This is a genomic window from Porphyromonas gulae, assembly GCF_000765945.1.
GTDB lineage: Bacteria > Bacteroidota > Bacteroidia > Bacteroidales > Porphyromonadaceae > Porphyromonas > Porphyromonas gulae.
The window spans coordinates 147,501-608,873 of record NZ_JRAT01000012.1 but is presented as its reverse complement, the minus strand read 5'-3'; the positions used below and the strand labels follow the sequence as shown (position 1 = coordinate 608,873).

405 protein-coding genes, 8 tRNA genes, 1 rRNA gene, 11 pseudogenes, 3 CRISPR repeat arrays and 1 riboswitch (1 of these 429 cut by a window edge) are annotated in these 461,373 nt (G+C 49.5%); of the genes and pseudogenes, 230 read left to right on the top strand and 195 right to left on the bottom strand.

The genetic code is table 11. From position 1 onward, the window contains the following. On the top strand, window positions 1-766 hold the 3' portion of the coding sequence (serS, locus tag HQ49_RS06085; protein ID WP_039418939.1) for a serine--tRNA ligase. 506 nt of this gene lie to the left of the window's left edge; only the last 766 of its 1,272 coding nucleotides appear in the window; its start codon lies beyond the left edge, outside the window; the stop codon is at window positions 764-766. Window positions 767-778: 12 nt separating this feature from the next. On the opposite strand, the gene HQ49_RS06080 is transcribed toward serS, so the two are convergent. Continuing rightward, a complete protein-coding gene (locus HQ49_RS06080; RefSeq protein WP_039418937.1) occupies window positions 779-3,439 on the bottom strand; it encodes a dipeptidyl-peptidase 3 family protein in 2,661 nt (886 codons plus the stop codon). A gap of 149 nt (window positions 3,440-3,588) precedes the next feature. After that, window positions 3,589-3,741 (bottom strand): DUF1661 domain-containing protein, encoded by a 153-nt coding sequence (locus tag HQ49_RS11355; protein ID WP_160224181.1) that lies wholly within the window; start codon window positions 3,739-3,741, stop codon window positions 3,589-3,591. A 7-nt stretch (window positions 3,742-3,748) separates the two neighbouring features. Between HQ49_RS11355 and HQ49_RS12145 the strand changes: the two are divergent. The 5 genes and pseudogenes from HQ49_RS12145 to HQ49_RS06060 all read left to right on the top strand — a co-directional run. Further along, window positions 3,749-3,802 (top strand): annotated as a pseudogene (locus HQ49_RS12145) (hypothetical protein); the annotation flags it as partial. Between the two features lie 190 nt (window positions 3,803-3,992). Then, a complete protein-coding gene (locus HQ49_RS06075) occupies window positions 3,993-4,376 on the top strand; it encodes a DUF1573 domain-containing protein (protein WP_026292052.1) in 384 nt (127 codons plus the stop codon). 31 nt (window positions 4,377-4,407) lie between these two features. Next, entirely contained in the window at window positions 4,408-5,496 is a 1,089-nt protein-coding gene (locus HQ49_RS06070; RefSeq protein WP_039418935.1) for a DUF1573 domain-containing protein, read from the top strand. 75 nt (window positions 5,497-5,571) lie between these two features. After that, entirely contained in the window at window positions 5,572-6,678 is a 1,107-nt protein-coding gene (gene meaB / locus HQ49_RS06065) for a methylmalonyl Co-A mutase-associated GTPase MeaB (protein WP_039418934.1), read from the top strand. A gap of 28 nt (window positions 6,679-6,706) precedes the next feature. After that, window positions 6,707-7,885 carry a dicarboxylate/amino acid:cation symporter gene (locus HQ49_RS06060; RefSeq protein ID WP_039418932.1) on the top strand — a complete coding sequence of 393 codons (1,179 nt, stop codon included), beginning with the start codon at window positions 6,707-6,709 and terminating at the stop codon, window positions 7,883-7,885. A gap of 122 nt (window positions 7,886-8,007) precedes the next feature. Here HQ49_RS06060 and HQ49_RS06055 read toward each other — a convergent pair whose 3' ends face one another. The 8 genes from HQ49_RS06055 to HQ49_RS06020 all read right to left on the bottom strand — a co-directional run bounded on the left by HQ49_RS06055 (window position 8,008) and on the right by HQ49_RS06020 (window position 15,944). After that, the gene (locus HQ49_RS06055; protein WP_005874159.1) at window positions 8,008-8,337 is read right to left on the bottom strand and encodes a cupin domain-containing protein; all 330 of its coding nucleotides are present in this window, start codon (window positions 8,335-8,337) and stop codon (window positions 8,008-8,010) included. Window positions 8,338-8,539: 202 nt separating this feature from the next. After that, window positions 8,540-10,033, bottom strand: a complete 1,494-nt coding sequence (gene hutH, locus HQ49_RS06050; RefSeq protein ID WP_039418931.1) for a histidine ammonia-lyase — start codon at window positions 10,031-10,033, stop codon at window positions 8,540-8,542. Between the two features lie 2 nt (window positions 10,034-10,035). Continuing rightward, the gene (locus tag HQ49_RS06045) at window positions 10,036-10,665 is read right to left on the bottom strand and encodes a cyclodeaminase/cyclohydrolase family protein (protein ID WP_039418930.1); all 630 of its coding nucleotides are present in this window, start codon (window positions 10,663-10,665) and stop codon (window positions 10,036-10,038) included. Window positions 10,666-10,689: 24 nt separating this feature from the next. Next, window positions 10,690-11,838: an OprO/OprP family phosphate-selective porin gene (locus tag HQ49_RS06040; protein ID WP_039418928.1), complete on the bottom strand. Its 1,149-nt coding sequence runs from the start codon at window positions 11,836-11,838 to the stop codon at window positions 10,690-10,692. A 19-nt stretch (window positions 11,839-11,857) separates the two neighbouring features. Then, the gene (locus HQ49_RS06035; protein ID WP_039418926.1) at window positions 11,858-13,012 is read right to left on the bottom strand and encodes a nucleoside recognition domain-containing protein; all 1,155 of its coding nucleotides are present in this window, start codon (window positions 13,010-13,012) and stop codon (window positions 11,858-11,860) included. Window positions 13,013-13,105: 93 nt separating this feature from the next. Further along, on the bottom strand, window positions 13,106-14,377 hold the full coding sequence (gene hutI / locus HQ49_RS06030; RefSeq protein WP_039418924.1) for an imidazolonepropionase: 1,272 nt from the start codon (window positions 14,375-14,377) through the stop codon (window positions 13,106-13,108). Window positions 14,378-14,477: 100 nt separating this feature from the next. Continuing rightward, complete coding sequence (ftcD, locus tag HQ49_RS06025; RefSeq protein ID WP_039418923.1) at window positions 14,478-15,380, bottom strand: glutamate formimidoyltransferase; 903 nt, start codon at window positions 15,378-15,380, stop codon at window positions 14,478-14,480. 45 nt (window positions 15,381-15,425) lie between these two features. After that, window positions 15,426-15,944 (bottom strand): HU family DNA-binding protein, encoded by a 519-nt coding sequence (locus tag HQ49_RS06020; protein ID WP_039418921.1) that lies wholly within the window; start codon window positions 15,942-15,944, stop codon window positions 15,426-15,428. Between the two features lie 675 nt (window positions 15,945-16,619). Between HQ49_RS06020 and rho the strand changes: the two genes are divergently transcribed. Further along, window positions 16,620-18,593, top strand: coding sequence for a transcription termination factor Rho (gene rho, locus HQ49_RS06015; protein WP_039418920.1), 1,974 nt, complete (start codon window positions 16,620-16,622; stop codon window positions 18,591-18,593). A gap of 228 nt (window positions 18,594-18,821) precedes the next feature. Further along, window positions 18,822-19,730 (top strand): DMT family transporter, encoded by a 909-nt coding sequence (locus tag HQ49_RS06010; RefSeq protein ID WP_039419038.1) that lies wholly within the window; start codon window positions 18,822-18,824, stop codon window positions 19,728-19,730. A 10-nt stretch (window positions 19,731-19,740) separates the two neighbouring features. Here the strand turns inward: HQ49_RS06010 and HQ49_RS06005 are convergent, their stop codons facing one another. The 3 genes from HQ49_RS06005 to HQ49_RS05995 are packed head-to-tail and all read right to left on the bottom strand — an operon-like array spanning window position 19,741 to window position 22,243. Beyond that, window positions 19,741-20,700, bottom strand: a complete 960-nt coding sequence (locus HQ49_RS06005) for a glycosyltransferase family 2 protein (protein WP_039418919.1) — start codon at window positions 20,698-20,700, stop codon at window positions 19,741-19,743. Between the two features lie 51 nt (window positions 20,701-20,751). Beyond that, window positions 20,752-21,654, bottom strand: a complete 903-nt coding sequence (miaA, locus tag HQ49_RS06000; RefSeq protein ID WP_039418918.1) for a tRNA (adenosine(37)-N6)-dimethylallyltransferase MiaA — start codon at window positions 21,652-21,654, stop codon at window positions 20,752-20,754. A gap of 19 nt (window positions 21,655-21,673) precedes the next feature. Then, the gene (locus tag HQ49_RS05995; protein WP_039418917.1) at window positions 21,674-22,243 is read right to left on the bottom strand and encodes an IS1096 element passenger TnpR family protein; all 570 of its coding nucleotides are present in this window, start codon (window positions 22,241-22,243) and stop codon (window positions 21,674-21,676) included. Between the two features lie 153 nt (window positions 22,244-22,396). On the opposite strand from HQ49_RS05995, the gene HQ49_RS05990 reads away from it, so the two are divergent. The 7 genes from HQ49_RS05990 to HQ49_RS05960 all read left to right on the top strand — a co-directional run bounded on the left by HQ49_RS05990 (window position 22,397) and on the right by HQ49_RS05960 (window position 32,473). Continuing rightward, the gene (locus tag HQ49_RS05990; RefSeq protein WP_039446249.1) at window positions 22,397-24,040 is read left to right on the top strand and encodes a lipopolysaccharide biosynthesis protein; all 1,644 of its coding nucleotides are present in this window, start codon (window positions 22,397-22,399) and stop codon (window positions 24,038-24,040) included. Continuing rightward, window positions 24,037-24,774 carry a glycosyltransferase family 32 protein gene (locus HQ49_RS05985; protein ID WP_039418913.1) on the top strand — a complete coding sequence of 246 codons (738 nt, stop codon included), beginning with the start codon at window positions 24,037-24,039 and terminating at the stop codon, window positions 24,772-24,774. Before HQ49_RS05990 ends, HQ49_RS05985 begins: the two co-directional genes overlap by 4 nt. Before the next feature lie 262 nt (window positions 24,775-25,036). After that, window positions 25,037-28,564, top strand: a complete 3,528-nt coding sequence (cas13b, locus tag HQ49_RS05980) for a type VI-B CRISPR-associated RNA-guided ribonuclease Cas13b (protein WP_039418912.1) — start codon at window positions 25,037-25,039, stop codon at window positions 28,562-28,564. Window positions 28,565-28,571: 7 nt separating this feature from the next. Further along, window positions 28,572-29,114, top strand: a complete 543-nt coding sequence (gene csx28 / locus HQ49_RS05975) for a type VI-B CRISPR accessory protein Csx28 (RefSeq protein WP_052073447.1) — start codon at window positions 28,572-28,574, stop codon at window positions 29,112-29,114. A 209-nt stretch (window positions 29,115-29,323) separates the two neighbouring features. Further along, window positions 29,324-30,085: a CRISPR direct-repeat array (repeat unit 36 nt; unit sequence GTTGGATCTACCCTCTATTTGAAGGGTACACACAAC). Between the two features lie 181 nt (window positions 30,086-30,266). Continuing rightward, on the top strand, window positions 30,267-30,389 hold the full coding sequence (locus HQ49_RS12400; protein WP_262498679.1) for a hypothetical protein: 123 nt from the start codon (window positions 30,267-30,269) through the stop codon (window positions 30,387-30,389). A 687-nt stretch (window positions 30,390-31,076) separates the two neighbouring features. Beyond that, the gene (locus HQ49_RS05965; protein ID WP_152569145.1) at window positions 31,077-31,637 is read left to right on the top strand and encodes a hypothetical protein; all 561 of its coding nucleotides are present in this window, start codon (window positions 31,077-31,079) and stop codon (window positions 31,635-31,637) included. Continuing rightward, on the top strand, window positions 31,634-32,473 hold the full coding sequence (locus HQ49_RS05960) for a T9SS type A sorting domain-containing protein (RefSeq protein WP_080745562.1): 840 nt from the start codon (window positions 31,634-31,636) through the stop codon (window positions 32,471-32,473). Before HQ49_RS05965 ends, HQ49_RS05960 begins: the two co-directional genes overlap by 4 nt. A gap of 125 nt (window positions 32,474-32,598) precedes the next feature. On the opposite strand, the gene megL is transcribed toward HQ49_RS05960, so the two are convergent. The 3 genes from megL to HQ49_RS05945 all read right to left on the bottom strand — a co-directional run bounded on the left by megL (window position 32,599) and on the right by HQ49_RS05945 (window position 36,026). Continuing rightward, on the bottom strand, window positions 32,599-33,798 hold the full coding sequence (gene megL, locus HQ49_RS05955; RefSeq protein ID WP_039418905.1) for a methionine gamma-lyase: 1,200 nt from the start codon (window positions 33,796-33,798) through the stop codon (window positions 32,599-32,601). 162 nt (window positions 33,799-33,960) lie between these two features. Beyond that, a complete protein-coding gene (locus HQ49_RS05950; protein ID WP_039418904.1) occupies window positions 33,961-35,430 on the bottom strand; it encodes a purple acid phosphatase family protein in 1,470 nt (489 codons plus the stop codon). A 2-nt stretch (window positions 35,431-35,432) separates the two neighbouring features. Beyond that, window positions 35,433-36,026 carry a hypothetical protein gene (locus HQ49_RS05945; RefSeq protein ID WP_039418902.1) on the bottom strand — a complete coding sequence of 198 codons (594 nt, stop codon included), beginning with the start codon at window positions 36,024-36,026 and terminating at the stop codon, window positions 35,433-35,435. A gap of 103 nt (window positions 36,027-36,129) precedes the next feature. On the opposite strand from HQ49_RS05945, the gene yihA reads away from it, so the two are divergent. The 5 genes from yihA (at window position 36,130) to HQ49_RS05920 (ending at window position 42,476) form a co-directional block, all read left to right on the top strand. Beyond that, window positions 36,130-36,735 (top strand): ribosome biogenesis GTP-binding protein YihA/YsxC, encoded by a 606-nt coding sequence (yihA, locus tag HQ49_RS05940; RefSeq protein WP_018964287.1) that lies wholly within the window; start codon window positions 36,130-36,132, stop codon window positions 36,733-36,735. Between the two features lie 9 nt (window positions 36,736-36,744). After that, window positions 36,745-37,773 carry a UDP-glucose 4-epimerase GalE gene (galE, locus tag HQ49_RS05935; RefSeq protein WP_039418901.1) on the top strand — a complete coding sequence of 343 codons (1,029 nt, stop codon included), beginning with the start codon at window positions 36,745-36,747 and terminating at the stop codon, window positions 37,771-37,773. A 45-nt stretch (window positions 37,774-37,818) separates the two neighbouring features. After that, on the top strand, window positions 37,819-39,915 hold the full coding sequence (gene recG, locus HQ49_RS05930) for an ATP-dependent DNA helicase RecG (protein ID WP_039418900.1): 2,097 nt from the start codon (window positions 37,819-37,821) through the stop codon (window positions 39,913-39,915). Beyond that, window positions 39,915-40,685: an HAD family hydrolase gene (locus HQ49_RS05925; RefSeq protein WP_018964290.1), complete on the top strand. Its 771-nt coding sequence runs from the start codon at window positions 39,915-39,917 to the stop codon at window positions 40,683-40,685. The genes recG and HQ49_RS05925 overlap by 1 nt, the downstream gene beginning before the upstream one ends. A 282-nt stretch (window positions 40,686-40,967) precedes the next feature. Next, the gene (locus HQ49_RS05920; protein ID WP_039418899.1) at window positions 40,968-42,476 is read left to right on the top strand and encodes a sialidase family protein; all 1,509 of its coding nucleotides are present in this window, start codon (window positions 40,968-40,970) and stop codon (window positions 42,474-42,476) included. A gap of 64 nt (window positions 42,477-42,540) precedes the next feature. Here the strand turns inward: HQ49_RS05920 and HQ49_RS10770 are convergent, their stop codons facing one another. Next, window positions 42,541-42,669, bottom strand: a complete 129-nt coding sequence (locus HQ49_RS10770; RefSeq protein ID WP_230587845.1) for a DUF1661 domain-containing protein — start codon at window positions 42,667-42,669, stop codon at window positions 42,541-42,543. Here HQ49_RS10770 and HQ49_RS12705 point away from each other — a divergent pair. The 10 genes from HQ49_RS12705 (at window position 42,638) to HQ49_RS05870 (ending at window position 51,484) form a co-directional block, all read left to right on the top strand. After that, window positions 42,638-42,730 (top strand): DUF1661 domain-containing protein, encoded by a 93-nt coding sequence (locus HQ49_RS12705; protein ID WP_394331895.1) that lies wholly within the window; start codon window positions 42,638-42,640, stop codon window positions 42,728-42,730. The two genes, HQ49_RS10770 and HQ49_RS12705, sit on opposite strands and share 32 nt — an antisense overlap. Window positions 42,731-42,890: 160 nt before the next feature. After that, a complete protein-coding gene (locus HQ49_RS05910; protein WP_018964293.1) occupies window positions 42,891-43,817 on the top strand; it encodes a porin family protein in 927 nt (308 codons plus the stop codon). A gap of 28 nt (window positions 43,818-43,845) precedes the next feature. Further along, on the top strand, window positions 43,846-44,583 hold the full coding sequence (locus tag HQ49_RS05905) for an SIMPL domain-containing protein (protein ID WP_039418897.1): 738 nt from the start codon (window positions 43,846-43,848) through the stop codon (window positions 44,581-44,583). Between the two features lie 43 nt (window positions 44,584-44,626). Further along, window positions 44,627-45,541 (top strand): aspartate carbamoyltransferase, encoded by a 915-nt coding sequence (gene pyrB / locus HQ49_RS05900; protein ID WP_018964295.1) that lies wholly within the window; start codon window positions 44,627-44,629, stop codon window positions 45,539-45,541. A gap of 12 nt (window positions 45,542-45,553) precedes the next feature. After that, window positions 45,554-46,009, top strand: coding sequence for an aspartate carbamoyltransferase regulatory subunit (pyrI, locus tag HQ49_RS05895; protein WP_039418896.1), 456 nt, complete (start codon window positions 45,554-45,556; stop codon window positions 46,007-46,009). Window positions 46,010-46,037: 28 nt separating this feature from the next. Then, window positions 46,038-46,625 carry a flavin reductase family protein gene (locus tag HQ49_RS05890; RefSeq protein ID WP_018964297.1) on the top strand — a complete coding sequence of 196 codons (588 nt, stop codon included), beginning with the start codon at window positions 46,038-46,040 and terminating at the stop codon, window positions 46,623-46,625. 37 nt (window positions 46,626-46,662) lie between these two features. After that, window positions 46,663-47,259: a LemA family protein gene (locus HQ49_RS05885; RefSeq protein WP_018964298.1), complete on the top strand. Its 597-nt coding sequence runs from the start codon at window positions 46,663-46,665 to the stop codon at window positions 47,257-47,259. 78 nt (window positions 47,260-47,337) lie between these two features. Continuing rightward, window positions 47,338-48,588 (top strand): TPM domain-containing protein, encoded by a 1,251-nt coding sequence (locus HQ49_RS05880; RefSeq protein ID WP_235290073.1) that lies wholly within the window; start codon window positions 47,338-47,340, stop codon window positions 48,586-48,588. Window positions 48,589-48,595: 7 nt separating this feature from the next. Next, window positions 48,596-50,656 (top strand): putative porin, encoded by a 2,061-nt coding sequence (locus HQ49_RS05875; RefSeq protein WP_039418895.1) that lies wholly within the window; start codon window positions 48,596-48,598, stop codon window positions 50,654-50,656. A gap of 6 nt (window positions 50,657-50,662) precedes the next feature. Beyond that, the gene (locus HQ49_RS05870; RefSeq protein WP_230493670.1) at window positions 50,663-51,484 is read left to right on the top strand and encodes a transporter substrate-binding domain-containing protein; all 822 of its coding nucleotides are present in this window, start codon (window positions 50,663-50,665) and stop codon (window positions 51,482-51,484) included. Window positions 51,485-51,546: 62 nt separating this feature from the next. Here HQ49_RS05870 and HQ49_RS05865 read toward each other — a convergent pair whose 3' ends face one another. The 5 genes from HQ49_RS05865 to HQ49_RS11350 all read right to left on the bottom strand — a co-directional run bounded on the left by HQ49_RS05865 (window position 51,547) and on the right by HQ49_RS11350 (window position 56,554). Beyond that, entirely contained in the window at window positions 51,547-52,752 is a 1,206-nt protein-coding gene (locus HQ49_RS05865; RefSeq protein ID WP_039418893.1) for a class I SAM-dependent rRNA methyltransferase, read from the bottom strand. Beyond that, on the bottom strand, window positions 52,749-53,351 hold the full coding sequence (locus HQ49_RS05860; RefSeq protein WP_018964303.1) for a 3'-5' exonuclease: 603 nt from the start codon (window positions 53,349-53,351) through the stop codon (window positions 52,749-52,751). Before HQ49_RS05860 ends, HQ49_RS05865 begins: the two co-directional genes overlap by 4 nt. A 19-nt stretch (window positions 53,352-53,370) precedes the next feature. Further along, the gene (locus HQ49_RS05855) at window positions 53,371-53,940 is read right to left on the bottom strand and encodes a DUF5063 domain-containing protein (protein WP_039418892.1); all 570 of its coding nucleotides are present in this window, start codon (window positions 53,938-53,940) and stop codon (window positions 53,371-53,373) included. Window positions 53,941-54,082: 142 nt separating this feature from the next. Continuing rightward, the gene (locus HQ49_RS05850; RefSeq protein WP_080745561.1) at window positions 54,083-55,777 is read right to left on the bottom strand and encodes an agmatine deiminase family protein; all 1,695 of its coding nucleotides are present in this window, start codon (window positions 55,775-55,777) and stop codon (window positions 54,083-54,085) included. A gap of 591 nt (window positions 55,778-56,368) precedes the next feature. Further along, window positions 56,369-56,554, bottom strand: a complete 186-nt coding sequence (locus HQ49_RS11350) for a hypothetical protein (protein WP_152567076.1) — start codon at window positions 56,552-56,554, stop codon at window positions 56,369-56,371. A 178-nt stretch (window positions 56,555-56,732) separates the two neighbouring features. Here HQ49_RS11350 and HQ49_RS05840 point away from each other — a divergent pair, with 178 nt between their 5' ends. The 7 genes from HQ49_RS05840 (at window position 56,733) to uvrB (ending at window position 65,221) form a co-directional block, all read left to right on the top strand. Beyond that, window positions 56,733-58,667 (top strand): DNA topoisomerase IV subunit B, encoded by a 1,935-nt coding sequence (locus tag HQ49_RS05840; RefSeq protein WP_039418889.1) that lies wholly within the window; start codon window positions 56,733-56,735, stop codon window positions 58,665-58,667. Between the two features lie 31 nt (window positions 58,668-58,698). Next, window positions 58,699-59,160, top strand: a complete 462-nt coding sequence (coaD, locus tag HQ49_RS05835; protein WP_005873821.1) for a pantetheine-phosphate adenylyltransferase — start codon at window positions 58,699-58,701, stop codon at window positions 59,158-59,160. Window positions 59,161-60,181: 1,021 nt separating this feature from the next. Further along, window positions 60,182-60,637, top strand: coding sequence for a 50S ribosomal protein L13 (gene rplM, locus HQ49_RS05830; protein ID WP_039418887.1), 456 nt, complete (start codon window positions 60,182-60,184; stop codon window positions 60,635-60,637). 9 nt (window positions 60,638-60,646) lie between these two features. Beyond that, window positions 60,647-61,033 (top strand): 30S ribosomal protein S9, encoded by a 387-nt coding sequence (gene rpsI, locus HQ49_RS05825; RefSeq protein WP_039418886.1) that lies wholly within the window; start codon window positions 60,647-60,649, stop codon window positions 61,031-61,033. 134 nt (window positions 61,034-61,167) lie between these two features. Beyond that, window positions 61,168-62,013, top strand: a complete 846-nt coding sequence (gene rpsB / locus HQ49_RS05820) for a 30S ribosomal protein S2 (RefSeq protein WP_039418884.1) — start codon at window positions 61,168-61,170, stop codon at window positions 62,011-62,013. Between the two features lie 140 nt (window positions 62,014-62,153). Beyond that, on the top strand, window positions 62,154-62,978 hold the full coding sequence (gene tsf, locus HQ49_RS05815) for a translation elongation factor Ts (RefSeq protein WP_039418883.1): 825 nt from the start codon (window positions 62,154-62,156) through the stop codon (window positions 62,976-62,978). A gap of 206 nt (window positions 62,979-63,184) precedes the next feature. Further along, window positions 63,185-65,221: an excinuclease ABC subunit UvrB gene (uvrB, locus tag HQ49_RS05810; RefSeq protein ID WP_039419033.1), complete on the top strand. Its 2,037-nt coding sequence runs from the start codon at window positions 63,185-63,187 to the stop codon at window positions 65,219-65,221. On the opposite strand, the gene HQ49_RS05805 is transcribed toward uvrB, so the two are convergent. Next, window positions 65,218-66,738 (bottom strand): potassium/proton antiporter, encoded by a 1,521-nt coding sequence (locus tag HQ49_RS05805; RefSeq protein WP_039418881.1) that lies wholly within the window; start codon window positions 66,736-66,738, stop codon window positions 65,218-65,220. The two genes, uvrB and HQ49_RS05805, sit on opposite strands and share 4 nt — an antisense overlap. A 109-nt stretch (window positions 66,739-66,847) precedes the next feature. Continuing rightward, on the bottom strand, window positions 66,848-67,024 hold the full coding sequence (locus tag HQ49_RS12700) for a DUF1661 domain-containing protein (protein WP_160224178.1): 177 nt from the start codon (window positions 67,022-67,024) through the stop codon (window positions 66,848-66,850). Window positions 67,025-67,220: 196 nt separating this feature from the next. Between HQ49_RS12700 and rseP the strand changes: the two genes are divergently transcribed. The 17 genes from rseP to HQ49_RS05720 all read left to right on the top strand — a co-directional run bounded on the left by rseP (window position 67,221) and on the right by HQ49_RS05720 (window position 86,661). Beyond that, entirely contained in the window at window positions 67,221-68,540 is a 1,320-nt protein-coding gene (gene rseP, locus HQ49_RS05800; protein WP_039418880.1) for an RIP metalloprotease RseP, read from the top strand. Between the two features lie 18 nt (window positions 68,541-68,558). After that, window positions 68,559-71,072, top strand: a complete 2,514-nt coding sequence (locus HQ49_RS05795; RefSeq protein ID WP_449421059.1) for an endonuclease MutS2 — start codon at window positions 68,559-68,561, stop codon at window positions 71,070-71,072. 161 nt (window positions 71,073-71,233) lie between these two features. Then, the gene (rpsU, locus tag HQ49_RS05790; RefSeq protein WP_018964318.1) at window positions 71,234-71,425 is read left to right on the top strand and encodes a 30S ribosomal protein S21; all 192 of its coding nucleotides are present in this window, start codon (window positions 71,234-71,236) and stop codon (window positions 71,423-71,425) included. A 77-nt stretch (window positions 71,426-71,502) separates the two neighbouring features. Continuing rightward, window positions 71,503-72,708 (top strand): ribosome hibernation-promoting factor, HPF/YfiA family, encoded by a 1,206-nt coding sequence (hpf, locus tag HQ49_RS05785; RefSeq protein WP_039418876.1) that lies wholly within the window; start codon window positions 71,503-71,505, stop codon window positions 72,706-72,708. Between the two features lie 140 nt (window positions 72,709-72,848). Further along, window positions 72,849-72,931, top strand: a tRNA-Tyr gene (locus HQ49_RS05780). A gap of 32 nt (window positions 72,932-72,963) precedes the next feature. Further along, window positions 72,964-73,035: transfer RNA gene (locus HQ49_RS05775), tRNA-Thr, on the top strand. 67 nt (window positions 73,036-73,102) lie between these two features. Next, window positions 73,103-74,290, top strand: coding sequence for an elongation factor Tu (tuf, locus tag HQ49_RS05770; protein WP_018964320.1), 1,188 nt, complete (start codon window positions 73,103-73,105; stop codon window positions 74,288-74,290). A 69-nt stretch (window positions 74,291-74,359) separates the two neighbouring features. Further along, window positions 74,360-74,432: transfer RNA gene (locus HQ49_RS05765), tRNA-Trp, on the top strand. Window positions 74,433-74,447: 15 nt separating this feature from the next. Further along, complete coding sequence (gene secE / locus HQ49_RS05760) at window positions 74,448-74,651, top strand: preprotein translocase subunit SecE (RefSeq protein WP_004584915.1); 204 nt, start codon at window positions 74,448-74,450, stop codon at window positions 74,649-74,651. A gap of 21 nt (window positions 74,652-74,672) precedes the next feature. Continuing rightward, complete coding sequence (nusG, locus tag HQ49_RS05755) at window positions 74,673-75,212, top strand: transcription termination/antitermination protein NusG (RefSeq protein WP_039418875.1); 540 nt, start codon at window positions 74,673-74,675, stop codon at window positions 75,210-75,212. 68 nt (window positions 75,213-75,280) lie between these two features. After that, window positions 75,281-75,718, top strand: coding sequence for a 50S ribosomal protein L11 (rplK, locus tag HQ49_RS05750; RefSeq protein WP_018964322.1), 438 nt, complete (start codon window positions 75,281-75,283; stop codon window positions 75,716-75,718). A 20-nt stretch (window positions 75,719-75,738) separates the two neighbouring features. Beyond that, window positions 75,739-76,437 carry a 50S ribosomal protein L1 gene (gene rplA, locus HQ49_RS05745; RefSeq protein ID WP_018964323.1) on the top strand — a complete coding sequence of 233 codons (699 nt, stop codon included), beginning with the start codon at window positions 75,739-75,741 and terminating at the stop codon, window positions 76,435-76,437. A 15-nt stretch (window positions 76,438-76,452) separates the two neighbouring features. After that, window positions 76,453-76,977 carry a 50S ribosomal protein L10 gene (rplJ, locus tag HQ49_RS05740; RefSeq protein ID WP_018964324.1) on the top strand — a complete coding sequence of 175 codons (525 nt, stop codon included), beginning with the start codon at window positions 76,453-76,455 and terminating at the stop codon, window positions 76,975-76,977. Between the two features lie 41 nt (window positions 76,978-77,018). Then, window positions 77,019-77,396, top strand: a complete 378-nt coding sequence (gene rplL, locus HQ49_RS05735) for a 50S ribosomal protein L7/L12 (protein WP_039418873.1) — start codon at window positions 77,019-77,021, stop codon at window positions 77,394-77,396. Window positions 77,397-77,507: 111 nt separating this feature from the next. Further along, a complete protein-coding gene (rpoB, locus tag HQ49_RS05730; RefSeq protein WP_018964325.1) occupies window positions 77,508-81,317 on the top strand; it encodes a DNA-directed RNA polymerase subunit beta in 3,810 nt (1,269 codons plus the stop codon). A 65-nt stretch (window positions 81,318-81,382) separates the two neighbouring features. After that, on the top strand, window positions 81,383-85,684 hold the full coding sequence (rpoC, locus tag HQ49_RS05725) for a DNA-directed RNA polymerase subunit beta' (RefSeq protein ID WP_018964326.1): 4,302 nt from the start codon (window positions 81,383-81,385) through the stop codon (window positions 85,682-85,684). Window positions 85,685-85,962: 278 nt separating this feature from the next. Beyond that, complete coding sequence (locus tag HQ49_RS05720) at window positions 85,963-86,661, top strand: Crp/Fnr family transcriptional regulator (RefSeq protein ID WP_039418872.1); 699 nt, start codon at window positions 85,963-85,965, stop codon at window positions 86,659-86,661. 52 nt (window positions 86,662-86,713) lie between these two features. Here the strand turns inward: HQ49_RS05720 and HQ49_RS05715 are convergent, their stop codons facing one another. The 11 genes and pseudogenes from HQ49_RS05715 to HQ49_RS11335 form a co-directional block, all read right to left on the bottom strand. After that, window positions 86,714-87,004, bottom strand: coding sequence for a DUF721 domain-containing protein (locus tag HQ49_RS05715; RefSeq protein WP_018964328.1), 291 nt, complete (start codon window positions 87,002-87,004; stop codon window positions 86,714-86,716). A gap of 11 nt (window positions 87,005-87,015) precedes the next feature. Further along, window positions 87,016-88,113, bottom strand: a complete 1,098-nt coding sequence (gene recF / locus HQ49_RS05710) for a DNA replication/repair protein RecF (RefSeq protein WP_039418870.1) — start codon at window positions 88,111-88,113, stop codon at window positions 87,016-87,018. Further along, complete coding sequence (gene gldH, locus HQ49_RS05705; RefSeq protein ID WP_039418868.1) at window positions 88,110-88,640, bottom strand: gliding motility lipoprotein GldH; 531 nt, start codon at window positions 88,638-88,640, stop codon at window positions 88,110-88,112. The genes recF and gldH overlap by 4 nt, the downstream gene beginning before the upstream one ends. 8 nt (window positions 88,641-88,648) lie before the next feature. Then, the gene (locus HQ49_RS05700; RefSeq protein WP_039418866.1) at window positions 88,649-90,058 is read right to left on the bottom strand and encodes a PSP1 domain-containing protein; all 1,410 of its coding nucleotides are present in this window, start codon (window positions 90,056-90,058) and stop codon (window positions 88,649-88,651) included. Between the two features lie 105 nt (window positions 90,059-90,163). Then, complete coding sequence (rny, locus tag HQ49_RS05695) at window positions 90,164-91,705, bottom strand: ribonuclease Y (protein ID WP_018964332.1); 1,542 nt, start codon at window positions 91,703-91,705, stop codon at window positions 90,164-90,166. 154 nt (window positions 91,706-91,859) lie between these two features. Beyond that, entirely contained in the window at window positions 91,860-92,168 is a 309-nt protein-coding gene (locus HQ49_RS05690) for a cell division protein ZapA (protein ID WP_039418864.1), read from the bottom strand. Window positions 92,169-92,174: 6 nt separating this feature from the next. Further along, window positions 92,175-92,471 (bottom strand): hypothetical protein, encoded by a 297-nt coding sequence (locus HQ49_RS05685; protein WP_018964334.1) that lies wholly within the window; start codon window positions 92,469-92,471, stop codon window positions 92,175-92,177. 965 nt (window positions 92,472-93,436) lie between these two features. Then, window positions 93,437-94,843: pseudogene (locus tag HQ49_RS05675) on the bottom strand (ISAs1 family transposase); the annotation flags it as partial. Window positions 94,844-94,979: 136 nt separating this feature from the next. Beyond that, window positions 94,980-95,624: pseudogene (locus tag HQ49_RS05670) on the bottom strand (transposase); the annotation flags it as partial. Window positions 95,625-95,634: 10 nt separating this feature from the next. Beyond that, window positions 95,635-96,267: pseudogene (locus tag HQ49_RS05665) on the bottom strand (transposase); the annotation flags it as partial. Between the two features lie 104 nt (window positions 96,268-96,371). Continuing rightward, window positions 96,372-96,586: pseudogene (locus HQ49_RS11335) on the bottom strand (transposase family protein); the annotation flags it as partial. A 261-nt stretch (window positions 96,587-96,847) separates the two neighbouring features. Between HQ49_RS11335 and HQ49_RS05660 the strand changes: the two are divergent. Beyond that, the gene (locus HQ49_RS05660; protein ID WP_039418862.1) at window positions 96,848-98,041 is read left to right on the top strand and encodes an AAA family ATPase; all 1,194 of its coding nucleotides are present in this window, start codon (window positions 96,848-96,850) and stop codon (window positions 98,039-98,041) included. After that, window positions 98,019-98,561, top strand: a complete 543-nt coding sequence (locus HQ49_RS05655; RefSeq protein WP_080745557.1) for a hypothetical protein — start codon at window positions 98,019-98,021, stop codon at window positions 98,559-98,561. Before HQ49_RS05660 ends, HQ49_RS05655 begins: the two co-directional genes overlap by 23 nt. A gap of 106 nt (window positions 98,562-98,667) precedes the next feature. On the opposite strand, the pseudogene HQ49_RS11330 reads toward HQ49_RS05655, so the two are convergent. After that, a pseudogene (locus tag HQ49_RS11330) lies at window positions 98,668-98,861 on the bottom strand (ISAs1 family transposase); the annotation flags it as partial. A gap of 240 nt (window positions 98,862-99,101) precedes the next feature. Here HQ49_RS11330 and HQ49_RS12140 point away from each other — a divergent pair. The 5 genes and pseudogenes from HQ49_RS12140 (at window position 99,102) to HQ49_RS12865 (ending at window position 107,475) form a co-directional block, all read left to right on the top strand. Beyond that, the gene (locus HQ49_RS12140; protein WP_235290072.1) at window positions 99,102-99,677 is read left to right on the top strand and encodes a hypothetical protein; all 576 of its coding nucleotides are present in this window, start codon (window positions 99,102-99,104) and stop codon (window positions 99,675-99,677) included. Between the two features lie 42 nt (window positions 99,678-99,719). Further along, window positions 99,720-100,541, top strand: coding sequence for a hypothetical protein (locus tag HQ49_RS05645; RefSeq protein ID WP_039418859.1), 822 nt, complete (start codon window positions 99,720-99,722; stop codon window positions 100,539-100,541). A gap of 380 nt (window positions 100,542-100,921) precedes the next feature. Further along, a complete protein-coding gene (locus HQ49_RS05640; protein ID WP_039419029.1) occupies window positions 100,922-104,773 on the top strand; it encodes a C25 family peptidase propeptide domain-containing protein in 3,852 nt (1,283 codons plus the stop codon). Next, window positions 104,773-106,931: pseudogene (locus tag HQ49_RS12695) on the top strand (choice-of-anchor J domain-containing protein); the annotation flags it as partial. The gene HQ49_RS05640 and the pseudogene HQ49_RS12695, both read left to right, overlap by 1 nt. Then, window positions 106,915-107,475, top strand: coding sequence for a T9SS type A sorting domain-containing protein (locus HQ49_RS12865; protein WP_235290069.1), 561 nt, complete (start codon window positions 106,915-106,917; stop codon window positions 107,473-107,475). The pseudogene HQ49_RS12695 and the gene HQ49_RS12865, both read left to right, overlap by 17 nt. A 257-nt stretch (window positions 107,476-107,732) precedes the next feature. On the opposite strand, the gene mutL is transcribed toward HQ49_RS12865, so the two are convergent. The 11 genes and pseudogenes from mutL to HQ49_RS12690 all read right to left on the bottom strand — a co-directional run bounded on the left by mutL (window position 107,733) and on the right by HQ49_RS12690 (window position 122,449). Then, window positions 107,733-109,589 carry a DNA mismatch repair endonuclease MutL gene (gene mutL / locus HQ49_RS05630; protein WP_039418857.1) on the bottom strand — a complete coding sequence of 619 codons (1,857 nt, stop codon included), beginning with the start codon at window positions 109,587-109,589 and terminating at the stop codon, window positions 107,733-107,735. Continuing rightward, window positions 109,586-109,927, bottom strand: coding sequence for a hypothetical protein (locus HQ49_RS05625; RefSeq protein ID WP_018966056.1), 342 nt, complete (start codon window positions 109,925-109,927; stop codon window positions 109,586-109,588). The genes mutL and HQ49_RS05625 overlap by 4 nt, the downstream gene beginning before the upstream one ends. Next, window positions 109,918-111,798: an OstA-like protein gene (locus tag HQ49_RS05620; RefSeq protein WP_018966057.1), complete on the bottom strand. Its 1,881-nt coding sequence runs from the start codon at window positions 111,796-111,798 to the stop codon at window positions 109,918-109,920. The genes HQ49_RS05625 and HQ49_RS05620 overlap by 10 nt, the downstream gene beginning before the upstream one ends. A 62-nt stretch (window positions 111,799-111,860) precedes the next feature. Beyond that, window positions 111,861-113,246, bottom strand: coding sequence for a peptidylprolyl isomerase (locus tag HQ49_RS05615; protein ID WP_018966058.1), 1,386 nt, complete (start codon window positions 113,244-113,246; stop codon window positions 111,861-111,863). Window positions 113,247-113,282: 36 nt separating this feature from the next. Further along, window positions 113,283-115,460 (bottom strand): DNA helicase RecQ, encoded by a 2,178-nt coding sequence (gene recQ / locus HQ49_RS05610; protein ID WP_039418856.1) that lies wholly within the window; start codon window positions 115,458-115,460, stop codon window positions 113,283-113,285. A 75-nt stretch (window positions 115,461-115,535) separates the two neighbouring features. After that, entirely contained in the window at window positions 115,536-116,771 is a 1,236-nt protein-coding gene (gene clpX, locus HQ49_RS05605; protein ID WP_026292375.1) for an ATP-dependent Clp protease ATP-binding subunit ClpX, read from the bottom strand. A gap of 30 nt (window positions 116,772-116,801) precedes the next feature. Continuing rightward, window positions 116,802-117,470 carry an ATP-dependent Clp endopeptidase proteolytic subunit ClpP gene (gene clpP / locus HQ49_RS05600; protein ID WP_010956008.1) on the bottom strand — a complete coding sequence of 223 codons (669 nt, stop codon included), beginning with the start codon at window positions 117,468-117,470 and terminating at the stop codon, window positions 116,802-116,804. Window positions 117,471-118,564: 1,094 nt separating this feature from the next. Then, window positions 118,565-119,404, bottom strand: a pseudogene (locus HQ49_RS05590) (IS3 family transposase); the annotation flags it as partial. Beyond that, complete coding sequence (locus HQ49_RS05585; RefSeq protein WP_039418852.1) at window positions 119,389-119,910, bottom strand: helix-turn-helix domain-containing protein; 522 nt, start codon at window positions 119,908-119,910, stop codon at window positions 119,389-119,391. The gene HQ49_RS05585 and the pseudogene HQ49_RS05590, both read right to left, overlap by 16 nt. A gap of 257 nt (window positions 119,911-120,167) precedes the next feature. Beyond that, window positions 120,168-122,222, bottom strand: coding sequence for a molecular chaperone HtpG (gene htpG, locus HQ49_RS05580; RefSeq protein WP_039418850.1), 2,055 nt, complete (start codon window positions 122,220-122,222; stop codon window positions 120,168-120,170). A 32-nt stretch (window positions 122,223-122,254) separates the two neighbouring features. After that, a complete protein-coding gene (locus HQ49_RS12690) occupies window positions 122,255-122,449 on the bottom strand; it encodes a DUF1661 domain-containing protein (protein WP_394331891.1) in 195 nt (64 codons plus the stop codon). Here HQ49_RS12690 and HQ49_RS05575 point away from each other — a divergent pair. The 8 genes from HQ49_RS05575 to HQ49_RS05540 all read left to right on the top strand — a co-directional run bounded on the left by HQ49_RS05575 (window position 122,418) and on the right by HQ49_RS05540 (window position 131,005). Beyond that, window positions 122,418-122,624 (top strand): DUF1661 domain-containing protein, encoded by a 207-nt coding sequence (locus HQ49_RS05575; protein ID WP_394331890.1) that lies wholly within the window; start codon window positions 122,418-122,420, stop codon window positions 122,622-122,624. The genes HQ49_RS12690 and HQ49_RS05575 overlap by 32 nt on opposite strands. Before the next feature lie 211 nt (window positions 122,625-122,835). After that, window positions 122,836-124,827, top strand: a complete 1,992-nt coding sequence (locus HQ49_RS05570) for a DUF4954 family protein (RefSeq protein WP_018965732.1) — start codon at window positions 122,836-122,838, stop codon at window positions 124,825-124,827. A gap of 83 nt (window positions 124,828-124,910) precedes the next feature. Further along, on the top strand, window positions 124,911-125,630 hold the full coding sequence (pyrH, locus tag HQ49_RS05565; RefSeq protein ID WP_018965731.1) for a UMP kinase: 720 nt from the start codon (window positions 124,911-124,913) through the stop codon (window positions 125,628-125,630). 35 nt (window positions 125,631-125,665) lie between these two features. Then, window positions 125,666-126,226, top strand: a complete 561-nt coding sequence (frr, locus tag HQ49_RS05560; RefSeq protein ID WP_018965730.1) for a ribosome recycling factor — start codon at window positions 125,666-125,668, stop codon at window positions 126,224-126,226. 84 nt (window positions 126,227-126,310) lie between these two features. After that, window positions 126,311-127,258, top strand: a complete 948-nt coding sequence (gene rsgA, locus HQ49_RS05555) for a ribosome small subunit-dependent GTPase A (protein ID WP_018965729.1) — start codon at window positions 126,311-126,313, stop codon at window positions 127,256-127,258. A gap of 32 nt (window positions 127,259-127,290) precedes the next feature. Continuing rightward, window positions 127,291-127,404: riboswitch (TPP riboswitch) on the top strand. 76 nt (window positions 127,405-127,480) lie between these two features. Beyond that, on the top strand, window positions 127,481-129,718 hold the full coding sequence (locus HQ49_RS05550; RefSeq protein WP_080745568.1) for a TonB-dependent receptor: 2,238 nt from the start codon (window positions 127,481-127,483) through the stop codon (window positions 129,716-129,718). Window positions 129,719-129,722: 4 nt separating this feature from the next. Then, entirely contained in the window at window positions 129,723-130,331 is a 609-nt protein-coding gene (pnuC, locus tag HQ49_RS05545; RefSeq protein WP_039418846.1) for a nicotinamide riboside transporter PnuC, read from the top strand. Then, window positions 130,328-131,005 carry a thiamine diphosphokinase gene (locus HQ49_RS05540; protein ID WP_039418845.1) on the top strand — a complete coding sequence of 226 codons (678 nt, stop codon included), beginning with the start codon at window positions 130,328-130,330 and terminating at the stop codon, window positions 131,003-131,005. The genes pnuC and HQ49_RS05540 overlap by 4 nt, the downstream gene beginning before the upstream one ends. A 131-nt stretch (window positions 131,006-131,136) precedes the next feature. Here HQ49_RS05540 and metK read toward each other — a convergent pair whose 3' ends face one another. The 19 genes from metK to mnmH form a co-directional block, all read right to left on the bottom strand. Continuing rightward, window positions 131,137-132,426, bottom strand: a complete 1,290-nt coding sequence (metK, locus tag HQ49_RS05535) for a methionine adenosyltransferase (RefSeq protein WP_039418844.1) — start codon at window positions 132,424-132,426, stop codon at window positions 131,137-131,139. A 308-nt stretch (window positions 132,427-132,734) separates the two neighbouring features. Next, window positions 132,735-133,478: a hypothetical protein gene (locus HQ49_RS05530; RefSeq protein WP_235290068.1), complete on the bottom strand. Its 744-nt coding sequence runs from the start codon at window positions 133,476-133,478 to the stop codon at window positions 132,735-132,737. A 180-nt stretch (window positions 133,479-133,658) separates the two neighbouring features. After that, a complete protein-coding gene (locus tag HQ49_RS05525) occupies window positions 133,659-134,135 on the bottom strand; it encodes a hypothetical protein (protein ID WP_052073443.1) in 477 nt (158 codons plus the stop codon). After that, window positions 134,132-134,647, bottom strand: coding sequence for a hypothetical protein (locus HQ49_RS11325; RefSeq protein ID WP_152569142.1), 516 nt, complete (start codon window positions 134,645-134,647; stop codon window positions 134,132-134,134). Before HQ49_RS11325 ends, HQ49_RS05525 begins: the two co-directional genes overlap by 4 nt. Window positions 134,648-134,861: 214 nt before the next feature. Then, on the bottom strand, window positions 134,862-135,194 hold the full coding sequence (locus tag HQ49_RS05520) for a hypothetical protein (protein ID WP_235290067.1): 333 nt from the start codon (window positions 135,192-135,194) through the stop codon (window positions 134,862-134,864). Between the two features lie 141 nt (window positions 135,195-135,335). After that, window positions 135,336-136,115: a hypothetical protein gene (locus HQ49_RS05515; RefSeq protein ID WP_039418843.1), complete on the bottom strand. Its 780-nt coding sequence runs from the start codon at window positions 136,113-136,115 to the stop codon at window positions 135,336-135,338. A 185-nt stretch (window positions 136,116-136,300) separates the two neighbouring features. Continuing rightward, the gene (locus HQ49_RS05510; RefSeq protein ID WP_235290066.1) at window positions 136,301-136,657 is read right to left on the bottom strand and encodes a hypothetical protein; all 357 of its coding nucleotides are present in this window, start codon (window positions 136,655-136,657) and stop codon (window positions 136,301-136,303) included. Between the two features lie 95 nt (window positions 136,658-136,752). Further along, window positions 136,753-137,142: a hypothetical protein gene (locus tag HQ49_RS05505; RefSeq protein ID WP_235290065.1), complete on the bottom strand. Its 390-nt coding sequence runs from the start codon at window positions 137,140-137,142 to the stop codon at window positions 136,753-136,755. 154 nt (window positions 137,143-137,296) lie between these two features. After that, entirely contained in the window at window positions 137,297-137,713 is a 417-nt protein-coding gene (locus HQ49_RS05500; protein ID WP_039418839.1) for a hypothetical protein, read from the bottom strand. Between the two features lie 105 nt (window positions 137,714-137,818). Continuing rightward, entirely contained in the window at window positions 137,819-138,361 is a 543-nt protein-coding gene (locus HQ49_RS05495) for a hypothetical protein (RefSeq protein ID WP_039418838.1), read from the bottom strand. Window positions 138,362-138,457: 96 nt separating this feature from the next. Continuing rightward, complete coding sequence (locus HQ49_RS05490; protein ID WP_152569141.1) at window positions 138,458-138,931, bottom strand: hypothetical protein; 474 nt, start codon at window positions 138,929-138,931, stop codon at window positions 138,458-138,460. Window positions 138,932-138,948: 17 nt separating this feature from the next. Then, complete coding sequence (locus HQ49_RS05485) at window positions 138,949-139,338, bottom strand: hypothetical protein (protein WP_235290064.1); 390 nt, start codon at window positions 139,336-139,338, stop codon at window positions 138,949-138,951. A gap of 334 nt (window positions 139,339-139,672) precedes the next feature. After that, the gene (locus HQ49_RS10760) at window positions 139,673-140,125 is read right to left on the bottom strand and encodes a hypothetical protein (RefSeq protein WP_080745556.1); all 453 of its coding nucleotides are present in this window, start codon (window positions 140,123-140,125) and stop codon (window positions 139,673-139,675) included. Window positions 140,126-140,142: 17 nt separating this feature from the next. After that, window positions 140,143-144,987 (bottom strand): RHS repeat domain-containing protein, encoded by a 4,845-nt coding sequence (locus tag HQ49_RS05480; RefSeq protein WP_080745555.1) that lies wholly within the window; start codon window positions 144,985-144,987, stop codon window positions 140,143-140,145. 5 nt (window positions 144,988-144,992) lie between these two features. After that, window positions 144,993-146,432, bottom strand: a complete 1,440-nt coding sequence (locus HQ49_RS05475) for a SpvB/TcaC N-terminal domain-containing protein (protein WP_039418835.1) — start codon at window positions 146,430-146,432, stop codon at window positions 144,993-144,995. A gap of 35 nt (window positions 146,433-146,467) precedes the next feature. Continuing rightward, window positions 146,468-146,905 (bottom strand): T9SS type A sorting domain-containing protein, encoded by a 438-nt coding sequence (locus HQ49_RS05470; RefSeq protein ID WP_018964732.1) that lies wholly within the window; start codon window positions 146,903-146,905, stop codon window positions 146,468-146,470. Between the two features lie 561 nt (window positions 146,906-147,466). Beyond that, window positions 147,467-148,126 carry a hypothetical protein gene (locus HQ49_RS05465; RefSeq protein WP_039418833.1) on the bottom strand — a complete coding sequence of 220 codons (660 nt, stop codon included), beginning with the start codon at window positions 148,124-148,126 and terminating at the stop codon, window positions 147,467-147,469. A 140-nt stretch (window positions 148,127-148,266) separates the two neighbouring features. Beyond that, window positions 148,267-148,881, bottom strand: coding sequence for a sulfurtransferase-like selenium metabolism protein YedF (yedF, locus tag HQ49_RS05460; RefSeq protein ID WP_039418832.1), 615 nt, complete (start codon window positions 148,879-148,881; stop codon window positions 148,267-148,269). Then, window positions 148,878-149,912: a tRNA 2-selenouridine(34) synthase MnmH gene (gene mnmH, locus HQ49_RS05455; protein ID WP_039418831.1), complete on the bottom strand. Its 1,035-nt coding sequence runs from the start codon at window positions 149,910-149,912 to the stop codon at window positions 148,878-148,880. Before mnmH ends, yedF begins: the two co-directional genes overlap by 4 nt. Before the next feature lie 79 nt (window positions 149,913-149,991). Between mnmH and hflX the strand changes: the two genes are divergently transcribed. The 9 genes from hflX (at window position 149,992) to polA (ending at window position 164,136) form a co-directional block, all read left to right on the top strand. Continuing rightward, the gene (gene hflX / locus HQ49_RS05450) at window positions 149,992-151,212 is read left to right on the top strand and encodes a GTPase HflX (protein ID WP_039418830.1); all 1,221 of its coding nucleotides are present in this window, start codon (window positions 149,992-149,994) and stop codon (window positions 151,210-151,212) included. Between the two features lie 131 nt (window positions 151,213-151,343). Then, window positions 151,344-153,431 carry an RNA degradosome polyphosphate kinase gene (locus tag HQ49_RS05445; RefSeq protein ID WP_080745554.1) on the top strand — a complete coding sequence of 696 codons (2,088 nt, stop codon included), beginning with the start codon at window positions 151,344-151,346 and terminating at the stop codon, window positions 153,429-153,431. 3 nt (window positions 153,432-153,434) lie between these two features. After that, window positions 153,435-155,528 (top strand): alpha-L-fucosidase, encoded by a 2,094-nt coding sequence (locus HQ49_RS05440; protein ID WP_039419018.1) that lies wholly within the window; start codon window positions 153,435-153,437, stop codon window positions 155,526-155,528. A gap of 135 nt (window positions 155,529-155,663) precedes the next feature. Next, window positions 155,664-155,738, top strand: a tRNA-Val gene (locus HQ49_RS05435). Between the two features lie 44 nt (window positions 155,739-155,782). Further along, a tRNA-Val gene (locus tag HQ49_RS05430) sits at window positions 155,783-155,857 on the top strand. Between the two features lie 78 nt (window positions 155,858-155,935). Beyond that, window positions 155,936-156,820 carry a DUF3078 domain-containing protein gene (locus HQ49_RS05425; RefSeq protein ID WP_039418828.1) on the top strand — a complete coding sequence of 295 codons (885 nt, stop codon included), beginning with the start codon at window positions 155,936-155,938 and terminating at the stop codon, window positions 156,818-156,820. 178 nt (window positions 156,821-156,998) lie between these two features. Next, a complete protein-coding gene (locus HQ49_RS05420; RefSeq protein ID WP_039419017.1) occupies window positions 156,999-159,302 on the top strand; it encodes a cation:proton antiporter in 2,304 nt (767 codons plus the stop codon). Next, on the top strand, window positions 159,299-161,305 hold the full coding sequence (locus HQ49_RS05415) for an alpha amylase C-terminal domain-containing protein (RefSeq protein ID WP_039418827.1): 2,007 nt from the start codon (window positions 159,299-159,301) through the stop codon (window positions 161,303-161,305). Before HQ49_RS05420 ends, HQ49_RS05415 begins: the two co-directional genes overlap by 4 nt. 50 nt (window positions 161,306-161,355) lie before the next feature. Next, complete coding sequence (polA, locus tag HQ49_RS05410) at window positions 161,356-164,136, top strand: DNA polymerase I (RefSeq protein ID WP_039418826.1); 2,781 nt, start codon at window positions 161,356-161,358, stop codon at window positions 164,134-164,136. Between the two features lie 77 nt (window positions 164,137-164,213). Here polA and HQ49_RS12120 read toward each other — a convergent pair whose 3' ends face one another. Beyond that, window positions 164,214-164,306: a DUF1661 domain-containing protein gene (locus HQ49_RS12120; protein ID WP_230587251.1), complete on the bottom strand. Its 93-nt coding sequence runs from the start codon at window positions 164,304-164,306 to the stop codon at window positions 164,214-164,216. Between HQ49_RS12120 and HQ49_RS12685 the strand changes: the two genes are divergently transcribed. Then, complete coding sequence (locus HQ49_RS12685) at window positions 164,275-164,352, top strand: DUF1661 domain-containing protein (protein ID WP_152566869.1); 78 nt, start codon at window positions 164,275-164,277, stop codon at window positions 164,350-164,352. The genes HQ49_RS12120 and HQ49_RS12685 overlap by 32 nt on opposite strands. A gap of 234 nt (window positions 164,353-164,586) precedes the next feature. Here the strand turns inward: HQ49_RS12685 and HQ49_RS05400 are convergent, their stop codons facing one another. The 12 genes from HQ49_RS05400 to HQ49_RS12110 all read right to left on the bottom strand — a co-directional run bounded on the left by HQ49_RS05400 (window position 164,587) and on the right by HQ49_RS12110 (window position 177,664). Further along, window positions 164,587-164,769: a (2Fe-2S)-binding protein gene (locus tag HQ49_RS05400; protein WP_018964744.1), complete on the bottom strand. Its 183-nt coding sequence runs from the start codon at window positions 164,767-164,769 to the stop codon at window positions 164,587-164,589. 283 nt (window positions 164,770-165,052) lie between these two features. Then, on the bottom strand, window positions 165,053-166,327 hold the full coding sequence (locus tag HQ49_RS05395) for a DUF2851 family protein (RefSeq protein ID WP_039418823.1): 1,275 nt from the start codon (window positions 166,325-166,327) through the stop codon (window positions 165,053-165,055). Between the two features lie 31 nt (window positions 166,328-166,358). After that, window positions 166,359-167,444, bottom strand: coding sequence for a mannose-1-phosphate guanylyltransferase (locus HQ49_RS05390; protein WP_039418821.1), 1,086 nt, complete (start codon window positions 167,442-167,444; stop codon window positions 166,359-166,361). A 242-nt stretch (window positions 167,445-167,686) separates the two neighbouring features. Beyond that, window positions 167,687-170,920: a UvrD-helicase domain-containing protein gene (locus HQ49_RS05385; RefSeq protein WP_039418819.1), complete on the bottom strand. Its 3,234-nt coding sequence runs from the start codon at window positions 170,918-170,920 to the stop codon at window positions 167,687-167,689. Further along, the gene (locus HQ49_RS05380; protein WP_039418817.1) at window positions 170,917-171,777 is read right to left on the bottom strand and encodes a lysophospholipid acyltransferase family protein; all 861 of its coding nucleotides are present in this window, start codon (window positions 171,775-171,777) and stop codon (window positions 170,917-170,919) included. Before HQ49_RS05380 ends, HQ49_RS05385 begins: the two co-directional genes overlap by 4 nt. A 44-nt stretch (window positions 171,778-171,821) precedes the next feature. Continuing rightward, window positions 171,822-172,748 (bottom strand): CDP-alcohol phosphatidyltransferase family protein, encoded by a 927-nt coding sequence (locus tag HQ49_RS05375; protein ID WP_018964749.1) that lies wholly within the window; start codon window positions 172,746-172,748, stop codon window positions 171,822-171,824. 11 nt (window positions 172,749-172,759) lie between these two features. After that, the gene (locus HQ49_RS05370; protein ID WP_039418816.1) at window positions 172,760-173,491 is read right to left on the bottom strand and encodes an SDR family NAD(P)-dependent oxidoreductase; all 732 of its coding nucleotides are present in this window, start codon (window positions 173,489-173,491) and stop codon (window positions 172,760-172,762) included. Between the two features lie 5 nt (window positions 173,492-173,496). Further along, the gene (locus HQ49_RS05365) at window positions 173,497-173,955 is read right to left on the bottom strand and encodes an adenylyltransferase/cytidyltransferase family protein (RefSeq protein ID WP_004585592.1); all 459 of its coding nucleotides are present in this window, start codon (window positions 173,953-173,955) and stop codon (window positions 173,497-173,499) included. A gap of 21 nt (window positions 173,956-173,976) precedes the next feature. After that, window positions 173,977-175,074, bottom strand: coding sequence for a 4-hydroxythreonine-4-phosphate dehydrogenase PdxA (pdxA, locus tag HQ49_RS05360; protein WP_018964752.1), 1,098 nt, complete (start codon window positions 175,072-175,074; stop codon window positions 173,977-173,979). 42 nt (window positions 175,075-175,116) lie between these two features. Then, window positions 175,117-176,175, bottom strand: coding sequence for a DUF4837 family protein (locus tag HQ49_RS05355; protein ID WP_018964753.1), 1,059 nt, complete (start codon window positions 176,173-176,175; stop codon window positions 175,117-175,119). Between the two features lie 90 nt (window positions 176,176-176,265). Further along, the gene (gene rlmN, locus HQ49_RS05350; RefSeq protein WP_080745553.1) at window positions 176,266-177,324 is read right to left on the bottom strand and encodes a 23S rRNA (adenine(2503)-C(2))-methyltransferase RlmN; all 1,059 of its coding nucleotides are present in this window, start codon (window positions 177,322-177,324) and stop codon (window positions 176,266-176,268) included. A gap of 169 nt (window positions 177,325-177,493) precedes the next feature. Next, window positions 177,494-177,664, bottom strand: a complete 171-nt coding sequence (locus HQ49_RS12110; protein ID WP_230587264.1) for a hypothetical protein — start codon at window positions 177,662-177,664, stop codon at window positions 177,494-177,496. Between the two features lie 10 nt (window positions 177,665-177,674). Here HQ49_RS12110 and HQ49_RS12680 point away from each other — a divergent pair, with 10 nt between their 5' ends. Next, on the top strand, window positions 177,675-177,749 hold the full coding sequence (locus tag HQ49_RS12680; protein WP_235285217.1) for a DUF1661 domain-containing protein: 75 nt from the start codon (window positions 177,675-177,677) through the stop codon (window positions 177,747-177,749). Between the two features lie 209 nt (window positions 177,750-177,958). Here the strand turns inward: HQ49_RS12680 and hisS are convergent, their stop codons facing one another. From hisS to HQ49_RS05335, 3 genes are read right to left on the bottom strand one after another with little or no spacing between them, the layout of a single operon-like run. Further along, a complete protein-coding gene (gene hisS / locus HQ49_RS05345) occupies window positions 177,959-179,323 on the bottom strand; it encodes a histidine--tRNA ligase (protein ID WP_039418814.1) in 1,365 nt (454 codons plus the stop codon). 60 nt (window positions 179,324-179,383) lie between these two features. Further along, the gene (locus HQ49_RS05340; protein ID WP_018964756.1) at window positions 179,384-179,872 is read right to left on the bottom strand and encodes a dihydrofolate reductase; all 489 of its coding nucleotides are present in this window, start codon (window positions 179,870-179,872) and stop codon (window positions 179,384-179,386) included. Between the two features lie 45 nt (window positions 179,873-179,917). After that, window positions 179,918-180,712, bottom strand: coding sequence for a thymidylate synthase (locus HQ49_RS05335; protein ID WP_039418812.1), 795 nt, complete (start codon window positions 180,710-180,712; stop codon window positions 179,918-179,920). Window positions 180,713-180,951: 239 nt separating this feature from the next. On the opposite strand from HQ49_RS05335, the gene HQ49_RS05330 reads away from it, so the two are divergent. From HQ49_RS05330 to HQ49_RS05310, 5 genes are all read left to right on the top strand, one after another. After that, window positions 180,952-181,749, top strand: coding sequence for a M48 family metallopeptidase (locus HQ49_RS05330; protein ID WP_039419015.1), 798 nt, complete (start codon window positions 180,952-180,954; stop codon window positions 181,747-181,749). Window positions 181,750-181,909: 160 nt separating this feature from the next. After that, window positions 181,910-182,788: a hypothetical protein gene (locus tag HQ49_RS05325; protein ID WP_026292140.1), complete on the top strand. Its 879-nt coding sequence runs from the start codon at window positions 181,910-181,912 to the stop codon at window positions 182,786-182,788. Between the two features lie 369 nt (window positions 182,789-183,157). Then, window positions 183,158-184,129: a methionyl-tRNA formyltransferase gene (gene fmt / locus HQ49_RS05320; RefSeq protein ID WP_039418810.1), complete on the top strand. Its 972-nt coding sequence runs from the start codon at window positions 183,158-183,160 to the stop codon at window positions 184,127-184,129. A gap of 162 nt (window positions 184,130-184,291) precedes the next feature. Further along, window positions 184,292-186,835, top strand: a complete 2,544-nt coding sequence (locus HQ49_RS05315; protein ID WP_039418808.1) for a glycosyltransferase family protein — start codon at window positions 184,292-184,294, stop codon at window positions 186,833-186,835. 3 nt (window positions 186,836-186,838) lie between these two features. After that, the gene (locus HQ49_RS05310; protein WP_039418807.1) at window positions 186,839-188,770 is read left to right on the top strand and encodes an LTA synthase family protein; all 1,932 of its coding nucleotides are present in this window, start codon (window positions 186,839-186,841) and stop codon (window positions 188,768-188,770) included. Between the two features lie 314 nt (window positions 188,771-189,084). On the opposite strand, the gene HQ49_RS12675 is transcribed toward HQ49_RS05310, so the two are convergent. Continuing rightward, window positions 189,085-189,165: a hypothetical protein gene (locus tag HQ49_RS12675; RefSeq protein WP_394331901.1), complete on the bottom strand. Its 81-nt coding sequence runs from the start codon at window positions 189,163-189,165 to the stop codon at window positions 189,085-189,087. On the opposite strand from HQ49_RS12675, the gene HQ49_RS10745 reads away from it, so the two are divergent. The 12 genes and pseudogenes from HQ49_RS10745 to HQ49_RS05255 all read left to right on the top strand — a co-directional run bounded on the left by HQ49_RS10745 (window position 189,146) and on the right by HQ49_RS05255 (window position 201,975). After that, the gene (locus HQ49_RS10745) at window positions 189,146-189,343 is read left to right on the top strand and encodes a DUF1661 domain-containing protein (RefSeq protein WP_394331889.1); all 198 of its coding nucleotides are present in this window, start codon (window positions 189,146-189,148) and stop codon (window positions 189,341-189,343) included. The genes HQ49_RS12675 and HQ49_RS10745 overlap by 20 nt on opposite strands. 176 nt (window positions 189,344-189,519) lie before the next feature. Next, on the top strand, window positions 189,520-190,083 hold the full coding sequence (cas6, locus tag HQ49_RS05300; protein ID WP_230623924.1) for a CRISPR-associated endoribonuclease Cas6: 564 nt from the start codon (window positions 189,520-189,522) through the stop codon (window positions 190,081-190,083). 6 nt (window positions 190,084-190,089) lie between these two features. Next, window positions 190,090-190,677 carry a hypothetical protein gene (locus tag HQ49_RS05295; protein WP_039418803.1) on the top strand — a complete coding sequence of 196 codons (588 nt, stop codon included), beginning with the start codon at window positions 190,090-190,092 and terminating at the stop codon, window positions 190,675-190,677. A gap of 16 nt (window positions 190,678-190,693) precedes the next feature. Continuing rightward, window positions 190,694-192,814: a CRISPR-associated helicase/endonuclease Cas3 gene (locus HQ49_RS05290; protein WP_039418801.1), complete on the top strand. Its 2,121-nt coding sequence runs from the start codon at window positions 190,694-190,696 to the stop codon at window positions 192,812-192,814. A 10-nt stretch (window positions 192,815-192,824) separates the two neighbouring features. After that, window positions 192,825-194,120, top strand: a complete 1,296-nt coding sequence (locus HQ49_RS05285) for a hypothetical protein (RefSeq protein WP_039418799.1) — start codon at window positions 192,825-192,827, stop codon at window positions 194,118-194,120. Between the two features lie 20 nt (window positions 194,121-194,140). Beyond that, window positions 194,141-195,199 carry a CRISPR-associated protein Cas7/Cst2/DevR, subtype I-B/TNEAP gene (locus HQ49_RS05280; RefSeq protein ID WP_039418797.1) on the top strand — a complete coding sequence of 353 codons (1,059 nt, stop codon included), beginning with the start codon at window positions 194,141-194,143 and terminating at the stop codon, window positions 195,197-195,199. A 119-nt stretch (window positions 195,200-195,318) separates the two neighbouring features. Continuing rightward, window positions 195,319-195,828, top strand: coding sequence for a CRISPR-associated protein Cas4 (gene cas4, locus HQ49_RS05275; RefSeq protein WP_039418795.1), 510 nt, complete (start codon window positions 195,319-195,321; stop codon window positions 195,826-195,828). Next, on the top strand, window positions 195,825-196,841 hold the full coding sequence (cas1b, locus tag HQ49_RS05270; protein ID WP_039418794.1) for a type I-B CRISPR-associated endonuclease Cas1b: 1,017 nt from the start codon (window positions 195,825-195,827) through the stop codon (window positions 196,839-196,841). Before cas4 ends, cas1b begins: the two co-directional genes overlap by 4 nt. Next, the gene (gene cas2, locus HQ49_RS05265) at window positions 196,841-197,104 is read left to right on the top strand and encodes a CRISPR-associated endonuclease Cas2 (RefSeq protein WP_039418793.1); all 264 of its coding nucleotides are present in this window, start codon (window positions 196,841-196,843) and stop codon (window positions 197,102-197,104) included. The genes cas1b and cas2 (HQ49_RS05265) overlap by 1 nt, the downstream gene beginning before the upstream one ends. 245 nt (window positions 197,105-197,349) lie before the next feature. Then, window positions 197,350-200,551: a CRISPR direct-repeat array (repeat unit 30 nt; unit sequence ATTTCAATTGCACCATACAGGAATTAAAAC). Between the two features lie 54 nt (window positions 200,552-200,605). Continuing rightward, window positions 200,606-200,695, top strand: a pseudogene (locus HQ49_RS12670) (DUF1661 domain-containing protein); the annotation flags it as partial. 190 nt (window positions 200,696-200,885) lie between these two features. Beyond that, window positions 200,886-201,512: a DUF4294 domain-containing protein gene (locus HQ49_RS05260; RefSeq protein ID WP_052073442.1), complete on the top strand. Its 627-nt coding sequence runs from the start codon at window positions 200,886-200,888 to the stop codon at window positions 201,510-201,512. Between the two features lie 67 nt (window positions 201,513-201,579). Beyond that, on the top strand, window positions 201,580-201,975 hold the full coding sequence (locus tag HQ49_RS05255; protein ID WP_026292092.1) for an START-like domain-containing protein: 396 nt from the start codon (window positions 201,580-201,582) through the stop codon (window positions 201,973-201,975). 27 nt (window positions 201,976-202,002) lie between these two features. Here HQ49_RS05255 and priA read toward each other — a convergent pair whose 3' ends face one another. Genes priA through HQ49_RS05240 form a run of 3 tightly spaced genes read right to left on the bottom strand, consistent with a single transcriptional unit; the run spans window position 202,003 to window position 206,836 of the window. Then, a complete protein-coding gene (gene priA / locus HQ49_RS05250) occupies window positions 202,003-204,516 on the bottom strand; it encodes a replication restart helicase PriA (protein WP_039418792.1) in 2,514 nt (837 codons plus the stop codon). A gap of 33 nt (window positions 204,517-204,549) precedes the next feature. After that, window positions 204,550-206,022 carry an NADPH-dependent glutamate synthase gene (gene gltA / locus HQ49_RS05245; RefSeq protein ID WP_018964491.1) on the bottom strand — a complete coding sequence of 491 codons (1,473 nt, stop codon included), beginning with the start codon at window positions 206,020-206,022 and terminating at the stop codon, window positions 204,550-204,552. Between the two features lie 22 nt (window positions 206,023-206,044). After that, window positions 206,045-206,836 (bottom strand): sulfide/dihydroorotate dehydrogenase-like FAD/NAD-binding protein, encoded by a 792-nt coding sequence (locus HQ49_RS05240; RefSeq protein WP_018964492.1) that lies wholly within the window; start codon window positions 206,834-206,836, stop codon window positions 206,045-206,047. Between the two features lie 200 nt (window positions 206,837-207,036). Between HQ49_RS05240 and trmD the strand changes: the two genes are divergently transcribed. Next, a complete protein-coding gene (gene trmD, locus HQ49_RS05235; RefSeq protein ID WP_039418790.1) occupies window positions 207,037-207,714 on the top strand; it encodes a tRNA (guanosine(37)-N1)-methyltransferase TrmD in 678 nt (225 codons plus the stop codon). A 31-nt stretch (window positions 207,715-207,745) separates the two neighbouring features. Continuing rightward, window positions 207,746-208,657: an ion transporter gene (locus HQ49_RS05230; RefSeq protein WP_018964494.1), complete on the top strand. Its 912-nt coding sequence runs from the start codon at window positions 207,746-207,748 to the stop codon at window positions 208,655-208,657. 69 nt (window positions 208,658-208,726) lie between these two features. Here HQ49_RS05230 and HQ49_RS05225 read toward each other — a convergent pair whose 3' ends face one another. From HQ49_RS05225 to HQ49_RS10740, 7 genes are all read right to left on the bottom strand, one after another. Then, window positions 208,727-208,948: a hypothetical protein gene (locus HQ49_RS05225; protein ID WP_039418789.1), complete on the bottom strand. Its 222-nt coding sequence runs from the start codon at window positions 208,946-208,948 to the stop codon at window positions 208,727-208,729. Then, window positions 208,945-209,394: an N-acetylmuramoyl-L-alanine amidase gene (locus HQ49_RS05220; RefSeq protein WP_039418788.1), complete on the bottom strand. Its 450-nt coding sequence runs from the start codon at window positions 209,392-209,394 to the stop codon at window positions 208,945-208,947. Before HQ49_RS05220 ends, HQ49_RS05225 begins: the two co-directional genes overlap by 4 nt. A gap of 138 nt (window positions 209,395-209,532) precedes the next feature. After that, window positions 209,533-210,009, bottom strand: coding sequence for an HU family DNA-binding protein (locus HQ49_RS05215; RefSeq protein ID WP_039418786.1), 477 nt, complete (start codon window positions 210,007-210,009; stop codon window positions 209,533-209,535). Between the two features lie 361 nt (window positions 210,010-210,370). After that, window positions 210,371-211,105 (bottom strand): outer membrane beta-barrel protein, encoded by a 735-nt coding sequence (locus HQ49_RS05210; RefSeq protein ID WP_039418784.1) that lies wholly within the window; start codon window positions 211,103-211,105, stop codon window positions 210,371-210,373. Between the two features lie 33 nt (window positions 211,106-211,138). Continuing rightward, window positions 211,139-211,849, bottom strand: coding sequence for an RloB family protein (locus HQ49_RS05205; RefSeq protein WP_021677301.1), 711 nt, complete (start codon window positions 211,847-211,849; stop codon window positions 211,139-211,141). After that, window positions 211,822-213,123 carry an AAA family ATPase gene (locus tag HQ49_RS05200; RefSeq protein WP_039418782.1) on the bottom strand — a complete coding sequence of 434 codons (1,302 nt, stop codon included), beginning with the start codon at window positions 213,121-213,123 and terminating at the stop codon, window positions 211,822-211,824. The genes HQ49_RS05205 and HQ49_RS05200 overlap by 28 nt, the downstream gene beginning before the upstream one ends. 30 nt (window positions 213,124-213,153) lie before the next feature. Then, window positions 213,154-213,387 carry a DUF1661 domain-containing protein gene (locus HQ49_RS10740; protein WP_353354651.1) on the bottom strand — a complete coding sequence of 78 codons (234 nt, stop codon included), beginning with the start codon at window positions 213,385-213,387 and terminating at the stop codon, window positions 213,154-213,156. Here HQ49_RS10740 and HQ49_RS12665 point away from each other — a divergent pair. From HQ49_RS12665 to HQ49_RS05175, 6 genes are all read left to right on the top strand, one after another. Next, window positions 213,359-213,424, top strand: a complete 66-nt coding sequence (locus HQ49_RS12665; protein WP_353307445.1) for a DUF1661 domain-containing protein — start codon at window positions 213,359-213,361, stop codon at window positions 213,422-213,424. The two genes, HQ49_RS10740 and HQ49_RS12665, sit on opposite strands and share 29 nt — an antisense overlap. 207 nt (window positions 213,425-213,631) lie before the next feature. Then, window positions 213,632-215,620: an Ig-like domain-containing protein gene (locus HQ49_RS05195; RefSeq protein WP_200879157.1), complete on the top strand. Its 1,989-nt coding sequence runs from the start codon at window positions 213,632-213,634 to the stop codon at window positions 215,618-215,620. Window positions 215,621-215,683: 63 nt separating this feature from the next. Next, the gene (locus tag HQ49_RS05190; RefSeq protein WP_039418779.1) at window positions 215,684-216,586 is read left to right on the top strand and encodes a PCMD domain-containing protein; all 903 of its coding nucleotides are present in this window, start codon (window positions 215,684-215,686) and stop codon (window positions 216,584-216,586) included. 6 nt (window positions 216,587-216,592) lie between these two features. Beyond that, on the top strand, window positions 216,593-217,378 hold the full coding sequence (locus tag HQ49_RS05185) for a porin family protein (protein WP_039418778.1): 786 nt from the start codon (window positions 216,593-216,595) through the stop codon (window positions 217,376-217,378). 94 nt (window positions 217,379-217,472) lie between these two features. Further along, window positions 217,473-218,672, top strand: coding sequence for an L-serine ammonia-lyase (locus HQ49_RS05180; protein WP_039419013.1), 1,200 nt, complete (start codon window positions 217,473-217,475; stop codon window positions 218,670-218,672). Next, complete coding sequence (locus HQ49_RS05175) at window positions 218,672-220,117, top strand: glycoside hydrolase family 27 protein (RefSeq protein ID WP_039418776.1); 1,446 nt, start codon at window positions 218,672-218,674, stop codon at window positions 220,115-220,117. The genes HQ49_RS05180 and HQ49_RS05175 overlap by 1 nt, the downstream gene beginning before the upstream one ends. Window positions 220,118-220,135: 18 nt before the next feature. Here HQ49_RS05175 and HQ49_RS05170 read toward each other — a convergent pair whose 3' ends face one another. After that, a complete protein-coding gene (locus tag HQ49_RS05170) occupies window positions 220,136-221,950 on the bottom strand; it encodes a DEAD/DEAH box helicase (protein WP_039418775.1) in 1,815 nt (604 codons plus the stop codon). 147 nt (window positions 221,951-222,097) lie between these two features. Continuing rightward, the gene (locus HQ49_RS05165; RefSeq protein WP_018964508.1) at window positions 222,098-222,718 is read right to left on the bottom strand and encodes an SIS domain-containing protein; all 621 of its coding nucleotides are present in this window, start codon (window positions 222,716-222,718) and stop codon (window positions 222,098-222,100) included. Between the two features lie 199 nt (window positions 222,719-222,917). On the opposite strand from HQ49_RS05165, the gene HQ49_RS05160 reads away from it, so the two are divergent. Both HQ49_RS05160 and HQ49_RS05155 read left to right on the top strand, forming a co-directional pair. Then, window positions 222,918-224,135, top strand: coding sequence for a M16 family metallopeptidase (locus tag HQ49_RS05160; protein WP_039418774.1), 1,218 nt, complete (start codon window positions 222,918-222,920; stop codon window positions 224,133-224,135). A 33-nt stretch (window positions 224,136-224,168) separates the two neighbouring features. Further along, window positions 224,169-224,754, top strand: a pseudogene (locus HQ49_RS05155) (sugar O-acetyltransferase). A 29-nt stretch (window positions 224,755-224,783) separates the two neighbouring features. Here the strand turns inward: HQ49_RS05155 and HQ49_RS05150 are convergent. The 4 genes from HQ49_RS05150 to cysS are packed head-to-tail and all read right to left on the bottom strand — an operon-like array spanning window position 224,784 to window position 229,814. Further along, the gene (locus HQ49_RS05150; RefSeq protein WP_039418773.1) at window positions 224,784-226,226 is read right to left on the bottom strand and encodes a PGN_1808 family fimbria major subunit; all 1,443 of its coding nucleotides are present in this window, start codon (window positions 226,224-226,226) and stop codon (window positions 224,784-224,786) included. A gap of 29 nt (window positions 226,227-226,255) precedes the next feature. Then, window positions 226,256-227,266 (bottom strand): glycosyltransferase, encoded by a 1,011-nt coding sequence (locus HQ49_RS05145; protein WP_039418771.1) that lies wholly within the window; start codon window positions 227,264-227,266, stop codon window positions 226,256-226,258. Window positions 227,267-227,276: 10 nt separating this feature from the next. Beyond that, the gene (locus HQ49_RS05140; protein ID WP_018964513.1) at window positions 227,277-228,296 is read right to left on the bottom strand and encodes a patatin-like phospholipase family protein; all 1,020 of its coding nucleotides are present in this window, start codon (window positions 228,294-228,296) and stop codon (window positions 227,277-227,279) included. 45 nt (window positions 228,297-228,341) lie between these two features. Next, complete coding sequence (gene cysS, locus HQ49_RS05135; RefSeq protein WP_018964514.1) at window positions 228,342-229,814, bottom strand: cysteine--tRNA ligase; 1,473 nt, start codon at window positions 229,812-229,814, stop codon at window positions 228,342-228,344. 131 nt (window positions 229,815-229,945) lie between these two features. On the opposite strand from cysS, the gene nhaA reads away from it, so the two are divergent. The 8 genes from nhaA to HQ49_RS05100 all read left to right on the top strand — a co-directional run bounded on the left by nhaA (window position 229,946) and on the right by HQ49_RS05100 (window position 237,696). After that, a complete protein-coding gene (nhaA, locus tag HQ49_RS05130) occupies window positions 229,946-231,304 on the top strand; it encodes a Na+/H+ antiporter NhaA (RefSeq protein WP_018964515.1) in 1,359 nt (452 codons plus the stop codon). A gap of 28 nt (window positions 231,305-231,332) precedes the next feature. Next, window positions 231,333-232,160, top strand: coding sequence for a 1-acyl-sn-glycerol-3-phosphate acyltransferase (locus tag HQ49_RS05125; RefSeq protein ID WP_039418770.1), 828 nt, complete (start codon window positions 231,333-231,335; stop codon window positions 232,158-232,160). Between the two features lie 11 nt (window positions 232,161-232,171). Beyond that, on the top strand, window positions 232,172-233,140 hold the full coding sequence (locus tag HQ49_RS05120) for a GNAT family N-acetyltransferase (RefSeq protein WP_039418768.1): 969 nt from the start codon (window positions 232,172-232,174) through the stop codon (window positions 233,138-233,140). Next, window positions 233,133-233,540: a YraN family protein gene (locus HQ49_RS05115; protein ID WP_039418767.1), complete on the top strand. Its 408-nt coding sequence runs from the start codon at window positions 233,133-233,135 to the stop codon at window positions 233,538-233,540. Before HQ49_RS05120 ends, HQ49_RS05115 begins: the two co-directional genes overlap by 8 nt. Window positions 233,541-233,881: 341 nt before the next feature. Next, entirely contained in the window at window positions 233,882-235,861 is a 1,980-nt protein-coding gene (locus HQ49_RS05110; RefSeq protein WP_039418766.1) for a urocanate hydratase, read from the top strand. A 397-nt stretch (window positions 235,862-236,258) separates the two neighbouring features. Next, complete coding sequence (locus HQ49_RS05105; RefSeq protein WP_039418764.1) at window positions 236,259-236,924, top strand: class I SAM-dependent methyltransferase; 666 nt, start codon at window positions 236,259-236,261, stop codon at window positions 236,922-236,924. Between the two features lie 46 nt (window positions 236,925-236,970). Then, window positions 236,971-237,138, top strand: coding sequence for a hypothetical protein (locus HQ49_RS11805; RefSeq protein WP_162832558.1), 168 nt, complete (start codon window positions 236,971-236,973; stop codon window positions 237,136-237,138). Window positions 237,139-237,174: 36 nt separating this feature from the next. Beyond that, window positions 237,175-237,696, top strand: coding sequence for an isoprenylcysteine carboxyl methyltransferase family protein (locus HQ49_RS05100; protein WP_005874835.1), 522 nt, complete (start codon window positions 237,175-237,177; stop codon window positions 237,694-237,696). A gap of 391 nt (window positions 237,697-238,087) precedes the next feature. Here the strand turns inward: HQ49_RS05100 and HQ49_RS12395 are convergent, their stop codons facing one another. Next, a complete protein-coding gene (locus HQ49_RS12395) occupies window positions 238,088-238,213 on the bottom strand; it encodes a hypothetical protein (RefSeq protein WP_262498674.1) in 126 nt (41 codons plus the stop codon). A gap of 281 nt (window positions 238,214-238,494) precedes the next feature. On the opposite strand from HQ49_RS12395, the gene HQ49_RS05090 reads away from it, so the two are divergent. The 17 genes from HQ49_RS05090 to HQ49_RS05010 all read left to right on the top strand — a co-directional run bounded on the left by HQ49_RS05090 (window position 238,495) and on the right by HQ49_RS05010 (window position 257,930). Continuing rightward, complete coding sequence (locus HQ49_RS05090; RefSeq protein ID WP_449421057.1) at window positions 238,495-242,280, top strand: leucine-rich repeat protein; 3,786 nt, start codon at window positions 238,495-238,497, stop codon at window positions 242,278-242,280. Continuing rightward, window positions 242,273-242,707, top strand: coding sequence for a hypothetical protein (locus HQ49_RS05085; protein ID WP_039418762.1), 435 nt, complete (start codon window positions 242,273-242,275; stop codon window positions 242,705-242,707). Before HQ49_RS05090 ends, HQ49_RS05085 begins: the two co-directional genes overlap by 8 nt. A gap of 128 nt (window positions 242,708-242,835) precedes the next feature. Beyond that, the gene (locus tag HQ49_RS05080; RefSeq protein ID WP_039418761.1) at window positions 242,836-244,020 is read left to right on the top strand and encodes an ATP-binding protein; all 1,185 of its coding nucleotides are present in this window, start codon (window positions 242,836-242,838) and stop codon (window positions 244,018-244,020) included. 238 nt (window positions 244,021-244,258) lie between these two features. Then, on the top strand, window positions 244,259-245,419 hold the full coding sequence (locus HQ49_RS05075; RefSeq protein ID WP_039418760.1) for a glycerate kinase: 1,161 nt from the start codon (window positions 244,259-244,261) through the stop codon (window positions 245,417-245,419). 138 nt (window positions 245,420-245,557) lie between these two features. After that, the gene (locus HQ49_RS05070; protein ID WP_018964526.1) at window positions 245,558-246,055 is read left to right on the top strand and encodes a flavodoxin; all 498 of its coding nucleotides are present in this window, start codon (window positions 245,558-245,560) and stop codon (window positions 246,053-246,055) included. A 169-nt stretch (window positions 246,056-246,224) separates the two neighbouring features. Further along, complete coding sequence (locus tag HQ49_RS05065) at window positions 246,225-246,578, top strand: DUF2023 family protein (protein ID WP_018964527.1); 354 nt, start codon at window positions 246,225-246,227, stop codon at window positions 246,576-246,578. 86 nt (window positions 246,579-246,664) lie between these two features. Then, window positions 246,665-247,114: a dCMP deaminase family protein gene (locus HQ49_RS05060; protein WP_018964528.1), complete on the top strand. Its 450-nt coding sequence runs from the start codon at window positions 246,665-246,667 to the stop codon at window positions 247,112-247,114. A 7-nt stretch (window positions 247,115-247,121) separates the two neighbouring features. After that, the gene (locus tag HQ49_RS05055) at window positions 247,122-248,723 is read left to right on the top strand and encodes a S41 family peptidase (protein ID WP_039418758.1); all 1,602 of its coding nucleotides are present in this window, start codon (window positions 247,122-247,124) and stop codon (window positions 248,721-248,723) included. Continuing rightward, a complete protein-coding gene (locus tag HQ49_RS05050) occupies window positions 248,716-249,273 on the top strand; it encodes a 5-formyltetrahydrofolate cyclo-ligase (RefSeq protein ID WP_039418757.1) in 558 nt (185 codons plus the stop codon). Before HQ49_RS05055 ends, HQ49_RS05050 begins: the two co-directional genes overlap by 8 nt. Before the next feature lie 355 nt (window positions 249,274-249,628). Further along, complete coding sequence (dnaN, locus tag HQ49_RS05045; RefSeq protein ID WP_039418755.1) at window positions 249,629-250,762, top strand: DNA polymerase III subunit beta; 1,134 nt, start codon at window positions 249,629-249,631, stop codon at window positions 250,760-250,762. 12 nt (window positions 250,763-250,774) lie between these two features. Continuing rightward, on the top strand, window positions 250,775-251,554 hold the full coding sequence (locus HQ49_RS05040) for a 3'-5' exonuclease (RefSeq protein ID WP_039418753.1): 780 nt from the start codon (window positions 250,775-250,777) through the stop codon (window positions 251,552-251,554). A gap of 25 nt (window positions 251,555-251,579) precedes the next feature. Then, on the top strand, window positions 251,580-252,794 hold the full coding sequence (gene coaBC, locus HQ49_RS05035) for a bifunctional phosphopantothenoylcysteine decarboxylase/phosphopantothenate--cysteine ligase CoaBC (RefSeq protein WP_039418752.1): 1,215 nt from the start codon (window positions 251,580-251,582) through the stop codon (window positions 252,792-252,794). After that, entirely contained in the window at window positions 252,791-253,699 is a 909-nt protein-coding gene (porD, locus tag HQ49_RS05030) for a type IX secretion system protein PorD (protein WP_039418750.1), read from the top strand. Before coaBC ends, porD begins: the two co-directional genes overlap by 4 nt. 14 nt (window positions 253,700-253,713) lie before the next feature. Next, window positions 253,714-255,369 carry a DNA repair protein RecN gene (gene recN, locus HQ49_RS05025; protein ID WP_039418749.1) on the top strand — a complete coding sequence of 552 codons (1,656 nt, stop codon included), beginning with the start codon at window positions 253,714-253,716 and terminating at the stop codon, window positions 255,367-255,369. Continuing rightward, window positions 255,366-256,118: a 23S rRNA (guanosine(2251)-2'-O)-methyltransferase RlmB gene (rlmB, locus tag HQ49_RS05020; protein ID WP_039418747.1), complete on the top strand. Its 753-nt coding sequence runs from the start codon at window positions 255,366-255,368 to the stop codon at window positions 256,116-256,118. Before recN ends, rlmB begins: the two co-directional genes overlap by 4 nt. A gap of 22 nt (window positions 256,119-256,140) precedes the next feature. After that, complete coding sequence (locus HQ49_RS05015; RefSeq protein ID WP_018964537.1) at window positions 256,141-256,521, top strand: RidA family protein; 381 nt, start codon at window positions 256,141-256,143, stop codon at window positions 256,519-256,521. 206 nt (window positions 256,522-256,727) lie between these two features. Next, window positions 256,728-257,930, top strand: a complete 1,203-nt coding sequence (locus HQ49_RS05010; protein WP_018964538.1) for a C1 family peptidase — start codon at window positions 256,728-256,730, stop codon at window positions 257,928-257,930. Window positions 257,931-258,051: 121 nt separating this feature from the next. Here HQ49_RS05010 and HQ49_RS05005 read toward each other — a convergent pair whose 3' ends face one another. The 5 genes from HQ49_RS05005 to HQ49_RS11300 all read right to left on the bottom strand — a co-directional run bounded on the left by HQ49_RS05005 (window position 258,052) and on the right by HQ49_RS11300 (window position 263,822). Beyond that, window positions 258,052-260,088 (bottom strand): M3 family metallopeptidase, encoded by a 2,037-nt coding sequence (locus tag HQ49_RS05005; RefSeq protein ID WP_039418746.1) that lies wholly within the window; start codon window positions 260,086-260,088, stop codon window positions 258,052-258,054. Between the two features lie 16 nt (window positions 260,089-260,104). Then, window positions 260,105-261,589 carry a DUF3943 domain-containing protein gene (locus HQ49_RS05000; protein ID WP_039418744.1) on the bottom strand — a complete coding sequence of 495 codons (1,485 nt, stop codon included), beginning with the start codon at window positions 261,587-261,589 and terminating at the stop codon, window positions 260,105-260,107. A gap of 31 nt (window positions 261,590-261,620) precedes the next feature. Then, window positions 261,621-263,459 (bottom strand): C10 family peptidase, encoded by a 1,839-nt coding sequence (locus HQ49_RS10350; RefSeq protein WP_052073441.1) that lies wholly within the window; start codon window positions 263,457-263,459, stop codon window positions 261,621-261,623. Between the two features lie 86 nt (window positions 263,460-263,545). After that, window positions 263,546-263,740 (bottom strand): hypothetical protein, encoded by a 195-nt coding sequence (locus HQ49_RS11305; protein ID WP_018964542.1) that lies wholly within the window; start codon window positions 263,738-263,740, stop codon window positions 263,546-263,548. Beyond that, window positions 263,730-263,822 carry a DUF1661 domain-containing protein gene (locus HQ49_RS11300; protein WP_160224176.1) on the bottom strand — a complete coding sequence of 31 codons (93 nt, stop codon included), beginning with the start codon at window positions 263,820-263,822 and terminating at the stop codon, window positions 263,730-263,732. Before HQ49_RS11300 ends, HQ49_RS11305 begins: the two co-directional genes overlap by 11 nt. Between HQ49_RS11300 and HQ49_RS12660 the strand changes: the two genes are divergently transcribed. Beyond that, entirely contained in the window at window positions 263,791-263,940 is a 150-nt protein-coding gene (locus HQ49_RS12660; RefSeq protein WP_152566838.1) for a DUF1661 domain-containing protein, read from the top strand. The two genes, HQ49_RS11300 and HQ49_RS12660, sit on opposite strands and share 32 nt — an antisense overlap. Window positions 263,941-263,966: 26 nt before the next feature. Here the strand turns inward: HQ49_RS12660 and HQ49_RS04990 are convergent, their stop codons facing one another. The 8 genes from HQ49_RS04990 to HQ49_RS04955 form a co-directional block, all read right to left on the bottom strand. Beyond that, entirely contained in the window at window positions 263,967-266,441 is a 2,475-nt protein-coding gene (locus HQ49_RS04990) for a glycosyl hydrolase family 95 catalytic domain-containing protein (RefSeq protein WP_039418742.1), read from the bottom strand. Between the two features lie 26 nt (window positions 266,442-266,467). Further along, entirely contained in the window at window positions 266,468-268,261 is a 1,794-nt protein-coding gene (locus tag HQ49_RS04985; RefSeq protein ID WP_080745550.1) for a right-handed parallel beta-helix repeat-containing protein, read from the bottom strand. 128 nt (window positions 268,262-268,389) lie between these two features. Beyond that, entirely contained in the window at window positions 268,390-269,757 is a 1,368-nt protein-coding gene (locus tag HQ49_RS04980; protein WP_039418741.1) for a TolC family protein, read from the bottom strand. Beyond that, window positions 269,754-270,860 (bottom strand): efflux RND transporter periplasmic adaptor subunit, encoded by a 1,107-nt coding sequence (locus HQ49_RS04975; protein ID WP_039418739.1) that lies wholly within the window; start codon window positions 270,858-270,860, stop codon window positions 269,754-269,756. The genes HQ49_RS04980 and HQ49_RS04975 overlap by 4 nt, the downstream gene beginning before the upstream one ends. 71 nt (window positions 270,861-270,931) lie before the next feature. Next, window positions 270,932-272,194 (bottom strand): ABC transporter permease, encoded by a 1,263-nt coding sequence (locus HQ49_RS04970; protein WP_039418738.1) that lies wholly within the window; start codon window positions 272,192-272,194, stop codon window positions 270,932-270,934. Between the two features lie 24 nt (window positions 272,195-272,218). Next, a complete protein-coding gene (locus HQ49_RS04965; RefSeq protein ID WP_039418737.1) occupies window positions 272,219-273,493 on the bottom strand; it encodes an ABC transporter permease in 1,275 nt (424 codons plus the stop codon). 25 nt (window positions 273,494-273,518) lie between these two features. Then, window positions 273,519-274,178 (bottom strand): ABC transporter ATP-binding protein, encoded by a 660-nt coding sequence (locus tag HQ49_RS04960; protein ID WP_018964550.1) that lies wholly within the window; start codon window positions 274,176-274,178, stop codon window positions 273,519-273,521. Window positions 274,179-274,196: 18 nt separating this feature from the next. Then, window positions 274,197-274,604, bottom strand: coding sequence for a DUF6249 domain-containing protein (locus HQ49_RS04955; protein ID WP_026292101.1), 408 nt, complete (start codon window positions 274,602-274,604; stop codon window positions 274,197-274,199). A gap of 467 nt (window positions 274,605-275,071) precedes the next feature. Here HQ49_RS04955 and rpoE point away from each other — a divergent pair, with 467 nt between their 5' ends. The 7 genes from rpoE to HQ49_RS04925 all read left to right on the top strand — a co-directional run bounded on the left by rpoE (window position 275,072) and on the right by HQ49_RS04925 (window position 281,928). Then, window positions 275,072-275,614 (top strand): ECF RNA polymerase sigma factor RpoE, encoded by a 543-nt coding sequence (gene rpoE / locus HQ49_RS04950; protein ID WP_449421060.1) that lies wholly within the window; start codon window positions 275,072-275,074, stop codon window positions 275,612-275,614. Next, window positions 275,611-276,003, top strand: a complete 393-nt coding sequence (locus HQ49_RS04945; protein ID WP_039418736.1) for a hypothetical protein — start codon at window positions 275,611-275,613, stop codon at window positions 276,001-276,003. The genes rpoE and HQ49_RS04945 overlap by 4 nt, the downstream gene beginning before the upstream one ends. 290 nt (window positions 276,004-276,293) lie before the next feature. Continuing rightward, complete coding sequence (locus HQ49_RS12100; RefSeq protein ID WP_230587210.1) at window positions 276,294-276,368, top strand: DUF1661 domain-containing protein; 75 nt, start codon at window positions 276,294-276,296, stop codon at window positions 276,366-276,368. A gap of 212 nt (window positions 276,369-276,580) precedes the next feature. Further along, the gene (locus tag HQ49_RS04940; protein ID WP_018964554.1) at window positions 276,581-276,838 is read left to right on the top strand and encodes a hypothetical protein; all 258 of its coding nucleotides are present in this window, start codon (window positions 276,581-276,583) and stop codon (window positions 276,836-276,838) included. Then, window positions 276,835-277,905: a hypothetical protein gene (locus HQ49_RS04935; RefSeq protein ID WP_152569139.1), complete on the top strand. Its 1,071-nt coding sequence runs from the start codon at window positions 276,835-276,837 to the stop codon at window positions 277,903-277,905. Before HQ49_RS04940 ends, HQ49_RS04935 begins: the two co-directional genes overlap by 4 nt. 248 nt (window positions 277,906-278,153) lie before the next feature. Continuing rightward, entirely contained in the window at window positions 278,154-279,434 is a 1,281-nt protein-coding gene (glyA, locus tag HQ49_RS04930; RefSeq protein ID WP_039418734.1) for a serine hydroxymethyltransferase, read from the top strand. Between the two features lie 160 nt (window positions 279,435-279,594). Next, window positions 279,595-281,928, top strand: coding sequence for a family 20 glycosylhydrolase (locus HQ49_RS04925; RefSeq protein ID WP_039418732.1), 2,334 nt, complete (start codon window positions 279,595-279,597; stop codon window positions 281,926-281,928). A gap of 263 nt (window positions 281,929-282,191) precedes the next feature. Here HQ49_RS04925 and HQ49_RS04915 read toward each other — a convergent pair. From HQ49_RS04915 to HQ49_RS04875, 9 genes and pseudogenes are all read right to left on the bottom strand, one after another. After that, window positions 282,192-282,265: transfer RNA gene (locus HQ49_RS04915), tRNA-Asp, on the bottom strand. A 16-nt stretch (window positions 282,266-282,281) separates the two neighbouring features. After that, a tRNA-Asp gene (locus tag HQ49_RS04910) sits at window positions 282,282-282,356 on the bottom strand. Window positions 282,357-282,739: 383 nt separating this feature from the next. Further along, the gene (locus HQ49_RS12655) at window positions 282,740-284,422 is read right to left on the bottom strand and encodes a choice-of-anchor J domain-containing protein (RefSeq protein WP_394331899.1); all 1,683 of its coding nucleotides are present in this window, start codon (window positions 284,420-284,422) and stop codon (window positions 282,740-282,742) included. Between the two features lie 318 nt (window positions 284,423-284,740). After that, window positions 284,741-284,890 (bottom strand): annotated as a pseudogene (locus HQ49_RS12650) (hypothetical protein); the annotation flags it as partial. Next, the gene (locus HQ49_RS12645) at window positions 284,889-287,042 is read right to left on the bottom strand and encodes a C25 family peptidase propeptide domain-containing protein (RefSeq protein ID WP_080745548.1); all 2,154 of its coding nucleotides are present in this window, start codon (window positions 287,040-287,042) and stop codon (window positions 284,889-284,891) included. The pseudogene HQ49_RS12650 and the gene HQ49_RS12645, both read right to left, overlap by 2 nt. Before the next feature lie 393 nt (window positions 287,043-287,435). Next, complete coding sequence (locus tag HQ49_RS04895) at window positions 287,436-289,184, bottom strand: phospho-sugar mutase (protein WP_039418731.1); 1,749 nt, start codon at window positions 289,182-289,184, stop codon at window positions 287,436-287,438. 72 nt (window positions 289,185-289,256) lie between these two features. After that, window positions 289,257-289,994 carry a DNA repair protein RecO gene (gene recO, locus HQ49_RS04890; RefSeq protein WP_039418729.1) on the bottom strand — a complete coding sequence of 246 codons (738 nt, stop codon included), beginning with the start codon at window positions 289,992-289,994 and terminating at the stop codon, window positions 289,257-289,259. A gap of 538 nt (window positions 289,995-290,532) precedes the next feature. Further along, complete coding sequence (locus HQ49_RS04885; protein WP_039418728.1) at window positions 290,533-293,034, bottom strand: TonB-dependent receptor; 2,502 nt, start codon at window positions 293,032-293,034, stop codon at window positions 290,533-290,535. Window positions 293,035-293,344: 310 nt separating this feature from the next. Continuing rightward, the gene (locus HQ49_RS04875; protein WP_039418726.1) at window positions 293,345-293,704 is read right to left on the bottom strand and encodes a hypothetical protein; all 360 of its coding nucleotides are present in this window, start codon (window positions 293,702-293,704) and stop codon (window positions 293,345-293,347) included. Window positions 293,705-294,214: 510 nt separating this feature from the next. On the opposite strand from HQ49_RS04875, the gene HQ49_RS04870 reads away from it, so the two are divergent. From HQ49_RS04870 to HQ49_RS04840, 7 genes are all read left to right on the top strand, one after another. Continuing rightward, window positions 294,215-295,207, top strand: coding sequence for a YeiH family protein (locus HQ49_RS04870; protein ID WP_018964656.1), 993 nt, complete (start codon window positions 294,215-294,217; stop codon window positions 295,205-295,207). 144 nt (window positions 295,208-295,351) lie between these two features. Continuing rightward, a complete protein-coding gene (locus HQ49_RS04865) occupies window positions 295,352-296,695 on the top strand; it encodes a deoxyguanosinetriphosphate triphosphohydrolase family protein (protein WP_080734093.1) in 1,344 nt (447 codons plus the stop codon). A 60-nt stretch (window positions 296,696-296,755) separates the two neighbouring features. After that, entirely contained in the window at window positions 296,756-297,472 is a 717-nt protein-coding gene (gene dapB / locus HQ49_RS04860) for a 4-hydroxy-tetrahydrodipicolinate reductase (RefSeq protein WP_018964658.1), read from the top strand. A 17-nt stretch (window positions 297,473-297,489) separates the two neighbouring features. Then, a complete protein-coding gene (gene lepB, locus HQ49_RS04855; RefSeq protein WP_039418724.1) occupies window positions 297,490-298,890 on the top strand; it encodes a signal peptidase I in 1,401 nt (466 codons plus the stop codon). After that, window positions 298,880-299,506: a signal peptidase I gene (gene lepB / locus HQ49_RS04850; RefSeq protein ID WP_039418722.1), complete on the top strand. Its 627-nt coding sequence runs from the start codon at window positions 298,880-298,882 to the stop codon at window positions 299,504-299,506. The genes lepB (HQ49_RS04855) and lepB (HQ49_RS04850) overlap by 11 nt, the downstream gene beginning before the upstream one ends. A gap of 20 nt (window positions 299,507-299,526) precedes the next feature. Beyond that, on the top strand, window positions 299,527-300,165 hold the full coding sequence (locus HQ49_RS04845) for a WbqC family protein (RefSeq protein ID WP_039418720.1): 639 nt from the start codon (window positions 299,527-299,529) through the stop codon (window positions 300,163-300,165). 57 nt (window positions 300,166-300,222) lie between these two features. Further along, on the top strand, window positions 300,223-301,197 hold the full coding sequence (locus tag HQ49_RS04840; RefSeq protein WP_039418718.1) for a polyprenyl synthetase family protein: 975 nt from the start codon (window positions 300,223-300,225) through the stop codon (window positions 301,195-301,197). A 108-nt stretch (window positions 301,198-301,305) separates the two neighbouring features. On the opposite strand, the gene HQ49_RS11790 is transcribed toward HQ49_RS04840, so the two are convergent. From HQ49_RS11790 to HQ49_RS11285, 7 genes are all read right to left on the bottom strand, one after another. After that, window positions 301,306-301,467: a hypothetical protein gene (locus HQ49_RS11790; RefSeq protein WP_162832556.1), complete on the bottom strand. Its 162-nt coding sequence runs from the start codon at window positions 301,465-301,467 to the stop codon at window positions 301,306-301,308. A gap of 40 nt (window positions 301,468-301,507) precedes the next feature. Next, window positions 301,508-302,377, bottom strand: a complete 870-nt coding sequence (deoC, locus tag HQ49_RS04835; protein WP_039418715.1) for a deoxyribose-phosphate aldolase — start codon at window positions 302,375-302,377, stop codon at window positions 301,508-301,510. Continuing rightward, entirely contained in the window at window positions 302,364-302,714 is a 351-nt protein-coding gene (locus HQ49_RS04830) for a nucleotide pyrophosphohydrolase (RefSeq protein ID WP_039418714.1), read from the bottom strand. Before HQ49_RS04830 ends, deoC begins: the two co-directional genes overlap by 14 nt. A gap of 4 nt (window positions 302,715-302,718) precedes the next feature. Next, the gene (dtd, locus tag HQ49_RS04825) at window positions 302,719-303,171 is read right to left on the bottom strand and encodes a D-aminoacyl-tRNA deacylase (RefSeq protein ID WP_039418713.1); all 453 of its coding nucleotides are present in this window, start codon (window positions 303,169-303,171) and stop codon (window positions 302,719-302,721) included. Window positions 303,172-303,177: 6 nt separating this feature from the next. Next, window positions 303,178-304,977, bottom strand: coding sequence for an excinuclease ABC subunit UvrC (uvrC, locus tag HQ49_RS04820; RefSeq protein WP_039419002.1), 1,800 nt, complete (start codon window positions 304,975-304,977; stop codon window positions 303,178-303,180). Window positions 304,978-305,010: 33 nt separating this feature from the next. Then, on the bottom strand, window positions 305,011-306,888 hold the full coding sequence (gene mnmG, locus HQ49_RS04815) for a tRNA uridine-5-carboxymethylaminomethyl(34) synthesis enzyme MnmG (protein WP_039418712.1): 1,878 nt from the start codon (window positions 306,886-306,888) through the stop codon (window positions 305,011-305,013). 199 nt (window positions 306,889-307,087) lie between these two features. Continuing rightward, window positions 307,088-307,180 (bottom strand): DUF1661 domain-containing protein, encoded by a 93-nt coding sequence (locus HQ49_RS11285; protein ID WP_130262605.1) that lies wholly within the window; start codon window positions 307,178-307,180, stop codon window positions 307,088-307,090. On the opposite strand from HQ49_RS11285, the gene HQ49_RS12090 reads away from it, so the two are divergent. The 10 genes from HQ49_RS12090 to cas2 (HQ49_RS04765) all read left to right on the top strand — a co-directional run bounded on the left by HQ49_RS12090 (window position 307,161) and on the right by cas2 (HQ49_RS04765) (window position 319,091). Beyond that, window positions 307,161-307,322: a DUF1661 domain-containing protein gene (locus tag HQ49_RS12090; protein WP_232522104.1), complete on the top strand. Its 162-nt coding sequence runs from the start codon at window positions 307,161-307,163 to the stop codon at window positions 307,320-307,322. The two genes, HQ49_RS11285 and HQ49_RS12090, sit on opposite strands and share 20 nt — an antisense overlap. A 305-nt stretch (window positions 307,323-307,627) precedes the next feature. After that, the gene (locus HQ49_RS04810; RefSeq protein WP_039418711.1) at window positions 307,628-309,250 is read left to right on the top strand and encodes a hypothetical protein; all 1,623 of its coding nucleotides are present in this window, start codon (window positions 307,628-307,630) and stop codon (window positions 309,248-309,250) included. A gap of 235 nt (window positions 309,251-309,485) precedes the next feature. Then, window positions 309,486-310,700: a hypothetical protein gene (locus HQ49_RS04800; protein WP_039418710.1), complete on the top strand. Its 1,215-nt coding sequence runs from the start codon at window positions 309,486-309,488 to the stop codon at window positions 310,698-310,700. Continuing rightward, window positions 310,672-312,351, top strand: coding sequence for a type III-B CRISPR-associated protein Cas10/Cmr2 (cas10, locus tag HQ49_RS04795; RefSeq protein ID WP_235290062.1), 1,680 nt, complete (start codon window positions 310,672-310,674; stop codon window positions 312,349-312,351). The genes HQ49_RS04800 and cas10 overlap by 29 nt, the downstream gene beginning before the upstream one ends. Before the next feature lies 1 nt (window position 312,352). Beyond that, window positions 312,353-313,651 carry a type III-B CRISPR module-associated protein Cmr3 gene (cmr3, locus tag HQ49_RS04790; RefSeq protein ID WP_039418708.1) on the top strand — a complete coding sequence of 433 codons (1,299 nt, stop codon included), beginning with the start codon at window positions 312,353-312,355 and terminating at the stop codon, window positions 313,649-313,651. Between the two features lie 13 nt (window positions 313,652-313,664). Beyond that, window positions 313,665-314,381 carry a type III-B CRISPR module RAMP protein Cmr4 gene (gene cmr4 / locus HQ49_RS04785; protein ID WP_039418706.1) on the top strand — a complete coding sequence of 239 codons (717 nt, stop codon included), beginning with the start codon at window positions 313,665-313,667 and terminating at the stop codon, window positions 314,379-314,381. Continuing rightward, window positions 314,378-314,863 (top strand): hypothetical protein, encoded by a 486-nt coding sequence (locus tag HQ49_RS04780; protein WP_039418705.1) that lies wholly within the window; start codon window positions 314,378-314,380, stop codon window positions 314,861-314,863. The genes cmr4 and HQ49_RS04780 overlap by 4 nt, the downstream gene beginning before the upstream one ends. Continuing rightward, window positions 314,860-315,627, top strand: a complete 768-nt coding sequence (cmr6, locus tag HQ49_RS04775) for a type III-B CRISPR module RAMP protein Cmr6 (protein WP_039418704.1) — start codon at window positions 314,860-314,862, stop codon at window positions 315,625-315,627. The genes HQ49_RS04780 and cmr6 overlap by 4 nt, the downstream gene beginning before the upstream one ends. A gap of 55 nt (window positions 315,628-315,682) precedes the next feature. Beyond that, entirely contained in the window at window positions 315,683-318,781 is a 3,099-nt protein-coding gene (gene cas1 / locus HQ49_RS04770; protein ID WP_039418702.1) for a CRISPR-associated endonuclease Cas1, read from the top strand. A gap of 19 nt (window positions 318,782-318,800) precedes the next feature. Beyond that, window positions 318,801-319,091: a CRISPR-associated endonuclease Cas2 gene (cas2, locus tag HQ49_RS04765; protein ID WP_039418700.1), complete on the top strand. Its 291-nt coding sequence runs from the start codon at window positions 318,801-318,803 to the stop codon at window positions 319,089-319,091. A gap of 399 nt (window positions 319,092-319,490) precedes the next feature. Then, window positions 319,491-320,615: direct repeats of the CRISPR family, unit length 37 nt; unit sequence CTCACTATACATACACAGTCCGTAAGGCTATTAAGAC. Between the two features lie 54 nt (window positions 320,616-320,669). Here cas2 (HQ49_RS04765) and HQ49_RS12640 read toward each other — a convergent pair. After that, window positions 320,670-320,831 carry a DUF1661 domain-containing protein gene (locus HQ49_RS12640; protein ID WP_160224173.1) on the bottom strand — a complete coding sequence of 54 codons (162 nt, stop codon included), beginning with the start codon at window positions 320,829-320,831 and terminating at the stop codon, window positions 320,670-320,672. Here HQ49_RS12640 and HQ49_RS10710 point away from each other — a divergent pair. Beyond that, window positions 320,764-320,916 carry a DUF1661 domain-containing protein gene (locus HQ49_RS10710; RefSeq protein ID WP_080637671.1) on the top strand — a complete coding sequence of 51 codons (153 nt, stop codon included), beginning with the start codon at window positions 320,764-320,766 and terminating at the stop codon, window positions 320,914-320,916. The genes HQ49_RS12640 and HQ49_RS10710 overlap by 68 nt on opposite strands. Window positions 320,917-320,961: 45 nt before the next feature. On the opposite strand, the gene HQ49_RS10345 is transcribed toward HQ49_RS10710, so the two are convergent. Then, window positions 320,962-322,374 carry a Fic family protein gene (locus HQ49_RS10345; RefSeq protein WP_052073440.1) on the bottom strand — a complete coding sequence of 471 codons (1,413 nt, stop codon included), beginning with the start codon at window positions 322,372-322,374 and terminating at the stop codon, window positions 320,962-320,964. A gap of 126 nt (window positions 322,375-322,500) precedes the next feature. On the opposite strand from HQ49_RS10345, the gene HQ49_RS04755 reads away from it, so the two are divergent. The 3 genes from HQ49_RS04755 to HQ49_RS04745 are packed head-to-tail and all read left to right on the top strand — an operon-like array spanning window position 322,501 to window position 326,272. Then, a complete protein-coding gene (locus HQ49_RS04755; RefSeq protein WP_013815251.1) occupies window positions 322,501-323,076 on the top strand; it encodes an L-threonylcarbamoyladenylate synthase in 576 nt (191 codons plus the stop codon). Beyond that, window positions 323,073-324,479 (top strand): sugar transferase, encoded by a 1,407-nt coding sequence (locus HQ49_RS04750; protein ID WP_039418699.1) that lies wholly within the window; start codon window positions 323,073-323,075, stop codon window positions 324,477-324,479. The genes HQ49_RS04755 and HQ49_RS04750 overlap by 4 nt, the downstream gene beginning before the upstream one ends. Next, window positions 324,476-326,272: a chloride channel protein gene (locus HQ49_RS04745; RefSeq protein ID WP_018964680.1), complete on the top strand. Its 1,797-nt coding sequence runs from the start codon at window positions 324,476-324,478 to the stop codon at window positions 326,270-326,272. Before HQ49_RS04750 ends, HQ49_RS04745 begins: the two co-directional genes overlap by 4 nt. On the opposite strand, the gene HQ49_RS04740 is transcribed toward HQ49_RS04745, so the two are convergent. Beyond that, window positions 326,233-327,297: a mechanosensitive ion channel family protein gene (locus tag HQ49_RS04740; RefSeq protein WP_018964681.1), complete on the bottom strand. Its 1,065-nt coding sequence runs from the start codon at window positions 327,295-327,297 to the stop codon at window positions 326,233-326,235. The genes HQ49_RS04745 and HQ49_RS04740 overlap by 40 nt on opposite strands. 36 nt (window positions 327,298-327,333) lie before the next feature. Here HQ49_RS04740 and HQ49_RS04735 point away from each other — a divergent pair, with 36 nt between their 5' ends. Beyond that, window positions 327,334-328,221, top strand: a complete 888-nt coding sequence (locus tag HQ49_RS04735) for a tetratricopeptide repeat protein (RefSeq protein ID WP_039418697.1) — start codon at window positions 327,334-327,336, stop codon at window positions 328,219-328,221. Window positions 328,222-328,316: 95 nt separating this feature from the next. Here the strand turns inward: HQ49_RS04735 and HQ49_RS04730 are convergent, their stop codons facing one another. Together HQ49_RS04730 and HQ49_RS04725 are read right to left on the bottom strand one after the other, a co-directional pair. Then, the gene (locus tag HQ49_RS04730; protein WP_235290061.1) at window positions 328,317-329,270 is read right to left on the bottom strand and encodes a T9SS type A sorting domain-containing protein; all 954 of its coding nucleotides are present in this window, start codon (window positions 329,268-329,270) and stop codon (window positions 328,317-328,319) included. Between the two features lie 150 nt (window positions 329,271-329,420). Further along, window positions 329,421-330,785 carry a C10 family peptidase gene (locus HQ49_RS04725; RefSeq protein WP_039418695.1) on the bottom strand — a complete coding sequence of 455 codons (1,365 nt, stop codon included), beginning with the start codon at window positions 330,783-330,785 and terminating at the stop codon, window positions 329,421-329,423. A gap of 551 nt (window positions 330,786-331,336) precedes the next feature. Between HQ49_RS04725 and HQ49_RS04720 the strand changes: the two genes are divergently transcribed. Next, window positions 331,337-332,392, top strand: coding sequence for a DUF6261 family protein (locus HQ49_RS04720; RefSeq protein ID WP_039418693.1), 1,056 nt, complete (start codon window positions 331,337-331,339; stop codon window positions 332,390-332,392). A gap of 146 nt (window positions 332,393-332,538) precedes the next feature. On the opposite strand, the gene HQ49_RS04715 is transcribed toward HQ49_RS04720, so the two are convergent. From HQ49_RS04715 to HQ49_RS04705, 3 genes are all read right to left on the bottom strand, one after another. Beyond that, window positions 332,539-334,194, bottom strand: coding sequence for a DUF2436 domain-containing protein (locus HQ49_RS04715; protein ID WP_080745546.1), 1,656 nt, complete (start codon window positions 334,192-334,194; stop codon window positions 332,539-332,541). A 234-nt stretch (window positions 334,195-334,428) separates the two neighbouring features. Continuing rightward, the gene (locus HQ49_RS04710; RefSeq protein ID WP_039418691.1) at window positions 334,429-336,432 is read right to left on the bottom strand and encodes a hypothetical protein; all 2,004 of its coding nucleotides are present in this window, start codon (window positions 336,430-336,432) and stop codon (window positions 334,429-334,431) included. A 29-nt stretch (window positions 336,433-336,461) separates the two neighbouring features. Next, complete coding sequence (locus HQ49_RS04705; RefSeq protein ID WP_026292128.1) at window positions 336,462-337,052, bottom strand: hypothetical protein; 591 nt, start codon at window positions 337,050-337,052, stop codon at window positions 336,462-336,464. Window positions 337,053-338,014: 962 nt separating this feature from the next. Here HQ49_RS04705 and HQ49_RS04695 point away from each other — a divergent pair. The 7 genes from HQ49_RS04695 (at window position 338,015) to HQ49_RS04670 (ending at window position 344,008) form a co-directional block, all read left to right on the top strand. Next, window positions 338,015-338,638, top strand: a complete 624-nt coding sequence (locus HQ49_RS04695) for an HU family DNA-binding protein (protein ID WP_039418688.1) — start codon at window positions 338,015-338,017, stop codon at window positions 338,636-338,638. A 198-nt stretch (window positions 338,639-338,836) separates the two neighbouring features. Then, the gene (locus HQ49_RS04690; RefSeq protein WP_039418686.1) at window positions 338,837-341,104 is read left to right on the top strand and encodes an inorganic phosphate transporter; all 2,268 of its coding nucleotides are present in this window, start codon (window positions 338,837-338,839) and stop codon (window positions 341,102-341,104) included. A gap of 222 nt (window positions 341,105-341,326) precedes the next feature. Beyond that, window positions 341,327-341,566, top strand: coding sequence for a 50S ribosomal protein L28 (gene rpmB / locus HQ49_RS04685; RefSeq protein ID WP_004583624.1), 240 nt, complete (start codon window positions 341,327-341,329; stop codon window positions 341,564-341,566). A 19-nt stretch (window positions 341,567-341,585) separates the two neighbouring features. Then, the gene (gene rpmG, locus HQ49_RS04680) at window positions 341,586-341,774 is read left to right on the top strand and encodes a 50S ribosomal protein L33 (RefSeq protein WP_004583623.1); all 189 of its coding nucleotides are present in this window, start codon (window positions 341,586-341,588) and stop codon (window positions 341,772-341,774) included. An 18-nt stretch (window positions 341,775-341,792) separates the two neighbouring features. After that, entirely contained in the window at window positions 341,793-341,942 is a 150-nt protein-coding gene (locus HQ49_RS10700) for a DUF4295 domain-containing protein (RefSeq protein WP_018964696.1), read from the top strand. A 109-nt stretch (window positions 341,943-342,051) separates the two neighbouring features. Beyond that, on the top strand, window positions 342,052-342,558 hold the full coding sequence (locus HQ49_RS11280) for a hypothetical protein (protein ID WP_039418685.1): 507 nt from the start codon (window positions 342,052-342,054) through the stop codon (window positions 342,556-342,558). Between the two features lie 154 nt (window positions 342,559-342,712). Continuing rightward, window positions 342,713-344,008, top strand: a complete 1,296-nt coding sequence (locus HQ49_RS04670; protein ID WP_039418683.1) for an acetyl-CoA hydrolase/transferase family protein — start codon at window positions 342,713-342,715, stop codon at window positions 344,006-344,008. A gap of 167 nt (window positions 344,009-344,175) precedes the next feature. Here HQ49_RS04670 and HQ49_RS04665 read toward each other — a convergent pair whose 3' ends face one another. The 5 genes from HQ49_RS04665 to HQ49_RS04645 form a co-directional block, all read right to left on the bottom strand. Further along, window positions 344,176-345,195: an NAD-dependent epimerase/dehydratase family protein gene (locus HQ49_RS04665; protein WP_039418681.1), complete on the bottom strand. Its 1,020-nt coding sequence runs from the start codon at window positions 345,193-345,195 to the stop codon at window positions 344,176-344,178. 4 nt (window positions 345,196-345,199) lie between these two features. Continuing rightward, the gene (locus tag HQ49_RS04660) at window positions 345,200-346,135 is read right to left on the bottom strand and encodes a YitT family protein (protein ID WP_018964699.1); all 936 of its coding nucleotides are present in this window, start codon (window positions 346,133-346,135) and stop codon (window positions 345,200-345,202) included. A 65-nt stretch (window positions 346,136-346,200) separates the two neighbouring features. Further along, window positions 346,201-346,848, bottom strand: coding sequence for a DedA family protein (locus HQ49_RS04655; RefSeq protein ID WP_039418679.1), 648 nt, complete (start codon window positions 346,846-346,848; stop codon window positions 346,201-346,203). Window positions 346,849-346,872: 24 nt separating this feature from the next. Continuing rightward, window positions 346,873-348,573 (bottom strand): glutamine--tRNA ligase/YqeY domain fusion protein, encoded by a 1,701-nt coding sequence (locus HQ49_RS04650; RefSeq protein WP_039418677.1) that lies wholly within the window; start codon window positions 348,571-348,573, stop codon window positions 346,873-346,875. Between the two features lie 169 nt (window positions 348,574-348,742). Beyond that, window positions 348,743-349,903 (bottom strand): AI-2E family transporter, encoded by a 1,161-nt coding sequence (locus HQ49_RS04645; RefSeq protein WP_039418676.1) that lies wholly within the window; start codon window positions 349,901-349,903, stop codon window positions 348,743-348,745. Window positions 349,904-350,143: 240 nt separating this feature from the next. Between HQ49_RS04645 and HQ49_RS12635 the strand changes: the two genes are divergently transcribed. Continuing rightward, the gene (locus HQ49_RS12635) at window positions 350,144-350,236 is read left to right on the top strand and encodes a DUF1661 domain-containing protein (RefSeq protein ID WP_160224171.1); all 93 of its coding nucleotides are present in this window, start codon (window positions 350,144-350,146) and stop codon (window positions 350,234-350,236) included. Between the two features lie 131 nt (window positions 350,237-350,367). Next, window positions 350,368-351,372, top strand: a complete 1,005-nt coding sequence (locus HQ49_RS04635; protein ID WP_039418673.1) for a malate dehydrogenase — start codon at window positions 350,368-350,370, stop codon at window positions 351,370-351,372. Window positions 351,373-351,464: 92 nt separating this feature from the next. On the opposite strand, the gene HQ49_RS12390 is transcribed toward HQ49_RS04635, so the two are convergent. The 6 genes from HQ49_RS12390 to HQ49_RS04610 are packed head-to-tail and all read right to left on the bottom strand — an operon-like array spanning window position 351,465 to window position 359,074. After that, window positions 351,465-351,590, bottom strand: coding sequence for a hypothetical protein (locus HQ49_RS12390; protein WP_018964705.1), 126 nt, complete (start codon window positions 351,588-351,590; stop codon window positions 351,465-351,467). A gap of 40 nt (window positions 351,591-351,630) precedes the next feature. Next, window positions 351,631-353,052 (bottom strand): alpha/beta hydrolase, encoded by a 1,422-nt coding sequence (locus tag HQ49_RS04630; RefSeq protein WP_039418672.1) that lies wholly within the window; start codon window positions 353,050-353,052, stop codon window positions 351,631-351,633. A 24-nt stretch (window positions 353,053-353,076) separates the two neighbouring features. Further along, window positions 353,077-356,559, bottom strand: a complete 3,483-nt coding sequence (gene porW / locus HQ49_RS04625) for a type IX secretion system periplasmic lipoprotein PorW/SprE (protein ID WP_039418671.1) — start codon at window positions 356,557-356,559, stop codon at window positions 353,077-353,079. Next, the gene (locus tag HQ49_RS04620) at window positions 356,552-357,358 is read right to left on the bottom strand and encodes a metal ABC transporter permease (protein ID WP_080732326.1); all 807 of its coding nucleotides are present in this window, start codon (window positions 357,356-357,358) and stop codon (window positions 356,552-356,554) included. Before HQ49_RS04620 ends, porW begins: the two co-directional genes overlap by 8 nt. Beyond that, the gene (locus HQ49_RS04615) at window positions 357,351-357,794 is read right to left on the bottom strand and encodes a hypothetical protein (protein ID WP_018964709.1); all 444 of its coding nucleotides are present in this window, start codon (window positions 357,792-357,794) and stop codon (window positions 357,351-357,353) included. The genes HQ49_RS04620 and HQ49_RS04615 overlap by 8 nt, the downstream gene beginning before the upstream one ends. 20 nt (window positions 357,795-357,814) lie before the next feature. After that, the gene (locus HQ49_RS04610) at window positions 357,815-359,074 is read right to left on the bottom strand and encodes a 3-phosphoshikimate 1-carboxyvinyltransferase (RefSeq protein WP_039418670.1); all 1,260 of its coding nucleotides are present in this window, start codon (window positions 359,072-359,074) and stop codon (window positions 357,815-357,817) included. A gap of 202 nt (window positions 359,075-359,276) precedes the next feature. On the opposite strand from HQ49_RS04610, the gene HQ49_RS04605 reads away from it, so the two are divergent. Further along, a complete protein-coding gene (locus HQ49_RS04605; RefSeq protein WP_018964711.1) occupies window positions 359,277-360,569 on the top strand; it encodes a DUF3667 domain-containing protein in 1,293 nt (430 codons plus the stop codon). Here the strand turns inward: HQ49_RS04605 and HQ49_RS10690 are convergent. Further along, window positions 360,550-360,711, bottom strand: a complete 162-nt coding sequence (locus HQ49_RS10690; RefSeq protein ID WP_152567036.1) for a DUF1661 domain-containing protein — start codon at window positions 360,709-360,711, stop codon at window positions 360,550-360,552. The genes HQ49_RS04605 and HQ49_RS10690 overlap by 20 nt on opposite strands. Between HQ49_RS10690 and HQ49_RS12085 the strand changes: the two genes are divergently transcribed. From HQ49_RS12085 to HQ49_RS04430, 35 genes are all read left to right on the top strand, one after another. Continuing rightward, entirely contained in the window at window positions 360,680-360,772 is a 93-nt protein-coding gene (locus HQ49_RS12085) for a DUF1661 domain-containing protein (protein WP_160216970.1), read from the top strand. The genes HQ49_RS10690 and HQ49_RS12085 overlap by 32 nt on opposite strands. Before the next feature lie 418 nt (window positions 360,773-361,190). Beyond that, a complete protein-coding gene (rpsL, locus tag HQ49_RS04595; RefSeq protein ID WP_039418669.1) occupies window positions 361,191-361,595 on the top strand; it encodes a 30S ribosomal protein S12 in 405 nt (134 codons plus the stop codon). Between the two features lie 236 nt (window positions 361,596-361,831). After that, window positions 361,832-362,308 (top strand): 30S ribosomal protein S7, encoded by a 477-nt coding sequence (gene rpsG / locus HQ49_RS04590; protein ID WP_018964714.1) that lies wholly within the window; start codon window positions 361,832-361,834, stop codon window positions 362,306-362,308. 12 nt (window positions 362,309-362,320) lie between these two features. After that, window positions 362,321-364,444 carry an elongation factor G gene (gene fusA / locus HQ49_RS04585; RefSeq protein ID WP_018964715.1) on the top strand — a complete coding sequence of 708 codons (2,124 nt, stop codon included), beginning with the start codon at window positions 362,321-362,323 and terminating at the stop codon, window positions 364,442-364,444. Between the two features lie 16 nt (window positions 364,445-364,460). Then, entirely contained in the window at window positions 364,461-364,766 is a 306-nt protein-coding gene (gene rpsJ, locus HQ49_RS04580) for a 30S ribosomal protein S10 (protein ID WP_004583599.1), read from the top strand. Between the two features lie 22 nt (window positions 364,767-364,788). Beyond that, window positions 364,789-365,406, top strand: a complete 618-nt coding sequence (rplC, locus tag HQ49_RS04575; protein WP_026292132.1) for a 50S ribosomal protein L3 — start codon at window positions 364,789-364,791, stop codon at window positions 365,404-365,406. Then, complete coding sequence (rplD, locus tag HQ49_RS04570) at window positions 365,406-366,035, top strand: 50S ribosomal protein L4 (RefSeq protein WP_018964717.1); 630 nt, start codon at window positions 365,406-365,408, stop codon at window positions 366,033-366,035. Before rplC ends, rplD begins: the two co-directional genes overlap by 1 nt. Window positions 366,036-366,049: 14 nt before the next feature. After that, on the top strand, window positions 366,050-366,343 hold the full coding sequence (gene rplW / locus HQ49_RS04565; RefSeq protein WP_039418668.1) for a 50S ribosomal protein L23: 294 nt from the start codon (window positions 366,050-366,052) through the stop codon (window positions 366,341-366,343). Window positions 366,344-366,349: 6 nt separating this feature from the next. Then, window positions 366,350-367,174: a 50S ribosomal protein L2 gene (rplB, locus tag HQ49_RS04560; protein WP_010956448.1), complete on the top strand. Its 825-nt coding sequence runs from the start codon at window positions 366,350-366,352 to the stop codon at window positions 367,172-367,174. Between the two features lie 22 nt (window positions 367,175-367,196). Then, window positions 367,197-367,466, top strand: coding sequence for a 30S ribosomal protein S19 (gene rpsS, locus HQ49_RS04555; protein ID WP_010956447.1), 270 nt, complete (start codon window positions 367,197-367,199; stop codon window positions 367,464-367,466). A gap of 54 nt (window positions 367,467-367,520) precedes the next feature. Then, window positions 367,521-367,925: a 50S ribosomal protein L22 gene (gene rplV, locus HQ49_RS04550; RefSeq protein ID WP_004583593.1), complete on the top strand. Its 405-nt coding sequence runs from the start codon at window positions 367,521-367,523 to the stop codon at window positions 367,923-367,925. A 6-nt stretch (window positions 367,926-367,931) separates the two neighbouring features. Then, window positions 367,932-368,672: a 30S ribosomal protein S3 gene (rpsC, locus tag HQ49_RS04545; protein ID WP_004583592.1), complete on the top strand. Its 741-nt coding sequence runs from the start codon at window positions 367,932-367,934 to the stop codon at window positions 368,670-368,672. Between the two features lie 20 nt (window positions 368,673-368,692). Further along, on the top strand, window positions 368,693-369,127 hold the full coding sequence (rplP, locus tag HQ49_RS04540) for a 50S ribosomal protein L16 (protein WP_026292133.1): 435 nt from the start codon (window positions 368,693-368,695) through the stop codon (window positions 369,125-369,127). Between the two features lie 5 nt (window positions 369,128-369,132). Next, on the top strand, window positions 369,133-369,327 hold the full coding sequence (rpmC, locus tag HQ49_RS04535; RefSeq protein ID WP_004583590.1) for a 50S ribosomal protein L29: 195 nt from the start codon (window positions 369,133-369,135) through the stop codon (window positions 369,325-369,327). A 13-nt stretch (window positions 369,328-369,340) separates the two neighbouring features. Beyond that, window positions 369,341-369,595, top strand: coding sequence for a 30S ribosomal protein S17 (rpsQ, locus tag HQ49_RS04530; protein WP_004583589.1), 255 nt, complete (start codon window positions 369,341-369,343; stop codon window positions 369,593-369,595). 1 nt (window position 369,596) lies between these two features. Further along, window positions 369,597-369,962, top strand: a complete 366-nt coding sequence (rplN, locus tag HQ49_RS04525; protein ID WP_004583588.1) for a 50S ribosomal protein L14 — start codon at window positions 369,597-369,599, stop codon at window positions 369,960-369,962. A 22-nt stretch (window positions 369,963-369,984) separates the two neighbouring features. Then, window positions 369,985-370,305: a 50S ribosomal protein L24 gene (gene rplX, locus HQ49_RS04520; RefSeq protein ID WP_004583587.1), complete on the top strand. Its 321-nt coding sequence runs from the start codon at window positions 369,985-369,987 to the stop codon at window positions 370,303-370,305. Continuing rightward, window positions 370,305-370,865, top strand: a complete 561-nt coding sequence (rplE, locus tag HQ49_RS04515; protein ID WP_004583586.1) for a 50S ribosomal protein L5 — start codon at window positions 370,305-370,307, stop codon at window positions 370,863-370,865. The genes rplX and rplE overlap by 1 nt, the downstream gene beginning before the upstream one ends. Before the next feature lies 1 nt (window position 370,866). Continuing rightward, entirely contained in the window at window positions 370,867-371,136 is a 270-nt protein-coding gene (gene rpsN / locus HQ49_RS04510; protein ID WP_004583585.1) for a 30S ribosomal protein S14, read from the top strand. Between the two features lie 50 nt (window positions 371,137-371,186). Next, window positions 371,187-371,582 (top strand): 30S ribosomal protein S8, encoded by a 396-nt coding sequence (rpsH, locus tag HQ49_RS04505; RefSeq protein ID WP_010956444.1) that lies wholly within the window; start codon window positions 371,187-371,189, stop codon window positions 371,580-371,582. 18 nt (window positions 371,583-371,600) lie between these two features. Next, complete coding sequence (gene rplF / locus HQ49_RS04500) at window positions 371,601-372,152, top strand: 50S ribosomal protein L6 (protein WP_018964723.1); 552 nt, start codon at window positions 371,601-371,603, stop codon at window positions 372,150-372,152. 18 nt (window positions 372,153-372,170) lie between these two features. Beyond that, a complete protein-coding gene (gene rplR, locus HQ49_RS04495; protein ID WP_018964724.1) occupies window positions 372,171-372,515 on the top strand; it encodes a 50S ribosomal protein L18 in 345 nt (114 codons plus the stop codon). A gap of 5 nt (window positions 372,516-372,520) precedes the next feature. After that, the gene (gene rpsE, locus HQ49_RS04490) at window positions 372,521-373,039 is read left to right on the top strand and encodes a 30S ribosomal protein S5 (protein ID WP_004583581.1); all 519 of its coding nucleotides are present in this window, start codon (window positions 372,521-372,523) and stop codon (window positions 373,037-373,039) included. 19 nt (window positions 373,040-373,058) lie between these two features. Continuing rightward, the gene (gene rpmD / locus HQ49_RS04485; protein WP_010956442.1) at window positions 373,059-373,235 is read left to right on the top strand and encodes a 50S ribosomal protein L30; all 177 of its coding nucleotides are present in this window, start codon (window positions 373,059-373,061) and stop codon (window positions 373,233-373,235) included. 25 nt (window positions 373,236-373,260) lie between these two features. Continuing rightward, window positions 373,261-373,707: a 50S ribosomal protein L15 gene (gene rplO / locus HQ49_RS04480; RefSeq protein ID WP_026292135.1), complete on the top strand. Its 447-nt coding sequence runs from the start codon at window positions 373,261-373,263 to the stop codon at window positions 373,705-373,707. A gap of 4 nt (window positions 373,708-373,711) precedes the next feature. After that, complete coding sequence (secY, locus tag HQ49_RS04475; protein WP_005873886.1) at window positions 373,712-375,052, top strand: preprotein translocase subunit SecY; 1,341 nt, start codon at window positions 373,712-373,714, stop codon at window positions 375,050-375,052. Then, entirely contained in the window at window positions 375,052-375,837 is a 786-nt protein-coding gene (gene map, locus HQ49_RS04470; RefSeq protein WP_039418667.1) for a type I methionyl aminopeptidase, read from the top strand. The genes secY and map overlap by 1 nt, the downstream gene beginning before the upstream one ends. 2 nt (window positions 375,838-375,839) lie before the next feature. After that, window positions 375,840-376,058 carry a translation initiation factor IF-1 gene (gene infA, locus HQ49_RS04465; RefSeq protein ID WP_004583577.1) on the top strand — a complete coding sequence of 73 codons (219 nt, stop codon included), beginning with the start codon at window positions 375,840-375,842 and terminating at the stop codon, window positions 376,056-376,058. A 16-nt stretch (window positions 376,059-376,074) separates the two neighbouring features. Further along, window positions 376,075-376,191 carry a type B 50S ribosomal protein L36 gene (ykgO, locus tag HQ49_RS04460; RefSeq protein ID WP_004583576.1) on the top strand — a complete coding sequence of 39 codons (117 nt, stop codon included), beginning with the start codon at window positions 376,075-376,077 and terminating at the stop codon, window positions 376,189-376,191. 32 nt (window positions 376,192-376,223) lie between these two features. Next, complete coding sequence (gene rpsM, locus HQ49_RS04455; protein ID WP_004583575.1) at window positions 376,224-376,604, top strand: 30S ribosomal protein S13; 381 nt, start codon at window positions 376,224-376,226, stop codon at window positions 376,602-376,604. Window positions 376,605-376,615: 11 nt separating this feature from the next. Further along, the gene (gene rpsK, locus HQ49_RS04450; RefSeq protein WP_018964727.1) at window positions 376,616-377,002 is read left to right on the top strand and encodes a 30S ribosomal protein S11; all 387 of its coding nucleotides are present in this window, start codon (window positions 376,616-376,618) and stop codon (window positions 377,000-377,002) included. A gap of 159 nt (window positions 377,003-377,161) precedes the next feature. Then, a complete protein-coding gene (gene rpsD, locus HQ49_RS04445; protein ID WP_004583573.1) occupies window positions 377,162-377,767 on the top strand; it encodes a 30S ribosomal protein S4 in 606 nt (201 codons plus the stop codon). Window positions 377,768-377,779: 12 nt separating this feature from the next. Then, window positions 377,780-378,772 carry a DNA-directed RNA polymerase subunit alpha gene (locus tag HQ49_RS04440; protein ID WP_018964728.1) on the top strand — a complete coding sequence of 331 codons (993 nt, stop codon included), beginning with the start codon at window positions 377,780-377,782 and terminating at the stop codon, window positions 378,770-378,772. Window positions 378,773-378,777: 5 nt separating this feature from the next. Further along, a complete protein-coding gene (gene rplQ, locus HQ49_RS04435; protein WP_018964729.1) occupies window positions 378,778-379,257 on the top strand; it encodes a 50S ribosomal protein L17 in 480 nt (159 codons plus the stop codon). A 625-nt stretch (window positions 379,258-379,882) separates the two neighbouring features. After that, window positions 379,883-381,862 carry an ATP-dependent DNA helicase gene (locus HQ49_RS04430; protein WP_080734087.1) on the top strand — a complete coding sequence of 660 codons (1,980 nt, stop codon included), beginning with the start codon at window positions 379,883-379,885 and terminating at the stop codon, window positions 381,860-381,862. A gap of 311 nt (window positions 381,863-382,173) precedes the next feature. Here HQ49_RS04430 and HQ49_RS04425 read toward each other — a convergent pair whose 3' ends face one another. The 20 genes from HQ49_RS04425 to HQ49_RS12080 all read right to left on the bottom strand — a co-directional run bounded on the left by HQ49_RS04425 (window position 382,174) and on the right by HQ49_RS12080 (window position 405,981). After that, window positions 382,174-383,352 (bottom strand): TolC family protein, encoded by a 1,179-nt coding sequence (locus tag HQ49_RS04425; protein WP_039418664.1) that lies wholly within the window; start codon window positions 383,350-383,352, stop codon window positions 382,174-382,176. A gap of 16 nt (window positions 383,353-383,368) precedes the next feature. Continuing rightward, the gene (locus HQ49_RS04420; protein ID WP_039418663.1) at window positions 383,369-386,488 is read right to left on the bottom strand and encodes an efflux RND transporter permease subunit; all 3,120 of its coding nucleotides are present in this window, start codon (window positions 386,486-386,488) and stop codon (window positions 383,369-383,371) included. A 19-nt stretch (window positions 386,489-386,507) separates the two neighbouring features. After that, the gene (locus tag HQ49_RS04415) at window positions 386,508-387,731 is read right to left on the bottom strand and encodes an efflux RND transporter periplasmic adaptor subunit (RefSeq protein WP_039418662.1); all 1,224 of its coding nucleotides are present in this window, start codon (window positions 387,729-387,731) and stop codon (window positions 386,508-386,510) included. Window positions 387,732-388,271: 540 nt separating this feature from the next. Continuing rightward, window positions 388,272-388,691: a DUF6769 family protein gene (locus HQ49_RS04410; RefSeq protein ID WP_039418660.1), complete on the bottom strand. Its 420-nt coding sequence runs from the start codon at window positions 388,689-388,691 to the stop codon at window positions 388,272-388,274. Window positions 388,692-388,761: 70 nt separating this feature from the next. Next, window positions 388,762-390,276: an NAD(P)H-hydrate dehydratase gene (locus tag HQ49_RS04405; protein WP_039418659.1), complete on the bottom strand. Its 1,515-nt coding sequence runs from the start codon at window positions 390,274-390,276 to the stop codon at window positions 388,762-388,764. A 4-nt stretch (window positions 390,277-390,280) separates the two neighbouring features. Further along, window positions 390,281-391,075 carry an acyl-ACP--UDP-N-acetylglucosamine O-acyltransferase gene (gene lpxA / locus HQ49_RS04400; RefSeq protein ID WP_235317894.1) on the bottom strand — a complete coding sequence of 265 codons (795 nt, stop codon included), beginning with the start codon at window positions 391,073-391,075 and terminating at the stop codon, window positions 390,281-390,283. Beyond that, entirely contained in the window at window positions 391,072-392,460 is a 1,389-nt protein-coding gene (locus HQ49_RS04395) for a bifunctional UDP-3-O-[3-hydroxymyristoyl] N-acetylglucosamine deacetylase/3-hydroxyacyl-ACP dehydratase (protein ID WP_039418658.1), read from the bottom strand. The genes lpxA and HQ49_RS04395 overlap by 4 nt, the downstream gene beginning before the upstream one ends. Beyond that, the gene (lpxD, locus tag HQ49_RS04390) at window positions 392,439-393,488 is read right to left on the bottom strand and encodes a UDP-3-O-(3-hydroxymyristoyl)glucosamine N-acyltransferase (protein WP_039418656.1); all 1,050 of its coding nucleotides are present in this window, start codon (window positions 393,486-393,488) and stop codon (window positions 392,439-392,441) included. The genes HQ49_RS04395 and lpxD overlap by 22 nt, the downstream gene beginning before the upstream one ends. 92 nt (window positions 393,489-393,580) lie before the next feature. Beyond that, the gene (gene pyrF / locus HQ49_RS04385; RefSeq protein WP_039418654.1) at window positions 393,581-394,411 is read right to left on the bottom strand and encodes an orotidine-5'-phosphate decarboxylase; all 831 of its coding nucleotides are present in this window, start codon (window positions 394,409-394,411) and stop codon (window positions 393,581-393,583) included. A 16-nt stretch (window positions 394,412-394,427) separates the two neighbouring features. Then, a complete protein-coding gene (gene prfA / locus HQ49_RS04380) occupies window positions 394,428-395,513 on the bottom strand; it encodes a peptide chain release factor 1 (RefSeq protein ID WP_039418652.1) in 1,086 nt (361 codons plus the stop codon). A gap of 24 nt (window positions 395,514-395,537) precedes the next feature. Then, window positions 395,538-396,704: an AIR synthase related protein gene (locus HQ49_RS04375; RefSeq protein ID WP_039418650.1), complete on the bottom strand. Its 1,167-nt coding sequence runs from the start codon at window positions 396,702-396,704 to the stop codon at window positions 395,538-395,540. 28 nt (window positions 396,705-396,732) lie between these two features. Beyond that, window positions 396,733-397,674, bottom strand: coding sequence for a glucosaminidase domain-containing protein (locus HQ49_RS04370; protein WP_039418648.1), 942 nt, complete (start codon window positions 397,672-397,674; stop codon window positions 396,733-396,735). A gap of 414 nt (window positions 397,675-398,088) precedes the next feature. Further along, window positions 398,089-400,641 (bottom strand): zinc-dependent metalloprotease, encoded by a 2,553-nt coding sequence (locus HQ49_RS04365; protein ID WP_039418646.1) that lies wholly within the window; start codon window positions 400,639-400,641, stop codon window positions 398,089-398,091. Window positions 400,642-400,674: 33 nt separating this feature from the next. Further along, window positions 400,675-401,196 (bottom strand): Cys-tRNA(Pro) deacylase, encoded by a 522-nt coding sequence (gene ybaK / locus HQ49_RS04360; RefSeq protein ID WP_039418644.1) that lies wholly within the window; start codon window positions 401,194-401,196, stop codon window positions 400,675-400,677. After that, complete coding sequence (locus tag HQ49_RS04355) at window positions 401,193-401,654, bottom strand: hypothetical protein (RefSeq protein ID WP_039418643.1); 462 nt, start codon at window positions 401,652-401,654, stop codon at window positions 401,193-401,195. Before HQ49_RS04355 ends, ybaK begins: the two co-directional genes overlap by 4 nt. A gap of 91 nt (window positions 401,655-401,745) precedes the next feature. Continuing rightward, entirely contained in the window at window positions 401,746-402,279 is a 534-nt protein-coding gene (gene cobC / locus HQ49_RS04350; protein WP_039418642.1) for an alpha-ribazole phosphatase family protein, read from the bottom strand. Between the two features lie 387 nt (window positions 402,280-402,666). Further along, on the bottom strand, window positions 402,667-403,419 hold the full coding sequence (locus tag HQ49_RS04345; RefSeq protein WP_039418641.1) for a hypothetical protein: 753 nt from the start codon (window positions 403,417-403,419) through the stop codon (window positions 402,667-402,669). Window positions 403,420-403,503: 84 nt separating this feature from the next. Then, entirely contained in the window at window positions 403,504-404,256 is a 753-nt protein-coding gene (locus tag HQ49_RS04340; protein ID WP_039418639.1) for a hypothetical protein, read from the bottom strand. A 7-nt stretch (window positions 404,257-404,263) separates the two neighbouring features. Then, window positions 404,264-405,631 carry a C10 family peptidase gene (locus HQ49_RS04335; RefSeq protein WP_039418637.1) on the bottom strand — a complete coding sequence of 456 codons (1,368 nt, stop codon included), beginning with the start codon at window positions 405,629-405,631 and terminating at the stop codon, window positions 404,264-404,266. 113 nt (window positions 405,632-405,744) lie between these two features. Beyond that, window positions 405,745-405,981: a DUF1661 domain-containing protein gene (locus HQ49_RS12080; RefSeq protein ID WP_152569147.1), complete on the bottom strand. Its 237-nt coding sequence runs from the start codon at window positions 405,979-405,981 to the stop codon at window positions 405,745-405,747. Between HQ49_RS12080 and HQ49_RS12630 the strand changes: the two genes are divergently transcribed. The 4 genes from HQ49_RS12630 to tilS all read left to right on the top strand — a co-directional run bounded on the left by HQ49_RS12630 (window position 405,950) and on the right by tilS (window position 409,688). Then, window positions 405,950-406,027, top strand: coding sequence for a DUF1661 domain-containing protein (locus HQ49_RS12630; protein WP_152567899.1), 78 nt, complete (start codon window positions 405,950-405,952; stop codon window positions 406,025-406,027). The two genes, HQ49_RS12080 and HQ49_RS12630, sit on opposite strands and share 32 nt — an antisense overlap. Before the next feature lie 166 nt (window positions 406,028-406,193). Next, window positions 406,194-407,288, top strand: coding sequence for a Nif3-like dinuclear metal center hexameric protein (locus HQ49_RS04330; RefSeq protein ID WP_039418635.1), 1,095 nt, complete (start codon window positions 406,194-406,196; stop codon window positions 407,286-407,288). 17 nt (window positions 407,289-407,305) lie between these two features. Next, window positions 407,306-408,061 carry a zinc ribbon domain-containing protein gene (locus tag HQ49_RS04325; RefSeq protein WP_039418633.1) on the top strand — a complete coding sequence of 252 codons (756 nt, stop codon included), beginning with the start codon at window positions 407,306-407,308 and terminating at the stop codon, window positions 408,059-408,061. A gap of 262 nt (window positions 408,062-408,323) precedes the next feature. Then, window positions 408,324-409,688, top strand: a complete 1,365-nt coding sequence (gene tilS, locus HQ49_RS04320) for a tRNA lysidine(34) synthetase TilS (RefSeq protein WP_039418632.1) — start codon at window positions 408,324-408,326, stop codon at window positions 409,686-409,688. Here tilS and HQ49_RS04315 read toward each other — a convergent pair. From HQ49_RS04315 to HQ49_RS04300, 4 genes are all read right to left on the bottom strand, one after another. Continuing rightward, entirely contained in the window at window positions 409,683-411,968 is a 2,286-nt protein-coding gene (locus tag HQ49_RS04315) for a helix-turn-helix domain-containing protein (RefSeq protein ID WP_039418630.1), read from the bottom strand. The genes tilS and HQ49_RS04315 overlap by 6 nt on opposite strands. Before the next feature lie 90 nt (window positions 411,969-412,058). Then, complete coding sequence (locus HQ49_RS04310; RefSeq protein WP_039418629.1) at window positions 412,059-412,409, bottom strand: hypothetical protein; 351 nt, start codon at window positions 412,407-412,409, stop codon at window positions 412,059-412,061. A 41-nt stretch (window positions 412,410-412,450) separates the two neighbouring features. After that, complete coding sequence (locus HQ49_RS04305; RefSeq protein WP_018964482.1) at window positions 412,451-412,831, bottom strand: hypothetical protein; 381 nt, start codon at window positions 412,829-412,831, stop codon at window positions 412,451-412,453. A 255-nt stretch (window positions 412,832-413,086) separates the two neighbouring features. Continuing rightward, window positions 413,087-413,362 carry a YtxH domain-containing protein gene (locus HQ49_RS04300; protein ID WP_018964481.1) on the bottom strand — a complete coding sequence of 92 codons (276 nt, stop codon included), beginning with the start codon at window positions 413,360-413,362 and terminating at the stop codon, window positions 413,087-413,089. A 229-nt stretch (window positions 413,363-413,591) separates the two neighbouring features. On the opposite strand from HQ49_RS04300, the gene dapA reads away from it, so the two are divergent. After that, on the top strand, window positions 413,592-414,485 hold the full coding sequence (gene dapA, locus HQ49_RS04295) for a 4-hydroxy-tetrahydrodipicolinate synthase (RefSeq protein ID WP_018964480.1): 894 nt from the start codon (window positions 413,592-413,594) through the stop codon (window positions 414,483-414,485). A 29-nt stretch (window positions 414,486-414,514) separates the two neighbouring features. Then, complete coding sequence (gene bioD / locus HQ49_RS04290) at window positions 414,515-415,168, top strand: dethiobiotin synthase (RefSeq protein WP_039418628.1); 654 nt, start codon at window positions 414,515-414,517, stop codon at window positions 415,166-415,168. A 109-nt stretch (window positions 415,169-415,277) separates the two neighbouring features. Here bioD and HQ49_RS04285 read toward each other — a convergent pair whose 3' ends face one another. From HQ49_RS04285 to HQ49_RS11260, 4 genes are all read right to left on the bottom strand, one after another. Continuing rightward, entirely contained in the window at window positions 415,278-415,949 is a 672-nt protein-coding gene (locus HQ49_RS04285; protein ID WP_018964478.1) for an OmpA family protein, read from the bottom strand. A 61-nt stretch (window positions 415,950-416,010) separates the two neighbouring features. Then, window positions 416,011-416,991: a dihydroorotate dehydrogenase-like protein gene (locus HQ49_RS04280; RefSeq protein WP_018964477.1), complete on the bottom strand. Its 981-nt coding sequence runs from the start codon at window positions 416,989-416,991 to the stop codon at window positions 416,011-416,013. Window positions 416,992-417,443: 452 nt separating this feature from the next. Next, window positions 417,444-417,516: transfer RNA gene (locus HQ49_RS04275), tRNA-Lys, on the bottom strand. A 199-nt stretch (window positions 417,517-417,715) separates the two neighbouring features. Beyond that, entirely contained in the window at window positions 417,716-417,859 is a 144-nt protein-coding gene (locus tag HQ49_RS11260) for a DUF1661 domain-containing protein (protein WP_369794158.1), read from the bottom strand. Here HQ49_RS11260 and HQ49_RS12625 point away from each other — a divergent pair. Further along, a complete protein-coding gene (locus HQ49_RS12625) occupies window positions 417,831-417,923 on the top strand; it encodes a DUF1661 domain-containing protein (protein WP_152566834.1) in 93 nt (30 codons plus the stop codon). The two genes, HQ49_RS11260 and HQ49_RS12625, sit on opposite strands and share 29 nt — an antisense overlap. Here HQ49_RS12625 and HQ49_RS11740 read toward each other — a convergent pair. Beyond that, window positions 417,889-418,212: a hypothetical protein gene (locus HQ49_RS11740; protein ID WP_162473240.1), complete on the bottom strand. Its 324-nt coding sequence runs from the start codon at window positions 418,210-418,212 to the stop codon at window positions 417,889-417,891. The two genes, HQ49_RS12625 and HQ49_RS11740, sit on opposite strands and share 35 nt — an antisense overlap. Before the next feature lie 97 nt (window positions 418,213-418,309). On the opposite strand from HQ49_RS11740, the gene porY reads away from it, so the two are divergent. From porY to HQ49_RS04220, 11 genes are all read left to right on the top strand, one after another. Beyond that, the gene (gene porY, locus HQ49_RS04270; protein WP_018964476.1) at window positions 418,310-419,497 is read left to right on the top strand and encodes a two-component system sensor histidine kinase PorY; all 1,188 of its coding nucleotides are present in this window, start codon (window positions 418,310-418,312) and stop codon (window positions 419,495-419,497) included. A gap of 15 nt (window positions 419,498-419,512) precedes the next feature. Next, window positions 419,513-425,305 carry a DUF3320 domain-containing protein gene (locus tag HQ49_RS04265; RefSeq protein ID WP_039418625.1) on the top strand — a complete coding sequence of 1,931 codons (5,793 nt, stop codon included), beginning with the start codon at window positions 419,513-419,515 and terminating at the stop codon, window positions 425,303-425,305. Between the two features lie 293 nt (window positions 425,306-425,598). After that, complete coding sequence (gene recJ / locus HQ49_RS04260; protein ID WP_039418623.1) at window positions 425,599-427,353, top strand: single-stranded-DNA-specific exonuclease RecJ; 1,755 nt, start codon at window positions 425,599-425,601, stop codon at window positions 427,351-427,353. Further along, window positions 427,350-428,375: a PspC domain-containing protein gene (locus tag HQ49_RS04255; protein WP_039418622.1), complete on the top strand. Its 1,026-nt coding sequence runs from the start codon at window positions 427,350-427,352 to the stop codon at window positions 428,373-428,375. The genes recJ and HQ49_RS04255 overlap by 4 nt, the downstream gene beginning before the upstream one ends. A 340-nt stretch (window positions 428,376-428,715) precedes the next feature. Then, a complete protein-coding gene (locus HQ49_RS04250) occupies window positions 428,716-430,221 on the top strand; it encodes a hypothetical protein (RefSeq protein WP_235290059.1) in 1,506 nt (501 codons plus the stop codon). Between the two features lie 31 nt (window positions 430,222-430,252). Beyond that, window positions 430,253-431,437, top strand: a complete 1,185-nt coding sequence (gene pncB / locus HQ49_RS04245; protein WP_039418619.1) for a nicotinate phosphoribosyltransferase — start codon at window positions 430,253-430,255, stop codon at window positions 431,435-431,437. Next, the gene (gene nadD / locus HQ49_RS04240) at window positions 431,437-432,030 is read left to right on the top strand and encodes a nicotinate (nicotinamide) nucleotide adenylyltransferase (protein WP_018964470.1); all 594 of its coding nucleotides are present in this window, start codon (window positions 431,437-431,439) and stop codon (window positions 432,028-432,030) included. The genes pncB and nadD overlap by 1 nt, the downstream gene beginning before the upstream one ends. A 14-nt stretch (window positions 432,031-432,044) precedes the next feature. Then, window positions 432,045-432,425, top strand: coding sequence for a putative signal transducing protein (locus HQ49_RS04235; protein WP_039418617.1), 381 nt, complete (start codon window positions 432,045-432,047; stop codon window positions 432,423-432,425). A gap of 6 nt (window positions 432,426-432,431) precedes the next feature. After that, on the top strand, window positions 432,432-432,614 hold the full coding sequence (locus HQ49_RS04230) for a hypothetical protein (protein WP_039418615.1): 183 nt from the start codon (window positions 432,432-432,434) through the stop codon (window positions 432,612-432,614). A 46-nt stretch (window positions 432,615-432,660) separates the two neighbouring features. Further along, complete coding sequence (locus HQ49_RS04225; RefSeq protein ID WP_039418614.1) at window positions 432,661-434,199, top strand: glycoside hydrolase family 10 protein; 1,539 nt, start codon at window positions 432,661-432,663, stop codon at window positions 434,197-434,199. Window positions 434,200-434,203: 4 nt separating this feature from the next. Further along, window positions 434,204-436,246, top strand: coding sequence for an AAA family ATPase (locus HQ49_RS04220; protein WP_018964466.1), 2,043 nt, complete (start codon window positions 434,204-434,206; stop codon window positions 436,244-436,246). Here the strand turns inward: HQ49_RS04220 and HQ49_RS11785 are convergent. Beyond that, a complete protein-coding gene (locus HQ49_RS11785) occupies window positions 436,198-436,440 on the bottom strand; it encodes a DUF1661 domain-containing protein (protein WP_162832555.1) in 243 nt (80 codons plus the stop codon). The genes HQ49_RS04220 and HQ49_RS11785 overlap by 49 nt on opposite strands. Between HQ49_RS11785 and HQ49_RS12075 the strand changes: the two genes are divergently transcribed. Continuing rightward, on the top strand, window positions 436,400-436,501 hold the full coding sequence (locus HQ49_RS12075) for a DUF1661 domain-containing protein (RefSeq protein WP_235285204.1): 102 nt from the start codon (window positions 436,400-436,402) through the stop codon (window positions 436,499-436,501). The genes HQ49_RS11785 and HQ49_RS12075 overlap by 41 nt on opposite strands. Window positions 436,502-436,606: 105 nt before the next feature. Here the strand turns inward: HQ49_RS12075 and HQ49_RS04215 are convergent, their stop codons facing one another. From HQ49_RS04215 to HQ49_RS04180, 8 genes are all read right to left on the bottom strand, one after another. Beyond that, on the bottom strand, window positions 436,607-438,385 hold the full coding sequence (locus tag HQ49_RS04215) for a sensor histidine kinase (RefSeq protein WP_080745544.1): 1,779 nt from the start codon (window positions 438,383-438,385) through the stop codon (window positions 436,607-436,609). Further along, entirely contained in the window at window positions 438,316-439,014 is a 699-nt protein-coding gene (locus HQ49_RS04210) for a response regulator transcription factor (protein ID WP_018964464.1), read from the bottom strand. The genes HQ49_RS04215 and HQ49_RS04210 overlap by 70 nt, the downstream gene beginning before the upstream one ends. Window positions 439,015-439,179: 165 nt before the next feature. Then, complete coding sequence (phoU, locus tag HQ49_RS04205; protein ID WP_039418611.1) at window positions 439,180-439,851, bottom strand: phosphate signaling complex protein PhoU; 672 nt, start codon at window positions 439,849-439,851, stop codon at window positions 439,180-439,182. Between the two features lie 45 nt (window positions 439,852-439,896). Further along, window positions 439,897-440,643: a phosphate ABC transporter ATP-binding protein PstB gene (gene pstB, locus HQ49_RS04200; protein WP_039418610.1), complete on the bottom strand. Its 747-nt coding sequence runs from the start codon at window positions 440,641-440,643 to the stop codon at window positions 439,897-439,899. A gap of 6 nt (window positions 440,644-440,649) precedes the next feature. Then, entirely contained in the window at window positions 440,650-441,513 is an 864-nt protein-coding gene (gene pstA, locus HQ49_RS04195; RefSeq protein WP_018964461.1) for a phosphate ABC transporter permease PstA, read from the bottom strand. Window positions 441,514-441,516: 3 nt separating this feature from the next. Further along, the gene (gene pstC, locus HQ49_RS04190) at window positions 441,517-442,725 is read right to left on the bottom strand and encodes a phosphate ABC transporter permease subunit PstC (RefSeq protein WP_018964460.1); all 1,209 of its coding nucleotides are present in this window, start codon (window positions 442,723-442,725) and stop codon (window positions 441,517-441,519) included. Between the two features lie 41 nt (window positions 442,726-442,766). Continuing rightward, window positions 442,767-443,588 carry a PstS family phosphate ABC transporter substrate-binding protein gene (locus HQ49_RS04185; protein WP_196246888.1) on the bottom strand — a complete coding sequence of 274 codons (822 nt, stop codon included), beginning with the start codon at window positions 443,586-443,588 and terminating at the stop codon, window positions 442,767-442,769. A 261-nt stretch (window positions 443,589-443,849) separates the two neighbouring features. After that, the gene (locus tag HQ49_RS04180) at window positions 443,850-445,124 is read right to left on the bottom strand and encodes a hypothetical protein (RefSeq protein ID WP_039418609.1); all 1,275 of its coding nucleotides are present in this window, start codon (window positions 445,122-445,124) and stop codon (window positions 443,850-443,852) included. Between the two features lie 406 nt (window positions 445,125-445,530). Between HQ49_RS04180 and HQ49_RS04175 the strand changes: the two genes are divergently transcribed. After that, the gene (locus tag HQ49_RS04175; protein ID WP_018964456.1) at window positions 445,531-446,010 is read left to right on the top strand and encodes a Dps family protein; all 480 of its coding nucleotides are present in this window, start codon (window positions 445,531-445,533) and stop codon (window positions 446,008-446,010) included. A 125-nt stretch (window positions 446,011-446,135) separates the two neighbouring features. Here the strand turns inward: HQ49_RS04175 and HQ49_RS04170 are convergent, their stop codons facing one another. From HQ49_RS04170 to HQ49_RS12620, 8 genes are all read right to left on the bottom strand, one after another. Then, window positions 446,136-447,353, bottom strand: coding sequence for an ABC transporter permease (locus HQ49_RS04170; RefSeq protein ID WP_050563580.1), 1,218 nt, complete (start codon window positions 447,351-447,353; stop codon window positions 446,136-446,138). A 58-nt stretch (window positions 447,354-447,411) separates the two neighbouring features. Beyond that, on the bottom strand, window positions 447,412-448,593 hold the full coding sequence (locus tag HQ49_RS04165) for an ABC transporter permease (protein ID WP_039418607.1): 1,182 nt from the start codon (window positions 448,591-448,593) through the stop codon (window positions 447,412-447,414). 2 nt (window positions 448,594-448,595) lie between these two features. Continuing rightward, window positions 448,596-449,591, bottom strand: coding sequence for an HlyD family secretion protein (locus HQ49_RS04160; protein ID WP_039418605.1), 996 nt, complete (start codon window positions 449,589-449,591; stop codon window positions 448,596-448,598). Between the two features lie 49 nt (window positions 449,592-449,640). After that, window positions 449,641-451,146 carry a TolC family protein gene (locus HQ49_RS04155; protein ID WP_039418604.1) on the bottom strand — a complete coding sequence of 502 codons (1,506 nt, stop codon included), beginning with the start codon at window positions 451,144-451,146 and terminating at the stop codon, window positions 449,641-449,643. 948 nt (window positions 451,147-452,094) lie between these two features. Then, on the bottom strand, window positions 452,095-454,770 hold the full coding sequence (gene mutS / locus HQ49_RS04150) for a DNA mismatch repair protein MutS (RefSeq protein WP_039418603.1): 2,676 nt from the start codon (window positions 454,768-454,770) through the stop codon (window positions 452,095-452,097). Window positions 454,771-455,074: 304 nt separating this feature from the next. After that, complete coding sequence (locus tag HQ49_RS04145; RefSeq protein ID WP_004583754.1) at window positions 455,075-455,803, bottom strand: YebC/PmpR family DNA-binding transcriptional regulator; 729 nt, start codon at window positions 455,801-455,803, stop codon at window positions 455,075-455,077. Between the two features lie 42 nt (window positions 455,804-455,845). Continuing rightward, complete coding sequence (pheT, locus tag HQ49_RS04140) at window positions 455,846-458,305, bottom strand: phenylalanine--tRNA ligase subunit beta (RefSeq protein WP_039418602.1); 2,460 nt, start codon at window positions 458,303-458,305, stop codon at window positions 455,846-455,848. A 44-nt stretch (window positions 458,306-458,349) separates the two neighbouring features. Beyond that, a complete protein-coding gene (locus tag HQ49_RS12620; RefSeq protein ID WP_394331885.1) occupies window positions 458,350-458,583 on the bottom strand; it encodes a DUF1661 domain-containing protein in 234 nt (77 codons plus the stop codon). On the opposite strand from HQ49_RS12620, the gene HQ49_RS12615 reads away from it, so the two are divergent. Both HQ49_RS12615 and HQ49_RS04125 read left to right on the top strand, forming a co-directional pair. Next, on the top strand, window positions 458,558-458,617 hold the full coding sequence (locus HQ49_RS12615) for a hypothetical protein (RefSeq protein WP_394331898.1): 60 nt from the start codon (window positions 458,558-458,560) through the stop codon (window positions 458,615-458,617). The genes HQ49_RS12620 and HQ49_RS12615 overlap by 26 nt on opposite strands. Window positions 458,618-459,490: 873 nt before the next feature. Then, window positions 459,491-461,022 (top strand): 16S ribosomal RNA (locus HQ49_RS04125). The last annotated feature ends 351 nt before the right edge of the window (window positions 461,023-461,373 follow it).

Below are 461,373 nucleotides of genomic sequence, written 5' to 3'. Positions count from 1 at the left end.
TAAGGGCAAAGGAGCACGCCTGCAGCGAGCTTTGATCAACTTCTTCTTGGACGAAGCCCGCAACGCCGGGTTCACGGAGATAGAGCCGCCCTATGTGGTCAATGAGGACTCCGGATACGGTACGGGGCAGCTCCCCGATAAGGAAGGGCAGATGTACCATGTCACGGCGGACAACCTGTATCTGATCCCCACGGCAGAGGTGCCGGTGACCAATATCTTCCGCGATGTGATTCTCTCCGAGGACGAATTGCCCATTCGCTTGACTGCATACTCGGCTTGCTTCCGACGCGAAGCCGGTTCGTACGGCAAGGATGTTCGCGGCCTGAACCGCCTTCACCAGTTCAATAAGGTGGAGATCGTCTGCATCGACAAGCCCGAACACTCCTACGAACAGCTCGATCGGATGGTCGGCTATGTCCAAGGCCTTGTAGATAAGCTGGGACTTCCGTGGCGTATCCTTCGCCTCTGTGGCGGAGACATTAGCTTCACTTCGGCATTGACTTACGACTTCGAAGTCTATTCGGCTGCCCAAGAGCGGTGGTTGGAGGTTAGCTCCGTATCCAATTTCGAGAGCTTCCAAGCCAATCGTCTGAAGTGCCGTTATCGAAATGCGGATAAGAAAGTGGAGCTTTGCCACACGCTCAACGGTAGTGCCTTGGCTCTGCCTCGTATCGTGGCTGCTCTGCTGGAAAACAATCAGACAGCCGAGGGCATCCGCATCCCCGACTGTCTGGTGCCTTATACAGGCTTCTCGATGATCGATTGATAGCCGCTTCCCTTACTCGCCCTTTGGGTAGAAGTCGAGTTCGAAGCGAATATCTTCGCATAATTCATACAAAACCGGTGCTGTGTCTTGGCTCGATTCGGGCAATAGGCTCAGCACTTTTTTTGTCCGCTCTGCAGATCCTCGCCCATATCGCTTGAGCAGAAGAGCAGAAGCGCGCCGAAGCTCCGCTTTCTGTTTCTCGTCGGAGAGGTAGAGAATGGCCGGTGCTAAGAGTTTCTCTGCCGGCACGTCTTCCGGAAAGATGCCGCGTGTAAACAATCGGGCTGCGAGCATCAGTGCTCCCGTCATCATGTCAGGGGTAGTCGCTTCACTCTCGATCCATCGAATGATGCTTTGCATTGCTTCGGGCATTCGCTCCAGCAGATTGGCTGTCAGTTGCTCGCGAAGTTCCACATTGTCGGCCTCTCGGAGGAATCTCGTTGCCCGCTCGTGAGTCAATTCTTCGGCCGGATAGATCATCGTGGCGAGTATCTTCGTCTCCCTTACATCCCGTCTCCACAGATAGTCGGCCAATGGAGCGGATGCGTCGGCCGTGCGAGCCAGCCGGAGCAGGTGTTCGCGAGTGACTCCGAAGTTGATGCCGTAGTGGAGTCCTTTCTCTCGCATACTGGCCGATAGTACACCGTCCATCGCTCGTCGGAGGTGCGAGCGCAATCTTCTTGCCTCCTGCAAGAGCGGACTGTCTGCAGGCAGGAAGCCATATTCCGCGCTGTAGCGAAGCATTTGTTCGGCATAGCCTTCCGTGTATTCTATCGTTGCATCCGTAAGCCTGCCCTCCGAATTATATACGGGTCTCAACCGAGGATTGACAAATCCCTTATACGGAGCAATATCCAGCTTGGCATAGCGCGTCAGCACTTCCTCGTGCAAGAGCGGATCCACATGGACGGCATAACGCTCCACCAACGCCTTGCCGGCGGTATAGTCGCCCTCGCTCTTGATGCGTTGCACCTCGGCCAGCAAATCGGCAATGATCGCACGCACCGCTTCATAGTCCTCGATGACGAGTGTCGTCTTGCCCCCTTGGCAAACCAGCGACATAGCCCCCGGTCGCTCGGCATGCTCCAAGACATAACGGGCTATGAGCGCACGGTTGCGCATGTGCGCCTCCTCTATCACCTCTCCTCGCTTGATACGCACGAGTTGGGTCATCAGACCGTTGAGCATGTATTTGTAATAATTGGCTTTGTAAGCGTGGGGATCGGTCAAAAGGCCTAATTCGATCATTTTGGGATCGGCCAGAAAATAGAGAGCAAAGAGGTCGGCGCGTGTCTCCTCCAGCGTGGAGGCGTGTTCTCCCAGTGCATCGCCCGATACACCGGGGAGTAGCTGTCCGGTGCCATGTCCGAGGCATTCGTGCAGGTCGGTGTGGAGGCTGTCCGTCAGGTCGGCATGCAGCTCTACATGTCTGCGTACTTCCTCGTCAGGGATAAACTCTTCGTACAGACCCGTCCCTCGTGCAGCATGGTTGTATGCATCCGTGATATTGTCGATGGTGACGGACTTGGATCCGTGTTCGGCACGAATCCAGTCGGCATTCGGAAGGTTGATCCCTATCGGAGTGGCAGGATAGCTGTCGCCGGCTATGGTCAACACATTGACCACCGTAGCCGATATACCACGGGGGTTCTTCTTGCGGAAACGTGCATTGATAGGCGAATGAGCTTCGAACCAACCGGCATGTTTGCTGATGATGCGCGTACGTCTGCCGGCTTCTTCGTCCTGCATGTGTACCAATCCCTCCCAACTGCCGTGTATGCCTATCGGATCGGCATATACTTCGGTGAATCCGTTGATGAAGTCGATCCGCGTGCGATTGTTTTCCACCCAGCGGATACAGAACCGGTCGTACAGCCTGACGTCTCCTGTGCGGTAATAGTCGCACAGCAGTCGTATGCACGTAGCCTGTTCCTCGTTCTCCGTGTATGGTATGGCAGCCTTCAAAGAAGCGACTACGGCTTCTATGGCCGGACCGTACAATCCGTCTGTGCTGCAAACCTCGTCTTTCAATTCGCCCGAAGTCGAACGAATCAGACGTGTATTCAGCCCGAAGCTCGGTGGATAACTTTTCTCTTTTTCGGGAAGAGCTTCTATCAGGTTTTTGTAATGGCTTTCCGCTTCAGATCGGGTGATACCCGGTGCATAGAAATTGACCGAAGAAGCCTTGATAATATCCTCTTCACCGCTCTGCTCCGTCTGTTTGGGTAGAAAATCGGCATCGTACAATACGCGCTCCAAAAGCACCTGTTCTTCCGGCTCCAGCTCCACTCCTGCCTCTCTCAGGGAGTCCCTCAAGAACTCCGGACTGAAACGGGCTATGAATTTGGCTCCGCTGTAATGGTGGTGAATGCCATTGGCAAACCAGATACAGAAGAGGTATTCTTCCAGCAGAGCAAAGTCGTCGGTTTGTTTCGATTGGCTAAGATGGATGTAAATATGCTCCATCAGGCTGCGTACCCAGAGGTTGTAGCGGCAGTTCTGTATGGTCGTAATGTCTCGCCCACGCAGGGCGGCTTCCGAGAGGTGGTAGCAAAGCATCCTCTGCTTAGGGGTCAATGTGCCGAAGAGATCGGCTCGATAGCTGAGTACTTCTATATCTGCAAATCGGGCTATGCGCTCTCCCGATCGGTGTTCGGTTGTTTCTTTTGTCATTGTGATTGAGGCTTTGAGTCAATAGGGGAGGGGAATAGTTTTCTCCCGTGTGAAACGACATGGTGCAAATTTAGGACAAAGGCAAAGAATAAAGCGGAATATAGCCGCAGACCAATCCGATATGGTACACTCAAAATCCGACTGAAAAATCAATACAAGAGTAGTGGACATTCTTTTCCTTCGCATATCTTTCGTTCGCGATTTGCGAACCATAAATGAGCAGATTGTGGCGCGTATTTTCCTGAAAACACGAACCAAAAGTTTTTCGTTCCGGCGCGTAAATTTTTTGCTTCTCGCGCCAAAACGAAAAAAATCTCGCGCCACGTTTTTAGGGACGTAGAGCGAAACAATTCCCGAACGTAAACTCGATTGTTGCCTTAGTGTTGCATTTATAGATGGAATCTGCATGCCTGCTAAAAATGCTAAATAGACCTTTACAATAAAAGAAAAATGTACCTTTGCTCCCATAGGCATACGAAAATTCCGGTGGAATGTCGAGGATGCCGGCTTGAATTTTTAGAGTGTAAAATCTTATTTCAAAAAGAATAGAACTATGAAACGAATAGTTTTTGTAATGATCGCACTCCTTATCGGAATAGGAGTAGCTACGGCACAAAATGCAAAGAAAGCAGTCATCTCTTCGGACAATGTGGAGCATGACTTCGGTACGATCAAAGAAGCTGATGGCAGTGTGACTCACACATTCGTTATCAAGAATACGGGAGACGCTCCCTTGGTGATCACTCGCGTAGTGGCTTCTTGCGGCTGTACGACACCCCAGTTCAGCAAAGAACCTATCGCTCCGGGTCAGACAAGCAAAATAGACGTCGCATATAATCCTGCCGGCCGTCCGGGTCAGTTTGTAAAGACCATAGCCGTGTACAGCAATGGTAAGGATGGTACCTTTACGCTACGCATCAAAGGGGTTGTAGAATAAATAGCATAGCTCTGCAAGTAGTACAAGGCGTATGATCGTCAGTACATTTCGAGGGCTGCTCTTCTTCCTTTTCCTATTGACTCCTCTGTCGCTGACAGCTCAAGAGAGTCCGGAAATACAGGTCGAGGAGCAGTCCTTTAACTTTGGTCTGATTCCGGAGGAAAAAGGTTCGGTAGGGCATAGCTTCAAGTTTCGCAACAGCGGTACCGCTCCTCTCGTGATCACTCGTGTGACGGCCGATTGTGGCTGTACCACTCCGACGTGGCCGGAGGACGCCATCGCTCCGGGTGCGGAAGCCGAGATTCGCGTCCTCTTCGATCCCGTCGGTCGGGCAGGGGCTTTCGTCAAGCGGATTCGTGTTTTCTCCAATGCTCCTTCTTCCCCTCTTGAACTCAGTATAAGCGGTACGGTCACGACCCTTGGTGGTGCCATGCCGCATGCCTATGCCTTGGCGATAGGGTCGTTACAGGTGAGCAATGCTCGCCTGCTTTTTCCTATTTCCATGCCTGAAGACGAGGGGGTGGTACGGTTGGTGGTGAACAATACGGATGAGTCCGACCTGCAAGTTGCTGTCGTATCGCTGCCTTCATTTGTATCGCTGGACGATCGGGCATTCCGGCTGCAAGCTCGTGAACCCAGAGAGCTGAATCTTTCGCTTGCCGTTCCTCGCAATATGCCTCCGGGAATGAAGAGTGAACCGCTTGTTTTAGAGGTAATATCTTCCAAAACAGGAATAAAAACCGTTGATTCTGTCCTGGTATCCTTGCCGCTGGTGGACAATTTCCCAGCCCTCACCGCAGCCCAAACAGGTGTTATGGAACTTAGCACCTATTTGGACATGGGGCAGTTGGATGGAGAGACGACAAAGGTTGCGATAGAGATTCGCAACGTCGGCGCAGGCCCTCTCCGACTGCATAGCGTCACCACACGCAATCCGGCCCTGACTGCCGTAGCCGACCGGACGGAGATAAAGCCCGGCGGAAGCACACTATTGCGCATCGCCGTGGATTCGCAGGTGATGAAGGCTGAGGGGTGGCAGAGTATAGCAGCCGATATTTCCATCATTTGCAACGATCCGCAGGCTCCGCTACGTCGTATCAAGGTCAAAGCCGAACTGTAACTTTCCCCCGTGGAGCTGCTGCCAAGCGTTATTGCAAGTGAGATTACAGCAGATCTGATAAACTGAACAATAACTATGGACGAACTACTTCATCATCCCGAAAATGATGATTGTTATAAGGGACTGAAAGTGAATAAGGGCGTTTCCAATATGCCCATCATCAATCCCTACCTGCACAGAACAAGACGCAAGAAACTGACGGTCAAGGACTATGTGGATGGCATTTTGGCGGGCGATATTACCATCCTGAGTCGTGCTGTCACACTGGTGGAAAGTCTCCTGCCCATGCATCAGGATACGGCGCAGCAGATCATAGAGCAGTGCCTGCCTCATGCCGGCCGTTCCATGCGTATCGGTATTACCGGAGTACCCGGAGCGGGCAAGAGTACTTCGATCGATGCTTTCGGTATGCACCTCATCAAGCAGGGGCGGAAGCTCGCCGTGCTGGCCATAGACCCCAGCAGCGAGAGATCCAAAGGGAGTATTCTGGGAGATAAGACCCGTATGGAGCAGCTTTCCCGCGAGAAGAATGCCTTTATTCGTCCCAGTCCTGCTGCCGGCTCACTGGGTGGTGTGGCGCGCAAGACGCGTGAGACCATCGTGCTGTGTGAAGCGGCCGGATTCGATACGATCTTCGTAGAGACTGTGGGCGTGGGACAGAGCGAAACGGCTGTCCATTCGATGGTGGACTTCTTCCTGCTGATCCAGCTGGCCGGTACGGGGGATGAACTTCAGGGTATCAAGCGCGGCATCATGGAGATGGCCGATGGTATCATCGTCAATAAAGCGGACGGAGACAATATCGACAAGGCCAATCTGGCGGCTTCGCATTATCGGAATGCTCTTCGGCTATTCCCACCGGCGGAGTCGGGATGGAAGCCGCGCGTTCTCACCTATTCGGGCTATTATGCCATCGGTATCAAGGATATTTGGGATATGATCGACGAGTACCGCCATTTTACGACGGACAACGGATTCTTCCGGCTGAAGCGTCAGCGTCAGGCCAAGTGGTGGATGTACGAGACGATCAACGACGAACTGCGCGATTCGTTCTACAACAGTACAGAGGTTCAGAGCCTCATACCGGAGGTCGAAGAGGCCGTGTTGGAAGATCGTGCCACGAGTTTCGTTGCTGCCCGTCGTCTACTGGATGCCTACTTCCGCTATATTTCCAACAAATAATCTTCTTGATCAAGCAACCTTAACCCTTATGCGTAAACTACGGATCGGCCTTTTACCCAAGATCATATTGGCCATTATCCTCGGTATCGGCTTCGGCAACCTCTTCAGCTTCCCGTTTATTCGGATCTTCGTCACTTTCAATACTCTCTTTAGCGAACTGCTCGGCTTCTCCATTCCGCTGATTATCCTCGGATTGGTGACGGTGGCTATTGCTGACATCGGGAAAGGTGCCGGAAGGATGCTTCTTATCACTGTGCTGATAGCCTATATGGCTACTGTGTTGTCAGGCCTATTCGCCTACTTCGCCGGCAATGCTTTCTTCCCGTCTTTGATTTCTCCCGGTACGGGTATGAGCGATGTTACTCAGTCGCAAGGAGTAGAGCCTTACTTCTCTATCGCCATACCGCCGATGATGAGCGTGATGACAGCTCTTGTCCTTTCCTTTGTGCTCGGTCTGGGGTTGGCCGGCATGGAAAGCCGTGGTATGAAGGGAATGATGCAGGATTTCCAGGAGATTATCACCAAGTTGATCGCCAAAGTTATTATCCCCTTGCTACCTATTTATATCTTTGGGATCTTTCTGAACATGACCCATCAGGGCGAAGTGGTGAAGGTATTATCCGTATTCCTTAGTATCATCGGTATTATTTTCGGCCTTCATATCATCCTGCTGATCTTCCAATACGCTGTGGCAGGATTTATAACCAAGAAGAATCCTTTCAGAATGCTGTGGCGGATGATGCCGGCTTATTTCACTGCTCTCGGTACGCAGTCTTCGGCAGCCACTATTCCCGTCACGCTCAAGAGTGCGGTGAAGTGTGGCGTATCGGAAGAGATAGCAGGCTTTACCGTCCCTCTCTGTGCTACGATCCACCTGAGCGGTAGCACGCTCAAGATTACTTGTTGTGCCTTGGCTCTGATGATCATGCAGGGGATGCCTTATGATGCAGGTCTGTTTGCCGGCTTTATCTTTATGCTCGGTATTACGATGGTGGCAGCTCCGGGAGTACCGGGTGGAGCCATCATGGCAGCTTTGGGTGTTTTGCAGAGTATGCTCGGTTTCGATGAGTCCTTACAGGCACTCATGATAGCATTGTATATAACCATGGATAACTTCGGTACGGCTTGTAATGTCACAGGCGACGGTGCTATCTCGCTGATCGTGGACAAACTCATGATGCGCAAGAGGCAGGCAGTCGCAAGGTAGACAAGAGGTTAGGAAGAAAAAGAAAGGAGAGGAGACTGTCGGCATGTACAGATCTCCTCTCCTTTGTTTATTTGTTGGAGGCTTTACGTCCCCAGGATGGCGCAGTATATGTCTGCACGTTTTCAGCCGCGGATCATGGTGAGGAGCATCTTGAAGCGTTTCGTAGCATGGAGTGCATGGCTGACGTTGGCCGGCATGATGACGGACCGGCCGGCTTTGAGGAGAAGAGGTTGGCCTCCGATTCTTATTTCCGCTTCCCCTTCCAATATCTGTACGAAGGCATCGAAAGGTGCTGTGTGTTCGCTCAGTCCCTGCCCTTGGTCGAAGGAGAAGAGAGTAATGTTGCCTACTTCGTTCTTAAGTACTTGTTTGCTGATGATTCCGCCGTCGGAATACTCTACTGATGCCGATATGTCGAGAACAGTAGCTTTGGGGTATGTTTCTTTTGTCATTGTTTGTTTTCGATTGTTTAGTCTGATCTCATGTCTTGTAAACGGGCATGGCATTACCCTTATTGCGTCGGAGCGAGCCTATACGAGAAGAGGGTGTGCCAAACGAAAAATACTTCGTGGCACACCCTCTCTTTCTTGCATTCGGAAAGCCTGTATCTCCCTCCCCCTCAGCGTAAGGAATCAGCGGGAGAAGCGAGGTTCGTTAGAAAGCATATTCGCGAACGAACTCCGTGGCTGCCTGTATCTGTTTGTACATGACTACATCGTCCTCCACCTTGGGAGCTACCTTGCGCAGCTCGCCGAGCATCTTCTCCAAGTACGGAGACGTCTTGGTCGGACGGCGGAATTCGAAGGCTTGGGCCGCATCGAGGAGTTCGATGGCGAAGATCATCTCCAAGTTTTCTATGATCGGAAGCAGCTTCGTTGCTGCGTTGGCTCCCATAGAAACGTGGTCTTCCTGCCCGTTGCTGCTGACGATGCTATCGCTCGCTGCAGAGAAACAGTACATCTTGTTCTTGCTCACCATCGCTGCGGCTGCGTACTGCGGTATCATGAATCCGCTGTTCAGACCGGGATTGGCCACGAGGAACTCAGGCAGATCGCGCAGGCCGAGTATGAGCTGAGCCGTACGGCGTTCGCTTATATTGCCCAGTTCTGCCAAGGCTATAGCCAGGAAATCGTATACGATGGCAAGAGGTTGGCCGTGGAAGTTACCACCCGATACGACAAGATCTTCATCGGGGAAGACCGTGGGATTGTCGGTCACGGAGTTGATCTCACGAATGACTACCTCTGTAACGTAGGCGATGGCATCACGGCTGGCTCCGTGAACCTGCGGCATACAGCGGAAGCTGTACGGATCCTGTACCTGCTTCTTCGGGCGGGCTATCTGCTCGCTGCCTTTCAGTACTTCCTTCAGGTGACGAGCTACGGCCAACTGTCCGGGGTGAGGACGTATGATGTGGAGGTTGTCGGTAAAGGGGGCATCCAAGCCATCGAAAGCTTCGAGCGAGAGTGCACCGATACAGTCTGCTACCTCTACGAGACGGTGCGCCTTGAGGAGGGCGTAGACGCCATGACTGCTCATGAACTGTGTGCCATTGAGCAGAGCCAAGCCTTCTTTGCTCTTGAGGATGATCTTCTCCCAGCCGAACTCCTGCATCACATCGCAGGCATCGCGTTTCTCACCCTTGTACATGACTTCTCCCTCACCGATAAGCGGCAGGAAGAGATTGGCCAGAGGGGCGAGGTCGCCCGATGCGCCGAGCGAACCGCGATCGTAAACGATGGGGAGCACATCGTTATTGAGCATGTCCAGAATACGCTGCACGGTGCATAGCTGTACGCCGCTGTGTCCCAACTGGAGGGCATGAGCTTTGAGCAGAAGCATCAGGCGCACGATGTCCTCATGAACGGGCGTGCCGCAGCTACAGGCATGACTCTTGACGAGGTTCTCCTGTAGGGCGGTGAGCTGATCCGGTGTAATTGTCCTGTTGCAGAGAGAGCCGAAGCCGGTGGTCACGCCGTATATGGGTTTGTCCGACTGCTTCACTTTCTCGTCCAGATAGTGGCGGCAATGCTCGATACGTCTTACGGCATCGGCCGATAGCTCCAGCTTGAAGCGACTATCCAGATATTCGCGAAGCAGATCCAGAGAGAGCGGTTCGGAACCGACTTGAAAAGAAGTACGTGCCATCGTTATTCGCATGCTTTTTTGGTGATAGCCAATACCTCGGCCTCGCGACGTACGGCATCGGCTTCGATCGCATTGGCTTCTTCCGTATGCGTCTTGACGAAATCCTCGTCCTTGATAGACGTCAGATTGATACGAACATTCAGCAGGGCACCGATGATAGCCGTGCGAGCGCACATCATGGCTACACATCCGTCCGTAATGGCATTCTGATTGCCTTTGGCTACGACTGCTTCGATCAGCGGCAACAGACTGTGTACACGCCGAGCCACCTCCATAGGTACGGATGCTGCATATTTGGTCATCTCCTGAATCTGAGCCGAGCGAACGGCCTTCTCTTCATCCGTTTCCTTGGGGAGTTTGAAGGCGGCGAATACCTTATTATAAGCATCGCTGTCGCGGTCTATATCCAGTACCAGTTCTTTCTGAATAGCGGCTGCTTCGGTAGCGATAGTCTGCATCTCGGCTTCCACCTCGGCGTACTTCTTCTTACCGATAGTCAGGTTAGCCACCATTTCGGCCAATGCTGCTGCAATAGAGCCGTTCAGAGCGGAGATACTGCCTCCTCCGGGTACGGGTTCCTGGCCTGCTGTCTCGGCGAGGAAGCCTTTTACTGTAAGATCTGTTAGAATCATTATTACGTGAATGTTTGGTGATTATTATAAGAAAGGTATCTGATAGATCAGACCGGCGCGAAGAGCATTGGTGCTTTCCGTCTCGGTCGCACTGTACCGGTAGTGCCGTCCTATGTAGGTGACGAACAGACGGAAGTTGGTCTCCGTGGGGTAATATTCCACCCCTCCCATATAGCCGTAGGAGTGGCGCGTGTGGCTGCTTTCGCCGTATTGGGCAGGCGCGTAGCCGTTCTCGTACATGCCTTTGACGAAGAGATTGACCTGATCGAGGAGGCGGAAGTTCCACTTCGATACCAGAGCATAGTACTTGACGTCCGTGAGGGTCTTGCCCTTGCCGTAGCGAGCAGTCATAATGCCTTTGTCGTCCAATCCCTCGATCGAGTAGGTGAGGTCGAGGTATCCGTTGATCCGTCTGCCCGGATTGAACTGATTGCCCGCCGTGAAGTACCACATATTACGCTCTTTGGCTTGGTGAGCCATTGATACGGCGTAACGCATGTGCAGTGCTCCTCCGAGGAGGGTACCGTTCCACTGTGCCGAGTAGAGGAGCGGGTAGCTCGTGGCGGTAGCGACATCGGGTGTCACGTGGTAGCGGTCGGCGAAGCGATTGTTGTAAGCATTGAGTACCTGTAGCTGCAGCTGCTGTTCGGGGTGGAAGTTCCATGCGAAGTTCACGCCCGAAGTATAGCATGTCATGTAGTCCACAAGGTCGCTGTACTGGTAGATCTCTACGGGGTTCATGTCGTATTCTATCCCTCCGAAACGTGCGTACTGACGTCCGAAGAAGAAGGACACCTTGTCGCTTGGGTGCCAGTCCACACCTGCGATGTCGATGGCATCGGAGAGATTGTCGGCAAATGAAGAGCCGTCGGCCGCACGGTTGAGACGTTGTCGCCAGTCGAAGCTGAGATAGCGGTTCAGTTCGCCATGAGCAGACATCCGCAGCTCGTGTACCTTGAAGCGTCCGATGTGGGATTCGTCATCGACGAGCGGCTGGTCGTAGAACGACTGTATGCCTAAGTACACCTTCAGCTTTTTCTGCTTCTGCTCCAGACCGAATACACGTTCGGCCAGAGAAGGCTCGCCGTTGCGTTCGGCCGGTCCTGTCTGTTGGGCGATGGCCGGCATACCGAACAGGATGAGGCATGCCAATGATAATAGCGATTTGTTCATACGTTGGTCGTGGATGGGATCAAATGAGTGAGACGAGGACGAAGAGCCAGTGGGCGAATACGCCGGCGACGAGTCCGCCGATCGCGTGTGCTCCGATCGCCTGTGTGATGAGGCGGCGGTACTTGAGACTATCGAGCATGGCCGTGTGCGTACTGAGGAAGCCGCTCCAGCACATACCCATGGCAGTGAAGACGGCTACTGCATTGCCGTCCAGAATACCTTGGGCCGAGAAGTTGGGTACCAGTCCGAGGGCTGCACCGACTGCTCCGAGCGCGGTGATCGGGAAGGCGATGAGGCGGGAATCGGTGAAGCCGAAGAGCCAGTGGAAGAGGAAGTCCACCTTGTCGGCAAGGGCCGGTAGCAGGCCGACGCCTTCGTATGCCTTGCCGGCGAAGGTGCCGTCGGGTCCGGCAGGTCCGTTGGTGAGCATCATAACGGCCGTACTGATGATGAGCACGCCGGGGATGATGGCTATGCCGAGGTCTACACCCGTCTTGCCGCCGTCCAGTATGGCATTGAGCATACGAAGGAAGAGGTTCTCCTTATGCTCTTTCGTTTCCTCGTGCTCCATCTCCTCCACATTGACGGGACTGTCCATCTTCGGATAGCGGCGGAGCGTGCTGCGCTGCATCAGACGAGTGCTGACTACGCTGCCGACGATGGCTCCGAAGAGGCCTACCACGGCACCGCCGCCATAGCCCTGTCCTGCCATGAAGATGATAACGACCATACCCATGCCGAAGGCCGTACCGAAATTGGTGAGGCTGACAAGCTGGTATTTCTTGAAGTAGGAGCAGAACTTGCGATCCTGTGCCAGAGAGATGATGGCCGGATTGTCACTAAGGAAGGTGAGGATGCCTCCGAGTGCCGACACGCCCGGCAGGTTGTAGAGGGGCTTCATCAGGGGCTGTAGGATGCGCTCGAGCATATCCACGACATGGAACTCCACGAGCAGACTGCCCAAGGCACCACTCAGTACCGTGATACCCATGATATAGAATACGGTCTCGAGCAGGAGGTGATAGGAGGTCTGCATGATCGTATTGAGCATATTGGGCAGACCCATGACATGCCCTACATAGCCGAATATGGCGAAGAAGAGAATGATGAAGCGGAGGGCTTCGAAGAGATGACGCCTGAACGTCAGTTTCTTGTGTTGAGATCTTGTCTCCATTTATAATAATGTATGCGGTGGTTTTTGGTGGGGAAAAGACAAGGCCGGAGCGGAGCTTCGTTCGGTGCTCCGCTCCGGTCTTTGCCGTGAGGATTATGAGTTGGTGTAGACGACCCTGCCTCCTTTGACGGTATGCTCCACGAGGTTCATACCGAAGTGATAGGAGAGGAATTTGTACGATGGGTATTGGAGTACGACGAGGTCGCCCTTCTTCCCCGGCTCGATGCTGCCGATCGTATCGGCTCTTCCTATGGCTGCAGCCCCGTTGATGGTGAGGGCCGTGATGGCTTCTTCGACGGTCATGCCCATGTAGAGGGTGGCAAGGGCAAACATCAGGGGGACGGAAGCCGAGAAGCAACTGCCCGGATTGAGGTCGCTGGCGATAGCTACGGCACAGCCGGAGTCGATCATCTTACGGGCGGGAGCGTAGTCGGCACGGAGGCTGAAGGCGGTACACGGTAGCAGAGTGGCCACGGTGTTGCTTTCGGCCAAGGCCTTAATTCCCGCGTCGGATATTTGAAGCAGATGATCTGCCGAGAGGCATCCCAGTTCGGCAGCCAGCTCAGCTCCGCCGAATGGCACGATCTCGTCTGCATGCATCTTGACGGAGAGCCCTGCTTCCTTGGCGGCCGTAAGCATCCGTCGGGTCTGTTCGTGATCGAATACGCCCTTCTCGGTGAAGATGTCGCAGCACTCGGCCAAGTCCTGCCGCACGACTTCGGGCAGCACTTCGCGGCAGAGGTACTCGATGAATTCGGTGGGACGTCCTTTGTATTCGGGGGCGGTGTCATGCGCTCCCATGAAGGTGGAGTAGAGGTCGAGGGGCTGTTCGTCCTGAAGGTCGCGCACTACGCGCAGCTGCTTCAGCTCGGTCTCGAGGTCCATCCCGTAGCCGCTCTTGGCTTCTACGGTGGTGACGCCCATCTTCATCATATTGGAGAGGTGCCGGAGGGCGGAGGCTTTCAGCTGGTCTTCCGATTCGGCACGTGTAGCGCGCATGGTGCTGGCGATCCCTCCGCCGCGCTCCATGATACTCATGTAGCTGTCGCCGGCGAGCCGCCATTGGAACTCATCTTCCCTGTAGCCGCCGAAGACTACGTGCGTGTGGCTGTCGACAAAGCCCGGCAGTACGCAGCGTCCCGTGGCGTCCAGCTCTTGGCAGCCTTGGGTCATGGAGGGGGCTACGTCCGCCATGCGACCGGCAAAGGCGATGATGCCATCGCGGACGACCACTGCGGCAGGGCCTTCGATGGTGTGTATCTGCCGCATGGCTTCGCGGCCGTGTTTGGCTTCGGTGCCTTGACAGGTGACGAGCTGGGCGATATTCTTGATGTAGAGATTCATTGTGTCGGGGGTGTTAGGCATGTATTGTCGGAAAGAAGCTTGCAAATAGAGCACCACCACGCCACCCGATAGAGGGCGGCGGGTGGTATCTCTATCCTTCAAACAACAAACATGATGACGTTTACTCCATGATCTGAGATTCGAGGATCTGATCCATGGAGAAGTTTTCGATGCCGAGGTAGTATTCGGCGCAGTCGATCAGTGCCTGCATGGGCACGAGTCCGATCACTTCGCTGCCCACTACCGATACGCCGTAGCGTGCGGCTTCCATACGTACCATCTCGTGAGCACGATAGACGGCCGTCTTGGTGAAGTCCGTCAGGTTCATGGACACCTGTACGATGCCGCGGTCGGTAAGCTCTACGCCCATGGCCTTGCAGAAGCGCAGACCGCCGCCGAGGAAGCGTACCTTCTTGGCGATGGCGTCCGCGATGGAGAGGTCGTTCGTATTGAGGTTCACGTTGTAAGCGACGAGCGGCATACGGGCACCGACTGCCACGGTACCGGCTGTCGGGTGACGATCGGCCGGGCCGAAGTCAGGATGCCAGTCGGCTTCGTGTATTTTCTCTGCCATGCCTTCGAATTCGCCTTTGCGGATCTTGGCCAGGTTCTCACGGTGGGGAGCGGTAGCCGATTTCTCATAGAGGAATACGGGTATGCCGTACTTCTCTCCTATCGTGCGGCCTACTTCCTTGGCGAGGGCATCGGCATCTTCGGCAGTCACGTTCTTGATGGGGATGAAGGGGATCACGTCCACTGCGCCCATACGGGGATGTTGACCCGAATGCTTGGTCAGGTCGATCAGCTCTACGGCGATGCCTACGGCTTCGATCACTGCATCGCGCAGGGGCTCAGGTTCGCCCACTACGGTCACGACGAGACGGTTGTGATCCTCATCGTTGCTATAGTTCAATAGCTTGACGCCTTCGCGCGTGCGGAAGGGGTTTACTATCTTCTCGATTTTCTCTTTGTCGCGTCCCTCCGAGAAGTTGGGCACGCACTCCATGATTCTTGATAATGCCATGTCTGTATTATTGCTTGGGTTGATTATAGTAATGATCGGACGGGATCAGAGTCCGCCGCCGGTGCTGCCCTGATCGCCGCCGCTGTCGGGTCCGGAGGGAGAGGGTGTCTGATTGTCGCCTGCGCCGGGTTTCTTCTTGGGCTGAGGCTCCACACGCTCATAGTCGAAGGCCAGTGCCGAGGAGCCGGGGCGGAGCTTGCCGCGTGCCGGTATGCTCTTGAGCTCTGCCGAGGGGATGAAGACGAGCCTGTGCTTCTGGATCTGATCCACGGAGAAACTCTTGGGATCGTCCAGCTGTTTGGAGCCGAACGAGAGGCGGAAGCTGCCCAGCTCGCCTATGCGAACCGTCTTGCCGTTGGGCAGCTCCTCGGTGAGGATATTGACCAGGCGGTCGAGGATGCCTTTCACGTCGGCAGAGGTCAGAGACGACTCCTCGGCTATTCGCTTGCAGAGGCTGTGGAAGGTTACCGAGTCTTGTGCCGCCGGCTGGGCATAATAGATGGTCTGTCCGGCTTTGGGGCCGATCTTGGCGACAGACTTTTTGATTACATACTTTAGGGACATAACTTACTTATTATTAGTTTCTTACTCTTCGATGACTATTCATGCCCGATACATCCCTCAAGTGCTCCGAAAAAAAACGTCTAGACGTTCGGAGGAAAACGTCTAGACGTTCCGAATAAAACGTCTAGACGTTTCGAGCAAAAGGTCTAGACGTTTCGGGCAAAACGTCTAGACGTTTTTTCGAGGGAGTATTGCAGACGGCCACGGCCTCGTCCTGACGTTCGGGTCGGTGGCTCTCGGCCTTCCTCCGGCGGAGTGCTGCGGCTCCTTCCGCATGCGGCTGACCGAGGGGTCGGCCACGACTTGTCGGTGCGGTCTGCAAACTGCCGACAAAGGTACCCAAATAGTTCGATTCGGCCGATAGCGAAAACCAAATACTTGTCCCACCCCTCAGGGTACCGGAGCGAGCCGCTCTGCTGTCGTCTGCGGCGGCCTCTCTTCACGGGCTCTCAGGCCGGCGGCATGCGGTGGGGGAGATTCCCGTGATGAATGTGAGGGGAGGGTGGAGACCGTTTTTCGATTTATTTCTTACATTTGCACGACGGAAAATGAGATAGACACCTATTCTCTATCCTTTCGTCCCGACGGTATCGAGTACTCTGAAAAGCCTCATCCCTGATACCGTTTCCCGATTCAACTCATCATCTTATTTCCTAAAACTCATCATCATTTTTTATGCAGAAGTACACGATCGTCGATCTGAACGAAAAGGCTGAAGCTGAACTCGCCGCTATCGCCGGTGAGTTGGGTATTGCCAATGCCGGCTCAATGCCCAAACAAGAACTTATTTACAAGATACTCGATGAACAGGCTATCAGTGTAGCCGGCGTTCAGAAGGAAAAACAAAAAGCGAAAGAAGGACAACGCACCGAAAGGCGCAAGCCGGGTCGTCCTCGCAAGGACGCCGGGGAGGAAGCTCCCGAAAGCAAAGACGCCGAGACGGCTCCTGCCGAGCCGGCAGCGGAAGACGCTCAGACCAAGCGCAGGCGCGGACGTCCTCGCAAGTCGGAAGAGACTGCGATCGAGACTCAGGAGGACGCCCAGCAATTAGTGGCTCTGGCCGCTGCCGAAGAGATAAACGCCACGGAGAAGAAGAGGACGGACAGGAAGCCGGCTCCGAAACCGGCTGCGCCGGCATCCGTCGATGTCCCGGCCGAGAGCGACCTCCCACAGGAGAAGCAGCCGGCTGCGACTAAGCCTGCCGCCGCTGCCGTATTGCCTGCCGTCAAGCCCGTAGAAGAGGAGACCAGAGCGGAGACGCCTGCTCCTCCCCCTGCCATCGAGTCCATCACCACGGCATCGACTACGGGAGCCGTCGATGAGGGCGGTGCTCGCCGCCTCGTATTCAGGCACAAGAACAGCTCTTCGGTGCTGGATCAGGTGCTGCCGTACAGCTCTCCCCAGCCCCAGCAGAGGCCGAAGCCTGCCACAGCTCCGGTCGGCAGCAGCCCCATCAGGCAGCGACAGCCGGCCAACGTGCCGACTCTCCGCCGCGAACCTCAGCAATCTCTCTACAACTTCGACGGTATCCTTGAGTGCATGGGAGTACTGGAGATCATGCCCGACGGCTACGGATTCCTCCGCTCCTCGGACTATAACTACCTGTCCTCTCCGGACGATGTGTACATGTCCCAGCAGCAGATCAAGCAGAACGGACTGAAGACGGGCGACGTCGTGGCAGGACATATCCGTCCGCCCCGGGAGGGCGAGAAGTACTTCCCCTTCGTTCAGCTCAAGAGTGTGAACGGACGTAGCCCCGAAGAGATCCGCGACCGCGTGCCCTTCGATCACCTCACACCCCTCTTCCCCGAAGAGAAGTTCACCCTCGAAGCTCCGGGCGTGCGCGCCGTAAACGACAAAATATCCGTCCGCGTCGTAGACCTCTTCGCCCCCATAGGCAAAGGCCAGCGCGGCCTCATCGTATCCCAGCCCAAGACGGGTAAGACGATGCTCCTCAAGGATATTGCCAATGCCATCGCAGCCAATCACCCCGAAGTCTATATGATCGTCCTGCTCATCGACGAGCGTCCCGAAGAGGTCACCGACATGGCGCGAAGTGTGAACGCCGAGGTCATCGCCTCCACCTTCGACGAACCGGCAGAGCGTCACGTGAAGATCGCCGAGATCGTCCTGAACAAAGCCAAAAGAATGGTCGAGTGCGGTCATGACGTGGTCATCCTGCTCGACTCCATCACCCGTCTGGCACGTGCATACAATACCGTACAGCCGGCATCGGGCAAGGTGCTCTCAGGTGGTGTCGATGCCAATGCCCTGCAGAAGCCGAAACGCTTCTTCGGTGCCGCTCGTAACATCGAAAACGGCGGTAGTCTGACCATTCTGGCCACGGCACTGACCGACACAGGTTCTAAGATGGACGAAGTGATATTCGAAGAGTTCAAGGGTACGGGCAATATGGAGCTGCAGCTCGATCGCCGCCTGTCCAACAAGCGGATATTCCCGGCGGTGGACATCATGTCCAGCAGTACGCGTCGCGACGACCTGCTACAGGACGAGACCACGCTGAACCGTATGTGGATCCTGCGCAAGTATCTCTCCGACATGAATCCTGTCGAGGCCATGGAGTTCGTCCGCAAGCAGCTGGAGAATACGCATACCAATATGGAGTTCCTCGCCTCGATGAGCAACTGATAACCGCGCTGCCTCGCTCCCTCCCTCCACAAGAGGAGAGCGGGCGGCAGACAGGCTTGTGAGAGACAAGCCGCCCTCTATCCGGTAGCAGACCGGCAGACAGGAGGGAGAGAGGTCGAAGAGCCGAGCGCATCGTCCTTCGATCTCTCTCCGTACTTGGCTGAGCACTTCGCTCTGCTATACCTTATTATTATAAGTATCAATCCTCCATTCGTTACGGCAGCATTCATGACATCTTCACGCCTCTACGGTCTTGCGGTCGGTGTACTGTCGTCCGCCACGTTCGGACTCATCCCCCTGTTCACGCTGCCGATTTCGGCTAAGGGGGCTTCGTTCGAGCTTATTCTTTTCTATCGCTTCTTCTTCGCTGCCATCGCCATCGGTCTGCTGCATCGCCTATCGGGCGGCAGCTTCAGAGCCGGCCGCGCGGATATAGGTCCGCTGGTATTGCTGGGCTTGCTCTACACCGGCTCGGCACTTTTCCTCTTCCACGGCTACAGCTATATGGCCAGCGGAGTAGCCACCACCATCCACTTCCTCTATCCGCTGTTCGTCTCGGCACTGATGCTTCTATTCTTTCGGGAGAGACTTTCGCCCGTGCCATTGACAGCCATTCTCATCGCCCTGATAGGCGTGGGCTTGCTGATGGGCCTCACGGGAGGGGGCGATCGGGTAGGGCTTACCGGCTTTGTGATAGTCGCCATCTCGGCACTTTGCTATGCCCTCTATATCGTCTTTGTCAATCGGAGCCGGATCCGAACCATGCCGGGGCGGCGACTGACGTTTTACGTCTTCGTGGCTGCGGCAGGTTTTTGCCTGATCAACGTCCTCGTCAGACAGGGCGAAGTGGCTCCTCTTCCCGATGCACTCTCATGGGGCCATATCCTGCTCTTGGCTTTGGTGCCGACCGTAGTGTCCAATCTGGCTTTGGTAGTGGCCGTACGCAACATCGGCTCCACGCTCACCTCTGCACTGGGAGCTATGGAGCCGCTTACGTCCGTATTGGTCGGTGTGTGGGTCTTCGACGAGGTGTTGGGGGCCTCCGCTATAGTCGGTATGGGCTGTATCCTTATAGCTGTTGCGCTTATCGTCTTCTCCGAACCGCTCGAACTGATGCTCCGGAGGAGGAGACGATAGCGTCCGTTCGCTACCGTTCGTCTGCCGCTATATTGCTTTCGGCTACCAAGTAGAGGGGTCTGCCGACTATATTTTTGTTGATCTTGGATATATAGGTGCCGATCACCCCAAGGCATATCAGCTGCACTCCTCCCAAGAACATGGAGCTTACGATGACGGACGTCCATCCGCTGACCGTCTTATCCAGCAGGAAGTGGGAGATGAGGGCATAGACGATCACGAATAACGAGAGCAGGGAAACCCAGGCACCTAATTTGGCCACCCATTCGAGCGGCCTGCTGGAAAATCCCGTGATGCCGTCGATGGCCAAGGCAAGCATCTTCCTGAGCGGATAGTTCGTTTGGCCGTATTTTCTTTCGTCTCTGTCGAAGAGCACCCCTGTCTGGCGGAATCCCATCCAGGCGATTTGCCCCCTCAGGAACTTGTTCTGCTCGGGCATCTCTCTGAGGCACTGCACGATCTTCCGGTCGATCAGGCGGAAGTCGCCCGTGTCCAGCGGCATATCGATAGACGTGATCTTGCGCATCGTCCGGTAGAACCCCTTGGCCGTCGCCTTCTTGAACCACGTTTCGCCTTCGCGATGCTTCCGCTGTGCATAGACCACTTCGTAGCCCTCGCAGTATTTCGCATACAATTCCGGTATCAATTCCGGCGGATCCTGCAAGTCGCCGTCGATGATCACGGTAGCCTTTCCCCTCACATGGTCTAATCCTGCCGACACGGCTATCTGGTGGCCGAAGTTGCGACTCAGATTGATATAGAAGAAACGGTCATCACCCTTGCACAGGCTGCGCAATAGCTCCATCGAACCATCGCGGCTGCCGTCATTGACAAAGATCAGTTCGTAGTCCTCCGTTATCGAAGCCGCCGCCGCACTCAACCGCCGCACCAGCTCGGGAAGTTCCTTCTCTTCATTATAGATCGGTACGACGATGGAAAGCTCCTTCGTATAAGTCGTATTGACATCCATAGGAATTGACGTTTAGATTGTTTTGAGCACGCTCTGGGGAAAATCAAGTGCTTAGGTGACAAGGGTCAGGACAGCCTCTCTGTCCGCTTCGGGATGGAACCAGCGGATCGTACTGTCGCGCCTGAACCATGTCATTTGCTTGCGGGCATATACACGACTGTTGCGTTGGATCCGCCTTACAGCCTCTGTCCGGTCGATCGAGCCGTCGAAGTATTCGAACATTTCTTTGTAGCCGACCGTATTGAGCGCATTGAGATGGCGCAGGGGATAGACGGCACGAGCCTCTTCCTCCAGACCTTGCTCCATCATCGCCAATACACGGGCGTCTATCCGTCTGCATAGTTCCTCGCGCTCTCGGCAAAGTCCGATCTTGACGATTCGGAACGGACGCTCCTTGGCCTCGTGTCGGTGGAACGAGGAGAACGGCTGGCCGGTCGAGAGGCATATCTCCAAACCGTGGATCACTCGCTTATAGTTCCGTCTGTCCACCTTGGCGTAGTAATCGGGATCCAGTAGTCGGAGCTGTGCCAGTATCCCGTCCAATCCTTCCGCTGCGTATCGGGCGTAAAGCTCTTCCCTCACCTCCGGAAAGGGGTCGGGAATATCGTCTATCCCCCGGCAAACCGCATCTATATACATCATCGAACCGCCCGTAAGGAGCACCCCTCTATACTTTTGGAAGAGTTCTTTCAGAGCTTCGAGCACTTCCACCTCGTACATTCCCGCGCTATAATAGTCCCTCACGCTATGCGTACCGACAAAAAGATGCGGCACCCTCGCCCGCTGTTCGGGAGTGGGTGCCGCTGTTCCTATGGGCAGTTCGCGAAATATCTGTCTGGAGTCGGCCGAGATGATCGGGCTGCCCAAACGCTCGGCTATGTCGAGGCTCAGATCCGTCTTGCCCACACCGGTGGGGCCAAGGAGGACGTATAGCGTATGATCCTGAGTCTCCAATGCGCCGGACGTATCAGGGTCAATAGTTATCGGACAGGTCGGATGTTATCTCATCGAAGCCCTCGAATCCCTCGCGGTCTATCTCGTCCTCATTGTACTCGCTGTCGCCGAAGAAGTCTTCTTCCAGATCCAATCCCTTGGCCTGCTTGGCAGGAGCAGCAGTCGGATCCATCAGATCGTCCAGAGAGCTTTGTTGCGGAGGCAATCCTTCCGACGTAAGGAGCTTAGGCTCCGAGAGCGATTTGCCCGGTACTATATCCATCACTTCGATAAAGAAGTAACGCTCCGTCATCAAGTCGAATTCGAAGACGAGACGTTGGTGTTCGTCCTCGATGAACTCTTCCAAGCGTGTATTTTCCATCACATACGAGTCTTCATCCGAGGCCGTGTCCATCTCCATCAGTGTAATCTCCTGCCCCTTGCGCCAGTCCTCATCGCAGAGGAAGAAAGACGTTAGCTCGCTGTGCGAATAGCCCACCGAGTCCAGAATCGCATTTTGGAGGTCGAGGAAGGTAGCTTCGGAGTCGATCGCTATCTCTCGGCGGAAATCTTCCACCTCATCGGAAACTATCAGAAAGTTGAATACCATATTGCAGTTTGTGCTTATCGATTATGCAATCCAAAAGTAGGAAAAAAACACAGGCGACCTCTGTCGCCCTCGTCTTTCATTGTGCGGTATAAACACGCGATTAGCCCTTTCAACACTGTTCGAAAATTGTATAAAACCTAAAAATATAGCTCAATGATATTCCATTTCTCTATATCTCTTGTGTTTTTCCCTATTCCGGCTCTGCAACAGTGCATAGACAGCACGGTTTCTACATATCTTTGCCGCATGGAAAAAGACAGGCACATCAGTGGAGGTAAGCAAGTGGCACGCAATGCCGCTTTCTTATTTATTCGTCTGTTGTTGGTAATGGCCGTTACATTCTATACCTCAAGGCTTATATACGAGGCGTTAGGTGTGGAAGATTACGGTATATATGTGCTGATAGGGGGGCTGGGCTTGTCTTTTATCTTCTTTTCTTCCTCTCTTTCCAATGCAGCCCAGAGGTTCTTGGCCTATGCCATCGGCCAAAATGATATAGAAGAAGCCAAAAGGATCGTAGGAGCATCCTTGTTGATCCATATCTCTCTTGCCGTCATCGCTATGATTGTAGGAGAAGCGGTGGGTTTATACCTGATCCATCACAGTCTCAAGATCCCTCCCGAACGTATTACGGCAGCTCTATGGGTATATCACCTTACCATTCTTTCGTTGAGTTTTTATTTGGTGGGAGCTGTGTACGAATCGATATTGATAGCTCGGGAGAATATGCGCCTTTATGCCTATCTGGGCATCCTTGAAGCATTGCTCAAACTCGTTCTTGCAGCACTTTTGTTCGTCCTGCCCGGGGATAAGTTGGAGCTTTATGCCGCGCTATTCATCGGTACGGTGCTGATCTTGAAAGGCGTATTGGTGCTATTGGTGCGACGGCTGTATCCTGAAGCGCGCGTTTGGATCTTTAAGGATAAAGCCGTCCTTGCCCGTATGGGAAGTTTCATCGGCTGGAACGGTTTTGCCACGCTTGTCTGGTCTATCAACAATCAGGGTACGGACGTTGTCCTGAACATTTTTTTCGGACCTATAGTCAATGCCGCACGAGGTATTGCCAACCAAATCAATAGTGCTGTCGGGAGTTTTACTTTCAATTTCTTCTCCGCTGTGCATCCTCAAATCGTCAAGAGCTACGCCAATGGCAATATCCCCTACTTCAAGCGGTTGGTCTTTTCCAGTTCCCGTTTCGGTTATTACTTGATGTTGATGCTCTCTTTGCCGTTGATGTTGAGGATGGATTATGTCCTGAAGCTGTGGTTGAACGATGTGCCTGCTGAGGCTTCCGATTTTGCCATTTGGATACTCATCTATGCCCTTGTCAATGTGCTCAGTTCTCCTCCCTGGTTCGGTATGCAGGCAGTAGGCCATATCCGCCGGTTTATTATTGTAGGAAGCATTATCTCCATGCTTGCTCTGCCGGCCATGTATGTAGCTTTTCTTTTCGGATTGGAAGCCTTGTGGGCTATCAAAATTCTTGCGGCTGTACGAGTATTGTATGTGCTTGGAGGTTATGAGGTTTTGTGCCGCTTTGTCTCTGCACTTGATTGGCAGGCATATATCAAGGAGGTAATAGGCCCTGTTTTGGCCGTTTCTGCAATAGCCACTCTTTCCTGCTTCGGTCTGCACCGACTCGTTCCCGATGGACTTTGGGGGCTTATGCTTTTGGTCTGTCTGTCCACTTTGGCTAATATGGTTATTATATGGGTGCTGGGCATCCGGTCGAATGAGCGCACGATGGCACTCTTGTGGCTCAAAAACAAGTTCTCTCTTATTTTTAGAAAGCGATGATACCTAAGATTATTCATTATTGCTGGTTTGGCCCCAAACCATTCCCTCCGCTTGCACAGCAATGTCTGGAGTCGTGGCAGCGCTATATGCCCGACTATGAAATCAGGTTATGGTCGGAGGATACATTCGATGTCAACAGCATCCCCTTTGTACGGGATGCATACCGTCATGGCAAATATGCTTTTGTCAGTGATTATGCTCGCCTTTGGGCTTTGTACCGATATGGCGGTGTATATCTTGATACGGACGTGGAGCTAATTCGCTCTGTTGATGATCTTTGTCAGCATGGAGGATGGATAGGACGGGAGCTGCCCGGGTGGGGTGCCCCCGACAAATATCCCGTAAACTTGGGACTCGGTTTTGCTCTTCCGAAGGAACATCCATGGCTTAAAGAGCTGTTGGATATATATGATCGTATGGATTTCCCTGACCCGAACGATAAGAGTTCTGTCGTTACAATCGTGCATGTGGTAACCGACATGCTCGAAGAGAAGGGACTAAGCATGGACAATAGCTACCAACAGATCGAGGATGTGCATATCTATCCGACAGAATATTTTTGTCCGAAGAACTATTATACGCGAGTTACTACTATTACCGATCATACTTATAGCATACATCATTACGTTGCTTCGTGGATGCCTCCTGCTCAGAAATTCAAAGACCGTCTTGTTCTCTTCCTCGGGCCGGTCGGTAAATTACTTGTGAAGGTGAAAAAACTAATTTTTTCGTAGGAATAGGGCGTAAAAAGCGAATCCTATGGGGCGACTATTTCATTTCCGAAGTAGTCGCCCTTTTTTTCCCTTTGCGGACCGGTTTTTGGGGAAGTAGTTGTATTTGGTGCCACCCCGGCGAGCTGAAAGTAAGCCGGGTTTTGACATGTGAATATTCGTCAATATGGTTGTAACTTTATAGCCATGAAATAAAAACGGCAGGCACTCGGCACATTATGAAACCCGATAGACCTGCTTATCGATCCACACCACTTATTAGAATATGACAGAACAAAGCGAGAGACCGTACAACGGTACCTACTACACACTGGAGGACAAACATTTCTGGGCAGCCTTCCTCAATCTGGCACGTCACAATGCCTACATCACCCTCACCCATATCGACAGACAGCTCGCATACAGCAAGGCCGATATAACCAACGATCAGGATGTACTCTCCTTCAAAGCCCTATGGAAAAACCTCGACAACGATCTGGAAAGGAAGTCACGGCTGAGAAGTTTGATCCTGAAGCATTTCTCCTTTTTGGAAGGAGCGGCATACGGAAAGAAACTCTTCGAAAGCAAATCTTCCGGAAACAAATCCTCCAAGAATAAAGAACTGACAAAAAAAGAAAAGGAGGAGCTGCAAGCCAATGCGCTCTCCTTGGACAATCTGAAGAGCATCCTGTTCGACTTTCTACAAAAGCTCAAGGATTTCAGAAATTACTACTCCCACTACCGACATTCCGGATCTTCGGAATTGCCCCTGTTCGATGGAAACATGCTTCAGAGACTGTACAACGTCTTCGATGTGAGTGTCCAACGGGTGAAAAGAGATCACGAGCACAACGACAAGGTCGATCCCCACCGCCATTTCAACCACCTTGTCAGGAAAGGCAAGAAGGACAGATACGGCCATAATGACAATCCCTCCTTCAAGCACCATTTTGTCGATAGTGAGGGGATGGTCACGGAAGCCGGACTGCTGTTTTTCGTCTCCCTCTTTCTTGAGAAAAGGGATGCCATCTGGATGCAAAAGAAGATCCGAGGCTTCAAGGGTGGCACCGAAACCTACCAGCAGATGACCAACGAAGTCTTCTGCCGGAGCCGGATCTCCCTGCCGAAACTCAAACTGGAGAGCCTGCGCATGGACGACTGGATGCTGCTTGATATGCTGAACGAACTGGTTCGCTGTCCCAAGCCGTTGTACGATCGTCTTCGCGAAGACGATAGAGCGTGTTTCAGAGTGCCCGTCGATATTCTGCCCGATGAGGACGATACGGACGGTGGGGGAGAAGACCCCTTCAAAAACACGCTGGTCAGGCATCAGGATCGCTTCCCCTACTTCGCCTTGCGATACTTCGATCTGAAGAAAGTCTTCACTTCCCTCCGCTTCCATATAGATTTGGGCACCTACCACTTCGCCATATACAAGAAGATGATCGGTGAGCAGCCGGAAGACCGCCATCTGACGCGCAACCTGTACGGCTTCGGCCGAATACAGGATTTCGCCGAGGAGCATAGACCCGAAGAGTGGAAGCGTTTGGTGCGGGATTTGGACTACTTCGAGACCGGCGACAAGCCCTATATCTCCCAAACCTCTCCGCACTATCATATCGAGAAAGGCAAGATCGGGCTGAGGTTCATGCCGGAAGGGCAGCATCTTTGGCCGTCGCCGGAGGTAGGAACGACCCGAACGGGGCGAAGCAAATATGCCCAAGACAAACGGCTCACGGCAGAAGCCTTCCTGAGCGTGCATGAGCTGATGCCCATGATGTTCTACTACTTCCTGCTGAGGGAGAAGTATTCCGAGGAGGTAAGTGCCGAGAAGGTGCAAGGAAGAATCAAGAGGGTGATAGAGGATGTGTACGCTATATACGATGCTTTCGCCCGAGACGAAATCAATACGCTCAAGGAGTTGGATGCCTGTTTGGCGGACAAGGGTATTCGGCGAGGACATCTCCCCAAGCAAATGATCGCCATATTGTCCCAAGAACATAAGAATATGGAGGAGAAAGTCCGCAAGAAACTTCAGGAAATGATAGCGGATACGGATCATCGTCTGGATATGCTGGATCGGCAGACCGACCGAAAGATCAGGATCGGCCGAAAGAATGCCGGCCTGCCCAAGTCGGGCGTCATAGCCGACTGGCTGGTACGGGATATGATGCGCTTTCAGCCCGTGGCGAAAGACGCAAGCGGCAAGCCCCTGAACAATAGCAAGGCCAACAGCACCGAATACCGGATGCTACAGCGCGCCCTCGCCCTTTTCGGTGGAGAGAAGGAGCGTCTGACCCCGTATTTCCGCCAGATGAATCTGACGGGAGGGAACAATCCCCATCCTTTCCTGCACGATACCCGGTGGGAGAGCCATACCAATATCCTGTCTTTCTATCGCAGCTATCTGAGAGCAAGAAAGGCTTTCCTCGAACGCATAGGGCGAAGCGATCGGATGGAGAATCGCCCCTTCCTCCTGCTCAAGGAACCCAAAACCGATCGACAGACATTGGTGGCAGGCTGGAAGAGCGAATTTCATCTGCCACGCGGGATTTTTACCGAAGCGGTCAGAGACTGCCTGATAGAGATGGGGTACGATGAAGTCGGGTCATACAGGGAAGTCGGATTCATGGCCAAAGCCGTTCCGCTGTATTTCGAGCGAGCTTGTGAAGACCGTGTACAGCCTTTCTATGACAGCCCCTTCAATGTAGGCAACAGCCTCAAGCCCAAGAAAGGACGCTTCCTGAGCAAAGAAGAGCGAGCCGAAGAGTGGGAGAGAGGTAAGGAGCGGTTCCGAGACCTTGAGGCTTGGTCGCACAGTGCTGCTCGTCGGATAGAGGATGCTTTTGCCGGAATCGAGTATGCAAGTCCGGGAAATAAGAAGAAAATCGAGCAGCTGTTGCGGGATCTCTCCCTTTGGGAAGCCTTTGAGAGCAAGCTGAAAGTCAGGGCAGACAAGATCAATCTCGCCAAACTGAAAAAGGAAATACTCGAAGCCCAAGAACACCCCTATCACGACTTCAAGTCGTGGCAGAAGTTCGAGCGCGAACTGCGCCTTGTCAAGAATCAGGATATTATCACTTGGATGATGTGCCGGGATCTCATGGAAGAGAACAAGGTGGAGGGATTGGATACCGGTACTCTCTACCTGAAAGATATTCGGACCAACGTCCAAGAGCAGGGAAGCCTCAATGTGCTGAACCACGTGAAGCCGATGCGCTTGCCCGTGGTCGTGTACAGAGCCGACAGCCGAGGCCATGTACACAAGGAGGAGGCTCCTCTGGCGACGGTCTATATCGAAGAAAGGGACACCAAGCTGCTGAAGCAGGGTAATTTCAAATCCTTCGTCAAGGATCGCCGGCTCAACGGCCTTTTCTCTTTCGTCGATACCGGCGGACTCGCGATGGAGCAGTACCCGATCAGCAAGCTCAGGGTGGAGTACGAGCTGGCCAAGTATCAGACGGCAAGGGTCTGTGCCTTCGAGCAGACGCTGGAGCTGGAAGAGAGCCTGCTGACCCGATATCCTCACTTGCCGGATAAGAACTTCAGAAAGATGCTCGAAAGCTGGTCGGATCCTCTCTTGGCCAAGTGGCCGGAGCTGCACGGGAAAGTCCGGCTTCTGATCGCTGTGCGCAATGCCTTCTCGCACAATCAGTATCCCATGTACGATGAGGCCGTCTTTTCGTCCATTCGGAAGTACGACCCCTCTTCCCCCGATGCCATAGAGGAAAGGATGGGGCTGAACATCGCGCACCGGTTGAGCGAGGAAGTGAAGCAGGCAAAAGAAACGGTAGAACGAATCATACAAGCATAAGAAAACGATGACGATGACTATTTGTTGGACACCGATATGCGTAGAGCTGATCGAGCTATCGGGTATCTTCATTGCCGCATATCTGGCATATCGCTATGCCGTGCGCAAGCTCTCCAAAGAGAGCATAGAGAATATCGAACGCTGCAAATACCAAGCCGTGCTGGAGGCGCACCGGAGTTTCTACAAGCTGCTGCGCTTCACCACCGATACGGAGAATGCCGATAGCATATTGGTATGGCAGAAGGCCAAAGGGAGCGGAGCGAAAACCTATTATTTCAGGCCGGCCTGCATCCGTGGATTCTTGTCCGAACTGACGGACGAATTTTATAAGAATGGCAACGGTGTTTTCTTGTCTAAAGAGATTATTTCCCGTATCTTTGAGTATAGAAGTATCGTTTACGGCCTTTTGCTTTCGGAGAGGGATAGCTCGGACGAGAGGATTGTGATGAACAAGCCCGAAACGGCCGAACGGATGATCCGTATTCATCAGGAGCTTACCCAAACCGTTAGAGAAGCCATCGCACTGAAGGGGCGAACTTTGAACTTTTGAGTGCGAACCGGCAGGAACGTAGGAATGATTTTTTGAGAGAAAATAGCATAAACCCGACCGTAGAGAGTCATTTTTTTCAATCCTAATATCCCACTAAATGATGATGACAGACTGTTTTTCACCGGCTTGCAGTGGCTCCAAAGCCTTACCGTCACTCACTTTCTGTGGAATGATGACTTCTCAATCGGTTTCAAATTCGATGGGGGTAGGTTGGATCTACCCTCTATTTGAAGGGTACACACAACTATTCTTCAAGAACTCTATTTCTCCATCTAGTTGGATCTACCCTCTATTTGAAGGGTACACACAACAGAAGGGGACTGCCTATGCGGCTGAGGGCTGTTGGATCTACCCTCTATTTGAAGGGTACACACAACACCTACGGAACCTCATTCGAGGGCTCATCTGTTGGATCTACCCTCTATTTGAAGGGTACACACAACCACTGAGCGTTACGTATGATAGATATAGCCGTTGGATCTACCCTCTATTTGAAGGGTACACACAACACCCGAGTAGAAGCTATGTACCTAATTGAAGTTGGATCTACCCTCTATTTGAAGGGTACACACAACCCATTGTCCCTGCGTGTCTTTTCATAAATAGTTGGATCTACCCTCTATTTGAAGGGTACACACAACCGAGTTCTATATTGTCAGTAGGTATTGATAGTTGGATCTACCCTCTATTTGAAGGGTACACACAACCACAAGGGCTGTACTATCGCCATTTTCGACGTTGGATCTACCCTCTATTTGAAGGGTACACACAACATAAGCAGAGAAATCTCTTATACATAAATTGTTGGATCTACCCTCTATTTGAAGGGTACACACAACTTCCTGAACAGTATGCTGTGCTTAGGATAGGTTGGATCTACCCTCTATTTGAAGGGTACACACAACCAACAATCATCATGATGGACTTCTTGACATGTTGGATCTACCCTCTATTTGAAGGGTACACACAACATGATTCTTGATTGGTGGCTTGGGCGTTGGAATGTTGAGGGAGAGAGTAGCGCGTGGGGATTCTTCCGCGTTGGGGCTTTTTCGCTACATTTGCAGGCGGACGAGGTGCTCCCCTCTTCGGTGAATTTGTGCCGGGAGTGCTTTCCCTTTTTATGGAATGACTTTGTAAACGACTAAATGAATGATAGATATGTGCTCCGATCCCTCTCTTTCCTGCATTCTTATCCGGCCGGTTTCGTTCGGCCTGTGTGGTTATATACCGGCATTGCGTATGGCTGATGCAAACCTGCTGTATGAGCGGTAGAGCCTGAGAGCCGTTTCGTACCCCTTCGAAATAGATGAGGCACCCACCAAGTTCCTGCAAGAACTCGGTGGGTGCCTCTTTATTTATACCTCCACTAAAGGCTTTTTGAAATATCCGATTTATATCAATCGGGCTTGCAATCTATATATAAATCAAAAACGATTTATATACAAAATGAAAACGATATATATACAAATCGAAAATGCTTTGTATATAAATCGTGATTCGACCTTTGGAAAAGCGAATCCTGATCGGAAAGACCCGGCTTTCCGATCTCCTCTGCTTCAGGATCTGCTCTCTCGCAGGTGCTTATTTGGAATGATTCCAAACTCGTCTTCGTTGTTGAAAACTTTTTTCGCGCCTGTTTTCACCTCCAAAAACGACCACGCAAAAGACAGCGGCAGCCGATCGGGTAACAATGAAATACTTTATACTTCCTGATAAATCGAGAAGAGACGGACATCGGCTCAAGGGAAACGGAAAGCCTCATCCCGAACCCGATGCTGCGAGTAATGCGGATGACGGATAAGTGCTTTTTTACAGGGTTGCTTTCTGTGCGGTAGTTGAGCCTATACTACGCAAAATAAGATATTGAAAAAACGTTACTAATGGGTATTTATGTTTATCTTTACAAGGTGAGGTCGATGATCGACCGAGGTATTTATTATAATTTTAATGAGGAAAAATATGAATCAAAGAAGAATTTGGGTCTTTTTTCTATCGGTAATTGTTTTTGGGACTAATCTCGCTTTTTCTCAAAACATGGAAATACGAAAAGACTTTCCCATCGAGGTGATCGATGGCTATATAATGCCATTTTTGGAAGATATACCCGATGATATTTTGCCTGATTATGGAATTAAAAACAGGGATGAAATAAGAAAATCGACTATCGGTAGACCCATCGCGGTTTACACCCTTGAGCAAGGTGCTTTGTCGTTTACAGACACATGGCGAATCCCATTGATCGTCGATGACGAGTATAGAGCCCTTTTCACGGTGTTTAAGAGCTGTAATAATGAATATAAAATCGTTGAATTTGGAGCCGTGCTATTGGCAGAGGAGTTTTTTAAGTTTGAAAAAGAACATGATTTTTCAGCGATGCTTCGGGTATATGAGCTGCGAAAAGATTTTTTTATTTCCTCGAAAAGGGCCGGTGAATATCTATTTTATCCTGTTCCAAGCAGCAAAGAAAAGGGATACAGAATGGATGAAATAATCGAAATGATAAAGCGAGAAGGTTTATGAGACGTGTGTTTTTATGGCTGTTGATTTTAATAGCTACCGGCCATTTGAGATCACAGGTTCTGCCTGTAACTGAAATAACTCAACTACAATCTGAATGGTGCTGGGCCGGGGTTTCAGCTTGTATTTTGGACTATTATTCTATTTCTGTATCGCAGTGCGAAATCGCAGAGTACACAAGAACTGTGGAGACATTCCCTGATGTCGATTTGGGAAATATAGACTGTTGTATGTCGGCTCCTTCTTGTAATCATTGGAATTATAATTGGGGAGGTAAAGGAAGTGTTCAGGATATATTGGTTCATTTTGGTAGCATATTGAATTTCGGAGTGAGTGCGCCACTCACCCAAGAGCAAGTGGCATCCGACATCCAAAAAAACAGGTTATTCGTTATCCGTTGGGGTTGGTCCACCGGAGGTGGGCATTTTGTCGTTGGGCATGGTCTTGTCGGGGATAAAATGTATTATATGGATCCATGGTATGGTGAAGGACTCAAAATAGCTGATTACAGTTGGGTCGTTTCAGGCGGTAAACATAAATGGACACATACCAATAGACTGTCTGTTACCCCGTCAGATCTTCTGCCTGTAAATACCGGAGATGTTTCGGACAACATTAAAGTATACCCCAATCCGGTCTTGAATAATTTGGTTATTGAAGTAGAGGGGAATGATAGTGAAATTGATTTTTATATCTTGGACACGAAAGGCCGGATTGTCTTCAAAGGATCTTTAATTGAAAAACAAGTTGTTCGGACAGGTGATTTTGCTCCGGGGGTATATGTCGTCAAGTTCCGAAATGGTAAAACCTTTGAGTTTAGAAAAATAATAAAAGAATAGTTGTCGCACAGCTCGTGACAGAAAATAGACAGAGTAGATATATAAAAGCGAACCCCGAAAGTCCGTCAAAGACTTTCGGGGTTCATGCTGTTTGTTGTCAGGCTTTTATGCAGCCTTTGGCACGTTTAGATCAGGCTGTCCAGACCGTGCTTGAGGTCGGCGATGATGTCCTCCACGTTCTCCAGACCCACGGACAGGCGTACCAGTCCTTCGGATATGTCGCTGGCAGCACGCTCTTCGGGTGTGTAGGGTGAGTGGGTCATGCTGGCCGGATGCTGGATGAGGGTTTCCGTATCGCCCAAGCTCACGGCGAGGGAGCAGAGGTGCAGGCTGTTCATCAGCTTCTTGCCGGCTTCGCAACCGCCCTTCACTTCGAAGGCGATCATGGCTCCGGGCAGTGCCATCTGCTTCTTGGCCAATTCGTATTGGGGGAAGCTCGGAAGTCCGGGGAAATAGACTGCTTCTACGGCCGGATGCTTTTCGAGGAATTCGGCTACGGTCTGAGCATTGCGGCAGTGCTGCTCCATACGTATCTGCAATGTCTTCATACCGCGGCTGATCAGATAAGCATCGAACGGACTCATATTGGCACCCGTGAGGTCTTTGATGCCGACGAGCTTCACCTCCTTGATGTAGTCCTCTTTACCTACGACAAATCCGGCGATGACGTCGCCATGTCCGTTCAGGTACTTGGTCGCGCTGTGTACGACGATGTCGGCACCCAGCTCCAGCGGACGGCAGATGTAGGGCGTGCAGTAGGTATTGTCCACCATGACACGTACCCCTTCGTGCTTGTGAGCGATGTCGCAGACCGCCTTGATGTCGGTCATGTACATATTGGGGTTGGCCGGAGTCTCCAGATAGACGAGCTTCGTATTCGGGCGAATGGCGGCCTCCACCTCTTGCGGATTGCGGGTATCCACGAGGGTGACTTCCACACCGTAGCGGCTCAGTCCGTGGGTGAGGTAGGCGAAGGTGCAGCCGTAGAGCGTCTTGCCGGCTACGATATGGTCGCCGGCCTTCACGCATACCCAGATGGCAGAGCTGATGGCTCCGATACCGGATGCAGCCGATGCGGCGGCTTCTCCGCCTTCGAGCATGGCCAGTTTCTCTTCCACTTGGGTGCAGTTGGGGTTGCCCAGACGGGTATAGATATATCCGCCTTCCTCTCCGGCAAAGCGGCGGCCTCCCTGTTCGGCACTGTCGAAAACGAAAGTCGATGTCTGGTAGATGGGGGTGGCTAAGCAGCCGAAGGCGTTTTCGATAGCACCTCCATGGATGGCACGTGTGGCAAAGCCACTACGCATAAGGTCTTCTTTTTTCATTGTTTGTTAGTTAATCGAAAAATCGACGACCGCACAGCCTTTCGGCCGAGTATCGTCTATGTTTCTATTCTGTGGTTACGGCAACGAAGGTAGTGAAAAGTTGTTGGCAGTGTGGCTGTTCGTTCGTTTTTGATCCGATTTTACGCGCCACCGATCGTCCGCTTACCGATGGCCGGCTACTCGTTCTTGGGCTGCCTGCCGATAGTCGGCACGCTTCTTACGACCTTTTTTGCTGTCGGCAAAGTTGTCGAAAGCGAAGATCTCTTTCCAGTCCTCGGCATTGTCCTTGACCGTGGTTAGGCCTCCCACCTTCTTCAGGTGGAGGTCATCGTACGGGCGATTGTCGAAGGTGGTGGAGCGGTAGCGGATCTCTCCCTGCGTGACGTGGATGGTCTGATAGAGGTAGAGACCGGAGCCGATCCTGTCGTGCCGGTCGGAGAATCCGTTGCGGTAGTGCTTGGGCGATGCGCTGCTGATGATATATATGGGTGTCTTCTTCATGCCGGACTCCGTCTTAGTGGTGATGCGGGAGTAGGCATGGTCGTGTCCTTGCAGGACGAGGTCGGCACCGCCTTCCTCCAGAATGGAGCGGAAGCCGTAGCGGATGATCGGATTCATGCGTCCCTGCCGCACCGAGTATACTCCGTGGTGGAACATGACTATCTTCCACGGCTGTACGGTGGTTTCGAGTGCATTTTTCAACCACGTGCGGTGGTTGAATACGGATGCCGGCCATTGGATGTCGTTGGAGTCCATGACGATGAGCCGCATATAGGGGAAGTCTATGTAGTACGAACGGTGCTCGAAGCCTTTGGGGCCATTGGCCGGATAGTTGTACTGAGGTACCCAACGGGGATCGAGCTGTCTTTTCAGTCCTTTGATATACTCGTGGTTGCCGGTGGCGGCGATGACGGGTGTCGATGCCGTCCAGTCGCCTATGGCACGATGCCATACTTCCCAATAGAAATCCGTGGGGCCTTCGATCTGATCCCCACCCAAAGCCAGAAAATCAGGGTCGGGATGCAGGGTGCGCAGCCGTTGGAGCAGTGCCTGACTGCCTCCGTTGCCCGGATCCTGAACGTCTCCGATGTAGATGAAGTCGGTGGCAGCCGAACTATCGGGAATGGAGAATCGGTACCAGGGCGATGTCTGCTCTCCCGTTTTGACCCTGTAGGTATAGGTGCGGCCGGGCTTGAGCCCGTTTATCTTAGCGTGGTAATAGTAGTTGCGTCCTGCACGGGTGACGACTTCTTTCCCCTCCGCCGGCAGCGAGATCAGCAGGGTATCAGCATCCGTTCCGTCCAAAGAGCGATAGTCCAGCCAAGAGTCTTGCGGCAGGGTGTCGCACCGCCAGCTGACCGTCCTTTGGGTGAGGAAATCCTCACCCGGCGTCAGGGTGAGCCTGTCTATCGTACGCGGTACGGTGTAGGCGACTTCGGCCGGAGAAACGAACCAAGCTCTGTACCGCTTGGTTACCCAGATGCCGAGGGCGACAAGAAGGAGCAGACTGATCACCAGCCCCCATCGCCTTCCGTTTCTTCTCCTCTTTCTCGAATATCTGCGTCCGGAATTTCGTTTACTGAACTTCCGCCTGCTGACTTGGTAGTAGGGATTGGAGCGTTTCTTTCGCATGGCTATTCGTTTGTTTGTGGACTGACAGGTGTGGAGGAAGGTGCATTTTCCACCTTCGCTCCCGTACCGAGGTCGCGGAAGGAAACCGGCTGTTCCAAAGAACGCAGCCGCGCTTCGGCACGGTCGTAGGCGATGGACTTGTTCTTGAGAGCTATCTCCAGATTGGTATTCCGACGAGCCAGACGCACCCACTCGCGGACTCCGCGGACGGACAGCCCTACGGCTATGGCGGCTATGGCGGCGATAAAGCCTTCTCCATATAGGGGCATCTGTCCCTCGGCCGTGCCCGGTACAGTCCATTGCCAAGCGTGGTGGAAGATGACGGGAAGCAACATGCCTATTCCGCCCAAGGCCAGCGACAGCACGATATAGGGACGGAAGAGGAGTCTCTTGATCATGGCCGGAGCTATCAGGAAGTAATTGATATAATACAGGGCTATGATATAAGCATCCACGATCCATACGGCATAGTAGGCGGAGGGCATATTCCAAAAGGAAGGAGTCCCCGGGTTGGCACTCTCCAAAGCCAGGCTTTGCAGGACGATGAGCAAAACCCAAACGAGGGTATAGATAAGAATTGTAAGCGATTTGTTCATATTCTAATTGAGGCTTAACCGATAAAAGAAAGCTATCTTTGTATGTCACAAAGATATAATTATTATTGTACGGCTATCCGTATATAAATAAAGACAGAACCGAATGGAAATAAAAAAGGCGGCATTTGTAATCAGTAATACCGATGTGCGCAAATGTCCTGATACGAAGCTCCCCGAATATGCTTTCATCGGCCGTTCGAATGTGGGCAAATCCTCTCTGATCAATATGCTTACCGGCCAAAAGGGACTGGCCATGACCTCCCAAAAGCCGGGTAAGACGCAGTTGATCAACCACTTCATCATCGACGATTCGTGGTATCTGGTCGATTTGCCCGGCTACGGATATGCCCGTTTGGGCGCGTCCAACAGGGAGTCCTTGCGCAGGATCATCGAGACGTACATCCTCTGTCGCGAGCAGCTTTCGAGCCTCTTTGTCCTGATCGATTGCAGGCACGAACCGCAGAAGATCGACTTGGAGTTTCTCCAATGGCTGGGTGAGAACGGGATTCCGTTCAGCATCGTATTCACCAAGGCGGACAAGCTCTCGTTCAGCCGATTGAAAGAGAATACGGAGGCCTACAAGCAAAAACTGCTGGAAACGTGGGAGGAGCTTCCTCCGGTATTTATTACCTCTTCCGAAAAGAAAACAGGCAAAGAAGAATTGCTGGATTATATCGACTCGATCAATCAAGAATTAGCTACGAAATAAAAAACCGAAATGAAACAAAAGATTCTCGTTACCGGCGGGACAGGATATATAGGATCCCATACGACTGTGGAGCTACAGCAGGCAGGCTATCGGGTCGTGAGTGTGGACAACTTCTCCAACTCCCATGCTGCTGTGCTCGACGGTATAGCCCGGATCACAGGGGTTCGCCCCGATTTTTATGAGGCCGATTGTAACGATATGGAGGCGATGGTGCGCATCTTTACGGCGCATCCCGATATAGCAGGCGTCATTCATTTTGCTGCAAGCAAGGCCGTAGGCGAATCGGTGCAGAAGCCGCTTTTGTACTACAGGAACAATATCCTCTCTCTACTGAACATCCTCGAACTGATGGGGCGATTCGGCACTCGTGGGATCGTATTCTCCTCATCTTGTACTGTGTACGGACAGCCGGAGGTATTGCCCGTAACGGAAGAGGCTCCGATACAGGAAGCTCTCTCTCCCTATGGCAATACGAAGCAAATCAACGAGGAGATTATCCGCGATGCCATCCATGCCGGAGCAGGATACAAGGCCATACTCCTGCGCTACTTCAATCCGATCGGGGCACATCCCACAGCGCATATCGGAGAGCTTCCTAACGGGGTGCCTCAGAATCTGATCCCCTATTTGACTCAAACGGCGGCAGGCATCAGAGCCGAATTGAGCGTCTTCGGCGATGACTACGACACGCCCGATGGCTCCTGTATCCGGGACTATATCTATGTGGTGGATTTGGCCAAAGCGCATGTGGCTGCCATCGAACGGATGCTGAACGAAGAGAAAGCGAGCGATTCGCTCGAAGTCTTTAATGTAGGTACGGGTAGGGGAGTGAGTGTGCTGGAACTTATCCGCACCTTCGAACGGGTGACAGGCGTTGCCGTTCCTCATCGGATAGTAGGAAGGCGCGAAGGCGACATCGAACAGGTATGGGCCGAGCCGAAGAAAGCCAATGAGGTGTTGGGTTGGAAGGCTTTGGAGTCGTTGGAGGACACACTGCTGAGTGCATGGCGTTGGCAGCAACGCTTGTCAGAGAAGTAATCCCCGGCGCATTAACGTACGCGACACTCTATCTTCTGGCGGCAGATGGATATGCTATCGACCAAAATCACTTACCTGACCGGCGTAGGGCCGAAGCGGGCGGAAGTACTGAAAGAGGAAATAGAAGTACGTACCTATCTGGATCTTCTTCATTATTTTCCCTTTCGCTATGTCGATAGGAGTCGGTTTTATGCCATACGGGAGATACGCTCCGATATGCCCTATATCCAGCTGCGCGGTGTCCTTCGCAACTTCTCCGAGGTGGGCGAAGGACGGCGCAAGCGGCTGACGGCTACCTTCTCAGACGGTACGGGAAGCATAGAGCTGGTTTGGTTCAAGGGGATCAAGTACATACGCGACAAGCTACAGGAAGGACGGCGATATATTGTTTTCGGCAAGCCTGCTTTCTTCGCTTCCGGCTATAACATAGCACATCCCGAAATAGATGCGGAGGAGAAGGCAGAGCAGGTAGCCGGCGGACTGACTCCGATTTATCACACCACAGAGCGCATGAAGAGTATGGGGCTGGGCAGCAAACAACTCCAGCAACTCCTGTACATACTCCTCAATCAGGTATCGGCTACACTGACGGAGACACTGCCGCCTTACATCCTTTCTTCTTATGGATTCGTTTCCTATCAGGAGGCCATCAGACAGATTCATTTCCCTCAGGGGGTGGCACAGCTGGAAGCTGCCCGCACAAGACTCAAGTTCGAAGAGCTGTTCTATGTACAACTGCATCTGATCGGCAGCAAGCTGGAACGCAAGGCTCGCTTTCAGGGAATTGTTTTTGCCCAAGTAGGAGCCTTGTTCAATAGATTCTACAAGGAGCATCTGCCTTTCGAAATGACCGGCGCACAGAAAAGGGTGGTACGGGAGATCCGGCAAGATACTCTCAGCGGACATCAAATGAACCGGCTGGTGCAGGGCGATGTGGGTAGCGGTAAAACTTTGGTAGCCTTGCTATCCATGCTGTTGGCTCTGGACAATGGCTGTCAGGCTTGCCTGATGGCTCCGACCGAAATTCTCGCCAGACAGCATCATCATACCCTGTCCGAGCTGCTGCGACCGCTTGGCGTAGAGGTCGGCTTGCTCATCGGAAGCTGTACTGCACGTCAGCGAGAACGCTTGCTCCCGTGTCTGGCCGATGGCTCGATCTCCATCGTCGTCGGCACGCATGCCCTATTGGAGCAGGGAGTAGTCTTTCACCGTTTGGGAATGGCCGTCATAGACGAGCAGCACCGATTTGGTGTACAGCAGCGAGCACGTCTGTGGGAAAAGAACCTCGACACTCTGCCCCATATTCTGATTATGAGTGCCACCCCCATACCGCGTACCTTGGCCATGACGTTGTACGGCGATCTGGATATTTCCATCATCGACGAATTGCCTCCCGGCCGTAAGCCCATACAGACGCTCCACCACTTCGACAACGATATGGCACCGGTCTTTCGTTTCCTGCGATCTCAGCTTGCTGCCGGCCGGCAGGTGTATGTGGTGTATCCGATGATCGAGGGATCGGAGACGACCGATTTGAAAAATCTTGAGGATGGCTTCGAGCTGTTCTCTTCCATTTTCCCCGATGAGGGTGTGACGATGGTACACGGCAAGATGAAAGCCAAGGAAAAGGAGGCGCGTATGGCAGACTTCGTCAGCGGTCGCTCCCGTATCCTGTTGGCTACGACGGTTATCGAAGTCGGTGTGAATGTCCCCAATGCTACAGTGATGGTGGTGGAGAATGCCGATCGCTTCGGCCTGTCGCAGCTGCACCAGCTCAGAGGACGTGTAGGCCGCGGTGGAGAGCAGAGCTATTGCATCCTGATCACAGGAACGAAAACGGGAGAGGATTCGCGCCGGCGTATTCAGGTGATGGTGGAGACGAACGATGGATTCGAAATAGCAGAGGAAGATATGCGCCTTCGTGGTTTCGGCGACTTGGAGGGTACGCGCCAGAGCGGTCGTCAGATCAGCCTTCGGATAGCCAATCCTGCACGAGATACGGAGCTGATAGCCCTCTCCCGAAGTATAGCGGAGCGACTACTGGAGCGCGACCCCGAACTTCGCCACCCTGACAATCAAATGCTCGCTCTTCGTCTGAATAAACTCTTCCCCAAGGAGGAAGACTGGAGCGTCATAAGTTAATGGAGAGAAAAGAATCGATGGACTACAATAATATAGCGGAAGCATTGCAGACATTCCGAACAGAGAAGGCATACCGGCATGCCCCTTTCCGTTCGTGCTTTTTCGATATGGACGGAGTGCTGTTCGATTCCATGCCCGCACATGCACGCAGTTGGGTGGAGGCTGCCGGAGAATACGGTATCGCTGCGGAGCCACTGGATTTCTATCGCTGGGAAGGGCAGAAGGGTAGCGATACCATCAAGATCCTGTTCGAACGGGGATACGGACGGCAGCCGACAGAAAAAGAAATAGCCGATATGTACGGACGCAAGAGCCAACTCTTCGCTTTGTATAACTCGGGAAACGTGATCGACGGTGCTCCGGCTCTGGTGTCGGATGTCTGTAGACAGGGCTTGCGTATCATGCTGGTGACGGGTTCGTCCCAGACCGATATATTGCAGCGTTTGCAAAGAGGTTATGGCGACAGCTTCGGGCCTGCGAATATGGTGACAGGTGCCGATGTACACCGTGGAAAACCTCATCCGGAACCTTATCTCAAAGCGTTGGAATGTGTGGGGATGTCGCCTTCCGAGGCTTTTGTGGTAGAGAATGCTCCGCTGGGAGTTCGTGCAGCTGTCGATGCCGGTATCTTTACCATTGCGGTAAATACAGGTTGCTTGCCCGATGCCGATTTGTGGGATGCCGGTGCATCACTTGTCCTTCCCTCTATGGCTGTGCTTCGCTCGCTATTGGGAGCATTGCTTGCCGAATCTCGGACCTCTATGGCCTGATTTTTTTCTTTGATTTTACACTCCACATTGGTCTCTTTTTGCCCCATGAGCGGTCGCCATCGACAGGAGTGGGAACGGCTTGTGCTGAGGCTTGGTGAATCGATCAGAAGAATCCGGAAAGGATTACAATGTTCGTTCCAATGCCTTGCGCGGACGCAACTGCTATGATTTCATAACTTTGATTCCCAAAATGGTATAAAATTGTTTTCGATGGCTAATAATACTCTTTTGGCGAGGACTCGGCGTTCTGTCTGCCTTGTCATTTTTTGTTGTCTTGTGGCAATGTTGCGCCTTACTGCACAGGAGGTAGCAGTGTGGGGAGACAAGCATGGTGTGGCACCCGATCAGGCACATCGAACTTTGGTGAAAATAGTACTGAGCGAACCTCTGCCGCCGAATGCCAAACAGATCCGAATCAGTTACTCCTTTCCACAAGATACAAAGGACAAAGTCACTGCCCTGTATCTCCTTGTGAGTGATTCTTTGGCAGTACGCGATCTGCCGGACTATAAAGGGCGAGTCTCCTACGATAGCTTCCCGATCTCAAAGGAAGATTGCTTCATGATTCTTTCTGTCGATTCTGTTGCCGGCCGCCGTTCCTTTTATCTGGCTGCGGATATAGGGCCTGTCACTTCCTTTTCCCGATCCGACACACTGACTGCCCGTGTACAAGAGGTGGCTGTCGATGGCCGTCCTTTGCCGTTGAAAGAGCTGTCGCCTGCCTCCCGTAGGCTGTATAGGGGGTATGAGGCTCTCTTTGTGCCCGGAGATGGCGGATCGCGCAACTACCGTATTCCGGCTATTTTGAAAACTTCCCAAGAGACGCTCATCGCCATGGCTGACAGACGCAAGTATAATCAGACGGATCTACCGGAGGATATAGATATAGTCATGCGGCGCAGTACGGACGGAGGGAGATCGTGGAGCGATCCACGAATCATCGTACAGGGAGAGGGCCGCAATCATGGCTTTGGCGATGTAGCTCTCGTACAGACCAAGGCCGGAAAGCTCCTGATGATCTTCGTCGGCGGAGTAGGACTCTGGCAGTCCACCCCCGATCGTCCCCAACGAACTTATGTGTCGGAGAGTTGGGACGAAGGCCTCACCTGGTCTCCTCCTCGGGATATAACCCATTTCATCTTCGGCAAGGATTGTGCCGATCCGGGACGCAGTCGCTGGTTGGCTTCCTTCTGTGCATCGGGACAAGGGCTTTTGCTGCCATCCGGTCGTATTATGTTTGTAGCCGCCATCCGCGAATCAGGGCAGGAGTACGTCCTGAACAACTATGTCCTCTATAGCGACGACGAGGGCACCACTTGGCACCTGTCCGACTGTGCGTACCGCCGAGGCGATGAGGCAAAGCTCTCATTGATGCCCGATGGCAGGGTACTGATGAGCGTACGCAATCAGGGACGGCAGGAGAGCCGACAGCGTTTCTTCGCTCTCTCCTCCGACGATGGCCTTACTTGGGAGAGAACCAAGCAGTTCGAGAGTATCCATGACCCCGGCTGTAATGGCGCCATGCTTCAGTTGAAATGGAATGGTAGGGATCAAATGCTGCACTCTCTGCCTCTCGGCCCGGATGGACGTCGCGACGGAGCTGTCTATCTCTTCGATCACGCCTCCGTTCGCTGGTCTACCCCCGTAGTCGTCAATTCGGGATCGAGTGCCTACTCGGATATGACTCTACTGGCAGATGGAACAATCGGCTATTTCGTCGAAGAAGACGATGAGATCTCATTGGTTTTCATTCGGTTTGCCCTGGACGATCTCTTTGATGCCGGACTATGAGAATGGTGCATTTTTTATCGAGTTTTTCTTAGGGCTGCCATTGGAGGACAGCTCTACTATCGAGTCAATATCCATCAACCGCTATCCCACCGATACGAGCCAAAAAACCTCTGATTGTGGCGCGTCTTTTCTGAAGAAGGTGGTGCCGGAATTTTTTCGTTTTGGTTCGAGATTTTTTTACTTCTCGCGCCAAAGTGAAAAAGTTTACGCGCCACGTTTTCCCAGACTGCAAACGCAAAAAATCCGGCGCGTAAACCAATCGGCTGTGAGATGATGCCTGCTACACTTTTCGGCGGATTGATTTTTCCATCGTCATCGTCTTGTGGTGTTCGTATAAGGCTATGAATGTTGCACGGTGTGTCTGTTGTACCTATAATAATTTATCTTTGCGGTATATCAAATTATGCAAGACTCATGATAATACGGTGTCTTATCGGTCGGCCGAGAACCATCCTGTTCGGATTGATATTCGCGGCAAGTCTTTCTTATGCAACGGCACAAGAGAAAAAGGATACTCTCTCTACGGCTCAGCCTGTGCCCAATATCAGCAAGGTGGAGCAGACGCCCCTCCTCTCCGTTGATCACCCCGTCCTGCCTGCTTCTTTTCATAATCCTCGTCCGCTGCAAGGAATTCGGGACAGACATCTTTCCGATGCTTTGCTCAATGGATTGAAGCCTCATCGCTCATCTTTGCGATTGAACGATGAGCTCGACTTCACGGCAGAACGCCGGGATTTCGTATCCCCCCTCTTGCAAACTCGCCACGCTGCCGGTGTCTTTTCTTGGCGACCGACCGACCGGATGCGTTTTTATACATCCGGCAATATCGGTCTTGGTCATGATTTATTGACCGGTGTACGCAAGGACTTTGGATGGAATGCCGGTGCCGATTTTTTGCTGAGTCAAAATCTTACGGCGCATATTCAAGGCGGTTGGCAGCAGAACTTCGGTTTTATGCCTATGAGGACTGTCTGTGGTCAATTCCGCTGGCAAGCCACCGATAGGTTGAGTTTTACCACCGGTGTCGATTATCGACAGGTGCAGTGGAATGCTTTCGATAATAGAACGCTCTCGCTCGGGGGCACTGCTCGATACGAATTGATAGACAATGTCTTTATCAATGGATTCGGCACTTATCCTCTCTACAGTAGTACGCGCTCAGGACTCAATATGGCGGTGCCGATGCATGGATTCGGCCCTCAGTACGGTGGTTCGATCGAGCTGAAGGTCTCCGAACGATTCGGTTTTGCCGTCGGGGCAGAGCGCGAATACAATATCTGGACTCGCCGGTGGGAAACGCATTACTTTGCTTATCCCGTATTCTATGGTGATAAGAAGTAGTAATATACAATCAATACAGTGCTTTGTGATGAAAAAAGAAAAACTTTGGATTACGATCGTCGCCGGATTGGCTTTCGTATTGGGCCTTTATGCTCTTGGCCGCAGTGTCGCTCAGCTACGTCGCTCTCAGCCTTCGGTGACTGTGACCGGTATGGCCGAGCGTAATTTTAAATCCGATCTGATCGTTTGGAGTGCTTCGTACCAGCTCCAGATGATGGATATCGAATCGGCCTACAAGGCTTTGAAGGAAAAACAGATATTGGTGGCAGACTATTTGAAAAGCAAGCAGCTGCCGGATTCGTCTTATATCTTCTCAAGCGTAGCCATCTCTAAAGAATACAACTATTATTACGATCCGCGGCAGGAACAAAACGTCAGGACCTTTGCCGGATATCTGCTCAGCCAGACAGCTACGGTGACCTCACAGGACATCGAACATGTGGAGAAAATATCTCGCGATATAACGGAGCTGATCAATCAGGGGGTAGAGATTACCTCCAACCATCCGGCCTATTACTACACCAAGCTCAATGATCTGAAGGTAGAGATGCTGCGCAATGCTTCCGAAGACGCTTTCAATCGTGCTTCGGTCATTGCCGAAGGGAGCGGTTCTTCCGTAGGCAAGATGCTATCTTCTTCGATGGGTGTGTTCCAGATAGTGGGACTCAACTCGAACGAAGATTACAGCTGGGGCGGTTCGTTCAATACATCTTCCAAGATGAAGACAGCGAGCATAACGGTTAAGGCTTCTTTCGCTTTGAGGTGAGCTTTATTCCCCGTCCACATCATTCAATTATATTCCATAAAAAATGAAGCATATCGTATCTATTGACCAGTGTTCGGCCGAGGATATTCTTCGCATTCTCGATCGGGCAGAGCTATTCGAAAAGAATCCTAATCGGCACCTTTTGGAAGGTAAGGTCGTAGCCACTCTCTTCTTTGAGCCTTCGACCCGTACACGCCTGAGCTTTGAGACGGCTGTGAACCGTCTCGGAGGCCGTATCATCGGTTTTTCGGATGCATCCACCTCCAGCTCTACGAAAGGCGAATCGCTCAAGGATACCATTTCCATGGTGGGCAACTATGCCGATCTGATTATTATGCGCCACTATCTGGAAGGGGCGGCTCGTTATGCTTCGGAGGTAAGCCGTGTGCCGGTAGTCAATGCCGGCGATGGAGCCAACCAGCATCCTTCACAGACTTTGCTCGATCTCTATTCGATTCGCAAGACGCAGGGCACTCTCTACGATACGACCATAGCTATGGTAGGTGACCTTAAGTACGGGCGCACCATCCACTCCCTGATAGAGGGTATGTCGCACTTCCGTCCTCGCTTTATCTTCGTTGCTCCCGAAGAGCTGTCTCTTCCTGAAGAATACAAGCAGTTTTGTCGAGAGCATGATCTGCCTTATATGGAAACCAAACATTTCGACGAGGAGGTGATCAATAACTGCGATATTCTCTATATGACGCGTGTACAACGCGAGCGATTCACGGATATGGAGGAATATGAACGGGTCAAAGATGTCTATGTGCTGACCAACGATATGCTATCCGACAGCCGTCCGAATCTGCGCGTACTGCATCCACTTCCTCGTGTGGGGGAGATTGCCTACGATGTGGATGACAATCCTAAGGCCTACTTTATCCGGCAAGCACTGAACGGACTTTATACGAGGCAGTCCATTATTTGTGAAGTGCTCGGCATAGACGTTGCAAACTAAGCAGATATTGTGATGAAAAAGGAAGAAATGCTCGTCGCCGCGATTAGAAACGGCATCGTTATAGACCATATCCCCCCGACAAAGTTGTTCAAAGTGGCTACGCTCTTGCAGCTGGATGATTTGGACAAGCGGATCACCATCGGCAACAATCTGCGCAGTCGGAGCCATGGGTCGAAGGGGGTTATCAAGATAGAGGATAAAACGTTCGACGAGGAGGAATTGAACCGTATCGCCCTTATTGCCCCGAATGTACGTCTGAACATTATTCGGGACTATGAAGTTGTAGAAAAACGTCAGGTGGAAGTGCCACAGGAGGTGGTAGGCCTTGTCCGTTGTCCGAATCCGAAGTGTATTACGAACAACGAACTGATGCAAACCCGATTCCGTGTGATCGATGCCGAACAGTGTACGCTCCGATGCGACTATTGTGAGCGAAAGCTCTCCAATGAACGTATCGAACTGCTATAGTTCGCGTAACTTTTCCAAGAACAAAACAATGAGACAAGATTGGAAACCCGGCACACTTATCTATCCGCTACCGGCCATATTGGTGAGTTGCGGCTCTCGGCCGGAGGATTATAATTTGCTTACGGCCAGTTGGGTGGGGACGATATGCAGCCAGCCACCTATGTGCTATGTCAGTATTCGTCCGGAACGTCACTCCCATGCTCTCGTCAAGGAAAGTGGCGAGTTCGGTCTGAACCTGACTACGGTCGGCATGGCCAGACAGACGGACTGGTGCGGTGTTCGTTCGGGCAAGGACTATGACAAGTTTGCCGAGACAGGCCTTACCGTGGAACCTGCCAAGCTGATCAAAGCTCCTCTGGTGGCCGAATCGCCGGTCAGCATAGAGTGCAAGGTACGACAGATCATTCCACTCGGTAGCCATGACATGTTTATGGCCGATGTGGTCAATGTGCGTGCCGACCAACAATATATCGACCCGGAGACAGGTTCTTTCGATATGGAGAAAGCAAACCTGCTGGCATATTCGCATGGCGAATACTTCTCGCTTGGGGACTTTCTCGGCTATTTCGGCTGGTCGGTCAAGAAAGACAAAACGCCTGTCAGACGTCGTAAGTAGCACATTCTGATAAACCTAATAGTAACGTAAACATAGAATGAATATGAAAAAAGGAACAGTAATCATCATTGCCATTATTGCAGTTTTTGTACTGCTATTTAGCTGGGGTGTGGTCAAATACAACAGTTTTGTGGACAAGCAGGAAGCCGTCAATACGGCTTGGAGTCAAGTGGAAAACCAGTACCAACGTCGTTTGGACTTGATCCCGAATCTCGTAGAGACCGTCAAAGGCTATGCCGCTCACGAGAGCGAAACGCTTACTGCCGTGATCGAAGCACGTAGCAAAGCCACTGCTACCAATATCAATGCCGACAATCTGACGGAAGAGAACTTGGCCAAGTTTCAGCAGTCGCAGGATCAGCTATCGAGTGCCTTGTCCCGTTTGATGGTCGTAGTAGAGCGTTACCCCGATCTCAAGGCTAACCAGAACTTCCGCGATCTGCAAGTGCAACTTGAGGGTACGGAAAACAGAATCACGGTAGCACGTCAGGACTTCAATGCCATAGCCAAGACATATAACGTGGCTGTGCGCAGATTCCCGGCCAATATCATTGCCGGTATGATGAACTTCGATCAGCGTCCCTATTTCAAGGCTGATGAAGGTGCAGAGAAGGCTCCTCAAGTAAAATTCTAATCCTCTTTTTCGCTCTTGCGAATGATGCGTTCGTCAAAGATCAGGTTACGGAGCCTTGCAGAGTGGCCTTTTTTCCTAATGGCCTTTTTCTTCTTTCTGATGCATTCCAGTGTATCGGCACAGCGGGTATATAAGCCGGAGGATGTACCCAACGTCCAACTTGCCGATAGCACTCGGCTCGTGACGGACGAAGCGGGTTTGCTCAGCAATGCCCAGGAGGAGGTCATGAACGGACGGCTACGAGCCATCCGCAGCAGTTATGCCGTCGAGTTTGCCGTCGTTACTCTCCCGTCTATCGGTGATGCTCCATTGGAGGATTTTACCTTGAAGCTGGCGCGTCAATGGGGAGTCGGTAATAAAAAGAACAACAACGGCCTTTTGCTCGTACTCGTGCTGGATCAGCGACGGGTACGCTTCGAGACGGGCTATGGTCTGGAAGGTTATTTGCCCGATGGTTTGCTGAGCCGTATCATACATGATCGCATGATCCCTCATTTTCGATCGGGGAACTATGCCGAAGGTTTATCCGAGGGAGTTGTTGCTGTTCAGCAGGTGTTGGACGGATCTTATGATGTGAAGCCTGACGGTGGAGATCGGTCTGCTGTTTCCAATATGAGCTGGGGTACCATATTTATATTCTATTGCGTCTTTATGCTCCTCGCTTCGGCTTCGGTACTCTATCAGCTGACTTCATATCGCAGGCAATATCCACGAGCAACGGCAGTGGAGGAATATGAATTTCTTCGCAGGCGAATATCGATGCTGGGATGCGTCTTTTTACTGCTTTTCCCTCCGGGATTTATTGTGGTGATGGCCATCGTCAAATCACGACAGAACAAACTGAAGAAAGAGATGGCTCTGTGTCCACGCTGCCATCAGCATTCGGTACATCTGCTTGATCAAAGTTTGGAAGAAGATCGTTATCTCAGTCCCTCTCAGCAGATGGAGCATAAACTTAAGAGTCGGGATTTCAGAGTCTATGCCTGCTCTTCCTGCGACCATGCGCAGGTAATAGGCTACGATCGTCCGGCTACCTCCTACAAGCGTTGTCCTAACTGCGGAACGGTTGCCCTGCGCTATATGGGAGAAAAGCGTGTGCGTACGGACAGGGGCATGATGATTCGCAAGGAATGGCGCTGTCTGTACTGCGGAGAGAATCATACCCAACAGTACCGAGACAATAATGATGCCGAAGTTGCTGCTGCAGGTATCCTGCTGGGTTCGCTGCTTGGTCGTGGAGGCCGCAGCGGCGGTTTCGGAGGCGGCTTTGGCGGCGGTGGCTTCGGTGGTGGCAGCTTTGGTGGAGGTGGAGCCTCTGGTGGCTGGTAATTTAACTATGTTGATGGCTGGAAGTATCAGGAAAATTGTCGGTGCTGTGGTATCACTGTGGTTTGCAGTGGTTCCCGTTCTTGCACAACATGATTATCAGTTTGATTTCGAAGGCAAGGAGGTAAAGGAACCTACCGAAGAAGAGCAGATCGCTCGGGGGGATAAACTCAAGGTCTATACGTTGAATCCCAATACGGGTGATCTCTTGCGCTCTCCCATCGATACGGCTATGCTCGGTTTCTACAATCGAGTGAAAGCCGAGGGACGTTCGCTTGCCATCGGTTATTTGGGCAATCTGAACTCTCCGTGGGAGAGCAAAATGTTCTTCGATCGTCCGCTCTATCATCCGCAGTTCATGTATATGTACGGGCTTCACGGTATGTTGATAGATCCTTTTACAGCCCGATTCTACGATACCAAGAGTCCTACTACTCAGGTGCTCTATCTCCGGCATGGCGACAATCAGACGCGAGAGGAAGAGCTGCGTTCTACTTTGGCTTTGAATATAGGCAAGCGAATCAACATCGGTAACGATGTGGATTATATCTACAGCAACGGTTTCTACAACTCCAACAAGACGAAAGCCATCTCTTACCGCTTTTTCGGTAGCTACCGTTCCGATCGCTACGAGGCGTATGCTTATGTGGGCAATAATTACTATCTGATGACAGAGAACGGAGGGATTACGAATGATGACTACGTAATCCATCCGGGTAACTTTGCCAATGGGACGAACGAATTCGTATCCACGGATATTCCGGTGAAGTTTCCCGGCAATAATATGTTCAATTCGCTTCGGCAAGGAACGGCTCGTCTGACCCATCGCTACAACCTCGGTTTCTATCGTGAGGGACAGACCGAGTATTATGATGGCAATGAATTCGAGGCTCCCCATTTGATCGATACGATGGTATTCGTGCCCGTGGGCAGTATCTCCCATACTTTCAATTATACTAAGAGTCGCCGCCGTTTCAAGGTCAAAAGCCCTTTGGACAGTACCGTCTATCCCAATCTTTTCATCAAACGACTGAACGATGCCGGAGAAGTGATCGTGCTGCCGAACGATACCACGCGAATGGAAGAATACCACAATACGGTGGCACTTTCTTTGCGGGAAGGTTTCCATCGCTGGGCTAAGTTCGGCCTGACGGCTTATGTCAGATTGGAGAATCGGTTTTATACGCTACAAGATTCAGTAGTCGGTGTACCCCCTACGGACAGGGAGTTCAGCACTTATATCGGGGGAGAGATCAGCCGACGAGGGGGGAAATATCTCAACTTTGCAGCCGATGGAGAGCTGTCGGTTGTCGGGAGCGATGCCGGAGCATTCAAACTCAGAGGACGATTGAGTACAGCGTTCGATCTCCTTCGTCGGAAGACGGAAATGGAAGCTTGGGGGCAACTTCTCAATACTCGTCCGGGCTACTTTCTGCGTCATCATCATGGTACTGTGCACTGGTGGGACGAATCGTTCGATTTCATCCAGCAACTCAGATTGGGTGGCTCTCTTCGTCTGAAGGACTGGGGTACGACCTTGACGTTGCAATCCGCTACGCTCAAGAACTATATATATTTCGACCATACGGCTTTCCCCCAACAGGTCTCTTCTCCTATACAAGTCCTGGAAGGGCGGATAGCACATGCCTACCGATGGGGTGCTTTGCGATGGGAAGTGGAAGCGGCTTATCAAACAAGTAGCAACCGTACGGCTTTGCCTTTACCGAAGCTGGCGGCTTATGGCAATCTCTATTTGGACTTCCGTCTGCCGAGCAGTACCAAGGTGATGCGTATACAGACGGGAGTGGATGCTCGCATTCATTCCTCCTACTATGCTCCGTATTATGAACCCGCCGTACAGCAATTCACCACGCAACAAGAGATAAAGGTGGGAGGGTCTTTCCCTCTGATGAATGCTTATGTGAATATCCACCTCAAGCGCTCACGTTTCTTCTTTGAAATGTACAATCTGGCTGAGGCTTTCATCGATAGCAAGCGTTTCTCTTTGGTGCATACGCCGTACAACCCTCGTGGTCTGCGTATGGGTATTGCCATCGACTTCAATAAATAAATGGAAATGAAGAAACAGATTGCTCTCTACGGCGTTTTACTGATCTCTGTCCTTATCGTGATGGTTGCTTTGCGCCACTGTGGTAGAGGAGGGGCTGCCGGTGGGGACGCTGTCGATTCGTTGCGTGATTATCCTGATATTCACCGAGAAGGAGTGCTGAGGATCATTGCCCGATACAATGACAGAGACTATTATGTGGGACAGGATTCCACCGCCGGTTTTGTTTACGATGTGGCACGTCGTTTATCGGAAATCAGTGGCATTCGGATAGAAATCGGTCTGGAAAAGAATTGGAAAGAGAGCCTTGAAAGGTTGCGACGAGGTGCATGCGACATCATTGCACAAGACATTCCGCTGACGGCTGTAACGGACACCGTCCACTACCGCTTTCTTCGTCCGATACACCTCGGACGGCTTTATCTGGTACAACGTCGATCCGATACTGCCTTGATTCGTCGCCAGATTGATTTGTCCGGACGGACGGTGACCATTCCGGAAGGCTCTCCGGCGAGGTTGTTCGTCAAACACCTGTCCGAGGAAATCGGGGATAGTATATATATACGAACCGATCCCACTTATTCTGCAGAGCAATTAGCCATGATGGTGGCATCGGGCGACATCGATCTGACCGTCTGTAACCAACATGAAGCTAAGAAGTTGGGACAACTCCTCCCTGCGTTGGACTGCAGTGTACCGCTCTCTTTCGAACTGCGACAGGCATGGTTGGTGCGCCGAAGTGCAACCTCCTTGCAGGACAGTCTCAATAGTTGGTTCGAGCGGCTTCGCTTGTCAGGCGAATTGGAGCGGCTTTACGATCGTTACCATTGATCCTTTATTCCCACCAAGGACAGCATGAGGCATAGGGCCGGGACTTTTATTCCTCGATGTAGTTATTCTACGTAGAGAACAAGCCCTTTCAGGTATTCGCCTTCCGGATGATAGATGTTGATGGGGTGATCGGCAGGTTGGGTAAGTTGATGCAGTATGCGCACCTTTCTGCCGGCTGATGCCGCTGCTGTAAATACTGCCAAACGGAATTCCTCCCGACTGACTGCCTGTGAACAGCTGAAGGTGAAGAGCACACCTCCCGGCGCGATCTTGCGAAAAGCTGCCGCATTCAGTTTGCGGTAACCTATCAGAGCATTGCGCAGCACTTTGCGATGCTTGGCAAAAGCCGGTGGATCCAGTACGATCAGATCATAAGCTCCGACAGCCATCTCGTCAAGGAAGTGGAAAGCGTCGGCAGCATAAGATTCGTGACGATCGTCTCCCGCGAAATTCAGTGCCATATTCTTTTCCAGCAGATGTACGGCTCTGGCTGAGCTGTCCACCGAGTGTACGCTACAGGCTCCTCCTCTCATTGCATACAGGGAGAAACCACCGCTATAGCAGAACATATTGAGCACCTTACGTCCGGAGGCATATTCCTCCAGCAAGGCTCTGTTCTCTCGTTGGTCGATGAAGAACCCCGTCTTCTGTCCTTTGATCCAGTCGGGCAGGAAGAGAAGTCCGTTTTCATACTCTGCTTCGGCTTGTGCTGAACCGATCAGGAAGCCATCGGCCGATTCCAGTCCGGCCTTGAACGGTAGAGTGCTGTCCGACTTGTAGTAGACGGCATCTACCAAGCCTGTAGTCGTCGTTATAAGAGCCTTCGCAATATCCGTTCTCGCGTGGTGCATACCTACGCTGTGCGCCTGCATCACGGCTGTATGCCCATATACATCGATAATAAGACCGGGAAGTCCATCTCCTTCTCCATGCACCAAGCGATAGGCCGTATTTTTGGATCTCGTATCATCGTAGCGGATCAGTCCCAGAGCCGAACGCAGTCGGAAAGCGGCAGATAGCCGTTCTTCCCAGAAGGAAACATCGAGTACCATATCAATATCGAAGGAAAGCATTCGCACGGCTATGCTTCCTTTCTCATAGTGGCCGATTCCGAGAGGTTCATGTTTGGAGGAAAAGATACGAACCGGATCTCCTTCGGCAGGATTGCCGCTGATCGATGCTATGGCACCGGAGAAGATCCACGGATGGAATCGTCTGACGGATTCCTCTTTGTTCGGGAGTAGCGTAATGGAGGGGAAGGCTGTCATAAGAGGGCGAATTGTACAGGGGTAGGGGTGGGAAGTGTCATAAGCTGATTGAATATACGCAGGCAAGCCCAGGCGTCGAGTGCAGCATAGGACTGCTGAGCCGCAGTCAGCGTACGTGCCTCCCAGTTGGTGAGCCGTTGGGATTTGCTGATGCGTCTGCCGAAAAGGATGGCGTATATTTTCTGAAGGCTGGCATCGCGGATGCCGTATGCAGGGCAGAGGCGTTGTAGCTCGACGAATCCTGCCGGTTCGATCGGTTTGCGCCGTCTGATCACCGTCATGTCATCGCTCAGGCTCAGTCCTACTTTGAGTATGTCGGGATTCTCCAGTAGCTGTTGCAGTTCCTCCGGTATATCTATCATATTGAGTCGGAAGAGGAAGCAGTCCGTTTCTGTGGACATCTGCATCAGAGCTACCGACGGACGGGCACCACGTACGAAAGAAGGGCGGGTCTCTGTATCGAAGCCGATCGTGCGGCTGGCCGATAGTAGCTTTATGGCTTCAGGTATGGCTTCAGATTTGTCGATCAGGTGGATGCTCCCGGGGAATACCTCTGCTTCCATGCCGGCAACAGCTTCTTTATCTATATTGGCTACCATGATTTTATTGTCCTATATACTATAAGTCCTCAGCTTCTTCCCTCTCCTCTTCTTCCCACGTCCGATAGGCCTCGCTGTAGCGCAGTTCGTGCAGAGCACCGGCAGCAGCCAAGAGCCGATTGCCCCAGTATTCGCCGAAGTAGGTAAGGCAGCGACCGATGGCTTGAGGAATGGCACTGTCGTTCGATTGGCGTACGACTCCGAGCAGATTGCCCACCTGCTGATATACGTCGGCCAAACATTCCCCAATACTTGCTCCTACGGGAGTATCGCTGTATTGCATATCGCTGTGTCGCGCATCGAGGAAAGAGTCGTACGACCCCAGCTGTGACTCTACGGCAGAGCGTACCTGTTCGTAGGATTCTTCCGTGATGTATTCCTCCACGAAGTCCATCTCTTCGCTGTATTCGTATGGAGGCAAAAGGGCTGTCTTGAAATAGAGAAGAGGCAGTACTTTGGAAGCTTTGTCGATGAAATCCGTAGTCCGGTGAGCTGCTGCCTGTTCGACGAGAGCACAGAATTCAACGCCCACTGTGGCAAATTCTATTAACTCCGGACTATATACGCTTCCCGCATTAGTTTCTTTCATGTCGCAAATTTACTACATAATGCGAACGGAGAGCAACCTCATATATATTATAAATGTACTCTGCCGACACGGAGGGATAGCCCGTGCCGGCAGAGTATATGTGTGGGAGATATAAGATCCTCTCCCGTTGTTCGGGCAGATCTTATTTGAGGACTTTTGTCGTAAGCGTTCTGTCATTTCCTTCGATCCGGAGAATATAGGTGCCCTGTGGCAGGTCGTGTATGTCCATGCTATAGACAGTGGTGCCACTGACGAGAGTCTTTGTGACGGTTTTCACCGTCTGTCCGCTAAGGTTGTAGAGATTGGAGCGATATTGGCCCGACTTATCCACCCGAACCGATACGACAAGCTCCGATTTATTGCCGTTGAACCATGTTCTCAAACCGGCATCTTGCTCTTCGACAGTGCTGATGCTCTGTATTTGCACAGCTGTAAATCGAAGAGGATCCGGTTCGCCGATGAATGGGAAACATTCCTTTCGTCCGCCGGCATCGTCGGCATAGAGGTAATATTCCACCTTGTCGTTTTCTTTCAGGTTGGTAAAGGCGTAGGTATAATGGCCGGCCGTTCCGGAAGCGGTCATGTCGGCAGCGACAAAGGCTCTGGCACCATTGACCCTGTAGAAGCACTTGACACCTGTGATGGCGGCATTGGCACAGGACACCACATTCGCCTCGATTTTGAAGTCGGGACCTTTCTGCTCGCCCAACAGGGGATAATGCTTGATATAGAGATACCCCTTGTCGGCTATTTGGTGGGTGCGGCAGTGAAGTGCATCCGCAAAACTCCAGGAATCCCCGATGATACCCTTGATCTCATAGCCGGGCATAGCCTTGGCATATGCTTCGAGCGCAGCCTGAGAGATTGCTCCATTGTTAAGGATAGGGACGTAAACCTTTTTATTCAGTATCAACGAGTTTGTAAAGGGATCTTTGCTGTTTGTCTTTACCCTGTAAACTTCGTATTTGGTGCCCCAAGGGGTAGTCAATTTCTCTATTTCCTGAACGAAAGCTTTCAGCTTCCTATATCTGGGGTCGGTTTCAGGAACTTGCAAGACCATTATTTTGTTCGGGGAGAGGAGCTTTGCCCAGCAGTCGATGTGGCTATTGGAATAGGCGATCAAATTGGCGTCAATGTAAGTCTGTAAGTCCGTGATGCCCAGATATTGCTTCTTTCTCTCCTGTACCTGCTCCGGAGTCAGACCTAAGTCAATTTGGTTCTGCGTATAAGCCATTTTGGACTGCATGGCCCTTCCGTATCCGTCGCACATATAGTTGCCACCGCTTTCCACCAGTTTCATGCCGAAAAGCTCCATGTCCAAATACTTGGCTTCGTATTGGGGGAAGTCATCTTCTACGGCCGGAGACCGATCGAAGAGGAAATCGACCAACCCGACCTTGTTGTTGTCGTACATGATAAACCAACCGCTGTAGTCTCTGGTCCAGCAAGCTTCTACATCGACCGGCGCAGTGATGAACTTGCAATGAACCATATTCACACCGGCAGCCGTATATTCGGATATAGCCTTAGCCTTTTCGCTCTCATTCCCTACGATGGTATAGACGGTGTCGTCCTTGGATAGCTCTATGACCAACTCCATCGGAATGCGCAGCGGAAAAGCGATAAGAGCTCCGGCAGAACGTTCGAACTCTGCTATACTGCGAACAGGGCCTGCCGGAGGAGGTGTCTCGACGAAGTTCTTGTCCGCACCTTTCCATCCCAAGCCTGTTGCGATGTTTCTGCCGGCAAGGGGCGTTTGCGACTGTGCTGTCATTGTGAGGCAGGCGAGCCCCCATGCAGCGATCATCACTCTCTTCAGTAAAAATGTGCTCATCATACTTTGTTATTTGGAGGTTATGAATAATGGTCTGATTATGGCCGGGAGGTCATTCGCCAAAAGTCTTAGGTGTCGTAGAGCGTATTGATCCACATGGCAAAGAGCTTGTCCGTGAGGGAATAGACCTTGTTGATTCCGGTGATAAAGTGCAAAGCTGACAAAAGCCGGACTATAACATCCTCTCTCCTGTATGCATAGCAGGGCTATCGCATTTGAAAGTTTATACTGCATACTTGGCCTCTTTCTTGTATAATTTGGGATTCTATCACATTAATTCGTACTTGTTTTGATAACCGAACGTAGCAATCGTTAGGTTTATAAGTGTGTTAACAGTTCAAATGCGATTGCCCTGGTATGCATAGAAATGCTTTCGGGCAAATATATTTATTTAGTTCGGAATTGGTATCTGTTTCGAAAAATCAGCGGAAAACTGCAATTCATTGTTGGATTTTTATTCGCATTTGCAGCTAAAACTATGAAGCATAATATTCCGGATGAAAAAGATAAGCAAGTACAGAGTTCCTCTCGTTATCGACCATTACCACTCTGTCTTTCCTTTTGAGTGAATACCGGGCTACAGCCCCAAAAACATCACAACAAAGCCTGGCGAAAGAGGGAGGTAACCTTGAAGAAATTGTCCCACAAGGTTGGAAAGTCAGCCATGCCACCGGAGACCTGAGCAAAGATCGATTCCCTGACATCGCCTTGGTCGCACAGCCACAGGACAAAAGTAAAATCAAACTTAGAAATGACGGGAGAGAGCACTTCTGTAAGCATCAATTACTCTACTTCGAAGATGTGTACTATCTATTGAAGCCGAAAATGAGAAAAGAAAAGTGCGAGGCAGAGCAAATGCTCCGATTTCTGATTCGATCTACAAAAGTAGGGGAGGGCGTGCAATTTTTTTAACGCCTCCCCATTTTTTATTGTACTTTTAGGCCTCATTTAGAACGCTATGGAGCAAGAAAAACAGTTGCAGACAGAGTATATCGAGAGCGACATCAAGACGCTGGAATGGGACGAACATATTCGCCGTCGTCCGGGAATGTATATCGGTAAGCTGGGTGATGGCACTCATGCCGATGACGGTATCTATGTGCTGCTGAAAGAGGTGCTGGACAACTCTGTGGATGAGTTTGTCATGGGTGCCGGCAAGAGCATCGATATTACGATCGAGAATGGCACCGTTACCGTTCGTGACTACGGTCGCGGTATCCCCCTCGGCAAGCTGGTCGATGCCACTTGTAAGATGAATACGGGGGGCAAAATCGATTCCAAAGCTTTCAAGAAGTCCGTCGGACTGAACGGTGTCGGTATCAAAGCTGTCAATGCTCTCTCCACCGAATTCGTCGTTACGGTATGGCGCGATGGACAAACCAAACGCGTACGATACAGCCGTGCCGAACTTTTGGAGGAGACCGATCCTGTCGCCTCTGATGAGCCTTCCGGTACGGAGGTGCGATTTACCCCTGACGATAGTCTCTTCCGCAACTATCGGTATCAGGAGGAGTTCGTCGTTTCGATGATCAAGAACTATACTTTCCTGAATACGGGATTGTCATTCTTCTACAACGGGAAGAAATTCCTCAGTCGCAAAGGATTGGAAGATCTCCTGGCCGAGAATATGACGGGCGATGCACTGTATCCGATCATTCACCTGAGCGATACGGATATTGAGATCGTCGTCACCCATACGCAGCAGTACGGCGATGAGTTCTACAGCTTTGTGAACGGTCAGAATACGACGCAGGGCGGTACGCATCTGAGTGCTTTCCGTGAGGCCGTGGCACGCACGATCAAAGAGTTCTACTCCAAGAATTTCGAATACAGTGACATCCGTAGCGGCATGGCCGCGGCTATCAGTATCAAAGTGGAGGAGCCCGTCTTTGAGAGTCAGACCAAGACCAAACTCGGCAGCCGTGATATGGGGCCGGACGGCCCTACGATCCAAAAATTCGTGGGCGACTTCCTAAAGAAAGAACTGGACGACTATCTGCATATCCATACCGAAACGGCAGAAGAGATGCTGCGCAAGATCCAGCAGAGCGAGCGCGAGCGCAAAGCGATGAGCGGCATCACCAAATTGGCACGCGAAAGAGCTAAGAAATCCAATCTGCACAACAAAAAACTGCGTGACTGCACCGTTCACTTCAATGATCCCAAGGCCAAGGAACCGGAGCGTACCAGCATTTTCATTACTGAGGGCAATTCGGCCAGCGGCTCTATTACTACGTGTCGGGATGCCAACTATCAGGCCGTATTCAGCCTGCGTGGTAAGCCGCTCAACTGTTTCGGTCTGACCAAGAAGGTGGTCTATGAGAACGAAGAGTTCAACCTCTTGCAGGCAGCTTTGAATATCGAGGAAGGATTGGACGGCCTGCGCTACAATCGTGTGATCATTGCCACTGATGCCGACGATGATGGCATGCATATTCGCTTGCTGATCATCACTTTCTTCCTTCAGTTCTTCCCTGACCTTGTGCGTAAGGGGCATGTCTATGTCCTCGAAACGCCACTCTTCCGCGTTTTCCTCCCGCCCGAATCCAAAAAACAAACCTTCGGAGCCGCTCCCAAACGAGGACGCAAGAAACAGGAATCCGATACGCCTAAGCAGGTAACGGATATATACTGCTATAGTGAGGCCGAGAAGCAAGCCGCACTCAAACAGCTGGGCAAGAAAGCCGATGTCACTCGCTTCAAAGGATTGGGAGAAATCTCTCCGGAGCAATTCAAGGATTTGATTGACGAGGAGAATATCCGTCTCGAGCCGGTCAGCCTCAAGCGCGAGGATAAGATCAAGGAGCTGCTCACTTTCTATATGGGAAAGAATACGAGCGAGCGTCAGGAGTTTATCATTGACAACTTAGTCGTGGATGAGGATGTGCTCTGAACAGACTTTCTTAATATCCCAAGAATCAAATATGAAAAAGAATATCGCCCTCTTTGCCGGTTCGTTCGATCCTTTCACGCGCGGGCATGCCGACATCGTCGAACGCTCGCTGGCCATATTCGATGAGGTGATCATCGCTATCGGTATCAATGAACAAAAGCGTACGCTCTTCTCCGCAGAACGGCGACAAGAGCAGATAGCTCGCTACTACGCTTCCCGTCCTGCTATCGGGGTGATTACTTATAGTGGGCTTACAGTCGATCTCGTGCGCCAAACCGGAGCCACTGCTTTGGTGCGAGGTATTCGTTCTGGATCTGATTTTGAGTACGAGCGTACTTTGGCCGACCTGAATCGTCATCTTTCGGGTGTGGATACCGTTCTGCTTTGTACCGACACGCGTCTCTCTTTCATCAGCTCAAGTGCCGTACGCGAGTTGATCTCCTTTGGACGAGACGTCTCGGATTTCCTGCCGGAGGGATTTGTCCTCGATTGAGAAAATCAAAACAAAAAGCCTTGCAGAAGTCTCTACTGCAAGGCTTTTTTTTGTGCCTCAAATTCAGCTCACGATACTTTGCCGGCTTTTCAATGAAGGGGCAAAAGAGAGATTCTGAATGTGATAAGCTGTTCAAAAAACATGCGCCAAAAAAGTTTTCGACAACGAAGATGAGTTTGGAATGATTCCAAATAAGCATCTGTGGAGAAGAGAAAAGCGAGGCAAAAGTAGCGAGGAAATGAACTTTCACGGACTGAAATACGAATTAAAACAAGTCGGAGAACAATCTGTATATAAAGCGTTTTCAATTTGTATATAAATCGTTTCCGTTTTATATATAAATCGTTTTCAATAAATATATAGATCGTAATTGATTTGTATATAAATCGCAGGCTCGAAAAATGCTTTTTCCGAAGCTGATATAAAAGAAGCACCCGCCGAGTTCTACGGAGAACTCCAACGGGTGCAGTATGTATATGTGTGTGATCGGTCTATGTCAAGATGCTATCCTTTTGCATGTGATTCGATGTAGCTGCACGATTCCGCTCTGCAATCTCGGATCGGATCGAGGGCTGTCGCTGTAGTGGAATATCCGAATAGAAGCTTATTCGGGCTTGATGTCAGACGATGGGGCGTAGCCGGCAGTTTGTCGATGTGTAGCATACTATATAATACTCTCTTTTTCAGTTAATTGCTCGCCTCCAATACAGGGGAAATTCACGGTTCGGAGCAATGCTTTTCGGAAGACAAAATTAGCCAAATCTTTTTCTTTGCCCAACGGCTGCTGTGCTTGCGCTTGAAAAACTGAATGCACAAGAGTAACGAGATGTCCGAAATTTGCTGAAAATAATGTACCTTTGCCGCGCTGATTATTATCAAATAGTGCCGAACGGTTTGATTTTCAGTGCGTTTTTGTCCGAGAGGAGCAGCCCAGTGTCCGTGCGTAAAGCTCCTGATGCATCGGCCGAATCGACAGAAAAGATGATCGTTCACCAAATTACTAACAACAAAAAAACAAGCAGTGGATACTTTAAGCTTCAAGACCATTTCTGCGAACAAAGCAACTGTTACGAAGGAATGGGTCATTGTAGATGCTGAAGGACAGACACTTGGCCGTATGTGTGCCAAAGTGGCGAAGCTCCTGCGCGGCAAATACAAGCCCAATTTCACCCCGCATGTTGATTGTGGCGATAATGTGATCGTTATCAACGCAGACAAGATCGTTCTCTCCGGTAATAAGTGGGACGGTCGTATTTATCTCCGCCACACGGGCTATCCCGGCGGACAACGTCAGTTCACACCTCGTGACTTGATGAACAAAGGCCCCGAATTCCTCTTCCGTAAGGTCGTAAAGGGTATGCTTCCCAAGAATCGCTTGGGTGCCAAGATCATTGGCAATCTGTATGTATATGCCGGCACCGAGCACAAACATGAGGCTCAGCAACCCCGGCAATTGGATATTAATTCACTCAAATAATCGACAGCTATGGACTATATCAATGCAATAGGCCGGCGTAAGGCTGCTGTAGCTCGTGTTTATCTGAGCGAAGGCTCCGGCAAGATCGTCATCAACAAGCGCGAAATCGAAAAGTATTTCCCGTCTTCAATCTTGCAGTATATCGTTAAGCAACCGCTTCTCAAGCTTGAAGTTGCTGAGAAATACGATATCAAGATCAATCTGCGTGGAGGTGGTTTCAAAGGTCAGAGCGAGGCTGCTCGCTTGGCTATCGCCCGTGCACTGGTCAAGATCAATCCGGACGATAAACCTGCTTTGCGTTCAGAAGGCTTCATCACTCGCGATCCTCGTGTCGTAGAGCGTAAGAAACCGGGACGTCCCAAAGCTCGCAAGAGATTCCAATTCAGTAAGCGTTAATGTCCTTAGAGGATATTTCTCGCGTTTAGTATCTAAATCCATCGGATTGCAATCGGGAGTATTCCATTTCTTTTCGAGTCTGCTCTACCGATTTGGATTGCAAACAGTAATCATTACAAAGAACGTAAACGAAAATGTCAAGAATTTCTTTTGATCAATTATTGGAAGCCGGTGCTCACTTCGGACACCTCAAGAGAAAGTGGAATCCGGCTATGGCTCCGTACATCTTTATGGAGCGCAACGATATTCATATTATCGACCTGCACAAAACAGTTGCTAAAATAGACGAAGCAGCCGAGGTTATTAAGGGTATGGCGAAAAATGGCAAGAAGATCCTCTTCGTTGCAACGAAGAAGCAAGCCAAAGAACCTATCGCCGAATTGGCTAAATCAGTGGGAATGCCCTACGTGGTAGAACGCTGGCCGGGCGGTATGCTCACCAACTTCCCCACCATCCGCAAGGCGGTGAAGAAGATGACCCAGATTGACAAAATGACGGCTGACGGCACATTTGATAATCTTTCCAAGCGCGAAAAGCTGCAAATCACTCGCCAACGTGCCAAATTGGAGAAGACGCTCGGTTCTATCGCCGATATGAACCGTCTGCCTTCTGCCCTGTTCGTGGTGGACGTGATGAAAGAGCACATCGCCGTACGCGAAGCCAACCGTCTCGGCATCCCCGTATTCGCTATGGTGGATACCAACAGTGATCCTTCGCTTATCGACTATGTGATCCCCTCTAACGATGATGCCCTGAAGGCTATCGAGCTGATCGTGGGCACGATGTGCCAGGCCATCAACGAAGGTCTGATGGAGCGCAAGGCCGAAAAGCCCGAAGAGGAGGAGACGGAAGAAGCAGCTCCCCGTCGCGAACGTCGCGCTCGCTCAGGAGCTCGTCGCTCTCGTCAGAATCAGGACGAAGCTACGGTAGAAGCTGCCGCAGAGGTAGCAGAAGCTCCCGAAGCCGAAGAGGCAGAATAAACAGCACACATGGAATTATGAGCTATGGGTTATAATCCATGAGTGGCCTCAGCATGCAGGTTCCAAACTCAGGGGTTATGATTCATGGCTCATAACTTTTTTACAGAATACCAATAACCCATTCATTATAGAACAAACCAATGGCTGTAACAATTCAAGACATTGCCAAACTGCGTAAGATGAGCGGTGCCGGCATGATGGACTGTAAGAATGCGCTCGAAGAGTCCAACAACGACTTCGAGAAAGCAATGGAAATCATTCGCAAGAAGGGACAAGCAGTAGCTGCCAAGCGTTCGGACAGAGAGGCTTCAGAAGGCTGCGTGCTTTCAGCTGACAAAGACGGATTTGCTGCTATCGTAGCACTCAAGTGCGAGACTGATTTCGTGGCAAAGAATGCCGAATTCATCGAGCTTACACAAAATATCCTCAATACCGCTATGGACAAGAAGCCTGCCAATAAAGAAGAGCTGCTCGCCCTTCCTTTGGCAGACGGACGTGCCATAGCCGACCACATCACCGATCGTATCGGTGTGACGGGTGAGAAGATGGAACTCGGTGCTTATGAATACATCAGCGGTGTTTCCAGTGTTTCTTATATCCACCCGGGCAATAAGCTGGCTACCGTGGCTGCGTTCAACGAAGCTGTAGAACACCAGATGGCTCGCGACATAGCTATGCAGATTGCTGCTATGAACCCTGTGGCAGTGCTGCCCGAGCAGGTTGATCAGCACATCATCGATCAGGAATTGCAGATCGCTCGCGAAAAGGCTCTCGAAGCCGGCAAGCCGGAGAATCTGCTGGATCGTATCGCTCAGGGAGCTTTGCAGAAGTACTACAAGGAAAACACGCTCTTGCAGCAGGAGTTCGTGAAGGACAGCAAGCTGACCATCGAACAATACCTCCATACCGGTAGCAAGACGCTGACTGTAGTAGGCTTCAAGCGCTTCACGCTCAACGCCGACTAATCGAACAGCTACGCAACAGTAGCTTTCGTCTTCCTGAACGGTTATGCTCACTCCACAGAGCATAACCGTTTTTTATTTGTCCGAATCGCTCGGGATACGGAAGCGGTTTTCTCGAAATTCAGGGTCTTGAAAATCTATACAATGATCTCCTATTATCTTTGTCCGAGGAAAGTTATAAGCTCGACGACAATCAGAAAAGACAAGCAATGGACTACAAACTCACTTCGCGATTCAAGCCCACGGGCGATCAGCCGGAAGCCATCCGCCAACTCGTGGAGGGCATCAATGAAGGGATGCCGGCACAGACGCTGCTCGGCGTAACGGGATCGGGCAAAACCTTTACGGTGGCCAATGTGGTGGCAGCGGTCAATCGTCCGACCCTTGTCCTGAGTCATAATAAGACCTTGGCGGCACAGCTATACGGAGAGTTCAAAGCTTTCTTCCCCGAGAATGCGGTAGAGTATTTCGTCAGCTACTACGACTACTACCAGCCCGAGGCCTACCTCCCTGTCACAGATACCTATATCGAAAAGGACATGGCCATCAATGCGGAGATCGAGAAGTTGCGATTGAGGGCTACGGCTTCGCTCCTGTCAGGGCGGAAGGATGTCCTTGTGGTCAGCTCCGTATCCTGTCTCTATGGTATGGCCAATCCCGAAGCTTTTTCCGAAAAAGTGATCAGCCTGCATACGGGACAAAGGGTAGATAGAGATCATTTCATCCGGCTGCTGGTAGAGAGCTACTACACGAACAATAAAGTAGAGTTCGAGAGCGGCAACTTCCGCGTCAAAGGCGACAGTGTGGATATATTCCCCGCCGTAGAAGGATATGACGGCGTGGCATATAGGGTGGAATTTTGGGATGGAGAGGTCGAGCGACTGAGTACCTTCGATCCACGCACGGGACGGGAATACGGCCTGCTGTCGGAACTGAAGATATATCCCGCCAATCTGTTCGTGACGACCAAGGAGCAGGTAGATCGGGCAGTGGGGAAAATCGATGTGGATCTGGGTGCTCAGGTGGATTTTCTGAAAGAAATCGGCAAACCGTACGAAGCCAAACGCTTGTATGAGCGAGTCACGTATGACTTGGAAATGATCCGTGAGTTGGGTTATTGTGCCGGTATAGAGAACTATTCGCGCTACTTCGACGGTCGTGATGCAGGGGAACGTCCTTTCTGCCTGTTGGATTATTTTCCGGAGGATTTCTTGTTGGTCATAGACGAAAGCCATGTAACGATACCGCAGATACGTGCCATGTACGGAGGCGACCGTTCGCGCAAGGAGAATCTGGTCGAATACGGATTCCGCCTGCCTGCCGCCCTCGACAATCGGCCACTTCGCTTCGATGAGTTCGAAGCTCTTACACCCCAGACTCTTTATATCAGTGCCACGCCTGCCGACTATGAGCTGAACAGAAGCGAAGGTGTGATCGTCGAACAGCTGATCCGTCCGACCGGACTGTTGGATCCCATCATCGACGTCAAGCCAACAGCAAACCAAGTAGACGATCTGATGGAGGAGATAGCACGCTGCATAGAAAAGAAAGAGCGCGTACTGGTAACGACCCTGACCAAACGTATGGCGGAGGAGCTTAGCGAATACCTGCTACGCCACGGCATCAGTACCAGCTACATACACAGCGATGTGGACACGCTGGAGCGTGTGCGCATCATGGAAGACTTGCGCAAGGGGGTGTACGATGTGCTCATCGGGGTGAATCTGCTCCGCGAAGGATTGGACTTGCCGGAAGTTTCGCTTGTGGCTATTTTGGATGCGGATAAGGAAGGATTTCTCCGCTCGCATCGTTCGCTCACGCAGACTGCCGGACGTGCTGCCCGACATATTCATGGGCGTGTCATCTTCTACGCGGACAAGATCACTGACAGTATGCAGCTCACCATGGACGAGACCGCACGCCGGCGTACCAAGCAGTTGGCCTACAACGAAGCGCACGGCATCTCCCCCCAACAGATAGTGAAGAATAGTGCTGCTATCTGGGGAGAAGGCGATGTCTCAGTCTTGCAATCCAGCACAGAATCCGGTGCGTACATAGAGGAGAGCAGCATGATTGCTGCCGATCCTTTGGCCGACTATCTGAGCAAACCCAAGCTGGAAGCACTCATTGCTTCCACCAAGAAGCAAATGCTGGCAGCAGCCAAAGAGCTGGACTTTCTGGAAGCAGCACGACTTCGGGACGAAGCCGCACGATTGGAAAAGAAGCTGGAGCAACTCACAGCCTAACGGCGCAGGAGTCTGTGCTTGAGACGTTGCAGAAGACCGGGGTAATTCTCCGGATCGCCTGAGATCGGTGTCTGGGAAAGATTCTTTTCGGATACGATCAGTAGCACGTCTCCCACCTGCAAGTGCATACGCCCTTTCGGTACCCGATAACCCTCGCCTCTTCGTACCAGGATGACAAGCTCTTCGTCACGAAGAGAAAGGTTCATCAGTAGATCGCCATGGGACAGCATGGAAGCGTCCACCACTCTCTCCTCCAACTTGGTTCCCGTCTCTTCCGGTATTTCCACACCGAACAGGCTACCTATCGGTGGCGAGGGAATATCCAGTCCGAGCCAACGTGCTACCTGGGAGATCGTACTTCCCTGTACAAGCAGAGAGAGTATGGTAATGAAGAAGACGACATTGAAAAGCTGATCCGCTCCGGGGATATTATCGATCATGGGATAGGTGGCAAAGATGATAGGCACGGCTCCGCGCAATCCGACCCAGCTGAGAAAGGTCTTACCCCTGAATGACATTTTGCGGAAGGGAATCAGGCAGAAATAGACGGCCAACGGGCGAGCTATGAGAATCATGAAAGCACCTACCACGAGGGAGAACGGTGCCACATCCAGCATTTCTCTCGGATTGACGAGCAAGCCTAAGAGGATGAACAGGATAATCTGTACCAGCCAGGTGATACCATCGAAAAAGGTGTTGATGCTCTTCTTGTGAATAACCCGATTGTTTCCGACCACAATACCGGCGATATAAACAGCCAAATAACCATTCCCTTGCAAAAGAGCGGTCACCGAAAAGGTGAAAAACACCATGCACAGCAGGGTGATAGGATAGAGCGTATCGTTGTGGATATTCATCCGATTGAGGATAAAGACGGCCAAGCGCCCCATCAGGAAACCCAATGCACCGCCTACGACAAACTGTAGGATGAAAGTCAGAACAATAGGCCCTATTCCGCTCTGACCGGTGGTGATGAAATCGATGAGTGCAATGGTCAGCATATATGCCATGGGGTCGTTACTACCGCTCTCCATCTCCAGTGTGGGAGCCAGATTCTCTTTGAGCTGCATCTTTTGCGAACGGAGGATAGCGAATACCGAAGCCGAGTCGGTACTGGCCATCGTGGCAGCCAGCAGCAAAGAGGTAGAAAGAGCGAACCGGTAAGGGCCAAACTCCGAACCGCTCAGCCAAAAGATAAAGAAACCGGATAGAAGAGCTGTCAGCAGGACACCCAAAGTGGACAGCGTAAGCCCCTGTGCAATGACCGGACGCACCTTTCTGATCCGCGTATCCATACCACCGGTGAAGAGAATAATGGAGAGAGCGATGATCCCTACCGACTGTGCCACATCGGCATTAGAAAACTGAAACCCGAATCCATCCACTCCGAAGAGCATGCCGGTGAAGAGAAAGATCAAAAGGGTAGGGATACCGAAACGATAGCCTACCTTTCCGGCCATAATACCTGCAAATAGGACAATAGAAGCAAAGAGGAGGAAGTGTTCAGTAGATAACATCAGCTTTCAGTTATGCTTGTTATACGAAGATGTTGTAGGAGAAAGATTCGTTTTTGGCTCACAGAGCAAGCTCTGCAAAGATAAGCAAAACTCATTTTACGTCTGACATTTACATGTAGTGCGTGTGGCATCTGTGTCTTTCGCCCTGCTCAAAAGAATGAGAAACAGAAGAATGGTTCGCGTTTTTTTCGAACCGAATATGGCAAGATTGCGGTTCCAAGAATTTGAGAATGCGGCGCGAGATTATTTTAGTTTTGGTTCGGGAAAGAAAAAATTTGCGAACCAAAATGAAAACGAACTCAGACCACGTTTTTCTGAACTGTAGAAATCCATTTTTTTCGTTCCTGATTGCTCTACTATCATCCCGCCCTCATATAATTGCAAGGGGGGAGCAGAGAACTAAAACCTATATCTTTGCCGCATGTTATTGAAGGAAAGAGGCACATACAATCAGCCCTCTTACATAATATTAAGACTCTCGCATGATAGTTTTCCTCATTAAGGCCGCGCAGTTGATCCTCGCATTCGCCATTCTGGTTTTCGTCCATGAATTGGGACATTACTTTTTTGCTCGTCTCTTCCGAGTCAGGGTGGACAAGTTCTACCTTTTCTTCGATTGGGGAGGTGCCATCTTCCGTTACAAGCCCAAACGGAGTGAAACGGAATTCGGCATCGGTTGGCTGCCTCTCGGCGGCTACTGCAAGATCAACGGGATGATAGACGAATCCATGGATACCGAGTACTTGCAACAAGAGCCGAAACCTTATGAATTTCGCAGCCGACCGGCATGGCAGCGGCTTCTGATCATGCTGGGAGGAGTGCTGTTCAATTTCCTGTTGGCTCTTGTCATCTATTCCGGTATTGTCCTGCAATGGGGTAGCATGCGGATGCCTTCAGAGCGTATCAGTTCGGGCATGGCCTTCTCCTCCGTGGCACAGGAGGCCGGTTTTCAAGACAATGATATTATCCTCACTGTGGATGGCCGGCCGGTGGATGCTTTGGCTTCGGGGTTCATGCGATCGGTGATTCAGGCTCGCCAAGTGGAAGTCCTGAGACAAGGCCGGCGAGAGATCGTACACGTTCCGCACGATATGATGAAGCGTGTGCTCAAAGCCAACAGTGGTTTTATGTCCATACAGGTGCCATTCGTCATCGATAGCGTCATGCCCCAAGGGACAGCTTATGCCTATCAGCTGAAAGTGGGCGACAGCATCACTACCGTAAATGGCAAGTTGATGCCTGATGCAAGCGATGTGATCGGAGCCATTCGCAGTCATGCAGGCGATAGTATAGCCCTGACTATAGCCCGTGCAGGCGAAGAGCTGACTATAACGCTGCCGGTAGATACCGGTGGACTTATCGGAGTGAGCCTCCGACCGTTAGATGCCATCTATACCATCGATCATATCCGATATTCGCTGTTCGAAGCCATACCGGCCGGAATAGCACAAGGCGTGGGCACCTTGCGCAGCTATGTAAGCGACATGAAGTACGTCTTCACCAAAGAAGGGGCAGGACAGATAGGTGGCTTCGGCACATTGGGCAGCCTCTTTCCGGCCTCTTGGAACTGGCCTCAATTCTGGGCTATGACGGCACTTCTCTCCATTATGCTGGCAGTCATGAATATCCTGCCCATACCGGCATTGGATGGAGGTCATATCCTCTTTCTTCTTATCGAAATCATTACCCGCAGGAAAGTCGGTCAGGAAGTCCTTATCCGTGCACAATTGATCGGGATGGCTATTCTGATTCTTCTCGTTCTCTATGCCAATGGCAATGATTTGCTCAGGGCTTTTCGCTGACAGACTGCTATGATTCGGATGGAAACCTACCCCCACAACTTCGAGGAGAAAGTGGGTTTCGATGAGATTCGTCGCCTTCTCATCGGCCATTGTCATAGTCCGATGGGCAGCGATCGGGTGGTACAGATGCATGCTCTTGCAAGGCATGACGAAGTCAGCCGTTTGCTCGCCGAGACGGAAGAAATGCAGATTATCCTGAGAGAAGAAGATTTGTTTCCCGATCTCCGTCTGGCCGATGTACGAGAAGCACTAAACCGTATCCGACCTGCCGGCACCTATCTGGAAGAGCGAGAGTTGCTGGATGTGGCTACTGCACTGAGGACAATCGAAGCCCTCATCCGTTTCTTCCATGTGGGGGAAGAAGAGGAGGCTAAGGATACACCGTACCCCCACCTTCAAGCTCTTTTGTCCGAAGCCGTTGCCTTTCCGGATCTGGAGAAGCGTATCAGCAGCCTGTTCGATCGGTTCGGGAAAATGAAAGACAATGCCTCGCCCGAACTGATGAATATCCGCCGCGAACTCTCCTCCATAGAGAAGAATATCTCGCGCACTCTCCAAGGCATCCTTCGTTTGGCTCAGTCCGAAGGCTGGGTGGATCAGGGTGTACAGCCATCGGTGCGCGATGGACGGCTGGTGATTCCGGTACCTCCGGCACATAAGCGGAAGGTAAGAGGTATCGTCCATGACGAATCCGGCACGGGGAAGACCGTCTTCATCGAACCTGCAGAGATAGTAGAAGCGAACAATCGTATTCGCGAGCTGGAGGCAGCCGAAAGGCGAGAAATCATTCGCATACTGATAGAGGTATGCAATGCTCTTCGTCCGCACATTCATGATCTGATTGACTGCTACGAATGGATAGGACTGTTTGACTTCATCTCAGCGAAAGCTCGTCTCAGCGTCGAATGGAATGCTATCCGTCCCATTTTGTCCAAGAGGCCGGAGATCCGGTGGGTGAAAGCCGTACATCCGCTGCTGCTTCGCAGTCTCAGAGCACATGGTAGAGATGTGATTCCGCTGGATATATCGCTTACTGCTCCCGACAAACGTATCCTGATCATATCCGGTCCCAATGCAGGGGGCAAATCTGTCTGTCTAAAGACGGTGGGGCTGTTGCAATACATGCTCCAAAGTGGTCTTCCCATACCGATGTCCCCCGATTCTACGGCAGGAATATTTGGCAAGCTCTTCATCGATATAGGAGATGAACAGTCGATAGAAGATGACCTCAGCACCTACAGTTCGCATCTGAGGAATATGAAACACTTTGCCCGCCATACGGATAAGAGTACACTATTATTAATAGATGAGTTCGGTGGCGGTACCGAACCTCAGATAGGCGGAGCCATCGCCGAAGCACTACTACATCGCTTCAACGAACAGGAAGGATTCGGAGTGGTAACTACTCACTACCATAATCTGAAAGCCTATGCCGAAGAGACACCGGGGCTTGTAAACGGAGCCATGCTCTACGATCGCCATGAGATGCGCCCACTCTTCTGTCTCTCCATCGGTCGGCCGGGAAGTTCGTTTGCCATCGAGATCGCTCGCAAGATCGGGCTGCCCGAGGAGGTCATAGCCGAAGCCACAGACAAGGTGGGCACGGGCTACATCGACATGGATAAGTATCTTCAGGACATCGTACGGGACAAACGATACTGGGAGACTAAGCGTACCAATATCCGAAAGGAGGAAAAACGGCTGGAAGAGGCTGCCGCCGAATATGAATCGCGTCTGGAGTCTATCAAAAAAGAACGCAAACAAATACTGGACGAAGCTCGCCAACAAGCATCCGAGATGCTGTCCCAATCGTCTGCTCAGATAGAGAAAACGATCCGCGACATCAAAGAGGCGCAAGCCGAAAGGGAGAAAACGCGGAGAGCACGACAAGAGCTGAGCGACTTCAGGGAAACGATCAACAAAGAAGAGGTCGAAAAAGAAGAGCGAATCAATCGGGAGATAGAGAAAATAAAACGGAGAAAAAAACGGAAGCAAGAGAAAGCAGCACCCCGTTCGACCGAAACACCTGTAGAGCCAAAGCCGCAAGAAGTACCCCAATCCCCTGTCATGCAAGTGGGCGATACGGTACGAATCAAAGGACAGACGGCTATAGGCAGTATTATAGATATGAATGATCGGGAGGCTACCATCGCTCTCGGAATGATCAAAACGACTGTACCGATCGATCGGTTGGAACCGGCCAAGCCCGTCAAAGAGCGGAAGTCCGCCCCTGCCTCCGGAGCATCTGCCCGAATGATCATAGACCGGATCCACGAGAAGCGTTTGGATTTCAAGCAAGACATCGATCTGCGCGGCATGCGTGTGAACGAAGCCGTCCAAGCTGTCATGTATTTTATCGATGATGCCATCCAACTGGGAATACCACGCGTACGGATACTTCATGGAACAGGAACAGGTGCACTCAGGATGGTGATCAGGGAGTATTTGGCCACAGTCGATGGCGTAAGGCATTTTGCTGACGAACATGTCCAGTTCGGAGGAGCCGGTATCACTGTCGTCGAATTGGGATGACAGCTTTCTATACGATCTCCAATGGCCGAAATCATCTGCTTTTCGAAATAGATCTTCAGCAAAGTTTTTGGCAATCAACAAAGTATTTCTAACTTTGCGCACCGAATTTCATGATCACGAACGAAGAATAACAAAAACAAAATAAAAAACAGAAGAAGATTATGATCGTAGTTCCAGTTAAAGAAGGCGAGAACATCGAAAGAGCACTGAAACGCTTCAAAAGAAAGTTTGAAAAAACCGGAGCAGTACGCGAATTGCGTGCTCGTCAGGCTTTTGAAAAGCCCTCGGTGACCAAGCGCAAGAAGATGCAAAAAGCCATCTACGTGAAGCAGCTTCAGGTTGCCGAAGAATAAGAAGGATAGCTATTGCCGCATTTTCTTTGCGGCGCTCAAGACGGGTGCAATGATCGAGACCGACCTCTTTCGCGACAATGAATGAAACACCCGACACCATCGAAAGATTCCTCTATTATCTGCGCTACGAAGTTCACGCGTCAGAACGAACTATTTGTGACTATGCGCAAGATTTGAATCGCTATGTCGCTTTCTTCAGTGAACACACGGGAGAAGTATTCGAGCCAAGCGAACGCGACAAGGATGTCGCGCGCGCTTGGCTCTTCTCTTTGATGGAATCCGGACAAAAAAGCTCTTCCGTCCAGCGCAGGCTGAGCGTGCTGAAAAGCTTTTACAGATACATGGTCAAAATCGGGCTTATAGGGCAAAGCCCTGTCCGAATGCTGAGGGGGCCGAAGAAAGAGAGGCCACTACCCGTTTTCGTCCCGAACGATGAAATGGAAAAAGTGCTGAATCAGCCCATCCGTGAAGATGATTTCGAGGCCGTACGGGACAGATTGATTCTGGAAACACTGTATGAAGTGGGGCTGCGGCGTTCCGAAATAGCCACTCTCAAAGACAGCGCGGTAGAAGATAAGGCCGGCTGCATACGTGTCATCGGCAAAAGGAACAAAGAGCGAATAGTACCTTTCGGAAAACGTCTGCATGATATGATAGACAACTATCGGAATATTCGTGAAGAAAAAGTAGGGAAATCTGATTTTTTTTTCGTTTCTTTGGATGGCAGGCCACTGACAGGTGAAGTGGTCTACAACATAGTTCGTACAGCATTGGCAAACGTACCGCACCTGACCAAGAGGAGTCCGCATGTTCTGAGACACAGCTTCGCCACCGAAATGCTCAATCACGGAGCAGATCTGATGTCGGTCAAAGAACTCTTAGGGCACGACAGTCTTTCTACGACGGTGCAGTACACGCATATTTCGTTCGAGCAACTTAAACAAATGTATAACGCTCATCCAAGAGCAAAAAAAGAAGAAACGACCATGACAGATGTAAGAATCCAGGCTCTGCATTTCGATGCTACTGACCAACTGAAAGAATTTGCACAGAAGAAAATATCCAAGCTGAATCGCTTGTCTGATGGAATAACGGGAGCCGAAGTAGTCCTCAAGCTCGTCAAGCCTGAGACCGTACAAAACAAAGAAGCATCTATCAGGCTCTATATCCCCGGCGACGACTTGTTTGCAGAAAAGACAGCAGACACCTTTGAGGAAGCTATTGATCTGACGGTCGATGCGCTGAAGAGACAAATCGAAAAAAGGAAAGAACAGAGAAAATAGGACAAAGGCCAAAAAGATTCGCCGAATGTTTGGCGAATTAGAAAATGTCACTAAATTTGCAGCCGATTCGCCTCCCCTTAATCCGCAATGAGGCTAAGGCTGTGATTTTAGCAGTAATAAGTCGGACACCGGAGCGCGAGGGGCAGTTACCAGAGTGGCCAAATGGGGCTGACTGTAACTCAGCTGGCTTACGCCTTCGGTGGTTCGAATCCATCACTGCCCACCCTCTCTGACAAAATGAGGGAATATCGGATTGCCAATGTAGCTCAGCGGTAGAGCACTTCCTTGGTAAGGAAGAGGTCCCGGGTTCAAGTCCCGGCATCGGCTCTGATTGTGGTTAGCGTTTTGTATAAGCACAAACAAACAACTTAAATAAAACAAAGAACTTAAGGTTATGGCAAAAGAGCATTTTAACAGATCGAAACCCCACGTTAACGTAGGTACGATCGGACACGTGGACCACGGTAAGACTACCTTGACGGCTGCAATCACAACCGTGTTGGCAAAGAAGGGTCTTTCAGAGCTTCGTTCATTTGATTCAATCGATAACGCTCCCGAAGAAAAGGAACGTGGTATCACGATTAATACTTCACACGTTGAATACCAAACAGCTAATCGTCACTACGCTCACGTAGACTGTCCGGGTCACGCCGACTATGTGAAGAACATGGTTACCGGTGCTGCTCAGATGGACGGTGCTATCATCGTTGTAGCTGCCACAGACGGTCCTATGCCTCAGACTCGCGAGCACATCCTTTTGGCTCGTCAGGTAAACGTTCCTCGTCTGGTTGTTTTCATGAACAAATGCGACATGGTAGACGATGAAGAGATGCTCGAGCTTGTTGAAATGGACATGCGCGAACTCCTTTCTTTCTACGATTTCGATGGCGACAATACTCCTGTTATCCGTGGCTCTGCTCTGGGTGCTTTGAATGGAGAGCCTCAGTGGGAAGACAAGGTGATGGAGCTTATGGAAGCTGTTGACAACTGGGTTCCCCTGCCTGAGCGTGACATCGACAAGCCGTTCTTGATGCCGGTTGAAGACGTATTCTCTATCACGGGTCGTGGTACGGTTGCTACAGGACGTATCGAAACCGGTATTGTGAAGACCGGCGACGAAGTTCAGATCATCGGTCTCGGTGCAGAAGGAATGAAGTCGGTTGTTACGGGTGTTGAAATGTTCCGTAAGATTCTTGACGAAGGTCAGGCCGGTGACAACGTTGGTCTTCTCCTCCGTGGTATCGATAAGGATCAGATCAAGCGTGGTATGGTTATCTCTCACCCGGGTAAGGTTACTCCTCACAAGAGATTTAAGGCTGAGGTTTATATCTTGAAGAAAGAAGAAGGTGGTCGTCATACTCCTTTCCACAACAAATATCGTCCGCAGTTCTATATCCGTACGCTTGACGTAACCGGTGAAATCACTCTTCCCGAAGGAACAGAAATGGTTATGCCCGGTGACAACGTAACGATTACGGTTGAACTCATCTACCCGGTTGCATGTAACGTAGGTCTCCGCTTCGCTATCCGTGAAGGTGGTCGTACGGTAGGTGCCGGTCAGATTACAGAACTCATCGACTAATTCGATTAGTCAGCAATACTAAGGGGTCCCGATACCTCTCTCAATGGGTGGGTATCGGGCTCTTTTCAAACGGGTTTAGCTCAGTTGGTAGAGCATTGGTCTCCAAAACCAAGTGTCGGGAGTTCGAGTCTCTCAACCCGTGCAAAATTTTCAATCAATGAAACTATTCAATAAAATAGGGACTTCGATAACGGATTCCTATAATGAGCTTGTACATAAGGTTTCTTGGCCTACCAGATCCGAGCTGACAAACAGTGCTGTAGTAGTGATGATTGCTTCCTTAATCATTGCTCTTTTTGTGTTTGTTGTCGATACTGCTTTCGAGCGGATCATGGAACTGGTATACAAATTGGTGTTCTAACCATTTCTTGCTTATCAAGATATGACAAACGCAGAGAAAAAATTCTATGTTCTCCGTGCCATTAGTGGTAAGGAGAACAAAGTGCGTGAATATCTGGAAGCAGAAATGAAGCACTCCGATTTAGGTAATTATCTCTTTCAGGTTCTCATTCCCACTGAAAAAGTGATGACGCAGCGTGCCGGTAAAAGGGTTATAAAAGAACGCCCTTACTTACCCGGATACGTATTGGTCGAAGCTGTTTTGGTCGGTGAAGTAGAGCACAGGCTACGCAGTACGCCCAACGTGATCGGGTTCTTGGGTGACGGTCGTCCGGCACCTCTTCACCCGTCCGAAGTTAGTCGAATCTTAGGAAAAGTTGACCAGCTGGACAGTGAAGACGAAGAATATGAACTCAGCTTTATGGTGGGCGAAACCGTGAAAGTATCAGATGGTGCTTTTGCCGGTTTCGATGCGATAGTGGAAGAAGTCAATCCCGACAAGAAGAAGCTCAAGGTGATGGTGAAGATTTTCGGAAGAAAAACGGCACTGGAGCTTTCTTATGTGCAGGTTGAGAAAGAATAAGGTTATGTTACGGATCTTTTCTCTCTCACATTGATATAGTGTGTGTCTGAATTTTTAATTTTAGAACAATGGCTAAAGAAGTTGCTGGACAAATCAAATTGCAAATAAAAGGTGGTGCAGCTAATCCCTCACCCCCTGTTGGGCCTGCACTTGGTGCAAAGGGCATCAACATCATGGAGTTTTGCAAGCAATTTAATGCCAGGACCCAAGACAAAGCCGGCAAAGTATTGCCTGTAGTAATTACGTACTATGCCGATAAGTCTTTTGATTTTATCGTAAAAACTCCTCCTGTTGCTATTCAACTCCTTGAAGCCAGCAAACAGAAGAGCGGTTCTGCAGAGCCTAATCGTAAGAAGGTAGCAGAAATCACATGGGAGCAAGTACGTGCGATCGCAGAAGACAAGCTTGTCGATTTGAATTGCTTCGATATTAAAGCTGCCATGAAAATGGTAGCCGGTACTGCTCGAAGCATGGGTATCGCGGTTAAAGGGGACTTCCCGGAATAAATAATTTAATCTTACTCAAAATGAGCAAACTAACAAAAAAACAGAAGTTGGCCTTTAGCAAGATTGAACCCGGGAAAGCATACACAATATCGGAAGCATCGGCCTTGGTGAAAGAGATCACCACGACCAATTTTGATGCATCTGTGGATATTGATGTGCGCTTGGGTGTAGACCCCCGCAAGGCTAACCAGATGGTGCGTGGCGTTGTAACGCTTCCGCACGGAACTGGAAAGCAGATCCGCGTTTTGGCATTGTGCTCTCCTGATAAAGAAGCTGAAGCTAAAGAAGCTGGTGCTGATTATGTAGGTCTTGATGAATACATAGAAAAAATCAAGGGCGGTTGGACTGACATCGACGTCATCATCACCATGCCTGCCATTATGGGTAAAATCGGTGCATTGGGACGTGTTTTAGGTCCTCGCGGATTGATGCCTAACCCTAAAAGCGGGACTGTAACCAATGATGTAGGTGCTGCTGTAAAAGAAGTGAAAGCCGGTAAGATTGACTTTAAAGTTGATAAAACCGGTATCGTTCATACGTCGATAGGTAAAGTGTCATTCTCTGCGGACCAAATCCGCGATAATGCACGTGAGTTTATTAATACGATTATTAAACTCAAGCCTACTACAGCTAAGGGTACTTATATCAAAAGCATCTATCTTTCAAGTACTATGAGTTTCGGTATCAAAGTTGATCCTAAGACAGTGGATGAAAATTAAGAAAGGGTAGAAACGATGAGAAAGGAAGATAAAGGTACAGTTATAAGGCAGTTGACCGAATATATCGGCCAATACCCCCACTTCTACTTGACTGACATAGAAGCATTAAATGCTGAGAAAACATCAGAGCTCCGTCGCAACTGCAATAAAAACGGAGTGAAGTTGGTAATGGTGAAAAACACGCTTTTGCGTGCAGCCTTAGCAGCGAGTGATGTAGATTTCTCTTCATTGTACAGCTGTCTGAAAGGGAATACCGCTGTCATGTTCTGTGAAGTGGCTAATTCTCCCGCCAAAGTAATCAAGCAGTTTACAAAGGATACCAAAGGAGAAGGAAAACCTTGGCTAAAAGCTGCGTACGTACAGGAAAGCTTCTACATTGGAAGGGAAAACCTGGATGCTTTGGTTTCGATCAAGAGCAAAAACGAACTTATCGCAGATGTTGTGGCATTGCTGCAGTCTCCGGCCAAGAACGTTATTGCATCTTTGCAGTCAGCAGGTCAAACGATCCATGGTGTGTTGAAGACCTTGGAAGAAAAATAATTCAACAGTATAATTGAAAACTTTTAATACTCAAAAATAAAATGGCAGACATTAAAGCTATTGCTGAACAACTGGTTAACTTGACAGTAAAAGAAGTTAGCGAACTCGCTACTATCCTGAAAGAAGAATATGGCATCGAGCCGGCAGCTGCTGCTGTTGCTGTAGCCGCTGCTCCTGGTGCTGCCGGTGCTGCAGCTGAAGAGGAGAAAACTTCTTTCGATGTAGTTCTTAAGAGTGCTGGAGCTGCAAAATTGCAGGTAGTAAAAGCTGTTAAAGAACAATGCGGTCTTGGCCTGAAAGAAGCAAAGGATCTCGTAGACGCAGCACCTTCTACCGTGAAGGAAGGTGTAGACAAAGCTACTGCTGAGGTTCTGAAAAAGGCTCTCGAAGAAGCAGGTGCTGAAGTAGAACTGAAATAACGCATTTTAGGCCTGATTATCAGGTTATTATGGTTAAGGCCCCCCATTTTGGGGGATCTTAACCATTTCGTGTCTATAGTTTTCCCAAGTTAAAATAGTCCTGAATTTTAGATGACGCCGACTACAAACAACAATAGAATCAACTTCGCTTCGATAAAAAATCCGCTTTCCTATCCGGACTTTCTCGAAGTTCAACTCAAGTCGTTCCATGACTTCCTTCAGTTAGATACTCCGCCCGAGAGGAGGAAAAAAGAAGGTCTCTATAAAGTTTTTGCGGAAAATTTTCCAATAACCGATACCCGTAACAACTTTGTCCTGGAATTCCTTGATTACTATATTGATCCCCCCAAGTATTCCATCGAGGAATGTCTTAGCAGGGGGCTCACCTATAGCGTCCCTCTGAAAGCTAAGCTAAAACTTTATTGTACGGATCCTGATCACGAAGATTTTGCGACCGTAATTCAGGACGTTTTTCTTGGACCTATACCCTATATGACAAGTTCCGGCACATTTGTTATAAATGGAGCCGAGCGCGTCATCGTTTCCCAATTGCACCGTTCTCCGGGTGTGTTCTTTGGGCAAAGCCTTCACACTAACGGTACCAAACTATACTCAGCGCGAATCATACCATTCAAAGGCTCATGGATCGAATTTGCTACGGACATTAACAATGTCATGTATGCATACATCGATAGAAAGAAGAAACTTCCTGTAACAACTCTTCTTCGTGCCATTGGTTTCGAGGCAGACAAAGACATTCTCGACATCTTCAATCTTGCCGAAGAGGTAAAAGTAACGAAGACCAACCTGAAGAAATGCATCGGACGCAAATTAGCAGCTCGCGTCATCAATACGTATATCGATGATCTTAGTGATGAAGACACCGGCGAAGTTGTTTCCATGGAGCGAATCACTGTCGTGGTGGACAGAGAGGTTGAACTGACAGAGGATAATATTGAGGCAATCCTCAACTCAAATACACAAACGATCCTGCTACACCGAAGTGATTCGAATACTTCTGATTACAGCATCATATTCAACACTTTACAGAAGGATCCATGTAATTCGGAAAAAGAAGCCCTGTATTATGTATACAGACAGCTCCGTAATGCCGAGCCGGCTGATGATGCAAGTGCAAGAGAGGTAATAACGAATCTGTTCTTCTCTGATAAACGGTACGACTTAGGCGATGTCGGGCGCTATCGTATCAATAAGAAGCTGAACTTGAATATCGATCCCGATATCAAAGTACTGACAAATGAGGATATCATTGAGATCATCAAGTATCTTATCGAGTTAGTAAATTCCAAGGCATCGGTAGACGATATAGACCACTTGTCGAACCGTCGTGTTCGGACTGTCGGAGAGCAGCTTTACAACCAATTTGGTATTGGTTTGGCCCGTATGGCCAGGACGGTACGCGATCGAATGAATGTTCGCGACAATGAAGTTTTCACTCCTATTGATTTGGTCAATGCTAAGACTATTTCCTCTGTCGTGAATTCTTTCTTTGGTACCAATGCCTTGTCGCAGTTCATGGATCAGACAAACCCATTGGCTGAAATAACGCATAAGCGACGTCTGTCGGCATTGGGCCCCGGAGGTCTATCGCGCGAACGGGCCGGCTTTGAAGTCCGGGACGTTCACTACACGCATTATGGTCGTCTATGTCCTATTGAAACGCCTGAAGGACCCAATATCGGTCTGATTTCCTCCCTCTGCGTATACGCCAAAATCAGTGATTTGGGTTTTATCACAACACCATACCGTGAAGTAAAGAACGGCAAGGTAGATTTTTCCGACAATGGACTGAAATACTACACGGCAGAAGAAGAGGAAGAGAAGACCGTAGCACAAGGAAATGCGCCTCTTGACGAAAATGGTCGATTTGTCAGAGAACGAGTAAAAGCACGTTACGAGTCGGATTTCCCGTTGGTTACACCGGATGAGGTCGATCTGATGGATGTTTCGCCCACTCAAATTGCTTCAATCGCAGCAGCTTTAATTCCTTTCTTGGAACACGACGATGCCAACCGTGCGTTGATGGGTTCTAACATGATGCGTCAGGCTGTTCCCCTACTAAGGCCTGAATCTCCGATCGTCGGTACCGGTATAGAAGGTAAATTGGTACAGGATTCACGTACACAGATCGTGGCGGAGAGAGGCGGAGAGGTTGTCTTTGTGGATGCCTCTTGCATCAAGATTCGTTATGACAGGACAGCTGATGAAGAGTTTGTAAGTTTCGACGATGCCATCGTTACCTACTATCTTCCCAAATACCGCAAAACGAACCAAAGCACGACCATTGACCTGCATCCTATTTGTTCTAAAGGGGATAGAGTAGAGGCTGGCCAAATTTTGACGGAAGGCTATTCAACTCAGGGGGGAGAATTAGCCCTCGGCCGCAATGTTCAGGTAGCATACATGCCTTGGAAAGGATACAATTATGAGGATGCTATCGTATTGAACGAGCGAATGGTTCGAGAGGACTTCTTCACGTCTGTTCATGTTGACGAGTATATTCTTGAGGTTAGAGAGACCAAAAGAGGTCTTGAAGAACTCACTTCCGATATCCCCAACGTCAGCGAGGATGCGACAAAGGACTTGGATGAAAATGGGATTGTGCGAATCGGGGCACATATCGAGCCCGGTGACATCCTTATTGGAAAAATTACGCCTAAGGGTGAATCGGATCCGACTCCTGAAGAAAAACTGCTGCGCGCAATCTTCGGCGACAAAGCCGGCGACGTTAAGGACGCTTCATTGAAAGCAACTCCCTCTCTGCGAGGGGTGGTAATCGACACGAAATTGTTCTCAAAAGCTGCCAAGAAAAAGAGTCGGACATCGACCAAAGAAGCCGTAAACAAACTTGACGATACATATGCGAAAAGGCAGCAACAACTTCATGAGCGTCTGATCGAAAAGCTAACAGAACTGACCAAAGGCAAAACCTGCTGTGGCGTAAAGGACTACTTGAATGTTGAGTTGATTAAGGCCGGCAGCAAATTCACCAAAAAAGATCTTGAAGCTCTTGATTTCAATGTGATCCAATTAAGTGATTGGACAAATGATGCACATACGAACGAGCTGATAAAGGCTGTCGCGGTGAATTATCTGAAGCACTCCAAGGAAATTGAAGCTGAACTACGCCGTCGCAAATTAGATGAAACGATCGGAGACGAGCTGCCTGCGGGTATTGTTCAAATGGCCAAAGTCTACATAGCCAAGAAACGGAAGATCCAAGTTGGCGACAAGATGGCTGGACGTCATGGGAATAAAGGTATTGTGTCCAAAATCGTGCGTCAAGAGGATATGCCGTTCCTCGCAGACGGTACTCCGGTGGACATATGCCTGAACCCTCTTGGTGTGCCCTCACGTATGAACTTGGGACAGATATTCGAAGCTGTACTTGCATGGGCAGGACGCAAGATGAATGTCAAGTTCGCTACACCTATCTTCGATGGAGCTTCCCTTAAAGATATGAATGAGTGGACAGACAAAGCAGGGCTACCTCGTGATGGAAAGACATATCTGTACGATGGTGGTACCGGCGAACGTTTCGACCAGCCTGCAACCGTTGGTGTAACTTATTTCTTGAAGCTTGGACACATGGTCGATGACAAGATGCATGCTCGATCCATCGGACCGTATTCACTCATCACCCAGCAACCTCTCGGTGGTAAAGCTCAATTCGGAGGACAACGATTCGGAGAGATGGAGGTTTGGGCTCTAGAAGCATTTGGAGCTTCGCATATCTTGCAAGAAATTCTTACTGTGAAATCTGACGATGTTGTTGGACGTTCAAAGGCATACGAAGCGATAGTCAAAGGAGATCCGATGCCAACACCGGGTATTCCGGAGTCGCTTAACGTGCTATTGCATGAATTGAAAGGCCTCGGTTTAAGTTTTTCTTTGGACTAACTCCTAATCGAGAGTCTGTACAATTATTTTTGCCTTCATCCATTCCTATTCAAGCAAAGTGAACTATGGCTTTTAGAAAAGAAAATAAGATAAAGAACAACTTCTCAAAGATTCGTATCACCTTGGCTTCTCCTGAAGAGATTCTTGAGAACTCATTTGGAGAAGTATTGAAGCCGGAGACGATCAATTATCGTACATACAAGCCGGAACGAGATGGTTTATTCTGTGAACGCATCTTCGGTCCGGTTAAGGATTTTGAATGTCATTGCGGCAAATACAAGCGTATTCGATACCGTGGTATCGTATGTGATCGTTGTGGAGTCGAGGTGACGGAAAAGAAAGTTCGCCGTGAGCGTATGGGACACATCCACTTGGTCGTGCCCGTTGCTCATATTTGGTATTTCCGTTCTCTCCCGAATAAGATCGGCTATCTATTAGGTCTGCCTACCAAGAAGTTGGATGCTATCATTTACTATGAACGCTACGTTGTCATTCAACCGGGTGTTGCCGAAGGGCTGAGTCAACTTGATCTATTGTCGGAGGAAGAATACCTCGACAAGCTCGATGAAATAGAACGTACCCACAAGGGCAACCAAAATTTGGAGGATACTGATCCAGACAAATTTATTGCGAAGATTGGAGCAGAAGCTATTTATGATCTTCTATGTCGTGTGGATCTGGATTCCATTTCCTACGAATTGCGAGATCGTGCCAATACAGATGGTTCGCAACAACGTAAAACCGAAGCACTTAAACGTCTTCAAGTCGTTGAAAGCTTCCGTGCATCCAAAGGTGTGAATCGTCCTGAGTGGATGGTTATGAAAGTCATTCCGGTTATCCCGCCGGATCTTCGCCCTTTGGTGCCTTTGGATGGTGGGCGTTTTGCCACGTCTGATTTGAACGACTTGTACCGTCGTGTCATTATCCGTAACAATCGTCTCAAACGATTGATCGAGATCAAAGCTCCTGAAGTTATCTTACGTAACGAAAAGCGTATGCTCCAGGAAGCAGTTGACTCACTTTTTGACAACTCACGGAAGTCGAGTGCGGTTAAGTCTGACAACAACCGTCCTCTGAAATCCCTTTCAGACAGTCTCAAAGGTAAGCAAGGCCGTTTCCGTCAGAATTTGCTCGGTAAGCGTGTCGATTACTCTGCCCGTTCTGTTATCGTTGTTGGCCCGGAGCTCAAGATGCACGAATGCGGACTTCCGAAAGACATGGCGGCCGAACTTTACAAACCCTTCATTATTCGCAAGCTGATTGAGCGCGGTATAGTGAAGACTGTTAAGAGTGCCAAGAAGATCGTAGACCGTAAAGAGCCTGTTATTTGGGACATCTTGGAGTATGTGATGAAAGGACATCCGGTTCTTCTCAACCGTGCCCCGACTCTTCACCGACTTGGTATTCAAGCATTCCAACCTAAGCTGATCGAGGGGAAAGCAATACAATTGCACCCATTGAGTTGTACTGCATTTAATGCGGACTTCGATGGAGACCAAATGGCTGTGCACCTTCCTCTGAGCAACGAAGCTATTCTTGAGGCCCAGTTGCTTATGCTGGCTTCGCATAACATTCTTAACCCTGCCAATGGGGCACCGATTACTGTTCCCTCGCAGGATATGGTATTGGGTCTGTATTATATCACGAAGTTACGCCCCAACACGAAAGGGCACGGCCTGATATTCTACGGCTCTGAAGAAGCGACAATAGCCTATAACGAAGGCAAAGTTGATATTCATGCCCCTATTAAAGTCTATGTAGAAGACTACGAGAACGGAGAGCCGGTTCGCCGTATGGTAGAGACATCCGTTGGGCGTCTGATGGTCAACGAATATGTGCCTAAGAAAGTTGGCTATGTCAATGAAGTACTTGGCAAAAAAGCTCTACGCGACATTATCGGCAGTGTAATCAAGGTCTGTGGAGTAGCTACAACTGCCAAATTCTTGGATGATATCAAGAACTTGGGTTACTACATGGCATTTAAGGGTGGTTTGTCTTTCAATTTGGCAGACGTGCTTATCCCTGAAGAGAAGGACAAATTGATTCAAGAGGGTTACACTGCGGTCGAGCAGATTATGCAAGACTATAGCATGGGATTCATCACGTTCAACGAGCGATACAACCAGATTATTGATACGTGGACGCATATCAATGGCCGCTTGTCAAATGTCTTGATCAAGCAACTCAGCTCAGACAATGACGGATTCAATTCTGTCTTCATGATGATGGATTCTGGAGCCCGTGGTTCCAAAGAGCAGATTCGTCAGCTGTCCGGTATGCGTGGATTGATGGCTAAGCCCCAAAAGAGCGGAGCCGAGGGTGGTCAGATTATCGAGAACCCCATTCTTTCAAACTTCAAGGAAGGGCTTTCGGTACTTGAATACTTTATCTCTACTCACGGTGCTCGTAAGGGTCTTGCCGACACCGCATTGAAAACGGCTGATGCCGGTTATCTTACCCGTCGTCTTGTGGACGTTTCTCATGATGTTATTATCACAGAAGAAGATTGTGGCACATTGCGAGGACTTCTTACTACCGAACTCAAGCAAAACGAAGATGTAGTTGCTTCTTTGTACGAACGCATACTTGGGCGCGTTTCCGTTCACGATATTGTTCATCCTACCACGGGCGACATTATCGTTAGGGCAGGAGAAGAGATCAGAGAGCAAGCAGCACAGATTATCGAAGATTCTCCGATCGAAGCTGTTGAAATCCGTTCCGTTCTCACCTGTGAATCCAAGAAAGGTGTATGTGCCAAGTGCTATGGTAGAAATCTTGCTACCAACCGCATGGTACAGCGTGGTGAGGTCGTAGGCGTTATTGCAGCTCAGTCTATTGGGGAGCCGGGTACACAGCTTACGCTGCGAACCTTCCACGTCGGAGGTATTGCCTCCAATGTGGCGACAGAGAATAGTTTGGTGTCCAAATACGATGGTATCCTCGAGTTTGAAGAACTGCGTGCTGTAGATGCTACTGACGAATCGCATCAGGTCGTAGTGAGTCGAATGACTGAATTGCGTATTGCCGATCCGAATACCGGTATCATTTTGGCCAATCACAATATCCCCTACGGTGCAAAATTGTTCTTCCGCCAAGGTGATACGGTCAAGAAAGGTGACAAAATCATCGAATGGGACCCGTTCAATGCAGTCATCGTATCGGAAGTAGCGGGAACACTCTCTTTTGAAGGTGTAGTGGAGAATGTAACTTTCAAGATGGAAAGTGACGAGACTACCGGTCTGAAAGAAAAGATCATCATCGAATCCAAGGATAAGACCATGGCTCCTTATGCTCGAATAATAGACGAGAATGGAGAGATGCTCAAGAACTACAGTCTACCGATGGGTGCTCACGTAGTGAAAGACGATGGCGACGCAGTCAAAGTCGGAGAGATTTTAGTGAAGATTCCTCGGTCTGTAGGTAAAGCCGGTGACATTACCGGTGGTCTGCCACGTGTTACTGAGCTGTTCGAAGCACGAAATCCGTCTAATCCCGCTATCGTCTCTGAAATCGATGGAGAGATCGGCTTTGGCAAGCTGAAACGAGGAAACCGTGAGATCACTGTTACTTCTAAGTTGGGTGAAGAGAAAAAGTATCTGATCCCCTTGTCCAAGCAGCTTCTTGTACAGGAAAACGACTTCGTGCGTGCCGGGACACCGCTTTCAGACGGTGCCATTACGCCGGCTGATATTCTGGCAATCAAAGGCCCTACGGCAGTACAGGAGTACATCGTGAACGAAGTACAAGATGTGTATAGACTTCAGGGTGTGAAGATCAATGACAAGCATTTCGAAGTCATTGTTCGTCAGATGATGCGTAAGGTTGAAATCGTCGATCCGGGTGATACGCTCTTCCTCGAACAGCAAGTAGTCGATAAGTTCGAAGTAATGGAAGAGAACGATCGCATCTGGGGCAAGAAAGTCGTTATCGATGCCGGAGACAGCCAAGTGCTGAAAGCCGGACAGATCGTTACGGCACGCAAGCTCCGCGATGAGAACAGTATGCTCAAGCGTAAGGATCTCAAGATCGTGAAAGTGCGCGATGCCAAGTCAGCTACCGCCAGTCAGATACTCCAAGGTATTACCCGTGCGGCACTGCAGACCAAGAGCTTTATGTCCGCAGCCTCTTTCCAAGAGACAACCAAGGTGCTGAATGAAGCAGCTATCTGTGGTAAGACCGACTATCTGGAAGGACTGAAAGAAAACGTTATCTGCGGTCACCTCATTCCGGCCGGTACCGGTTTGCGTGATTACGAGAAGCTCGTCGTTATGCATCGTGACGATTACGAAAAGGCGACAGCCGAACGTAAGAGTTTCCTTTCTGTACCCACTACAGAGCCAGCAATGGAAGAAGCTCCATCGGAATAGCTCTCATAGGGTTAAACACCCTTGAAATGATATAATCAGGACTGTGTTAGGGTGAAAAACTTCGACACAGTCCTGATTTTTTGTCTTTAGCTGATTTTAGGACAAGTAACCTCCTTATATTGTGGTTATTCGGACTTTCAGGCCTATATTTGCAAAATACGGGTTAGAAGATTGATAGAGAAGCACTTTTGTCTTTTCTTCATCGGTTCGGAATAGTCCGACAGGCTTTCTACCTCGTTGTACGGATTCGACCAAATAGACATTCTCTGAACACTTATATGTGGAAGACAGCTTCGGATAAAGGATTGGGACACTTGCTTAGAGATGTCTGGCCTCTGCTGAACGAAGAGGAGCGAGAGCTATTAGACAGCGAGATACGGCCTTTCCCTTGTAAGAAAGCCTCTACTGTCTTCTCTGAAGGAGACATCCCCAACAGTCTTTTTTATCTGTACGAAGGAAAAATAAAGATCCTGAGGGAAGGCGTATATGGACGCTTCCACATCTCTCGCATCGTTAAGCCGGGGCAGTTCTTCGGTATGCGTCCCTATTTTGCCGAAGAAACCTGTTCGTCCACAGCCATTGCCGTTGAAAACTCCAAAGTCCTTGCCATACCGGTCGAAGCTATCGAAGCATTGCTGAAAGGAAACACCTCATTCTGTAGATACTTCCTCAAAGCTTTGGCCAAAGAGTTGGGCTATGCAGAAAAGCGAACCGTAACGCTCACGCAGAAACATGTTCGTGGCCGACTGGCCGAAACACTGCTGATACTGAAAGAAAATTTCGGATTTGAGAACGATGGAGCTACCCTGAGTATCTACCTTAGTCGAGAGGAACTGGCCACTCTTTCCAACATGACAGTAAGCAATGCCATACGTACCCTTTCTACATTTGTTTCCGAGCGAATGCTGGCACTTGATGGCAAAAGGATCAAGATTATCGACTGCGATCGTCTGCAAAAAACCGCACGCTCCGGCTAAAGCCTCCCTCCCCCCTTTTTCGATAGTCATTGAGGAAGTGATCGACAAAGACCTATAAGAAAACTATTTGTCGAATCAGTTCTGCACCTACGGCCGTATTCAGTCTGAGGAGCAACTCTGCTTTGTTGTTGCTCAGCTGGCTGCGTACAACGGAAGAATTGAATGTCAGGTACAGTACACCGTCATGAATCCGGCTACGACCGAGGAATTTATAGAGAGGCCCCAACACCTGTGGCAGAGCATCCAAAGCCTCCACCTCGAGAAGTCGCTCATACATGAGCGGTTCATCCTCCAGCCAAGCTCGAATTACCTGATCCACTTTCTGTATTTCGCTTTTTTCCATCCGAAGGATACTTATTGTTGGAATATCTGTCCGTTTTCTATTTTGAAAAGGCGGTAATCCTCACTCCAAGAGGCGATAATCTCGTCCAAGTATTTTCGGTTCGTGTCTGTGATGAATATCTGACCGAAACCGTTACCACCGACAAGGCGGATAATCCGCTCCACACGGGTAGCATCCAGTTTGTCGAATATATCATCGAGCAGCAAAATGGGCGTCTCATCACCGTGCAGTTGCTGATGGCGGAACTGTGCCAACTTCATACTGATCAGGAAAGTCTTGTTCTGTCCCTCCGAACCTATTTTCCGAATAAGAACTCCACCGAGAAGCATTTCCAATTCGTCCTTGTGTACACCACAAGAAGAAAACCCCAGTAGATAATCCTTCGGGCGGCTCCTGCGAAGCAATTCCCCAAGAGGTACTCCGTCCGCCAAATGCGAGCGATAGGACAGGCTGACCTCCTCGGCAGATCCGCTAATATCGGAATAAAGATCATTGAAAACAGGAAGAAAATCTTCGACAAAACAGCGACGCTTCTTGTAGATCTCTGCTGCATAGGATTCCATCTGTAGCTCCAAAACATCCATCAGAGCATCATCGTGACGGTCCTGCTTGAGCATTGTATTGCGCTGTTGCAAATGCCGATTGTACTGAATGAGGGCCGACAGATACCGAGGATCCTGCTGGCAAAGCTGCTGATCCATGAACCGTCTGCGCTCATCGCTACCTCCGAGGATGAGCTGATAGTCCTGTGGAGAAACTATTACCAGCGGGAAACGACCGATATGATCGCTCAGCCGCTCATATTCTTTCTTGTTCCGGCGCAATACCTTGTGCTTCCCAGGACGAATAGAGAGAAGCAGCTCTACGGCATCGCCACTTTCATCTCGATACAGTCCCTGCAGCAGGGCCATTTCCTCACCATGCTTCACTACCATATTGTCCGGTACGGAAAGATGACTGCGGCAGAAAGAGAGGAAATGCAGCGCATCCAGCAGATTGGTCTTGCCCATTCCATTGTTTCCCACCAGACAGTTCACCTTGGGCGAAAACCGACAATCGGCAGCTGCGATACTCTTAAAATTGACGATATGGAGTTCTTCTATGATCATTCTCCTTGGGGTAAGATAGAGGGCGGAGGATTGTCTCGCCCTTCTGTCAAGCGAATACCTATTTCCGTTATACCTGAAAGAGTCGGCACCCTCATATTGTGCTTCAACTCTATCTTATAAAGGCCCGAATAGGGAAAACGTGCGGAGATCGGCAGGCGAAACCGGTTTTGCTGCTTGGCAACCCCTTTTCCGTTCCACTGTTGTGGCTTATCGGCCAAAGTCAGATCCACCGAGTCCGCAAAGATCAGACGCTCTCCCACTGAAACCTCGTACGCCAATGCCAGATCGCGATATTCGTACCGATTGTCGTGGCGGATCAGCAGCTCCAAAGAATATGAGCGAGTATAGTCCGGTATGAGGATTTCGTAGTCGAGCACATCGCTTTTCTGCCATCTTCCATGAGGCACCTGACGATAGAGTATTCGCTCGTCCTTACGGTATGTGCAAGACACAGCCAAGCATATCCCCAATGCAACCAGAAAAAAACTGATTGCCCCTCGGACTTGCTTTTGTGTGGCAGCACCCATCTTCCCCTCTATTCCTCCTTTCTCTCTCCCTGTCGGCCTTCCTGACGAGGAGTACTTTGACGCGGTGGTCTGCGACCACTGCCCGCCACGCGTCTGGCTCCTTCCACTCGTTCGGAGCCGGCCTCGTTCGTATAGGGACGTGCAAAACGAGCATCGCCTCGACTGCGCTCTCGCGTATTCTCCCGACAATCACCTCCCTCCGGTCGGGGAGCTTTCTCTCGTGATGGTATTCTGCTACTGCTGCGAACGCGAGGTGTAGGCTGTACAGATTCATGCGTGCGACGAGGCTCGCCGTTTTTTTCTCTATCAGAGAAGTCTCTACCACCTTTGCCGTTGCGCCTCCTGCGGCGAGACAAGGCATCGTCGAACCGAGTCAGACTATTGTCCGTAAGGATATCGGACAATTCGTGTCCGGACGACTGCTTCTTGTCGTCATACTCCAGCGATACCGGTTTGATCCCCTGCTTGTTCAGGCTGATCACCTCGAAAGCGCGCCGAGCCGATATGGTCGTAAGATTGACAGGAGCATTGGGAACGGTAGAATACGAAACCTCCCGACGGAATACATCCGCCTTGAAATAGTGGTACACACTCTCTTTCGTCTCCAAGACGATCTCCGGACTCGGCATCTTCTTACGAGCTTCCACATAGGCATCCACCTCATAATTGAGGCAGCATTTGAGCTTGGCGCAGAGGCCCGTGAGTTTCTGAGGATTGAGAGCCAAATCCTGATAGCGAGCTGCACTCGTATTCACCGACACGAAATTCATCTTCCACGCCGAGCAGCACAGCTGGCGGCCGCAAGGGCCGATACCGCCTATACGGCCGGCCTCCTGTCTTGCACCGATCTGCTTCATCTCCACACGAATGTGGAAAGTCTCCGCCAGTACTCGGATCAGTTGGCGAAAGTCTACGCGCTCATCGGCGATATAGTAGAAAATGGCCTTATTGCCATCGCCCTGATACTCCACATCTCCGATCTTCATATCCAGATTCAAATCGGCCGAAATCTGGCGGGACTGGATCATCGTATCGTACTCTCGCGCCTTTGCTTCGCGGTACTTATCCAGATCGCCCTGTTTGGCTATGCGGTATATCTTGAAAGGCTCGCCGTTGTTCGTGCTGTATCGATGTTTGCGCATCTGGAGTTTTACCAGTTTACCGGTCAGCGTCACCGTCCCGATGTCATGGCCCGGATTGGCCTCTACGGCTACTACATCCCCTTTGTGCAGTTCTATCTTCTCGCTGTTGAGGTAGTACCCTTTGCGCGTATTCTTGAATTGTACCTCCACGAATCCGCCATCTTCGGGCAAATCGGGGATGTCACTCAGCCAGTCATAAGTGCTGAGCGGCTGGCTATGACACCCCTTGCAGGCATCCTTCGTCAGGGAGGTCGTATTGTCTAATCGGTAGTCCATCCGTCTTTTGCTTTGTCCGGTGTAGTTCTCTACTGCTGCTGATAGGAGGTATAAGGCACAACCGCCGCACTATGCAAGCAGGTACTATCCATCGGTATGCGGGATTTATTTGGCGTAGCTGACGGAGCGAGATTCGCGGATCACCGTGATCTTCACCTGTCCCGGGTAGGTCATCTCATCCTGAATTCTCTTGGCTATTTCGTTCGAGAGCGTTTCCACCGAGGCATCGTCCGTCTTGTCGGCACCGACGATTACACGGAGTTCGCGACCGGCCTGGATGGCATAGGTCTTGATAACGCCCGGATAGGACATGGCGAGCTGCTCCAGATCGTTCAGACGCTTGATATAAGCCTCCACAATTTCGCGACGAGCTCCCGGACGGGCACCACTAATGGCATCGCACACCTGTACGATAGGAGCTATCAGCGACATCATTTCCACCTCATCGTGGTGCGCTCCTACGGCGTTGCATATATCGGGTTTCTCTTTGAACTTCTCACAGAGCTTCATACCCAAGAGAGCATGTGGCAATTCCGGCTCATCATCGGGCACCTTGCCGATGTCGTGCAGCAGACCGGCTCGTTTGGCTTTCTTCGGGTTCAGCCCCAATTCGCTGGCCATGATGGCACAGAGATTGGCCGTTTCGCGCGAATGCTGCAAGAGATTCTGCCCATAGGAAGAGCGATACTTCATCTTACCGATCAGGCGGATCAGCTCCGGGTGCAGGCCGTGGATTCCAAGGTCGATCACCGTCCGTTTACCCGTCTCGATGATCTCTTCCTCCACTTGCTTTCTCACTTTGGATACCACCTCTTCTATGCGTGCCGGATGGATACGTCCGTCCTGTACCAGCTGGTGGAGTGCCAGACGTGCTATCTCACGACGCACCGGATCGAATCCCGACAGGACGATGGCCTCAGGCGTATCGTCCACGATGATCTCGATGCCGGTAGCAGCCTCCAATGCACGGATGTTGCGGCCCTCTCGGCCGATGATGCGCCCCTTGATCTCATCGCTTTCGATATGGAAGACGGTCACGGAGTTTTCGATGGCCGTCTCCGTAGCCACGCGCTGGATGGATTGGATGACGATTCGCTTAGCCTCTTTGTTGGCAGTCATCTTGGCCTCTTCGATAATCTCATTGACGTATGCAGAGGCCTGCCCCTTGGCTTCGTCTTTGAGGCTTTCCACCAGCCTGTCTTTAGCCTCCGCTGCGGAGAGTCCGCTCAGAGATTCCAGATGAGCCTGTTCGCGAGCCTTCAGCTCGTCGAGTTCCGTCTTTTTCTTTTCTATCACAGAGAGCTGAGCAGTCAGATTCTCACGCATCAAATCCATTTCCTGCCCCTTCTTCGTTATATCTTCCTGACGTTGGTTGAGGGTTTGTTCGCGGCTTTTGAGTTTGCTCTCCACCGATTGGAGCTTGCTATTGCGCTGTGCCACCTGCTTTTCCAGGTCGCCTTTGAGTTGGAGAAACTTCTCCTTCACTTCGAGGAGCTTCTTTTGCTTGATCACCTCGGCTTCACGGCGAGCTTCGGCGAGAATCCCCTCTGTCCTTTGCTTGAGCAGTGTCCGCGTGATCAGCCATACGGCAGCGGCACCGGCTATAAGCCCCAAAAAAGTAAATAATAAAAGTGTTCCTATTCCCATTTTCGTTTGTATTCTTTGAAATTAGTAAGTAGCAGTATTACAACACACACACGTGTCCGAGGCCGATCACAGCAAAGACCTCGAAGCTATAAAAGGAAAGAAACAAAGACTGAAAGGAATGAGAAGAAAAGAAACGGTAATAGCCCTCTCCCGACTAATAGCGACTTAGAAAAGCCTCCAATTCGGTATTGAGCCTGCGCAAGCGGTCATTGATCGGGGTACGATCGGCCTGTTTGCGCTCGTGTGCCAAATAAAAAGCCGTATCCACTGCAGCCAGAAGCAAATGTCCGCCTGCGGGCAGTTGGGCCATATTGGGATATGATTCGCGATAACGCATGATCCGGAAGTTGAGTCTGTCGGCAGCTTGCCGATAGAGGGCCTCATCATTACGTGGTATGGCAAGCCTCAACCGGCTCCCCTGAATGTTGAGCGTGATATTCAGCGAGTCCGGATCCTTTGTCATCTTCTTTTATTCCGTTTGCAACAGGGCAATGCACCTGTCTATTTCTCTTATCAAACTTTCCAGACGCTGTTTGGACTGGCGGGCTTCGTCCTCATTGGCTACGATCACCCTCGATGTCAGCAACGTCTTGTTCTTGGTTTCTGCTATGCCCAAGGCCAAATCCTGCTGTGCGATTTTTTTATTTTTCGCAGCCAGTTCGGCCCGAAGAGACGAAATTTCGTTTTGCTGATTTTCCACCAGCTCCATCAGCTTGCGGACGTTATATTCCAGCTTCGAAAGATCGAGTTCCTCTTCTCCGGTCATAGAATAATCCTTTTCCTTACAAAAGTAAATTATCCGCGCCAAACTGGCAACTAATTTTGTGTGCTTGTATAAAGGGTAAATGAAACAGTCGTTACGGAGAAAAAAGAATTGGTTACTTTTGTCTTCGCAGAAGGACTGCTCCACAAAATGGTTTTCCTATATTCAGGGAGCCGGTAATGAATTGAAAAAGAGAAAATTGAATAGAATTGCAAAACATCGAAATGCTACCACTCATAACCCACTGCTTTACATCCAATCGGAATATCCTCTCGATCGAATATACTGTAGCAATAGACTTCGATCCCGGTCGGGATTGTAAAGAACGAATCCATCAGATACGCAAATCATAGATCGACCAATAGTATCATAGCATAGGACAAGCTCCTACGCACCTGTATCGCACCCGCCGGAGTTCTACGGATAACTCGACGGGTGCTTCTTTTATATCGGCTTCGAAAAAGGCATTTTCGAGCCTGCGATTTATATACAAATCTCTTGCGATCTATATATTTATTGAAAACGATTTGTATATAAAACGAAAACCATTTATATATAAATTGAAAATCATTTATATACAGATCGTTATTCGACTCCTCGGAAAACAAATTTCGAATTTCGGCGGACAGATTTCTATCCTTTTTTACCTTGGATGCCTCTCCTTTTTGGATGCTTATTTGGAATCATTCCAAACTCGTATTCGTTGTTGAAAACTTTTTTGGTGCGAATTTTTTTAGTGGAAAGGAGAAAGAGGGAGGAGAGAGGTCAAGGCTTGCCGGAACGCTGTGAAAGTGACAAAAAGTATACGGACTCAGTATCACTTGCCTCAAAAAGAAAAAACTGATCAGGAACCAGTTACGGGCTAAAAATCGCCCGAATTCGCCTTCCTAATCAGCTTTCTATACTGCAAAGATAGTGAAAAAAAATACCTGGCCTTCAGAACCCCTAGAAAATCCAAGGGTGACGCATTAAAATTGTATTGTGATTAGTTGTTGTGGCTTCATTCGAGCCGTTTCTTTTGGATGCGAGGGATTGAAGACTTCATATTCGTCTTCAGTCGCTCTATAATGAGTAAATTGATCTTTTGAATGATATCCATAATCTGCGCCACATTCCTCGTTCTCTTGTGCGAGGCATCGTGTCCGAAATAGACATCCAAACAGTGATGCAACTTGTTCTCTATTGCCCAATNATCCATAATCTGCGCCACATTCCTCGTTCTCTTGTGCGAGGCATCGTGTCCGAAATAGACATCCAAACAGTGATGCAACTTGTTCTCTATTGCCCAATGTCCACGAATAGCCTGTTTCAATGAAGAAAGATCTGTCAATGACGAAATGTAGTAGGCCGCTTCTTCGCTCGTTTTGTCGCTCTTTTTATCCCTTCGTTTGCGTACAACTTTGTGTATCGACCNAAGAAAGATCTGTCAATGACGAAATGTAGTAGGCCGCTTCTTCGCTCGTTTTGTCGCTCTTTTTATCCCTTCGTTTGCGTACAACTTTGTGTATCGACCTCAAGCCTTTCCAACGAGTTAATACCTCGTTGGCTTCTATCTCCAAGGGATTGAGAATACTTTCATAGCGACGTGTTTCTATGCGTCCGTGAGATAGTTCCGTCTGCTCGTCNCGAGTTAATACCTCGTTGGCTTCTATCTCCAAGGGATTGAGAATACTTTCATAGCGACGTGTTTCTATGCGTCCGTGAGATAGTTCCGTCTGCTCGTCAAGGAGGATATGTTTCTGAAACAGAGGGCAGAAATAGCCTTCTATCTCTTGCAAGCTCAAACTTTGATTCGCTTTAACACACAATACATAGTCTCCGCCCTTATCGATGATTTGTTCGGNCAGAGGGCAGAAATAGCCTTCTATCTCTTGCAAGCTCAAACTTTGATTCGCTTTAACACACAATACATAGTCTCCGCCCTTATCGATGATTTGTTCGGCAATGGCTGTTTGTGTGCCTATGGCATCAATGGAAACGACAGCCCCGTTCAAGTCCGGCAAATGAAGAAGTTGATGTATAGCCGGGATTTCGTTTGTTTTTCGGTCGATGTAGAGTTGGGCTAGACTGCACATATCTTGTGGTGAAAAGGCAGAGACGACATGGGATTGTGTATCAAAAGAGAGTTTCTTCACTCCCCGCATCGTCTTGCCATCAATGCAAATATGTTTACCNGAGACGACATGGGATTGTGTATCAAAAGAGAGTTTCTTCACTCCCCGCATCGTCTTGCCATCAATGCAAATATGTTTACCCGAAGTGGCCGAGATAAAACCTTCAATCCATTGCTTATAAGCCCCCTCAAAGGCTTCTACATACAACAGACTGATGCTCCTGTTGAGAGTATCATGAGAAGGCATGGTATGAGACCTTTGAAAAATAAGGAGATGTAGGAAAGAGGCATTCTTCGGATACAAGGAGCGAATAATTTGGGTGGAAGCAAGGAGTAAAAGGGCTTGTAAATCATCCTTGCGGAGCTTGTCCATGTAGCTCCGCAAGGGTGATTATGTCTTATCCTGCACATGAGGACATAATTGTCCCCGGAGTTCTGTACAGGTTGAACGCGATGCTTTCAAGAATGTTTTGAGTGTGGGTCTTTGCAAGTCCCCGGTAGCGACATCGTCCGCCATGAAACCACCGACGAATACTGCCAAAGGTGCGTTCGATGGTAGTCCGTATCGGACTGATTGCTTTGTTTCGTTGCTTCTCTTTCTCGGTCAATGCCCTGTTGCGTTGTGCCTTGTGCATAATGCCATCTTGAAGGTGATGAGTTTGCAGGTACGAACGATTTTCCCCGGAAGCATATCCTTTGTCCACCAAGACGACTGTGCCTTGAGGTATGTTNATAATGCCATCTTGAAGGTGATGAGTTTGCAGGTACGAACGATTTTCCCCGGAAGCATATCCTTTGTCCACCAAGACGACTGTGCCTTGAGGTATGTTTGCACCCTCCAAGGGCGGAATAAACTCCTTCGTGTCAATGCGGTTCGCTGCAGTCGTTATCACCTTTTGAACAATGCCTTGAACATTGGTCAAACAATGCTTTTTGTATCCGTAGTGATAATGCTTTTGCTTGTACACCCAACGGGCTTCTTCATCCGTCCCTTTACGTTTACGGACAACCTGTTTTTGATAATCCTCCTCNCTTTTTGTATCCGTAGTGATAATGCTTTTGCTTGTACACCCAACGGGCTTCTTCATCCGTCCCTTTACGTTTACGGACAACCTGTTTTTGATAATCCTCCTCCGCCTCTTTTTCCTGCTCGCTCCGATTGTCTTCCCTGTCGTCTGCGACTTCAATCGTAATGCTTCCATTGGGTTTATATGGCGTCTCCACAAGGCTTGCATCGACAAGCACCCCTTCCCTTACCGAAATGTGATGGAGGGAAAGTTGCTTATTAAACTGCACCAATAGTTTGTCCATCAGGCCCGGTTCGGTCAGTGCCGAACGAAATCGACTGATAGTGCTGTGGTCGGGAGATCCTTCTTCCATCTTCAGCCCCAAGAATCGGGAAAAGGTCATTGAATCATTGATGCGCTCCTGCAGAGCACAATCACCGAGGTTGTACCATGTCTCCGGAAGCAACATCTTGAATAAGAGAATCACGTCATAAGCCGGGTCACCGATGGCATTTTGTCGCTTCGTGTATTTCTTGTTGATCAGCGTCCGATTCGGACGCCAATCAATAAGCCTGTCAATCTGACTGAGGAAGTCGTTTTGTGCTTTGCGACAACGCTTTGAAAAGAGTGCGTCTGCAAATGTTACATGCTCATCGGTGTTCTTGGATTGGTATGCCATGGGAAGAATATTATTTTGTTTTTGACACTCAAATACAAAAAAAACTTCCTATTACACAATGAATTAATAAATAAAATGCAGGCCAATTGCCGTGCAAAGGTCTCGGTATGCGTAAGCTGATGACCGGTAAGCATTTCGTATAGACTTTTCAATTCTTCTTCGTATTCCTCGGCATAATCTTCAATCTCATAACAGGAGGTATTGCCTGAGAGTGTAGAGAGGAAAACGATCAGGAGTAAAAAGTCAAGAGGATAAATTTTTTACGCTCTATCCGTGGGTCCGGAACCATGCAGCGGCTTTCAAATAGAGAATGATACATAACTAACGGGGCTTTAACGACTATAAAAGCACTTAGAAAGCTGTTTTTAATGCGTCAGCCCTGTTGTATAGTGACAATAATCTAGATTGTAGCAAGGGAAATTGTATCTTTGAGGCATGATGCGTCTATTTATCCACGCGTAGCGATAGATGAGCTGGAGGAGAACCGAGTGGCTTTAGCGGCCACTCTTGGTTATGTTGATGTCATCTCTGCCGAATCGCTTTGATTTGGGATAAAGTAAACTTTGGATAAAACTTGCTAATGAGTACGATACGTGTAAAGAATGTTGGACCAATCAGAGACACTGGTTTGATTGAGCTTCGTCGAGTTATGGTGTTGATTGGGCAGCAGAGCTCAGGCAAGAGCACTTTGATGAAGATTTTGTGCTTCTGCCGTTGGCTGGAAAAATCTATTATGATCGATGAAGCCAAGGTTAAGTGGTACACTTCGTATAAACGATTTGTCAAGGAGCTCAAAAGCTTTCATCGACTAGATGATTCGTTTTTCTCGTCGGATAGCGAGATTTGCTACAGGGGAACTTCTATGTCAATAGAGTGGCAAGGGAGAGGTAATCAGAACGCTCGTATTACCCTCTCCGCCAACTATGCCGAGAGGAGACACAATAGTAAGTTGTGCTTCATACCTTCCGAGCGCAATCTAGTGGCAGCTATCCAGAATATTGACAAAGCATATAAGTCTAGTGAGCTGGATCTCATTTTCAATTTTATTTTTGAGTGGGATGAGGCAAGGAGGAAGTTTGGAACATCAACCCAGTTGCCTCTCTCTGTGGCTCAAGGAGTGGGTTATTTCTACCAGAGGGGTAAGGACTATATCTATCTCAAAGAACGCCAACGTAAGCTCTCCACTCTATATGCCTCTAGTGGCATACAGTCTGCCCTGCCCATAGAGGCCATGGTGGACTATTATTCTGCTCAAGTTGGGGAGCTACCTAAACTTAGTTTGTCTGAGGTGAGGGAGTTTCTCTACAAGTCTACGGGAGATACACCTAGCCAAGCTTCTTTGCTCCAATACGCCTCGGTTCAATTCTTTATAGAAGAGCCAGAGCTGAACCTCTTCCCCTCATCTCAGAGGGATCTTGTGCTCAAACTGCTGTGCAGATTTCATCAGATCACAGAGGTTGAGCGTAGCTCTAGTATGCTCGTGATGACGACACATAGCCCCTATATCCTCTCGATGCTCAATATGGTACTTGCTGTGGCTAGAGCGATAGAGCAAAAGCCACACTTGACCTCTCAAATAGAAGAGCATTTAGGTTTGGGAACTTGCCCACTGAAAACTCAAGACTATGCAGCCTATTTCATCAATACTGATGGCACGCTCTCGGATCTTGTTGATCGGGAGCTACCAATGATTAGCGGGGTAGAGCTTGATGGCGTTTCGGATTGGGTAGACGACGGTATTAGCTATATCAATGAGTTACTCTATGGCGAGTAATACATACAAGGTCCTTAAAGGACAAGGATACACCCCCGAACAAGATTTAGTTTCTAGGAAGATGCGTAAAAAGCTAGTCGTAACAGAGAAAAATCAAAGATATGAGCTCGATTGCTCCGCCTCCACCTCTATAGTGTTAGGCTCTTGTGTCTTCGCTATTGATGGGGGAGTAATACCCAAGGAAACCTCAACGCCTAAGTGCGATAAGTTGATTTTGTGTGCACTCAAGATAGACGGGCAGCAAGCAAAGGAGAAGCTAGAAGAAGAGGAGTCTTGGTTGGAGATATTTGTTGAGCTCAAAGGCCACGATGTGGAGCATGCTATAGATCAACTTGAAGCCACATTGAAGAATAACCTCTTTGTTCATGATAGCAATAAGCTAGTGCTAGCTCGTATTGTTGCCACTTCTATTCCCAGTAATAGGTCTAATCCTAAGCTTGAGAAAGCTAAAATTAGATTTCGTAAGAACTATCGTTGCGAGCTCAAGACAATAAAGAGTAATAATCCCGAGAGGTATTGAGCATCATGTCTTCATCTTCTCACGCTATGCTACCCACAGTGTCTGGATTACACCCAAAGACTAAAGTGATCGAGCGATAATAATGGCTACGTACAGGGGTGACGCATTAAAATTGTATTGTCATTAGTTGTTGTGGCTTCATTCGAGCTGGTTTCTTTTGGATACGAGGGATTGAGGACTTCATATTCGTTTTTAGTCGCTCTATAATGAGTAAATTAATCTTTTGAATGATATCCATAATCTGCATCTCTTGTGCGAGGCATCGTGTCCGAAATAGACATCCAAACAGTGGTGTAACTTTAATGCCTCAGCCCTGCTAAAAATTCGGAACAGGATGCCTTCCAAAAGATTTTGAATGTAGAATTCCTTCTTTTCTCGATAAGGAAACATAAAAAATGTTGGCACGGTCTCCTCTTGTTGTTTCCTTCAAGCAGATGGTGTAATATTGTGAACGAAATCCCAATTTACCGATCCAAGGAATGGATTGCTTGTGGAAATCACAAAAAATAGATCCTAACATCAGTAACAATCATTTGTAGTATGAAAAGGAGTATTTTATTTGCTATCCTGTCTGTTTTGCTCGTATCTATGTCATTTTCGAGCTGTGAATCAAAAAGCAAACAGAAGGAACTCAGCGTATCCGGCTCTGCCGAAGTGCGCAAAGGATTCGACCTCTCGATCGATATAGAAGCTTTCAATGAAGGAGTGGGACGAGAGGAGTCGCTTGCAGGAAGAGCCGAACATATCCTGCACGAATCCGTCCTTCCTATCAAATTGCAGGAGTTTGTCGATGAATCCGGCCTTAGCTCTTCGGCCGTTTCTCAGTTTTTGATCAAGGACAAAGTCATGATCAAAAACAAGGTAGCTGGTTCGTTCGACTTGTCGATCTTCGAAGGGGTAAAACTCTATGCCGGCTCCGACTATAAGTTGATCGCCACCATCACTTCTTTGTCGAGCGATGAGCTTTCGCTCAAGATAGAAACGAACAATCTGCTTCCGCTGCTCCAATCGACTGGCCTCCCTATCCGCTTGACGACTACGACGGACAAGAACATAGAGGGGGTAAATATGTTGGCAGTGGCGCTACACTTTACTTTCTTCATCGAGGTAGAGTAGTCGAATAAGTCATCAGTTACATTAATCAATAATCCAAGTGTTATGAGAAAGAAGAATTTATTGTTTGGCGTTTTGGCTCTATTGTTCGCTCTGCCGGCTATTGCTCAGGACGACAACAACCTTCATGATGGAAAGATCCATTATGGAACAACTGTTTCGGTAGGTGTATTGAACGGCGTCAAAATAGAGGGGAGCGCGCGCTTTATGCCCGAACTGACGGCTCGTGCAGGCTTCGCCTTCATACCCTCCATGGCCATTGTCAACAACAAAGTGTTTGTGCCGGATGATCCCCAAGAATTGGAGGCATATCAGTCGGCATTGGGCTATACGCCGGGAATCAGGGGGAATCTGAAGGTTTCTTCTTTTTCCGGCCATGTATTGGCTGATTACCATCCGTTCAAGAACGCTTTCCGCGTAACGGCCGGTCTGTACTTCAACCGTCCGCAAATCAATGCCAAGATACAGCTCATCAATCAAAATACAGGACAATCCATCATGAACGATCAGAGTACGCTCAATCCGAACAACATGCCTGTCATCACGATCAAGGATAAAGACAATCCGGCGGATAAGGTGAGCATCCAACCCTCTTCGACGGCAGAGGTGGAAGCATCGGTACATTTGGGTAGGGCCGTACAACCTTATATCGGCATCGGTTACGGATTTGCCGTTCCCGTATCGAGGGTATCTTTCTTCGCCGATCTTGGAATGCTTTTCTCCGGAAAAGCACAGATCTCGTCTCCCAATGTGATAACGGGTGACCCGAATTTGCTGATTGACTTTTCCGAAGATGCACAGGAGGCGGTCTATCTGACACAGATACTTCCCGTGCTCAACATAGGCGTTTCGATACGATTGTTCTAAAAACGCAGGGAGCACAAGCAAACAGGGAGAGACTGTCGGGAGTTTGTCCTGATGGCCTCTCCCTGTTTGTTTTGGTTTTTTGGATACAGTCTTAGATAACGACAAACAACAATTGAATTCCCCAGTTGCCCGAAAACGGTCTTCCTTCCCCAGCTTTTATTTCGAATTATTGTTGACGATGTGGTGTTCGGGGGGGCAATATTTTGATGATTTGTTGCATAAAAAGCGTGTTTAATTCCAAATTAAGTGTTACATTTGGAGCGGGAAAGAGCTTTTTGTGTGACTAAAAGAGGGCAGATGGCTATGAATATAGACAAAAAGCTTGCAGATGTGTAATTTTTTTGATACAAAAGATATTTACTAACTTAAAGCTAAATGATATGCGAAAAATTTTGAGCTTTTTGATGATGTGCTCTCTGCATTTAGGTCTACAATCTCAGACTTGGCATGGAGATCCGGACTCAGTGGCTGCCCTACCTTCTATCGGTATTCAAGAGTCAAGCTGTAACCGAATCACATTCGAGGTTGTTTTCCCCGGATTTTATAGTGTGGAAAAACGAGAAGGCAACCAAGTCTTTCAGCGCATTTCCATGCCGGGTTGTGGCTCGTTTGGGAATCTGGGCGAAGCTGAATTGCCTGTTTTGAAAAAGATGATAGCCGTTCCGGAATTTTCAACAGCTAACGTTGCTGTAAATATCAAGGAGTCGGAGACATTCTACAATTATAATATCTATCCTAATCCTACCTATGTCGTAGAGGAGTTGCCTGATGGAGGGGGAACTTATCCGGCAGAGGCTTTTGCGATAAACAATGATTATTATAGCCAAAATGTAAGCCTCCCTTCTACTCACTATGTCTATTCTCAAGACGGGTATTTTCGCTCACAAAGATTTATCGAAGTTACCCTGTATCCTTTTCGATACAATCCTGTTCGACAAGAAATTCTATTTGCAAAAAAAATCGAGGTTACAATAACTTTCGATAACCCTCAACCACCTTTACAAAAAAACACCGGCATATTTAACAAAGTAGCCTCCTCTGCATTTATTAATTATGAAGCTGATGGCAAATCGGCGATAGAAAATGATATGGTGTTCAGTCGTGGTACAACAACGTACATAAGCGGAAATGTTGCCAGCAACCTCCCTCAGAACTGTGACTACTTGGTTATTTACGATGATATGTTCAACGTAAATCAACAACCACACGACGAAATCAAACGGCTGTGCGAACATAGAGCCTTCTACAACGGCTTTGATGTAGCTGCTGTAAGTATAAAGGACGTATTGAATAGCTTTCCATCAAATGCCACCTCATACATCAACGAAACTAAACTGAAAAATTTCATTCGCTCAGTTTACAACCAAAGCAATGCGAAGAGGACTTTAGATGGCAAACTGGGATACGTGCTACTGATCGGAAAACCATTGAGCAAATATTTGGCTGACACTGATAATACAAAAGTCCCAACCTCTTTTATTCATAATGTCTCCTTAATTCCAAGTCATCCAACTTTTGGTTCCATATGCGCCTCCGACTATTTTTTTAGTTGTGTTTCGCCCCTTGATACTGTCGGCGATTTGTTTATCGGTCGATTTAGCGTCACCAATGCTCATGAATTGCACAATCTGATTGAAAAGACTATCAACAAAGAAATCTCATATAATCCTATTGCACACAAAAATATTCTTTACGCAGAAGGGAAAGGCTGCGATGCTCCAATCTTACGTTTATTCTTAAAAGAAATCGCCTCTGGTTACACAGTCAACTCTATCTTAAAATCTAATCAGGTCTCTGCAATAGACTCGATATTTGACTGCTTGAATAATGGTTCCCATCATTTTTATTTTAACACTCATGGAATGCCGACTGTTTGGGGGATAGGGCAGGGACTCGACGTCAATACTCTAACAGCCCGATTGAACAATACATCTTCGCAGGGATTATGTACGAGTCTATCATGTAGTTCGGCTGTAGCAGATTCAACTATTAGATCGCTTGGAGAAGTCCTGACCACATACGCACCTAACAAGGGATTCTCGGCTTTCTTAGGAGGAAGCAGAGCCACCCAATATGCCGTTTATTTAGAAGGCCCCTGTCCTCCGTCAGAATTTTATGAATATTTACCTTATTCTTTATATCACAATCTCTCGACTGTTGTTGGCGAAATGTTGCTATCATCCATTATCAATACTAATTCTGTTGATACGTATTCGAAATTCAACTTCAATTTGCTTGGCGACCCTGCACTAAACATTATGGCTCATGGCATGGAGGTTAGTAATTGTATTACACTACCAAACAACACCATTATAAGCAGTCCGATAACAATAAAAAATGGTGGCTGCCTAAAAATACCGGAAAAAGGAGTTTTGCATTTTACTAATAATGGCTCCATACAAGTCATGTCCGGAGGAACTCTGGAAATAGGCAATCAGGCTAAAATATCCGGAGAGACCGGTGCTAACCCCACCTTTATTACCGTTTACGGCGATGGTCTTGCGATTAACAAGCAGGTAGAGATAGACAATATAGACCGACTTAACTTGTTTTCTACGCATTCGGTCATGCCCAAATTTCATTTTGACAGTGTGAAATTCAACAGTGCCCCGCTGTATACAACGAACTGTATTGTGGAGATAAGCAATTGCGAATTTACCAATCGAAGTGACATTATTTCAAAGAATTGTGACCTAAGCGTTGAAAACAGTATGTTTAGCAGTTCGGGGATAACGGTATTCAAGCCTATGGCTACAAGCTCCATCACCGGATTATCTACAAAAGCAAAGATTACCGACAATACTTTTTTTGCGACAGGAAACTTCGCCTACCATATCACAAACACGCCAGGCTTAACAGCAACCTCCAATGCTGCCATCAAGTTAGACAATATTCCTGAGTATTACATTTCCGGTAATAAAATAGTCAATTGCGATGAGGCTCTTGTACTAAATAATAGTGGCAACAGAACGAACAGACTCCACAATATCACACGGAATGTGATAAAAAACTGTAGGATTGGGAGCACGCTTTATAATTCCTATGGTATTTACAACCGAAATAAGATCAGTAACAATCATATAGGAGTACGTCTCCTCAACAACAGTTGTTTTTATTTCGATAATGCTCCTGTAATCAATGAAGAAGATAAGCAGACGTTTATTTCCAATAGGACTTGGCAGCTCTATTCATCAAACGGTACATTCCCTCTCAACTTCCATTACAACAGCTTGCAGGGGGGAGATACAGATACATGGATTTACAACGACACGTATACGAATCGCTATATTGACGTTTCAAATAATCACTGGGGCAACAATGATTTGTTTGATCCGAATCAGGTTTTCAATACGCCAGACTTGTTCATTTGGATACCTTTTTGGGATGGATTGCCAAATGGGAGATCGGGCAATAGCTCTGCTGAAGCAGTAGAATTCCAAACAGCATTGGACTGTATTGGCAATAGCGATTATCTTTCGGCAAAAGTGGCTCTCAAGATGATGGTTGAAACCTACCCGGAATCCGACTTTGCAATAGCTGCTTTGAAGGAATTGTTCAGGATAGAGAAAATGTCAGGCAACGATTACGAAGGCTTGAAAGATTATTTCAGATCCAATCCAACCATCATCTCTTCCCAGAACTTGTTCCCGACAGCTGATTTCCTGTCTGCGCGATGCGATATTGTGTGTGAAAACTATCAGTCTGCCATCGATTGGTACGAAAATCGCTTGAATAGTGAAATCTCCTATCAGGACAGTGTTTTTGCAGTCATTGACCTTGGTGACATTTATTGGAATATGCAGTTAGACTCACTCAGAGGGACTGGTATAGATTTGAACATACTTTCCTGTGAACAAAGGAAATCGCTCGAAAGCCATCAAAATGTAAAAAATTATTTGTTGTCAACTCTTCCCGAATCAACAGGTACTCTCCTGCCTCCATTAGAATGCAACAAATCAAGCCTTGATAAATCCAAGATAATCTCTATTTCGCCCAATCCGGCGAAAGCTGTTGTAACAATAATCTACTATACCGATAACCCTTCCTGTTCTGTAATAAAAATATATGGAATAAATGGAGCCTCGGCTGATATAACCGGGTTGCCCAAACATCTATCCGAAGGTTATTACAGCATACAGTTCAATACATCCAACTTTGATCCCGGTTTCTACCTGGTAACGCTAAATGTTGATCAGAAAATTATAGATACGGAAAAATTACGAATCAAATAATGGCTATCATGATGAAAAGTATTGTTTTTAGAGCATTTCTAACGATTTTGCTCTCGTGGGCAGCGATCACGAATCCGACTGCTCAAGAGATCTCAGGCATGAATGCATCCTGTCTGGCTGCTCCGGCTCAACCGGATACTATCTTATATGAAAGTTTTGAGAATGGGCCTGTTCCCAATGGCTGGCTTGAGATAGATGCTGATGCTGATGGTGCCACTTGGGGAAGCCCATCAGGCTCTTTCTCTGTACCTTACGGACACAATGGCCTTTGCACCTACTCCCAAATACGTTCCGGTATCTCAACAGCGGGCAACTATCTGATTACACCCAATATAGAAGGAGCCAAACGCGTCAAGTACTGGGTATGCAATCAATATAGTACCAATCCGGAACATTACGCAGTAATGGTATCGACAACGGGGACTGCCATTGAAGACTTTGTTTTGTTGTTTGATGATTCCATAACCGGGAAACTGACTCCTCTCGTATGGCGTAGACGAATCGTGGACTTACCAGAAGGGACCAAATATATTGCATGGCGACATTACAAAGTCACCGACTCACACACAGAATTCTTGAAATTGGATGATGTCACTGTGTATAGGTCGATCGAAGGGCCCGAACCTGCTACCGACTTCACAGTAATCAATATCGGACAGAATGTGGGACGATTGACTTGGAACTATCCGGAGGATTATCAGCCGGAAGGAAAGGGGAATGAAGAGTTGCAGCTTAGCGGCTACAACATCTATGCGAACGGTACACTACTGGCACAAATAAAAGATGTCTCCATACTGGAGTATGTGGACAGCACTTACTCTTTGCGAGACAATCCCTTGCAAGTGGAGTACTGCGTTACAGCCGTTTACGATGAAAGCATAGAATCTTCGACCGTATGTGGCACGCTGCATTACGCCACGGATGCCATCCTTTATGAAAATTTTGAGAATGGGCCTGTTCCCAATGGTTGGCTTGTGATAGACGCTGATGGAGATGGATTTAGCTGGGGACACTATTTGAATGCATACGACGTTTTTTCCGGCCATAATGGAGGACATTGCTCTTTGTCGGCTTCTTATGTTTCGGGTATAGGCCCTGTGACTCCCGACAACTATCTGATTACTCCCAAGGTCGAAGGAGCCAAACGTGTCAAGTATTGGGTAAGTACGCAGGATGCCAATTGGGCAGCGGAACATTACGCGGTGATGGCTTCGACAACGGGGACTGCTGTTGAAGACTTCGTCATATTGTTCGAAGAAACCATGACAGCGAAGCCGACCGGCGCATGGTATGAAAGAACCATCAACTTACCTGAAGGGACTAAGTACATCGCATGGCGGCATTACAACTGTACCGATATATATTTCTTGAAGTTGGACGATATCACTGTATTCGGGACTCCTGCATCAGAGCCCGAACCTGTTACCGATTTCGTTGTCTCGCTTATTGAGAATAACAAGGGACGCTTGAAATGGAATTATCCTAACGGCTACGAACCCGATAAGACTGATGATAAAGACCGGTTGTTTGCGATAAGCTGATTTATGATTCTCAATCGGACATTATCTTATATGAAGGCTTTGAGGCCGGAAGTATTCCTGAAGGCTGGTTGTTGATTGATGCTGATGGTGACAATGTTAATTGGGACTATTATCCTTGGACTATGTATGGACATGACAGTGAGAAGTGTATTGCATCCCCTTCGTACTTACCGATGATTGGTGTTTTAACTCCGGATAATTATCTCATTACTCCTAAACTTGAAGGCGAGGCCGAAAGAGTTAAGTATTGGGTCTGTGCTCAAGATGCGGATTGGGCAGCGGAACATTATGCGGTGATGGTTTCGACAACGGGGACTGCTGTCGAAGATTTCGTTATGTTGTTTGAAGAAACGATGACCGCGAAAGTGGCCGGTGCATGGTATCAGAGAACGATCAACCTGCCTGCAGGGACTAAATATATCGCATGGCGGCATTACAATTGCACGGATATGTTTTTCTTGAAATTGGATGACATTACGGTTTATCGTTCTACTGAGCCTGTTCCCGAGCCTGTTACTGATTTCGTTGTCTCGCTTATTGAGAATAACAAGGGACGCTTGAAATGGAATTATCCTAACGGCTACGAACCCGATAAGACTGATGATAAAGACCGGTTGNTCGCTTATTGAGAATAACAAGGGACGCTTGAAATGGAATTATCCTAACGGCTACGAACCCGATAAGACTGATGATAAAGACCGGTTGCAGCTTGCCGGTTACAATATCTATGCAAACGGCTCGCTCCATGTTCACATACAAGACCCGACTGTTTTGGAGTATATCGATGAGACTTATTCTTCACGAGACGATCAGGTGGAAGTGGAGTATTGTGTCACTGCCGTTTATAATGACAATATCGAGTCCCAATCGGTTTGCGATAAGCTGAACTATACTGTCACATCCTTGGATAATATTCAATCTGATACAAGCTTGAAAATATATCCTAATCCGGCATCGCATGTTTTAAGGATAGAGGGATTGAGTCGTAACAAGTCAACAATCGAGTTGTATAATGCGCTGGGAATTTGCGTATTAAGGGAAGAGACCCATTCGGAGAAAACGGAAATCGATGTTTCACGTCTCAATGACGGAGTCTACTTGATTAAAGTAGTCGGTGGAAATAAAACAACAACCGAAAAGGTAGAAATAAAGAGGCCGTGAGCTTCCTTGGGTAAGACTTATTTTTCAGCACACCCAAAGCGGTAGTTTCTGAGAAAAGTACCGGGAGATACAGAAAGAGAATTTTTTGTCGATTGGGGGAGGAGATGTTTGCTTGTTTGGCAATCTCTTCCCCCCTTCTTCAAAATGCACTTATGCCGGACAGATATTTCGGTTGTTCAATTTGGGCATTTCACTACGACCGTTCCTTAGGAATGGGCGAGCGACTGAAGGGTAAGAAATAGTAAGAGAGATGATGCTTACTCGAAGCGGCGCGATATATCTGCCTCATCGATGATACTGACGATGAGCTTGCCGTCCGGCGTATAGGTGGAATCATTGGAAGCAAAAAGCTCGGCCAAGAGATCGCTGGCCTCTTCTGCTGTCGGTGTCTTGCCACGAGGGATGGCTTGATACTCGGCTATTTTGGTGGCAATAAGTTCGAGCATTTGTTCATGTGACGATCTGCCATCTTCGAGCGTGATGTGGATGACATCCCGCACGACATCTGCCGCGCAGTCTATGATTTGTACGGGTGCTGCCAGTAGCGAATAGGAAGAGGCACCGAGGGGCGACAAATCGAACCCGACAGATTGGAGTTCGTCCACAGCTGCCTTCACGGCAGCAGCATCCGACGGATTGAATTCGAGGAGTTCGGGGAAGAGGAGTTGCTGCTGTTCGATATGGCGTGTCGATTCGTCAGCGAGGAAGCGATCGTAAAGAATACGCTTGTGGGCGCGATGATAATCGACCAGAGCCAAACCCCGACTCAGAGTAGTCACCAGATAACGGCCGCGATGGACATAGCAGAGCGTATCGGCAGAGGGAGTCGCAGATACGGCAGAGGGAGTAAAATCGGTCGAGGCGAACAGTTCTTCCGAGCGGATCGGTGGTTCTGCCATCTTCTCGGCATCTCGCTTGGCTTCGAACTGCTTGAAGAGTTCGTTCCAGCCCATATCCGGCGATTGACGCCGCGAACTGCGGATAGGCTCCGTCAGTCCGGTTTCTTTGAAGGGATTATACGATGGATCCAGATCTACGGGCGGACGGGCGATGTTTTTCCCGGGACCTTGATAGGCCGGGATGTCGATCAGTTCTTTGCGGTCGAAGTCAATGGCCGGTACTGCATTACTGGAGCTGAGTGCTTCACGAATGACCACACCGATGAGTTTGAAGATAGCCTGTTCGTCGGAGAACTTGATTTCGGTCTTGGTCGGGTGGATATTGACATCGATCTGGGAGGGTTCAAGATCGAAATATAGGAAGTAATTGGGCATTGTTCCCTGAGGGATAATCGCCTCATAGGCAGCCATCACGGCTTTGTGGAAGTAGGGATGACGCATGTAGCGTCCATTCACGAAGAAGTACTGCAGGGCACCTCGTTTGCGAGCGCCATCGGGCCGTCCCACGAAGCCGGATATATTGGTGATGGGGCTTTTCATCCCGATGGGTATCAGATCTTTCTCTATTCTCTTTCCGAATACATCGAGGATTCTTTTCTTCAGAGGAGAGGGGGGGAGATCCTGCACCAGCTCCCCCGAATGGTAGATAGAGAAAGCAACTTGCGGATTGACCAAAGCCACCCGTTCGTATTCGGTCAGGATGTGCCGAAATTCCGTTTCATTCGATTTGAGAAACTTTCGACGTGCGGGTACGTTGTAGAAGAGATTTTTTACGCAAAGAATACAGCCCTGCGGTGAGGTGACAGTAGCCACTTCGTCTACTTCGGAGCCATTGATGGTAAGGCGTGTACCCAGCTCATCCTCAGCCCTTCGGGTTAGGAGTTCCACTTGTGCAACAGCTGCAATCGAAGCCAGGGCTTCACCTCGAAAGCCCATCGTCCGAAGGCTGAACAGATCCTGAAAAGAAGCTATCTTGGAAGTGGCATGTCGTTCGAAAGCCATTCGGGCATCGCTTTGGCTCATACCCTTGCCGTTGTCGGTGACGCGTATCAGCTCGCGACCGGCCTCCCTGACATCCAGCCTGATGATGGAAGCACCGGCATCCAAAGCATTTTCCAATAGCTCCTTGACGACGGAGGCCGGACGTTGGATTACTTCGCCGGCAGCAATTTGATTGGCGATACTGTCCGGCAGGAGGCGTATGACGTCGCTCATAGGATAACCTTAAAAACCAGCCACGATAGCAAGCAAACGGCTACGAGCAAAGCCAACGTGCGGAGTGTTCGTCCCGAGCGAGTGGATTGTGTCTCGCCTTGTAGCTGTCGCTCTTTCAGATGTTGGGTGCCTTCTACAAAGGTTCCGCGTATACGAGGGCGATAGCCGGAGTAGTCGCGTGATGAAGACTGTCCGTCTTGCTCTGCTTGCTCTTGTTCGACTTCGCGTCTGATGCGTTCGATACGTTTCTCCAACTCATCGCGTCGCTGATCGTAATAGATGGGTTTGTGGTCAAAAGACCGCGGCTTGCGCTGTTTGTAGAATGATCCTAATCCCATAGTTGTTCTCTATTAAAGATGAGTGGAGTGAAGAAAAGGTCGAAGAAGTCTTCCTCTTTGCTGTCCGTAGTAGGTCGGGCAATATAGGGAGAGAGCATGTTTGTAGGATTGGCGACTTCTTTGTTGTCCGAAGAAGTCGGAGGAATAGAGTCAGTCTGTAGAGCAGCAACAGTCAATGAGTCTTTTCTCTCCTCTTCTGCCAAAGCTCTATAAGCACGAAGAGCTGCCAAAGCACCGCTAAAGCGTCGCAGATCGGACAGCGATCGATGTACCTGCAAGACAGAATCAGGCTGCCTGCGGAAAAGATCCTTCTCGGATTTCGGTCTGATAGTCTCTTCCCAACGGAAGGATGCCAAGCGTTGAAGGTCGGGTGTAAGCATTTTGATCGGGTAGCCTTTGCCCGATGCTACGCCTTGCAAGAGCACTTTCTTGAGTTGGCCTTCTTCGAAATCAGCAATTATAGAGGGGGATTCGATCCGATTCATCAGATACCAGCGTTTCGATCGTTTGTGCTGTTCGTATTGGATGACTTCGGCATTGCCATGTACCTGTATCTGGCGTACAAGGCTGTCCTGCATATAGGCTCTGATACGTCTACCGGCCAGCTGGTCGTACATGATGGAATCTATCCTCCGTACGGCAAGAGCCTTGGTAAGGACATCGACATAGTCCAGACTGTCATTGCGGAATTTGAACCGAATCGTATCGCCACTTAACTGGGAGCCTTCATTCCACATAATGGGGTTGTCATAGAGGTAGAGCAGCGAATCGCGAGAGTCGTACTGCATAGAGTCGGCAATAGCTTGGACATCGGTTCGATAGACCCGTACATGTCTGTATCCGCGTGCTATCCGCCTATCTTCGGGCACGCGGCGCTGGGTGATCATTTCAAGCGTGTCGGCCGCAGCCCATAAAGTGTCGGGTTTGGAAAAGTCGATCATATAAGATCGTTCGGTCGCGAAGGCATAGTCTTTCTTCTCATCGTAATAGCCGTATTCGCCGTAAAGAGAAGAACGGTTCACCGTATCGGTCAGGATCATATTGCCGAAGGCTTCGCCAAAGCCGGTACGACGGTCATAAAAGATCGAGTCCCCAGTCAATTGCTTGGCACCGTTAGAAGAATAAACAATGGAGCGATCCAGCAAAATGCCTACATCAGTATTCGAATCGTATACTCCTCGCGTGGAAACGATATAGCCGGAATCCGACCTCATTTTCGTAGGCCCCAGAATGTGACTGATTTTGGTATCTGTATTATAATGAAGTTCTTCCGTGTCCATGGTATAATCCTTATTTTCTAAATGGACATTATCTCGGAAGATGGCATCGGATGTGGCGGGAGAGTATTCTCCGTAGCTGGAGGTCAGCGTATTGAGGGAGTCGACTATGCTACCACTTTCGAAATAGTAGCCCAGGTTCATGACCCGATCATAATCCAAACTATCCGTAAAGAGAGTAGCCGAACGATTTTCCAGTCGTACTTCATGACGAAGACGAGCGTATTTGATATTCCCATCGTAATGGAGGTAGCGAGCGAACATGGATACGGTATCGCCCTGCTGCATAGAGACCTGGCCGAATGCTTCGAAAGTGTTCTCTTTCTGATTAAGATGAGCACTGTCGCAACGCATCACAGCTCCTTCATGCTTGATCACGACATTGCCAAGGAGCCGCTGTACATCGGGGTTGTAAAGTCTGTCGTAACGGAGTTCATCGGCATGTTCGAGGATGACATGCGCTTTCCCCTTACTCCCTTTGGGAGGGGGACCTTGGAGGGATGCAAGGGCAGAAAAAGAAAGAGTGACGATCAGAATTATCGCCCCTAATTGTCGGCTGCTGAGCCGAGACGCGCGTTTTTCTCCCTTTCTCATTTATTTGTCTTCGATGCGGAAAGAAGATCTCTCTTCCCAAAGAGGTTTTCTTCCCGACCGAATTATTGTCTGTCTTCAAGCCAGCCCGGATAGCGGAACTGACAGTTGCGGTAGGCCGGTTCGATGTGGATATAAGTCTCTTTCTGTTTCTTTCTTATCCATGCATCGATGACGCTTTCTTTCTTTTTGTTCAGGGCTAAGGCCTTGATCGTTTGAAAATCCGAGTTCATATTGGCACGGTGTCCCTCGATCAGGTTTTTGACCTTCACGATGACAACCTCTTCATTGCCTTTGTCTGTTTTGAGGATAAAGGGCTTGGAGACTTCACCGGGCTTCATGTTGTAGACAACTCGGCTGATATCCTGTGGTAGCTCTTCGTACTTGAAGCGGGAGGAGCTATAGAAATCGCTCTGCTGGATCTTATTGACCATAAGTCCCTGATTGTTGCGCGTGTCGTTATCTTCGGAGTATTGGGCTACGGCCTTCTCAAAGGTCAGCTTATTTTCTTTTATCAGGGAGTATAAGCTATCCAGCTTGTTTGTAGTTTCCGTCAAGGCTGCATCAGATACTTTGGGTTTGAGTACGATTTGTCGGAAGTTGATCACATCGCCTCGTTTCTCTATGAGCTGAACGATATGATAGCCATCGTCGGTTTTGATGATCGGGGAAACACGCTTCGTATCGGTGAGTGAAAAAACCACACGTGCAAACTCTGCGTCGAGCGAAGCCTTGCTGACAAAGCCGTATTCACCGCCTTGTAAAGAAGTCTTGGAATCTTCGGAGTACAAACGAGCCAGCGTGGTGAAATCGCGTCGTCCTTCATTGATCTCATCCGAAAATTCCCGTAGCCTCTTTTTGATAGCGTCCGTTTCGTGCAGTGAAATCACGGGCTTGATGGTCAGTAGCTGTACCTCCACCGTAGTAGGAATATAAGGCAAACTATCCTGCGGAAGTGAAGCAAAGTACTGACGAATTTCAGAAGGGGTCACCTTGACGTTTTCATCGATTTTTCTTCGCATCATGCGAACGATCTCCCCGTTCCGGACTTCTACACGCTGTTCTTCGCGTATCTGCGTGTACTTCCGATTGAAGTATTCTTCCATCTTTTCTTTGGACCCGAACTGCTGGATATAATCGGCCAAATACATATCCACATAGCGGTTTACATCCGCCTCATTGACTTCGATACTGTCTATCTTGGCTTGATTGAGAAAAAGCTTTTGGACGGCAATCTGCTCAGGGATATAGCAGTCCGCATCCCCCTCAAGAGGACGTCCCGAACTAAGCAAGAAACGCTTGGTTGCCTCTATGTCTGAGCGCAGAATCGGCTCGTCTCCGACCATCCATACGACTTCGTCGATCACGTTCTTCTGTGCTATGGAGGAGGGGAGTGCCCAATAGAGCAGCGACAACATGATTATGCAGATACGCATTCCATTCTTTTTCATCTTTCGTATCGTATTATAGCATCATTAACGGATGCATTAGTTTGCCATTTCGGATAAGAACTTGATCCGCACCAAACGAATCTCTTCTTCAGAATAGTCCTTGCCGAGTTCTTGCATAGCCTCCTCCAAAGAGTCTGTGGTGGATTCTTTGAAGTACTCGAATATATCTTCCAAATGATCCTCATCCATGACCTCATTGATGAAGTAGTCGATATTGATTCGAGTGCCGGAGTAGACTATGGTCTCGACCTCTGACAGCAATTCGGAAAAATCCAGTCCATGGCTCACAGCTATATCATCTAGTGCGACCTTGCGATCGATTTGCTGAACGATGGAGACCTTCATCTTCGATTTGTTGGCGAGTGTACGTACACGCATGTCCTCCGGACGTTCAATCTCGTTTTCCTCTACGTGACGACGGATCAGCTCGAGGAATTCTTTCCCATAACGAGTAGCCTTACCGGCACCTACACCGGGGATATTCTGCAGCTCTTCGATCGTAACGGGATAGAACGTAGCCATAGCCTCCAACGAGGGATCTTGAAAGATAACGTAGGGAGGCAGTTTGAGAGATGCACCCAACTTCTTCCTCAGGTCTTTCATCATAGCGAACAGAACCGGATCCATGGCTCCACCGGAACCACGTCCTCCCGCCTTGGGAGAATCTTCATCCTCGTCCTCTTCGTTCTCATCGACTATCTTGAAAGAAACGGGCTTGTTGGCAAATTTCTTGCCTTTGGCTGTCACTTTCAGCAATCCGTAGTTTTCGATGTCTCGATTCAAATAGCCTGAAAGGAGTGCCTGTCTGATAACTGCAGTCCATGTTGTCTCCGTTTCGTCGCTTCCAATACCGAAAACTTCTAAATCTTGATGCCCGAAAGACTCTATATCGGGAGTCAATTCGCCCATCAATACATTAATTACATACTCCGTTTTGAACTGTTCCTTCAGAGCAGAAACCGTTTCCAAAACGTTTAACAATAGTTCCTTTGCTTCCACTTGCTTATACGTACTCGTACAATTATCACATGCACCACAGTTTTCCTGGGTATAGTCCTCTCCGAAATAATGGAGAAGCAGCTTGCGCCTACAGACTCTACTCTCAGCAAATGCTGCGGTCTCGGCCAGTAGCTGGCGCCCGATCTCCTGCTCGGAAATGGGCTTGCCCTGCATGAATTTCTCTAATCGTTGCAGGTCTTTGGGACGATAGAACGCGATACATTCGCCTTCTCCTCCGTCTCGGCCGGCACGTCCCGTCTCCTGATAATACCCTTCCAAACTCTTGGGCATATCATAGTGGATGACGTACCGAACATCCGGCTTGTCGATGCCCATTCCAAAAGCAATGGTAGCGACGATCACACTTATCTCTTCGTTCAGAAAAGCGTCCTGATTGGTCGCTCGCTCTGTCGCGTCAAGTCCGGCATGATATGGAAGAGCTTTGATCCCATTGGCCTGCAAAACCTGGGCAAAAGTAGTTACTTTATTTCGACTCATGCAATAGACAATACCGCTCTTTCCCGGCTGGGATAAGATGTATTTGACTACGTCACGATCTACATCCTGTGTTTTAGGACGTATATGATAAAAAAGATTGGGACGATTGAAAGACGATTTGAATACATCGGCATCCATCATTCCGAGACTCTTTTGAATATCATGCTGCACTTTCGGGGTAGCCGTAGCTGTCAAAGCTATGATCGATCGGGGTCCTATTTCATTGATGATAGGGCGAATCCGTCTGTATTCGGGTCTGAAGTCATGCCCCCATTCGGATATACAGTGAGCTTCGTCTATAGCGTAAAACGAAATGTCTATTTCGCGCAGAAAAGCAATGTTTTCTTCTTTTGTCAAAGATTCGGGAGCAACGTACAACAGCTTGGTAAGTCCATCGCGTACATCGTTCTTGACACGCTCGAGCTGTGTCTTATTCAAAGACGAATTCATGAAGTGAGCCACACCGTCCTTAGCACTGAAACTACGCATGGCATCCACCTGATTCTTCATCAGAGCGATAAGGGGGGAGACTACGATGGCCGTGCCGGTCATGAGCATGGCCGGCAACTGGTAGCATAGGGATTTTCCGCCTCCTGTGGGCATCAGCACAAAAGTGTTCCGTTCGGCTAATACATTTCTGATGATAGCCTCCTGATTGCCCTTGAATCGGTCAAATCCAAAATACTGCTGTAATTTTTCGGCCAGAACAATGTCCATAATACAACACTTGATAGGTGTGTCACACTACACTCCGGGTAGCAACTCCTTGGGGTTGGATTCTCTTGGGTTCACTTATTGATCCTGTAGCAAATCGTCGATATTCAAATGAGCCTCGGCATAGGCTTTGTCCACGACCAAAGTCTTCTTTTTACCTGATGGCATCGTGAACATCGCATCCATCATGATCGTCTCTACGATAGAGCGTAGTCCACGTGCACCCAATTTGAATTCGATAGCTTTGTCAACGACAAAGTCAAGCATATCAGACGTAAAAGACACCTTGATACCATCCATGGCAAATAGTTTTTCGTATTGCTTGGTGATAGCATTCTTCGGCTCCGTCATGATGTTTCTAAGAGCATCCCGATCCAACGGCTCCAAATGGGTCAGAATAGGTAGACGACCGATGATTTCAGGGATCAGCCCAAAGGACTTCAAATCTTGCGGACGAATATAGCGAAGCATATTCTCACGATCGATATGCCTGTTCTGCAGTCCGGCAGTATATCCTACCACGCGAGTATTGAGTCGCTGAGCAATTTTCTTCTCTATCCCATCGAAAGCTCCTGCACAAACAAAGAGAATATGTCTCGTGTCCACGGGAATCATCTTTTGCTCCGGATGTTTGCGACCGCCTTGAGGCGGAACATTCACGATCGAACCTTCCAGTAGCTTCAGTAGCCCCTGTTGTACACCTTCCCCACTGACATCGCGCGTGATAGAAGGATTGTCGCTCTTACGGGCTATCTTGTCTATCTCATCGATAAAGACAATCCCCTTCTCAGCTTGTTTGACATCGTAGTCCGCAGCCTGCAAAAGTCTGGTGAGAATACTCTCAATGTCTTCTCCCACATAGCCGGCTTCGGTCAGTACTGTAGCGTCGACTACAGCAAAAGGGACATGGAGCATTTTGGCTATCGTGCGAGCCAAGAGCGTCTTGCCGGTTCCCGTGGGGCCGACCATAATAATATTGCTTTTCTCAATCTCTACTCCATCGCTGTCTTCTTGCTGGAGCAATCGTTTGTAATGATTGTATACAGCGACAGAGAGAAAACGTTTGGCATCATCCTGCCCGATAACATACGAATCGAGAAATTCTTTGATTTCTATAGGTCGAGGCAAATCCTCTCTCTTCAGATCGCTCGCCTTTTCCGAATTGAATTTTTGTAGTGCTTCCCGAACTACCTCTCCGGCACGGAGGGCGCATTCATCGCAGATGTGACCATTGACGCCTTCCAGCATCAGATTCACCTGCGTCCTCGGCATGCCACAAAAACTACAGTATTCTTCGTCCTTTTTCTTTGCCATGAGATATATAGTCTCCTTGCGATAAGAGGGCTACTTCCGATTCTTTTCGAGGATTTTATCTATCATCCCGTACTCCAATGCTTCGGGGGCTGTCATCCAATAGTCCCGGTCACTGTCTTTCTCGACCTGTTCGACGGGCTTTCCACTGTGAGAAGAGATAATGGTGTAAAGCTCTTTCTTGACGCGCAGAATCTCGCGAGCTGCGATCTCCAAATCGCTGGCCTGACCCTGCATACCGCCAAGCGGCTGGTGTATCATCACGCGGGAATGGGGCAAAGCAAAGCGTTTGCCTTTCGTTCCTGCTACGAGCAGCACTGATGCCATAGAAGCAGCCATACCTGTACAGATAGTAGCCACATCGCACCCTATATATTGCATCGTATCGTATATGCCATAGCCGGCATAAACAGATCCACCGGGTGAATTCAGATAGATGGAAATATCCTTACCTGGGTCGGCACTATCGAGATAAAGAAGCTGTGCTTGAATAACATTGGCCGTATAATCATCGATTTGAGTGCCAAGGAAGATGATCCGATCCATCATGAGACGTGAGAACACATCCATTTGTGCAACGTTCAACTGGCGTTCTTCGATAATGGTCGGAGAGATGTAGCTGCTTTGGATTCTGGTATAGTCGTCCAAAGCCTGTGCGTTCAACCCGATATGTCGGGTTGCGTATTTTTTGAATTCGTTCATTGTCTTTCTGTGATCATATTTTTTTTCGCCCGTCAAATGGGCAAAAGCAATCGTTACGCATAAAAACAAAAGTAACTATTTTCCGACTTTCTCCCAAACATAAAAAGAGCCATTTGCACATTGCATATTACGGTGTCGATTGCAGGGGTGTGATATTTAGAATGAAAACCTCAAAGAGCCTTCTCAAGTTCGGTTGTTTGTCTTTTTTCGTGTGCTAGGTTCATTAGAAATTACGTGCCAAAAAACTTTTCAACAACGAAGAAGTGTTTGGAATGATTCCAAATAAGCAGTGGTAAGGAAGTGGGTTTTGATGTGAAAAAGATGAGAAAGCCAACTTTTTACGGTCAGAAACTGCTTTTAGAGAAGTCGGATAATGATTTGTATATCAATCATTTTCGATTTATATACAGATGGTTTTCGATTTATATATAAATCGTTTTCAATAAATATATAGATCGCAAGTCATTTATATATAGATCGTAGGCTCAAAAAGGCCTTTTCGGAGAGGGATAAAACGAAGACACCCGCCGAGTTCCTTGTAGAACTCGGCGAGTGCCATGTATGTTTGGAGAGGGTTATAGAGAGCGCTATTCCTCTTTATTCGTCATGGGAACATCCTTTTTTGGAGTGGATAACACCGGGACATGTACGGGGTAGATCAGGCCCGATATATTAGGCGATGTATGTATGAGGGAGTGTGCATATTCATTGTCGTTCAGTCGTCAAGTAGTTTGTCAATATCTTTCTATGTCAATCCGATAAGCAGTTCCGGAGGAGAACTTCACGCTCTCCATCGTTGCCATGTCAGTGGGCAAATGTAGCAAAAACTGCGAACCGAGGGAATCGAAACTCGCATTGGGGACAGGGCAACCGCAAAAATTTCGAGAAAATACAAGTTGCTAATTTTCGGATAATTGCATTTTGGAGGTTATACTCAAAGATAAAGAATACACTCAAAAATTGAAGTGCACCCAAAAAGTTGGACAGGTTAAACATTATCCGGTTATAGAAAGAGTTCGGTATTGCACCGGACTCTTTCCTTTTAACCGTGATTTTATTNTGAAGTGCACCCAAAAAGTTGGACAGGTTAAACATTATCCGGTTATAGAAAGAGTTCGGTATTGCACCGGACTCTTTCCTTTTAACCGTGATTTTATTCTTTTATTATTATAGTAGTTTATATATTCCTCCAAAGCCGTTATAAAGGCTTCTTCGGATTCGAATTTCTGAGCGTATAAAAGTTCAGACTTCATTATGCCAAAAAAGTTTTCCATCATTGCATTATCAAGACAGTTCCCCTTTCGCGACATACTTTGTATGACATTATGTTCTTCCAGACGTTTCCTGTATCCATGGTGCTGATATTGCCATCCCTGATCAGAGTGTAGTATCAGTCCGTTAAGCCTCTCAAACTTGGCAAAAGCTTTATCAAGCATATCGTATACCTGTTCAAGGTTTGGACTTCTGGAGATGTTGTAAGATATAATCTCACCATTGAACATGTCCAGTATAGGAGACAGATATAGCTTGGTCGAACCTAATGTTATCTGTGTCACATCGGTAGACCATTTTTGATTCGGGGTTTCAGCAGTAAAATCGCGATTTATGATATTTGGGGCAACCTTGCCAACATCTCCTTTATATGAATGGTAGCGGACCTTACGAATGTTGCTTTTAAGACCCATCTCATCCATTAAACGTTTTACTGTCTTATGATTGATCGTAAAGGCTCTATTATGCATCTCTGCCGTTACACGACGATATCCATAACGTCCTTTATGCTCATGAAAAATAGACTTTATCACTTCTTTTTCAGAAGCGTACTTATCCGCATTTTTCGACTCTGTCAAGTGATAGTAGAATACCGAACGAGCCATCTTCTTTAACTCCAATAGTAAACTTAGAGGATATGCTGACCTTAGTTCGTTGATGGCTGCTGCCCATTGAGATGTGCTCGGGCTTTTTGTTCTTCGACTAAGGTCTCTACTTTTTTTAACAGGGCAAGTTCTGCCTTCAGGCGAAGGTTTTCTGCCTGAAGTTTCTCTACTTCTGTCTGAGTATCCTTTTTCTTTGTTCTTGACATAGGTTCTTCTTTGGCAGGTCTGCCCCGCCGTTTTACATCATATAGAGAATCTCCTGAACGAACTTTTCTTAGCCAAGATTGAATAGAGCTTCTGCTCACATCATATCGGAGACATAACTCTCGCAAAGTTACACCATCCTTGATGTGTTCCAAAATAATTGCTTCTTTTTCTGTAGGACTGAAGTCATATCCTTTGCTGGGATTGTGAAGACCTTTTTCTCCATAGGCTTTATAACGTGTTAACCACCAACGAACCAAATGCCTGTCTAACCGACGCTCCCGGCACACTGCATTGAGACCTTTTCCCGCAATTATTTCACTTATGACATTGAACTTCTCTGCAAAACTATACTTCATAAATAAATTACACCCAAAAAGTTTTATGTCTAACTTTTTGGGTGCACTTCATATTTCACTTATGACATTGAACTTCTCTGCAAAACTATACTTCATAAATAAATTACACCCAAAAAGTTTTATGTCTAACTTTTTGGGTGCACTTCAAAAGCCACGGCTTTCGGGGGGTGCTTGTTTTATATCCTCACTCTCCCTGCCGATGACATGGCAAGGAGAGTGGAAAAATCGGGATCTCAGCACAACTCGCTATTCACTTCTCAGAGCAGACGCTGGCTGCGGCGAATGAATTCGGCCAAAGCCTCTCCAGTCAGCAGACCGCTTCCGAGCAGAGCCAAGTCGATGAGCTGACCTATCAGCTCGTTGTCCTGAGCATATTGGGTCAGTTGTTCGTTGATGCTGCCTTCGGTTTTGGCCTGTTCGATGGCATTATTCTCCTTGGCTTCCTTCGTGGCAGCAGGGATTTCCTCCGGTTTCTTCCCTTTTTCCTCTTCGAGCAGTTTGGCCTCTTCCGCTTTCAGTTCGGCGATTTTTGCTCTAAGCTCCGTGAGCGAAGGCTCTACCGATTCCTTCTCACCGGAGAGCACTCTGTCGATGAGCGGATGGTCGGTATTGAGTACCAGATTGTACGAATCGGGGAGTTCGCCGTAGAAGCTCATACCCGGCTGCAGCTGTGCCATATCGCGCATACGCCGCATGAATTCGGCTTGCGTGATGAGGATGGCTTCGCCTTCGGCTCCGAGCGATTCGAAAGCTACGTTGAAGTGCTTCTTCTCGTCCCGTGGCAGGCGTGCTTCGAACAGCTTCACGAGGGTGGCACGCTCCGTATCGGACAGCTTCACTTCGGCTCTTTCCTCCTTGCGGATCAGGTTGTTGATCGTGTCGCTATCGACGCGGACAAAGTGTGTCTTCTCCAACTTTTGCTCCAGCAGGCTCACGATATGCGGATCCAACTGACCGTCCAACAGCATCACGCTGTAGCCCTTGTCGGCTGCACGCTTCACGTGGCTGTACTGTCCGTGCTTGTCCGTAGCGTAGAGATACACCACCTGTCCGTCCTTGTCCGTCTGTACACCCTCGACGAGCGTACGGTATTCGTCGAACGTGTACTTGTGTCCGTCCATATCGGTGAAGAGGAAGAACTTGGCTGCACGCTCATAGAACTTCTCGTCCGTCAGCATACCGTATTCGACGAAGAGCTTCAGACTATCCCATTTCTCTTCGAATGTGGGGCGGTCGTTTTTGAAAATTTCCTCCAGACGGTCTGCCACCTTCTTGGTGATATGAGACGAGATCTTCTTCACATTGGCATCGCTCTGCAGATAGGAGCGCGATACGTTGAGGGGAATATCCGGCGAATCGATGACCCCATGCAGGAGGGTGAGGAAGTCCGGCACGATACCCTGTACCTCATCGGTGACGTAAACCTGATTGCAGTAGAGCTGAATCTTGTTGCGCTGCAGATCCAAGTTGTTCTTGATCTTCGGGAAATAGAGGATACCCGTCAGATTGAACGGATAATCCACGTTGAGGTGGATCCAGAAGAGAGGCTCCTCGGATGTGGGATAGAGCGAACGGTAAAATTCCTTATAGTCTTCGTCCTTGAGGTCGGCAGGCTTTTTGGTCCAGGCCGGATGCGTGTCGTTGATCTGATTATCCTCGTCCGTGTCTTGCATCTTGCCGTCTTTCCATTCCTGCTTCTTGCCGAAAATGATCGGCACGGTAAGGAACTTACAGTATTTGCCGAGGAGTCCCTCTATCTTTTCTTTTTTGAGGAACTCGCTATTCTCCTCATCGATGTGCATCACGATGTCGGTACCGCGGTCAGCTTTGTCCGCCGGTTCGAGCGTGTATTCGGGCGATCCGTCGCAGCTCCACTTCACCGCCGCAGCATCTTCCCGGAAAGAACGCGTGATCACATCCACTCGCTCGGACACCATGAAAGCCGAGTAAAATCCGAGTCCGAAGTGGCCGATAATGGCAGCCTTGTCATCTTTGTACTTTTCGAGAAACTCTTCTGCGCTGGAGAAAGCAATCTGATTGATGTACTTCTCCACCTCCTCTTCGGTCATCCCCACGCCGCGGTCGCTGACCGTGATCGTGCGTGCCACTTCGTCCACGCTGACCGTTACGCGGAGGTCACCCGTCTCGCCTTTGAATTCGCCGACGGATGCAAGCGTTTTCAGCTTCTGCGTAGCGTCCACGGCATTGGATACGATCTCACGCAGGAATATCTCATGGTCGCTGTACAGGAATTTTTTGATGACGGGGAATATATTGTCACTCGTTACCCCGATAGTTCCTTTCTTACTCATAGTGTGTTATTATGTTAATGTTTTGTTTGTTTCTATTCCGACGAAAGGAACGACAAATCCGGTGCCACAGACTCCGGAACTGACAATCTGGCGCATTCTTTCGCCCGGACTGCCTTTTTTCGCTTCCGGATGATTCCGGTTCGTAAAAATGGCGGTTCCACGTTTGGAAAAACGTGGCGTGAGAATTTTTTCGTTTTGGTTCGGGAAGTAAAAAATTCTCGCGCCACAACGGAAAAAAAGTCGCTCCTAAATTTCAGAAAACACGAACCACAGTCCGGCCAATTCTCGAACCAAATTCGTGAGGAGTATGCTTGCTGGCATCCTTCCCCTCGCATCGTAGTGGAAGTAATCTTGGCAAAACACATTCGGCCTCTCCCGTACCTTACTTCCAAATCCAAGTGATTGTTTCTCATGTGGAATCCACCTCTTTTCCCTCTGCAATACAGCCTTCTATGCGAGGAAACGATAGGATTTTTTTATTTTTGAGACCAACAAAAAAGAATACCCCCCTCGACTATAGAAAACACAAGGCGCGGAAAGGAGAGTTGTCCGATCTACACCTTTCTGTATCCGATAGAGGGAGATTAGAGACCTGACTGCAAAAAGTGCATTTATGAAAGAAAATGGGAAAATATACAGGCATTTGACCGAAGAAGAAATATCCGTGCTGGAAGGCAACTACTGCCAGTGCGCCGATTGGACGATGGTGGAGGTGGCAGAAGGCTTCGATGCGAATCGTTGTCTGCACGTCATGTTCAGCGGACAGATCCGGATCGGATCCACGCGAGGAAGTCACCTGTTGCCGGGAGGCCTCCACGTGCCTACGGGTATCAATATCGCACGCCTGCACAACTGCATCATCGGAGATGAAGTCGTCATCTTCCATGTCAATAGCTATTTGGCTAATTACAGGATAGGCGATTATACCCGAATCGAAAACATTGATACCATAGCCGTAACGGAATCCACCACCTTCGGCAACGGCGTGGAGGTAACCGTGCTGAACGAAACCGGCGGACGCGAGGTTACGATCACTGACAACCTGACTGCCCAGACGGCCTATCTGATGGCCATGTACAGGCATGACAAGGTGCTGACCGAATCGCTCGCTGCCATGGCCAAAGCTTATGCCGAGTCGCGCCGGTCGGATATGGGAGCAATAGGCTCTCATGTGGTTATCCACGGATGCAATACGATAGAGAATGTTTGTATCGGAGATTATACCGAGATCACCGGTGCCTCGCACCTCTGCAACGGCAGTATCAACAGCAAGAAAGAAGCTCCCGTGTCGGTGGGCTATAATGTCGTCTGCCGCGATTTCATCCTCTGTTCGGGCAGCAGCGTTACGGATGGAGTCACCGTTTCGCACTGTTTTGTGGGGCAGGGTACCCATTTGGGGCACCTTTTCTCTGCACATGATTCGCTCTTCTTTGCCAACTGCCAAGGCGAAAACGGCGAGGCCTGTGCCGTCTTTGCCGGGCCATATACCGTGTCGATGCACAAGTCGAGCCTGCTCATTGCCGGTCTATACTCTTTCCTCAATGCCGGCAGCGGCTCTAACCAGAGCAATCACCTCTACAAGCTCGGCCCCATCCATCAGGGCATCGTGGAGCGCGGCTCGAAGACCACGAGCGACTCTTATATCCTTTGGCCATCCAGAATAGGGCCTTTCACGTTGGTGATGGGTCGACACGTACACCATATCGACAGCTCGGCCTTCCCCTTCTCGTATATTATAGAGGACCGAAACGAATCCTATTTGGTGCCGGGTATCAATCTGCGCAGTGTCGGGACCATTCGTGACGCCAAGAAGTGGCCAGCGAGAGATAAGCGTAAAGATCCGGATTTGCTGGACAATATCAACTTCAACCTCTTGAGTCCTTTCACTGCCGGTAAGATGATGCGAGGCAGTCGGAAGCTGAAGAAGCTACGCAAGATACTGGGCAGCGAGGGACAGACCTATGTCTATCACGATATGCGCATACGCTCCTCTGCCTTGGACAAGGGGTTGATGTTCTATGAGATGGGGCTGAACAAGTTTTTCGGCAACTCCATCATCAAACGCCTTGAAGATTGTCCTTGCCGTACGGATGAGGAGGTGTTGGCCGCTCTCAAACCCACCCACAATGAGGGAGATGGCAGCTGGGTGGACATCTGTGGTATGATCGCTCCGCAACAACAGATCCACCGCCTTACTTCCTTGATCAAAGAAGGCCGGATCAAGAGCCTTGCGGAGGTGAATGAGCGGATGAAGGATATTCATGGCCGATACTACGACTATGAATGGTGCTGGGCATACAATGCTCTGCTCGAATGGTACGAGCTGAACCCCGAGGATCTCACCCGATCCAAAGTAGCCGAACTGGTGCATACATGGATGCGTTCGGTGATCCGCCTGGACGAGATGCTCTATGAGGATGCCAAGAAGGAATTCCAAATGCACAGTCAGGTAGGCTTCGGGATAGACTTGGTAGGGGAGATGAAGCACCGCGATTTCGATGAGGTACGGGGCGATTTCGAAAGCAATCCCTTCATCGTCGAGGTGGTGGAGCACATCCGGAAAAAGCGTGCTCTCGGCGAAGAGATGCTCTCTCGTCTGGAGTGAAAACAGCCATTCGGCCGCGTCTTTCGACGAATGGGGGTATGGAAAATATGCTTTTCTTTGTAATAAACTGATAGAAAAGAATAATGACTGCATATAAACGAGTGCTGCTCAAACTGAGCGGCGAGTCGCTCATGGGTGCTCAGCAATACGGCATCGACCCGAATCGGTTGGCCGATTATGCCTCGGACATCAAGGAAGCTTGTGCCATGGGCGTACAGATCGGTATCGTCATCGGAGGAGGTAATATCTTCCGTGGAGTGAGCGGTGCCGCCAAGGGGTTCGACCGTGTCAAAGGAGATCAGATGGGCATGCTGGCCACGGTAATCAACAGCTTGGCTCTCAGCTCTGCTCTTGAGGGGATAGGGGTGAAGACCAAGGTGCTTACGGCCGTACGCATGGAGCCGATAGGGGAGTTCTACAACAAATGGCATGCCATAGAATTGCTCGAACAGGGTTATGTGACTATTTTCTCTTGCGGCACAGGCAATCCTTTCTTCACCACGGATACCGGCTCATCGCTTCGCGGCATCGAGATAGAAGCCGATGCCATGCTCAAGGGAACGCGCGTGGATGGTATCTACACGGCAGATCCGGAGAAGGATCCTTCGGCTACGAAGTTCGACAGGATCACCTACGATGAGATTTATGCCCGAGGTCTGAAAGTAATGGATCTGACTGCCACGGCCATGTGTATGGAGAATAACCTGCCCATCGTCGTCTTCGATATGGATACGCCGGGGAACCTCCTCAAGGTGTTGAGAGGAGAGAAGATCGGCACATACGTTTCAAATACGAGTGCCTGAAGGAATAGCAAGACAAAACAAATACATATAGAGATATGGAAATAAAAGAACTGATAGCCAAAGCAACGGCTAATATGGAGAAGGCAGTGGAGTATCTGGACGAGCAGCTGTCTCATGTGCGTGCGGGAAAGGCCAGCCCCAAACTCCTCGATGGTATCATGGTCATGTACTACGGCAGTGCCACTCCTCTGACACAGGTGGCATCCGTCAATACGCCCGATGCGAAGACCATCGTAGTCACCCCGTGGGAGCGTTCCCTGATCAAGGACATCGAGAAGGCTATCATGGACTCTCCGCTTGGGATTACTCCCGAGAACAACGGTGAGCTGATTCGTCTGGGCCTTCCTCCTCTGACAGAGGAACGCCGCCGCCAGTTGGTGAAGCAGACCAAAGGAGATGCCGAGGACGCCAAGGTGAGTGTACGCAATGCCCGCCGCGATGCCATCGATGCGATCAAGAAAAGCGTCAAGACCGATGGTACTCCTGAGGATGTAGCCAAAGATGCAGAGGCAGAGATGCAGAAGGTTCACGATCGTTATATCAAGAAGATCGACGAACTCTTTGCCGAAAAGGAAAAGGAAATCATGACCGTGTAAGCGTGAAAAATCTATCCCCTCAGCGATGAAGCAGAGTTTCTTGATTCTGCCTCATCGCTGTTTTATTACACCGCAAAGCCGTTTATGGATGGAGTCGTAGTTAAGAATACGGGTAGTCAGTATCTGGTGCGTTGCACGGATGGCACGGAGCTATACTGCATGGCCAAAGGCAACCTGCGGCTCAAAGGCATCCGCTCCACCAATCCCGTAGCCGTAGGCGATCGCGTGGAGATCGTCCCCACCTCTCAGCAAGGGCAGCCGGCCTATATCAAACGAATCCATCCCCGACGCAATTATATCATCAGGCGAGCCAGCAATCTCTCGAAAGAGTCCCATATACTGGGAGCCAATTTGGATGCTGCCATGCTGGTCTGTACCATCAACGATCCGGTGACTACCACCGTCTTTATCGATCGTTTCCTCGCTACGGCAGAAGCCTATCGCGTACCGGTTATTCTTGTATTCAACAAAATAGACTGCTACACGCAAGAAGATCGCTTGCAATTGGGCCGGCTGTCGGCTGTCTACACCGCCATAGGCTACCCCTGCTGCCACGTGTCGGCGACTACGGGCGAAGGTCTCCCGGCACTCAAGACCCTGCTCGATGGCAAGCTGACACTCCTGGCCGGCCATTCAGGCGTAGGCAAAAGCACCTTGATCAATGCCCTGATCCCTCATGCCGATTTGCGTACAGGGGCCATATCCCAAGCCCATCATACCGGCATGCATACGACCACCTTCTCACAAATGATCGACTTCCCCGATCTCTCTCCCGGGTCGGCTCTTATCGATACACCCGGGATCAAAGGCTTCGGTACGTTGGAAATGGGCGAGTATGAAGTCTCTCATTATTTCCCGGAGATATTCGCTGCGAGCGAGGGCTGTCGGTTCGGCAACTGCACGCATACGCACGAGCCGGGCTGTGCCGTTCTGGAAGCTCTTCGGAGGGGAGAGATAGCCGAGAGTCGCTATATCAGCTACTTGAGCATTCTCGAAGACGAAAATGCCGAGCGGTATCGTCCCGAATACTGACGGACGAACGTTTTCTTATCTTTGTCCCATAAAATTGGGAGAAGGGGTGCTTCCTGTAGCAATCGGAATGCGTGGATGGCTGAGAACAAACCCTCATCACCTGAACCGGACAATACCGGCGTAGGAAACTCTCCGTCCGACTATCTTCACGGCGAAGCAATCATTCCCCCTCTCTCTTCTTTGTCCAACTTCAATGATAAGAGATTTATGAAAAAACTTCACATGATTGCCGCCTTAGCCGTCTTGCCTTTCTGCCTGACGGCACAAGCACCCGTCTCCGACAGCGAGATAGATAGTCTTAGCAATATACAGCTCCAGACCGTACAGGTCGTAACTACTCGCGCCACGGCGAAAACACCTGTCGCTTACACTAACGTGCGCAAGGCCGAACTTGCCAAATCCAATTATGGTCGTGACATCCCCTATCTGCTGATGCTGACTCCCTCCGTGGTAGCCACCAGCGATGCCGGTACGGGGATCGGATATTCCGGCTTTCGCGTGCGTGGCACCGATGCCAATCGCATCAACATAACGACCAACGGAGTACCTCTCAACGACTCCGAATCTCAGTCCGTCTTTTGGGTGAATATGCCCGACTTCGCCTCTTCGATCGAAGACCTTCAGGTGCAGCGAGGTGTGGGTACTTCCACCAATGGTGCCGGAGCTTTCGGGGCAAGCGTCAATATGCGTACGGAGAATCTGGGACTGGCTCCTTATGGTCGTGTCGATTTGAGCGGAGGTTCGTTCGGCACATTCCGTCGCTCGGTCAAACTCGGTAGCGGACGCATCGGCCGCCACTGGGCAGTGGATGCTCGCCTGTCCAAGATCGGATCGGACGGCTACGTGGATAGAGGAAGCGTGGACCTGAAATCCTATTTTGCACAAGTGGGCTATTTCGGCGGCAACACGGCTCTCAAGTTCATCACTTTCGGAGGAAAAGAAGTTACGGGTATCGCATGGAACGGTCTTTCCAAGGAGGATGAAGCCAAATATGGCCGCCGATACAACAGTGCCGGTCTTATGTACGTGGATGCGCAAGGAGTACCGCACTACTACCACAATACAGACAATTACGAGCAGCGTCACTACCATGCCATCATGACGCACAGCTTCTCTCGTGCTGTTATCTTCAACCTCACGGCACACTATACGGCCGGATATGGCTATACGGACGAATATCGTACCGGACGTAAACTAAAGGAATATGCACTGCAACCCTACGTGGAAAACGGCGTGACCGTGAAGAAAACGGATCTCATCCGTCAGAAGTATCTGGACAATGACTTCGGAGGACTCATCGGTTCGCTTAACTGGCGTACCGGTGCATGGGATTTGCAGTTCGGGGCCTCGGGCAATATCTATAAAGGAGACCACTTCGGCCGTATCACTTACATCAAAAAGTACAACCAGCCCTTAGCTCCCGACTTCGAATATTATCGGAACAGGGCAGACAAAAGAGAGGGGGCGGCCTTTGCCAAAGCCAACTGGCAGATCACTCCGGATCTGAATATGTATGCCGACCTCCAATATCGTACCATCGGTTACACGATAAACGGCATCACGGACGAATACGATGAGGTACAGGGAAGTATGCAGCATATCGATTTGGACAAGACCTTCCGCTTCCTCAATCCGAAAGCAGGTCTTACCTATAGTTTCGACGATGCTCATACTGCCTATGCTTCTGTAGCGGTGGCACACCGCGAGCCTAACAGAACCAATTACACCGAGGCCGGAATAGGACAGTATCCTACACCTGAACGACTGATCGATTATGAGCTGGGCTACCGCTATGCTTCGCCTCTCTTGTCGGCCGGAGTAGGTCTCTATTATATGCAATACAAGGATCAGCTCGTGCTGGATGGCCGTTTGAGCGATGTGGGACAGATGCTCACAAGCAACGTCCCCGACAGCTACCGTATGGGACTGGAGCTGACTCTCGGTTGGCAGATTCTTCCGCGTTTGCTGCGTTGGGATGCTTCTTTCACCGTGAGCCGCAACAAAATCGATCGCTACGTGCAATATACATCCGTATATGATGCCGACTACAACTGGCTCGAACTCAAGGAGGAGACCCTCGAGAATACGGATATAGCCTACTCGCCCAATGTCATTGCCGGTAGCATGCTTACCCTCTCTCATGCCGGTTTCGAAATGGCTTGGACGAGCCGCTTCGTCAGCAAGCAATATCTGGACAATACGCAGCGCAGCGATCGCATGCTCCCCTCCTATTGGGTGAACGACCTCCGTCTCGGCTATGTGCTGCCGGTTCACTTCGTTAAGAGAGTGGCATTGGGCGTACAGCTCAACAACCTCTTCAACCTCATGTATGCATCCAACGCCTACGTCTACGATGCCGGTTACGTACAGTCGGCCGGAGGACAAAGTGCATATGCCGACCTGCGCTATTATCCTCAGGCCGGATTCAATGCACTGGGTAGTCTGACGATCGATTTCTAATCCGATGATGACAGCGGTGACCCAATTCATCGTGGCTCATCCCATCGAGCTGGCAGCAGCACTCGTCAATTTTATTTGGGTCTATCTCGAATATAAGGCGAGTGTCTGGCTGTGGCCTGTGGGGATCGTCCTGCCACTCTTCTACATTTATCTCTCGGTCGAGGCACAGTTCTATGGCAATGTGCTCATCAATGTCTACTACCTGATCACCAGTATTATCGGCTGGGTGATGTGGCTTCGCCACCGCGAAGGGACAGAAGAGGGTGCCATCGTATCCATCTCCCCGCGTGTGCTGTGGATCAGCCTTGCTGCGGCTACGGTGGCTTTTCTCCCGATGTTCTATGTATTGTCCCACTATACGGATAGTCTTGTGCCGTGGGCCGATACGCTTGCCACTGTAATCAGCTTTGTCGGGATGATTTGGTTGGCGCGTCGCATCCGTCAGCACTGGGTGTGCTGGTTCGTAGCCAATATCATCAGCTTATCCCTTTTCTATAAATCCGGCGACCATATCACCACTGTCGTCTTTGCCGTCAATACCGTTATGTCCGTTCTGGGATATTTCCGGTGGCGCAAGATGCAACGACAGGCCGCAATCAGTATCGACCTATGATATTCTTCCCCTCGCTTACTCCGGAGACAGCTCCGCTTTTTGTTATTCTGGCCAAGGGTGAATTTCCTCGTAAAACCCTCCCCCTTGCTATCCTCCGGCGGGCATCGGAGCATCCTGAAGGTACTATTGTCTGTTGTGATGGTGCCATACAGAACTTGCTGGACTATGGTGCAGAGCCGGATGCAATAGTGGGCGACTTGGATTCTTTTACAGGCTCACGACATATTTTGCCTGCAGAAAAACTACATCGCATAGACGAGCAGGATACCAATGATCTGACGAAGGCTGTTATGTTCTCGGCCAAGACCTATTCTCCACGTGAGGTCTGTCTGCTGGGGACATCGGGGCGTCGTGAAGATCATTTTGTCGGCAATCTGGCACTTCTGCCCGGATATACCCGCTTTTTCGAAAAGATCGTGATGCCTACGGATTACGGATGTTTTTTGGCTTTTAACGGGGAGGCTCGCATAGAAGTGGAGCGAGGGAGACAAATCTCTATATTCAGCTTCAGCGGATCAGCCGTCACGGCCGAAGGGCTGAAGTGGCCGCTTAGCAATACCACCCTGCCGGAATTGTGGTGTGGAACGCTCAACGAGGCAGTGAGCGATACGGTCTATCTATCCTCTGCTGCCCCGTTGGTCGTTTTTGTGGCTGATGAAGTAAAAAATCGGTAGGATAAACTACCTCTCTGTGCATTCCCTTAAGACAGGGAACAAACCGCTTCCGCCTGCCAAGCTTTATGCAAGCAGGGCTGCGGGGTGTCTGGCAGAGCGTTTATCTTGCGATAAAAGGATGCCGGCGACGATTACGACAGGCCGAACTCGGCTTTGATCCTGTCTACGTAATCCAACTTTTCCCAGGTGAACAGCTCCACGATTCGCATCTGTTCCGTTCCCTGCTCATCGACGAAGGTTTTGTATGCTTCGTAGGATTCGCGCCCGAAGTGGCCGTATGCTGCAGTCTCTTCGTATATCGGATTGCGGAGCTTCAGTCGTTGCTCGATAGCATAAGGACGCATATCGAAGAGCTTCTTGATCTTCTCCGCTATTTGCCCATCCGATAGTGCTACGTGGCTCCGGCCTTTCGTATTAACGTATATGCTTACCGGCTCTGCTACACCGATGGCATAGGCCACTTGTACAAGCATTTCGTCGGCTACGCCCGCTGCCACCATGTTTTTGGCTATATGTCGGGCTGCATAAGCCGCGGAGCGGTCTACCTTCGAGGGGTCCTTGCCGGAAAATGCTCCACCGCCATGAGAGGCCCTGCCTCCGTAAGTATCTACTATGATCTTGCGTCCCGTCAGGCCCGTGTCTCCATGCGGCCCTCCGATCACAAACTTGCCCGTAGGATTGACGAAGAGGCGTACCTTTTCTTCGAACAGGGTGGCGATATCCGGCTTGTACAGCATTTTTACTCGGGGGATCAGTATGGTAGCGATGTCATGATGGATGCGCTCCTGCATCATCCGGTCGGCTTCTGCTTCTGAAATGCTGTCCGATGCTTGGACGAATTCGTCATGCTGGGTGGAAATCACGATCGTGTCTATCCGGATGGGTCTGCCCTCATCGTCATGTTCGATCGTCACTTGACTCTTGGCATCAGGGCGCAAATAAGGCATCGGTGAAGAAGGCTCCTTGCGAATAGCTGCCAGTTCATAGAGGAGGTGGTGCGCCAGATCCAGCGTCAGGGGCATGTAGTTCTCCGTCTCGTTCGTGGCATAACCGAACATCATACCTTGGTCTCCGGCTCCTTGCTCGGATCGATCCGAGCGATCGACTCCGCGATTGATGTCCGCACTCTGCTCGTGAATACTGGAGAAGATCCCACAGCTGCGAGCATCGAAGCCGTATTCGCTTTTCGTGTAGCCGATTCTTTCGATGACACGACGCGCTGTTTCCTGTACGTCTACATAAGAGCGACTTTTGACTTCGCCGGCCAAGACCACCTGTCCGGTGGTTACAAGCGTCTCGCAGGCCACTTTGGAGTCGGGGTCGGTAGCCAGAAATTGATCGAGGATGGCATCGGATATTTGGTCGGATACTTTGTCAGGATGACCCTCTGAAACCGATTCGGATGTGAATAGATAGCTCATATCTTTTTGTTTTTAATTTGTAAAACTTCCTTCGCACAGAAGGGCTTGCACACTCCATTGGAGAATAGCTGTCGATGAGCTTTCTAAGAAGAAATGTTTTAGCATTTTTTCTCGTGGTTGCAAGCATTACAAATCCTTCCACGCTGTTTGGTTCACCACAAAGATATAGCTTTTGGCGCAGGAAATCCCCATAAGCGGAAAAATATCGGCTCTCTCCACCTTTCCCCATCTCAGGACTACAATGTCCGACACGATGGCGTTTATCTCACATATCTATGATTTCCTGTTCTTGCCTGATGTGGAAGTATCTAAGGATATCTAAACCCTTCAATAGAACGAGTCGGGATGACGCTAACAATTATAAAGGCTCCGAAGACATAGTGGGTATCCTGAAGCATCTTGTAGTCTCCGTCAAAAAGCATATCCACAAAACCATCAATATATACTTCATCCACTTTGAGAGCGTATTGTTCAAGGAGCCTACTTATTCCCTTGAATACGTCCGACTCTTTGAAAAGCGAAACGACTCGATCGTTGGTCTTGTCAGAGATTGTCTCACCGTATAAATCACAATACTTTTCGGTGATTGAAACAGCCAAATCTTTGAAAACAGATAAAATGATGAACATTGAATTGGTTTGGCGAAGATCGAAATCTTCGGAAGCTTTGGAGAGTAAAACTCCCAACCTTTTTAGTTTCTCTTCCGATTCGGAGCCAAGTGTATCATTGGGGTAAAAATCCTCTATTATTCGTCCGTTTAGGTTTTCATCATCGACTGCATCAACAGCATCAACAGTCCTTACCTTAATGTTAATCCCTTTGCTTGTCTGAGTTATGACACAAACCGGAGGTTTCGTTTGGGAGTTTACTCGCAGGCAATACTTGACTTTTGTATAGTCTGCCGTTATCATCGTGTCAGGAATCGCTTGCATAACAGTTGTTTGCTTCGTGTCTATCTGTGAATGGAAGCACGCAACGGAAATGCCGGACTTCCCATACAGAGAGGAAAGAGCAGAAACTGCAAAAAGCAGAGTGAAAAATAGTCGTTTCATCTTTTTGTCTTATTTATTACAGGGATTATAATTGATGGACCCTTCTTTTCCCTTCATTGTAAATATATAGTAGTCCCATAAAGGGGAGGGTAAGGGATGACTAAATAATTTTTGCTGCCACGGTTTCCGTATCATTCATAAATATGTAATCATCTGTCATTTATTAAGCAAAAAACTGACTTAATGCTTCTTGCTCAGTCTTTTAACGACTTCTTCTGTCGGAAGTGAAAATTTATTCCAATAAGTAATGGCAGCATCATATCCGCCACTTTCCACTTTTTGAGTAGCATCGAAAATATACAGACTACTACCGCCAACGGTTGTAAAATTACGGTCAGTGGATCGTGTGTCGTTGAAATAATCTATTTTGCTTCCCAAAAAGCCGACTTTTTTCCCGACAAGATTAAAATCCTGAGGGTCTATATTGAAAATAAAATTCAAATATCTCCCCTCATATTCATTGAGTATTGACGAATTGTCCACGCCCATTTTATCTATATTTTCCAGCAAATCCTTTGGAATTTCCGAAAAATTACGCACTTGCAGTTCGTGTATTTGTCCCAAACTCATATTATGATCATTAGAATTATATTTATGAGTAGAGGAACAACCGAACATAAACATTTCTAAGCACACTATTGTGAATAACTTCTTCATATTGTTCCAATTTTTACGGAATTTGATAAAGGTACGGGCTTGAGTAAATCCCTAATTGTCTGATAAGTAATTGTGCATTTAAAAAATGTGGGTGAAAAATATATGTTTGGAACTCCTGCTCCCCATAAAGCCCTCGAAATGTGTCCTACACAACTGTTAAGAAGCAAATCCCGGCGAGTTACGCCTGACGCATATTTGCTTATGGCTGTTGCACTAACATTATTCAGTTCCACACTCCAAGAGCCTTCTTTACCTAAATATGTATCCCAACTTAAATCTGCCCCTTTTATAGAATTTTTCCAAGTTTCTGATAAACTTGTGGCTTTTTGAACTCGACTATCCGGGCCAACTGATAGCAATGAATTGCCTTTCTCATCGGTTATAGAACTGTGTCCCCACCATTCATCGTCGCCTTTTGTACTTGCGGAATTGACTTTAATATTTTGTCCACCACCTCTGAAAAGCGAAACGCCATCAGATAAATTTGCCAGAACCCCTAATCCATACCCCAAGTTTTCATACCACTTATTACCTTTTTTGCCGAGATAATCAAAGGAGCCGGTAGTAAAATTAAATAATGCAATACTAATGCTCGTTGAAACCGCAACGTTTAATGTTTTTTCTTCAATCTTTTAACAACCTCTTCTTTAGTGAGTAATCTTTTACTTGAAGAAACAATAACAGCATCATATCCAACCTGCTTTACTTCATCGTCATTAAAAATTATCAACTGAGCCGAGCCTGTAGAAAAAAACCTTTTATTTCTATGAAAGATTTTTCTTTATCAAAAAAATCTTTCTTTGTACTCTTTATTGTACCTGCATTGCCTTTGAAAAATGCCACTTTTTTACTACAAAAATCAAATGTATTTTTGTCTTTTTGAAAACGACAATTCAAGTACTTACTTTCGCAAGCATTCAGTGTAGACGCAGCATCCTTTCCCACTTCTGTAAGACAATCCAAAATGTCTTTGGATATATTTTCCTTCAACTTATCTTGCCCTATTAAGCAATTGCTAAAAATCAAAGACATACATAATATTAAAAACAATTGTTTCATTCTTTTATTGATTTAATAAATAAGAAAATGCCCAAGGCCTGATACCATTACTCCATTGGATGGTTGTTGATTTTAATTTGTTGCCGTTAAAAACGGCTAATGTTTTAGGTGCAAATTGCAACCTTGCACCGGATAGGGATTTTACTTTGAAAGGTCATTTAATGTTTTCAATCGTTCCTTATTCGTCATTTCCAAAAGAGAAGGGTGAATCATTTTATAAATATTGTCTGATATTCGTTTTTTTCTGCGGGCAAAATTTTCACTGTCATAGTACAAAAACTTATTTCTATCAATCAACATATTGCCATCTTCTCTTTTTGAGTATTGAGTAGTATTTGTTATCGCATTGTCCCTTCTGGAAATATTTTTTACCTGCTCTTTTGAAAAGTTTACGGTAAAATAAATATCTTGAACAATCAAATCATTGTTTATGATGATAAATCCGATATGTGCCTGATTAGGCTTCTTCATGGCATATTCGTAAATATAAACATCACCGTCAATAATCGTCGTTTGGAGCGATTGTCCGTCTGCCGATGGGTGCTTATCCATAGACTTAATAAAGTTGCCTAACTCCTTACTCTTGTATTTTTCTATACAACTTAAAATAACTGCTCGTTTATTGCCTAAATCTACAATCGGAGAGGGAGCTATGGTTTCAACAAACTTTTTTGTGCAGTTCTTAACCTCTTGAAAAGCCTCCGGACTGTATCGGAGTATATCGAAGTACACGCTTTGCGATGTATCATCTTCGGCAATTTGTTTGTCCTTAAAGCCTTCTGTAATACATACACAAAGGAAATACTCTTTGAGCAACTCTCTTTGTACTTCGGTCTTTTTTAAATCTGCTGTTGTATGCTGTCCGTAACAACTCGCAAGAGATAAAACGGACAACGCTAAAATGAAATATAACCTTTTCATGTTGTTTTTTTCGTCAATGAATTATCGTTTTATGAGTAAAATAGATGATATTTATACTACTTATTAAAAACATGGAAAGCGAGTTTTGTATACTCCACTCTTTATCCTCTCAAAGATTTCATCAGGGTTTATCACAAGGCCTATTTCTGCATTCCGATTTTCTCCTCTGAGCTCACCGACAAACTTCATTGGCTGGTTAATTTTCCACACCAACCAACGTTTGGATAAGGGACATAAGCATCTTCATCGTAGGTTCTAAAAAGGACATTCACGTCTTCTTCGAAACTGATCCGACCAACTTTATACCACAAACCCGACTGAATACCCCATCGAAGGACTGTGTGTGCATAAAAATCAACCTTACCCGCGGTAATATTTTCTAAAATCGGAGAATAGTCTAAGGGATATTCTTCCACAAAAGCACGTATTACACTACTGTTGAGCTGTGTCATGTCATTTGCGATGTACTGAAAGTATTTCTTGCAATTATCCAATTGGACTTCAAAAACGTCCCCTATCCTTGTGATTATTCGCTTTGCCATGCTCTTATTCTTTTACCTCATATCTATCATTGCAAGATCCTTTCCCAACATCAGTATTTAACTTGAAGAAAATATTTTAAGCAGTGCTTATAAAATCATTTTACTACTTTGACGTAGTGTATTTTCTTCAGTCCGAACAGCTTCATCTTTTTTTCTGTCTCCAGTCCGACAATGATAAGAAAAAACTTTTTGCCCTTATCTCCGAATCTGACATCCGATCGGCAGATGAAATCATTGGACCCTATTTGAAAATCTTCCTTTTTTTTCTTCAATGGTAGCGCAAGAGAATCAGCGGAGTCACAGCAATCATGATGGCCGCTGCAATCCATCTTATCGGGATCCAGTTCGAATACATTCTCCGCAGAAAAGAAGTAATAGCCGGGATAATGTGTTAGTTCGGTAAAGGACAGCCCCGGATAGCCATTTGCATCGCAAAAATCCTTGAAGGGCTGCGACACGATATTGTAGCCATCATACGTGTACATAAAGGTAGACTTCCTATTCAGTCTATAGTGTAGATCGTAGACATCTTTGATCCTGTTCCCACAAACAGGGCAGACATCCGGCCGGTCTTTCGAACCATAGACGAAACCATCTTCATCTACTCCAAAAATAATCTTTGCAGCAGAAAAATCTGACTTAACTCTTCGTTCTCAACCTCTTGACTACATCTTCAGTCCGGAGTGAAAATTTACACCAAAATACAATCGCAGCATCATAACCACCGCTCTCGGTTTTTTGGGCAGCATTGAAAATATACAATGTGCCATTATCGCAGGGATAGTTTGGATCAGCAGAATGTTTTTCTTGCATATCAAAGTAATGATTTTTACCTGTTTTTCCGCTAATTTTAATAAATCCCACTTGCTTATTGGTAAAATCAAAATCTTTGCGAGTAGCTTCAAAAATGCTATTGAGATATGTACTCTCAGTTTCACTCAATAGAAAATTATCACCAACTGCTTTCTGTTCTATATCATTAGAATTGCTTTTGAGAATAGGAGAACAACCGAACATAAACATTTCTAAGCATGCTATTAAAAATAACTTCTTCATGTCGTTTTCTTTTTTTTGTCAATATAGAATGCAATCACATATGCCGGTAATTTCCCATTTGTGCAAAAAGTACTGCCACGATGGATCCCCCCCTCTCTTATAAAATCATTTTAGCACTTTGGCATAATAGATTTTCTTCAGTCTGAACTGCTTCATCTTTTTTTCTGTCTCCAGTCCGACAATGATAAGAAAAAACTTTTTGCCCTTATCCCCGAATCTGACATCCGATCGGCAGATGAAATCATTGGATTCTATTTGAAAACCTTCTTTTTTTGTCTTGAATGGGGTTGAAATGCAATCAGCAGAGCCACAGCAGTCATGGTACCCGTTGAATTTTATTCTATTGGGGTCCAGTTCGAATGCTTTCTCTGCAAAAAAGAAGTAATAGCCGGGATAATGCGTTAATTCGGTAAAGGACAGCCCCGGATAGCCATTTGCATCGCAAAAATCCTTGAAGGGCTGCGATACGATAGTATAGCCATCATAGGTGACCATGAGTGTCGATTTCCTTTTCAGTCTATAATCAAGGTCGTAGACATCTTTGATCCTGTTCCCACAAACAGGGCAGACATCCGGCCGATCTTTCGAACCATAGACGAAGCCATCTTCATCTACTCCATAAATAATCTTTGCTACCACGGTCTCCATCTCATTTCCATCTATCGATAAAGCGAAAAAATGCTATGAAAAGCTATTAGCTACTCGCATGAATTTGGCAAGAAACTGCCGAATTGGGGGCACTGGTTACTCCCGATTCTGTTTTTTTGTGTTGTTTTTAATTTTTCTCGTTACTTCCTGCATGGTATTCAGCTTCTTGCTTCCGTATACGACTGCAGCATCATAACCACCTAATTCTTTTTTTTGAGACGGAGTAAAAACATATAAAGTCCCAAAATAGCGCAACCTCGAACAATCCCCTCCTTTTAGATTTTTTCTTATTATATCAAAAAAATCTTTTTTATTGCCTCTTATGCTACCCGTGTTGCCTGTTAAAAATGCAAGCTTTTTTCCACTCATATCTATTTCTTCGCTCAAAAGAGAACGAATATACTCAGCTTCTTGTGGACTCAATAAGGGAGATTCGTCAATGCCCATTTTATCAATATTATTCAGCACTGCCTGTGGAATATCACTATACTTGTTTGTCATATGGTATATTTGCGCCACAGCACTTGTGCTTGAAAAAATCACAAAAAGTGAAATCAATATGCTTTTCATTGTTCTCTCTTATAAAATCATTTTACTACTTTGACGTAGTGTATTTTCTTCAGTCTGTACTGCTTCATCTTCTTTTCTGTCTCGAGGCCGACAATGATAAGAAAAAACTTTTTACCCTTATCTCCGAATCTGACATCCGATCGGCAGATGAAATCATTGGATTCTATTTCAAAACCATCTTTTTTAGAGTCGAGCGGAGATGAAATAGAATCAGCAGAGCCACAACAGTCATGATGGCCGCTGAAGGTTATCTTATTGGGATCCAGTTCAAATACATTCTCTGCAGAAAAGAAGTAATAGCCGGGATAAAGCGTTAGTTCGGTAAAGGACAGTCCCTGATAGCCATTTGCGACGCAAAAATCCTTGAAGGGTTGCGATACTATATTGTAGCCGTCATACGTGTACATAAAGGTCGACTTCCTGTTCAGCCTATAGTGTCGTAAACATCTTTGATCCTGTTCCCACAAACAGGGCAGACATCCGGCCGGTCTTTCGAACCATAGACGAAACCATCTTCATCTACTCCAAAAATAATCTTTGCTTTTTGCTTTTTGTAAGGCTGATAATCTTGATTTTTTTGTTTTGGAGATTCGTTTCTTCTTGGATTTTGCTCGTTGGCATTTTATGCTACTCTGTGATACCGCTTTATATCGATCTGAATCTCTGCCTGTATTGTGTGCAGAAAGTCTGAATTTCTATATAGCCATCCCTTAAAAAGCCCCTTTACGGAATGACTATTTACTAATTCTTTAACTGTATTCGTATCGTATCGCTTATGATAGACTTTTCCTCACAAGTGATGAAATTTGAGGGTAAAATTAATATCATCCCTCTTGTTTTTTGATATGGTATAGTTGATTGTAAATTGCACGAAAGAGTTATTATATCTCCTCTTTTGGCTTTGATTTCCTTCCCTGTTAATTCTACGCTGTTTAGTCGAAAACGAATATTTGTAATTGTGTCTTCGCCGGAAGTTGGTTCTATTTTCAATAACTCCGTATTAACAACATAATTACCATTAAATTCACAACGTATAAGCATTCCCGTAGAGAATGAAGAGCCACTTATTACCATTGTTCCACAGTCACTGGATAAAATATACTCCCTTTCTCCTTGTACTACAAAAGGTGTCGATACATCACAAGAAACACAAAAAAGTAAAAAAAACAACACCGCCAAAGCTTTTGTTTTCATAATTATAACTGTTTTTGTTACCACCAATAGCTTCCATAAGCTTGGTCTTCAAAATAATTACACTCTTTAAGAAAAGAACCACCCATTAGCATAGCTCCTACTCCTTGTAACCCATAATTTAACAGGAACGTATCGCCAAAAGCACGTGATTGCCATAAATGGTGTAGCTCGTGTGGATACATAGTTGGATCATTAAAAAGTGCACTATTACCAACTACTGAATGTGCACCAAATCCAGAGTACCAATATTGAGGATCATAAAACTTATCGATAATGCCACCTGTATAATTGAAAGATAAATTTTTCCAATCAAAATTGATTTTACCTCCAAAAGCCAAGTTGCCTAAACCAAGAGCATTTGTAGCAATGTTTCCTAAATTATTCTGCCATTGCAACAGTTTTTGTCCTTTTCCAAGAGTTAGATTAACAGGTCCAACTCCCAACATTACTTTTGAAAACGGATTTTCACCTCGAACCCAATTATTACCTATCGAATTTCCAGTCGTCCCTATCATTTGATAGCCTAATTTACCCGCCAATTTGCCAATATCAGAGGTGGCTCCAAATCCTTTTACCATTCCAAAACCACCTGAAGCATTCCAAACACCTGTGACTAATCCGACAAGTCCAGCTTTCCAGGCACCGTCCCAACCTCCACCGGAAAAGGCATTCATTGCAATATTAATAGTTCCGCTATTCAACATTGAACTTACCAAGCCTGCCGATTTCGTGGCAACGGTTACACCATTGGTAGCCACCGTTGTCATGCCAGTGGCTCCTATTGCTCCCGAAATGCCATAACCGAGAGTAGCTCCAACTATTGCTCCTGCGATAGCTCCTTTCCATGCATCAGGTTTCCAATTCCAAAATGCAGCCGTTCCCGATTGTATAGAAGCGCCTGTGTAAGCGCCAACAACTGCACCAATAATAACAGGGATAAACCAAGCTATTTCACCATCGGGGTCAACGAATTTCATCGGGTTGTTGAAAGCGTACGCATAGCGGTTGAAGTTTTGAGAGAAGTCCGGCATCTGTACATAGGGATCCGGCGAGAGGAAGCGTCCGGTAGCAGGGTCGTACAATCGGGCATTCATATTGATTAGCCCGAACCAAGGAAGATACTCGTGCCCTGTATAGCCCCGTCCGAGCAGGAGCAGTCGGTCATAGTCGGTGGATAACTCTTCGCTTCGGGTATAAGATGTACCATCCGTATGCAGCAATTTTCCCCATGGGCTGTATCGCATGCGGTGTACCACCGTGCCGGAGGCATCGGTAATATCCGTCACGCTGCCTTGATAATCGCGATAGATATGATGTAATTTCCACTGTCCGGAATTGACCCGCACATAGACCGCCGGAGCCGAATAGGCATCTCCGCCGATATAGTAACGCTCGATATTCTTCCTTTGCGTACCGTATGAATCAGCTTCATAGTTGCCGATGTAAGTTCTTTTGAAGAAAGGTTGTTTGAGTTTGGGGGATCTTACCGTCATAGTCGTACGACTATAGTCATCGGCATAGGTCAGCGTTGCTGTATAGCCGTTCCCTGAGATCGTAAGCGGCCGGTCGAAGGAGGCGTACGAGATGTTTTGTCCCGTAGTATCAGCAAATGCTTCCGCTCCCATTTTCAACCCCATATTCACTATTCGATATGGGCTTTGAGTAGAATATATGAATTTCCCAATGTTGCTAATTTCCGTGACATTTCCGTTGGGGGTATAGGAGAAAGACGTTAGTGTCGCTATGCCGAGGTCGCTGTTCGGTCTATGTTCCGCTGCTCCGGTCAATCGATTAAGTCCGTCGTAAGAAAAGTTTTCATATCTACCGGAATTCTTATCGCTTCGCATCAGGAGATTTCCCGTTTGAGGATCGAAATCGTAATTGAACCCACCCACGCCGGCCGTAAATCGCTCGGTAGGGAACCCCACGGTCGAATACTTGTATTCGCGAGTGCGGCTGCCGGTCCTTACTTTAGTAGGCAGTCCCATCACATTTTCCTTCAAAAGCTGCCAGATCAAGTTGCCGTCCTGCAGCGTTTTGCGAGTCAGTGTACCACGCGTATACTGATAAGTTTCTGTCACGGTAGCTCCCGTCGGCAAAGTCGCTGTCTTGCCCTGAAGCTGTCCGAGGGTATTGTACGAGAGTTGTTCGATGAGATTTTTCCCTTCGACTGTCTCCTCTGTGCGAATGAGACGATCCAAATGGTCATAATCATATGTGCGCGAATAACCGCTGGTCGTTATGGCTGATTTGACCAAATCCTTGTCATAGGTATAATTGGTGGTGAATTCGGGGGTCACGGTTTTTTGGAGTCTCCCGAATTCATCGTACATAGATGTAATAACCTTTTTACGGGCATCTTTGCGGACGGTTGTACGGCGGCGGCCGGTCCATGTTTCAGTCGTCTCTATTCTGCCCGCACTGGGGTCGATGATAGCTCTCTGACGTCCGTATTGATCATACTCGAATAGGGTCTTGACATTGCCGGGGGCTTTTATCTCCGACGGTTGTCCGTCAGGTCTGTAATGGTATGTGATTTCGCCACCGGGATCGGATACCGATTCCAACAGTCCACTTGCATCCGATACGCGTGTAGTCGTGATTGCCTCCTTGGTTTCGGACACACGTCTTGGTGTATATGCCCATGTCTGCACTGCTCCTGATGCCATGGTCTGCTTCACAGGTCGTTTATAGCGGTCATACTCACAGGTATTCCAATGTAAAGGCGTATTTCCTTTGAAAGGCAAGGACTCCCGCTTGAGCATGCCGGCCACTGTATACTCTTTGGCCGTGTATAGCCAACTACCGTCGAAACGCAGCATCCCCGTCTTCACCTCACGACCGTACGCGTCATATTCTGCCAGAGTCTTTCCTCCATCGTTTGTTGATGCTATGACCTGAAGATTACGGGGATATCCGTTTGTCAGTAATTGGCGGCTATATTCTTCCTTGGATCCGTCGGCATTCCTTATGGAGGCGATATTGCCCCATACGTCATAGACTGTACGTACCTCATTGCCTCGGTCGTCACGAATAAGGCATGGGTGCCCATACGCATCATACTCCTCGTAAACGGTCTTCTGTCCGAATATATCGGTTTCGCTTGCAAGTCTACCCTTATCATCATAGGTATAAGTCTTGCCTCGGAAATCGGTGGCATCGTATGGAGCACTCTTCTCTGCCGTCATATTACCTGCATCATCGTATTCCCTCCTTATTTCCCCTGTTTTAAGGGTTCCGTTTTCACCGGTAAATGAGATGATACTGATGGGGAGAAGGGCAGCGTTGTAGGCAATCGTTTCCTTCTGCATCCACCGGTTGCCATTTCTTTTATGAGTCGTAGTTTTGGTCAATGGCAGTCCAAGGCGATAAGAATTGCTTTGCTTGATGTGACGGTAGGTTTGCTCAATAATAGTCTGTACGCCTTCTCCATTATCCTCTGTCGTCTTCACAGGGAAATCTTCAGAATCATAGGTGTAAGTCCTGGACAGCGTAGTGTTATTGAGCAGATCTGATTCCTGGGAGGAGATGAGTAGAGGCTTCTTCCACGGCCCCGTTTGTCCATTGCTCTGATAGATGAAGGACGATGCTTTGATTTTGTCCGAGCTATTGAAGCCAATTCTTGTTGTGGAACTAAGAGGGACTCCTTGCTGCAATGGATCATATAGTGTAACGGTTTCCACTCCATCTCCAAAAGCATAATCCCATGAGGCATAGGTTTTCGTCTCCTTGAAACCGCAAAATCCCAGACCGTGACGATTGATCACACCATCCGAGAAGGTGTATTCTGTCAATTCCTGATGCGGCTCCCCCTTTATACCCTTGGAAACCTTGGATACAGTCTTTAGCGGAAAAGAAAGGTAATTATATCCATCCGGAAGAGGCGGGAAAGTATAGCCGGATTTAGGACTAGCATATTCATTGGTCTCGATCAATCCGGTACTGCTTTGTACCCCGGTAATAAGGTGGCGAGTCTGTTCGTCACAGGAAACTTCAAAAAAAGAACCAGTGTTATTTTTATCAATTGAGATGATCGAACAACTCCGAATCGGACACAAGTTGTTCATTTGAACCAGCTCTAATGGTTCGGTAATATTGCCATGTAAAAAATCTTCTGATAAGATATAGTCATCTGGGTGAAACTCTCCATTACGATTCAAAAAGATTCTTATTCCATAGCTTGGGTTTTGGATCTCTTCATTATACGGGTCTAAATCTTTATGTCGAGCAGTCTCCACAATATCCGGAAGACCGTCTCGATTGATATCCATCAAATAAAAGTTGCTATGTTCCATTTGGTGGACTAAATCAATCTCTCTAACTACAACCTTTTCTCCATCGAAAGATTTAATCTTCCATTTTTTTCCATTGTCTATAAAGGTGTATTCGGAGGCTCGAGTTGGCTTATTTATTTCAGCTGTGTCCGCAGCACTGACGTCATTGGGATATGGTTCGGGAACGATGACAGTAGTATGGTAAGATCTGTAAGGCTCAATAAGTTGGTCAAGCTTGCCATCTCCATTTATATCTGCGACATGTCTGCTACTGACTGGATCGAAAAAGTTGAGATTAGTTTTGTCTACAACAAAATCTTTGATATTATCCGACCATTTGAATGTATTGTACAGAGAAGATGAGGATAGGGTGGAAGATAACAAAACAGCTTTCCCTTCTCCAGAAATATCCATAAAAAAACAACCGCGAAACTTGTGACACCCATAAATATGTTTAGAAATATAACATTTCCCGTTTTTTATATCTAAAAAAGAAATCTTAAACTGCACCAAATCATCGATTGTCGACTCTTCCGGTATGCATATGAGAGCCTCAACGGCTCCATCTCCATCTGCATCTCCATACATAACGGTTATACTTCCCTCGTAAGATTCATGAGATATCCGATATTGCTTTTCTTCTTTTTCGAATACACCATTTCGAAAATAATATATATTGCATTTGAGGTTTTTTTGTCGCAAAGGAAGGGTATTGAATTCTGAGGGTGACTCATGCAAATAATCTCATCTACTCCGTCTCCATTAACATCTGCTACTTGTATGCTTTTTGTATACGGATCGACACTCAACATTATAGGAGAATTGGCAAATTCCTCACTTGGAACAACTGCCATTTGGACATCATGATAAGTCTGCCAAGTGGTATAAATTTTTTTGGGGAAAGCCACAAAACCTTCCTTGTTGCTACCTTTAAAAAAGCGGCCTCTTATGCGTTCAGTACTGCTATTGTTGAAACTGATGAGGTCGAAAACCTCAGTGGTTTTATATATTTTATCCTCTTGAGAGGAGTCGAATCCATATACAAAAGAGAGAGGATTTAATGATCGATTGTCTGTTATGCAAGAAATTTTGTGTAATTGAGATTTCTTGTGAGATTCTTTATAATCCAAGATGTAAGTACGCAACAAGCTTCCTTGCCCATAAGAGCGAATATGCTTGAGACGTAAATTGCTTTCATACGATTGTCCTGAGATATAAAGAACTGCAAAGTCTGGTCTGTCTTCATATTCCAAATCAATACGGTTGAAGTGACTATCGGCTGTCCGTCCTCCGTAAGCGACTCTGGTCAGAAAATATACGTTTCCGGACAACCGATAAGAATAATCTATCCGGTAGCCGCGAGCATCTACATAAGACGATATAGGATATGAGGCACGAGTCGTTGCATTATCATCAGGCAGACCAAATGTCGCTCTCCCTCCGTCCGGCATAAGGACATCAAAAGAAACCAAAATATCATCATTATACTTAGGCTTTATTCGCACTTTTCCTTTTAAAGTTGTTCCGGTTATGACTCTATCTCCATCTAATGAGAAAGCGTATGTACTTGGTGCGGAAAAATCAGCGGCACAGCTATACCCGTCAAAATAAAGCGTTCGATTCACCAGTGTAATCGCAGATGCTCCCACGAGATTCCATCCGACACCTGCAATCCCTCCTGCAATCGATTGGCTGTTATACGAAAGAGCTATTGTTGGCTTCGCTCCGACCGATGGAGCAGTGAAGATCGGTACAGAATAAGTCTTGGCTCCCGAAGGGCTCACTCCGGATTGATAAGAAATCTCGCCCGGATCCACATCCATATAGATGGGGAGGTTGTCTAACCCAGATATGGTTGCTGCTGCGGCATCCGCTGCTGCTTGAGCCTCTCGCAGTTCACGGATCGAGGTCGCTTTTTGTCTCTGCGATAAGGAGTCAAGAACTTCCAGCGAGAGGATGTCGGCTTTGGATGTAAGCGGAGAGCAGAGAAAAAATGAAGAAAGGGAGAGAAGCGAGGCGTAAAGTTTTTTCATACGTCTATCCTAAATGTTTTAAAGTAAAAAAAGTTTTATTTCTTAATGATTTTCCATGTGGACTGCTCTTTACCGATAAAAAGGCGCATCGCGTAGTTGCCGGCAGGAAGTCGACTCATATCAACTTTCGTATCTCGATGATTGAACGATCCCTGTAGGACTAAGGAGCCATGCATATTGAAGATAGCGTACTTCCCTTTATCCTCGAGAGAGCTGATGGATATGGTCAAAACAGATTCTACCGGGTTCGGATACAGTCTTATCTGTGTGTCTCCCAAAATCTCATTGAACTCTTTAGGTTCGTCTCTTTCTTCTTCGCTCGGCTCTTCACCTGTCGCAATTATGGAATTTATAATGATAACTCTTGCAACCCGATTGCCGGATGCATCATAAACAAAAGAGAGTGTCTGCTGAGCTTTCGCTCCCAAGCACCCCAGAAGAGAAAGAAAAAGCGTGAGCAATAAATGTTTCATAGCCAATTATTAATGATATTTTGCTGCAAAGGAAATATATTTTTCATTATTACAAGCGAGATCGTCTTGATTTTGTGTGTTTTGGGATCCTTTTCTTCTTGACTTTTTATGTCGCTCTGTGATAACAGCCTGAATGTCGGCCTGTGATGGGTGTGGAATGAATGAGTTTTTAGGGTGAAAGACAGCCCAAAAAAGTTTTCAACAATGAAGGTGAGCTTGGAATCATTCTAAATAAGGGTTTGAAAGAGTGAGGCCGGCGGGAGAAAGAGACGAGAAAACGGACTTTTGCAGATCGATATTTGCTTTCCAGGATTCTGTCTGACGATCTGTATATAAACCATTTTCGATTTATATATAGATCGTTTCCAATTTATATATAAATCGTTTTCAATAAATATATAGATCGTAAACGGTTTATATATAAAACGCATGCCCCAAAAGGCCTTTTCGGGGCTTGATAATAAAGAAAGACACCCGTCAGGTTCGTGACAGAACCTGGCGGGTGTCGTATAGGATAGGAGCGAAAGAGGGTTACGCCTTATTTGTTAAACAAAAAATTGTTTATTTTTTTATTTCAATGCCTATGAAGGCGGCAAAATCTCCAAATTCAAGTACACGTGGACTCGGCTTGTCGAAGGGGTTCGGCTTCCCATCAGCTTCGTATTTGTTACCTGTTTTCAAATGTACAAGCATTAGGCGTAGCTCAGGGGCCTCCAATTCTTTGTTTACCCGAATATAGCCGGTAAATCCAACGGGGGTTTCAAGCAATTGGCCATTAATGACATCTGAGTAGTAATAGGAGATCCCTTTTGGAACTTCTGTTTCGTTGCTCATCAGGTTGAAGAAAAACTGATGTATCTCGATCTGATCAGGCTGAAAGAATTGTTGGTTTAGTCGGTTGTTCTCCTTGTCGAAAAGATAAATCTCCATTTTATACCATATTCCCTTCTTAAGCTTTGGTTTCTGGCTACCGGGTAGGGCTGCAAAAGAGCCAAAAGCATTGGAGACCATGTGGTAAATACTTACGGTATCTTTGGAGAAGAATGCTGTTGGACTTACGTTTATACTGTTATCTGCCGGTTCGGTAAGTACTCCTTCCGTGAAGCGACAAACCAATTGAGACGGGATGTCATGACCCAAGTCGTTCTTCTTAGACCAGCATGATCCCAAGAGAATGGTCAGTGCTATGAGTCCGAAGATCGTTTTTCCGATTCGTAACATAAGCTGTTATTCGTTTTTTTGTGAGTATTCTTGTCCTTTTCTTCATGTGACATTCTCCTTCCGATCGATAGGGTATTGGGTTTGTATGGACGGAGAATGTCCGCGAACAAAGATATACCAATTGTTCGATGAGCGGTTCCTCAAGGATAGATAATGTGGCGTGTGGCTACTTGAAGCTGCATGATGCGGTACATATTGGAGATGGTACCGATGCGTAGTTTGTCTTTCACCTCATAGTAGTCGGCGCAGGTGCCGCATACGATGATGGGGATACCGTACTTCTTGTTCAGTTCGGCCAGTGTTTCGGCCGTGTCCGTGCCCTCGACGGCCAGCAGCACACCCGTATTGTAGAGAATGATATGCGAAGGAAGCCGATCCAGCTCGCCGATGGCATTGACGAAAGCGCGCATCAGGATGGAGCCTAACTCATCGCCCCCGGAGCCCATCCGATTGCTTTTGGCCACGATGAGATAGTCGCCCTGTGCCACCGCATGCGGATGCTCGGTCGGGCAGGAAGTCGGGGCCGGTTCTTCGATATGGGTCGATACCCGAAAGGTGAGCGTTGTATAGTCGCTCTCTTCGGATTCGATGGCGATGGCTCCCAATTCGCCGATATAATCTCGGAGGTTGCATTTTGCCGTTTCATTGTCAGTCATTACGGAGATTTCCTCTCCAACGGGGGTGCCGTCAATGGCTTTCTTGAGTAAAATAAGGGGGAGGGGGCAGAGTTTCCCCCGAGTATCTACCACTTTCATGATTGTAAACCTTTTATATGAGATAGTTCCAGTAGTTTGATGGCTGTTTCGTGAGGTGTATCCGTTTCTGCCACCAGTTGGGCAGCGGGGCTTTCCCTGAATTCGGCCAGCGAGTGTGCATAGGCTTTGTCATAGTAATCGAGAGCCAAGGATACGGCCTCTTCCAGTCGTCCTTCCTTGAGGGCTGTTATGGCCTGTGTCGTAGCGGCTCCTCCCATCCGGCGAGCGATATGCTCGAAAGAGCTTGTCAGAGCCTCTGCATCGTACACGCCGTACTCTTTGGCAATATGGGCGATGCGTACGGGACGAGGAACAGACAGCTCGATCAAAGGGGCCTGACGCATGATTTTGTAGAAATCGTCCGGAAGAAATACGCGTCCGATAGTCTTGCTCTCGCTTTCCATCCATATCGGACGATTCGGATCACAAGCGGAGAGAGCATCGTGCAAGAGATTCATGAAATGTTCGGTGGTCGGCTGCTGCTCTTGCCCCAAGGCTCCGAAGGCAGACCCTTTGTGGTGGGCCAATCCTTCCAGATCGATCACCTGCTCCCCCATTTGGGAGAGTTCGTTCAGGATGGGCGTTTTTCCTGATCCCGTATAACCGCCTAAGACGATGAAACGCCAAGGGCAAAGATTCAGAATGTCGGGGAAATGCCGGCGGTATGCTTTGTATCCGCCACGGAGACGACGGATGCGAAGTCCGGCTACGGATAGCAGCCAAGCGACACTCTCGCTTCGCATACCTCCTCTCCAGCAGTAGAGGATGATGTCTCTGCCGGCAGCAAGGGAGCGAGCTTCACGCACCATCTCGGCCATACGCGGCCCAACGAACTCCAATCCTCGCTCTATGGCCGCCTGGCGACTATGTCTGACATAGAGCGTACCTACCTCGGCTCGTTCCGCATCCGCAAACAGGGGGAAACTCTCTGCACCCGGAATATGTCCGCGGCGGTATTCTTCCGGAGAGCGGACGTCCAAAACGAGAGAGTCGGAGCGGTTGGATAAGAAAAAATCGGTGTCAATCAGCATCGGAAAAATGTCATTTCCTTAGTTATGAGGAACAAATATACAGATTATCCTTTGCTGCCTTTTCCGTAAGTTTGTGTCCATGAAAGAATTTATCATATCCGAGGCACGAACCGAGCCTACCGTCCTTGTCGGACTGATTACTCCTCAGCAATCGGAAACTCAAGTGCGAGAGTATCTCGATGAGTTGGCTTTCTTGTGCGAAACAGCCGGAGCGCAGCCGATAGCCCGCTTCACCCAGAAACTGGATCAGCCCAATTCCGTAACCTTTGTAGGCAAGGGCAAATTGGATGAGATACGTGCCTATGTGCAGGAGAACGAGATCGGTATGGTGGTGTTCGACGACGAACTGTCGCCCAAGCAACTGCGCAACATCGAAAAAGAGCTTCAGACCAAGATCCTCGATCGTACAGGTCTTATCCTCGATATATTCGTCCGTCGGGCACAGACGGCTCATGCCAAAACGCAGGTAGAGCTGGCTCAGTACCAGTACATGCTGCCTCGACTGACGGGGCTGTGGACTCACCTCGAAAGACAGCGTGGCGGTGTCGGTATGAGGGGCCCGGGTGAAAAGCAGTTGGAAACCGACCGCCGTATCGTCTTGGACAAAATAGCTCGGCTCAAAGAAGAACTCAGGGACATCGACAAGCAGAAATCCATGCAGCGCAAGAACCGTGGCAAGATGGTACGCGTTGCTTTGGTAGGCTATACGAACGTCGGGAAGAGTACGCTGATGAATGTCCTCTCCAAAAGTGAGGTCTTCGCCGAAAACAAGCTGTTTGCCACGTTGGATACGACGGTGCGCAAGGTGATCATAGACAATTTGCCCTTCCTGCTGAGCGATACAGTCGGGTTTATCCGCAAACTGCCCACACAGCTGGTCGAATCCTTCAAAAGTACGCTTGATGAGGTGCGCGAGGCAGACTTGTTGGTGCACGTAGTGGATATGTCCCATCCGGCATTCGAGGAACAAATAGAAGTGGTGAACCAAACTCTGGCGGAGATAACGGCCGGAGAGGAAAAGCCGATGCTTCTTCTCTTCAACAAGATCGATGCATTCTCTTTCACTCCCAAAGACGAAGACGATCTTACTCCCCGAACGAAAGAGAACATAAGTGCCGAGGAGCTGCAGCAGACCTGGATGGCCAAGCTTGGGAATGACTGCCTGTTCGTCTCAGCGAAGAAAGGCACCGGGATGGATGCTCTGAAAGCACTGCTCTATGAAAGAGCCAAGGCGATCCACATTACGCGCTTCCCCTACAATGACTTCCTGTTTCAGGACTATTCCGAGGAGATGGAATAAGCCGATACCTCTCCATCGGCTTGCAAAATTCTCTACCTTTGATAAATTGTTGGTTTTAAGACCGTGAAAATTTTGCGGCTCTGCGTATCAACCTTTTCGATCATTAATAACAATAAACGATCAGTTGCACTGTGGACGTATCTGCATATCCTTTTTTTCGTCGCGATATGAGTTGGCTCTCCTTCAACGAACGCGTGTTGATGGAGGCGGCCGACCGGACACTGCCTGTTTATGACAGGATAAAGTTCCTATCCATCTTCTCTTCAAATCTGGAGGAGTTCTATACCGTACGGGTGGCCTATCATCAGGCCGTACTACAGAAACGGCGCGACAGGAGTGAGGCCGAAGAGGATTCCGATGCGGATGCTCATATCCTGCAAGCTATTCGAGAGACTGTAATCAGACAGGACGAGCTGTATTATCGTGTTTTCTACGATCAGATCCTGCCCACCTTGGAGGAACACGGTATCCGATTGCGTACGCATGCCCCCACTCATCCGGATCATAAAGCCTACCTGCGTCGTTTCTTCCACGAGGAGATTTTCCCTCTGCTCTATCCGATGCTGTTGCTGCCGAGCAAGGTACGTACGTTTATCCGTTCGGGTAGGGTGTATCTGGCTGTTCGGCTCAAAGAAAAAGAGACGGACGAGGCCTACAGCTATGCACTGCTCAATGTGCCTACCGATGGCCTTCCTCGCTTCGTAGAGTTGCCGCGGCTCCAGACCGACACGTTTTATTACTACTCTTTTCTGGAAGATATTATCAAAGAGCATCTGGATGTAGTCTTCCCCGGGTATGAGGTGATGGACAGCTATTCGATCAAAGTATCCCGCGATGCCGATTTGCTGTTGGATGCACAGCGTCCTGAAGATTTGCCCGGAGAGATTCGCAAGAAGGTGAAGACCCGCAAGCTCGGTGCTCCTACGCGATTTATGTATGACGGGCGCATGCCCGACGAGGTGCTGCGATACATCTGCAGTTCGTGCGACATCGATCCGGAGGAGGCGATTCGGAGTGGAAACTACGTCAATCTGCAAGATCTGGCTATGCTGCCCAATCCGTTTGCCCCCAGACTGGAGACACTCACGCCGGAGCCTCTCCTCTCGAAACATTTGGAGCAGGCCCCTTCTCTGATGGAAGGCATTCGTAGGAAGGACTACCTGATTCATGTTCCTTACTATACGTACGACTATGTCGTGCGTCTGCTGATGGAAGCGGCCATCTCACCGGATGTGTCGGAAATACGCCTTACGCAGTATCGCGTAGCGGAAAATTCGTCCATTATCAGTGCGTTGGAAGCGGCTGCACAGAGTGGAAAGAAGGTATCTGTCTTCGTGGAGCTGAAAGCCCGATTCGATGAGGAAAACAATCTGCGTTTGTCAGAGCGTATGCGCCGTTCCGGGATTCGGATCGTTTATAGTATGCCCGGGCTGAAAGTTCATGCCAAGACGGCTCTCATCCTTTATCATACGCCTGCGGGCGAACGTCCGCAAGGCATCGCTTTACTCTCTACGGGGAATTTTAATGAGACCACTGCTCGTATTTACTCCGACACTACGCTGATGACTGCCAATACGGACATCGTGCACGATGTGTACCGTCTCTTCCGTATTTTGGATGGGGATCCCGAGCCGGCACGATTCAGTCGCCTGCTTGTGGCTCGCTACAACATGAGCGAGGCCATTACCAATCTGATCGAACGCGAGATAGAAAACGTGAAACGTGGCAAGCGTGGCTATATGCTTCTGAAGATGAACGGCCTACAGGACAAAAACGTCATCACACAGCTTTATCGGGCTTCCGAGGCCGGTGTGGAGATCGATCTGATCGTGCGAGGCATCTGCTGTTTGGTGCCTGATATGCCACAGAGTCGCAATATACGTGTCACCCGATTGGTGGATATGTATTTGGAGCACAGCCGTATCTGGTGCTTCCACAACGGAGGGAAAGAAGAGGTATTCATCTCTTCGGCCGACTGGATGAAGCGCAATCTTTACAACCGCATCGAGACTGCCTGCCCTGTGCTGGATCCTGCTCTACGGAGAGAGATTATCGACATATTGGAGATTCAGCTTCGCGACAATATCAAGGCTTGCCGGATCGATTCTTCTCTCAACAACATTTACAAACACAATAGTGATGAAAAGCCGGTTCGCGCACAAGCTGCCATCTACCGCTATCTCAAAGACAAAGAGGAAGCTACTCCTGCTGCAAAATAAATGATGAATAAGACCCATTTCCTCCGCATCCTGCTGTCATTGGCAGCCGTTTGTTTCTCGTCTCTATCCCTCGTGGCTCAACGACATTCGGAAGCCTTCGAGCGTTGGCATCGCGACAAATTCAGCCTTTTCATCCATTACGGCCTCTACAGTGAGCTTGGAGGAGTTTGGCAAGGCAAACCTGTGAAGAACGGATATAGCGAACAGATCTACTCTTTCGGAATACGCGATATGAAGCAATACGAGCCGGTGGCCAAGCGGTTCCGCCCCGGCAGATGGGATGCCGATGCCATAGTGGCTTTGGCTCGGAAAGCAGGTATGAGGAGTATCGTGTTTACTTCCAAGCATCACGATGGCTTCTGCATGTATGGCTCGGCTGAGACTCCATTCAATATCGTGGAAGCCACACCTTCGCGTCGCGATGTAATGAAAGAATTGAGCGATGCTTGTCAGCGTTCGGGTATGAAGTTCGGCGTTTACTTTTCTCTTATCGATTGGCATTTTCCGGAAGCCAATCCGATCAGCGATCACAACGCAGACCGGATTACCCCGGCACATCACCAATACAATATGCGTCAGGTGAGAGAGATCCTCACAGGTTACGGCCCCGTCAGCGAATTGTGGTTCGATATGGGATCGCTTACGCCCGAGCAGAGTGAAGAGCTGTATCGTCTGGTGCATGAGCTGCAGCCCGACTGTATGGTCAGCGGACGCTTAGGCAATGACCGAGCGGACTTTGCCGTCATGGGAGACAATGAACTTCCTACCGAGCCGATTGCCATCCCTTGGCAGACGGCGGCATCCATGTTCCCCGAGACATGGGGCTATCGTTCATGGCAGGAGAGAGGCACTATTCGGGACAAAGCGCGTGAGAAGTTCGAAGATCTGGTGCGAGTGGTGTGCCGTGGGGGCAATTATCTGCTGAATATAGGCCCTGAAGGTGACGGATCCGTCTTGCCATACGAATCGGAGGTGTTGCTGGCCATGGGCGAATATCTCGATATGTACGGAGAAGGTATTTACGGCACGGAACGCTCTCCTTTTCCCGAACTTTTGCCCTTTGGCGAGGTTTCGGTTCGCGATTCCATGCTCTATCTGTTTGTCCGTCCGGACATGGCCAGCAAGGAGATATTCATTCCGGTAAATGGAGAGTATCTGGAAGAGGTGAGCAATTTGACCAACGCTTCACCGCTCGATATGAACATTCGCAAGACCGGTGTTCGTATCCGGATGCCTGCAAGCATGCCAAAGTCTTTCCTTGTGCTGGCTCTGGCATTCAATAGAAACGATTTTGTACTGGCAGACCGCCCGCAGAGCTATCCCTTGCATACGGCCAATAGCTCTCGAATATACGGGCATAGCTGCTGGGACTACTATACGGGATTCAAGAGTGTAACGGGTATGAAGTGGCAGGCGGTTTCTGCTCCCCATATGATTATATATACGGACAAGGAAGCCGGCAAGACACTACGCCTCTCGGTAGGATCTCAAGACCGAGAGATCACGTTGGCTGGTGGAAAGTCCGAGGTTGTAACGGCTTCGCACGACAGCCTGTCATGGGGCAAGCCCTATGTTCGGCGAGTGGGTGGGGTATTCGGAATGATTCCTGACAATATCCTCCGAGGCGATTCCATCCCTCTACCCTTACCCAAAGGGTGGGAAGAAATGCCTATAGGACAAGTGGAGAAAAAGCCTTGGGGAGAGATCAGCTCCTGCCTGCTGGTGCAGGATATTGTGTCCGACAAGGAGCAGACTGTGCCCTGCCACCTCACTTTCGGCAATGGCGTATATGTGACGCTCAATGGCAAGCAAATCACTGCCGAACTGATTCGGGAGACCGGTGTGCCTCATGAGCTAACTGTCTGCCTGCCATTGCAAAAAGGGAAAAATCGGTTGGCCGTGAAGTTTATGAACAGATTCGGAGAAGAATTGATACGAGGCATCAGCTGGCCTAAGTCATACACTCGCTATATATTGCCCATTGAAGGGTTTCCATTGGTGAAAGCCGGAAAGTCGGGGATCCCCATCGAGCTTCGTCCGGCGTCCGTTCGGTATCAGGGTACGCCTGCATCTATTCCTAATATAGTCCTGCTTTAATCGGGTAAGCGGGGGCTTGAGACGAAAAAGATGAGGTAAAAACGGAGAATTTGTTGTACAGTTAAAAATATCCTTTATCTTTGCGCTGTCTTTCAGGAAGTCAATGGATTTTTCTTTGCAGAGACATTGCCAAGAGGGCCTATAGCTCAGCTGGTTTAGAGCATCTGCCTTACAAGCAGAGGGTCATAGGTTCGAATCCTATTGGGCCCACTCGATGGCAAACAAAGCAACGATGACCGAGAAAGATGATAAAGGGGCCTATAGCTCAGCTGGTTTAGAGCATCTGCCTTACAAGCAGAGGGTCATAGGTTCGAATCCTATTGGGCCCACCTTTTTTTCAAGCCGTGCAAGCATCGATGATTCTTGTGCGGCTTTTTTGTTTTAACTAAAAAAGAAGAAAAAAACAGATGAAACGACTGATTATTTTTCTGGCAATGGGTGGCTCGCTGTTCACCCTTGCGAAAGCACAAGTAGCAAACACTGCATCAGACGCTCCCCAAAAGGACTGGACTATAAAAGGTGTGACCGGACTCAATGCCTCCCAAACCTCTTTGACGAATTGGGCTGCCGGTGGAGGAAACACGGTGGCGGGGAACCTCTATTTGAATATAGATGCCAACTACCTGAAAGGCAAATGGAGTTGGGACAACGGTCTTCGCACAGATTTCGGTCTGACCTATACGACGGCCAATAAATGGAACAAGAGTGTAGACAAGATCGAACTCTTCACGAAGGGTGGCTATGAGATCGGCCGCAATTGGTACGGTAGTGCTCTTTTCACTTTCCTTTCACAGTATGCTAAAGGATATGAGAAGCCCTCTGATCACCTGACAGGAGTAAAGCATATCTCTAATTTCTTTGCTCCAGCTTATTTCACTCTTGGTGCCGGTGCGGACTACAAACCCAATGAGAAGTTTTCTCTCTACCTCTCTCCTGCAACAGGTAAGCTGACGGTAGTGGCTGACGACTACCTGTCCGGCTTGGGTGCTTTCGGTGTGAAAGCCGGTGAAAAGACCCTGTTCGAGCTTGGTGCCTTGGTAGTTGGTTCGGCCAACATCAATCTAATGGAGAATGTCAGCCTGATAACCAAGGCTTCGTTCTTCACGGCTTATACACATGACTTCGGCAACATCGACATCAACTGGGAGGCTATGCTGGCAATGAAGATCAACAAGTTCCTCACAGCTACGGTAGCCACCAACCTTATCTACGACGATGACGTGAAGATCAACGATGGTCCGAAAATCCAGTTCAAGGAAGTTGTAGGCGTGGGTGTTGCGTACACTTTCTAAATAAAGAATCTCAATTTCTGACAGCGAAGGCTGCGACTGCCTGCAAAGGATGGTCGCAGCCTTTGATGTTTTTGCTTGGATTGACTTCGTTAGGAGAGTAGATGCCAAAATAAAAATTACGTCCGAGAATCTTAGCTTTTTAGTACCTTTAGGCTGTGATAATATTCAGATCTGCTACATGAAACAATCGGGGACGACTGCACGCAAGCTAACGATATTCTATGTCGGTATGCTTCTTTTCTTTTTGATCGGACTTTGGCTTTTCGCCACTATCGGGAAAGAGCTTGAACCCAATATGGCTGATCAGGTTGTGTCTGTCCATGGGCGAGGCGGATTGTCGGGTGCATTCGATTCTTTCAGCGAGTCCGTACACCATCATTTCACCGGTACTATCGGTATCCTGTTATTGCAGATCATCGTTATTCTTACGGTGGCGAGGCTCGTAGCTTGGTTCTTCGGAAAAGTCGGCCAGCCTACTGTAATCGGAGAAATCGTGGCCGGTATATTGCTTGGCCCATCTCTTTTGGGAGCCGTTTGGCCTCAAGCTTATGAAGCTCTTTTCCCTTTGTCCAGTTTGGCCAATCTGGAACTGCTCAGTCAGTTCGGCCTCATCTTGTTTATGTTTGTCATCGGTATGGAGCTCAATATAAATGATATCAAGCCTCGCTTCAGCCAGTCGATGATCATCAGCCATGCGGGTATCTTTATCCCCTTTCTCTTAGGTTTGCTGATCAGCTACATGACATACAAGGATTATGCTGCCGACACCACAACCTTCCTCCCTTACGGCCTCTTTATCGGTATCTCGATGAGTATCACGGCTTTTCCCGTATTGGCCAGAATCATACAGGAGCGCCAATTGGGGAAGAGTCACCTCGGGATGCTTTCTATCAGCACAGCTGCGGCAGGAGACATTTCGGCTTGGTTGATGCTCGCCGGAGTAATGGCTATTACCCAAAGCGGTAGCTTTCTCAGTGCCATATACAACTTCCTCTTCCTCATACTCTACCTCTTGGTTATATTCGGACTCATACGGCCTTTCTTCAAAGTAATCGGACGGCTCTATGACAATCAGGAGGTCGTGAGCAAAACGATGATCGGCTTTATTTTCGTTTTGCTGTTGGCTAGTGCCTATGCCACCGAACTATTGAGTATGCATGCCCTGTTCGGTGCTTTTATGCTCGGCTTGGTGATGCCGGAAAACCTCAAATTCCGGAAGATTCTGACAGAGAAGGTTGAAGATGTCTCCCTTACCCTGTTCCTCCCCTTATTTTTCGTTAGTTCCGGTTTGCAGACGAAATTGGGATTGCTCGATAGTGCTTCCCTCTGGCTGCTCACCGGCGCGTTCACCTTGGTGGCGATCATCGGTAAGTTCGGCGGTACCTATGTGGCAGCGAGGATCTGTGGAGAGAGGAAGAAAGCATCGCTTTACTTAGGAGCGTTTATGAATACGCGTGGCTTGATGGAGCTTGTCGTGCTGGCTATCGGACGCGAGTTGGGTATCCTCCCTCCGGTTATCTTCACTATTCTGGTGATGATGACACTGATCACCACTTTCATGACCACTCCTTTGCTCCGACTTATAGATCTTTTCTTCAAGCGTGAGACCCAGCTTGAGAATGCAGCACTCCAGAAAGAAAACAGCGGAGCGGTATTGCTTTCGTTCGGACGAGCTTCGAGCGGTGCCCATCTGCTCCATGCTACAGATCTTTTGATGCATCGGAATGATGAGAAACCCTCTGTTACGGCTCTTCATATCACGGTCGGAAGCGACACGAATCTGACCTCTTCGGAAGTGTATGAGGAAAGAGCTTTTGCCCCTATTCTTGAAGAAAGCGATCGGAGGAAGCTCCCGATCAGAACTCTGCACCACCATATTTTCGAGCATCCTGAAGCAGAAGTGGTTCGTACGGTCAATGACGGTGGCTACAGCTTCCTGCTGGTCGGTGCGGGTATCAATTTGTCCGACCGAAAGAGCGACAAGGAGTTGTTGTATTTCCGCAGAAAGTTGCAGAAGAAAATAGGCCCTATCTCCATTGCTCCTCCCGAAGCCCTGTTGAATGCGCATGAGATGCTGAGGGATAAAATGCATTACTTCATCGAGCAGACGCAATGCAGTGTGGGTATTTTTATTCATCGTGGATTCAAGCATGCGGGTAAGATCTTGCTCCTGATGGAGAACGAAAGTGACGAGGAACTCCTCGTCTATGCCCGTTCACTGGCTCGCAACAATGGCAGTGTGCTCGATGTGCTGCCCGAGACCGACGGTTTGCTGCCGGCTCTATCCACGGGAGAAAACAGACTGAAAGCCGGATTGCCATCGACAATCAATATCAGTAGCTACCACTTTATGCTCGTCAGCTACCGCTATTGGTTGCGCTTTGCCGATGAGTGTCCGAGCGTGATCGAGCACTTGCCCTCCACTATTATTATCCATCATCGAAATAACCCCTCTTCGACATTGAAAGCTGCAATGGCATGAGAATAATCGAACAAGATCCTTGGCTGCGCCCGTACGAATCAGTAATAGAAAGCAGACTGAAATACGCTCGCAAACGAGAGACGGATTTGACCGGAGGAAGATCCGGTGGATTGAGCGACTTCGCCAATGGACATCTTTATTACGGACTTCATCAGGAGGGGGATTCGTGGGTGATTCGTGAGTTCGCTCCCGAAGCCACCGCCGTATATCTGATCGGCGAACTTTCGCGCTGGCGTAGATTGCCGCAGTTTCGGTTTGCTCCTGTGGACGAAGTGGGTTCATGGGAATTACGGATTCCAAACCGACTGCTTCCTCACGGCTCTCGTTACAGGCTCTTCTTCGAATGGCCCGGCGGTGAAGGAGAGAGGATACCGGCTTGGTGCAACCGTGTAGTACAGGATCCTGAAACTTATCTCTTCTACGCCCAAGTGTGGATGCCGGGTCTTCCCTACGAAATGAAACACCCTCGTCCCAACCGTAAAGACGAGCCGCTGCTGATTTATGAATGCCATATCGGGATGTCGTCCGAGGAGGAGAAGGTCAGCACATACGAAGAGTTTCGGCGCGATGTCCTCCCCCGTATCTGCAAGGACGGCTACAACGCCATACAGCTCATGGCAGTACAGGAACATCCTTATTACGCATCGTTCGGCTATCATGTGTCGAGCTTTTTCGCTCCGAGCAGTCGTTTCGGGACGCCCGAAGATCTCAAGCGTCTGATCGATGACGCCCATGGCCTCGGTTTGTACGTGATCATGGATCTGATACATTCGCATGCGGTCAAGAACGAGGTCGAAGGCTTGGGTTTGTATGACGGCACGCATACCCTTTTCTTCCATGAAGGCAATCGCGGACTTCATCCGGCATGGGATTCGTATTGTTTCGACTACGGTAAGGACAACGTACTGCACTTCCTCCTCTCCAACTGCAAATACTGGCTGACAGAATTTGGATTCGATGGCTTCCGTTTCGATGGTGTGACCTCGATGCTCTACTATAGCCATGGACTCGGCGATACGTTCGACAATTACGACAGCTATTACAACGGCCATCAGGACGACGATGCCATTGCTTATCTGATCCTGGCCAATAAACTTATTCACGAACTTCGCCCCGATGCAATCACGATAGCCGAAGAGGTAAGCGGCATGCCCGGATTAGCTCTTCCCTTGGCAGATGGCGGATATGGCTTTGACTACCGTTTGGCCATGAATATCCCTGATTTCTGGATCAAACTCATCAAAGAGTATCGTGACGAAGACTGGAATCCCGGCGACATCTGGTATCAATTGACCAATCGCCGTCAGGAGGAAAAGACGATCAGCTATGCCGAGAGTCACGACCAGGCTTTGGTCGGGGACAAGACAATCATATTTCGCCTGATCGATGCCGATATGTATTGGTATATGAACAAGCAGAGTTGTGTACATAGCGTGGACAGAGGCATCGCACTGCTGAAGATGATCCGTCTCTTCACCGCCACGACGATGAATGGTGGTTATCTCAATTTCATGGGCAACGAATTCGGGCATCCCGAATGGATCGACTTCCCTCGCGAAGGGAATGGCTGGTCTTATAAGTACGCCCGCAGGCAGTGGAGTCTGGCCGATAGCCCTTTCTTGCGCTATGCAGGTCTGCACTTGTTTGATCAGGATATGATAGCCATGATACAATCGGTAGAGAGCTTTCACAAGCTCCCTTTGCGCGAATACTGGCTCAAGAGTGAAGAGCAGGTGATCTGCTTCGGTCGAGGCGATTTCTTCTTCGTTTTCAATTTTCACCCCGAACGTTCTTATTCGGATTATCCCATCCCTCTTCCGGCCGGTAAGTATTCGGTAGCGATGAGCACCGATGCACGGAAGTACGAAGGTTTCGGCCGTGTGGACGAATGGGTGGAGCACTTTACCCTTCCGGATGGGAGTAAAGATCGGCTTACTCATGGACAGCATCTGAACCTCTATCTGCCGGCTCGCTCTGCTCTCGTCCTGAAGCTTGCCGACTGACAGCTTGCCCTCTCCTTTTTTCAAATCCCTCCCTCTAACTAAGATTCGATATGACCGAGCGACTTTTTCTTCTTGATGCTTATGCCCTCATCTTTCGTGCCTATTATGCTTTCATCCGTAGTCCGCGGATCGATTCTACAGGTCGTGACACCGGAGCCGTGTTCGGCTTTGCCCTGACCTTATTGGATATACTGGAGAAGGAGTCGCCGGAGCATATCGCCGTGGTATTCGATCCTCCGGGAGGCAGTTTCCGTCATCGCGAGTATGCAGAGTACAAGGCTCAACGAGAGGAAACGCCGGAAGGTATTCGTATCGCCATCCCTTTAATTAAAGAGATGTTGGCAGCTTTCCGTATTCCTGTTGTTGAAGTGCCGGACTTCGAAGCGGACGATACGATAGGTACTTTGGCCAAACAAGCCGAAGAGCAAGGGCTTGCCGTCAGGATGGTAACACCCGATAAAGACTTCGGCCAGCTGGTGTCCGAGCGCATCAAGATCTATCGGCCTAAGACGGGAGGAGGCTATGAAACGTGGGGGCCGGCAGAAGTCTGCGAAAAGTTCGGACTCTCCGCCCCCGAGCAAATGATAGATTACCTCGGCCTCGTAGGGGACAGCTCGGACAATATACCCGGATGTAAAGGTATCGGAACGAAAACGGCCGAGAAGCTACTGGCCGAGTATGGAAGCATAGACGGCATATACGCCCACCAAGATGAATTGAAAGGAGCTGTGGCCAAGAAAATTCAGGAGGGAGAAGAGCAAACGCGCTTCTCGCGATACTTGGCCACCATCCGCACGGATGCTCCCATCGCCTTCGATGCCGAAGCCTATCGACGTACTTCGCCGGATATGGCAGCCGTTCGCGAGTGCTTCGCCGCACTGGAATTTCGCACCTTGCTAAAACGGTTGGAAGGAGCACGGGCCGATGCTCCTGCTACAGATCTGTTTGCCGGCGTAGTACAGGATCAAGAGCCGCCCACGGATTTGTTCGGAGATGGTGCTGACGATACCGGGCATCCACTGAAAACGTTGCTTGATGTACCACACGAATATACGATTCTCGAAACCGAGGAAGAGATAGCGGATTGCATCCGAATATTCTCTGCCACGCCTCGTTTCTCATTCGACACAGAGACCGACTCGAAAGATGCACTTCGGGCCAATATCGTTGCCGTCACGCTATGTGCCGAATCGGGACGGGCTTTCTTCATACCCCTACCGGAAGGCGAAGAAGCCGGAAGGCGCAGGTTAGACCTCTTGCGTCCGCTTTTTGCCGATGCTGCTATCGGCAAAGTCGGCCAGAATATGAAGTACGACATCCAAGTGCTCTCCCGATACGGTGTCGAAGTGCGCGGACAGCTGTTCGATACGATGATAGCCCACTATCTCCTCTTGCCCGATCTCCGGCACAATATGGACGAGATGGCAGAGACGCTTTTGGGCTATCGCACCATTCGCTATTCGGATCTGGTCGGCAGCGACAAGCAAGAGATGCACATCCGTCAGGTGCCATTGCAGAATCTGGCGGACTATGCCATGGAGGATGCCGACGTCACATGGCAGCTATACGAACGCCTCGATACGATGCTCTCCGAGGAAGGGATGACCTCCTTGTTTGAAAGCATAGAGATGCCGCTCGTACCGGTACTTGCCGATATGGAATGCTCCGGAGTAAAGCTGGACACGGAAGTCCTCCGGCGCACGGCATCGGGTCTTGGCGAGGAGATGCAGCGGATAGAAGACGAAATCTACCGTTTGGCCGGACACTCATTCAACATCAACAGCCCTTCACAAGTCGGAACCGTGCTCTTCGAGGAACTGCAAATCACAGAAAAACCTAAGAAAACGAAGTCCGGCAGCTACTCTACCAACGAAGAAATTCTGGTCAAGCTACAGGAAAAGCATCCCATCGTGCGACTTATCCTCGACTATAGAGGAATCAAGAAATTGCTCAGTACCTATGTGGAAGCCCTGCCGGAGATGCGCTACCCCGATGGCAAGCTGCATACCTCGTTCAATCAGACCGTCGCCACCACGGGACGTCTCTCCAGCAGCAATCCCAATCTGCAAAACATTCCGATCCGTACCGAAGTCGGGAGGGGGCTGAGGGCTGCTTTCGTGCCGGACAATGACGAATGTATTTTCATGAGTGCGGACTACTCTCAGATCGAGCTGCGACTGATGGCGCATCTAAGTGAAGATGAGAGCTTGATACAGGCTTTCCTCCATGGGGAAGACATTCACCGAGCCACGGCAGCCAAAATATACGGCCTGCCACTTGCAGAAGTTACGGACGACATGCGTCGCCATGCCAAGACGGCCAACTTCGGGATCATCTACGGTATCTCTGCTTTCGGGCTTAGCGAGCGGCTCAATATCTCCCGAACCGAAGCCAAGGCTTTGATCGAAGGTTACTTTGCCTCTTACCCGGGGGTTAAAGCGTATATGGATCGGAGTATTGCCGAAGCCAAGCGACAGGGCTACGTCACCACACTGTTCGGTCGCAAGCGATTCCTTCGGGACATAAACAGTGCCAATGCCGTAGTCCGCGGCTATGCAGAGCGAAATGCGATCAATGCTCCCATACAAGGCTCTGCTGCCGACCTGATCAAGCTGGCGATGATCAGGATACACGAGGAAATCATTGCCCGTAGGCTACAGAGCCGGATGATCCTGCAAGTGCATGACGAACTGAACTTCAACGTGCTCCGTCCCGAAGCTGCAGAAGTCCGCGAGCTGGTTCGCTCGTGTATGGAGGGCGTGATGCCCTCTTTGCGCGTTCCTCTGATAGCCGAGATCGGCGAAGGTACCAACTGGCTGGAGGCACACTGACGCTTTTCCCCGAGAAGAAGCATATACCATAGTCATAGAAAAAACGAGCATAGACGGGTCTTTCTTTCGTAGCCGGTTTATGCTCGTTTTTTTCTTTGTTTCACGTCTCGAAAAACGTGGTGCGGGAAAGTTTTTCTTTTGGCGCGGGAATTAAAATTTTTACGCGCCAAAACGAAAAAAATCTCGCTCCATTTCTCACAGAAACACGAACCATAGATCTATCGAAACACGCACGAAAAAAAAGATCATGTTCCGAGAAGTGTAAAAAGAAGCAGGTAGAGGGGAGGTGGGCGAGAACGCTAATCATCGTTCCCTTGCCGAAAATATATGTGCCGGCAATCTGTACACGACTGTTCTATGAATACGGAACGCCCGTCGGCTTAGGCTGAAAAGCCTATAGCAGACGGGCGTAGATCGGATCAGAAAGGACAGGGCTTCGCCCCCCCTGCATTAACCGTTGATCTCGTCCAAGATAGCTTGGATATCGTCCTGGCATGAGCCACATACAGTTCCTGCTTCTGTAGCTTCGCCTACTTCGTCCACGGTCTTCAATCCTTTTTCTCTAATTGCATTTTCAATCTCCCCACGTGTAATTTCGTTGCAGTGGCAGATAATTTCATCTTGCTGTGACATAATTCTTCTGTTGTAATAAATCGTCGTTTGTTACTATGCTTTGAAAACGTTTCAAAATTACAAAAACAATCCACTTTTTCATCTATGCACCGATAGACAGTGTCTATGAAAACGTATATGCAGCAGGATGCAACGCGCTATGGCAAAGCGATAAAACTCACAAGAGACCTCTCATGAGACAGTAAGATGATTCGCATTTTCCCGTGAGCGAATCTCCCTTCCCGGATCGCCTGTGAATGATGAACAGCTGCGTCTTGGCCTGCTTCGCGGTACCAACTTCCTTTTAGCCTTTGCAGTGGCTCAGGAAACGATAGCCCCAGCGGCAAAAGAAGCATTTGCGTCGCTCACAGTATTCGCGATAGAGCTGGATGAGGCCTTGGCTTTCGGCAGCATCGGCGGGTCGGCAGGCTTGAGAGAAAGCGCGAACCAACCTGTTGTTTTCGGGTTTGATGCCTCGCAAGAAGTCTATTGTCAGCTCGCGGTAGTCCGCTACGTTCTGCCGTCTCAACCAAGCGTAACGGAGTGGAGCTGCTACATTGATGAGCAGCGAGTCCGCAGACATTGCAGCGAGTGAATTGGCGGAGGCAGTAGAGGCAGGCTTGCCGAAGCGATAGTGCGAAGCCCAATAAGGCGATACCTCCACACTAAGTTTGTGCACCAGTTCCTTGGCCGACGCAGTCTCCACAAATGAAGAAAACAGAAACTCGCAACGGTGCAGGATGGCGGCCAACTGTCCCAGTCGGCGATGGACAAAAGAGGACGGACGGGTGCGAAGCAGACGAAAGACCGAGGAGTCGACAGGCTGCAAAGCGAATTTATGTTGCAAAAATGCGTATTCAGCAGCCAGCTTCTCTGCGTACTCGTCCGTAGGATCGGCCAGAAGGCCGGCTTGTCCCAGCAGGAGAGCCTCCACTTGCAAGAGACTGCTGCGGTGCTTGGCAATGGCGGCAAAGGGCAGGCTGCGAGCAAGCCGTTCGAGGGCATCGTTGTTCAGCCCGAATCCGAAGTGACGGGACAGCAGTATGTAGGCCGTTGCATTCCAATCCATGGAGGTGGACAGGTAGAGCCGATCCACCTCGGCAGCCTTGCGCTCCAATCGTTCTACGACGAGCGTATCCAGCCAGTCGTGGACTTCGAGGCTATCGAGTTCATGGAGTCTGTCCTTACAGCCCGGCAAAAGGGATGTTCGGAGCATAAAGTCGGCGTTTGCCCTAAGCCCTTCGTCTACATACATAACGCAGACGGGGACAGGTTCACCACTGATTCGGTGCCGTATCAGGAGGTCATCCGTCTCCACCACATGGAGTACTACATTGTCATAAGCGGGATCGAGATGATGCCCGTGGCGAATCCAGTCCGAGGCCTTGCGATGAATCTCTACATTGCCGGCCCAGAGGAGATCGCCCACTTTCACTTTGGCATTGAAGAAATCGGGGCCGCTATCCCGATTGAGCATCCCCGGATCGATGACCTCAGGCTCCAAAAAGAAAGCGTCCGCCCCATAGCTCAACGAGCTATAGAGGCGGTGCAGCCATACGTATTGTAAGAAATGCTCCACAACCTTGTCGAAGCCCCTCTATACAGTTATATCAGTTGTACTCTTTGTCGTATTTCAGAGCGGCATCGGCCACGAAGTGCTTGATGCGCTGTTCCTCCTCGGCCCGACAAATGAGCAAGACATTCCCGCTTTCGGCCACGATACAGTCGCTAATACCCTGTACGACGACAAGCTTCTGCGGGTTGTCCGTGGTGACAATGTTGCGTTCGGCTTCGTAGAAAATGGTCCGCGTCTTGAGCGATGCATTTCCCGCATCGTCTTTCTCTGCCAGCTCGTACAGAGAGCCCCACGTGCCGAGATCTGCCCAACCGAAATCCACGGGCATGACCAGCACATTATCCGCTTTCTCCATCACGCCGAAGTCGATAGAGATGCTGGGACAATAGGGGAAAGCCTGATCGATGAAGCGCCGTTCGTCGGGTGTATTGAAGTGTGCCAATCCGTTTTCGAGGGCAGAGGTTACTTCCGGCAGATGCTTGCGGAAAGCGGCGAGGATGCTCTCCACATTCCAGACGAACATTCCGCTGTTCCAGAGGAACTCACCGCTGGCGAGGAAGATGCTTGCCATCTCGGCATTAGGCTTCTCCGTAAAGGTTTTTACCCGGATGAAGTTTCCTTTCTTTTCCTCTGCCATTTGGATATATCCATAGCCTGTCTCCGGACGGGAAGGGCGGATGCCGAGTGTGATGAGATTGGGATGATCGGCTACGAACTCCAATGCTTCCGATGCTGCGCGCACGAATTCGTCCTCGCGCAGGATCAGGTGGTCGGAAGGTGCTACGATTATATTGGCTTTGGGATTGCGCGCATAGATATGATAGCTGGCGTATGCGATGCAGGGAGCTGTATTGCGGCGGGTAGGCTCGCATAGGATCTGATCTGCTCCGATCTCGGGGAGCTGTTCGCGTACCTTGCCGGCATAAAGTTCATTGGTGACGACCAGAATATTTTCCCGGGGGATGAATCGTGTGAAACGATCGTATGTCATCTGCAGGAGCGAACGTCCTGTACCGAAGAAATCGAGGAACTGTTTGGGATGGGATTCGCGGCTAAAGGGCCAAAACCGACTTCCTATTCCCCCTCCCATAATGACGCAATAATTGTCTTTCACAGCCATAGTCATTATTCTGTTTTTAAGTTCTTACACAAAGCTACTCAAAATAATAACGCCATGTCCCAAGAAAATCGTACTTGTGGCTCCTAAATTGATTCACAGTCCAGAGGGGTGTTTTTCTTAGCTGAGGTCGTTTCGCCGATCTTTTAGGCTTATTTTTCAAAAGTGCAATGCGACGATACCGGAAGGAATAATGAGTAAGAAGGAAGAGACGGAGGAATATGGAGCTATGAGGTTCCGGTCCGCTATGCTCCATCCACCGAAAGCACCTCGTTGTTCGGCAGGTACCACAGGTAACCGCGCACCGAGGGATAATCCATTGAGACAAGCAGGCGGATATAACTCTCCATCTGTGCATGATGAACTTTGCGAACTGCTCCGAACTTATAGTCTACGATGTCTGTGTGATCGTCGTAGAGAATGATCCGATCGGGACGACGCTGCCCTCCTTGTGGAAGGAGAATATCCTGTTCATTGAGAACTCGTCCGCTCCCATCGAACCAACGAGACAACCGACTGTCCGAAGAGATAACAGATAGACGATCGGCCAATTCGATCGCCTCATCTCTCGTGACGATTCCTCCCGACACATAACGCTCAAGAGCAGGCTCGATGTCCTTGGCGAGAACGATGTCGGCAAGGATTCTGTGCATCACATGTCCGTGGTAAAGCGGTTTGTGTCTGCGATAAAATTCACTGCCTTCGGGGCGGATAGCCAACCGGTCGGCTACAGCCGAGAAGCTTCCTTTGGGCAGGGTAAAAGGTAAGCCCGAAGAGGGGTGATCTGTCGTTTTTTGTCTCGTGGATATGCCCGGACTTCCCCAGCAGTACATACCGGACTCCGTCTTATTCTCGTCCAAGGAGGCGAGAGCCAAATGCATAAGATCTCCCACGGTAGAGAGCGATTCGGGCTTTGGGGAAGGAGGTAACCACAGATGCATCTCGTCCTTGGCTCGTGTCGTAGCCACATAAAGAAGATTGAGGTTGTCGAGTAGAATATCAGCCCTTTCGCGGAAGTAATCTGTGGCAAATATTGTTTGTGCCATCTCCTTCTTATATCTGATCGGCACTACGGACAGGATATTGAAAGGACTGCGGGCTGGATCGATCTTGCACCAGAGGATGTGCCGATGTGCAGCTTGGTCGTCCAGATTCCAGTCCAAGAAAGGAATAAGAACAACGCGGAAGCCCAGGCCTTTGGCCTTGTGAATGGTCATTAGTGTGACAGCCTGACTGTTGGGAGCAGAGGAAATACGGCTTTTGGCATAGCCCGTTTCGTCCCACCATTGCAGGAAAGAGTGCAGATCGGCAGATCGTTCATGACCGAAATCGTTGATCAAATCCAGCCAAGCAATTAGATAGGGCATCTCACTTTCGGGCAGGTATGAATGGAAAAGAGAGACTAATCCTTCTGCCAATTCGTACAGGGAGCGACGCCGAAGGTCGGCAAACTCTGCAAGCTCTGTGGCACTGAAGTTGCCCCCCTCAGTAAGGGTTAAGCCTTTCTCTTTGCGAAGTTCTTCATACGACAAGTAGGCAATCTGCCGCAAAGCGTCGGATTGGGGGTGGGATATAAACTTGAGCAGGTTGGATAGGAAGCGAATTGATGCTGCTCCACTCAGCGACAAGGATTCGTCCGACATCGGGATAAGGGGATAATCCACTTCATCCGGTTCGGGCTGATAAGAGAGCATGGTACGAGCTATCTCTCGTGCCTGATAGGTTTTGCGTACCAGAATCGCAATGTCTGAGGGAGCATATCCTCTTTTTTGCAGACCGATGATAAAACGGGGAAGATCCTGCAAGATGCGCTCCTCCCACGAAAGCTCGGCTTCCGCTTCATCTGATGATGCCGGCGGTGGAAGATAAATGCAGACGTTTCCATGCCGGTCAGCTTTGGCCGGTGGTACAAGCTGCTCCACATCGGCGTAGGTCTGCATGAATGTGCGGTTGATCTCCTCCGGCAACTTCGGATCGGGCATTGCCATCGCCTCGGTTTCGCGAGTCATAGCCTCACAGAGGATTTGTGGCAGGTGCTTGTAGAGGGAGTTGTTGAACTCGATTATTTCGGGAGTGCTTCGCCAATTATATGGTAGATTGACCCTCTCCGATGTTTCGGCAAAATCCCGACTGACGACCTCTGTGAGCAGTCGCCGATCGGCATTGCGGAAGCGGTATATGCTCTGTTTGGCATCGCCGACGAGGAGGTTGTACTTGCCGTGAGCCAAACTCTCAGCCAGCAGAGGCTTGAAGTTTTCGTACTGTAAGCGGCTGGTATCTTGAAATTCATCGATCATTTCGTGCTCGATTCGTACCCCGATCTTGTCATAGACAAAGGGGGTCTCGCTCCCGTCGATGATCCTGTGCAAAAGAGACGGAGCATCGGAAATCAGCATTTTGTTCTCTTCTTGTCTGATCCCTTCGATTTGTCGCCAGAGATCGGAGATGATACCAAGCCGGTTGAGAAAGGGAAGTGACTGCTTGGCCGTGGAATACTCTTGCCATTCCCTGCCGAGATAGAGTCCTGCCATTTCGTTCAGAGACTCTTTGAGGCCGGATTGGTAGGCCGAGAGAATGGCTGCTTGGGTAGTGGCAGGAGTGGATTTGGCGTAGAGGGTAGTTTCCGGATCACCTTCTGCCATCGACATAAAGGTCTTTGTGGGCGGCTTGACTTCTCCGCCTTTGAGCACCTTGGCAAACTCCAAGATACCTCCTTTGGTACCTCCTTTGAAATCGTAGAAGCTGATTCCGGCTCCAGTGACGATTTCTTCTGCTCGGCGTGCAATAGACAGACGTCGCCATTCGAAGCCTTCCATCAGCTTGTTCATCTCGGTTTGGTAGCGATGAATGGCAGCTTTAGTCGGTAGTTTGCCCTCCTCGGATAGCAGGAGTAGCTGTTCTTTGAAAAGCTCGTCGCCCAAGCTGACGATCTCCCTGCGGATGTTATGTCCACGCCCCTCTTCGATCAGGTCTTCAGCCAGACGCCTGATCCAATTCTCGACGTCGGAGGTGTCTTTTTCTCCCAAGCTGTGCAGCAGGCGGACGACAGCCTGTTCGAGTACGGCCTTCTGCTCCATCTCGATGCGGAAACCTCCCGGCAGTCCCAATTCATGCGAGAAAGCACGCATCACTTCCTGAAAGAAGGAGTCGATGGTCTTGACTCGCAAAGAAGAGTAGTCGTTTAGTATTTCGGTCAGGACTTCCTGTGCTCTGACTTGTAGCTGCTCGGTAGTCAGAGCCAACTCCTGCATCAGCTCCTCGGCGAAAGGGGATGATCCATCCACTGCCAGACCGTATAGCTCCTCGAGAATACGCTCCTTCATTTCGGCGGTGGCTTTGTTCGTGAATGTGACAGCCTGTATATAACGGAAAGCCCCGCGCGTACGCAGGGCTAAACGAAGGTATTCGCCGGTAAGTGTATGAGTCTTGCCGGAACCTGCCGAAGCTGTATAAATACGAAGCTGCTTGGAGCGTTTCATTTGTTTTTCTTGTGTCCGGGAGCAAGACGATAGGTTCGGTCGTAGAGGAAGAGAGCCAGCTCGCGCGGATTCTTCTCGAAGCGAGCGATGGTCTCCGGCGGGATCGGATCGCCGATATAGACATCGAAAATATGCCCTCGCTTGTTGAACAGTTCGGCCGGGATGCGTGGAGTCCGAATAGCCCAGCTCAGCCATCCGAGGAAGTGAAAATACCAGGAATTGCGGCCGCTGAAGAAAATCGGATAAACGGGCACCTGACTGACGAGGATCATCTTGGCACAACTGGCTTGCCATTCGCTGTCCATCACTCGATTGCGATTGCCTTTATAGACGGATATTCCTCCGGCCGGGAAGAAGCCGACGGGCTGACCTTTTTGAAGACGGCTCAGGACTTCCTTCACTCCGGATACATTGTGCTTGCTGTCAAGTCCTCCGGCCATTCCTTTGAGTGGAGCCACCGGTATGAAGCTGTCGCGCAGGCAGCTGATCATGGACAGAAAACCATTGACCAATACGCTATAATCGGGACGCACCGATCCGATAATATCGATCAACATAATGCCATCCAGAGAGCCGAACGGGTGATTGGATACCGTTGTGAAAGCACCACCCTTGCGCATCTCTTCCAAATGCTCCGCCCCGTGCAGCCTGTAGCTGACATTGATGGCAGGGTCAGTCAGTGCAGCATGGGCAAACTCTGCTCCACGCAGATTGATATGACGGGCATGAACGGCATTGATGTCCGTTATCTTGAGGGCTTTCAGCAACCTGCGTGTCAGTCGTCGCTCCCCTCCCAGTACGGGAAAAAGACGAAGTACATCTTCTTCGGTAAGGACTTCCGGACGTGAGTCTGACATGAGCGATCGGGAATTAAGGATATTCGAGTTGCCTGAACGTATGATTACCGCCTCTCCTTCAGATGCTGTCTGCACATGGCTTCGTGGCGTCTGATACCGAGGATGAGTACAATATTCAGGATCAGTATCTCGAATACGAAATAGAGCCAAACGTGACCGCTCAAGACGATAAGAAAAAGAGGAATGGTGCGCCCGTTGAACGTAAGGAAGTCCACGATATTCATGATTCGGCGACTATCCCTGCGCAAGTCCTGACGGAGCGTTTCGGGGATGGTATTCTGCGGATAATCCGCTTCCAATTGGTCGAGAAGTCTTTGCAGTCGGGGTGTCGCACGCTCCTGTATCAATGTATAATAATAGTACAGTGAGCTGAAAAAACGATTCGCTCCTCGTGGCATCACCTTTACACGGCGGCGTATGGATGAGGATCGTTCGAACTCTTTTCCCTTCTCAGGACTGATGAAAAAGAGATGGAGCGTTTTGTAGTAGTCCGTAACGGCTGCTTGAACCAAATGGCTGATTCCCGAGAGTAGACCCACGGCAATCAGGATACCGGTGGTCATCGGACCTAAGGCATCGGGATACTCTGCCGTCAAGCGAATGATGAAGCAGATATAGATGCACGCGAACCAAATGTCTCCGGCAATGCCATCGAGAATGCGCCCGATCTCACTCTTGATTCCGGTCAGACGAGCCAGCTGTCCGTCGATGCAGTCCATGATATTGGCCACTATCATACATAGAATACCGGCCACAGTCCAACGGAGATCGTAAGGAGTATGCACGAAGCACAGCCCACCGCCCAATCCGACAAAGATGGACAGGATCGTAACCATATTGGGCGTTACCCTTGTCCGACTGAGAAGCTTGGCAAAGTAAAAACCTATCGGACGGTAGAATTTCCGGTCAATTATATTTTCCGTCTCCAGTGATTTGAGAGAGGCTTGGTACTCCTTATCGTTTTCGTTCATATCTGAGCTGTTCAGCGGAAGCTGTAGCCTCCATCAAGAGTCAGTACCTCACCATTGCAATATGCGTTGGTGAGCAAAAATAGAAATGCTTCGGCTACTTCGTCCGGTGTCGCAAAGCGATGCAAAGCAACCTTATTCTCGATATTTCGGCGTATTTCGGCCGGTTTGTTCTTCTGCCACTCCGTATCGACGAATCCCGGTGCCACGGCATTCACACGGATGCCATAGGGTTCTAAGTGCTTCACCAGATTGCGAGTCAGAGCGTGTACAGCAGACTTGCTCACCCCATACGGCAGAGCCATGCCGTGTGGCTGGATTCCCATAAGCGATCCGGTAAAGATGATACATCCCTTGTTGCGCTCGATACGCGGCAGGAGGCGTTGGATCAGGAATGTGGGGAAATGGACATTGGCGAAGAATACGCCCTGCCATTCGTCGAGGGTCATCTCCTCGAAAGGCGTGCGGCATGTGATACCGGCATTCATGATAAGAGCTTGCAGGGTAATATCGCTCTGCTCAAGGGCTTCCGCTATCAGGTCGATACCTTTCGCATCGGTAGCATCGGCTTGCAGCAGCTCAACCGAGGGAGCTGTCTCTGCCAATTCGGCCGCCACTGTACGCGCCCTGTCCTGATCGTGTCCGTATGTGAGGATGAGGGAGTACCCTTTGCTTGCCAAGAGGCGGGCTACTGCCAGACCGATCCCCTTGGTTCCTCCCGTAATCAATGCGTATCCGACCGCCATAGTTCCTACATGTTTTGGACAGACTTGGGCTTATGCTGACGCTCTTCGTTCAGCGTCTTGGCATAGCTATCGTGTATGGTCTCCTTGATTTTGGTAGAAGAAACGCCCGTCCCGTAGGGGAAATAAAAGACCTGAACGCCGAGATCTTTCAGATAGTCGTATTTGCCATTCCAGTCATCCCCCACTACGAAAGCGTCTATATTCAGCTTTTTGACGATCTCCGTGTGATCCAACGTATGCTGCGGAATCACGATGTCCGGTGTCTTCAGGGCTTCCAGGATTTGCAAACGCTCGATGAAAGGAATAATGGGCGGTGCCTTGTATGAAGCGACCAGTTCGTCCGTGCTGACGCCAACGATAAGGATGTCTGCCAAACTACGCGCATAGTTGATCATGCGCAAGTGATTGTAGTGGAACATGTCGAATGTCCCGGAAGTGTAAACAATAGTCTTATCCTTAAACATAGAGTCTATAGGGTATTAAAATTAATGCTCATCATCTGTTTGCGGCAACTTTTCATTGTCATTGCCTCGCTCGAAATAACTCTTCCGGAGCGGATTGCGCGTAGCCAAACGCCACGATGCACGGGCGCGATAGATGTCGATCGCCTGATAGACGGCTGCGCGGAAAGAATCGGGCGAAGCCTCGCCTTTGCCCACGATGTCGAAGCCTGTACCATGATCCGGCGAAGTGCGTACGATGGAAAGCCCTGCCGTCACATTGACCCCTCTATCCATGCAGAGAGTCTTGAATGGGATCAGCCCCTGATCATGATACATGGACAGAATGCCATCGAAATGCATAGCCATATCCGATCCCCAAAAGCCGTCCGCGGCATAAGGGCCGAACACTAACAATCCCTGCTCTTCGGCCTCCTGTACTGCCGGCCGGATCGTATCGCTTTCCTCGGTGCCGATCAGTCCGCTGTCGCCGGCATGCGGATTCAGAGCCATGACGGCTATCCGCGGACGTACTATACCGAAATCCATGCGCAGACTGCGATCGAAAGCCTTCAGCTTGTCCAGTATTTGCTCCCGAGTGATAAGCGATGGCACGCGTGCTATCGGCTCGTGCATCGTCACCAAAGCCGTGCGGAGCTTGTCCTGTGCCAGGATCATCAGCGCATCTTCGCCCTCTATGCCGGCTTCGGCTTGCAGATATTCCGTATGGCCTTTGTAGGGGAAGATGTCCTGTGGCATGGCAGCTTTGTTGATCGGCATAGTCACGAGCACGTCCGCATCGCCCTGCTTCACGGCTTGGACTGCCATGCTGAGTGCCATTGCCGCATAGGCTCCGGCCTGTGGCGAGCAGACGCCCATTTCCACTTTGGCATCTTCCGGCAAGCAGTTCACCAGATTCACCCGTCCCTCTACGGCTTCGGCAGCAGAGGATACCTGGTGCCAGCTCTCCAGTTCGAGTTCCAAGGTCTTCCTGTAATAGGCTGCGACCTTAGCTGATCCGTATATGACAGGTGTGAAGAGGTCCAGTATCGAGGCTTCTGTAAAGGTCTTTAGTAGGATTTCATATCCAATGCCATTGATGTCGCCATGAGAAATGGCCACTTTCAGCTTCTTATTCTCCATTACGTTGAGTCTTCGTGTAAGTTCGGCAGTCGTTTCGGATATTTATTTGAGTGCAGTCCAGCGTGCCTTTCTGATGATAGCCGGATCGAACTCTTTCTGGGCTTTGGGGCGCATACTATACAGAGCTGCCTCCATCTGCCGCATCAGATCGCGTTTTTTCTCGTTGGGGTGATATACGAAACCCTCTACCACTACTACCCTGTCTCCATCCACAAAGGCTTGTGCCACGAAAGGACCGGACATCATCTGCCCTCCCTCCATACGCCAGATGCCGTGCACTTCGCCTCGCTTTTGATCGCCCGGGTAGACGTAGCGATGCTTCAGCAGCATCCGCTCCGTGACGGGATAGGACCCTGCATCCGAACCTTCTATATTGGCTTTGAGCACGGAGTCGCGCACCTCTACCATACGGTCCAGCCCCAGATCCGATGCTCCGCGATAGGGATAGGTGTAGACCAAGAGGTCTTTCCGGCGGCGCATCTGATTGTTGGACATCCACAGGAAGTCCTTGCCCTCCTTGTGACTGAGGATGTCGGCGGGCACATTGATATGGTGTCCGAACATACGCTGCACGCGTTGGTCGGCATCCGCACTGCAGTCCTTCTGCCATAGCTGACCGAAGAGGAATAGTTCGTGACGGATAAAGAGATTCTGTATGGCCGATTTGTTGGATTCGATGTAGGCTGCCAGAGAGTCTGCCGCAGGACTGTTGATCAGTACGACCAACTGCCCGTTAGCCCACTGGTCATAGCCGTATTTGAGCGAAGTCTTGGTGAATATATCAGGGTTGATGTCGATCTGCAGTACATTGCGGATGTAGCGAAGGAATCCCGTAAAATCCTTTTCCGACACACGGGAAACGGCCATGATCGGCTCGTTCTGGTTGAGTGCCGGAGCTACCTCGGTCATGACCTCGTAGATGGCTTCGCCGACGGGCGAACTCAGATGTTGGTCGTCCATCACCAGCATCATTTCTCCCGGAGAGCCCGTGGAATTGGTGAACGACTTGCCGGCCGTTCCGCCTCCATTGCAGGCAAAGAACATAGCAAATGCGGCGAAGAAAGTCGGCAGACCGAACAATAAACGGATATTGGGTTTCATTGAGCCTATTCGCTTTTTTGAGTTTTTCATCCTGAATACAAGTCCAAAGGTAGTAATAATAGTTGTCGCTATGGAGCTTGCCCTTCGCCTTTATGGGCTTTTGGGCCGGGAGGACTCCGCTTTGCTCGTGGATAGCATACCGCAGGCCGCGAATATATCTTCCCCTCGCGATGCACGGATGGTGCAGGTATAGCCATGCGATTCCATTCGCTTGCGAAAAGCCTCCATGCGAGTGCTGTCCGACGAGCGGAGCGATACGGCAGGGATTTTGTGGAAGCGGATCAGATTGATCCTGCAGGGGATGCCGCGGAGGATGGCGGCCAGTTCGTCGGCATGGCGCATATCGTCGTTCAGACCATCGAAGACGATGTATTCGAACGACACGCGTCTTTGTCCGCTGAAGTCGTAAGCCTTGATCCGGTCGAGCGTCTGCAAAATGGGGAAAGCCTTTTCTCCGGGCATCAGCGTCCTCCTCTCTTCGGGGAAAGGGCTGTGCAGGCTGACTGCCAGATGGCACCGGCTCTCTGCGAGGAAGCGCTCCAAGCCTTTGGCTCCGATCGTAGACACCGTGATGCGCTTCGGACTCCAGCCCATACCCCACGGCTCGGTCAGGGCATTGAGACTGCGAAGCACTTCGTCCGTATTATCGAGGGGTTCGCCCATGCCCATATAGACGAGATTGGTCAGCTCGGCCGCCTCTTCCACGGAGAAGATTTGGTTCAGGATCTCGGCTGCGGAGAGATTACCGTTCCATCCCTGTTTGCCGGTCATACAGAAGAGGCAGTCCATCTTACAGCCGACCTGCGAGGAGATACAAAGCGTGGATCTGTCGCCATCGGGGATAAACACAGATTCCACGAAACGCCCTTCTCCTACGGGGAAGAGATACTTCTTGGTCCCGTCCACCGAACATTGGACATCCGACCACGGGTAGCGTCCGATGTCGTAGGCCTCTGCCAACTTCTGCCGATTGGCCTGCGATATATTCGTCATCTCGGCAAAATCGGTAGCACGCCGCACATAGATCCATTCGGCCAACTGCTTGCCTGCAAACCGCGGCATACCCATCCGGAGAGCCACTGCGGTCAGCTCTTCGAGCGTCATGCCCAAAAGCACAGCTCTCTTTCCGATCTCTGTCTGTTGCTTCACTTCACCACTCTATATTATAATGTAACCACAAGAAGGAGCTTCATCTTCTTCTTTCTCATCCGTCGGGGATTCGGCGACGATCAGACCGATCCGCGGATGTACTCCTCTCTATACAAAAGTAATATATCCCGTGGTAAGCCCTCCCATTTCTCTCTCAATGGAATTGCCACTATGAAAGGAGATACGTACGCATGCAAGGAGTGGGTATCGGTGTTTCCCGAGCTTGATCTCCGGATAGCAGGGACGTAAGAAAAGGAAACGAGAGAGAGCGTAAAAACAGAAACACGAACCAAAATCGCTCCGATTGTGGCGCGTTTTTTCTGAAAAAGTGGCGCGAGATTTTTTTCGCTGTGGCGCGTCAATTTTTTACTTCCCGAACCAAAACGAAAAAATTCTCGCACCACGTTTTTACGAGTGTGGAATGAGAAAATTTTGGGCTGTAAATTCCCGAACGACGAGAAAGGTGCAGTGCGCCGAAAAACCTCCTGTGAGCAGGGGGGGCGAAAGATCGGACACTCTGCACAGAGCCGATAAGAGAGGGGCTGAAATTCTCTGCGGATCTCAGCCCCTCTCACCCTTATGATAGTATTCGATAGTAGTCTTGCTCTCCGGATCTGTGCGCGCCGGTGAAGTATCAGACGATAGCCGCTACAATGGCTGCTGCATCGGCCGATAGCATTTGCTGCTCTCCCGTCAGCATGTTTTTCAGATTCACTTGGCCGGCCGCGCGTTCGTTTTCTCCTACGAGTGCCACGTATGGAATGTTGGCTGCATTGGCATAGCTCATCTGTTTCTTGATCTTGGCAGGCTCAGGATACAGCTCTGTGCGGAGGCCTTGCTCCCTGAGCTTTTGGATCAGTGGAAGCAGGCTGTCGGCATCCTCTTCGCTGAAATTGACAAAGAGCAGCTGCGTACCGGTCAGCTTCTCGGCAGGGAAGAGATCCAGCTGCATCATCACGTCGTATATGCGGTCTGCACCGAAAGAAATGCCCACACCGGACATGCCTTCCAGACCGAATATGCCGGTGAGGTTGTCGTAGCGACCACCGCCGGTAATGCTGCCCATCTCGGCGTCGAGTGCTTTCACTTCGAGAATGGCTCCGGTATAGTAGGAAAGGCCACGAGCCAGAGAAATATCCAACATCAGCTCGGAATGGAGCTGCACGCGCTCCACTTTGTCCAAGATATAGGTCAGCTCCTCTATTCCCTTCAGCCCCGTTTCGGAGGAGGCAAGAGCCGATTTGAGCCGGTCGAGCTTCTCCCGATTGTCCCCTTTCATCTCGATAAAGGGGCGCAGGCGTTCGATAGCCTCTTCGCCGAAGCCTTTGGAGCGCAGCTCGTCGTTCACCTTGTCGAGGCCGATCTTGTCGAGTTTGTCTATCGCCACGGTGATGTCCGTCAGTCTGTCGGCTTCGCCTACCACTTCGGCGATGCCGGAGAGGATCTTGCGGTTGTTCAGCAGGATACGAGTCCTGATGCCCAATCTGCGGAAGACTTCGCTGATGATCTGGATCAGTTCTACCTCATTCATGAGCGAATCCGAGCCGATGACGTCTCCATCGCACTGGTAAAACTCACGATAACGACCCTTCTGCGGCCTGTCGGCACGCCATACGGGTTGAATCTGATACCGTTTGAAAGGGAAATTGATCTCATTGCGGTGCATCACCACGTAGCGAGCAAAGGGTACGGTCAGGTCGTAGCGAAGCCCTTTCTCGCAGGCTTTGGCTGCAAATCGGAGAGAATTTTTCTCCGCCAGTTCCTCCGCACAGAAGTCTGCCAAGACATCGCCGGAGTTGAGTACCTTGAAGAGCAGGCGGTCTCCCTCCTCTCCGTACTTGCCCATCAGCGTGGAGAGCATCTCCATCGTAGGGGTTTCTATTTGGCAGAATCCGAAGAGTTCGTACACTTCGCGTATGGTGTCGAATATGTAGTTGCGCCGGCTCATTTCGACCGGACTGAAATCGCGCATCCCTTTGGGTATAGAAGGCTTTTGCATTACGTATGTATTAGTTGGTGAATGATCGGTTACAAAAACAGAGGGAGGGGAGTCTCCATATCAATAATCGCGGATAAGCTCCAGCAGGGTGGTGGCATATCGGTTTTTCTCGTCGGCCGGATATTCCGTGCGGCTCAGCTCCACCCATTCGCTCATGTCTAATTCCGGGAAAAAAGTGTCAGCTTCGGGAAAGTCGGCATGCACGCGTGTCAGATAGATTTTGTCCGTGTAGGGTAGCATCTGCTCATATACTTGTGCTCCGCCGATGACAAAGGCCTCTTCCTCATTGCCCACCAGCTCCAGTGCCGCTTCGGGCGAGGCTGCCCATTCGGCTCCGGGAAAATCCTGCTGCGTCCTGCTTAGGACGATATTGCGTCTGTTGGGCAAAGCTCCTTTGGGCAGGGAGCGGAATGTGTGGCTGCCCATGATAATGCTGTGTCCTGTGGTCGTTTCCTTGAATCGCTTCAGATCGGCCGGCAGATGCCAGAGGAGGTCATTTTTGTATCCGATAGCCCCATTCTCGGCTATGGCAACGACGATTGAAATCATATTGGATAGGTGAGGAAAAACTGAATATCGGTGGAAAACATTCCGTCAGACTGCTACAACGCCCGCAATGTGCGGATGCGGATCATACCCTTCGAGTCGGAAGTCTTCGTACCGGAAGTCGAAGAGATCGGATACATCCGGATTGAGAATCATTCGAGGCAATGCTCTCGGCTCACGACTCAGTTGTAGCTGTACCTGTTCGAGGTGGTTGAGATAGATATGGGCATCGCCCAATGTATGTACGAATCGTCCGGGTTTCAGCCCTGTGACATGAGCGATCATCTGTAGCAGCAGGGCATACGAAGCTATGTTGAACGGTATGCCCAGAAAAGAATCGGCACTGCGCTGATAGAGTTGCAGGCTCAGCCGGCCATCAGCGACATAGAACTGCATGAAACAGTGGCATGGAGGCAGATGCATATCGGCAAGCTGGCCTACATTCCACGAGCATACGATAATGCGTCGGCTGTCCGGTTCCTCGCGCAGCTGGCGCAGTACCTCCTGCATTTGGTCTATATGCCCTCCCCGATAGTCCGGCCAACTGCGCCACTGGTAGCCATATATAGGCCCCAAATCGCCGTTCTCGTCAGCCCATTCATTCCAAATACGTACGCCATGCTCCTGCAAGTAGTGCACATTCGTGTCACCTCGGAGGAACCAAAGCAGTTCGTATATAATGGACTTCAAGTGCAATCGCTTGGTCGTAAGCAGGGGAAATCCCTCTTCAAGGTCAAAGCACATCTGATGGCCGAATACGCTGATCGTACCCGTACCCGTGCGGTCTTCTTTCCGTACTCCCTCGTCGAGGATGCGGCGAAGCAGATCCAAATACTGTTTCATACCACGCAAATATACGTATTTCTTGTAGGCAAATGGATTTTTGGCACCACAGCAGACTCATTGTAAAATACTTGAATATGCTACAACCGAAAGAGCCGATTGGAAGAAGAAATGGAAGATCATGGAGCTTTCACTCATTTGACCTGTTTGCCGGAGTATTGCTGTTTGTTCACAACTCCTTGTATCTTTGGCTCGTAACTAATGAAATAGTAATAGTAACGAACAAAAAAGAAGATCTTATGAAAATAATGAATGTGATTTTAGCCTGTGTCTTAGGCCTCCTATTGGCCGGATGCAGCACCGTGCCGATCACGGGACGCACTCAGATCATGCTGGTACAGGACTCGGAGATCCTGTCCTCCAGTGCCTTGCAGTACAAGCAGTTTCTCAGCAAGGTGAAAATCTCCAAGAATGCGACATCCACGGCACAGGTGCGACGAGTGGGACAAAAGGTGGCAGCTGCCACGATGCACTATCTGAAGCAAAACGGATTGGGAGACATGGCCTCACAGATGAAATGGGAATTCAATGTCGTGGAAGACAAGGCTGTGAATGCTTTCTGTATGCCGGGTGGAAAGATTGTGGTCTATACCGGACTGCTCAAGTTGGTTGGCTCGGATGCCGAGTTGGCCACAGTGATTAGCCATGAAGTCAGCCATGCTGTGGCAAGGCATTCCAACGAACGTATCAGCCAGGAATACTTGCGTCAGATGGGGGGCAATCTGTTGGGTGCTGCTGTCTCCAATAAGTCGGCCGCTTTGCAGACAATTATCGGTCAGGCTTATGGCGTTGGGTCGCAGGTGCTGGTTGCTCTACCGTATAATCGGAAGCAAGAATATGAAGCCGACAAAATGGGGCTTGTCTTCATGGCGATGGCCGGTTATAACCCGAATGCTGCCATTACTTTTTGGCAGAAGATGGCAGCCCAGGGGAGCGGACAGGTAGAGTTTCTGAGCACGCACCCGAGCGATGCCAATCGTATTGCCGCCATTCGTCAATATATGCCCGAGGCAATGAAGTATTACAAAGGCAAGTAAAACAGAGATCCTTTGAGTGGACATTCATTTCTGCATGTCCACTCAAAGTCTTGGGCTGAAGAATTCTTTTTAGAAGAAATATATTTTTATCTTTGTATGTCACCCTGTTAAGAGTGGGAGGTTAGCAAGAAAATAAACTTACACACAAAAGAGAATTACTATGAAACAGAACTACTTCAAGAGAGTCTGCTCACTGCTTTGTTTGGTTGTGCCGATGCTCATCCTTCCATTACAGTCGGCAGCTCAAGATGCTATTCCAAGCGAAGAAGCGGAGTCATTGGCTTTCGTTGTGCCGGCTGAGGATGTTGAAATTGGAGAGTCAGAGGTAGAGGCTCCGTTGGAAGCCGCCAGTGCTGAAGAGATTGTAGATCAGGCTGTCCGTTCTTATACCTACACGGTCTATCGCGATGGTGTGAAGATCGCTTCCGGACTTACTGAGCCTACATTTATTGACGAAGATGTTCCTGCCGGCGAACATACTTACTGCGTAGAGGTACAGTATCAGGAAGGCGTATCAGACAAAGTATGCGTGGACGTAGAAGTGAAGGACTTCAAACCGGTTACCAATCTGACCGGAACCGCTTCCAATGACGAAGTTTCTTTGGATTGGGACGGTGTGGAAGAAAAAGCAGAAGAGCCGGCGAAAGAAAAAGCAGTCAGCTACAATGTCTATAAGAATGGAACTTTGATCGGCAATACAGTCGAGACTCATTATGTAGAGACCGGCGTGGCTAACGGCACATACATTTACGAAGTAGAAGTAAAGTATCCCGATGGCGTATCTCCGAAGGTAGCTGTAACCGTGACCGTGACCAATAGCTCGTTGAACAATGTAGAAGGTCAAGTGCCTTACACGTTGCGAGTAGAAGGCAAGAAGATCATAGCTGAGACCAATGGTGTGATTACGCTGTATGATATCAGCGGGCGTACTGTAGCAGTGGCGTCCGACCGATTGGAATATACCGCCCAAACAGGCTTCTATGCCGTACGCTTCGATGTGGGTAATAAACCCCACCTATCCAAAATACAAGTGAGATAAAGCAAACGCTTTTCCCAACAGCTAAAACAAAGAGGCTGTCTCGAAAATCATATTTCGGGTAGCCTTTTTGCCTTTTATGCTACTGTAGCATACTAATCCCGTTTCGTGATGCTCTCATTCGGTTTCATCGCGATATGACGGAGATTGTGCGAACCTTTCTGCCTAATTGATTTTCGCGGCTGATCTTCGAACCGTAATTTCTCAGGAAATAAGAAAGGTTGTTATGTCTATTTGATTACCCGTATTATGAGACTTTTTCAAAATGAGAGAGGATGAAGAGTTTGGCTTTGTACGATTTGCTTGGGGCATAGGGATTAAATTAGTACTATTGCAAGAAGGGCGGTACATTAAAGTAGCCCGGCCGATCAGATGAAGAAAGAAGAATTACGATTGATTTTTATGGGAACGGCCGATTTTGCTGTTCCGCCGCTGCGAGCATTGGTCGAGAATGGATACCAAGTCAAAGCTGTGGTTACTATGCCGGACAAGCCTATGGGCCGAGGGCACAAGGTGAGTCCCAGTGCGGTCAAAATCTGTGCACAGGAATTAGGTTTGCCTATTCTCCAGCCGGTCAATCTGAACGAAGAGACTTTTCTCGATGAACTACGGACTTATCAGCCGCACTTGCAAATCGTAGTGGCTTTCCGTATGCTTCCTCGCTCCGTATGGCAAATGCCATCCATGGGAACAATCAATCTGCACGGCTCCCTCCTTCCCCAATATCGCGGAGCGGCTCCCATTAATTATGCTATACGCCACGGAGAGACCGAAACGGGGGTGACCACTTTTCGGCTCCGGCACGAAATTGATACGGGTGAAGTGCTTCTACAAGAGAAACTCTCGATTGGAGATGAAGAAACTTTCGGCGAATTATACGAGCGCATGGCTACTCTCGGAGCCTCCGTATTGGTACGCACAGTGAGTTTGTTCCTTGATGGGGAACCCATCTCTACGCCGCAAGAACAGCTTCCGGGCTATGCCGATGCTCGACCGGCTCCGAAGATTTTCAAAGACGACTGCCGTATCGATTGGGACAAACCGGCTGAAGAGGTACACAATTTCATCCGCAGCATATCGCCTGCCCCTACAGCTTGGACCAAGCTCCATCGTCCAGGGATGGAGTCCATCGTGCTGAAAATATACCGTACCCAAGTGATAGAACGAGAACCGCGACACAGAGGCCGATTCGGCTCCATCATATGGGACAAGAAAAACCTCGACGTGATGACACGCAAAGGGGTCATACGTATACTCTCGCTCCAAATGCCCGGCAAGAAACAAATGGATGCCGCCTCTTTCCTCAATGGTTTCGCTTTGTCCTCAGATATGTATATAGAATAGGAGAGAGCTTGTCCCAAGGTTTGAACTGCTCATTTTCTGACCTCTTGCATACAATAACAATGTGCGGAGGATATCTCTGCTCAACGTTCAGGGAAGCAGTTGGTCGTAGGCCAAGCCAATCACATGGTTTTTTAACTTTGTAACCGAAAAATAAACGACATCATGAAAGAAAACGAAAAGCCGACAGCTGCTGCCGGAACCGTAACCACCACCGATAAGACAAAGCCTGATTGGCGCAAAATCCTGCCTTATGCTGCGGTCATACTCCTTTTCATAGCCCTCGCTTTGGCCTATTTCTATCCGGCCACATTCGACGGGCGTGTACTGTTCCAGGGCGACGTGGCCGGAGCCAGTGGTACGGCTCAGGATGTGCGCGATTGGGAGACGCAGACAGGAGAACGCTCCTATTGGACCAACAGTCTCTTCGGAGGGATGCCCATGTATCAGATTTCACCAAGCTATCCCTCTACCCATACGCTCCAAACCATACAGGATGTTCTGACCCTGCGCAAACCTTTCTATCTATTGGGCACCTATGCCTGGATGCTTTTTGCCATGATGGGAGGATTCTTCCTTTTTCTTAGATCGCTCCGTATCAGGATATTGCCGGCACTCATAGGCTCCATCGCATGGGCCTTTTCTTCCTACTTCCTGATTCTGATTATGGCCGGACATATATGGAAGCTGACAGCCCTGTGTTTCATCCCTCCCACACTTGCCGGTATGATCTGGATTTACAATAGGAAGTGGTTGGCAGGGGGTAGCGTGATGGCTTTTTTCACAGCCCTGCAAGTCCTGGCCAATCATGTGCAGATGAGCTATTACTTCCTGTTCGTCATGTTTTTCTTGGTGTTGGCATTTCTGGCAGAAGCCATTCGAACAAAACGAATCCGACACTTCCTCCTTTCCTCGGCAGTGGTCGTCATTGCAGGCTTGGTGGGTGTAGCTGTGAATAGCACCAACCTTTTCCACACCTACCAATACGGCAAAGAGACCATGCGTGGAGGTAGCGAACTGACACTCAAGCAGAGTGGAGCACCTACGGATCAAGCGACGCATGAGAATAAAAGCGGGCTGGACAAGGCCTATATCACGCAGTGGAGCTACGGTATAGGCGAGACATGGTCGCTTCTCATTCCTGATGTCAAGGGGGGAGCCTCAGGCTATTTGGGTTATGACGAGAAAGCCATGAACACAGTGAATCCGGCCTATGCTCAGTCGATAGGACGGATGAATCGCTATTGGGGTGACCAGCCTTTCACGGCAGGGCCTGTATACGTAGGAGCTTTCGTTCTCTTTCTCTTTGTCCTGGGTTGTTTTATCGTCAAAGGGCCTGTCAAGTGGGCTTTGCTGGCTGCCACCATCCTGTCTATTCTACTCTCTTGGGGGCACAATATGATGTGGCTGACGAGCTTCTTCATCGACCATTTTCCTCTGTACGATAAGTTTCGCACGGTATCGTCCATCCTTGTCATTGCCGAATTTACGATTCCGGCTTTGGCCGTTATGGCTTTGGTGGAGATAATCAAAGAGGGAAAGCCTCTCCTTAAGCGCGAGCGTACTGCTTGGATTGCAGCTACACTTCTGACCCTTGGGACATCTCTTCTTTTTGCCCTTGTGCCCTCCCTGCTCGGTTTGCTGAGCGGACAGGAGGAAGCTATGTTCCGAGAGGCTGCAGGTCATCCTGAAGCAGCAGCTATCAAGACTGCCCTCGTGGATATTCGCTCCGGCATATTATCGGCCGATGCATGGCGTAGCTTCGGCATATTGGCTGTATGCGGTATCCTGCTGTGGCTCTTTTTCCAAAAGAAACTCAAGGCAACTGCTCTACTGGTATCTTTGGCCGTGATCACGCTTGTCGATCTATGGACGGTGGACAAACGTTACCTGAACGACGAGCATTTTATCGATCGCGAACTCGTCAGCCAACGTGCTGCACCTCTGACAGAGGCAGACAAGCAAATCCTTGCAGACAAGTCGCTCGGGCACCGCGTTCTGAATCTTACCGTGGACACCTACAGTGATGCCACCACGAGTCGCTGGCACCGGAGCATAGGTGGGTACCATGCTGCCAAACTCCAGCGTTATCAGGACTTGATCGAACACCAGCTGAGCAAAGGCAATCCAGAAGTAATCAATATGCTCAACACCAAGTATATCATCGTCTCCGGAGAAAACAACCGGCCTACTCCCATGTTGAATCCGGACGCTTACGGTCCGGCATGGCCGGCCGGCAGTATCCGCTGGGTAGGAAATGCCAATGAGGAGATGATGGCTTTGGACAGCAATCGACTGACGCGTGACGTCGCTGTGGTGGACGAGCGATTCTCTTCCGAATCACTCAAAAGGCTACCGACTCTGACCGACAGCACTGCCTCTATAAGTCTGAAAGAGTACGCCCCGAACAGACAGGTGTACAAAGCTGTGAGTACACAACCCATGCTGGGCGTATTTTCCGAAATATACTATCCTCATGGCTGGACAGCGACTATCGATGGCCAAGCTGCTCCGATCATTCGTGCCAACTACGTACTACGTGCTCTGGAGGTGCCTGCCGGTCGTCATAAAATAGAATTTCGTTTCGACCCGAAGAGCCTGCACATCACAGAAGCTATAGCCAAGACAGCCTTGGCACTGCTCCTGCTGGGGATTGTGTGTGCGATGGCACGCCCCTTCTTCTTGCGCGGAAAGCGTCCGACAGCCTGACATATGAAGACGTTGCTCGATCGAGGAGAGCTTTTATTTCCGAAAAGAAGTGGTTTCTGCTACGTAATAGGAGTATTTGTCCTATTTCTGCTCTATTTCCTCTTTCAGAAAGTCGTATTTCTGCTCGTCTACTCCGGTCAGCTTGCCGGAATAGGCACTTCCGGCGGAGATATTGCGGCCATTTTCCTACACGGGCTTAGGCATGATACAGCCGTAGCAGCTTACCTGACAGTACTCCCCCTATTGTTCGCCGGCATTAATACCATTGCCGGCCGGGGAGAAAAGAAAATCGGGCGAATACTGAGACAAATCCTTAAGCATTATTACACACTCATAAGCTTTTTTGTCGGACTGATCTATACCGTGGATCTGGTACTTTTCGGGTATTGGGGTTTCCGACTCGATGCCACTCCCCTTTTCTACCTCCGCCAGCCACAGGAAGCCATGGCCAGTGCCACAGCACCACAACTCTTGATCGGTCTCTTGGTCACGGTTGTATTCGTTTGCATACCGGCTTTCGTTCTACATCGATTTCATCGCAGGTACTTTCCGACAAAAGTACCTGCACAACTGCATATCGCCGGCATATGGAAACCGATTCTGGGTGGAGGTTTCCTATTCCTCCTGATCAGAGGAGGAGTGGGAGTGGCTACGCTCAATGTCGGATCCGTCTTCCACAGTCCCAAGCAGCTACACAATCAGGCTGCCGTCAATCCTGTTTTCAGTTTTCTATATGCCTGCATGCATAGCGAAGAAGACTATTCGAACTATCAATTCTTGTCAGAAGAAGACTGTAACAAAGCCCTCGAGCAACTTCGTCTATACGGCTGTTCGGACGGAAGCGAAGTAAGAGAATCGGCCTCTGACAGCACAGAGAGGATACTGAGTACAGACAGGCCGAACATCGTACTGATCCTGCTGGAAAGCTTCTCGGCTAATGCCGTGGGATGCCTCGGTGGTAGCCCGGGGCATACACCCTGCATCGATTCGCTGGCACAGAATGGGATCCTCTTTAGCCGAACCTTCGCAAGCAGCTTTCGAACGGACAGAGGCACAGTGGCCACACTCAGCGGCTACCCTTCGCAGCCGAATTCGTCCATCATCAAATACCCCAATAAGGTGCGCAATCTGCCGGGCATAGCTGCTTCATTGCGTGCCGCCGGCTATAGCACCCACCATCTGTACGGAGGAGATGCTGACTTTACAAATGTCCGTAGCTACCTATATGCCACAGGATATGACGAGGTAACCGACGTCAGCAGCTTCCCGATCAAAACGAGGTTGAGCAAATGGGGTACGCCGGATCATATCAGCTTTCCACGCCTATTGGATGATTGTCGGCGATTGGAGAAAGAAAAAAAACCTTACTTCTACAGCTTCCTCACACTTTCCAGCCATGAGCCGTTCGATGTCCCTTCTCTGCATCATCCGGATCCGTATCTCAATAGCGTCTTCTATACGGACAGCTGTTTTGGCGACTATGTCCGCAGCATGCAGCAGTCTCCTGAATGGAAAAATACACTCATCATAGCCGTTTCCGATCATGGCTACCCCTATCCTGCCGACCAAGCTATGCCCGACCAGCCCGGCCGATATGGGATCGTGATGTTGTGGACAGGAGGAGCCATCTTGCGACCGATACGCTTCGAAGCGGTAGTATCGCAGTCCGATCTGCCTGCTACGCTGCTGGCCCAATTAGGGCTTGCTCATGATGAATTCGTATTCTCCAAAGATGTTTTTCGGAGCAGTAGTCCCCATTTCGCTTATTTCTCTTTCCCCGGTTTAGTCGGCTTGGCCACTTCCCAAGGAACTACTATCTACGATTTTGCCGGCGACAAGATTGTCTATGGATACGAAGCCCCTATTGCCGAGCAACGCACCATAGCGGCCAAAGTGATGCTGCAATCGGTGATGAAGGATATGCTATCGCGTTAATAACCATCCCTTTCCATCGTAATCAGATACGAGTTTCACCTCAGGGTATCCGGCTTGGGATAAGCCTCTTATACATGATCGGCTCTATTCGGGCCTCTGCTGACATGATCTCAAGACCGAAGCAACTCCAATCATAGCAGCTTGTGATCAAACCGGCTCGAATCGCCCTCTTATCGAACACTCCGAAAGAGGATATTATCCCCTCTCTATTCTCAAGATGAAATACCTGAAAGACAGACTTGCAAAGGCTGTCTTGATCTCCCGCTAAAGGTTCGTACAAAACGATAGGACACACCTCGTTATATCCGGTTCATTCACGAACTCATTTTTTTCGTGTTTACGCCCCAAAAAATGTGGTTCGAGAAAATTTTCGCTGTGGCGCGAGATTTTTTCACTTCCCGCGCCACAGCGAAAAAAATCTCGCGCCGCTTTTCCGGAAAACACGCGCCACAATCAGAGCATTTTCGGCTCGTATTCTATACCCCTGCCCTCGCCCCCTCTCTCTTTTCAGTGCGGTTTTCTCAAAATTGCTCGGAGCTATGGATGCTATATATCCGATTTCCTCGCAAATAAGCATAAAAAAATATGTGTCGATTACAGCTTTTAGAGTAACTTTAGGCCATTAAATGTATTATAACCTATAACCCATGCGAATAGAACTAACTATCCAGGCAGACGATTCTTTAGTCTCTTTTTCTCACCAACATTTGCTCGTCGGCACTCTTCAAAAATGGCTCGGAGAAAACGATATGCACGGCAAAAGCATCTCCTACTCATTTTCCCGTCTCAATGGGGGCAAACTCGTGTCAGAACTCAACAGTATTCTCTTTACCGATTGGGCCAATATGTTTGTCAGTGCTCATGATCCGGAGCTTATCAGACGCATGCTGACAGGGATCCGCCGAGATCCCGCAATGTTCAAAAGCCTCTGCGTCCGGGAAGTGACCGTTATCGAAGATCCCGACATGACCGATCGCGAAATTTTCTTTCCTGCCAGCCCTATCCTGCTGAAGCGTTGGCGCGAGGACAATGGGTTCGACCATATAGTCTATACGGACGAAGCAGCCAATGCCCTACTGACAGAAAATCTTCGCAAAAAACTTCAGGCGGTAGGAGTCGATGACCCTACTGCCACCGCATCCTTTGTCCCGGATCAGGGGAAAGCCAAGGTGATGCTTATCGATTACCGGGGAGTGAAAAACAAAGCCAGTTGGTGCCCCATCCGCATAATAGGGAATGCCGAGACCAAGCTGTTCGCATGGAATGCAGGCATCGGCAACTCGACCGGCATCGGCTTCGGTGCCATAAAATGAGAGAGCATGGAAGACAAGATATTTTTCGTGGTACACTATACAGGGCCTTTCGGGTATATAAAACCTTGGTCTGCAGTACGCGATGGAGAGACGTATAGCCAACAGTTTCTGACACCATCCATCATAGAGGGTATGGAGAAGAAGCTTTTCCCGGAAATGCTCACAAAGAAAGGTATACACAAGATTGCCCGTCATAAACTCTCATGTATGAGTATGAGTGTGCAACAAGAAAAAACGCAAACTCAGGCATGGGAGGGCAAAGGCAAAGGGAAGGGCCGAACGTACACCCGTCCGCAGTCCATTCTCAAACGCGGCGTGATGCTACACCCGTCTCTTTACCTCGCCTTTACGTCAGAAGAAGATGCTCTGATTGCAGCTCGACAGCATCTTTGTCTATGTCGTAATGAAGACGTTGTACTGCCGGACACAGAGATACTGAAGATGGACGAAGAGACCTTCAATGCCCTACCGGGGTTTGAGCTTCGTTTTGGGAAGGATTATCCGGATGCCTTTATGGTGGGGTTCAACCGATTCGATGAAAATACACCCATGTACGGCAGGATAGAAATCGGAGGAGAAGCCATCCTACAATGACTCAAGCGAACGAGGGATGAGCCGATACGAACACATATTTGCCAAAAGCGATGGTACTCCACTCTTACAACACCTGCAAGATGTAGCCAAAGCGGCCGAAGTCATGGCGCAGCATTGGGGCCTTTCGACGGACTTGGCACACAAGGGCGCACATCTGCATGACATAGGCAAAGCAAGCCCGATCTTTCAAAGCAGATTGAAGGCAGAGGATAATCTTGGCGGTGATGTTTTTCGTCACGAAATCGCTTCTATATTCTTCATTTCCTTACTGCCTGATGAAGTAGATCGCCGGGCTGTCATCGAAATGATAGCTGCCCACCATAAGTCCATCTGCAATGACAGCCGAGAGCTCGGCTTATTGGATCTGGATGAAAATGAGAGTCGATGCTTCAAACTTCATAGTAAAGGATTCGAACAATGGAGCCAAGAAGCTTTGGGCATTCTTCATGAACTCGGATGGGAGACTCATCCCATCACGATGGATGAAGCCAGAAGCAATTACCAAGAGGCGGTAGACTACTGCAGCTCATTGGGGCGTAACTGTTCGCAGTGGAAAGGGCTGTTAATGGCTGCCGATCATTTTGCCTCCGGCTTGGACGGACAGACGGAAGATACACTGAGAAAATTGTTTATCATTCCGGATCTTTCCTATTACAAGAATAGGAGGAGCAAATTATATCCCCTCTCTCTTCTGTCTGCCGATGATGAACGAAAACACACCTTAGTGACAGCCCCTACAGGAGCAGGCAAGACCGATTTCCTACTGCGGCGTTGCCGTGGCAGAGTGTTCTATACACTTCCTTTCCAAGCCTCCATCAATGCCATGTACGACCGTCTGAAAGCCGATCTTCAGGATACGGATGCTCAGATCTATCCGCTACATGCAGCTTCTATTCTAAAATTGAATGGAGGCTACGAGCGAATACTTTCCCGTCACGTGGGTGCCTCGATCAAGGTCTTGACACCTCATCAGATTGCAGCACTGGCCTTCGGACTTAAAGGATATGAAGTCACGGCATTGGATATTCGAGGATGTGATGTGATTTTGGACGAAATACATACCTACCGGAAAGAGACCCAAGCCATGGTACTCAAAATAGTGGAGATACTGGTTGCACTCGGATGCAGGATCCACATTGGGACAGCTACAATGCCCACGGATTTATATACCGGACTGCTCCGACTATTAGGCGGTGAAACTGCCGTGTACGAGGTGAAGCTGCCGAAAGAAGTCCTAAAGGGATTTGACCGGCACACCATTCACAAGGTCGGCTCTATGGAAGCTGTCGGACCGGTCATACAAAAAGCCGTAGAACAGGGTCAGAAAATTCTGATGGTTTGCAATCAGGTCAAAAGAGCTCAGCAGCTATACCAAGAGATCATTGGGAAGTATCCTGACATCCCGACTCTTCTTGTCCATAGCCGTTTCAAAAGGGGGCATCGCGCTCAGTTGGAGCTGGAACTGAAAGAGCGATACAATCAGTGTCAGGGGCCTTGTATCGTGGTTTCCACTCAAGTCGTGGAAGTTAGTTTGGATATCAGCTTCGATTTGATGCTTACCGAATGTGCTCCCATCGATGCTCTTATCCAACGATTTGGCCGCATCAATCGAAAACGTTCTTTGGAAACGATCGGGCAAACGAAGCCTATTTACGTAATATCTCCTCCCGAAAACGAAAAGGAAGCTTTGCCCTATGAGCTTGAAATTCTGCAGCGAAGCTACAGTTCACTTCCCCACAGCGAAGTGCTTCATGAGGCTGATGTACAACAGTTATTGGATGCGGTCTATCCGGAGGTGATGGCTCTCGATATTGATATGCACACCATTTTTCAGGATGGTGAATGGGTTATGAAAGAACTAAAACACAATTCGAAATCAGCCCTATTCAAAATACTGGATATAAACTCGGCCTGCTGCATCATGGAAAGCGATCGGGAAGAGTACGAAAACGGCAACTACATCACTCGAACACCCTTGGAAATTCCTGTTCCACAGAGTATTCGTTTCAAGCAATTAGTCGCTACGAACTGTGGTGCACATCCTTTCGTCATCCCTGACAGAGCATACGATTCGAAATTGGGCTTTGTGGAAGAATTTGCAGATTCGCGATACTACAAAAGTTTTGAGATATTCTAAATAAAAAGACATGGTTACTTCAGTTATAGGAAAGATATTCTTGAAGGCATACAATGAAAGGAACAACACCGATTATGCCCCCAAAGGATTCTTTTTGGATATTTACTATCCTCTTTTCTTCGGACAAGAAAAGTACTTGATGACGGCGGGTAATTCTCCTTTCGAAAACCCCAAAATATCATGGAAAGACATGATCTTAGGCAAAAAGCATTTCGAGACAGCAGAAAGGCGAGCCGAACGTCTGGAGAAGTTCGTTGAAAAAATTGATTCGGGAATAGCCGATGCGAGTATTGCCATTGGTTATCCCTCTATCGACCCTCTATCCACGACATCCGGACAGGTATCTATTCCTCGTAATGAAATAGATGCATCGGAAAGTTATTTGTCATGGATCGGGGCCGGTTTAGGAGTCGGTGTACAAGGAGGAATGACTATTCTTTTCAATAAGCCGGAGCTTCTATTGGACATTTTCGAGGGGTGGAAGGAATACAGACGACACCTTGACAAGACACCGAGCATGCGTGGCAACCAAATCAATACGTGGAATGGACAATGGATAAAAAAACTATATGATTCCAAGGACTGCTCACTCGACTTCTCCGATGTATACAGCACGAAAGACGGTATCATGGAAGTCTCGATTTTGCCGTGGGCACAACTTCTGGTGTCGATAAGCAAACGTTTCGAAGACCCTAAGATGATGGGATACATATACAACATAGGCCAAACAAATACGACTATCGGCTTTATTCCTTTCGTCCTATGGCCTATTCGTAAGGCAAATGAGCTGTTCGATCGATACTTTGGCGCAGATAAATATGAGGGTGCCGTGAAGTTGTTCGGTACGGCCATCGGCTTTGCCAAAGCCTGCAGCGAAGGCTCTGTCGGACTAAAAGCCATGGAGCCGAAAGGGCTGAGCGATTATATGCGAAAAGGAAAGATGCCAGTTTGCAAAGCAGGAAATGAAGAACAAACAATACAATATAATACATATCAAATTTGGTTATTAGCTATGCTCAACAACGAAGAATTATGGGGAAAATCCAAAGAATTTGCCCAAGCATTGCAGCTCTTTGGATCCGGAGGTAAAGCCGGAAGGACCGGTCGCACCAATGCGATCAAACTGCTATTGGAAGCAACGAACAAGAAGGTTTTTATCGAACGATTGACCGCTATTGTAGAAGAATCCGAAGTTGCAAAGAAATTGGAAGAGATGGCATCGATTGTCCATCTTATGCCTTCGGATAATGTTCCTTATTTTCTCACCTTGATACGATTCCATTACGCGGTAATTAACAAACAATAAATCAATAATTTTTTCAAGATATGAAACCATACATTTATCTCAGAGGTCTCAAAAGAGCAGAGCACACCGTGTTTTGCGTACAAGACGGACAAAAAACCTATTACGATGCCCAATACGACCGTTCTTTAGCATATTCGAGCGGACAGCAAGTAAAGCGATCCGTGTTGGAAGCCTTCACCGACTGTCTCAATGTGCAAATGGCTCCCATTACATTCAACTATGAGATTTCCTCAAAAAATGAACTCACACAAAAAGAACCTTGGTCACCATGTGATCCTGAATATGCCGATCAGCTCATCGGCGGTTGGATGCGTGCAGGAGACGGGATCACGAAAAAACGTCGTAGCCCTCTCTCCGTATCGGCTATGCGCCCATTACATCCATTGCTTTGCGGTGTGAGCAAAGAGAATCTGACATTCGATCGCAGTGACAGGCCGGACAATCACCCCGTCAATGTCCGTTGGGCAGGGCAAAGCAATTTACTTTCGGAAGAGGAAATAGAGTCGTTCTTGCATAATACCAAAAGTACTCTGACGCGTCGGCATTGGATCCCGGACAATAAACGAGCCTCCGGTCTCTTCGTCTACGATATTGCGATTGATTTGCGTACACTGTTTTCTGTATCGCTCAATCAGCATGATCCGGAAATAGATCCTGAAACGATAGAGAAGCTGCGAGCAAATGGATGGGTGGAGAGCGAAACTGTTTTTGGCAAATGCTTAGTCCTTCCCAAGGCAGAACGAGATAAGATTATCCCTGCACTGGCACATGCCCTTATTCACTGGCGTATCACATCCAATCAAGCGCGTACATTCAGTTTGATGGAAACTCTTGCTATCGCAATCAGTGACAAAGCCAACGCGCAGGCAGGAGCAATCCGAGCCAAACTCATAGATGACGGTAGCGAGAAACCTAAAGCCAGACCGATCGTGGACGAAAAGGCCGGAGCCGAGCTTTTCATTACTCTTCCCTGCGCAGCGCATGTAGTGGTGGAAAACGAAAGTGCCGATGCCCTCGATGCTGCGGAAAACCGCCTTATTGAGATGATGCAGGCTTTCGATTACGAAAATCAGCTATAACCACATATTGACTCAAGCAGAGATACTCCTTTTCCGTGTCTCTGCTTGGGTTCTCCCAAAGAACAAAAAGTTATACTCTTTATTATGGCTGAATAAAAGAAATAAGGACTTGAGTTTTTATGATTATCACCGGCACGCACTTCAACTATCATCAGGTTTGTAGGAGAAAGCTATGGCTTTTCTCTGCAGGTATTACGATGGAGCATACATCTGATTTAGTGTACGAGGGGAAATTGATCCATGAGACAACGTACCAGCAACGACCGGAGCGATACCAAGAATTGGAGTTGGACGGCATCAAGATAGACTTTTATGACGCAAAAAACAGAGTGGTTCACGAGGTCAAAAAGTCTAACAAAATATCGCCTGCCCACAGACTCCAACTACTCTATTACTTATATGTATTGGAGCGTAATGGGGTATCGGGAGCAACGGGGATATTGGAGTATCCGACTCTACGAAAAAAGGAAGAAGTGATTCTTTCTGACATAGATCGCGAACGGATCAGAGAGATCGAGCAGGAGATCCTACAGATTATCAGTCACGAGGATTGTCCTCCTGTTATCGACTCGGGGATCTGCAAAAAATGTAGCTATTACGAATTCTGTTTCTCGGGAGAAGAGCAATGAAAAAGACATATTATCTATTTAACCCCGGCGAATTGTCCCGAAAAGACAATACCATCCGCTTTGTCCCGATCCAAGAGGGAGAAAACGGACAGGAACAAGCAGGACAAGCTCGCTACATTCCCGTTGAAGGAATTAGCGATTTCTATGTGTTTGGCTCTTTGAGGGCCAATAGCAGCTTATACAATTTCCTTGGGAGCAACGACATCGCAGTCCATTTTTTCGATTATTACGAAAATTACACCGGTTCTTTTATGCCTCGCGACTTCTTGCTATCAGGGAAGATGCTCCTGGCACAGGCTTCGGCGTATAAGAACAAGAAGAAACGATTGTTTTTGGCCAGAAAGTTCATTGAAGGTGCAGCCTTCAATATGCAGAAAAACTTAGCCTACTACAACAATCGGGGAAAAGATATGCAACCGATGATGGAGCTAATCGACAAGTATTCGTCGCGTCTGGAGGAAACGACAACGATAGAGGCTCTTATGGGTATCGAAGGCAATATCCGGCAAGCATACTATGATGCTTTCAACCTTATTATCGATCCTTTCGAAATGGGGGCGCGGAGCAAACAACCCCCTAAAAATGAGGTAAATGCACTCATCTCTTTCGGCAATATGATGTGCTACACCCTGTGCCTGAAGGCAATCCATCAAAGCCAACTGAATCCCACGATCAGCTTCCTGCATACGCCCGGGGAGAGGCGATATTCTCTATGCTTGGATATATCGGAAGTGTTTAAACCCATATTGGTAGATCGCACGATTTTCAAAGTCATGAACAAGCGAATCATACAGGCCAAACACTTCGACAAGCAACTCAATAAATGTGTCCTAAATCCATCGGGAAAGAAGCTTTTCGTACAAGCCTTCGAAGAAAGACTTTCTGAAACGATTCGACATCGCAAGCTCAATCGCTCTGTCAGTTTCAGGCACCTGGTCAAGCTCGAATGCTACAAAATAGCCAAAGACATACTTGGGATCGAAGAGTATCAACCCTTTAAGATGTATTGGTAATGTATATTATTTTAGTGTACGATATCGGGGAAAAGCGCGTTGGCAAAATGCTAAAACTGTGCAGAAAGTATCTGAATTGGATTCAGAACTCTGTGTTCGAGGGAGAAATCTCCGATGTCAAACTCTTAGAACTGAAAAGCAGAGCTGCCAGAATCATGGAAAAAGAGGAAGATAGTCTGATCATATTTTCTTCCAGACAAGAACGTTGGTTGGAAAAAGAAATAATCGGCAAAGAGCGAGCTGCGACAGATATATTCCTATAATACAGCACGATACAGTTCCCTTCATCTATCTTTTGAAGCGTCGATTCGAACAAATTCGTCCAGCCTTTTGTCATGATTAACCCTTGGCGATCTTTGAAATGATTGATAATCAATAAAATATATCAGTCGTCACACCCCTTGGTTTTTCATAGAATCGGACATCGACAACTATAATGTCTGAATATTGGGTTTCGCTTTCTCGTAACCCTCTCACATTCAAACCGAAAAACCTATATTTGTGACGGATTTCAATTGCACCATACAGGAATTAAAACTTATGGATACCTTAAGGAGCTTGAAGAGGGAAAAAATTTCAATTGCACCATACAGGAATTAAAACAAGCTTTCAAGGTTAGCAAACATATTACCATCTTATTTCAATTGCACCATACAGGAATTAAAACATAGATTATTAATTTCTTCATATTCTTCAATTATATATTTCAATTGCACCATACAGGAATTAAAACTGCTTCCGAATGTGGATACCGACCACTTGGAAACGTCATTTCAATTGCACCATACAGGAATTAAAACATGAAAATTCTTTTTCTGTATTTCCGTTTTGTAACTATTTCAATTGCACCATACAGGAATTAAAACGTATGTCCACCTGCCACTTTCCACCCGCCAAATCGGATTTCAATTGCACCATACAGGAATTAAAACACAGGCATGGCGCGCAGGGCGGCTGTCGTTAATTTCTATTTCAATTGCACCATACAGGAATTAAAACAAGCATACAGGTCTACGGGGTTAATACCTATTAAGTATTTCAATTGCACCATACAGGAATTAAAACAGAAGTTGGCTAATATATACAACGAGTTCAAAGACCGATTTCAATTGCACCATACAGGAATTAAAACGCTGAAATTTGTTTTAAACTTTTAAATGCCATAATTATTTCAATTGCACCATACAGGAATTAAAACTTAATGTTTACATTACTAAATAATATAGCATGTTGAAATTTCAATTGCACCATACAGGAATTAAAACAGACAAGAGATAGACAATATATCAATGACATTAGTTATTTCAATTGCACCATACAGGAATTAAAACGGAGCTTTGGACTCTCTGGGAAAAGAGCTAGGAACCATTTCAATTGCACCATACAGGAATTAAAACTAATACTAAACTTGTAAAAGATTTAAGTAGTGTAAATTTCAATTGCACCATACAGGAATTAAAACTACGCAGTCGTCTGCAGACAAGATGGACGCCTCTATATTTCAATTGCACCATACAGGAATTAAAACAGTATAGATCATTACTATATATATCTTCTAAGCTATTTCAATTGCACCATACAGGAATTAAAACTAAAGACTGTTAAAATTTTGTATCTTATAGAAAAATATTTCAATTGCACCATACAGGAATTAAAACTGTGAGCAGAAGTGACAATCTTTGCTATTTACGAATAATTTCAATTGCACCATACAGGAATTAAAACTTAATTATCTCGTTTGCGCGCTGTATCTCCGCATCTAATTTCAATTGCACCATACAGGAATTAAAACTTAAGAGATAATACTACTTTCATTGATATATTGTATTTCAATTGCACCATACAGGAATTAAAACAAAAATTATACATAGATCACCTGGGCAAGCTGTTTACGTATTTCAATTGCACCATACAGGAATTAAAACGTGGAAATGTTTTGCTGCGCGAGTTGCTCGGACAGTATTTCAATTGCACCATACAGGAATTAAAACTCAGCTCTTCGTATGTCATTCCGACACCCTCCGCGTATTTCAATTGCACCATACAGGAATTAAAACATAGATACACAGTCAAAAAAAGCAGTAATTTTGCTATTTCAATTGCACCATACAGGAATTAAAACTTTAGCTACTCTTGTGGCACGAGTAGCGTTTTTAGCGATTTCAATTGCACCATACAGGAATTAAAACACAAGATCGGGGCACTGCTTGGCACAAAGGCGCTGGAATTTCAATTGCACCATACAGGAATTAAAACAGCATTCAAGATTAGCAAACATATTACCGTCTTCTAAATTTCAATTGCACCATACAGGAATTAAAACTTGAATATCACAGGAAGCCTCTTTCTTGATCTATACATTTCAATTGCACCATACAGGAATTAAAACCTTCCAAGAATAGCCCGCTTCGGTTCCATCTGATTTATTTCAATTGCACCATACAGGAATTAAAACGTTTTTTTCAATTCTAATTTATTTTCCACCTCCTACATTTCAATTGCACCATACAGGAATTAAAACACCCTCTTTGACAACCTTGTTTATCTGGGCTGTCTTATTTCAATTGCACCATACAGGAATTAAAACAGCATTCAAGATTAGCAAACATATTACCGTCTTCTAATTTCAATTGCACCATACAGGAATTAAAACATTATTTCTCCTTTTATAGTATCCTTGAAATAATCAATTTCAATTGCACCATACAGGAATTAAAACTGAAAGTAGTTATATCATTGAAAGAACGAAATGATATATTTCAATTGCACCATACAGGAATTAAAACATTTTATAATTAATATCTCCAAACATATGTAAATCATTTCAATTGCACCATACAGGAATTAAAACTTTGACTATTGCGCTCTGTTCCACGATGTCATATAATTTCAATTGCACCATACAGGAATTAAAACCTCATAACTCGCAAATCTCTCAGCTGAATAAGCAGATTTCAATTGCACCATACAGGAATTAAAACTGTGCTCCCCTTCCTCGTATTCTTTTTCCGGCAAATATTTCAATTGCACCATACAGGAATTAAAACAAAATATAATTAACAGCTTCTGATTCAGACCGCTTTATTTCAATTGCACCATACAGGAATTAAAACATATTTATTCACCTGCGCCATTAAAGGAAGCAGATTATTTCAATTGCACCATACAGGAATTAAAACACATATACTGGAGTTGGTATAATTAAAGATAAACCTATTTCAATTGCACCATACAGGAATTAAAACATCATATTCGTTTTGTTTTAATAAATAAGTCTCGTGATTTCAATTGCACCATACAGGAATTAAAACATAGCGTTATGCTGTTATATATAGACTTATTTTGATTTCAATTGCACCATACAGGAATTAAAACACGCTACCAGCGCGCGTACTGTCTCTGCGATAGCATGATTTCAATTGCACCATACAGGAATTAAAACTGCGTTGTTCTGCACGTAGCACATAAAGCCCTCCGAGAGAATTTCAATTGCACCATACAGGAATTAAAACTGAGAAAAAGAGGGGGGCCGTGCTCCCCGTAGAAAAATTTCAATTGCACCATACAGGAATTAAAACGCTCCGGAGTTGAATAATTCGCCATGTCATAAAATAATTTCAATTGCACCATACAGGAATTAAAACGCTCGAACTGAACGGCGGGGGCGTTAAGGGACTGCAATTTCAATTGCACCATGCGGAAATTAAAAATTAGCTCCGTCACGGAGAACCTTGTCGCTGCATGCCATTTCAATTGTTCCTTAACGAGAATTTTTTACTTCCCCAACCAAACCGAAAAAATTCCCGCGCCACGTTTTTGAGCCTATAGAACAGGGAATTTTGGAGTCAAAATAATTGGGGAGAGGGCCATTGTCAAAAGGATTTCTTTGGCGATAATGAGGAAATATCCGGAAACGGTCTACAAAGAATATCGGGATGGATGCGGAGTTGTGGGTTTGTATAGAATATTTTGAAAATCAATCGATTGTATTTTTTTGCTGCGATTGTATAAGCAGTCTCAGTCGTTTTTTTGTAAGTTTGAGACATGTATAGAAAAGCCTTGCTTTTGTTGGGTTTGAAGTTGTTGGCTTTGAGCCGATTGTACACTCAGGAGCCGCGCTTAGGGATACCGGATTCCATGCTGCGGCACGGAACCGTGGTCACCGTGGAGAAGGGCGACACCGTATACGATATCGCTCTACCCCAGGTGTGGGTGCAACACAAAAAATACAAATCCCGTCAGCTGACTCCTCAGGAGAGACAAGAGCTTTGGAGGCTGATTCGGGACGTAAAACGAACCTTGCCCTATGCCAAAATGATCGCTGCCACTCTGATCGAAACGTACGAATATATGGAAACGATGCCCGATGAGAAAAGCAGACAAAAGCATCTCAAGCGCATGGAAAAGGAGATGAAGCAGCAATATATGCCGGAAATGAAACGGCTGACTCTGCGACAGGGCAAGCTCCTGATCAAGCTGATCGACCGACAATGTGCGCAGTCGAGCTACCAATTGCTCAAGGCCTTTCTCGGTGGATGGAAAGCCGGATGGTGGAATCTCTTTGCCCGATTCTATGGAGCAAGCTTGAAGACTCGCTACGAACCTGACAAAAATCCGGAAGATGCCCTGACGGAACGAATAGTTTTGTTAGTGGAAGAGAAAAGAATTTAACAAAGTTCCTTTGTTGTTTCGGCGAAAAATGCTATATTGGCCTCTGTTTTTCAGAGACGACTTGTTTATGGAAAAGAATAAGTTACAGCTGGAGTATATTTTCGACCGTGTATCGACACGTAGTCTGTGGCGTTATCTGAGTACACCGGATGGTTTGTCGGAATGGTTTGCCTACAATGTGAGGTTGGAAGACAACGGGGACTTCTATTTCCAATGGGATAAGAATAGTGGCGAGAAGGCTTCTGTCCTCGAGCAGCGAGAGGGCGAAAGGATCCGTTTCCAATGGCATAGAGAACAGGATCAGAATGCCTGTTTCGAATTTGTCATCCATCACTCGGAATTGACCGGAGGGAAATCTTTGGAGGTTATCGACTACATTGCTCCGGAAGAAGTGGCCGACATGGAGCACTTCTGGAACAATCTGATCAGCAGGCTTCGCCTTTCTCTTGGCGCACCCGAATGATCTGACTCCGAAGGATCCGGAGGCTGTCTAAAGCGGATCTACATCGAATAGGATGCGCACTCGCTTGTATTCTTGAGTGCGGGTCTGAAGTGCTGTGCGAATGGTATCGAGTATATTGCGCGCTGCAGATACGGAGAATGAGAGAGGAAGACGAAGGAGCAATTCGCGAATGAATGCATTCCTAAGACGGGAGATGGGGGGCACTAAAACGGGGGAGAGACTCTGCTCCGGCAGATGGGCTGCCAAAGAGGCGGCATAGTCGGAAGCGATTCGCTCTGCGAGATTCTCTTCGCCTGCTCGGAACTCGATTCGTATCAGCCGGCTAAAGGGAGGGAAGAAAAGCATTTGCCTCTCCTCCAGTTGTTCTCCGATAAAAGCCTTATAATCACCTTCTCGCAATAAATCCGCAAAGGAGTTGCCCGGATTATTCGTTTGTACATAAAGACGGGAGGCTCGGCTCCTAAGCATGAGCTGATAGAGCAGCTGATAAGCTCGCTCGTAGGCGCGGAAATCCGGGAAACCCAATATGCTGTCCAGCTGGGTGACGGCTACAAGGCCTACATGTTCGTTATAGGGTTGCCCCTTGATCAGCTGGGTGCCGACAAGTATATCCACCTCTTTCGCCTCCAGACGCGCCAGGGCCCCGTCCATCTTCGTCCGGCTCATGGCCATATCGCTGTCCATTCTGAGGATGGAGGCGGTAGGGAAACGTCTTTTAAGCTCTTCCTCTATTCTTTCGGCTCCATACCCCACGGGTTGCAGGCTGCTCGGCCCTCCTGCACCCGATGCCCCCTTGCAGGAGGGGCAGATGCGCGGAAGGGGTCTGCTGTAGCCGCAGTAATGGCAGACGAGCATACCGGAATGCTTGTGATAGGTGAGACTCACGTCGCAGTGGATGCAACGGAGCTTTTCTCCACAAGAGCTGCAAATGATATACGGAGCGAAGCCTCTGCGATTTTGGAGGATGACGGCCATTTTTTTTTGCCGAATCGTCTCTTCAATCGCTGAGACGAGGGGGAAAGAAAGCAGGTCGCCTGCTCCGACCTGTCTTTGACGGCGCATCTTGCCCATGTCTATGACTTCCAAATCGAATCGGGGGCGAACCCAATCGTCCGGCCACGCAATCAGTTCACAGGCTTTGTGGCGAACTTGGTGGAGCACCTCGGCGGAAGGAGTGGCCGAAGCCAACACAACGGGACATTCGTGGAGTCTGCCGAGTCGAGCTGCCACCTGTCGCGTATGAAATCGGGGGGCAGGATCCTGCTGCTTGTAGAGGTATTCCTGTTCCTCGTCCACGATGATCAATCGCAAACGACGGAATGGCAGGAAAAGAGCCGATCGAACACCGAGCACCACACAAGGATCTTCCGTTGCGGCCAATCGGTTCCACACTTCTACCCTTTTGGCATCGCTTTCAAAGGCATGATAGGATAGCAAACGACTGCCCAGTCTCTCGGCCATGCGTGTGGACAGAGTATCGCTTCCTGCTCGTTTGTTCGCTTCCGGAGAGAGGTACAGGACTTGACCTCCTGAACGGACAACTGCTTCCGTCCAAGCCAAGAGTTGTTTTTCTTTGCGTCGAAAGTCATGCGTATAGAGGAGAGAGAGAGGTTTTTGAGGCAGGGGAGCCGATACTGCGGAGTCTGTAGAACTCTCTTCCGATCGAATGGCTTTATCTTCCTCTTGGGGCTGCTCCCACAAGCGGTACTCATCTCCGCCGGTCGAATACATGACCGAGTGTGTAACAGATTCGGACAGAAAGATTCCTTTCTTTTTCAGAGCGGAAAGGGTAACTGTAGCATGAGGCTCGGACTCCGCCAGTAGCCTTTGCGGTATGGGAGAGGAATATGGGAGGGAGTGCTCTGTTATCAGCTCTGCCCAGCGAAGCAAAAGGGCGGATTGCTTGGGAGCACGATGCAAACTATCCAGAAGTGAGGCAAAACCCTCTTCCGTCCGGAAAGGCTCTGCCAGACGAACGAATGCTTCTGTCTTGGCCTTGTACCGGTTTTTTACTTCTTCCTCCAGCCGTATGGCCCCTCGCTCGACCAGAGAGGTAAAAGCGCGAATCGCTCGTTTGCCGACAGCCTTTTGCAGGGCATCAAGCGTGTAGGTTCGCTCTTTTGCCGACTCCAAAATATCGAGCAGCTCCTCTTCATCGCGACTAAGCCGGCTGTCGGCTTCGAAGTCCGTATTATAATGGATGACGGTACGACTCTCAGGAAGTAATGCCGCAGGCAGAGCAGCACGGAGTACTTCTCCCTGCGTACATATGTAATAAGCCGACAGCCACTGCCACAGACTCAGCTGTGAGGCAGTGACTGACGGCTTATCGTCAGGCAGGAGGAGAACCTCCTTGAATGAAATTTGCAGGTTGGGACGCTTGTCGGACAGTCCGATGATAATCCCCGTATAGTATCGCTTGGCTCCGAAAGGTACTACGCAACGCATCCCCACGACGGCCTTCTCGGCCAACTCCTCGGACAATCGGTAGTGAAAACTACCCTCAAGAGCCAAGGGAATGAGGACTTCGGCATAGCGCATAGCTATCTTCTCCCTTTCATCTCGGAGTCATGGCTATGATTCCGCTTTCAGATATTCGTGCATGGCAGCTGCTGCTTTCCGTCCATCGCCCATCGCCAATATCACAGTGGCTCCGCCACGAACGATGTCACCACCGGCAAAAACATCGGGGAGAGCAGTCTGATTGCTCTCATTGACGACGATGGTTCCTTTGCTTGTCACTTCAAGACCGGAAATAGTTCGGGGAACGAGTGGATTGGGCGATACTCCGATACTTACGATCACTTCGTCCACGGGGATCTCCTCGATAGCCCCCGTGATCGCAACAGGACGACGACGACCACCTGCATCCGGCTCGCCAAGCTCCATCTTTTGCAGGCGCATCGCAGTTACTCGACCCCGTTCATTGCCGATATATTCGATAGGATTGTGCAGCGTCAGGAACTCTATTCCTTCCTCTTTGGCGTGCTTCACCTCTTCCAGTCTTGCCGGCATTTCCTCTTCGCTGCGTCGATAGACGATCATGGCACGCTCGGCTCCGAGGCGTTTGGCCGTACGGACGGAGTCCATGGCCGTATTGCCGCCCCCGATGACAGCTACATTCTTGCCCTTGAAAACGGGTGTGTCGCTATCGGTTTGGCTCGCATGCATCAGATTGACGCGCGTCAGATATTCATTCGAGGACATGACACCTACAAGGTTTTCGCCCGGGATATTCATGAAATTGGGCAGACCGGCACCACTTCCTACGAATACACCGCGAAATCCTGCTTCATGCAGGTCATCGTACGCGATCGTTCGGCCGACAATCGTATTCGTTTCAAAACGTACGCCCATCTCTTCGAGGAGATTGATCTCCGAATCGACTATGCTATTCGGGAGACGAAATTCGGGAATTCCGTACTTGAGCACTCCTCCGATTTCGTGCAGAGCTTCGAATACGGTCACGTCATAGCCCAACTTGGCCATGTCTCCGGAGAAAGAAAGTCCGGCCGGACCGCTTCCGATCACAGCCACTTTGATACCGTTGCGAGGAGCCATTTCGGGAACTTTGAGTGCACCCTGTTCGCGTTCGTAGTCTGCGGCAAAGCGTTCCAAGAAACCGATGGCAACAGCCGGTTTGTTCATCTTCGTATAGATGCAGCGGCTTTCGCACTGCTTCTCCTGCGGACAAACACGTCCGCACACCGCGGGCAAAGAGCTTGTCTCTCGCAAAGTAGATGCCGCAGCCAGTATATCGCCTACTTCTATCTGCTTGATAAAGGTCGGGATATTGATACTCACGGGACAACCCTCCATGCAGCTCGGTTGCGGACAATCGAGACAGCGAGAGGCTTCAGCCATAGCGGCTTCGCGAGACAGACCGCGATTGACCTCTTCATTGATCTTGGAGCTACGATAGAGAGGGTCGAGTTCGGGCATTTCAGCTCGTGGACGCGACATGCGTTCTTTATTTTTGAGCGTGTTGCGCAGCTCCTCTCTCCATGGCTCGGAGCGGCGCAGTCGGATAAGTTCTTCTGTAGTCATGTCAATAAGGCAGAAAATAAGGTTATTCCATCTCTCGGTATGCACCCAAACGCATGATCATCTCGTCGAAATCCACTTGGTGTGCATCGAATTCGGGGCCATCGACACAGACGAATTTCGTCTGTCCTCCCACGCTTATGCGGCAAGCCCCACACATACCGGTACCATCCACCATAATCGTATTGAGCGAAGCTATGGTCGGTATCTCGTATCGTTTGGTCAGGAGAGAAACGAACTTCATCATCACGGCCGGCCCGATCGTAACGCATAGGTCTACCTTTTCCCGTTTGATAACGCTTTCCACTCCATCCGTTACGAGGCCTTTCGTCCCGTAAGACCCATCGTCGGTCATGATGATCACTTCATCGCTATTGGCTCGCATCTGTTCTTCAAGGATAACCAGATCTTTAGTTCTGGCAGCCAACACGACAATTACGCGGTTGCCTGCTTTGTGGAAAGCCTCCACGATCGGGAGCAAAGGAGCCACGCCCACACCGCCACCGGCGCAAACCACAGTGCCGACCTTTTCGATATGCGTACTCTGTCCCAGCGGACCTACTACATCCGTGATATAGTCGCCGACTTCGAGCTCGGCCAATTTCTTGGAAGATTTTCCCACGGCCTGAACCACTAAGGTAATGGTACCGCGCTTTACGTCAGCCTGTGCAATAGTCAGGGGGATGCGTTCGCCTTTCTCACCAACGCGGATGATTACGAAATGTCCTGCTCTTCGCGATTTGGCTATACGAGGAGCCTCTACTTCCAGCTTGACCACATTAGCCGAGAAGTATTCTTTGGATACGATTTTATTCATAGTAACAGTCACATTTGCCCGCTGCTAACCGAAGCGTTCGGCCGCAAAGGTAAGAATAATCCGGGGGAGCAGATAGGACAAAGAAAAGGATACCTCCGTTTGGAGAGCTGAGGGAAGGCGACAGTCACACGGGAATACCTTCGGGGGAAACGGATAAATATGGTAGTTTTGTCTATAAATAAGTACGAATAAACACCATAATGCGCATTGATATAATCACCGTGCTGCCCGAAATGATCGAGAATACGCTCAACTGCTCGATCATCGGAAGGGCACAGGAAAGAGGACTGCTGGAACTGAAGCTGCACCAGCTTCGCGACTATTCCACTGATAAATGGAAACGTGTGGACGACTACCCATTCGGTGGAGAGCCCGGCATGGTGATGCAAATAGAACCGATCGACCGGATTATCACCGAACTGAAAAGCCAGAGAGAATACGATGAGGTGATATTTACCTCTCCCGATGGTGAGCGTTTCGACCAACCGATGGCCAATGAGCTGAGTCTCCTGTCCAATTTGATTATCCTCTGCGGGCATTATAAGGGGATAGACTATCGTATCAGGGAACACTTGATCACCCGTGAGATTTCGATCGGCGACTACGTGCTCACCGGCGGAGAGTTGGCCGCCGCCGTGATGACCGATGCCATCGCTCGGCTCATCCCCGGAGTCCTGAACGATGCCGGCAGCGCACTGTCCGACACCTTTCAGGACAATCTGCTGGCTCCTCCGGTCTATACCCGCCCGGCCGAGTACAGAGGTTGGCGAGTGCCGGACATTCTGCTCAGCGGACATGAAGCCAATATCGCCAAATGGCGTCTCGAACAGGCTGTGGAGCGGACTAAGCGGTTGCGCCCCGATTTGATAAAAGACTGATCCCGCTCACCCCTGATTCTGCGATACGCTTATGAAGATGATAGAATGGCTCACAAGCAAACTGCCCGATCGGGCACATGTTCGCTCCATCATATTCGGCATGAATACCCCCACGGGACGCCTCTTCGATATTCTCCTGCTATGCCTCATCCTTCTGAGCGTCATTGTCGTTTCTGCCGAGAGTACCGTAGGCCTGTCCCATAGCACGAGGGATTTTCTGCTTTGGTGCGAGTGGGTTATCACCATTGTATTCACCATCGAATACATCCTGCGCATCTACTGCCTTCATAAGCCGTGGCGTTACATCCTTTCCTTTTACGGCATCATAGACCTCATCTCCATCCTTCCCTCCTATATAGGCCTTATCTATAGCGGAGCACAGGTATTGATGGTCTTCCGTATCCTTCGACTGCTGAGGATCTTCCGTATCCTGAGCCTGAACAACCTTGTCTCCGCAGGTGATATGCTCGTGCGATCCATACGTGCCAGTATGGCCAAGATTATGGTCTTCATGCTTTTTCTTCTCCTGCTCGTCACCATTCTCGGCTCGGTCATGTACCTGATCGAAGGGAGGGTCAATCCCAATTTTTCCAGCATCCCCAAGTCCATCTACTGGGCTATCGTCACGCTGACCACCGTAGGCTATGGCGATATTACCCCCGTCACGGCCGTCGGTCAGTTGGTATCTACGATAGTGATGCTGCTGGGTTATTCCATTATTGCCGTACCGACGGGAATCATTTCGGCCGAGATGACCAAATCCAATCGCGCCGACTCCATGGTCGCATTCGACACACCCATCCGCTGTCCGCGCTGCAACAAACGCATCCGCAGGCGCAAGGCTCGCTACTGCGACCAGTGCGGCTACTCGCTTTTTACACATGGCCATACGGTAGTCCCCAACACCTATAAACCGGAAGGGGATACCGGCAGCAACGAATAGACGCCCCCTCCGATCTCCCCCTCTCTTCTCACCATCTACAAGTCAAAGTCTAGCAGTCAGCCGACTAGCCTACAGATCCGACTTCTTCCCGTACCCGCTATGCTTATATCTGTAACGGTAATCGATACCGAGCAGACTGCCTGCAAAGGTGCTCACTTCTCCGTAAGCAATCAGCACGCTCGAATCGATTTCCCCCACAGGAGGGACAAAGAAGCCGATGAACAGCAGTAACAACCCGACCAAACACAAAAGAACGGCCAAGGCGAGGTGCATCCTTATCCTTCGTTTCATAGCCGACTGTATTCTGCGTGTACATCGAAACAAGGGCACGCCTTCATCCATTCGTCGGGAGTAATGCTCCCGTCGTGATTGCGATCGTAGCTCAAGTCGCGATGGCCGACTATTCTTGCCTGTGGGTACAGGTTTCTCAGCTGCATCAGCAAACGCCTCAGGGCAGCTTTCTGCTGCGGAGTTCGCGTATCGGCCGGCTTGGCCGCCGAATTGAGACCTCCCTCGTAGCAGACACCTATACTGCAGAGGTTGTACCCTTTGGCATGTGCTCCCGGCTCTGTCGTCGGTCGTAATGCTTCCGTATCCCCGTTGCGACGGATGTAGAAGTGATAACCAGCCGAGCGAAACCCTCGTGCCCGATGGTCGCGATCGAGCTGAAGCGATGTATAGGTCATATTGGATCTCGTGGCCGAACAGTGGATGACTATATATTTGATGGTATTCATTGTTTTGGATGTTGATAGATGAAAAAATTAGACTCATTATAGAAAGATAAAGGCCGGAGACAAAAGCAACTTCCCTGTCTCCGGCCTTCCAATTAGATTCCCGTCCCTGCTTAAACACAGGAGGAGTACGGATCAGGATTAGAGACCGCCGCCTCCGCTGCCTTGCTCCCCGCCACCCTCGGGAGAATCAGGAACAGTGGGAGTACCTCCTTGCTGTTCTCCGGGACGAACCAGGTTGATCCCTTTCAGTCGAATCTGCCGACAGGCGCGGCGAATATCGCCACCGGGCAGGAAGAGCACCCGCGCTCGGCGGATGTTTTCCACGGTAAACTCCTCTCCTTCTTTGGCGGCTTTGGAGCTGAGACTGATCCGGAAGCGACCCAATTCTCCCAACGAGATAGCCCGTCCTTGCTTGAGCCCGGTGATGACAAGACCCGTTACCGTATTGATGATAGAGCGGACATCACCCTCACTCACCGCGGAGATTTTGCTTGTCAGATCGCAGATCTCGGACAAATCCATATCTCCCGTTTTCAGCGTTTGGGCGTATCGAATTTTCGCCGGCTGTCCGTTGATCATCACTTTACGTTCTTTTACTTTGAATGAAACTGCCATAATAGTTTTTGTCGTTTAATAGATTGATGAAATAATACTATCTGCACTTCGGTTTTCCGATGTCGGATGGCCATCCTTGCTTTCGTTCCTTTTTGCTGACGATGCAAAGGTAGAACGGCCGGTTTGTACCCGGGAATCGAACTGCATCCTGCGGCCCTCTTTGGTATCCTATGGCCGTCTTCGGCCTCCTTTTCGCTCGGTTTTGCGTGTCCTGTGGAGCCGGATTGCTCCTTTTTATACGCGCACGACCGGGAAAGCAGTGGGAATAATGCACTCAATCCAAGTCAGTACTAAAAAAGAAAGAGCCTCATGGGATAGGCAGTACGATCCCATGAGGCACCAAACCGGATACCGGCAATGACTAAAAGCGGTAGCCAATACCCACGAAGAAGTCACGATTATAAGCGTATTCGTTATTCCCCTTTTCTCTCAGTGCAGTCGTCGAAGAGGATTGTCTCTTGTCTTTCAACCCGGGAATATCAGAAGCTCCACCCGATACAATATCCGCAAATCCATGTTCATAGCCTATCTGTACATAATAACGCTTATAGTGGAATGCGGCTATGATGTTTGCCCCGATGTCCCAGCGGGTATTCGTTGGGCCACCAATCGCAGACCCAAAAAAATCTGTGCTGTAGTTGTTCGGATTCAAACCTTCAAAGTTCTGCCGATATGTACCATATATACCGTATGCGAGGAAAGGACCCGCTTCGATCGAAACAGCCATGTCATTCATCAGGTCGAACCGTATGCCGGCATTGATCGGCAGTTGCAGATAGTGCAAGCGAGTGGAAACCTTCGTAATATAGTTGATTTGAGGCTCCATTTCGGGTATATCCCATTCGGTTTTGGAGCCCTTCATCGTATAGTTCAGCCCGGGAGCCAAATAGAATCCACCTGATCCAATCTTGAATTCGGCAGCTACTCCGACCCTCAAGCCGACATTCATTTTGGTATCCCACACATACCCGTCTCTTTTCATGCTCTGATTGCTGCCTACGAAGTTGGCATCTACGCGAAGTGCCGGGCGGCTTTGCCCGATGGCCATAGTGACCGAAGCAAGTAGCACAAGGGCTACAGTAAAAATCCTTTTCATTTCTATTCGTTTGATTGGTTATCTACACCCTCTTTATTTGTTCTTTAATACGGATAGAGGATTTTCCAATTCCTCAACCAATAGATCGACCCTTGTGCAAGGGTTGTGATTGGCATAATCTTTATCCTTGTGATTCGAACGAAGTCTTTTTGCATATTCCTTTGCTAAAATACCATCTCCATGGTCTTTCAATATGTTGCAAAAGGAGGGATCATTCTTATTGTATCGGAAAGAACTATCATTAAGTCGCTTTTGTATCAACTTTTCAAGTTTGGAAATGTAAGCATCACGGCTGATGGGTACATCCAGATATTGGAAATGGAGAAGGAACCACAATTCAAAAGCTTCGTTTGTCCAAGCGCATCCGAAACCATAGCTCTTTGCAAGGTCGATAGCTCGATTAAAATCATCAAAATCGTCTTTATCAAAGACAACCCAAATCCGATCAAAGCCTAATTCACGCTCTTTTTCGAGATTATCCCGAATCTCTTTGGCTCGTTCGACTAATGCACAAGTAGAACAACCTTGTCCCCTAATCTCTGCCTCTGCCTCTGCGTCGCGAACTTCCGAATAGTGGTCGCCAATCAAAGCCTTAAAATAGTTGGGTTCTGTCTTTTGTCCTTCACAAACAATCAAGAATCGGACTATTATGTCCCGAGTATTCTTTTTGCGTTTTTTTGCGGCTTTTGCTTCTCGCTTTTCACGTTTTAGTCGTTCTATTTCTCTTTTTGGCGGTTGTCCCATGGCTCTACACTTGAAAAAATGAACGGGATAGCTCCATAACGTCCGTTAATATAGTCGTTTTGAAAACTCCGATCTTTACGAACTTTTACTCCTTCTGTGTCTCGAAACTCTATCAATGAATAAAGATCGGAGGATTCTGTCCTGTCTTTTTCCGTGAACCAGATTTGATCACGGCGTAAATAATCGCCCTTCAGCAGATTTGTGTCGTGAGTATTAAAGATCAACTGTGCCCCGTTGGGATTTGTCTCCGGAGACATAAACAACTTCAGAATACTTCTGGTCAAAAGGGGGTGGAGTTTGGCATCTAATTCGTCTACCAGCAAAACAGAACCTTCTTTCAATGTGTCGAATAAAGGGCCTGAAAGCTCTATGACTTTTTTGGTCCCTTCCGATTCCATTTCATCCTTGGCGAAAATTTTTTCCTCGACCTGATTACCGTCTTGGTCATACACCCAATGAGAAGTTTTGATTTCTAATACGCTTCGGCCATCGAATTCTTTCAATATGAATTCTTTCAGTTCATCCGGTACTTCCTTGAGTACATCGTTCGAAAGAGGTTGCTCTGTGACGATCAAGTCTTTGAATCCTAACTGCGTGCGACGGAAGAAGTCTTTGGCTTCATTGCATCCTTCCGGATTTTCTTTGAGCATCTTCAGGGTAAAGCCTTCATAACCCTGTTTTTCTACACCCGAAATAAGATTGCAGTGCTGAAACCAGTCCAAAATAGAAGATGATTTCTTTCCATTTAGCTGCGCACACAAGGACACAAAAAGTCTATTCCCGGGCGTAGCATCTGCTTTGCCATCACCTTCCGGAAATCGCCTCTTGGATATTTCGAACTCGCTTCCGGCACGAAGAAATAAATTGAACTCTCTTTCCTTTTCTTGCTTTTCATATAGCCACTCACTAATGATACGGGTTTTATCATACTCGAAACCATATCTGTATTTTACACCGTCTTTCAAAAATTGTATTTCAAAAGAAGTTGGTTTTTGGGCAGATTCCCTATCCAACATAAACGGGTCGAAACGAAGCGTATCCTGAGGGTTCAATTTTACCGAATCCAATACGATGCTACGCATTTTGGCCAAAGCAAAAAGAGCATTGCTTTTTCCACTTGAATTGGCTCCGTATAAAACGGCTGCCGGAAGGAGTTTGTAAGCTCCTTTCCTAATGACAGATTTGGAAAGTTCTTTGATGGCAGAAGCTTCCATGCTCAAAGTTTTTTCATCTCTGAATGAGCGGAAATTCTTAAAAGTGAAGTTGACCAACATAACTCACACAATAATTATTTGAGGGCAAAGTTATCTAACAAGCCCGGAAAAGCAAGAAAAACGAGAAAAAATCTCACAAATAGCGGCCTTGCGTTCTTTGCAGGGAGCAAAAGATACACCATAAGAAAGATTGTAGACAAAAGAAGAACAACAAATCTCGAGCCGGAAATCGCCGGAAAGTCGCGCCGCAATCTTGAAAAAGTCGCGCCAAAATTTTTTCGTTTTGGTTCGGGTTTTGAAAAAATCTCGCGCGAGAGCGGAAATTTTTTCGCGCCACGTTTTTAGGAATGGCAAACAATAATTTTCACGGACGAGAATGCAGAGCGAGGAGAGATGGCTGCAATGCTTTTGTATTGTTCGTCAAGGAGTAAAACCGCGCAAGAGGTTTTGTTCCTTCTTCCTGTGGCGCGTCGGAGCGGAGGAGACCGCGAGGGGGCTTTTGGCAGAGGGAGAAGTATCGGTCGAAAACAGTATTTTTGTGGCCAAAGCACCTATATTTCTTAGGGTTATGAGAAAGAACCGTTTCGGCCGATTGCAGCTTGCCGTCGTGGCAGCTGTCATTATAGGCTTGTGGATGCTCTCGGCATGTGCCAATATGGGTACGCCGGAGGGGGGGCCTTATGATGTGACACCCCCGCGTTTGCTCAGGGCTACGCCGGCGATGGGTAGCACGAAGCAAACAGGCAATAAGATCTCCCTCCTATTCGATGAAGCTATCCAGATATTGAAACAAAACGAGACGGTGATCGTCTCGCCACCACAGATCAAACAGCCGAAAATATCCGTCTATGGCCGCATGCTGACCATCGAGCTTCGCGACAATCTTCGCGATAGCACCACCTATACGATCGACTTTACAAACGGTTTGGCCGACAACAACGAAGGAAATATCCTGGAAAACTTCTGCTATGCTTTTTCCACCGGCGATGTGCTCGATTCGATGCAGATCGGCGGTCGGGTGATCGATGCTCTGACGCTGGAGCCGGTGGCAGGCATCTTGGTCGGCATTCATGAATCGGAAGCGGATACGGCTTTCACGAAGACTCCCTTTCTGCGTACCACGCTGACGGGAGAGGACGGTTCCTTTACGCTGAAAAATCTTCGCGACGGCCGCTACAAAGTCTTCGCGCTTCAGGATGCCGATCACGACTATGCCTACAGCCAGCTGTCCGAGGGCATCGCCTTCTCTCCGGATTGGTACCGTACCGAAGTGATAGATGGGACTTTCCCTTCCGATACGCTCTCGACCGATACCGATAAACGACTACCGGCGGATTCGGCAATGGTGGAAAAAGAAAAAGTGCCCTCTCCGAACGAGACGAGTGCCGAATCGGCAACTGCGGATACATCGCTTCGGCAGCAGCCTGTTCGATACCGCCCCGACAACGTTCTGCTCCGATTCTATACGTCCGACTTCCGTCGGGAATATCTATCGAAGAAAACTCGTCCCGATTCCGTACAAGTATCCCTGCTGTTCAATACAAGACCTGACACCATCCCGGCACTGCACCTGCTGGGAGAGCAAAAGGGAAAGAGCTGGTATTCGGCTATCAGAAAAGGCGAGAAGGAGATCGTCTACTGGCTGACGGATAAAGAAATCTACAGCCGCGACACTTTGGCCTTTTCGGTCACTTACCCCAAAAGCGACTCGCTCAACATTCCACGACCACAGACGGACACCCTGCGGATGGCCAAGCCGAAACCCTCCGTACAACGCCGTCCGAAAGACGAAGCAGCAGCCTCTTCTGCTCCTCTTATGAATATATCCATCAAGAATAGTAGCAGCATAGCATCGGGTACTCCGGGCGATACCATCAGTATCATAGCGTCCCAACCGTTGGCTCTCGTGGATACGGCAGGCGTTTCCGTAGCACGTCAAGCGGATAGCTTGTGGCGCGATGTCCCGTTCAAGCTCCGTCCCGATTCGCTCAATCCACTGAAGTTCTTCATCGATGCCGGCTGGCAGATGGGGCAAAGCTACCGCATACGGATCGACTCGGCCGTCTGGCGAAGCGTGTACGACCGGTGGAACGCCCCTGTGGAGCAGATGTTTTCGTTCCTTCCGGAGGAGGACCTCAGCAGCCTGCTGCTGAAGCTGTCGGGAGAGGCTGACAGTACTGCCGTAGTGGAACTGCTGAATAAGGGGGGAGAGCCCGTGGCGACAAAGAAAGCGGAACGGGGAGAAGTCCTCTTCCCGCACCTCAAGCCCGATGTCTACTATGCGCGCCTGTTTCTCGATGAGAATGGCAACGGTCGCTGGGATGCCGGCAACTACCCAACAAAGCAGCCCGAATGGGTGTTCTACTACCGCCAATCGTTTACCCTCAGGAAGAACTGGCAGCAGGTCGAAGACTGGGTAGTCACCCGTGAGCAGTATGCCGATCAGAAACCGGAAGCTATCCGAAAGGTAAAGCCCGCGGAGAAGCAAAAGCGCGACCTCAACAGGGAATACGAGGAGCGAATGGCTCGCAGATCGAAGAAAAAGAGTAAGAAGTAACAAAGCATCATATCCTCCTCTGCGCAATCATCGTCCGATGTAGAGGGGAAGAATCACCACATAATGAAACAAAGATTTTCGACTATCGGCATACCGCTCATATTCGTTTTGGGAGCATTGCTGTCGGGGTGTTACGGATTCGATCCGATCAAGGATAAACAAAACAAGCTGAAAGAAGAACTCAATAACGGAGGCAACGAGGCTTCGCCCACTCCTCCGGAGGGACAGTCGGTATTCGATGTCCGTTTTTCCTTCGAGAAGTGGTCGGACACAACTCCTGCCCTGCCGTTGGGAGAAGGGGGATTTTCCTCCTCTTTTTGGGCTTCTGCCAGCAATGAGGGATTCAAGGCTATGCCCAATCCCACACTGCCGTACCCCGTCACACTCGCTGACGAAGGTTATCAGGGTCGTTGCGTGCGGATGCTTACCCGACCCGGGATCAAGGTATATGGCATGGGTAGCTATCTGGTGGCTGCATCGCTTTTCTCCGGTAAGGTCGATGTGTCGAAACTGATCTCTGCCCCACTGGAAGCCACTTACTTCGGGCACAGAGTGCGCCAGCGTCCGATTCGGTTGCGAGGTTACTATCGATACAAGGCCGGAAGCAAATACATCGATGGCAGCATAGGGCCGGATGCCGTGCTGGAAGGCAAAGACCAATGCACGATCGCCGGCGTATTCTATGAAGTAACCGAAGATACGCCCTACCTGAATGGCAAGAACCTCTATGCGGCACCGTCTATCGTATCCATTGCCAAAGTGATAGCGGATGATACGGATGGATGGCAGCCGTTCGATCTCACGTTCCGATCCGTTGGCAATAAAGTCGTGGACTTGGCCAACAAGCAGTATCGCTTGGCTCTGGTCTTTTCGTCTTCATCGCGTGGAGACGAGTATATCGGCTCCGTGGACAGCGAACTGCTTGTCGATGAAGTAACCCTTACGCTGACTACTTTACCCGAATAAAACGTTATGATCCGACGATATTTTCTTTTGATTGCTTGCTTTTGGAGCCTCTCTTTCATCCTGTCGGCTCAGGAGTCGAACGCTTCTGCCCGGCCGTCGCTCTGGGAGTTTTCCGGCAGGGTGGGTATGCATGTGGGAGCATCCACACCGGTACCCGTACCCAAAGCCATGGAGCACGTCTACGCATGGTATCCGCGGCTGAATCCGATGGTGCAACTGGGTGCTTCGCGTCGTCTGCGTGCCGGCAGTCCGTGGGCTGTGAACGTGGGTATAGCCGTAGAGAAAAAAGGCATGGAAGCTACCACACGAGTGAAAGATATGAAAGTAGCTATCGTGTCGGACTCGCCTTATGCCGGCAATCCTGATGAAGAATATCCGGGACTATTCACCGGTGACAACAATACGGAGATACGGCTGGGCTATCTGACGATACCCGTACAGGCGGAATACAATATGCTCAAGGATAGACTCAAGCTGCGCGGAGGTCTCTATACTTCCCTGCTGCTGGAAAGCACGTTCCGTGTGATCATCGACGGTACGATGGTCTATGACGATCCCAAGCTGGGAACGGCGCAGATGGATCTGCGCGAGCTGGATTTCTCGGACAAGATCAAGGCCTTGGATATCGGTGTCATAATCGGTGCCGACTATTATTTCACCCGACAGATAGGAGCATTTGCCGATGTCACATTCGGCCTGATTCCACTGACGGGCACACACTTCAAGGCCATTCCTTACCGCATGCACAACGTCTTTGCCCGTATCGGATTTTCCTACAGGCTCAATTATTGAGCCATCACACAAGAATAGCTTGTCGGTTCTTCGCTTGCTCTTCTCCCCCAAAATCACGCTTCAACACTACAAAGCACAATACACTACACATACAATGGAATCGATAACCCAAATATATCGCATCGGCTACGGCCCGAGCAGTAGCCACACGATCGGCCCGCGTCGGGCAGCCGAGATGTTTATCGATCGGAACCCCGAGGCGACCTCTTTCCGCGTTACGCTATACGGTAGCCTTGCTGCCACAGGCAAAGGACACCTCACGGATGCTGCTATCCTGGCCGTTTTGGAGGCGAAGGCTCCGACGGAAATCGTTTGGAAACCGGAGATCTTCCAAAGTTTTCACCCCAACGGCATGCTCTTCGAGAGCTTCGACAAAGAGGGCAAGCAGCTCGACGACTGGCTCATCTATAGCATCGGCGGCGGAGTCTTGGCCAACGAACACTTCAACGAACAGCGAGGCCGCGAGGTATATCCGCTCAGCAAGATGGCAGATATTCTCGACGAACTGAACAGACGCGGCCTAAGCTTTTGGGAGTATGTGGAAGAAAACGAAGACCCCGATATATGGGACTATTTGGCTGAGGTCTGGTCGGTAATGCGAAACGCCATCCAGGAGGGGCTTGATGCCGAGGGGGTGCTGCCGGGCGGACTGGTCGTTCGCCGGAAGGCCGCCAGCTATCTGATTCGTGCGCAAGGGTATTCCCCAGGTGTGCGAAGCCGAGGCAATGTATATGCCTATGCTTTGGCTGTGAGCGAACAGAATGCATCGGGGGGGAAGATCGTGACGGCTCCTACATGCGGGTCGTGCGGCGTTGTGCCGGCGGTACTCCACCACCTCCAACAGACTCGTGAGTTCAGCGACAAACGTATATTGCGTGCACTGGCTACGGCCGGCCTTTTTGCCAATGTGGTACGCACCAATGCTTCTATTTCGGGAGCCGAAGTCGGCTGTCAGGGTGAAGTGGGCGTAGCCTGTGCCATGGGAGCGGCAGCCAGCAGCCAGCTATTCGGGGGTACTCTGTCCCAAATCGAATATGCTGCAGAGATGGCTTTGGAGCATCACCTCGGACTGACCTGCGACCCTGTGTGCGGATTGGTGCAGGTGCCTTGTATCGAGCGAAACGCCTTTGCGGCAGCACGAGCTTTGGATGCCAATACCTATGCCAACTTCAGCGACGGCAGACACCGTATTTCATTCGATCAGGTCGTGGAAGTGATGCGTCAGACGGGCAAGGATTTGCCGAGTCTGTATAAGGAAACCTCTCAGGGCGGATTGGCCATAGTACACTGCTGATGAAAAGGTGCGATTTCTTTCTGTTCGGAAAACTGACCGGCTTTCTTCTGGTTCTCTTCCTCGTATTTCCCTCCCTCTATGCGCTGAGTCCGACAGAGGGCAGTCCGCGTATTCTCTTGCCCGCACGATCTATCTGGCCTATGGATCGGGAATGGACTTTCAAGATACCCTATCTGGGATCACGCCCCACGCATTGGGCTATCAAGCGTTTGCCCGAAGGATTTACATTCGATTCCCACGAAGGAATTATCCGCGGCAAGGCTTCTTCTCGTGTCGTATTCGAATTTGAAATATCGGCAGCCAACGAATCGGGAGCCGACAGTTGCATTTGGCAGGTGGAAGTAAGCCGGTATAATGGATTGGCTCCGGTTATGGGCTGGAGTACACGTTTGCTGAAAGAGAAAGAAATAAATGAACAGACCATTCTGGAGGTGGCCGATGCTATGCAAAGCAAAGGACTGGTTGCCGCCGGATATAACCATATCATCATAGAAAGCCATTGGCAGACGTCCGTGCGCGACAGCGAGGGGAGAATAAAGGCGGATCCTTCACGTTTTCCCCAAGGAATGAAGCATTTGGCCGATGAACTGCATCATCGGGGTATGCGGCTCGGCCTTTCCTCCAATGCATCTCCGTTTAATGTGCATGGCTTGAGCGGCAGCTTTGAGAAAGAGGTGATAGATGCCGCCACATTCTCCGAGTGGGGTGTGGATTTTATCAAGTACGACTACTGCTGCTCACCTCCTATATCCATCGTTGCACAGCAACGCTATGGTGCCATGGGGCGTGCACTTGCAGCAACGGAACGCCCTCCTTTCTTCTCCGTATGCGAGTGGGGAGAGCTGATGCCTTGGTCATGGGGTATAACGGTGCGAGCCGGTAGCTGGCGTACCTCTTTCGATATTCAAGACAAGTGGAAAGCCGGTCGATATTCTAAGCGGGACAATGGTATTTGGGATGCAGCGATGATCAATTTGCGCTACGCCCAGCATGCCAATCGTGGCCGCGCGATCTCCGATCCGGATCTGCTATTGATAGGAAGCCCCTCCAACGGCTGTACGGCGGAAGAGTACCATGCGCAAATGCAAATGTGGGCGATGATGCGTGCTCCGCTGGTCTTTGCAGCCGATCCGCGTTCCCTATCGGCTGAGGCGGTAGCACTGCTGACGCATCCCGATCTGATCGCTATTGATCAGGATGCTTCTTTTCGTAATATCGAGGAGGAACGTCGCGCTGACGGTACACACCTGTGGACGCGTCAGCTGACGAAAGGAACCGCTGTCTTGGTTGTGAATGCAGGAGAAAGCCCGACGACAACGAGCATCGCTTCGCGCCCCGACTCATCATCTGCGTGGGACGTATCGCAAGCTGTTTATGTGTCGCCGAGCGACTTGGAACGAATTGTTCTGCCGCCACACGCAGCCCGACTGTTTATTTTCGAATAGCAGCTCAGCGCCGGTTTTTTACTTCCGACGCTTGCGCTGCTTGGTGTCGAATTTGTCGTAGAAACGTCCTTCCGTCGGTTTCTCTTTGCGTCCTTTGTTTTTGCGTGAAGTGGGATTTTCGCTACGTCGCCCGTCCAAATCTTTGCGACGAGCGGAAAAGTTCTTTTCTCCGCCTTTTTTCCCTCCGGCATAGTCTTTCTTGGCATCCGCATACTCTACATGGATGCGGCGACCATCCACTTCGTACCGATTGAGGGTTTCTACTACATTCTTGGCTTCGAACTCATCTACATCGAAGAAAGCGAATCGGGGCATCAGGTCGATCCGTCCGATATTGACACGCCCCGGGATACAACGGTTGATCAGCTCGATCAGTCGGTTGGGAAACATTTGATCCATCTTTCCAAAGTTGATGAACAGACGAGTCATACCTTCTTCTGCTTCGCCGGCACCTCGTTTTCGGTTTTTGCGATCTGCCGAAGCCTCGTCTTTTTTCCTCTCGGTCACCTCTTCCACATCTTCGGCACGTCGGTAATAGTCGAGCATACGATTGAACTCCAACGCCATTACCCGACGAATCAATTCGTCTTTCTCGATCCATTCGAGCTTCTTGTTCACTTCGTTCAGGACAGAGTCGATAGCCGCCGTGTTCTCTATATCCACACGTTCTATACGGTCAGCCAGATTGAACAGCTGCTTTTCGCATATCTCCGCTCCGGAAGGGATGCGTGCACGTTCGATCTGCTTCTGCATCGTGCGCTCTATATTCTTGATTTTGCCTTTCTCCTTGACGTGGCAGATGGCGATCGAAAGACCTGTTTTTCCTGCACGGGCCGTACGACCGCTACGATGGGTGTAGCTCTCTACATCATCGGGAAGGCCAAAGTGAATCACATGGGTCAGGTCGTTCACATCCAATCCGCGGGCAGCCACATCGGTGGCAACGAGCAGTTGGAGATTGCGGACGCGAAACTTCTGCATCACATAGTCGCGCTGAGCCTGACTGAGATCGCCATGAAGAGAATCTGCATTATAACCGTCCTGAATCAGTTGATCGGCGATCTCCTGCGTTTCCTTGCGAGTGCGGCAGAATACAATGCCATAGATATTGGGATAGTAGTCGGCAATTCGCTTTAGCGCGAGATATTTGTGACGTGCCGATACCATATAATACAGATGCTTGATATTGGCATTGCCCTCATTCTTATTGCCAATGACAATTTCCTTCGGATTCTTCATGTACGAAGCTGCGATCTTGGAGATCTCTTTGGGCATCGTAGCCGAAAACAGCAACAGATGGCGTTCGGATGGAATATCTGCGAGGATTTGCTCCAGATCTTCTGCAAAGCCCATATTGAGCATTTCATCCGCTTCATCCAAGACCACTGTATGAATTTCCGACAGACTGACGGCCTCGCGGCGCATCAGGTCGAGGAGACGGCCGGGCGTTGCCACGACGATTTGCACACCACGGCGCAAGGCTCTGACCTGAGCATCGATAGGCGTACCTCCGTAAACGGGCAGGATATGCACATCGGACAAATACTTGGAATAGCTGTTCAAGTCGTCAGCGATCTGGAGGCACAGTTCGCGAGTCGGGCAGAGTACCAAAGCCTGCGGTCGTCCTCCCGACAAATCTATCTTCTGGAGCAGAGGAAGGCCGAAAGCGGCAGTCTTGCCTGTGCCGGTCTGTGCCAAAGCGATCAGGTCGATGTCCTCTCCAAGGAGATAAGGTATTACTTCTTCCTGCACAGGCATGGGCTGTTCGAAGCCCAATTCGGCAATTGCCTTCAAAAACGGTTTGGCAATGCCTAATTCTTCAAATGTTTTCATTCTGTTTTGAGTGAGATGTTAGTATGGCCGACGGCCGGCATTGCACACCAACAACTCTCTTTCTGTGCATAACCTTCCGAGGGACCTTTCCGTCCTAATAATTCCGAAAAAGGAAAGAAATGGATTGAATAATGTGTGGCCGATAGTCTATCGCCCACATATTTCGCGACTTCTGTCGCCAAGATAACCGCCATGATGGCGACGTGCGTAATCCTCGAAACCGAAACCGATCTCCTGCATCGTACCTACGACCAGGACATCGCCGATCACCGTCATCACCGTCGTACTGGTAGTCGGAGTCATTCCCAAAGGACATACTTCGGCCGGATTACCGGTGGCCAGGCATACATCCACCTCTGCCGCAAGCCGGCTCTCGGGGTTACCTGTAATGAGGATGAATTTCGTATCGGGAACCAAACGTTTGGTCAGTTCTACCAACTCCAGTACTTCGCGCGTTCGCCCCGAATTGCTGATCAGAAGCATAATATCACCGCTGCGCACCAAACCCAAATCGCCATGCTGGGCTTCGCTCGGATGAAGGAAGTATGCGGGGGTACCGGTGGAACTGAAAGTCGTGGCTATGTTGGCAGCAATCTGTCCGGCCTTGCCCATACCCGAAGTAATCAGCCGACCGTTAGAGCCATGCACCTGCCGAACAATGAGGTCGATAGCCGCCTTATAGTCGTTGTCTGCAGGGATGGCACGGATGGCTTCGGCTTCATGTGCCAGTATTTCGGATATGGTTCGATTGTGTATTTCTGCCTTCATGCTCAATAAATTGCGCTGCAAAAGTATTTATTTAATTTTGCATATTATGCTTTTACGGCACTTTCTTTGCCCTAAATCTTATTCGATTTGGAAATGGAAGGGTGGCTAAGCAAAATGCAATTAAGCTAAAACATTGAGAAAAGCCCAGAAAGCATGATAGCCGGAAGGGCACTATGTAACAGATATTCCGAATTTATAAATGGATTATCAACTATACACGCTGCCGAGCGGTTTGCATGTGGTACATAAACCGCATGCCGGCGAAGTTACTTATGCCGGCTTTGCCATAGCCGTCGGCACACGCCACGAAAGTTCGCGGCACCATGGATTGGCTCATCTGACAGAACACATGCTTTTCAAAGGCACCAGCCTGCGCAATAGCCTTCAGATCATTCGTCGCATGGAAGAGGTCGGTGCCGAGCTTAATGCTTTCACCGAGAAAGAATCCACCTATGTGTACTGCATCTTTCCGAAAGCGCACTTCAACCGTGCCACCAATCTCCTTTTCGATATTGTACGGCATAGCCGATTCCCGGAAGAAGAATTGACCAAAGAGAAAACCGTTATTATCGACGAAATCAATTCTTATCGTGACAATCCCTCTGAACTCATATTCGACGAATTCGAGAATATCCTTTTCCGCCATCATCCTCTCGGACATAACATTCTCGGCACAGAGGCTTCTGTATCACGCATCACGGGACAAATAGGTCGTAACTTCCTCCGTCGCCACTACCGGCCGGACAATATGATCTTCTTCCTGGCCGGAGAAGCAGACTTGTCCGATTTGCCTCTTAGTCCGGCAGAGAAAGTCTCCATCCATAATACCGATGGCACTCCTCTCCATACCCTCAGGGACGGTTTTCTGCCGCGTACCATCAGACGGCACAAGGATACCTACCAGCATCACATCCTCATGGGCGGTCCGGCCTATTCGCTCCACGACGACAGACGCATTCCGCTAAGTCTGCTTAATAATATCCTCGGAGGGCCGGGTATGAACTCCCGACTCAATCTCTCACTGCGTGAAGAGCATGGCTATGTCTATAACGTAGAGAGCAATTACACTCCCTATTCCGATACGGGAATCTTCAATATCTACCTCGGCTGTGCTCCCCGGCATGCGGAAGCAGCCATGGAGCTTGTCAGAAAAGAATTGCGCTATTTGATCGAACACCCTCTTTCTCCGATAGAGCTTGAATCCGCCAAGCGACAGTTCAAAGGGCAGCTCATCGTGTCCGCTGACAATAAGGAGTCCACATTCCTTTCACTGGGCAAGAGTATGCTTCTCTATGGCAAATACGATCCCCTTTCGGTTATCTTCCATCGTATCGATGCCATTACCTCTGATCGGCTCCGTGAGATTGCGGCCGAAGTGCTGGATCCTGATAGTATGCTTACGCTGATCTACTGCTAATCCGGGCTTGACTGCCCCGTCGCATCCCCAACCATGACAGAAAAAGAAAAAGCAGCCCTTGGCCTACTCTATAATCCCGGTTCTGATCCTGAGATGAAAGCCGAATTGCTGCACTGCAAAGAGCAGCTATTCCTCTTCAACGGAATGTCTCCTTCGAATTTATCGGAGCGAAAGGCTATCTTGAGCGATCTCTTCGCCCATCTCGGGCAGCGGACCCTTATCCTTAGTCCTTTTTTCTGCGACTACGGCTATAATATCAGTATAGGCGACGACTGTTTTGCCAATATGAATCTCGTCATTCTCGACTGCACCCGTGTAACGATCGGTAACCATGTGCTGATAGGCCCTAATGTGGATCTATACGGCCACACATCCGATGGATATAGACTCTCGTCGCGAAGGCTTGGAGTCAGCCTTTCCCATAGAGATCGGTAATGATGTATGGATAGGTGCCCATGCCTGCATCCTGCCGGGTGTAAGCATAGGAGACGGAGCCGTCATAGGAGCGGGAAGTGTGGTCACGCACGATATTCCGGCAGGTATGCTGGCCTATGGCAATCCATGCCGTGTGATAAGACAGACCCGCTCGCTGAAGGCTATCGGCTCGGAAAGGAGGTAAGGAGAGTTGCTCGTTTTCTCGGATCCTCCTTACAGGTCTACATCCTGTTCGTGCCCGGTTGTCTGATTGACGGTGATGGATGTAGGTAGATAACCATCCTTTTCGACAGCTTCGGTAGTCGAAACAGGCGGTACAATCGGCGAACCGGCTCCTGTAATGGACTTTACAGAGAGGACATACTCATTGTTTCGTACGAGGCCGAAACGCCCGTAGGAATCTTTGTTAGGAGCTTTCTCGTCATCGAAATGGCGAATGGGGATGACATAATAGTTCTGCGATTTGTAATAGAACTGTATTCCATGACTGACGAACCCACCCGTATATACCAGTGAATCGTCAGCTTTCGCCTTCTTGATGCTGTCGGCCAGGGCCGTACCGGCAGAAGCCGGGTTGTCCACATATTTTTTGAACTGTTCCAGACTCATCTTTCTGCCCTGAAATTCAATCCAGCCTTCATCCGGCTTCACGCCTGGGATACCATTAGGAACGTATTTTGCACGCAAGACTACTCTCGGCACGTAAGCTGTAAAGTAGTTTTTAGGGCCTACGGTCGATTCTTTTGTGTAGATCGCTGCTTGATTCAGATTGAAGTCCGCCTTTTTCTCCTGCATCTTAGCTGCTGCCACAGGATTGTCAAACATTTCTGCCTTGGCATACCCATAGATGTTGTTGTATGCTATACCGGCGGCTATCGATTCCTCTGCCCAGCTTGAGGCATAACGGTCAGCAAGAGGCGAATTATCTCCATACTCTTCATCGGCACCGGTCGAAAGTTTGGCCAAATGGCGCAAGGGATATATCCTTTGTGGTACTACATCGATGACATAGCGGGACAAATCGCCGGTGTACTCTCCGCCCGATATTGTCGGTTTTCCTACTACCAATACACGTGCCAGACACGGTTCCACTTTTACGGACAATCGCGATACCTCCGAAAGTTGGCTCTTTTTGTCCACAATCTGAGTAGACAGCAATTTGATTAACCCCTGATCGTTGGCCATGGTAACGGAATGTTCTGCCCCGGATGTAACGCTACCGCTCTCATAAGCGGCGAACGACTCCAAAAGCGTCTGATTCGTAGCTTGAATGGCTGTTGTAGCTGATAGTATTTCCGGAATAATAGCTGCATAGGAAGTACCACTATTGACCAAGACTGCCAGACGATAGTTCTGTTTGGGAATTTTGAGATCGAAAGAGAGGTCACTTGTCGGCTCAACGGTTCGACTTAGCAATAGTTTTGAATCAGTCTCATGAAAGAACAAGAAGGTAATGCGACGAATAGACCGAAGCGGATCATGTGTACCGCCCTCTCGGGAGAGATGCAGATTGGATCGCAAATCCAATGAGATATAACCTGAATCCAGCGGTTGTTCGACATCATCGGCATTCGTCAGTAACGGATGATTGGAGCAAGAAAATCCAATACATGCCAAAGAGCAGCCAAGTAGTAGTGATTTTAATTTCATAAGCATTGGGTTAGAATTGATATTAAAAGAGAGGATTAGTCGTAAAAGGTTTTGTCGAAGGCTCTGAACTCTCTATGTCCCAATACATAGCACCTCCAGAAAGCAATCAGAAATCCACTACCGTATCCCCATAACTGCACGAAAGAGGCCGGTACGGCAAGAATGGCTATGTGTAGGGAGCGATTGGTATGCCAGGCATCCAGCAAGAACAGCAGTGCCAAAAGCAACAAAGGAAGCAATGACCATGGACAAAAGAACTGGCCGATCACCAGTATTGCACAGCCCAGCGTAAAGAGGGCCGGCAGCATGTGCACGGGCTTCATACTCCCGGGATGACGTCTCTGCAAATGGATACGCGCAATACCGGAGTTGTACACCTGACGGAAGAACTTCTTGAAGTCGATCCTCCGTTTGTGGAATACAAAGGCTTCCGGAAACAGGCATACCTTGTATCCGGCCTTGAAAAGACGCAGACTGAAATCGATGTCCTCACCGAAGCGCATCTCTTCCGAAAAACCACCGAGTTGCTGATAGACCGAGCGTTTGCAGCCCAAATTGAAGCTGCGAGGATAGAATTTGTCCAGTCGTACTCCACTTCCTCCACGAATACCTCCGGTGGTGAAGAAAGAGGTCATCGCATAGTTAATGGCTTTCTGTACGGGTGAGAATCCTTCTGCAGCTGCATCAGGGCCACCGAAAGCATCTGCTTGTGTCTGCTCGATTCCTTTTTTTACTGCGGCTATATAGCCGCTCGGCAATACTAAATCGGAATCCAATATCAGCAGATATTCCCCCACCGCCATTCGTGCACCAATGTTGCGTGCAGAAGCCGGCCCTCCATTAGGCACTCTTACATACTGTATTCGGAGAAGATCTCTGAAACGATCCACTTCTTTGTCACAGCACACTGACGAACCGTCTTCGACGATGATCACTTCGAAGTCGCTATTCGTCTGTATAAGCAGGCTCTCCAGTAGCTCCCGTACTTCGTCGGGACGATTATAAACGGGGATAATAATAGAGAAGGCTGTAGGGGTCGTATCCATTCCTGCCGATTTATTTGTTGGCTTTTTCTTCGCTGTTATTGTACCACTCCAGATATGATTGAGTATAAGAGCGGCCGGATTCCAGCAAAGCTTTCTTCTGAGCATCGCTGATGGCAAAATCCGTAGTCTTTACTCCCAGCGTATCGATGTAAATAGTGCGTTGCCAGTCGTCACTGTGCAGGTGTACATCGTCCTGAGCAGAGAGCAGGGTGCCGAATAGCGACACGGTATAGTCGAAGAAGCTGTCGATGTCTCGATGAGGAGGTTCAGCATTGTCCCTGAAGAAGGCTATCTTCTCTTTGCTGTCGAGTCGGAAGCCCAATGTCTCCTTGTTGTATACGTAATCGGCAATCTTCCTGGGGCGTTCCTCCAGCTTCCTATTGATAGGTTCATAGTAGTCCGTTCGAGTAAAGTTCTTGGTTACATACTTGGTACGATCGAACACCTTGACGGGATAGTTGTTCAGCATACCCCCATCCACATATACATCGTTTCGGAAGTTGCGCTTAGCAGCGAAAAACAGTGGAATGGACATGGAGATACGTGCCGCATCGGCTATACAGATGCGAGGAGTATGTTCTGCCGAAAAGATCTCTGAGAAGCCTGTAGAAAGATTGGTGCCGATGAGAGAAATGTCGAGAAATTTCTTTTCTCCTTTCATCGCAGCCAGATCAGCAAAAGTGGATTCGCTATTGCCCGTTTTGGCCTTGATCAGATCGCCAATCCAATTGCGGAAGAAATCACCCTTGTACCAACCGAACTTCTCTATCAACCGTTTCGTATCCTGAATGATACCCCATGAATCGTCCATGAAGTTCTTGAAATTGAGACACCACATTATCTCTTTCACCTCACCCGGTGTATAACCCAGTCCGATGAGTACAGCCATGATGGCACCGGCCGATGTGCCGGCTACTCGTTTGATCTTGGGGAAAATCTTTTCTTCCTGCAGCACTTCGAGTGCACCGATGTAGGCGATACCTTTCACGCCGCCCCCTTCGAATACCAAATTCTTAAAAAAATAAGCCATAGGATAATAATTAGGTTACGGAAAGAACGGGTTATCGATAGCAGGTCAATTCAATTTCCACTCTGCACCGTCTTTCGTATCTTTTATCGTAAATCCAAGAGCCGTGAGTTCGTCGCGGATCTTATCGCTTGTCGCCCAATCCTTACGAGCTTTGGCTTCGGCTCGGATACTTAGGAGCAAATCCATCGCTTTGCCGAAAGCTTCGCTACCGCCGGCAGAAGACACCCTTTCATCGCGCATACCGAGCAGGTCGAAGAGGAAGAGACGGAATGTTGTACGTAGTTCCTCCAAGTCGGAAGAAGTAATGGTGCCTTGTCCATTGTGCACAGCATTGATTGCACGCGCAGCATCGAAGAGGGCTGCTATTACCATCGGACTGTTCAGATCATCGTTCATGGCATCGTAGCAACGCTTACGCAGGTCGCTCACCTCCACGGAGGTCGTGTCGGCAGTCTTCAATCCATCGAGCAAGGCTGCTGCATCCAGCAATCGTTCCAAACCCTTCTCTGCTGCCTCCAAAGCTTCGTTGCTGAAGTCTACGGTGCCTCGATAGTGGGCACCGAGAATAAAGAAGCGTATGGTCATGGGTGAATAAGCCTTGTGAAGACTCGGATGCGATCCGGAGAAAAACTCTTCGAGTGTGATGAAGTTGCCCAGGCTTTTACCCATTTTCTGCCCGTTGATGGTAATCATGTTGTTGTGCATCCAATAGCGTACGATAGGGTGCCCCTGTGAGGCAACTGCCTGTGCTATCTCGCATTCGTGATGGGGAAATACGAGGTCCATTCCTCCACCATGTATATCGAACTCTTCACCGAGATATTTGCGCCCCATGGCCGTACATTCGCAGTGCCAGCCCGGGAATCCCATACCCCAAGGACTCGGCCAACGCATGATATGCTCGGGCTGAGCAGCCTTCCAGAGAGCAAAGTCCACGCCGTTTCGCTTTTCGTCCTGCCCATCGAGCCTGCGAGTATTATTGATCATCTCTTCTATGTTCCGACCGCTCAGTACTCCGTAGCGATGGTCTTGATTGTATTTTTCCACATCGAAATAGACCGATCCGCAACTTTCATAGGCATAGCCCGCTTTCAGTATTTGCTTGACCAGTTCGATCTGCTCGATGATATGACCCGAAGCCATCGGTTCTATACTCGGAGGCAACACATTGAGAGCTTCCATGGCATGGCGATAACGCGTGAGGTAGTACTGCACTACTTCCATCGGTTCAAGCTGTTCGAGGCGTGCCTTCTTGGCGATTTTGTCTTCTCCTTCGTCTGCATCGTGTTCCAGGTGGCCTACATCGGTAATGTTGCGTACGTAGCGCACTTGATAGCCCAAATGCCGGAGATAGCGGTATAGGAGATCGAATGTGATGGCCGGACGGGCATGTCCCAAGTGGGCATCTCCGTAGACCGTAGGGCCACACACATAGAGTCCGACATGAGGTTCATGGATAGGCTCGAATCGCTCTTTCTTGCGATGGAGCGTATTATAAATTTCCAAAGGATGTTCCATTATAATTGTGGGTTAAGCATGCATATATTACAAAGGTAGCACAGTTTTTAATTAACTTTGCGTAATAGCGTCTGTAAAACAGATTAGCTAAAGATGTTATTTGAGTCTTTCTTTTAGATCGAAAAAAAGATATGAAACAGACTTTTCGCTTTATCAAACCGATTGAACGAATTACTCACCTGAAGCCGAATGCTACGATGATGCTCTTCTTGGCTTCGGTGTTGGCTGTCATCATGGCCAATAGTTCGTTGAGTTCTATCTATCATGAAATTTTGGAGTACCCTATCAATCTTACGATCGGAGGTCGTGAGATCTTTTCTCATCATGGAGAGACCATGACTTTGCTCCAGTTTGTGAACGATGTGCTGATGGTCATTTTCTTCCTTGCTGTCGGTTTGGAGATCAAGCAGGAGGTTTTGGTAGGCGAATTGTCCTCTTTCAAGAAAGCCATGCTTCCTATCGTGGGTGCCGTAGGAGGGATGATCGTCCCCATCCTCTTCTTCCTGCTGGTCGTTCACGAAGGCCCCGGAGCACGAGGAGCTGCTATTCCCATGGCTACAGATATAGCCTTTGCTTTGGCGGCCTTGGCTGCTTTGGGAAGTCGGGTGCCACCAAGTCTGAAGGTATTCCTGACGGCTTTGGCCGTCGCGGATGACATAGGCGGTATCATCATTATCGCCGTCTTCTACAGTTCTCATATTAACTTAGGGATGTTGGCCATTGCCTTCGGTATCCTCTTCCTCATGTACCTGATGGGGCGTATGCACGTGAGCCGGTTAGGGCTGTACTTCGTCTGTACATTCTTCGTTTGGCTCTTTTTCCTCCAGAGTGGGATCCATACCACTATAGCCGGTGTGTTGGCAGCTTTCATGATTCCGGCTCGTCCCGGTTTGCATGCCAAAAACCTTCGTGCCGAGATGCGTTCCCTGTTCGAGGCAATGCCCAATGATAAGATCCGACAGTCGGGCACTTCTATGATATTGAGCCATAACCAAATCAACGTGATCAACTCCATGCGTAAGGCTGCACGCAGTGCCATCAGTCCGCTGCAACTCATGGAGGAACTTCTCAGCCCGATAGTAGGCTACTTCGTGCTGCCACTCTTCGCCTTTGCCAATGCCGGCATCACACTTGGAGGAGTCACTGCCGATGCCTTGTGGGGTGTGCCGATGGCTGTATTCTTGGGATTGTTTGTCGGGAAACCTCTGGGTATCTACTTTTTCTCCTATGGCTTTGTCAAGATGAAGTTCTGCCCTTGGCCCGAAGGAATGAGCCGTATCAACCTGATGGCCGTCTCCTTGTTCGGGGGCATCGGCTTCACCGTTTCGCTCTTTATCGCTACTCTTTCTTACACAACGCCTGAGCATATGCACTTCCTCAATGAAGCTAAGCTCGGCATTTTCGCCGCTTCGATTCTCGCTGCTGTGGTCGGTATCTTTACCTTGCGATATGAGCTGAATCTGGAAAATGCCAAGGCGCAAAAGAGCTGAGAGGTATTTGAAAGGATCGCCTCCTCCCATGCAAGAGAAGCAGCATATTCATATCGGAGAGATTGTCCAACGGCTGAGTGGCAGGAAACTCCCGCAGCCACTTATCCGTTTGCTCGAGTGCCTGATACATCAGGACGAGATCAACGATATACTCGACCGGTACGGACACCTTGAGGGTGTGGACTTTATGACTGCTTTGGTCGGGTATTTTCACGTCGATATAGGTTGGAATGGAGCAGACAGACTGCCGGCCGACAAACGGTGTCTTTTTGTTTCCAATCATCCCTTGGGAGGGCTGGACGGTATCTGTCTCAGTCATCTGATCGGTAGTCACTACTGTTCGGATGTACGTTATATCGTCAATGATATTCTCTTTCATCTTCGACCACTCCGCCAGATTTTCGTCCCCGTCAATACCCGTGGCAGACAGAAGCGAGAGAGTATAGATCGGCTCCAGGAAGCTTTCGAGAGCGATCTGCCCGTAATAACTTTTCCGGCAGGCTTTTGTTCCCGTCTGATCGATGGTAAAGTTCAGGATACCCCGTGGAAGAAGAGCTTTGTCCGTCAGGCCTACGCCTACAAACGGGATATAGTCCCACTCTTTTTCGAGGGTCTTAATTCGAAGCGTTTCTACCGGATAGAGCGTTTCCGTCAGCTCCTTGGCCTTAAGTTCAATATCGGGATGGCTTTGCTGCCGGACGAAATGTTTCGGAGCAAAGGACGTCGTTTTCGTGTATTCGCAGGCCGGCCTATTCCATGGCAATCTCTTGCATCTGCCCCCCGAGATACCACTGAGCAGGCACTTCATATCCGTTCACTGGCGTATGACCTCAGCCCGTCGGCCTCAAAGAAATAACCATTAACCCCATGTACCTCGAACCCATTATTGCTCCGATCTCACCCGAATTGCTCGAGCAGGAGCTGACTGCCGATCGTTTTCTGCGGACGACGAACAAAGCCGGCAATGAAATCTATGTTTTCACGGCCGAAGAAGCTCCGTACTGTATGAAAGAAGTAGGCCGACTGCGTGAAGAAGCCTTTCGGCATTATGGCGGAGGAACGGGTAAGGCGATCGATATAGACGAGTTCGACACCATGCCCGGGGGCTACAAACAGCTGATCGTATGGGATCCGCAAAACAAGGCCATACTCGGAGGCTACCGCTTTATCTATGGGCGGGACGTTGCTTTCGATACCGATGGCAAGCCTTTGCTGGCAACGGCAGAGATGTTTCGCTTCAGTGATGCCTTTTTGCGCGATTATCTCCCCTACACAGTCGAATTGGGACGTTCGTTCGTGTCGCTCCAGTACCAATCGACACGGATGGGTACAAAGGCCATTTTTGTGCTGGACAATCTATGGGACGGTATCGGAGCACTCACCGTAGTCAATCCTGAGGCACTCTATTTTTATGGCAAAGTGACCATGTACAAAGACTATGATCGGCGAGCTCGCAATCTGATCCTGTATTTCCTTCACAAGCACTTCTCCGATCCGGAAGGCTTGGTCAAGCCCATTCATCCCCTACCGATAGAGATCAACCCAGAGGACGAAGCCTTGTTCTCTTCCTCCGACTTTAGTGCCAATTACAAGACACTCAATATAGAAGTGCGCAAACTGGGAATCAATATCCCTCCGCTCGTGAGTGCATATATAGCTTTGTCTCCGGAAATGCGCGTTTTCGGCACTGCAGTAAACGAGGCTTTCGGCGACGTGGAGGAAACCGGCATATTCATTGCTGTGGGCAAGATACTCGAAGAGAAAAAACAAAGGCATATAGAAAGCTTTATCCTCAGCCGGAACGAAAAGGAAGGCCACGACAATACCAATGGCTGACCACAATGATCGCGGACATCACGGCGAAGAGATAGCCCTGAAGCATCTCAGGCAGCAAGGTTATCGGATAGAGGCTCTCAACTGGCAATCCGGCAGGCGAGAGCTGGATATAGTGGCATCCACTTCCAGAGAATTGGTCGTAGTGGAAGTAAAGACCCGTACCGAAGGCTTTCTACTGGCCCCCGAAGAGGCTGTAGATATGCGCAAAAGGCGACTGATTTCCGAGTCTGCACATCACTATGTACGTATGTATGCCATCGATCTGCCCGTACGCTTCGACATTATATCCGTAATCCTGAATGCGGATGGCTCCTGCAAACGCATCGAGCATAGAGAAAGCGCCTTCCCTCTTCTGCTGAAACGATCACAGAGGAGTACACCTCGAAGACGCAGATTATAGCTCCGGCCGATTTCGTCGATTCCCGTTCTCTGAGGATAAGGGGTTTCCATAGCCCTGCATGCATATAGGACAGCCACCTTGTTCGCTTTGCAAACGAGGTGGCTGTCTTCGTTTTTGTTGGTTCGCCATAAGGCTTTCGGAGCTTGCGATTGTTATGCATATTTTTCGGATGAGTCGATAGCCTATTTGCCGAGTCTTTTCTCTGTATGCAAAGTTGTGATTGGCACCGTATTAGAGACTTTTTTGGCTCGGTGTTCGAAAAATGGTAATTTGGCACCGCCTTAGCGATGGACACTTTCTCTAAGGCTTGATACTGACTACAAATCACAAAATATCAAATAATGAAGTTCACTCTGGACAATACGCTGCCTGCTTATCCCAAGTTTGTAGCAGGTATTCGCCGCGCTCCTGACCGCGGCTTCCGTCTTACCCCTTCACAGACACGCACGGCCTTGAAGAATGCATTGCGTTATATCCCCGTGGAGTTGCATAAGGAGCTTGCTCCCGAATTCCTCGAGGAGCTGAGAACCCGTGGAAAGATCTATGGCTATCGCTTCCGTCCCGAAGGGGATCTCAAAGCCAAAAGCATCGACGAGTACGAAGGCCGGTGTATAGAAGGAAAGGCCTTTCAGGTGATGATCGACAATAATCTCTGTTTCGACATCGCCCTCTATCCCTACGAACTCGTTACTTACGGAGAGACCGGGCAGGTATGCCAGAACTGGATGCAGTACCGTCTCATCATGAAGTACCTCCGAGAGATGACCAACGAGCAGACACTCGTGATCGAAAGCGGTCATCCTTTGGGACTCTTCAAGTCCAAGCCTGATGCTCCGCGCGTGATCATCACCAACTCCATGATGGTCGGCTTGTATGACAATATCAAGGATTGGGAGATCGCTGCCCAGATGGGTGTGGCCAATTATGGACAGATGACTGCCGGTGGCTGGATGTATATCGGGCCGCAAGGTATCGTACACGGTACGTTCAATACCCTGCTCAATGCCGGTCGTCAGAAATTGAATATCCCCACGGGAGGCAATTTGGCCGGCAAACTATTCGTCACCAGCGGTCTCGGCGGTATGAGCGGTGCACAGCCCAAGGCTGCCGATATTGCAGGAGCCGTCAGCATAACGGCCGAAGTGGACAGTAGCCGTATCGATACCCGTCACGGACAGGGATGGGTCAAGTTCCGTACCGAGTCGAAAGAAGAGGCTTTCCGTATGGCTGCCGATGCCCGGAAGAAGGGCGAACCTTGTTCTATCGCCTATCATGGCAATGTAGTAGACCTGCTCGAATATGCTTTGAGCGAAGGTATTCATATAGATCTCCTTTCCGATCAGACCAGTTGCCATGCCGTATATGAAGGCGGCTACTGTCCGGTGACACTCTCTTTCGAGGAGCGTACACGCCTGCTCAAAGAGGATCGCGACGAATTCTGCCGTCAGGTCAATCTCGGACTTAAACGTCATTTCGAAGTGGTGAAAGCTCTGGTAGCACGCGGATCTTACTTCTTCGACTACGGCAATGCTTTCATGAAGAGCATATACGATAGCGGTATCATCGAGATCAGCAAGAACGGCATCGACGATAAGGACGGATTTATCTGGCCAAGCTATGTGGAAGACATCATGGGTCCCGAGCTGTTCGACTACGGCTATGGCCCCTTCCGCTGGGTATGCCTTAGCGGTAAGCATGAGGATCTTGTCAAGACCGACCATGTAGCCATGGAATGCATCGATCCGGACAGACGCGAACAAGACCGCGACAACTGGATCTGGATACGCGATGCTGAGAAGAATCAGCTCGTCGTAGGTACACAGGCACGTATCCTCTATCAGGATGCACTCGGACGAATGAACATAGCACTGCGCTTCAATGAAATGGTACGCCGTGGCGAGGTTGGCCCTATCATGCTCGGACGTGACCATCACGATGTGAGTGGTACGGACAGTCCTTTCCGCGAGACCTCCAATATCAAGGACGGTAGCAATGTGATGGCCGATATGGCCGTGCAGTGTTTTGCCGGCAACGCTGCTCGCGGAATGAGCCTTGTGGCTCTGCACAACGGCGGTGGTGTAGGTATCGGGAAGTCTATCAACGGCGGATTCGGCATGGTGCTCGATGGATCGGAACGTGTGGATGCCATCTTGCGTTCGGCTATGCTGTGGGATGTAATGGGCGGAGTGGCCCGACGCTCATGGGCGCGTAACCCCAATGCCATGACAGTAAGCGAAGAGTTCAATACGACTCACGCGGATGGATACCATATCACAATTCCATATCTGGTAGACGAAAGTCTCCTCGATTCGATTCTCTGACCGACAGGTTACGAATCATAAAACTACAGCAGGGGAAGGAACGCACCGGACGTCCTTCCCCTGCTGTCTTTTTTGCTCTTGGATTCAATTTTTTTAGGACACATCCGGATTAGATCGTTTGCCGTCGTTTTTTACAAAGAGTCGGTACCGATCGGGAGAAACGGGAAGAAAAAGGGCGAAAGAGGGCTGTGAAAATCACCATTTTTAGCGATTGTATGCTGTGGGCAAACCCTATACCTTTGTGTATCAGGCATAGAGCAGTTTTTAACAATCGAAATCTCATGATGGATTTTTCTTCCTATACAATCCTTTGGCTTAATCGGCTCGATGCATGGATACCGGCTTTCGGTATGCCCAAGTGATAGCGTAAGGGACAGAATGTCGAACAAAATCAAGAATGGATATGAAGCAGAAAAACGCCTATAACCGACTGACTAACCATTACGATGATGTCCTCACCGGACGGAAATGGTGGTCGTGGCTCTATATGCACTGTCTCTGGAAAACGGACGACAATATCATCGCAGGCTCGGTGCTGGACATGATTCCCGACGGCTTCGAGGGCAGAATACTCGACGTCCCCGTAGGAACAGCCATTTTCACCTATGACAAATACAGGCGGATGCCTCAAGCCGAGATTGTCGGGCTGGACTATTCGCAGGAAATGCTCGACATAGCAGCGATGCGCTTCAGTGCAGAGCAAATAACCAACGTATCGCTCCGGCAAGGCGATGTCGGCAGCCTGCCTTTCCCCGATGCTGCTTTCGACCTCGTGCTCTCGATGAATGGCTTTCACGCCTTCCCCGACAAGGACCGTGCCTTTGCAGAGACTTTCCGCGTGCTAAGAGGCGGAGGCCTCTTCTGCGGGTGCTTCTATGTCAAGGGGGAACGCAAGCCTGCCGACTGGTTTGTCCGCAAGTTTTTGAACAAAAAAGGCTTGTTCCGTCCACCCCATTATACGAGAGAGGAAGCCATCGAAAAGCTCCGTTCCTTATATGGTGACAATGTGGAGATTCGGGATGCTCGCTCCCTGTTGGTATTCAAATGCACCAAGCCTCGATAACCGCAATCGGATCACACCGGAATCAATAACCAAAAACATATAATCTATGAGTGTAACGAACATTATCGATGACGAAAGGGTTACTATCGTACAAGGCGTAAACGGCATCCTGCTGTGTCAGGAATCGTGGATGGCAGGCAAAAGCCACAGATGGGACCGAAACCATCCCAACGCGATTGGCGACACGGAAGCCGATGGGCCGAGTTCAATATGAACGAGATCGGACAATAAAACCAACCCTTAAAAAAGTATGCAAACCATCATCACCACATTCATCCTTTTCTTTTGCTTGCGACTGCTCTCCCTTTCTTATTCCATCTTCAACGAGAAACGACTGCTACGCAAGGGCGCAGTACAGTATGGCAAGCTCAATTCGCTTTTCCTCACCCTGGCTCACATAGCCTACTACTTCACTTCCCTGTACGAAGCTTATGCCACGGGAGTCGAGTTCAATACGCTATCCGGCTGGGGCGTAGCGATCTTGGTTTTTGCCTATGCCATGCTCTTCTTCGTCATCTATAAGCTGAGGGATGTGTGGACGCTGAAGCTCTATATCGTACCCGATCATCGTATCGAAACGAGCTTCCTGTTCAAGACGGTACGCCATCCCAACTATTTCCTCAACGTCATTCCGGAGCTTATCGGTATCACTCTGCTTTGCAATGCTTGGATTACCTTCTGTGTCGGAATGCCCGTCTATCTCGCTATCCTCTTCGTTCGTATCCGTCAGGAAGAGCGCGCCATGAAGCATCTATGGGCGACGGTACGATAGAGAATGATTTTGGGCAAAAAGGCCTAAAATACAGGCCGAAAAAGTTTTCAACAACGAAGACGAGTTTGGAATCATTCCAAATAAGCCCCTGAAAGGAAAGAGATCCTGAAGTAAAAAAGTAGAAGAATCGGACTTTTTCAGTTCGAACCATGCTTTCAAACTCTTTGCAAAGCGATCTGTATACAAATGGAAAACGATTTATATACAGATCGTTTTCGTTTTATATATAAATCGTTTTCCATTTGTATACAGATCGTATCTGATTTATATATAGTTCGGACGGCTCAAAAGGCCGATTCACGAGCTTGTATAAAAGAGGCACGCACCCGATTCCACCACGAATCGAGTGCGTGCCTTATCTGTTTGCAGGTCTTGCGAAAAGTTTTATCGCCTATGCCTCATATGCTCTGTGTCTCTTCTTTTGGATAAGCGGATAGCATGTAGATGAATGCACCGGAGCGATCTGCCCGGATGCCTTGGTCGTATGAGCGAAGTCGAAGTAGATGTTGCTGATCATTGAGTCGTTTCGTTATGCTGTTCTGACGGTGGAATAGCTCTGATATATAGCTGTTTATCTTTTGTGTGGAGCTTTCCTCTGCTTGCAAATGTAGCAAAAAAGCCCACATCCGATGAATCGAAATTTTTTGGAGAACAATCTCACCCTTTACGGGATAATCACATTGCTTCTGTTGGTTTGCAAGGGCTTGATTTTTAAATGCTCGATAGCAAGCCGATGTCTTTATTGTATTTCCACTGAGTAAAAATACTCACTTCATTGAGTAAAATGTATGGGCATGGATGCAAGAGCTAAGTACCGCTATTGACCTTTTTCCTTTCTGTTCGGATTATTATACCTTTGAGGGAGTTACTTTTTTATGCGCATCTGACGATATGAAAGCCAAGAAACCCCAAGCCATTTTAGACTTAGAGAAGACCTATAACATTGATATTCCTGATCTCTCCTCACAAGAAGGGATAGATCCGTGGATAGATAGATATTTCAAGCAAGATTCCTCCGGTGCAGTCGTCGAGCTTTGCTTGCGAGAATGTCAGATAGAAAGCATGACTTGGCTTATTGATTTTCCTGCTCTAAAATCACTTGATCTATCGCATAACCAAATCCGTAAGCTTGAGGGCTTGGATGGTCTCACCTCCTTAACCGGGCTTTCTCTAAGGAATAACCAAATCAGTAAGCTTGAGGGCTTGGATGGTCTCACCTCCTTAACCGGGCTTTCTCTAAGGAATAACCAAATCAGTAAGCTTGAGGGTCTTGATTCTCTCACCTTCTTAACCGGGCTTTCTCTATCGGAAAACCAAATCAGTAAGCTTGAGGGTCTTGAACGTCTCACGTCTTTAACACAGCTTGATCTATCGGACAACCAAATCCGTAAGCTTGAGGGTTTGGATTCTCTCACGTCCTTAACAGAGCTTTATCTATGGGGTAACCAAATCAGCAAGCTTGAGGGTTTGGATTCTCTCACGTCCNTTGAGGGTTTGGATTCTCTCACGTCCTTAACAGAGCTTTATCTATGGGGTAACCAAATCAGCAAGCTTGAGGGTTTGGATTCTCTCACGTCCTTAACAGGGCTTAATCTAATGAGGAACCAAATCATTAAGCTTGAGGGTCTTGAACGTCTCACGTCCTTAACAGAGCTTGATCTATCGGGTAACCAAATCGCTAAGCTTGAGGGTTTGGATTCTCTCACGTCCTTAACAGAGCTTTATCTATGGGGTAACCAAATCAGCAAGCTTGAGGGTTTGGATTCTCTCACGTCCTTAACANTTGAGGGTTTGGATTCTCTCACGTCCTTAACAGAGCTTTATCTATGGGGTAACCAAATCAGCAAGCTTGAGGGTTTGGATTCTCTCACGTCCTTAACAAGGCTTGATCTATCGGATAACCAAATCGCTAAGCTTGAGGGTTTGGATTCTCTCACATCCTTAACAGGGCTTTATCTGAAGCGCAACCAACTCATTAAGCTTGAGGGTCTGGATCATCTCACCTCCTTAACAGGGCTGAATCTATCGGGTAACCAAATCAGCAAGCTTGAGGGTTTGGATTCTCTCACGTCCTTAACAGGGCTGAATCTATCGGGTAACCAAATCAGTAATCTTGAGGAATTAAAAGACCTGACGCAATTGCAAAAACTTGATGTTTCGGGCAATGATATTCAATCAGTTGATGATATTAAGCTATTGGCTCCGATTCTGGAGCAAACTTTAGAAAAACTGAGAATCCATGACAATCCATTTGTTGCATCATCAGGCTTGATACTCTCTCCTTATGATAATCATTTGCCGGAGATTAAAGCTCTTCTTGAAAAAGAAAAAGAAAAACAGAAAAAGACTTCAGTTGAATATCACCCATTTTGCAAAGTAATGCTATTGGGAAATCATTCTTCGGGTAAAACAACATTTCTTAGTCAATATGATACAAATTATACATATCAGGAAAATACACATGTGCTGTCGATACATCGAAGCAATAACCCTAATGCCATCTTTTACGACTTTGGGGGGCAAGACTATTATCATGGGATTTACCAAGCCTTTTTTACCACCCAATCGTTATACCTTCTCTTTTGGGATGCTAAGAAGGATCGAAACTTTGTGAGCGTAGATGATAAAGAATATCAGACTCTTAATTTCAATCGCCCCTATTGGTTAGGACAGATAGCCTATGCCTGCAATCGTTGTATGTCCGTTGGAGGAAATCCTGATGGCAAGGACACACCACAGACCACAGACGATACAATTATCATTCAGACTCATGCCGATGAAACGGGCGCTAAGCAGCAAACCTTAGGCTGTGCAGCCGAGAATGGAGTATTGGAAGAAATCTATGTATCCTTAGAGCCCAAGGCGAATAGTGCCGTACATGCGCTCAACTATCTGAATGAGCGGGTGCGAGAAGTTGTCGCAAGCAGGAGTAAATCAAATCAGATCACTGAAAAAGATAGAGGATTGTACGAAGCTCTTCCCTCAATCGCTGAGAGAAATAAACACAGTCCTGTCTCTCTCGAAGCTCTTGCGGCTGAACTGAATATGGGAAGAGATGAAAATGATCTTTACACCATAGAGTATCTACAAACCGAATTGAACCAACTCAGTCTGCGAGGGGAGGTGCTTTACTATCGTGAGAATGAGAAGCTGAACAGCTATGTTTGGTTAGATCCGGCTGCTTTTGTCCAAATGATTCATGGAGAAATCCTCCAAAAAGACAACATCAATAGAGGAACAGTTCCTAAAGACATTTTTGAATGCAAACTGCATAATCTAAGTTCCGGAAGTATATTTGAAGAAGATGGCCAAAATGGTAATATGATCTTGCAGCTATTATTGGAAGAGCTGATCGTATATGAAGATAAGGACTGCTATGTGATACCGGGCTATCTCCCTTTGCATTCCGATGACGAAGCCTATAAGTGGCTTACTTTGGGATTCGAGAGGCCCAATTTTGTCCTCAAATTCGAACGTTTTATCCCCTTTGGCCTGATCAACCAGATTATAGCCTACTATGGACGGGAAGAAGGTGCTCTAAAGCGGTATTGGCGAGATCAGGTCATCTTCACAGCAGGCCGTGAGATGGATAGGCGACAGATTGAACAAGAAGAAAAGAAAGAGGGTTTGCCCAAGGCGAATGCCGAGGATTATCTGATCTGGATCAAGCTCGACTTTACCGACTTGGCCATATCCGTATTCATCAAAGAGCAGAGAAAGACATCCGCTAAGGATATGCAGCAGAAAGAAGTTGCTATCCTCAGTGATATATTGGATATGTATTGGAACAATATCCCTCCGAGGGAGCAAATAGGAGATAAGGGTGCGGAGCAAACGAGAAGCACTATTCGTGAAACAAACAGAAAGAAGAGACCCATCCAGGATCTCTACCTCTCCTGTGCCCAAGCGGATAAAGACTTGACGGTGCCTCATTATATCCATTTGGGCACGCTGGACGATGAAAGCAAGACTACGGCGAGGATTGCAGCTTATCCGTTGAAGAACGGCGTTATCGATAAAGAGCGGGTGCGAGAAGTATCGACTCGTCCCTACAAACATCTTTCCGTCAATAAAAATCTGGCTACTGCAAAACAGATCTTTATTTCCTATTCCAAAGAGGATCAGACTGAACTGGAGACCTGTCTGCAATTTTTCAAACCCTTGGAGAAGAATGGTCAGATCGAGATCTACTATGATAAGTTGACTAAGTTTGAAACACCTATTCACCCTGAAATAAGAAAGCGTATTGTCGAAGCCGACTGTATAATCGCTTTGATCAGCCAACGCTATCTGGCCACGGATTACATCCTGGATCATGAGTTGCCAGTATTTCGGGAGTATAACAAGACCATAGTGCCGATATTGATCAAGCCTTGTACATTCGAAGACGATGAGTTCCTTCGGGAGAAATATTTTGCTCAGAAAGCTCAAATAATCAATCTTGGAAAAGAGGGAAAAACCATTAAAGCTTATGATAGTATTACGGCATCAGCCCATCGTGATGAAAATTGGGTGGCTGTAGTCAGAGAGTTCAAAGAAAAGATATTAAGAATAACAAAACAGGAGGTAAATACAGATGAATAAGGAAGAATGTAAGCGTCAGCACTTGGATCATGTGCAGGGCGTCATTACCCGTATGGCGGGCAATTCGTTTCAGATCAAAGGTTTTTGTATGGCTATGGCCACCATTCTCGGAGCCTTATATGCGGCGAACTTCCGCTGTGAGTTGATGATTGTATTGGCACTGATAAGCGTGGCATGTGCCTTGGTGGATGCTTACTACTTGCAATTGGAAAGGAAGTATCGCGAGCTATACAAAAGAAGCGTAGCAAAAATGGAAGAAGACCGTCCGCACAAGGAAATCTACGATATGGATGTTCGTAAGATCAAGATGAACTATTGGCGTTGCCTCTTCTCCAAGAGTCTTTGGATGCCTTATGGGATCATACTGGCTCTTCTGTTGATTTGGCTTTTCCTCTCTTGCTTGCATTTACTATTGGAAAATACATGATAATCTCATCCTTTACGGGATAATCACATCGCCTTTATTGACCTATAAGAGATTGATTATGAATCGAATGTCTTTATTATATTTGCACTGAGTAAAAATACTCACTCCACTGAGTAAAATGTACAGGCATGTATAAAAGAGCAGAGTATCGTGTGATTACAGATCGTCTTACAGATCGGAGGAGATTCATTCAAGTCGTAATGGGGGCTCGTCAAATCGGAAAATCAACGGTTGTCAAGCAGGTGCTGAAGGACTTGGATGCACCCTATCAGTTCTTCTCAGCCGATAATGTCCCAACTGTGAACGGAGCTTGGATTTCCGATTGTTGGGCTGCTGTCCGTAGCCTGAAGGAGGCCAAGGAGTGGGAGAGTATTATTCTTGTGATCGACGAGATACAAAAGATTGCTAACTGGAGTGAAGTCGTGAAAAAAGAGTGGGACGATGATACATTCCATGACCGTAATATCAAGGTGCTGCTTTTGGGCAGTAGTCGTGTGTTGTTGGAAAAGGGGTTGTCAGAGTCGTTGGCCGGTCGATTCGAAGAAGTACGCATGAGCCATTGGAGCTATCAGGAGATGAAAGACTGCTTTGGTTTCTCGCTCGATCAATATCTGTTTTATGGGGGGTATCCCGGTGCCGCTTCTCTGACCGATGATGACGACCGTTTCAGCCAATATATCCAAGCTGCCATCATCGAAGCGACTATCAATAAGGACATTCTGATGGGTACACCGATCGCTAAACCGGCTTTGCTTCGCCAGACTTTCGAATTGGGGGCTGCCTATTCGGGAGAATTACTTTCTTTGAACAAGATGTTAGGCTCACTCCAAGATGCCGGTAATACGGTGACATTGGCCGGATATATTAATCTGTTGGACGAAAGCGGATTGCTCTGTGGACTTCAGAAGTTTGGTAATGATATGGCAAGGAGGAAGGCGAGTATTCCCAAACTACAGGTCTATAACAATGCTTTGAAGATGGTGTATAGCCCTTTTACCTTCGAGCAGGCCATGCTCGATCGCAAGTCCTGGGGGCGAATCTTCGAATCAGGCATTGGAGCCTACCTCGTCAGTCAGGCTTTTGTTCATCGTTTCGAGGTGTTTTATTGGCGCGAACGAGACGATGAAGTCGATTTCGTCCTGCGCAAGAAAGGTTCTGTCGTTGCCATTGAGGTGAAAAGCAATGCAGAGAAAAGGACAGATGGGTTGGACAAATTTTCCCAATCCTTCAAGCCCCAATCGGCTTTTATTGTAGGAGATGGAGGTGTCAGAGCCGAAGACTTCCTTTCGATGGATATACGGAAGTTATTCTGAGTGTCGCAGTTTTTTTGCGAACAGCGCGATGAAAAAAGATTCTCTAAAGAGTCCTTTCCGATAGTAAGCTCCACAGGATACCGGAATTTGTCTTTTTCGGATACAGGTTTACAGAATGAGAGCAAAAACCTAAGAGCCATTCGAGTTAGTTTGTCTATCGTTTTTTTCTCTTGGGTTTTGGTATTCTTGTTTGGATGCTTTGCAGAGCCTTTGGAATTTGTTGTAAACTAAATGCGGCATGAAGAAGATCGTGATAGCCATAGACTCCTTCAAGGGTTGCCTCTCCTCTGCCGAGGCAGGAGAAGCAGCAGCCGAAGGTGTACGGGCAGCTTGTCCCGCTGCGGAAGTAGTGGTACTGCCCGTGGCCGATGGGGGAGAGGGGATGCAGGATGTGCTGATAGCTGCCACGGACGGGCGGCGTATAGCCCTCCGTGCACACTCTCCGCTAATGGAAATGCTGGAAACGTCTTATGGCATATCGGCTGACGGACAAACGGCTTTCATCGAAATGGCAAGTATCAGCGGACTGCCTCTCGTGCCGGAAGACCGGCGCAATCCGATGCTGACCACCACGTTCGGCACAGGAGAGCTGATCAGAGATGCTCTGGATCGAGGTTGCCGTAAGTTTATCGTCGGGATCGGCGGCAGTGCCACCAACGATGCCGGACTGGGGATGCTACAGGCATTGGGCTTTCGCTTCTACGATCGAGATGGGAGAGATATAGGGGAGGACGCGGCCCTATGCGGCAGTTTGCTGTCGGAGGTCTATCGCGTCGATGGCTCTTCGGCACATCCGGCTTTGGCCGATTCGCATTTTACGGTGGCTTGCGATGTGCGCAATCCATTCTGCGGCTCCGACGGTGCTGCCTTTGCCTTTGCGCCTCAGAAGGGGGCGGATGAGGAGATGGTAGCCCGATTGGATGCCTCGATGCAGCATTTGGCTGCCGTTATACACCGGCATACGGGGCAGGATATAGTCCATGTCTCGGGAGCAGGAGCCGCAGGCGGTATGGGAGGTGGGCTGTTGGCTTTCCTCGGAGCGGTACTGAAGCCGGGCATCGAGCTGCTATTGGATGCCCTGCATTTCTCCGAAAAGATACGGCATGCCGATTTGATCCTGACCGGTGAGGGCAAAGCCGACCGGCAGACCCTGATGGGCAAAGTGCCGGCCGGTGTGCTGGCCGAAGCCATGAAGCAGGAGATCCCCGTGGTATTGCTGGCCGGCAGTATCGAGGATGCTGTGGCTCTTAATCGCGCCGGTTTCCTCGGTCTTTTTTCCATTACTCCTTCTCCTGTCAGCCTTAGGGAGGCGATGAATCCGGCTTATGCCCGGGACAACCTCCGGCGCACGGCCGAGCAGGTATGCCGTCTCTATGCTTTCGCCTCCGCACGGCCTTAGTCGGGCTGCTTTTTTTCGACCGGAATCCCCCTATATATAGGTATGGGCCTATTCTTTTTAGCTATTTGTGGTGATATTACAAGTCGTTGATCTCCTCTACTTTTGCGTAGGTCAAACCAATATAAACTATTCAAAAACATGAAATCAATCGGAATCTTCTACGGTTCTTCTACCGGAACGACGAGCGATCTGGCTCAAAAAATTGCTTCTGCATTAGGCGTTGACTCCGCTAATGTAATGGACGTGGCAAATGCCGATGCAGCCGCAGCAGCGAAATACGATGTACTCCTCCTCGGTTGCTCCACATGGGGTTTGGGCGACCTGCAGGACGACTGGGAATCATTCCTGCCGAAGCTGAAAGGCGAAAACCTGAGCGGCAAGAAGGTAGGTCTCTTCGGCTGTGGCGATGCTTCTTCTTATAGCGATACTTTCTGTGCAGCTCTCGGCACGATCAAGGCCGAACTGGCTAATACGGGCTGTACTTTCATCGGTGCTTATCCAGCTGAAGGCTATAGCTACGACGAGACGACTGCCGAAGAAAACGGCCAGCTCATCGGTTTGTGCGTAGACGACGCTAACGAGCCCGACCAGACCGAAGCTCGTATGGAGCGTTGGATCGCTGCTATGGGATTGTAATTAATGTTCTAAGAGCCGGAGATCGGATCGGAGGGAAGCAGCTTAGCTCGAAATAAAAGCGTATTTGTCTTCAACGCTCACTCCTCTTCCCGGCCTTCGGCTCTCTTTCCATACTCTCTTCTCCTCTCTCCTCCCCTGTAATCTCCCGTTATTTATTCAGCTCCCAACGATGGACACGCAAACACTTAGTAGCGATCTGCGCGTATTCATGCATCATATATACGAGTTTGAAAAAGGTGTGCGAAGCATGGTACTCGCTACACTGGCTAACGACGATATCCCCTATGCGGAAGAACGGCTGCGAAGCCGGCGGATCCCCTATTTCGCTCAGCCTACTCCGAATACGGAGCGTACCAACCTCTTTTTCGGCTGCAAGGAATGTATGGAAGCCATCCGGCTTTTCGTGAGCGGACGCTCTCTGAACAGCCTGACTCCGGAGGAAGATTTCATCATCGGGGCTATGCTCGGATACGATATTTGCAGGCAGTGCGAACGCTATTGTCGTCGCAAATCGAACTCTTAGGAAACAGCACTGACTTTCAACTATTTGCCTTACTTTTGCTGTCGGTTATTAAGCCAATCCGTTTTCTCGATAGATAGACAATGGCGATGACGACAAATGAAGTCAAGGATAAGCAGTTGGAATTGGACAAACGCTACCTGCGCATGGCGCGCATTTGGGCGGAAAATTCCTACTGCGAACGGCGCAAAGTAGGAGCTCTTATCGTCAAAGAGCAGATGATCATATCGGATGGGTACAATGGTACACCGGCCGGATTCGAGAATATCTGCGAAGACGAGAACAACGTGACCAAGCCCTATGTACTGCATGCCGAAGCCAATGCTATCACCAAAGTGGCCGGCAGCACGAACAACAGCTCCGGTGCCACTATCTATATCACAGCAGCTCCCTGTATCGAGTGTGCCAAGCTCATCATCCAGAGCAAAATAAAACGGGTGGTTTATTCCGAGAAATATCGTCTGGAGGACGGCTGTCGCTTGCTGGAGCGAGCCGGCATTGTCGTCGACTTTATAGACATTTCCGATATTCAGGAATAGGTTTATTATGAAAAATTCATCCGGTCTTGGCGGCGCATTCTCTCATATTCTTGTCGCTGCCATCTTCAGTGCCGTAGGAGCTCTTGCTGCTCATTTTTATTTCACACACAAGAACCCGCGAGATTTGAATGAGGTGCTGAATCTGATCGACAAGCACTATGTCGATTCGGTAGATGTGCAGAAGCTGCAGCGCAATATGATTCCTTATCTCCTGGAGCAGCTCGATCCCCACTCCGTATTCCTTACGAAAACGGACAATGCCGAAGAAGCAGCCACACTCAGCGGCGGATTCTGCGGTATCGGTATTTCCTTCAATACACTGCTGGATACCATCGTGGTTACGCAGGTCGTACCGGGAGGTCCGTCCGATCGTGCAGGCATCCGAGCCGGCGACCGTTTGCTTCAGTCCGGATCGCAAAAGCTCTATGGTAAGGGCGTCGATATGAACAATGTCGAAGCAGTACTGCGAGGGGAAAAGGGTTCGGTGCTAAATATTCTGGTGCGTCGCAATGGGAAAGAATCCGTGCACCGGGTGGTGCGTGATGATGTGCCTCTTCCTTCACTCAATGCCTATTATCTGATAGAGTCTTCGATCGCCTATGTGCGGATCGATTCGTGGACAGGTACCACGCATGCGGAGTTTATAGAAGCCTTTGGCCGTCTGCGCAAGAAAGGGGCAGCGAGCCTCATCATCGACCTGCGGGAAAACAGGGGCGGCCTACTGGAGCCGGCTATTGCAATGGCCAATGAGTTTTTGGGCAAGAATCTTCCTATCCTTCAGATCGAGGGCAAAGCTTATCCGCGTGAAGAGATCGCATCCGATGGCAAGGGTATCTTACAACAGATCCCGCTGGTGGTGCTGGTGGATGAGTTCTCGGCCAGTAGCAGCGAAGTGTTTACCGGAGCCATGCAGGATCATGACCGTGCTCAAATCATCGGCCGCCGGACCTTTGGCAAAGGGTTGGTACAGCTTCCGTTCGATTTGGCCGATGGCTCTGCCATCCGCTTGACCGTGGCTCGTTATTATACGCCATCGGGACGTTCTATCCAGAAGCCTTATTCTTCAGGCGTAGATGAAAACTACTATCAGGATCTGAGGAATCGTTTCAATCACGGGGAGCTTTACTCGGCTGATAGCATACCCTTGCTGGGAGGCAAGAAATTCAAGACTGCCGGAGGCCGTGAGGTCTATGGCGGTGGCGGTATCATACCGGATATTTTCATTCCGCTCGATACGGCAGGACTTAACTCCTATATGATGAAGGTGGAGGATTCGGATTTGATGCCTCGCTATGCGTTCCTGTACAGCGATGCCAACAGGGCTTTTCTAAGTCGTTTTAAGACTATCGAGGAGTTGGGAGCTTATTTGGATCGTACTTATCTGATCTTCGACTTTGCTTCTTTCGCCCAGCGATACGGTGTCCCGATGCGTACCTCTTTGATCAACGAAGCCCGCAATCGCATGAAACGGCACATCAATGCTTACATCGCGATGAACTTCTTCGATCTGCAGGGATATTATCAACTGATACTGCGTGACGATCCGTTTATATACCAAGCAGTTTCCCTCATCAAAGAGGGCAAAACCTTCCCGTTGAAGCATGACTAAAAAGGAATTAAGAGCGCAGATCCGGCTACGTAATCGAGAGTTGCTCACGGCGGAAAGCTGCAAGGTCTGGTCACTGGCCATCGTAGAGCGGATTCGTGGGCTCGATCTTTTCAAGAAAGCCAGGCGGATCGGCCTCTACCACGCTTTGCCGGACGAGCCGGATTTGGCCGGCTTGCTACAGGAGTACGCCCATACCAAACAGCTTTTTATCCCCAGAGTGGAGGGGGACGACATCGCTTTCTATGCCTATACCGGCGAGGCTGATCTTGATGCTGCGGGGGCTTATGGTATCGCCGAGCCTACGGCCGATACTGCTACAGCCGTTCCTCCCTCTTCGTTGGATCTGCTGCTGGTGCCCGGTGTCGCTTTCGATCGAAAAGGCAGTCGCATGGGGCGAGGTAAAGGCTATTACGACCGCTTCCTACCCGCTACACAAGCTCGGCTTATCGGTGTCACTTTCTCGTATCGTCTATTGGCTGACTTGCCTACCGATCCATGGGATCGTCCGATGGAGGGTGTGATCACCGACAGCGAAACACTCCTTCTCTAACCGTTTCTTCCTTCCCTTCACCTTTGTATCTGCCCCTAAAGGGTGAATGTCTTCGGGAAAACAGCCCTCTCAGGGGATTCTTAGGCCGGACGATCGGGATGGAATCATATCCTGTTTTGGTCTGTCTTGCTACAGCCTTCCAGGGCTATCGCATTTGAAAGTTTATACTGTATCCTTGGCCTCTTTCTTCTATAATTTGGGACTTTAGTACATTAATGCGTACTTGTTTTAGCAATCGTTAGGTTTATAAGTGCGTTAACAGTTCAAATGCGATTGCCCTGACAGCCTTCCGAGGGTAGCTTGTCGGTTATACGAAAAGCCCTACTTTTGTAAGAAACCAATAAATATATACACAATGAAGTTTGAAGTAGCCAGCAACGTGTTGTTGCAACACTTGCAATTAATTGCCCGCGTCATAGCTTCACGCAGTACACTTCCAATTTTGGAGTCTGTCCTTTTCGAGCTGGAGGGGGATCAATTACGTCTTACCGCGGCCGATATGGCTAATCGGATGAGTACGGAACTTACCGTGAACAACGTAGGAGGCGAAAACGGTTCTTTCGCCGTTCCCGAACGAATCTTACTTGAACCGTTGAAAGAACTGCCCGATCAGCCTATCTCTTTTGAGATAAATATGGAAAGCAAAGCGGCTGAGATCGCATATAGCAACGGGCATTACAGTTTTGTGGTACAGGATGCTTCGACCTATCCGGTGGCAGCTTCTTTGTCTCCTGAAGCCATCGTTTCTATCGTGAAGGCCGAAGCCTTGCTCAGCGGCCTTTCGGCTACCCTTTTTGCTACCAGTCAGGACGAACGTCGTCCGATCATGACGGGAGTCTATCTGGATTTCTTCGAAGACAAATTGGTTTTCGTAGGCTCGGATGGACAGATCTTGGTGAAGCAGGAGGATGCCAATGTACAAAGCCGTCAGCGCAGTGCTTTCTGTCTGCCGAGGAAGGCCTGTCTTCTGCTGCGCAATGTCCTGCCCCGACTGGAGGGCGATGTGACGCTCACTTACGATAGCAACTATCTCCATATAGAGCTTGGCAATTATACGCTCACGGCACGCCTGCTGGAAGGTCGTTATCCGAATTATAATAGTGTAATACCCACGAGCAATCCTTTCTCCGTGAAAGTGGATCGTCTCCAGCTGCTGTCGGGAGCCAAGCGCGTATCCATCTTCTCCAATCCGGCTACGAGTATGCTGCGGATGGAGTTTACACCTGCCGGCATCCGCTTGTCGGCCAATGATATAGACTTCTCTGTGGCAGCCGAAGAACATGTGCCGGCAGAATGTCCGGCCGATATCAATATGCGTATCGGATTCAAGTCGGATGTCTTTCAGACCATTCTGCAAGGAATGTCATCGGAAGAGGTGATCATGACTCTGGCAGATCAGACCCGTGCCGGTCTCATCCTGCCGGCAGAGAATGCACCGGGTATCAGCCTCTGCAATTTGCTTTTGCCGATGAAGTTGATCGGCGAATAACAACACAATCGAATGAAATTGAATCTGAAAAATCCACTGGTCTTCTTCGACCTCGAAACAACGGGCGTGGACTTGGTACGTGACAGAATCGTCGAAATTTCTATTCTGAAAGTTATGCCTGATGGGAGTGAAGAGAGCAAAACAAGGCGTATCAATCCCGAACGTCCTATCCCTCCCGAATCGACAGCTATTCACGGCATCACGGATGAGGATGTGAAGGACTGCCCTCCATTCCGTTCGGTGGCCAAAAGTCTGGCGCAATGGATAGAAGGCTGTGACTTGGCCGGCTTCAATTCGACGCGATTCGATGTGCCGATACTGGTGGAGGAGTTTCTCCGTGCCGGAGTGGACATTGACCTTCGCCGGAGAAAGCTCATAGACGTTCAGACGATTTTTCATAAGATGGAACCTCGCACATTGGAGGCGGCCACTCGTTTCTATTGCAACAGGACTTTGGAAAATGCACATTCGGCCGAAGCCGATACACGCGCTACCTACGATGTATTCAAGGCTCAGTTGGATCGTTACGAGGGAACATTGGAGAACGATATGGCTTTCTTGGCCGACTTCTCCCGCCAGTTTCGCAACGTAGACTTTGCCGGCCGATTGGTTTATGACGATAATGACAACGTCATCATTAATTTCGGTAAGTATCGTGGCCGTAAAGCTCTGGATGTATTGCGTACGGATTCTGGCTACTACGGCTGGATCATGGACGCGGACTTTACACTGAATACGAAACAGGAATTTACCCGCTTGCGTATGTCTCTGAACAATCCCGAGACCAAATAAACAAGCATAAGAGAACCTCGTACAGATGAAATCATCTTTGGCCGGCAAGCACATCGTCCTTGCTATCACGGGGAGTATCGCTGCCTACAAGGCTGCCGTTCTGACCCGCCTGCTCATCAAGAAGGGGGCTGAAGTGCAAATAGTCATTACTCCTGCCGGCAAGGAGTTCATTACTCCCATCACTCTCTCGGCTCTGACATCCAGGCCTGTCATCAGCGAATTTTTCTCCGGACGGGATGGCACATGGAACAGCCATGTGGATCTCGGTCTCTGGGCGGATGCTATGCTGATAGCTCCGGCCACAGCCTCTACGATAGGCAAGATGGCACATGGGATCGCCGACAATATGTTGGTAACCACTTACCTTTCCGCCAAGGCCCCCGTGTTCGTGGCTCCGGCTATGGATTTGGACATGTTCCGACATCCGAGTACGCAACGCAATATCGAGATACTGCGCTCTTATGGCAATCATATCATCGAGCCGGGCGAGGGCGAATTGGCCAGCCATCTTGTAGGAAAGGGGCGGATGGAAGAGCCGGAGCGCATTGTGGAGATACTGGAGGCTTTCTTCGATGGGAGCGATCGCAAACCGCTCCTTGGAAAGAACGCATTGGTTACAGCCGGCCCTACATACGAGAAACTCGATCCCGTACGTTTTATCGGCAACTACTCTTCCGGAAAGATGGGCTTCTGCATAGCTGAACGTTTGGCCGAATTGGGGGCTTCGGTTACGCTTGTCGCCGGCCCTACTGCGATGCAGACAGCCATGGAAGGGATAGACCGTATCGATGTGGAGAGTGCCGTGGAGATGCTCGAAGCCTGTCGGAAACCTTTTGAAAAGGCCGACATAACCGTCTTGTCCGCAGCTGTAGCTGACTATCGTCCGGCAGAGCAGGCAGAGAAAAAGATGAAACGAGAGACCAAGGGCGACTTCGACCTCCGCCTGACCGCAAATCCGGATATAGCGGCTACGCTCGGAGCACTCAAACGTGCAGGACAGCGGTTGGTGGGTTTTGCTCTGGAGACGGACAGTGGGGAGCAAGAGGCTATACGCAAGATGAAAGCCAAGAACTTGGATGCAATAGTACTGAATTCGCTTTCCGATGAGGGAGCCGGATTTGGAGTGGGCACGAATAAGATCACCGTATTCGGCAGTGACGGCCGACCATCGGAATATCCGCTCAAGAGTAAGGTCGAGGTGGCCAAAGATATTGTGGACTATATAATCGAATTGGGATGAGAATGAGATTGTGGTGGGGGCTGTGGATCTGCCTGTTTTTCTGTACGGCCTCTGCTGTAAGTCAGGAGCTGAATGCCAAGGTAACCATCAATAGCGAACGTCTTGGCAGTAATGCCAATGCGGAGGCGTTCAAGACGCTGGAGCGTCAGCTCACAGATCTCCTCAACCTGACCCGATGGACAACGGCCACATTCAGTTTTGCTGAGCGTATCGACTGCACCTTTTCCATCAACCTTACCGAGGTGAAAGACGAAAGTCAATACAAGGCCGAACTCTTCGTTACTTCTCGTCGCCCTGTTTACAACTCCTCCTATTTTTCTCCTCAGCTTATCTGGCGGGATCAGGAACTGAACTTCGAATACAACCAGTTCGATCCCATCGAATATAATGAGACGGATCTGCAAAGTAATCTGGTAGCCTCCGTCGTATTCTATGCCTACTTCATATTGGCGATGGATTTTGACAGCTTCAGTCCTTTGGGAGGCAATTCGGCCCGTTCTATGATGCGTCAGATCGTAGCCAGAGCACAGGCCAAACAAGACTGGAGCGGCTGGAAAGCTTTCGAGAGTACCAAGAATCGCTATGCCCTTGCCGAGGCTATGAATGATGCCGAATTGGAGACTTTGCGCAAGTTTTGGTATGATTATCACCGACGGGCATTGGACGAAATGGTCGGCAATCCCAATCGCGGACGCACTACGGTATTAGAGCTGTTGCCTCAGCTGGAAGCTGTTTACAAGGTACGTCCCATGTCGCCACTGCTTTCCATCTTTGCGGCTGTGAAGCTGGATGAGATCGTGAATATATTGTCGAAAGCCAATGCTTCGGAAAAGCAGGATGCATATAAAATACTGAACAAGGTATTCCCGACTGAGGGAAACAAGCTGAATCCGCTCAAAAAATAATCCTCTTTTTCGGGATGTTAGCCTCTTTGCATATTGCCAACTACGTTCTGATCGACCGGCTTGATATTGATTTTGCCCCTCATTTTTCTGTGATCACAGGAGAAACCGGTGCAGGAAAAAGTATTCTCTTAGGTGCTTTGGGGCTGCTTGTCGGGGGGCGTGCCGATACTTCGGCTATTGCACCCGGTACAGATCGCTGCATAGTAGAAGGGCGTTTTACCGGATTCGTTCCGGAGATGAAAACCGTATTGGATCGCTACGACTTGGACTTCGATCCGGACGAATGCACTATCCGCCGCGAAATATCCTCCAAAGGCAAAAGTCGCGCTTTCGTAAATGATACGCCTGCTCCATTGACGGCTCTTCGTGAGTTGGCCGACTTCTTGATCGACATCCATTCTCAGCACAAAAACCTCCTGCTCGGTGACAGCTTGTTCCAGCTCAACGTACTGGATGCTTATAGCGGAAAACCCGATTTATATACCGGCTACAGGAAGGCCTATCGGGTGTATGCCGAAAAAAAACAAAAGCTGGAAGACCTTCGTAAGGCAGCCACCGCGACAGCATCGGAGTATGACTATTGGCAGTTTCGTTTCGAGCAATTGGATAAGGCCGGTCTCGAATCGGGAGAAGAAACTCGTTTGCAAGAAGAGCAGTCCATGCTGACGCATGCCTTGGACATTAAAAGAGAGCTGGGGCGTTCCTATAGCCTTCTCTCCGACGATGAGGGAGGACTACTGTCGGGGCTGAACAAAGTGGAGGATGCTTTGGTCTCCATAGAAAGCTATTATCCCGACTCGGTTTCTTACCGACAGCGAGTACGCGATGTTCGAATAGAGTTGGCCGATATTGCATCGGATTTGGGGCGGCGTTCGGACGATGTCTCCTACGAGCCGGAAAGATTGAATGCTGTAACGGGTAGGCTGGATGAAATTCACTCGCTCCTGCATCGTTACAATGCCGATAGCAGCGATGCTCTTATTGCCATACGAGACGATCTGGCCGAACGCCTCTCAAGGATCAGCACCGATGAAGAAGAGATAAGCCGACTTGAGCAAGAAGTCCTAATCCTTTATAAGGAGATTGAGGCCAAGGCATCGATGTTGACCGAAGAACGTATTCGGGCGGCTTCTGCTTTGGAAACCTCTTTGTGCGAATCCTTGCGCAAACTCAATATGCCTCATGTTCGTTTTGTCGTTGATATTCGCTCGACAGAATATGGCCCTCACGGAGCAGACAAGGTCGTTTTTTTGTTTTCGGCGAATAAGCAGATGGAGCCGGAGCCGGTATCGGAGATTGCCTCAGGAGGAGAGATCGCTCGCCTGATGCTATGCCTGAAAGCTCTCATTGCGGACAAGCGTTCTTTGCCGGCCATCGTTTTCGATGAGATAGATACCGGCGTATCGGGTGAAGTGGCTGACCGCATGGGAGAGATTATGGCTCACATGGGGCGAGGTATGCAAGTGCTCGCCATCACGCATCTGCCCCAAATAGCAGCTCGTGGGGAGCGGCACTACTTTGTCTATAAAGATGAAACAGGCGAACGGGCGCGCACTTTCATTCGGGAATTGACCTCCGAGGAACGGATACGAGAGATAGCCCGTATGCAGAGCGGAAACAACCTGACGGATGTGGCCCTGGCCGCAGCCAAAGAGCTTTTAGCAAGATGAAGAATGACAAAATGATATTCGGCCTGCACTCCATATCGGAGGCCTTCGAAGCAGGCAAAGAGATCGACAAGATCTTTATTCGTCGGGGACTCAAGACAGAGCAGACCGATGCAATCATTCGAGAGGCCGCAGAGCGGTGCGTGCCGGTGATGCATGTGCCGACAGAGAAGTTGGACAGGCTTACCACCAAGAATCACCAAGGGGTAGTAGCCATTCTTTCTGCCATCGAATATACTCGCTTGGATCAACTCATACCGATGCTCTATGAAGAGGGGAAGGCACCCTTCCTCTTGCTGCTCGATGGTATCACCGATGTGCGAAACTTCGGGGCTATTGCTCGTACGGCAGAGTGTGCAGGGGTGGATGCCATCATTATTCCCGAAAGAGGTAGCGTTTCGGTAGGAGGAGATGCTATCAAGACCTCTGCCGGAGCCTTGCATCGTATTCCGGTTTGTCGCGTGACTTCCATTCCCGGAGCCATCCGTAGCCTGCAAGAATACGGTATACGCATAGTCGCTGCTTCGGAAAAGGCAGCAGATCTATATACCGATGTGCCCATGGAGCTGCCTTTGGGTATAGTCTTGGGCGCGGAGGATGTCGGGCCATCGCCCGATACGCTTAGGATGGCCGATGGCATAGTGGCTATTCCGCAGATGGGGGCCATAGGCTCGTTGAACGTCTCCGTTGCAGCCGGTATCGTTATTTACGAGGTAGTGCGACAGCAAAGACTGCAATCATCAAATTCATAATCCAAATAAAAAACAGTACACAATGAAAAAGGTAATCAACACGAAGAATGCACCGGCCGCAATCGGGCCATACAGTCAGGCTATTCTAGTAGGTAATATGCTCTATGCTTCCGGACAATTAGGTCTCGATCCCGCCACGGGGAATTTTGTTCCCGGCGGAGTAACGGAGCAGACCGAACAAGTATTCAAGAACATTCGAGCTATCCTCGAAGAAGCGGGACTCACAATTGCCAATGTGGTAAAGACCACTTGTTTTTTGGCCGATATGAGTGATTTTGCAGCGATGAATGCCGTTTACGAGAAGCAATTTACCGGCGACTTCCCTGCTCGTTCTGCTGTTGCCGTTAAGACGCTGCCGAAGAACGGATTGGTGGAAATAGAGATCATAGCGATCAAAGACTGATCTTAGATCTCCTTCCTCCTCATGACGAGAGGCTGTGGCGAAAGGAATTTTTTCCTTCGCCATAGCCTCTTTCTTTATACCTAAGCCGCTGTATGGGATATTCCCTCTTGTTCGGACGGTCGGTATTTAGGAATCGAATGGGTAGATATTCTTATATTTGCGACTATATGAGAAAATCACTCACCATTAAAAATCAAAAACATAGAATGAAGAAAACGCTTTTGCTCGCTGCGGCAGTTGTTTGCAGCGGTTTCGTCGTACAAGCTCAACAGAAGAGTGCTGACGTTGTAGAGAATCGGTTCACTACTATTAAAGAAGTGCCCATTACGCCGGTGAAAGATCAGGCCAATTCAGGTACATGCTGGTCATACTCTGCATTAGGATTCCTCGAAAGCGAAATCCTCCGTATGGGAAAACCTGCAGTGGACTTGGCCGAAATGCACTCCGTAGCTCAGTCCTACAAGGACAAGGGTGAGAAGTATGTGCGTCTGCACGGTAAGCTGAACTTCGGACAGGGCGGCTCTTTCTACGATGTTCTTTATGTGGTGAAGCACTACGGCGTCGTTCCGCAGTCAGTCATGGAAGGCCTGAACTATGGTACGAAGAAGAATGCACACAGCGAATTGGCCGACGGTGCTCTGGCTTACCTCAAAGCTATCGTGACGAACCCTAACGGCAAGCTCACTCCTGCATGGAAAAAAGCCTATGACGGGATCATCGACAGCTACCTCGGCACATGTCCTGAAACTTTCACTTATGAAGGTAAGACCTACACGCCGAAGAGCTTTGCTCAGTATCTCGGCCTTAATGCCGACGACTATGTGTCGCTGACTTCTTACACACATCATCCTTTCTACACACAGTTTGCTCTCGAAATCGAAGACAACTGGCGCGGCTCTCTCTCCTATAACATGCCCATCAACGAGCTGATGGAGACGATGGAGTATGCCATCAACAACGGCTATTCCATCGCATGGGGTTCGGACGTAAGCGAAGTGGGCTTTACGCGTGATGGTATCGGCGTATTGGCCGACGTGGAAGGCATCGAAGCCAAAGGATCGGATCAGGATCGTTGGGTAGGATTGAGCCGTGCCGAAAAGCAGGCAGAGATCGTTCGCACGGTTAATAGTGCCGATTGTCCCGAAATCAACCCCACACAGGAGTTCCGTCAGAAAGGTTACGATGAGTACACCCTCACCGATGACCACGGTATGGTTATCTATGGTATCGCCAAGAACCAGAACGGACGTAAATTCTTCATGGTGAAGAACTCATGGGGCGAAACCGGTAAGTACAAGGGCATCTGGTATGCTTCTTACAACTTCGTAGCCGGTAAGACGATGAATATCATCGTGCACAAGAAGGCTATCCCTGCAGCCATCGCCAAGAAGCTCGGCATTCGCCAGTAAATCATATCCCCTGCTATCTTAGAAGCAGGTACCCCAAAAAGGACAAAGACAGCAAGCCCGAAAGTGATACGTCGCTTTCGGGCTTACGTTTTGCGTGGTACTGAGACTGTGTGAATGGGAGCTAAGCCAAGCCGGTACGCTTCAGCAAGGGAGCAATGTCCGGCTCATGTCCGCGGAAAGCTACATACAGTTCCATGGCATCAGCCGTATCGCCTCTCTCCAATATCTCACGACGGAAACGACCGGCTACCTCGCGATCGAAAATGCCCGCTTCCTTGAAAGCTGCGAAAGCATCGGCATCCAGCACTTCCGCCCATTTGTACCCATAGTATCCGGCTGCATAGCCTCCTGAGAATATATGACCGAAGGCCGTGCTCATCACGGCATTGGGGGGCGACGGGGGCAGGATAAGAGCTTTCGACCAAGCGGCCTCTTCAAAAGCCTTGATGTCCAATTTGTCATCCACCGGAGCAGATAATCCGTGCCATGCCATGTCGAGATAGCCGAAGCTGAGCTGACGGCATGCGCCGCTTGCTGCGAGATAATTTCGTGCCGAGAGGAGTTTCTCCCCCAATTCCCGAGGCATAGGTTCGTCCGTTATATAATGGCGGGCAAAGGTGTCGAGGAACTCCTTCTCCGTCAGCCAGTTTTCCATTATTTGGCTGGGAAGCTCCACGAAGTCACGGGCTACTGAGGTGCCGGACAAGGAGCTGAAGCGGCATTTGGACAGCATGCCATGCAGGGCATGACCGAACTCGTGCAGGAAAGTCTCCACCTCACCTGCCGTCAGGAGCGAAGGCTTGTCCGCCGAAGGAGGGGTGAAGTTCATCACGATGATAATGTGCGGATGCTGATGCTCGGACTGATCTCGGAGGTTGTTCATCCATGCTCCGTTTTGCTTGCCTTCGCGTGGGAAGAAATCCGTGTAGAGCAGACCGATATAAGAGCCGTCCTCATCCGACACTTCGTACACCTTTACATCCGGATGATAGACCGGCACATCCGTCCGTTCGGAGAAATGAAGCCCGTACAGTCGGTTGGCCAAGCCGAAGATACCACGTGTGACGCGCCCTAATTCGAAGTATGGGCGCATCATCTCATCGTCCAGATCGTAGTGGGCCTGTTTGTACTGTTCTGAGAAGTATGCCCAATCCCATGGTTGTATCGTGAAGTTATCGGCCTCGGATGTCTTGTTGGCAGCCCATTGGCGGATCATCTCCAACTCTTCTGTCGCTTTGGGTTTGTACGCATCCAGTAGTTTGTCCAGCAGCTCTTGGACTGCTTTGGGGTTCTTGGCCATTCTGTCATGAAGGGCAAAGTGGGCAAAGGTGTCGTAGCCCAAGAGCCGGGCCTCTTCGAGACGGCCGTTCACCATTCTACGGACCAGAGCCTCATTGTTATACTCATTGTCTACGAAGCCCACACACATTTTCGCTTCATACATCTGCCGGCGCAGGTTCCCATCGGGACAGTGCTTCATAAAAGCAAAATAGCTCGGAGCAGAAAGGTCGAAAAGCCAACCGTACGTATAGCCCTCTCGCCGGGCTTTCTCCGAAGCGAGTGCAAGAGCCGTCTCGGGCATCCCCGCCACAGCTGCCGGATCGCTGAGGTGGAGTTTGTAGCGTTTCTCGTCCTTGAGCACATTCTGTCCGAAGGTCAAGGACGCCATACTCATCTCTTCGGACAGGGTACGCAGCCGGTCTTTTTTCTCAGTAGGAAGGAGTGCTCCACTATCGACAAAGCCCCGATAGCAATTGTACAGAAGGCGTTTTTCTTCCTCCGATAGCTTTTCTTTCTCATCGCTCTCCCATACAGTCCGGATGCGCCCGAACAAGGGTTCGCTCAGGGCTATATCCGTACTGAGACGAGTCAGTTCGGGCATTATCTCTTGGGAAAGATTCATCAGTTCGTCGTTGCTGTCGGCATGCAGGAGATTGAAGAAAGCTCCACAGACAAGCTCCAGCTTTTCGCCACACAGCTCCAGTGCTAAGATCGTATTGGCGAAAGTCGGCGGTTCGGTACTGTTGATGATGGCATCTGCTTCTGCCCGTTTTTCTGCTAAGGCATACGCGAATGCTTCCTTGAAGTCCGCTATCGAAATTTTGTCGAAGGGGTAACTGCCGAAAGGCGTATCGAAGGGTTGTAAGAAGGGATTCATTATTAAAGATTGGGGATTAGAAATGAAATCCGACACGCAGCTGTATGTCGCCGGTATCGAATGACACGTTTGGGTAGAATTTGTAGGCTGTTTTGCGGATGAATCGACGCCCCACGATGGCTACATGCCAAGGCCCCGGATGGAATGCAAACTCCGAACTCGTCACCAGCAGGCGCGCTTTGCTTTCGTCGCCCTGCACCAGAAAAGAGCTGACGTCGCTCTTTCCCTGTTCAGGTTCTTCGTGTCCGATCCATGTATATAGGTGGTACGTCTCTAAACCGATGAGCAAACTCCAGAGATCGTTGTATGTAGCTCCCAGAAATGCCTTGCCGCTGAATCCGGTGCCGAGGTTATAGTCCCGATTGTCCACGTTGTAGTGATCCGAGAGACTGGCACCCATCGGTACGGCATTCAGGTAGGTTTCGGCATACAGATGCAGAGGCCTATGCCTCAGTCTCCCACGATGCTGGAAGATAAGGCCGCCACCCAAAGCCGCCACTTGCGAGATACGGTAAGGGGTGACGAGTATCTCTTCCGAATTCTTGCTTATGCGTTTTTCCGAATTGTAGTAGTCGAAGTGCTGAAAGAGACCTCCCACCAAAACCGTTCGTTCGCGTGCGAGCAGCTGGAGTCCGCTCAGGATCCCGATCAGATTGATCTGGCTCAGCAGAGGTTGCGATTCGGAGAAACTCAATCCGGCTTTGAATTGGAAGAAATCGTATGGAGAGAAAGTTTCGCTTCGGAATGGATCGCCGTAGTCGAATCTCAGATTCAGGGTCAGAGCCGTGGCACCGGTTCGGGCATGCCGCTTGTCCGCCAAAAACCGAAAGCCTGCATCGACGATGATATTTATAGGGACAGATTGGAACACGCGGCCACTCCTACTTCCCACGGAAGTGACCTCTCCGGCTGTCAAGCGGTTGAGAAAGCGCATCGGATTGATCAGTGCTGCAGCTACCTCACGCCCCGTACGTTCCCATCCTGTGGTTCGATTGTCTATGAGCAGATCGGACAGTCTATGCCCCATCTCTCCCAAGGCTACACCGCCTATGGTCGTGGCAAAGAGGTCGTTGATGCTGGGCGGTTCGGTCTCCATAAGCAGCTCCCACATCAGACTGCCGAAGAAGGCAAAGGGAGCCGAGTGCTTGAAACTCAAACCGTTCGATCTGGCAGCGTTGAAGTAGAGGGATCCGTGATAAGGATGTGCGAAGAGGTTGGTGACGAACTTGTCATTGTCCCAGCCGAAGCCTGTCTGGAAGTTGTTCTTGATCGTCTGCCAGCTGATGTCTGCAAAGTCTTCGTTCATGATGTAGTGATCGAAGCCCCATACAGCCAGATTCACACCTATCGTTTTGCCGATGGCGCGCCAAGGACGTTTGGACAGTGTCGAAAGCGAGTCGGTACGCAATTCAAGCCCTTGTGCCATAGGAAACCGCTGAGCGGAAAGTCCGATGGAAGAGAGTATGTACAGTAGTAGCAGCGATAGAAGCCTTCTTTTCATCTTTGTTCTGATGCCTGGAGGATGTGTGGTACTAACGTTTGACTATCTTTTCGGCCATGGTGCCGTCGTGAAGGAAGTAGACCCCTGCCGGAAGGTGATGCAGGTCCATGCGCACAGTCGTAGCGGATGTCCGGGCTTTGGCCACTACTCGGCCTTCATTGTCGAACAGGTATATCGTCCGCCCCTCCGGCAGACTCTGCGGATATTCTACGGTAATATGATCCGATGCAGGATTGGGATAAACCCTATACCCTGAGCCGATCGGTCCGATGGCATTAGACCCTTTCAGATAGGCGCGCAGGTAGAAATTGATATCCAACTTCGTATCCCTTCTGTTGATGGAGGCGAAAGGAGCACCTTCCGATGGATTCATGACGTACAAATCGCCCTTGCCAAGCATGGCCGGACCGGCATCGATACCCATGGGATAGCCTTTTGAGGCATCGGCCGTGTAGCCTATGTACAGATCTTTGCCCGATGGGATGACGAAAGGCGTAGAGAGTTGTACGCGGAAAGGATCCCCGGCCTTGAATCCCGTCACCTCCTGCTCGAACAGCAGTTCCTGCCGCGAAGCATCGCCCCAGATGCAGAGGCGGTACGCGCACTGCTGCTCGCCGGGGAAAAATTCGATGGCTTCGATGCTTTTCCCCTCATAAGGGGCGAGATCTGTAGCCGTATAAAGATGAGCTGCGGCGTATTCCATCTTTTTATTCTCGCCCATGTAGAGAAAAGGCTTGGTACTCCACGAAAGGATATTCTCATCTATCTCCTCCTCTATTGCCGGACGGATGTTTGTGATCATAATGGCATTGTCGTTGTAGCCACGCTTTTGGCTTTGCGGATTGAAGAAGCCGAGCGAATAGTAGCCATCGGCATAGCCTTTCCATCCCCAGTTGATATGGATACGCCCTTCCGCATCTATTCCGTCCAGCACGAATATATGTCCGCCGTATCCGTTGGTATTGGCCAGATATATGATCGGAAGCCCTCGCTCCATATCCGCTGCGATATAAGCATGCCATTCGTCCTGCGGAACCTGATGCACCACCTGATTGCGTGAAAAAGATTCATAGCCGAAGTAGCGGCGGAGGCAGAAGTCCAGTTTGTGGATGTATGCACTGCTGCCACCGGCACCGTAATTCATCTGCATCCCCACACCGCAAGCCAGCATCAGATTGGCAACGGCTTTGGCTTCGAGGGTGCTGTATGCTCCCTCTTCGTAAGTGTCTATCATATTGTCCCAATCCAAGGGAATGGTGTCGAGGCTCATTGAAATCGCTATCTGGCTGTTGGAAGTCGTGTAGTCGATCTGTCCTGTAGCTTTCTCGGGGTAACGATAATGAGCCACTACCTGCGCCATCGATGTAGCTCCGCAACCGGTGGGGGACTGGCTTCCATTGACGAGGGGCGTAAGCAAGTTGAAAGGGGCATTCTGTCCCCACTTCGTGCTTAGCAAAGGCCCTGTCGGGTTGTAGCTGCTTCCGCGTGTGCCATCATCGGAGGCATCCGAATGGATCGAAAGCAGTGCTTTGAGAGCCGGAGGTGCCGGCTCGTAATCGAACCGCCCTTCTCGGCTATAGCCGAGTATCTGTGTAGGAGCACTTGTCCCGGAGGATACGAGGACAAACCCTTCCCGATCGCCTATGTTGAAGGCGGAAGCCGGAATGCCGGCAGGGAGGGCTGCTCTGGAAAGGCTGAGCGTCTCTCTCTCCGGATATAGCCGCCGGGCGTATTCCCATGCCACCCGTTCATCATCGGGCATAGGCGACTGTGCTTCGATAGTCGATGCGTGGATAGCAATAAAAAGAAGAGAGAAGAATAATGATCGGAAGCCGGAGGCTTCTCCTTTGAAAAAGTATTTTAGCAGCATTGCCCAACGAATGTCTTATATATTTTCGTCCCAAAAGAATAAACGAAGATAAACAAATCTATCCCAGTTTTTAGCGCAGCTTTACTTTAGATAGCACGAACAAAAGCATAAAAGCCTGCCAAAAGCTTCCCACCCCAATACCACTCCCCCATCATAAGCGAACCGAAGAGGTCAATAGGGCGAGTTCTCCATAGGAGGTCCGACGAGTGGCCGGAGCGTCCTGTACGAACCGATTTGAAAGACATGGGGCTGTCATCTGTATTGCAGCGTCTACGCACCATTTTTTTCTCTATTAACCTGCCAAAAAATGTGGCGCGAGAAAGTTTTCGTTTTGGTTCGAGAAGTAAAAAATTCTCGCGCCAAAACGAAAAAAATCTCGCGCCGTTTCTTCAAGATTCACGCGCCACAATCGGAGCGTTTTCGGCTCGTATTTCGTATTGCCGAAAACGTCCGTTCGTTCTTCTTCGAGGCAGACTGCTGACGAAGTGCGAAGACGTGACGATCAGGTCAATTCATCATCAAATTTCCATCGAGGATATACTCCCGGCCTGCAACGGTTTGGAATGTCTTGGTAAGGGAGCCGTAGCGCAGCGTGCAGGGGGAGCCGCTTTTGGAGAGGATGGTCGCTCGGGTGAGTTTCCCGTCAGCCCATTCAAGGGCGATCTCGAAATTGCCTCTGGCACAAAGTCCGCTCACACTCCCGTCAGCCCATGCATCAGGCAGAGCGGGCAGCAAGTGGATGAAGCCGAGATGGCTCTGGAGCAACATCTCGGTGACACCTGCCGTGCCGCCGAAATTGCCATCTATCTGGAAAGGCGGATGCGTATCCCAGAGGTTGTCCAATGTGCCGTTTTTCAGCAGATTGCCGAAGAGCATATAAGCATGGTTGCCATCGTGCAGGCGCGCCCACTGGTTCAGCTTCCAACCCATACTCCATCCCGTAGCCCCATCGCCTCGGTGTTCGAGTACGATGCGTGAGGCTTCGGCCAACTTCGGGGTAGTGATCGGAGAGATCGTACTGCCCGGGTGCAGGCCGAAGAGATGGTTGACGTGGCGGTGGCGGCTTTCCGGATCGTCTATATCCTCCGACCATTCCATGAGCTGTCCATAGCGACCGATTCGATAGGGGGCAAGCTTTTTCAATACAGACTCCCACTGCTTGCGCTCCTGCTCGTCTACACCCAATACCTCGGCGGCTTCGATGGCATCGGCCAGCACTTCCCGAATGACTGCATGGACAAAGGTCGCCCCCTCGTCCACCGGCCCATGTTCGGGCGATGTAGAGGGTGCAGCGGTGTAGGAGCCGTCAGGCTTTTTCCATAGATAATCCACTGCGAAACGGGCACTGCTCTTGAGGAGTCCGTACCCGGTCTCACGCAGAAATCGGATGTCGCGCGTATAGTCATAGTAGTCCCATACATGCGTGGCCAGCCACGGGCCGGCCATGGGATTGAAGTTCCAAGCCATGTCCGTGCTTTCCAGCGGAGAGGTGAAGCCGAATATATTGCCGGATATGGAAGCTGTCCAACCTCGTGCTCCGTAATAAGCTTGTGCAGTCCGTTCGCCGGGCTTGACCAGTGTGCGGATAAAATCGATGAGGGGGTGTACGCATTCGCTTAGGTTGGCAGGGCAAGCCGGCCAATAGTTCATCTGAAGATTGATGTTGTTGTGGTAGTCCACTCGCCAAGGGCCGTCCACATTGTTGTGCCACATCCCTTGCAGATTGGCCGGCAGATTCCCCGGACGAGAGGAGGCAATGAGCAGGTATCGGCCGAATTGATAATAAAGCTCCTCCAAGCCGTAGTCGGGTTTGTCGGCGCGATACTCTTTGAGTCGTTGGGGGGTGGGCAGATCGGGAGATGCCGCCGTCGGGTTCAGGCTCAATCTGACACGATCGAATAGCGATGCGTAGTCGGCATAATGTTCCTGCCACAGAGCTTCATATCCTTTGGATACGGCCCGGTCTATCCACGTACGGGTCGTTTGCACAGGATCCGTACCGACATAGGTCTTCGGATCGGAGAAGTCCGGGTCGAAGTTGATACGATAGTCCGTATCGGCCGTTACATAGAATACAACTTCGTCGGCATCCCGAACGGAGAGCTTACCGTCTGCATTCGATACGGTACCTCCTCGTGTGGCAACCCGTATGCGGACGACGAATTGCATCCCGTTGTTGTCCAGCGTGCCCGTGTAGATCAGTCCGTCGTCCCCGGCGGATGCCATTCGTCCCGTAGAAAGGGGGTTGGGAGCGTAGCTGAAAACGAGGTTTTGTCTCTTGGCGCGATTGGCGGAGAACCGCATAACCATGACATTGGCGGGATAAGAGATAAAGAAGGAGCGTCGATAGTCCGTGCCGGCCATACTGAATTGCACCACGGCCAGAGCCGAATCTATCGAAAGAATACGCCGGTATGAGTCGGGATTGTCTTCGTTCAGATCGGTTTCCACATAAAACTCGCCCATCGTGGTGAAGTTGCCGAATCGAAAAGGTTTTTCGCGCGAAGCTTCGTAGGGAACCTCGCTGTTGAAATTCTCTCGAGTAAGTCGTTCTGCCACATCTTTTTTCCCTTCTGCAAATGCTTTTCGTATGGCAGGCAGGAGGTGGGCCGACTGTTTGTTCACATTCCAATAGTAACCGGCTCCTTTAGCCGTATTGGGGCCTCCCCTCCACAGTGTCTTTTCATTGAAAGTGATACGTTCGGTCTTCACCGATCCCATGATGTTGGCACCGATACTTCCATTGCCGATAGGAAGGGAGCAGGACTCCCATTCCCGGTCGGGATTTTGAGCGGTGTCGCCTGCCGTTTCGGGTTTGTTGTCCCCGCTCCACATTTCGGGGCGGCCCCCGTACCAAACGGCACGCCCTTGCAGGGTATTAGGCGTATCGAACCGGATGATGAGACCTCTCCTATAATCGGAGGCCCTTACAAGGGCTGATGTAAGCAAGAGGAAGGATAAGAGGACAAAGCGTTTTGCCATGATGTATGCAAGTATGACGGTTCTTTCTATTCGGTAATCCTCACCCTGTTGGTCCGTTCGAGCAGGAAGCGACTGCGATTGGGGTGGAAGGGTCGGTATCGGGTATTTACCTCTATGCGGTTGTTCCTGAAGACCAGTCCGTCCACCGACTTGGCGTACAGGATGGGGAGGTCGAACGTGTCGAATACATTGTCTTCGATCAGGATGCTTTCCTCCTCTCCTCCGTGGAAGAATCCTTGCTGGGCATCGAGTCGAGGTATTTCGGGGTAGATGGAGATAATGGCATTGGTGAACTGGAACAGATTGGTCAGCGCATTGACGAAGCGATTGCGACGGATGACTACCCGACGGCAGGCTCCCGTTTCGTACCAGCCGTTGCAATCGCCGCAGAGCAGGATGGCGGTTCCCGATGTGTGATCGAAGAGATTGTTTTCCACCAAAACAGGACGAGGTGTGCTGAACAGTGTGCCGCGAGCGCGATTGTTGCGGATGATGTTGTCGGAGAAGATGATTTCGGGAGTCCATGAGAGGTTTTCCACGCCGAATCCCTCTCTTTCGTTTATATCGGGATGGATCGGCTCGCTAAAGGAGAGGACGAACTCACGTACACCCTGTATCGATTCGCTATCATGGGGGCGGATGGCCACTAACCGATTCTTTTCGCCGATCAGATCCATTGTTGCCGAACGAATGAATTGCACGCTGTCGCCCACTTGTCCCCAGTCGAATCCCCACGATTGAGGGTGCATATAGCGTCCGATGAGGGTGTGGTCGTCTATACGGCGGACGACTTTGAGGTAGGTGCCGTGGACATTGATGGCATCGTCCATCATATTTTCGTAGAGTCCACCCGTTGAGACGATTCTCCCCTTACAAGCGGAGAAGTGGGTGGCATCGGCCTGTGTGGTGAAGTAGCGTGGATCATCCTCCCCTTTCAGGCAGACGTTGAAGGATGAGAGATTGATATTTTCGCATAGCTGTGCCAGCAAGCCCATTCCCTCGGCATAGTGTATGCGGATATTTTGTAAGAGGGTATTCCGATTGCCCGCCATGAAGATACCCGGAGCGGGACGAGAGTATGTGCGCATGGCTACCACAGTTCCCGGTGTGAGGCGTGTATCTTTCCAGAGCGGAGCACGAAGGGTGCGTGATCCAAGGTCTTCTACACCCTGTGTGGAATAGCTGAGGTCGCCGGTTCTATAGACCAGGTGCTTGCTGTCCGGCTGAAAAGCAATCCCCGTAATCGGACGAGCTGTCCATCCTTCGCCGTAGGTCTCGAAGAAACCGTCTTTGTCGATGCGGTACTTGACCCATGGAGCTACTTGGAAGAGCATTCCTTGCAGGCTGTCGCTCTTCAATATCTTTACCTGTCCGATATGCGGATTCTCGAAGTCGATACTGAAGTCGCGTAAGGTGCAGTCCGTGGAGTTCAAAAGAGAAAGGGGCAACATTCGTCCGTGAAAGACGAATTGTGCCCCTTGTCCGTCCAGTGTAAAGCGTTGGAATCCCTCCAAGGCCATGCCCACTCGCTTCGGATTGGTCTGATCGTGATTGGATATGTAATAGGTACGCGTTTCGGCTCCCTCCTCATGGAAATGATATGTGCCTGAAGAGAAACGCAGCACGATACTGTCTCCCGACCGGCATTCGGTTCGTATTCGGGCAAGCAGCTTGCGCAATATGGGCGATGCGTTCTGCTTCGTGCCGGCTTTCAGTCCGTAGTGGGACACATCATAGACTCGTACTTCGGATAAAGAGGGCGTGACGATAAGCAATGCCAGCAGAGCAAAGAGCAAGACACGTTTCGTTTTTGTCATCATAGCTGTACAAGAATTATTGCAGCGGACACCTCCTTCTTGAGAAGGAAGAGTCCGCTACGATGTCGGGATCCTGATGGATCTGATGAACACCTCACTGAGGGTTCAAAGATAGTTTTCTTAGGAATCTTTTAGAAGTCTATGCCCCGATAGAAGTCCAGAACCTTGGCTTTGTATATGAAGTCATACTTGGCACGAAGTTCTTCCACTTGGCTGAGGGCATATTTCGTTTTGGCTTCGGCATATTCGTAAGCAGACAAGCGACCGGCCTCGAAGCTGTCCCGGGCATATTCGTATGCCTTGAGCGTAGCTGCCTTGCTGTTTTCGGCTGCTGCGATGGCTTTGTCGGCTGCCACGGCATTGCTGTATGCTTGCCTGATCTCTTTATAGAGGGCTTTCTTCTCTTCAGCCAGTCGGAGTTCGCTTGACCGCACTTGCAGGCGACTGCTTCGAATGCGGTCTTGCGTTTGCATGGCAGAGAAGATGGGGATATTCAAAGAGAGTCCGATGCTGTAGCTGCCGTTGTTCTTCCATTGTTCGGAGAAGGAGGGGGTGAGGGCGGCATACTCCTTGCCGAGGTCGCGGAAGTAACCGTTGCTGTATCCGGCGGAGAGGCTGAGCGTCGGGAAGTATGCTGCACGAGCCGAAGCCAGACCTTCGCGTGCCGAGGCTATTTGCAGCTCGCTCGAACGCAGTACCGGCTTCAAACCGAGAGCCGCACGATAGATTTCTTCGGGAGCAAGGAGAGATCCCAACCTTTCTGCTACGAGAGCATCTGTGTCGGGAGCCTTGACAGTAATGCTTTGGGGATGCTCCAGTTCGAGGGCTTGACCCAAGTCCAGACGAGCCAGCTCCTCCTCGGAACGATATTGTACGAGGAGCTGTTCGTCCTTGGCCATCTGGGCATCTATGTCGAGGAGTCTACCCTCTGCCCATTTACCTACGCGAACCATTTCGGCCGTGCGATTGCGTTGCTCACGGATGAGTGCCAATTGTGTTTCTGCCGTCCGAGTCATTTCCTGACGGAAGAGCAGATTGATATAGAGGGCCGCGATTTGCAGACTGAGGTCTTCACGCGCTTTTTGAAGTCGGGCTATGCCGTCCTCGACGTTGTACTTCTGCTGCTTGAGATCGTGCAGACGGCGCGTGCCGCTGAATACTTCCACCGACGCTCCGATGCTGAGATTGGTATTCATCGAGGAGCGATCTACCGTTACACCCGTTTTGTCTTTCGAGCGTCCGAAACTGTAATTGTGTCCGATGCCGGCATTGACCGTGGGCAGGAAGCTGTGTCGTGCTGCATCGAGACCGATGATTCGGCTTTCTTGTTCGATCTCCTGTCTGCGCAGATTCAGGTTGCGCTCCTTGGCTATCCGGATACAGTCTTCCAGAGAGAGATCTGACACCGGATTGGCCGATACTCCGGATTCATTCTGTGCACGAAGCAAGGAGAGCGAAGATAGGACGGTCAGTGCCGTCAGGAGGATTGTCCGTTTCATTTCTTCTCTTCGGTTTTTTCTATTCCACGCACCTTTTCACCGACTTTAAGTCCGCTTTTGATTTCAATATTCGAACCGTTCGACACGCCGGTTTTCACCTGACGGCGTTCGGTCTGTAGCGGCTTCTCTGCTTTTACCACCTGCACAAAAGTGCTATCGCCACTGAACTCTATACAAGCTTCGGGTACGGCCGGTACGCCATAGGCTCCTTCGAGTACGATCTCAGCATTGGCACTATAGCCGGCGCGGATCACTCTATCGCTTGGAATATGTACCGAGGCTTTCACTTCGAATAGCACAGCTCCGTTCACGATGCTGCCCTTGGGTGCAAGGTATTCCACTGTGGCAGGAAAACTTTCTTTCCCCAATGCTCCCACCGAAATGCGCATAGGAGAACCCAGTCGAATACGACCTACTTCCGTCTCGTCTATCTTCCCGACAAAAATCAGATCATTCATATCCGCTATCGAAGCGATGGTCGTTCCCTCGTTGAACGTATTGGCCTGAATGACCGAATTACCCACCTTGACGGGGACATTCAAGATCTTACCCGTTACCGTGCTGCGCACAAGCGTATTGCTCTGCTTGGCTGTACGGCTGCTGGCACCTTTCTTTACGATCTCCATGGCTTCACGCGCATTGGATAGTTCTTCTTTGATTTTGGCAAAATTCGCTTCGGCTGCCTCGAACTCTTCGCGGGCAATGACCGACTTGTCGAAAAGATCTTTGCTGCGAGTATAGGATTCTTTGCCTTGCTCGAATGAAATCTCCGCCATACGGACACGGCTCTCGGCCTGACTGAGCTGGATCATTTCCGGAACGACTGTGAGGCGAGCGATCACGTCACCGCTCTGTACCACATCGCCGGCTTCGTGCAGCAGTTCGGCTACGATACCGTTCATCTGTGGCTTGATGAGCACCTCATCCCGCGGCTCCACCGTACCGGTGATCACCGTCTTGCTCTCGATCGTGTCTTGCTTGGTTACCGTTTCGATTTGGTACTCTTTGGGTTTGGCTTTGGATTTTTGCCAGAGGAACATGAAGGTGCCGATCACGGCAACGGCCAACAGCACCCAAAGGAAGATCTTGAAATACTTTTTCATCTTGGTTCTTATCTTATTTGTTTTTCTTTATTCGAATTATGAAGGGGGGCAATAATCTAATGTAAAGGCTGTTATTCATCCCTGATGGCATCGATCGCTTTGATCTGAATAGCCCGATAGGCAGGGAGCAGCCCTCCGAGGATACCGCCGGCTATGATGATAAAAAGAGAGAGCAAGGCGGTACCAAATGGTATCAGAGGATTGTAGAAAGGGAAATTGCCGGACGAGCTTTGGGAAAAAGCCATATCGATCACACTCATCAATCCCACACCGAATACCAAACCCAGCAGTCCGGCCAAAGCTGTCAGCACAAGGGATTCGCTCAGGATCTGTCCGATGATCGTACGCGGCTTGGCTCCGAGTGCTCGCCGAACACCGATCTCTCGCGTTCGTTCGCGGACGGTGACAAGCATGATGTTGGAGACACCTACGATACCTGTGAGCAGCGTGCCGATACCGACGATCCAAACGAGCAGATTGATACCGGTGAAAATCATATTCATCAGCTGGAACTGAGCCGAGATATCGAATTTGGAAAGAGCTTTGTCATCGTCCGGTGCTATCTGATTGCGGCTACGGATGATGGTTTCGATCTTCCTGAACATTTGTTTCATGTCGGCCGAAGGATGGGCGCTGACAGCGAAGTTCTCCACACGATTGCCGCTATTGGATATTTGTTGCAGCACGCTATAGGGGAGGTAAACGCTCCTTTTAGGCGATGATCCGATGGTGACGTTGTTGCTTTTCGCTTCCACCACACCTATCACTCTATAATAAAGTCCGTTTACGCGCAGCACCTGACCGATAGGGTCGGTAGTCCCGAATAGTTTTTCTCTTACTTCTTTTCCGATCATGCACACTTTCCTGCGCAGCTTATCGTCCACGGCATTGAGCATTCTGCCTTGCAGGATATTGACGCGGCTGATCTCGAAAAAATCAGGCTCTGCTCCTACGATCGAGTATGTCTCGGACTTGTCTCCGAATACGACGTTTTTGTTCGATCTCGCGCCCCACATGATCGGACTGATGAACTCCACTTCGGGAACTTGGCTGCGAACCGTCCGTATATCGCCGGAGGTCATACTCCAGCTTCGACCGCTGCGGAAACCCATATAAGGTTTTGACGTCAGGTTGGTCCAGTAGAAAGCAGAATTAGAGGCAATGCCTGACACTTCGCGCAGAATACCATTGCTGAAGCCGGCCCCCACGCTGGTCAGTACGACGAGCATGAAGATACCCCAGAATACACCGAAGGCCGTGGCCAGACTGCGTCTGCGATTGCTGTAGATCGTATGCCAGATCTCTATCCAGCGATCTCTATCGAAAAATCTCATAGTCTCTTCTCTCTCCTCCTTCGTTTAGTTTCTCATAGCCTCCACCGCGGGGATTCGTACGGCTTTGCGGGCAGGCTGGTATCCTGCTATGGCTCCGCTTACTACCATGACTATCAGAGCCAACAGGGCAGTGCTCAGATCGATGCTCGGATCGCGGAAGAGCGTCAGCGTTATTCCCTCTACCTGTCTGCTCCCCACACCGGTAGTCTGTACCCAGTGCGATACGAACTCCATCAGACCAACACCGGCCACCAAGCCGATCAGTCCGGAAAGCAGTGTGACCACTACCGCCTCTGTCAGAATCATATGGATGATAGCCCTTGGCTTGGCTCCCAATGCTTTGCGAATGCCTATTTCGCGCTGTCTTTCATTGACGGTCACTTGCATGATATTGGCCACTCCGATAATCCCGATGACAAGGGTGCTCAGCCCGATAATCCAGAGAAAAACATCCATGCCGTTGAATATCTTGTCCATCATTTTCATGTCCGTCACCGGTGCATCGACATAGGGCACTTCCATATCGGTAGGATCATAGCCCTTGCGGAAGGCCAGTTGCCGATTGAGTCGCACTTTCAGTCTCTCCACATCCGCCTCGGTTCGCACCGTCGGGCAGTTCATGAATAGCGTACAGTCCAGACCGAATCCCTTGCCAAAAACACCTGAATAGGTGGCGAAAGGAATGTAGTTGGGGCTGAATTGCCCCTGTTCGCCTTTGCAGACGCCTACCACGAGGAAAGGGATTTGGGACAGATTTACGTATTTCCCTATGGGTGAAACACCTTCCCCGAATAAGACATTGGCGGTCTGTTCGCACAGGACTATTACTTTTCTCTTCATGGCATCGTCCGATGTGGAGAGGAAACGTCCTTGGAGCAGATGCGTCTTGACCATATTGCCGTATTCTCCGGATACGGCTTTCGTAGGAGTGGAGTGTGTCCGATCCTCGTACTGTACGTCGTAGCTCCACTGGTTGGTATAGTATGCCGCACCTTCGATCAGATCGGGATTGAGCTTGACCAGATAGTCGCAGTCAGCAGGTGTCAGCTCTATATACCTGTCCTTGGGATAGCCTCCATACTCCTTGCCGGTGCGCCATGTGGAGAAGCTGATGGCACTCGTGCCCATACCGAACTGCTCCACATTGTGCCGGATGCCATGCTGGAATCCGCGGCCGGCACTCAGCAGCAGTACCAGCAACAGTACGCCCCAGGCTACGGCAAAGCCGGTGAGAGCCGTACGTAGCATATTCTTGCGCAGGGTGGCTCCTAATTCATGCAGATTGTCTAAATCGAACATACTGTCTATCGCTCTTTTTAAGGTCTTAGGCTCCGATGATGCCGTCTTTGATATGGATAATCCGATCCGTACTGTCGGCTACCGACTGTTCATGCGTGACGATCACCATGGTGATCCCATCGCGATTGACACTGCGCAGCAGCTCCATCACCTCTACCGTCGTAACGCTGTCGAGTGCTCCCGTAGGCTCGTCTGCGAGGATAACCTGTGGCTTGGCTGCCAGAGCGCGTGCTATGGCAACGCGCTGTTTCTGTCCGCCCGAAAGTTCGTTGGGCAGATGATCGGCCCAATCTTCCAGCCCCACGCGCCGGAGGTATTCCATGGCCATCTCATTGCGCTTGCGACGGCTTATGCCCTGATAATACAGGGGTAGGGCGACGTTCTCCACCGCATTTTTGAATGAGATCAGATTGAAGCTCTGGAATACGAATCCGATCAGTCTGCCTCGTATCTCCGCCGCTCGGTTCTCGGAGAGATTGCGGATGAGTTCGCCATGCAGGCGATACTCACCTTCGTCGTAGGTGTCGAGTACGCCGAGGATGTTCAGCAGCGTACTCTTGCCCGATCCGGATGCTCCCATGATAGAGACCATCTCTCCTTTGGCGATGTGCAGATCTATACCCTTGAGCACGTGTAGGGGTTGTGCTCCCGGATAAGTTTTGTGGATGCCTTTGATGTCGATCATTTTATTGCGATTGTTCTTTTATTGTTTGCCTTGCTCCCCCTTGCGCATGATGATGGAAGGGATCAGAAGTCCGAGGCCGCCAAAAATCAGCAGACAGATTCCCGAAAGGGTTTCGAATGTGTGGCCGAAAGACCAGTTGAACTGACTATTCACCGCTTGTTGGAAAAAGAAAGTAAGGATGAAAGCCAGCAGCAGCCCGATGCCCATGCCTACCATCATGAAACCTACTTTGATACCGAGTCCTTGATTGTCTCGAGTGCTAAAGGAGGAGGTCAATCGGGTCAAGTCTGCATTTCTTTCGGGAGAAGGCAGAGAGTCGAGCTTCTCGATCAGGCGAAGTCGTTCGCCACGGCGTACGTAGAGTTCGAAAATCTTGAAGATGAAGTAGAACACTACCGCAGGTACCAAAATTGATTCTAAGTTCATAATCGTTTCTTTTTAGTTTGGGGGTTATTACTTTTAGTTTGTTTGCCTCTTTGACGGACAGTGCTCGAAAAGGTTACACCTCTGTATCGCCGAGTACTCTCTTAAAAAGAAACCGCTCTGCCATCAAACCTGCTTCGTTCTCTTCTTTTGTCTCTTACACTCTTCTCTTATGCTTGCGCTATGACGGACAAATTTCTCGTCCGTATATATGCGTATTAGCCAAATAGTACACCGCAAAAGTATGCCATAGTTTTGGAATCTGCAACACCAAGGCCGAAAAATTTTTCTCGCAGGTGGTATGTCCGTGTGGTCTGTATATGATAATAGCCGTCAGGATGTGGAGAAAAAGGACGATCCGAGCATCGTAGTTCATCAGGATAGAAAGGGGAGAATGAGGCCTCGGAATAGATGATTTCGTGTAAGTTTGGCGAAAGATCTCACCCGGGACTGTAACCGAATCGACAAATCTGCGTCTAAGCGATGAGATGGAGAAGCAATCCGACAGCTACTATATCAGTGCCGTGCAGGCGGGCGACACCGAAAGTTTCGCCCCTTTGGTGGAGCGATACAGCGACATGCTGTATGCTCTCCTCTGTCGGCTGCTACAGGACGAAGAGGATGCGGCCGATCTGTTGCAAGACACCTTCGTAAAGGCTTTCAGGCATATCGGCCGATTCGACGGCCGGAGTTCGTTCTCCACATGGATCTACCGAATCGCCTACAATGAGGCAATAGACCATCTTCGTCGCCGCAAGGCCTATGTAACCGATCGGGTGGAGGAGCTGCCCGATGTGCCGGACGAAGATCTCGAAACGTCCGGAGAGGATCCGGAGCTGCTGCAGCAGGCATTGGACTCGCTGCCGGCCGCTGACAAAGCCTTGCTGCTCATGTTCTATTCGGACGACCTGTCGGTACGGGATATAGCGGAAGTGACCGGCATGTCGGAGTCCAACGTGAAGGTCAAGCTCCATCGGCTTCGCGCCAAACTCTATAAAATGATGAGAAAATGAAACAGAATATAGAAGACAAAAAGCTCAAAGAACTGTTCCGACAGTTGCCCAAACAGCCGGCCGGACTCAAACAACGCTTCGATGTGATGCGTGCCGTCCGAGAGGAAGCCGCTCGGCGCGAACGGCGTGCCCATCGTCTGTTCGGCATCGCCATGGCGGGAGTATGTGTCCTTGCGGTGGTTGTCTTCGTGGTATTAGGTTCCAAGGGATTGTTTAGCGGTCTCGATTTCGATAGCTTGGTTCAAGACCGACCTTTCCGCAATCCCTTCGCCGGTTTGGGCAAGGATATAGCCGGAGCACCTCTGATCTTCCTGTCCGTGGTCGTCCTCTTCGGGCTGTTCCTCTACGAACTATATCGCAATACGAAGCATCGCGACACCAAGTCGTAGACCGCTCCGGCAACCCTGCTGCGTATCCCGTCGAATAAGAACGGGGCAAAAGGAGGGGAATGCATGAAAAATCCGATTCAACAAAAAAACTCAGGCATACTCCGGCCTGAATCCTGTGTCTGCCGAAGTCGTGTACCTCTGATAGAACCGACCTTCCGCCATCAAGGCAAGACTACACCTTTGAGCCGATAGGCCAACATCTGCAAATTACAGTCTCGAAAAATACGAGCCAAAAACGCCCGGATTGTGGTTCCAAAATCGGGGAAAAACGGCGCGAGATTTTTTTTGTTTTGGCGCGAGAATTTTTTATTTCCCGAACCAAAACGAAAAAGTTCCCGCACCACGTCTTTTGGGCGTGTGAATAGAGAAAAAAATGGCGTGTGACGAAAGACCTGCAAAAGATTCGATACGACTACTGTTGTTCCCGGTTGTAAGTGCAACAAAAAAATAAAACGCCCCACGATGCTTGGCTCAAACACAAAAAAGTTCTATTCTGTTTGATTTTTGAAAGAGAAAACATTATATTTCGCCTCTCAATTCAGTCTCCTTTACTTCTGTCCCTGCGAGTTACCGGATTATGATCACCTGTCCCGGATATTATCCATATTATTTCCCTGAGGATATTTATATCCGGAATATTAATATCGATGACGAGTTTTCTCGGACCGGCTATCGCGTTTTCATCGGTAGTAATGTTACAAGTGAAGGTCAGTCAGGCGATGTGGTTATCGGCACGAATGGTAATGTAAATATAGAAGCAAAATCATTTTTGCTTGCCAAGGGATTTCGATCAAAAAAAGGCTCTATACTAAAACTTAAAAAAACGAGAAAATGAAAACGAAATTATTGGGAGCGATTTTTATCTTAATTTGGATCGCTTTTATGCCTCTTTCGGCGCAGCAACCCAAAGAGATTCCGCCCAAACCGACGGATGAGACCTATGAGTACATTCCTTTCCCGACGGGTGAGGCCATTTGGAGCAATCGCCGCTATGACAATATCTGGACTCCTCAAGAGCCTAAGAATACATTCAGTACCATCTTTATGAAGGGCGATACGCTCTGGTACGACTATAAGGTTTATCGCAAGTTGTATCTCTGCAAAGGCGATACGCCGGATTACAGCCCCGAGAACTTCTGGGGAGGACTCAGGGAAGAGGATAAAAAGATTTATTTCCGGCTATCTGAAACCTACAAAGGCCCCCACCATGTAATCCCGATGTTCTGTGATTTCTATGATCCCGATTTACCACAGGTTAGCTATGACGAGTTTGTTTATTGTGATTTCAATATTCCGGAGAATCCCGATGAGTATTATGGTGCTTTTTTCGACCAAAACCCTCAGGTTCCTATGGGTGCAGCTTTGGGCCAATTGGGTGTTAAATTTCTCCGTACCGACTACGAATGGATAGGCGAGCGGTGGAGACGTGTTTTTTATTTTGATTCTTTCCCTCTGGATATGCGTTGGATAGAAGGTATCGGATGCGACAGAGGATTCGGCTACAACAGTGCCCCTGTAGCTTTAGGAGATTACATGATTTGGGATCTGAACCTGCTGTGTTTCTTCCAAGATGGAAAACAGCTGTATCACTGTACGGATTTCAATATACCTTTTGCCGGCTCTGAGAACTGCTTCCCGGCCGATTTCTTTCCCTTCTCGATCGATGAGGCTATTTCGGATGGGAGCATATCCGTTCGATTCGAAAACGGCAGGCTTGTATGGGATAAAGCGATTTTCTCGCGTATTCTGCTGTACGATATGCAGGCTCGCTGCGTCTTTCGGGCCGAAACGGTCGGGATGAACTCCGTCGAGCCGAAAAGTTCCATTCCCACCGGCATTTACCTCTATTGTGCAGACGATGCTTCCGGCAACCGCCACACCGGCAAAGTGAGTATACCATAGCAGTCTGCGCCGAGAGACTGAGAATGACTTCGGTGATGAATAGTCAGGTCATACATAAGGCCCTGCAAGGTGATGACAGACCCTTGCAGGGCTTTTCTTCTCGAGAGTCTCAAAAGCCTTTGGGACGATCTCGTCATATTATCCCGTACCTTTTTGTCATTGAACATTATAGTTACCTTTGTGCCGATGTGTGGAAACACAGCATAACTAAGCCTGAACCTCGGACATCAATATCTTCAAAATAAGAAATGAAAAAAGACAGCGTTATTTTCGACCTGATCGAAAAAGAACAGCAGCGCCAGCTCAAAGGCATCGAGCTGATCGCATCGGAAAACTTCGTAAGCGAACAAGTTATGCAGGCTATGGGTAGCTGCATGACCAATAAGTATGCCGAAGGTTATCCCGGCAAACGCTACTACGGAGGTTGCGAAGTGGTAGACCAAAGCGAGCAAATCGCCATCGACCGTATCAAACAACTCTACGGAGCCGAATGGGCCAACGTACAGCCCCACTCCGGAGCACAGGCCAATATGGCCGTTCTGCTGGCTTGCCTCGAAGCAGGCGATACGTTCATGGGGCTGAACCTCGAACACGGCGGCCACCTGTCGCACGGCTCACTCGTCAATAGCTCGGGTATCCTCTACCGTCCCATCGGCTACAACCTGAGCGAGGAGACGGGAATGGTGGACTACGACCACATGGAGAAAATGGCCATCGAGCACAAACCCAAGCTGATCATCGGTGGCGGTTCGGCCTACTCTCGTGAGTGGGACTACAAGCGTATGCGTGAGATCGCCGACAAGGTAGGTGCCCTGCTGATGATCGACATGGCACACCCTGCCGGTCTGATCGCTGCCGGTCTGCTGGAGAACCCCGTGAAGTATGCTCATATCGTTACTTCTACGACTCACAAGACACTGCGAGGCCCTCGTGGCGGTATCATCCTCATGGGCAAGGACTTCGACAATCCTTGGGGCAAGAAAACTCCGAAGGGCGAGATCAAGAAGATGAGTGCACTCCTCGACTCTGCCGTATTCCCCGGTGTACAGGGCGGTCCGCTCGAGCACGTTATCGCTGCTAAGGCTGTAGCTTTCGGAGAAGCACTGGATCCTTCGTTCAAGGAATACCAGACGCAGGTGAAAAAGAATGCTGCCATCCTGGCACAGGCTTTCATGGACAAGGGCTATAAAGTGATTTCCGGTGGTACGGACAACCACAGTATGCTGATCGATCTTCGTCCGAAGTTCCCCGAACTGACGGGTAAGGTGGCAGAGAAAGCCCTCGTGGCAGCGGATATTACCGTGAATAAGAACATGGTACCGTTCGATTCTCGCTCTGCATTCCAGACATCGGGCTTCCGCGTGGGTACTCCGGCCATCACCACTCGTGGCGTAAAAGAAGACAAGATGGGCTATATCGTGGAGCTGATCGACCGAGTGCTCTCTGCACCGGAGGACGAAGCGGTAATTGCATCGGTTCGTGCCGAAGTCAACCGGATGATGGCCGATTATCCTCTCTTTGCTTGGTAAGAAATCCCAAGAGCGCTATCTGCCTGTCCTCCTCATAAGAGGATAGGCGACAGTTCTTTCTGATATTCTGGAAAGCACGCAAGTGTGTGTGGTGTCGGTAGTAACCGGCGCGCTCTCACTTACGTGCTTTTATTGTTTGATTACTAATTCATACCTGACAATGAAACGACTGACTATCGGAGCATGCATTTGCTGCCTCCTTTCCCTTCTGGCCTGCTCGCAGAAAGCCAAGCAGGTGGAAATCCCCGAATATGACAAGGGTATAAACATCATTCCCTTGCCGATGGAGCTGACCGAATCGGACGAAAGCTTTACGGTCGATAATAAGACTACGATCCGCGTCTCTAACGAGGAGCTGAAGCCCATCGCCAAATTTCTTGCCGACAAGCTGAAGGCCTCTGCCGATCTTTCTCTCGATATAGAGGTAGGCGAGGAGCCTTCCGAAAACGCTATCTACATCGGCATCGATTCGACTCTTCCCCTTAAAGAAGAAGGCTATACGCTCCGGTCCGATAAGCGTGGAGTCACCATCCTCGGCAAGTCTTCTCACGGAGCTTTCTATGGTATGCAGACTTTGTTGCAGCTCCTCCCTGCCGAAGTAGAGTCTTCTAAGGAGGTACTGCTCCCGATGGTGATACCCGGTGTCGAGATCAAGGACGAACCGGCATTCGGCTACCGTGGCTTTATGTTGGACGTATGCCGTCATTTCCTTTCGGTGGACGACATCAAGAAGCACATCGACATCATGGCCATGTTCAAGATCAATCGTTTCCATTGGCACCTGACAGAGGATCAGGCATGGCGTATCGAAATCAAGAAATACCCCCGACTGACCGAAGTGGGGGCTACAAGAACGGAAGGGGACGGTACGCAGTACTCGGGCTTCTATACGCAGGAGCAGGTACGGGATATTGTACAATACGCATCGGATCGTTTCATCACGGTGGTTCCGGAGATCGAAATGCCCGGACATGCCATGGCTGCCCTTGCGGCTTATCCGCAGTTGGCTTGCTTCCCGCGCGAGTTTAAGCCCCGAATCATTTGGGGAGTGGAGCAGGATGTTTATTGTGCCGGCAAGGATAGCGTCTTCAGTTTTATCTCTGATATTATCGACGAAGTGGCACCTCTCTTCCCCGGTACATACTTCCATATCGGAGGGGACGAATGTCCCAAAGATCGCTGGAAGGCTTGCCCGCTCTGTCAGAAGCGCATCCGCGAAAACGGACTGAAAGACGAACACGAGCTGCAAAGCTATTTCATCAAACGGGCTGAAAAGATTCTGCAGAAGCACGGTAAGAGACTCATCGGTTGGGACGAAATCCTCGAAGGCGGACTGGCTCCCACCGCTACAGTGATGAGTTGGCGTGGAGAGGATGGTGGCATCGTGGCGGCCAATATGAACCACGATGTGATCATGACGCCGGGTAGCGGTGGTCTCTACTTGGATCACTACCAGGGAAGTCCCGGTGTGGAGCCTTTGGCTATCGGAGGTTATGCGCCATTGGAGCATGTGTATGCCTACAATCCTTTGCCGAAGGAATTGCCGGCCGATAAGCACAAGTACGTACTTGGAGCGCAGGCCAATCTGTGGGCAGAATACCTCTATACTTCCGAGCAATACGAGTACCAGGCCTATCCAAGGCTGCTGGCTCTGGCAGAGCTTACGTGGACACCGCTGGCCAAGAAAGATTTTGCCGATTTCTGTCGCCGTTTGGACAATGCCTGCGTCCGTCTCGATATGCACGGTATCAATTATCACATTCCATTGCCCGAACAACCGGGTGGTTCGTCCGACTTTATAGCCTTTACAGACAAGGCTAAGCTGACTTTCACGACATCACGTCCGATGAAAATGGTCTATACGCTGGACGAAACCGAACCGACCCTGACATCGACCCCTTACACGGTTCCTCTTGAATTTGCACAAACGGGTCTTCTGAAGATTCGTACCGTCACTGCCGGTGGAAAGATGAGCCCTGTACGCAGCATTCGTGTAGAGAAACAGCCTTTCCATATGTCAGTGGAGGTACCGGCACCCAAACCCGGGCTCACGCTTCGTACTGCTTACGGCGACTTCTATGATGTGCCCGACCTGCAGCAGGTCGCTTCTTGGGAAGTAGGCACTGTTAGCTCTTTGGAAGAAATCATGCACGGGAAAGAGAAGATAACCGATCCGGCGGTACTGGTGCGCAGAGCTGTGGAGGCTACCGGCTATGTATTTATTCCGGAGGATGGCGTCTATGAGTTCTCCACGGAAAACAACGAGTTTTGGATCGATAATGTGAAGCTGATCGACAATGTGGGCGAAGTGAAGAAAACGTCTCGTCGCAATAGCAGTCGTGCCCTTCAGAAAGGCTACCATCCGATCAAGACGATCTGGGTCGGAGCTATACAAGGGGGCTGGCCCACCTATTGGAACTACAGCAGGGTAATGATACGGCTCAAGGGAGAAGAAAAGTTCAAGCCGATCTCGGCTGACATGCTCTTTCAATAAGCCTCTTCACATTGGTGATTAAAGACGGCAGCCTTTCTATTGAAAAAGACGACAAAGTCTGAACTCTCCACAATTACAAGGTCGCCCGGCGGATCGTTATGGATCCGCCGGGCGTCTTTTCTTTGATCTGAAAAAACTGAAGCACTGCCTCTTTCTTCAATGTAGAAAGATTTCATTCGGCAATTATATTTTCCGATGCTACGATAACATACAAAAAATGGAGTTGTGCCGAAAAACTATTTCAACACAACTCCTCGTTTTAGCGGTATGGACGGGACTCGAACCCGCGACCCCCTGCGTGACAGGCAGGTATTCTAACCAGCTGAACTACCACACCGTTCTTACTGTACTACTCAGGNGGACGGGACTCGAACCCGCGACCCCCTGCGTGACAGGCAGGTATTCTAACCAGCTGAACTACCACACCGTTCTTACTGTACTACTCAGGGAAAAACCTCAGGAAACTCCCTTTTTGCAGTGCAAAGATAATAAGATAATCTTTCCGTACAACTTTTGTGTGGTAAATTATTGCGTAGGTGCATCGGATAATGAGTCAAAACGAAGTCGCCCGACCTCCTAAAAAGGAAGTCGGGCGACCGATTCGTACTCCGAGACAGTTACAGATTCATCTTAAAAGCTTCTCTGCAGAATATNAAAACGAAGTCGCCCGACCTCCTAAAAAGGAAGTCGGGCGACCGATTCGTACTCCGAGACAGTTACAGATTCATCTTAAAAGCTTCTCTGCAGAATGTCTCCGAACTTAGAGAGCGTTTATTACTTGACAGCGAGTTTCTCTACGTAAGACTTGCCATCAACAACCACCATAACTGCATAGGAGCCGCCCTGAGCCGTGTAAACAACCGTGTTGCGACCCGCTGCCAGACGACGACCGNACATACTTGGTGCCCGCTGGCAACTGTACAGTCTTTTGGTACCAAGTACCCTGTGCACGGGTACCCCGAATAGCTTCAGGTGAAGTTACTACAGACTTGGCCGTCAGCGTCTCTTCCAACAAAGCGTTCGTGAAGTTCGCTGCATCATTACCCGTGGAAGACGCGTAAACGGCATAGTGTTCTCCTGCCCATGCGGCATCCTGTGCACATACCCAGAAAGTAAGAGTACCTCCGCTCGGCAGAGAAAGCTCCGGCGTAATCAGGTAGTTNGCCTGCTCTGCAGTCAGATTCTGTACAGGATTCAACTGCTGTGGATCAACTGTTACGTTTACACACTTCTTGGGTGATACACCTGCTGCATACTTCACCTCCACGCAATACTCATGATTGCCCGCAGCTACGCCCTCTTCTTCAAATGTAGTTGCCGTCAGACCCTCCTTGATCTTAGTGCCGTCACGATAAACCGTATAGGTATAATCGGCTGAGGAGCCTCCATCGCCGGTGATCACGACATCGTCAATCACTATAGCAAGAACATCCGTGCAATTATAGTGTCGGAATGCCACATATTTAGTGCCATCAGGTAGATCTTTNTCGCCGGTGATCACGACATCGTCAATCACTATAGCAAGAACATCCGTGCAATTATAGTGTCGGAATGCCACATATTTAGTGCCATCAGGTAGATCTTTTTCTCTTGTAAAGTTGGCTCCACCTTGTGAGTACACCATCGTTTCTTCGAAAATTATTTCAAAGTCAGATGCTGCCGTTCCTGTCTTGGAGATGCACAAAGCGTAATGATCATGACTCCAATCCTGATTACCCTTCGAACCGACTTTATAGCTGATCTTTTGAGCTCCTTCCACTTTCGGAGTGATCAGATAATTATCAGGTGTAAGAGCCACATATCCTCCTCCCGGCTGAGGCAATGAAGAATAAGATATGGCTACGTTGCTCGCTCGTAACGGGGCAAGGGCTTCCCGATCTCTGCCGGTAAATTGGTTTAACTCTACGCCCCAATTGTTCCCGTCGGAATCGGCATCCAAAACAGTCCATCCCGCCGGAATAGAACCTTCTTCGAAGTCTTCGTTAAGCAATTCGGCGCGCTTGGCATTGGCCTTGATCTCAACCTCATCAATGTCGATATAGAACATATCTGTGCTCTGGAAGTGACGGAAGGCAACATACTTAGTACCNACCCAAAAAGTCAACTTTCCTCCGTTAGGCAGATTTAATGCCGGCGTTATCAAATAGTTGTCAGGGGTAAGAACTCCTATTCCTCCAAGACCGAATGACTCTGAATATACACAACCATTGCTGTTGTAACCCGCAATTCCCGGTGCTTTTCCGTGCTTCCAACCATGACCGTCGCCATCGGCATCGATCAGTGTCCATGTGGCAGGAATACCGNCATTGCTGTTGTAACCCGCAATTCCCGGTGCTTTTCCGTGCTTCCAACCATGACCGTCGCCATCGGCATCGATCAGTGTCCATGTGGCAGGAATACCGGCATCAAAGGATTCTGTCAGACCGGATTCCGGATTCGGGTTCGGGTTCGGATTGGGGTTCGGTGTGCCATTCGGAGCATCCCACTTGAGCATTACCTTCTGTCCATCAGCACTACCCGTCAGATTCTGTACAGGAGCAAATTCGTTGCCACCATTTATCGTAACATCCTTACATACCTTCGGAGATACGCCCGCCTGGTACTTAACCTCCACGCAATACTCATGGTTGCCCGCAGCTACGCCGTCTTCTTCGAATGTAGTTGCCGTCAGACCCTCCTTGATCTTCGTGCCATCGCGATATATCGTATAAGTGTAATCCGCGGGAGGTGTAGGAGTCGTTCCGCTTCCACTGATGACTACATCATCCAGATTGAGCCAGAAGAAGTCCGTACAGTTGAAGTGACGGAAAGCAACATACTTGGTGCCCGCTGGCAACTGTACAGTCTTTTGGTACCAAGTCCCCTGTGCACGAGTACCCCGAATAGCTTCAGGTGAAGTTACTACAGACTTAGCTGTCAGCGTCTCTTCCAACAAAGCGTTCGTGAAGTTCGCTGCATCATTACCCGTAGAAGATGCATAAACAGCATAGTGTTCTCCTGCCCATGCGGCATCCTGTGCCTTCGTTCACTACTTCTGCACGATTGCCGGCAGCAGGAGCTTCCCATTTGAGTGTCACTTTCTGTCCTTCTACAGTTGCAGACAAGTTCGATACTGGCTCGTAGGGGCTGGGCTCACCATTAATGCTGATAGCCTTAACAACGGTCTCTTTGTTGTAACCGACCACTGTAAGGGTAACAGTGCTTTCATTTGTCAATCCTGCAAGGTTGATCGTAGCTGTTCCATTTTCGACAACTGCAGAACCGAACATCTTCCCATTGGCTGAAATCGTAGCAATAGCACCATTGAAATCGCAAGAAACATTGACTGAAGCATCTGTCAGATTGATTTGAGCAGGAGCTGTAACGGTCATGGTCTTGGGAGTAAGAGTGCGAACAAGCAATGAAGGATCTCCGAATACGGTCCAAGTGTCTGCTGTAGCAAATGCTGAAGCTTTGTATTTTTCAAGCATACCGAAGATACCATTAGTTGTAATACCGCCGAATGTCCGCTTGATGTTATTTGTGTGCTTCTCGCAAAGGATTTCGTTCATTTCATCTTGTCCACGCATGGGTGGGTTCCAAGGCTGGTTGATGGTAGATGCGATGATTGCAATAGCCCCGGTAGGCTTGTTATCTTTTTGTGCGCGCATCAATCCTTCTGCGAAACAAGGAGCGGAAGCAAGGAAATTACCATTGACACAAGCTACGTCAAAAACATACGGAAGTTGGTTGTAGTTGGCAAGCTGTTTCATATGAGTAGTATTGAAGCCGGAAGTACCCCAAGCAGTGTCGCTTCCATGTCCCGTATAGTTTGTGGTACATATACCGCTATTAAAATCGCTAATAATATGATTTGCATTAACGTTATAATCTCCAAACCGTTTTGAGATGTACGTGTAACCATAGCTTTCGAGCAAATTGGCAATCACGGTCTCATGCTGGATATCAGTTTCTCCATTGTCTGCGAAAGATCCACCGTCTGAAGAGGCTATACACAATGCGCGTCCCAACCAAGCTTCGTTGGCTTTGACATCACGCTCGTAGTGTATCGTACGATCGATTTGTGTCTTCAGATCGGCTTTGCTTTCGCAAGAGAAGCGACCGATAAATATTTCGTTGTAGTGGTCATTACCTACAATCTGACCAAATACCTGATCGGATTTTCCACCGGCGCCTTGTGCTGCCGGGATATGCTTGTTATCTCCGATAAGAAGCACATACATCAGATCATTACCAGGTTTTTCATATTCGGCCTTGACAAAAGCTCTTACAGCGTTAGCCGTAACGGGAGAAGCAATCTCTTCTGCCACTTTCACTTCGGTACGGAGACCACGTTGGTTCTTCCATGCAACAAAGTCATTGATGTCATCTTTGAACTCTTGAGGGACGATGACAATCATACGGCCGTCTTGTTTTTCCTCCAAAGGAGTATAACGCCCCGGCTCATAGTTCATGAACAAGCGTTTGTATGTGTCTTCAAAACCGGCAAATGTCCCTTTCGCTTTCAGGGCGTTCTTACCCGGCTGAGCGGTTTCGCTCACAGCTACAGTGATTTCCGTGTAGATCCTGAGAGTCTTTGTCACAGGATTGTACTGCAGGGGAGCAAAGGTCACTACCTGACCACGTACATCACGAACGATAAAAGGATCATCGAGCGTGGCAATCTCTCCCGGGAAGAATTTGTCTTGCGAGTAGCTCTTTCCATAAACGTAAGGGATTTTATTCGGGTCCTCGTTACGCATAATCATTCCCTTGGAGGGAGCAATCAGGACATTTTTCTTTTCGATGAACTTAGAGGATATTACCTCCACTTTCATCTCACGAGTGTCTGAAACCGCCAAAGAGCGTGATAGAATGGGAAGCGTAGGCATCCCTTTTTCAGAAAGATTAACCCCCTCGGTATAGGTCGGCACTTGTGCCATTCCCTTGGGAGTTTGAACTTCGGTGAACTTGAGGTTGTCCATACGGAACTGAACCTTTGTCACCGATTGCTGAGCGGATTCGAGCAATCTCACATTCGGATTGCGTCCCAACTCTGCCTCCTGCGCAAATGCCATTCCTCCTAAGAGGGAAGAGCAAAGAGCAATCGAAACAAACTTGTTCAACTTTTTCATTTTGATAAAATTAAATATGATTTTATTGCGTGGTATACTTTCCGTTTTTATGTATTATAAAGTCTTCTTGGAAGACAAGAACCGCAGAAAATCCGGAAAAAATACCGCAGTCGCAAATATATACGCTTTTCCTGTAAATTCAATTACAATATGATTAATTTATATCGAAAAATAATGACACGAGGAGAACTTAATTCAATATTCGCTTTACATTCTTCTGCCATAGGAGCACTATTTATTTTTGTATTGAAAAGTCAGCACTTCTTTCCGATATGACTTTGGAGCCCAACGAGTATGTTCAGTGCTTATCATAGACTAAGGGCTGTGCCGAAGGGGAGAGTCCCCTGTGGCACAGCCCTTGATTCAATCTTAATCTATAGCCGAAAAAGCAGATCAGACACCGAGATCGTGGAGGATGGCGGCAATCTTTTCTTCCGCTATCGTATAGGCTCGGTCTAATTCCTGCTCGTCAGCAACAGAGAAATGAACTCCGATGTAAAATTTGATCTTCGGTTCAGTACCCGACGGACGGATGGAAACCTTGGTGCCATCCTCGGTCTTGTACTGGAGCACATTGCTCGTTGTAGGCATATCGAGTGAAAACTTCTCTCCACTTGTCAAGTCTTTTCCTTCGAGAGAAGCATAGTCCAATGTTTCCTTCACGGGGGAGCCTCCGAGTTCTACAGGTGCATATTCACGATAATTTCTCATCATGGCTTCTATCTCTTCTGCTCCGGATTTACCTTTACGCACTACACTAAGTCCCTTTTCGTAGTAAAGACCGTATTCCAGATAGATGCTGCGAATGAGTCGATAGACACTCATACCCCGATCCAAAGCCCAAGCCGCCATCTCACAGAAGAGTGCACAAGCGGATACCGAACTCTTGTCCCGGATAAAGTCTTCCCACAAGAAGCCATAACTCTCCTCTCCACCTCCTATGTAGCGGCGGCGACCTTCATTCTCTCTTATTACGGCTGCTATCCATTTGAAACCTGTATAGCAGTCGAACATGCTCACGTGTTCCTTTTTCGCTATATCGCGGATCAATTCCGTGGTTACGATTGTCTTGACAATATAATCATCGGGACGCAAATCGCCCAATTCCTTGCGGCGCATGATGGAATAATAGATAAGCAGAGAACAGATCTCATTGCCGTTGATGAGCACCATCCTGCCCTCATTATTACGCACGGCAACTCCTATTCTGTCTGCATCGGGATCGCTGGCCAAAACCAAATCGGCACCCGTCTCCTCCGCTTTGGCTATAGCCATGGCGAGAGCTGCAGGCTCTTCGGGATTGGGAGAATGTACTGTAGGGAAGTCTCCGCTTACTACATCCTGTTCGGGTACGTGAATGATATTGGTAAAACCATATTCACGCAAAGCACGGGGTACCATCGTACTTCCCGTACCATGGATAGGAGTATATACGATCTTCATGTCCCGATGACGGGCAATGCTTTCGGGAGAGAGACTCAGTGCCTTGATTTCGGTTATAAAAGCCGAATCGATATTCTCACCTATCATCCGAATCAGTTCGGGCTTGGCTTCGAATTTGATCTCATCGACGGAACGAATCCGATTGACCTCGGCAATGATATTACGATCGTGTGGGGCTATGATCTGTGCCCCATCTTCCCAATAAGCCTTATAGCCGTTATATTCCTTAGGATTGTGCGAAGCTGTAATCATCACACCGCTCTTACATCCCAGACGACGAATAGCGTAAGATATTTCCGGCGTAGGACGAAGCTCCTCAAACAGATAGACCCCGATACCGTTGGCCGAGAATACAGCCGCTGCCGTATCGGCAAAAAAGCGGCTATTGTTCCGACAGTCGTAGCCGATAACGACATTGATGTCCGAAGAGCCGGCAAACTCGCGCAAGAGGTAGTTGGAGAGTCCTTGAGTAGCCGCACCTACCGTATAGCGATTCATACGATTGGTTCCGGCTCCCATGATACCGCGGAGTCCGCCGGTACCAAACTCCAAATCTCGGTAAAATGCATCCACGAGTTCGGTCGTATCCGCATTATCCAACATGGCCTGAACGGATTTTCGAGTGGAGTCGTCATATTCTGTTCCGAGCCAAATTCGGGCTTTGGTACGCACTTGATCCAATAATTTGTCTGTTTCCATAAGTATTTTGTGTTTCTGCGATACGCACAAAGATAAGTTTTCCGTACTGTTTCCAGGTTAGAAATGAAACAGTCAATCGAACAAAGCCGAAAGAATGTCGGGCGTCTTCAGCAGAGGGAAAGGCGGAAGATGAAAGCGATAGTAATCCACCAGATAATCCAAAACCTGTCTTCGCTCGGCCCTCGAAAGCCGAAAAGCTTTCATATTATCGAATGTAATACGGCTAAAGAGCTGTAAATATGTCGATTGATGGGGTGGGATTCCTCTTCCATGAGCAGGAGCATTCGATACGAAGCGACCATCGGCAGGATCGAACCAACGAGGAATAACACTTCCTTTGAACTGTAAATCGGGTATCAGCCCCAACGGAACAAGCAAACGAAAAAGGAAAGCCAAATGAAAATTGGCCATCGACCCATCCATTTCTTCGAGCTTGTCTATGGAAGAAGCCACAAAATCATACAGATTCGTATCGGCTTCCGGCAGTCGTAAGATCAGATAAAGAAATTCTGTCAGAAAGAGTGCTATACTATTCCTTACCGGATCGGACTGAATACGGCCACGCGAACTGCATAGCTTGGCTTCTTTGATGAAGTGCAAATCGCGGTGCGGCTTATGTTCGGCCGTTATCTCCAGTTCGTTCAGAGGAGAAATAAGCAAACGCAAACTACAGCCACCTTTCCCTCGCTTGGATGAGCGTGGTATCAGATAGGACACTCTGCCACTCTCTCTACTGAAAAGATGGGCTATACTATAGCTGTCGTTATAAGCCGTATTGTGAAGAACTATCGCTCTGCTGACTATAATCATGACTAACCGAACGTGGATACAAATATCGCCTATTCAGTCGTCCGAAACAATCGTTTTCCACATAGACTGTCGACAAACCTGTTGAAAATTCGCTGATAAAAACCTGCTTATTCTCTTGCTCGATCCGAAAGAATATTCATATAGAATTATTCTTCTGCCAAGACAAAAAAGTAAGCAGCAAATTCTCATCAACTTTTGCCAAGGATTATCCACAGTTCGGCACGAAAACGAACAGACCGAATCGACCGTAGAAACAAAAGTTTTCCACATTACGATAGGAACTCATTAGCTATCAGCATTCAACGAAGTGAATAACCTGTTAGTAAGCTATCGGTATCTACTCCAAATCTGTTGATCCCCTACCCTACTCTATGGCTCATTACGAGCCTTATCAACAGTTTCAACCGACATTCTTCTTCCTATATATTTTTCTTTTTCAAAAAGGAATATATAATAAAAAGAAAACCGGTTGCCCGCCTGTTGAAAGGTGAAGCAACCGATCTCCTCATAGATATAGAATAGTAGCTATGCTGTGGGATCAGAAATTGATCTTTGTGCCGATGAAAATCCTTCTGGGCTGCATAGGACCGTATACGTAGGTGGAAGCTCTACCCGGTCCCTTGTCCGTGTCCTTCTGATAGCTGTTGAATATGTTTTGTATTCCGGCATTCAATTCCAAGGTCATGGTGGAAGCAAGGTGGAAGTCGTGGCTCAGCTTGAGGTCTATATCGGCGAAGGCCGGAGTCTTGACGAGCTTGGCATGACCTTCGGCCAAACCTTTGAATTGCTGACCATTCATTTCGAAGTCGAATGATCCGTCCGGAGCTATATGTTCTGCGGGAATATCGCCTTCGTAGGCTTCGTGTACGACATCCATTTTGCCTGTGAATGTACCGGAGAGGTTGATGGCGAAGTGCTCCGTAGGACGTACCGTAGCGACGAAGTAGCCGTACAGATTCGGAGTACGTACATAGTCTTTTACAGAGATCTCGGCTTGTCCCGTCGTTTCGTCTGCTTCTACTGCAGTGTAGATGCTGCCGTAGCGGCTTCTCTGCCATGTACCGCCGAGCTGGAGGTCGAACGATTTGTTGTAGGCGATTCTTCCTTCCAGATTCACGCCATATACCTTGGATACTCCATCCTTGTCGTTGTAGATGGTACGAATGATCCATTCTTTGCCATCGCTCATGGTTTCAACCTTATCGGATGGTTTGAACTGATTGCTGATAAAGGTGGCGAAGGCTTCTCCCATGATATTGAATTGCCATTCGTCTGCTCTGTGGTAGTAATCGAAAGAGGCACTGATGCTTCGCGAACGTTCTTCTTTCAGATCGGAGGAAAGGACACGGCTGATAGGAGTACCGCCGGCCAACTCTACGTGCAGATCCTCATCGAAATACTGAGGAGCGCGGAATCCTTCGCTGTATGAGAGTCGGAAGCTGAGATCCTTATTGGGATTGTATCGTACATTGGCTCTGGGGCTGAAAATGAAGAGCGGATCGATATAGCGTTTACCATCCTGATTGAGGAGAACATAGTCGATACGTGCTCCAATCAGGGCACTCAACTTCTCCGTCTTATATTCGAGCTGGTCGTACTGGCTGAAAGTAGAGGTGTTCTGATCTATTTTGTTCGGTCTGTAGCCACTTCTGTCATCGAGTTGGCCGTAGATATATTCGAGTCCGCCGGTGAAGTCCCAGTTTTCTCCGAAGGTATGACGGTACATACCTCCTCCTTGCAAGTCGAATCCCTTGGTGGTACCGTAGGAAGTAAGAGCCGTGAAAGCATCGTTGTATTCGTCTGATTCGGTGCTTCCGCTCTGAACTGCTCCGTTCAGCAGATTTTCGGTATAGTCGCCACCTCCGTAGTAGCTACGACGCTGAACGTCCTGTGCCGAAGCATACAGGCTGAAGAAATCCTTGCCACCGCTGAAACCCTGATCGAATTTGACACTTCCGCCATTGATATAGTGCTGGAGATATTCCGCTATCTGAGCTTCGAAAGGAGGATTGTCCAGTCTGTCGCCACCACGACGGTATTCCTGCATGCTGTGATATTCGAGAGTCGCTTTGCTGTAGAGGCCGGTCTTATAGTATGAGCGGAAACCGAGCGAGCGGTTGCGTAGGTTGGGCAGTTCGGTAAAGCTGTCTCCGTCTATATCCTGTCCGGGACGGTAGTTGTGTTGGCCGAATACCATGACACCGGCTTTGCGATCTTCCGTCAGCATAGAACCGTTGAACTGGGTCGTATTTTGGAAGCTCCCCCACCCTTTTGCGTGGTCGAACGTCATTGTAGAATGGCTGATCTCGGCCGAATTGCGAAGTGGTTCTTTCGTAATCACGTTGATAACGCCTCCCACGGCATTGGAGCCGAACAGAGCCGAACCTCCACCGCGGATGACTTCTACACGTTCGATCATATTGGCAGGCATCTGCTCCAAACCGTAGACACCGGCAAGCGAACTGAAGATAGGATGACTGTCTATAAGAATTTGCGAATAGGCTCCTTCGAGTCCGTTGATACGAACTTGGTTGAAACCGCAGTTCTGACAGTTGTCCTCCACGCGCAGACCGGGCTGGAACTTAAGTCCCTGGCTCAGGTTGGTAGAGTTGGTTTTGACGAAAAGTTCCGGCGACAGCACTGTTACCAACGAAGGTGCCTGACGGCGGAAAGTCTCGTTTCTATTGGCAGATACCACTACCCCATCGAGAGAGAGAACCTCTTCGGTCAGATAGAGGTCTACGTGGCGAGAACCACCCTTTTCGATATGTACTTTTTCTTCGCAGGTGGAGTAGCCCATCAGTCGGGCTACGATGGTCTGATTGCCCGAAGGGATTCCCTTGATCGAGTAGTTTCCGTTTGCATCCGTGGAAGTTCCGAGGGTTGTCCCTTTGACGAATACTTGTACGTATGCAATAGGTTCTTTCGAGCTTTTGTCCACTACAGTACCTGTAACGGATCCGCCCGATTGCTGAGCCGATGCGCTCATTCCTAAGAATAGGAAAGCAATGATGAAGCTGATAATGTTTAGTTGTTTCATTTTATTATTAGTTGGATTAGCTTTATATGGATACGGTCTTTTTGTCTTCTATGGGTATGCTGTTCCGATCTTTTTCAGTTGTTTTTTGAAGTTATGAGTGCTTACAGTATTCCACCCCCTACCCTACTAAGATCGGTATCTAAGAAGGATGAAAAACCCTTGCACCGCGGCTACGAATGCATATTCAATCCCCTTGATAAATCAGCCGTGGAGAGGCAGATCTACAAGTGTGCCGATGCAGCGGATCTCATTGTGAGCACGTGCGATACCATCCGAATGAATGGATCGTCAGAAATAAGGTAAGAATGGATCAGGCTAAGGGAGGAGCCCTGAGATGATTGGAAGGAGTTGGCTCCGAAATGAGGGCAATAAGATTGTCGCAAAAGAAAGGGACGACGCCGACAGCCCTCACAGGTTCTTCCAAGTCTAAGGCCGGCGTATCCAAATAAGTCGTAAATATGGCCGAAAGCTGATTGTACAGTATCAATTCCGAATCCGAATGTGGATTGTCCTGCGGATCGCTTTCGTTGTCGCCCCACTGTACGTGGGAGTGGACGATGATCACGCCATTGATGATATGGACGTGAGTGAAAGATATGACCAAGCCGGCATATACTGCGAAGAGTATAGGCAGAAAATAGCGTACGGTTCGGTTCAATCTTTCTTTCATTTGAAGTCAAAATTACGCGTTTTGTCAGACATAATGTACTGACAAATCGGTCGTTCGGTGCAAATTACCTACAGATGAGGATCCTACACCATGGTCAGATGCATAATTCGGCACAAGAATGTTAAAAAAAATACCTTACTTGAGAGGGCTTAAAAAGTCGCGCGTAAAGTATTTTTTTCCGGCGCCGGAAAGGAAAAATTCTCGAACCAAAACGAAAACTTTGTGGCGTGAGATTTTTCCAATTCTCGTTCCATTATTTCTGAGATTGCGGTTCGCTTTTTCTGAAAGAACGGCCGAGGTCGGATTGTGCTCTGCTCTATATTAAAAAACGAAAAGGCTGTTCGGTTCACTTCACATACAATATTTTTTGCCCAAGAGAAGGAAACGCTGCTAAAAAGGCATAGCGATCGGTGATGGCAAGCGGTCAAAAAAAGAAGAGGAATTTTTTCCCAAGCGGCGATACAAAATACCTACTTTTGTGCCTGAATTACTCCGTAAAATACTCGATTCATGAATACGAACAACCCGCAACCGCATATTTCCCGAATAGTGTATCCTGCCATAGTAGTGTTCTTGATCCTTACGCTCTTGGGCAGTTTGGTAGAGAGATTTCATCCTTTCACTTCCTGGCTTACGCCTCCTGTGGCTCTGTTGATGGGCTTGGCCTATGCCCTTATTTTCGGATCCACGCACCGACGGGCGAACAAATTGGGTTCGAAAGTGCTATTGCAGTACTCCGTAGTCGGACTCGGTTTCGGTATGAATTTGGGCGAGTCGTTGGCATCCGGTCGCGATGGTATGATGTTTACGATAATTTCCGTATTCGGCACCCTTCTGTTGGGATGGTTCATCGGGCGGAAAATCCTACAGATGAATCGTAATACTTCCGCTCTGATCAGTGCCGGAACGGCTATCTGCGGCGGTAGTGCCATCGCGGCAGTAGGTCCCATATTGAAGGCCGAAGAGCACGAAATGTCCGTAGCATTGGGTACCGTCTTCCTGCTCAATGCCGTTGCACTCTTTATCTTTCCGTCGATAGGTCACTGGCTTGCTCTGGATCAGCAGCAGTTCGGCACTTGGGCTGCCATCGCCATCCACGATACGAGTTCGGTGGTGGGTGCCGGATCGGCTTATGGAGAAGAAGCACTCAGGGTGGCTACGACTATCAAGCTGACAAGGGCCTTGTGGATCGTACCGCTTACTCTGGTATTCTCTTTTGTCTATAAGACGAAAGGAGCCAATCGCTTTCCCGTACCCCTGTTCATCCTCTTTTTTATCGGGGCTATTATCCTGAATACCTATCTGCTGGAGGCATATTTCCCAGAAGTCGGGCGTTTTGTTGCTTCCTTGGCCCGAAAAGGCCTTACCCTGTCCCTCTTTTTCATCGGAGCATCGCTGACCAAAGAAGTGATTGCCAGTGTGGGCGTTCGTGCTCTGCTACAGGGATTGTTCCTGTGGATACTGATCAGTGTCGGCTCTCTTGCCTTCATTTTGCTGATCTGAGAGGAGGTAGTCGGCTCTCGTCCGGGTATTAGCTGTGGGAAGTATTTCCGGTCGTGGGAGCGGACGGATCTTTCCTTTTTCGGATAGTATCGGCATTCTGTCGAATCTTTCTATCTTTAACTCGATAAGAATCAGATTGGAACAATGACTATGATGCAGTGGGAGCGATTGCTCTCCGACAAAAGGGTGGGGATGGAGCACTACCACCAACCGAAACAATCGGCTCAGCCATGGGAGAGAACGGACTTCGAACGAGATTATGACCGCATGGTCTTTTCTTCTCCTTTTCGCCGGCTGCAAAACAAGGCACAGGTATTCCCCCTCGCAGGCAATATATTCGTACACAATCGTCTCACACACAGCCTCGAAGTGAGCTGTGTGGGACGCTCGCTCGGCAATAATATCACACGCGGACTGAAAGCGCGGTATGGCGAATTGCCATGGGAGCCGGGGGCCATCAGTGCCATTGTGTCGGCTGCCTGTCTGGCACATGATATGGGCAATCCTCCTTTCGGTCACAGCGGCGAGCGAGCCATTTCGGCCTATTTTCGCGAAGGAAAGGGTAGGGTATGGGAGGATGCAGTCCGCAAGGAAGGTGGCCGCTGGGAAGACTTCCTGCACTTCGAAGGCAATGCCAACGCTTTCCGCCTGCTGACGCATCAGTTCGAAGGCCGCCGCAAGGGTGGCTTTGCCCTTACGTACAGTACGGTGGCTTCGATCGTCAAATATCCATACAGCAGCGAGATGGCAGGCAAGGCCGGCAAATTCGGATTCTTTGCCACGGAAGAGGATACTTTCCTTATGATCGCCGAAGAGCTCGGCATGCTATGCCGAAGCCGGCATCCGGTGAAATACGCTCGCTATCCGCTGGTCTATCTGGTGGAGGCAGCCGACGACATCTGCTACCAAATCATGGATATAGAGGATGCGTACAAGCTCCGTATCCTCACTTATGCCGAGACGGAAAGCCTCTTTCTGGCTTTTTGCCCCGAGGAGGAACTCCGGCATATACGGGGCGTACTCGATCATATCACGGATGCCAATGAGCAGATCGCTTACCTCCGTTCGCGTGTGATCAGTCTGCTCGTCGATTCATGCACCCGGGTCTTTCTGGATCATGAAGACGAGATATTGTCCGGCACCTTCTCCGGCACTCTTGTCGGAGCTATGGAACCACGGTTGAAAGAAGCCTACGCTGCCTGTGCCCGAATGGCCTATTCGAAGATCTACGTGGCGCGCGATGTGGTGGATGTGGAGCTTGCCGGACATCAGATATTCGGCGCGCTGATAGATAAGATGATGCAGGCCCTCACCAACCCTGATCATGCCTATAGCCGGACGCTGCTCAGTCGGGTAAGTACGCAGTACAATATACGGGAGGAGAGCCTCTACGGCAAGATACAGTGCACGCTGGACTATATATCCGGCATGACCGATATATACGCACTGGATCTGTACCGCAAGATCACGGGAATGAATTTGCGCTAAATCTGTGTACCTTTGGCCCTTGCGGCCGGGTATGGTTCGTTTTTCCAAGAAGAAAATCCTATGAAAATAGTACTGATAGGGTATGGCAAGATGGGACATGTGATCGAGCGGATTGCATGCAGCCGAGGGCATGAAGTGGTACTGACGATCGATGCCGGAGAGGAAGATCGTTTCGATTCGATAGCGTTTCGTTCGGCCGATGTAGCCATCGAATTTACCCGTCCGGATGCCGCCTATGCGAATTGCTCGCAGTGCATGGATAAGTCTGTGCCGGTGGTGTGCGGCACTACGGGGTGGACGGAGCATCTGCCCGAACTGGAAGAACGCTGCCGACATGAGGGAAAGACGCTCTTTTGGGCTTCGAACTTCAGCATCGGGGTCAATCTTTTTTTCTCGCTCAGTCGTACGTTTGCCCGATTGATGAGCCGGCACGATCAGTACCGTCCTCACCTGACGGAAATCCATCATGTGCATAAGTTGGACGCTCCGAGCGGAACGGCTATTACGCTGGCCGAAGGATTGATAGCCGATTCTCCGTCGCTGGATGCTTGGCGACTGACGGAGACGCCGGAGGAGAACGAGCTGCCGATCACTTCCATCCGAGAGGGGGAGGTGCCCGGTACCCACAGCATATCCTATACATCCGAGGTGGATCGGCTGACGATATGCCACGAAGCTTTCGGTCGAGAGGGATTCGCCCTTGGTGCCGTGCTGGCTGCCGAATATGCTGCCACGCACAAAGGCTTTCTGACGATGAACGATTTAATCAGCTTATAACACAACAGAATAACGATATGACCTTCCACTGGAAAGATTTGACGCCATGGCGTCGTATAAAAGGCGTTGCCATCACCATCCTTTACCTCCTTTTTTGTATATGGGCCGGCCCGTTTTGGCTGATTTTTCTGCCTTTGATCGTAGATTACTATTTCTTCCATATTATCAAATGGGGCTGGTATAAGAATATCCGAAACAAGACGCTTCGGATCATTTGCAGCTGGGTGGCAGACATTATCTACTGTGTCGTAGCCGTTAGCTTTATCTTCGCTTTCCTGTTTCAGAACTTCGCCATTCCGAGTTCTTCGCTGGAGAAGACCTTGCTTATAGGCGACTACCTCTTCGTGAGCAAGCTCTCGTACGGGCCGCGTTCACCCATGACGCCGCTTGGTGTGCCGCTGACGCACAATACGATGCCGCTGACGGGTGGCAAATCGTTCTCGGACAAGCCTCTCTTGCCGTACAAGCGACTGAAAGGCTTCGGACACGTCAAGGAGGGAGATTTGGTGGTGTTCAACTTCCCTGCAGGCGATACGGTGGCCGTGAAGCAGCCCAATCCGGATTATTATATGTGGAAGAAACTCGTAGGACGGGAGGAGCTTTGGAGCAATCCGGACTTCTACGGGGAGATCGTTTACCGCCCGGTGGACAGGCGCGACCACTACGTGAAACGCTGTGTGGGTATGCCGGGGCAAGAATTGAGCATCAAGGATAATCAGATCTATATAGATGGCAAGCAGCAGCGCAATCCACGCAATATGCAGCTGAACTATCTGGTGCGGATGAGCAGAGAGATGAGCGTAGACTTGATAGACGAACTGGGTATCAACTATGATGATGTACGAGCGGCTTCGAGCGAAGAGTTAGCGGCTTCGTCCGGTTCCAATCTTATTGATTCGGCTTCGAATCAGCCTCAAATCATCTATCATTTGCCACTGACGGGAGGGATGCTGGACAAGTTGCGTGCGGAGCCTTCTTTCGTCAAGGCCGTAGTGGAGCCTACTCCTATCGGTCCGCTGTATCCGCTGGAGTATGAAACAGGATGGACGCGCGACAATTACGGCCCCATCCTGATCCCGGCCAAGGGTATGACGGTTCGTTTGACACCGTTGAATCTGGCCCTGTACAGCCGTTGTATCCGCAATTTCGAAGGAAATAAGCTGGTGCAGAAAGCTGACGGCACGGTTCTCATCAACGATCGTCCGGCCGATTCCTACACCTTCAAGATGGACTATTATTTCATGATGGGGGATAATCGGCACAACTCCGCGGACAGTCGCTACTGGGGATTCGTACCGGAGGATCATATCGTAGGTAAACCTGTATTCATTTGGTTGTCCCTGAACAAGGACAAGAAGAGTCTCTTCGGAGGCAAGATCCGCTTCGGTAGAATGATGCGAACGGTCAATGCAGATTAAATCGCGGCATAAGAACAGAATTTTCTTCATAGGCTTGCCGGCAGTCGTTTTGTTGTCGGCCATCCTCATTCGTCTCTTCCTTGTTACTACCTATCGTGTGCGAAGCGATGCCATGCTCCCGACCTACCGGTCCGGAAAGCTGCTATGGATCAATCGGATCGCATCGCCGGACAGGGGAGATGTTCTGGTCATAAAGTACAGACAAGATGGCGAAGCGGACTCGCGACTCTATCTGGCACGGCTGATAGGATTGCCCGGTGACAGCCTCTTTCTATCGAAGGGTGGGGTAGTCGCGAACAGTCGAAAACTGAAGTTGCCCACCTCTTTGCTTCCTCGTGAGCCTTATAAAATTATCATTCCGAGGAATGACAGGACTTATCGCCTGACTCCTCTGTCTTTACTTGCCTGCCGCAGAGCGATCGAAGAGGAGTGCAGTTCGAACATCAGCTTTCGCCGAGGAAAACTCTATCGAGACGGTGCCGAAACGGCTTTCTTCCATTTCCGCCGCAATTACTACTGGATTCTGGCGGACAATCCTGCGAGCGGACCCGATTCCCGCCATCTCGGTATCGTGCCCGAAGAGAGTATCGTGGGAGTGGTCATGAACGCAAATTGAATAGGGGAGTGGCAGAGCGTATGAATCTTCTCTCTCCTTCCGATCCGATCGTCCTCTCTACGGCTTACCTGCCACCGATCCAATACTTCACGAAGCTGTTGCATCCCGAGGGTGTTCTTTTCGAGACGGCAGAAAATTTTGTGAAGCAAAGCTATCGCAATCGTTGCCACATAGCCGGACCCGAAGGTATGCAGCCGCTGACCATACCGGTCGAAAAATCTCCCTCTCCCAAGACACCGATTAGAGATATTCGCATCAGTGAGCATGGCAACTGGCGTCATTTGCACCTGAATGCACTTATCAGCTCTTACGGATCGGCACCGTTTTTTGACCATTATATGGCTGAAATAGAGTGGTTTTACCGGCATAAATACACCTTCCTTTGGGACTTTAATTTGGATCTCCTTTCCGTATGCCTTGAATGGCTGGACATATCGCCGTTAATTATGTTTACTTCTGAGTACGTGGAGGACTATCACAATGACTTTCGCTACTCGATTCGTCCCAAGCAAGCTCCCGATGATGAAAGTTTTTTCCCGCCTACATACTACCGCACTTTTGCCCATAAGCAGGAATTTCTGCCTAACCTAAGTATTGTCGATCTCATTTTTCATGAAGGACCATTGGCCATATCTATATTGAAGGGGTCTATTCGTTGAAGAATATGGGTAAGAAAATCTCTATCTTTGTTTGAATTGATAACAACCTCTCCCATTATGACAACTCTCGAAGCTATACAGGCACCGGTCAACGAATTCGTCAAGGATTTTCATCATTCGTTCGAGCACGCGCTTCATTCCCAGTCGGAATGGATGACGAAAGCGATAAAGATCTTGAACGGCTCTACCGGTAAACATGTCCGTCCGCTCCTGACCGGATTGGTCGCTACCGTCTGTGCCGGAAAAACGAATGCGACGACTCTCGAAGCGGCTGTCCTGCTGGAAATGATCCATACGGCTACGCTGATCCACGACGACGTCATTGATATGGCTTCTACGCGTCGGGGAGTACCGACACTCAATGCTTTTTTCGATAATCGTGTGACCGTTTTGATGGGGGACTTCGTGCTGTCTTCCGCTCTGATGCGCGCCATCGCTCTGAATGATATTCGCATCATCACGATTATATCTCAGTTGGGGCGCGACTTGTCGGAGGGTGAAATCAGGCAGTTCGAGACGGCTGACAATGTGATTATAGACGAAGACGTGTATATGCAAGTGATCCGACAGAAAACGGCCATGCTCTTTAGTGCCTGTGCCGAGGTCGGTGCCATTACCGTTCAGGCTCCTGTAGAGATTGTGGAAAAGGTGAAGAGGGTAGGGGAGTTGCTCGGCTATGCTTTCCAGATTAGAGACGACATATTCGATTACTATCGGAATGATGTAGGCAAACCTACGGGCAATGATATACGCGAAGGGAAGATTACACTGCCGCTACTGTTTGCTCTCAAGAACGAACAGACTGCACTGCGGGATCATTGCCTCACCATCCTGAACCAAAAAGCTTTCTCGGAAGAGGATTTGCAGCTTCTTACCTCCTTTGCCATAGAGCACGGTGGCATAGCTTATGCCGAAAGAAAAATGACTGAGTTTGTAGACAAAGCAAAGGCCGAGTTGGCTGTTTTCCCTGACTCAGATGCTCTGCAGTCGCTGCTTGCTTTGGCTGATTTTATCGTACAAAGAGCGAAATAATAAGTCTTGTACTCATTCTTTCTTAAAAGCCGAGCTGCAAATTACTAGATTGCAGCTCGGCTCTTCTTTTGATTCTGTGTTGTTTTCGAGAGTCGTACGTTGCTACGGCTATTTTGGTAACTCCGTTTGCACCAGAGGATTGGTCTTTTCCTCGCGGTTGCGTGCACCTTGTTCGATGTAGCGGTAGTACATATCGGTGAAAGTCTGGCAAGTGCCCGGATTTTCCCGCTCCTTTTCTTCTTGAGTCTTTCTCTTGCGAATTATAGCCATGGGTGCTGATTTTTGGATTATGTGGCGTTTAGAGGCCGATTTAGACCATAATATCCTGCCGGAGGGCGTCCACCAAGCTGCTGGCTCCTATGCGGAAATATGCCGGCGTAAGCCATTCTTTGCCCAAAAGTGTATCGATCAGACAGTAGTATTTCACAGCATCTTCGCTTGTGCGAATACCTCCGGACAGTTTGATACCACGTATTTCACCAAAAAGATCATAGTATTGTTTCAATACCTTGCACATCGTATAGGCTGCTTCAAGGCTCGCTCCGGGGTAGCCTTTGCCTGTGGATGTCTTTACAAAATGGGCACCGCAGAAGAGCGCGAGAATCGTAGCGCGACGGATATTCTCCGGGGTTTTCAATGCACCTGTCTCCAGGATCACTTTGACGGTAGCTCCCTTTGCTGCTGCTATTTGCTCTTCGATTTCCGTAGCTGCTGCTTCGTAGTCTCCGCTCAGGAACTTACCCATATTGAGTACGATGTCTATTTCATCTGCTCCATCGCTTACGGCCAGTGCCGTTTCGGCCAACTTAACTTCGATAAAGCTCTGTGAAGCGGGGAAACAGCCGCTGACGCTGGCCACTTTCACGTTTTCGGCTGTGAGCGTTTCTCTCACAGTGGAGACGAAGTTGGGGTATACGCAGATCGCTGCTACGGATGGAATCGTAGGATCTGTGTCCTCGAAGTCATTGACGCTCTCGGTAAACTTTGTGATGGACTCCTCCGTATCCGTGGCGTTCAGGCTGGTCAGATCGATGACGCCATGCAGGAATTTTTTCGTTTCCGGAGTGTCGAATCGCGAATAGTGATCTCGTATTATTTGATCGGTTTTCTGTGAAATACTCTCTTCCGACTCCGCCGAATCGAACTGAGCGAAGGCCATTTCGTATTTATTTGCTGCCATTGTTGTGTAGTTTCGTATTTTGTTGATGTCTTTCTTTGTCTCTAACGGTTTTCTTCTCGATATTCTTATGGAATGCAGAGGTCAGATCCACGCCGGTTTGATTGGCCAGGCAGAGCAGAACCCACAGAACATCAGCCATTTCGTCGGCCAAATCCTTGCACTTGTCGCTTTCCTTTTCACTTTGTTCTCCGTACCGCCGTGCGATGATACGTGCTACTTCTCCTACCTCTTCGGTCAGGATAGCCATATTGGTTAGCTCGTTGAAATATCTGATACCCAGCGTTTTAATCCATTGATCTACACGTTGTTGTGCCTCTCTTAGTGTGATTTCCGACATGGCTCTACTCCTTATTTTGTGTGTCTATCAGTATGGTTACCGGCCCATCGTTCACCAATGCTACCTGCATATCTGCTCCGAATACGCCTTGTCCGACGGCTTTCCCCAGTTTTGCGGACAAGCTGTTGCAGAAGCTCTCGTAGAGAGGGATGGCAATCTCCGGACGGGAAGCTTTTATATAGCTGGGTCTGTTCCCTTTCCGGGTCGATGCCATGAGTGTAAACTGGCTTACAACCAAGGCTTCTCCATCGATGTCTTTGACGGAAAGGTTCATCACCCCGTCACTGTCATCGAAGATACGCAGGTTGGAGATCTTGGAAGTTAATAGTTCGATGTCCCTCTCTCCGTCTCGGTCTTCTATCCCTACCAGAACCAGCACTCCCTGACCTATACGGCTGTGTACTGCTCCTCTGATGCTGACGGATGCCTCCGTTACTCTTTGTATTACCACTCTCATCGTTTCTTATTTCTTTCTGAGTCCTTCGTATAATAGTTTCGCTTTGTTTCGGCCGATAAGAGCACTAAGTTCTTCCACTTCAGCCGAGCGTATTCGCTTTACGCTTTTGAAATGGCGGAGCAGATCTTCTTTCGTTTTCTTGCCGATGCCTCTGATATTGTCCAGTTCGCTTTGGATTTGTTTCTTGCTTCGTACATCGCGGTGGAACCCGATCCCGAAGCGGTGCGCTTCGTCGCGCAAGTGCTGTATGACCTTGAGCGTTTCGCTTTTCTTGTCCAAAATCAGCGGAACGGGATCCTTCGGGAAAAAGATCTCTTCCAGTCGTTCGGCCAATCCTATGATGGGTATCTTACCGATGAGTCCCAATTTATCTAATGTATCGTAGGCTGCGCTAAGCTGTCCTTTGCCTCCATCTACGACGATCAGGTCGGGTAGGGGTAAGTCCTCCTCTGTGAGGTGGGAGTAACGCCGGCTGATGATTTCTTTCATGGAGGCGAAGTCGTTCGGCCCTTCGACTGTTTTCACGTGAAACTTTCGGTAATCCTTTTTGCTCGGTTTCCCCATTTTGAAAACAACGCAGGCCGCCACCGGACTCGTACCCTGTATATTCGAGTTGTCGAAGCATTCGATATGTTTGGGTGGGCGGTCCAAGTGCAAATCCCTTTGGATCCCGTGGACGATGTGTAGAGCACGTTGTTCGGGATTGAGCTTCTCGGCACGTTTGAGTTTGTCGAGTTTGTACTGAGCCACATTCTTCTCGGATAGTTCCAGCAGTTTCCGTTTGTCTCCACGCCGGGGGATTGTAGTCGTGATGCTCTCTCCCGTTTGCCAACCGGTGTCGAACGGCAGAACGATTTCGTGAGCGTTGCTTTCGAATCGTTGTCTCAGCTCTGTTATCGCCGCAGCAAGGAGCTCTTCTTTCGATTCCTCGATCTGCTTTCGGTACTCCAAGGTGTACACACGATTGATCCCTCCGTGCTCTATGTGCATGTAGTTGATATAGGCCGTGTGCTCGTCTTCGTCGTAAGAGAAAACATCTACGTTGTCTATATTGCGTGGCACGACCGTATGCTTGGCTTCGTATCGCTCAAGAAGCTCTATTCTCTCCTTGCATATCTGTGCCTCTTCGAAGCGCAGCTCTTCGCTGTATGCCTGCATTCTGTCGCGATACATGCGTACAAGTCTGTGCAAATTGCCTCGGAGCAGATCGCGTATTTCCGATACATTGCTTTCGTACTCGTTCGAAGTTTGATTGCCGACGCAGGGGCCTTTGCATTTCTTGATATGGTACTGCAAGCAGACGCGATACCGCCCTTGTCGGATCTTCTCCACACCGAGATCCAGTTTGCAGGTACGGATCGGGTAGATCTCTTTCACAAGGCGAAGCATCCCTTTGGCAATGAGTGCGCCCGGATAGGGGCCGAAGTATTCGGATCCATCCTTCTTGATGTCCCGTGTGGCGAATATACGTGGGAAAGGCTCCCGTTTGATGACTATGCTGGGGTATGTCTTCCCATCTTTGAGCAGGACATTATACCGAGGTTGATACTCCTTGATCAGTGAGTTTTCGAGCAGCAGGGCATCTCCTTCGCTGTCCACAACGATGTATTTGATGCTCCTGATCTGTCTGACCAGTATGCGGGTTTTCCTGTCTGCGTGCTCTTTGTGAAAATACGAACTGACTCTACGGCGAAGGTTTTTGGCCTTGCCTACGTAGATTACCTTCCCGTCCTCATCGAAGTACTGGTAGCAACCCGGTTTTTCCGGCAGGGTAGGGAGGATGATGTTCAGTTCGTCGGGGGTCATCATTCGGTTCGATATTTTGTTTCACGTGAAACGTTATCTGCCACAGAGAACGAGAAGGATGCTTACGTCGTGGGGTGAGACTCCCGGTATTCGCGATGCTTGCGCTATGGTTTCCGGCCGGATGCTCGTCAGCTTTTGGCGTGCTTCGGTGGAGAGGGACTGCATCTGCATATAATCTACATGCTGTGGAAGTCGGATACTCTCGAGCCTGTTGATCTTGTCCGCCAAGGCCCTTTCTCGTTTGATATAGCCGTCGTATTTGATCAGGATCTCCGCAGCTTCCACGGTTTCCTCACGTCTGGATGCCGGAATCTCTTCAACGATTCTTTGGAGAGAGGGTACCATCGAACAGACTTCATTCATCCCTATTTGAGGACGGAGTAGCAGGTCGTACAGTTTGATGCCTTGCTTGAGAGGAAGGTGGCCGGCCGACTCCAGATGCGGGTTGATCAGATCCGGTTTGAGGGAAAACTTGTGCGTAAAGTCGATCAGCTTATCGCGAAATGCTTGCTTTTCTCGGAGCAATTCGCTGCGTCTGCTGTCTGCCAGTCCGATCGCTTCCGCCTTCGGCGTGAGCCTCATGTCGGCATCGTCCTGACGTAGCAAGATGCGATATTCGGCTCGAGATGTAAACATGCGGTAGGGCTCGTCCACGCCTTTGCTCACCAAATCATCGATCAGCACCCCTATGTAAGCCTCGTCGCGTCCGAGTGTGAACTCGCCTGCGCCATGGCATTGCAGGTGAGCATTGATACCGGCTATCAGTCCCTGTCCGGCAGCCTCCTCATAGCCGGTCGTGCCATTGATCTGACCGGCGAAGAACAGTCCTTTCACCGGCTTGGTCTCAAGCGTATGTCTTAATTGTGTGGGATCAAAGAAATCGTATTCGATGGCATAACCCGGACGATAGATATGCACATGGCGAAGAGCCGGGATGGCTTTCAGGGCTTCGAGCTGAATCTCGAAAGGCAAAGACGAGGAGAAGCCATTGAGGTAAAACTCGTTACTCGTCTCTCCTTCCGGCTCGAGAAACAGCTGGTGCATCTCCTTGTCGGCGAAGGTGACGATCTTGGTCTCTATGCTGGGGCAGTATCGAGGGCCGATGCTTTGGATCTGTCCGTTGTACAGGGGTGAGCGATCCAGTCCTTTGCTCAGTATCTCGTGGCACTCGGGATTGGTGTAGAGCGCGTAGCAACTCCTTTGGCGTAGTACCCTTCGGGGCGTATCCATATAGGAGAAACGGTGGTGATCCTCCTCTCCCGACTGCTCCGTGGTCAGACTGAAGTCGATGCTCCGGCCGTCGATTCGTGCCGGAGTCCCCGTCTTCATCCTGTCGGTCCTGAAGCCCAGATCACGAAGCTGTTCCGTGATGCCGTGAAAAGCCGGTTCGGCTATTCGTCCTCCTTCGATCATACGCTCCCCGAAGTGCATGACACCTCCGAGGAAAGTCCCTGTAGTCAGCACCACGGTACGTGCCTGAAACTCCACCCCGAGAGCCGTCGCTACTCCCGTGACGGCACCCTGACGAATAGAGAGGCTGCGTACGCTGTCCTGCCACATGTACAGATTAGGCTCGTGCTCCACTATATCGCGCCATGCTTCCATGAAGCGCATGCGATCGCTCTGAGCGCGCGGACTCCACATGGCAGGGCCTTTGCTCCGATTGAGCATGCGAAACTGGATGGCTGTAGCATCCGTGACGATACCCATCCGTCCGCCCAAGGAGTCTATCTCTCTGACTATCTGCCCCTTAGCTATTCCTCCGACAGCCGGATTGCAGCTCATTTGGGCTATTTTGTTCATGTCCGGTGTGATGAGCAATACCTGCGAACCGAGCTTGGCCGCAGCCGCAGCCGCTTCGCAGCCGGCATGGCCCGCACCCACCACGATGACATCATAATTAAATTGCATTGGAATGTTTCCTTAGTACCGGTGGCCGACACCGGTGTCGGCCGTGATTACTTAACAAAGTTAGCAACTTTCGGTTTTGGCATCTATGGAGCTTGGCAGGGGATGAGCGGTATTTGTCTCGGAATCAAGCTCCCCAAAGTTCATTTCGCGTGGAGACGCATCATTTCGTGCGCTATCGTATTAAGAGAGAAGGACGGGTTTACGCGCCATAATTTTCTATTTCCACGCTCTGAAAAACGTGGCGCGGGAACTTTTTCGTTTTGGTTCGGGAAGTGAAAAATTCTCGCGCCACAGCGAAAAAATTCTCGCGCCGCTTTTCCCGAAAACACGCTCCGCAATCCGAGCATTTCCGGTCTGTGAACTTCGGAGAGGCAGATTTGTCTGCAAAAAAATTATGCCATTTGCCTAACCTGCTCTCCTTTTACCGGAGATAATACCTTTTAGTGGATAGCCCCATATTAGTCTGCTTCATAACGACCTTTACACGGACGAATTTTTATCAATCGAATTAAAAGTGTGTCCACTTATTTGTATTAAATTTGGCCTTAACTCTAAAAACAATGAACCAGGCCAATCTTTTTACCTCATTTACTCATAAATGGAGGCAAAGAGAGCTTCTTCCCTTCGGGATGTTCATTGCGTTTTGATAGAATAATATATGTGTTAGAGATTTCCAAGGTCTATGCCACAGATGTAATTCGATCATTTTATAGATTGCTCATAAAAAAATATTAAGTGTATGGAAGCTGAAACTTACAGTAGGCATATCTTTATTTTTCCTTTTCAGTGGGATTACATCGAAAAGAGAGGGTATGCTTCCTATAACGAGAGGACAGATATAAAAAAGTTTGACAAACTGTTTTCGGCAGTCAGTCCTCTCAAAAGGCAATACTTCGAGATAGGAGCCTCGGAAGAACGCTACAATGAATACACCTATTTTCATCCTTTCGCCCGGAGAGCCCTCTTCGGAACGAAAGAAAACCCTTCGGTCTATTACTATGAATTGAGCGACACCCAAGGCACTTACAACATCTCTGTGAAAATCAATGGAGTCTCCACAACCTACTCTCTACAACTTGAGAAGATAGCCGTATCTGTATTCGATACGGGTGTGGGAACGGTAGCCTACTTTCTCCGCAACGATAGGTACACTTCATCTGAAGACATCCTCCGCATCAATGACTCGGGCAGACGCATTTACCCTCAGTTTATGGAAAAAGGGAACAGATTAAAGTCCAAGGATTCTTTTCTTGCCGACCGTATTTATGGAGGTTTAGGTGTGATGGATTTTGACGATGACTTCAGCCAATTCGAAGAGGATATTAGTCATACGAATATCTTTCTCCCTCCCGACCATATACGTCAGGTGTTCGGTTACAACAAGATGGATCGAACAGAAGACGATGGGTGCCAAAAGTTCGTGTTTCATCAAGAGAGCGAACGGAAAGACATCATCCGCATCTCCCCCGTTATGGATGATAGGATGTTCTTTATAACCTACTACCATAGCCCCGATTATGCCCAAAAGCTGAAGAGCAAACCGAAAATATTTGGCAAAAATAGAGAATGCGGCATCTACGAAGAGGGACACTTTGGAAACCTTTGGTTTCGATACCTTTTTGGAGATGGGAGAGGAAAAAGTGTGGCTAATGCTTCTGTACAAAAGGAGGATATAAAGAGAACAACCTATGCAAGATGGTCGGGAAGTGGCACTCTCTTCGGTCTAACCAAAGACTCTCTCGTAGGTATTTCAGATTGGTATCTTATAGGAGACCATATTACAACTATGTATTACCAAATGGCAACATTGAGCCTTGTGCAACGCTCTACCATACTACGCTTCAGCAATGAAATAGCCTCTATCACACAACTGATATTGGACAAGAAGACAAAGAGAAAAACTGAAAAGCAGGTCAAAGAGCTGTACGGCAACTATATCCGCTTTCTTAATGAGACCTACTTTCGAGAGGTTACCCCTCAAATACAGGGCATAGAAATGTACGATATGCTTCAAAACAATATGAACATACGAAAAGATGCCAAAGCCCTCGACGAAGAGATGGGCGAACTTTTCAACTATACGGAACTCGAGGAGCAGGGTGTGCTCAACAAAACTGCCAATCGCTACCTCCCTCTTACTCTATTTGTTGCTATTTTGAGTACTTATGCTCTCCAACGAGGAACGTTTTTCAATAAGATATTTGAAGTACAGCATACAGTAGACGTTTGCTCCTCAAATTGGAGACTAAACAGTGGAGATATTGTTACAATTATTCTCCTCTTAATATGTCTCTATTTTCCAGCAAAAAAATATCTCAAACATCTCAAATATAAGATAATGATATGGAAAAAGAAACTTTGATATTATGGTGTTTCATAGTGGTAGCTCTTACTATTATTGGTGTCGTAGCCATTATATGGGTTTGCAAATTCAAAATCAAAAAGGAAGAATTAGAGTACCGAAAATGGATCGAACAGGAACGAAAAAAAGCAAAAAAATAAAATAACCTCTTCTTTGCCCAATCGCTATTTGAGACAAACAAGGGGCTCATAGAAGTCTATTGTAAGAACAATGCGAAACAAAAAAATAGACCACGATGTATAAGTTAGAATTTGAATTGGAACAGCATACGCCCATCATCCACTTCCAGGCCAGGGATGCAGGAGCAACGCTGCGCGCCTCCGAGGTCAAGCCGAAGCTCGACAAGTTTATATTGAAAGAACACAAAGAAAAACTTCCTAAGAGTGTTATTAAGGAGAGAGAAGAAGATAAAGAAAAGAAGGAAGACAAAGAGGTTCGAAAAAGTCTTGACTACAAAATGAGGATTATAACTCATAAGGTACATACTGAAGACATAGACGCAAAAAGTGCACCTATGTACTTTGGAAACATAAAAGCAAAAAAGCCCAAACGATTGGTTACGGCAGAGAGTGTACAGATAATCATATTGGTAAAGGATGAAGTTCTAAAAGGTTGTATAAAGGAGTCCATTGTTCGGTTCTTTCAACTTCACAACTTTGGTACAAGACAATCCAAAGGATACGGTTCGTTTACCGTAAAGAGCAATGGGAAAAAGGGGATTAGAGATGTCTATAAATACTCGTTCGATGTTTCAGGAAGCGACTACAAGGAGGTTATGAATAGAATAAACTACTTCTATAAAAGCCTTAGAAGTGGCATAAATGAGTATAGGGTGAAAGGAGGGAAAAAGACAAATATCCTTTACTTCAAGTCAGCACTGCATTACTACGTAACGACCGTTCTAAAAGAACAATGGGACAAAAAGAGCATCAAAGAGTATTTCTTTCCTAAGCAACTTGAAGAGGAAAAGATAAAATATAAAGTAAAAGATATTTCTTCTAAAGAGAAAAATGATTTTAGAGATCTATTAGGGTTCTCCACCGATGAAGCATGGGGGCAAAAGCATCAGGTTAAGAAGACTTGCAAAAAAGAAACGGATGAAGGGGAAGAAAAGTTTTCTCGTTTGAAGTCACCCATCCAGTTCAAGCCTATTCGCTTTGGCAATAATTTTACTGTGTTTTTTGATGTCTTCCCGGAATCTTCTGGATGGAACGACTTTTTAGGTAGCGAAGTTTGCGTGGAAGCACTATACAAAGAAAATGCTACTCCTCTCAAAAAGGAGCCTCTAACCTTGAAAGTCCCAACGGATATTGATTTGAAAGAAGTTCTTGGATATATATTTTCAAACATGAAGCTCGAGCTAAGAAAGTCAACAGCAATTGGAGAGGGTAAGGATATTTTCGACGGAATAAAAGCTATTTATGATGAACTCGAAAGAAATAAAAAATAACGCATACACAGCAATAACCATTGGGCCGATAGGTAAAACCTTAGACAAGGCCCGAAGCGTGAAGTCCCTTTGGACTGCGAGCTACCTCTTCTCATGGATAATGCGGGAATTACTCGAAAAACTACCCAAAGAAGAGCGACCCGAAGGGAACTTTGAGGTTCTCTCTCCACATCGAGCTGGCAAAGATGTTTCAGAAGAAACCTCTAAAAAGGTGGGCTTATTCCCTGATAGGCTTTTTGCAAAGGGAGTACTTAAAGAAGGGGAGAAGGGTGAGCTCGAAGAAATAAAAGAGGAAATCTTCGGCGAACTTGCAGGCAAATTCATATCTACTTTTCAGGGTGAAGAAAAGGATATTGAGCAAAAAATCACAAAGGAAAGAGACCAAAAGCGAAAGAGAGAGCTTGAAGAAATAAAAAATCGGTATAGCAATGCTGCTTTGAAGGGTGGGGATATTCGCAAGTACTTAGAGGATTACCTCTCTATCTCCTGCATAACGGTGGAGCTTAACTCCGATTGTAACATCTTGGAGCAACTCAATAAATACTTAGATACACAGGAGTTGTTCAATAAAGCCTCCTCGCACACCGATGAGGATTATATGGAACTCTTTATCGAGGCTCCCAATAATCCTTTCTTAAAGGCTTATTCCCAAGAAAGAGCTTTCCCCAGCACTTCAGAGATAGCCGTATCGGGATGGGAACAAAATCCTCTCAAAGATGAAAACGGAGAGGTAAAGTACAGCGACTTAAAATCCATAAAGGGAGGATTTCGCAACTGCTACAAGTATTTGGCAGTCATAAAGGCGGACGGAGATGGCTTTGGGACATACATCAAAGAACTCAAAGTAGACGAGGAAAAGGAAATAAAAGAAAACGGAGAAAAGGAAAACGAGCTAACGAGATTTACAAAATCGTTCTTCGAGTTCTCTGTTGAGGTAGCCGATGAGTTAATACGGAAAACAAAGGCTAGACCTGTCTATATCGGAGGCGATGATCTCTTTCTCTTTACTCCTGTATTGGAGGGTGATACCGAAAAGGATGTATTCAACCTTATTAAGGAGATAGATGACCTATTTATCCAAAAGGAAATAGGCGAAGGTCTTTCGATGTCTTACGGCGTAAGTATCTTTTACTACAAGAATCCTATGTCTGAGGCAATAGACATAGCCGATAGTATGTTGAGGAAAGCAAAGGAAGAGGAAGAGGAAAAGGAAAAGAAGAAAGATGCCGTAGCTATATCCATACAGAAACACAGTGGGCAGAAGATAGAGTTCCTACTGCCGTGTAAGCATAGCGGTGCTGATGAGACTGCTCGAAAGGAAAGCTTGTATGGAAAGACTGTCGAGCTTGTACGAGCTTTCAAAGGCGATGGGAATATGCTCAATAGTCTTATCTATTGGATAGAAGAGATGTATGAGATACTTTTCACTGAGGAGGTTACCCAGTCCCAAGAGCGTATCAATGCGGTCTTTGACAACTTTTTCGACGAAGAGATTCACAAAGAGAATGAAAGGTTTTTCACCCTCCTCAAGGAGTTTATCCACTCCATGCATCGCTCCGAAGATGCTCCTCGCGAGTTGAAAGACAAAAAGAAACTGTTGCACGGCATCTTGCGCTACTGTCAATTTGTAACAGCTAAAAAAGAGAAATAATATGTCTACCTATACCTATCTTATTAAGCTTACGCCTTTGGATAAGTTTTTCTTTGGGCAGAAGAAAACCTTTGGCGATGACAATGCCAACTACTTCGTGTACTCCTCCCTCTTCCCACAGCAAACTACCTTGTTGGGGCTTTTGCGCTATCAACTGTTGCAGATAGCAGGAGAGGACGTCTTCAAGGATAATAAAATACAAGATGAACATAAAGCTGCCGAATTGATTGGCGAACAGAGCTTCTCTCCATTCGTCAAGGATAAGTTGCAGTTTGGTATTATCCAATCGCTCTCTCCTGTCTTTATCATAGACAAGAAGAACGATGAGGGTAAGGAAGAGTACTTCCTGCCTGTGGGTAGACGGTTTCAAAAGAAAAAAGAGAAAGCCCCATACAATCTCTTACATCTCTTCTGTGAAACTGGATGCCCTCCCATTCCCATCTTTAAGAGTAGAGTATCTCAAAAAAAGGAAGAAGAAGGCTCGCATGAGGTCTTACATCCCTCCTGTGAAGCTGGATGCCCTCCCATTTTTGAGGCTTATGACCCCAAGAAAGGTATGGCATCTTGCTGGCTATCTTCCAAAAGCCATACGCTCCTTAACGAAGAGGACTTTTTTATAAAAGATGAGCGCATCGGGATACGCAAAGATTATAAAGGGACTACGAACGACGATGCCTTCTTCCGTCAGAGATACTACCATTTCAAAAACTTCAAAGAGGTAGTAGAGGACGAAGAGAATAAAGGGCGCAAGCAACCACCCGTGCGAGAGCACGACTTCTGCTTTGCCACTATTTTAGAAATAAAGAGAGAAATCGAATACAAAGAGTTAGATAAGAGGTTAGATAAGAGAATTGTCTACCTCGGTGGAGAGCGACAACCTTTCCTTATGGAGGTAAGCGAAAAGACAGAGGATCTCCAACTCAACATTAAGGGTTCTGCTCTTACGAGCGATGAGAAGCACTATACCGTGGTACTCCTATCCGATGCTAAGATTGAGCCTAATCACCTCAAGGGGGTAAAATTTGCAAGCACGGAAGTGAAAGACTTTGCCTGTTTGCTCACTCACGTAGGGACACGAAAGTTCTACAACAAGAAGAAGAAAAGAGAGGAGCAGTACCTCGAAAAAGATGAAACGGCTCTAAGTCATCAACATGAACTATATGCCAGAGGCTCCGTGTTTTACTTCGATACTAAAGAGCAAGCGGATCAATTCTGTGAGCACCTCGCAGCATCCACCAACTTCTATACCATCGGCTACAATCGTGCCGAAGTAATCAATCCATTAAAAACAATAAAATAAACAGAATATAAAAATGAAAACTGCCACCTATATCATTCGATGCCTTACCAATATGCACGTGGGTAAGGGAGATGCCACCTACGAAGTAGTGGACAAATGTGTACAACGAGACGTAACCACAGGGACGCCCTGCATCTACTCCTCCAGCCTCAAAGGAGCTTTGAGACAGTTCTTTTCGAAGCAAGGCTTTACCGAGCTTGACTATGTGTTTGGAGCTGATGTGAACAGGGATAAGAAAAATAATAGTAATGAGAATAATGAAGAAGAGCACAGCATTGGCAACTTCACCTTCTTCCAAGCTAACCTATTAGCCTATCCTGTTCAGACAACTCAAAAGAATATCAGTTACATTCTCAAAACAAACGAAGCCCTGCAAAAGCCTATAGAGGAGTTAGCAAACCTTCTTTCTGCTCCATTCGATATTAAAGAGATGTTACCTGAAGGGCATAAAGAGCATGAAGAGCCATTGTCCAATGAGGACTTTGAGCAACTCCCCGTCATAGCACGCAACAAATTGGACAATGGGAAGAGTGAGAACCTATGGTACGAAGAGGTTGTACCTGCCGAGAGCCGTTTTGTCTTCTTTGTATCCTACGATGAAAAAGATGAAAAGATCTTCAAAGAGTTCAACACAAAAATCCAAAAGGGAGTCATCCAAATAGGAGCTAATGGCTCTATTGGTTATGGTTTTTGCAAGATTACTAACATTGAAGATTCCTCTAAAAAATGAATAAGAAAGTCATTCAGAATTTAATTCCCAAGGCGATGCAAGCCATCGAGTATGTAGAGGTGCAATTAAAGAAGAAAGAAAGTAGCAAACCAGAACTGACTAAGATTGTAGACCCTCAAACACACAAATTCGAGAAAGTCCACGAGGGGTATATCAATGCTCTTGGTCCTACTATCATTCAGTCGGGACTTCTCCCTACGCTCATATTCTACAATAAGGATAAGCGAACCTTATGGCTCAGAGCTTTATACTATATGGCAGTGGGCGGAAAGGAAAACATGACTAATAACTCCCCCGCAGCGATTATCGAACTTGTAATAGACAAAAAGGGAGGAAGTATAGAAGAGTTAGAGGGCAAAGCCAAGAAGTGGGAGCGCAAAATACTTGAGTATGCGGTGGCTCTCAAGCTGGCACTTCGGACTTTTGTTGCTAAAGAGCCTGAGACAAGCAATACAGAACAACAAAAAGGAGGTGCGCAATGAATTTCGGACACTGGTACTATCGAGAGTATTTCAATACGATAAAACTCAATAGCAAGGGCATTGTAACCAACTTCTCTACGTTCAATAAAGGGAAGAACGATAAACTAATAAAGGGAGCTATTCTCCCTCCCTACGACGAAGAAAATGATATTGAGGATGTAACGAGCTTCGAGCTAAAGACCTGCTATCCGGGGTTGCTCTGTGGTGTGGGCTATCATCACGAGATAAACAAACCTGCGGATGAGAAGGGTAAGAAGGTTGAGAAGGATAAGGAAGATGACGCACCGGAGGTTTATAACCTCGGGATGTACTTTGATTATACATCGGGTTTGCCCGTTATCCCCGGTTCTTCTATCAAAGGGATGCTACGCTCTGCCATCGAAGAGTGGGACTTCCTTGCAGATTATGAGCTCAACGACGGAGTTACACGTGAAGAAATTATTAAGACTGTGTTTGAAGGAAAAGGACTTTCCATTTATGACAGAGACATATTCCTCGATGCTATCCCGATAAAAGCAGATAACAAACTCTTTGGAGAGGACTATATCACGCACCATCCCAATCCTCTGCAAAACCCTAATCCTGTACGTTTCTTGAGAGTCAATCCGGGTGTAACCTATAAGTTTCGCTTTATCCTGAAAGCTCATGGAGAGAAACTAACGGTAGACTTTAAGACAAAGCTTTTCGAAGCTATTATCTGCACTTTTGGTCTCGGAGCCAAGACCAATGTCGGCTACGGGCAATTCGTAAAACCTCAGAAGTAGGATTACGGCCGGTTGCCTCTCCATCGGGTCGTTTTTCCTCAGCAAAGAGTTTTGTATGCCACTCTCCACAGATTCGTTGCCGATCTTCTTGTCGGACTTCACCGCCTACCATTTTAGCGTTCGTTTCAGAGCCGAACGTGCTATTGCCTTCGAACGCAAATGGTATTTCATGCCTCGGTTTGCATTGGGCAATGCCCTCAAAAATAGTAAGCAGTACGCCTACCTCTATGGGCAGATATTCAAGCCACAAGAGGAAGACGCGGACGAAAGCAAGGGACCGGGCAACACCTCGCGCCTGATCATTCGAGCCGACAAACCCTCCCGGAAGTCTCTGGAGGCAGGCGAAGCCATGGATCTGTACATTACCGTCGTAACGAGAGATCCTCTACTGGTCGGAGACTTCCTCTCTTTCCTTCCGGAATGGCAGGCGTACAACTTCTTTCGGGAAAATAATCTCACGTACGACTCCTATCGCCTGTACAATCCCACGACAGAGAAATACGAGTCCGGGCTGAGGGTAGAGGATGCAGCACTTACGGTAGACTTCTTCTCTCGGCGAGCAATCCGTTGGGGCGAAATCCTTGCTGTGCGCTTTCTGTCTCCGGCCAGTATCAAGGTAGATCAAATACTGTCCGCGGAAATACCTTACTCGCGTCTGATGAATAGACTCTCACGGCGTCTGTATGAGCTATATACCCAATACCTTAGCAGGGGAGAGACTTCTGTGGAACAATATGTTTTCCCCGACCACGATGGGCTGATTTACTCCCAGATAAGTATGCCACGCAAGGCGACTATCAAGGAAAACAGACAGTACGACATGTCCGGCATATTGGGTCAGCTCTTCTACCGTGTTCCCTACGATCCCGTAGCAGCCCTCATGCTCTCGATGGCGCATTGGGTGCATATAGGCAATCATACAATTGTGGGGAATGGTCAGATCGAGAGCACTCCGGCCAACGATGCCTTGTACCGCAAGTGGCTCTCTTCTTTGGCTGCGGATCGTGACCTTCCCATGGCAGAAGCGGAGCGACAAGATCTGTTGGAAGCCCTACGTGTTTGCAGCTATATACCGCAGCCCTATCACTCGGTGAACATACCCAAGGGGGATGGCTCCTACCGACAGCTACATATCCCTTCGGCAGTGGATCTACACTTGCAGAGAAGCCTGGCCGGCATACTCTATCCGATCACCGAGTCTTTATCCATTGCACAGAGCTATGCCTATCGCAAGGGGAAGGGGGCTGTGGCTGCCATTCGTAAAGTGCAGCATCTGCTGGATTCTCTGGATGAGAACTATACAGTGGTGCGCTGCGATATAGACAACTTCTTCGATTCCATCCCTGTCCCCTCTCTATTGCAGAAAGTCCTGAGAACGACCGAAGATCCCCTCCTGACCCGTATGTTGAGCCTCTGGATGAAGTCCGGAGTCGTAGACCGAAAGCAGCAATATGCTCCTGCATCCTCCGGCATCCCACAGGGAAGCCCTCTGGCCCCTCTGCTTTCCAACCTCTACTTGGAAGACACGGATCGCTACATTGCCGGGCATATAACAACCGAATTTATCCGCTATGCCGACGACCTGCTACTCTTCTTGCCGGAGAGAGCGGATCCGCTGAAGGCTCTCCAAGACCTGAGCGAACATTTGAAATACCGCAAGGGACTGAAGCTGAACAGGGACTTTGTCGTATCGAGCATAAAAAGCTCTTTCAGTTTCCTCGGTATTACGTTCCGTGCAGATGGTTCAAGGTGTATGAGCCGGGACAAGACGGAGGGGCTCAAACGCAAGATCGCACTCGCGCTCCATCGCGACACCGAAAACTTCTCAGCCCTATCGGAGACAATCCATGGCATGGAGCAGTACTACCGCAAACTGCTCGAAAAGGTAGACATAGAGGCCATTGACAAAGCGGCCGCCGCTGTCTATGCCGCTCACATCGCATCACTGCCGACCTCCGAGGCTCGGAAAAAGGCCAAGGACAATCTGCTACGGCTGGGCTTTCTCTCTTCGGAAACGGCCCAACAGACTCTTCGAGAGGCTATGCGGCAGACAGTGCTCCCAAGTGCAGACCCTTTCCCGATAAAGAAAGAGAGCGAGATCCTGCGTGAGCAGCACAAAAGACATTTGCAAGAGAGGGAAGAGATATTCGACTTGGTGGTTACCGAGCCCGGAGCTTTCATCGGTATCAGTCGCAACCACGTGCTTGTAAGGAAGTATGGGAAGACGATCTGCAAACGACCTGCCGCACGGATAGAGCAGATCAGCATCATCAGTGACGGCGTCTCTCTCAGCAGTAACGTCACCAAATACTGCAGGAAGAAGAATATCAGAGTCATATTCTACAATGCAACGGGCCAAGCCTATGCCTCTCTCGACGGCATGAATACCATCTTGCCCTCCGTGATGGAAGCCCAGATGCGCCTGAGCGAAGAGAAGAAGCAGGAGTTCATCCTCGCTCTTATCCGGAACAAGGTTCGCAATCAGGGCAAACTCCTGCGCTACTACCACAAGTATTATCGCCACGACAAAGAGCTGAAAGAGCCTCTCTCCAACGCTATCGCCGAGCTAAAGCAGCTGGAAGATATACCCATAGCGGCGGAGGGCAGCTCCCTCGCGGACTTCCGACAGCATGCCATGCTTCATGAAGCACGCTGCGCACAAGTCTATTGGAGGGCATTTGCCCTGCTGGTGCATCGCTCCGGGCATGAATTTGAGGGGAGAGAGCACAAGGGAGCCGAGGGATTGGTCAATCAGATGCTAAACTATGGCTACGCAATCCTCCGGAGCTACGTGATGAAGACGATAGACCTTTGGCAGCTCAACCCGAATATCGGTATCCTGCACAGCACGCAAGACAATAGACCGGCCCTGTGCTTCGACCTCATGGAGCAGTACCGGGCTTTCGTTGTCGATAGGAGCATCCTCGCCCTACTGGCCAAGGGGGAAGATGTGGGGCAGGATAACAAAGGGCTGTTGGATATGTCCACACGCAGCCGCATCATAACGAAGATAAACGAACGCTGGTTTGCTACCGAATACTATCGATCCGGGGAAAAGCTTTTCTCCGATATTATGAAGTTGCAAACCAAAGACGTGAGAGCCTTTTGCTGTGGCAAGGTGAAGCGCATCAAATTCTATACCCCTAAATGGTAGACCGTGAGCGGGAAGAGCTATGAATGACAAAAAACTGCTGGTTGCATACGATATATCCTCCAACAGACGAAGGCGCAAGGTTGCTCGGATATTGGAGCAATGTGGTATACGCATCAACAAGTCGGTATTCATCTGTAGCCTGCGAGAGCTGACCATGGACAAGTTGGTAGAGGCTGTTACCTCACAGACGGCTAAGAGAGACAAGGTGTTTTTTCTTCCTCTCTGTCAGCATTGTTATGCTGCAGCTTGGATGAGCGGACATCCGACCCTCCCTAAGAGCCGGAGAAAAAGGAAAAGTATAGTGGTTTAGTTTTTCGAAAAAACTCGAACCACGCATCGCTCTTTGACGTACTGATTATCAGCCGGTTGCAAAAACAACCCTTTTCTCCTTTTTTTCGAAAATAGGAGAAAACGGGAATTGGGACTTTTATTTTCGAAAAACAGGGGTGTTTCGCTATTTGTAAGTGTTTGATTATCAAATGGTGTCTTTCTCTATTTTCGAAAATGCCAAAAACGAAGGCTACCACTTTCTGATTTTCGAAAATAGAAAATCAGCTAATCTGATTGTATATCAATAAGATATAATCAGCTCAACAGCAAAAATGGTGTTATAGCTGCATTTCTCAACTTGCATTTTCGAAAAAAATAGAATCGTTCTCTGCCAATGCGTTACGTTTAGGATTATTCGTAACTTGCAGTCACTCAAGTTCTCACTATACATACACAGTCCGTAAGGCTATTAAGACAGCATGTAAAACTCTTCTCCAGAATCTCCTTTAACCTCACTATACATACACAGTCCGTAAGGCTATTAAGACAAGTATACAGAACGATTCTGTCCTGGTTCTACAATAACTCACTATACATACACAGTCCGTAAGGCTATTAAGACCCTGTTAAGATTTTTTTTAGTACTCCCGGATTTTTCCTCACTATACATACACAGTCCGTAAGGCTATTAAGACACTTCCCAGGTAATGAGAGAAGAAGAGTAAGAATCCTCTCACTATACATACACAGTCCGTAAGGCTATTAAGACTTTTCATAGCTATCAATCCTAATAGATAGATAATGACTCACTATACATACACAGTCCGTAAGGCTATTAAGACCCTTTACTACAATAGCAACAGGAATTGGTCTTGAACTCACTATACATACACAGTCCGTAAGGCTATTAAGACTCGTTTTGGGTGAGTCCTAAGTTTTTAACAGCTCTTTCTCACTATACATACACAGTCCGTAAGGCTATTAAGACGCTTTGGTTTTTACTTTCCGTATTGACATATTCTCACTATACATACACAGTCCGTAAGGCTATTAAGACAAAGTTTACCTCAGGTACCGTTTTTTTTTCTTTTGTTCTCACTATACATACACAGTCCGTAAGGCTATTAAGACATGTCTTATTGTATCTGTAAATTTGCCTTTAACCTCTCACTATACATACACAGTCCGTAAGGCTATTAAGACAACTCTTTTAGGTTTTCTTTGCTTTCATTATTAACTCACTATACATACACAGTCCGTAAGGCTATTAAGACCTCAGATATATAAACTTCTCCGTTTTCTATTTTAGCTCACTATACATACACAGTCCGTAAGGCTATTAAGACACAACTTAAGACCTAATAACCATACCATCCACAGCTCACTATACATACACAGTCCGTAAGGCTATTAAGACTTTTCACTGAAACTTTCAACTTTTGTTTTCATAATTACTCACTATACATACACAGTCCGTAAGGCTATTAAGACTCCTAGAAGAGGACGACTGTTAAGAGGATTTGCTAACTCACTATACATACACAGTCCGTAAGGCTATTAAGACTCTTGATGCTCTACTCATCATCACTTGGACTTTCCAAGTTAGATTTTGGAGCGGTTAATATTGTGTTTTGCACAAGATAAGAGCATAATCACAGCCTTCCGCTTGTGTGCGAGCCAAGGCCGTTTGCGCACCATAATTTTCTATTTCGATGCTCCGAAAAACGTGGCGCGAGATTTTTTTCGCTGTGGTTCGAGAATTTTTTACTTCCCGTGCCACAGCGAAAAAAATCCCGCGCCGCTTTTCCCGAAAACACGCGCCACAATCGCAGCAATTGCGGTTCGAGAAAATCCGATCGGAATAATTGAAATCCGAGACTTCCGAGACCTCCGAAGCCGGTTCTAAGCTCTTACCCTTCTACAACATCTCGGATACGACCCAAAATATCCTGCTTGATGGCAGACAGATGCGCTCCCAATTCGCTCTCTGTCGGGAAAGAACCGTATGGATAGTCCTTGCCTTGGAAAGTATAGTGCATCGAAGAGAACTTCACCCCTGCATCTACCGCCAAAGCGAGGTCGCTCCTCTTACTCGGCACACGGATGCGGGAAAAACGGATCTGAAAGGCGATGGCATCGGCATCCATCAGAATATCGAGCCTGTCTCCGGGCAAACGGGAGGTTAGTCCTTGGGGATATTCGTCTAAGCTGAAGGCCTTGTCATCATCCCACACGCTATTTCCCTTCTTCTTGAGCATGAAATATGAGATCTCTTGCTCGGCAAAAAACCGATTGACGGGCTGCAATGCCGCTATCAGTCGTTTGGCAAAATTGCGATGGAAGCAGTTGTACACATCCATCCGGGCCTCCAGCGAGACGGGGGTGGGATTCGTGAGTCTTTTCTTCGCCCTGCGTTCGAGTATGGCCAACTCTTTGTCAAAATCGTCTACTTCCTCGATGCTCTCCCCACGGGCTGCTTGGATACACGTGACGAGAGCCTCTTCCATACACTGCTCCATATAGGCGACGAACGGCTCTATCTGCCATATCTCGGCAGATGCACCCACGGAGGGCACTCCTCCTACTGCCACATCGGCACGATTCAGGGCAGACAAGTAGGCATTCTTATCCTTGCTGCGCACCACTATCATCGGATAGCCATGCTTGGCAAGAATATAATTGACCAGCAGACGGGCGATTCGCCCGTTGCCGCCATCGAACGGATGAATGCGGATGAAGCGATAATGAAATACCGAAGCCAGACGAATGGGCGACAGCTCCCCGGCCTCTTCTGCGCTCCGATACCAGGCCACGAGCTCCGCCATCAGTGCCGGCGTTTCCTCCGGAGAGGCATATTCGAAGCGTTCGCCCGTCACGGTTTTCACCGAGTTGGGTCGCGTTTTGTACTCTCCGGCGTGGATCACCACCGTATTCAGCAGGGGACACCCGGCTCCGTGCCTCGTATAATCCTCCCTCAAGAGAGTACGGTGCAGCTCCCGAATGAACCTTTCGGTCAGCGGACGTTCGGAAGAGGAGACTTCCGCCTGTATCATCTTCAGGGCCACATTGTGGGCTTTCATCTCTTCCAAGTCTTTCATATCGGCCTCTTCCGCCACTTTCCCGAATAGCAGGAGCAGTTCCGTCTGGCCGTAAGTGAGGGTATTGCCCTCCATGTGGTTGGAGTTGTAGTTGAACTCCAGCATGAACTTGCGATCCAGCCGTCTCCGGCCTTCTTCTCTCATCGGCAGAAGAGAGCGCCACTCTGCGTACAATTTTTCGATCCTGTCCATCACCGCCATTGATTCGCCGGTTTCCCGAGCCATCGTTCATTTTATTATTATAACAAATGTAGGGCAAAAAGCATTGATACGGCAGATATTCATACTTTTGCCCGTGAAGGAGTGAGCGCACTCGGCTCTCTCGGGAAAAACAGAGATTATACCATCGATATGCTCAACGATATTCAGAGAAGTGAAGCGAAGAAAGCCGCCGAAGTCATGCGCAAAGGCGGCATCATCCTTTACCCTACAGATACCATTTGGGGAATAGGCTGCGATGCCACGAACGAGGAGGCCGTCCGGCGGATTTACCGGCTCAAAGAAAGAGCGGACAGCAAGAGCATGCTCGTCCTCATCGATTCGGAAGCCAAGCTCCAAGGCCTTATGGACGAAGTGCCGGAGTTGGCCTGGGATCTGATCGAGCTGACGACCAAACCGCTGACCATCATCTATCCTCAGGCCAAAGGCGTGGCGCCGGCACTCATCGCTTCGGACGGATCGCTGGGCATTCGCCTGACGCGTGAAACCTTCTCTGCCGAGCTATGCAGACTGATGCGCGTCCCCATAGTCTCCACGTCGGCCAATATCAGCGGCCAACCTTCGGCACGGACTTTCGGCGAGATCGCTCCGGCCATCTTAGACGGTGTGGATTATATAGTGGAGTGCCGGCGCGAAGAGCCGGCCGGTCAGGCCTCTTCGATCATTCGACTCGGCACAAGGGGAGAAGTGGAGGTGATCCGCCAATGACACGGGTGCAGCTACACCGCCTGCGCTATCTGCTGGCAGATGTCTTCGGTATCGTAGCTTCCTATCTGAGCTACAATACGCTGCGTTACCTCACCGAAGGGCAAGGGCACATATACTCCACCCTGTCCGAATATCTCTTCAACGCCAAGAGCCTGTGGGTGGGGATCCTCTATCTGCTTTTCTGGCTCTCCCTCTTCGCCCTCTCGGGGTACTACAACAAACCCGTAGCCAAAAGCCGAATATCCGAGCTGCTGACGACCGTGGCGTCGGTGCTGGTCGGATCCGTCATCGTCTTCCTGCTGCTCGTGGTGGACGACATCGTGCACGACACGGCTCTCTATCTGCGGCTCTTCTTTATGATGGTGGCGACCGTGTTGCCGTGGGTGTATTTCCCCCGTCTGTGGGTGACGACCCGAGGCATCAAAGAGCGGAAGCGGACAAAGGGCTATCATCGGGTGCTGCTCATCGGGAGCGGTACGATAGCCGAAGAGACGGCTTCGTGGCTACAGTCCGTAAGCGACATGGCCACCACGCGGCTCCACTTCGCCCCTCCGACGACGAGAGAGGGATTCGAAGAGTCGCTCAAGTCCTTCGCCTCGCTTGTCTCCGAAGCGGTGCAGGAGAGCAGGCCCCATCAGATCATCCTCGCCGTGGACTGCCCCGATGCCAGCTTCATCAGCCTGCTCCTGTACCGGCTCTATCCCTTCCACATGCCGGTATGCGTGCCGATGCGCAGCATGCTTTTCGCCGGAGCCAAAGTGAATGTACAGGGGATGAAAGGAGAGCCGATGGTGGACATGACGGCTACCAATATGAGCGAATGTGCCAAGAGCATCAAGTGGTTTTCCGACCGGCTGTTCTCCCTTCTGATGCTGATCTTGCTCATTCCGGTCTATGCCGTGATCGCCGTTCTGGTCAAGCGTTCTTCGAGAGGCCCCGTCTTCTTCGGGCAGGAACGTATCGGACTTCACGGCCGGCCGTTTACGATCTATAAGTTCCGCACCATGTACCTCGATGCCGAGAAGGATGGCCCGAGCCTCAGCTTCGATGGCGATTCGCGGGTCACGCCTATCGGGCGCATCTTGCGCAAATACCGGATGGACGAATTGCCTCAGTTCTGGAATGTGCTTCGGGGCGATATGAGCTTCGTGGGGCCGCGCCCCGAACGGGCTTTCTACATCCGGCAGCTCGTGGAGCGTGCTCCCTACTACTACCTGCTGCACAATGTCCGTCCGGGCATCACCTCTTGGGGCATGGTACGCTACGGCTATGCTTCTACCCTCGACGAGATGCTGGAACGCCTGCAATACGATTTTCTGTACTACGAGAATATGAGCCTGAGGCTGGATCTCGAAGTACTGCTATATACCTGCCAAACGATTATTAAAGGATTGGGAAAATGAAGGAAAAGGAAACGAGTCGCTACGGGTGGTTCTTGCGCTTCCTCCTTTGGCGCGAAAGGCACATCAACGAGAGGCTTTTTCTCATCATCTTGAGCCTCATCATCGGTATCCTCTCGGCTTTTGCCGCCGTTCTGCTCAAGAATACGATACACATCATCCAGCACTTCGCATTCGATCGCATTCGCGAGACGAGCTATCTCTATCTCATTTTCCCCGTCGTGGGTATTCTGATCACGTGGCTGTTCGTGCGCTACGTGGTTCGGGACGACATCGGCCACGGGGTGACGAAGATCCTCTTTGCGATCTCCCAGCGCAAGAGCCGGATCAAGCCGCACAATATGTGGAGCTCGCTCGCAGCCAGTTCCATTACGATCGGCTTCGGCGGATCGGTCGGAGCCGAATCGCCTATCGTGCTGACGGGGGCTGCCATCGGCTCCAACCTCGGCCGGCTCTTCCGCATGGAGCAGAAGACGCTGATGCTCCTCGTGGGGTGTGGTGCCGCAGGTGCCATTTCGGGGATCTTCAAGGCTCCGATCACGGGGTTGGTATTCGTCATCGAAGTGCTCCTGCTGGACCTGACCATGTCGTCCGTGCTGCCGCTGCTGATCAGCTCGGTCAGTGCCGCCGCCGTATCCTATATTATCACGGGGCAGGGAGCCATGTTCAGCTTTACGCTCAACGATCCTTTTTCGATGGATCGCATCCCCTATGCTCTGCTGCTGGGTGTATTCTGCGGACTGGTATCCTTCTACTTCTCCAAGATCATGTTCGTCTTCGAGAGCAAACTCAAGAGCTTCCCGCACTATCGCCAACGCTACCTCATCTCGGCCTTTATCCTCTGCGGTCTGATCTTCCTTTTCCCTCCGCTATACGGTGAGGGCTACGATACGATCAACGCCCTGCTCGGCGGACAGTACAGCTCTCTGATGGATGGCAGCCTGTTCGAGCCATACTCCAATTCCTATTGGGTACTGTTCGTCTTCCTCGGATTCATCATCATCACGAAGGTGTTCGCCTCTGTGGCCACCAATTCGGGCGGAGGCTGCGGCGGACTCTTCGCGCCCAGTCTGTTCATGGGAGCACTGAGCGGATTCATCTTCGCCTATGCGCTGAACTTCTTCCCCTTCATCGACGTCTATCTGCCACAGAAAAACTTTGCTCTCCTCGGCATGGCCGGCGTGATGGCTGCCGTCATGCACGCACCGCTGACGGGTATCTTCCTGATCGCCGAGCTGACCGGCGGATACAATCTTTTCCTACCGCTCATGCTCGTGAGCACGAGTTCGTACGCCACCATCCGCCTCTTCATGCCACACAGTATCTATTCGCTCCGTTTGGCACAGAAAGGGGAGTTGCTGACGCATCAGAAAGACAAGGCCGTGCTGACGCTTATGACGCTGGATGCGGTGATAGAAAAGGACTTCGAACCGGTGAGACCCGATATGACGCTGGGGGATGTGGTACACGTCTTCGGTATCAGCCATCGCAATGTCTTCCCCGTCCTCGACGAGAACAACCTGCTGATGGGACTGGTACTGCTGGACAATATCCGCAATATCATGTTCCGGCCGGAGCTGTATGAGAGATTCAAGGTCAGCCGTTTCATGGTTTCTCCTCCGGCCAAAATAGTCAATACGATGTCCATGGAGACCATCATGCGGATCTTCGACGACACCAAAGCATGGAACCTGCCCGTCATTGACGAGCAGGGATGCTACCTCGGATTCGTATCCAAATCCAAGATCTTCAATTCTTACAGGGAGGTATTGGTGGAGACGTTCTCCGGCGATTGAGCTTCCGCCACTTTGGGCTTCTCCGGGTGTTTGGGTGCGGAGTCGTGTATCGTAAGCTGCGGGAACGGGAATGGGATGCCGTCTCGGTTAAATTCGCGGTAGATCCGTTCGTTCATATCCCAGTAGACATTCCACAGGTCGTCCGTGGCGCACCACGCACGCGCCATCACTTTCACCGAACTGTCTGCCAATTCCTTCACCACGACCGTGGGGAGGGGATCTTTGATAATCCGCGGTTCCTCGTCGATCAGACGCAGCAGCAGTGCTTTCACCCGATCGAAGTCCTCGTTGTATTCGATCCCGATGATCCATTCGTTCCGACGCACCGCCATGCGGCTGTAGTTGATGATCACATTGCTGCTGAGTAAACCGTTGGGGATGAAGATGTACTTGTTCTCGAACGTCATCACCGTGGTGTGGAAAAGCGTCACGGCATCCACCACTCCCTCTACATTGTTGGAGACGATGTAGTCGCCCACTTTGAACGGTTTGGTCAGCAGCACGATCAGACCGCCGGCCAGATTCTGGAGCTGACCGCTCAGACCCATCCCGACAGCCACACCCACCGAAGCCAGCAAGGCCGCGAGCGAGACCGGTTGGAAACCCAATGTGGAGATAATGATGACGATCAGCAGCACAAAGCCCCCGATATTGGCAAAGGAGCGCAGGAAGGTGCGCGCTGCCGGCTCGAACGAACGTCGAACCATGATCCGATCGAGCCACTTGATCAGGACGTTCAGCAGCAGCTTGCCCAGATAGAAAGCCACAATGGCAATAACCACCTTAATGCCGAAAGTCAGTGCCTTGCCGCCCCACTGCGTGAGCAGCTCCGTCCACTGCGAAGGCTTGATCTCTTTGAGTTGCTTGATCGCTTCGGGCGAAACGACTTCTGCTATTTTATTCACTTTAGTTGTATCAACGGGAAGATTTTGCAGTGGGAAAAAGATTTTCAGACCCATACGATTCGTTACTTTTATGTCGTTAATAGAGGCGGAAAGGCCGGCCGATACGCTGTTGGCCGGCATGCTATCCGCACTGTCACGCACAAAAATATAGAAATTATGACGGATAGATTCCTGCGCATCCTTCGGCTTTCGGCCCTTTGCCTGCTCTTTTCGGCCCTTCTGCCGCCACTCTTCGGACAGCCAACCACCACCCGACAGGACAGCCTGCCGGCAGACTACACACGGCTCATCGACCGCTCTTTCGAAGCCTTCGGACAGGGCAACCTCGAGCTGGCCGAGCAAGCTCTCCGTCAGGCCATCAAAGCCTATCCCGACTTGCCCTCCGGCTATGCCCTGATGAACAACCTCGGTGCCATCCAGCAGAGACAGGGCAAGCTGGAAGAAGCTCTGCTCACCTACAGCGCAGCCCTGCAAAAACTCCCCGACGACAAGCTCCTGCGCACGAACAGAGCCATGCTCCTGACCGAAATGGGACGGACGGACGAAGCTATCTTCGACTACAACGAACTGCTCAGGGCAGAGCCGGACAACGAGATCTTCCACTACGGCAGAGCCATGCTCTACCTGGCCAAAGGAATGTACGGCGATGCCGAGTCGGATCTGGAGGAAATCCTGCGCGTCAATGACTCCTCGCTCAAAGCCCGTCTCGGCATCGCCCTGGTGGCAACGATGAAAGGCGAATACGACAAAGCCGAACGGCTCTACAACTACGTGATAGACAAACTCCCGAAAAATGCCGCAGCCTACGAAGGGCGCGCCCGCCTCTTCCTGAACAAGGGAATGAAAGGCTACGCCCTGCGCGACATCAACAAAGCCTTCGAATACGCCACACCGCCTGCCGCCTCTCTCTTCGTGCTGCGAGGCGAGATCAACGCCGCCATAGGCGACAAGAAAGCGGCGGCCGAGGATTATGCCGCAGCCGAGAGTCGCGGCTATAGCAAGGAGAGCCTCGACGTCCTACGCGCAGCCCTCCGCAAACAGTAAAAGAAAAGGCCGGAAAGACAAGAAGCCCGCGAATCCGATTCGGACACTCGCGGGCTTCTCTCTTTTGCACTCGATCATGCACGGTTTGCCTTCTGCTATCTCTTCTCGAACTTGGCCGAGTAGCTGCCGATGCGCAGCACATAGACGCCCATGGGCAGTGAGGCAATGTCGATGCACAGCTTCTCGCCATCCACCATCCGAGCCGATACCCGACGACCACGCATATCATATACCGCAGCCTGCTCGCCCACCCATGCGGACAGGGCTTCCACATGCAGCTCTGTCGTAGCAGGGTTGGGATACACTTTCATCCTATGCTGTAGGATGTCTTGCGTGCCCGAACCCAATGAAATACGAGAATAGATAAAAAAATTGGCATCCATCGAACGAGCCGGAATATCAGAAAGCGGGACAAAAGGCATCGGAGCAGCACCGGGAAGATATACCCCGACCAGATCGCCCTTGCCTTTCATCGCAGGGCCGTCATCCAGTCCGAAACCTACGGCATGCCCCTCTTGCGTCTCCACGCGGCAGCCGATATAGAGAGCTTTCCCGGCAGGAATGACAAAGGGCGTTTCCAGTTCGGCAAGGTACATCAGCTCATCGTAATAGTTTTCCTCGCCGTCCACTCCATGGCCAAAGCTCAAATCCTCCTTGTGGATCGTGGGCAGAGCCTGCTCGTACAGGACTTCTGTCTGTTCCTTATTGCCCCATATACAGATGTAGAACTTGCTGGCTGCCACCTGCTCATAGTTCATTTCTTCTGCTGTAGGGTGGAAGTCTATTCTATTGATCGTATAGCCCACATAAGGCAACAGATCCTGCACATCGAAGAAGGAAGCGCAGGCCATGGTCATTCCATTATATGGGGTCAAAAAAGAATTATAAATAAGTAAAATGCCATCATCGCCTTCCGGTTCTTCCGGCAACGCCCACGTAAGGATGTGTTCGTCTTTAGACTTGTCTTTTCCTTTAAGGCCTTGGGCGAATGCCATCGAGCCAAACACGAGAATGCTCGCAAGGAGCATAAGAAATTTTTGGTTTTTCATTTTTGATTTGCTGTGAAAAATGAACAACCGCCACTCTCCTATAAAGAGGAAATTGACGGTGTTATGTTGTTTTTTACTCCTGCACATTAGCGCACCGATGATCACCGCTCTTTTAGAGACAGCGTGACAATGCGAAAGTGAGTCTTAAAATTATTTTTTTCTGATGTTAGTTACAATCTTGAGACGAGAAGTGTAATGAGTCCTTCCATTGAGAGGTGCTTCAAAGACTTGACCATCTCGACCGATAAATCTCACACCAGAGTCAGTGTCGAATACACCTTTCTTGAAAAATCCATTGTATGAACCACCCCATCCCCAATTACAATGGAAAAAGTTTTCATACTTAATCCCGATGCCAATTAGAGTTCCATTAGGGCTATAATAGTAGTATTTGTACTTAACATGACGGTAACCATCAATCACCCACGCATGAGCGTTAGAAGCTCTCTGTCCTTGGATATATACGGGCCAATTATTACCCAAAGACTCATCCACTCGTGACTCTTTATACTTAATTAGGTTTGTCGTTTGATAACCTAATTTGTCGAAAGCCTTAGGGACATTTTTTCCACTTGCTGATGTCCCATTGTATCCCCAATTATTTTTGCAATAGTCACCGATTGTCCTCATATAGCTTGCTATAGCCGTGATTTCTTCAAAAGAACTAAAGCTATCCCCAGTTGGCTTTGATAGGATTGTCCAATCCAATCCTTGATTGTTTAAAACAGTTGGATGCTGATGACATGTCGTGATTTGCCCCACTGCAACAGCCACACAGCCCGCTAAAGCATTGACCAGCGTTCCACTCGGAGTGGGCACCAATGGTGCATGGTAATTAAAAGGAAAACGCTGATGCCACTGTACGTTAAGTAGCTTCTTTTGTTGAGTTGTGGCTACACTAAAATTAGTCAGATCAGGCTTGAAAGAACCAAATGGAATATTATGCGTAGGAGAGGGAGTATCGCCCAACTCTTCTAATTGATTCTCAAATTGCAGCAATTCCTGACTTGTAAAATTGGCCACTTGCTCTGCCGTAGCGAGACCGAAATCAATAATTCTCTGACCTAACTCTTGGTAATAATAGTTGGGAAGAAGACGTATAAAGCATGCTAACTCTGCACATTTCGTTGTGTCGTTAATGGAGATTCTAGAATCATCACTATAAGCGACAGTAGTCGGAGGAAGGACTTTGCTACCAGCGATAACCATTGAATTTGTTCTTCCTTGGAAGTTTACGATATAGGCTATTGTGTCTTTCTTTTGTTCTCCAGAACGAACATCGGTCGTTACTGTGATCGGTTCTAGACTTTCAACTTCCGGAGATTCTCCACTCCCTCCTTGGCCTCGGATCATCTCTGCGTAGTTGGCAGAGGCAAATGCCTTTACTCTGTCTTCAAACGTTCTTTTTTCTGTCTGTTGCTGTTCTGTGCCGTTGGGCTGAACCTCAAACGCTTCTTTAGTACAAGCTGTTAGTACAAGGACTAAAGCCATACCTGTCAAGAAAAATTTCTTCATCTTAGTTTATGTTTTTAGATTAACAATCCTCACATATGTGAGTTTTTTCAAAATCGTCTTTATGCTATCACGATATAGACAATCTCTTTTTAATATTTACGGTGCAAAGGTAATGCTTGTAACGATAAATACAAATAAATTCAGGATAAATAATAGATATACACAAAAACAGAATCAGGTTACTTCTTAAAATCTTTTTGCTTTCCCGATATTGGAAGTATCTGTACCTTCGTGTTCGGCTGTGGCGACAGTCCATGCAGAGAATTAAGAAACGATTGTAGGCTGTTTCTTGCTCCCTGCACGATGCAGGAAGCCGTTGTCAGCTGACAATCACTCCGTGCACGATGCAGGAAGCTGTCGTCACGTGACAATCACGTCCTGCACGATGCAGGAAACGATTGTCAGCCGACAATCGTTTCGCGCACGGCTGTTTTGACCTTTCGTCGCCTGACAATGCTTATATAAAAGCTGTTTCAGGGGGCAGTGTCACTTGACACTGCTACCAATAACAGATTAATAATCAATCAAATACAACAAAAAAAGAAACACAAATGACTGTAGAAAATTTGCGTCTGCAGCGGCTCCAAAATTTGGAGCACTACCGTTTTGCCAAGAATGTGCTGACGCTCTGTCGCACGGCAAATATCGCTAAACTGAATCCCAAACTGCCCGAGCTGGAAAAGGCTATCGAAATGGAGGATTTGGCTCTGAATCCGCCCGTCGCGAACGAGCTGACGCCTCAGGTCATAGCCCTCGACGAGGAACGCGACAGAGCCTATCAGGCGCTGATGTCGCGCGTGCGTTCGTATGCTTTCGACGAGGACAGCCAGCTGCGCAACGCGGCAGCCAGAATCGAAGACGTGGCCGCTCGCTACGGCAATGTCATTCGGATGAATTATGACAAGGAGACGGCCGCGATAGAGAATTTCCTCACCGATCTCAAGGGCGAGAACATTCGCCCCTTCGTAACGAAACTCGGCGTGACGGCACTCGTTGACAGACTGGAGAAGGCCAATAAGGCCTTCGCCGACTTCTTCCTCCGCCGTCTGAGCACCGACCAACGAGGCAAATATGACGTGAAGGCACTCCGTGCCGAGACCGACCGCACATTGGCAGCCGTGGTGCGCCGCATGGACTCCATCGACGACATGGAGCCGAGTCCGGAGATCCGTGCCCTCATCGACCTCTACAACCGACTCGTGGCCAATCGCCGCGCCCTTCTGGCTCGCCGTGCCACCTACGGAGAGGCAGCCGTGGAGAAGCGTCGTGCCGAGATCGCCGAGATGCTCCGCCCCCTGCTCGCCCGGATCGTGGAGGAGAAGAAGACGGCCGTCTTTGCCGGTCGCACCCTCGGCACGGGCAAGAACCGCCACTATCTCATCACATTCGTAGCCGAGAACGGCGACGAGGAGGATCGCTGGTACCGCATCGACGGGGAGCGTCTCGTCCACGTGCCCGAAGACGAACTCCCCAAGCCGAAGAAAAAGAAGAAACCTGCAGGCAGCACGGACACCCCATCCGAGCCGCCCGTCCTGCCGGATCCATCGCAAGAGGGAGGCAGCAGTAGCGGCGGCGGCGAACAAGGCTCTACCGGCGGCGGACTCTGACCGAAAGCCGGATGCTTGCTTCATCCGACTACAAGAAGCGGGGCAATATAGCCGAACAGCATAAAAAGGAAGTCGCCCGGCTCTGAGGGAGTCCGGGCGACTTTTGTATTTGACCGAACAGGCTATGTCCGGCCAAGAGGAGATTCTTATTTAACGGCTACCTTTTCTACATACGTTCTGCCGTCCACGGAAATGCGGATTACATAGACTCCTGTCTGTGCCATGTATTCCACCACATCGGATCCGGTCACGACGGAGCGTCCGTTCATATCGTAAATGCGAACTTCACCCCTGCAAGTTACTGCGATTCGATGGCCATCTACGGTCAAAGCATACGGCCTTGTCGTTACCGTTTCGGACAAGGACGTAATGGTCAGTGTCGCTTCCTCCACCGGCGATTCGCCGTCCGGATAAACGACTTTTACCCCGTATGTGTAGGTACCCGGAAGCAGATTCACGTCCCGATAAGTGGTTTGAGTCACTCCGGAAGCTATCTGAACATTGTTGCGATAGATCGAATAGGTATAAGCCGGGCCGGGGCTACTACCCGAAATCTCGATATCGTCGAAGACAATAAAGTTTTGGTTCGTACAGTCATAATGACGGAATGCCACATATTTTGTTCCGGCAGGCAAATCCACCGTCCGTTCTATCCACTCCGTCTGTCCGGAATATTCGTCTCTTTTTGTGTCCGCAATTTTGGATCCGGTGGATGTTTCTTCGAATACGAGCGTGAAGTCGGAAGGATTCGCTCCCGTTGATGAAGCCATCACGGCATAATGCTCTGCGGGATAATTGGCATTTACGGCAAAGTAGTACTTTACCTTTGTCGCCCCTTCCACTTTCGGACTGATCAGATAATTGTCAGGGGTAAATGCCGTTCCCAACCATGAGAACGACCCTATCACCGCTTCTCCGTTATGCGGATTGACCCATGCCGTTGCCGGCTCGGTAGGCAAGAGAACACCCCAATTCTTACCGTCTCCATCGGCATCGACAGCAATCCAGCCGGCAGGAATACCTTCATATTCCACTGATTCGAAACCCTCTTTCAACAGGACCGTTTCGTCCTTTCCGGCAGGAGCAGCCCATTGGAGAACGGCATCCATCCCATCCTGCGTAGCCGTCAGGTTCTGGACAGGATGAAACGGAGTACCGTCGGTGACGGTTAATGTTACATAGTCACCGGTCGTACTGAAAGAGGTTCCATTTTGAAATGCGACAAGGAAATGATAAATCTTTCCCGCTTCGAACCTGAAATCGTCCCCGTAAGTATCATCCGCCTGCCCGAAAATACCGGGAATAACGATGCACAGACCGGGCGACGGATTCACCACTACATAATCATATATCCCCGCCGGCAGGTCGATACTGGCCACTCCGTCTACGACCTGATACTCGGGTGTACAGGAGGGATCGGCTGCTGCCGGTACTTTGAATTCGAAAGGATCATACAAAGAGGCAGGGATGTTGCAGTCTTCGGTCAAACACTGCCCCAGTGGTGTGGGAGGGGGAATTTCATTACCATAAGCTGTGTGATCGGCGTCTATCAGCATTTGATAGCCTGAGCCGTCTCCCCACACATCATGAGCCTCCAGGATAATACGGGCCATACCGCCCGGAATAGGCTCATCACGGAATTTGCTAAGATCGGATGGTTCTGCCTTTTGCTGTTTCAGCATCAGAGTCTTTGCCCGCGCAGGAGAAACCTCTTTTCTCATTTTTTGCGCCATTGCTGTTTGCCCTAATCCCCAAAGAGAGAATAGAAGAGCAAAAGCAAATAAGGAGTTCTGCTTTTTCATACCGTCTAATTGTTAAAGGGTTAATTAAATCAAACATGCCTATCCATGGCATTTGTGATAAAGAAACAATAAAAAAATGAATTGGAAGGTAAAAAAGTCTGTGCTCCTAACGACTAATCCGGGTTCATCCGATAAAATAGGCAGGTCAATATTGCCAAGCAGTATAAAAAAGCTACCCCGTAGAGGTAAGAATACCTCAGTGCAGCCTTCTATATATTATGTATAGAGAACGTACTATCGGTAGCGTACGGTCATGAGCAGGTGTGTACGCACCTGTCCGCGGATCAGCTCGCCGGCGGATCCGATCGTGTCGGTATCGCGCCGAAGGAGGTGATCGATGCGGCTTTCGACCTCCACATGCGGCAGGGGGGCAATACGCACGAACATGCCCAAGCGGACTCCTCTGCCATAGAAAAAAGCTGACGAATAGTGGTGACGCGGATTGTGCACCGCTTCATAGAGCCGGTCTGCAAAGGAATCCGTATCGAAAGCCACGGCATCCATACTGCATACGCGGAGCAATTTCCCTCCGCTATAATCGGCACGCAAGGCAAGGCTCTTACCTCCCGTCGGAGCCTGCCACACTTGCTGCTGCCCATCGAAGCTATTGCTCCGACTCCATTGCAACGAAGCCATCAGCCGCCACCGCTCATCGAACGCGTATCGCCCTCTCAGCCTGACGGCAAGGCTGCGCCGATAGCGTTTGTCCGCGGTGCCTCGGATCCGGCAACTCCACGAAAGGGCGGACAGGCTCTTCTCTCCTTCAAGGATCCAGTGGAAGGCTTCCGTTTTCTCTTTTCGACCGAAGCGTGGGACGAAACTGCCATAGTAGTCCGCAAAGGCTCTGACCGTCCAGTCCGAAGGCAGCTCCCAAGCGGCTCTCCCCATCACGCCCCATTCATTGCCCGGGCGGCTGTGACGGACAAAAGCTCCCCGGTAATACGACCAATAGTCGGCAGGGATATACCGACCGACAAGCATGTAGCTGCCACCGATGGGGTGCGTATAGCGCAACCCATTGATCGTCCCCACAGCACCGTTGGCGGCTCCGGCAAATTCGCCGAATAGCTCGGTTCCGCCCTGACCGAAGAGATAGGAATAGTCGGCTGAGACAAGGGAGAAACGCTCCAGATCGGTCAGAGAGGCGATGCCCTTGGTGCCGACCGCTCGCAACAGGCGCAATCCGCCCCAATGCAGATGCAGGAGATTGAAAGTCAGACGGAGTCGATCGTCCGTATAGCTGACGGAAGTGCCTGCGGTGGTCATCGTGGCAGCGTTTCGCCGCGCGATCTCGGCATCCGTACGATGCAGTCCGGTGTGGTAAATGGCTTTGATGGCGCCGTCTTCGGTGACGGTGGCGTCTACCCCCTTACGCGAATAAAATGCCGTCAGTGCCCATCGTCCTTGTGCAAGAGCGGTAGCAGCCCCGCGCATGAAGTTGTCCTCGGCGTAGGTAAACGCGCGTCGCAGCGTGGTTCCGCCACGAGGATAGGCGTAGGCCATTCCCATGAAAGAGGCCTGATTGACCAGCAGGCCGTATCCCATCCCTATTCGATAGTCCCCGAGTGCCACGGCTCGCACGGCACCTTTTCCTTCCATGAAGAAATGGGCGGAATAGCTGTCGAAGCCCTTTCGCCGCTTGTCGAAAGCCGGCTCTCCCCGGTCTTTGGACGCAGTAAGGCCTATGGAGAAACGATTGCCCATAGCGTAGCTCCAGCGCAAACCGCCACCCCACGGATCTCCCCGATACGGATGCCGGCTATCCGGACGGTAGCCCTCCTGCCGCTGGAGGATGGCATCGGTATGCACCGACACATCGTGATGGGCATAAGACAGGATCTCGCGAAAAGAGCCGGCCGCCGACTCGCTCCGCTTCTGCACCGTCAGCATCGGCCACAAGAGCAGACAGGTGCGTCTGTCCCAGCCGGCAATCTCCCTCAGCACCCAAATGCTGTCGAAGCCCTCAGGATGAGCATGTCGGTAGAGTAGGAAACGGCGGATCTGAAATTCATTGAGAAAGGGGAACTGCTCCAAGTCCTCCCGGGTAAGCGTATTGATGTCCAGCGGATGCTGCTTCTGCACCATCCACCGCTCCAGAAATTCGGCTCCCTCGTCCTCCCCGATTGCACCTGATTCTATCTGCTCTGCTATGTATTCATCCCATTCGGGCACCACCGTCTGCCCACCGAGAGGCAAGGAGAGGAGGATAGCGCAAACGACCGTCAGTAGAGGCTTCATACCTTCCGGTAAATCCTACGCTGCTTCTGCTACCACATCAATGCAAGGCCGCCGCGCACGATGTCGGATGTCCCGGTATCGATAAAGACGGCGAAATTGTCTCTCAATGAGCAACTCAGTCCGACCCTAAGGCTAACGTTAAATCCGCCCTTTAGTTCTCTCGATGATGAACCGTTGTTTTCCGGGAAAAAGCTCGCCCCTACTGCACCTCTTGCATAGAGTTCGATATTCGGGTTGAGCCGCTTGTGCACGCCTGCTCCGGCTAAAAATCGAAACCGATTCTGCGCAGAATCATCAGAAAAAGGCAGGGATCTTTTGTCTGATACAGATCTGAATGCCGCCCAATCCAATTCCGCATAGATGGATAGCAGAAGCCCTTCTGCGAGTTGTTTTACGCCTCGTTCGTAGCCGACGGCAAAAGAAGCCGAAGCCCCTTCTACGTTATAATTATCCAGAGAGGGCAATCCGATTCCTGCCGGATAGCCGATGGCAACGTACACCATCTCCTTTTGGGGCGAGAAGATGAAATCCTTCGTCTCGGATTGCTCGGGTGCAGACTGTGCCTCGGCCCGAAGAGCCAAAACGGCAGTAAGAAATAAGAAAACAAGGGTTCGTTTCATAAGATCATTTGTGTGATTTTTCATTCAAAACGGGACAAAAATACGGAGAAACAGGCACTTTTTCCGCCAAATCCCTCGGCCAATCGGGCGACTCCCCCCTCTTTCCTTTTTCGCCGGAGGTTTCATGCTTATACTGCTCCGATCGATAACTTTTTTGGGGCGAATCCTTTCTGAGAAAAAGAAAGCCTGAATTGATATAGTCTGTATCTATGAAGCCATAAAAACATTCGATGATTTTTTCTTTGCCATGAAAAAAGCTGCACATATTTTTGCGGCCGGAATAAACCCAACGGTATCAAATCACTCTTTCATAAAACGCTCCCCAACGGATACCACTGTTGACAGGTAAGTGAGAGCATTCAAATAACAATATAATTTCCTCAGACCGTATATTCTTGGATATATAGGGCGGCAATTCTCTACAATTGCCGCCCATGATATTTTTGTACGAGCCTGTTCCTCCCGAAAACGACCGAATTTCCCTTTTCGGACAACCTCCCATTCCAAAGTTCACAGACCGGAAATGCTGCGATCGCGGCGCATCCTGAAAAATTGGCACTCGGAGCAGTCAAAGAAAAACAGTAATGATGTTGAAGCATTTGACCGATTCCGAGCGTTTTTCACATTGTGGAAGAATACTTCGGCAGCACCCGGAGCAAGCATGCCGGCGAAAAGAAGTACAGCATCGCCGGGAAGAAAATTTCCGTTCCGGCCGGAAAAAGTTTTTTCTACAGTCAGGAAAAATCAGAAAGCCGTCCGGCAATTTTTTGTTTCAAGGCTTCGGATATATGAATGAAGGTTTTAGATATATATCCGAAGCTTTTGTTTTTATATCCGATGGCTTCGGATAGAGATTTTCCGGCCGGATTATTTATTTTTGTCGGCTGTCGGGGAGATTTTTCCCGACCTGAAAGAAAACAATCGACCGACGTCGAGTAAACCGATATAGCTGTACAGAAGAAATGGCCAAGTTTGTGATGCGAGAAATGCCTGATATGCAAGGCACGGGCAAGCGGACGATGTACCCGAAAATGATCAGCCGCGGCGCGATGGGGCCGGACGAGATAGCCGAACTGATTTCTTCCCAATCGACATTCTCCCCGGGCGAAGTCAAGGGGTTGGTCGCGGCTTTGGCTCGGACGATAGCCTACGGCGTGGCTTCGGGATATACGGTGAAGATTGAGGAGATCGGTTCTTTCTCCGCTTCGCTCGCCCTGCGCAAAGGGGTGGAATCTGAGGAGGCCGAAGGCGGTACGCGCCGCAATGCAGCCAGCGTGACGATAGGAGGGGTCAATTTCCGGCCCGACAAGGCGTTGATTCGCGAAGCCCGCACGCGCGCTCATCTGGAGCGAACGACGGTACGCCGCTCCCGTCGGCCGGATTTGACCCGCGAAGAGCGGTTGGCTCTGGCCCTGCGTCATATCGACGGCAATAGCCTGCTCCGGGTGGCCGATTATTGTAGCCTCACGGGGTTGGGGCGTACAGCTGCCGCGGAAGAATTGCGTGCTTTCGATCGCGAGGGGCGGATCGGCTCCACGGGGCACGGCACGCATAAGGTATATATCAGAAACAAAGCTGAAGATTGACCGGACGGGTGGCACTGTGAGCGACCGCTACGGGCGTTTTGCGTTCTTAAGAATTGCGCTATTTTTGTGTGTACAAAGTAAGATGTATCGGATAGGCGAACCTTGCTCCTGCTCTATTGAGAGTCCGAGTCGTTGCCGGGAGACGAAAAAGGTGTACGCCGATTTTTTTGTGCAGTCTAACCTCATAATATAGATTTAATGGGTATTATCTTTACCGCCATTGTCGTATTTCTTTTCGTCCTTGCTGTATTCGACTTGATCGTGGGTGTCAGCAACGATGCGGTCAACTTCCTCAATTCTGCCATTGGAGCCAAGGCTGCTCCGTTCAAGATTATCATCGGTGTGGCAGCGTTGGGGATTTTTTGTGGCGCGGCCATGAACAACGGTATGATGGAGATCGCCCGACACGGGATCTTCAGGCCGGAACATTACACTTTCAGCGAATTGATGGTCGTATTCCTGTCGGTGGTGATCACCGACGTCGTCCTGATGGATATGTTCAATTCGCTCGGCATGCCTACCTCTACGACCGTCTCGCTCATTTTCGAGCTCTTAGGCGGTTCTTTTTTTATGGCCATGACCAAGGTGGGCGGTACGGTCGGCTTTCAGGATCTTCTCAATACGGAGAAAGCACTTTCCGTCATACTGGGTATCTTCCTTTCGGTGGGTATCGCTTTCTTCTTCGGGATGGTCGTTCAGTATCTGAGTCGATTGCTCTTTACCTTTAATTATAGGAGAAATCTCCGATGGTTGGCCGGCCTTTTCGGTGGGGTAGCGGTTACATCCATTATTTACTTCATGCTCATCAAGGGACTGAAGGGCGTGTCCTTTATGTCCGAGGAGTCCACCGCTTGGGTGGCTGCCAATACGGGACGGCTGGTACTGTACTGTCTGGCTGTCTCCATCGTGCTGATGCAGGTGCTCTACTGGCTGCGGGTCAATGTCTTCAAGGTGATCGTTCTCTTGGGTACCTTCGCTTTGGCTATGGCTTTTGCCGGCAATGACTTGGTGAACTTCATCGGTGTGCCGCTGGCCGGCTATTCCTCTTATCTGGACTTTAATGCCAACGGAAACGGGCAGTACGATACTTATCTGATGGGGGCATTGAACGAACCGGCTTCCACCCCCGTATATTTCCTCGTGGCTGCCGGTATCGTAATGGTTTATGCGCTGATTACATCGAAGAAGGCTCACAACGTGATCAAGACTTCGGTGGATCTGGCGCGTCAGGAGGAGGGCGAGGAGATGTTCGGCTCCTCCGGTTTGGCTCGGAGTATCGTGCGTTTCAGTACCACGACAGCCAATGCCGTGTCCCGTATAATTCCTCGTCCTGTAGGCCGGTGGATAGACAGCCGCTTCAATCAGGACGAACTGATCATGGCCAAGGGCGCGGCTTTCGATTTGGTGCGCGCTTCGGTCAATCTGGTTCTTGCCGGTCTGCTCATTGCCTTCGGTACTTCGCTCAGGCTTCCCCTCTCCACCACCTATGTGGCATTTATGGTGGCGATGGGTAGTTCTTTGGCGGACAGGGCATGGAGCCGGGAGAGCGCGGTATTCCGTATCACGGGTGTATTCAGTGTGATAGGCGGTTGGTTTATCACTGCCGGTGCAGCCTTTATCCTCTGTTTCCTCGTTACGATGGTGAATCATTTCGGAGGCTATCCGGCGATGGCGGGGATGATCACTCTGGCGATATTCCTGCTTGTCCGTAGTCATATTCGTTTCGATAAGAAGAAAAAGAGCGAAACGAAGGATACCGTCTTTATCGACATGATGGCTTCGCACGACAAAGAAGAGATTTGGCAGCTGCTGGCCAAGCATATTCGTCAGAAGCAGTTGGCTTTGCTCGACTTTGCCGAGAACAACTATATGCAGATGACCGATGGCTTCATCAACGAAGACCTGAAGAAGCTCCGCCGCTCGATCAACGACCAGAACGCAGAACGGCAGATGCTCAAGGTGAACCGCCGAAAAGAAACCCTCGGCATCCGTCGGATCGAAGAGGCCAAGTCCGTGGTCAAGAATACATGGTTCCATCTCGGCTGTAATAGTTGTGAGCAAATCGTATTTTGCCTCAAGCGTATTGCCGAGCCATGCAAGGAGCATGTGGACAACAACTTCAATCCGCTGCCCAAGGTCTGTGTGTCCGAATTTCTTGCTGCACGCGAAAAGCTCATACTCTATATCAAAGAGGCCAAGCTGATCGTATCCAACGAAACGGATGAAATCTTGGATCCGATGACTTACCGCGGCAAGGACATCAAGAAAGAGCTTAAGCAGCTTCGCAAGACGCAGCTCAGCCGTATTCAGCAGGGGGCGAGCAGTCTGAAGATTTCCCTCGTCTATCTCAATCTCTTGCAGGAATCGCAGCAGTTGGTGAACATATTGGACGATCTGATCCACGCCACGGAGAAGCTGTTCGACCCCGTAGCCCAGATCGGAACGGACGAGGAATTCTTCAATTGACGGCAGCCCTCACCGTTTTTTTCTCCTGCACATTCTATCTCGAAATCGCTTGTCGAATACATTTATAAGATGTAATAACGGCGATTTCGGGATAAATAATTCGTAAAAGCTTGTGGGAGAGAAAAAAAATACCTTACTTTGCAACCCGATTATGACCGCTTTATGATGCTACAAGCAGTCCTAAACGAACTGGAACGATAAATAACTAATAACGAAATAGCAATGTCAAAGATTTGTCAGATTACCGGCAAAAAGGCAATGGTTGGCAACAACGTTTCTCACTCCAAGAGAAGGACAAAACGAGTATTCGATGTCAACTTGTTCAGAAAGAAGTTCTATTGGGTAGAACAGGATTGCTGGGTTGTTTTGAGGATATCGGCTGCCGGGCTGCGCCTCATCAACAAAATCGGTCTCGACGCTGCCATCAAGCGCGCAGCCGAGAAGGGCTTCTTAAACGCATAATCAAGGGAGATATTCTGTCATGGCAAAGAAAGTAAAAGGCAATCGGGTGCAGGTTATCCTTGAATGCACCGAGCATAAGGAAAGTGGTATGCCGGGTATTTCTCGTTACATCACCACCAAGAATAGAAAAAATACGACTCAGCGTCTGGAACTCAAGAAGTACAACCCCATCCTGAGACGTATGACCCTTCATAAGGAAATCAAATAATAAAGAGGAGATCAGACAATGGCAAAAAAATCGGTTGCAACATTTAAGAAAGGTGATGGCCGTACCTACTCCAAGGTAATCAAGATGGTCAAGTCTCCTAAGACGGGTGCCTATATCTTCCAGGAAGAGATGGTCCCGAACGAAGCTGTAAAAGACTTCTTTAAGTAAGGATTTTCCTTTTGAATAACATAGAGTGCGATAAGCATTCTCTCTGTGAAGCCCCTTCTATTACACTGTAGGGGCTTTATTTTTTTCTATTGATCAATCAAGATTGACAATGAAAACAAACACTTATTCCCTGCTATTTGTCTCTATCTCTCTTGTCTTTTTGTCTTTCTTTTCAGCAAAGGCACAGGCCGTACACCCGAGGATTGAAGCAGGTCTGGGTGGGCATGATCTTCTCCAACTCAACACTTCTTTCGGACTCTATCAGCATCCTCGCCTTTTGCTTGCAGCCGGAGTGGGCTTCCTTCGCATCAAAAATACTGTCGATAAGCCGGGTTTTATTCCTGAGGGAGACAAGCCCAGTGGAGGTGGAGTACAAATATTTGCTGAGGTCTATGGCACTTTCCTCCCGGGCAATATAGCACCGTCATATTCTCTTAAGGGTGGCTTTTTGTTGAAGGAAGGGCTACCTCTTTTCTCTATACCTTCCATAGGCTGTCTTTTTCGAATGACGAGAAAATTCAGTATCGAACCATCGGTCGGCTATTATCTGTGGGTAGCTCCAAAGCATCAGATGTCGGGCGGAACGTGGATGGCAAATTTGGCCTTTCATTTCTGAGCGTTCTTGTTCTTCGCTCTTTTGAGTCGTCCCAAAAGATGTTGTAGAAAGACTTAACATAGCGGGAAAAAGTTATTTTTGTTCCCACTTGAGTGGATTTACCTCTCACCTATCATCCTTTTTAATAAAAATCATTTGTAAGAATATTACTACTATGCAATGGCAAGAACTTTATCGCCGGCGTGTCTGCTCGGCAGACGAGGCTGTCGTGAACTCTCTTAAACCGGGAACGAAAGTCGTATTCGGTCATGCTGCTGCGGCACCCGTCCGTTTCTCTCAGGCTATGTACCGCCAGCGTGAAAAGCTGGAGAATATCACTGTTTTCCACATGTTGTATTTCGGTGATGCACCGCACCTCACTCCGGAAATGCGTCCGCATGTACATCCGACGCTCAACTTCCTTGAGGGCAACTCCCGTCCGGCAAGCCGTGACCGTCGTGTCGATTTCATTCCCTGCCACTTCCACGAGGTGCCGGAACTGTTTCGTCAGGGATTCTTTCCATTGGATGTAGCCGTAGTACAGGTATCTACTCCTAACGAAGAGGGTTATTGCTCTTTCGGAGTTTCCTGCGACTACACAAAGGCTGCCGCCGAGTGCGCTCCGGTAGTCGTAGCCGAGGTGAACAAGCAAATGCCATTCATCGGTGGAGAGAATCTGATTCACGTCTCCAAGCTGACCCATATCATCGAAGTGGACGAGCCGATTGCAGAAGTATTGCCTCCTGCTATCAGCGACCTCGAACTGAGGATAGGTCAGAATTGTGCCTCATTGATCAAAGACGGCGACACCCTCCAGTTGGGTATCGGCGGCATCCCCGATGCTGTGTTGCGTGCGTTGGAAGGGCATAAAAACCTCGGTATTCACACGGAAATGTTTACCGACGGAGTGATGCGTATGATTCGCAAGGGGATTATCAACGGGAAGAAAAAAACATTGCACCCCGAGAAAGTCGTTACCTCGCTGATCTTCGGATCGAAAGAATTGTACGACTTTGTCAATAACAATCCGATGATAGAATGCTATCCGGTGGATTATACCAACAATCCCGATGTTATCGGCAAGAATGATCGCATGGTTTCTATCAATTCCTGCTTGGAGATGGATCTTATGGGGCAGGCAGCTTCTGAGTCGATCGGGTACGAGCAGTTCAGCGGATCCGGAGGACAAGTCGATTTCCTTCGTGGAGCCAAGCGTTCCAAGGGCGGAATATCCATTATGGCTTTCCCCAGTACCGCCAAGAAAGGGGCTGAGAGCCGCATCGTTCCTATTCTGAAAGAAGGAGCTTGTGTCACGACCGGTCGTAACGAAGTGGACTATGTGGTGACGGAATATGGCGTAGCGCGTCTGCGTGGTGCCACGCTTCGTCAGCGTGCTGAAGCCTTGACCGCGATAGCGCATCCTGATTTCCGCCCGGCCCTTGAGGAGGAAATCCGCCGACGTTTCGAGTAATTGGAAAGATCATAAAGGCCTGTAATAGGCTGTTTCGGAGCCATGTACACAGCGTTGTACATGGCTCCGTTGTGTTTAAGTCTAATGGTTGTAGGAAGGACCCCGGGAAGTTGGATTGGATGGATAGCGATAATATCCGATACAACCGGCAGAAGGAACCAGGGCGTCTAACGGCGAATTTTGCCGGTGGCGCGTGCCCAACGAATGGTCTCGGCCAAACCCTGCTCCAGATTATAGCGAGGAGAAAAACCGATTGCCCTGATCGGAGAAGAGTCGCAGCGCCAGTTGCGTTGGGCTATGATGGCGTATTTATCAAGGTTGAGCGGTGTCAATGTGCCGCTGAGGTCTGCCCATTTTTGACCGATGTAGCAGGCGGTTTTTACTAAAGGCAGGGGAATGCGCAAATGGCATACGTTTTTTCGGCCGAGCAGGCGTTGGATCATCCGTCCGAACTCTATATCTGTGTATTCTTTTCCGTCCGAAACAATGTACTTCTGCCCTGCTGCATCGGGGTGTTCGGCTGCGGTGAAAACCGCTGAAGCCAGATCCTCTGCGTAAATAAAAGTGAGTGTCTGCGGCGTACTGCCCGTGGAGAAATCGAATCCCTGATCGACGCTGCGGATTGCCATCAGATAGTCTTGGTCGTGAGGACCGTAAACTCCTGTGGGTTGTATTATGGTATAGGGTATTTTGGCAAAGGTTTGCACATATTGCTCTGCCAGCAACTTGCTCTCTCCATAGGCAGTCGTAGGATCGGGGACGGAAGAGGAGGAAAGAGGTTGGCAGTCATCGGGAGGAGCTCCATAGCTGCCCATACTGCTCATCAGGACAAAGCGTTCGGGACAGTGCTTTGCCCCCTGTAATCCTATCAGAAAACGCTTGGTCTGCTCTGCATTGATCTCTCTGAAAAGAGAGGTGTCCCGAGCTTTGGTTATACCCGCATTGTGGATAACCAAGTGCCATGCGGATTCACCTTCGGGAGCCGTCTCGTCAGCCAAGCGAGCAATATCGGACGGATCGTGGTAGTTGATCTCTACAAACCGGATCCGGCTGTCTGTCAGGCGTGAGCGATCGCTGTGGGGACGCACAGCCGCCCACACTTCATATTGACGGCGCAGGGCTTCTTCGACCAAATAGCCGCCGATGAAGCCCGTTGCCCCCGTGATGAGAACTCGCTTGTCCCCCACGTTGTTATTTCCTTATTGCTTGGAATCCTTCCCCATATACCCCTCTCACTACGGATTCGGATACAAAGGCTTTGGGGTCGATCTCCTGAATGATTCTGTGGATGGATAGGCTTTGTGTCTTGCGTGCAACGACCACAAGGACTTTACAAGGTTGGCCGGAATAGCCTCCTGTAGCATCCAGCAGGGTGCACCCCCTTTTGATACGCTCCTGAATGGCATTGCTGAGCTCTTCGTTTTTGAGACTGAAGATGAGGAATTGCACGGACTGTCTATTCGAATTGAGATACCAATCCAAGGCCGTAGATACGAGGATAACCTCTACGGCAGAATAGATAAGCAGGTTGAAAGCGTCGGAAGGTGACTTGCCGGCGATGTAGACATTGACCAGATACGAGCACAAAATAATGGTACAGTCCACCAGTAGAATGGCGCGCCCGAACGACATGTTCTTGTACTTGTTCATGATGGCTACGATAATATCGGTACCGCCCGTACTGGAGTTCACGGAGAACACTACCGCAATCCCCAGACCGCTAAGAATGGAGCCGATCACCAGTGCCAAGGCCGGTTCGTCCGGCAGTAGGAGAGGGGTAAAAACTTTTGCGCCATTGACGATCTCCGTGACGACCAGATACTCTTCACCGATCGGGATGATAATGGCCAGTACGACTACGCTTATGACCGTCTTGACCATGAAACGCCATCCCAAGAAGATCAGAGCGAGTACTGCTAATCCCACATTGATGATATTGTACGGTATCGCAGCCGGAATACCCGTGGCTATTTTGATCAGAGTGGAGATACCGGCCAATCCTCCCGTGGTGATTCCTTGGGAAAGGATGAAGCCCGTCCACGCAAAAGCATAGATGGAGCATCCCAGAATAATAAGGATGTAGTCGTGGACTTTGTAATAGAGTTTTGAAGTTTTTGTAAGAGCCATAGCGATGATTATTTTCTTGTCTGTATCTTCTATTGGTTGAATCCTGAGTGGAGCGAAGAAGGAGTTCAGTTCCTTTTCCGTGCCGAACGTCGTTTTTTCTTGTAGAACATTATCAGGAGCACTACGACAACGACTCCCATTATGGAGAACCCGATTTCGTGGCTGTATTTATTGACTTTCTCCAAAAGTTGCTCCTGCGTTTCTATGCCGGGCACCTTGGCCAGATTATAGCCTATCGCCGCCAATATACAGTTCCAAATGCCGGCTCCGAGCATGGTGTAAGAGATGAAGGGGAGAAACTTCATGCGTGCCAGCCCTGCCGGTATGGAAATCAACTGTCTGACGGCAGGAATCAGTCGGCCTACCAGCGTGGAGACGGCTCCGTTCTTGTCGAAGTATTGCTCTGCATACCGTACTTTCTCCTCGTTGATCAGACACAAATGCCCGAACTTACTGTTGGCAAATGCGTAGACGATAGGACGGCCGAGCCATAGAGCCAGTACATAGTTCACGGCAGCTCCTATTCCGGCACCGATGGTGGCGAACAGGATCACGAGGAAAACGTTCAGCCCATTCTGCCCCGTGGCGGCCATCCATGCAGCCGGGGGCACAATAATCTCTGACGGGAACGGAATAAACGAACTCTCGATGGCCATCAAAAACATGATAGTCCAATAGTTCAGGTGCGCGAGGCACCACTGAATAAATCCCATAGGTGCGAGTGAGATAAAAGTTCTTTATGCGTTCTTTTGGGCTTTCTGCCAAGAATCTTTCAGCGAAACCGTGCGGTTGAAAACCAATGCCCCCGGACGGCTATCCGGATCCACCGTGAAGTAACCTATGCGCTGGAATTGGAAGTGCGATCCCGGAGCGGCATCTGCGAGGAAAGGCTCCACGCGACAGTTTTTCAGCACCTTGAGAGAATCCGGATTCAGCATCTCGGCCAGAGTCTTGTCTTTGATGTCCGATGGGTTTTCGTCAGTGAAGAGCCGATCGTACAGTCGTACCTCTGCCGGCAGACTGTGCTGTGCCGATACCCAATGGATGGTGCCCTTTACCTTGCGGTTGCTCTCAGGCATACCGGAGAGCGTCAGCGGATCGTACTCGGCATATACTTCCACGACATTTCCTTCCTCGTCCTTTTTGCATCCTGTACAACGAACTATATAAGAGCTCTTCAAGCGTACTTCCTGCCCGGGCGTCATTCGGAAGTATTTCTTGGGAGCATCCTCCATGAAATCCTCCCTCTCTATGTACAGTTCGCGAGCGAAAGTAATCGTATGTACGCCGGCAGACTCATCTTCCGGATTGTTCACTGCCACCATCTCTTCTGTCTTTCCCTCGGGATAGTTCGTGATCACCAGTTTGATTGGATCTATTACACCGGAAACCCTTGTGGCACGCTTATTCAAGTCCTCCCGGACAGCATGCTCCAGAAGGGCTACGTCTATAATACCATCGTATTTGGTATAGCCTATTTTGTCTATGAAGTTGCGGATCGACTCCGGTGTATAGCCCCGGCGGCGATAGCCGCACAAAGTAGGCATACGGGGATCGTCCCAGCCCGATACCAGCCCGTCTTTGACGAGCTGGAGCAGCTTGCGCTTGCTCATCATCGTATAGGTCAGATTCAGGCGGTTGAACTCTATCTGACGCGGAGCATAGCTGTCTTTTCTGAGCAGTTCGATAAAGTAATTGTAAAGGGGACGATGCACCTCGAATTCGAGGGTGCAGATCGAATGCGTGACTCCTTCGAAATAATCGCTCTGGCCGTGAGCAAAGTCGTACATTGGGTAGACATTCCATTCGTTGCCCGTACGATGATGTGGATGCTTGATGATGCGATAGATAATCGGATCTCGGAAGTGCATATTGGACGAAGCCATATCGATCTTGGCACGCAGGGTCATGGCACCTTCTTCGAACTCTCCGGCATTCATTCGACGGAAGAGGTCGAGGCTCTCTTCTGCCGGACGATCGCGGAACGGACTGGCCGTGCCGGGCACAGTCGGGCTACCCTTCTGTGCGGCGATCTGCTCGGCAGTCTGCTCATCCACATAAGCGTGTCCCTCGCGAATCAATCGCTCGGCGAAGTCGTACAATTCCTGAAAATAGTCGGAAGCATAGTAGATATTGCCCCAGTGGAAGCCAAGCCATTCTATATCTTCTCTGATGGCATCCACGTACTCCACGTCCTCTTTCACCGGATTGGTGTCGTCGAAGCGCAGGTTGCAGACGCCTCCGTATCGCTGAGCTATACCGAAGTCTATGCAGATAGCTTTGGCATGGCCGATATGGAGATAGCCGTTGGGTTCCGGAGGGAAACGTGTCTGGATTCGACCGTCATTCTTCCCTTCGGACAGGTCCGATTCCACAATTTGTTCGATGAAGTTGAGACTCTTCTTTTCCTCTATGCCACTGTTCTTATTTTCGTTCATATCAATCCGTCTTGCTTGTCCTTATTTACATTAGTGAACAAAGGTAATGATATTGGGACATAAAATAATCACGGGGCAATCCGCAAAGGGGCTGCGCTAAAACCGAATTCTGACACAGCCCCAAACGAATCGGCGTTCAGCGGAGAGAAACTTTTGTGCCCGTGCTAAATCATTTTTCCGCCTTTCGGCTATGCTTTCTAAACAGTCCTTTCCTGGGCACAACCTCTTCATCTTCCTCTCGGATGAACTTGGGATCCTGGATCACATAGCGTTTGTACACGGAGTAAAGCGACATGGTGAGCGGCAGGGCAATGAACAGCCCGAAAAAACCGAGCAGGCTCCCCCAAATGGAAATCGAAAGCAAAATCATCGCTGGAGACATGCCCATCCTTTTGCCCATGATGTTGGGGGTCAGAATCGTGTCTTGAATTACTTGAACGATCATCATCACACCTATACCGAGGGCAAGAACGACGAAGAAATTCTGTCCCGTCTGTGCCGCCTTGAGCACCGACAAGAAAACAATCGGGACCAAACCTACTATCTGCAAGTATGGAATCAGATTCAGCATACCGATAAAGAGACCGAGCGTAACTCCCAGAGGAAAGTCGATAATCTTGTAACCGATGGAAAGAAGGATGCCCACACAAAGGGCGATCAGGGCCTGTCCGCGGAAGTAGCTGTTCATATTCTTGTCCACTTCTTTGAGTATGCTCCTAACACGAATACGGTGTCCGACCGGGAAAAGATTGACAAACCCTTTGCCCAGCTTTTCGAAATCGAACAGGATGAAAATGAAGTATAAGACGCCGATGAAGAAGATAGTGGTGTAGCTGAACAAGCTGATCGTCCCGGAGACGAGCTTATTGAGCTGTCCGAATATCTCCTTGCTATTCTCCATCAACTTCTCGTAAGAGATGCCTTTGAACAGATCCTTCATGCTGCCACTCTCGGACAGGAACTTGCGGATCGGAGCCGGCAGCATCTGTAGCAAATTCTCATCGATGCGGTACTGCTGGAGCAGGGATATTGTTTTGTTTACCTCTTCTTCTACAGCAGGAACCAAAGAGAGAACGGCAAAAAAGATCAATGCCGATATGAGAACCAGCACCGTGATCACCGACAGAAAGCGAAAGCGAAAATGGAGCCGGTACTGGACAAAACGAACCAGAGGCATCAGCACATAGGCAAGAATCCAAGCCATACAAAAAGGTATGAGGATACCTCTCAGACCGATGGCGATGGCCATAATGCCTCCAGCCAGCAGGATGATAAATAACAGGCGTGCGGTACGGTCGAACGTAAACTCCCGGTCAAAAAAGCTTTGCATAGGCAGGATCGATTAGAATGTGAGTGAGTTTGGATACCGAAGATAGTCGTTTTTCCTGTTTTCTTTTGCAATTTTCACTATCATCCATGTAGATCGCTTTTTTGAACCGAGGCTTATCCTCCCTGCATGCTCGAGCCGGTAGGCGAGTGTCAGCTGATCTGCTGTCTCGAAAATGCGAACGGGAAATGCTCGGATTGCGGTCTGAGAATCCTGAAAAACAGGCGCGAGAATTTTTTCGTTGTGGCGCGAGAATTTTTTGCTTCCCGAACCAAAACGAAAAATTTCTCGAGCCACGTTTTGCGGACTGTAGAGTGGCTGATTTTTGGCGCGTAAACAGTTTTAATCCGGTCTACAGGATATTGTTCGGAAACTCTTATATTTGTCTGATAGATATATCGGGAAAGTCGAAGAAGAGTCGCTATCCCCGAATTACGTTTTTGCAATCTTTTAATAACGGAACAGTTATGAGCTACTTAACAGAAGAGAAATTGACCATTGTCGGTGCAGCCGGTATGATTGGTTCCAACATGGCTCAGACGGCTGCAATGATGCGTCTGACCCCTAATTTGTGTTTGTACGATCCCTTCGCAGTAGGCTTGGAGGGTGTGGCAGAGGAAATCCGTCACTGCGGATTCGAAGGCCTGAATCTGACCTTTACATCCGACATCAAAGAGGCTCTTACGGGTGCCAAATATATAGTTTCGTCGGGTGGTGCTCCGCGCAAAGAAGGTATGACCCGTGAGGATCTGCTCAAAGGCAATGCCGAAATCGCTGCACAGCTGGGCAAGGACATCAAGAGCTATTGTCCTGACTGTAAGCATGTGATCATCATCTTCAATCCGGCTGACATCACCGGTCTTGTTACGCTTATCTACTCCGGGCTGAAGCCTTCGCAGGTGACTACGTTGGCCGGTCTGGACAGCACACGCCTGCAAAGCGAACTGGCTAAGCACTTCGGCATCAAACAAAGTCTCGTGACCAATACGCGTACTTATGGAGGTCATGGCGAGCAGATGGCTGTTTTCGCCAGCACAGCCAAGGTAAACGGAACGCCTCTGACCGATCTGATCGGTACCGACAAGCTGACCAATGAGCAGTGGGCAGAACTGAAACAGCGCGTCGTGAAGGGTGGAGCCAACATTATCAAACTACGCGGTCGCTCGTCTTTCCAAAGCCCTTCTTACGTGTCTATCGAAATGATTCGTGCTGCCATGGGTGGCGAAGCTTTCCGTTGGCCGGCCGGCTGCTATGTGAACGAGCCGGGCTTCGAGCACATCATGATGGCTATGGAGACTACTCTCACGAAAGATGGCGTGAAGCACAGCGATATCAGCAAACTCGGCAACGAAGCTGAGCGCGCTGAACTCAAGGAAAGCTATAGCCACCTGGCTAAGCTGCGCGACGAAGTGATCGCCATGGGCATCATTCCTGCGATCGCTGACTGGAAGACGGTGAATCCGAATCTGTAAGGTTCATCCTTTTGAATGATAATACTCTTGAGAGAGAGGGTGCATCCGAACGATAGGCGTTTCGGTGCTCCCTCTCTCTTTCTTTTTTCGGCTCATTTGGCTTTTTGGGGCTTGTTGGCGATGTTGGTCAGTCGGTAGCATAAGCCGCTCTCCGCTGCCGGACCTTTCCTTCGCTTGAGCATTTGGACATAAAGGAAAAAGCCGAAACTCTCTTGCATTGAAGAGGGCTTCGGCTTTTCTGTTGTAGGGGGATGACTATCAGAGACTGTCCAGGAAGGAGCAGACTACATCCATAAGCTCCGTGTCCACTGTCCTGTCGAGGAAAGCATACTCATCGGGCGTGCCGAATTCGGCCGTCTGCATGATGTGGTTTACCATAGGCAGGTACACTACCTTGTTGGGCGTATTGCCCGTATCTGTACCGAGGAGGAACTTCATCTTGGACATATTCACCTCCTGCAATACCTGCTTATCCATACCGCCATATATAGCCATTGTAGGAGGAAGGGGATGGCTGCCCACTCCGGATGCTACGTCCAGTAGCGGTGCGGGATCGTAGCTAAGGAAGTGCCTCATCCATGGATTGGACAGCTGCTCTGTCATGAGCTTGATACCTTGTTCTTTCATCTCATCGGTCATTGCCTGAGGGAAGAGCACGGAAGCGTTGGAGCGACAGTAGGATTCGATCCGAGCGCGAATATCCGATGCAGTACTGGGAGCAGTGGCCAAGCGGATCAGCTCTTCCATGGCTGCCCGCTTCGCTGCGTTCTGCGGTTGCCCCGTTGCGAGTTCATCAATCGCGGCATTTTGCGAAAGCAGTATCTCCGCACCTTTTACAGAGGGTGCCCCTACAAGAACGAGACCCGCAACTCCTCCTACACGGCGAGCGACCATCGGAGCGATGATACCGCCTTCGCTATGACCGAAGAGGAATACTTTGTTGGTTAGTCGGGGATAGTGATGGCGCAGATAGGCCAGTTCACTCTCGATATCGCCGGCCAACGTGTCTGTCGTGGCCTGCGAAGCATCGCCGGCACTCTCACCGAATCCGCGATCATCGCAGCGAAGCACGGCATAGCCATGGCGGGTAAGCTGATCGGCGAGCACAGCAAAAGGTTTGTGGTCGAATATGGTTTCATCCCTGTCCTGCAAGCCACTCCCACTGATCAGGATCACTGTCCCTTTGGTTTTGGCTGCATCTTTGGGAGCAGTGAGTGTACCTGCAATCGTGAAACCATCGGTTTTATGCGGGATCTTCACCTCTATTACATCGTATGGGAAGGGCGGTTGAGGCGTCTGAGGGCGATAAGACTTGGCGGCATCCAGTCCGCGATAGAGGGACATCATCGTGCCGAAACGTCCTTGTCTGAATTCTCCTTGGATAGAGTCGCTCTTGAGCTTGCCTCTGTAGGAGAGAAGGAGATCCTTGACAGCGATGTTGAGGCTGTCGCCGGCGATCGTAACAGAAGAAAGCGGTATGCCGAATGCTTTCTGGTCAGGGCTGTCCATCGTGCCCTGCCAAGTGTCGCCCGTCTGTTTGAGGTGGAAAACCAATGCCAAGGATCCGTTCCCACGGGGAATACGTCCACTCCAGTCGCCGGCAAATTTTTGCGACTTGCAGCTCATTGTAGTCATAAGAAGTACTACTGCATAGATGATAATAATGACTTTATGCTTCATAACGATTGAGAATAATAGTTTTCCTTATAGGGTCCCTCCACCGGCTTTTTTCTGTCCGGCTTTCCTTTTCTGTTCGCGTTCTTTCGCTCGCTCTTTACGTTCTCGCTCGCGCTGACGAAGTTTCTCTTTCCGCTCACGTTCTTTTTCATTGAGCTTCTGCCTGCGTTCCTTCTGCTTGAGACGTTGCTCCTTGAGCTTGTCGCGACGGGCTTTGTCTCGTTCTTTTTCCCGTGCTTTCAGCTCTCGCTTGCGATCGCGCTCCTTCTCACGCTTGGCCTTTTCGAGTGCTTTCTTTTCGTCCTTCTCGTTTTGTGCACGCTCTTTGGCCAGCCGCTGAATCTGCTCTACCGAGACGTCTTTGCCTTCTTGCTGTTTGAGTGAAGGCAGAGAGGCTTCGTCAGAGAGGGTGTCGGCCGCTGAAGAATCGGCTATAGCGGGCTTGGCTCCGGAGAGGATCTGCTCTCTATCGATGTCGAAGGTAATAGGAGTAGCAGTCATGATGCTGTCCTTGCGCGGTTTGATGGGGACCAGGGGCTTACCACCCACATGAGATGTACTGTCGGGGATGGTATCCGGGGCCACGTTCTTGTCGGACGTGGCATGAACCGGTGCGGCAGTGGGTACTCCTTCCTCTTCTTCTTTGCCGACAGCTTGCGCTCGTCCGGTCATCTGCTGCCAGCGATCAAGGACGAAAGCCGTCTCGGGGACTTCTTCTTTGGTGAGGAAAGTCATGTATTGTCCAATGGTTTTTCCTTTGAGAAGCAGCTGGTAATTGCTCTCCGATATGGGAAATAAGAGGCTGCTCTCTCCCATTGCGGACATAAATCCATCAGGAGCGAAAGCATCTTTGATATACTGCCAGCCCATCCGAGGGGTTGGGAGAGCAGTCATCAGCCACTGGTCGAATGCAGCCACCGTGCTGTGCTCTATTTCCAGCGTTTGCTCCGTGTAGCGGGAGAAATTGAATGAGGCAAGGGCAAAGAGCACCCTGTTTTTGTTCAATACACCGGCCGGAGCAAGAAGGATCAGACGGGTACGCTCGAATGATTTGGGCTTTTCAAAAGGAGGCAAAGAGTCCGGCGATATGCTGGCAGTATCCGAACCGCCCCAACGAATGTCCCAGTCGATACCCGTATAGCCGCCCTGTACGATGGAGCGACCACGGAGCAACTCGGTAAGCATCGAGGAAGCTAATTCGGTGACGTCTGCTTTCGGATAATCCTTCACGAGCTGTTTCAGGGCAGAGGTGAAGCCCTTGGAGTCTGCCTCCAGCACATAACAGAGTGCGTTGAGGAAGTCGAATTTCGGTGCCAGTTCCGATAGGGGGAATCGCTCGCGGCATTCATTTCTGCTCTTCCTGACCGAACCGACCGCTCCTTTGAGGTAAGAGTCGAATGCTTGCTCGTAAAGTTCGTTTTGGCGACGATCCATTGCGGCCAATTCCTTCAGGTAATCTGGGTTGCTCAGGGCCTTTGCCAGATTGTCTTCGGGATAGTATTGTAGGATCAAGGCGCGGCAACGTTCCGCTTCCGGCTTGTTGTTCATTCGGGTGTAGAGCATGAAGAGACGATAGAGCACGTCCATCTTCTTCTCATAGTTCGGATAGCGACGAAGCAGGGTCTCGTAAGTGTCGGCCGATTCGTCGAACTTCTCCATCCGCTCATTGAAGACCGCTCCCATGCCGAACAAACCTTCTGCAATGAGTTTGCCGGCAGCTTCCTTGGCTTCTTCCGTCATTGGCAATTGCGCCAGATAGTATTCGCGGTTCAATGGATCGGAGGATGCGGAATCGGCTGCTGCCGCCTGTAGCTCTTCTTCGGTCATCAAGGATCCGGGCTGCGTCTCATCAGTCTCTTCTGCAGCAGCAGTATTGTCGGAGGGGATGTCGAAATTGGCCTGTTTGCGGCGACGTCTCCAATCATCCTCCAGTACACGCTTTCCCCATTTGCGTTCGAAAGCCGCTTTGCCCTGAGCAATCAGTTGAGGATTATAGAAGTAGAATTCTCCCGAAGTGCCGCCCATCTGCATGCCGGGCGGAGGATTCTGTGTCTTTCCCATGGGAGAGGGAGCCAAACCATCGCTCTCGGAATTGAAAAGTTCTTGGTTCTGCTGGAGTTTCGCCATCTCCTCCTCTTCGAGTCGTTTCTTCTCCGCTAAGGCATATGCATTGATAACGCTGTCGATAATGGCCAGCCGCTGTTCTTCCGGCATGGCAGCAAGAGTAAGAAGGCTATCCTGCTCGTGCACGACCTTGGCATGACCGACCAATTCATCGAGCTGGGAGGAAAGTTCGGCTACACGCTTGTAGTCGGGATTGAGTCTGTTCAGCACACCGGCTGCAGCAGAGAAGCACGGCTGAGCTTTCAGGTACTGCTTCCTTTGCATATAGATGTCGCCCAAACGAATCTGACAGAGGGCAAAATCGGCTCCACGTGCCGTGCTCTTTTCTATTCCGGTCGTATATGCTTCGATCGCCGCCAGTGTATCGGGAATATCCATGTATATATTGCCTGTTGCATAGAAGATCTGATCCAGTACATCCTTGTATTTGCCTTTCTTGGCCATCCGTTCCAATCGAGCGGCTACTGTACGGGGATCCCGTTCGCTCTCCAGTTCCATCTTCCTGATCCGTGCGGCAAAGGCCAAAGCGAAAGGCGGAGAAGTCCGCAACACTTTGGAATAGGCCTTGCGAGCCTCCTCTGTCCGATTGTTTTCCTGCAAAAGCTGTCCGAGCAGATAATACATGCGAGCACGTTGCCGCTTGTTTTTCTCTTGTCTTGCTGCCTGTTGGAGATAAGGTATGGCTGCGTGCTTGTCTCCCGACAGGATCGAACGCTCTGCCACAGCCAAAGAGTACAAGCCTCTGCGATCGACATGCGGAAGATCCTTGGGAATGCGCTCGAGCAAACGCTCCCCTTCATGCAACCACCCCATCTCACTGTAGCAGCGTACCTGCCAAAGACGAGCTTCATCGCGGATTATCGGTTCATTGCTGTACAAGCGTGCGATATAAGAAAATGTAGCTTGCGCCTGCAGGAAGTCCGCATTATAGAACTGCGATTTGCCCACGAGCATCCATGCATTGTGGAGGAAACGGTTGTATTCTCTTTTGTTCTGGAAAGCCACGGCCTTGGGATCGCTCTGCCAACCTTGCTTGCGCTCCGGTTTGGTACGAATACTATGCAGGTGGATAGCCTTTCTCCCTTTGACAATGGCCTGATCGAAAGCCCCTCCCTCTTTGGTCTTTTGCTGTCCGGACTGAGCCGTGATGGGATCGAGGAATATCTCCTCCGAATAACCCTCCGTGTGGCTTTCGAGCAGTCTGTCATAGGCATCGTTATAAGCATTCTGTCCGTTGTAGAATACATTATAGCGTGTAGTGAAATTGTGATAGAATCGGGATGCCGCCGTATTCTTCGATGTGGAGCAGGACAGCATACCGAATACGACAGCTATCGGTATAAGCAGATAGAATGCGAGGAGGTATAGAAATCTATGGCTACGCATGGACAAAGGACTTAATCGTTTTGGCTAAAAGGAACAAGGCCACCAACACCAGAATGATGAAAGCTCCGGAAGGGATCCCCAGACTATAACTGCCCCAGAGACCCGTGAAGGCTGCCAAAGTCGCCAAGATTACAGAACCGAACAGGATCGAAGAGAAGCGCGAAGTAAAGAGATTCATGATACTCTGAGGAAGGGTCAGGAGCGACATCAGCAGCATGATGCCCACCAAACGGATGCTGAGTACAATACCCAAAGCCACAGCCACGGACATAAGCATCTCCACGAGGTGAACCCTGACCCCTCGTGTACTGGCAAAATCAGGATCGAAAGCCGTATAGAGGATCGTACGATAGCCGAACACGAATACGGCGATCATCGCCAACGCCATAAGCGCGAGGAGCAACAAATCCGTATGTGAAACGAGCAGGATATTGCCGAACAGGAAAGAAGACAGCCCCGTACTGTACCCCGGTGTAAGCGCAATGAAAAGGGTACCCAGTGCCATACCCAAAGACCAAAAAGCCGCGATGGCCGAATCCTCACGCAGGAGTCCGGCTCGTGTCACTCCTTGTACACCCAAAGCAGAGAGCACGGCGAAGACGGCAGCGGACAAGAAAGGATTGATCCCCAGATAAAGCCCCATCCCGATGCCACCGAAAGAAGCATGCGTAATCCCCCCACTGACGAATACCATCCGCCGAGCCACCACATAAGAGCCGAGCAGGCCGCACACAATGGCTGTGAGCAGACTGCCCGCTATAGCGTTGCGAAAGAATCCGTACTGTAGTGCTTCAATCATCGTGTCTGTGCTGGATACGGTGTTCGGATACGATAAAGAGGGCTTGTTCCTTGATGGATACGGGCATTTGTATCTGTCGCATCTGGAGGCTTCGAATCCAAGACGGTACCTCTTCCTCTTGCAGCGTGGAGAGCACCTCCTCGAATTCTTCGACGGCTTCGGTGCTATACTCCTCCGGAAGTACGCCGGCATAGCGATCCAGCTCCTCATCGTCATAGTAGACGATGCCCTTGCTCACGGCTGTCAGCAGGCTGTCCTTCTCGCAAGTGATATGCATACCGCAACACCCCTGTGGCACCACTCGTACAGGCTCCTCCGGAAGCGACTCACCCTTGGCCTCGGCAGCTCTTCGCTTGTACGAATGGCGGATCTCGGTCAGGGCGGCTATAAGCCCCAAAACGAGTACGCCGATTATCAATATCAAGATGTTGCTCATCTCTTCTATCCGCTTCTTACTTATATTTCCTCTCCGTCGAATCCCAAAAGGCGGCTCACGCTAAAGAATCCGGGAAAACTTTTGCCGACTACGCCGGCATCCTCTATGATCACACCCTGCTCCGACAACGCGGCAGCCGCCGCAAAGGCCATGGCCATACGGTGATCGTCGTAGACCCTGATGACAGGCAGCTTTTCCGGCATACACCGCTCTCCATCCCAAAGGAGAGCATCCTCATCCGATCGAACAACGTAGCCCAGCTTGCGTGCTTCAGCACAGATAGCCGCCAAGCGGTCGCATTCTTTCAGCCTCAAATGTCCTACACCCTCCAGGCAGAACGGTACCCCCTTCAGCAAACAACATACAGCTAAAGTCGGCACCAGGTCGGGACAATCTCGGACATCTTCCGTACCGAAATCATCAGTACACCTCACCGGCGAATAACTGAGGACTATGCCGCTATCGGTCTTCTCCGTGACGACACCCAGCCGTCCGAACAGAGCTGCTGCGCGACTATCAGCCTGCATACTCTCGTCCGGCGGAAGCAAGTCCGGAAGGCTTACTCTACCGGAAAGCTCTCCCACCGCTACCATATTATATATATAGCCGGCAGCAGACCAATCGGCCGACGGATACCATTCCATCGGAGCAGTGAAAGGCCGTTCTCCAACCGTTATGCTGTCTTCGCTGCGCTCGACTTCTATGCCGAAAGCCGTGAGGAGACGGCAAGTCATACCGGTGTAGGGAGCCGATACCTCCCTGTTCTCCAGCTTGATCGACAGCCCCCCACTGAGCGTAGGAGCGATCAGCAAGAGAGCACTGACGAACTGCGAGCTGACACCTGCATCCACACAGACAGTGCCTCCGCACATAGCAGCCGGCCGTATCAGCAGAGGAGGGAAACCCTCTACTCCTTCGTAGGTGACATCCGCGCCCAAAGAGCGAAGAGCCTCCACCAAAGGACGGATCGGACGTGCATACATCCGCTCCGTACCATACAACCGTACAGGCCGGGAGACAAAGCGCGCCATGTAGGCTGTCAGAAAGCGCATAGCAGTACCCGCATCCCTTACGTTCACCTCATCGGATATATCCGAAGTCAAAATCCGGTGCACCGTCTGTACATCGGAGGGAGCATCTCCTCCCAAAGGAGGCAGCACCTCTCCCGACATGGCATGGAGCAGCAACAGCCGGATCCATTCGCTCTTGGAGAGTGGCAGCCGAAGACTGACATCAGTGGTCCGGCCTTTGGGATTAAACGTACAGTGAAGTCTTTTCATTGCATGAAAGCATTAGTCCGCAGAGAAAAGCTGTGCATTCACTGTCGTACTAACGTACTATTCGTAGCAACAAAGTTAGCAAAAAGCCTTTCGCTCTTATCAATCGCACTCGTGGGGCAACCTGCCGGTAAGCAACCGAACCGAGTGGGCTACGCCCTCCATTTGTCATAACTATATTTGTACACAAGTAAGTGAAATTCGGATGATGCAAACGAACAGCAAAACGAAGAAAGAAACGGAAGGTTCGCACGATAGTGCTTCGAAGAAACAGAAAAACGGGGAGCATGGGCATTCGTCGGATAGAAAGATGGCCAACCCATTGCAGATCCTCATGCTTGCATTGCTCCTATGGTTGGCAATAGAAGATTTGGCTACCTCGGGGCAATGGGGAATGTCTGCCATTGCCGGGCTGGTCTTTTGGGCAATCCTGCGGAAGCGCAGACTACTGCCAAGAAAGATCGACCGGCGGCTGCAATCGCTGCTCTTTCCCCTTCGGATACGAATCCGCGCATTAGAGTTGAGGCTGATACGTGGCAGAGCCACTCCACCGGCAGACCCCTGCGTACATACATGCCAAAACTGCGGAGACGGATATACGGGCAATTTCTGCAATCGCTGCGGACAAACCTCTCGCACCGGACGCTATCACTTCCGGCAGATGGTCCGAAACGTGATAGGCGGCTTCACCAATATCGACAACGGTTTCGGACGTACCATCGTGGAACTACTCTACCGCCCGGGTTATTTGATACGGGACTTTATCGGTGGCAAGAGGGTTGTCTACTTCCGTCCCTTTCAGACCCTTTTCGTGCTGGCCTCTCTGTACATCATCTTTGCACAACTGATCGGACCTGATCCCTCGCAGAAAAAGTCGGCTGGCGAGGAGCTTACACGTCAAGAGTATCGGATGGATCAAAGAGAAATATCCTCCTTGCAAAAGGAGAATGAGGCAGTCGGCAGTGATAGCAGAGAAATGATCGCCGAGCGATACACGGGGAGAAGAGCCTTTTTTTACAAGCAAATGAAGTTCGTCACCGAGCAGAAAAATAAGTTGAACTCCCTCCCTTTCTTTTCAAGAATATGGAGTCTGCTGGTGGAATGGTTCCAAAGCAACAAAGCCGTCAGGATTATCACTATTCTCCCCATCCTTGCCGTTTGTACCAAAGTCGCGTTCGGCCACAAAGGGGCGGCGGCATATAACCTGACCGAGCACATTATCACTCAGGCATACATAGCCTGCCAGCTGTTATTGCTGAACGTTCTCGCCCTGCCTTTCTACGGCGATGCCCGGATGGGGTCGCTATACGGGCTGCCTGCATTGCTCCTATTCCTTTTGTTTTGGTGGGACTACAAGCAGCTATTCCTCTGCTCTTGGTGGCGGAGCTTCTGGCGTACACTTCTCGTTATGCTCTATTGCTTGCTCTTCTTGGCTCTGACGGCTTCCCTGATCGCGGTCGTTATTATGGCGATCGAGGCTATCGGTAGAGCTGCATAGAAGCCCCACTCACTCTTGGGCGGATATATTCCGATCGGATTTTCTCGAACCGTAATTGCTCCGATTGCGGCGCGTCTTTTCGGGAAAAGCGGCGCGAGATTTTTTTCGCTGTGGCGCGAGAATTTTTTACTTCCCGAGCCACAGCGAAAAATTTTACGCGCCACGTTTTTCGGAGCATGGAGATAGAAAATTATGGCGCGTAAACGCTTTGCAGGGCAGCTGTCCTTTTTCCGTTCCGGTTTCTCTCTTTGGTCTGAATCGTGCTACCTTCGGTATCTCTCGCGCGTGCGTACATTAATATTATATGCGGTGCGTTCCTTTTCTGTGGCTGCGCGCTGTATTTCTCTTTTTCGGGCTGTTTTTGTATTCTCTTTCTTTTCGGTGCTGACATTCCCCTTTCGATGCGCATCCGCCTTTTCGGATCTCTCGCTTGGGAAGAACCGTTCGGCCTATGGATGTCGGTTGATGCTATTGAGTATTAGAGCGTTGCCGTGAAAAAAAGCTGTGGGGACTGTTGCGGATTGGGAAAATATATGTACCTTTGCGCCACTGCTCGTATAGTTGGCAGTGTAATAGATTAGGAAAGAGATAATTATAATCATAGTTTTAAAGAAAGAAGAAATGCCTACAATTCAACAGTTGGTTAGAAAGGGTCGTGAATCTTTCGCGGATAAGAGCAAATCGCCGGCATTGAATGCGTGCCCGCAGCGTCGTGGTGTTTGTGTGCGCGTTTATACGACTACGCCCAAGAAGCCGAATTCGGCTATGCGTAAGGTGGCACGTGTGCGCCTGACGAACTCTAAGGAAGTCAATGCCTACATCCCGGGAGAGGGTCACAACTTGCAAGAGCACAGCATCGTGCTGGTTCGTGGAGGTCGTGTGAAGGACTTGCCCGGTGTGCGCTATCACATCGTACGTGGTACGCTCGATACAGCAGGCGTGAATGGCCGTACGCAGCGTCGCTCCAAATACGGAGCCAAGCGTCCGAAGCCCGGACAGGCTCCTGCCGCTAAAGGTAAGAAGTAAGAGCCGCTAAGCGGACTCGTCGGCTTCGATGAGCGAGGCCGGAGACCGATAAGGACAAATCACTTCCCCAATCTATAATCGCGCTACGATCAAGGGCGCAACCAACAAATTATTTAAGAACCGGTTTTGAGTTCAATTGGATAGGCTTAAACAGGGTTGAGTAAATGCTCCGGCGGGAGCGTTGAAGACAAAAATGAAACGGCAACCAATCGACAAAAACGAAATTTTTTGAGACAATGAGAAAAGCAAAACCTAAGAAAAGACAGATCCTGCCGGATCCCGTCTATGGTGATGTGAAGGTGACTAAGTTCGTTAATCACCTAATGTATGATGGAAAGAAGAGCACAGCTTTCAGTATCTTCTACGGTGCTTTGGACATCGTGAAGACGAAGCTCTCAAACGAAGAGAAGTCTGCCCTCGAGATCTGGAAGGCGGCTCTCGATAATATCACTCCTCAGGTGGAAGTGAAGAGCCGCCGTATCGGTGGTGCTACCTTCCAGGTGCCGACGGAAATCCGTCCCGAGCGCAAGGAGTCGATCTCTATGAAGAATCTTATCCTTTATGCCCGTAAGCGTGGTGGAAAGACTATGGCCGATAAATTGGCTGCTGAGATAGTAGACGCATTTAACAACCAAGGCGCAGCTTTCAAACGTAAGGAAGATATGCACCGCATGGCCGAGGCTAACCGCGCATTCGCCCACTTCAGATTCTAAAGGAAGACCCCAATGGCAATTGATAAGGAATTACAGTTTACAAGAAATATCGGCATCATGGCGCACATCGATGCCGGAAAGACTACTACATCCGAGCGTATCCTGTTCTATACGGGTCTGACGCATAAGATCGGTGAGGTGCACGATGGTGCAGCTACCATGGACTGGATGGAGCAGGAGCAGGAGAGGGGCATCACGATTACCTCTGCTGCTACTACTGCGTTCTGGAACTATAACAACCAAAAGTACAAGATCAACCTGATCGACACTCCGGGACACGTGGACTTCACGGTGGAAGTGGAGCGTTCTCTCCGTATTTTGGACGGAGCCGTAGCTGCTTTCTGTGCCGTAGGTGGTGTAGAGCCTCAGAGCGAAACGGTATGGCGTCAGGCTGAGAAGTATAATGTACCCCGTATCGGCTATGTGAACAAGATGGACCGTTCGGGTGCTAACTTCTTTGAAGTGGTACGTCAGCTTCGCGAAGTGTTGGGTGCCAATCCTTGCCCCATTCAGATTCCTATCGGAGCAGAGGAGACATTCAAGGGAGTTGTGGACTTGGTGACTATGAAGGCTCTCGTATGGAACGATGAGACCATGGGCTCCAAGTACGATGTAGAGAACATCCCCGCCGAACTTGTGGCTGAGGCCGAAGAGTGGCGCGACAAGATGCTCGAGACATTGGCCGACTGCGATGATACGCTGATGGAAAAGTATTTCGATGATCCTTCTACCATTACGGAGGACGAAATCCTGGCAGCTCTTCGCAAGGGTACACTCGCCATGCAGATCAACCCTATGCTCTGCGGTTCTTCATTCAAGAACAAGGGCGTGCAGACATTGCTCGATGCCGTATGTAAGTTCCTCCCCAGCCCGGTGGATACGCCCACAGTGGAAGGTACGGATCCTTCGGACCCGAACAAGGTGATAGAGCGCAAGACATCTCCGAGCGAGCCTCTCTGTGCTTTGGCTTTTAAGATCGCTACCGACCCGTACGTAGGTCGTCTTTGCTTCTTCCGCGTATATTCCGGTGAATTGCCCGCCGGCTCATACGTTTACAACACGCGTTCTGGCAAGAAGGAGCGTATCTCTCGCCTCTTCCAGATGCACTCGAACAAGCAAAATCCGAAAGATGTGATCGGTTGCGGTGACATCGGTGCCGGTGTAGGCTTCAAGGATATTCGTACGGGCGATACGCTCTGTGATGAGAATCATCCTATCGTTCTCGAATCTATGGACTTCCCCGATCCTGTGATCGGTATCGCCGTAGAACCGAAGACGCAGAAGGACCTCGATCGTTTGGGCGTAGGCTTGGCCAAGTTGGCCGAAGAGGACCCCACGTTCCGCGTTCAGACCAATGAAGAGTCCGGACAGACGGTTATCAGTGGTATGGGTGAGCTTCACCTCGATATTATCATCGATCGTCTGCGTCGTGAGTTCAAGGTGGAATGCAACCAGGGACGTCCTCAGGTTTCTTACAAAGAGGCTATCAACGATCCTGTGGAGCTTCGCGAAGTGTACAAGAAGCAGACCGGTGGTCGCGGTAAGTTCGCCGACATTATCTGTCGTGTGGAGCCTGCCGATGCTGACTTCGAAGGCGAGCTGCAGTTCGTGGATGAGGTGAAGGGCGGTAATATCCCCAAGGAATTCATTCCTTCTGTTCAGAAGGGTTTCCAGCGCGCCATGAAGAATGGTGTATTGGCCGGTTATCCCCTTGATCAGCTGAAGGTAACTGTAATCGACGGTTCTTTCCACCCGGTGGACTCCGACCAGCTCTCGTTTGAAATCTGTGCCCTCCAGGCATTCAAGAATGCTTGTGAGAAAGCTCGTCCTACTCTGATGGAGCCTATCATGAAACTGGAAGTGGTAACTCCCGAAGAGAGTATGGGTGATGTGATCGGCGACTTGAACAAGCGTCGCGGTCAGGTGGAAGGTATGGAAAGCAGCCGTACCGGTGCGCGTATCGTAAAGGCTAAGGTGCCTCTGGCTGAGATGTTCGGCTATGTGACGGCTCTCCGTACGATAACGAGCGGTCGTGCTACGAGTACAATGACCTTCTCTCACTATTCAGAAGTGCCCTCTACCATCGCTAAGCAGGTGCTTACCGAAGCTCAGGGTCGCGTTGATTTGATCAAATAAAAGCAACAACATAGATATGAGCCAAAAGATTAGAATTAAGCTGAAGTCTTACGATTATATGCTGGTGGACAAGTCTGCAGAGAAGATCGTAAAGACGGTGAAAGCAGCCGGTGCGATGGTTAGCGGTCCTATACCCCTGCCCACACACAAGCGGATTTTCACAGTGAACCGCTCTACGTTCGTAAACAAGAAGAGCCGTGAGCAGTTCGAACTCTCTTCCTACAAGAGATTGATTGATATTTACAATTCTACTGCCAAGACTGTGGATGCTCTGATGAAATTGGAACTCCCCAGCGGTGTGGAAGTGGAAATCAAAGTTTGAGAAACGTTTAATACAAACTGAAATGCCAGGTTTATTAGGAAAGAAAATCGGAATGACATCCGTATTCAGTGCCGAGGGCAAGAATCTGCCATGCACTGTTATCGAAGTTGGTCCTTGTGTGGTTACGCAAGTAAAGACTTTGGAGAAAGACGGCTATAGCGCATTGCAGCTTGGTTTTGTGGATGCAAAAGAAAAGCACACGACAAAACCTCTGGCCGGCCATTTCAAAAAAGCCAATGTAACCCCCAAGAGACACTTGGCCGAGTTCAAGAATTTCGAAGGCGAGCACAAGCTCGGCGACGTGCTGAACGTAGAGCTGTTCAGCGATGCCGGCTTTGTCGATGTAGTGGGAACTTCTAAAGGTAAAGGTTTCCAAGGTGTAGTAAAACGCCACGGCTTCGGCGGCGTGGGTCAGGCTACACATGGTCAGCACAATCGTTTGCGTGCTCCCGGTTCTGTCGGTGCTTGTTCATATCCTGCCAAAGTGTTCAAAGGAACGCGTATGGCCGGTCAGATGGGTAACGAGCGCGTGACTGTGCAGAATCTGGAAGTTATTAAGGTGATGCCCGAGCACAATCTGCTCCTTGTGAAAGGTAGCGTGCCCGGTGCTAAAGGTTCAATCTTGTTAATTGAAAAGTAATGGAACTGAGCGTATATAATATCAAAGGAGAAGATACGGGTAAGAAAGTCGTTCTGGACGACTCGATCTTTGCGATAGAGCCTAACGACCATGCTATCTACTTGGATGTAAAGCAGTACATGGCCAACCAGCGCCAAGGTACGCACAAGGCCAAAGAACGTAGCGAACTTTCCGGTAGTACGCGCAAGCTGATCCGTCAGAAGGGTAGCGGTGGAGCACGTCGTGGTGATATCAACTCACCCCTCCTCAGTGGTGGTGCTCGTGTTTTCGGTCCGCGTCCTCGTAACTACAGCTTCAAGCTGAACAAGAAGCTGAAGGCTTTGGCTCGTCGTTCGGCTCTGAGCTACAAAGCGAAGAACAATGAGATCATCGTAGTGGAGGACTTCAACTTCGATGCTCCCAAGACAAAGGCTTTCAAGGCTATTTCTGCTGCATTGAAGGTGGACGAAAAGAAAGTGCTCTACGTCCTTCCCGAGATGAATAAGAATGTGCACTTGTCTGCTCGCAACCTGCCGAATACGAATTTGATTCTTGCCAATCTGATCAATACTTACGCAGTGTTGGCTTCCAAGAATCTCGTGCTGACAGAGCGTTCTGTTGCCGTTGTTAATGAACTATTTAAAGCATAAGGAGGATTTGGTATATGGGAATCATCATTAAGCCGATTATTTCGGAAAAGATGACCGCTGTTACGGAAAAGATGTCGGAGCGTTATGGCTTCCGCGTTTCTCCTAACGCGAATAAAATAGAGATTAAGAAGGCTGTAGAGGCTATGTATAATGTGAAAGTCGAAGACGTGAACACGATGAGATATGACGGTAAGCGCAAAAACCGCTATACCAAGAGTGGACTGATTCGCGGCAAAGAGGCTTCTTTCAAAAAGGCGATTGTGACGCTTAAGAAAGGAGATATGATCGACTTCTTCAGCAATATCTAAGAAAAAATGGGAATACGTAAACTCAAGCCCACAACCCCGGGGCAAAGACACAAGGTTATTGGTGCGTTTGATAAGATCACTGCAAGCACACCAGAAAAGTCTCTTGTAGTTGGTAAGAAGAAAACGGGTGGCCGTAACAATACCGGTAAGATGACAATGCGTTACATCGGTGGTGGTCACAAGCAAAAGTATCGTTTCATCGACTTCAAGAGAACGAAAGATGGCATTCCTGCTACAGTAAAGACCATCGAGTACGATCCTAATCGTTCGTCTCGTATCGCACTGCTTTACTATGCGGACGGAGCAAAGGCTTATATCATCGCTCCGGACGGCTTGGAAGTCGGCCATACAGTGATGTCAGGAAGCGAAGCTGCTCCCGAAGTCGGCAACGCTCTTCCTCTGGCGAATATACCCGTCGGTACGATTATTCACAACATCGAGCTTCGCCCGGGTCAGGGTGCCAAGATGGTTCGCTCTGCCGGATCATTTGCGCAGCTGACTTCTCGCGAAGGAACCTATGTGGTGATCAAGATGCCTTCAGGCGAAGTTCGTCGTATTTTGTCTACTTGTAAGGCTACGATCGGTAGCGTGGGCAACTCAGACCATGCTCTGGAAAAATCAGGAAAGGCCGGTCGTTCTCGCTGGTTGGGTCGCAGACCTCACAACCGAGGCGTGGTGATGAACCCTGTGGATCACCCCATGGGTGGTGGTGAAGGTCGCCAGTCAGGAGGTCATCCCCGTTCACGCAAGGGCTTGTATGCTAAGGGCTTGAAGACAAGAGCTCCGAAGAAGCATTCTTCTAAGTACATCATTGAGAGAAGGAAAAAGTAATCTGATTTAATCAAAGAAAATTATGAGTCGTTCACTTAAGAAAGGTCCATATATTAATCTCAAGCTGGAAAAGAAGGTCTTGGCGATGAACGAGAGCGGCAAGAAAGCTGTCATTAAGACGTGGGCTCGTGCCTCAATGATTTCTCCCGACTTCGTGGGACATACCATTGCAGTGCATAACGGAAATAAGTTTATTCCTGTTTTTGTTACCGAAAACATGGTGGGTCATAAGTTAGGAGAGTTTTCTCCTACACGTACTTTCCGTGGTCATGCCGGCAACAAGAAGAAGTAATTCGGTTGAATACAAACACTTCAGGAATCTGAACAATTAAAAGTATTAAGAACAATGGGTGCAAGAAAACATAATTCAGCCGAAGCAAGAAAGGAAGCCCTCAAGCAGATGTACTTTGCCAAGCTTCGTAACGTGCCTACTTCTCCCCGCAAGATGAGATTGGTGGCCGATATGATCCGTGGTATGGAAGTGAATCGCGCCTTGGGTGTGCTGAAGTTCTCTAACAAAGAAGCTTCGGCACGTGTAGAGAAGCTGCTGCGTTCTGCAGTGGCAAACTGGGAAGAGAAGAACGAGCGTAAAGCCGAAGAGGGTGAGTTGTTCGTGTCTCGTATTTGTGTAGACGGTGCTTCTACGCTCAAACGCCTTCGCCCTGCACCACAGGGTCGTGGCTATCGGATTCGTAAACGCTCGAATCACGTGACCATTTATGTAGATACGCTTAATAACGATAATAACTAACGAAGGATGGGACAGAAAATAAATCCGGTAAGTAATCGTTTGGGAATCATCCGTGGATGGGATTCCAATTGGTATGGTGGTCGTAAATATGGTGAGACGCTATTGGAAGATAGTCGTATTCGTCAGTATCTGAACGCTCGCCTTGCCAAAGCCAGTGTATCGCGTATCGTTATTGAACGTGCATTGAAGTTGGTAACCATTACCATCTGTACCGCTCGCCCGGGTATGATCATCGGCAAGGCTGGTCAGGAAGTCGATAAGCTGAAAGAAGAGTTGAAGCGCATCACGAAAAAGGATGTCCAGATCAATATCTATGAGATCCGGAAGCCTGAGTTGGATGCTGCTATTGTGGCTGAGAATATCGCTCGCCAGCTGGAAGGAAAGATCGCTTATCGTCGTGCCGTAAAGATGGCTATTGCGTCGGCTATGCGTATGGGTGCAGAAGGCATCAAGATTCAAGTATCCGGCCGTCTGAACGGTGCGGAAATGGCACGTTCTGAAATGTTCAAGGAAGGGCGTACCCCTCTGCATACCCTCCGTGCAGACATTGACTATGCTTTGGCAGAGGCTCTGACTAAGGTCGGCTTGCTCGGAATTAAGGTTTGGATTTGCAAAGGGGAGGTTTACGAGAAACGCGACCTCGCTCCCAATTTTGCAGTGGCCAAAAACCAAAGCCGTCGTCCCAATGCACAAGGCGGCAACAACCGTGGCGGTGATCGCAACCGTAGAAGAAAAGGTAATCGCTAACATTTAGAAAGACAGACAAAATGTTACAACCAAAAAAAACAAAGTTTAGAAGACAGCAGAAAGGTCGCATGAAGGGTTTTGCCCAGAGAGGCAACCAGTTGTCTTTCGGTTCTTTTGGAATCAAGTCTTTGCAGAGCAAGTGGATAACCGGTCGTCAGATTGAGGCCGCTCGTATTGCAGTGACTCGCTATATGCAGCGTCAAGGACAAGTGTGGGTTCGTATTTTCCCTGACAAACCTATTACCAAGAAGGGAGAAGGTGTTCGTATGGGTAAGGGTAAGGGTGCTCCGGAAGGTTTCGTCGCTCCTATTACTCCCGGTCGAATCATTTTCGAAGTGGAAGGTGTGTCTTACGAAATAGCTAAGGAAGCTCTTCGTTTGGCTGCTCAGAAGCTCCCCGTAACGACTAAGTTCGTGGTCCGTCACGACTATGATATCCAAAATCAAAATGCGTAATTGTCATGAAGATTGCCGAAATTAAAGAGCTTGCAACGAAAGAGCTCCAGGAGCGATTGGATGCCGAAGTGGCTGCTTATGACCAAATGCGAATCAACCATGCGGTTTCGCCTTTGGATAGTCCTGCTAAACTAAAGCATCAACGTCGTATGATTGCGCAGATGAAGACAGTGCTGCGCCAACGCGAACTCAATAAATAAATAGAGTGCACACATGGAAAGAAATCTTAGAAAAGAACGTGTGGGTGTTGTCTCAAGCAACAAAATGGATAAGACTATCACGGTTGCTGTGAAGTGGAAAGAGAAGCATCCTATATATGGTAAGTTTGTCAATAAGACAAAAAAATACCACGCACATGACGAGAAGAATGAATGCGGTATCGGCGATACGGTACGTATCATGGAAACGCGTCCTCTGAGTCGTACAAAGAGATGGAGACTAACTGAAATAATCGAAAGGGCAAAATAAGATGATACAACAAGAATCAAGACTCGTTGTCGCTGACAATAGCGGAGCAAAAGAAGCTCTCTGTATTCGTGTTTTGGGCGGCACGCGCAGACGTTATGCCTCTGTGGGTGATATCATCGTGGTTTCGGTCAAGAGTGTTATCCCTTCAAGCGACATCAAGAAAGGTGCTGTCTCCAAAGCAGTAATCGTACGAACGAAGAAAGAGGTTCGTCGCCCCGATGGATCGTACATTCGTTTTGACGACAATGCTTGTGTCTTGCTGAATGCAGCCGGTGATATTCGTGGCAGCCGTATCTTCGGACCGGTCGCACGCGAACTGCGTGGAACAAATATGAAAATTGTTTCTCTCGCTCCCGAAGTATTATAACTTTATAATTAAGCAAGCAGAAATGAGTAAATTACATATAAAGAAAGGTGATACCGTCATGGTGATCAGTGGTGAAGACAAGGGCCACTCTGGTCGCGTTTTGGAGGTATTAGTAAAGGAACAGCGTGCGATCGTCGAAGGGCTGAATATGATCAAAAAGCATGCTAAACCTAGTGCCAAGAATCCTCAGGGTGGAATCATATCAAAGGAAGCTCCTATACATATTTCCAACCTGAATGTTGTTGATCCCAAAACAGGAAAGGCAACTCGCATTGGCCGTCGTCTCAATGAGAATGGCAAATTAGTTCGTTACGCTAAAAAATCAGGAGAGGAGATTAAATAATGAGTGCCACTGCCAATCTGAAGAAAGACTATCAGGAAAGAATCGTTCCTGCCCTGATGAAACAATTCGGTTATACGAGCGTGATGCAAGTCCCTGTGTTGAAGAAAATCGTGATCAACCAAGGTCTTGGTATGGCTACTGGTGACAAGAAGATTATCGATGTTGCAGTAAGCGAATTGACGGCTATTACCGGACAGAAAGCTGTGCCGACAGTATCAAAGAAAGACATCTCGAACTTTAAGTTGAGAAAGAAGATGCCAATCGGTGTCATGGTTACTCTGCGTCGCGAGCAAATGTATGAGTTCTTGGAGCGTCTGGTGCGCATCGCTTTGCCTCGAATCCGCGACTTTAAGGGTATCGAAAGCAAGCTCGATGGAAGAGGTAACTATACGTTGGGAATCAATGAACAAATCATTTTCCCCGAGATAAATATCGATGCGATTACGAAGATTCTCGGAATGAATATTACCTTTGTGACTTCGGCGCAATCCGATGAAGAAGGTTATGCCCTTCTGAAAGAATTTGGTTTACCGTTCAAGAACGCTAAAAAACAAAATTGATATGGCTAAAGAATCAATGAAAGCCCGCGAGGTGAAGCGTGCCAAGCTTGTGGCGAAATATGCTGCAAAGAGAGCGGCACTCAAGGCTGAAGGAAATTATGAAGCCTTGCAGTTGCTCCCTAAGAATGCTTCTCCTGTTCGTTTGCACAATCGTTGCTCGATGACTGGGCGTCCGAAGGGCTATATGCGCCAATTTGGTATTTCCCGTATTCAATTTCGTGAAATGGCTTCTGCCGGTCTTATCCCCGGCGTAAAAAAAGCGAGTTGGTAAGAGTTTTAAATATTGTCCGGCTTTCCGGATCAATTTAATTGTAATTCAAAATGACAGATCCTATTGCAGATTATTTGACGCGGTTGCGTAATGCAATTATGGCTGGCCATCGTGTGGTTAGTGTGCCGGCGTCAAATATTAAGAAAGAGATCACAAAGATCCTTTTCGACAAAGGGTATATCCTGAACTATAAGTTTGAGGAGAATGACTCTCAAGGCATAATAAAAGTTGCCTTAAAGTATGATTTGGCACATAAAGTAAATGCCATCAAGAAGTTGAAGCGTGTGTCTCGTCCCGGTCTTCGAAAGTATGTGGGCTATCGTGATATGCCCCGCGTATTGAATGGCCTTGGTATTGCTATTGTTTCTACCCCACGAGGAGTGATGACTGATAAAGAAGCTCGTGAGTTGAAAGTTGGGGGAGAAGTATTGTGTTACGTTTATTGATAAAGGAGGTACAGAATTATGTCAAGAATTGGTAAGTTGCCCATCAGCATACCCGCTGGTGTGACGGTATCTCATAAGGAAGAAATCGTAACAGTAAAAGGTCCTAAGGGCGAGTTGTCACAATATGTAGATCCTCGAATCGCTGTTGTGATAGAAGATGGTGTGATCCATTTAGAGCGTAAGACCGATGACCGTATCGAACGCTCTTTGCATGGTCTCTATCGTTCCTTGATTAATAATATGGTGCAGGGTGTTTCTGCCGGTTTTAAGCGTGAACTCGAACTCGTTGGGGTAGGCTATAGGGCTTCTAATCAAGGGCAGCTCCTTGAGCTTTCCTTGGGCTTTACGCATAGCATTTTCATGCAGCTGCCTAAAGAGGTGACAGTTGAAACCAAGAGCGAGAGAAACAAAAACCCTTTGATTATCCTCGAAAGTGCTGACAAGCAGCTTCTCGGTCAAGTGTGTATGAAGATCCGATCGTTCAGAAAACCTGAACCTTACAAGGGTAAGGGTGTCAAGTTTGTCGGTGAGCAAATTCGCAGGAAGTCTGGTAAATCTGCTGGAAAATAATCGTAACTAAGTATTATCATGGTAACGAAAGAACAAAGAAGACAAAAAATAAAGGCTCGTGTACGCGGCAAGATTAGCGGAACAAAGGAAAGACCACGCTTGACTGTTTTCCGCAGCAATAAGCAGATATATGCGCAATTGGTTGATGATATTGCCGGTAGAACTCTTGCTTCTGCATCATCTTTGAAATTAGAGATGACAGGATCTAAAAAGGAAATTGCGGCCAAGGTTGGTGACGAAATAGCGAAAGCAGCCACTGAGGCAGGTATATCCACTGTAGTGTTTGATCGTAACGGCTATCTTTTCCATGGCCGTATTAAGGAATTGGCTGATGCAGCCCGTAAAGGCGGCCTCAAATTTTAATCGATATGGCTATTGTATATAATCGAGTAAAATCGACAAACGATCTGGAATTGAAGGATCGCTTGGTTGCAATCAATCGTGTGACCAAGGTTACAAAAGGTGGGCGCACCTTTACTTTTGCTGCTATTGTTGTCGTAGGTAATGAAGACGGTGTTATCGGCTGGGGCCTTGGAAAAGCCGGTGAAGTCCCTGCCGCTATAGCAAAAGGGGTTGAGGCTGCTAAAAAGAATTTAATCCGGGTTCCGGTGCATAATGGTACAATCCCTCACGAACAAGCTGCTTCTTATGGTGGAGCCAGCGTGTTTTTGAAGCCCGCGACCACTGGTACCGGAGTAAAGGCTGGGGGTGCCATGCGTGCTGTCTTGGATAGCGTTGGCGTTACTGATGTCCTTGCAAAAAGCAAAGGCTCTTCTAATCCTCACAATCTTGTAAAAGCAACGATTCAAGCCCTCGCAGAGATGCGTAGCCCTTTGATGGTTGCTCAGAATCGCGGTATCTCTGTTGAAAAAGTTTTCAAAGGTTAATTGAGGAGGAAGATTAGTGATGGCTAAAATTAAGATACAACAAGTTCGTAGTAGAATTAGGTGTCCTAAGGATCAGAAGAGAACTTTAGATGCCCTTGGATTGAGAAAATTGAATCAAATTGTCGAGCATGAAGCTACTCCCAGTATATTGGGTATGGTTAATAAGGTGAGACACCTGGTTTTGATCGTTGAATGATTAACGCTAAAAACAAGAAGAACATATGAATTTGTCTAGTTTAAAGCCTGCAGAGGGGGCGGTCAAGTCTCGCAAGAGAATTGGTCGTGGTCCGGGTTCAGGCCTGGGAGGAACCTCTACAAGAGGACATAAAGGAGCGAAATCACGTTCTGGCTATTCTAAGAAGATCGGTTTTGAAGGAGGTCAAATGCCTATTCAGCGCCGTTTGCCTAAGTTTGGCTTCAAGAATATAAATCGAGTAGAATACAAGCCAATCAATCTGTCTGTGCTTCAGGCTTTGTCCGAGGCTAACTCTCTAACGAAGATTTCGGTAGAAGACTTGATTGCTGCAGGGTTTGTTTCTCGAAACTCTTTAGTTAAGATATTGGCCAATGGTACAGTGACTACGGCTTTGACAGTAGAAGCTCATGCTTTCTCCAAGACAGCAGAAGAAGCTATTGTAAAAGCAGGAGGATCTGTTGTAAAACTATAAGCTTATGCGTGCGGTAGAAACAATCAAGAATATATGGAAGATTGAGGATTTGCGTCAACGCATTCTCACGACCATATTGTTCGTCGTCGTTTATCGCTTGGGTTCATTTGTAGTGATCCCCGGTATTGACCCCGCATCGTTGTCAGCACTCAAAGACCAGACGGCTGGAGGACTGATGGCTCTCTTGGATATGTTTTCTGGGGGAGCTTTCTCACATGCATCTATTTTTGCCTTGGGCATTATGCCTTATATCTCTGCTTCGATTGTTATGCAGTTGGCAGCGATTGCTGTACCTGCAATGCAAAAATTGCAGCGAGAAGGTGAGAGTGGGCGCATGAAGATCAATCAGTGGACTCGTTATCTGACAGTTGCTATTTTGATTTTACAGTCTCTTACCTATTTGGTGAACTTGCGAGTACAGATGCAGTCTGTAGGAGCATCGATGCCCGGTGGCCTTTGGTTCCAGATAGTTGCAGTTGCTATTCTTACCGGTGGTAGTATGTTTGTCCTGTGGTTAGGAGAGCGTATTACAGACAAGGGTATCGGTAATGGTATTTCGTTGATCATTCTCATTGGTATTATCGCTCGTTTGCCTCATGCTTTTGTGGCTGAGTTTACTTCTCGTACAACGAGTGCTGTTGGTGGTTTGGTCGCTTTCCTTGCAGAGATTGTATTTCTTCTTTTTGTCATAGCAGGTGCAATCCTGTTGGTACAAGGAACGAGAAAGGTGCCTGTGCAATATGCGAAGCGAGTTGTCGGCAACAAGCAGTATGGGGGAGCACGTCAGTATATCCCCTTGAAGGTAAATGCTGCCAATGTGATGCCTATCATCTTTGCTCAGGCACTGATGTTCATTCCGATCTCTATTTTGGGATTCGCCAATGTTGATCAGTCTTCGGGATTCCTGAGTGCTATGTCTAACAACACAAGTGTTTGGTATAATCTTGTATTTGCTATTTTGATCATTCTCTTTACGTATTTTTATACGGCGATTACGATCAATCCTAAGCAGATGGCCGATGACCTGAAGAGGAACAACGGCTTTATTCCCGGTATTAAGCCCGGAAAACAAACAAAAGATTATATTGACGCGATAATGGACAGAATAACCCTTCCTGGAGCATTGTTTTTGGCGATAGTTGCCATCCTGCCTGCTTTTGCGGAGATGTTCGGTGTTAGTTCGGCTTTTGCACAGTTCTTCGGAGGAACTTCTCTACTGATTTTGGTGGGAGTTGTTTTGGATACCTTGCAGCAGATCGAGAGCCATCTCTTGATGAGACATTATGATGGCTTGTTGAAGAGTGGACGTATCAAAGGTAGAGTTGGCTCTGTTTCCGCGTATTGATGATTTACCTAAAGACGGATGAAGAAATCGCGTTGATGCGCGAAGCAAATCAGTTGGTTGGAAAGACTCTGGCCGAAGTTGCAAAAAATATTCGGCCGGGTGTTTCAACCTTGATGCTTGATAAGGTCGCAGAGGAATTTATTCGTGACCATGGGGCTGAGCCGGCTTTCCTTGGTTATGGAGGTTTCCCTAATAGTATTTGCGTATCGGTCAATGAGAATGTGGTTCATGGTATCCCTTCTGCTAAAGCTATCCTCGAAGAAGGTGATATTGTATCAGTCGACTGCGGTACTTTCCTGAATGGATTTACGGGAGATTCTGCCTATACGTTTGCTGTAGGAGAAGTTGCCCCGGAAGTATTCCAACTATTGAAAACGACGAAGGAGTCGTTGTACGAAGGGATTGCTGTTGCCATAGAAGGCCATCGAGTAGGAGATATTGGCAGTGTAGTACAGAAGTACTGCGAAAGCCGTGGATACTCTGTTGTTCGCGAATTGGTCGGGCATGGAATAGGTCGGGAGATGCATGAATCACCTGAGGTGCCGAACTATGGTCGGCCAGGTACCGGCCCTTTGTTGAAAAACGGGATGTGTATCTGTATTGAGCCCATGATCAATCTTGGAAGTAAGAATGTAGTTACTGAAAAGGATGGTTGGACTATACGTACAAAAGATCGCAAACCATCAGCCCACTTCGAGCATTGTGTTGCAATCCAGGGAGGGAGGGCACAGATCCTCTCCTCTTTCGATTTTATTCAAGACGTTTTAGGTGATAAAGAATTTTAGATATGTCTAAGCAGACAGCGATAGAGCAAGACGGAGTGATATTGGAAGCACTTTCGAATGCTATGTTCAAGGTTGAACTACAGAATGGTCATGTCATTACGGCTCATATCTCCGGAAAGATGAGGATGCATTATATCAAGATTCTGCCGGGGGATAAAGTCAAAGTCGAGATGTCTCCTTATGATTTGACAAAGGGGCGTATTTCTTTTAGGTACAAATAAATTAAAACCCAAGATAATGAAAGTAAGAGCATCAGTAAAGAAGCGTACTCCCGAATGCAAGATCGTCAGGAGAAAAGGACGCTTATATGTAATCAATAAGAAGAATCCCAAATACAAGCAGCGTCAGGGATAATTGTTTAATTAGCTACAAAAGACAAGCATAATATGGCAATAAGAATAGTTGGCGTTGACTTGCCACAAAACAAAAGAGGTTTTATCGCTTTGACTTATATCTATGGTATTGGTCGCAGTAGTGCTATTACCATTTTGGATAAAGCCGGAGTGGACCGTGATATCAAGGTTAAAGATTGGTCGGATGACCAAGCTGCGGCCATTCGTGATGTTATCGGTGCCGGATATAAAGTAGAGGGAGATTTGCGTTCAGAGGTGCAGTTGAATATCAAGCGCCTCATGGATATTGGCTGCTATCGTGGTATTCGCCATCGTATCGGCCTACCCCTGCGTGGTCAGAGCACAAAAAACAATGCCCGTACACGTAAGGGTAAGAAGAAGACTGTTGCTAATAAGAAGAAAGCTACTAAATAATAAAGATTGATATGGCAAAGAAAGCAGTCGCAAAAAAGAAAGTTGTGAGGGTAGAAGCAGTTGGGCAGGCCCATATCCATTCTTCCTTTAACAACATTATTATTTCCTTAGCGAACAACGAAGGTCAGGTTATCAGCTGGTCTTCAGCTGGTAAGATGGGATTCCGTTCTTCAAAGAAGAATACTCCCTATGCAGCCCAAATGGCAGCTCAGGATTGTGCCAAAGTGGCATATGATATGGGCTTGCGCAAGGTAACGGTTTACGTTAAGGGTCCGGGTAATGGTCGTGAATCGGCTATTAGAACAATTCATGGAGCGGGAATCGAGGTTATGGAGATTATTGATGTAACGCCTATGCCTCATAACGGTTGTCGTCCTCCTAAAAAGAGAAGAGTTTAAGAGAGAATATCTTCTAACATTTCGGATGTTTTATTTTGTGGAATCCGAATTCTTTCGGTGTATGGATTGCCTATAAACTATCAATCTCTCACATAGCAATCGCGGCTGTACCGGAAGCATTCTGTTCATAGAAAAGCATCTGACACAAAACAAATAATAATGGCAAGATATACAGGCCCTAAATCCAAGATCGCGCGTAAGTTTGGCGATCCTATCTTTGGTGCAGATAAAGTTCTTTCCAAGAAGAATTATCCTCCAGGTCAGCATGGCAATAACCGTCGTCGCAAGACGAGCGAGTATGGCCTCCAGCTTCGTGAAAAGCAAAAAGCGAAATATACTTATGGTGTATTGGAGAAGCAATTCCGTCATTTGTTCCATCGTGCACAGCGTGCAAAGGGTGTAACGGGTGAGTTGCTTATTCAGTTCTTGGAAGCTCGTTTGGATAATGTGGTATTCCGTTTGGGGATTGCCCCGACACGCTCTGCTGCACGCCAATTGGTTTCCCACCGTCACATTACGGTAGATGGCAGTGTTGTCAACATTCCTTCTTATTCTGTTAAGCCCGGTCAGGTGATCGGCGTTCGTGAGCGTTCTAAGTCCTTAGAGGTTATTGCTGATGCTTTGACAGGTTTCAATCACAGCAAATATCCTTGGATGGAGTGGGATCAGTCTTCATTGTCCGGCAAGCTGCTGCATATGCCGGATCGTACGGACATCCCTGAAAATATTAAAGAACAGCTGATCGTTGAATTGTATTCGAAATAATCCATAGATCCCATGGCAATATTAGCATTTCAGAAACCCGAAAATGTATTGATGATGGAGACATCGGACTCGATCGCCAAGTTCGAGTTCAAACCTTTGGAGCCCGGTTATGGCATTACCATTGGCAATGCGCTTCGTCGAATACTCTTGTCTTCGCTTGAAGGTTTTGCGATTACTGCAATCAAGATCGAAGGTGTAGAGCATGAATTTGCTACTATTCCGGGTGTATTGGAGGACGTTACTAATATTATCCTCAATCTCAAACAGGTTCGTTTTAAGCAGATTGTTCCTAATGCCGATGTAGAGAAAGCTACAATTGTTATCTCTAATTCGGAGGTGTTCCGTGCCGGTGATTTGAATGCACAGCTTTCAAACTTTGAAGTATTGAATTCGAATCTTGCCATTTGTCACCTCGATAGATCGGCTACGCTTACTATGGAGTTTTCCATAAATAAGGGGCGTGGCTATGTATCGGCAGAGGAGAATCGCGCAGAGCATAATGAGCTTTCCACGATAGCGATCGACTCGATCTATACGCCTATCCGGAATGTCAAGTATGCGGTAGAGAATTTCCGCGTAGAGCAGAAGACTGACTACGAAAAGCTCCTGATGGAAGTGACCACAGATGGCTCGATCCGTCCTGTAGATGCTCTTCGTGAAGCCGCTCAAATCTTGATATCCCACTTCTCTCTCTTTGCAGAGAATAAGATAGCGATAGAGTATGTGGATATAGCCGATACTGATGAGTTCGATGAAGACTCTCTGCACATGCGTCAGCTATTGAAGTCCAAGCTTTCAGGTCTCGACTTGTCTGTTCGTGCTCTCAATTGTCTGAATGCAGCCGGGGTAGATACATTGGGCGATTTGGTGAGTCTGTCGAGGGGCGATCTGATGAAGATTCGCAACTTCGGAAAGAAGTCTTTGACAGAGCTTGACCAACTGCTGGTTGCACTGAATTTGTCATTTGGGATGGATATCAGTAAGTATAAATTAGATAAAGACTAAGAACGATGAGACATAATAAGAAATTCAATCACTTGGGCCGTAAGGCTGCTCACCGTAAAGCAATGCTATCCAATATGGCTGCTTCGTTGATCCTGCACAAGCGCATTTTTACAACGGTAGCCAAGGCTAAGGCCTTGCGTATCTATGTGGAGCCTTTGCTGACAAAAACAAAGGAAGACACAACGCACTCTCGCCGAATTGTGTTCTCTTACTTGCAGAATAAATATGCATTGAAGGAACTCTTCGGAGATGTTGCTGCCAAGATTGCAGATCGTCCCGGTGGATATACTCGTATCTTGAAGACCGGTTATCGTCTGGGAGATAACGCTGCCATGTGTTTTATTGAGCTCGTTGACTACAATGAAAACATGCTGGGCGAAGCAACGAAAAAGGCTACTAAAACGCGCCGTTCTCGTAAGCGTAAAAGTGCAGATGCCACGGAAGCAGCTCCTGCAGTAGAAACTCCTCAAGCAGCAGAAGAATAAGTAGCTGCCTCGGATATAAATACCTTTGATAGAGGGCGAGCTAGAACAGGTGTTCTGGCTCGCCCTCTTTTTATGTCCGAAAAATGCAAACTATTTGTGCCCTTAAGAGCAAGGTGCGCAACAACAACGGTCAATCACAACGTGGATTTTTGAACTTAGTACCAGAAGAGATCAATCCGAAATCTTAAACATTCTATTCCTGCACTTTTTGCCCTCCCTTTCGAAGGGCTTTGCCTTGGCTGTTTCATCAAACTTGGAGAAATCATTTACGAAGCAAAAAACATAAACTACATTTGCTCTCATAAAGTAGCGTTTGTTTGTGCGTATCTTGTTGATAGTCATATACTAAGTCACAAAGATATTCTGCCTTGTCAAGTGTAACCCCACAATCCTAGGGTATTAACTTAGTTAGGAAAGATATTAATTGCAGTTTTCTTGCCTCGAACTGACGTAAATTATTCATTATCGAATGGATAAAGCAGAAAATGAGTTCTCTATCTCGCGTAGAGAAAAGGAACTTGCTCGAGTGCAACTCTATGAAATACAGAATTTGGGTTTTTAATCCGTCAGCCAGAACAATTTGGGGGCTTCAGTCAAAGAAGGCTGGTGAGAAATAATCTAATTAATGGATAATTCTATTGAAGTGAAATTTATGGGTAAGAACAATATAATCTCTTGCTTTCTTCGTTTTTATACTTGTAAGAATAACAATCTTGATGATATATCGTTTGGAGATGCTTCGGTGAGCAAAGAGTCAACTAATAGTATAGATAATACACCTATTACCTCTAAAACTATTCCTTATATAGAGCCTATTGGTGTTTCACAAGAATCTATTCTCAATTATCTTACTAATCAACCAGATGGGATTGCTTTTATTCATGGAAAAGCAGGATGTGGGAAAACATATCTTATCCAGCAAATCGAGACAAAGATAACAGGATGTAGAGTGTTGACTCCTACTAATCTTGCACGTAGTATGTACAAGAATGCTCAGACTTATCACTCATTTTTTTGGGGAGCATTAGATGATCTTGAAGAAGGGTATCAGAACCCAAATAATCTTTATAATGGGAAAACCATTGGAGAGCGTGCACGCAGGAACATTGAGGAGTCTAGATTACTTGTCATAGATGAAATCTCAATGGTAAGATCTGATGCTTTCGAAATGATGAATCAAATTTGCCAAATTGTAAAAAATAATGATAAAGCCTTTGGAGGGATTCCAGTAGTTGTAGTTGGTGATTTATTTCAACTCCCTCCAGTTGTTGATGATAAGGCTGTATTAGAATATCTTGAACAAGAGTATGGGGGGATATATTTCTTCCACAGTCATGTCATGAGAGAAAATCTTCATCAGATTAAACTTTTTGAACTTACAAAGTCGTTTCGTCAAAAAAATGATCCTATGTATGTAGAGGTTCTAGATGCATTTAGAAAACCTATGTCCCCAGAGGTAAAGATCGACGTTTTGTCGACTATTAATTCTCGTGTAGTAGAAGATGTGCCTGAAGACATAATTACGATTGCTTCTTCCAATGAAGAAGTCAGAGGAATTAATAGGGCTAGATTGGACAACTTGGACGGTGAAGTGAAAAAGTCAGTTGCTCAACTTTCTGTTTTAACTCTTGATAGAAAGGCATATGTTGATTTTTATTTTGATCAGTTGAATGAAATAGAATTTATTAAGCCGGTTGAGATGCCTTCTCAGTATGAGCCAATTTTCGAGTATAAAGAGGGGGCAAGAGTAATGATTACGACTTCTAATAAAAAATCTGGTTACTCTAATGGAGACTTTGGGGTTATCAATAAGATTCTTGAAGATAAAGTTTCTATTACTTTGGATAACAATTTGGGTACAATTATTCTTCCCGAGTTCCCAAATCAAGTTGTTCACTATAGGTACGAAATGGAATATGACAAAAGATCTCATAAGCTTAGAAGGATTACCCCCTATATACAGAAGACAAAGCAGTTCCCTCTTAAATTAGCCTATGCTTTTACAATCCATAAATCACAAGGACAAACCTATGATGCTGTTGTTTTAGATCTAACTAGTCATATTTTCGCGCCAGGTCAGCTTTATGTTGCATTAAGCAGGGTAAAAACGTTGAGTGGCCTATATTTAACTAAGCCTGTAACCTACAGTGATATTATTTCTGACGAAAGTATCTTTGATTTCTTATATCAGCTGAGGATGCAAAATTTTTGCTCATATGAGAAGCAACCCCAAGAAGTGTATATAAAGAAGAAGGCTATTGCCCAACTTAAAGTAATACAAACACTAATTGAAGAAAAAGAGCATGATAAAGCTATATGTCGAAATATGATTCATATACTAAAGGGGTATTTTCATTTATATGAAGCAGATGCTTATTCATATGCAAAAGAAGAACTGCTTAAACTAATCGACCTTTTAGAGAGTGTATATGATACCACTAGCTTTCATAAAACTCGAATAGAGCTTAATGAAGCACCTTTCAGCGCTGCTGCCTGCAACAAAGCATTAGATCAACTCTTTAAAATATATCAAGATATTGTAACAGGTTCCCAGAAGAATAAGTATGTAAGTGCAAATCGTTTTTTATCTTCTACTTCTATTTAGATCGCTAACAAACGTCAGTTCGGTCTAAGCGCAAATAAGGAAGTTGAATTTTCTGTTGATTTCAATATTGAGTTCAGGCTTTTGTACTCATACAAGATAGTTCTTTTGTCTCATTATATGGCCTGAATCGTGAGTATCTACATGTAAAAATTCTGTGAGGATTTATTTCAAACATCCTCAATATTGACAAATCTCCAATGACCGTCAATAGAAAAAACAGAGCCTGACGACCAATCGGGCGAATATAACAGGAGGGCCGGAAAGCGATAATACACAGGCTGCCTTCCGACCCTCCATCCCAACATATATAATTACAAATCGACTGCCCAGAGTTCGGCAAATGCCTGCTGATAGTCGCGTTCGGCTTCCATTGCTCGGCTGACCGTATCATAGTAGAGTCCGATTTCCACGATGTAGTCCAGCAGAGAGATCTTTCCCGTATCCAATGCTTTCTTGAGTAAGTCGGCATTGTCCGATGTGGTCAGCAACTTGCGATAACCCTCTGCCGTTGCCTTGAGGCCGACAGCACGGTCATACAGGAGCTGGAGCCCGCTGTATAGCTGCTGCCGAGTGTCCGCCTCACGCATTTCGGCTGCTCTCGCCGAGGCCTTGGCTTGTCTGATGCGGTTTTTATTTTCCCACAAAGGCACAGAGACGCCTAAGGATACACCCTGAAACCTTTCGCCGCCTACTTTCTCACTTACATAGCCGGCAGAGAATGTCGGCAGACCTGTCGCACGACTCAACGCGACCTGCTGTTTGCTTGCCAAGATCTCTTCGCGGGCGTATGCCAGCTGTGGATTCTTTTCTGCTACCCCGTCAAACCATGCAGCAAAATCCTGTGGTAAGATAACCTCCGGATAGCGGCTTTCGTCGAATACGATCTCTATTCCTCCGTTCAGTCGCTTGAGCCGGACGAGCAGTGCGTTTCGCTCCACCTCCACACGGGATATTTCGCCCTGTACGGCCGCGAGGTTCAGCTTCACCTTGTTGTATTCCAGCTGATTGGTGTCGCCGGCTTTCAGGCGAGCTTCGTATCCTTCGGCAATGGTGCGGGCATGTCGGAGCCGACGAGCCAGTTCGAGCAAAAGGGCATTGTTGTATATCAATTCGATACAGCATGTCTTGGCCTCCAGCAGGATGTTCATCCGATCCGTTTTGTACTGCCAGTCCAAGAGTTTGTCCTGCATCTTGGCTGCACGGCTCTTCATGCCCGTGATGGTAGGGATGTCGAAGCTCTGCGTAATGCTGAAGTCCGTCCGATTGCCGATTTCCGCAGGGTTTCCCCAGAGGTAGCCGACCTCCACTTCCGGATTGGACAAGAATATTCCGGTGCGGTTGTTCAGTTTTTCTGCCTCTGTGCTCTCCCGAAGAGCTTTCAGCGTCGTATTGTTCTCTTCGATGGCACGCAGTACATCGCTCATGCCTTTTTGTGCCCAAAGGGGAGTAGTCGCCAAAATGGCCAATATGCTTATGAAGATTGCTTTCATTCTTTTTCCGTCTTTCTTATTCGATTGTAACTTGTCGATTTCGGAACGTCCTTTCTCTATAGCTTTTATTCGTCAGCAGATACATAATCGGCACGATAAAACCATTGAGAATGGTGGAGGAAAACAATCCCCCGAGTATCACTTTAGCCATCGGACTCTGGATCTCGTTGCCCGGCAGTTCGCCACCAAGAGCCAATGGTATAAGGGCTAGTCCGGAAGTGAGCGCCGTCATCAGGATCGGATTCAGACGATCCAGCGAACCGCGCATGACGCTTTCGTATGGAGAAAGGCCTGCTTGCTGCAAATCGTTGTAGCGCGAAATGAGCAACATGCCGTTGCGCGTAGCTATCCCAAACAGCGATATGAAGCCGATGATGGCCGGAATGCTGATGATCCCCCCCGTGAAGAAAATCGTGAGTACGCCGCCGATCAGAGCCAAAGGCAGATTGAGAAGGCTGACGGCCGACTGAGTAAGGTTGCGAAACTGGTTGAAAAGCAAGAGGAAGATCACCAGAATGGAAAATATCGAAGTAATGAGCAGCGTACGCGATGCGGCCTGCTCACTCTCGAACTGCCCCCCGTACTCGATATGATAACCTTCGGGAAGTGAGATGTCGGCATCGATCCTTTCCTGAATATCATTGACGACACTGCGCAGATCCCGTCCGGCCACGTTGGTCGAAACGACTATTTTGCGGGAAACGTTCTCGCGGTTGATCGTGTTCGGACCCGATGCCGACACCACGTCGGCCACATAAGCGAAGGGAATCTTCCGTCCGCCTGCATCTATGATGAGATCGTGGATGCGGTCAGCAGTCTCTCGACTCTCGTCGTTCACCTTCAAGGTGAGGTCAAACGAACGATTGCCTTCGTATACCTGCGAAACGACTTCTCCGGCAAGCATCACATCCACTATCTCGGCGAATCCTGCCGGCGTGAGTCCGTACTTGGCCAGCATCTCGCGCTTCGGTACGATCTTGAGTTGGGGGCGTTCCACCTGCTGTTCCACGTTGAGATCCGCTACTCCCTTCACATCGTGGACGGAAGCCTTGATCTGATTGCCGATTGCAAAGAGCCGGTTCAGATCGGGCCCAAATAGCTTGATGGCAATGTTGGCGCGCGTACCCGATAGCATGGCATCTATACGATGCGAAATGGGCTGACCTATTTCGATATTCACACCCGGTAGCACTTTCAGCTTCTCGCGAATGTCGGCCAGGACTTCGTCTTTGGAGCGATCCTTGAGGACAAACGGCACTTCTATCTCCGACACATTGACGCCCAGTGCGTGCTCGTCCAGCTCGGCACGTCCGGTCTTGCGTCCCGTAGTCTGTACTTCGGGCACAGAGAGCAGGATCTCCTCTGCCATACGCCCCATCCTGTCGCTCTCCTCCAGCGAGATGCCGGGGAGTGTGCTTACGTTGATGGTGAACGATCCTTCGTTGAAGGCAGGCAGGAAGCTACGTCCGAGCGTGAAGAAGGTGACGAGCGTAGCTACCAGCACGCCACCGGTCGCAAGCAATACCTTTTTCGTATTGGCGAGAGCGCGACGAAGAGCTTGCTCGTACCAACCTTTCAACTTCTTGGCCACTATGGGTTCCTTTTCGGGTGCATCCTCTTTCTTCCCCTTGGCGAGCAGATAGCTGCAGAGCACGGGCGTAAGCGTAAGTGCCACGAAGGTAGATGCCACAAGTGCGATGATGAAAGCTATCCCAAGCGGAGCCAGCATACGCCCCTCCATGCCGGAGAGGAAAAACAGCGGTACGAAGCTGGCGATAATGATGAAAGTAGAGTTCAGGATCGGCATACGTACCTCTTTCGAGGCCTCGAATATGACATTGAGCACCGTATCCCGCTCTTCGCGAGGCTTCAGGCGGTTTTCGCGCAGGCGTTTGAATACATTCTCCACATCCACGATGGCATCGTCCACGAGCGAACCGATGGCAATGGCCATACCTCCGAGACTCATCGTATTGATGGTAAGCCCCATCAGCTTGAGAGCCAAAAAGGACGTCACCAGCGAAAGCGGAATGGTCACCAGCGAAATGATCGTGGCACGAGCATTCATCAGGAAAATGAATAATACGATCACAACGAATATGCCGCCCTCGTAAAGTGCTTTTTTTACGTTGCCGATGGAGCTTTCGATGAAACGTTCCTGACGGAAAATATCCGTGCTCACTTTGACATCGGAGGGGAGAGCCTGTTGCAAATCGACGAGCGATTTGTCCAGCCTCTCGGTCAGCTCCAGGGTACTCGTTGCCGGCTGCTTGGTAATGGTCACAAGCACGGCAGACCGCCCCCGCTCGGAAGCAAGACCTAACTTGGGAGCCTTATTGCCTACGGTCACCTCCGCTACGCTTTCGAGCATTACGGGAATGTCGTCGATGCTTTTCACCAGCGTCTGTCCCAATGCAGCGGCGTCGTTCGTGGAGAGGAGTCCGCGAAGGATATATTCGTTGCCGTATTCATACAGCACACCTCCCGAGGCATTGCGGTTCATTTGCCCGACAGCTGCGCGTACTTCGGCCAGAGTGATGCCGTAGTGCTTCATCTTTTCGGGGTTCAACAGTATCTGATACTCCTTGATGTCGCCGCCGAGTACCGTCACCTGAGCCACACCTCCGATCGAGAGCAAGCGCGGGCGGATCGTCCAGTCGGCCAATGTGCGCAGCTCCTGGAGCGATGTGCTGTCGGACGTAAGGCCGATAATCAGCACCTCGCCCAGAATGGAGGATTGCGGACCGAGCGTAGGATTGCCCACATTGTCCGGCAGATCGGCACCGACCACGGCCAGCTTTTCGGACACGATCTGACGGGCACGGTAGATATCCGTGCCCCAGTTGAATTCCACCCACACGATAGAGAAGCCCGTCGTGGACGAAGAGCGCACGCGACGCACATCGGTAGCACCATTGACGGCCGTCTCCACGGGGAAGGTTACCAGGCGTTCCACCTCTTCGGGGGCCATGCCGGGTGCCTCCGTCATTACTACGACGGTGGGGGCATTCAAATCGGGGAATACATCCACCTCCATATTGGAGGCTGTATAGGTACCGGCCAACATCAGTAGTATGGATGCCACCAGAATGGTCAGCCGGTTGTTCAGAGAGAACCGAATGATCTTGTTCAGCATGATCTACTGTCCTCTCTCATTAATGGGTATGACCTTCGGGCATTACGGACGAGATGGCTGCCAACTTCACCTGGTACACTCCGTGGGTGACAACGCTGTCTCCGGCTTTCAGTCCGGACAGGATTTGTACCCGACGGCCATTGCTCTGCCCGAGCCTAACCTCTTGTTTCTGATACCCCTCTTCGTCCAACCGCAGGTATACGAAGTGCAGCCCTTGCTCCTCGGTAATGGCCGACACCGGGACGGAGAGGACCTCTTCCTGTACATTGGAGAGCAGGTACACGGTAACGAAAGAGCCGGGTACCACATCGCCCACATTGTCGAATTCGAATGTGACAGGGATGTAGGAGGACTGCGTGGATGCCCGCCCGAAGGAGAGGAGCTTTCCGTTCAGATCGGACAGTTCGTAGAGTTTGTTGTCGTACGAGGTTTGGAAGTTGGCACTGCTGACATTGCCCACATTTTTGAAATGTTTTTCCGAAACCTCCGCGCGCAGCTGCAGGCGGCGGTTCTGCGATATGGTGGCGATGGGTTGGCCTACGGACACGTATTCGCCCTGATTCACCATGCGGTTTTTGATATATCCGCTCATGGGAGCCGTCACCCTGATCCCTCCCGCTCCGGTTCCGGATGCCTGGGCTTCGTATATGGTCTTGGCAGTCTGATAGTCTCTGCATGCCTGCTCGTACTCTTTGTTCGAGATTATTTGGTCTTTCACCAGTTTTTCGGCTCGCTGGTGTTCTTTTTTGGCGGATTCGTAGGCGATCCTCGCTTTGGTCACGGGATCACCATCCGGCAGATTCTTGGCAGAAATGCTGACGATACACTCTCCTGCCCGAACGGAAGCACCCTCCGTAACGGCCGAGCTGACGAATGAAACGATGCCGTTGGCTGTGGCTACCACGGTGGCCTCATCGCCTTGTGCGGACAGGATCTGCCCGCTTGTTTTGATCACGTAGTTGAAGGTTGAGGGAGCCACTTTCTCGACCTGCAATCCTGCCGCTTCAGCCTGCCAGCATGTGAAGTGGATCTCGTTGGCGGATGCCGATTTTTTCCCTGCTTTATCCTCATCATGGTCATGATCATGGTCCTCTTCCCCGTCATGGTCGTGGTCATGGTCGTGACCGGCCGGATGTTCGTGTTGGAGCTCTGTCCCCGCCTGTGTGGCTGCATTGCTCGAATCGCATGCCGTAAGGATTGCGGCAGCGACGATATATAATAGTGACAAATAGTATGGTTTCATCTTTATGTTTGTTTTCCTGTTGCTGTAAAACTTTTGACACGATAAGGAGCACAATCGTCTTGGTCTCATAGCCCTTCGGGACAGAGAGGAAGATGTTCGCCGGGCAATCGGTTTGTTCTTTTCGAAATAGAAAAACCACGAGGATGATCATCCTTCACGATCTTCGTCTCTTGTCCCGAAAAAGGCACGAACATGGCTCCTAAAAACACGGTCTGAGAAAAGTTTTTTTCTCGAACCGGAAGGAAAAATTCTACGCTCGTAAACGAAAATTTTTTGGCTCGTGTTTTTGAATTTTTCCGAACCGCGATCCGATGATTTTTGGCTCGTATTTGCTTGGAGGATCTCCCTTGTCCGAAGTGGATTGCGTGTTTGCTTAGCCCAAAGCGAGAGGAGAATACATGTAGTATGGGACGTACACGATCGCCTCAGAGCCTGAAAGCAGACAGCATGAGGACTGCTCTATGACAGCCTCAAAAGAAAGAAGCTATGGGACTAATGGGAAAGATCCTTCTGCTGTGCCCAAGAGAAGCACAAGCAGTTTTAGGAAAAGATGAAAGGAGGGGCTCGCAAGCCATGTGATGGTCTTGCTTCGGAAGGGGTATAAAAGACCAGGTATTCCCCATATTCGGGATCGGCCGAATGGTCGTCGACCGGATGTAGCAATAGATCGGCTACGGCAAAGAGAATAGGATATAGATGGATATGATGCGGATCGTGACATTCGTCGCACAGAGAAGATCTGCTCTTGATCCGAAGTTCGGAAGCGGACAGGTAGAAGGTTTTGGCTACGCAAGTCGGTTCGCTATGCGTGTGCTCGCTACCCGAGAGGGCGTCATCGTGACAATGCTTTGCCATGAGACATGCCATTCCTCTGTCGTGATGATGATGGGGGATAATCCCGATGATCAGCACGACAAGGGAGGCCAAGCCTACGAAGAATATGGATAGCTTCTTTCTCACGAGTGATACGATTTCGGAACAAAAATAAGGTTTTATTCTTGTATTAACAGATTTTTTGCCGATTTTCGCCCTAATCGCGTACTTGCCTGAACGCAGTACCCAGGTTGTCGATAATATCCGACGCTATCAGGCTCTCCTGACTATAACGTCCGGCATAGATATCTCCGGCCAAGCCGTGGATATAATTGCCGAGGACGCAGGCCGAAGCGGGAAGATAGCCCGATCCCAATAGGCCGGTAATGATTCCCATGAGCACATCGCCGCTTCCGCCCGTGGCCATGCCGGGGTTGCCCGTATTGTTGAATACGACCATCCCTCCGGGCATACAGGTGGCACTGAATGCTCCTTTCAGAACTACATAGACATGATGATGGCAGGCGAGGAATCGGGCTTGGCGCAGGCGTTCGTAGTCCGTATTGCAGTGGGTGGTTAGTCGCTCGAGCTCTCGTGAGTGCGGCGTAAGGATGCTGTTGATGGGCAGGCGATCGAGCCAACCGCGATTCTCGGCAATGATATTCAAGGCATCGGCATCGATCACCAACGGGCCGTTAGGAGCGGAAAGCATCTTTTCGACCAAACGGACGGTAGCTTCTGCCCGTCCCAAACCGGGCCCGATGCCTACCGCCTGAAAGACCAGCGGGGAGGAATAATCACAGACAATACCCACTCTTTCGTCGGCATGCACCATAGCCTCCGGCACAGCGGTCTGCATGACGCTCTCTCCACAGGCGGGGATATGAGTGGTCAGCAAGCCGATACCGCTTCGGAGACAGGCCTTTGCTGCCAGACAAGCCGCGCCCATCTTGCCTCTGCTTCCGGCGATGAGGAGCGCGTGTCCGAACGTCCCTTTGTGCGCAAAGCGCGGACGCTGCCGGATGATACCGGATATATCGAAATCGGTATTGAGGAAATACTCTGTCTTGATCGTTTGCTTCCCCTCGATGCTCAGCCCGATGTTCAGGACTTTCCACTTGCCCACATAGTCGGCGTTTTCGGAGAAGAGGAAGGATAGTTTGGGATATTCGAACGTAAGGGTGTGTGTGGCTCTGATGACAGCATTCGGATTGTTGCCGAAGTTGTCCTCCTCGAACAGTCCCGAGGGAATGTCTATCGATACGATCTCGGTACCGGATTGGTTGAGGAACTCCACCACCTTGGCAAATCCACCTTGCAGAGGCCGATTCAGCCCTACGCCGAAGAGCCCGTCTACTACCACGGTCTGAGCAGAAAGCTCCGGTGGGGTGAAGTTGTCCACCACTTCGGTCAGCCTGATGCCCGCAGTCTCCAGCAGACGTATCCTGCTCTCGTTGCATTCGGGAGAGAGGGCTCCGCTGACATTGAAGAGGAAGACATCCACCGAATAGCCGTTTTCGTTCAGAATACGGGCTGCACACAGAGCATCCGCTCCGTTATTGCCGGGGCCGGCGAATACCACTACCCGACGCTGCTGGGTGTAGAGACGTTCGAATTCGTACACCCATGTGGCGGCAGCTCGCTCGACCAAATCGATCGAGGATATAGGCTCGTTCTCTATCGTGTAGCGGTCGAGTTCCTTGATGCGTGCTCCGGTGAATATCCCGATCATGGCCTCACTCCATGGTTCCGCGGACGATACCGCGCTTGGATGATTTGATAAAGTCTAATATCAGTTGCTTCTCGTGACAATCGGCATACTCCTGTTGGATAATGTCGATCGCATCGGAGTTGTTCAGACCTCTTTGGTAAAGTGTCCGATATACATCATTGATCAGGAAAATCTGCTCGTTGGTGAAATTCCGGCGGCGCAGACCTACGATGTTGATTCCGCAGTACACGAGCGGATCCCGTCCCACCAATACGTACGGAGGGATGTCTTTCGAAAGGCGGGAGCCGCCTTGGATCATCACATGCTGAGAGATACGTACGAACTGATGCACCAATACGCCTCCACTGATGATGGCATGGTCGTCTATTTCTACTTCGCCGGCTATCTGCGTAGCGTTGCCGATGATAATATGGTCGCCCAATACGCAGTCGTGGGCTATATGGCTATAGGCCATCAGCAGACAGTGGCTGCCCACTATGGTAGTGCCACGAGAGGCGGTGCCTCTATTGACGGTAGCACATTCGCGTACGGTGGTATAATCGCCCAGGATGGCAGTGGAGTCTTCTCCTTGGAACTTCAGATCTTGCGGTACTCCTCCGATCACTGCATTTGGATGGATCTCACAGCCTTTACCGAGTGTCGATCCGTAACGAACTACGGCATGAGGATGCAAAATGGAACCATCGCCGATCTTCGCTCCGGCCTCTACAACGGCAAAAGGGCCTATCTCAACGCCTACTCCTATCTCGGCATGTGAATCTACACACGCCAACGGACTGATTTTAGTCTCTGACATCATTCTTTATTCTGGATTATCTGTGCCATAAATTCAGCTTCGCAGGCTAACTGCTCTCCTACGAAAGCTAAGCCGCGCATATTGGCCACTCCTCTGCGTATCTCGGAAATCATTCTGAGCTTGAATACCAAGGTGTCACCCGGTACCACTTTGCGACGGAATTTCACTTTGTCGATCATCAGGAAGTAAGTGGAGTAGCTCGAAGGTTCGGCCAGGGTATTGAGTACCAAGAGTCCTCCTACCTGCGCCATTGCCTCTACTTGCAGGACTCCCGGCATCACAGGCTCGCCGGGGAAGTGACCGGGGAAGAATGGTTCGTTGCCGGAAACGCTCTTTACCCCGACGATGTAATCCGGCCCTACTTCGATGATCTTATCGACCAACAGGAACGGATAGCGGTGGGGTAGAAGCTCTTTGATCCGGTTGATATCCATGATCGGCTCTTTGTTCGGATTGTAGACAGGAGCCTGTGCTTCGTTCTGTTTGATTTCTTTGCGAATCAGACGCGCCATCTTGTTGTTGATGCTGTGACCCGGACAGGTAGCAATGATACGTCCACGCATATATTTCCCGATCAAAGCCAGATCGCCCAATACATCGAGGAGCTTGTGGCGTGCCGGTTCATTGTCGTAGATCAGAGGCTTGTTGTTGATGTATCCCAATTCATTGACCTGCTTCCGCTCTACGCCCATCATATCGCTGAGAGCATCGAGGCGGTCTTGCGCCAACGGCTCGTCGTAGATGACTAGGGCGTTGTCCAAGTCGCCGCCTTTGATCAGATTGGCTTCCAGCAGCATCTCTACCTCCCGAACGAAAACGAAGGTGCGAGCACCTGCGATCTGCTCTTCGAAATCCGACAAAGTTTCCAAAGAGGCGAATTGATTGCTAAGCACTTTGCTGGGGAAAGCAATGTGTACATCTACCGTAAATTCGTCATCCGGCAGCAGGATCAGCTTGGAGTTACTTTCCGGATCGGACACCTCCATGCGTTTTTTCACTATATAATACTCGCGTGGTGCTTCCTGTTCCACCAAGCCGACACGCTTGATTTCGCTCACATAGGGTTCCGCGCTGCCATCCAAGATGGGAAATTCGGGTGCATCCACCTCGATCAAGCAGTTGTCTACGCCCAAGGCATAGAGAGCTGCCATGGCATGTTCTATCGTGCTGACGGATACTTCGCCCTTTTTCAGCACCGTACCACGACGAGTGCTGTGCACATTGTCTGCGATGGCGTCTATAACGGGCTGTCCCTCCAGATCGATACGCTTGATTTTATATCCGGATTCCTCCGGAGCAGGACAGAAAGTAATATGAATATCCAGTCCGGTGTGTAGGCCTTTGCCTTGCAGGCTGAACTTGTCTTTCAGTGTTTGTTGCTTTTGCATATTTCTTTTAGTTCTGATATTTCTTTTTCCAATTGCTCGATGCGGCGACTCATGTCAGGAAGTTTGGGGAGGATAACTGATGCGCGGAGCATATCCCGAACCGGCATGCCGGGCGAACCGAGAAGCGTGGAACCGGACTTGACGTTGCTCAACAAACCGGTCTGCCCTCCTAAGCTGACCCTGTCTCCCACCTTGATGTGGCCGGACAAACCTACCTGTCCTCCGAACTGGCACCATTCCCCCACATGGGACGAACCGGCCATGCCGACTTGAGCAGCAAAAACCGTATGACTTCCGACAGAGCAGTTGTGAGCAATCTGTACAAGATTGTCCAGCTTTACTCCGCGATGTATGATGGTCGAGTCCATCACAGCCCTGTCGATACAAGTGTTGGCACCGATTTCGACATCATCCTCAATAATAACGTTCCCCAGTTGCGGAATCTTGCTGTAGCCATCGGCACTCGGTGCAAAACCGAATCCGTCCGCTCCGATAACGGCTCCCGAATGAATCACGCAACGCGAACCGATGGAGCAGCCATCATATACTGTCGCATGGGGATAGAGGATCGTCCCCTCTCCAACAGACACACCGCTACCGACATAAACATGCGGATACAAGCTACAGCTGACACCCAGCGATGCTCCCTCCGATACGTAGGCAAAAGCTCCTACATAGCAATCCTCCGGCAGTGTCACCGATGGATGGACGAAAGCCGTGGAGTCGACTCCCTTTCTTTTAGGCTTCATGCTGTCCACCAACTGCATCAGCTGTGCCAATGCGGCATAGGCATTGGGTACTCGTATCAGGGTCGTCTTTACCGATTCGCGTGGCTCGAAGTCCTGATTGACGAGTACTGCATCGGATTGGGTGTCGTACAAATAGTGTTCGTACTTGGCATTGGCCAAAAACGAAAGACAGCCGCTACGACCCTCCTCTATCTTGGCAAAGTCGCGCAGTCGCACCTCAGGATTGCCCTCCACAAAACCGTGGAGGTAGTCAGCTATCTGTTGGGCTGTAAATTCCATGTGACGGGGTTAATTAAGGTACAATGGATCTCAAAACATTTATTCCTTTAGAGTCTATACGACTCTCTTACGTTTAACAGAAGCCCGATGGATCAGATTAGGCCTTTCGCCCGAAGAGCAATCTCCATCTGACGCTGCATGGCAGCTGCTTCTCCGGCAGCTTTAGCGGCGAACCCCTCCGTATTATCCGCGTAGATAATACTGCGCGAAGCATTGACAAGCAAACCGCACTGAGCGTTCATGCCGTACTCGGCCACGTCTTCCAGACTGCCGCCCTGTGCTCCCACGCCCGGGACAAGCAAGAAAGCGTCCGGCACGATCTCGCGAATATCTTTCAGCATGGAAGCCTGCGTAGCCCCCACCACATACATCAGCTGACCGGCATTGTCCCACGTCCGGCTGATACGAATAACGCGTTTGAAAAGGTATTCTCCATCGGCATCGCGCATCATCTGAAAGTCCTGCGAGCCTTTGTTCGAGGTCAGAGCGAGAAGCACCGTGAACTTGCCTGCATAGCTCAGGAAAGGGCCGATGCTATCCTCTCCCATATAAGGAGAAACGGTGAGGGCATCCACCTTGAGATGCTCGAAAAACGAACGGGCATACATATCGCTCGTATTGCCGATATCTCCGCGCTTGGCATCTGCTATGATAAACTGGTCGGGGTATTGCTCCCGAATGTATTCGATCGTTTTTTCAAAAGAATAGGCTCCGAAGCTGCCCATACTCTCGTAGAAAGCCATATTGGGCTTGAAAGCCACACAATACTCGGCCGTAGCATCGATGATGGCTTTGTTGAAAACCAAAATAGGATCATCTTCATTCAACAAATGTGGCGGTATTTTCTTTACATCGGTATCCAACCCGACACAGAGAAACGAGCGTTTCCGGCAAATCCGGTCAAAAAGTTCTTTCGTTGTCATCGTCTATTTACTTGTATTATAAGGCGGCTTCTTTCATCCGCTCAACGTTTTCTGCTATTATCAAGGCATCGATAAAAGGCTGTACCTCACCGTCCATCACTGCCGACAGATTGTAGACCGTCATATTGATGCGGTGATCCGTCACTCGTCCTTGCGGATAGTTGTAGGTACGAATCTTGGCCGAACGGTCGCCGGTCGATACCATCGTCTTGCGTCGGGCTGCAATAGCTTCGTTATGCTTGGACAGCTCTATGTCGTAGAGTTTGGTGCGCAGCATCTGCATAGCCAGCTCGCGGTTGGCTATCTGCGAACGAGCCTGCTGGCAAACCACCACCATACCCGTAGGCTTGTGCGTAAGCTGCACCTTGGTCTCCACCTTGTTTACATTCTGACCTCCTGCTCCGCCCGAACGGGACGTTTGCATCTCGATGTCTGCCGGGTTGATCTCCACGTCCACCTCTTCGGCTTCGGGCAAGACTGCCACGGTAGCTGCCGAAGTATGTATGCGCCCCTGCGTCTCAGTCGCGGGTACGCGCTGGACGCGGTGCACTCCGCTCTCATATTTCAGGATACCGTACACTCCTTCCCCCTTGACCGAGAAGACGATCTCCTTGTAACCACCCGTGGCTCCTTCGCTCAGGTCGGTGACCTCCACCTGCCAGCCTTTGGTCTCGCAATACTTGACGTACATGCGGTAGAGGTCGCCGGCAAAAAGCGCAGCCTCATCGCCCCCCGTTCCACCGCGAATTTCCACGATGGCATTCTTCTCATCCTCCGGATTGGCCGGAATGAGCAGCATCTTGATCTCCTCCTCCAGGATGGGCAAGCGTTCGTTAGCCTCGGCCAGCATCTCGCGAGCCATCTCGCGCAGCTCCTCGTCGCTCTCTTTGGCTATGGTATGCTTGGCTTCTTCGATATTGGCGAGCAGATTGCGATAGTCGTGCCCGGCCGTATGGATCTTCTCCAGATCGCGATACTCTTTGCTCAACTTCGTAAAACGCTTCATGTCAGCGATTACGGCCGGATCCGTGATAAGCGTGGAAATCTCTTCGAAACGGCTCTCCAAGCCATCCAGTCGGTCTAATAGTTTATTCTCTGACATACGGGTGTATCGGGGTGGAGGTGTTTAGTATCGGATCTCTCCATAGGGCGTTTGGAGGATCAATTCGTTGGCCGGAGCCTCTTCCACACGACCGACGATACGCGCCGGAATGCCGAAGCTCTCGGATATTTCGATCACGCGTGAGGCATTCTCTTCAGTCAGATACACTTCGAGACGATGTCCCATGTTGAATACCTTGTACATCTCCGCCCATTCGGTCTGGCTTTCGCGCTGTATCAGCTCGAACAGGGGTGGAGTCGGGAAGAGGTTGTCCTTGACCACGCGCTTATTCTTGACGAAGTGCATCACCTTGGTCTGTGCACCGCCGGAGCAGTGTACCATGCCATGAATGCGGCGACTCATCTCGTCCAGTATGGCCTTGACCACAGGGGCGTAGGTACGTGTGGGCGAGAGCACGAGCTTGCCTGCGTCCAATCCCAATCCGGCTATGGCGTCGGTCAGTTTCATGCTGCCGCTATAAACCAAATCGTCCGGCACCGAGGGATCGAAACTCTCCGGGTACTTCTCTGCCAGATAGTGGGCAAAAACGTCGTGGCGAGCCGAAGTCAGTCCGTTGCTCCCCATACCGCCGTTGTACTGCTCCTCGTAGGAGGCTTGCCCGAATGAGGCTAACCCGACGATAACGTCGCCGGCCTTGATACGGGCACTGTCTATCACATCCGATCGCTTCATCCGGCAAGTCACCGTACTGTCTACGATGATAGTCCTGACCAGATCGCCCACATCAGCCGTTTCCCCTCCCGTGGCATAGGCGTTCACACCCATGCGACGCAGATCGGCCAGAAGCTCTTCCGTGCCGTTGATGATAGCCGATACTACTTCGCCCGGTATCAATCGTTTGTTCCGGCCGATGGTCGAGGACACAAGTATATTGTCCACGGCACCGACACACAGCAGATCGTCTATATTCATGATCAGCGCATCCTGTGCTATTCCTTTCCATACGGAGAGGTCTCCCGTCTCCCGCCAATAAACGTATGCAAGTGAGCTTTTGGTGCCGGCTCCATCTGCATGCATGATATTGCAATAGTCGGGATCACCCCCGAGAATATCCGGAATAATCTTGCAGAATGCCTGAGGGAAAATACCCTTGTCCACATTCTTGATGGCGGCATGCACGTCCTCTTTCGAGGCCGACACTCCGCGCAGGTTATAGCGTTCGTTAGACATATAGCTGCTTCGTCTTTGTTTTCTTGTTTTAGCGCAAGCGCAGTATATCGCCCTCTTGGGGTATATATTCGCCGTCCTTATCGTTGAGCTTGTAGAGGTTCTTCATCCGAATGCCATAGCGTTGGGAGATACTGTGCATCGAATCACCCACTCGCACTACGTGCTGTGTATGCTTGGAGATGGAGCGTGCGTGCTTTTTCTCCAGATAGATCACATCGCCCTTTTCGATCGGGAAATCCACGGGAGCATCGTTGTATTTGGCCAGTTTGGAGACTCTCATGTCGAACTCTTCGGCCAGAGAATCGAAGGTATCGCCCTGCTTGGCTATGATGTAGAGCAGTCCGTAGCTGAAGTAAGCATCGTGCTTGAGTCCGCTCTGCTTTTGCTTGCTCGTTTGATGGGATTTTTTGTTGGTCCCGGGATAAGACTTGTGGAACCACGAGGGGTACTTCTCGCGATCCAAAGCATATAGCTCGTACAGCTCCACCATCTTGATCAGCAGATTGGCATAGCCCCGATTGGTGGCATAACCACAGCGTTGCAACCCCGTAGCCCAGCCCCGATAGTCTTCCCTGTCGAGTTTGAACAGGGGACGATAGCGTGGTTGGAGCAGAAAACGGGAATGATCTTCATACGATTCGCGAGCGGCCGAATAGCTGCGGAAGCATTCGTTCGGCGCATCGTCGGTACGATAAGTACGCTTGCCCGTCCACGATTTGTGGCATTTGATCCCGAAGTGATTGTTGTGTACGCTGGCCAGCGTACTGGCTCCGGCTCCGGTCTCCACCAAAGCCTGTGCTATGGTGATGCTTGCCGGTATATTGTAGCGGCTCATCTGCCGGATGGCCTCATCGGCGTACTGCTTCACGTAAGCCTCGTATGTGCGGTTCCGGCTCTGAGCCAGCCCGACGGCTGTCCCGAAGAAAAAGAGAACCGAAACGAATAGGATCTGCCAAATGTTTACTCTCATCTGTCTGAAATAGTTGCAACAGAACAACGTTAGCTACAAAAGTACAAATAAATTGCACTCTATCAGGGAGATTGTGCCATGGCAACGGGGCAACCACATCTTGAACGACCTCTAACCCATGTTTTCCATCGGATTTAAGGCGGAAAACGCCGTCTGCTTGCTCGCAGATTCCTCCAAAAGAAAATCCGACAAGTTCCAAGAAATGGCTATTGTGAAGAAGCGACGGAGTGTTGTCATAAAGGGCAAATTACTGCGTTGCTTGCGACATTCGGCTTCAGTCGCCTACGCTCCTGCCTCTCTATCAGCTCCAGTGCTTTGTCCTTTATGCATTCTTACGCATCTAAAAGGGGACTGTGCCAAAACGAATTTTGACACAGCCCCCTTGCGATCGGAGGTACGGGGAAATCCGTACTCTTAGTTGGTCTTCATTAGGCGTTCCAGACGGAGCAGCTGGTAGTCGTAGAAGGAGCGGTCGGCAGCGTTGCCGGTGGCCTTACGATTGCGGTAGATGGTCTGCACGCGCTTGAGCTGTTGCAGCAGGAGGGGTGCAATCACTTCACTCGGAGCCGGCTTGGAGAAGACCGTAAGACGGAAGAATGAATTGACTCCCTCTTCCGTTGCGTGGTGACCGCTGCAACCGAGGGCACACGGGAGGTTGTCCTCGCTGAGCTTGTGCGACAGGGCGTCCAGCTCTTCGGACAGACGGCGTGCCGTGTTCTTGCTTTCCGTGGAGAGACCGCTATAGGCTGACATGAGGTCGATGGCCAGGTTCTGAATAGAACGGTCGGCATCGGTCAGATTGCCCTTTACGTTGAAGATGGCATCGATCAGCTCGTTGGCATAATCCGTGAGCTTGTACACTCCCGGTTGTCCGGACTGCTCTGCTTCGTATATGCGTCCTATACTGCCCGGATTGAAGAGTGCTGCCACCATGGCCTTGCCCAAGAGGTCGGTCATCGTAGAGTTCTGTTCCACCTTGTGGAGGAAAGCTGGTTCGGCCAGCCATTGGCGGTAGGTACGAGCCTGATTGAGGAGCCAATCCATGGCTTTGCGTTGCTTGTCTTTGGTGATGAAACGACGGGAAAGTGTATTCTCTTCGCCCTGACGGATTTCGAAGTGCTCCACACCTCCGATATAAGGCATGATATGACCTACGTGGCGGTAGTATTGGAACATGAGCTGTTCGTGCATGTCGCGCAGGTCATCGTAGCGAGCATCCTTTTCGAGGAGCCATTTGTCCATGTTCTTGGCGATAATCTTCAGGTTGCTGATGGACATGTCGCCGGCGCGGAAGTGATCGTTGCCGAGGTCCTCGGTCTGGTCTGTGGGGTCAATGGTGTAGGGGAACTGCTGTGCACCGAAGGTAAACATGGGATCGTCTTTCTTCTCGGCGATCCAAGCGTTCAGCGTCGGCTTTTCCTCTTCTGCGGTTTTGGCTCCGGGCACGAGACGATAAGCCCAGTTGATGGCATGAATGTCGTACACACCGAGGATGGGAGGCGTCAGACGTACACCGCGCTCCAAGTCACCGGGCTGCGCCACGAAGTTGTTGCGGGCATAGTCCATGATACTCGGCGTAGTACCGTATTTCTGCGTGAACTTCGGATCGCGCAGGTTCTCGATGGTGAAGGAGTAGCTGGCACCCATGTTGTGCATCAGACCGATGGTATGACCGATCTCGTGAGCCGCCACATAGCGGAGCGATTCGCGCATCACATCATCGTCGAATACAGCCTTGCGAACGCGCGGATCCACGGCCCCGGTCTGTACGAAGCGCCAGTTGTGGACGAGGGAGAGCACATTGTGGTACCAGATCACATCCGCACAGATAATCTCGCCACTTCGGGGGTCTACGAAGCTCGGGCCCATGGCGTTGGCCGTGGCCGTAGTGGCATATTTGAAACAGCTGAAGCGAATGTCGTCCGGATCGAAATCGGGGTTTTCCGCCTTCGTGGGATAGTCCTTGGCGATGATGGCATTCTTGAATCCGGCTGCTTCGAAAGCCGTACGCCAGTCCTCGATAGCCTGCTTGATCGTAGCGCGCCATTTGTCGGGGAAGACGGAGTCCACGTAGAAAACGATAGGCTTCACAGGCTCCACCAGTTCGCCGCGCATATAGGCTGCACTGTCCTTGGGCTGGAGATCCCAGCGGTGGATCAGCTTGTATGACTCCACTTTGTCCTTGTCTGTCGTGAAGTATTGGCGGTGAGAATTGAAAAATCCCACACGATTGTCCTGCAAACGCATACGCATCGGTTTCTCCGGGAGGAGCAGGATGGAGCGTTGCATGATCAGGGTGTATGGCTCGGAATAGGGCTGAGTCTTGTAGGTGAGCATACTCTTGATCTCCACGTTTCGGGGGAAGCTCTTGACTTCCGTTACGATGCTGGCCGTCGGGTCGAGCATACCCTTGATTACATTGACATTTTGCATCGTGGGTGGCAGGATCGTCAGAGGCGTAATGCTCTTTTCATCTTCGCGGAAAAATTTGGTTACGTCGATCAGCACCTTGCCGTCTTTCGTATCCACGATGGGGAATGCTTTGAGGACGGGGTCGAAGAAGTTCTTCTTGAACGAGGGGACGATAGGATCGTCTTCTCTGACCACGGCACCCACCTGAGGCGTGTGGAGATAGACGTTGATACTGTCACGTGAGAATTTGATCAGGAAGGGAGACGTGCTCATCTGTCCGGCCACGGCTTCGCGCGTATTGCTCGTAGCAGCCACACGGCTGCTGAGGAGATACTCCCGACGGAATGCGGAGTCGGGCATGGCAAACAGGATCTCATTCTTCTTCGTGAAGTAAACGGTGAAAGGGCCTTCGCTCTTTTTTGCACCGGCTACGGTCTGATCGAATTTGGATTTCTGAGCCGGAGCTTCCGTTGCGGGCTTCTTTTTCTTCGAGCGAAAGAAGTAATCGCTCTGCGCTTCAGCCTTGAAAACGGGCAGGATGCAGGCAACAGCCATGCACGCAGTAAAGATTCTTTTGTTCATGCTTGATTATAGGGTTTGATGTATGGTTGATTTTTCTTCTGTCGTAGCACCACAGAGGCAAGCCGACCGGGCACCCGTGTATGTCAGGAGATCGGCCGGAGCTATACGAAGCTGTAAGCCGCGCACGCCGGCACTGACGTATATATAAGGAAAAGACATACAGGTATGATGAATGTAAGCCGGATAGGTCTTCTTCATCCCGATGGGCGAACAGCCGCCACGGATATATCCCGTGAGCGGAAGGAGCTCGCTCTGTCTGATCATCTCCACGCTTTTGTTGTCCGATGCCCGTGCTGCCAGTTTGAGATCTACCTCCTCATCGCCCGGTACGATGCAGACGAGCAGTCCGGTCTTATTGCCGCGCAATACCAATGTCTTGAACACCTGCCTGACGTCCTCACCCAGCTGCTCCGCCACATGGACGGCCGAGAGGTCTCTCTCGTCCGGCTCGTAGGAGATAAGTTCGTAGGGTATATGTGCTGCATCCAGCAGACGCGCCACATTGGTCTTGGGCATATTTCCGGTCATTTCCGGCGAAAACGATTGAGGATAAAACGGATAATGGCATAGCCGAAGCCTACCACAAAGAGCCATCCGAGTGCCAGATCCCAGGCCTTACTCGCTTCGTCTCCGATTTTCATCAGCCCGAAAGCCACGAAAGTCAGGCATATCAGCAAGGCACTCCACGAACCGTTTCTCTCCATGAAGCCTGCATAGCGCATAGCCGTAGCCCGATCGATACGCCCGTGTTTGTGGCCGATAAAGACGGCGCACTGCTCTGCCAGAGCGAAACAAAATGCTACACCTCCACTGATATGAAAGAACAGCTCCAAACCGGCAGATCTGCCCTCCGAATTGAAATCATCCAGCAGCATGCCGGTGAATGCAGCTGCGAAAATCAGGATTCCCAGCCAGTAAAGATAGAAACGGGGCGTCAGCCCTTGCTTCCTGTCGGATTGAGCTTTCTCGTGTAATGGTTTCTCCATTGTTTTCGTATGACAATATTCGGTTCAATTTGTTTAACAACAAGGCCTCCCCGCCGGCATAGTGCCGAGCAAGACCATAGCCATGCGGCCTTTATAAAATCAATTCGGTCAGGGAGCCGAATGGGGGGAGCGATGCGAAAGCACTCTCCAGCGTGCACTGGCCGACCAGCGTACGGGCACAATTGATCACCCCGCCGTGGCAGAATATCAGGATGGAGCGGTAGCCGGCAGCTTTCTTTTCCAGTATGAAGTCCCGCACGCGCTCGAACTGCTCTCGCTGCGACTCTCCACCGGGCACAGGTTCGTCGATATAGCGGCGGAAAAAAGCTTCTACGTCTGTCGTATCCAGAATTTCCTCCCAGGGCTTTCCTTCCCAGTCGCCGAAGTTCATCTCCTTCAGCCGATCGTCTCGGATGGCATCGGGATAGCCGCAAAAGGCCGCCAGCTTGGCTGCACGCTGCAAGGGACTGGTAAAGACAGCCTCCGGATCGAGGCCTTTGAGATGGGCACACGCCACCGTAGCCTCCTCTTCGAAGGTATCGCGAACGTCCACATCGGTGAATCCGTAGCAGTGCTCATTGCCATTGAGCAGCACCGAAGTGTGGCGCATCAGATATATTTTCATCAGTGGATTATTAGGGTATCGGTCGGAAAAAAGCCTTCCGAGTCCCACAAAGATAGTAGAAAGAGCTTTCTCTTGCTTGAAGAGCCTCTCAATCGTTGTATCTCTGCTTCCGGCTCTATTGTTTGTATTTCACTTCGACACGAAAATAACCTTCCCGGTTTGACCGGCTAAAGAGTTAGAAAAAGAGAGAGGGGCACAGAAACACTGTCGTGTCCTGTGTCCCCCTCTCTGATTACAAACGACTCTTCCGATCGATCTCCTGATGCTATCAGGGGATGCGGTTTCTGTCTCAGATCGTGATAGATATGACCTTGCTCAGCTTGCGCTCACTCTCCATCGTCAATGTTACCTGCATACTATATTCACCTTTGTCGGAGGATATGTGTTCTAATAGGTCGGATAGTTTCCCTCCGCGGTCTGCAATATCCCGTATGCTTCTCCACCACCTTCGAAACGATAAATAATCTTTATCCTCTTGTTCCCATCCGTGGCCGGTATTTTATTTATCAGGATATAATTCAGATCACAATGGATTAGTTTGATCGGATCCGCCGGAAATTCGGATAATCGGACATATCTGAAATATGTAATCATATCCATATAGGCCTCAAGAGCATATCCGCTTTGGATATAGTTCCAAGCTGTTATGAAGTAGTAATAAGTAATATCGTTCAGAGAGCTTCCTTTGGGATGCTCGTCGTCATAGTCATCCATGGCAATAGCATCTATTGCCACTACGGGCATAGATAGAGCGGTGAAGGGAAAATACATACGAACCGGCAGCATCTCCGGGTTGAAATAAGTGGGAGGAGGAGACAAAGCTCTTTCCGACTTCTTGGTCGAATTATCAGGAGGTAGCATATTGTCGTAGAAAGCCGTGTCTCCATACATGATGCTGAGTTCCTTAAACCGCTCAGATTCGGGCTCGTAGGATTTCCCGATCAATGCGTAATGCCACCATATACGTCCCACACCGAACCCTATCTTCTTAAGCCATATTTCGGTTGCATCGACATATCTGCTTATATAACTTCCCGGCTGAGGGGGTTCTTCCTCTTCATAGTCACATGCCGATATTCCGACCGCCAAAAGGGCAACTGCGGTTATCAGAGCAGCATGGAGTAAAAGTTTTGTCTTCATCGCTTTGTCAATTTGCCGGTGTTATGTTCGTTAAAAGTTAATCCTGTATGTTGTATGCCTCGTACCGACATGAGGATATGTGTGCTAATAGGTCGGATAGTTCCCCTCCACGGTCTGTAATATCCCGTATGCTTCTCCACCACCTTCGAAACGATAAATAATCTTTATCCTCTTGTTCCCTTCCGTGGCCGGCATTTTATTTATCAGGATATAATTCAGGTCGAGATAGATTAGTTTGATCGGATCTGCCGGAAATTCGGATAATCGGACATATCTGAGATATGTGACCATATCCATATAGGCCTCAAGAGTATATCCGCTTTGGATATAGTTCCAAGCTGTCCTGAAGTAGTAACAAGTAATATCGTTCAGAGAGCTTCCTTTAGGATGCTCGTCGTCATAGTCGTCCATGGCAATAGCATCTATCGCCACTACGGGCATAGATAGAGCGGTGAAGGGAAAATGCATACGAACCGGCAGCATCTCCGGGTTGAAATAAGTGGGAGGAGGAGACAAAGCTCTTTCCGACTTCTTCGTGGGATCATCAGGTGGCAGCATATTGTCGTAGAAAGCCGTGTCTCCATACATGATGCTGAGTTCCTTAAACCGCTCAGATTCGGGTCCGTAGTATTTCCCGACCAATTCGTAATGCCACCATATACGTCCTTCACTGAGCTCTCTCTGCTTAAGCCATATTCCGGTTGCATCGACATATCCTTTTATATAACTCCCCGGCTGAGGAGGTTCTTCCTCTTCATAGTCACATGCCGATACTCCGATCGCCAAAAAGGCAACTGCGGTTATCAGAGCGGCATGGAGTAAGAGTTTTGTCTTCATAGCTTTGTCAATTTACCGGTGTTATGTTCGTTACTACTTTCAACCTTGCATTGAAATAATAGCCAGACTGAGTAGATTGATTGGGTTGCAATTCCCCGTCGCTACCATAATAGGAATATCCCTCGGAAGTATTAAAGACATTATCTAAGAAATAGCCATTCGCAGTACCGTCCCAACCCCAATTACAATGGAAATACATCCAACGTCTTATCCCTATGTCAGGCAGAGCCCCTGAATTATTATAATAGTACTCTTTCATAACCTTTTCGAGGCTACCATCAATGGCCCAACCATGACCTCCAGCACTACTATTACCCGATATATATACAGGTTTACTTCGTTGTAGGGATTCGTTTACCCGATTTTTTCCATAACTTCTCAACCCAGAGGTGGTGTATCCTAATAGTCTGAATGCACGAGGGACGATCGAACTATACGCTGATGTGGCACCACAACCCCAGTCGTTTTCACAAAAATCTCCTATAATTCGGATGTAGGAAGCAATCGTATTTTTCTCGTAAGGTGTTACAAAGCTTAGGGCATAGGGTTTGGACAATACAGTCCAGTCTAATATCTGCCCATTCAGTACTTTAGGGTGTTGGTGGCGTGTGGTAATTTGGGCGACTGCTATAGCGACACAGCCGGCAGGAGCTCGCATCAATTGTCCATTGCACAATACCACTTCTGCGAAGAGGTTGAACGGTTCCGATTGCCCCCAATTCACTGTAAGCATATTTGCGACCTCATTATAAGTTATCTCTGTAGATGATGTGATCGTTCCATTGAGGTAATCATTGATGTTGATTGGAATCAGAGGAGAGGGAATGTCGCCAAGAGGTTCTAATTGGTCCGTGAACTGAAGTAAGTCGCCCCTTGTATAGCTTGCTACTTGTTCCCGTGTCGCCAAGCCAAAATCAATGATTCTTTGTCCTATCTCTTGATAGTAATAGTTTGGTAGTAATTTCATAAAAGTGGCCAACCCTTTGTTCTGAATTGTGTCTATAACAGCCATTCTTGAATCGCAAATAGCCACTGTGGTGAGAGGTAATATTCTGCTTCCTGTAATAATCATAGAAGCATTTTGGTCAAAATTGACGATGTAGGCTACCGTATCTCGCTCGGTTCCGGTGCGTTGTATAATCTCCGAGGTAATGGGTTCTATGCTTTCTACATTCGGAAGGCCAAGAGGGGTAGCACCTCTTCCTTTCGACATGTCGGTGAAAGACGAAAGGGCAAAAGCCTTTACTTTCTCCTCGAACAATCTGGTTTCAGATTGCCCTTCTTGTTGTCCGTCTTCTTGATACTCGAAGTGTTCCTTCGTGCAAGCCGTAAGTACTGCAACCAGTACGAAACCAATGAAAATAAATCTTCTCATAATAAGTGCTTTTTTGATTTGTAAGCATTCTGTTGGCTCTACAAATATAATTCATGGATAGATAAAAACAAATACGAATGACATTTTTAACAAAAGATAATCTCATATTGGTGTTATTTGTGCGTAGGATAGGGGGGACGAATCCAACGAATGAGGCGGCATCGTATGCGTATGCATGGGAGCATCGGTGAAGTATCTCCGTGAACATACAGCATAGGAGAATATGACAATTCGACCGACAAAGCTGTTTTAGTAGCTGTGGTTCGTAAACAGGTCTGATTTGCAGTTGAAAAAGAGTGGCGCGAGAATTTTTTCGTTTTGGCGCGAGAATTAAAAATTTTTGGAACCACAGCGAAAAAATTCTCGCGCGTGTTTTCCCGAAAACACGAACCGTAATCGGGCCGATTCCGGCGCATTTTTTTCATTTTGTCATTTCAGGTAAGAGGATGTTTTGCCCCTCATCGGTGACTGTCTTTGGATGAGGACGAGACGACTAAGTGTGTGCAAAAAATTACCTTTGGACTAAAGAAACCAAACAGAGCCGTTTGGCTCGTACTCGAAGATGATTATTCAGGATATTATAGAAGCTATCGAGGCGGTCTGCCCGAGGGCCTATCAGGAGGATTATGACAACAGTGGTGTGCAGGTGGGCGACACCAACCGGGAGGCAACGGGTGCCCTCCTCTGTGTGGATGTTACCGAAGCGGTATTGGAGGAGGCCATTCGGCTGGGATGCAATCTGGTCATTGCGCATCATCCTATTCTCTTCAAACCGCTCAAGCGATTGACCGGCAGCTCCTACGTGGAGCGGTGCGTGGAGTTGGCCGTACGGCACGGTCTGGTGCTGTATGCGGCTCATACCAATGCGGACAACGCTCCGCAGGGGCTGAATGCGCTGCTGGCCGAACGCTTCGGCTTGCTGAATACGCGACCGCTGGAGCCGCTGCAGGGCAAGCTCTTGGAGCTGGTCACCTTCGTCCCCACGGAGCATGCCGATGCCGTGAGGCAGGCTTTGTGGCAGGCCGGTGCAGGCCGCTTGGGACATTACGATTGCTGTTCGTTCAGCCATGCCGGCACAGGGACTTTCAGAGCTGCCGAGGGTGCCAATCCCTTTGTGGGAGCGATAGGCGAATTGCACCGTGAGGCGGAGGAGCGGATCAGCATTGTACTGCCGGCATACAGGCAGGGTGCCGTGATGCAGGCTCTGCACGCAGCTCATCCGTACGAGCTGCCGGCTGTCAGCCTGATCCCACTGGCCAACGATCATCCCTCGGCCGGAGGCGGCATCGTGGGCGACCTGCCTTCGCCCGCAAGCAAGCACGAGATGCTGCTGCGCATCAAGGAGGTATTCGGCCTGAAGGTGCTGTCCCATTCGGCTTGGAGGGAACGGCCGTTGGGGCGGATGGCTATATGCGGCGGTAGCGGTGCTTTCATGTGGCGGCGTGCCGCGCAGGAGGGCGCAGACCTCTTCCTGACGGGTGAGGCGAAGTACAACGACTTCTTCGATGCAGGGGAGCATCTGCTGCTGGTTACGATCGGTCATTACGAGAGCGAAGAGGTGGCTAATGAGCTATTTATGCGCATAATATCGCAGAAATTCCCTACCTTTGCCACCCACAAATCATCGGTTGCAACCAATCCGGTAAACTATTTGTAGTTAGTTAATTGAGCATCATGGCTAAAGAAAAGATCATCGTTGAGAACGAACAGAGCGTAGAGGAAAAATTGGCAGCACTGAGCAAGTTGCAAAATACCCTCTCTGAAATAGATAAGATCAAGACTCTCCGTGGCGAACTGCCGCTGGAAGTACAGGATCTGGAAGATGAAATCGCCGGAATGCAGACTCGTTTGGAGAACTTCACAGCCGGATCCAAGCAGCTCAATCAGGCTGTAACCGCCGAAAAGGAGAAGATCAATACGGCCAAGACGCTGCTGGAGAAATACAAAAAACAGCTCGACGAGGTGCGCAACAACCGTGAGTTCGACAATCTCTCCAAGGAGATCGAATTTCAGGAGTTGGAGATCCAACTGTCTGAAAAGAAGATCAAGGAATACAACGCCGAAATCCAACAGCGCAAGACCGATATAGCTGCTCTGAAAGAGGTGCTGGAAGAGCATAGCGAGGTGTTGGCCGAAAAGCGTGGCGAACTGGACACCATCATTGCCGAGACGAAGCAAGAGGAAGAGAAGCTGCGCGAAAAGGCGAAGAAGCTCGAAGCCAAGATCGAACCGCGCCTGCTGACGGCGTTCAAGCGTATCAGGAAGGGTGCGCACAACGGCCTGGCCGTGGTGCCCGTAGAGCGTGATGCCTGTGGCGGCTGCTTCAACAAGATTCCTCCTCAGAAGCAGTTGGACGTCAAACTTCGGAAAAAAATCATCGTCTGCGAATACTGCGGACGAATCATGGTCGATCCCGAAATGGGAGCATAAGGCTCCTGAAAAGTAAGAGGCCGGTATGGGCGGTTTTCGCTGGCGGCCGATGCTTCGGGTTCACAGGTGCGGAAGTTTTCCGAGACAAGGTCCGGTTCTCTTCGGAGGCGCCGGCAGGACTGATGAGAGAGGACGAGAGTTCTCTCTTTGTTTTATGGCAGCATTCGGCTCATTCGGATGAAGAGCCTCGTCATTCCCAAGAGATTTTCCCATCGGCAGGATGGCCGGTCCGGATATTTTCCCCTGATATATTCACGACAAGATGAAGATTTCCCTGACAAACCGCGTCCGAACGACGATCAGAGAGCGGAAGCTCTTCCGAGAAGGAGACCGCCTCGTACTGGTAGCTCTCAGCGGAGGTGCCGACTCGGTGGCTCTGCTCTGCGTATTGCGCGAATTGGGGTATGAGACGGTGGCGGCACACTGCAATTTCCACCTCCGAAGGGAAGAGAGCGATGAGGATGCAGCTTTCGTGGAGGGTCTGTGCCGTGAGCTGAATGTCCGGCTGCATCGGATCGACTTCGACACGGTTCGTTATGCTCGCGAGCGGTCGATTTCGATCGAGATGGCCGCACGTGAACTGCGTTACGAATGGTTCGGACAGTTGCGGAAAGAACTGGCTATCGAATACGTGGCAGTGGCACACCATGCCGACGACAATGCCGAAACCATGGTGCTCAACCTCTGTCGGGGAACGGGAATCAACGGCCTGTGCGGGATGCCTTATAAGCGGAACGATGGTGTCGTGCGCCCCCTGCTGGATGCCACACGGGATGAGATAGAGGCTTATCTGCTCGACCGAAAAATCACCTATCGTACGGACTCTTCCAACGAGGATACGCGCTTCCGGCGCAATCTGGTCAGACACCGGATCATGCCGCTATTAAAGGAGTTGAATCCGTCGCTTCAGGAGGCGTTGCTGCGCACTCGGGAGAATCTGGAGGGTGTTGCAGCTTTTTACTCGAAGGCAACGGAGGATTTTCACGACAGCCTCAGTGCGACCGCTTCGATAAGCGTTCGGGAGGTCGAAGAAACACCTGCTCCGTTTACGCTGCTGTACGATCTGCTGCATCCGTACGGGTTCAACAGGGATCAGATACGGGAGGTGGCTGCTGCTCTGGACAATCCGCCCGGAGCTTCTTTTTTCTCTTCTTCGCATCGTCTCTTGCGTGAGAGGGGGCGGCTTACGGTGCTTCCCTTATCGTCGAAGACGGAGATGTCGAAACCGTTCGGCCTTGAAATCGGAGACTCCTTCCTCGATCTGCCGGATGGAAAGCGACTGAGTTGGCAGCGTGGTACTCCTGCCGATTTGGGCTTGGAGGGTCTGCGGCTTCCGAATACCAAGCTGTTGCTTTCTTTGTCGCTTGTGCAATCCTCTCCGGAGGGGCTTTGCGTGCGTCGTCCGCAGCCAGGCGATCGTATTTATCCTTACGGGATGAATGGCTGTAAGAGAGTGAGCCGTTTCTTTATCGATCGTCATGTGCCGCGGAGCCGGAGAGAGGAGGCTTGGCTCTTATCTCGAGGTACAGAAGTGGTATGGATCATGGGCTATGCAGCCGATCGGCGATTCGCCATCAATGGGCTGACGGATTCAGAAGAATATCTGCTCTTTTCTTTCGAATTATAGAGCTTGCTCGATGGTTTTTTCTCTGTGAGTGTATTCTTTCCCCTTTGCATCCATCAGGATGAAGTAAGCACGGTAAAGGCGGAGTAGGGTATAGGAATACTGCCCATTGAGACGCTCATACAAGGATTTGAGCTCGAATATGCGAGAGGGATTGGTGAAATAGGGGCGTAATTCGGAGATGATACCGGCATTTATATAGGCATCGGGAGCCAATCGTCCTTTCTCTATCAAAAGGGCAACGTGCCCTTCGATGGTGCTCGGACTGAGTTTCCGCTCGGTAGCGACCTCTTCTATGCTCATACCTGCCAGTAGCAATTCGAGCGTTGTCTCGTGGGTAGTCTTTTTCTTTTCCTTGGCTTTTTTCTCTTTACTCTTTCGATTGCCGGCGGCTGTTGGCAGGGCTTCGTTCTTGGGTGAAACGCTGCGTACCCATTCGGCCATCAGCTCTTCCGTCCGAAGTTCCTGTCTGCTGAGGCTTTGGCCGGCAGAGAGAGCACCGAAAACGGCTCGCAAGCGAAGCAGGCGGTACACGGCGGTATGAAGATTGTCCTGTAGCTCGAGCAGTTCTTTCGCAAACTGTTTGGCTTTTTTCAGCATTCCGACTTCTTGGATCGTGGAGGAAAGTTCGCCTGCTATGGCAGAAAGTTGTGGCAGGAAATAGTCCACGGCTTTGTCGATTCGCTCTTTGACGGCACCGAATCCAAGCGGAGACTGCCCCCAAAGGCCGGCAAGTTGCCGGCGAAAACGTCCGGCTACTTCCGCCATCGCATCTATTTTGGCCGATTGTTCGGCTGCTCTATCGCTATAATGGCTTTTGCTGCTCAGCTCGCTCTCCTCCCGATAGCTGAGACTGTGTTTGTGCCATATATTCATCAAGCTCTGCCAGTCGAAAGCCTCGTCGGATTGCTGCTTCCAATAGATAAGACTGTTTTCCTGCAAAGAAGTCCGGAGTTCTTTTTCGTTGGGCTTCGTCTGTGCATATTCGACCAGTTCTTGGGGAGTTTCCAACCCACGCAGATCGGGAGGGGAGAGCAGTATCATCCCTTCAGGGCCCGTCATACGTGACAGGGCTACGTAGGCCTGACCGGGAACGAAGACACCTTCCAGATCTATGGCGGCGTGTTCGAAAGTCAGTCCTTGGCTCTTGTGCACGGTGATAGCCCAAGCGGCTCGAAGCGGAAAAAGGCGGAAGCTGCCGATTACTTCCTGTTCGGGGGCATTGGTCTCGGGGTTCACGGAGTAGCGGACGTTGGTCCACTCGTGTGGCTCTACCTCTATAAGCTCTCCGCCGTCAGTCCGAACGACTACCGAGGAAGGAGAAAGGGAGTGGACTACGGCTATTTTCCCGTTGTAGTAGCGTCTAGGTTGGCGAGTATCATTGCGAACGAACATCACTCTGGCACCTTCTTTCAACGTCATCGTCGGCTCCAAAGGATACAGATGTTCCGGAAAATCGCCCTTGATGATCGCTTGGTAGGAATGGGGCAGTGCAGGTAAGGCTTCCAAAGCGCGTCGATTGATCTGATCGGCTTTGTGGTTATGCGTTGTCAGCGTAATATAGCCTTCGTGACAGGTGCTGTCGAAAGTCGGATTCACATGATCCTTCAGGTAGGTCAAGTCGTCTGCCGGCAGACGATTGTGGCGCAGGTTGTTCAGCAAGGACATAAAGCGTGTGTCCGTCTGCCGGTATATCGTTTCCAGTTCGAGGAATACCGGCGGATGCTGACGAATCACCATGGAATGAAAAAAGAAAACGCCTTGATAGATTGCTGACATTAGCTCCCATTCATGCGGTTTGACTACCGGCGGAAGCTGCATAAGATCACCGATAAACAGGACTTGTACTCCACCGAAAGATCGGGGATTGCTCCGCACGCGACGAAGAACAAAATCGATCAGATCCAGCGTGTCGGCACGGAGCATGCTGACTTCGTCGATGATGAGCAACTCCATGTTTCGAAGCAATTTGCGCTTCGAAGCATGCATACGTGTCTGTTTCCAGAAAGATGTCGGTGTAAGGATGTTTACCCCCATTGTGCTTTCGGGAGGCAATCCGTACGGAATGAATGTCCCCGGAGGAAGCTGGAGAAGCGAATGCAGCGTCACGCCACCGGCATTTAAGGCTGCTATTCCGGTGGGAGCAGCTACTATACAGTTTTTGAATGTGTGTTGGACAATGTGGCGCAGCAGGGTCGTTTTACCTGTCCCTGCATTGCCGGTAAGGAAAAGGTTACAGTTCGTGCGGTTGATAAAGTCCAGCACATATTCTTTTGTGTTCATGGAGATTTGTTTCAGGCAGACAACAATTATATCGGTTTGTCAGCCGCTGACATAAAATGCCCCTTGCCCGAAAAGACAGAATCGGGGAGATTATCGACGCTTGCGGAAGCGGCGAACGATACTACGCTTGACAAAGCCAAGCAGGGTACTGATCAACAAAGGACGACCGAAGTCCGTAAGTTGCTCGATCAGATGAAGCGTAGGTCGACCCGTCGGAGTCATTAGTTTAGCTGAAGGCACTTGCTTCTTGCCGATGAAGAAGCGGAGTATTTTGTTGCCGAGGCTACTGGGGTAGAACAGGTGGTTCTCAACTTCTTGGAAGATCATGTCGCCATAATTGTTGCGTACATGATCCAAGCAACGAAAGATATCCTTTTGGCACCGCATTGCTTCCTTTTCGCATGCATCTCGACGACGCTTCAGTTCATAATATGCTCGCATCTTTCTTTTTGTTATGGTTTGTACGACGACTTTTGTCGGAACTATTTATTATTTGCCCTCTCTTCCTCTTCTTCTTTTTTTCTTTGATGGCGAGCTACGATTTCCAGCACCTCTCCGGCCAGCCGTCCGAGGATAAATCTTCTGATCAGATGACGACAAAGATATCCGATCAGGAAAACCAGCAGATAGATCCCTACTACAACGAAAAAGCCTCCCGTAGCTCCTATTCCGAGCCACCGCCCAAAGCCGAATCCTAAGGCGATACTCAGGAATATGAGTATCAGGAACGACATCAGGACGGACATAGCCAGCAAAGCCAATTTCGCGATCAATCGTGCTCCTTCTTCGGCTATCGTATATGCTATGCTCTCTGTCCGAAGGGCGAAATAGCGATATGTATTTTCTATTAGTCGTTTGAGCATTGTCTGTCTATCTTAGTTAAACTTAAATGGAATAGGGATGAAAAAACGAGATAAAGAGCCGGCAGCAGATTATATTTCAGTCCGGCAACAAAATCAACTCGACCGCATACAACCATCTCTACTCCTAAAAACCTTACGTCCCTGAGGGGGTGTTCGATTGGCACAAAGGGGAACGGGCTCTCTGACACACTTCCGCCTTCAAAAGATAAGGCGTGTAGATGGTATGCCTGGCACACGATCTACACGCCCCCGGAGTTATTCGCTTCTGAGATCGTCGAGTACTTCGTCGTACTTGTCACCGATCTCTTCCACCATATCCTCGGTGATTCCCTTCATCTTCCTACGGTACTTCTGGTAGCGGTTCTTGGCTTCGTAATAGCCTTCCACCACGCTGTCCTTTACTTTGTCGGCAGTGCTGTTGATGTCTTCAACGAAGCGATTGCGCTTTTCACGATCGGCGAAATAAGCAGCGGCAGCCCCAATGGCAAGGCCCACTAACAGACCGAGAGAAAACTTTCCTTGTGAGCTCATAAAAAATCCTCCTTACTTTAATTAAATGCTTTTGAATCAATTTTGTCAGAAAACCAATTACACTCGAATGGTGAATAGTTTCGTTAATTGTTCATCCGTAAAGATAAAAGTTTTTTCCGAATGAAACAATTTCATATTTCTCCAATTCTGCAGTTCCTTCCGAATTGTAAATACCTCTTCATATTCATTGCTCCATTATTTTTACTTTTGTTTCTAAAATAGAATACGAATGGACAGAGCACAGTTGCGAGGTATGGGGGTTGCCCTGATTACCCCCTTCGATGAGAAGGGAGAGGTAGATCACGAATCGCTTCGACTTTTAGCGGATTATCAGGTAGCGGGAGGTGCCGACTACATCGTAGTACTTGGCACAACGGGTGAATCGCCCACCATCGAGGAAGCCGAACGCTCTGCCATAATGCAAACAGTCAGGGAGGCGGTGGCAGGACGGTGTCCGATCATCGTTGGGGCCGGAGGTAACTATACGGAGCGGATCGTCAATCGGCTCCAAGCCATGGACAAGACCGGCGTGGATGCCATCTTATCCGTTGCACCTTACTACAACAAACCCACGCAAGAAGGCATCTATAGACATTACAGGAAATTGGCCGAATCTACCGATACGCCTATCATCCTTTATAACGTTCCGGGACGAACGGGTGTAAATATCAAACCCGAAACCACTCTTAGACTGGCTACAGACTGTCCGAATATCATCGGTGTCAAAGAAGCATCGGGTAATGTAGATCAAGTACGTGCAATAGTGGCGGAAAAACCCGATCCCTTCATCGTCCTGTCGGGCGACGATCATCTCTCCCTTTCCTTTATTAAAGAAGGTGCCGAGGGGGTTATCTCCGTGATCGGGAATGCCTATCCGGAACTTTTCAGTCGCTTGATACATCTGTGTTTGGAGAACCGATTTGAAGAAGCCGAAGCCATCCAACAGCGACTCGAAGGAATGTACTACCTGATGTTCGTCGATGGTAATCCGGCCGGAATCAAGGAATTGCTCTATCAAAAAGGACTCATCCGTCACAATATACTACGGCTGCCGCTTGTATCTGCATCGGACTCTACGTCTACTTTGATTGCCAGAGTTCGCAATCAGATCGAACAGCGGTAAAAAGATTTTCAACTTTCGTCCATACAGCCATGCCTATCATTCCCTCTCAAGTACTGTTTGTAACCGGAATAGACACGAATATCGGGAAAACTTATGCCACGGCTTTTCTTTTCGACAAGTTCTCCGAGTCAGGGCAAAGAGTCATCACCCAGAAGCTCGTACAGACGGGATGCGTCGGCACTTCTGAGGATATAGAAGCACACCGCCGTCTGACCGGATGCTCCATGATGGAGGAAGACCGATTAGGTCTTACCTGCCCCTATATTTTCAGTTATCCGGCTTCCCCTCACTTTGCCGCCGATATAGATGGCAAAAGGGTGGACTGCAAGATCATAGACCGGGCTACTGAGGCTCTGCTTTCTCGCGGCTACGATCGCGTGCTTCTGGAAGGCGCCGGCGGACTGATGGTGCCCATCACCAAAGACTATCTTACGGCTGATTTTATTGCTGACCGAGATTACCCGATCGCACTCGTGACGAGTGGGCGACTGGGGAGTATCAACCATACGCTACTCAATTTGGAATTATGCTGCCACAGGGGCATTACGGTCGAAACCATTGTCTACAATCTTTATCCTGCTGAAGACGACCGCATCACAGCCAACACCCTCGATTATCTCCGCTTCTATCTGGATAAATATCATCCCGACACGCAGCTTATGGTGATGTCAGAACGGCATTGATTCGGGCACAGGCCAACAATCAAGATTCTATCCTAAAAACAGAAAAGCCTCCGACTCTCCTTGTTAGGCAGAGTCGGAGGCTTTCGCTATTTCCTTAGGTCTATAAGGCTTATTTCAGCGTACCTTGCTGAGCTTGTTCGATCATCTTGGCATTCGGCAAGATGTAAACCTCTACACGACGGTTGGCCGAACGTCCGGCAGCTGTGCTGTTGTCCGCAATCGGTTCGTGGCTTCCACGTCCTTCAGCTGTCATACGCGACATACTCACGCCCTGAGAATTCAGGAAAGAGTATACGCTGGCTGCACGTCTCTCGGACAGAGGATCGTTGATCTTGTCGGAGCCTGTATTGTCCGTATGGCCTACGATGCGGATGTCCGTATCGAGGTTCTTGTTCATGTTTGCAGCGAACTTCGTCAGCGCAGTGCGTGAGTTAGGACTCAGCGTGCTGGAGTTCGTGGCGAAAAGAATGCCGCTGTCGAAAGTAACAAGGATAGCTTCTCCGTCATTTACGGTCTGGATCGTAGCGTCGGGTACAGCAGCCTCCAGTTCCTTCTTCTGCTTGTCCATCTTTTTCCCGATGAGAGCACCGGCTGCTCCACCGACTGCGGTACCGACGATGGCACCGACAGCCGTATTTCCGGCCACGTTACCTACTCCGGCACCGATAGCACCTCCTACTCCGGCGCCGATAAGGCCGCCTTTTGCCATATTGTTCAGTCCGCAACCGGCGAACACGAGACCCACGGCCAAAGCCGAGGCCACTACACTTGATTTCTTCATTAGCTCTTCTTTTTATTCGTTTACACTATGCTTTGTTCACACAAAGCTATCCCGCAGGGGATCAATTATCTTTATTGGCAAAGTACTTCATGAACTGCATACGCTCGTACATCGTTGCCGACTTCACGCTTGCAGCATTCAGTTTGCCTCGGAATTCACTGACCGAATAGTAGCCCTTTACTTGCATCCAGCTCTCAATGGTGGCGATCATTTCGGCCGCGAATTGAGGTCCCTTTTTGTAAAGAGCGGTACATATCTGCGTCACATGTGCACCGGCCAACAGGCACTTGAGTGCAGCCTCTCCATCATGAACACCCGTGGAAGAGGCGATGGATATGCCCGGCACCAATGCGCTGACGATACCGGCGTAGCGAATCGTGTCCGAGATTTCTCCGGCAGAGGTAAATACATCTCCGGCCACCATTTGCACCTTGTCGATGTCGATGTCCGGCTGGTATGAGCGATTGAAAAGTACTACCCCCTTGGCTCCTGCCGCCCGCAGCTTATCGACGAGAGATGGGATATTGGCAAAAGACTTGGACAGCTTCACCGCTACAGGGATTCTGATGGCTTTGATCAGAGAACTGATAATATCCACATACATCTGTTCGGCCTTGTTGGCATCGAAGAAGAGATCGGTATTGAGTCGCATCACGTTGATTTCGAGAGCGTCGGCTCCGGCCTCTTCGAACTGTTTGGCAAAGTCCACCCACGAATCGGAGCGGAAGCAGTTGATGCTGGCTATTACGGGGATAGCCACCTCGCGCTTCACTTCGCGAAGGAAGTCGAGGTGTTTGGAGATCTCGTTGCTCTGTACATAGGCATTGATATAGTCTGCCGCCTCAGGGTAATCCATCGGGGACATCATTTGGGACATTTCTGCCTCGATCTGCTCTTCGAACAGTGATTTCAGTACGATGGCAGCAACACCCGCTGCTTCGAGATCTTTGATGGTTTTGAGGTTGCGGGTCAGTCCCGAACTTGCTGCGACAATAGGATTTTTCAGGCGCAAGCCGGCGAACTCAGTGGACAAATCGATCATATCTGTTTATTATGAATTACGAAAAAGACCCTGCAAGCCTTCCCCGATCACTCTCGGTCATCTCTTTCAAGACAGACGAAAAACGCCCTCGACAACAGGACTTCCCAGTGCCTCCGGCACATATATGCGAGATACGGGCTACACAGAAGGTCTATTCTATTGATACTTACACTTTTGTTAGAATGAATACTTGCACAAAGATATAATTTATTTCACCTCAGCCGTTAATCGTCCTGTTCCTTCATTCATATACCTAATATAGTAATATATGCAGCAGCCCTGCCGAATAGGGCGAAAGGCTCTTTTTATATCTCTGTCCCTTCGAGGGCAGGGGGGCCGGAAGGCCTGATGCGAGAGCTTTCCTCCCGGAAAAAGGCGAACCCGAATATAAAAGTAAAAGGGCCGTGTCGAAAAAAAACTATTTCAACACAGCCCTCTCTACTATTGTTTTGTGACCCCGGTGAGGCTCGAACTCACGACCCAATGATTAAGAGTCATTTGCTCTACCAACTGAGCTACGGAGTCAATACCCATCAAAAGGAAAGCCCCTTTTGATTTTGACGCTGCAAAGGTATGCTTTTTTCGTTATGTGCCAAATGATTCCGGAAAATTTTTCTTTTATGCACCTTCCTGCATCAGCTGTTATGACCCCATCAGTCTAATGCGAGGGCAATGTGTGGGGAGGTCGTGCTTGTCTGTTGGCCGAGTCTGTAGGATGGAGGCGTTAGAGCCTCACCATTGTCGGAAAGTCTACGACTGACAGCCTCGGAAATACGAACGGGAAATGCTCCGATTGTGGCGCGTGTTTTCCCGAAAAGCGGCGCGAGAATTTTTTCGCTGTGGCGCGAGATTTTTTTACTTCTCGCACCAAAACCAAAAAGTTTACGCGCCACATTTTCAGGAAGGACAAAAGAGAAAATTTCCGCGCGTAAACTCATTCGACAGGGGATGATGCTCCCTACACTTTCTTTTAGTGGGAGGAATGTCTGTCAGCTGTCTCTGCTTGTGGAGTTTCTTCCGGTCGAATAGGCGAGGGTTGTCCTCTTCGGTTCTCGATACAATCATTGTATGGATTTTGCGTTCAATAGAGGAGGTTCTGTGGATCCGCCCCCACGGGGAAAGAACGGGGAGAGCTTTGTCCGATGATGGAGCTGTAGAGCTGCCCGAAGCTGAGAGAAATTCGGACAGAATGAGGAATATCTCCCTACCGCAGTAGACCATTATTCTCTATCTTTGGGCGCATAGCATACCTACTTTCTTATGCAAAAGAATACGAACAAGAGGCCTCACCAAGAACGAAAAGCGAAAACTATAGGGTATGAGCTGGAGCGGTAATCAAACTTTCTTCGAGCGGAGCCGCATCACGATGCGCGTTACCTTTATTTTCGCAGCCATGGTTATTGCCCTCCTTACGCTGTTTGCTTCGGACAGCCTGATCGATAAGATGGCCGGCGAGGAAAGGCAGAAAATCGAGCTATGGGCACAGGCTACCAAGATCGTGGCTTCGGACGATGAAGCCGTTCTGGCCAAAGACCTTGTTTTGCAGATTATCCAATCCAATAATAGCATCCCCGTCATCCTGTGCGATTCCAAAGACTCCATTATTTCGCACAACAATATCGACATTCCGGCCGGCAAACCTGCACTACCCTACCTCCAAAAGAAACTTCGTTATTTCAAGGAAGGGTATCCTCCTATCCGAATAGAAATAGAGGCCCGTCGGCCACAATTCCTCTATTATTCCGACAGCCAAACCCTGCGGCGACTGTTGGTATTGCCTTATATAGCTCTGAGCGTGATATTTGTCTTCCTCGGTATCTCCATCATGGCCTTGCTGGCTGAGCGCAGATCCGAACAGAATCGTGTATGGAACGGACTCTCCAAAGAGACTGCCCATCAGCTCGGTACCCCCATATCCAGCCTGATGGCATGGGTGGAACTCCTCAAGGCATCGGAAGAGGATCCATCTATCACCAATGAGATGGAAAAGGATATAGACCGACTGCGTATGATAGCCGAACGGTTCCAAAAGGTAGGCTCGGAACCCAAGACGGAAGTACAGGATGTCCGTCAGGCTTTGGGCAGCACAGCGGACTACATGCGCTACCGCGTATCGCGACAGGTGGACATAGAATTGAGGATGCCGAATGAGGTCATGCGCATAGCCCTTTCGGCACCGCTGTTCAGTTGGGTGATCGAAAATATGATCAAAAATGCCGTCGATGCCATGAGTGGCAAAGGAAAGATCACGATCGAACTCAAGGAGAAAGGCTCGTACGCAGTAATAGATATTACCGACACGGGCAAAGGGATCCCCAAGGGGAAAATGCGCGATATATTCCGTCCGGGCTATTCCACGAAGACCAGAGGTTGGGGCTTGGGCTTGTCTCTGGCAAAGCGAATCATAGAGAAATATCACAAAGGGAAAATAAGCGTAAAGCAATCGGAGCCGGGCATTGGTACCACTTTCCGTATTCTGCTGCCGAAGCAGGCCGATCTGCCATAAGTATACGAATGAAATATGGAGCCGAACAAATCCTTTTCTGCCCCGTACTCCGGAGCTTTGATTTTAGAGTATATCGACTTTATCAATTTTGCCATCCAGCACAACGGTATCCGTACCATCAGTCGCTGTGCCATCTCGAACGAGAGCGGGCGCGACTGGGTGGATACGACCGTCCTCATCGAAGGAGCTTACCTCAAGCCGGCAGACTGTCATTTCGATCTGATTCCTACAGGTACTACCATAGAAGCGGAGGGTCTGGAGCTGAAGGTCGATGCAGCCCGGCTCATTTCGCTGACAGAGGGCTTCGACACTTCCTTCTCCTGCACCGTCCGAGTGGGGCAAGAAGAGATCTACAGGGAAGAGTACGAAGTGCATCTGATGGCCTATGACCAGTGGGCCGGGATCCGCATAATGCCTGAGATACTGTCGGCATTCGTCACACCGAATCATCCGCTTCTCTCCCGTGTTCTCGTCAAGGCGGCCAAATTCATGGAGCGATGGACAAAGTCCAACTCGCTATCCGGATACCAATCGCAAGACCCCTCCATCGTTCGCTGGCAGGTAGCCGCCGTGTACGAGGCCTTGCGCTCGGAAGGGATCGTCTATAGCAATCCGCCGGCGAGCTTCGAAAAAGCAGGCCAACGGATCCGGTTGGCAGACAAGGTGCTGAATGAAAAAATAGGTACTTGCATAGATTTGACCCTGCTCTTCGCGGCTTGTATAGAGCATATAGGGCTTTATCCCCTTTTGGTCCTGTTCGAAGGGCATATTTTTTTGGGTGTCTGGCAGGAAGAGCGATTCTATAGCCAGGCCACCGGCGACGATCGGGAGTTTCTGCTCAAGGGCTGTGCCAATGGTATCCACGATATTGTCTTCGTCGAGAGTACGATGCTGACGACCTCGGAGCCTGTCAGTTTCGAACTGGCCGTTGAAATGGCTACGCAGCAGCTGCGTACGGGCTTGTTTCAGATGTTCATAGACGTAGTGGCTTGCCGGCTCGGAGGGATCAAACCCCTGCCGCAGAGAGTGGCTACGGAGGGAGGCTTCGAGCTGGTCAATGAGGGGATCAAGCACGACAATGTCACCAAGCGAATCATGAAGATCAGCCCGCTGGACATCAAGCTGGACAGCGATAAGGAGCTGACCAAACAGGATATTTGGGAAAGAAAGCTGCTGGATATTTCCCTGCGCAACAACCTTGTCAATATCCGATCCGGTCGTAGAGCCTTGCCTCTTATCTCGTACAACATCGAGCTTTTGGAGGATTCGCTCCATGCCGGCAACAAGTTTATCATCTTGCCTGCGCCCTCCGACGGATGCGCCCGTCCCAACGAATATGGTATATACGACTCCGCTACCAATCCGGAGGTCGTAGCCGCCACTGTCACGATGGGGCTGCATAGCAATACGCTCTACTCCTATTTGGACGAAAGCGAACTGCAAAACACCCTCAAAGACTTGTATAGAAAATCCAGAACAGCTCTGGAGGAGAACGGAGCCAACTCGCTTTTTCTGGCTATAGGCATACTCAGGTGGATGGAGACGGAGCAGAGTCATCGTCCTCGCTACGCCCCGATCTTGCTCATGCCGATAGAAATTGTCCGCAAAGGGGCAAGCCGTGGCTATGAACTGCGAACCCGAGACGAAGAGACCATGCTGAACATTACGATGGTCGAACTGCTCAAGCAACAATACGGCATAGATCTCTCAGGCCTGAATACGCTCCCTCAAGACGAAAAGGGTACCGATATTCCACTGGTCTTGGCGGCTATTCGCTCACAGCTTCGCGACAAAAAAGGCTGGGATGTGCTCGAAGAAAGTATGGTGGGGTTGTTCTCTTTCAACAAATTCGTCATGTGGAACGATATTCACACCCATGCCGATAAGCTGCAAGAGCACCCTATCCTGAACGGTTTGATGAACAACCGCTTGCAAATGTTCGACCACAGCGAAGAGGAAATCGACGCTCGCATCATCGACAGCACAGTGCCTCCGACGGCTTATTCCATCCCGATCGATGTGGATTCATCGCAATTGGAGGCCGTGATCGAGTCGGGGAAAGGAAAGAGCTTCATCCTTCATGGCCCTCCCGGCACGGGAAAATCCCAGACGATCACCAATATGATAGCCAACGCACTGTACCGAGGTAAGCGTGTGCTCTTCGTTGCCGAGAAAATGGCTGCCTTGTCGGTCGTTCAAAAGCGACTGGAAAAGATCGGGCTGGCACCTTTCTGTCTGGAGCTGCACTCCAACAAAGTCACCAAGAGTCACTTCCTCAGTCAGATGCAAACGGCCTTGGACATCCGACGTCTGCAACCGGCCTCTGACTACCTGAGCTGTGCGGACGAACTCTTCTCCCACCGCTCCAAGCTCATCGCATACGTAGACGCCCTGCACCAAGAGAGGGGCTTCGGACTCTCGCTATTCGACTGTATATCGGGTTTCCTTCGACATTCAGGAGCGGATATGGATGTCAGCCGAGTGCCGGCAACCCTATTGCAGAAAGAGGCGATAGAGAAAGTCGTCGAAGATATAACCCAACTGGACACCGTGTTTTTGGTCAGCGGACATCCGGCCGGACATCCGCTGGACGGTTTGGAGCCGACTGATCCGACGATGCTGAACCTGCCATCGCTGCGCGATAGCTTAGCAGAAACCAAACGCCTGTTCGGAGAATTGTCCTCTGCTCCGCAGGCACTGGAAGATCTGTTGGGTGTTCGTCTCGACGAATCGGTCGATGGCGTGATCCGGATGCGCGACATTCTCGGCTGTCTGTTCCATATTTCCTGCTTCAATGACGACCTGTTCCACCTCGCCGAGAACCGACAAGCGTGCATCCGAACCCACGATCTGCTGGGTACGGCTCGTGATAGGCTCCGTCTGCATGAAGAGCTTACGCGAGACTATGCACCGACTGTTCTGGAAGAAGACGGCCACAGGCTGCGTGCGGAATGGCAAATGATCGAAAGTAAATGGTTCTTGCCTCGGTTTTTTGCTTCCGGCTCTTTTGTCAAGCGTTTGCGCCGTCATAAACCCACTCTCTCCAAAGCCGAAGTGCCTTTGCTCATCGAACGTCTCTGCGCTCTGCAAGAGTTGAGCGAATCGGTCAGTGGAAGCGAATCCGAGCTGATCCGTTTGTTCGATGTCAGAGGTTTGGGAAGTGACCGGGAATGGCTACAGGCCCAAGAAAATCTTCACCGATCCGAAGAATTTGTCCGATTGTTGGCCGGTCATGCCGAGCAGACAGGCCAAAGCTATGAACTGATCCGCCAAGCCGTGACTGCTAAGATCGGCGGCCATTGGCAACCCATCTTCGATTCCAACAGGAATAAACTACAGCAGATATATGACCGAACCGTCCGGCTGCTACAGGTGTCGGACTCCCTCGCCCACTCCGTCGCTATCAGTCTTCCATCCGGCTACGAACAAATCTGTGCCAGACTTTCCGTTTGGATAGAGCATCTGCCTCGGTTGAAGGATTGGTCGCAATGGATCCTCTGCAAGCGAGCTCTCTTGGATGAAGGAGCAGCACCGGCCATCGACAGGATATGCCACGGCGAAGGATCCGTGCCGGCTGTATCTGTGGCAGAAGCCTTTGCGCATAATCTCTACAGGCGCATGGCAGAGGAGACCATCGCATCAGACCCTACCCTACAGCTCTTCAACGGTATCCTTTTCGAATCCGTCATAGAGAAGTACAGATTCCTGACGGCCAATTTTCAAGAGCTTAGCAAGCAGGAGCTATACTGTCGCTTGGCAGCGAAAATCCCCCAACTGACGATGACTGCGTCCAACAGTTCGGAGGTGGGCATCCTGAAACGAAACATCGCCAACGGAGGCCGTGGGACTTCCATTCGCAAGATCATAGACCAAATACCCACTCTTCTGCCCAAGCTCTGTCCCTGCATGCTGATGAGTCCGCTGTCGGTGGCCCAGTTTATCGACCTCGATGCAGAGAAATTCGATCTGGTCATTTTCGACGAAGCCTCGCAAATGCCGACGAGCGAGTCCGTAGGTGCCATAGCCCGAGGCAAGGCACTCGTCGTGGTGGGCGATCCGAAGCAGATGCCGCCCACCAGTTTCTTCATGACCGGAAGGAACAACGAAGAAGATGCCTACATAGACGATATGGAGAGCATCCTCGATGATTGTATCTCGCTGTCGATGCCTTCTCGTTACCTTACATGGCACTACAGAAGTAAGCATGAGAGCCTGATCGCGTTCAGCAACAGTCGCTACTACGACGGCAAACTCTTTACCTTCCCCTCCACTGATGACAGGGTTTCGAAAGTCAGTCTGGTGAAAATAGATGGTGTGTACGACAAATCGAACACCAGAAGCAATCGCAAAGAAGCCCAAGCCATCGTCGAGGAGATTATACGACGGCTGGAAGATCCGGCCCTGTGCGAGCGAAGCATCGGCGTGGTATCCTTCAGTCAGGCGCAGCAAAACCTTGTAGAAGATATGCTGATGGACGCTCTGAGCACCAGGCCCGAATTGGAACAGAAAGCTTTGCATGGTGCCGAACCGATCTTTATCAAGAATCTGGAAAATGTGCAGGGAGACGAGCGCGATGTCATACTCTTCACCATCGGTTATGGACCGGACAAGGACGGTAAGGTGTCGATGAACTTCGGTCCCTTGAACAACAAGGATGGGGAACGCCGGCTGAATGTGGCCGTATCGCGTGCCCGATACGAAATGATCATATATACGTCGCTCAGTCCCGAACAGATAGATCTCAAACGAACCAATTCGCTCGGTGTGGAGGGACTGCGCCTGCTTTTAGAGTTTGCCGCACACGGATTGTCTCATTTGCCCAATCGAAGCAGTCAGGTACGTGCCGAGAGTGCGATCGTAACCGATCTGGCAGCTGCACTGCGCAGCCGTGGTTATAAGACGGACACGATGATCGGCTGTTCGAACTTCAAAATAGATCTCGGCATACGCCATCCGCAGAATCCGGAACAATACCTCCTCGGCATCTTGTGTGACGGGAAAAACTATTTCGAGACGAAGACCACGCGCGATAGGGAAGTCGTCCGGCCGGGAGTCCTTCGCATGCTCGGCTGGAATATCCATAGAGTATGGAGTGTGGATTGGTTCGAAAACAAGGATCGGGTGATCGACCGTATTGTCGAACAAGTAGATGCCTTGCTCCGCTTGCCGGCTATTTCCTCTATGGCACCGGTACAGCCGGTAAAGAAGTTTTCCATCACCTCTGCCGCCCCACTCCAAAAGCCATCCAAGAGCAAAGAGCAACCCTATCGCTCTTTCCCGATCGAGAAGGCTCCTAACCACACTGCCGACCTAAGTACCCTGACCGCCAACAAGGCAGAAGCAAGAAAGGCGATCCGATCCATCGTCCAAACCGAGCAGCCTATTACCGATACCCTTTTGTACAGACGCGTAGTCGAGCACTTCGGTCTTAGTCGGGTCTCTCCTCGCCTGCGAACTCTCGTCGATAGCCTGACGGACAAATTATACCACGATCCCGTTTCCTTCGAAGGGAGCCACACGCTTTGGATAGACAGCGAAGCGGCCGAAGGATTCGACTATTACCGCACGGATTCCGGCAGAGAGATCAGCGAAATTCCCACCATCGAGATCATGAATGCCCTTATGCATATCATGGAGGAACAGCTTGCTCTTCCTCGCCTCGAACTGTGCAAACTGGCAGCCCAGCTTCTTGGGTTCGCTCGTAACGGAACGAAAGTGCAGACACATACAGACTATGCCGTCGAGGAGCTCCTGCGTAACGGCAAGTTCAGAGAATCCGATCGGGGAATGATCGCTCTGAACGAATAGCGGTTGCTCTTAATATCCGCATCTCGCAGTATGCGTCAGTTCGCCGAGGAAGATAATCTACCGCCCTTTGCCCTCGCAAGTTTGCAGATGGATCAAGTCGGTTCTCTGTACGTTGTGCACAAATGATACAGCATTATTATTACATTTACGGAGCATAAATGTAGCCGGCCGGTGTCATTTTCAATAGAAATGCACGGTGTAGCGTTATAAAATAAATACAAGTTGGAGTCCGGACGTGCCTGTTGTTCCGACTCTTGCTATTCACAATTGAAAAAGTAAAAAAATGACATATAATGAATTACAACTGGAATTTGGAGCCGTTTTCCGCAGAGGAACGTTCCCTCGGGACAATATTCTGTCGGGAGCTAAGGCTCGCGCCCGTAGTGGGGTGCCTATTGGCACGCAGGGGAATAGCTTCCGTGGAGGAAGCTAAGCGTTTCTTTCGCCCAAGATTGGAGGATCTCCACGATCCTTTCCTGATGAAGGATATGGACAAGGCTGTGGCTCGCCTGAACAGGGCAGTGGGGCGAAAGGAAAAAATCATGATTTACGGTGACTATGATGTAGACGGTACCACGGCAGTGGCACTCGTCTATAAGTACTTGCGCGCCACGGGCTGCTCCGAAACCCAATTGGATTACTACATTCCGGATCGGTACGATGAGGGTTATGGTATATCTTATCGAGGGATTGATTTGGCTCACTCTCTCGGAACGAAACTGATAATCGTACTTGACTGTGGTATCAAAGCCGTCGAAAAGGTGGCATACGCCAAGTCGCTTGGCATCGATTTTATTATCTGCGACCATCACAATCCGGATGAAACCCTGCCCGATGCCGTTGCGGTGCTGGATGCCAAAAGAGCCGACAATACGTATCCTTACGAGCATCTCTCCGGCTGTGGAGTCGGGTTCAAGTTTATGCAAGCTTATGCCCGGAGCAACAATTTACCCGAATCCAAGCTCCTTCCTTTGCTCGACCTCGTGGCTGTCAGTATAGCTTCGGATATTGTTCCTATTATGGGGGAGAACCGCATACTCGCCTATTACGGACTGCGCCAACTTAATAAACGCCCTTGTCTTGGCTTACAGGCTATAATAGATGTATGCGGTCTGAAGAAGCGAAGGATAGATATGAACGACATCGTCTTCAAGATCGGGCCTCGGATCAATGCTTCCGGTCGTATGATGAATGGGGGGAAGGCTGTGGAACTGCTCCTCTCTCAGGATGCTGTGGAGGCCCAAAGCCGAACGGCCAATATAGACGAATACAACGATCAACGTCGCGAGCTTGACAAGGATGTGACGGAACAGGCTATTGACATTTTGGGCGAGCTATCCGATGTGGACAAGAAGATCCTCGTTATCTACCGGCCGGAATGGCACAAGGGCGTCATCGGCATAGTAGCCAGCAGGATGACTGAACGCTATTCGCGCCCGACGATCGTGATGACGAAGAGCGGCGATTACATTTCCGGTTCGGCTCGTTCGGTGGGAGGATTCGATGTGTATAAGGCTATCGAACATTGCAAGGATTTGCTGGTCAATTTCGGTGGACATCCTTTTGCTTCCGGTCTGACGATCAAAGAAGAGAATCTGGAAGCTTTCCGAAAGATGATTACGGACTATGCCGAAGAGGCTGTATCGCCGGAATTACTGGTGCCGCAAATAGATGTAGATGCCGAAATATCCATCGAAGAGGTCAATTACAAACTTCTCGACAACCTCAAGCGGATGGGGCCATTCGGACCGGAAAATTCCAAGCCGGTCTTTATATCCCGACAGCTGTACGATGCCGGAGGTAGCAGGGCTGTGGGGAAGACATCCGAACACCTGAAGATAGATGTGAGGGTGGGATCGGGCGAACGCCATCCGGTGAGTGGGATTGCATTTAATCAGGCCGGTCATTGCGATGAGATCAAAAATGGTCCTTTCCGCCTTTGCTACACGATAGAAGAGAACGAATTCAACGGCAATAAATCATTGCAGCTACTGGTGCGCGACATCAAACCCGAAGAAGAATCCACCATTAACGGAGAGACAAGATGAAGAGAACGCTCACGATGAATCTGGGAGGCAAGGTCTTCCATATTGATGAGGATGCCTATAACCTGCTGGAGGAGTATCTACACAATTTAGCCTCACATTTCGATCGGGATAACCATACGGATTGTAAAACGATCGAAGAGTTTGAGGCTTATTTGTCGGATATGGTCATCGCCCGATTGCACAGCGAACACGCCATAATAAGTATCGGCCTGATTCGAGAAGTCATAGAAAAGATCAATATGGTTGGCGGATATTCTGCCGGTGCCGATCAATACCGACAGAATGGAAAAGAAGCAGCAGACCATCGATACGCAACGGAGGAATCTCCGAAGCGAAAGTTTTACCGAGACATGGATCGTGCCGTTCTATGTGGTGTTTGTAGTGGTATCGCAGCATATACGGGATGGAATGTGAATGCCGTTCGTGTAATTGTCGTGCTCATGACGATTGTCGCGTCTTCGCTCTTTTGGATGGTTATTGTCGGCTATTTAGCTGTTTGGATGATAGCTCCCCCGGCAATAACGGCTTCCCAAAAACTGGAGATGTACGGCGAACCGATTACCGTAGAGAATATTGGTAGGCGTGTCGCTGCCGATGTAGATGCGAATCTTCATCGTAGGGGTGCTTCGGTACTCAATACATTGGGATGTGTCCTGAAAGGATTGTTCGTCCTCGTAGGAATCGGATTTGTATTCGCCGTTGCTTTCGGGCTCTTGGGGCTGGTTTTGGAGTTATTTGCAGGTGATTACGCAACTGATGCTCCCTTAACCTCGGATTGGGTATCTATTCCCTCATGGATGGTGCTCTGTGCTACGGTTTCTCTTTCCATCATTGTCGTTGTGCCGGTAATGGCTATCATCTTAAGGCACCACGGTCCGGGAAGAAATGGCATTATTCCTGTTGGTCTCAAATGGCTAGGCTTGACCATCTGGTTTGTAGCGGCAATTTTATTGGCTGTAGTCTTCATTTTGATAACCCGTGAGCTGGGTTTGAATTTCTTCCTGCATCGTCATTCGGTGTAATCGGCTTAATATGAGTGATGTCTTAAACAATGTTCCGTCTATCTTTTTGGAGAGAACCTGTAAAGGTTTTTGAGTTTTTGTTCATATCTTCGCTTTAGAATCTTACCTTTTGAAAAAGAATAACAGCAGCCTATCAATAAGTATGAGCGATAATTGTCATCTGGCAGAGAAACCATTTCGAAGTGTTGTCCTCCCGAAGGATTCCATTCTGACTTTATTTTTCCGAATTTGTCTCCGAAATTGGTATTGGATTCTCCTTTCTGTTGCTCTTTTTGGTGGCTGGGGCGTAGTGAAGTATAAGAGGGCGGGCGTAGCTCCCAGCACCTATTTTACAGCCGTAATGGCACGATTCCCCGAAGGAATTCAGCGAACAAGTTCCGGCGGATTGAACCCGAATTATAGCCTCTATGATAGCTATACCCCACGTTGGGAAGGTATTTCCGTATTGGATTGGAATTCTATTTTCAATGGTCTTTGTGCTACAAGCCTAGTGGAAAGAGTGGGAGAGAAAATACAGTACGATGTAAACTATTTCCTCCCGGGTAAGGTGGCTAATCATGATATATATGATAGTACTCCGATTCATTTAATCTTCTCCCCTGAGAGTGCGCATAGCTCTTTCACTGTAAAGATGAAGATTGAAAAAGAATATGCTATGATCTTATCTCTGAAAGGAATACATGAGGCGAAAGGGATAAGTCTGGCCGATATCCAGCTTCCTTATGGTACTCCTGTAGCTACCCCGATCGGAGAACTTAGGGTGGAGAAAACGGAGCGATTCAACCCTGAAGCTTTGGAAAAAGAATTCTCCTCTATGCCTATTATAGTTACTAAAGAACCCAAGGATAGAGCACGTGTGCGCTACGATTCGGAGCTTAGAACCGAGGAGTCGAAGGGGCGAATAGAGATGAGGATAACGATAAACAGATCTTTAGGTTTTGCAAGAGATTTTCTTGACGGCCTTATAGAAGAATTCGATATCCAGTCCCGCGAGAAATATCGTCAGGAGGTAGAAGAAAAAATCGCTTTGGTGGAAAAAAGTCTAAGCGATCTTCAAAAGTCAGAGGGTTATGTCTCGGATTCTACTCTTCTCTCTTTGGGGATCACGGAGAAGGAAATCAGTGCTGACAGTGAGGCTTTGCGCAAGAGGTTGGTGTCTATGATCAATGAATACAAAGTGGATCTTTTGACTGCTGATGCATCTTCGAGCCTAATTGTGTTGGACAAGACTAAGTCTGTTCCCGGTTCGAAGAGAGATTTATTGATCTTGCTTATCAATCTGGCCATGGGCTTATTTTTCCCCATGATTATCTTCTTTGTCTACATCGTTCTGCGCAATCTGATATTGGCACCTTCGGAACTTGGCGAAAAAGCGCTCAAGCGTATACTGGCTCTACTGAATGGAAGTAAGAAGAGAACGGCTACGATGCAACGGGATATAGACTTACTTCGTCTCAATCTGACTGAATACCTATCGGATTCGGCTTCGGCTTCCTCTTGTATTATCCTGACAAGCATGAGCGGTAACGAACAGACCGAGAGGATAGCTACAGAACTGATAAATTCTTTTGAGAAAAAGGGAAAGAAAATCCAAATGGTCCACCTTGAAGAGTCGGATGCTGCACTCCAAGAGGTGGCCGCTTTGCGTGAAAAGGGTATATCCGTTTTAGCCATGGCTCCGAGTATAGTAGGTAGTGCTTTGGCGGTTGAGGCAAGTCTCGTAGCGGATGTTTCTTTGTTGTTGGCCGAGAGCATGTGCTCGAAGAGAAAAGACAAAGACGAAGTCGAAACATTTATCTGCCAGAGTCGTTGTCCTGCTTTCGTGCTATGGTTGGATAGGTACTAAGACTTTATTCATTTTCTAACTCCAAAGTTTTATGGGTATTATCCGGAGCATATTAGACACCGATCTATATAAATTCACTACCGGCTATGCCTATGCCAAGCTATTCCCCAGAGCTTATGGCGAATTCCGCTTCATAGACCGCAACCGGCAGCTCTTTACCGAGGAATTTGCCGAGCTGGTACGTGCCGAAATACGAGCGATGGCATCTCTGTCTTTGACTCGTGAGGAAAAAGAGTTTCTCCGGCGGGAATTACCTTATCTACCGCCGATATACATCGATTTTTTGGAAGGTTTTCGTTTCGATCCGGAAGAAGTTGCAGTATCGATAGACGCACAAGGTCGCTTGGATATACGAGCGCAAGGCCTTCTCTATCGTGTGACGCTTTGGGAGACACCCATCCTGGCCATTATCAGCGAACTCTACTATCGTTTTATCGGGGCCCAACCGGATTGGAAGCACGTAGAAGAGGTAACTCGATCCAAGGGGGAATTGATGCGAGAGCATCGAGCTACGTTCTCGATATTCGGTATGCGGAGGCGTTTCTCCCTTGATGTGGAAGATCGTGTGACGGATATTCTCAAGCAGTATGCAGGTGAGAGTCTCTTCGGTACCAGCAACGTACACTTAGCCCATAAGCATGGATTACGCGTGTCCGGTACACATCCGCACGAGTGGATACAATTCCACGGGGCTATTTACGGCTACAAGATGGCCAATTATGTAGCCATGGAGGATTGGATCAATGTCTATGACGGTGATCTCGGCACTGTGCTCACCGATACGTACACGACCGATGTTTTCATGCGCAACTTCAGCAAGAAGCATGCCATGCTCTTTACCAGTCTGAGGCATGACAGCGGCGACCCCGAAGTATTCATCGAGAAAGCAATACGGCGATACGAAGAGCTGCGAGTAGATCCCAAGATCAAGTACATCATATTCTCTGACAGCCTCACTCCCCAGCGAGCCATAGAGATTCAAGATATGTGTGCCGGCAAGATAAAGGCCAGCTTCGGCATCGGTACCAATTTGACGAATGATGTAGGTGGGGGTGTAGAGCCACTGAATATCGTTATGAAGCTCTGGAAGTGCAAGATGACGGCGAAAGACGATTGGCACTACTGCGTCAAGCTGAGCGATGTCGATGGCAAACATACGGGAGAGCCGGAAGAAATCCTTCTGGCGATGAATACACTGGGAATCAAACCGAAATAATGCTGACAGGGCTCTTCTTCGGATCTTTCAATCCGCTGCATATCGGTCATTTGGCACTGGCCAATTATCTGACAGAATACACTCCGATCGGAGAGTTGTGGTTCGTGCCGAGCCCGCTGAATCCTCTAAAAAACACCCAAGAGCTACTTCCGTACCATCTGCGCTGCGAGCTGATAGAACAAGCTATTCAAAACGATGCTCGTTTTCAAGTCGTGCGCATCGAAGAACTCCTGCCTTCTCCTCATTATACCATCCGGACACTTCGTGTCCTCAGCATGCTGTATCCCCGTCATCGATTCGCCCTCCTGATCGGGGCGGACAACTGGCAGAGCTTCGATCGATGGAAAGATCATCATCGGCTGACGGCCGAATACGAGCTCATTATCTATCCGCGATTCGGCTATGAAGTAGACGAAACAAAACTCCCGGCCGGATGCCGATACGTACATGATGCTCCGCGAATAGAAATCTCCTCTACCCAAATCAGGACAAGCATATTGGAAGGAAAAGATCTGCGCCACTGGCTGCCTCTTCCTGAGTACCGGGACGTCATAGCATCTGCCCTGCAAAGCTGTCTGTCACAAAAACGCTGAGAAAAAGAGAAACTATGGAAGAAAGAATGGTCACGCTCGTCTGCCTGCAAAGCAACGCTTTGGCAGAAGAACTCCAACGAATGCTCGCCGAAGCAGGCATCACGGCTTATCTGCGTAATGAATATACCAACCGTATCATAGGCCCTATGTGCGATGTCGGCGGAGTGAGAATTGAATTGGCCGAAAGCGACCTCGAGGCTGCTCGTATTGTTTTGGCTGAGTCCGGATTGCCATTGGCAGAACCGGAGCAGACCCAAGTAGGGCGTATCAGCCGATGGGCAGACAACTTGCCTCTCCTGCGCAATCGTCCTTTGGAGCAGCGCTTGTGGATCATTACGGGACTGCTCATAGTCTTTCTCGGACTGCTTTCCATCATACTCTATTTCTTAAGCTAAAGCAATATGCCCCGGCGGAAACCGCTTAGCAATAGCCAGATCATTTGTATCGCAATCCTTTGGATACTGCTCGTCATCTATGCCATTGGGGCGGGAAGGCCGAGCGGACAATTGTATTTCGGCATCATTGCCTCCGGCATCATCGTATTTGTCACCATCTACAAAGACATTCGTCGCAGGGGAAAGTAGAGTCGTTCGCGACTTTCCCCTCTAATATCACACTCATTACAATCCCATGTATCATTCTTCTCGTAAGTCTCCCGCCTTTTTTCTTGCCTTGCTATTTTGTGTCATTGCTCTTTTTAGCTGTGGCACGAAGCGACAACTTCCATTGCAAGTCCACACCGATTATCCCAAGCGAGAGTTTCGTGCAGCATGGATCCAAACCGTCTATCAGGGGGAATACGCCCGTCTCTCTCCTGCCGAAGTTCGCCGCTTGCTGATCGGGCGACTGGATAAACTCAAAGAAGCCGGTTGTAATGCGATTATTTTCCAGATCAGACCCGAGAGCGATGCCTGGTACGAATCTGCTATAGAGCCATGGAGTCGTTTCCTGACAGGCCGTCAGGGACAAGCCCCTACGCCCTTGTGGGATCCGCTCGCTTTCATGGTCAGCGAATGTCACAAGCGGGGGATGGAGCTGCATGCATGGATCAATCCATATCGCGCCTCGACTTCCGGAACGGCAGGGCTTGCCCCCGATCATCCCTACCACCGTTATCCGGAGTGGTTCGTCACCTACAACAATCAGCTCTACTACGACCCCGGAGTGCCGGATTGTAGAGCTTACATCTGCCGTATCGTGCGAGATATTACGATGCGATATGACGTCGATGCCATTCACATGGACGATTACTTCTATCCATATCCGGTGGCCGGTATGGCTTTCCCCGATGGCGACAGTTTTCGCCGATACGGACAGGGATATACCTCCCAAACGAAGGGAGACTGGCGGCGCGAGAATGTAAACAAGCTGGTGCATGAAATCAAGCTGACAATACTGCAGTCCAAACCGTGGGTGCGTTTTGGCATCAGTCCTTTCGGCATATATCGGAACAAACGCTCCTCCCCCTCCGGTAGCGAGACAGCCGGACTTCAGAACTATGATGACCTCTATGCCGATGTGCTATTGTGGCAAAAAAAAGGCTGGATCGACTACGTTATCCCCCAAATCTATTGGGAGATCGGACACAAAGCAGCAGACTATGCCACGTTAGCTGAGTGGTGGGGACGTAATTCTGTCAGAGCGACACACCTCTACTTCGGGCAGGATGTCAAACGAACGATGACTGCCCGACAACTCGCGCCCAAGATGCGGATGCAGCGTGCCGTAGCAGCCGGGCATGCCCTTTGGCCGGCCGGTGAGGTGGTGAACAATACCCAAGGAGTGGCAGACAGTCTGCGTAGCCGCTACCACCGCTATCCCGCTCTTATACCGGCTTATACGGCCATGCACCGACAGGCTCCTCCGAAAGTGAAAGGCCTGCATGCCGCTTGGTTGCCATCGGGCTTTCACCTGATCTGGCTTGCCGAAAAGGACGAATCCGATCCCGTCAAGGCCTCCTACTTCGTAGTCTATGCCTTCCGCCATGGCGTGAAGAAAACGACCCAACATGCCGAAAACATTTGGGTGATTACACCCGAAAACAGTATCCGCCTTCCCGACTCCCACGCTTCAGCGGATTATACCTACTGGGTGACAGCCGTGGATCGCTTCCATAACGAGAGCAAACCGGCCAAGCTGAAAGTCAAAGCCCGATACAAACGCCCCTGAGCGCATGCCTCGTCGTAAGACAAAAAAGAGAGAGGAGGCCCTGCCCACCATTGACCCGGCCAATGAGGAGATGGGCTATGTGCTCAGCCTGATCGAGCGTACAGACCAAAGTCTCTTCCTGACCGGCAAGGCCGGAACGGGTAAGTCCACACTGCTTCGGCATATCTGTGCTACGACGCACAAGAAGTTCATCGTGCTTGCACCTACCGGTCTCGCGGCTCTGAATGTCGGAGGGCAGACGCTCCACTCATTTTTCAAGCTGCCACTCCGCCCCATTCCGCCGAACGATCCCGATCTGAGCACTCGTGACAAACGGGTGTTCGATGTATTTCGCTACACGAACGAACACAAGAAACTGATCCGAAGCCTCGATCTGATTGTCATAGACGAGGTGTCCATGGTTCGGGCCGATGTCATCGATGCCATTGATAAGCTCCTCGGTATATACAGAGGCCGGCAAGAAAGGCCTTTCGGTGGTGTGCAGATGTTGTTCGTGGGGGATCTTTATCAACTTGAACCTGTGGTAACGGCAGATGATGCCGACATACTGAAACGATTTTATCCCAACCCCTTCTTTTTCTCCTCCGAGGCACTGCGAGCCACTCCTCCCGTCACAGTGGAGCTGACCAAGGTGTATCGACAGACAGAGCAGGCGTTCGTGCAGATACTCGATCGAATCCGATCAGGCAGGCTGATCGAACAGGATCTTCGGGACATCAATAAATGCGTCGATCGCCATTACGAACCACCGAAAGACGAGCCGGTCATCACCCTCGCCACCAAACGCCGGCACGTGAGCTACATCAACGAGCGACAGTTGGACCGGCTGCAGGGCGACCCCATCACCCTGTACGGCACTATCGAAGGCGATTTCCCCTCTTCATCCTTACCGACCGAGGAAGAGCTTATCCTGAAACAGGATGCTCAGGTGATATTCGTCTCCAATGACAAAGATCACCGATGGGTCAATGGGACACTCGGCATAGTAGCCGGCTTCGATCCGGAGAGTGAAACGATAGACGTATGTCTCAGCACCGGAGAAGTTGTCACAGTGGAACCATGCATCTGGGACAATAAACGCTTCTCCTATAATGAGCAGGCCAATAAAGTGGAGGAGGAAGTCCTGGGCAGATTCATTCAGTATCCGCTCAAATTGGCTTGGGCGATCACGGTACACAAGAGCCAGGGACTGACGTTCGATCGGGTGATCATCGATTTCTCGGAAGGGACCTTCGCCGGCGGTCAGGCCTATGTAGCCCTCAGCCGGTGCCGTTCGCTCGAAGGTATGGTGCTGCGTGCACCGCTTGCCGGTCGGGACGTCATCGTCCGTCGTGAGATTGTCGATTTTTATTCGCGAGCCAATGATCTGGGTGTAATCAATGACTCGCTCGAACGTGCCGAGGCGGAACGTGAGTATGCACAAGCCCTCCGGCTGTGGAATGCTTGCCGTTATACGGAAGCCATCGGCACCTTTTCACAAGCATTAGCGAAGAAGAACGATTTGGACGACCCACTCTTTCGCCGTCTGCTGGTGAGCAAGCTGTTCGAAATGGAGTATGCATACCGCCGTGAGGAACAGCTGCGGCGTGAGTTGGCCGAGCAGCGCGAGGTTATGCGTCGACTGGCCAAAGAATATGTACTAATGGGCAATGACTGTATTGCGGAGGCTCATGATGCTCACGCGGCCATCCGCTCCTACGACAAAGCCCTCACGCTCTATCCCGACTATGTGGAGGCCTTCGTCAGGAAAGGTCGGGCATTGGCCGGACTGAACGAAATAACCGCTTCCCTCTCTGCTTTGAATCAGGCTGTAGCCATTGCTCCGACGGATTTTACTGCTCGATTCACGTTGGGACAAGTCTTGGAGAAATTCGCTTACTACGAAGAGGCCCTCGATGCATACCGACAGGCCGATGGGCTCAACCCCCAAAGCCGCACATTGCTCAAACGGCTTATTGCCCTCTGCGAGGAGCTGGACGAAGAAGACGAAGCCGAGCACTACCGAATCCGCTTACGCAAGCTCCGAGAACAGGCCGGCCGGAAGTGAAACAGCTTATGGCGTGGCTTAGCCTGCCCGCATCCCGTAAAGCATCTATCATCCCCCGATCCGATAGGCCGGTCTATCATCCCAACCTTTCGCAATACGCACCGGAAATGTGCTGATTCCGGCGCGAAATCTCTGAAAAAGTGGCGCGAGAAAATTTTCGTTCTGGCGCGAGAAATTTTTACTTCCCGAACCAAAACGAAAATTTTCTCGCGCCATGTTTTGCGGACTGACGACCGGACAAATTCCCGCGCGTAAACTCTTTGGCAACAAAGAATAGTCTCATTGCTTGAAAAGAGACTTCAGTCGCTTTTCTGTACAGTGCGATAGAAGGAGGAAAGATGGCGTCGGAGGGGGGGCTTGTCAGAGGGTGCGCTTGAGGCGGAACAGGAACTCCAGACCGCCTTCGGAGCGGTTTTTGACGGTGATCTCTCCCTTGTGGAAGAGGACTGCGTTCTTGACGATGGAGAGGCCTAAGCCCGTGCCGCCCGTTTCTCTCGTTCGCCCTTGGTGTACCCTGTAGAATCGCTCGAAGAGCCGTGTCAGATGCGATTCGTCCGAGATCCCCACTCCCGTGTCGTAGAATGAAAAGTAGAGATAATCCTCGTCCTTGCGGTAAAGATCGATGATGATCTGTATGTTTTCGCCGCCGTAGCGGATGGCATTCTCCGTCAGGTTGCGGAAGATGGCATAGAGCAGGCTCTCATTGCCGGTCAAAACGGTATCGGACGGTAGATTCGGCCGGAAGGATATGCGATGCGCCGTAAAGTCCGAGGCGAAGTCCTTGCCGACTCTTTCCAGCAGTTCGCTCAGATTGATCGGGGAGAGCTTGAAAAGAGCGGGCGACTCGTCCAGCTTCGTGATCAGGCTCATGTCGTGGATCAGATCCGATAGCGCCAAGGTGCGATGATAGGCCTGTTGGAGGAAGTACTCGCGGGTGGCTTGGTCGGGGTTCTGCTCCAGGAGTGTTTCCAAATATCCGCGAATACTCGTTACCGGCGTACGTAGTTCGTGGGCTATATTGCCCGTCATCTCTTGTTTGATGCGGTGCATTTTCTCGTTTTCCGTCACATCGTTGAGTACCATTTCGAACCCACCGTCTTCGAATACGCCTGCTCGCAGGGAGAAGGCTTTGCCATGGCGTCTGATCCGGCTTTCGTAGGAGGTTGTTTTGCCCCCTCCTTTCACAAAGTCGAAAACAGGGGCAAAGAGGGGATCTTCCGCCAGCGTTGCTGCGCTGATGTCGTTGCAGTCGCTGATGGCATGCAGATACTGAACGAAAAGGCCGTTGAAGAAAAGAACTTCGTGTGCGGGGGTGAAAAAGCAAACTCCTTCGCGCGAATAGAGTACATGCTGGGCAAGGCGTTCGCGTTCGTAGTCGATTGCTTGCGTTTTCTCCCGAAGGTCCTGATAGTTGCGTGCGATTTTCCGGCTTACTTCGCCCAGCTCATCGTCGGGGAATGTCTCTCCCGCTGCTGCCGTGTCCGGGTTGATGGCCAGATCGCGAAGGCGTCTGACGGCTCCGCTCGTGCTGTGCGCCACCCGGCCGATGAGCAGGAGGGTGACGGCCAGGAGGGCGATAGCCCAATAGAAGAAGGGGGCATCCATCCGAAGCAGATAGCGCACTTCGGTATTGTAGGGGAGAGCTACCCGTATGAAACGGGAGCCGATCTTTTCGGCCAGGTAGAGATATTTGACTCCATCGGACTGGGAGATGCGTATGTCCGTCCCATGCCGATGACGGGAGGCAGCTACGACCTCGGCACGCGCCGAGTGGTTCTGCATTTGCTCCGAGCTGTCTATCACATTATCGAAGAGGACTACGCCCTTGTGGTCGATGATGCTGACGCGTATGGAGCGGGGGAGAAGGGGCAAAATGTGGCCGAGTCTGTGCCGATAGTCGGCCGTGGTGTCGGGGGCGGCTTTGTCTATAATGGATACGTATTCTGCCAGCCGATCCTCAAGAGCTTGTTTTTTGATCGTTCGCTGCCGCCACTGTCCTATCAGGATCACTCCTGCAAAGAAGAGCAGGAAAAGACATCCGAATCGGAGGAAGAGTTTGCCCTTGATGTTCAGTCGCATAGGAGAGCGGGATTGAACCGATAGCCGTAGCCCGAACGGTTGGTCAGCATGGGAGCACATACACCGAGTTTTTTGCGAAGCCGGGTAATGTGTACATCGACCGTTCGTTCGGTGATATAAGGCGTTTCGCTCCAGACCTTCTCGATAATCTCGCTACGGGAGAGCACGCGGTCGGAGGAGCGAACGAGCAGGACGAGCAGTTCCATCTCGGTCTTGGTCAGCTGTACGGGTTCGCCGGCCACGAATACTTCTTTGGTCTCCGGATTTATTTGCAGATCGCCGCAGACGATCAGGCGGGATGAAGCATGATGTTCGTCTTTCGCGCCTGTCGAACGACGCAGGACGGCTCGGACGCGGGCAACGACTTCTTTGATGGAGAAGGGTTTGGGGATGTAGTCGTCTCCTCCGACCGAAAAGCCCGTTAGCATATCGTTCTCGGTATCCTTGGCCGTAAGGAATATAATAGGAGTGGTGTCGCGCCTTTCTCGGAGGGTCTCGGCCATCTTGTATCCGGACATGCCGCCCATCATCACATCCAGCAGGATCAGGTCGAAAGGAACGGAGAGCGTGATCAGGGCTTCTTCCGCGGAATGGGCGCTGCATACCTCGAAGCCTTCGCTTCGGAGGTTATAGGCCAGGATTTCGCATATGCTGTGGTCATCGTCCACTATCAGGATCTTATATGCCATGCTGTCGTTGCAAAAGTTTGGATACCAAAGATATGGAATAATGGAAATGGAGCTGTCCGGAGCAGTAAAAAGAGGTGGAGGTAACCCGGGGTTGTGTCAAAGTCCATTCTTTGCACAGCCCCGGTTCGGTTCGTAAGAATGCGCAAAAAGTGTAAGGTGCTTCTCCTAATCGGCTTTGCTTTTGTTGTGCTTGAGCACTTTTGCATCCACATAGAATACGATCTCCTCCACGATATTGCCGCAGTGGTCGCCTATGCGCTCCAGCTTGCGGATCAGTAGCAGCAGCTTCAGACCGCAGTAGATGTGTTCGGGATGCTCCGTCAGGAACTGGGCAAGGACCTTGGGGGCTGCATGATAGATGGCATTCACCTCTTTGTCGCGGGAGAATATCCGACCCGCTATTTGGGTGTTTTCGCTTTCCAGTGCCACGTAGCAATCCGATAGCATGCCCTGCAGGACGGTAAACATCTGTTCCATTTCGAGCTTTTCTATCAGAGATGCCGGGATGTCTTGGCAGTCTTCATCGAGCACATGCATAGCGATGCCGGCGGCAAAGTCGCCTATCCGCTCCAGCGTGCTGCAGATCTTCATCAGCGAGAGGGTCAGTCGCAGGTCTATGGCCACGGGGCTATAGAGGGCTATGTAGTTCTCGCAGTCGCTTTCGATCTTCAGTTCACATACATCCACTCGTTTCTCCCTGCTGATTACTTCGCGTGCCAGATCGGTGTCGTTCGTCAGAAAGGCCTGACGGGCTTTCTCCAGTTGGGATAGCACGAGCTGCCACATGCGGTTTACTTCCTCTTTGAGGAGGATCATTTCTTGTTCGGTATGCTTCATTGCAGTTTCCTTGTTTGAATTTAAGTGTTTGGGAGGGGAGAACGATCAGCCGAAACGGCCGGTAATGTAGTTCTGCGTTTGTTCGGAATCGGGCGACAGGAACATCTTCTTCGTATCGCTGTATTCGATGAGTTGGCCGAGCATGAAGAACCCCGTCTTGTCGCTCACGCGTGCTGCCTGCTGCATATTGTGTGTGACGATTACGATCGTGTACAGCTCCTTGAGTCCATGTATCAGCTCCTCTATCTTAGCTGTGGAGATGGGGTCGAGAGCCGATGCCGGTTCGTCCATGAGCAGGACGGAAGGGGAGATGGCCAAAGCTCTGGCTATACAGAGACGTTGCTGCTGGCCACCGGACAGGGCAAAGGCGGATTTCTTCAGTTTGTCCTTTACTTCGTCCCAGAGTGCAGCCGCGCGTAGGGACTCCTCCACTCGTTGGGCAATGAATTGCTTATCGCCCATCGAATTGACGCGCAGGCCGTATGCCACATTCTCGAAAATGGATTTGGGGAAAGGGTTTGGTTTCTGAAATACCATACCCACCTTCTTGCGCAGGTCGTCTACGGATATGGATTTGTCGTGTATGTTCACGCCATCTATCAGGCATTCCCCCGTGAGGCTGGTTTCCTCGATCAGGTCGTTCATGCGGTTGAACAGGCGCAGGAAGGTGGACTTACCACAGCCCGAAGGACCGATGAGTGCCGTTACCGTATTGCTCTCCATCTTCATGCTTACCGACTTGAGGGCGTGGAAGTCGCCATAGAAAAAGTCTATATTTTTCGCTTCTATCATTGCTGTTTAGGCAGATTGTTTCTTGTTTTTGGACATATAGGATCTGATACCCGTAGCTATCAGGTTCATCAGTAGTACGATGGTGATCAGCACAAGAGCGGTGCCGTAAGCTATCGGCCGCGAGGCTTCAATGTCCGTTCCGCTGGTGGCTATCACGTAGAGGTGGTATGGCAGTGCCATGACCTGATCGAATATGCTCGAAGGGAGCTTTGGCAGGAAGTAAGCGGCAGCAGTGAAGAGGATGGGAGCCGTCTCGCCGGAGACCCTTCCGATGGAGAGGATGAGGCCCGTCATAATATCCGGAAAGGCTGCAGGCAGTACCACCCTGAATATCGTCTGCAGCTTACCTGCCCCCAGGGCATAGCTACCGGTGCGGTATGAATCGGGTACGGCTTTCAGTGCCTCCTCCGTCGTTCGGATCACGAGGGGCAGTGCCAGCAGACCGAGTGTGAGCGAGCCGGCGATGATAGAATCGCCGAAACCCATGGTATTCACGAACAGAGCCATACCGAACAGCCCGAATACGATGGAGGGAATGCCGGCCAGATTGTTGGTCATGATGCGGATGATGCGTACAGGCCACCCGTTGCGTGCATACTCCCGTGTGTATATGGCGGACATGATCCCCACCGGGAAGGCCACGAGCATACTGCCTGCCACGAGGCAGAGTGTACCGACGATGGCCGGATAGATACCGCCTGCCGTCATCCCTTCGGTCGGAGCTGTGGTGATAAACTCCCAGTTGATTACCCCGATACCATTATAGATAATGAATCCGAGCAAGGCCATCAGTAGCACCAATATGGAGAATCCGAGTATCCGAAAGGTGAGAAACGCTATGCGTTCGCTGTTTTTCTTGTTCAATACCATTGTTTAGACCGATGCTTTGGGTTGTTTCTTGGAGATTACTTCAGCCGTTATGCTGATGATCATCGTGATCACGAATAGAATACATCCCAGCAGGAAGAGTGCCTGATAGTGGGAGCTACCTGCAGGTACCTCGCCCAGCTCTGCTACGATCGTGGCCGGAATGGTTCGTACCGATTCGAAGAAGGAGGTGGGCATGACGGCTGCATTGCCTGTAACCATGAGCACGGCCATCGTCTCCCCTATGGCTCGGCCGATCCCCAGTACTACGGCGGCCGATATGCCCGATTTGGCATAAGGTATCACGACTTTGTAGACCGTCTGCCAGCGGGTAGCCCCGAGAGCCAGACTGGCTTCTCGCATGGATCGGGGAGTATTGTTCATGGCGTCCTGAGCCACCGTGATGATGGTGGGCAAGGCCATGATGGCGAGGATGAGGCTGCCCGTAAAGGCCGTTTCGCCGACGGAGAGACCGAAGGTTTGCTGTACCCAGGGTACCAGCACGACCAATCCCCAGAAGCCGTAAACGACGGAGGGTATCCCTGCCAGTAGTTCGATGGCCGGTTTGAGTATCTTGCGAATACGCCCCGAAGCCAGTTCGGACAGGTAAATGGCTACACCCAGGCCCAACGGAAGGGCCAGAGCGATAGCTCCCAAGCTAACCAGTAGCGTGCCTAATATAAGCGGGAGAATACCGTATAACGGGGCGGGAGAAGCCGTAGGCATCCACTCCGTTCTCCCGAAGAAGTCGCTAAGCGAAATGTCGCCCGTGTCCATAGCCCGTACTACTCCGCTGTCCGCAGGAGCATATTTCTGCGGCAGGAAAGCGATGATGCCCGGATTGGCTGCGATCACCTCTCCTATCTTATCGGGGAGGAGCGCATAGTTCTCGCCTAATTCTTCCTCGCTGTAGATAGAAAACAGGTCATCGATACGGAAGAGCATGATATCCTGATCGTCTCCTCCCAGTTGGCTCCAATTGGTTATTTCTCCATCGAAAATCCGTTTGATGTCATGTGGCGACAGCTTCTGTACTCGGTTGTCGGCATGGCGATAGAGGGCGTATCCCTCTTCAATCACGGGCGAACGGAAAAGGCCGAGCCCTTCATTGAAGAGGAACAGTGTGATAAGCACAATAGCGATGCTCGTAATGGCACCGCTAAGTGTAAAAAGAGCCTCTACCATCCGTCCGAGGATTTTCTGTAGGAACTTCATAATTTGTGTTGAGGCTTGTGTTTATCTATTGGGGAAGGAGCTTATTTGATGCTGATAAAGCCGACTTTGTCTACGATGTCCTGCCCTTTGGGGGAGAGAACGTAATTGACAAAAGGCTTTACTTTGGCTTCTGATCGTGTGTCGTAGTAGTAATAGAGCGGACGTACGATCGGATAGCTCTTATTCTTGGCATTGGCTACCGAAGGGGCCGTGAAAGTCTTGCCCGAATCGAAGGAAACGGACAGGGCCTTTACTTCTTTGTTCAGGTAGGCAAGTCCTACATATCCAATGGCACCTGCCGTCTGACTAACTGACTGAATAATGGCTCCCGTGGCCGGCATACTCATGATACCGTTCATATAGTTCTTATTGCCGAGTACGACTTCCTTGAAGAATTCGTAAGTGCCCGAAGAGGTCTCACGAGAGTAGGGTACGATCTTCATATCGGCACCGCCTACCTCTTTCCAGTTCTTGATCTTGCCTGTGAAGATGCCTTCCAGCTGCTGACGCGTGAGCTTGCCGACTTTGTTGGACGGATGCACCACTACGGCCAGAGCATCGTATGCGATCACTACCTCCTTGACCGAGCGGCCGCTCTCCTGTAGTTTCTGGCGCTCTGAGAATTTGATTCGGCGCGAAGCCTGTGCGATGTCAGTAGTACCGGACATCAGTGCTGCTATGCCGACTCCGCTCCCTCCACCGGTGATGGTCAGGCGAGCAGACGGGTTCTCTTTCATATACTGCTCGGACTCCTTCTGTGACAAAGGCAATACTGTGTCGGATCCCTTGATACGCTGTGCCTGAAGAGAGAAAGTCATAATGGTAAGCATCGCTCCGGCAAAGAGTGTTTTCTTCATTTTCATTTTAGTTTTTTGAATCGTGTGTAATTGGGTTTCTTATTACCTGAGCCAAAAGTATAGCCCACTTATTACGCCCATATGTCAGGATTGTTATGAATTTGTTACAACAGCTCTTTTGCTATGATTCCGATGTTTTTCTTCCGCCGATCTCCTTCCCCTTGATAATACGAGAAGGCCGAAACCTCGGGTGGAATACCTGAGGTCTCGGCCTTTGTATGTGTAGCGTCGGGTTCGTTTCTTCCCGTGCGCTTGTGTGCTATGTGATCAGAATTTGTACTGTACGCAGAGGTAGAGACGGTTGTCCTGACGGTCCTTTGTGTAGGAGGAAAGAGACGCGGTTTTCTCGTTGTTTACCCATTCGTGGTAGGCCGTAAGTTTGATGGACGATGTCGCTCTCCAGATCAGTCCCAGACCCAAGGTTTGGTATGCGATGTCTGCTTTCCCGGTGTAGCCCTTGCCGATTTCGTCTTTCGAAACCTTCGTATTCGGGTCGTACCAGTCGTATTTGGCAATAGCAGTGAAAGGTAGAGTGGCTATATCCTGTGCCAGCAGTATGTAACCGCCCGAGACGGGGCGGATATAGGTGTCGGCCGTCGGCAGAGAAGAGGAGTTCGGGCTTTTGCTGGAAGCATCCGTGCCGGGCTGCGTTCCACTGATAAATTCGCCACGAAGACGTGTCATACCCGTTGTGCTGCTGTAATAGGAGAATTGGGCATCCACGCCGTAGTAGCGACGCGTGGCGAATGCGCCTTTGTTGCCCTCCTTGTCATCGAGTTCGAAGTCGCTCCCGTTCATGCGGAATACTTTGGTCGACCCTTGATAAACGCCACCGCTATATAAAGATGCTCCTATCCCCCACTCGATGGCGTTGCCGATGGTATTGCCGGCAGAGATCCGTCCGATAAAATCTTTGCGGTTGTCGATCTCCGGCTTGATGCCGTTACCGGCGAAGAGTCCGGCTTCGAGCTTGAGGAAATGCCATGGAGAGGTTTTACCTGTCTGGAGTACAACCTTGGCTCCCAGATCGCGCTCATTAGGGAAAAGGGTACGGAAGATCATAGAGCGTTCGGGCGATTCCCGGCGTGAAGAGGAGTAGCCTATTTCATGACCGAAGGGACGATCGAATAAGCCGGCACGGATCGAGCTGGCATCTCCGAGCGGTGATTTCAGATCCATGTATGCATCTTTCAGCCCTACGCCTTTTTCCGTAACGTCCATTTGCAATACGACGCCACCCCACTTGTCCCCATAGGCGAATTTGAGGTGTCCGCGGCGGATACCGATACGGTTGAAAGCCTCGTCCGTATTCTCATTGGGGCTGCCCACATTGAGAGAAGCCTGCTTCTCTCCATGCTGGAAGTACCCCTGCACGTAGCCCGAGATCTTGATTTTCTTGTTTTCCCGAGTGACCTCTTCCTGTGCCGCCACACGCTCCTCCAGAGTACGGATAATGCTGTCTTGTCGGTTGTTTTGAGCGAAAGCTGCCATGCCGGAGAGGCAGAAGCAGATTGATAGAATCAGATTCTTGTTCATATTCATCTTGTATTATTCTTGTCACAAAGGTAGACCGTGGTTATTACAAACTCATTGCGTCCCGGCTACCTTTCAAATATCAAATTTCCGAAGCACGTGTCTTTGGTCATGCCATTCGGACGTTACGAACATAAATCATTTCAGCATGGTTCGCAAATTTCTGCTTTTATAAGGAAACCTTTTACGGGTAGTTCTGCTGTATTATTGCCTTGGCCGGATTTACTTAGCTGTATCGGTAGCCCGTCTATTTTTATAGTAAAACATATAGTCTTCGTGGCCTATGGAAGGTAAGATGTGGGGCTATTGACGGGTTCAATATGTGTATAAATGGTTTCTGTTGCAGGTGGGGGAGTTAATGCCTACCTTTGTTTCACAACAAAAAAGAAAGAAATAATTAAAAACGTAGAAGATTATGAAAAAGATTCTTGAAGTAACAGGTTTGAAAGAGCAGAATCTTGCTCCCGTAGTGAAAGGTTTGTCCGGTCTGTTGGCTGACCTCCAAGTGTATTACTCCAATCTTCGCGGATTCCACTGGAATATCCGTGGCGCAGAGTTCTTCGTTCTGCATGAGCAGTACGAGAAGATGTACGATGACCTCGCAGGAAAGATCGACGAAGTAGCTGAGCGTATCCTCCAGCTTGGTGGCAAGCCTGAGAACCGCTTCAGCGAGTACCTGAAAGTGGCTGAAGTGAAGGAAGAGCACGATCTCGTTTGTGCTGCAAGTACACTGAAGAATGTGTCCGACACGCTGCAGATCATCATTGCCAAGGAGCGTGACATCGCAGAAGTTGCCGGTGAGGCCGGTGATGAGGTAACTGTGGATCTGATGATCGGTTTCCTCTCTGAGCAGGAGAAGCTCGTTTGGATGCTGTCTGCTTATGCCGCAAAGTAAAAAACTCTTGAGGATGGGGCAAGGTTAAAGTACCAACCCCAAAAGAAAAAAGCGATGTTCGAAAGAGCATCGCTTTTTTGTTGCTGTATCTCTGTTGGCTAAATGCGAATCGGAGACCGGCAGCTTTATTCCAGGACTTCTTTGTTACCCTGTGTAATGAGAGCATTAGCTTCGCGAATGTGGCGGCGGTTCTTCCGTACCTGACGGTAGTAGATGAGGCAGGTAGTCAGGAAGTAGACGATCGTGTGTAGCCAAAGAGCCATGTACTCGCTATTGACCTCTCGTAGATTGGCACCCATGGACTTGATTTTGATGTATCCGTTGATGCCGAATGTAGAGGGGAAGAGATGGGAGACAATGCGCCAGCCCTCCGGTATGGATGCACCCGGCCACGACACTCCGGAGATAAAGAGGAGCGGTACGGAAGTAAAGACGAAGATCATCATACAACTTTCACGATGGCGTACTAAGACAGAGAGCGACATGGCGAAGAAGATGCAAGCCAGCAGATAAGGCAGGGCAAAGAGAATCAGATCCATCGCTTCTGCCAGCTGGATAAAGCCGAACATACGAGGCACGATAACCAGCGTATAGCACAGCACTGGTACGTAGATGGTCAGATAGGCCAGCCCCTTCCCAAAGACAATACGGAGTGCACCGGAGTAGTGGCTGATGTCCGTAGGCACGAGATCGTGAAACTTATTTTTCTCACGCGCCGTACCGGCCGAGAGGCCTATACCGAGCAGGAGTGTCTGCTGTATGATCAGGATGAGCACGGCAGGTAGTAGGAACGAAGCGAAGCCGGCGGACGGATTGTACAGTGCCACGTCCTCATAGTTGATGGGGTAAGAGATGATCTCTCCCTGACGCTCCGTAGCACCCACGCTGCGCGCTATCTTGATCTCCTTGTTCATCTCCAGCGAAACTTGTGTATTGGCAATGAGCAGGCTCTTGTAGTAGAGCAGTCCACTCATATCGCAGTAGAGGGAAATATGGGCCTTTCTGCCGGTATTGAGTTGTTGGGAGAAATCCTCCGGAACATAGATGATACCATAGGCATTGCGCCTGCGGATCTGTTCCTTGGCTTCCTCCATGTCGGTGCAGTGCCCTACGATGCTTACTTCTGGAGTGGCATCTACCCTTCGCAGGTAGTCACGACTCGATGCCGAGTTCGATCTGTCCACCACCATGGCCGGTACATCGCGTACCACTTCGAGGCTGTATATATAGCTGTAGAGAAGTGGGTAGAGGAGGGGTACTATGATGAAAAAGATGACCATACCCATATCTCTGAACGTCTTGCATAGCTCGTACCTCCATATGGCAAAGAGGTCTAAGAACATCGTCAGGAAGAATGCCGTAGAAAAGCGTCGAGGCTGTTTCGGAGTAATATCGGACATGTCAAGAGACGTATTTGTGGGTTAGGAGTATGTGCTTGAGCCGGCGAAGGAGCAGCAGTGGCAGCAGTGCGAAGATGACGAAAGCGAGGATATTGGTCCAGGCATATTGCAGTGAGAATCCGTCCAAAGCACTGGTCACGTAAGTTAGATAGTAATGCCTCAACGGGAATAGCACGCTGGCGGGCTGTATGATGGTGGGCATACCGAGAACGGGAAATGAAGCTCCGCATATGGAAAAGGAAATAATGCCCCACAGAGAAGCAAAGCTAAGCCCCAACCTCATCGTCGGCAGGGTGACGAACATGAGTACGCCCAAACCCTGACAAGCGAGGATGAAGAGATACATAAGGATCAGCATCGGCATAAAACCACCATTGATCGGGTAGGAGAGGAAGCCGTACAGATATACGTCTATAAAAGTGCCGATAAGCATGAATGCCACCGTTTGGGGTAGCAGCTTGCCCAAAAGAGCGATGGACATGCTGCCGCCGGCCATTTCCATCCATTCGCGAGCTGTCGACCTCTTGATCTCCATGGCTATGCTACACACTGTGACCATAAAGATCAGCAGACCCAGCACGCCGGGTATCATGATGTTGCTCAAGTAGATGGAGTAGTTGAGCCACGGATTGCCTATGGAGTGGGTGTCGATGACGATCGGCTGCAGCCACTCCATGGCCTGGCTTTCGGTGGCTCCCCGGGCATACAGCTGCGAACGAGCGGCTGCACCGGCTACCAGCTCGCTGATCATCTTATTGTCCCTGAAGAGGAGCGAACCGCCCACCATATAGGCATAGTTGGTATAGAAGGAGAGCTTGGGTTGCTTCTGTGCGTAGGCATCCCGTGTCATTCCCTCAGGGATATAGTAGTAACCGTATATCTCACCTCGCTGTACCGCCAGCCGAGCCTCGCGTACGCTCTCGAACTGCTTGACGATTTGGGTTTGCTCCATCGAATTGAGGTGGCGTGCTATGGTGCGCGACGTCTGTGTACGATCGAGATCCACAACCCCTGCAGGCAGGTTCTGCGGCAAACCCATATCCATGATAGAGGGGAAGAAGAGACAGCAAAAGACAGGAGCTATCACCATGCAGAAGAGGAAGAGGGCGCGACTCGACAGTTGTCGTACCTCTCTGCGCATGGTGGCTATAAGGGCTGTCCCGTGCATGACCTTACTGCTCATCGTTACTTGCGTATGATCACGGACATACCCGGGCGTAGTTTTTGTGCCTTGTCATTATCGACGAGGGTAGCCTTTACCTCGAACGTTTTCAGGTCGTACTGCCCCGTTGTCTTGGTCGCTTTCCAAGCCGCGTAGGTACCCATGTTCTTGACAAATGTGATCTTGAAGCGTACTTTTTCTTCATTCAGAGCAGGTACTACCGTCTCCAGGACGCTTCCCATGGCCATATTGCCGAGGAAATCCTCCCGAACGGCAAAGCTCGCCCACATATCGTTCATCTCGGCAATGTTCATGATAGGTGCGCCGGTGCCTACGAGTTCGCCGGCTTTGGGGAATATCTCCGACACTTCGCCGGCCCGTGGGGCTATGAGGTAGGTTTCATTGATGTACGACTCCACCTCGGCGACAGCCCCTCTGGCCCTATCGACGAGGGCAGAAGCCGCCAACTTGTCTTCGCGTTCAGCACCGTTGCGAGCCATATTGTACTGGGCTTCGGCCGCTTTTTGCGTAGCGATAGCCGCATCGCGCTGCGCTGTGGCTTCGTCCAACTTCTGAGCCGGCACAACTCCTTGGTCATAGAGGTTCTGCACGCGCTGGTACGTCTTGGTCGCTATGGCTACGCCGGCTTGTGCTTTCTGCCACATCTCATAGGCTGCCTGTATCTGTTCGCTGCGTGCCCCTTTGAGAGCCTTGGCATTCTGAGCCTGTGCAGCCGCTTCGGCAGCCCTTGCCTGTTCCATCTTGGCTGCTACGTCGGGGGCTTCGATGATGGCGAGGGTATCGCCGGCCTGTACCTGCTGCCCTTCGGATACCCTAAGCTCCTTGATGCGCCCGGGTACTTTGCTGGACACCCGGTATTCGGTCACTTCGATCTGTCCTTGGATAATCTCCTCGGCAGGTTTGAGCATGAAAAACCCAACGATCGTCACCACTGCGATGACTCCCAGCAAGAGGAGAAAAGCCGGGAATACGATATTACGTTGTTTGTTGTCCGTCATAATGATAATATGTTTGATCAGATGAATAACGAAATAAGGAAAAACGGTATCATTCCGAAACGACTTCTTCCGGAGAGAGGTGTCCCGAAGCCTTGCGCAGCATCAGTTCGGTCAGTTTCACATCGATCTGTGCATCGATCTTTGCAGACCGGGCCGATAGCCATGCCGTCTGCGCTTCCAGTACGTTGGAGGCCGTTATGATGCCCTCACGAAAACCTACATTGGCATAGCGCAGGTTTTCTTCTGCTTTCTCCATATTCTTCGTGGCCATGACAAGGCGTTTGCCTGCCTCCCGTACTTTGAGGACACTTTGGGAGAGCTGCAGCTCGATGCTTTCGCGTGCTTTGGCAAGCTGTTGGGCTGCGATGCGAGCTTCCGCTTTGGCCGCTCTTACCTTATGCGTGCCTTGTCCCCAGTGCCAGATGGGAACCTTGAGCATCACACCCACATTCCACATGCCTCCGAATTTGTTCTCGAAGCCGTTGAAGGAGGACGGATTAGTCACTATATAGTTGCCCACGAAAGCCAGCGAAGGCAGATATTCCGACCGTGTAAGCCGTATCTTCTGTTTGGAGATTTGCTCTAACAGGGCGAGGCTCTTGAGTTCGGGACGGTTGTCGAGCGTATATTGCAGGTCGGCCTCTGCCGGAGCAATGGCTGTCGGCAGTTCTTCTTGCCCTTCGTCTGCGAGGACGATCTTCTCTTCCAGGGGTAGTCCTATCGTTTGGCACAGGAGCATGCGCGAGAGGCTAAGCCCGTCCTCTACCTTGGCGAGCGTCATCTCCGCTTCGTTCACTTTTACCGATACGTTGAGACCGTCGGCACGGGTGGCCAATCCCTCCTTGATGAGCTTCTGAACATCGTTGTCGAGCTTCGTCAGCAACTCCAGATAGCTCACGGCAAGGCGGTGCTTATTGGCCAGGGAAACTACCTGCCAATAGGCTTGGTCGGTGGCGAGGATCACATCCTGCTGTCCGGTCTTGTGCTGCCAGTGTGCTATCTCTTCTGCATAGCGCGTGATGCGATTGTAGGCATATATCTTGCCGCCTACGTACAGCGGTTGGGTCAGGGTCAGTACACCGGCATAGACGTTCCGAGTGTCGGTGCGGAGGGCATCGACAAGGTGTGTGCCGAAGGCATTAAGCCCCTGACTCGTCTGGGCGGCTATCTGCGGCATCATGGATCCGATAAGGGGAGCCAAATCGGGATGCTGGGCGAGGATGGACTGAATGGCCGTCGTGATGTAAGGATTCTGGCCTACGGCTGTGACAAGGTCGGTGCCGAGATTCTGGAGCTTGTGCTTCTGCTCGTCGCTCAGTAGTGATACTTCCTTTTGGTTGTGCAGATAGGTACCTGTGGCCGAGATCTCGGGCAGGTAGCTGGTGAAAGCGGCTTTGCGAGTACTGGTAGCCGCATTTATCTTCTCGCGACTTATGGCCAAGTCTCTGTTGTGCTCGAGAGCGAGGTGCCGGCATTCGTTCACGCTCAGTACTCTTTGCCCATATACAGGCCACAAGGAGCACGCCAAAACGCATGCGGTAATCAATCGTTTCATACCTGAGTCTTATTTGTCTCTATCACAAAAAAGGGGTTTCGATCGGATAGTTCCTACCGTGCCCCCATCTATTCTTCTTCGAACTTCGTCCCAAAGGTAAGGAAATGCGGCTGATAAATAAAAATCCAACAGTGAAAAAATGCAAGGGATTTTATACCAAGTGTTTCGAGTTAGAAAATTAACCAAGTAGGTTTTCTAAATGTTGGTCGGTCGATTTCCAACAAGAAGGGGATCAAAATCATAAGGATGTATTCTTCCCCCGAGGGCATAGCGGTAGGATGCGAATGTTTGCGATTCATTCGGCTTCGGCTTTTTGATTACATTTGCACACCGACAAAGCCTTTCGCTTGAAGGTAAATATCTGTATAACAGATAGATCTTGTCGTGTGAATAGAATTTGTATTGACGAATCATCAAACGATATGTATATGTACTCCGACTTCATCCTAATGTGCAAACGGTCGATGGTAGAGCCCTTTCTGCCATTTGCTTATTCGATATTCAGGGTTTTTGAACCGGTCGGACAGCCTTTCCTATTATGAAGTAAAGAGAGATAAAGCTTTCCCAATCCCCATCAAACAGATAAGGCACGCACTCGATTCATCTACGAATCAAGTGCGTGCCTCTTTTTTGTAAGCTCGTGAATCGGCCTTTTGAGCCGTCCGAACTATATATAAATCAGGTACGATTTATATACAAATAGAAAACGATTTATATATAAAACGAAAATGATCTGTATATAAATCGAATTTCATTTATACACAGATCATTCCTGTACTTCATTTAGTTGGATTTTCTTCCCTTTTTAGATTGAATCCAGCTTCCTTTTAGATGCTTATTTGGAATGATTCCAAGTTCGTCTTCGTTGTTGAAAACTTTTTTGGCTTGAGTTTTTAGCCTGTCACACCGTTTGGACTATCGGACGAGGTGCCGGCTTTTACAGCCGTATCAGTATCCGCGGAGGATTCGTTTGATGTCGTTTAGCTTATTGAGGGCCTCCAAGGGGGTGAGGTTGTCGATGTTCAGGTCGAGGATCTCCTCTCTGATTTGGGACAGGACGGGATCGTCGAGCTGGAAAAAGCTAAGTTGATAGCCGTCGATGCTCCTGCCTTTTTCGTCCCGGGGAAGCGTGGGCGATGCATTTTTTACCTTTTCGGAAGGGCCTCGTTTGGTGTCTTTGGTTTTCGGCTCTTCTCCCTCTATTCTCTCCCTTTCTTGTTCGAGCCGATGCAATATGTCCGTAGCTCGCTGTACGATATGAGGTGGCATGCCGCCGAGACGGGCTACCTGAATGCCGAAGCTGTGTGCACTGCCGCCCGGCTCCAATTTGCGAAGAAATAGCATCTTGCCGTCCACTTCGCGAGCCGATACATTGAAGTTGTGTACCCGATTGAGTTGCCCTTCCAGCTCGTTCAGCTCGTGGTAGTGTGTGGCGAAGAGGGTGCGTGGATGCGCTTTGGGATTGTCATGGATGTACTCCACGATAGACCAGGCTATGGAGATACCGTCGTAAGTGCTGGTACCCCGTCCCAATTCGTCGAATAGTACCAGACTGCGTGGGGTGAGGTTATTCAGAATATTGGAGGCTTCCTGCATTTCGACCATGAAGGTGGATTCGCCCATGGAGATGTTATCCGAAGCTCCCACCCGTGTGAAAATGCTGTCCACCATGCCGATACGTGCACTTTCGGCCGGTACGAAGGAGCCGATCTGTGCCATCAGAGAGATCAGGGCCGTCTGCCTGAGCAGAGCGGACTTACCGCTCATATTGGGGCCGGTGACGATGATGACTTGCTGGCGGTCTGTGTCCAAATAAATATCGTTGGCGATATAAGGTTCATCGGCCGGCAGCTGCTGTTCGATGACGGGGTGGCGGCCGGCTTTGATGTCGATGGTAAAGCTCTCGTCCACTACAGGGCAGATAAATCTGTAGCGACGTGCCGACTCGGCAAAGGAGAGAAGACAATCCAGAGAAGCCACCGCCTGACTGTCCTGTTGCAGAGGAGCCACGTATCGCTGCAGCTCGGCTACAAGCAGGGCGTATAGCTGTCCTTCGAGGGCGGCTATTTTCTCTTCGGCTCCGAGTATTTTCGTTTCGTACTCTTTCAGTTCTTCCGTAATATACCGTTCGGCACTGACGAGCGTTTGCTTGCGGATCCACTCGGCCGGCACCTTGTCCTTGTGCGTGTTGCGCACTTCGATATAGTAGCCGAATACATTGTTGTAAGCTACTTTGAGGCTGGGTATTCCCGTTCGCTTTATTTCCTGCTGCTGTAGTTTGATCAGGTAATCTTTGCCGCTGTATGCCAGTGCGCGCAGTTCGTCGAGCGTGGCATCGACACCATGTGCGATGACGGGACCGCGACCGAGAGCGGCCGGAGCGTCCGGCATCACCTCACGCAATATCCTGTCGCGTAATTCCGTACACAGTTCCAACTTTTCTCCCAGTGCGCGCAGATTCTCTTCGTCTGCTTGGGTACAAACTGCCTTGATCGGTTCGAGTGCCTGCAGGGCAACGCGTAGCTGTACCATCTCTCGCGGTGAAATGCGTCCCATGGCGCCTTTCGTCACCAAACGTTCCAAGTCGCCTATCTCTGTCAGATGTTCGGCAATGATGGCTCGCTCTTCAGGATGTCGGAAGAAAAACTCCACCACTCGCTGTCGGGCTTGTATGCGTGCAGGGTCTTTGAGTGGGAATACGATCCACTGTCTCATACGCCTTGCTCCCATAGGCGTTATCGTATGGTCGATGATGTCGAGCAGGCTCTTGCCTCCTTCGTTCATCGGGCTAAGCAATTCCAGGCTTCGGACGGTGAACTTATCCAAGCGTACATACCGGTTTTCATCCAGTCGGCTCAGCGAAGTGATGTGTTGTAGCTGATGGTGCTGTGTCAGATCGAGATAGTTCAGCACGGCTCCGGCTGCCGTTACGGCTATCGAAAGCTCTTCCAGCCCGAAACCTTTGAGGCTTTTCAGGTCAAAGTGCTTGAGTACGCGTAGTCGATTGTTCTCCGAGGAGAAAGCCCAGTCCTCCATGTCGAAGATAAATCCGCTCCAGTGGAAGAGATCGTTGAAGCGAGACCGCTCCGACCGTTCCACGAGGATTTCCTTCGGGCGGTAGTTGGTCAGGAGTTTTTCCACATAGTCGGCATTGCCTTGTCCGGCCATAAATTCGCCGGTGGATATGTCCAGAAGAGAAATACCGAAGACCTCCTTGCCGCAGGAGATGGCTGCAAGGAAATTGTTCTCCTTATGAGAGAGCACATTGTCGTTGGTCGATACGCCGGGAGTGACCAGCTCGGTAATGCCTCGTTTGACCAGCGTTTTGGTCTTTTTCGGATCTTCCAGTTGGTCGCATATGGCCACGCGCTTGCCGGCTCGTACCAATTTGGGCAGATAGGTATCCAGCGCATGATGAGGAAAGCCGGCCAATTCGACAAACTGGGCAGCACCGTTGGCGCGCCGTGTCAGCGTTATCCCCAAGATCTCGGAAGCCACGATGGCATCCTCCGAAAATGTTTCGTAGAAATCTCCCACCCTGAACAGCAGGATAGCATCGGGGTGTTTTTGCTTGATCTGAAAGTATTGGCGCATCAAAGGCGTTTCTACCACAGGCTTTGCCATCGTGAAAAAAGTTGATTGGATAAGAAAAAACGCAAGCGAAGCACATTGTCCCCGGAGAGCTTGACGGGGACTGTGTCAAAATTCATTCTTGGCACAGCTCCCTTTTAGGTACGTAAGAATGCCTAAAGTACAGGGCACTGAGGCTGAAAGGAGCGTACTGTGAAGTACGTGACTGAAGCCGAATGTCGCGCAACGCAGTAATTTGCGCATTATGACACACCGCCATCTCAGCGGTCAATGCACTCCGCTTAGAGAGGTTATGGGTAAAAAGAGAAGGGGATAGAGGGAATAGGGCTTGAGTGGATTACTCTTCGCCCTCCTCTTCCTTCATGTTGTGGAAGACGTTTTGCACGTCTTCGTCTTCTTCGATTCGCTCGATGAGCTTCTCGATCTGTTCGCGCTGCTCGGCGGTCACCTCTTTCGTATCGTTGGGTATGCGGACGAATTCGGCCGAAGCGATCTCATAGCCTGCATCTTCCAGATATTTCTGGATGTTGGAGTTCTCCGAAAAGTCACCGTAGAGAATGATCTCGTTTTCGTCCTCTTCCAGTTCGTCCACACCGTAGTCTATCAGTTCGAGTTCAAGGCTTTCCAGATCCATATCGTCTTTCTTGACGATGTGGAATACGCATTTGTGCTGGAAGAGGAATTCCAAGCTGCCGGAAGTACCGAGCGATCCGCCATGTTTGTTGAAGTAGCTGCGTACATTGGCCACGGTACGTGTGGTATTGTCCGTAGCTGTCTCCACGAAGATCGCGATACCGTAAGGACCATAGCCCTCATAGTTCATCTCTTTGTAGTCCGTATAGTCTTTGGAGGTAGCTTTTTTGATGGCGCGTTCCACGTTCTCCTTCGGCATATTCTCCTTCTTGGCTGTCTGCACGAGGATACGCAGACGCGGATTGGTCTCCACGTCGGGGCCGCCTTCTTTGGCAGCGATGGTGATTTCCTTTCCTAACTTGGTGAAGACGCGGGCCATATTGCCCCAGCGTTTCATTTTCCTTGCTTTACGATATTCAAATGCTCGTCCCATAATGATATGTCGATTCTTATTTTGTCGATTTTCGTTTGATTGTCAGCGGAGTTGCGCACCGAGCTTTTGCTCCAGAGTCGTCCGTATCTTAGCCATGATAGCCTCTATCTGTTTGTCGTTAAGCGTCTTCTCATCATTGCGCAGGAAGAAGCTCACGGCATAACTCTTCTTTCCGGCAGGCAGGTTCTTTCCCTCGTACACATCGAATAGTTCCACCCTGCGCAGCAGTTTCTTCTCACAGCCACGAGCCAGTGATTCTATTTCGGCAAAGGAAACAGCCTTGTCCAAAAGCAATGCCAGATCCCTCTTTACTTCGGGGAAGCGAGGTAGATCGCGTGCCTCCAATTTGTATCGGGCCGATTCGCTCATGAGGGCATCCCAAAGCAATTCGGCAAAGTAAACGGGTTGCTCGATGTCGAAGCGTTTGATCAGTTCCGTTGATACCGTTCCGAATGTACCCAACAGTTTACCCGAACGAGTCTTGACCTCCATGGCAGATGCGTACAGATCATTGTCAGCTGTCTCCAGCGTATAAGCTCCGGTTTCGATCCCTACGCGGCAAAGTACCTGTTCTACCACAGCTTTCAGTTCAAATACCGAAGTCGGTTCTTCGGGGTGTGCCCAGCTATTGTGCACCCGTTGTCCGCATATCCAAATGCCGAGGCGATCGTCCTCTGCATAGGCAGCAAGGGGAGTCTCGTCCGTGCGCTTTGCGGCATGGAAGCGATAGCATTTACCCCATTCAAAGAGATAGAGGGAGAGATGCTTACGACGGAGGTTGTGGCTGAGCGTCTCCAATCCTCCGAATAGCAGAGTCTGCCTCATGCAGTTTAGCTCCTGACTCAGCGGATTCATCAGCTCCACGGCCATCTCTCTCGGATGGGCCTTAAGACCTTCGTAATAAGAACCGGCCGTAAGCGAATTGTTGAGTATTTCATTGAAGCCGGCTCCGACCAATTGTTCGGATACGACTGTTTGCCATTTGTAGCGACGATCCGTTTCTGTCTCGTGTCCCAGGCTGGCACGGATATAGCCCGTCAGCTCCACTTGGTTGTAGCCATAGATGCGCATGATCTCTTCGATCACATCTACATCGCGGGTCACATCCGTACGATAGCGTGGCACTTCCAATGTCATGACCCCGTCTTCTTCTTTGTTGATACGAATCTCAAGACTGTTGAGGATGCTCCTCACCATCTCAGGCTCTATCGTTCTGCCTATCACGCAGTTCACTTTCTCGAAAGACAAACAGATCCGGTGCGGTGGCAGGGGATTGGGATAAATATCTGTCATCCCACCGAGACAGCCGCCTGCAATCTCTAATATAAGCGAAGCCGCACGACGCAATGCCCAATCCGTACGCTCCGGATCCAATCCGCGCTCGAAGCGGAAAGAACTGTCCGTATTGAGACCCAATCGGCGAGCCGTACGGCGTACCATCGTCGGGTTGAAATTGGCACTCTCGAGGAATATATCTGTTGTTTTTTCCGTTACACCGGAGTGAAGACCGCCGAAAACGCCTGCCACACACATGGGATCGCCGTTCGAATCGCATATCATCAGATCCTCGGCCGTCAGCTTACGCTCCACTCCATCCAGTGTGACGAACGGAGTGCCTTCGGCCACTGTCTGCACATGAACTCGATCTCCTTTGATGAAAGCCATATCAAAAGCATGAAGAGGTTGGCCAAACTCATGAAGGACGTAATTCGTAATGTCTACGATGTTATTGATCGGACGCAGGCCGATCGCCAGCAATCTGTTGCGCAGCCATTCGGGGCTTTCTCCTACCGTAATATCTCTGATCACCAATCCCTGATAGCGTGGGCAAGCTGTGGCATCTGCTACTTTCACGTCTATTCGACTGTCGATGATGTCTGTCGGCAGATTTACCTCCGGCAGTTTGAGTTCTGCAGGTATGCCATTCCGTTTCAGGCTGGCCGCCAAGTCGCGTGCCACGCCATAGTGCGAAGTGGCATCTACGCGGTTGGGCGTAATGTCCACTTCTATGCAGTAATCACTTTCTACATGATAGTACTCGGCGGCAGGCATCCCCACGGATGCATCGTTCGGCAGGACGATAATCCCGTCATTCGACGAGCCTACACCGATTTCCACTTCGGAGCATATCATTCCGAAGCTCTCCACACCCCGAATCTTGGACTTCTTGATGGCAAACTCTTCTTCTCCATGATAGAGCGTGGTGCCCACCGTTGCCACTACCACCTTTTGTCCTGCGGCTACATTGGGCGCACCGCAGACAATTTGCAAAGTGGCATCCGCCCCCACATCTACCGTGGTGATATGCAAATGATCCGAATTCGGGTGCTCCTCACAAGTCAGAACATGGCCGATCACCAAACCTCGCAAACCACCCCGAATCGTTTCGATCTCTTCTACACCGCCGGTCTCCAGTCCGATAGAGGTGAGCGTATCGGCTATCTCCCGCGGAGAGAGAGTGCAAGGCAGGTACTCCAAGAGCCATTTGTATGAGATATTCATCTTTGTTACTCCTTAGTTATATATGTGCTTCAGAGACTCATGGGTCAGGTCTCAAACGCGATTATTATATGTAAGCCCACAAATTTAGCGTTTTTCTTGGGGAGTGTTTGTTTTATGTTCGTCTTGTGCCGCTTTGTACCATCCGAGTACTCTGCTTTCATTTCTCCCAAAGACTCTGTCATATCCATTTTGGTTTGAAAAATTCGGTGTATTTGGGGCTGTAAAACGTGGTCTGAGAATATTTTTGTTTTGGTGCGGGAGTTGAAAAAATCTCGCACCGGACCGAAAATATTCTCGCGCCATTTTTGGTAGATTTTGGTTTGAGATTTGGGCGATTTACGGCTCGATTTTCGGCTTGTGCGATTGGTGCCTCTGTTTTTTTCGACACCCTTCTCTTTCCCTTGTACCCTTTATTCCGGACCAACCGCCAACATTTCCGGCTGAAAAGTCTTTTTGCAGAGAAAATTTTCTTCTTCTCATTTTCCTCCTCTTTCAGCCTTTTTTCTCTCCTACGCGCGCGAACCATATTATATATATGCCTGTATTTTCGGTTTTTCTCATGGGTGATGTCTTTCCTTTTCCGCTTGTTTTGTGGGTATTTTTGAGGGAAAAATTCTTTGAAAGATTTGGTTGTAAAGAAAAAAGGAGTACTTTTGTGACCGCAAAAGCGATCCATGACCGATTTACCGAGGATGAAGGGGTTTTTCCGACAAGCGGGTCGGGGGTTCTTTTACGGGAAGGACGGCAAAACGCCTCCTTTATTCAAAGTCAGGCGAAAAAACGCCGATTGATTTTGCTGATTCGGAAAAAGGTTTTACTTTNCTCCTTTATTCAAAGTCAGGCGAAAAAACGCCGATTGATTTTGCTGATTCGGAAAAAGGTTTTACTTTTGCACCCACTGTCCGCCGCTTGATCGGCTCTGTTCCGTGAGGTGGGAGGATAGGGATTAAGACAGCGATCATTGACATTGTTCATACGAAGAACAAAAGTGTAGTACAAGAAAAAGAGGCGAGAGAAAAGGCTTCGTTCATTCTTTTGCATCTGCTNTACTCTGTCAAAGAGAAAGAAAAGACCGAGAGGGAAAAAGAAACCGAGGTGTACTACCTGATAAATCGAATTATCGTCAAGGATAATTTTTTCAGTCTGAGCTAAAACAAAACAGAAGCAAACAGAAACACAAATATGACAGTGGAGAGTTTGATCCTGGCTCAGGATGAACGCTAGCGATAGGCTTAACACATGCAAGTCGAGGGGCAGCATGAACTTAGCTTGCTAAGTTTGATGGCGACCGGCGCACGGGTGCGTAACGCGTATGCAACTTGCCTTACAGAGGGGGATAACCCGTTGAAAGACGGACTAATACCGCATATACTTATTCGGTTGCATGACCGGGCAAGGAAATATTTATAGCTGTAAGATAGGCATGCGTCCCATTAGCTGGTTGGTGAGGTAACGGCTCACCAAGGCAACGATGGGTAGGGGAACTGAGAGGTTTATCCCCCACACTGGTACTGAGACACGGACCAGACTCCTACGGGAGGCAGCAGTGAGGAATATTGGTCAATGGGCGAGAGCCTGAACCAGCCAAGTCGCGTGAAGGAAGACTGTCCTAAGGATTGTAAACTTCTTTTATACGGGAATAACGGGCGATACGCGTATTGCTATGAATGTACCGTAAGAATAAGCATCGGCTAACTCCGTGCCAGCAGCCGCGGTAATACGGAGGATGCGAGCGTTATCCGGATTTATTGGGTTTAAAGGGTGCGTAGGTTGTTCGGTAAGTCAGCGGTGAAAACTGAGCGCTCAACGTTCAGCGTGCCGTTGAAACTGCCGGGCTTGAGTTCAGAGGCGGCAGGCGGAATTCGTGGTGTAGCGGTGAAATGCATAGATATCACGAGGAACTCCGATTGCGAAGGCAGCTTGCCATACTGCGACTGACACTGAAGCACGAAGGCGTGGGTATCAAACAGGATTAGATACCCTGGTAGTCCACGCAGTAAACGATGATTACTAGGAGTTTGCGATATACCGTCAAGCTTCCACAGCGAAAGCGTTAAGTAATCCACCTGGGGAGTACGCCGGCAACGGTGAAACTCAAAGGAATTGACGGGGGCCCGCACAAGCGGAGGAACATGTGGTTTAATTCGATGATACGCGAGGAACCTTACCCGGGATTGAAATGTAGACGACGGATGGTGAAAGCCGTCTTCCCTTCGGGGCGTCTATGTAGGTGCTGCATGGTTGTCGTCAGCTCGTGCCGTGAGGTGTCGGCTTAAGTGCCATAACGAGCGCAACCCACATCGGTAGTTGCTAACAGGTTTAGCTGAGGACTCTACCGAGACTGCCGTCGTAAGGCGTGAGGAAGGTGTGGATGACGTCAAATCAGCACGGCCCTTACATCCGGGGCGACACACGTGTTACAATGGGAGGGACAAAGGGCAGCTACCGGGCGACCGGATGCGAATCTCGAAACCCTTCCCCAGTTCGGATCGGAGTCTGCAACTCGACTCCGTGAAGCTGGATTCGCTAGTAATCGCGCATCAGCCATGGCGCGGTGAATACGTTCCCGGGCCTTGTACACACCGCCCGTCAAGCCATGGGAGTCGGGGGTACCTGAAGGGCGTAACCGCAAGGGGCGCACTAGGGTAATACCGGTGACTGGGGCTAAGTCGTAACAAGGTAGCCGTACCGGAAGGTGCGGCTGGAACACCTCCTTTCTGGAGTTCGGACTGTAAAAGGAATTGTCCGTCCAAGGGGATAAGGAGATTAAGAAGCAGGTAGGGGTGAACCGTCGTGTTTCGGAGATTTATCCGAACGCGAAGGAATCCATCTATCGCCTTCGGTTTCGACTCTCGGCTTTTTTATTTTAAAAGAATCTTTACTGCACAGACTGCAATAGAAGCATCAGCTGTTCGACGTATGAATAAAACGAATATAACCTGCGGATATTCTCTGTGGCGCGCCTTGGGTGCGGCGGGGGGATGTCCGGGAGGGTTCTCTCTTAGAGCGATAAGAGAGAGAGAGAATAGACTTGAAAAAAACAGGAGTCTCTCCCTCCCCCGAGGCAG

Coding starts and splice junctions, on each gene's coding strand:
- secY (WP_005873886.1), top strand. CDS start 373,712: ATGCGTGCGGTAGAAACAATCAAGAATATATGGAAGATTGAGGATTTG.
- HQ49_RS06005 (WP_039418919.1), bottom strand. CDS start 20,700: ATGGATGTCAATACGACTTATACGAAGGAGCTTTCCATCGTCGTACCG.
- rpoC (WP_018964326.1), top strand. CDS start 81,383: ATGGCTTTTAGAAAAGAAAATAAGATAAAGAACAACTTCTCAAAGATT.
- HQ49_RS05645 (WP_039418859.1), top strand. CDS start 99,720: ATGAGAAAGAAGAATTTATTGTTTGGCGTTTTGGCTCTATTGTTCGCT.
- HQ49_RS05160 (WP_039418774.1), top strand. CDS start 222,918: ATGGATTATCAACTATACACGCTGCCGAGCGGTTTGCATGTGGTACAT.
- HQ49_RS04965 (WP_039418737.1), bottom strand. CDS start 273,493: ATGTTCGATTTAGACAATCTGCATGAATTAGGAGCCACCCTGCGCAAG.
- HQ49_RS04335 (WP_039418637.1), bottom strand. CDS start 405,631: ATGAGAAGATTTATTTTCATTGGTTTCGTACTGGTTGCAGTACTTACG.
- HQ49_RS05510 (WP_235290066.1), bottom strand. CDS start 136,657: ATGGCAAAGCGAATAATCACAAGGATAGGGGACGTTTTTGAAGTCCAA.
- rpsE (WP_004583581.1), top strand. CDS start 372,521: ATGGCTATTGTATATAATCGAGTAAAATCGACAAACGATCTGGAATTG.
- rplV (WP_004583593.1), top strand. CDS start 367,521: ATGGGTGCAAGAAAACATAATTCAGCCGAAGCAAGAAAGGAAGCCCTC.
- HQ49_RS04660 (WP_018964699.1), bottom strand. CDS start 346,135: ATGGCTCTTACAAAAACTTCAAAACTCTATTACAAAGTCCACGACTAC.
- HQ49_RS04415 (WP_039418662.1), bottom strand. CDS start 387,731: ATGAAACCATACTATTTGTCACTATTATATATCGTCGCTGCCGCAATC.
- HQ49_RS05505 (WP_235290065.1), bottom strand. CDS start 137,142: ATGTACACGTATGATGGCTACAATATCGTGTCGCAGCCCTTCAAGGAT.
- rseP (WP_039418880.1), top strand. CDS start 67,221: ATGATAGTTTTCCTCATTAAGGCCGCGCAGTTGATCCTCGCATTCGCC.
- cas2 (WP_039418793.1), top strand. CDS start 196,841: ATGTATATTATTTTAGTGTACGATATCGGGGAAAAGCGCGTTGGCAAA.
- HQ49_RS05495 (WP_039418838.1), bottom strand. CDS start 138,361: ATGGAGACCGTGGTAGCAAAGATTATTTATGGAGTAGATGAAGATGGC.
- HQ49_RS05400 (WP_018964744.1), bottom strand. CDS start 164,769: ATGTCACAGCAAGATGAAATTATCTGCCACTGCAACGAAATTACACGT.
- bioD (WP_039418628.1), top strand. CDS start 414,515: ATGCCTATCATTCCCTCTCAAGTACTGTTTGTAACCGGAATAGACACG.
- HQ49_RS04925 (WP_039418732.1), top strand. CDS start 279,595: ATGAAACGACTGACTATCGGAGCATGCATTTGCTGCCTCCTTTCCCTT.
- HQ49_RS05010 (WP_018964538.1), top strand. CDS start 256,728: ATGAAGAAAACGCTTTTGCTCGCTGCGGCAGTTGTTTGCAGCGGTTTC.
- HQ49_RS06055 (WP_005874159.1), bottom strand. CDS start 8,337: ATGACAAAAGAAACATACCCCAAAGCTACTGTTCTCGACATATCGGCA.
- HQ49_RS05795 (WP_449421059.1), top strand. CDS start 68,559: ATGGAAACCTACCCCCACAACTTCGAGGAGAAAGTGGGTTTCGATGAG.
- HQ49_RS05720 (WP_039418872.1), top strand. CDS start 85,963: ATGTGGAAGACAGCTTCGGATAAAGGATTGGGACACTTGCTTAGAGAT.
- rpsC (WP_004583592.1), top strand. CDS start 367,932: ATGGGACAGAAAATAAATCCGGTAAGTAATCGTTTGGGAATCATCCGT.
- HQ49_RS05685 (WP_018964334.1), bottom strand. CDS start 92,471: ATGACCGGAGAAGAGGAACTCGATCTTTCGAAGCTGGAATATAACGTC.
- pdxA (WP_018964752.1), bottom strand. CDS start 175,074: ATGGAGAATAAGAAGCTGAAAGTGGCCATTTCTCATGGCGACATCAAT.
- HQ49_RS05260 (WP_052073442.1), top strand. CDS start 200,886: ATGTATAGAAAAGCCTTGCTTTTGTTGGGTTTGAAGTTGTTGGCTTTG.
- HQ49_RS04220 (WP_018964466.1), top strand. CDS start 434,204: ATGCCTCGTCGTAAGACAAAAAAGAGAGAGGAGGCCCTGCCCACCATT.
- HQ49_RS04990 (WP_039418742.1), bottom strand. CDS start 266,441: ATGGCAAAACGCTTTGTCCTCTTATCCTTCCTCTTGCTTACATCAGCC.
- pstB (WP_039418610.1), bottom strand. CDS start 440,643: ATGATAGAAGCGAAAAATATAGACTTTTTCTATGGCGACTTCCACGCC.
- HQ49_RS04655 (WP_039418679.1), bottom strand. CDS start 346,848: ATGGGATTTATTCAGTGGTGCCTCGCGCACCTGAACTATTGGACTATC.
- HQ49_RS05960 (WP_080745562.1), top strand. CDS start 31,634: ATGAGACGTGTGTTTTTATGGCTGTTGATTTTAATAGCTACCGGCCAT.
- HQ49_RS04605 (WP_018964711.1), top strand. CDS start 359,277: ATGATGCAAACGAACAGCAAAACGAAGAAAGAAACGGAAGGTTCGCAC.
- HQ49_RS05115 (WP_039418767.1), top strand. CDS start 233,133: ATGGCTGACCACAATGATCGCGGACATCACGGCGAAGAGATAGCCCTG.
- HQ49_RS05520 (WP_235290067.1), bottom strand. CDS start 135,194: ATGAAACAATTGTTTTTAATATTATGTATGTCTTTGATTTTTAGCAAT.
- megL (WP_039418905.1), bottom strand. CDS start 33,798: ATGAAAAAAGAAGACCTTATGCGTAGTGGCTTTGCCACACGTGCCATC.
- HQ49_RS05255 (WP_026292092.1), top strand. CDS start 201,580: ATGGAAAAGAATAAGTTACAGCTGGAGTATATTTTCGACCGTGTATCG.
- HQ49_RS04735 (WP_039418697.1), top strand. CDS start 327,334: ATGACGGATAGATTCCTGCGCATCCTTCGGCTTTCGGCCCTTTGCCTG.
- yedF (WP_039418832.1), bottom strand. CDS start 148,881: ATGAAAGTGGTAGATACTCGGGGGAAACTCTGCCCCCTCCCCCTTATT.
- HQ49_RS04345 (WP_039418641.1), bottom strand. CDS start 403,419: ATGAAGACAAAACTTTTACTCCATGCTGCTCTGATAACCGCAGTTGCC.
- HQ49_RS04430 (WP_080734087.1), top strand. CDS start 379,883: ATGGATAATTCTATTGAAGTGAAATTTATGGGTAAGAACAATATAATC.
- rplN (WP_004583588.1), top strand. CDS start 369,597: ATGATACAACAAGAATCAAGACTCGTTGTCGCTGACAATAGCGGAGCA.
- HQ49_RS04370 (WP_039418648.1), bottom strand. CDS start 397,674: ATGAGAGTAAACATTTGGCAGATCCTATTCGTTTCGGTTCTCTTTTTC.
- dnaN (WP_039418755.1), top strand. CDS start 249,629: ATGAAGTTTGAAGTAGCCAGCAACGTGTTGTTGCAACACTTGCAATTA.
- HQ49_RS05100 (WP_005874835.1), top strand. CDS start 237,175: ATGCAAACCATCATCACCACATTCATCCTTTTCTTTTGCTTGCGACTG.
- HQ49_RS05225 (WP_039418789.1), bottom strand. CDS start 208,948: ATGAAACGAAGGATAAGGATGCACCTCGCCTTGGCCGTTCTTTTGTGT.
- rplF (WP_018964723.1), top strand. CDS start 371,601: ATGTCAAGAATTGGTAAGTTGCCCATCAGCATACCCGCTGGTGTGACG.
- HQ49_RS10760 (WP_080745556.1), bottom strand. CDS start 140,125: ATGAAAACAAAAGCTTTGGCGGTGTTGTTTTTTTTACTTTTTTGTGTT.
- rplJ (WP_018964324.1), top strand. CDS start 76,453: ATGAGAAAGGAAGATAAAGGTACAGTTATAAGGCAGTTGACCGAATAT.
- nadD (WP_018964470.1), top strand. CDS start 431,437: ATGCTGACAGGGCTCTTCTTCGGATCTTTCAATCCGCTGCATATCGGT.
- rpsQ (WP_004583589.1), top strand. CDS start 369,341: ATGGAAAGAAATCTTAGAAAAGAACGTGTGGGTGTTGTCTCAAGCAAC.
- metK (WP_039418844.1), bottom strand. CDS start 132,426: ATGAGCTATCTATTCACATCCGAATCGGTTTCAGAGGGTCATCCTGAC.
- HQ49_RS04870 (WP_018964656.1), top strand. CDS start 294,215: ATGAATACGAACAACCCGCAACCGCATATTTCCCGAATAGTGTATCCT.
- HQ49_RS04340 (WP_039418639.1), bottom strand. CDS start 404,256: ATGAAGACAAAACTCTTACTCCATGCCGCTCTGATAACCGCAGTTGCC.
- rplB (WP_010956448.1), top strand. CDS start 366,350: ATGGGAATACGTAAACTCAAGCCCACAACCCCGGGGCAAAGACACAAG.
- HQ49_RS11305 (WP_018964542.1), bottom strand. CDS start 263,740: ATGGTGCGTAGACGCTGCAATACAGATGACAGCCCCATGTCTTTCAAA.
- tsf (WP_039418883.1), top strand. CDS start 62,154: ATGGCTGTAACAATTCAAGACATTGCCAAACTGCGTAAGATGAGCGGT.
- HQ49_RS05620 (WP_018966057.1), bottom strand. CDS start 111,798: ATGAGAAAGGGAGAAAAACGCGCGTCTCGGCTCAGCAGCCGACAATTA.
- HQ49_RS05190 (WP_039418779.1), top strand. CDS start 215,684: ATGAAACAAAGATTTTCGACTATCGGCATACCGCTCATATTCGTTTTG.
- HQ49_RS05875 (WP_039418895.1), top strand. CDS start 48,596: ATGTTGATGGCTGGAAGTATCAGGAAAATTGTCGGTGCTGTGGTATCA.
- clpX (WP_026292375.1), bottom strand. CDS start 116,771: ATGGCAAAGAAAAAGGACGAAGAATACTGTAGTTTTTGTGGCATGCCG.
- dapB (WP_018964658.1), top strand. CDS start 296,756: ATGAAAATAGTACTGATAGGGTATGGCAAGATGGGACATGTGATCGAG.
- galE (WP_039418901.1), top strand. CDS start 36,745: ATGAAACAAAAGATTCTCGTTACCGGCGGGACAGGATATATAGGATCC.
- HQ49_RS06010 (WP_039419038.1), top strand. CDS start 18,822: ATGACATCTTCACGCCTCTACGGTCTTGCGGTCGGTGTACTGTCGTCC.
- priA (WP_039418792.1), bottom strand. CDS start 204,516: ATGCGCTATGCCGAAGTCCTCATTCCCTTGGCTCTTGAGGGTAGTTTT.
- HQ49_RS05380 (WP_039418817.1), bottom strand. CDS start 171,777: ATGTCAGACTCACGTCCGGAAGTCCTTACCGAAGAAGATGTACTTCGT.
- HQ49_RS05220 (WP_039418788.1), bottom strand. CDS start 209,394: ATGAATACCATCAAATATATAGTCATCCACTGTTCGGCCACGAGATCC.
- HQ49_RS04840 (WP_039418718.1), top strand. CDS start 300,223: ATGACAACTCTCGAAGCTATACAGGCACCGGTCAACGAATTCGTCAAG.
- HQ49_RS05990 (WP_039446249.1), top strand. CDS start 22,397: ATGATATTCCATTTCTCTATATCTCTTGTGTTTTTCCCTATTCCGGCT.
- HQ49_RS05375 (WP_018964749.1), bottom strand. CDS start 172,748: ATGAACGAAAACGATAAGGAGTACCAAGCCTCTCTCAAATCACTGGAG.
- HQ49_RS04160 (WP_039418605.1), bottom strand. CDS start 449,591: ATGACGGACAACAAACAACGTAATATCGTATTCCCGGCTTTTCTCCTC.
- HQ49_RS04175 (WP_018964456.1), top strand. CDS start 445,531: ATGAAAAAGATTCTTGAAGTAACAGGTTTGAAAGAGCAGAATCTTGCT.
- HQ49_RS04745 (WP_018964680.1), top strand. CDS start 324,476: ATGAAGGAAAAGGAAACGAGTCGCTACGGGTGGTTCTTGCGCTTCCTC.
- HQ49_RS05310 (WP_039418807.1), top strand. CDS start 186,839: ATGAAGACGTTGCTCGATCGAGGAGAGCTTTTATTTCCGAAAAGAAGT.
- rpmD (WP_010956442.1), top strand. CDS start 373,059: ATGGCTAAAATTAAGATACAACAAGTTCGTAGTAGAATTAGGTGTCCT.
- rplA (WP_018964323.1), top strand. CDS start 75,739: ATGAGCAAACTAACAAAAAAACAGAAGTTGGCCTTTAGCAAGATTGAA.
- HQ49_RS04875 (WP_039418726.1), bottom strand. CDS start 293,704: ATGAAAGAAAGATTGAACCGAACCGTACGCTATTTTCTGCCTATACTC.
- cas13b (WP_039418912.1), top strand. CDS start 25,037: ATGACAGAACAAAGCGAGAGACCGTACAACGGTACCTACTACACACTG.
- glyA (WP_039418734.1), top strand. CDS start 278,154: ATGAAAAAAGACAGCGTTATTTTCGACCTGATCGAAAAAGAACAGCAG.
- HQ49_RS04250 (WP_235290059.1), top strand. CDS start 428,716: ATGGCACGATTCCCCGAAGGAATTCAGCGAACAAGTTCCGGCGGATTG.
- csx28 (WP_052073447.1), top strand. CDS start 28,572: ATGACGATGACTATTTGTTGGACACCGATATGCGTAGAGCTGATCGAG.
- rho (WP_039418920.1), top strand. CDS start 16,620: ATGCAGAAGTACACGATCGTCGATCTGAACGAAAAGGCTGAAGCTGAA.
- rpsK (WP_018964727.1), top strand. CDS start 376,616: ATGGCAAAGAAAGCAGTCGCAAAAAAGAAAGTTGTGAGGGTAGAAGCA.
- HQ49_RS12395 (WP_262498674.1), bottom strand. CDS start 238,213: ATGATCAGCAACATCTACTTCGACTTCGCTCATACGACCAAGGCATCC.
- HQ49_RS06070 (WP_039418935.1), top strand. CDS start 4,408: ATGATCGTCAGTACATTTCGAGGGCTGCTCTTCTTCCTTTTCCTATTG.
- rpmC (WP_004583590.1), top strand. CDS start 369,133: ATGAAGATTGCCGAAATTAAAGAGCTTGCAACGAAAGAGCTCCAGGAG.
- pyrF (WP_039418654.1), bottom strand. CDS start 394,411: ATGACAACGAAAGAACTTTTTGACCGGATTTGCCGGAAACGCTCGTTT.
- HQ49_RS05500 (WP_039418839.1), bottom strand. CDS start 137,713: ATGAAGAAGTTATTTTTAATAGCATGCTTAGAAATGTTTATGTTCGGT.
- HQ49_RS05615 (WP_018966058.1), bottom strand. CDS start 113,246: ATGAAAAAGAATGGAATGCGTATCTGCATAATCATGTTGTCGCTGCTC.
- HQ49_RS04940 (WP_018964554.1), top strand. CDS start 276,581: ATGATCACCTGTCCCGGATATTATCCATATTATTTCCCTGAGGATATT.
- HQ49_RS04730 (WP_235290061.1), bottom strand. CDS start 329,270: ATGAAAAACCAAAAATTTCTTATGCTCCTTGCGAGCATTCTCGTGTTT.
- HQ49_RS04185 (WP_196246888.1), bottom strand. CDS start 443,588: ATGAAAATGAAGAAAACACTCTTTGCCGGAGCGATGCTTACCATTATG.
- HQ49_RS05195 (WP_200879157.1), top strand. CDS start 213,632: ATGAGAAAGAACCGTTTCGGCCGATTGCAGCTTGCCGTCGTGGCAGCT.
- fmt (WP_039418810.1), top strand. CDS start 183,158: ATGAAGAAAGAAGAATTACGATTGATTTTTATGGGAACGGCCGATTTT.
- HQ49_RS10700 (WP_018964696.1), top strand. CDS start 341,793: ATGGCAAAAAAATCGGTTGCAACATTTAAGAAAGGTGATGGCCGTACC.
- HQ49_RS06035 (WP_039418926.1), bottom strand. CDS start 13,012: ATGGAGACAAGATCTCAACACAAGAAACTGACGTTCAGGCGTCATCTC.
- ybaK (WP_039418644.1), bottom strand. CDS start 401,196: ATGACCGGAAATATGCCCAAGACCAATGTGGCGCGTCTGCTGGATGCA.
- HQ49_RS05850 (WP_080745561.1), bottom strand. CDS start 55,777: ATGATGAGCACATTTTTACTGAAGAGAGTGATGATCGCTGCATGGGGG.
- HQ49_RS05125 (WP_039418770.1), top strand. CDS start 231,333: ATGCAAGAGAAGCAGCATATTCATATCGGAGAGATTGTCCAACGGCTG.
- HQ49_RS05425 (WP_039418828.1), top strand. CDS start 155,936: ATGAAACGACTGATTATTTTTCTGGCAATGGGTGGCTCGCTGTTCACC.
- HQ49_RS05145 (WP_039418771.1), bottom strand. CDS start 227,266: ATGGATACGACCCCTACAGCCTTCTCTATTATTATCCCCGTTTATAAT.
- dtd (WP_039418713.1), bottom strand. CDS start 303,171: ATGAGAGTGGTAATACAAAGAGTAACGGAGGCATCCGTCAGCATCAGA.
- pyrB (WP_018964295.1), top strand. CDS start 44,627: ATGAAGCATATCGTATCTATTGACCAGTGTTCGGCCGAGGATATTCTT.
- map (WP_039418667.1), top strand. CDS start 375,052: ATGATTTACCTAAAGACGGATGAAGAAATCGCGTTGATGCGCGAAGCA.
- HQ49_RS04935 (WP_152569139.1), top strand. CDS start 276,835: ATGAAAACGAAATTATTGGGAGCGATTTTTATCTTAATTTGGATCGCT.
- HQ49_RS05340 (WP_018964756.1), bottom strand. CDS start 179,872: ATGATTTCAATCGTCGTTGCCATAGCCGAGAATGGGGCTATCGGATAC.
- HQ49_RS04225 (WP_039418614.1), top strand. CDS start 432,661: ATGTATCATTCTTCTCGTAAGTCTCCCGCCTTTTTTCTTGCCTTGCTA.
- rpsM (WP_004583575.1), top strand. CDS start 376,224: ATGGCAATAAGAATAGTTGGCGTTGACTTGCCACAAAACAAAAGAGGT.
- HQ49_RS04630 (WP_039418672.1), bottom strand. CDS start 353,052: ATGAAGCATAAAGTCATTATTATCATCTATGCAGTAGTACTTCTTATG.
- HQ49_RS05840 (WP_039418889.1), top strand. CDS start 56,733: ATGGAGCAAGAAAAACAGTTGCAGACAGAGTATATCGAGAGCGACATC.
- HQ49_RS04145 (WP_004583754.1), bottom strand. CDS start 455,803: ATGGGACGAGCATTTGAATATCGTAAAGCAAGGAAAATGAAACGCTGG.
- HQ49_RS05065 (WP_018964527.1), top strand. CDS start 246,225: ATGGACACGCAAACACTTAGTAGCGATCTGCGCGTATTCATGCATCAT.
- HQ49_RS04405 (WP_039418659.1), bottom strand. CDS start 390,276: ATGATCGGGATATTCACCGGAGCACGCATCAAGGAACTCGACCGCTAC.
- HQ49_RS05280 (WP_039418797.1), top strand. CDS start 194,141: ATGAAACCATACATTTATCTCAGAGGTCTCAAAAGAGCAGAGCACACC.
- HQ49_RS05210 (WP_039418784.1), bottom strand. CDS start 211,105: ATGAAAAGGATTTTTACTGTAGCCCTTGTGCTACTTGCTTCGGTCACT.
- HQ49_RS04310 (WP_039418629.1), bottom strand. CDS start 412,409: ATGCGAGCATATTATGAACTGAAGCGTCGTCGAGATGCATGCGAAAAG.
- HQ49_RS05550 (WP_080745568.1), top strand. CDS start 127,481: ATGATTGCCGCCTTAGCCGTCTTGCCTTTCTGCCTGACGGCACAAGCA.
- HQ49_RS05525 (WP_052073443.1), bottom strand. CDS start 134,135: ATGAAGAAGTTATTCACAATAGTGTGCTTAGAAATGTTTATGTTCGGT.
- HQ49_RS11280 (WP_039418685.1), top strand. CDS start 342,052: ATGAAAACAAACACTTATTCCCTGCTATTTGTCTCTATCTCTCTTGTC.
- recG (WP_039418900.1), top strand. CDS start 37,819: ATGGATATGCTATCGACCAAAATCACTTACCTGACCGGCGTAGGGCCG.
- tuf (WP_018964320.1), top strand. CDS start 73,103: ATGGCAAAAGAGCATTTTAACAGATCGAAACCCCACGTTAACGTAGGT.
- HQ49_RS04650 (WP_039418677.1), bottom strand. CDS start 348,573: ATGAACGAAAATAAGAACAGTGGCATAGAGGAAAAGAAGAGTCTCAAC.
- HQ49_RS05075 (WP_039418760.1), top strand. CDS start 244,259: ATGAAGAAGATCGTGATAGCCATAGACTCCTTCAAGGGTTGCCTCTCC.
- HQ49_RS10710 (WP_080637671.1), top strand. CDS start 320,764: ATGCTCCGAAAAACGTGGCGCGAGATTTTTTTCGCTGTGGTTCGAGAA.
- cas6 (WP_230623924.1), top strand. CDS start 189,520: ATGCACGGCAAAAGCATCTCCTACTCATTTTCCCGTCTCAATGGGGGC.
- gldH (WP_039418868.1), bottom strand. CDS start 88,640: ATGGGTGCTGCCACACAAAAGCAAGTCCGAGGGGCAATCAGTTTTTTT.
- HQ49_RS04420 (WP_039418663.1), bottom strand. CDS start 386,488: ATGCTGAACAAGATCATTCGGTTCTCTCTGAACAACCGGCTGACCATT.
- HQ49_RS06020 (WP_039418921.1), bottom strand. CDS start 15,944: ATGTCCCTAAAGTATGTAATCAAAAAGTCTGTCGCCAAGATCGGCCCC.
- HQ49_RS04375 (WP_039418650.1), bottom strand. CDS start 396,704: ATGTCTAACGAACGCTATAACCTGCGCGGAGTGTCGGCCTCGAAAGAG.
- HQ49_RS04695 (WP_039418688.1), top strand. CDS start 338,015: ATGGCCAAGTTTGTGATGCGAGAAATGCCTGATATGCAAGGCACGGGC.
- rplO (WP_026292135.1), top strand. CDS start 373,261: ATGAATTTGTCTAGTTTAAAGCCTGCAGAGGGGGCGGTCAAGTCTCGC.
- porW (WP_039418671.1), bottom strand. CDS start 356,559: ATGCGTAGCCATAGATTTCTATACCTCCTCGCATTCTATCTGCTTATA.
- HQ49_RS05715 (WP_018964328.1), bottom strand. CDS start 87,004: ATGGAAAAAAGCGAAATACAGAAAGTGGATCAGGTAATTCGAGCTTGG.
- HQ49_RS11740 (WP_162473240.1), bottom strand. CDS start 418,212: ATGGTCTACTGCGGTAGGGAGATATTCCTCATTCTGTCCGAATTTCTC.
- hisS (WP_039418814.1), bottom strand. CDS start 179,323: ATGCAAAAGCCTTCTATACCCAAAGGGATGCGCGATTTCAGTCCGGTC.
- HQ49_RS04265 (WP_039418625.1), top strand. CDS start 419,513: ATGGAGCCGAACAAATCCTTTTCTGCCCCGTACTCCGGAGCTTTGATT.
- HQ49_RS04755 (WP_013815251.1), top strand. CDS start 322,501: ATGCTCAACGATATTCAGAGAAGTGAAGCGAAGAAAGCCGCCGAAGTC.
- HQ49_RS05335 (WP_039418812.1), bottom strand. CDS start 180,712: ATGAAACAGTATTTGGATCTGCTTCGCCGCATCCTCGACGAGGGAGTA.
- HQ49_RS05370 (WP_039418816.1), bottom strand. CDS start 173,491: ATGGCGGTCGGATACGCATTGATTACGGGAGGAACCAAGGGGATCGGT.
- HQ49_RS05140 (WP_018964513.1), bottom strand. CDS start 228,296: ATGGCTTATTTTTTTAAGAATTTGGTATTCGAAGGGGGCGGCGTGAAA.
- rlmB (WP_039418747.1), top strand. CDS start 255,366: ATGAAGAATGACAAAATGATATTCGGCCTGCACTCCATATCGGAGGCC.
- HQ49_RS05905 (WP_039418897.1), top strand. CDS start 43,846: ATGAAAAAAGAAAAACTTTGGATTACGATCGTCGCCGGATTGGCTTTC.
- HQ49_RS05415 (WP_039418827.1), top strand. CDS start 159,299: ATGAGAATAATCGAACAAGATCCTTGGCTGCGCCCGTACGAATCAGTA.
- HQ49_RS11805 (WP_162832558.1), top strand. CDS start 236,971: ATGAGTGTAACGAACATTATCGATGACGAAAGGGTTACTATCGTACAA.
- HQ49_RS05215 (WP_039418786.1), bottom strand. CDS start 210,009: ATGGCAGTTTCATTCAAAGTAAAAGAACGTAAAGTGATGATCAACGGA.
- HQ49_RS05055 (WP_039418758.1), top strand. CDS start 247,122: ATGAAAAATTCATCCGGTCTTGGCGGCGCATTCTCTCATATTCTTGTC.
- HQ49_RS11350 (WP_152567076.1), bottom strand. CDS start 56,554: ATGCTTACAGAAGTGCTCTCTCCCGTCATTTCTAAGTTTGATTTTACT.
- prfA (WP_039418652.1), bottom strand. CDS start 395,513: ATGTCAGAGAATAAACTATTAGACCGACTGGATGGCTTGGAGAGCCGT.
- HQ49_RS04845 (WP_039418720.1), top strand. CDS start 299,527: ATGAATCTTCTCTCTCCTTCCGATCCGATCGTCCTCTCTACGGCTTAC.
- rpsI (WP_039418886.1), top strand. CDS start 60,647: ATGGACTATATCAATGCAATAGGCCGGCGTAAGGCTGCTGTAGCTCGT.
- HQ49_RS05885 (WP_018964298.1), top strand. CDS start 46,663: ATGAATATGAAAAAAGGAACAGTAATCATCATTGCCATTATTGCAGTT.
- deoC (WP_039418715.1), bottom strand. CDS start 302,377: ATGGCAGCAAATAAATACGAAATGGCCTTCGCTCAGTTCGATTCGGCG.
- HQ49_RS05325 (WP_026292140.1), top strand. CDS start 181,910: ATGAAACAGAACTACTTCAAGAGAGTCTGCTCACTGCTTTGTTTGGTT.
- HQ49_RS05655 (WP_080745557.1), top strand. CDS start 98,019: ATGAGTTACTCTATGGCGAGTAATACATACAAGGTCCTTAAAGGACAA.
- HQ49_RS04610 (WP_039418670.1), bottom strand. CDS start 359,074: ATGAAAAGACTTCACTGTACGTTTAATCCCAAAGGCCGGACCACTGAT.
- HQ49_RS05000 (WP_039418744.1), bottom strand. CDS start 261,589: ATGAAAAGAAGGCTTCTATCGCTGCTACTACTGTACATACTCTCTTCC.
- rpoB (WP_018964325.1), top strand. CDS start 77,508: ATGACGCCGACTACAAACAACAATAGAATCAACTTCGCTTCGATAAAA.
- pncB (WP_039418619.1), top strand. CDS start 430,253: ATGGGTATTATCCGGAGCATATTAGACACCGATCTATATAAATTCACT.
- rplE (WP_004583586.1), top strand. CDS start 370,305: ATGAGTGCCACTGCCAATCTGAAGAAAGACTATCAGGAAAGAATCGTT.
- HQ49_RS05150 (WP_039418773.1), bottom strand. CDS start 226,226: ATGCTTATGAAATTAAAATCACTACTACTTGGCTGCTCTTTGGCATGT.
- rplQ (WP_018964729.1), top strand. CDS start 378,778: ATGAGACATAATAAGAAATTCAATCACTTGGGCCGTAAGGCTGCTCAC.
- porY (WP_018964476.1), top strand. CDS start 418,310: ATGAGCTGGAGCGGTAATCAAACTTTCTTCGAGCGGAGCCGCATCACG.
- HQ49_RS05355 (WP_018964753.1), bottom strand. CDS start 176,175: ATGAAACCCAATATCCGTTTATTGTTCGGTCTGCCGACTTTCTTCGCC.
- coaD (WP_005873821.1), top strand. CDS start 58,699: ATGAAAAAGAATATCGCCCTCTTTGCCGGTTCGTTCGATCCTTTCACG.
- porD (WP_039418750.1), top strand. CDS start 252,791: ATGAGAATGAGATTGTGGTGGGGGCTGTGGATCTGCCTGTTTTTCTGT.
- lpxD (WP_039418656.1), bottom strand. CDS start 393,488: ATGGAATTTACAGCCCAACAGATAGCTGACTACCTCCACGGTTTTGTG.
- rpsH (WP_010956444.1), top strand. CDS start 371,187: ATGACAGATCCTATTGCAGATTATTTGACGCGGTTGCGTAATGCAATT.
- HQ49_RS04715 (WP_080745546.1), bottom strand. CDS start 334,194: ATGAAAAAGCAGAACTCCTTATTTGCTTTTGCTCTTCTATTCTCTCTT.
- HQ49_RS05475 (WP_039418835.1), bottom strand. CDS start 146,432: ATGAAAAAACTTTACGCCTCGCTTCTCTCCCTTTCTTCATTTTTTCTC.
- uvrB (WP_039419033.1), top strand. CDS start 63,185: ATGGACTACAAACTCACTTCGCGATTCAAGCCCACGGGCGATCAGCCG.
- HQ49_RS11790 (WP_162832556.1), bottom strand. CDS start 301,467: ATGGCTATAATTCGCAAGAGAAAGACTCAAGAAGAAAAGGAGCGGGAA.
- HQ49_RS04725 (WP_039418695.1), bottom strand. CDS start 330,785: ATGAAGAAATTTTTCTTGACAGGTATGGCTTTAGTCCTTGTACTAACA.
- HQ49_RS05490 (WP_152569141.1), bottom strand. CDS start 138,931: ATGAAAAGCATATTGATTTCACTTTTTGTGATTTTTTCAAGCACAAGT.
- HQ49_RS06040 (WP_039418928.1), bottom strand. CDS start 11,838: ATGAACAAATCGCTATTATCATTGGCATGCCTCATCCTGTTCGGTATG.
- HQ49_RS04235 (WP_039418617.1), top strand. CDS start 432,045: ATGGAAGAAAGAATGGTCACGCTCGTCTGCCTGCAAAGCAACGCTTTG.
- HQ49_RS05390 (WP_039418821.1), bottom strand. CDS start 167,444: ATGGCTGTGAAAGACAATTATTGCGTCATTATGGGAGGGGGAATAGGA.
- HQ49_RS04705 (WP_026292128.1), bottom strand. CDS start 337,052: ATGAAACGAACCCTTGTTTTCTTATTTCTTACTGCCGTTTTGGCTCTT.
- HQ49_RS04810 (WP_039418711.1), top strand. CDS start 307,628: ATGGAAGCTGAAACTTACAGTAGGCATATCTTTATTTTTCCTTTTCAG.
- lepB (WP_039418724.1), top strand. CDS start 297,490: ATGACCTTCCACTGGAAAGATTTGACGCCATGGCGTCGTATAAAAGGC.
- HQ49_RS06075 (WP_026292052.1), top strand. CDS start 3,993: ATGAAACGAATAGTTTTTGTAATGATCGCACTCCTTATCGGAATAGGA.
- nusG (WP_039418875.1), top strand. CDS start 74,673: ATGACAAACGCAGAGAAAAAATTCTATGTTCTCCGTGCCATTAGTGGT.
- cas1b (WP_039418794.1), top strand. CDS start 195,825: ATGAAAAAGACATATTATCTATTTAACCCCGGCGAATTGTCCCGAAAA.
- yihA (WP_018964287.1), top strand. CDS start 36,130: ATGGAAATAAAAAAGGCGGCATTTGTAATCAGTAATACCGATGTGCGC.
- rplK (WP_018964322.1), top strand. CDS start 75,281: ATGGCTAAAGAAGTTGCTGGACAAATCAAATTGCAAATAAAAGGTGGT.
- HQ49_RS04425 (WP_039418664.1), bottom strand. CDS start 383,352: ATGAAAGCAATCTTCATAAGCATATTGGCCATTTTGGCGACTACTCCC.
- frr (WP_018965730.1), top strand. CDS start 125,666: ATGGAAATAAAAGAACTGATAGCCAAAGCAACGGCTAATATGGAGAAG.
- HQ49_RS05470 (WP_018964732.1), bottom strand. CDS start 146,905: ATGAAACATTTATTGCTCACGCTTTTTCTTTCTCTTCTGGGGTGCTTG.
- HQ49_RS05965 (WP_152569145.1), top strand. CDS start 31,077: ATGAATCAAAGAAGAATTTGGGTCTTTTTTCTATCGGTAATTGTTTTT.
- rpsJ (WP_004583599.1), top strand. CDS start 364,461: ATGAGCCAAAAGATTAGAATTAAGCTGAAGTCTTACGATTATATGCTG.
- rplW (WP_039418668.1), top strand. CDS start 366,050: ATGGGAATCATCATTAAGCCGATTATTTCGGAAAAGATGACCGCTGTT.
- HQ49_RS05440 (WP_039419018.1), top strand. CDS start 153,435: ATGAATAAGACCCATTTCCTCCGCATCCTGCTGTCATTGGCAGCCGTT.
- HQ49_RS05920 (WP_039418899.1), top strand. CDS start 40,968: ATGTTGCGCCTTACTGCACAGGAGGTAGCAGTGTGGGGAGACAAGCAT.
- HQ49_RS04955 (WP_026292101.1), bottom strand. CDS start 274,604: ATGAACTTAGAATCAATTTTGGTACCTGCGGTAGTGTTCTACTTCATC.
- HQ49_RS05925 (WP_018964290.1), top strand. CDS start 39,915: ATGGAGAGAAAAGAATCGATGGACTACAATAATATAGCGGAAGCATTG.
- trmD (WP_039418790.1), top strand. CDS start 207,037: ATGCGCATTGATATAATCACCGTGCTGCCCGAAATGATCGAGAATACG.
- ftcD (WP_039418923.1), bottom strand. CDS start 15,380: ATGGCATTATCAAGAATCATGGAGTGCGTGCCCAACTTCTCGGAGGGA.
- HQ49_RS04945 (WP_039418736.1), top strand. CDS start 275,611: ATGAAACAGAATATAGAAGACAAAAAGCTCAAAGAACTGTTCCGACAG.
- HQ49_RS05175 (WP_039418776.1), top strand. CDS start 218,672: ATGAAAAGGTGCGATTTCTTTCTGTTCGGAAAACTGACCGGCTTTCTT.
- HQ49_RS04975 (WP_039418739.1), bottom strand. CDS start 270,860: ATGAAAAAGTATTTCAAGATCTTCCTTTGGGTGCTGTTGGCCGTTGCC.
- mutS (WP_039418603.1), bottom strand. CDS start 454,770: ATGGCAAAGCCTGTGGTAGAAACGCCTTTGATGCGCCAATACTTTCAG.
- HQ49_RS04780 (WP_039418705.1), top strand. CDS start 314,378: ATGAATAAGAAAGTCATTCAGAATTTAATTCCCAAGGCGATGCAAGCC.
- HQ49_RS04230 (WP_039418615.1), top strand. CDS start 432,432: ATGCCCCGGCGGAAACCGCTTAGCAATAGCCAGATCATTTGTATCGCA.
- tilS (WP_039418632.1), top strand. CDS start 408,324: ATGAAGATTTCCCTGACAAACCGCGTCCGAACGACGATCAGAGAGCGG.
- HQ49_RS04330 (WP_039418635.1), top strand. CDS start 406,194: ATGATTATTCAGGATATTATAGAAGCTATCGAGGCGGTCTGCCCGAGG.
- cmr3 (WP_039418708.1), top strand. CDS start 312,353: ATGTCTACCTATACCTATCTTATTAAGCTTACGCCTTTGGATAAGTTT.
- cysS (WP_018964514.1), bottom strand. CDS start 229,814: ATGGAACATCCTTTGGAAATTTATAATACGCTCCATCGCAAGAAAGAG.
- HQ49_RS05230 (WP_018964494.1), top strand. CDS start 207,746: ATGAAGATGATAGAATGGCTCACAAGCAAACTGCCCGATCGGGCACAT.
- pyrI (WP_039418896.1), top strand. CDS start 45,554: ATGAAAAAGGAAGAAATGCTCGTCGCCGCGATTAGAAACGGCATCGTT.
- ykgO (WP_004583576.1), top strand. CDS start 376,075: ATGAAAGTAAGAGCATCAGTAAAGAAGCGTACTCCCGAATGCAAGATC.
- cas10 (WP_235290062.1), top strand. CDS start 310,672: ATGATGAACTCGAAAGAAATAAAAAATAACGCATACACAGCAATAACC.
- HQ49_RS05110 (WP_039418766.1), top strand. CDS start 233,882: ATGAAGTTCACTCTGGACAATACGCTGCCTGCTTATCCCAAGTTTGTA.
- HQ49_RS04440 (WP_018964728.1), top strand. CDS start 377,780: ATGGCAATATTAGCATTTCAGAAACCCGAAAATGTATTGATGATGGAG.
- HQ49_RS05085 (WP_039418762.1), top strand. CDS start 242,273: ATGAATAAGGAAGAATGTAAGCGTCAGCACTTGGATCATGTGCAGGGC.
- HQ49_RS12645 (WP_080745548.1), bottom strand. CDS start 287,042: ATGAAAAAGTTGAACAAGTTTGTTTCGATTGCTCTTTGCTCTTCCCTC.
- HQ49_RS05570 (WP_018965732.1), top strand. CDS start 122,836: ATGAAAGAAAATGGGAAAATATACAGGCATTTGACCGAAGAAGAAATA.
- HQ49_RS05690 (WP_039418864.1), bottom strand. CDS start 92,168: ATGACAAAGGATCCGGACTCGCTGAATATCACGCTCAACATTCAGGGG.
- HQ49_RS04865 (WP_080734093.1), top strand. CDS start 295,352: ATGACTATGATGCAGTGGGAGCGATTGCTCTCCGACAAAAGGGTGGGG.
- mnmG (WP_039418712.1), bottom strand. CDS start 306,888: ATGCAATTTAATTATGATGTCATCGTGGTGGGTGCGGGCCATGCCGGC.
- HQ49_RS04210 (WP_018964464.1), bottom strand. CDS start 439,014: ATGGCATATAAGATCCTGATAGTGGACGATGACCACAGCATATGCGAA.
- HQ49_RS05625 (WP_018966056.1), bottom strand. CDS start 109,927: ATGGGATTAGGATCATTCTACAAACAGCGCAAGCCGCGGTCTTTTGAC.
- meaB (WP_039418934.1), top strand. CDS start 5,572: ATGGACGAACTACTTCATCATCCCGAAAATGATGATTGTTATAAGGGA.
- HQ49_RS05865 (WP_039418893.1), bottom strand. CDS start 52,752: ATGACAGCCTTCCCCTCCATTACGCTACTCCCGAACAAAGAGGAATCC.
- HQ49_RS06060 (WP_039418932.1), top strand. CDS start 6,707: ATGCGTAAACTACGGATCGGCCTTTTACCCAAGATCATATTGGCCATT.
- lpxA (WP_235317894.1), bottom strand. CDS start 391,075: ATGATGTCAGAGACTAAAATCAGTCCGTTGGCGTGTGTAGATTCACAT.
- HQ49_RS05540 (WP_039418845.1), top strand. CDS start 130,328: ATGATATTCTTCCCCTCGCTTACTCCGGAGACAGCTCCGCTTTTTGTT.
- rpsL (WP_039418669.1), top strand. CDS start 361,191: ATGCCTACAATTCAACAGTTGGTTAGAAAGGGTCGTGAATCTTTCGCG.
- recN (WP_039418749.1), top strand. CDS start 253,714: ATGTTAGCCTCTTTGCATATTGCCAACTACGTTCTGATCGACCGGCTT.
- HQ49_RS05070 (WP_018964526.1), top strand. CDS start 245,558: ATGAAATCAATCGGAATCTTCTACGGTTCTTCTACCGGAACGACGAGC.
- cobC (WP_039418642.1), bottom strand. CDS start 402,279: ATGAAAATATATCTGATGCGCCACACTTCGGTGCTGCTCAATGGCAAT.
- HQ49_RS04670 (WP_039418683.1), top strand. CDS start 342,713: ATGCAATGGCAAGAACTTTATCGCCGGCGTGTCTGCTCGGCAGACGAG.
- rplL (WP_039418873.1), top strand. CDS start 77,019: ATGGCAGACATTAAAGCTATTGCTGAACAACTGGTTAACTTGACAGTA.
- HQ49_RS04165 (WP_039418607.1), bottom strand. CDS start 448,593: ATGAGCAGTAAGGTCATGCACGGGACAGCCCTTATAGCCACCATGCGC.
- HQ49_RS05200 (WP_039418782.1), bottom strand. CDS start 213,123: ATGTTGGTCAACTTCACTTTTAAGAATTTCCGCTCATTCAGAGATGAA.
- HQ49_RS04710 (WP_039418691.1), bottom strand. CDS start 336,432: ATGAAGCCTCTACTGACGGTCGTTTGCGCTATCCTCCTCTCCTTGCCT.
- gltA (WP_018964491.1), bottom strand. CDS start 206,022: ATGACTACAGAAGAACTTATCCGACTGCGCCGCTCCGAGCCATGGAGA.
- recJ (WP_039418623.1), top strand. CDS start 425,599: ATGAATTACAACTGGAATTTGGAGCCGTTTTCCGCAGAGGAACGTTCC.
- HQ49_RS05870 (WP_230493670.1), top strand. CDS start 50,663: ATGAAGAAACAGATTGCTCTCTACGGCGTTTTACTGATCTCTGTCCTT.
- HQ49_RS04395 (WP_039418658.1), bottom strand. CDS start 392,460: ATGCAAAAGCAACAAACACTGAAAGACAAGTTCAGCCTGCAAGGCAAA.
- HQ49_RS05530 (WP_235290068.1), bottom strand. CDS start 133,478: ATGAAACGACTATTTTTCACTCTGCTTTTTGCAGTTTCTGCTCTTTCC.
- polA (WP_039418826.1), top strand. CDS start 161,356: ATGACCGAGCGACTTTTTCTTCTTGATGCTTATGCCCTCATCTTTCGT.
- cas2 (WP_039418700.1), top strand. CDS start 318,801: ATGAATGACAAAAAACTGCTGGTTGCATACGATATATCCTCCAACAGA.
- pheT (WP_039418602.1), bottom strand. CDS start 458,305: ATGAATATCTCATACAAATGGCTCTTGGAGTACCTGCCTTGCACTCTC.
- HQ49_RS04325 (WP_039418633.1), top strand. CDS start 407,306: ATGGCTAAAGAAAAGATCATCGTTGAGAACGAACAGAGCGTAGAGGAA.
- HQ49_RS04285 (WP_018964478.1), bottom strand. CDS start 415,949: ATGAAGAAATCAAGTGTAGTGGCCTCGGCTTTGGCCGTGGGTCTCGTG.
- cmr6 (WP_039418704.1), top strand. CDS start 314,860: ATGAATTTCGGACACTGGTACTATCGAGAGTATTTCAATACGATAAAA.
- recQ (WP_039418856.1), bottom strand. CDS start 115,460: ATGGACATTGTTCTGGCCGAAAAATTACAGCAGTATTTTGGATTTGAC.
- rpsS (WP_010956447.1), top strand. CDS start 367,197: ATGAGTCGTTCACTTAAGAAAGGTCCATATATTAATCTCAAGCTGGAA.
- HQ49_RS05120 (WP_039418768.1), top strand. CDS start 232,172: ATGTACCTCGAACCCATTATTGCTCCGATCTCACCCGAATTGCTCGAG.
- HQ49_RS04800 (WP_039418710.1), top strand. CDS start 309,486: ATGTATAAGTTAGAATTTGAATTGGAACAGCATACGCCCATCATCCAC.
- HQ49_RS05080 (WP_039418761.1), top strand. CDS start 242,836: ATGTATAAAAGAGCAGAGTATCGTGTGATTACAGATCGTCTTACAGAT.
- HQ49_RS12390 (WP_018964705.1), bottom strand. CDS start 351,590: ATGCAAGAGAGTTTCGGCTTTTTCCTTTATGTCCAAATGCTCAAGCGA.
- HQ49_RS05060 (WP_018964528.1), top strand. CDS start 246,665: ATGACGACAAATGAAGTCAAGGATAAGCAGTTGGAATTGGACAAACGC.
- HQ49_RS04280 (WP_018964477.1), bottom strand. CDS start 416,991: ATGATCGATTTGTCCACTGAGTTCGCCGGCTTGCGCCTGAAAAATCCT.
- HQ49_RS10350 (WP_052073441.1), bottom strand. CDS start 263,459: ATGCTGCTAAAATACTTTTTCAAAGGAGAAGCCTCCGGCTTCCGATCA.
- HQ49_RS04305 (WP_018964482.1), bottom strand. CDS start 412,831: ATGCTCAAACGACTAATAGAAAATACATATCGCTATTTCGCCCTTCGG.
- HQ49_RS04170 (WP_050563580.1), bottom strand. CDS start 447,353: ATGTTCTTAGACCTCTTTGCCATATGGAGGTACGAGCTATGCAAGACG.
- HQ49_RS05050 (WP_039418757.1), top strand. CDS start 248,716: ATGACTAAAAAGGAATTAAGAGCGCAGATCCGGCTACGTAATCGAGAG.
- cmr4 (WP_039418706.1), top strand. CDS start 313,665: ATGAAAACTGCCACCTATATCATTCGATGCCTTACCAATATGCACGTG.
- HQ49_RS05015 (WP_018964537.1), top strand. CDS start 256,141: ATGAAAAAGGTAATCAACACGAAGAATGCACCGGCCGCAATCGGGCCA.
- HQ49_RS05290 (WP_039418801.1), top strand. CDS start 190,694: ATGAGCCGATACGAACACATATTTGCCAAAAGCGATGGTACTCCACTC.
- HQ49_RS05295 (WP_039418803.1), top strand. CDS start 190,090: ATGGAAGACAAGATATTTTTCGTGGTACACTATACAGGGCCTTTCGGG.
- HQ49_RS05860 (WP_018964303.1), bottom strand. CDS start 53,351: ATGGTAGCCAATATAGATAAAGAAGCTGTTGCCGGCATGGAAGCAGAG.
- pnuC (WP_039418846.1), top strand. CDS start 129,723: ATGATGACAGCGGTGACCCAATTCATCGTGGCTCATCCCATCGAGCTG.
- hpf (WP_039418876.1), top strand. CDS start 71,503: ATGAATGAAACACCCGACACCATCGAAAGATTCCTCTATTATCTGCGC.
- hutH (WP_039418931.1), bottom strand. CDS start 10,033: ATGGCACGTACTTCTTTTCAAGTCGGTTCCGAACCGCTCTCTCTGGAT.
- HQ49_RS06045 (WP_039418930.1), bottom strand. CDS start 10,665: ATGATTCTAACAGATCTTACAGTAAAAGGCTTCCTCGCCGAGACAGCA.
- HQ49_RS05805 (WP_039418881.1), bottom strand. CDS start 66,738: ATGTTATCTACTGAACACTTCCTCCTCTTTGCTTCTATTGTCCTATTT.
- HQ49_RS04620 (WP_080732326.1), bottom strand. CDS start 357,358: ATGATTGAAGCACTACAGTACGGATTCTTTCGCAACGCTATAGCGGGC.
- lepB (WP_039418722.1), top strand. CDS start 298,880: ATGCAGATTAAATCGCGGCATAAGAACAGAATTTTCTTCATAGGCTTG.
- HQ49_RS10345 (WP_052073440.1), bottom strand. CDS start 322,374: ATGGCTCGGGAAACCGGCGAATCAATGGCGGTGATGGACAGGATCGAA.
- HQ49_RS04750 (WP_039418699.1), top strand. CDS start 323,073: ATGACACGGGTGCAGCTACACCGCCTGCGCTATCTGCTGGCAGATGTC.
- HQ49_RS04895 (WP_039418731.1), bottom strand. CDS start 289,184: ATGGAAACAGACAAATTATTGGATCAAGTGCGTACCAAAGCCCGAATT.
- fusA (WP_018964715.1), top strand. CDS start 362,321: ATGGCAATTGATAAGGAATTACAGTTTACAAGAAATATCGGCATCATG.
- HQ49_RS04300 (WP_018964481.1), bottom strand. CDS start 413,362: ATGAGCTCACAAGGAAAGTTTTCTCTCGGTCTGTTAGTGGGCCTTGCC.
- rplD (WP_018964717.1), top strand. CDS start 365,406: ATGGAACTGAGCGTATATAATATCAAAGGAGAAGATACGGGTAAGAAA.
- HQ49_RS05385 (WP_039418819.1), bottom strand. CDS start 170,920: ATGAAACGCTCCAAGCAGCTTCGTATTTATACAGCTTCGGCAGGTTCC.
- nhaA (WP_018964515.1), top strand. CDS start 229,946: ATGAAACAGACTTTTCGCTTTATCAAACCGATTGAACGAATTACTCAC.
- secE (WP_004584915.1), top strand. CDS start 74,448: ATGAAACTATTCAATAAAATAGGGACTTCGATAACGGATTCCTATAAT.
- HQ49_RS05465 (WP_039418833.1), bottom strand. CDS start 148,126: ATGTTACGAATCGGAAAAACGATCTTCGGACTCATAGCACTGACCATT.
- HQ49_RS04355 (WP_039418643.1), bottom strand. CDS start 401,654: ATGGAGAAACCATTACACGAGAAAGCTCAATCCGACAGGAAGCAAGGG.
- HQ49_RS04690 (WP_039418686.1), top strand. CDS start 338,837: ATGGGTATTATCTTTACCGCCATTGTCGTATTTCTTTTCGTCCTTGCT.
- HQ49_RS05240 (WP_018964492.1), bottom strand. CDS start 206,836: ATGAATAAAATCGTATCCAAAGAATACTTCTCGGCTAATGTGGTCAAG.
- HQ49_RS04155 (WP_039418604.1), bottom strand. CDS start 451,146: ATGAAACGATTGATTACCGCATGCGTTTTGGCGTGCTCCTTGTGGCCT.
- uvrC (WP_039419002.1), bottom strand. CDS start 304,977: ATGACCCCCGACGAACTGAACATCATCCTCCCTACCCTGCCGGAAAAA.
- recF (WP_039418870.1), bottom strand. CDS start 88,113: ATGATCATAGAAGAACTCCATATCGTCAATTTTAAGAGTATCGCAGCT.
- HQ49_RS05040 (WP_039418753.1), top strand. CDS start 250,775: ATGAAATTGAATCTGAAAAATCCACTGGTCTTCTTCGACCTCGAAACA.
- cas4 (WP_039418795.1), top strand. CDS start 195,319: ATGATTATCACCGGCACGCACTTCAACTATCATCAGGTTTGTAGGAGA.
- pyrH (WP_018965731.1), top strand. CDS start 124,911: ATGACTGCATATAAACGAGTGCTGCTCAAACTGAGCGGCGAGTCGCTC.
- HQ49_RS04720 (WP_039418693.1), top strand. CDS start 331,337: ATGACTGTAGAAAATTTGCGTCTGCAGCGGCTCCAAAATTTGGAGCAC.
- HQ49_RS05950 (WP_039418904.1), bottom strand. CDS start 35,430: ATGCGAAAGAAACGCTCCAATCCCTACTACCAAGTCAGCAGGCGGAAG.
- cas1 (WP_039418702.1), top strand. CDS start 315,683: ATGCCACTCTCCACAGATTCGTTGCCGATCTTCTTGTCGGACTTCACC.
- HQ49_RS04255 (WP_039418622.1), top strand. CDS start 427,350: ATGAAGAGAACGCTCACGATGAATCTGGGAGGCAAGGTCTTCCATATT.
- HQ49_RS05515 (WP_039418843.1), bottom strand. CDS start 136,115: ATGAAAAGGTTATATTTCATTTTAGCGTTGTCCGTTTTATCTCTTGCG.
- HQ49_RS04615 (WP_018964709.1), bottom strand. CDS start 357,794: ATGAGCAACATCTTGATATTGATAATCGGCGTACTCGTTTTGGGGCTT.
- rplR (WP_018964724.1), top strand. CDS start 372,171: ATGGTAACGAAAGAACAAAGAAGACAAAAAATAAAGGCTCGTGTACGC.
- HQ49_RS04315 (WP_039418630.1), bottom strand. CDS start 411,968: ATGAACACAAAAGAATATGTGCTGGACTTTATCAACCGCACGAACTGT.
- HQ49_RS05985 (WP_039418913.1), top strand. CDS start 24,037: ATGATACCTAAGATTATTCATTATTGCTGGTTTGGCCCCAAACCATTC.
- HQ49_RS04635 (WP_039418673.1), top strand. CDS start 350,368: ATGAGCTACTTAACAGAAGAGAAATTGACCATTGTCGGTGCAGCCGGT.
- rsgA (WP_018965729.1), top strand. CDS start 126,311: ATGGATGGAGTCGTAGTTAAGAATACGGGTAGTCAGTATCTGGTGCGT.
- HQ49_RS04960 (WP_018964550.1), bottom strand. CDS start 274,178: ATGATCGACATCAAAGGCATCCACAAAACTTATCCGGGAGCACAACCC.
- HQ49_RS04215 (WP_080745544.1), bottom strand. CDS start 438,385: ATGTGCTCCCATGCTGACCAACCGTTCGGGCTACGGCTATCGGTTCAA.
- hflX (WP_039418830.1), top strand. CDS start 149,992: ATGAAAGAATTTATCATATCCGAGGCACGAACCGAGCCTACCGTCCTT.
- HQ49_RS05910 (WP_018964293.1), top strand. CDS start 42,891: ATGATAATACGGTGTCTTATCGGTCGGCCGAGAACCATCCTGTTCGGA.
- rpmB (WP_004583624.1), top strand. CDS start 341,327: ATGTCAAAGATTTGTCAGATTACCGGCAAAAAGGCAATGGTTGGCAAC.
- HQ49_RS05890 (WP_018964297.1), top strand. CDS start 46,038: ATGAGACAAGATTGGAAACCCGGCACACTTATCTATCCGCTACCGGCC.
- rpsN (WP_004583585.1), top strand. CDS start 370,867: ATGGCTAAAGAATCAATGAAAGCCCGCGAGGTGAAGCGTGCCAAGCTT.
- rny (WP_018964332.1), bottom strand. CDS start 91,705: ATGGGAATAGGAACACTTTTATTATTTACTTTTTTGGGGCTTATAGCC.
- HQ49_RS04830 (WP_039418714.1), bottom strand. CDS start 302,714: ATGTCGGAAATCACACTAAGAGAGGCACAACAACGTGTAGATCAATGG.
- HQ49_RS04970 (WP_039418738.1), bottom strand. CDS start 272,194: ATGAGATTTTTCGATAGAGATCGCTGGATAGAGATCTGGCATACGATC.
- pstC (WP_018964460.1), bottom strand. CDS start 442,725: ATGAAGTTCCTACAGAAAATCCTCGGACGGATGGTAGAGGCTCTTTTT.
- HQ49_RS05170 (WP_039418775.1), bottom strand. CDS start 221,950: ATGAAAACATTTGAAGAATTAGGCATTGCCAAACCGTTTTTGAAGGCA.
- rplP (WP_026292133.1), top strand. CDS start 368,693: ATGTTACAACCAAAAAAAACAAAGTTTAGAAGACAGCAGAAAGGTCGC.
- HQ49_RS04180 (WP_039418609.1), bottom strand. CDS start 445,124: ATGAATATGAACAAGAATCTGATTCTATCAATCTGCTTCTGCCTCTCC.
- HQ49_RS05185 (WP_039418778.1), top strand. CDS start 216,593: ATGATCCGACGATATTTTCTTTTGATTGCTTGCTTTTGGAGCCTCTCT.
- rpsD (WP_004583573.1), top strand. CDS start 377,162: ATGGCAAGATATACAGGCCCTAAATCCAAGATCGCGCGTAAGTTTGGC.
- HQ49_RS05660 (WP_039418862.1), top strand. CDS start 96,848: ATGAGTACGATACGTGTAAAGAATGTTGGACCAATCAGAGACACTGGT.
- HQ49_RS05945 (WP_039418902.1), bottom strand. CDS start 36,026: ATGAACAAATCGCTTACAATTCTTATCTATACCCTCGTTTGGGTTTTG.
- rpsG (WP_018964714.1), top strand. CDS start 361,832: ATGAGAAAAGCAAAACCTAAGAAAAGACAGATCCTGCCGGATCCCGTC.
- HQ49_RS05480 (WP_080745555.1), bottom strand. CDS start 144,987: ATGTATGGAGATGCAGATGGAGATGGAGCCGTTGAGGCTCTCATATGC.
- HQ49_RS05005 (WP_039418746.1), bottom strand. CDS start 260,088: ATGAATCCCTTCTTACAACCCTTCGATACGCCTTTCGGCAGTTACCCC.
- HQ49_RS04365 (WP_039418646.1), bottom strand. CDS start 400,641: ATGGCTGTTGCCTGCATCCTGCCCGTTTTCAAGGCTGAAGCGCAGAGC.
- HQ49_RS05995 (WP_039418917.1), bottom strand. CDS start 22,243: ATGGTATTCAACTTTCTGATAGTTTCCGATGAGGTGGAAGATTTCCGC.
- rpmG (WP_004583623.1), top strand. CDS start 341,586: ATGGCAAAGAAAGTAAAAGGCAATCGGGTGCAGGTTATCCTTGAATGC.
- HQ49_RS05105 (WP_039418764.1), top strand. CDS start 236,259: ATGGATATGAAGCAGAAAAACGCCTATAACCGACTGACTAACCATTAC.
- coaBC (WP_039418752.1), top strand. CDS start 251,580: ATGAAATCATCTTTGGCCGGCAAGCACATCGTCCTTGCTATCACGGGG.
- infA (WP_004583577.1), top strand. CDS start 375,840: ATGTCTAAGCAGACAGCGATAGAGCAAGACGGAGTGATATTGGAAGCA.
- HQ49_RS05180 (WP_039419013.1), top strand. CDS start 217,473: ATGGAATCGATAACCCAAATATATCGCATCGGCTACGGCCCGAGCAGT.
- HQ49_RS05855 (WP_039418892.1), bottom strand. CDS start 53,940: ATGAAAGAAACTAATGCGGGAAGCGTATATAGTCCGGAGTTAATAGAA.
- HQ49_RS05585 (WP_039418852.1), bottom strand. CDS start 119,910: ATGAAGTATAGTTTTGCAGAGAAGTTCAATGTCATAAGTGAAATAATT.
- HQ49_RS05420 (WP_039419017.1), top strand. CDS start 156,999: ATGAAACAATCGGGGACGACTGCACGCAAGCTAACGATATTCTATGTC.
- HQ49_RS04645 (WP_039418676.1), bottom strand. CDS start 349,903: ATGCAAAGCTTTTTTGACCGGGAGTTTACGTTCGACCGTACCGCACGC.
- mutL (WP_039418857.1), bottom strand. CDS start 109,589: ATGAGCGACGTCATACGCCTCCTGCCGGACAGTATCGCCAATCAAATT.
- HQ49_RS04740 (WP_018964681.1), bottom strand. CDS start 327,297: ATGCCGGCCAACAGCGTATCGGCCGGCCTTTCCGCCTCTATTAACGAC.
- HQ49_RS05700 (WP_039418866.1), bottom strand. CDS start 90,058: ATGGACTACCGATTAGACAATACGACCTCCCTGACGAAGGATGCCTGC.
- clpP (WP_010956008.1), bottom strand. CDS start 117,470: ATGAACGAATTCAAAAAATACGCAACCCGACATATCGGGTTGAACGCA.
- HQ49_RS04980 (WP_039418741.1), bottom strand. CDS start 269,757: ATGAAACGGACAATCCTCCTGACGGCACTGACCGTCCTATCTTCGCTC.
- rplC (WP_026292132.1), top strand. CDS start 364,789: ATGCCAGGTTTATTAGGAAAGAAAATCGGAATGACATCCGTATTCAGT.
- HQ49_RS05315 (WP_039418808.1), top strand. CDS start 184,292: ATGAAAGAAAACGAAAAGCCGACAGCTGCTGCCGGAACCGTAACCACC.
- pstA (WP_018964461.1), bottom strand. CDS start 441,513: ATGGTATTGAACAAGAAAAACAGCGAACGCATAGCGTTTCTCACCTTT.
- hutI (WP_039418924.1), bottom strand. CDS start 14,377: ATGCCTAACACCCCCGACACAATGAATCTCTACATCAAGAATATCGCC.
- HQ49_RS04985 (WP_080745550.1), bottom strand. CDS start 268,261: ATGATGACAAAAACGAAACGTGTCTTGCTCTTTGCTCTGCTGGCATTG.
- HQ49_RS05485 (WP_235290064.1), bottom strand. CDS start 139,338: ATGTACACGTATGACGGCTACAATATAGTATCGCAACCCTTCAAGGAT.
- phoU (WP_039418611.1), bottom strand. CDS start 439,851: ATGAAGCATACCGAACAAGAAATGATCCTCCTCAAAGAGGAAGTAAAC.
- htpG (WP_039418850.1), bottom strand. CDS start 122,222: ATGAGTAAGAAAGGAACTATCGGGGTAACGAGTGACAATATATTCCCC.
- HQ49_RS05365 (WP_004585592.1), bottom strand. CDS start 173,955: ATGTTTAAGGATAAGACTATTGTTTACACTTCCGGGACATTCGACATG.
- rplX (WP_004583587.1), top strand. CDS start 369,985: ATGAGTAAATTACATATAAAGAAAGGTGATACCGTCATGGTGATCAGT.
- HQ49_RS04885 (WP_039418728.1), bottom strand. CDS start 293,034: ATGAAACAACTAAACATTATCAGCTTCATCATTGCTTTCCTATTCTTA.
- recO (WP_039418729.1), bottom strand. CDS start 289,994: ATGATTATAGTCAGCAGAGCGATAGTTCTTCACAATACGGCTTATAAC.
- HQ49_RS05285 (WP_039418799.1), top strand. CDS start 192,825: ATGGTTACTTCAGTTATAGGAAAGATATTCTTGAAGGCATACAATGAA.
- HQ49_RS06080 (WP_039418937.1), bottom strand. CDS start 3,439: ATGACAAAAGAAACAACCGAACACCGATCGGGAGAGCGCATAGCCCGA.
- HQ49_RS05640 (WP_039419029.1), top strand. CDS start 100,922: ATGCGAAAAATTTTGAGCTTTTTGATGATGTGCTCTCTGCATTTAGGT.
- rpsU (WP_018964318.1), top strand. CDS start 71,234: ATGATCGTAGTTCCAGTTAAAGAAGGCGAGAACATCGAAAGAGCACTG.
- HQ49_RS05330 (WP_039419015.1), top strand. CDS start 180,952: ATGAAAATAATGAATGTGATTTTAGCCTGTGTCTTAGGCCTCCTATTG.
- rpsB (WP_039418884.1), top strand. CDS start 61,168: ATGTCAAGAATTTCTTTTGATCAATTATTGGAAGCCGGTGCTCACTTC.
- HQ49_RS05205 (WP_021677301.1), bottom strand. CDS start 211,849: ATGGGACAACCGCCAAAAAGAGAAATAGAACGACTAAAACGTGAAAAG.
- dapA (WP_018964480.1), top strand. CDS start 413,592: ATGGACAGAGCACAGTTGCGAGGTATGGGGGTTGCCCTGATTACCCCC.
- HQ49_RS12400 (WP_262498679.1), top strand. CDS start 30,267: ATGATAGATATGTGCTCCGATCCCTCTCTTTCCTGCATTCTTATCCGG.
- mnmH (WP_039418831.1), bottom strand. CDS start 149,912: ATGCTGATTGACACCGATTTTTTCTTATCCAACCGCTCCGACTCTCTC.
- HQ49_RS05165 (WP_018964508.1), bottom strand. CDS start 222,718: ATGAAGGCAGAAATACACAATCGAACCATATCCGAAATACTGGCACAT.
- HQ49_RS12140 (WP_235290072.1), top strand. CDS start 99,102: ATGAAAAGGAGTATTTTATTTGCTATCCTGTCTGTTTTGCTCGTATCT.
- HQ49_RS05880 (WP_235290073.1), top strand. CDS start 47,338: ATGGCCTTTTTCTTCTTTCTGATGCATTCCAGTGTATCGGCACAGCGG.